Origin of the sequence: Thiomonas intermedia (assembly GCF_002028405.1) — a bacterium.
GTDB classification, from domain to species: Bacteria; Pseudomonadota; Gammaproteobacteria; order Burkholderiales; family Burkholderiaceae_C; genus Thiomonas; species Thiomonas intermedia.
The window spans coordinates 339,084-800,456 of the sequence record NZ_CP020046.1 but is presented as its reverse complement, the minus strand read 5'-3'; the positions used below and the strand labels follow the sequence as shown (position 1 = coordinate 800,456).

General features: G+C 64.0%; 397 protein-coding genes, 9 tRNA genes and 4 pseudogenes (2 of these 410 running past the window's edge). 219 read left to right on the top strand and 191 right to left on the bottom strand.

The annotated features are described in order from the left end of the window. Positions 1 to 273: the 3' portion of a twin-arginine translocase subunit TatC gene (gene tatC / locus BVH73_RS03680; RefSeq protein WP_079416178.1), read on the top strand. The gene continues 531 nt to the left of window position 1, outside the view; 273 of the gene's 804 nt are visible here — the last part of the coding sequence; its start codon lies beyond the left edge, outside the window; it ends in the stop codon at positions 271 to 273. Between the two features lie 25 nt (positions 274 to 298). On the opposite strand, the gene BVH73_RS03675 is transcribed toward tatC, so the two are convergent. After that, positions 299 to 1,480, bottom strand: a complete 1,182-nt coding sequence (locus BVH73_RS03675; protein ID WP_079416176.1) for a S1C family serine protease — start codon at positions 1,478 to 1,480, stop codon at positions 299 to 301. A 62-nt stretch (positions 1,481 to 1,542) separates the two neighbouring features. Between BVH73_RS03675 and BVH73_RS03670 the strand changes: the two genes are divergently transcribed. Both BVH73_RS03670 and pdxA read left to right on the top strand, forming a co-directional pair. Next, complete coding sequence (locus tag BVH73_RS03670; RefSeq protein ID WP_079416174.1) at positions 1,543 to 2,286, top strand: Nif3-like dinuclear metal center hexameric protein; 744 nt, start codon at positions 1,543 to 1,545, stop codon at positions 2,284 to 2,286. Beyond that, positions 2,255 to 3,334, top strand: coding sequence for a 4-hydroxythreonine-4-phosphate dehydrogenase PdxA (pdxA, locus tag BVH73_RS03665; protein WP_245800401.1), 1,080 nt, complete (start codon positions 2,255 to 2,257; stop codon positions 3,332 to 3,334). Before BVH73_RS03670 ends, pdxA begins: the two co-directional genes overlap by 32 nt. Here the strand turns inward: pdxA and BVH73_RS03660 are convergent. The 7 genes from BVH73_RS03660 to BVH73_RS03630 form a co-directional block, all read right to left on the bottom strand. Then, positions 3,314 to 3,589, bottom strand: coding sequence for a DUF4404 family protein (locus tag BVH73_RS03660; protein WP_079416172.1), 276 nt, complete (start codon positions 3,587 to 3,589; stop codon positions 3,314 to 3,316). The two genes, pdxA and BVH73_RS03660, sit on opposite strands and share 21 nt — an antisense overlap. A gap of 66 nt (positions 3,590 to 3,655) precedes the next feature. Further along, positions 3,656 to 4,516, bottom strand: a complete 861-nt coding sequence (locus tag BVH73_RS03655; protein ID WP_079416170.1) for an aldo/keto reductase — start codon at positions 4,514 to 4,516, stop codon at positions 3,656 to 3,658. Between the two features lie 17 nt (positions 4,517 to 4,533). Continuing rightward, on the bottom strand, positions 4,534 to 6,105 hold the full coding sequence (gene ubiB, locus BVH73_RS03650; protein WP_079416168.1) for a ubiquinone biosynthesis regulatory protein kinase UbiB: 1,572 nt from the start codon (positions 6,103 to 6,105) through the stop codon (positions 4,534 to 4,536). 7 nt (positions 6,106 to 6,112) lie between these two features. Beyond that, complete coding sequence (locus BVH73_RS03645) at positions 6,113 to 6,796, bottom strand: ubiquinone biosynthesis accessory factor UbiJ (protein ID WP_245800400.1); 684 nt, start codon at positions 6,794 to 6,796, stop codon at positions 6,113 to 6,115. A 102-nt stretch (positions 6,797 to 6,898) separates the two neighbouring features. After that, complete coding sequence (locus BVH73_RS03640) at positions 6,899 to 7,807, bottom strand: Tim44 domain-containing protein (RefSeq protein WP_079416164.1); 909 nt, start codon at positions 7,805 to 7,807, stop codon at positions 6,899 to 6,901. 86 nt (positions 7,808 to 7,893) lie between these two features. Beyond that, complete coding sequence (ubiE, locus tag BVH73_RS03635; protein WP_079416162.1) at positions 7,894 to 8,643, bottom strand: bifunctional demethylmenaquinone methyltransferase/2-methoxy-6-polyprenyl-1,4-benzoquinol methylase UbiE; 750 nt, start codon at positions 8,641 to 8,643, stop codon at positions 7,894 to 7,896. 8 nt (positions 8,644 to 8,651) lie between these two features. Continuing rightward, on the bottom strand, positions 8,652 to 9,071 hold the full coding sequence (locus BVH73_RS03630; protein ID WP_079416160.1) for a gamma-butyrobetaine hydroxylase family protein: 420 nt from the start codon (positions 9,069 to 9,071) through the stop codon (positions 8,652 to 8,654). A 915-nt stretch (positions 9,072 to 9,986) separates the two neighbouring features. Here BVH73_RS03630 and BVH73_RS03625 point away from each other — a divergent pair. Beyond that, on the top strand, positions 9,987 to 11,033 hold the full coding sequence (locus BVH73_RS03625) for a tyrosine-type recombinase/integrase (RefSeq protein WP_079416158.1): 1,047 nt from the start codon (positions 9,987 to 9,989) through the stop codon (positions 11,031 to 11,033). A gap of 558 nt (positions 11,034 to 11,591) precedes the next feature. Next, the gene (locus BVH73_RS03620) at positions 11,592 to 11,801 is read left to right on the top strand and encodes a hypothetical protein (protein ID WP_079416156.1); all 210 of its coding nucleotides are present in this window, start codon (positions 11,592 to 11,594) and stop codon (positions 11,799 to 11,801) included. 82 nt (positions 11,802 to 11,883) lie between these two features. Here the strand turns inward: BVH73_RS03620 and BVH73_RS03615 are convergent, their stop codons facing one another. The 4 genes from BVH73_RS03615 to BVH73_RS03600 form a co-directional block, all read right to left on the bottom strand. Then, a complete protein-coding gene (locus BVH73_RS03615; protein ID WP_154048416.1) occupies positions 11,884 to 12,153 on the bottom strand; it encodes a hypothetical protein in 270 nt (89 codons plus the stop codon). Between the two features lie 28 nt (positions 12,154 to 12,181). Beyond that, positions 12,182 to 12,814, bottom strand: a complete 633-nt coding sequence (locus BVH73_RS03610) for a ParA family protein (protein ID WP_079416152.1) — start codon at positions 12,812 to 12,814, stop codon at positions 12,182 to 12,184. A gap of 65 nt (positions 12,815 to 12,879) precedes the next feature. Continuing rightward, positions 12,880 to 13,314, bottom strand: a complete 435-nt coding sequence (locus BVH73_RS03605) for a DUF6573 family protein (RefSeq protein ID WP_079416150.1) — start codon at positions 13,312 to 13,314, stop codon at positions 12,880 to 12,882. Positions 13,315 to 13,361: 47 nt separating this feature from the next. Then, on the bottom strand, positions 13,362 to 13,595 hold the full coding sequence (locus BVH73_RS03600) for a hypothetical protein (RefSeq protein WP_079416148.1): 234 nt from the start codon (positions 13,593 to 13,595) through the stop codon (positions 13,362 to 13,364). A gap of 692 nt (positions 13,596 to 14,287) precedes the next feature. Between BVH73_RS03600 and BVH73_RS03595 the strand changes: the two genes are divergently transcribed. The 3 genes from BVH73_RS03595 to BVH73_RS03585 all read left to right on the top strand — a co-directional run bounded on the left by BVH73_RS03595 (position 14,288) and on the right by BVH73_RS03585 (position 17,358). Further along, a complete protein-coding gene (locus BVH73_RS03595) occupies positions 14,288 to 15,562 on the top strand; it encodes a hypothetical protein (RefSeq protein ID WP_218919046.1) in 1,275 nt (424 codons plus the stop codon). 177 nt (positions 15,563 to 15,739) lie between these two features. Beyond that, positions 15,740 to 16,189: a hypothetical protein gene (locus tag BVH73_RS03590; RefSeq protein WP_079416146.1), complete on the top strand. Its 450-nt coding sequence runs from the start codon at positions 15,740 to 15,742 to the stop codon at positions 16,187 to 16,189. Positions 16,190 to 16,743: 554 nt separating this feature from the next. Next, positions 16,744 to 17,358: a hypothetical protein gene (locus BVH73_RS03585; protein WP_079416143.1), complete on the top strand. Its 615-nt coding sequence runs from the start codon at positions 16,744 to 16,746 to the stop codon at positions 17,356 to 17,358. A 251-nt stretch (positions 17,359 to 17,609) separates the two neighbouring features. On the opposite strand, the gene BVH73_RS03580 is transcribed toward BVH73_RS03585, so the two are convergent. The 11 genes from BVH73_RS03580 to BVH73_RS15915 form a co-directional block, all read right to left on the bottom strand. Continuing rightward, positions 17,610 to 18,635, bottom strand: a complete 1,026-nt coding sequence (locus BVH73_RS03580) for a CAP domain-containing protein (RefSeq protein ID WP_079416141.1) — start codon at positions 18,633 to 18,635, stop codon at positions 17,610 to 17,612. A gap of 64 nt (positions 18,636 to 18,699) precedes the next feature. After that, positions 18,700 to 19,032 (bottom strand): hypothetical protein, encoded by a 333-nt coding sequence (locus BVH73_RS03575; protein ID WP_079416139.1) that lies wholly within the window; start codon positions 19,030 to 19,032, stop codon positions 18,700 to 18,702. A 681-nt stretch (positions 19,033 to 19,713) separates the two neighbouring features. Continuing rightward, positions 19,714 to 22,629 carry a MobF family relaxase gene (gene mobF, locus BVH73_RS03570; protein WP_169836744.1) on the bottom strand — a complete coding sequence of 972 codons (2,916 nt, stop codon included), beginning with the start codon at positions 22,627 to 22,629 and terminating at the stop codon, positions 19,714 to 19,716. A gap of 1 nt (position 22,630) precedes the next feature. Continuing rightward, a complete protein-coding gene (locus BVH73_RS03565) occupies positions 22,631 to 24,712 on the bottom strand; it encodes a type IV secretion system DNA-binding domain-containing protein (RefSeq protein WP_079416135.1) in 2,082 nt (693 codons plus the stop codon). Between the two features lie 12 nt (positions 24,713 to 24,724). After that, complete coding sequence (locus BVH73_RS03560) at positions 24,725 to 24,955, bottom strand: hypothetical protein (RefSeq protein ID WP_079416133.1); 231 nt, start codon at positions 24,953 to 24,955, stop codon at positions 24,725 to 24,727. Positions 24,956 to 25,250: 295 nt separating this feature from the next. After that, positions 25,251 to 25,844 carry a hypothetical protein gene (locus BVH73_RS03555; protein WP_079416132.1) on the bottom strand — a complete coding sequence of 198 codons (594 nt, stop codon included), beginning with the start codon at positions 25,842 to 25,844 and terminating at the stop codon, positions 25,251 to 25,253. Positions 25,845 to 25,864: 20 nt separating this feature from the next. After that, entirely contained in the window at positions 25,865 to 26,083 is a 219-nt protein-coding gene (locus tag BVH73_RS03550; RefSeq protein WP_079416131.1) for a hypothetical protein, read from the bottom strand. After that, entirely contained in the window at positions 26,080 to 26,292 is a 213-nt protein-coding gene (locus BVH73_RS03545; protein ID WP_079416130.1) for a hypothetical protein, read from the bottom strand. The genes BVH73_RS03550 and BVH73_RS03545 overlap by 4 nt, the downstream gene beginning before the upstream one ends. Positions 26,293 to 26,869: 577 nt before the next feature. Then, positions 26,870 to 27,751, bottom strand: a complete 882-nt coding sequence (gene repC / locus BVH73_RS03540) for a replication protein C, IncQ-type (protein WP_079416129.1) — start codon at positions 27,749 to 27,751, stop codon at positions 26,870 to 26,872. After that, the gene (locus BVH73_RS03535; protein ID WP_169836743.1) at positions 27,741 to 29,648 is read right to left on the bottom strand and encodes an AAA family ATPase; all 1,908 of its coding nucleotides are present in this window, start codon (positions 29,646 to 29,648) and stop codon (positions 27,741 to 27,743) included. The genes repC and BVH73_RS03535 overlap by 11 nt, the downstream gene beginning before the upstream one ends. Further along, positions 29,648 to 30,196 carry a hypothetical protein gene (locus BVH73_RS15915; RefSeq protein WP_169836742.1) on the bottom strand — a complete coding sequence of 183 codons (549 nt, stop codon included), beginning with the start codon at positions 30,194 to 30,196 and terminating at the stop codon, positions 29,648 to 29,650. Before BVH73_RS15915 ends, BVH73_RS03535 begins: the two co-directional genes overlap by 1 nt. A 627-nt stretch (positions 30,197 to 30,823) precedes the next feature. Between BVH73_RS15915 and BVH73_RS03525 the strand changes: the two genes are divergently transcribed. Beyond that, the gene (locus tag BVH73_RS03525; RefSeq protein WP_031403876.1) at positions 30,824 to 32,179 is read left to right on the top strand and encodes an IS1182 family transposase; all 1,356 of its coding nucleotides are present in this window, start codon (positions 30,824 to 30,826) and stop codon (positions 32,177 to 32,179) included. A 724-nt stretch (positions 32,180 to 32,903) separates the two neighbouring features. Here BVH73_RS03525 and BVH73_RS03515 read toward each other — a convergent pair. The 9 genes from BVH73_RS03515 to icmF all read right to left on the bottom strand — a co-directional run bounded on the left by BVH73_RS03515 (position 32,904) and on the right by icmF (position 42,729). Further along, positions 32,904 to 32,979, bottom strand: a tRNA-Thr gene (locus BVH73_RS03515). A gap of 39 nt (positions 32,980 to 33,018) precedes the next feature. Further along, positions 33,019 to 33,540, bottom strand: a complete 522-nt coding sequence (locus BVH73_RS03510; RefSeq protein WP_079416123.1) for a ClpXP protease specificity-enhancing factor — start codon at positions 33,538 to 33,540, stop codon at positions 33,019 to 33,021. Between the two features lie 17 nt (positions 33,541 to 33,557). Then, a complete protein-coding gene (locus BVH73_RS03505) occupies positions 33,558 to 34,169 on the bottom strand; it encodes a glutathione S-transferase N-terminal domain-containing protein (protein ID WP_013106447.1) in 612 nt (203 codons plus the stop codon). A 171-nt stretch (positions 34,170 to 34,340) separates the two neighbouring features. Continuing rightward, a complete protein-coding gene (locus tag BVH73_RS03500; protein WP_079420301.1) occupies positions 34,341 to 35,135 on the bottom strand; it encodes a cytochrome c1 in 795 nt (264 codons plus the stop codon). A gap of 11 nt (positions 35,136 to 35,146) precedes the next feature. Beyond that, positions 35,147 to 36,550: a cytochrome b gene (locus BVH73_RS03495; protein WP_079416121.1), complete on the bottom strand. Its 1,404-nt coding sequence runs from the start codon at positions 36,548 to 36,550 to the stop codon at positions 35,147 to 35,149. Between the two features lie 52 nt (positions 36,551 to 36,602). After that, complete coding sequence (petA, locus tag BVH73_RS03490) at positions 36,603 to 37,184, bottom strand: ubiquinol-cytochrome c reductase iron-sulfur subunit (protein ID WP_179947958.1); 582 nt, start codon at positions 37,182 to 37,184, stop codon at positions 36,603 to 36,605. 270 nt (positions 37,185 to 37,454) lie between these two features. Next, positions 37,455 to 38,357 carry a pseudouridine synthase gene (locus BVH73_RS03485; RefSeq protein ID WP_079416117.1) on the bottom strand — a complete coding sequence of 301 codons (903 nt, stop codon included), beginning with the start codon at positions 38,355 to 38,357 and terminating at the stop codon, positions 37,455 to 37,457. Between the two features lie 22 nt (positions 38,358 to 38,379). Beyond that, positions 38,380 to 39,324 (bottom strand): DMT family transporter, encoded by a 945-nt coding sequence (locus tag BVH73_RS03480; protein WP_079416115.1) that lies wholly within the window; start codon positions 39,322 to 39,324, stop codon positions 38,380 to 38,382. A gap of 90 nt (positions 39,325 to 39,414) precedes the next feature. Beyond that, on the bottom strand, positions 39,415 to 42,729 hold the full coding sequence (gene icmF / locus BVH73_RS03475; protein ID WP_079420299.1) for a fused isobutyryl-CoA mutase/GTPase IcmF: 3,315 nt from the start codon (positions 42,727 to 42,729) through the stop codon (positions 39,415 to 39,417). Between the two features lie 241 nt (positions 42,730 to 42,970). On the opposite strand from icmF, the gene BVH73_RS03470 reads away from it, so the two are divergent. Next, a complete protein-coding gene (locus BVH73_RS03470) occupies positions 42,971 to 43,480 on the top strand; it encodes a DUF1269 domain-containing protein (RefSeq protein WP_079416114.1) in 510 nt (169 codons plus the stop codon). Between the two features lie 29 nt (positions 43,481 to 43,509). Here BVH73_RS03470 and nhaR read toward each other — a convergent pair whose 3' ends face one another. Continuing rightward, positions 43,510 to 44,403: a transcriptional activator NhaR gene (gene nhaR / locus BVH73_RS03465; RefSeq protein ID WP_079416112.1), complete on the bottom strand. Its 894-nt coding sequence runs from the start codon at positions 44,401 to 44,403 to the stop codon at positions 43,510 to 43,512. A gap of 118 nt (positions 44,404 to 44,521) precedes the next feature. On the opposite strand from nhaR, the gene BVH73_RS03460 reads away from it, so the two are divergent. The 3 genes from BVH73_RS03460 to BVH73_RS03450 all read left to right on the top strand — a co-directional run bounded on the left by BVH73_RS03460 (position 44,522) and on the right by BVH73_RS03450 (position 46,628). Beyond that, on the top strand, positions 44,522 to 45,211 hold the full coding sequence (locus tag BVH73_RS03460; protein ID WP_079416110.1) for a Bax inhibitor-1/YccA family protein: 690 nt from the start codon (positions 44,522 to 44,524) through the stop codon (positions 45,209 to 45,211). A 27-nt stretch (positions 45,212 to 45,238) separates the two neighbouring features. Next, the gene (locus tag BVH73_RS03455) at positions 45,239 to 45,574 is read left to right on the top strand and encodes a TFIIB-type zinc ribbon-containing protein (protein ID WP_079416108.1); all 336 of its coding nucleotides are present in this window, start codon (positions 45,239 to 45,241) and stop codon (positions 45,572 to 45,574) included. Positions 45,575 to 45,647: 73 nt separating this feature from the next. Then, positions 45,648 to 46,628: a TerC family protein gene (locus BVH73_RS03450; RefSeq protein ID WP_079416106.1), complete on the top strand. Its 981-nt coding sequence runs from the start codon at positions 45,648 to 45,650 to the stop codon at positions 46,626 to 46,628. Here BVH73_RS03450 and recQ read toward each other — a convergent pair. From recQ to BVH73_RS03435, 3 genes are all read right to left on the bottom strand, one after another. Then, entirely contained in the window at positions 46,609 to 48,453 is a 1,845-nt protein-coding gene (recQ, locus tag BVH73_RS03445; protein WP_079420297.1) for a DNA helicase RecQ, read from the bottom strand. The genes BVH73_RS03450 and recQ overlap by 20 nt on opposite strands. 82 nt (positions 48,454 to 48,535) lie before the next feature. After that, positions 48,536 to 49,456: an arginase gene (gene rocF / locus BVH73_RS03440; RefSeq protein ID WP_079416104.1), complete on the bottom strand. Its 921-nt coding sequence runs from the start codon at positions 49,454 to 49,456 to the stop codon at positions 48,536 to 48,538. Further along, positions 49,453 to 50,376 (bottom strand): LOG family protein, encoded by a 924-nt coding sequence (locus BVH73_RS03435; protein WP_079416102.1) that lies wholly within the window; start codon positions 50,374 to 50,376, stop codon positions 49,453 to 49,455. Before BVH73_RS03435 ends, rocF begins: the two co-directional genes overlap by 4 nt. 161 nt (positions 50,377 to 50,537) lie before the next feature. Between BVH73_RS03435 and BVH73_RS03430 the strand changes: the two genes are divergently transcribed. Next, entirely contained in the window at positions 50,538 to 52,175 is a 1,638-nt protein-coding gene (locus tag BVH73_RS03430; protein WP_079416100.1) for an APC family permease, read from the top strand. A gap of 49 nt (positions 52,176 to 52,224) precedes the next feature. On the opposite strand, the gene BVH73_RS03425 is transcribed toward BVH73_RS03430, so the two are convergent. The 3 genes from BVH73_RS03425 to ptsP are packed head-to-tail and all read right to left on the bottom strand — an operon-like array spanning position 52,225 to position 57,443. After that, a complete protein-coding gene (locus tag BVH73_RS03425; RefSeq protein ID WP_079416098.1) occupies positions 52,225 to 53,955 on the bottom strand; it encodes a PTS fructose transporter subunit IIC in 1,731 nt (576 codons plus the stop codon). Positions 53,956 to 53,988: 33 nt separating this feature from the next. Beyond that, the gene (pfkB, locus tag BVH73_RS03420; RefSeq protein ID WP_079416096.1) at positions 53,989 to 54,939 is read right to left on the bottom strand and encodes a 1-phosphofructokinase; all 951 of its coding nucleotides are present in this window, start codon (positions 54,937 to 54,939) and stop codon (positions 53,989 to 53,991) included. Beyond that, positions 54,936 to 57,443, bottom strand: a complete 2,508-nt coding sequence (ptsP, locus tag BVH73_RS03415) for a phosphoenolpyruvate--protein phosphotransferase (RefSeq protein WP_079416094.1) — start codon at positions 57,441 to 57,443, stop codon at positions 54,936 to 54,938. Before ptsP ends, pfkB begins: the two co-directional genes overlap by 4 nt. Positions 57,444 to 57,607: 164 nt before the next feature. Between ptsP and BVH73_RS03410 the strand changes: the two genes are divergently transcribed. Then, positions 57,608 to 58,636: a LacI family DNA-binding transcriptional regulator gene (locus tag BVH73_RS03410; protein ID WP_079416092.1), complete on the top strand. Its 1,029-nt coding sequence runs from the start codon at positions 57,608 to 57,610 to the stop codon at positions 58,634 to 58,636. Here the strand turns inward: BVH73_RS03410 and BVH73_RS03405 are convergent. Then, on the bottom strand, positions 58,617 to 60,080 hold the full coding sequence (locus BVH73_RS03405) for a sensor domain-containing diguanylate cyclase (protein ID WP_079416090.1): 1,464 nt from the start codon (positions 60,078 to 60,080) through the stop codon (positions 58,617 to 58,619). The two genes, BVH73_RS03410 and BVH73_RS03405, sit on opposite strands and share 20 nt — an antisense overlap. A 196-nt stretch (positions 60,081 to 60,276) precedes the next feature. On the opposite strand from BVH73_RS03405, the gene BVH73_RS03400 reads away from it, so the two are divergent. Both BVH73_RS03400 and BVH73_RS03395 read left to right on the top strand, forming a co-directional pair. Continuing rightward, positions 60,277 to 61,263 (top strand): aldo/keto reductase, encoded by a 987-nt coding sequence (locus tag BVH73_RS03400; protein WP_079416088.1) that lies wholly within the window; start codon positions 60,277 to 60,279, stop codon positions 61,261 to 61,263. A 115-nt stretch (positions 61,264 to 61,378) separates the two neighbouring features. Further along, the gene (locus tag BVH73_RS03395; protein WP_079416086.1) at positions 61,379 to 63,265 is read left to right on the top strand and encodes a sensor domain-containing diguanylate cyclase; all 1,887 of its coding nucleotides are present in this window, start codon (positions 61,379 to 61,381) and stop codon (positions 63,263 to 63,265) included. 34 nt (positions 63,266 to 63,299) lie between these two features. Here BVH73_RS03395 and mog read toward each other — a convergent pair whose 3' ends face one another. Then, positions 63,300 to 63,920 (bottom strand): molybdopterin adenylyltransferase, encoded by a 621-nt coding sequence (gene mog / locus BVH73_RS03390; protein WP_079420295.1) that lies wholly within the window; start codon positions 63,918 to 63,920, stop codon positions 63,300 to 63,302. Beyond that, on the bottom strand, positions 63,898 to 64,470 hold the full coding sequence (yjgA, locus tag BVH73_RS03385; protein WP_079416084.1) for a ribosome biogenesis factor YjgA: 573 nt from the start codon (positions 64,468 to 64,470) through the stop codon (positions 63,898 to 63,900). The genes mog and yjgA overlap by 23 nt, the downstream gene beginning before the upstream one ends. A gap of 89 nt (positions 64,471 to 64,559) precedes the next feature. On the opposite strand from yjgA, the gene pmbA reads away from it, so the two are divergent. The 3 genes from pmbA to BVH73_RS03370 all read left to right on the top strand — a co-directional run bounded on the left by pmbA (position 64,560) and on the right by BVH73_RS03370 (position 68,478). After that, complete coding sequence (gene pmbA, locus BVH73_RS03380) at positions 64,560 to 65,915, top strand: metalloprotease PmbA (RefSeq protein ID WP_079416082.1); 1,356 nt, start codon at positions 64,560 to 64,562, stop codon at positions 65,913 to 65,915. A gap of 258 nt (positions 65,916 to 66,173) precedes the next feature. Further along, entirely contained in the window at positions 66,174 to 67,256 is a 1,083-nt protein-coding gene (locus BVH73_RS03375; protein WP_079416080.1) for a TRAP transporter substrate-binding protein, read from the top strand. A gap of 136 nt (positions 67,257 to 67,392) precedes the next feature. Continuing rightward, complete coding sequence (locus BVH73_RS03370) at positions 67,393 to 68,478, top strand: TRAP transporter substrate-binding protein (RefSeq protein ID WP_079416078.1); 1,086 nt, start codon at positions 67,393 to 67,395, stop codon at positions 68,476 to 68,478. 48 nt (positions 68,479 to 68,526) lie between these two features. Here BVH73_RS03370 and BVH73_RS03365 read toward each other — a convergent pair whose 3' ends face one another. Further along, positions 68,527 to 69,441 carry a LysR family transcriptional regulator gene (locus tag BVH73_RS03365; RefSeq protein ID WP_079416076.1) on the bottom strand — a complete coding sequence of 305 codons (915 nt, stop codon included), beginning with the start codon at positions 69,439 to 69,441 and terminating at the stop codon, positions 68,527 to 68,529. Between the two features lie 89 nt (positions 69,442 to 69,530). Between BVH73_RS03365 and BVH73_RS03360 the strand changes: the two genes are divergently transcribed. Further along, positions 69,531 to 70,466 (top strand): DMT family transporter, encoded by a 936-nt coding sequence (locus BVH73_RS03360; protein WP_079416074.1) that lies wholly within the window; start codon positions 69,531 to 69,533, stop codon positions 70,464 to 70,466. Positions 70,467 to 70,469: 3 nt separating this feature from the next. On the opposite strand, the gene BVH73_RS03355 is transcribed toward BVH73_RS03360, so the two are convergent. The 5 genes from BVH73_RS03355 to BVH73_RS03335 are packed head-to-tail and all read right to left on the bottom strand — an operon-like array spanning position 70,470 to position 73,215. Continuing rightward, positions 70,470 to 71,060, bottom strand: a complete 591-nt coding sequence (locus tag BVH73_RS03355; protein ID WP_079416072.1) for a phosphatase PAP2 family protein — start codon at positions 71,058 to 71,060, stop codon at positions 70,470 to 70,472. Positions 71,061 to 71,066: 6 nt separating this feature from the next. Continuing rightward, on the bottom strand, positions 71,067 to 71,555 hold the full coding sequence (locus tag BVH73_RS03350; RefSeq protein WP_245800399.1) for an RDD family protein: 489 nt from the start codon (positions 71,553 to 71,555) through the stop codon (positions 71,067 to 71,069). A gap of 60 nt (positions 71,556 to 71,615) precedes the next feature. Further along, complete coding sequence (locus BVH73_RS03345; RefSeq protein ID WP_154048413.1) at positions 71,616 to 72,236, bottom strand: DUF3106 domain-containing protein; 621 nt, start codon at positions 72,234 to 72,236, stop codon at positions 71,616 to 71,618. After that, entirely contained in the window at positions 72,236 to 72,655 is a 420-nt protein-coding gene (locus tag BVH73_RS03340) for a DUF3619 family protein (RefSeq protein ID WP_079416070.1), read from the bottom strand. The genes BVH73_RS03345 and BVH73_RS03340 overlap by 1 nt, the downstream gene beginning before the upstream one ends. Further along, positions 72,652 to 73,215 (bottom strand): RNA polymerase sigma factor, encoded by a 564-nt coding sequence (locus tag BVH73_RS03335; protein ID WP_079416068.1) that lies wholly within the window; start codon positions 73,213 to 73,215, stop codon positions 72,652 to 72,654. The genes BVH73_RS03340 and BVH73_RS03335 overlap by 4 nt, the downstream gene beginning before the upstream one ends. Before the next feature lie 333 nt (positions 73,216 to 73,548). Here BVH73_RS03335 and BVH73_RS03330 point away from each other — a divergent pair, with 333 nt between their 5' ends. The 14 genes from BVH73_RS03330 to rlmD all read left to right on the top strand — a co-directional run bounded on the left by BVH73_RS03330 (position 73,549) and on the right by rlmD (position 85,392). Further along, on the top strand, positions 73,549 to 75,339 hold the full coding sequence (locus tag BVH73_RS03330) for an acetolactate synthase 3 catalytic subunit (protein WP_079416066.1): 1,791 nt from the start codon (positions 73,549 to 73,551) through the stop codon (positions 75,337 to 75,339). A gap of 185 nt (positions 75,340 to 75,524) precedes the next feature. Continuing rightward, positions 75,525 to 76,016: an acetolactate synthase small subunit gene (ilvN, locus tag BVH73_RS03325; protein WP_079416064.1), complete on the top strand. Its 492-nt coding sequence runs from the start codon at positions 75,525 to 75,527 to the stop codon at positions 76,014 to 76,016. A gap of 88 nt (positions 76,017 to 76,104) precedes the next feature. Then, positions 76,105 to 77,121, top strand: coding sequence for a ketol-acid reductoisomerase (ilvC, locus tag BVH73_RS03320; RefSeq protein WP_055449760.1), 1,017 nt, complete (start codon positions 76,105 to 76,107; stop codon positions 77,119 to 77,121). 86 nt (positions 77,122 to 77,207) lie between these two features. Continuing rightward, a complete protein-coding gene (locus BVH73_RS03315) occupies positions 77,208 to 77,849 on the top strand; it encodes a phosphatidylserine decarboxylase (protein ID WP_079416062.1) in 642 nt (213 codons plus the stop codon). A 131-nt stretch (positions 77,850 to 77,980) separates the two neighbouring features. Then, positions 77,981 to 78,790: a CDP-diacylglycerol--serine O-phosphatidyltransferase gene (gene pssA, locus BVH73_RS03310; RefSeq protein WP_079420289.1), complete on the top strand. Its 810-nt coding sequence runs from the start codon at positions 77,981 to 77,983 to the stop codon at positions 78,788 to 78,790. 59 nt (positions 78,791 to 78,849) lie between these two features. Further along, positions 78,850 to 78,925 (top strand) — tRNA-Gly (locus BVH73_RS03305). Positions 78,926 to 79,083: 158 nt separating this feature from the next. Further along, positions 79,084 to 79,157: transfer RNA gene (locus BVH73_RS03300), tRNA-Cys, on the top strand. A gap of 25 nt (positions 79,158 to 79,182) precedes the next feature. Beyond that, positions 79,183 to 79,275: transfer RNA gene (locus BVH73_RS03295), tRNA-Leu, on the top strand. Positions 79,276 to 79,390: 115 nt separating this feature from the next. Beyond that, positions 79,391 to 80,146: a 5'/3'-nucleotidase SurE gene (gene surE / locus BVH73_RS03290; RefSeq protein WP_079416060.1), complete on the top strand. Its 756-nt coding sequence runs from the start codon at positions 79,391 to 79,393 to the stop codon at positions 80,144 to 80,146. 239 nt (positions 80,147 to 80,385) lie between these two features. Continuing rightward, the gene (locus BVH73_RS03285) at positions 80,386 to 81,000 is read left to right on the top strand and encodes a protein-L-isoaspartate(D-aspartate) O-methyltransferase (protein ID WP_245800398.1); all 615 of its coding nucleotides are present in this window, start codon (positions 80,386 to 80,388) and stop codon (positions 80,998 to 81,000) included. A 30-nt stretch (positions 81,001 to 81,030) separates the two neighbouring features. Further along, positions 81,031 to 82,005 carry a peptidoglycan DD-metalloendopeptidase family protein gene (locus tag BVH73_RS03280; RefSeq protein WP_079416056.1) on the top strand — a complete coding sequence of 325 codons (975 nt, stop codon included), beginning with the start codon at positions 81,031 to 81,033 and terminating at the stop codon, positions 82,003 to 82,005. Positions 82,006 to 82,013: 8 nt separating this feature from the next. Further along, complete coding sequence (gene rpoS / locus BVH73_RS03275; protein ID WP_079416054.1) at positions 82,014 to 83,072, top strand: RNA polymerase sigma factor RpoS; 1,059 nt, start codon at positions 82,014 to 82,016, stop codon at positions 83,070 to 83,072. A 41-nt stretch (positions 83,073 to 83,113) separates the two neighbouring features. Beyond that, complete coding sequence (locus tag BVH73_RS03270) at positions 83,114 to 83,923, top strand: 3'-5' exonuclease (RefSeq protein ID WP_079416052.1); 810 nt, start codon at positions 83,114 to 83,116, stop codon at positions 83,921 to 83,923. Between the two features lie 53 nt (positions 83,924 to 83,976). After that, positions 83,977 to 85,392 carry a 23S rRNA (uracil(1939)-C(5))-methyltransferase RlmD gene (gene rlmD, locus BVH73_RS03265; protein WP_079416050.1) on the top strand — a complete coding sequence of 472 codons (1,416 nt, stop codon included), beginning with the start codon at positions 83,977 to 83,979 and terminating at the stop codon, positions 85,390 to 85,392. A 63-nt stretch (positions 85,393 to 85,455) separates the two neighbouring features. On the opposite strand, the gene BVH73_RS03260 is transcribed toward rlmD, so the two are convergent. From BVH73_RS03260 to BVH73_RS03190, 15 genes are all read right to left on the bottom strand, one after another. Continuing rightward, positions 85,456 to 86,154: a Bax inhibitor-1/YccA family protein gene (locus tag BVH73_RS03260; RefSeq protein ID WP_079416048.1), complete on the bottom strand. Its 699-nt coding sequence runs from the start codon at positions 86,152 to 86,154 to the stop codon at positions 85,456 to 85,458. Positions 86,155 to 86,291: 137 nt separating this feature from the next. After that, complete coding sequence (locus tag BVH73_RS03255) at positions 86,292 to 87,236, bottom strand: carbohydrate kinase family protein (protein WP_079416046.1); 945 nt, start codon at positions 87,234 to 87,236, stop codon at positions 86,292 to 86,294. Between the two features lie 5 nt (positions 87,237 to 87,241). Then, on the bottom strand, positions 87,242 to 88,762 hold the full coding sequence (gene lysS, locus BVH73_RS03250) for a lysine--tRNA ligase (protein WP_079416044.1): 1,521 nt from the start codon (positions 88,760 to 88,762) through the stop codon (positions 87,242 to 87,244). 652 nt (positions 88,763 to 89,414) lie between these two features. Beyond that, complete coding sequence (locus tag BVH73_RS03245; RefSeq protein WP_079420287.1) at positions 89,415 to 89,999, bottom strand: GspH/FimT family pseudopilin; 585 nt, start codon at positions 89,997 to 89,999, stop codon at positions 89,415 to 89,417. A gap of 93 nt (positions 90,000 to 90,092) precedes the next feature. After that, positions 90,093 to 90,560 (bottom strand): type IV pilin protein, encoded by a 468-nt coding sequence (locus BVH73_RS03240; RefSeq protein ID WP_079416041.1) that lies wholly within the window; start codon positions 90,558 to 90,560, stop codon positions 90,093 to 90,095. 14 nt (positions 90,561 to 90,574) lie between these two features. Next, complete coding sequence (locus tag BVH73_RS03235; RefSeq protein ID WP_079416039.1) at positions 90,575 to 94,342, bottom strand: pilus assembly protein; 3,768 nt, start codon at positions 94,340 to 94,342, stop codon at positions 90,575 to 90,577. A gap of 51 nt (positions 94,343 to 94,393) precedes the next feature. Continuing rightward, a complete protein-coding gene (locus tag BVH73_RS03230) occupies positions 94,394 to 94,981 on the bottom strand; it encodes a pilus assembly PilX family protein (protein WP_079416037.1) in 588 nt (195 codons plus the stop codon). 3 nt (positions 94,982 to 94,984) lie between these two features. Further along, entirely contained in the window at positions 94,985 to 95,980 is a 996-nt protein-coding gene (locus BVH73_RS03225; protein WP_245800397.1) for a PilW family protein, read from the bottom strand. A 56-nt stretch (positions 95,981 to 96,036) separates the two neighbouring features. After that, positions 96,037 to 96,564 carry a type IV pilus modification protein PilV gene (pilV, locus tag BVH73_RS03220; RefSeq protein WP_169836740.1) on the bottom strand — a complete coding sequence of 176 codons (528 nt, stop codon included), beginning with the start codon at positions 96,562 to 96,564 and terminating at the stop codon, positions 96,037 to 96,039. After that, complete coding sequence (locus tag BVH73_RS03215) at positions 96,536 to 97,054, bottom strand: GspH/FimT family pseudopilin (protein WP_154048411.1); 519 nt, start codon at positions 97,052 to 97,054, stop codon at positions 96,536 to 96,538. Before BVH73_RS03215 ends, pilV begins: the two co-directional genes overlap by 29 nt. Before the next feature lie 144 nt (positions 97,055 to 97,198). Next, positions 97,199 to 98,086 carry a UDP-2,3-diacylglucosamine diphosphatase gene (locus tag BVH73_RS03210; protein WP_079416031.1) on the bottom strand — a complete coding sequence of 296 codons (888 nt, stop codon included), beginning with the start codon at positions 98,084 to 98,086 and terminating at the stop codon, positions 97,199 to 97,201. A gap of 23 nt (positions 98,087 to 98,109) precedes the next feature. Continuing rightward, complete coding sequence (locus BVH73_RS03205) at positions 98,110 to 98,601, bottom strand: peptidylprolyl isomerase (RefSeq protein ID WP_079416029.1); 492 nt, start codon at positions 98,599 to 98,601, stop codon at positions 98,110 to 98,112. Positions 98,602 to 98,634: 33 nt separating this feature from the next. Further along, positions 98,635 to 99,282: a peptidylprolyl isomerase gene (locus tag BVH73_RS03200; RefSeq protein ID WP_079416027.1), complete on the bottom strand. Its 648-nt coding sequence runs from the start codon at positions 99,280 to 99,282 to the stop codon at positions 98,635 to 98,637. Continuing rightward, positions 99,279 to 100,583, bottom strand: coding sequence for a L,D-transpeptidase family protein (locus BVH73_RS03195; RefSeq protein WP_245800396.1), 1,305 nt, complete (start codon positions 100,581 to 100,583; stop codon positions 99,279 to 99,281). The genes BVH73_RS03200 and BVH73_RS03195 overlap by 4 nt, the downstream gene beginning before the upstream one ends. A gap of 48 nt (positions 100,584 to 100,631) precedes the next feature. Next, positions 100,632 to 101,705, bottom strand: a complete 1,074-nt coding sequence (locus tag BVH73_RS03190; protein WP_079416025.1) for a nuclear transport factor 2 family protein — start codon at positions 101,703 to 101,705, stop codon at positions 100,632 to 100,634. A gap of 166 nt (positions 101,706 to 101,871) precedes the next feature. Here BVH73_RS03190 and cysS point away from each other — a divergent pair, with 166 nt between their 5' ends. The 26 genes from cysS to BVH73_RS03060 all read left to right on the top strand — a co-directional run bounded on the left by cysS (position 101,872) and on the right by BVH73_RS03060 (position 122,841). Further along, on the top strand, positions 101,872 to 103,254 hold the full coding sequence (cysS, locus tag BVH73_RS03185) for a cysteine--tRNA ligase (protein ID WP_079420283.1): 1,383 nt from the start codon (positions 101,872 to 101,874) through the stop codon (positions 103,252 to 103,254). A 125-nt stretch (positions 103,255 to 103,379) separates the two neighbouring features. Then, positions 103,380 to 103,940, top strand: coding sequence for a DNA-3-methyladenine glycosylase family protein (locus tag BVH73_RS03180; RefSeq protein ID WP_425444135.1), 561 nt, complete (start codon positions 103,380 to 103,382; stop codon positions 103,938 to 103,940). 135 nt (positions 103,941 to 104,075) lie between these two features. Then, the gene (locus tag BVH73_RS03175) at positions 104,076 to 105,053 is read left to right on the top strand and encodes an acetyl-CoA carboxylase carboxyltransferase subunit alpha (RefSeq protein WP_079416021.1); all 978 of its coding nucleotides are present in this window, start codon (positions 104,076 to 104,078) and stop codon (positions 105,051 to 105,053) included. A gap of 24 nt (positions 105,054 to 105,077) precedes the next feature. Further along, positions 105,078 to 106,058 carry a tRNA lysidine(34) synthetase TilS gene (gene tilS, locus BVH73_RS03170; protein ID WP_079416019.1) on the top strand — a complete coding sequence of 327 codons (981 nt, stop codon included), beginning with the start codon at positions 105,078 to 105,080 and terminating at the stop codon, positions 106,056 to 106,058. A gap of 89 nt (positions 106,059 to 106,147) precedes the next feature. Beyond that, on the top strand, positions 106,148 to 107,401 hold the full coding sequence (locus BVH73_RS03165; protein ID WP_079420281.1) for an aspartate kinase: 1,254 nt from the start codon (positions 106,148 to 106,150) through the stop codon (positions 107,399 to 107,401). 99 nt (positions 107,402 to 107,500) lie between these two features. Beyond that, a tRNA-Ser gene (locus BVH73_RS03160) sits at positions 107,501 to 107,591 on the top strand. A 185-nt stretch (positions 107,592 to 107,776) separates the two neighbouring features. Further along, positions 107,777 to 109,033 (top strand): tyrosine-type recombinase/integrase, encoded by a 1,257-nt coding sequence (locus BVH73_RS03155; protein ID WP_079416017.1) that lies wholly within the window; start codon positions 107,777 to 107,779, stop codon positions 109,031 to 109,033. 278 nt (positions 109,034 to 109,311) lie between these two features. After that, a complete protein-coding gene (locus BVH73_RS03150; RefSeq protein ID WP_079416015.1) occupies positions 109,312 to 109,566 on the top strand; it encodes a hypothetical protein in 255 nt (84 codons plus the stop codon). Beyond that, complete coding sequence (locus tag BVH73_RS03145; RefSeq protein ID WP_079416013.1) at positions 109,563 to 109,937, top strand: hypothetical protein; 375 nt, start codon at positions 109,563 to 109,565, stop codon at positions 109,935 to 109,937. The genes BVH73_RS03150 and BVH73_RS03145 overlap by 4 nt, the downstream gene beginning before the upstream one ends. Then, positions 109,934 to 110,476, top strand: a complete 543-nt coding sequence (locus BVH73_RS03140) for a hypothetical protein (RefSeq protein ID WP_079416011.1) — start codon at positions 109,934 to 109,936, stop codon at positions 110,474 to 110,476. The genes BVH73_RS03145 and BVH73_RS03140 overlap by 4 nt, the downstream gene beginning before the upstream one ends. A gap of 87 nt (positions 110,477 to 110,563) precedes the next feature. Then, complete coding sequence (locus tag BVH73_RS03135; RefSeq protein WP_079420279.1) at positions 110,564 to 110,797, top strand: helix-turn-helix transcriptional regulator; 234 nt, start codon at positions 110,564 to 110,566, stop codon at positions 110,795 to 110,797. Beyond that, a complete protein-coding gene (locus BVH73_RS03130) occupies positions 110,778 to 111,041 on the top strand; it encodes a hypothetical protein (RefSeq protein WP_079416009.1) in 264 nt (87 codons plus the stop codon). Before BVH73_RS03135 ends, BVH73_RS03130 begins: the two co-directional genes overlap by 20 nt. A gap of 42 nt (positions 111,042 to 111,083) precedes the next feature. Beyond that, positions 111,084 to 111,377, top strand: coding sequence for a hypothetical protein (locus BVH73_RS15685; RefSeq protein WP_154048410.1), 294 nt, complete (start codon positions 111,084 to 111,086; stop codon positions 111,375 to 111,377). A 110-nt stretch (positions 111,378 to 111,487) separates the two neighbouring features. Continuing rightward, entirely contained in the window at positions 111,488 to 112,684 is a 1,197-nt protein-coding gene (locus tag BVH73_RS03120; protein WP_079416005.1) for an IS256 family transposase, read from the top strand. Between the two features lie 28 nt (positions 112,685 to 112,712). Then, complete coding sequence (locus BVH73_RS03115; RefSeq protein WP_154048409.1) at positions 112,713 to 113,408, top strand: toprim domain-containing protein; 696 nt, start codon at positions 112,713 to 112,715, stop codon at positions 113,406 to 113,408. Continuing rightward, positions 113,405 to 115,192, top strand: coding sequence for a DUF927 domain-containing protein (locus tag BVH73_RS03110; RefSeq protein ID WP_154048408.1), 1,788 nt, complete (start codon positions 113,405 to 113,407; stop codon positions 115,190 to 115,192). Before BVH73_RS03115 ends, BVH73_RS03110 begins: the two co-directional genes overlap by 4 nt. Before the next feature lie 2 nt (positions 115,193 to 115,194). After that, the gene (locus BVH73_RS03105; RefSeq protein ID WP_079415999.1) at positions 115,195 to 115,440 is read left to right on the top strand and encodes a hypothetical protein; all 246 of its coding nucleotides are present in this window, start codon (positions 115,195 to 115,197) and stop codon (positions 115,438 to 115,440) included. A gap of 180 nt (positions 115,441 to 115,620) precedes the next feature. After that, a complete protein-coding gene (locus BVH73_RS03100; RefSeq protein WP_079415997.1) occupies positions 115,621 to 116,982 on the top strand; it encodes a phage major capsid protein in 1,362 nt (453 codons plus the stop codon). Between the two features lie 1,192 nt (positions 116,983 to 118,174). Beyond that, positions 118,175 to 118,366 (top strand): helix-turn-helix domain-containing protein, encoded by a 192-nt coding sequence (locus tag BVH73_RS03095; protein ID WP_079415995.1) that lies wholly within the window; start codon positions 118,175 to 118,177, stop codon positions 118,364 to 118,366. Then, positions 118,363 to 118,836: a hypothetical protein gene (locus BVH73_RS03090; protein ID WP_079415993.1), complete on the top strand. Its 474-nt coding sequence runs from the start codon at positions 118,363 to 118,365 to the stop codon at positions 118,834 to 118,836. The genes BVH73_RS03095 and BVH73_RS03090 overlap by 4 nt, the downstream gene beginning before the upstream one ends. A 122-nt stretch (positions 118,837 to 118,958) precedes the next feature. Further along, on the top strand, positions 118,959 to 119,291 hold the full coding sequence (locus BVH73_RS03085) for a hypothetical protein (protein ID WP_154048407.1): 333 nt from the start codon (positions 118,959 to 118,961) through the stop codon (positions 119,289 to 119,291). Next, the gene (locus BVH73_RS03080; RefSeq protein WP_079415989.1) at positions 119,288 to 120,742 is read left to right on the top strand and encodes a DNA primase family protein; all 1,455 of its coding nucleotides are present in this window, start codon (positions 119,288 to 119,290) and stop codon (positions 120,740 to 120,742) included. Before BVH73_RS03085 ends, BVH73_RS03080 begins: the two co-directional genes overlap by 4 nt. A 316-nt stretch (positions 120,743 to 121,058) precedes the next feature. Continuing rightward, on the top strand, positions 121,059 to 121,499 hold the full coding sequence (locus BVH73_RS03075; RefSeq protein ID WP_079415987.1) for a hypothetical protein: 441 nt from the start codon (positions 121,059 to 121,061) through the stop codon (positions 121,497 to 121,499). 114 nt (positions 121,500 to 121,613) lie between these two features. After that, positions 121,614 to 121,838, top strand: a complete 225-nt coding sequence (locus BVH73_RS03070) for a hypothetical protein (protein ID WP_079415985.1) — start codon at positions 121,614 to 121,616, stop codon at positions 121,836 to 121,838. Beyond that, positions 121,835 to 122,563 carry a hypothetical protein gene (locus BVH73_RS03065; RefSeq protein ID WP_079415983.1) on the top strand — a complete coding sequence of 243 codons (729 nt, stop codon included), beginning with the start codon at positions 121,835 to 121,837 and terminating at the stop codon, positions 122,561 to 122,563. Before BVH73_RS03070 ends, BVH73_RS03065 begins: the two co-directional genes overlap by 4 nt. Continuing rightward, entirely contained in the window at positions 122,560 to 122,841 is a 282-nt protein-coding gene (locus BVH73_RS03060; protein WP_079415981.1) for a hypothetical protein, read from the top strand. Before BVH73_RS03065 ends, BVH73_RS03060 begins: the two co-directional genes overlap by 4 nt. A 976-nt stretch (positions 122,842 to 123,817) precedes the next feature. Here BVH73_RS03060 and istB (BVH73_RS03055) read toward each other — a convergent pair. The 12 genes from istB (BVH73_RS03055) to mads1 all read right to left on the bottom strand — a co-directional run bounded on the left by istB (BVH73_RS03055) (position 123,818) and on the right by mads1 (position 143,661). Next, complete coding sequence (gene istB, locus BVH73_RS03055) at positions 123,818 to 124,609, bottom strand: IS21-like element helper ATPase IstB (RefSeq protein WP_079415568.1); 792 nt, start codon at positions 124,607 to 124,609, stop codon at positions 123,818 to 123,820. A gap of 22 nt (positions 124,610 to 124,631) precedes the next feature. Beyond that, positions 124,632 to 126,176: an IS21 family transposase gene (istA, locus tag BVH73_RS03050; RefSeq protein WP_079420231.1), complete on the bottom strand. Its 1,545-nt coding sequence runs from the start codon at positions 126,174 to 126,176 to the stop codon at positions 124,632 to 124,634. Between the two features lie 297 nt (positions 126,177 to 126,473). Beyond that, positions 126,474 to 129,482: a type III restriction-modification system endonuclease gene (locus tag BVH73_RS03045; RefSeq protein ID WP_079415979.1), complete on the bottom strand. Its 3,009-nt coding sequence runs from the start codon at positions 129,480 to 129,482 to the stop codon at positions 126,474 to 126,476. A 173-nt stretch (positions 129,483 to 129,655) separates the two neighbouring features. Continuing rightward, positions 129,656 to 130,771 carry a Fic family protein gene (locus BVH73_RS03040; RefSeq protein ID WP_079415977.1) on the bottom strand — a complete coding sequence of 372 codons (1,116 nt, stop codon included), beginning with the start codon at positions 130,769 to 130,771 and terminating at the stop codon, positions 129,656 to 129,658. 7 nt (positions 130,772 to 130,778) lie between these two features. After that, on the bottom strand, positions 130,779 to 132,737 hold the full coding sequence (locus BVH73_RS03035) for a site-specific DNA-methyltransferase (RefSeq protein ID WP_079420277.1): 1,959 nt from the start codon (positions 132,735 to 132,737) through the stop codon (positions 130,779 to 130,781). A gap of 33 nt (positions 132,738 to 132,770) precedes the next feature. Continuing rightward, on the bottom strand, positions 132,771 to 133,448 hold the full coding sequence (locus tag BVH73_RS03030; RefSeq protein ID WP_079415975.1) for an RloB family protein: 678 nt from the start codon (positions 133,446 to 133,448) through the stop codon (positions 132,771 to 132,773). A gap of 4 nt (positions 133,449 to 133,452) precedes the next feature. Next, the gene (locus BVH73_RS03025) at positions 133,453 to 134,721 is read right to left on the bottom strand and encodes an AAA family ATPase (RefSeq protein ID WP_079415973.1); all 1,269 of its coding nucleotides are present in this window, start codon (positions 134,719 to 134,721) and stop codon (positions 133,453 to 133,455) included. Between the two features lie 140 nt (positions 134,722 to 134,861). Beyond that, positions 134,862 to 135,701, bottom strand: coding sequence for a DUF4391 domain-containing protein (locus BVH73_RS03020; protein ID WP_079415971.1), 840 nt, complete (start codon positions 135,699 to 135,701; stop codon positions 134,862 to 134,864). Continuing rightward, entirely contained in the window at positions 135,698 to 137,485 is a 1,788-nt protein-coding gene (locus tag BVH73_RS03015; RefSeq protein ID WP_079415969.1) for a DUF262 domain-containing protein, read from the bottom strand. The genes BVH73_RS03020 and BVH73_RS03015 overlap by 4 nt, the downstream gene beginning before the upstream one ends. A 16-nt stretch (positions 137,486 to 137,501) precedes the next feature. Further along, positions 137,502 to 140,192, bottom strand: coding sequence for an ATP-binding domain-containing protein (locus BVH73_RS03010; protein WP_079415967.1), 2,691 nt, complete (start codon positions 140,190 to 140,192; stop codon positions 137,502 to 137,504). Further along, entirely contained in the window at positions 140,189 to 143,443 is a 3,255-nt protein-coding gene (locus tag BVH73_RS03005; protein ID WP_079415965.1) for a helicase-related protein, read from the bottom strand. The genes BVH73_RS03010 and BVH73_RS03005 overlap by 4 nt, the downstream gene beginning before the upstream one ends. Beyond that, positions 143,440 to 143,661 (bottom strand): methylation-associated defense system helix-turn-helix domain-containing protein MAD1, encoded by a 222-nt coding sequence (gene mads1, locus BVH73_RS03000; protein WP_079415964.1) that lies wholly within the window; start codon positions 143,659 to 143,661, stop codon positions 143,440 to 143,442. Before mads1 ends, BVH73_RS03005 begins: the two co-directional genes overlap by 4 nt. A gap of 451 nt (positions 143,662 to 144,112) precedes the next feature. On the opposite strand from mads1, the pseudogene BVH73_RS02995 reads away from it, so the two are divergent. The 5 genes and pseudogenes from BVH73_RS02995 to BVH73_RS02975 all read left to right on the top strand — a co-directional run. Further along, positions 144,113 to 144,706 (top strand): annotated as a pseudogene (locus tag BVH73_RS02995) (IS5 family transposase); the annotation flags it as partial. A gap of 531 nt (positions 144,707 to 145,237) precedes the next feature. Beyond that, positions 145,238 to 146,647 (top strand): DUF2130 domain-containing protein, encoded by a 1,410-nt coding sequence (locus BVH73_RS02990; RefSeq protein ID WP_079415962.1) that lies wholly within the window; start codon positions 145,238 to 145,240, stop codon positions 146,645 to 146,647. 110 nt (positions 146,648 to 146,757) lie between these two features. Beyond that, positions 146,758 to 147,630, top strand: a complete 873-nt coding sequence (locus BVH73_RS02985) for a hypothetical protein (protein ID WP_154048406.1) — start codon at positions 146,758 to 146,760, stop codon at positions 147,628 to 147,630. A 16-nt stretch (positions 147,631 to 147,646) separates the two neighbouring features. Next, the gene (locus BVH73_RS15680) at positions 147,647 to 148,234 is read left to right on the top strand and encodes a hypothetical protein (RefSeq protein ID WP_154048405.1); all 588 of its coding nucleotides are present in this window, start codon (positions 147,647 to 147,649) and stop codon (positions 148,232 to 148,234) included. A 75-nt stretch (positions 148,235 to 148,309) separates the two neighbouring features. Continuing rightward, positions 148,310 to 148,507, top strand: coding sequence for a hypothetical protein (locus BVH73_RS02975; RefSeq protein WP_079415956.1), 198 nt, complete (start codon positions 148,310 to 148,312; stop codon positions 148,505 to 148,507). On the opposite strand, the gene BVH73_RS02970 is transcribed toward BVH73_RS02975, so the two are convergent. Together BVH73_RS02970 and BVH73_RS02965 are read right to left on the bottom strand one after the other, a co-directional pair. Continuing rightward, positions 148,504 to 149,688, bottom strand: coding sequence for a tyrosine-type recombinase/integrase (locus BVH73_RS02970; protein WP_079415954.1), 1,185 nt, complete (start codon positions 149,686 to 149,688; stop codon positions 148,504 to 148,506). The genes BVH73_RS02975 and BVH73_RS02970 overlap by 4 nt on opposite strands. A 517-nt stretch (positions 149,689 to 150,205) precedes the next feature. Beyond that, positions 150,206 to 150,281, bottom strand: a tRNA-Arg gene (locus tag BVH73_RS02965). Between the two features lie 246 nt (positions 150,282 to 150,527). Here BVH73_RS02965 and BVH73_RS02960 point away from each other — a divergent pair. Further along, a complete protein-coding gene (locus BVH73_RS02960; RefSeq protein WP_245800395.1) occupies positions 150,528 to 151,190 on the top strand; it encodes a c-type cytochrome in 663 nt (220 codons plus the stop codon). Between the two features lie 75 nt (positions 151,191 to 151,265). On the opposite strand, the gene BVH73_RS02955 is transcribed toward BVH73_RS02960, so the two are convergent. The 5 genes from BVH73_RS02955 to BVH73_RS02935 form a co-directional block, all read right to left on the bottom strand. After that, a complete protein-coding gene (locus BVH73_RS02955) occupies positions 151,266 to 151,835 on the bottom strand; it encodes a DUF2946 family protein (protein ID WP_079415949.1) in 570 nt (189 codons plus the stop codon). A gap of 83 nt (positions 151,836 to 151,918) precedes the next feature. Beyond that, positions 151,919 to 152,908, bottom strand: coding sequence for a YheT family hydrolase (locus tag BVH73_RS02950; protein ID WP_079415947.1), 990 nt, complete (start codon positions 152,906 to 152,908; stop codon positions 151,919 to 151,921). A gap of 42 nt (positions 152,909 to 152,950) precedes the next feature. Further along, positions 152,951 to 153,403 (bottom strand): YybH family protein, encoded by a 453-nt coding sequence (locus BVH73_RS02945; RefSeq protein WP_079415945.1) that lies wholly within the window; start codon positions 153,401 to 153,403, stop codon positions 152,951 to 152,953. A 25-nt stretch (positions 153,404 to 153,428) separates the two neighbouring features. Beyond that, positions 153,429 to 154,304 (bottom strand): formyltetrahydrofolate deformylase, encoded by an 876-nt coding sequence (gene purU / locus BVH73_RS02940; RefSeq protein WP_079415943.1) that lies wholly within the window; start codon positions 154,302 to 154,304, stop codon positions 153,429 to 153,431. Positions 154,305 to 154,494: 190 nt separating this feature from the next. Beyond that, the gene (locus BVH73_RS02935) at positions 154,495 to 155,238 is read right to left on the bottom strand and encodes an SIMPL domain-containing protein (protein WP_079415941.1); all 744 of its coding nucleotides are present in this window, start codon (positions 155,236 to 155,238) and stop codon (positions 154,495 to 154,497) included. 169 nt (positions 155,239 to 155,407) lie between these two features. Here BVH73_RS02935 and BVH73_RS02930 point away from each other — a divergent pair, with 169 nt between their 5' ends. After that, positions 155,408 to 156,901 (top strand): DegQ family serine endoprotease, encoded by a 1,494-nt coding sequence (locus tag BVH73_RS02930; RefSeq protein WP_079415939.1) that lies wholly within the window; start codon positions 155,408 to 155,410, stop codon positions 156,899 to 156,901. A gap of 181 nt (positions 156,902 to 157,082) precedes the next feature. On the opposite strand, the gene BVH73_RS02925 is transcribed toward BVH73_RS02930, so the two are convergent. Next, positions 157,083 to 157,361 (bottom strand): phage integrase N-terminal SAM-like domain-containing protein, encoded by a 279-nt coding sequence (locus BVH73_RS02925; RefSeq protein WP_079415936.1) that lies wholly within the window; start codon positions 157,359 to 157,361, stop codon positions 157,083 to 157,085. 153 nt (positions 157,362 to 157,514) lie between these two features. Between BVH73_RS02925 and BVH73_RS02920 the strand changes: the two genes are divergently transcribed. The 6 genes from BVH73_RS02920 to BVH73_RS02900 all read left to right on the top strand — a co-directional run bounded on the left by BVH73_RS02920 (position 157,515) and on the right by BVH73_RS02900 (position 162,149). After that, positions 157,515 to 158,234: a hypothetical protein gene (locus BVH73_RS02920; RefSeq protein WP_154048404.1), complete on the top strand. Its 720-nt coding sequence runs from the start codon at positions 157,515 to 157,517 to the stop codon at positions 158,232 to 158,234. Positions 158,235 to 158,423: 189 nt separating this feature from the next. Beyond that, the gene (locus BVH73_RS15675; RefSeq protein WP_154048403.1) at positions 158,424 to 159,011 is read left to right on the top strand and encodes a hypothetical protein; all 588 of its coding nucleotides are present in this window, start codon (positions 158,424 to 158,426) and stop codon (positions 159,009 to 159,011) included. A 290-nt stretch (positions 159,012 to 159,301) separates the two neighbouring features. Beyond that, complete coding sequence (locus tag BVH73_RS02915) at positions 159,302 to 159,754, top strand: RidA family protein (RefSeq protein WP_079415933.1); 453 nt, start codon at positions 159,302 to 159,304, stop codon at positions 159,752 to 159,754. A gap of 163 nt (positions 159,755 to 159,917) precedes the next feature. After that, complete coding sequence (locus BVH73_RS02910; protein ID WP_169836739.1) at positions 159,918 to 160,412, top strand: GNAT family N-acetyltransferase; 495 nt, start codon at positions 159,918 to 159,920, stop codon at positions 160,410 to 160,412. Continuing rightward, positions 160,409 to 161,527, top strand: coding sequence for a calcium:cation antiporter (locus BVH73_RS02905; RefSeq protein WP_079415929.1), 1,119 nt, complete (start codon positions 160,409 to 160,411; stop codon positions 161,525 to 161,527). Before BVH73_RS02910 ends, BVH73_RS02905 begins: the two co-directional genes overlap by 4 nt. 115 nt (positions 161,528 to 161,642) lie before the next feature. Continuing rightward, the gene (locus BVH73_RS02900) at positions 161,643 to 162,149 is read left to right on the top strand and encodes an OmpA family protein (protein ID WP_079415928.1); all 507 of its coding nucleotides are present in this window, start codon (positions 161,643 to 161,645) and stop codon (positions 162,147 to 162,149) included. A gap of 83 nt (positions 162,150 to 162,232) precedes the next feature. Here BVH73_RS02900 and parC read toward each other — a convergent pair whose 3' ends face one another. From parC to BVH73_RS02875, 5 genes are all read right to left on the bottom strand, one after another. Then, positions 162,233 to 164,566: a DNA topoisomerase IV subunit A gene (parC, locus tag BVH73_RS02895; RefSeq protein ID WP_079415927.1), complete on the bottom strand. Its 2,334-nt coding sequence runs from the start codon at positions 164,564 to 164,566 to the stop codon at positions 162,233 to 162,235. Between the two features lie 12 nt (positions 164,567 to 164,578). Then, positions 164,579 to 166,621, bottom strand: a complete 2,043-nt coding sequence (locus BVH73_RS02890; protein ID WP_079415926.1) for a DNA topoisomerase IV subunit B — start codon at positions 166,619 to 166,621, stop codon at positions 164,579 to 164,581. Positions 166,622 to 166,824: 203 nt separating this feature from the next. Then, positions 166,825 to 167,328 (bottom strand): GlcG/HbpS family heme-binding protein, encoded by a 504-nt coding sequence (locus tag BVH73_RS02885; protein WP_079415924.1) that lies wholly within the window; start codon positions 167,326 to 167,328, stop codon positions 166,825 to 166,827. 98 nt (positions 167,329 to 167,426) lie between these two features. After that, positions 167,427 to 168,236, bottom strand: coding sequence for a GDSL-type esterase/lipase family protein (locus BVH73_RS02880; RefSeq protein ID WP_079415922.1), 810 nt, complete (start codon positions 168,234 to 168,236; stop codon positions 167,427 to 167,429). Then, the gene (locus BVH73_RS02875) at positions 168,236 to 168,619 is read right to left on the bottom strand and encodes a hypothetical protein (protein WP_079415920.1); all 384 of its coding nucleotides are present in this window, start codon (positions 168,617 to 168,619) and stop codon (positions 168,236 to 168,238) included. Before BVH73_RS02875 ends, BVH73_RS02880 begins: the two co-directional genes overlap by 1 nt. A gap of 308 nt (positions 168,620 to 168,927) precedes the next feature. Here BVH73_RS02875 and BVH73_RS02870 point away from each other — a divergent pair, with 308 nt between their 5' ends. Continuing rightward, the gene (locus BVH73_RS02870) at positions 168,928 to 171,189 is read left to right on the top strand and encodes a sensor domain-containing diguanylate cyclase (RefSeq protein ID WP_079415918.1); all 2,262 of its coding nucleotides are present in this window, start codon (positions 168,928 to 168,930) and stop codon (positions 171,187 to 171,189) included. Between the two features lie 42 nt (positions 171,190 to 171,231). On the opposite strand, the gene rsmI is transcribed toward BVH73_RS02870, so the two are convergent. Next, on the bottom strand, positions 171,232 to 172,113 hold the full coding sequence (gene rsmI / locus BVH73_RS02865; RefSeq protein WP_079415916.1) for a 16S rRNA (cytidine(1402)-2'-O)-methyltransferase: 882 nt from the start codon (positions 172,111 to 172,113) through the stop codon (positions 171,232 to 171,234). Between rsmI and BVH73_RS02860 the strand changes: the two genes are divergently transcribed. The 4 genes from BVH73_RS02860 (at position 172,112) to ppa (ending at position 174,772) form a co-directional block, all read left to right on the top strand. Further along, positions 172,112 to 172,492 (top strand): YraN family protein, encoded by a 381-nt coding sequence (locus BVH73_RS02860; protein WP_425444129.1) that lies wholly within the window; start codon positions 172,112 to 172,114, stop codon positions 172,490 to 172,492. The two genes, rsmI and BVH73_RS02860, sit on opposite strands and share 2 nt — an antisense overlap. A gap of 355 nt (positions 172,493 to 172,847) precedes the next feature. Continuing rightward, the gene (locus tag BVH73_RS02855) at positions 172,848 to 173,447 is read left to right on the top strand and encodes a phosphoheptose isomerase (protein ID WP_079420275.1); all 600 of its coding nucleotides are present in this window, start codon (positions 172,848 to 172,850) and stop codon (positions 173,445 to 173,447) included. Beyond that, positions 173,444 to 174,163, top strand: coding sequence for a BON domain-containing protein (locus BVH73_RS02850; RefSeq protein ID WP_079415912.1), 720 nt, complete (start codon positions 173,444 to 173,446; stop codon positions 174,161 to 174,163). Before BVH73_RS02855 ends, BVH73_RS02850 begins: the two co-directional genes overlap by 4 nt. A 78-nt stretch (positions 174,164 to 174,241) precedes the next feature. Then, positions 174,242 to 174,772, top strand: a complete 531-nt coding sequence (gene ppa, locus BVH73_RS02845; protein WP_079420273.1) for an inorganic diphosphatase — start codon at positions 174,242 to 174,244, stop codon at positions 174,770 to 174,772. Between the two features lie 66 nt (positions 174,773 to 174,838). On the opposite strand, the gene BVH73_RS02840 is transcribed toward ppa, so the two are convergent. Next, on the bottom strand, positions 174,839 to 175,744 hold the full coding sequence (locus BVH73_RS02840; RefSeq protein ID WP_079415910.1) for an NAD(P)-dependent oxidoreductase: 906 nt from the start codon (positions 175,742 to 175,744) through the stop codon (positions 174,839 to 174,841). Between the two features lie 23 nt (positions 175,745 to 175,767). Further along, the gene (locus BVH73_RS02835; protein ID WP_079415908.1) at positions 175,768 to 177,048 is read right to left on the bottom strand and encodes a putative Na+/H+ antiporter; all 1,281 of its coding nucleotides are present in this window, start codon (positions 177,046 to 177,048) and stop codon (positions 175,768 to 175,770) included. Between the two features lie 70 nt (positions 177,049 to 177,118). Between BVH73_RS02835 and BVH73_RS02830 the strand changes: the two genes are divergently transcribed. Further along, entirely contained in the window at positions 177,119 to 181,006 is a 3,888-nt protein-coding gene (locus BVH73_RS02830; RefSeq protein ID WP_245800394.1) for a DUF748 domain-containing protein, read from the top strand. Here the strand turns inward: BVH73_RS02830 and BVH73_RS02825 are convergent. Further along, entirely contained in the window at positions 180,994 to 182,037 is a 1,044-nt protein-coding gene (locus BVH73_RS02825; protein WP_079415906.1) for a DUF2235 domain-containing protein, read from the bottom strand. The genes BVH73_RS02830 and BVH73_RS02825 overlap by 13 nt on opposite strands. 265 nt (positions 182,038 to 182,302) lie before the next feature. Between BVH73_RS02825 and BVH73_RS02820 the strand changes: the two genes are divergently transcribed. The 10 genes from BVH73_RS02820 to BVH73_RS02775 all read left to right on the top strand — a co-directional run bounded on the left by BVH73_RS02820 (position 182,303) and on the right by BVH73_RS02775 (position 192,543). Further along, positions 182,303 to 183,034 (top strand): nitroreductase, encoded by a 732-nt coding sequence (locus BVH73_RS02820; RefSeq protein ID WP_079415899.1) that lies wholly within the window; start codon positions 182,303 to 182,305, stop codon positions 183,032 to 183,034. Between the two features lie 79 nt (positions 183,035 to 183,113). After that, positions 183,114 to 183,383: a DnaJ family domain-containing protein gene (locus BVH73_RS02815; protein WP_079415897.1), complete on the top strand. Its 270-nt coding sequence runs from the start codon at positions 183,114 to 183,116 to the stop codon at positions 183,381 to 183,383. Beyond that, complete coding sequence (gene pncB / locus BVH73_RS02810; protein WP_079415895.1) at positions 183,380 to 184,597, top strand: nicotinate phosphoribosyltransferase; 1,218 nt, start codon at positions 183,380 to 183,382, stop codon at positions 184,595 to 184,597. The genes BVH73_RS02815 and pncB overlap by 4 nt, the downstream gene beginning before the upstream one ends. Before the next feature lie 63 nt (positions 184,598 to 184,660). Next, positions 184,661 to 184,939: a type II toxin-antitoxin system RelE/ParE family toxin gene (locus tag BVH73_RS02805; RefSeq protein WP_079415893.1), complete on the top strand. Its 279-nt coding sequence runs from the start codon at positions 184,661 to 184,663 to the stop codon at positions 184,937 to 184,939. Between the two features lie 15 nt (positions 184,940 to 184,954). Next, positions 184,955 to 185,260 carry a HigA family addiction module antitoxin gene (locus BVH73_RS02800; RefSeq protein WP_079415891.1) on the top strand — a complete coding sequence of 102 codons (306 nt, stop codon included), beginning with the start codon at positions 184,955 to 184,957 and terminating at the stop codon, positions 185,258 to 185,260. A gap of 84 nt (positions 185,261 to 185,344) precedes the next feature. Next, positions 185,345 to 186,013, top strand: coding sequence for a LutC/YkgG family protein (locus BVH73_RS02795; RefSeq protein ID WP_079415889.1), 669 nt, complete (start codon positions 185,345 to 185,347; stop codon positions 186,011 to 186,013). Then, positions 186,003 to 187,454 (top strand): sodium:proton antiporter, encoded by a 1,452-nt coding sequence (locus tag BVH73_RS02790; RefSeq protein WP_079415887.1) that lies wholly within the window; start codon positions 186,003 to 186,005, stop codon positions 187,452 to 187,454. The genes BVH73_RS02795 and BVH73_RS02790 overlap by 11 nt, the downstream gene beginning before the upstream one ends. Next, the gene (locus BVH73_RS02785) at positions 187,451 to 188,446 is read left to right on the top strand and encodes a 2-hydroxyacid dehydrogenase (RefSeq protein ID WP_079415885.1); all 996 of its coding nucleotides are present in this window, start codon (positions 187,451 to 187,453) and stop codon (positions 188,444 to 188,446) included. The genes BVH73_RS02790 and BVH73_RS02785 overlap by 4 nt, the downstream gene beginning before the upstream one ends. Before the next feature lie 6 nt (positions 188,447 to 188,452). Continuing rightward, a complete protein-coding gene (locus tag BVH73_RS02780) occupies positions 188,453 to 189,982 on the top strand; it encodes a DNA recombination protein RmuC (protein ID WP_079415883.1) in 1,530 nt (509 codons plus the stop codon). A 107-nt stretch (positions 189,983 to 190,089) separates the two neighbouring features. Continuing rightward, positions 190,090 to 192,543 carry an adenosylcobalamin-dependent ribonucleoside-diphosphate reductase gene (locus BVH73_RS02775; protein WP_079415881.1) on the top strand — a complete coding sequence of 818 codons (2,454 nt, stop codon included), beginning with the start codon at positions 190,090 to 190,092 and terminating at the stop codon, positions 192,541 to 192,543. 153 nt (positions 192,544 to 192,696) lie between these two features. Here the strand turns inward: BVH73_RS02775 and BVH73_RS02770 are convergent, their stop codons facing one another. Beyond that, the gene (locus tag BVH73_RS02770; protein WP_079415879.1) at positions 192,697 to 193,674 is read right to left on the bottom strand and encodes a GlxA family transcriptional regulator; all 978 of its coding nucleotides are present in this window, start codon (positions 193,672 to 193,674) and stop codon (positions 192,697 to 192,699) included. A gap of 117 nt (positions 193,675 to 193,791) precedes the next feature. On the opposite strand from BVH73_RS02770, the gene BVH73_RS02765 reads away from it, so the two are divergent. From BVH73_RS02765 to BVH73_RS02755, 3 genes are all read left to right on the top strand, one after another. After that, positions 193,792 to 194,118, top strand: coding sequence for a DUF3817 domain-containing protein (locus BVH73_RS02765; protein ID WP_079415877.1), 327 nt, complete (start codon positions 193,792 to 193,794; stop codon positions 194,116 to 194,118). After that, the gene (locus BVH73_RS02760) at positions 194,115 to 194,540 is read left to right on the top strand and encodes a CopD family protein (RefSeq protein WP_079415875.1); all 426 of its coding nucleotides are present in this window, start codon (positions 194,115 to 194,117) and stop codon (positions 194,538 to 194,540) included. The genes BVH73_RS02765 and BVH73_RS02760 overlap by 4 nt, the downstream gene beginning before the upstream one ends. Positions 194,541 to 194,640: 100 nt before the next feature. Then, positions 194,641 to 195,648 carry an NAD-dependent epimerase/dehydratase family protein gene (locus BVH73_RS02755; RefSeq protein ID WP_079415872.1) on the top strand — a complete coding sequence of 336 codons (1,008 nt, stop codon included), beginning with the start codon at positions 194,641 to 194,643 and terminating at the stop codon, positions 195,646 to 195,648. Positions 195,649 to 195,691: 43 nt separating this feature from the next. On the opposite strand, the gene BVH73_RS02750 is transcribed toward BVH73_RS02755, so the two are convergent. Continuing rightward, positions 195,692 to 196,165, bottom strand: a complete 474-nt coding sequence (locus tag BVH73_RS02750; protein ID WP_079415870.1) for an Lrp/AsnC family transcriptional regulator — start codon at positions 196,163 to 196,165, stop codon at positions 195,692 to 195,694. A gap of 199 nt (positions 196,166 to 196,364) precedes the next feature. Here BVH73_RS02750 and BVH73_RS02745 point away from each other — a divergent pair, with 199 nt between their 5' ends. Together BVH73_RS02745 and BVH73_RS02740 are read left to right on the top strand one after the other, a co-directional pair. Continuing rightward, positions 196,365 to 197,297, top strand: coding sequence for a DMT family transporter (locus tag BVH73_RS02745; protein ID WP_079415868.1), 933 nt, complete (start codon positions 196,365 to 196,367; stop codon positions 197,295 to 197,297). Positions 197,298 to 197,570: 273 nt separating this feature from the next. Then, on the top strand, positions 197,571 to 198,581 hold the full coding sequence (locus BVH73_RS02740) for a heme-binding protein (RefSeq protein ID WP_218919045.1): 1,011 nt from the start codon (positions 197,571 to 197,573) through the stop codon (positions 198,579 to 198,581). 65 nt (positions 198,582 to 198,646) lie between these two features. Here the strand turns inward: BVH73_RS02740 and minE are convergent, their stop codons facing one another. The 14 genes from minE to BVH73_RS02670 all read right to left on the bottom strand — a co-directional run bounded on the left by minE (position 198,647) and on the right by BVH73_RS02670 (position 210,604). After that, positions 198,647 to 198,904: a cell division topological specificity factor MinE gene (minE, locus tag BVH73_RS02735; RefSeq protein WP_079420267.1), complete on the bottom strand. Its 258-nt coding sequence runs from the start codon at positions 198,902 to 198,904 to the stop codon at positions 198,647 to 198,649. Between the two features lie 14 nt (positions 198,905 to 198,918). Further along, complete coding sequence (gene minD, locus BVH73_RS02730; RefSeq protein ID WP_079415866.1) at positions 198,919 to 199,731, bottom strand: septum site-determining protein MinD; 813 nt, start codon at positions 199,729 to 199,731, stop codon at positions 198,919 to 198,921. A gap of 19 nt (positions 199,732 to 199,750) precedes the next feature. Next, on the bottom strand, positions 199,751 to 200,533 hold the full coding sequence (gene minC, locus BVH73_RS02725) for a septum site-determining protein MinC (RefSeq protein WP_079420265.1): 783 nt from the start codon (positions 200,531 to 200,533) through the stop codon (positions 199,751 to 199,753). Positions 200,534 to 200,629: 96 nt separating this feature from the next. Continuing rightward, entirely contained in the window at positions 200,630 to 201,310 is a 681-nt protein-coding gene (locus BVH73_RS02720; RefSeq protein ID WP_079420263.1) for an ABC transporter ATP-binding protein, read from the bottom strand. A gap of 49 nt (positions 201,311 to 201,359) precedes the next feature. Beyond that, the gene (locus BVH73_RS02715; RefSeq protein WP_079415864.1) at positions 201,360 to 202,877 is read right to left on the bottom strand and encodes a SulP family inorganic anion transporter; all 1,518 of its coding nucleotides are present in this window, start codon (positions 202,875 to 202,877) and stop codon (positions 201,360 to 201,362) included. 280 nt (positions 202,878 to 203,157) lie between these two features. Further along, a complete protein-coding gene (locus BVH73_RS02710) occupies positions 203,158 to 205,005 on the bottom strand; it encodes a polysaccharide biosynthesis protein (protein WP_079415862.1) in 1,848 nt (615 codons plus the stop codon). Beyond that, positions 205,002 to 206,582 (bottom strand): aminotransferase class I/II-fold pyridoxal phosphate-dependent enzyme, encoded by a 1,581-nt coding sequence (locus BVH73_RS02705; protein WP_079415860.1) that lies wholly within the window; start codon positions 206,580 to 206,582, stop codon positions 205,002 to 205,004. Before BVH73_RS02705 ends, BVH73_RS02710 begins: the two co-directional genes overlap by 4 nt. A 34-nt stretch (positions 206,583 to 206,616) precedes the next feature. Further along, positions 206,617 to 207,090, bottom strand: a complete 474-nt coding sequence (locus BVH73_RS02700) for a type II toxin-antitoxin system VapC family toxin (RefSeq protein ID WP_218919044.1) — start codon at positions 207,088 to 207,090, stop codon at positions 206,617 to 206,619. Beyond that, positions 207,053 to 207,268: a type II toxin-antitoxin system Phd/YefM family antitoxin gene (locus BVH73_RS02695; RefSeq protein ID WP_079420261.1), complete on the bottom strand. Its 216-nt coding sequence runs from the start codon at positions 207,266 to 207,268 to the stop codon at positions 207,053 to 207,055. The genes BVH73_RS02700 and BVH73_RS02695 overlap by 38 nt, the downstream gene beginning before the upstream one ends. 244 nt (positions 207,269 to 207,512) lie before the next feature. Beyond that, on the bottom strand, positions 207,513 to 208,163 hold the full coding sequence (locus BVH73_RS02690) for a NeuD/PglB/VioB family sugar acetyltransferase (protein ID WP_079415856.1): 651 nt from the start codon (positions 208,161 to 208,163) through the stop codon (positions 207,513 to 207,515). A gap of 20 nt (positions 208,164 to 208,183) precedes the next feature. Then, positions 208,184 to 209,515, bottom strand: coding sequence for a UDP-N-acetylglucosamine 2-epimerase (neuC, locus tag BVH73_RS02685; protein WP_245800393.1), 1,332 nt, complete (start codon positions 209,513 to 209,515; stop codon positions 208,184 to 208,186). A 98-nt stretch (positions 209,516 to 209,613) separates the two neighbouring features. Then, the gene (locus BVH73_RS02680; RefSeq protein ID WP_079415854.1) at positions 209,614 to 209,850 is read right to left on the bottom strand and encodes a GIY-YIG nuclease family protein; all 237 of its coding nucleotides are present in this window, start codon (positions 209,848 to 209,850) and stop codon (positions 209,614 to 209,616) included. An 82-nt stretch (positions 209,851 to 209,932) separates the two neighbouring features. Then, on the bottom strand, positions 209,933 to 210,349 hold the full coding sequence (locus tag BVH73_RS02675) for a type II toxin-antitoxin system VapC family toxin (RefSeq protein WP_079415852.1): 417 nt from the start codon (positions 210,347 to 210,349) through the stop codon (positions 209,933 to 209,935). 3 nt (positions 210,350 to 210,352) lie between these two features. Continuing rightward, positions 210,353 to 210,604: a type II toxin-antitoxin system Phd/YefM family antitoxin gene (locus BVH73_RS02670; protein WP_079415850.1), complete on the bottom strand. Its 252-nt coding sequence runs from the start codon at positions 210,602 to 210,604 to the stop codon at positions 210,353 to 210,355. Between the two features lie 401 nt (positions 210,605 to 211,005). On the opposite strand from BVH73_RS02670, the gene BVH73_RS02665 reads away from it, so the two are divergent. Together BVH73_RS02665 and BVH73_RS02660 are read left to right on the top strand one after the other, a co-directional pair. Further along, positions 211,006 to 211,635 carry a nucleotidyltransferase domain-containing protein gene (locus BVH73_RS02665; protein ID WP_079415848.1) on the top strand — a complete coding sequence of 210 codons (630 nt, stop codon included), beginning with the start codon at positions 211,006 to 211,008 and terminating at the stop codon, positions 211,633 to 211,635. Next, positions 211,613 to 212,029 (top strand): hypothetical protein, encoded by a 417-nt coding sequence (locus BVH73_RS02660; RefSeq protein WP_079415846.1) that lies wholly within the window; start codon positions 211,613 to 211,615, stop codon positions 212,027 to 212,029. Before BVH73_RS02665 ends, BVH73_RS02660 begins: the two co-directional genes overlap by 23 nt. A 43-nt stretch (positions 212,030 to 212,072) precedes the next feature. Here the strand turns inward: BVH73_RS02660 and BVH73_RS02655 are convergent, their stop codons facing one another. Further along, positions 212,073 to 212,399: a 3'-5' exonuclease gene (locus tag BVH73_RS02655; RefSeq protein ID WP_079415844.1), complete on the bottom strand. Its 327-nt coding sequence runs from the start codon at positions 212,397 to 212,399 to the stop codon at positions 212,073 to 212,075. A gap of 118 nt (positions 212,400 to 212,517) precedes the next feature. Between BVH73_RS02655 and BVH73_RS02650 the strand changes: the two genes are divergently transcribed. Further along, the gene (locus BVH73_RS02650) at positions 212,518 to 213,069 is read left to right on the top strand and encodes a helix-turn-helix domain-containing protein (RefSeq protein WP_079415842.1); all 552 of its coding nucleotides are present in this window, start codon (positions 212,518 to 212,520) and stop codon (positions 213,067 to 213,069) included. Then, positions 213,062 to 213,772: a nucleotidyl transferase AbiEii/AbiGii toxin family protein gene (locus tag BVH73_RS02645; RefSeq protein ID WP_079415840.1), complete on the top strand. Its 711-nt coding sequence runs from the start codon at positions 213,062 to 213,064 to the stop codon at positions 213,770 to 213,772. The genes BVH73_RS02650 and BVH73_RS02645 overlap by 8 nt, the downstream gene beginning before the upstream one ends. A 30-nt stretch (positions 213,773 to 213,802) precedes the next feature. Here BVH73_RS02645 and BVH73_RS02640 read toward each other — a convergent pair whose 3' ends face one another. Further along, the gene (locus BVH73_RS02640) at positions 213,803 to 215,707 is read right to left on the bottom strand and encodes a 3'-5' exonuclease (RefSeq protein WP_179947957.1); all 1,905 of its coding nucleotides are present in this window, start codon (positions 215,705 to 215,707) and stop codon (positions 213,803 to 213,805) included. A 211-nt stretch (positions 215,708 to 215,918) separates the two neighbouring features. Here BVH73_RS02640 and BVH73_RS02635 point away from each other — a divergent pair, with 211 nt between their 5' ends. Both BVH73_RS02635 and BVH73_RS02630 read left to right on the top strand, forming a co-directional pair. Then, positions 215,919 to 216,227 carry a nucleotidyltransferase family protein gene (locus BVH73_RS02635; protein WP_079415838.1) on the top strand — a complete coding sequence of 103 codons (309 nt, stop codon included), beginning with the start codon at positions 215,919 to 215,921 and terminating at the stop codon, positions 216,225 to 216,227. Then, positions 216,217 to 216,564, top strand: coding sequence for a HepT-like ribonuclease domain-containing protein (locus BVH73_RS02630; RefSeq protein WP_079415836.1), 348 nt, complete (start codon positions 216,217 to 216,219; stop codon positions 216,562 to 216,564). The genes BVH73_RS02635 and BVH73_RS02630 overlap by 11 nt, the downstream gene beginning before the upstream one ends. Before the next feature lie 14 nt (positions 216,565 to 216,578). Here the strand turns inward: BVH73_RS02630 and neuB are convergent, their stop codons facing one another. From neuB to BVH73_RS02595, 7 genes are read right to left on the bottom strand one after another with little or no spacing between them, the layout of a single operon-like run. Further along, on the bottom strand, positions 216,579 to 217,625 hold the full coding sequence (gene neuB, locus BVH73_RS02625) for an N-acetylneuraminate synthase (RefSeq protein ID WP_079420257.1): 1,047 nt from the start codon (positions 217,623 to 217,625) through the stop codon (positions 216,579 to 216,581). A 14-nt stretch (positions 217,626 to 217,639) separates the two neighbouring features. Next, a complete protein-coding gene (locus BVH73_RS02620) occupies positions 217,640 to 218,338 on the bottom strand; it encodes an acylneuraminate cytidylyltransferase family protein (RefSeq protein ID WP_079415834.1) in 699 nt (232 codons plus the stop codon). 4 nt (positions 218,339 to 218,342) lie between these two features. After that, positions 218,343 to 219,728: a glycosyltransferase gene (locus BVH73_RS02615; protein WP_245800392.1), complete on the bottom strand. Its 1,386-nt coding sequence runs from the start codon at positions 219,726 to 219,728 to the stop codon at positions 218,343 to 218,345. Further along, positions 219,725 to 221,542, bottom strand: a complete 1,818-nt coding sequence (gene asnB / locus BVH73_RS02610; RefSeq protein ID WP_079415832.1) for an asparagine synthase (glutamine-hydrolyzing) — start codon at positions 221,540 to 221,542, stop codon at positions 219,725 to 219,727. Before asnB ends, BVH73_RS02615 begins: the two co-directional genes overlap by 4 nt. A 28-nt stretch (positions 221,543 to 221,570) precedes the next feature. Next, on the bottom strand, positions 221,571 to 222,128 hold the full coding sequence (locus BVH73_RS02605; RefSeq protein ID WP_079415830.1) for a sugar transferase: 558 nt from the start codon (positions 222,126 to 222,128) through the stop codon (positions 221,571 to 221,573). Positions 222,129 to 222,134: 6 nt separating this feature from the next. Beyond that, complete coding sequence (locus tag BVH73_RS02600) at positions 222,135 to 222,968, bottom strand: aldolase/citrate lyase family protein (RefSeq protein ID WP_079415828.1); 834 nt, start codon at positions 222,966 to 222,968, stop codon at positions 222,135 to 222,137. A 26-nt stretch (positions 222,969 to 222,994) separates the two neighbouring features. Next, entirely contained in the window at positions 222,995 to 224,479 is a 1,485-nt protein-coding gene (locus BVH73_RS02595; protein WP_079415826.1) for a lipid II flippase MurJ, read from the bottom strand. Positions 224,480 to 224,576: 97 nt separating this feature from the next. Between BVH73_RS02595 and BVH73_RS02590 the strand changes: the two genes are divergently transcribed. The 5 genes from BVH73_RS02590 (at position 224,577) to greB (ending at position 234,543) form a co-directional block, all read left to right on the top strand. Further along, positions 224,577 to 224,654, top strand: a tRNA-Arg gene (locus tag BVH73_RS02590). A gap of 132 nt (positions 224,655 to 224,786) precedes the next feature. Continuing rightward, a complete protein-coding gene (gene recC, locus BVH73_RS02585; RefSeq protein ID WP_079420253.1) occupies positions 224,787 to 228,239 on the top strand; it encodes an exodeoxyribonuclease V subunit gamma in 3,453 nt (1,150 codons plus the stop codon). Then, complete coding sequence (gene recB / locus BVH73_RS02580; RefSeq protein WP_079415824.1) at positions 228,236 to 231,835, top strand: exodeoxyribonuclease V subunit beta; 3,600 nt, start codon at positions 228,236 to 228,238, stop codon at positions 231,833 to 231,835. The genes recC and recB overlap by 4 nt, the downstream gene beginning before the upstream one ends. 53 nt (positions 231,836 to 231,888) lie before the next feature. Then, the gene (gene recD, locus BVH73_RS02575) at positions 231,889 to 233,820 is read left to right on the top strand and encodes an exodeoxyribonuclease V subunit alpha (RefSeq protein WP_245800391.1); all 1,932 of its coding nucleotides are present in this window, start codon (positions 231,889 to 231,891) and stop codon (positions 233,818 to 233,820) included. Positions 233,821 to 233,979: 159 nt separating this feature from the next. After that, positions 233,980 to 234,543, top strand: coding sequence for a transcription elongation factor GreB (gene greB, locus BVH73_RS02570; protein ID WP_079415820.1), 564 nt, complete (start codon positions 233,980 to 233,982; stop codon positions 234,541 to 234,543). A gap of 24 nt (positions 234,544 to 234,567) precedes the next feature. Here greB and BVH73_RS02565 read toward each other — a convergent pair whose 3' ends face one another. Genes BVH73_RS02565 through BVH73_RS02550 form a run of 4 tightly spaced genes read right to left on the bottom strand, consistent with a single transcriptional unit; the run spans position 234,568 to position 238,707 of the window. Next, positions 234,568 to 236,958, bottom strand: coding sequence for a RelA/SpoT family protein (locus BVH73_RS02565; protein WP_079415818.1), 2,391 nt, complete (start codon positions 236,956 to 236,958; stop codon positions 234,568 to 234,570). A 9-nt stretch (positions 236,959 to 236,967) separates the two neighbouring features. Continuing rightward, entirely contained in the window at positions 236,968 to 237,171 is a 204-nt protein-coding gene (rpoZ, locus tag BVH73_RS02560) for a DNA-directed RNA polymerase subunit omega (protein ID WP_079415816.1), read from the bottom strand. Between the two features lie 17 nt (positions 237,172 to 237,188). After that, the gene (gene gmk / locus BVH73_RS02555) at positions 237,189 to 237,815 is read right to left on the bottom strand and encodes a guanylate kinase (RefSeq protein ID WP_079415814.1); all 627 of its coding nucleotides are present in this window, start codon (positions 237,813 to 237,815) and stop codon (positions 237,189 to 237,191) included. A gap of 13 nt (positions 237,816 to 237,828) precedes the next feature. Next, positions 237,829 to 238,707 carry a YicC/YloC family endoribonuclease gene (locus BVH73_RS02550; protein WP_179947956.1) on the bottom strand — a complete coding sequence of 293 codons (879 nt, stop codon included), beginning with the start codon at positions 238,705 to 238,707 and terminating at the stop codon, positions 237,829 to 237,831. An 82-nt stretch (positions 238,708 to 238,789) separates the two neighbouring features. Here BVH73_RS02550 and BVH73_RS02545 point away from each other — a divergent pair, with 82 nt between their 5' ends. The 7 genes from BVH73_RS02545 to BVH73_RS16025 all read left to right on the top strand — a co-directional run bounded on the left by BVH73_RS02545 (position 238,790) and on the right by BVH73_RS16025 (position 244,678). Further along, a complete protein-coding gene (locus BVH73_RS02545) occupies positions 238,790 to 239,869 on the top strand; it encodes a serine/threonine protein kinase (protein WP_079415810.1) in 1,080 nt (359 codons plus the stop codon). Beyond that, on the top strand, positions 239,866 to 240,789 hold the full coding sequence (locus BVH73_RS02540; protein ID WP_079415808.1) for a PP2C family protein-serine/threonine phosphatase: 924 nt from the start codon (positions 239,866 to 239,868) through the stop codon (positions 240,787 to 240,789). Before BVH73_RS02545 ends, BVH73_RS02540 begins: the two co-directional genes overlap by 4 nt. Before the next feature lie 17 nt (positions 240,790 to 240,806). Then, positions 240,807 to 241,538, top strand: coding sequence for a ribonuclease PH (gene rph / locus BVH73_RS02535; protein WP_079415806.1), 732 nt, complete (start codon positions 240,807 to 240,809; stop codon positions 241,536 to 241,538). 2 nt (positions 241,539 to 241,540) lie between these two features. After that, positions 241,541 to 242,185 (top strand): RdgB/HAM1 family non-canonical purine NTP pyrophosphatase, encoded by a 645-nt coding sequence (gene rdgB, locus BVH73_RS02530; RefSeq protein ID WP_079415804.1) that lies wholly within the window; start codon positions 241,541 to 241,543, stop codon positions 242,183 to 242,185. A 13-nt stretch (positions 242,186 to 242,198) separates the two neighbouring features. Next, a complete protein-coding gene (gene hemW, locus BVH73_RS02525) occupies positions 242,199 to 243,467 on the top strand; it encodes a radical SAM family heme chaperone HemW (RefSeq protein ID WP_425444128.1) in 1,269 nt (422 codons plus the stop codon). 216 nt (positions 243,468 to 243,683) lie between these two features. Then, positions 243,684 to 243,773: transfer RNA gene (locus BVH73_RS02520), tRNA-Ser, on the top strand. A gap of 38 nt (positions 243,774 to 243,811) precedes the next feature. Next, positions 243,812 to 244,678, top strand: coding sequence for a hypothetical protein (locus BVH73_RS16025; protein WP_079415802.1), 867 nt, complete (start codon positions 243,812 to 243,814; stop codon positions 244,676 to 244,678). A 125-nt stretch (positions 244,679 to 244,803) separates the two neighbouring features. On the opposite strand, the gene BVH73_RS02510 is transcribed toward BVH73_RS16025, so the two are convergent. Continuing rightward, a complete protein-coding gene (locus BVH73_RS02510; protein WP_079420249.1) occupies positions 244,804 to 245,646 on the bottom strand; it encodes an SDR family oxidoreductase in 843 nt (280 codons plus the stop codon). 96 nt (positions 245,647 to 245,742) lie between these two features. On the opposite strand from BVH73_RS02510, the gene BVH73_RS02505 reads away from it, so the two are divergent. Together BVH73_RS02505 and BVH73_RS02500 are read left to right on the top strand one after the other, a co-directional pair. Next, a complete protein-coding gene (locus BVH73_RS02505; protein WP_079415800.1) occupies positions 245,743 to 246,648 on the top strand; it encodes a LysR family transcriptional regulator in 906 nt (301 codons plus the stop codon). Positions 246,649 to 246,881: 233 nt separating this feature from the next. After that, positions 246,882 to 247,328: a PH domain-containing protein gene (locus BVH73_RS02500; RefSeq protein WP_079415798.1), complete on the top strand. Its 447-nt coding sequence runs from the start codon at positions 246,882 to 246,884 to the stop codon at positions 247,326 to 247,328. Between the two features lie 45 nt (positions 247,329 to 247,373). Here the strand turns inward: BVH73_RS02500 and BVH73_RS02495 are convergent, their stop codons facing one another. Then, positions 247,374 to 248,267 carry an SDR family oxidoreductase gene (locus BVH73_RS02495; protein WP_079415796.1) on the bottom strand — a complete coding sequence of 298 codons (894 nt, stop codon included), beginning with the start codon at positions 248,265 to 248,267 and terminating at the stop codon, positions 247,374 to 247,376. A gap of 134 nt (positions 248,268 to 248,401) precedes the next feature. Here BVH73_RS02495 and BVH73_RS02490 point away from each other — a divergent pair, with 134 nt between their 5' ends. Then, positions 248,402 to 248,920 (top strand): TetR family transcriptional regulator, encoded by a 519-nt coding sequence (locus BVH73_RS02490; protein ID WP_245800390.1) that lies wholly within the window; start codon positions 248,402 to 248,404, stop codon positions 248,918 to 248,920. A gap of 58 nt (positions 248,921 to 248,978) precedes the next feature. Here BVH73_RS02490 and BVH73_RS02485 read toward each other — a convergent pair whose 3' ends face one another. Then, positions 248,979 to 249,488 (bottom strand): DsrE family protein, encoded by a 510-nt coding sequence (locus tag BVH73_RS02485; RefSeq protein WP_079415792.1) that lies wholly within the window; start codon positions 249,486 to 249,488, stop codon positions 248,979 to 248,981. A gap of 601 nt (positions 249,489 to 250,089) precedes the next feature. On the opposite strand from BVH73_RS02485, the gene BVH73_RS02480 reads away from it, so the two are divergent. The 4 genes from BVH73_RS02480 to dusA all read left to right on the top strand — a co-directional run bounded on the left by BVH73_RS02480 (position 250,090) and on the right by dusA (position 254,649). Beyond that, entirely contained in the window at positions 250,090 to 250,656 is a 567-nt protein-coding gene (locus BVH73_RS02480) for a serine O-acetyltransferase (RefSeq protein ID WP_079415790.1), read from the top strand. Between the two features lie 85 nt (positions 250,657 to 250,741). After that, positions 250,742 to 251,911, top strand: a complete 1,170-nt coding sequence (locus BVH73_RS02475; protein WP_079415788.1) for a glycosyltransferase family 4 protein — start codon at positions 250,742 to 250,744, stop codon at positions 251,909 to 251,911. Then, positions 251,898 to 253,421 (top strand): lipopolysaccharide biosynthesis protein, encoded by a 1,524-nt coding sequence (locus BVH73_RS02470; RefSeq protein WP_079415786.1) that lies wholly within the window; start codon positions 251,898 to 251,900, stop codon positions 253,419 to 253,421. The genes BVH73_RS02475 and BVH73_RS02470 overlap by 14 nt, the downstream gene beginning before the upstream one ends. A gap of 196 nt (positions 253,422 to 253,617) precedes the next feature. After that, a complete protein-coding gene (gene dusA, locus BVH73_RS02465) occupies positions 253,618 to 254,649 on the top strand; it encodes a tRNA dihydrouridine(20/20a) synthase DusA (RefSeq protein WP_079415785.1) in 1,032 nt (343 codons plus the stop codon). Here the strand turns inward: dusA and mnmH are convergent. Both mnmH and BVH73_RS02455 read right to left on the bottom strand, forming a co-directional pair. Continuing rightward, on the bottom strand, positions 254,619 to 255,740 hold the full coding sequence (gene mnmH / locus BVH73_RS02460) for a tRNA 2-selenouridine(34) synthase MnmH (protein WP_079415783.1): 1,122 nt from the start codon (positions 255,738 to 255,740) through the stop codon (positions 254,619 to 254,621). The two genes, dusA and mnmH, sit on opposite strands and share 31 nt — an antisense overlap. Further along, positions 255,737 to 256,426 (bottom strand): arylesterase, encoded by a 690-nt coding sequence (locus tag BVH73_RS02455; RefSeq protein WP_245800389.1) that lies wholly within the window; start codon positions 256,424 to 256,426, stop codon positions 255,737 to 255,739. Before BVH73_RS02455 ends, mnmH begins: the two co-directional genes overlap by 4 nt. A gap of 23 nt (positions 256,427 to 256,449) precedes the next feature. Here BVH73_RS02455 and BVH73_RS02450 point away from each other — a divergent pair, with 23 nt between their 5' ends. Continuing rightward, a complete protein-coding gene (locus tag BVH73_RS02450) occupies positions 256,450 to 257,145 on the top strand; it encodes an ABC transporter ATP-binding protein (RefSeq protein ID WP_079415779.1) in 696 nt (231 codons plus the stop codon). Beyond that, positions 257,142 to 257,870, top strand: coding sequence for a 23S rRNA (guanosine(2251)-2'-O)-methyltransferase RlmB (rlmB, locus tag BVH73_RS02445; RefSeq protein ID WP_079415777.1), 729 nt, complete (start codon positions 257,142 to 257,144; stop codon positions 257,868 to 257,870). Before BVH73_RS02450 ends, rlmB begins: the two co-directional genes overlap by 4 nt. A gap of 21 nt (positions 257,871 to 257,891) precedes the next feature. Here the strand turns inward: rlmB and BVH73_RS02440 are convergent, their stop codons facing one another. After that, a complete protein-coding gene (locus tag BVH73_RS02440) occupies positions 257,892 to 259,190 on the bottom strand; it encodes a DUF3422 family protein (RefSeq protein WP_079415775.1) in 1,299 nt (432 codons plus the stop codon). 417 nt (positions 259,191 to 259,607) lie between these two features. Here BVH73_RS02440 and rpsB point away from each other — a divergent pair, with 417 nt between their 5' ends. From rpsB to BVH73_RS02360, 16 genes are all read left to right on the top strand, one after another. Further along, positions 259,608 to 260,366, top strand: coding sequence for a 30S ribosomal protein S2 (rpsB, locus tag BVH73_RS02435; RefSeq protein ID WP_079415773.1), 759 nt, complete (start codon positions 259,608 to 259,610; stop codon positions 260,364 to 260,366). Between the two features lie 121 nt (positions 260,367 to 260,487). After that, on the top strand, positions 260,488 to 261,366 hold the full coding sequence (gene tsf / locus BVH73_RS02430) for a translation elongation factor Ts (protein ID WP_079415771.1): 879 nt from the start codon (positions 260,488 to 260,490) through the stop codon (positions 261,364 to 261,366). A gap of 122 nt (positions 261,367 to 261,488) precedes the next feature. After that, complete coding sequence (gene pyrH, locus BVH73_RS02425) at positions 261,489 to 262,199, top strand: UMP kinase (RefSeq protein ID WP_079415769.1); 711 nt, start codon at positions 261,489 to 261,491, stop codon at positions 262,197 to 262,199. An 86-nt stretch (positions 262,200 to 262,285) separates the two neighbouring features. Further along, positions 262,286 to 262,846 (top strand): ribosome recycling factor, encoded by a 561-nt coding sequence (frr, locus tag BVH73_RS02420; RefSeq protein WP_079420247.1) that lies wholly within the window; start codon positions 262,286 to 262,288, stop codon positions 262,844 to 262,846. 64 nt (positions 262,847 to 262,910) lie between these two features. After that, entirely contained in the window at positions 262,911 to 263,648 is a 738-nt protein-coding gene (gene uppS, locus BVH73_RS02415; protein WP_079415767.1) for a polyprenyl diphosphate synthase, read from the top strand. 20 nt (positions 263,649 to 263,668) lie between these two features. Continuing rightward, positions 263,669 to 264,511: a phosphatidate cytidylyltransferase gene (locus BVH73_RS02410; protein ID WP_079415765.1), complete on the top strand. Its 843-nt coding sequence runs from the start codon at positions 263,669 to 263,671 to the stop codon at positions 264,509 to 264,511. Beyond that, positions 264,508 to 265,713, top strand: a complete 1,206-nt coding sequence (gene ispC, locus BVH73_RS02405) for a 1-deoxy-D-xylulose-5-phosphate reductoisomerase (RefSeq protein WP_079415763.1) — start codon at positions 264,508 to 264,510, stop codon at positions 265,711 to 265,713. The genes BVH73_RS02410 and ispC overlap by 4 nt, the downstream gene beginning before the upstream one ends. A 9-nt stretch (positions 265,714 to 265,722) precedes the next feature. Further along, complete coding sequence (gene rseP, locus BVH73_RS02400) at positions 265,723 to 267,087, top strand: RIP metalloprotease RseP (protein ID WP_079415761.1); 1,365 nt, start codon at positions 265,723 to 265,725, stop codon at positions 267,085 to 267,087. Beyond that, complete coding sequence (bamA, locus tag BVH73_RS02395; RefSeq protein WP_425444134.1) at positions 267,087 to 269,390, top strand: outer membrane protein assembly factor BamA; 2,304 nt, start codon at positions 267,087 to 267,089, stop codon at positions 269,388 to 269,390. Before rseP ends, bamA begins: the two co-directional genes overlap by 1 nt. A 90-nt stretch (positions 269,391 to 269,480) precedes the next feature. Further along, positions 269,481 to 269,966 (top strand): OmpH/Skp family outer membrane protein, encoded by a 486-nt coding sequence (locus tag BVH73_RS02390; RefSeq protein ID WP_079420245.1) that lies wholly within the window; start codon positions 269,481 to 269,483, stop codon positions 269,964 to 269,966. A 32-nt stretch (positions 269,967 to 269,998) separates the two neighbouring features. After that, entirely contained in the window at positions 269,999 to 271,054 is a 1,056-nt protein-coding gene (lpxD, locus tag BVH73_RS02385; RefSeq protein ID WP_079415757.1) for a UDP-3-O-(3-hydroxymyristoyl)glucosamine N-acyltransferase, read from the top strand. Beyond that, positions 271,051 to 271,506 (top strand): 3-hydroxyacyl-ACP dehydratase FabZ, encoded by a 456-nt coding sequence (gene fabZ, locus BVH73_RS02380; protein WP_079415754.1) that lies wholly within the window; start codon positions 271,051 to 271,053, stop codon positions 271,504 to 271,506. Before lpxD ends, fabZ begins: the two co-directional genes overlap by 4 nt. A 7-nt stretch (positions 271,507 to 271,513) precedes the next feature. Continuing rightward, positions 271,514 to 272,305, top strand: coding sequence for an acyl-ACP--UDP-N-acetylglucosamine O-acyltransferase (gene lpxA / locus BVH73_RS02375; protein WP_079415752.1), 792 nt, complete (start codon positions 271,514 to 271,516; stop codon positions 272,303 to 272,305). A gap of 6 nt (positions 272,306 to 272,311) precedes the next feature. Next, positions 272,312 to 273,451, top strand: coding sequence for a lipid-A-disaccharide synthase (lpxB, locus tag BVH73_RS02370; RefSeq protein ID WP_079415750.1), 1,140 nt, complete (start codon positions 272,312 to 272,314; stop codon positions 273,449 to 273,451). Next, entirely contained in the window at positions 273,448 to 274,062 is a 615-nt protein-coding gene (rnhB, locus tag BVH73_RS02365) for a ribonuclease HII (protein WP_079415748.1), read from the top strand. The genes lpxB and rnhB overlap by 4 nt, the downstream gene beginning before the upstream one ends. Before the next feature lie 14 nt (positions 274,063 to 274,076). Continuing rightward, positions 274,077 to 274,853, top strand: coding sequence for a TrmH family RNA methyltransferase (locus BVH73_RS02360; protein ID WP_079415746.1), 777 nt, complete (start codon positions 274,077 to 274,079; stop codon positions 274,851 to 274,853). An 18-nt stretch (positions 274,854 to 274,871) separates the two neighbouring features. On the opposite strand, the gene BVH73_RS02355 is transcribed toward BVH73_RS02360, so the two are convergent. Beyond that, on the bottom strand, positions 274,872 to 275,930 hold the full coding sequence (locus BVH73_RS02355) for a DegV family protein (protein WP_079415744.1): 1,059 nt from the start codon (positions 275,928 to 275,930) through the stop codon (positions 274,872 to 274,874). 10 nt (positions 275,931 to 275,940) lie between these two features. Then, positions 275,941 to 276,759 (bottom strand): posphoenolpyruvate synthetase regulatory kinase/phosphorylase PpsR, encoded by an 819-nt coding sequence (gene ppsR / locus BVH73_RS02350; RefSeq protein WP_079415742.1) that lies wholly within the window; start codon positions 276,757 to 276,759, stop codon positions 275,941 to 275,943. Between the two features lie 140 nt (positions 276,760 to 276,899). On the opposite strand from ppsR, the gene ppsA reads away from it, so the two are divergent. From ppsA to dnaB, 6 genes are all read left to right on the top strand, one after another. After that, positions 276,900 to 279,287, top strand: coding sequence for a phosphoenolpyruvate synthase (gene ppsA, locus BVH73_RS02345; RefSeq protein ID WP_079415740.1), 2,388 nt, complete (start codon positions 276,900 to 276,902; stop codon positions 279,285 to 279,287). Between the two features lie 162 nt (positions 279,288 to 279,449). Next, positions 279,450 to 279,812, top strand: a complete 363-nt coding sequence (gene rpsF, locus BVH73_RS02340; RefSeq protein WP_079415738.1) for a 30S ribosomal protein S6 — start codon at positions 279,450 to 279,452, stop codon at positions 279,810 to 279,812. Beyond that, on the top strand, positions 279,809 to 280,102 hold the full coding sequence (priB, locus tag BVH73_RS02335) for a primosomal replication protein N (protein WP_342746334.1): 294 nt from the start codon (positions 279,809 to 279,811) through the stop codon (positions 280,100 to 280,102). The genes rpsF and priB overlap by 4 nt, the downstream gene beginning before the upstream one ends. A 3-nt stretch (positions 280,103 to 280,105) precedes the next feature. Then, a complete protein-coding gene (gene rpsR, locus BVH73_RS02330; RefSeq protein WP_013106369.1) occupies positions 280,106 to 280,396 on the top strand; it encodes a 30S ribosomal protein S18 in 291 nt (96 codons plus the stop codon). Between the two features lie 15 nt (positions 280,397 to 280,411). After that, positions 280,412 to 280,864 (top strand): 50S ribosomal protein L9, encoded by a 453-nt coding sequence (gene rplI, locus BVH73_RS02325; RefSeq protein ID WP_079415734.1) that lies wholly within the window; start codon positions 280,412 to 280,414, stop codon positions 280,862 to 280,864. 200 nt (positions 280,865 to 281,064) lie between these two features. Next, the gene (gene dnaB / locus BVH73_RS02320) at positions 281,065 to 282,423 is read left to right on the top strand and encodes a replicative DNA helicase (RefSeq protein ID WP_079415732.1); all 1,359 of its coding nucleotides are present in this window, start codon (positions 281,065 to 281,067) and stop codon (positions 282,421 to 282,423) included. Positions 282,424 to 282,479: 56 nt separating this feature from the next. Here the strand turns inward: dnaB and BVH73_RS02315 are convergent, their stop codons facing one another. From BVH73_RS02315 to BVH73_RS02305, 3 genes are all read right to left on the bottom strand, one after another. Further along, the gene (locus tag BVH73_RS02315) at positions 282,480 to 284,171 is read right to left on the bottom strand and encodes a PhoH family protein (protein ID WP_079415730.1); all 1,692 of its coding nucleotides are present in this window, start codon (positions 284,169 to 284,171) and stop codon (positions 282,480 to 282,482) included. A 216-nt stretch (positions 284,172 to 284,387) separates the two neighbouring features. Beyond that, a complete protein-coding gene (locus tag BVH73_RS02310) occupies positions 284,388 to 284,852 on the bottom strand; it encodes a peroxiredoxin (protein WP_079415728.1) in 465 nt (154 codons plus the stop codon). Positions 284,853 to 284,967: 115 nt separating this feature from the next. Next, complete coding sequence (locus BVH73_RS02305) at positions 284,968 to 285,342, bottom strand: Mth938-like domain-containing protein (RefSeq protein WP_079415726.1); 375 nt, start codon at positions 285,340 to 285,342, stop codon at positions 284,968 to 284,970. A 216-nt stretch (positions 285,343 to 285,558) separates the two neighbouring features. Here BVH73_RS02305 and BVH73_RS02300 point away from each other — a divergent pair, with 216 nt between their 5' ends. From BVH73_RS02300 to BVH73_RS02245, 12 genes are all read left to right on the top strand, one after another. Beyond that, a complete protein-coding gene (locus tag BVH73_RS02300; RefSeq protein ID WP_425444133.1) occupies positions 285,559 to 286,809 on the top strand; it encodes a pyridoxal phosphate-dependent aminotransferase in 1,251 nt (416 codons plus the stop codon). A gap of 18 nt (positions 286,810 to 286,827) precedes the next feature. Continuing rightward, complete coding sequence (locus BVH73_RS02295; RefSeq protein WP_079415724.1) at positions 286,828 to 288,138, top strand: homoserine dehydrogenase; 1,311 nt, start codon at positions 286,828 to 286,830, stop codon at positions 288,136 to 288,138. Beyond that, positions 288,138 to 289,580: a threonine synthase gene (gene thrC / locus BVH73_RS02290; RefSeq protein WP_079415722.1), complete on the top strand. Its 1,443-nt coding sequence runs from the start codon at positions 288,138 to 288,140 to the stop codon at positions 289,578 to 289,580. The genes BVH73_RS02295 and thrC overlap by 1 nt, the downstream gene beginning before the upstream one ends. Continuing rightward, a complete protein-coding gene (gene mobB / locus BVH73_RS02285; protein ID WP_079415720.1) occupies positions 289,580 to 290,101 on the top strand; it encodes a molybdopterin-guanine dinucleotide biosynthesis protein B in 522 nt (173 codons plus the stop codon). The genes thrC and mobB overlap by 1 nt, the downstream gene beginning before the upstream one ends. Next, on the top strand, positions 290,098 to 291,333 hold the full coding sequence (locus BVH73_RS02280; protein ID WP_079415718.1) for a molybdopterin molybdotransferase MoeA: 1,236 nt from the start codon (positions 290,098 to 290,100) through the stop codon (positions 291,331 to 291,333). The genes mobB and BVH73_RS02280 overlap by 4 nt, the downstream gene beginning before the upstream one ends. Positions 291,334 to 291,338: 5 nt before the next feature. Next, positions 291,339 to 291,596, top strand: a complete 258-nt coding sequence (gene moaD / locus BVH73_RS02275; RefSeq protein ID WP_079415716.1) for a molybdopterin converting factor subunit 1 — start codon at positions 291,339 to 291,341, stop codon at positions 291,594 to 291,596. A 13-nt stretch (positions 291,597 to 291,609) separates the two neighbouring features. After that, a complete protein-coding gene (gene moaE / locus BVH73_RS02270) occupies positions 291,610 to 292,095 on the top strand; it encodes a molybdopterin synthase catalytic subunit MoaE (RefSeq protein WP_179947969.1) in 486 nt (161 codons plus the stop codon). Between the two features lie 112 nt (positions 292,096 to 292,207). Then, entirely contained in the window at positions 292,208 to 292,726 is a 519-nt protein-coding gene (locus tag BVH73_RS02265) for a DsrE family protein (protein ID WP_079415712.1), read from the top strand. Positions 292,727 to 292,924: 198 nt separating this feature from the next. Next, entirely contained in the window at positions 292,925 to 293,137 is a 213-nt protein-coding gene (locus tag BVH73_RS02260) for a DUF3311 domain-containing protein (protein WP_079415710.1), read from the top strand. A 4-nt stretch (positions 293,138 to 293,141) separates the two neighbouring features. Then, positions 293,142 to 294,680 (top strand): monocarboxylate uptake permease MctP, encoded by a 1,539-nt coding sequence (gene mctP, locus BVH73_RS02255; protein ID WP_079415708.1) that lies wholly within the window; start codon positions 293,142 to 293,144, stop codon positions 294,678 to 294,680. Between the two features lie 112 nt (positions 294,681 to 294,792). Continuing rightward, the gene (locus tag BVH73_RS02250) at positions 294,793 to 295,191 is read left to right on the top strand and encodes an MAPEG family protein (protein WP_079415706.1); all 399 of its coding nucleotides are present in this window, start codon (positions 294,793 to 294,795) and stop codon (positions 295,189 to 295,191) included. Next, positions 295,184 to 296,515, top strand: coding sequence for a CaiB/BaiF CoA transferase family protein (locus BVH73_RS02245; protein WP_079415704.1), 1,332 nt, complete (start codon positions 295,184 to 295,186; stop codon positions 296,513 to 296,515). Before BVH73_RS02250 ends, BVH73_RS02245 begins: the two co-directional genes overlap by 8 nt. Positions 296,516 to 296,669: 154 nt before the next feature. Here the strand turns inward: BVH73_RS02245 and BVH73_RS02240 are convergent, their stop codons facing one another. Together BVH73_RS02240 and gloB are read right to left on the bottom strand one after the other, a co-directional pair. Further along, a complete protein-coding gene (locus BVH73_RS02240; RefSeq protein WP_245800388.1) occupies positions 296,670 to 298,136 on the bottom strand; it encodes a transglycosylase SLT domain-containing protein in 1,467 nt (488 codons plus the stop codon). A 192-nt stretch (positions 298,137 to 298,328) separates the two neighbouring features. Next, entirely contained in the window at positions 298,329 to 299,147 is an 819-nt protein-coding gene (gene gloB, locus BVH73_RS02235; protein ID WP_079415701.1) for a hydroxyacylglutathione hydrolase, read from the bottom strand. A gap of 24 nt (positions 299,148 to 299,171) precedes the next feature. Here gloB and BVH73_RS02230 point away from each other — a divergent pair, with 24 nt between their 5' ends. Beyond that, positions 299,172 to 300,074: a class I SAM-dependent methyltransferase gene (locus BVH73_RS02230; protein ID WP_079420241.1), complete on the top strand. Its 903-nt coding sequence runs from the start codon at positions 299,172 to 299,174 to the stop codon at positions 300,072 to 300,074. Between the two features lie 167 nt (positions 300,075 to 300,241). Then, positions 300,242 to 300,697: a ribonuclease HI gene (gene rnhA / locus BVH73_RS02225; RefSeq protein WP_079415700.1), complete on the top strand. Its 456-nt coding sequence runs from the start codon at positions 300,242 to 300,244 to the stop codon at positions 300,695 to 300,697. Positions 300,698 to 300,746: 49 nt separating this feature from the next. On the opposite strand, the gene BVH73_RS02220 is transcribed toward rnhA, so the two are convergent. From BVH73_RS02220 to BVH73_RS02160, 13 genes are all read right to left on the bottom strand, one after another. Then, on the bottom strand, positions 300,747 to 301,793 hold the full coding sequence (locus BVH73_RS02220; RefSeq protein WP_079415698.1) for a cupin-like domain-containing protein: 1,047 nt from the start codon (positions 301,791 to 301,793) through the stop codon (positions 300,747 to 300,749). Between the two features lie 50 nt (positions 301,794 to 301,843). Beyond that, complete coding sequence (locus tag BVH73_RS02215) at positions 301,844 to 306,892, bottom strand: non-ribosomal peptide synthetase (protein WP_079415697.1); 5,049 nt, start codon at positions 306,890 to 306,892, stop codon at positions 301,844 to 301,846. Further along, entirely contained in the window at positions 306,892 to 314,316 is a 7,425-nt protein-coding gene (locus BVH73_RS02210) for a polyketide synthase (RefSeq protein ID WP_245800387.1), read from the bottom strand. The genes BVH73_RS02215 and BVH73_RS02210 overlap by 1 nt, the downstream gene beginning before the upstream one ends. A 300-nt stretch (positions 314,317 to 314,616) precedes the next feature. Further along, a complete protein-coding gene (locus BVH73_RS02205; protein ID WP_079415694.1) occupies positions 314,617 to 315,576 on the bottom strand; it encodes an XrtA-associated tyrosine autokinase in 960 nt (319 codons plus the stop codon). Between the two features lie 9 nt (positions 315,577 to 315,585). Then, complete coding sequence (locus BVH73_RS02200) at positions 315,586 to 317,187, bottom strand: XrtA system polysaccharide chain length determinant (RefSeq protein WP_079415693.1); 1,602 nt, start codon at positions 317,185 to 317,187, stop codon at positions 315,586 to 315,588. Between the two features lie 52 nt (positions 317,188 to 317,239). Beyond that, positions 317,240 to 319,387: an XrtA/PEP-CTERM system-associated ATPase gene (locus BVH73_RS02195; RefSeq protein WP_079415691.1), complete on the bottom strand. Its 2,148-nt coding sequence runs from the start codon at positions 319,385 to 319,387 to the stop codon at positions 317,240 to 317,242. Positions 319,388 to 319,396: 9 nt separating this feature from the next. After that, the gene (locus BVH73_RS02190; protein WP_079420239.1) at positions 319,397 to 321,055 is read right to left on the bottom strand and encodes a TIGR03016 family PEP-CTERM system-associated outer membrane protein; all 1,659 of its coding nucleotides are present in this window, start codon (positions 321,053 to 321,055) and stop codon (positions 319,397 to 319,399) included. Positions 321,056 to 321,093: 38 nt separating this feature from the next. Beyond that, positions 321,094 to 321,711: an XrtA/PEP-CTERM system exopolysaccharide export protein gene (locus tag BVH73_RS02185; protein ID WP_079415690.1), complete on the bottom strand. Its 618-nt coding sequence runs from the start codon at positions 321,709 to 321,711 to the stop codon at positions 321,094 to 321,096. Positions 321,712 to 321,988: 277 nt separating this feature from the next. Then, positions 321,989 to 322,975, bottom strand: a complete 987-nt coding sequence (locus tag BVH73_RS02180; protein WP_079415689.1) for a sulfurtransferase — start codon at positions 322,973 to 322,975, stop codon at positions 321,989 to 321,991. Positions 322,976 to 323,037: 62 nt separating this feature from the next. Beyond that, a complete protein-coding gene (locus tag BVH73_RS02175; protein WP_079415687.1) occupies positions 323,038 to 323,757 on the bottom strand; it encodes a DUF6969 family protein in 720 nt (239 codons plus the stop codon). 57 nt (positions 323,758 to 323,814) lie between these two features. Next, positions 323,815 to 324,054 carry a hypothetical protein gene (locus BVH73_RS02170; protein ID WP_079415685.1) on the bottom strand — a complete coding sequence of 80 codons (240 nt, stop codon included), beginning with the start codon at positions 324,052 to 324,054 and terminating at the stop codon, positions 323,815 to 323,817. Positions 324,055 to 324,154: 100 nt separating this feature from the next. Continuing rightward, the gene (locus tag BVH73_RS02165) at positions 324,155 to 324,760 is read right to left on the bottom strand and encodes a YeeE/YedE thiosulfate transporter family protein (RefSeq protein ID WP_079415684.1); all 606 of its coding nucleotides are present in this window, start codon (positions 324,758 to 324,760) and stop codon (positions 324,155 to 324,157) included. Then, positions 324,757 to 325,266: a YeeE/YedE thiosulfate transporter family protein gene (locus BVH73_RS02160; protein ID WP_079415683.1), complete on the bottom strand. Its 510-nt coding sequence runs from the start codon at positions 325,264 to 325,266 to the stop codon at positions 324,757 to 324,759. The genes BVH73_RS02165 and BVH73_RS02160 overlap by 4 nt, the downstream gene beginning before the upstream one ends. Positions 325,267 to 325,698: 432 nt before the next feature. Here BVH73_RS02160 and BVH73_RS02155 point away from each other — a divergent pair, with 432 nt between their 5' ends. Both BVH73_RS02155 and BVH73_RS02150 read left to right on the top strand, forming a co-directional pair. Further along, positions 325,699 to 326,988, top strand: a complete 1,290-nt coding sequence (locus tag BVH73_RS02155) for an NAD(P)/FAD-dependent oxidoreductase (protein ID WP_079415681.1) — start codon at positions 325,699 to 325,701, stop codon at positions 326,986 to 326,988. A 159-nt stretch (positions 326,989 to 327,147) separates the two neighbouring features. Continuing rightward, positions 327,148 to 327,954: a sulfite exporter TauE/SafE family protein gene (locus BVH73_RS02150; protein WP_079415680.1), complete on the top strand. Its 807-nt coding sequence runs from the start codon at positions 327,148 to 327,150 to the stop codon at positions 327,952 to 327,954. A gap of 268 nt (positions 327,955 to 328,222) precedes the next feature. Here BVH73_RS02150 and BVH73_RS02145 read toward each other — a convergent pair whose 3' ends face one another. The 10 genes from BVH73_RS02145 to BVH73_RS02100 all read right to left on the bottom strand — a co-directional run bounded on the left by BVH73_RS02145 (position 328,223) and on the right by BVH73_RS02100 (position 338,197). Beyond that, positions 328,223 to 328,981 (bottom strand): c-type cytochrome, encoded by a 759-nt coding sequence (locus tag BVH73_RS02145; RefSeq protein WP_079415678.1) that lies wholly within the window; start codon positions 328,979 to 328,981, stop codon positions 328,223 to 328,225. Next, the gene (locus tag BVH73_RS02140) at positions 328,978 to 330,315 is read right to left on the bottom strand and encodes an FCSD flavin-binding domain-containing protein (RefSeq protein ID WP_079415677.1); all 1,338 of its coding nucleotides are present in this window, start codon (positions 330,313 to 330,315) and stop codon (positions 328,978 to 328,980) included. Before BVH73_RS02140 ends, BVH73_RS02145 begins: the two co-directional genes overlap by 4 nt. Before the next feature lie 10 nt (positions 330,316 to 330,325). Next, the gene (locus BVH73_RS02135) at positions 330,326 to 330,718 is read right to left on the bottom strand and encodes a c-type cytochrome (protein ID WP_079415676.1); all 393 of its coding nucleotides are present in this window, start codon (positions 330,716 to 330,718) and stop codon (positions 330,326 to 330,328) included. Positions 330,719 to 330,727: 9 nt separating this feature from the next. Next, positions 330,728 to 331,963, bottom strand: coding sequence for a hypothetical protein (locus BVH73_RS02130; RefSeq protein WP_079415674.1), 1,236 nt, complete (start codon positions 331,961 to 331,963; stop codon positions 330,728 to 330,730). 1 nt (position 331,964) lies between these two features. Next, entirely contained in the window at positions 331,965 to 333,401 is a 1,437-nt protein-coding gene (locus BVH73_RS02125) for a cytochrome C (RefSeq protein ID WP_079415672.1), read from the bottom strand. Positions 333,402 to 333,725: 324 nt separating this feature from the next. Beyond that, positions 333,726 to 334,841, bottom strand: a complete 1,116-nt coding sequence (locus BVH73_RS02120; RefSeq protein WP_079415671.1) for an NADH:flavin oxidoreductase/NADH oxidase — start codon at positions 334,839 to 334,841, stop codon at positions 333,726 to 333,728. A 97-nt stretch (positions 334,842 to 334,938) separates the two neighbouring features. Then, entirely contained in the window at positions 334,939 to 335,739 is an 801-nt protein-coding gene (gene murI, locus BVH73_RS02115) for a glutamate racemase (protein WP_079415670.1), read from the bottom strand. Next, positions 335,736 to 335,957, bottom strand: a complete 222-nt coding sequence (locus BVH73_RS02110; protein ID WP_079415668.1) for a cysteine-rich CWC family protein — start codon at positions 335,955 to 335,957, stop codon at positions 335,736 to 335,738. The genes murI and BVH73_RS02110 overlap by 4 nt, the downstream gene beginning before the upstream one ends. Positions 335,958 to 335,968: 11 nt before the next feature. Further along, positions 335,969 to 337,495 carry a fumarate hydratase gene (locus BVH73_RS02105; protein ID WP_079415667.1) on the bottom strand — a complete coding sequence of 509 codons (1,527 nt, stop codon included), beginning with the start codon at positions 337,493 to 337,495 and terminating at the stop codon, positions 335,969 to 335,971. 51 nt (positions 337,496 to 337,546) lie between these two features. After that, the gene (locus BVH73_RS02100; protein ID WP_079415665.1) at positions 337,547 to 338,197 is read right to left on the bottom strand and encodes a YqhA family protein; all 651 of its coding nucleotides are present in this window, start codon (positions 338,195 to 338,197) and stop codon (positions 337,547 to 337,549) included. A gap of 192 nt (positions 338,198 to 338,389) precedes the next feature. Here BVH73_RS02100 and acs point away from each other — a divergent pair, with 192 nt between their 5' ends. From acs to BVH73_RS02075, 5 genes are all read left to right on the top strand, one after another. Beyond that, complete coding sequence (gene acs, locus BVH73_RS02095) at positions 338,390 to 340,369, top strand: acetate--CoA ligase (protein ID WP_079415664.1); 1,980 nt, start codon at positions 338,390 to 338,392, stop codon at positions 340,367 to 340,369. 51 nt (positions 340,370 to 340,420) lie between these two features. Next, positions 340,421 to 340,511, top strand: a tRNA-Ser gene (locus tag BVH73_RS02090). A gap of 160 nt (positions 340,512 to 340,671) precedes the next feature. Further along, positions 340,672 to 341,865 (top strand): tyrosine-type recombinase/integrase, encoded by a 1,194-nt coding sequence (locus BVH73_RS02085; protein ID WP_079415663.1) that lies wholly within the window; start codon positions 340,672 to 340,674, stop codon positions 341,863 to 341,865. Positions 341,866 to 341,983: 118 nt separating this feature from the next. Then, on the top strand, positions 341,984 to 342,835 hold the full coding sequence (locus BVH73_RS02080; RefSeq protein WP_079415661.1) for an abortive infection family protein: 852 nt from the start codon (positions 341,984 to 341,986) through the stop codon (positions 342,833 to 342,835). 309 nt (positions 342,836 to 343,144) lie between these two features. Next, complete coding sequence (locus BVH73_RS02075; RefSeq protein ID WP_079415660.1) at positions 343,145 to 343,489, top strand: hypothetical protein; 345 nt, start codon at positions 343,145 to 343,147, stop codon at positions 343,487 to 343,489. Between the two features lie 340 nt (positions 343,490 to 343,829). On the opposite strand, the gene BVH73_RS02065 is transcribed toward BVH73_RS02075, so the two are convergent. Both BVH73_RS02065 and BVH73_RS02060 read right to left on the bottom strand, forming a co-directional pair. After that, positions 343,830 to 344,330, bottom strand: a complete 501-nt coding sequence (locus BVH73_RS02065) for a hypothetical protein (RefSeq protein WP_079415657.1) — start codon at positions 344,328 to 344,330, stop codon at positions 343,830 to 343,832. Between the two features lie 236 nt (positions 344,331 to 344,566). Next, positions 344,567 to 345,529, bottom strand: coding sequence for an IS5 family transposase (locus BVH73_RS02060; protein ID WP_079415655.1), 963 nt, complete (start codon positions 345,527 to 345,529; stop codon positions 344,567 to 344,569). Between the two features lie 799 nt (positions 345,530 to 346,328). On the opposite strand from BVH73_RS02060, the gene BVH73_RS02055 reads away from it, so the two are divergent. From BVH73_RS02055 to BVH73_RS02035, 5 genes are read left to right on the top strand one after another with little or no spacing between them, the layout of a single operon-like run. Beyond that, positions 346,329 to 347,078: a helix-turn-helix transcriptional regulator gene (locus BVH73_RS02055; RefSeq protein ID WP_218919042.1), complete on the top strand. Its 750-nt coding sequence runs from the start codon at positions 346,329 to 346,331 to the stop codon at positions 347,076 to 347,078. Beyond that, on the top strand, positions 347,060 to 348,532 hold the full coding sequence (locus BVH73_RS02050) for a Wadjet anti-phage system protein JetA family protein (RefSeq protein ID WP_079415651.1): 1,473 nt from the start codon (positions 347,060 to 347,062) through the stop codon (positions 348,530 to 348,532). The genes BVH73_RS02055 and BVH73_RS02050 overlap by 19 nt, the downstream gene beginning before the upstream one ends. Positions 348,533 to 348,536: 4 nt before the next feature. Next, on the top strand, positions 348,537 to 349,259 hold the full coding sequence (locus BVH73_RS02045) for a DUF4194 domain-containing protein (protein WP_079415650.1): 723 nt from the start codon (positions 348,537 to 348,539) through the stop codon (positions 349,257 to 349,259). After that, positions 349,256 to 352,699, top strand: coding sequence for an SbcC/MukB-like Walker B domain-containing protein (locus BVH73_RS02040; protein WP_079415649.1), 3,444 nt, complete (start codon positions 349,256 to 349,258; stop codon positions 352,697 to 352,699). Before BVH73_RS02045 ends, BVH73_RS02040 begins: the two co-directional genes overlap by 4 nt. Next, positions 352,696 to 353,862, top strand: coding sequence for a Wadjet anti-phage system protein JetD domain-containing protein (locus BVH73_RS02035; protein ID WP_079415648.1), 1,167 nt, complete (start codon positions 352,696 to 352,698; stop codon positions 353,860 to 353,862). The genes BVH73_RS02040 and BVH73_RS02035 overlap by 4 nt, the downstream gene beginning before the upstream one ends. Positions 353,863 to 353,966: 104 nt before the next feature. Here the strand turns inward: BVH73_RS02035 and BVH73_RS02030 are convergent, their stop codons facing one another. Both BVH73_RS02030 and BVH73_RS02025 read right to left on the bottom strand, forming a co-directional pair. Then, positions 353,967 to 354,335: a helix-turn-helix domain-containing protein gene (locus BVH73_RS02030; protein WP_079415647.1), complete on the bottom strand. Its 369-nt coding sequence runs from the start codon at positions 354,333 to 354,335 to the stop codon at positions 353,967 to 353,969. Beyond that, the gene (locus BVH73_RS02025) at positions 354,332 to 354,589 is read right to left on the bottom strand and encodes a type II toxin-antitoxin system RelE family toxin (protein WP_079415646.1); all 258 of its coding nucleotides are present in this window, start codon (positions 354,587 to 354,589) and stop codon (positions 354,332 to 354,334) included. The genes BVH73_RS02030 and BVH73_RS02025 overlap by 4 nt, the downstream gene beginning before the upstream one ends. Before the next feature lie 190 nt (positions 354,590 to 354,779). Here BVH73_RS02025 and BVH73_RS02020 point away from each other — a divergent pair. Then, positions 354,780 to 355,004 (top strand): annotated as a pseudogene (locus BVH73_RS02020) (tyrosine-type recombinase/integrase); the annotation flags it as partial. A gap of 273 nt (positions 355,005 to 355,277) precedes the next feature. Here the strand turns inward: BVH73_RS02020 and BVH73_RS02010 are convergent. From BVH73_RS02010 to BVH73_RS01980, 7 genes are all read right to left on the bottom strand, one after another. After that, on the bottom strand, positions 355,278 to 355,562 hold the full coding sequence (locus tag BVH73_RS02010; protein ID WP_079415645.1) for a hypothetical protein: 285 nt from the start codon (positions 355,560 to 355,562) through the stop codon (positions 355,278 to 355,280). Between the two features lie 66 nt (positions 355,563 to 355,628). Then, positions 355,629 to 355,937 carry a hypothetical protein gene (locus BVH73_RS02005; protein WP_079415643.1) on the bottom strand — a complete coding sequence of 103 codons (309 nt, stop codon included), beginning with the start codon at positions 355,935 to 355,937 and terminating at the stop codon, positions 355,629 to 355,631. A gap of 32 nt (positions 355,938 to 355,969) precedes the next feature. Next, a complete protein-coding gene (locus BVH73_RS02000; RefSeq protein WP_079415642.1) occupies positions 355,970 to 356,578 on the bottom strand; it encodes a hypothetical protein in 609 nt (202 codons plus the stop codon). Beyond that, positions 356,575 to 356,835, bottom strand: coding sequence for a hypothetical protein (locus BVH73_RS01995; RefSeq protein WP_079415641.1), 261 nt, complete (start codon positions 356,833 to 356,835; stop codon positions 356,575 to 356,577). The genes BVH73_RS02000 and BVH73_RS01995 overlap by 4 nt, the downstream gene beginning before the upstream one ends. Before the next feature lie 168 nt (positions 356,836 to 357,003). After that, positions 357,004 to 357,843: a hypothetical protein gene (locus tag BVH73_RS01990; RefSeq protein ID WP_079415639.1), complete on the bottom strand. Its 840-nt coding sequence runs from the start codon at positions 357,841 to 357,843 to the stop codon at positions 357,004 to 357,006. Next, entirely contained in the window at positions 357,840 to 358,568 is a 729-nt protein-coding gene (locus tag BVH73_RS01985; protein WP_079415638.1) for a hypothetical protein, read from the bottom strand. Before BVH73_RS01985 ends, BVH73_RS01990 begins: the two co-directional genes overlap by 4 nt. Further along, complete coding sequence (locus BVH73_RS01980; protein WP_154048399.1) at positions 358,565 to 359,236, bottom strand: helix-turn-helix domain-containing protein; 672 nt, start codon at positions 359,234 to 359,236, stop codon at positions 358,565 to 358,567. The genes BVH73_RS01985 and BVH73_RS01980 overlap by 4 nt, the downstream gene beginning before the upstream one ends. Here BVH73_RS01980 and BVH73_RS16150 point away from each other — a divergent pair. From BVH73_RS16150 to BVH73_RS16020, 5 genes are all read left to right on the top strand, one after another. Next, positions 359,136 to 359,360 carry a helix-turn-helix domain-containing protein gene (locus BVH73_RS16150; protein WP_079415635.1) on the top strand — a complete coding sequence of 75 codons (225 nt, stop codon included), beginning with the start codon at positions 359,136 to 359,138 and terminating at the stop codon, positions 359,358 to 359,360. The two genes, BVH73_RS01980 and BVH73_RS16150, sit on opposite strands and share 101 nt — an antisense overlap. Beyond that, positions 359,336 to 360,526 carry a DUF1376 domain-containing protein gene (locus BVH73_RS15990; RefSeq protein WP_079415634.1) on the top strand — a complete coding sequence of 397 codons (1,191 nt, stop codon included), beginning with the start codon at positions 359,336 to 359,338 and terminating at the stop codon, positions 360,524 to 360,526. The genes BVH73_RS16150 and BVH73_RS15990 overlap by 25 nt, the downstream gene beginning before the upstream one ends. Positions 360,527 to 360,561: 35 nt before the next feature. Beyond that, positions 360,562 to 361,521: a ParB/RepB/Spo0J family partition protein gene (locus BVH73_RS01965; RefSeq protein WP_169836736.1), complete on the top strand. Its 960-nt coding sequence runs from the start codon at positions 360,562 to 360,564 to the stop codon at positions 361,519 to 361,521. Beyond that, positions 361,514 to 362,059, top strand: coding sequence for a hypothetical protein (locus BVH73_RS01960; protein ID WP_079415631.1), 546 nt, complete (start codon positions 361,514 to 361,516; stop codon positions 362,057 to 362,059). The genes BVH73_RS01965 and BVH73_RS01960 overlap by 8 nt, the downstream gene beginning before the upstream one ends. Positions 362,060 to 362,217: 158 nt before the next feature. Continuing rightward, positions 362,218 to 363,027: a hypothetical protein gene (locus tag BVH73_RS16020; protein WP_245800386.1), complete on the top strand. Its 810-nt coding sequence runs from the start codon at positions 362,218 to 362,220 to the stop codon at positions 363,025 to 363,027. Here the strand turns inward: BVH73_RS16020 and BVH73_RS01950 are convergent. Next, complete coding sequence (locus tag BVH73_RS01950; RefSeq protein WP_079415630.1) at positions 362,960 to 363,643, bottom strand: lytic transglycosylase domain-containing protein; 684 nt, start codon at positions 363,641 to 363,643, stop codon at positions 362,960 to 362,962. The two genes, BVH73_RS16020 and BVH73_RS01950, sit on opposite strands and share 68 nt — an antisense overlap. A gap of 370 nt (positions 363,644 to 364,013) precedes the next feature. Between BVH73_RS01950 and BVH73_RS15665 the strand changes: the two genes are divergently transcribed. Continuing rightward, positions 364,014 to 365,066 (top strand): hypothetical protein, encoded by a 1,053-nt coding sequence (locus BVH73_RS15665; RefSeq protein WP_154048398.1) that lies wholly within the window; start codon positions 364,014 to 364,016, stop codon positions 365,064 to 365,066. A 560-nt stretch (positions 365,067 to 365,626) separates the two neighbouring features. On the opposite strand, the gene BVH73_RS01940 is transcribed toward BVH73_RS15665, so the two are convergent. The 5 genes from BVH73_RS01940 to BVH73_RS01920 form a co-directional block, all read right to left on the bottom strand. Beyond that, positions 365,627 to 367,321 (bottom strand): IS1634 family transposase, encoded by a 1,695-nt coding sequence (locus tag BVH73_RS01940; RefSeq protein ID WP_079420235.1) that lies wholly within the window; start codon positions 367,319 to 367,321, stop codon positions 365,627 to 365,629. Between the two features lie 346 nt (positions 367,322 to 367,667). Further along, positions 367,668 to 368,474: a carbon-nitrogen hydrolase family protein gene (locus BVH73_RS01935; RefSeq protein WP_079415627.1), complete on the bottom strand. Its 807-nt coding sequence runs from the start codon at positions 368,472 to 368,474 to the stop codon at positions 367,668 to 367,670. Beyond that, the gene (locus BVH73_RS01930) at positions 368,464 to 368,967 is read right to left on the bottom strand and encodes a hypothetical protein (protein ID WP_079415625.1); all 504 of its coding nucleotides are present in this window, start codon (positions 368,965 to 368,967) and stop codon (positions 368,464 to 368,466) included. Before BVH73_RS01930 ends, BVH73_RS01935 begins: the two co-directional genes overlap by 11 nt. Continuing rightward, entirely contained in the window at positions 368,967 to 369,728 is a 762-nt protein-coding gene (locus tag BVH73_RS01925) for a hypothetical protein (protein WP_079415624.1), read from the bottom strand. Before BVH73_RS01925 ends, BVH73_RS01930 begins: the two co-directional genes overlap by 1 nt. Before the next feature lie 26 nt (positions 369,729 to 369,754). Next, the gene (locus BVH73_RS01920; RefSeq protein WP_079415622.1) at positions 369,755 to 370,330 is read right to left on the bottom strand and encodes a hypothetical protein; all 576 of its coding nucleotides are present in this window, start codon (positions 370,328 to 370,330) and stop codon (positions 369,755 to 369,757) included. Between the two features lie 332 nt (positions 370,331 to 370,662). Here BVH73_RS01920 and BVH73_RS01915 point away from each other — a divergent pair, with 332 nt between their 5' ends. After that, entirely contained in the window at positions 370,663 to 370,998 is a 336-nt protein-coding gene (locus BVH73_RS01915; RefSeq protein WP_079415620.1) for a plasmid mobilization protein, read from the top strand. Further along, a complete protein-coding gene (gene traI, locus BVH73_RS01910) occupies positions 370,974 to 373,175 on the top strand; it encodes a TraI/MobA(P) family conjugative relaxase (RefSeq protein ID WP_079415618.1) in 2,202 nt (733 codons plus the stop codon). Before BVH73_RS01915 ends, traI begins: the two co-directional genes overlap by 25 nt. Positions 373,176 to 373,281: 106 nt before the next feature. Here traI and BVH73_RS01905 read toward each other — a convergent pair whose 3' ends face one another. Together BVH73_RS01905 and BVH73_RS01900 are read right to left on the bottom strand one after the other, a co-directional pair. Beyond that, complete coding sequence (locus BVH73_RS01905) at positions 373,282 to 373,773, bottom strand: hypothetical protein (RefSeq protein ID WP_079415617.1); 492 nt, start codon at positions 373,771 to 373,773, stop codon at positions 373,282 to 373,284. Beyond that, entirely contained in the window at positions 373,770 to 374,738 is a 969-nt protein-coding gene (locus BVH73_RS01900) for a sugar nucleotide-binding protein (RefSeq protein ID WP_079415616.1), read from the bottom strand. The genes BVH73_RS01905 and BVH73_RS01900 overlap by 4 nt, the downstream gene beginning before the upstream one ends. A gap of 88 nt (positions 374,739 to 374,826) precedes the next feature. On the opposite strand from BVH73_RS01900, the gene BVH73_RS01895 reads away from it, so the two are divergent. Then, on the top strand, positions 374,827 to 375,726 hold the full coding sequence (locus BVH73_RS01895; protein WP_079415614.1) for a LysR family transcriptional regulator: 900 nt from the start codon (positions 374,827 to 374,829) through the stop codon (positions 375,724 to 375,726). Between the two features lie 54 nt (positions 375,727 to 375,780). Here the strand turns inward: BVH73_RS01895 and fabF are convergent, their stop codons facing one another. After that, a complete protein-coding gene (fabF, locus tag BVH73_RS01890) occupies positions 375,781 to 377,055 on the bottom strand; it encodes a beta-ketoacyl-ACP synthase II (protein ID WP_079415612.1) in 1,275 nt (424 codons plus the stop codon). 72 nt (positions 377,056 to 377,127) lie between these two features. Here fabF and BVH73_RS01885 point away from each other — a divergent pair, with 72 nt between their 5' ends. Beyond that, a complete protein-coding gene (locus BVH73_RS01885) occupies positions 377,128 to 377,709 on the top strand; it encodes a TetR/AcrR family transcriptional regulator (protein WP_079415611.1) in 582 nt (193 codons plus the stop codon). Between the two features lie 128 nt (positions 377,710 to 377,837). Here BVH73_RS01885 and BVH73_RS01880 read toward each other — a convergent pair whose 3' ends face one another. The 8 genes from BVH73_RS01880 to BVH73_RS01845 are packed head-to-tail and all read right to left on the bottom strand — an operon-like array spanning position 377,838 to position 398,001. Then, a complete protein-coding gene (locus tag BVH73_RS01880; RefSeq protein WP_079415610.1) occupies positions 377,838 to 378,560 on the bottom strand; it encodes an HNH endonuclease in 723 nt (240 codons plus the stop codon). Next, positions 378,557 to 378,739 carry a DUF262 domain-containing protein gene (locus tag BVH73_RS01875; protein ID WP_079415608.1) on the bottom strand — a complete coding sequence of 61 codons (183 nt, stop codon included), beginning with the start codon at positions 378,737 to 378,739 and terminating at the stop codon, positions 378,557 to 378,559. The genes BVH73_RS01880 and BVH73_RS01875 overlap by 4 nt, the downstream gene beginning before the upstream one ends. Before the next feature lie 15 nt (positions 378,740 to 378,754). Continuing rightward, complete coding sequence (locus tag BVH73_RS16015; RefSeq protein ID WP_079415607.1) at positions 378,755 to 382,585, bottom strand: RNA-directed DNA polymerase; 3,831 nt, start codon at positions 382,583 to 382,585, stop codon at positions 378,755 to 378,757. Positions 382,586 to 382,642: 57 nt separating this feature from the next. Continuing rightward, entirely contained in the window at positions 382,643 to 384,631 is a 1,989-nt protein-coding gene (locus BVH73_RS01865; protein WP_079415606.1) for a coiled-coil domain-containing protein, read from the bottom strand. 9 nt (positions 384,632 to 384,640) lie between these two features. Continuing rightward, on the bottom strand, positions 384,641 to 389,614 hold the full coding sequence (locus BVH73_RS01860; protein ID WP_154048396.1) for an Eco57I restriction-modification methylase domain-containing protein: 4,974 nt from the start codon (positions 389,612 to 389,614) through the stop codon (positions 384,641 to 384,643). A gap of 4 nt (positions 389,615 to 389,618) precedes the next feature. Beyond that, positions 389,619 to 392,471, bottom strand: a complete 2,853-nt coding sequence (locus BVH73_RS01855) for a helicase-related protein (RefSeq protein ID WP_079415604.1) — start codon at positions 392,469 to 392,471, stop codon at positions 389,619 to 389,621. Positions 392,472 to 392,477: 6 nt separating this feature from the next. Then, positions 392,478 to 397,802 (bottom strand): DEAD/DEAH box helicase, encoded by a 5,325-nt coding sequence (locus BVH73_RS01850; RefSeq protein ID WP_079415602.1) that lies wholly within the window; start codon positions 397,800 to 397,802, stop codon positions 392,478 to 392,480. A gap of 22 nt (positions 397,803 to 397,824) precedes the next feature. After that, a complete protein-coding gene (locus tag BVH73_RS01845; RefSeq protein WP_079420234.1) occupies positions 397,825 to 398,001 on the bottom strand; it encodes a type II toxin -antitoxin system TacA 1-like antitoxin in 177 nt (58 codons plus the stop codon). 227 nt (positions 398,002 to 398,228) lie between these two features. Between BVH73_RS01845 and trbB the strand changes: the two genes are divergently transcribed. From trbB to BVH73_RS01805, 8 genes are all read left to right on the top strand, one after another. Next, complete coding sequence (trbB, locus tag BVH73_RS01840; protein WP_154048395.1) at positions 398,229 to 399,182, top strand: P-type conjugative transfer ATPase TrbB; 954 nt, start codon at positions 398,229 to 398,231, stop codon at positions 399,180 to 399,182. Between the two features lie 564 nt (positions 399,183 to 399,746). Next, on the top strand, positions 399,747 to 402,227 hold the full coding sequence (locus BVH73_RS15905) for an LPD7 domain-containing protein (RefSeq protein ID WP_245800385.1): 2,481 nt from the start codon (positions 399,747 to 399,749) through the stop codon (positions 402,225 to 402,227). An 81-nt stretch (positions 402,228 to 402,308) separates the two neighbouring features. Next, positions 402,309 to 402,455 (top strand): hypothetical protein, encoded by a 147-nt coding sequence (locus tag BVH73_RS15660; protein WP_154048394.1) that lies wholly within the window; start codon positions 402,309 to 402,311, stop codon positions 402,453 to 402,455. Then, complete coding sequence (locus BVH73_RS01825) at positions 402,448 to 404,511, top strand: ArdC family protein (protein ID WP_079415600.1); 2,064 nt, start codon at positions 402,448 to 402,450, stop codon at positions 404,509 to 404,511. Before BVH73_RS15660 ends, BVH73_RS01825 begins: the two co-directional genes overlap by 8 nt. Before the next feature lie 67 nt (positions 404,512 to 404,578). After that, positions 404,579 to 406,513: a type IV secretory system conjugative DNA transfer family protein gene (locus BVH73_RS01820; protein ID WP_079415598.1), complete on the top strand. Its 1,935-nt coding sequence runs from the start codon at positions 404,579 to 404,581 to the stop codon at positions 406,511 to 406,513. 1 nt (position 406,514) lies between these two features. Next, positions 406,515 to 407,108 carry a S26 family signal peptidase gene (locus tag BVH73_RS01815; protein ID WP_079415596.1) on the top strand — a complete coding sequence of 198 codons (594 nt, stop codon included), beginning with the start codon at positions 406,515 to 406,517 and terminating at the stop codon, positions 407,106 to 407,108. Positions 407,109 to 407,229: 121 nt separating this feature from the next. Next, positions 407,230 to 408,429: a nucleoid-associated protein gene (locus tag BVH73_RS01810; RefSeq protein WP_079415594.1), complete on the top strand. Its 1,200-nt coding sequence runs from the start codon at positions 407,230 to 407,232 to the stop codon at positions 408,427 to 408,429. Beyond that, positions 408,426 to 409,415, top strand: coding sequence for a GTP pyrophosphokinase (locus tag BVH73_RS01805; protein ID WP_079415592.1), 990 nt, complete (start codon positions 408,426 to 408,428; stop codon positions 409,413 to 409,415). Before BVH73_RS01810 ends, BVH73_RS01805 begins: the two co-directional genes overlap by 4 nt. 265 nt (positions 409,416 to 409,680) lie before the next feature. Here BVH73_RS01805 and BVH73_RS01800 read toward each other — a convergent pair whose 3' ends face one another. Beyond that, positions 409,681 to 410,652, bottom strand: a complete 972-nt coding sequence (locus tag BVH73_RS01800; protein WP_154048393.1) for an AraC family transcriptional regulator — start codon at positions 410,650 to 410,652, stop codon at positions 409,681 to 409,683. Between the two features lie 127 nt (positions 410,653 to 410,779). Here BVH73_RS01800 and BVH73_RS01790 point away from each other — a divergent pair, with 127 nt between their 5' ends. The 8 genes from BVH73_RS01790 to BVH73_RS01755 all read left to right on the top strand — a co-directional run bounded on the left by BVH73_RS01790 (position 410,780) and on the right by BVH73_RS01755 (position 418,844). After that, positions 410,780 to 411,547 (top strand): iron-containing redox enzyme family protein, encoded by a 768-nt coding sequence (locus BVH73_RS01790; protein WP_079415586.1) that lies wholly within the window; start codon positions 410,780 to 410,782, stop codon positions 411,545 to 411,547. Beyond that, on the top strand, positions 411,544 to 412,707 hold the full coding sequence (locus BVH73_RS01785; protein WP_245800384.1) for an MFS transporter: 1,164 nt from the start codon (positions 411,544 to 411,546) through the stop codon (positions 412,705 to 412,707). The genes BVH73_RS01790 and BVH73_RS01785 overlap by 4 nt, the downstream gene beginning before the upstream one ends. Positions 412,708 to 413,028: 321 nt before the next feature. After that, entirely contained in the window at positions 413,029 to 413,382 is a 354-nt protein-coding gene (locus tag BVH73_RS01780) for a TrbC/VirB2 family type IV secretion system protein (RefSeq protein WP_079415582.1), read from the top strand. 3 nt (positions 413,383 to 413,385) lie between these two features. Beyond that, positions 413,386 to 413,778, top strand: a complete 393-nt coding sequence (gene trbD, locus BVH73_RS01775) for a conjugal transfer protein TrbD (RefSeq protein ID WP_245800383.1) — start codon at positions 413,386 to 413,388, stop codon at positions 413,776 to 413,778. Beyond that, entirely contained in the window at positions 413,775 to 416,225 is a 2,451-nt protein-coding gene (locus BVH73_RS01770; RefSeq protein WP_079415578.1) for a VirB4 family type IV secretion/conjugal transfer ATPase, read from the top strand. Before trbD ends, BVH73_RS01770 begins: the two co-directional genes overlap by 4 nt. A gap of 85 nt (positions 416,226 to 416,310) precedes the next feature. Beyond that, positions 416,311 to 417,009, top strand: a complete 699-nt coding sequence (gene trbJ / locus BVH73_RS01765) for a P-type conjugative transfer protein TrbJ (RefSeq protein WP_079415576.1) — start codon at positions 416,311 to 416,313, stop codon at positions 417,007 to 417,009. A 10-nt stretch (positions 417,010 to 417,019) separates the two neighbouring features. Further along, a complete protein-coding gene (gene trbL / locus BVH73_RS01760; RefSeq protein WP_079415574.1) occupies positions 417,020 to 418,609 on the top strand; it encodes a P-type conjugative transfer protein TrbL in 1,590 nt (529 codons plus the stop codon). A gap of 1 nt (position 418,610) precedes the next feature. Beyond that, positions 418,611 to 418,844 carry a hypothetical protein gene (locus BVH73_RS01755; protein ID WP_079415572.1) on the top strand — a complete coding sequence of 78 codons (234 nt, stop codon included), beginning with the start codon at positions 418,611 to 418,613 and terminating at the stop codon, positions 418,842 to 418,844. Positions 418,845 to 419,249: 405 nt separating this feature from the next. On the opposite strand, the pseudogene BVH73_RS01750 reads toward BVH73_RS01755, so the two are convergent. Beyond that, positions 419,250 to 419,465 (bottom strand): annotated as a pseudogene (locus BVH73_RS01750) (helix-turn-helix domain-containing protein); the annotation flags it as partial. 230 nt (positions 419,466 to 419,695) lie between these two features. Between BVH73_RS01750 and istA (BVH73_RS01745) the strand changes: the two are divergent. After that, positions 419,696 to 421,240, top strand: a complete 1,545-nt coding sequence (istA, locus tag BVH73_RS01745) for an IS21 family transposase (RefSeq protein ID WP_079420231.1) — start codon at positions 419,696 to 419,698, stop codon at positions 421,238 to 421,240. 22 nt (positions 421,241 to 421,262) lie between these two features. Continuing rightward, positions 421,263 to 422,054 carry an IS21-like element helper ATPase IstB gene (gene istB, locus BVH73_RS01740; RefSeq protein ID WP_079415568.1) on the top strand — a complete coding sequence of 264 codons (792 nt, stop codon included), beginning with the start codon at positions 421,263 to 421,265 and terminating at the stop codon, positions 422,052 to 422,054. On the opposite strand, the gene BVH73_RS01735 is transcribed toward istB (BVH73_RS01740), so the two are convergent. After that, positions 422,047 to 422,685 (bottom strand): autoinducer binding domain-containing protein, encoded by a 639-nt coding sequence (locus BVH73_RS01735; protein WP_245800382.1) that lies wholly within the window; start codon positions 422,683 to 422,685, stop codon positions 422,047 to 422,049. The two genes, istB (BVH73_RS01740) and BVH73_RS01735, sit on opposite strands and share 8 nt — an antisense overlap. A 68-nt stretch (positions 422,686 to 422,753) precedes the next feature. Between BVH73_RS01735 and BVH73_RS01730 the strand changes: the two genes are divergently transcribed. The 11 genes and pseudogenes from BVH73_RS01730 to BVH73_RS16010 form a co-directional block, all read left to right on the top strand. Continuing rightward, positions 422,754 to 423,191, top strand: coding sequence for a DUF4902 domain-containing protein (locus tag BVH73_RS01730; protein ID WP_245800381.1), 438 nt, complete (start codon positions 422,754 to 422,756; stop codon positions 423,189 to 423,191). Positions 423,192 to 423,274: 83 nt separating this feature from the next. Beyond that, positions 423,275 to 423,826, top strand: a complete 552-nt coding sequence (locus BVH73_RS01725; protein ID WP_079415566.1) for an acyl-homoserine-lactone synthase — start codon at positions 423,275 to 423,277, stop codon at positions 423,824 to 423,826. Positions 423,827 to 424,581: 755 nt separating this feature from the next. Then, a complete protein-coding gene (gene pabB, locus BVH73_RS01720; RefSeq protein WP_169836733.1) occupies positions 424,582 to 426,408 on the top strand; it encodes an aminodeoxychorismate synthase component I in 1,827 nt (608 codons plus the stop codon). Then, positions 426,396 to 427,025 carry an anthranilate synthase component II gene (locus BVH73_RS01715; protein ID WP_079415562.1) on the top strand — a complete coding sequence of 210 codons (630 nt, stop codon included), beginning with the start codon at positions 426,396 to 426,398 and terminating at the stop codon, positions 427,023 to 427,025. Before pabB ends, BVH73_RS01715 begins: the two co-directional genes overlap by 13 nt. 9 nt (positions 427,026 to 427,034) lie before the next feature. After that, positions 427,035 to 427,976: a diiron oxygenase gene (locus BVH73_RS01710; protein WP_079415560.1), complete on the top strand. Its 942-nt coding sequence runs from the start codon at positions 427,035 to 427,037 to the stop codon at positions 427,974 to 427,976. Between the two features lie 122 nt (positions 427,977 to 428,098). Continuing rightward, the gene (locus tag BVH73_RS01705) at positions 428,099 to 440,491 is read left to right on the top strand and encodes a non-ribosomal peptide synthetase/type I polyketide synthase (RefSeq protein WP_245800380.1); all 12,393 of its coding nucleotides are present in this window, start codon (positions 428,099 to 428,101) and stop codon (positions 440,489 to 440,491) included. A 29-nt stretch (positions 440,492 to 440,520) separates the two neighbouring features. Beyond that, the gene (locus BVH73_RS01700; protein WP_079415556.1) at positions 440,521 to 445,128 is read left to right on the top strand and encodes a beta-ketoacyl synthase N-terminal-like domain-containing protein; all 4,608 of its coding nucleotides are present in this window, start codon (positions 440,521 to 440,523) and stop codon (positions 445,126 to 445,128) included. A gap of 52 nt (positions 445,129 to 445,180) precedes the next feature. After that, positions 445,181 to 445,783, top strand: coding sequence for an ATP-dependent Clp protease proteolytic subunit (locus tag BVH73_RS01695; protein ID WP_079415554.1), 603 nt, complete (start codon positions 445,181 to 445,183; stop codon positions 445,781 to 445,783). Between the two features lie 358 nt (positions 445,784 to 446,141). Beyond that, positions 446,142 to 447,389 (top strand): multidrug effflux MFS transporter, encoded by a 1,248-nt coding sequence (locus BVH73_RS01690; RefSeq protein WP_079415552.1) that lies wholly within the window; start codon positions 446,142 to 446,144, stop codon positions 447,387 to 447,389. A gap of 63 nt (positions 447,390 to 447,452) precedes the next feature. Continuing rightward, positions 447,453 to 448,346: a 4'-phosphopantetheinyl transferase family protein gene (locus tag BVH73_RS01685; protein WP_245800379.1), complete on the top strand. Its 894-nt coding sequence runs from the start codon at positions 447,453 to 447,455 to the stop codon at positions 448,344 to 448,346. A gap of 261 nt (positions 448,347 to 448,607) precedes the next feature. Next, a pseudogene (locus BVH73_RS16010) lies at positions 448,608 to 448,865 on the top strand (transposase); the annotation flags it as partial. A 270-nt stretch (positions 448,866 to 449,135) separates the two neighbouring features. Here the strand turns inward: BVH73_RS16010 and BVH73_RS01675 are convergent. Next, complete coding sequence (locus tag BVH73_RS01675) at positions 449,136 to 450,035, bottom strand: LysR family transcriptional regulator (RefSeq protein ID WP_079420228.1); 900 nt, start codon at positions 450,033 to 450,035, stop codon at positions 449,136 to 449,138. 174 nt (positions 450,036 to 450,209) lie between these two features. On the opposite strand from BVH73_RS01675, the gene BVH73_RS01670 reads away from it, so the two are divergent. The 4 genes from BVH73_RS01670 (at position 450,210) to BVH73_RS01655 (ending at position 455,594) form a co-directional block, all read left to right on the top strand. Continuing rightward, positions 450,210 to 451,766, top strand: coding sequence for an MFS transporter (locus BVH73_RS01670; protein ID WP_079415545.1), 1,557 nt, complete (start codon positions 450,210 to 450,212; stop codon positions 451,764 to 451,766). Positions 451,767 to 452,398: 632 nt separating this feature from the next. Then, positions 452,399 to 453,049, top strand: a complete 651-nt coding sequence (locus tag BVH73_RS01665; RefSeq protein WP_079420227.1) for a VirB8/TrbF family protein — start codon at positions 452,399 to 452,401, stop codon at positions 453,047 to 453,049. A gap of 184 nt (positions 453,050 to 453,233) precedes the next feature. Then, positions 453,234 to 454,199: a TrbG/VirB9 family P-type conjugative transfer protein gene (locus BVH73_RS01660; RefSeq protein WP_079415543.1), complete on the top strand. Its 966-nt coding sequence runs from the start codon at positions 453,234 to 453,236 to the stop codon at positions 454,197 to 454,199. 9 nt (positions 454,200 to 454,208) lie between these two features. After that, entirely contained in the window at positions 454,209 to 455,594 is a 1,386-nt protein-coding gene (locus BVH73_RS01655; RefSeq protein WP_079415540.1) for a TraB/TrbI/VirB10 family type IV secretion system protein, read from the top strand. A gap of 121 nt (positions 455,595 to 455,715) precedes the next feature. On the opposite strand, the gene BVH73_RS01650 is transcribed toward BVH73_RS01655, so the two are convergent. Continuing rightward, entirely contained in the window at positions 455,716 to 456,087 is a 372-nt protein-coding gene (locus tag BVH73_RS01650; RefSeq protein WP_079415537.1) for a helix-turn-helix domain-containing protein, read from the bottom strand. An 18-nt stretch (positions 456,088 to 456,105) separates the two neighbouring features. Further along, positions 456,106 to 456,408, bottom strand: a complete 303-nt coding sequence (locus BVH73_RS01645; protein WP_079415534.1) for a type II toxin-antitoxin system HigB family toxin — start codon at positions 456,406 to 456,408, stop codon at positions 456,106 to 456,108. Positions 456,409 to 457,715: 1,307 nt separating this feature from the next. Between BVH73_RS01645 and BVH73_RS01640 the strand changes: the two genes are divergently transcribed. From BVH73_RS01640 to BVH73_RS01620, 5 genes are all read left to right on the top strand, one after another. Then, positions 457,716 to 458,105, top strand: coding sequence for a carboxymuconolactone decarboxylase family protein (locus BVH73_RS01640; protein WP_079420225.1), 390 nt, complete (start codon positions 457,716 to 457,718; stop codon positions 458,103 to 458,105). Continuing rightward, complete coding sequence (locus BVH73_RS01635; protein ID WP_079415532.1) at positions 458,102 to 459,397, top strand: MFS transporter; 1,296 nt, start codon at positions 458,102 to 458,104, stop codon at positions 459,395 to 459,397. The genes BVH73_RS01640 and BVH73_RS01635 overlap by 4 nt, the downstream gene beginning before the upstream one ends. 10 nt (positions 459,398 to 459,407) lie before the next feature. Beyond that, the gene (locus BVH73_RS01630) at positions 459,408 to 460,418 is read left to right on the top strand and encodes an aKG-HExxH-type peptide beta-hydroxylase (RefSeq protein WP_079415530.1); all 1,011 of its coding nucleotides are present in this window, start codon (positions 459,408 to 459,410) and stop codon (positions 460,416 to 460,418) included. Between the two features lie 195 nt (positions 460,419 to 460,613). Continuing rightward, a complete protein-coding gene (locus BVH73_RS01625; RefSeq protein ID WP_079415528.1) occupies positions 460,614 to 460,937 on the top strand; it encodes an EthD family reductase in 324 nt (107 codons plus the stop codon). Between the two features lie 68 nt (positions 460,938 to 461,005). Further along, a protein-coding gene (locus BVH73_RS01620; RefSeq protein WP_079415526.1) for an NADPH-dependent FMN reductase crosses the window boundary here: on the top strand, positions 461,006 to 461,373 show its 5' portion. The gene runs 205 nt beyond the window's last position; 368 of the gene's 573 nt are visible here — the first part of the coding sequence; the start codon lies at positions 461,006 to 461,008; its stop codon lies beyond the right edge, outside the window.

Here is a 461,373-nt window from a genome sequence, read left to right as displayed (position 1 = left end):
GGTACCGCATTCGAGGTGCCCGTGGTGTTGATGGTGCTGGTGCGCTTCGGGCTGGTGACGGTCGAGCAGCTCAAATCGTGGCGCAGCTACTTCATCGTGGTGGCGTTCATCGTGGCCGCCATCGTCACGCCGCCCGATGTGGTGTCGCAGACTTCGCTGGCCCTGTCGATGATTCTGCTGTTCGAGGTCGGCATTCTGGCGGCGAAGTATCTGGTGAAGTATTCGGCACCGCCCTCCGAAGACGAGAAGGACGCGCAGTCGCCCGCGTCTTGAGGCGGCCGCGCTCAGCGGAGGCGCCTCAGGGCAGCACGCCTTCGCTGTCCTCGGCCGGCTGGTTCTGGCTGGTGTTTTGCGGTCGGGTGCCGATGCGTACATTCAGCGTGGTCGCCTTGCCGTCGCGCAGCACTTGAATGGCCGCTTCGCTGCCCGGTTTGAGGGCGGCCACCGCGTTGAGCAGCTGGCCGGTATTGCCCACCAGCTTGCCATTCACGTCGAGCACCACATCGCCGGGCCGCACGCCAGCCGCATCGGCCGGCCCCTTGCGCAGCACGCCGACGATGACCACGCCCTCGGGGTGAGGAAGATTCAGGGCTCGGGCGAGATGGTCGGTCACGTCCTGCGGCTCGACACCGATCCATCCCCGCACCACCTGTCCGGTGCTGATGAGCTGTTGCATCACATTGCGTGCGGTGGACACGGGAACGGCAAAGCCGATGCCCAGCGAGCCTCCGCTGCGTGAGAAGATCGCCGTATTGACGCCGATGAGGTTGCCGTTGGCGTCCACCAGGGCTCCGCCGGAATTGCCGGGGTTGATGGCGGCGTCGGTCTGGATGAAGTTTTCGAACGTGTTGATGCCCAACTGCGTGCGGCCGAGCGCGCTGATGATGCCCTGGGTGACGGTCTGACCGACGCCGAAGGGGTAGCCGATGGCCAGCACCACATCGCCGACGTGAGCGTTGGTATCGTTGCCGAAGGTGATGACGGGCAGATCGGTGAGTTGGATGCGAAGCACCGCCAGATCCGTGTCCGGGTCCCGTCCGACCAGGGCCGCCTTGGCTTCGCGTCCATCAGCCAGGGTGACCTCGATCTGGTCTGCACCCTCGACGACGTGGTTGTTCGTCAGGATGTAGCCATCAGGGCTGACAATGACCCCCGAGCCCAGCCCCACGGTCGGTTGGCGTCCGCCCTGAAACTGGCGAAGCCAGGGGTCGCGGCCCGGCAGGCGTCGCGGCGTCTTGGAGGTCGTGATGGACACGACGGCCGGCATGGCTTTGAGGGCTGCGGCGCTATAGCTGCCCGGCGCGGGTTGGGTCGTGGGCGTGCCCGGCGCGTCTTGAATGGTGACCACGGTGGGCGTCTGTTTCAGCGCGGGCGCGGACGCACCGAAGCCTATCCATGCTGGCTTGAGTGTGGCGATGACGAACAGCGCGGCAAGCGCAACGGTCACAGTCTGGGAAAATAGCAGCCAAAGGCGTCGCATACAGAGGCATCGTGAATGATGTCTCTTCACATGGCGGCGGCCATTCACGCTTCAAGGCCACCATGCGCAGAGATCTATTGCAGGGCGAAATCGATACCTATCTCGATTGCGCGCGTTTTACCGATTATTGTCCAAACGGACTGCAGGTCGAGGGCCGCGAGGACGTCCAGCGTATTGTGACGGGCGTGACTGCGAGCCTGGCCTTGATCGAGCGGGCCATTGCGCTTCGTGCCGACGCGCTGCTCGTGCACCACGGCTACTTCTGGCGTGGCGAAGATCCGCGCGTCATCCGTCAGAAGCGCAAGCGATTGGGGCTCTTGCTGGCCGCCGATCTCAATCTGTTCGCCTATCACTTGCCGCTCGACGCGCACGCCGAAGTCGGCAACAACGTGATGCTGGCGCGGCGTCTGGGCTGGTCGGTGCAGGGGCGTTTCGGCAAGCAGCAGCTCGGCTGCCTGGGCCGCGCCCCGCAGGATTCGGTGGGCGCGTTGACCCAGGCCATCGCCCGCGACCTGGGGCGTGTGCCCCTGGTGGTCGGCGAGGCCGATGCGCCGGTGGGGCTGCTGGCCTGGTGCACCGGCGGTGCGCAGGACTGGATCGAAGACGCCTGGGCCGCTGGTGCGCGAACCTATGTCAGCGGAGAAATCTCCGAACCCACGGCCCATTTCGCGCGCGAGATGGGCATCACCTATCTGGCCTGCGGCCATCACGCCACCGAGCGCGACGGCATTCGCGCACTCGGCGAGCATCTGGCCGCCCACTATGGACTCGACCATGTCTTCCTCGACCTCGACAACCCCGCCTGAAGTCCGGCGCCCGATGGCGCTCACCATGGGCGACGCCTGCGGCATTGGCCCTGAAACCCTTGTGCGGGCATTCGCCCGGGGCGAAGCCGAGGGCTGCGTAGTCTATGGCGACGCCGCCTGGCTCGCACGCACCGCGCGCGCCATGTCGTTTTCACCGGACAGCAGTCGCCCCGTCATCGTGGCGCTCGACGATCTGGCGGAATGGGAGGCCGCACCGCGAGGCGCCATGCCCGTTCTGCCGGTCGTCCAGCTGCCGGAAGATCTTGTCATTGGCCAGGTGGATGCGCGTGCGGGTGCGGCCGCCTTCGCGTGCATCGACGCCGCAGCCCGCGATGCGCTGGCGGGACGCGTCGCCGCCGTGGTGACGGCGCCGATTCACAAGGCGGCGCTGCATGCGGCGGGGGTGGATTTTCCCGGGCATACCGAAATCCTGCAGCACATCGCGGACGGGGTGCCCGTGCGCATGATGCTGGCCAACGATCAGCTCAAAACCGTGCTGGTGACCGTGCACATGGCCCTCAGGCAGGCCATCGATGCGGTCACGACCGAGGCGGTGCTGCACACCCTGCGCATCGCCCATCAGGCGGCCCGCGCGTGGGGCGTGGAGCGGCCTCGCATCGCGGTGGCCGGGCTGAATCCGCATGCGGGCGAATCCGGGCTCTTCGGCGACGAAGAGGCGCGCGTCATTGCGCCTGCGATTGCCCAGGCGCGCAGCGAAGGCATCGAGGCCAGCGGACCTTACCCGCCCGATACGGTGTTCATGCGGGCGCGCCACGCGCCGCCCGAGCATCCCGGAGCTTTCGACATGGTCGTGGCGATGTATCACGACCAGGGCTTGATTCCGGTGAAGTATCTCGGCGTGGAGCAGGGGGTGAATGTGACGCTGGGTCTGCCCTTCGTGCGGACCAGCCCGGATCACGGCACGGCCTTCGACATCGCCGGCCGGGACCTTGCCGATCCCTCCAGCCTGATCGCGGCCATCCGCATGGCGCGCCAGCTCTCGGCGCGGCACGCGGTGGAGGGCGAACTACAGCCCCAGCCCGAGTAACAGGCTGCGCAGTTCGCGCAGCGCCAGATCGATGTTCGGATGCTCTGCCGCGAAGCGGGTGGCCAGGGTATGGGCCTGTTCGGCGAGATCGTCGTTCTGCGCGGGCTCGGTGTTGGTCTGCTGGCGTTCGAGCGCGGCCTGAATATCCTGTTCCAGGGTCTGCAGCAGACCCTTGAGTTCAGGATCGACGGTCGGCTGGGATTGCAGCACAGTGTGCAGGCGCTGCAGGGTGTCGCGGATTTGCGTGTCGGACATGGCTGTTGGGAGGGCGAGGGACGAAGGCATTGTGCCGAGCCGCGACGGGTGCGGCAAGCGTCGGCGTCAAATCATGGCCAGGGGCTGTTTGCCACGGGGCGGGTTGAAGAGGGCGTCGAGGTGCTGCAGGTCCGATGCGGAAAGCGGCAGTTGCGCCGCAGCCAGATTGTCCCGCAGATGCGCGCTGCGCACGGCCTTGGGGATGGCGATGACGTCCGGCTGACGCAGCACCCAGGCCAGCGCCACCTGGGCGGCACTGGCACCAAGGCTCTGGCCCATGGCCTGCAAGGCAGGATGCGCGCCGAGCGCGCCCTGGCCGATGGGGCTGTAGGCCATGAGCGGCAGCTGGTGGCGCTGCTGCCAGGGCAGCAGGTCGAACTCGATGCCGCGCGCCTCCAGGCTGTAATAGACCTGATTGCTTGCACATTCGGTGCCGCCCGGCAGCGCGAACAGCTCTTCCATATCGCTGACATCGAAATTGCTCACCCCCCAATGCCGGATCAGCCCGCGACGCTGGAGCTGGGCGAAGCCTTCAAGCGTGTCGGACAAGGCGAACGCGCCCCGCCAGTGCAGCAGATAGAGGTCGATCTGATCGACCTTGAGCCGCCGCAGGCTGCGCTCGCAGGCCTCGACCACGCCGCGCGTGCTGGCGTGGTGCGGATAGACCTTGCTGACAAGCGTGAGCGATTCGCGCCGCGCTTCGCCCGCGGAAAAAGCCTGCCTCAACGCCTCTCCCAGCATGCTCTCGGCGCCGCCTTCGCCATACATCTCGGCGGTGTCGATGAGACGGTATCCCAGGCGCAATGCCTCGCGAACAGCGAGCACTTCGGCGTCGCGCGCCTGCGCTCGTTCGCCCATGCGCCAGGTGCCCAGTCCGATGGCGGGGATGGCGGTGCCGTCGGGTAATCGTCGGTCGGGTAGGGTCATGGAAAGGCGGGGAAGATTCAGAAGAGGCGTCGCAACCAGCCGCTGTCCACCACAGCGATGAGAAGCACGGCGGCGATGAAGCCCACGACAAACGCCATCAGAGTCTGCAGCAGGGCGTTGGTGCGGCGCTGCTCCTGCAGCAGGTCGCGCAGTACCGGGTCGTCGCGCTTTTCCTGCGCGAGCAGGGCCTGGTGCAACAGGCGGGGTATTTCGGGGAGGTATTGCGCGTAGCGTGTCGATTCGTTTTTCAGCTTGTCGCGGAAGGCAGGCCAGCCGACCTGGCTTTTCATCCATTTTTCGAGAAAGGGCTGCGCCGTGGTCCACAGATCGAGCTCCGGATCGAGCTGGCGCCCGAGCCCTTCGACATTGAGCAAGGTCTTCTGCAGCAAGACAAGCTGGGGCTGGATCTCGACCTTGAAGCGGCGCGAGACCTGAAACAGCCGCAGCAGCACCTGCCCCAGCGAAATATCCTTGAGCGGCCGGGCAAACTGGGGCTCGCAGACGCTGCGTATGGCGGCTTCGAGTTCGTCGATGCGCGCGTCTGCCGGTACCCAGCCGGACTCCACATGAAGTTCGGCAACCCGCTTGTAATCGCGCCTGAAGAAAGCGATGAAGTTCTGGGCCAGATAGTCTTTGTCGAAGTCGGAAAGGGTGCCGACGATGCCGAAATCCAGCGCGATGTAGCGGCCGAAGGTCTCGGGCTGCAGGCTGACCATGATGTTGCCCGGGTGCATGTCGGCATGAAAGAAACCGTCGCGGAACACCTGGGTGAAAAAGATGTCCACGCCGGCCTTGGCCAATTGTTTGAAGTCCACGCCGGCCGCACGCAGCGCGTCGATGCGGCCGATGGGCACGCCCTCCATGCGCTGCATCACGATGACCTCGTTGCGGCACAGTTCCCAATGCATCTCCGGGATGAGGATGAGGTCGAGCGTGGCCATATTGCGACGCAGTTGCGCCCCGTTGGCGGCCTCGCGCACCAAGTCGAGCTCGTCGTGGAGGTATTTGTCGAATTCATTCACCACTTCGCGGGGCTTGAGGCGCCGACCTTCGCTCCACAACCGCTCCACCAGGGCCGCCATGGTGTGCATCAAGGCCAGGTCTTCCTCGATGACCTTGTGCATGCCCGGACGAAGCACCTTGACCGCCACCTCGGCACCGCCTTGCTGCATGGGCAGTGTTGCAAAGTGCACTTGGGCGATCGAGGCGCTGGCCACGGGACGACGTTCGAAGGTGGCGAACAGGCTTTCGAGGGGCCTGCCGAACGAGCGCTCGATGATGGCCACGGCGACTTCGGAGTCAAACGGTGGCACGTTGTCCTGAAGCTTGGCGAGTTCGTCGGCAATGTCCGGCGGCAACAAATCGCGGCGCGTGGAGAGCACCTGGCCGAACTTCACGAAGATCGGCCCCAGGCTTTCCAGCGCCAGGCGCAGGCGCACGCCGCGCGGCTGGGTCAGGGGTCTGCCCCAGGTCAACACGCGGCCAAGCCGTCGCAACCAGGGGTGTTGGAAGCTGGAGAGCGCCATCTCATCCAGGCCGTGGCGCAGGACGACGGAGCAGATTTTCAACAAGCGGAGCAGTCGGCGCATGGTTCGCTCAGGGTTCGCGTGTACCGCATTGTTGGCGCAGCAGGGCGAGGCGCTTTTCCAGCCGGGCGGCACGATCGCGCAGTTCGCGCACGGCTTCCTGCATCTGCGCCCACTCGCCGCGGCTGATCAGCGCGCGCGGCTCGGCGGCAAACCAGTCGCGCGCACGTTCATGCGCGTACGCCCAGGCTTGCTGGCCATGCGATACCGCCGCCTGCCCGGTCTGCACGAGCCGGTGCGCGGGAATGTCGCCCAGGATCTGCGCGAGATCGTCTTCCACGTCCCAGCGCACATGGGCCATCAGCCAGGACAGGGTTTGCGCAAGTTCCGCGTCGCCGCGTAGGCGCGCGCCACTCAGATTCAGGGGCGCGCGTCGAGCAAGGGCATCTCGTATGGCGTCTGGATCGACGGTGATGTGCAGACTCGCCTCGTCGGGTGACAGCGCCGCTTGCGATGCCGCCTGCAGCAATCCTGCGGCGTCGACTTCCCATGGCAGATCCACGCCAAGCGCACTGAACACCAGGGTCTTGCCGGCATGCCCGCCGAGCTTGCCCTGGGCTTGAGGATCGGCCGCGAGCAGATGATTGAGCGCGGGGAGGACGAGGTGCTGCAGTCTGCGTGCAAGCTGGGCTCGGTCGGGTATCAAGGTCTGGGCGTCGGATAGGCGCATGGGCGTGGCGGTTTGTTGCCTCATTCTAGGAGTCCGTTCCGTCCGAGGAGGTGCTGCCGCAGCGCGGCCATGCAAAACGCCGCAGCGCTTGCGCGACTGCGGCGTGTCGGAAGGGGCGTCCGGGCGTCAGTTCAACTGCTGGATGCCGGCAAGTTGCCAGCCGCTCGAACCGTTGCGTGGCTTGACCAGATTCCAGACTTCACGCACCGGACTGGCTCCACCCCAGGTCTCTTCGCGAACCAGGCCTGAGAACTCCACACTGGCGACGTACTCAGTCGGGGTTTCCTCCAACGCCAACAGTGAGGCTTCGAGCGTGACCACTTCGGTCTTGTTGGGGGTCATGCCGCGCTGCTGCACCTCGGCAGCCAGCGCCTCGTACATCTCCGGGGTGGTGAAGGTCTTCAGACTATTCAGATCAGCCGCGTCCCAGGCTTGCTGAAGCCGTGTGTAGTGCTGCTTGGCGCTGGACAGGAAACCTTCACGGTCGAAATCGGCGGGGATGGGTGATGGCCCCGCGGAGGCCGTTCCGGCAGCCTGGGGCGCCCACTGCGGCGGCATATGAGTTTCGACGCCCAAGGGCGCTTGCGCACAACCGGATGAAGGCGCGTTGGCGTACTGCAGGGGTTGTGTGGCTTTGCCGGCGCTCGATTTGCGGCGCAGCAGGTTGAAGATCCAGAAAGCCGCCACGGCGAGCAGGCCGATCATCAGCGCCGAACCCAGGAACGAGGCCAGTTCACCCCCGAAACCCAGGGCATGGAAGAGCGCAGCCAGGCCCAGGCCGGCCGCCAGACCGCCGAGGATGCCACCCCAGCGGCTCGGCTGCTTGGCAGGAGGTGTGGCCGCTGCCTGCTGACGAGCCGCAGCGGGAGCCGCCTGCTGGGGCGGTGCCGCTTCACGCTGCGTGACGGCATTGCTCTGCCGCCCCATGCTCTTGCCACCTCCCATGCGCTTGGCCTGAGCATCGACTGCGCCAAGAGCAAGAGTCAGCATCAGGCCCATGGCCAGAACACTGCGGAGCAAACCGGTCGTTTTCATGCGATTTCCTGAAAGTCGAAATGAGGTGACATTTTGTTACTGATCGGCGGGGAAAGTTCACTCGACGCGCAACGTATTGCGTCATCTCAAAATTTTTGGCCGATATGGAGGGCAACAACCCCCGCGGTAAGGTTGTGCCAATCGACATGCCCGAAACCTGCCTCGCGCATCATGCCTGCCAGCGTCTCCTGGTCTGGATGCATGCGGATGGATTCGGCAAGGTACTGGTAGCTCTGCGGGTCACCGGCCACCATCTTGCCCAGACGAGGCAAAACCTGAAAGGAGTAAAGATCGTAGGCACCGCGCAGGGGCTCCCAGGGCCTGGAAAACTCCAGCACGAGCAGCTTGCCGCCGGGCTTGAGCACGCGCTGCATTTCACGCAAAGCCTTGTCTTTGTGGGTCATGTTGCGCAGGCCGAAGGCCACGCTCACCAGATCGAATTCAGCATCCGCAAACGGCAGTTGCTCGGCATCGCACAGGACCGTGGGGACGAGAACGCCCGAATCGATGAGCCGGTCGCGTCCGGCCTTGAGCATGGAGCCGTTGATATCGCTCATCACCACCTGGCCCGTGGGGCCCACTTTGCGGGCGAATGCGCGCGACAAGTCGCCGGTGCCCGCGGCGACATCCAGCACACGATGCCCCGCACGCACACCGGAAACGGCCATGGTGAAAGCCTTCCAGACGCGGTGCAGCCCCATGCTCATCAGATCGTTCATCACGTCGTAGCGTGATGCGACCGAATCGAACACGCCACGCACGCGCGCAGCCTTGTCGCTCTCGGCGACCTGCTCGTAGCCGAAATGCGTGGTGGAGGTTTGGTGAGAATCGGTCATGGGAAAACTCAATGGGATGCGCAATGGTGCGTTTGGGATGAAACGCTGGGCTGCGGCGTGTCGCGATCGGCACCCGCCTTTTCAAGACGGACGAGGTAGTCCGCCCATAGCGTCTCTTGATTGATGCCCAGGAAGTGAAGGTATTCCCAGGTGAAGATGCCGGTGTCGTGTCCGTCGGAAAAGTGCGGCTGGATGGCATAGTTGCCGACCTGGGCCACACTGTCGATCACGACCTGCCGCTTGCCGGTCTGCAGAGTCTCCTGTCCTGGGCCATGCCCACGAACCTCTGCCGAGGGCGAGTACACCCGCATCAACTCGTACGGCAGGCGGTATTGCATTCCGTCGGCATAGGTGAGTTCGAGCACGCGCGACAGTTTGTGCAAAACAATGGCCTGTGGCCAGTCATTGCGGGGGGTAGGGGAGGACATTCGCTTAGCCTGGTAGGAATCAGACTTATTGTCTCTCAGTTGCATCGCAACATCTTCGATGTGCGCCGCCATGCCACGGCCGTGCCCGAAAGTCGTGGGGCAAAAAAAACCCAGGTCGGTGAGGACCTGGGTGAATTGCACACTCCCTGAAAGAGCCAGTAAAGGCTCAGACACTATTTGATACAAATTGAGACGATTTGTCCAGATCATTTTTTATCCGACTTGTCCGCACAGGAATTCGGGCCCAAGCCGCGACCGGTGGTGAGGTAGTTGCCGGTGCGGAGGGGCCGACCAACCAAGCGGCGAGGGCGGTCAGCAGGCCCCCTTGGCGACGGCCGGCGCCTTGGGTGAGCGGGACGGGCATGGCGCCTCGCCATGCGGCTTTGCGTAGCGCACCGGGCGTGGTGCCCAGGTCCTGCGCAAGCCGTGGATCGCTGAGTGCGAGCCAGCAGGGCCAGCCTGCACATACGAAAGTCTGAAAAAGCTCTTGGGAATTCATCTGTCCCCCTCGGTCTGAAGTTGCGACTGAAGGGAATCGTCAGAGCCGTCATTTCATTTCCGTGGCGGGCCGGAGCGACCTTTCCCATGGAGGCATACAGCCTTGGTGTGGGACACTGGTGGGACGGACATCCTGTCGCGCGCTGTCCCGTTTGGGACAATTCGGCGACAACGGGGACAAAAAAATACTTTAAAACGGCACGCCGACACCACACTGTGGTAGTGCGGCTTATGTCATAAGTAACTGATTTTTTTGTGTTTTTTGGTGCCGACTATCCGAATCGAACGGATGACCTACCGCTTACAAGGCGAAAATAAAAAGCGATGTAGGTAGCATAAACATTGATCCCGCTAGAATTAAAGGCATAATTTGGGGGAATCTAGGGGGAATCGAACGGTCGTTCGGAAAAGCGGGCTATGGCACATATTGAACGGCGTCAGAATGGTTGGCGCGCCCAGGTACGGCGCCGCGGAGCGCCGTCGATCTCGCGGACCTTTGACCGCAAGGCGGACGCCGAGGACTGGGCACTGGAGATCGAGCGCGAGCTGCGCCGGGGCAACGTCGCGGCCGCGCGTGATGACGCCGGCAAGACGACTGTTGGTCAGGTCGTTGAGGCTTACCGTGCCTCAGTGCTCCCTCAGCTTCGCTCGGGGAGCGCGGCCGGCTATGTGTCTGCGGTCGAGCGCAAGTTCGGATCCCACTTCATCGGCAACGTCCGCGGCATCGATGTCGCGGTCTGGCGCGATGAATTGCTGCGGGATGGGCTGTCAAACCAGAGTGTCGTCCACCACATCAACACGCTGGCGGCGATCTTCAAACACGCCGAGCGCGAGCTCAGCATCTCGCTGCCGGCGGGCAACCCAGCCCGTGCGATCCGCAAGCCTGCGCTGCCGAAGTCGCGGGACCGCCGGTTGCGCCCGGGCGAGCTCGATGCGCTGTTGGCCGCGGCAGTGGCGACAAAGCGTACGCAAGGGCTGCGCGAGATCATCATCATCGCCGTGGAAACGAGCATGCGTCTCGGTGAGCTGCTCGCCCTTGAATGGAAGCACGTCGACCTGAAGCGGCGCACTGCGCACCTCGTCGACACAAAGAACGGCGAGAGCCGGACCGTGGCCCTGTCTAGTAGGGCGGTGGAAACGCTTCAAGCATTGCCACGCCGGATCGATGGGCGCGTGTTTGGCTGGTGGGCCGCGGCGGACAGCTTCGAAAAGGCCTGGGTCCGCTGCAAAGACCGGGCTATTGTGTCGTATCAGGAAGAGTGCGCGAACGCTGGCACGAAGCCGGATCCGGCATTCCTGGCGGATCTTCGTTTCCATGACCTGCGCCACGAAGCAACGTCGCTGCTGTTCGAGAAGGGGCTTGGCATCATGGAAGTTGCTAGCATGACCGGACACAAGAGCCTTGCTATGCTCAAACGCTATACGCATGTTGAAGCGGAACGACTCGCCATGAAGCTTGGCTAGAAATCGGACCAGTTGTCACCAATTGATTGGTGAAGCCCAACATGGGGTGGTTCCTACGGACTACAGTTTGTTGACTTTTAGCATCAAACAACCCGCACTTTCCCATTGAGAATTCGCCAATCCATCTATGGCTAAGCAACTATTTTTCGTGACAGCTCTGACGAACGCAGAGGCGGTCAAGCGGAAGGTTGAATCTGTTATCGAACCAAGCGAGTTCAGATATGAACTCGCTCCCGATAAGTGGGTGATCTATGCCGATGGCCCCGCAAGCGAAATTGCCGACCAACTTGGAATTCGTGGCGATCCTCATGTGGGGACCGGTTTGGTCTTGACACTCGGATCCTATGGTGGACGAGCGCCAAGTTCCCTATGGGAATGGATCAAGGCTCGAACGGAATAGCCATGGTCAGGAGGCAGCCACAGTCATCAATTCGAGCGTCGTCGGATGACGCCACACCCGCGGCAGGGTCGGTTTCGACGACTGACGCGGGGTTTGGCGCGAGTCGATCTGATTACTCCCAATTCATCTGGGATAAGTTGAACGCCATTGATGGACGCATGGCTGACATCTCGGAGCAGTACGGCCGCTTTGATACGAAACTCGACACATTGCAGGAGTCAGTCAACAAGATTGATGGCAAGGTGTCAAAGCATGAATCCCAAATTCGTTGGGCCACCGCGGTAGTGTCTGTAACAGTTGTCTTGTTGACCCTGATCGTTGGTCTTTACAAACTCATCGAGAGTCATTTGACAATTGGTTGGCACTGAAAATAGGTCCTAACAATTGCGTGGTTCGGCTACGGTTTTCAGCGCGTCGGGATTTCAAGGTGACGGATTTCCCGGGTGCCTCTCACCTTGCCAGCAGCGCATCCAACGCCTCAGTCAGCAGTTCCTGGGATGACTTGTCTTCCCGAATCCCGCGCATCTTCAGTGCCTCGTAGCGTCGGCGGTCGAGCTTGAGCGTCAACGCCTTGTAGTACGTCCCGCCGGCCAGGCCGGCGTCAACGTCATTTGCGGGCTTCTTTGCAGGCTTGGCCGCAGCCTGCGACGCCGGTGCAGCCGCCCCCTTTCGCACTAGGCCAGCGCCGAGACTGGCCGGCTTCGTCGGTTTCGTTGCCATTGTGTTCTCCATTTGCGTATCTCCGAAATTATGCACTTGCGTGCTTATTGAGTTGCGTGGATACGTATTGCCATAGCGCAGAAATCTCCCCTGCGCTGCGGCCATTCGCGTACAACTCTTGCACGGTCCGCCCGTCGATCATCGATGACGCGAAGTCAGTGCGCTGATAGACGACGGTCGGTGCGACGGCACCGTGCTGGCTCAGCGCGATGGCCGCTTCGGTCGTGATTCGGGCACGGTGGGCTGCGCCGTTGATCACGAACACCATGCGCTTACCTCCTGCCTCTACCAGCTGTACGGTCGAGCCGACCGCGCGCAAATCATGCGGGCTTGGCCTGGTCGGGATCAGAACGAGATCCGCGACGGCGAGTACCTGGCGGATGGTCACAGTCACTGCGGGCGGGGTGTCAATGATGCACAGCTGCACGCCTGCGGCTTCCAGCTCTGCCAATTGGCTGGCCAGGCCGGACAAATCAGCGTGCGCGAATGCAGGCGTTTCGGCGGTGCGCTCGTTCCACCATGCTGCGAGCGATCCCTGCGGGTCGGTGTCGAGCAGGGCGACGGGGCCGGCGCCGGCTTGTTCTGCTGCGACGGCCAGGTGGCCGGCCAAAGTGGTCTTTCCTGCGCCGCCTTTCTGGCTGGCAATGACGATAGTCTTCATGTATGTATTTCCGTGGATACGTTGATACGGACTTGTCACCGCCCGGCGAAATGCCGGGCATCGGATCAGTCTTCGCCAGGCAGCATCACGGTGATGCAGGGGCGGCCGTTGTCGTCCGGGCCGACGATGAATTTCAACCGGGCCGGACGAGGCTTGACACCTCGCCCCTCGCGCGGAGTGCGCACCAGCTCGTAGAACAGCGGGCGGCTCGTGTCCATGCCGCGGCGGGTTGCGCTGCGCAGCGCAAGACTCAGCATCCACACCACGTCCCAAAGCCGCCCGGACGTCGATTGCCCGGTGTAGCCCTTGCGCTTCTCGGTTTCCTCGTCCCAGGCCACGCAGTCGGTCCAGGCCGCGGCCGTCAGTGCGACCGGCCATCTGATGCCGGCTTCGGTGGCGGTTTCCGAGACGTCCGCGAGAACGCCGTCGTCGATCGCTTGCGCGCGGGTGTAGCTGTGCAGGATTGGCCCGAAGATTGCGGTCAGGTCGGTGGTTTGCATTTGTGTATCTCCGTGAATGCGTGATTACGTATCTGCGTGGAAATGGCTTACTTGATGATCTCGACCCGCACCAGGCCGCCGAGCTGCAGAACGGTGCGAATGCGCTTGCCGTCGGGGCCGACGTGCGAGCCCTTGAAGTCCCGATGCACCCGCTTCCACTCTTCCATCGTCATCTGCACCTTGTTCGTCTTCACCCCATCGCTGGGAGGGAGGGGGGAGGTGATCGTGTGCGCGGCGTCGTGCTGCGGGGTGCGGGATGTTTTGAGGGTGGTTGCGGACATGCTTGCTCTCCTGGGGTTGTCGGCATCGCCGGTCGGTCGGGTGGTCGGTTCATTTGCGAACCCTGCAAACCGGTGCCCGCCATGGCGGGCATCGCGAGTTGCAAGAACAAGTGACAGAGCGAGGGACCAGCGAAGCGGCCCGAGAGTCCCCGCTTGCGGGGCTGGCGCGCAGGACTTGCTTGTGAGCGAAGGTGCCGCAGGTCGCACCGACCACGCGACTGGCCGGTGATGACGCCAGGGGAGCGTCCGCTATCCACCCGTCCCGCACCACGCAGCGCAGAGCTGCGCTAGCGCGCCATCGGCGCGTGCATCCGCCCGCTTGCGGGCGCTACTTAGTCTCGTGCGCCCGCCTCGGCGGGGTGCCTTTGCGCGAATGAGGGCAAGCAGCGGATGACATCTGCTCAAAAATTCAGCACCACAGTTGGATCCGCTGGGCCCGGTGCATGCCGAGCGTCGATGCGCACAGCCTTGTCCACAGGTTCTGTGGACAATGGCGCGGTCATGAACGACACAGCTGATGTTTTTTGAGAGTCAGTCACGCCCTACTGTGTGAGATGTTGCGATAGCAGCCGAAAATGCGCGGAGCCAACCAAGACTTGCCGCAATCCCCCCCACTCCTGTCGTCGGATGACATGGCACGATATTCTTCACAGATTCGGTGCGCATCCCGACTCTCTACCGGACGTCACCCCATGGATCAAGCCCTTGTGGCCTTGTCCCGTCAAGGACGCATGAAAGAAACCGTTCGTGCACGCGATCTCGGCAGTCGTGTGAACGCTCGAAAGAGGTGGCCCTTGTTGGACCCAGACCCGCCGCATGGCTTGGTCACCTTTGTGACGGCCGTCTTTGATGAACACGGTAATTTGAAGCGCCGCTCGCACTTCCGAAAGCTCCGTGGCCCTGCTGGGAGGGCAATTGCCGACGTCGTCGCGGAGCAGGCCGCAGCACGCGAACGAACGGCGACCGAAAGCCCTGAACATGCGCTTGCGAAGAGGCTACTCAAGGCGGAGCTGGACCTGCGGATCTTGCGCGATGATCCTCTGCCGTGGTCGTTCAAGGATAGTGATGCTTCCGACTTCGCCCTGAAAGGCAACTTGTTACTCGGCGCAACCAAAGTCGTGGCGGAACATCGCATCGAAACACCATTCGGTTTCGAGTTCCGACTAGACCTTGCCGTACTGGGGCCACCGATCAACAATAAGCCTTGGATAGCCGGCGGCATTGAAGTCGAACGGACCCATGAGTTCGATGGCTATAAGGCCTTGATCGGTCGCTCATTGGGATTCCCGCTTATCACCGTAGACATCAGCAAGATGACGCTTGGTGAGCTAACACCCGCGTGGGCGCGGTCGGCGCTCAGCGCGACAACCAAGAGCGACCCCAAAGGCCTTCGCAAAACGTATGTGTTTCTGCACGACTTGGCCTACCCGCAGTACCTTGTGATTCCGAACGGATTTCTCCATGAGGCACGGCATAAGTACATCGTGTTCGCGCCGGACTCGACGCTTGTAAAGCTCGAGAGGCTTTTCAGGCAATTGCGGGACGATCTCAGGTACACGTCCGCGGATATTGTCATTCAGAAACACAACGCCAAGAGCGATACCGCCCGGACGGCTTTGAAGAATGCCGGCGCTATCGTCGGCTCGGACTGGAGTGAGGTCAATGGTGATCGCTGCCTATTTGTGACGGCCCCAAGACCGGCAGACATCACCGATCTTCGAGGTCACCAGTTTCACGCGACGCTTGCAAAACTCCTACTCCGCAAGGACTGCTTGGTTGGCTACCAGTACGAATTGGGACTGCACAACACCGACCCAGAGGAAAATCTCTGGCGCGGCTACAGCCCCAATAGTCACCATGGGATCCATTGCGTTTTTCGAGTGGCGCCAAAGCGGCTTGCGGAACCATTGAGCCGTTACATGGAGTTTGCTTCGAAGCTCATGGGCGGAGCCTCACCTTCTACCTGAATTTGCACTGTCTTCTCGGCAGCTGCGGCAGCCATCGAGTCGAAGTAGCGCCTGTCGTCCGGAAACGACAAATGATTACCGCGTATACCGTTGCAGACCGCGAGGTAGGTTGCAACTGAAGTGTTGAGCGATCAAGCTATCTTTGTTCGAACAAGCACAAGGGTAGGGAGTGCAGCTATGAAATTGCCAATCAAACGTCTGATCGCGCTGGTGTCCCTGGCGCTTGTGGCCAGCTCGGCCAGCGCAGGCAACCTGTGCTACCTGGGCATGCCCGGCATGGGGTGCCCCAATGTGGCATCAGGGGGCGCCGATTCGACCCAGAGTTCCTGGGTGGGGGCCCAGTCGGCGCCATCTGGCGGGGCACCCTGGATGCCATCGCAAGATCAAACAACAGTCGCCCTTCAGAATTATGTGGCCGGCGTCTTGCCCTTACTGTCGAGCGGACGCGCCACTGCCCTTCCGGCAGGTTGGAGATATGTGGAGAACATGGGCTATTCGCCAGGCGCAAATCAAAGTTATTACAACCTCCTTGTTGCGTCCGGCAATGCTGATGGGACGAACTGGCTCATTTACAACGCAGCCTCGCAGCAGTATGGCGTGTGGCAGATTGTCACGCCGCATGGATGATCTGTTCCAATGCTGCGTATCGGCAACCCTATGCGACACTGGTGTCGAATGTCTTCGCATTTCTCACGTGTGGCTGCGGATCCGCTGACTCCGGAAATCGCCGCAATCATTACAAATCTACTGAAGGGTGGAGATATGCAAATTTCTTTGGATCAGAAGCTCGGGAAGGCTAGGGCTGCGCTTTGCGTTGTGGCCTGTCTTTTCATGGCGGGGTGTGCAAGTCCAAGTCATGATGAACAGTATGGGCGTCGAACGGAGTACGAAGCCCAGCCGGCACAGCGAAATTGCTGGTTTGCGGCGGCATCGGGATTCTTAACGCCAGGGCCGGGTGGTTTTGCCATGGAATCAAATCAGGCTGCGCAGAACGCCAAGCAATGCCGTGGTGAGTAGGACAACTTCGGGGAGTCAGTTCAATTGGACGTAGGCTGCCGTTTTAAGGCGATCTGGTAGCTAGTAGGCACCACATTGGTGCACGGCACGATCTATGGCTTTTCGGGCATAAAGAATGGGCAGCAGGTACGCTTTCGCCTTTGCGGTCAAAAGGGGATACGGAAATGAAGTGGGGCGACGTGACAAGCCAGCTCTGGTCACTCGTCTGTCACTTCATTGGATGGCTCGATAGCCTGGAGGCCAAGGACTACGCGACCTTCATCCCGATGATCATCGCGTTGCTGGCGGTCTTCTTCGGGCCACTGATGATGTTCTGGCTCGGCAGGCGGCAGATCAAGATGCAGGAGGCGATCGCAAAGCGTCAGATCGCAGACAGCATCTCAGCGAAGCGGCAGGCTTGGATCAACGAGTTGCGTGCTGAGATGGCCGAGTACCTAACGGTGACGGCCCGCTGCAACGACCTCCGGCGACCTGCGCCGAACCTGACACCTGAGCAGGCGGAGAAGAACTTCGCCGAGTTCGCGACGTGCAACTCCCGCGCCCACGAACTCGGCGTTCGCATCAAGCTCCGCATGAACCCCGAAGAGGACGATCACAACAAGCTGGACGGCCTCCTCAAGGCGCTCGCGGACGCATCGCCCGACCCTCCCGCGGGTGAGACCGAGGAGCAGGCCAAGGCGTCGATCGCTAGGTTCAACGAGGCCCGGGGCGAGGTCATCGCGTTCATGCAAAAGTTGCTAAAGAAGGAGTGGGAGCGCGTCAAGAAGGGCGATATGTAGTCACGCAGGCCACGCGACCTCTCGGATTGCCAACGCCTGTTGAAGGGCGCACGGTGGCCGATCGCGCATGAGTAACCAACGGCCACAACCGTTGCAATGCGGCCATCTGGCTCGGGTCGCGAAGTGTCCGCTTGGCCGACCTGCCGCCACTCACTGGCAGGGTCGCGCGTCAGTTAAACGCGGACACAGTGACGCTGCATCTGGCGGGTTTGATCAGACTGCGCACCAATAAGAAAAGGGCCGCAGATGCTTCAGAATTGCCCTTGATTGCCGGTGGTGAAGGTGAAGTTCCGGCTGAATGCGGTGTTGTTGATCGTGCCGTTCAGCACGACGCTATAGCTTGTGTTCGGCAGCAGCGGATTCGTGGGGAAGGCAAAGGCTGCAAACGGTGCCAGGTTGTGGTTGGGATCGTCGCTCGAATCGGTCAGGTTCAGCGCGATCTGGTTGCCGTTCGGGTCCATCACGGTGCCCGACGTGAGCAGCACCGTGTCCGACAGGTTGCCGACCACCGTGATCGGTGTGCCGATGGGGTTGGCCTGCAAGTTCAAGGTGGCCCCGTTCAGGTAGGGCGTTGGCTCTTCCCCGCCGGCGCTTTCATAGTCGATGCCTGTGGTGCCCTGGCATGGGAACGTCAACGGCGCGTCGGCATAAAGAGGCGCCGCAGGCGAGCCAGACGCATGATTGGCGAGGTCCATGGTCAAGGTATACATCGGAGCCGCAGGACCGAAATTCAGGGGTTGATACGAGATTCCAACCTCTGCGAGCGGATAAAACATGCCGGACAGGTGGTAAGGGACGCTGGCGAGCCGCATCACGCTGGCTGCGCCGCCGTCATTGTTTGTAGGTGCCGGGCTGATCACTTCGGTGGCCTGGTTCCCCCCCGCCACGCCGTACCCCACATGGGCCATCCGATCCGCCGGGTAGTACCCGGTGTAGTGCGGGTCGGCGTTGACGGTCTCAAAGTGCGTGATGGTCTTCTGGTCGGCCATGTACCCCATATGGTTCACCGCCGCCTGGTCGAGCAGGGTGTTCTCCGAGAGTTCAGAGAACCCGCATTGCTGGCGCATGGCGTTGATCTGGTTTAGCGCGGCGAGTTGTTGCGAGCCGGCCGGGTACTGCGTGGTCGTGGCCGTCCCTGTGTTCGCCGAGGAAATGCCGGTCGTCCCGGTGCTCGTGATGGTCGTAGGCGCCGCGCTGCCGCCACCGCCACATGCGGCGAGCAGCAGCGCGGTCAGCGCCAGGGCGCCAGCGATCTTGAGTTGATTCGTGGTGAGCATGTGGATCTCCGGTTGGGGGCAGTGCCCGGCTCTTGGGCGGTTGGGCCGGGCATGAAGGGCAAAGTCAGAGGTGTTCGCGATGGTCTTCAATCAAAGCCTCCAGCGCGACCACAAATTCTTGGGGACTCATTTGGCCTGCCTTCGCTTCGATTTCGAACTGGTCCATTGCAGAAAGCAGGGGCACCATCGTTCCGAACATCCGCATCAGGCCATCGAGGTAGCCCACCCAATAGTCTTTTCGTGGCCAGTATGTTTGCGTTTGCGCCAGCGCGATGCTTTTGAGCCCCAGCACACGGTTGCAGACATCAGTTGTAGAGACCTCCCCGCCGTCGAACTGCTCAAGCAGTTCATCAAGGGCATTGCCAATCTCGATTTCAGTCGGATGAATCTTCATCATGGAAACTCCAGGGGTAATAGCCCGGCAGCCCGCCGGGCGGGGTGTTATTCGGTAAGCGCAGAGCGCCAGAGGCGCACCATGCTGCGGAACTCATGGTCACTTTCCCGGGTTAGCGAAATAGGAGGCGGCGCAGGCCGTGGAACAGGGCGAGCAGCACGACAACGCCGAGGCGCAGAGACAGTTCAGTCAAACCCAATGCGACGCTGACAAACATGGTCAATCTCCGTTTTGTTGGTGACGCCCAACGAGGCGGCTTGCTTCTCGCCTTTGACTTTTTCACCACTGCATCCGGCGGCAGGGGGCGGTCGCTTGTCGGCCCGACAAGCCGGTGCCGCGCTGTGCGCGGCAGACCAAGTTGCGGAGAAAGTGCCAGACGCAGGCGCAGCGCAGCGAAGCCGGAGTGCACCCGCGAAGCGGGCTGGCGCGCGCGACGCTTGCGAGGGCAGGCGTAGGAGGTCGCCCGCCCCCTGCTGCTGGAAGCAGCAGAGCGCCGCTTGCGGCGCCCTTCGCGCGCAGCGCGCTGGAAAGTCCTTTACGCCCGCCAGCGGCGGGGTGCCGTTGCAGTTGCGATAGCGATGGCGGCCCGAAGGGACGAGACCCCACGGTACGGGGGCTCGATGCGGAGCACAAGAGCGCGGGCCTGCTCCCGGTGCAGGCATCGCCCACGCTTGAATGAGGCCATCACATTTCAAATTCATCGTCTTGCTCCATCTCCGTTTCGGCTTCAGTTTTGGTTTCGGCTGCTTGCTGCTGCGTCAGCGTGGTGTGCTCCGGCTGCGTCGTCAACTCATCCTCATCCCCGACTTCGTAGTCATGGGTGGTGTCTTTCTGCGCGGACCGCGACATGGCCTGCGCCAGATCTTTCAAGCGCTCCAGCTCGCCCGCGAGCACGTCCTTGTCGCCGGCCGCCTCGTCGATGCGGTTCGGCCCGTGGGTGTTGAGCCAGTCACGGCAGGCCGCGAAGCTCTCGAGGTCTTCATCGGTCAGCGAATTCCCCCGACGCTCGGCGATTGACTTCGCGAACTCGACCATGCTCTCGGTCGGGGGCACGTCCACGAGCTGGTCTTCGTCCGCCTCAAGGTCCGCGACGTTGAAAATCATGTCGGTTGTGTAGCGCATGCGCGAAACTTGGACGTACGTCTGTTCGCGGTTGGCCATCGTGCCGTCGGCGAACACGATTGCATGGTCAACGGTCGCTCCTTGCGCAGCGTGTGTCGTGACGGCGTAGCCGTGTTCGAGGTTGGCGTAGCCCACACCTGGCGGGGCTTTGCCTGGCCCGTTGTGCGCGTGCTCTGGCTGGATCGTGACCACCTCACCGCGGTCCAGCCGCACGGCGATCGTGGGGCGGCCCTGCGGGTCGACATCGACGCGCTCGACAGTGCCAAGCTCGCCGTTCATCACACCGAGCGACTTGTCGTTTTTCTTGAACAGCACGCGCCCGCCTTCGCACAGCTCGCGCTGACCCAATGATTTGCCGTTGCGATCGCGGGTTGTGATCGTGGCGCCTGGCCCGAGCGTGCCAGCTGCTTTTTGATGCTCAAGCGCAGCCTGGTTCAAGGCTGCAGCGCTCGCCCGGGTGCCGGTCAGCATCAGGCACTCCTGCGGCTTGCCACTGGCGCGAACACGCTGGGACCACTTCTCCACGGTGGCCCGCAACGCGGTGTCGCGGTCGGCTTGCATCTGCACCAGGTCGTGCTCGGCGAGCAGCGCGAGCGCCTGCCCGGCCTCGCCGCGCTCGGCGTGCTCGACGGCCTGGGCCATGTCTTTGTGCGCAAGGCGCTGGCGCTGGTTCTGCACCATTTCTGCTGTGCCGACACGCTGCTGGAGCGCACGAAACGCGCCGCCGGCTTCGACAGATTGGAGCTGCTTTTCGTCCCCGATCACGACCAGCTTCGCGCCGGCTTCTTTGCACAGCTGGAGCAGCTCGCGCATCTTGCGACTGCCGATCATGCCCGCTTCGTCGACCATCAACACCGTGTCGCTTGTGAGTGGATCGCGCGGCGGATCGCCCTCGGGGCTCGCCTGGCAGGCCAGCAGCAGGCTGGCGATGGTTTGCGACTCGATGCCAGCGCCGTCCTGCAGGCCGCGCGCGGCCTTGCCCGAGATCGCCGCGCCGCGCACGCGCAGGCCCTGGGACTGCCAGGTCATGCGCGCGGCCTCGGCCAGAGTGGTCTTGCCCGCGCCCGCGGCGCCACGCACCAGCTGCACGTCGCCGGCAGCTTCGCAGATGTGGCGAACCGCGGCCTGTTGTTCTTCGGACAGCGCGAAGCCAGCCTGGTCGGCAAAGTCGGCGATGGCTCGGTCCACTGCGGCCGCCGACACGGCGTGCACGGTCGAGCCTTGCGCGGACTCGGCCAGCGAGGCCATGTCGCGCTCGAGCTGCAGCATCGCACGCGTGGTCATGCGCTGCTGCTGTTGCTGGAATTTCGGACGCTTGCGGCCGGCGGCAGTGAGGTCCTGGAGATCTTCCCGCGGGCGCAGGCGGACGAGCTCCTTGTCTTGCAAGAGCTCGGCGACTTCGCGCTCGATGGCATCGATGCCCATGCCGCTGCCCTGCGCGGCGATGGCAACTTCTCTCCACACGGCGGATTCGTTGAACGTGCTTTCGCCCCGCGTGAGCGCGGTCAGGACGGCGGCGCGGTCGTAGACCGGCTGCTCAGCGTCGGCCTGGAACCGTGCCGCCTCCAGCGCGTCCGCCGTGACCCCGTGCGCGGCCGCGCGCTCGAGCCAGTCGGCCCGCAGGACGTCGGCGTTCGTGAGCTCTTTGCCCCGGCGGGTGGCGAGCGCCGCAATCTCGGCGGCCCGCCCGCCGCTGGTGCCACGCTCACGCATCGCCTTCTCGATTTGGTCACGGCGGCGAGAGAACTCGTCGCAGACCTCGGCGCTGATCGCGCCGAGCTTGAAGCTGTCGTCGTCATGCTCGATGGCGAAACCCAGCTCGCGCATCGCGTGAGCCAGCTCAGCGCGGTACAGCGCGCCCAGCGCCATTTTGTTGCGCAGCAATTGGCTGTTCTCGATGCCGCCCCAACCGCCGTCGTGGCGCTGCGCGAGGTTCGCAACAACGCAGTGCGTGTGCAGCTGTGGGTCTTGCTCACGGCTGCTGCCGTGGCGGTACGCCGCGGCGACGAGCTTCGCAGTCTCACGCTCTGCGCCGCCCTTTCCGCGCTGGGCGAGGGTCAGGCGCTTCTCAATATGCGCGAGGGTCCGAGCCACGGCCGCGTCCTGCGCGCGCTCGATGGCAGCCCGAACGTCGGGCGTGCCGGCGACCCAAGCGATCGATACAGACTTCGGCGCACTGAACGTCAGGTCTTCCCCGAATCGCCGACGCTTGCCTTCCTGCCGCTTTTGGCCCAGCACTTCGCCGGTGCGCGGATCCTCCCCCATCATTACCGCGATCTGGTCTTCACGCTGAACGGCGCCGGCCAGGCCGAGCGCCGCGGCACCAGCGCCAAGCCACCGGCTAGGCGCGCCGCCGTCGGTGGCGCTGTAGTAGTCCTCGACGTCCTCCGCACTGTCCCTGCCATCTTCGCGGGGGTAATCTGCGCAGCGGTCGGCGTCGGCGCGACCGGCGCCCTCGAGTTTGTGAATCGACAGCATTTCAGTCCTCGTGTTGCTCTTCGTCTTCTTCGGGGTCGGTTGCCTCGGCGGCGGCCTCGGCCGCGCGCAGCTTGAAGCGACGGCGCGGGGCTTGAGCGCCGACAGGCGCTGCCGGGGCGGCCACGGCCGCCGCTGGCGCAGCGCTGGCGAGCATGTCCACTTTCTCAAGCGCATCCGCGGCTTGCACGAGCAGTCCGGCGCCGGGAGCGAGGAAATCGAGGGCGGCTTCTGCCGCAGGTGCCCCGGCGGCGGCGACGGCTTCGTCAGTGGCTTCGGCAGCCGGCGTTGCCTCAGCCGGGTCAGGTTCGGGCTCGCGCTGCATCTCGAGGAGCCACCCAGTCATGTCCACCGGGTCCACGACCGGGCCGGCCGGCTCCGGGGCCAGCGTCGGCACCGCCGCCGCCATCGCAGGCGATGCCACCGCCTGGGCTGGCGCCGCGGGCATCGCCGCACCGCCGCCAGGCGCGCCCGCGTCAGCGTCCGCGAGAATCGAGTGAGGCCAGAACCTTCGGGGCTTCCGGAGCTGCACGATTTTGTCGAACTGCGCACGACACATATAGACGTTTCGGCTGCCAGGCGGCACGATGACGATGCCCACGCCCTTGGAATCTGGCGACAGATCGGTTTTGAAGCGCGACGCCCGGATAATCGGCTCTTCCGCACGAACCCACTGTTCACTGATTTGCGCCCCCCCGCGCGACCACTGGTAACGCTCGACCACGCGGATGCCGGCCAATTTCTCGGCCCAGTCCGCTGAATCACTGCCAACGATTCGCGTGATAATTTTCGTGGCGGTCGTATCTTGAACGACCTGCCACTGCTCGCGGCTGTAGGTATCGATAAATTGCGCCGGACTTTGGGCGCCGAGGACCATCCGGACGCCTTTGCTGCGCAATATCTCAAGGGCGCGGATCGTGCTCGGGACACGGCCAAGCTGGGGATACTCGTCGAGGATGAACGCGACGCGGCGATGATCTGGCTTGCGGTCAGATTGGTTCGCGTAATAGCTGACCAGGAAATCCACGACGCCGGCACAAAACGACTTCGTCATATCAGCGGCCTGCTGGTGGTGGAGCAAGACCAACGGCGGGGCGGATTTAGCCGCGGCCCAATTTGCCAAGCTAACCGGCTTGGCCTTTATCCTCGCGAGAGCGCCGTCGAGTTTGCATAGCAGCAGGAGCGGCCGCAATGCAGCACTCAAATTCATGAGCACTGAAGCGAATGTTTTTCCTCGAATATCAACAACCAGGCCGGCTGCCTCCGGCAGATATTCCCGGATCACGGACTGAATGATCAGAGGATCGGATAATTGCGCGAGCAGAGTCTGACGCAGATCCGATAAAAACCAATTCTTGCCGCGCCGCGCACGGATTTCCGTCAAGGCCGCTATCAAAATGGATTGGGCAGATTGCGCCCATACCGGGTCGCCGTTTTTTGGCGTCGGGATAACATTCACGGCCCATTCCACGGCGATAAGCTCTGAGTTGATGTCGTGCCCTACTAACCAGCGGCCGCTGCGCATATCCCACGGCGCGAAGATAATCAGCTGATCAAGCTCAGACACAAAATCGCCTTTCGGATCACTAATCAGCAGTTTGTCTCCGCGGCGGGTATGCTCGCGCACGAGCTTTCGAACGAGGACGGTCTTGCCACCGCCCGATGACCCGAGAATCAGCGTGTGCGCCACCTCATCCCGAATATGCCAGTGCCAGCCCTTTAGCGGCTCGATGCCCTCGCCATTGGTTTTAGGCGTGCGCTCGATTAGTTGAGGGCCGGCAATATGTCGCAGGCCGCTCGGGTTGTTCGGCCTGGCTGCGAAGAATCCCGCCAGCGCAGCGAGAATGACAGCGGGTATCAGCGAGGCAAACCCGATAGTTAGTCCAAGCGCCGGCCAGCCGGAATGCCCGGGGAATGCCCCGAGGAATTGCCAGCCGGCCTTGAACGCGACAGAGGCCGGATAATGCGCGACGACATGCGCGCCGAGCTGCCAGCCAGCGAGGTAAATGAACGCAGCTGTGAATACTGCTGCGAATACCCCGTCAGCCGGGCTCCACGGCGGGCGTTGATACTGATCGTCGCGCATTTCGATTAGTCCTTACTCTTGGACCAGTTTTTCAGCGACCCTATTCGGGATCGACTGAATTAGGGCGCTGAGGCGATTTTCAACTGCGGATAGACGCTGGGCGTCGCGGCCATCCAAAATGGCCGTCTGGATTACCTTTCTGGCTGCCTGGCCTACACTGACTGAATCGATCTCGGCTTGCTCTTCGAGGAACCGCACTTCCTCCGGCGAAAAACGGATTGTGATGGCTTTGCTGAGTTGCATGATGAATGCTCCTTTGTGCTGAAAGTTATCTGATTGCAATTTGATGTTCAACTATCTAGGCGCGAATCGACGGTACACAGCGGTAACATTCTGGCTTTCGAGCTGTTGTAAACGCGGCATTTTTGCCTTGTTTTCCGTCGTTTCCGCTGATGCGCGACACCTGAGGGTATTCAGGTGTGGCTCTCCTTGGGGTTTGTTCTTCAGTGGTCAAGTCCGGCGCGGAACGCGGGCGAGCATGATTAACATGCACGTCGCCAGGCCGGACTTGTCCTCCGCATGCCTGGGCACCGCGCGATTACAGGCAGATGCTGAGCAGGGTTTCGAGTTCAGTTAATACTTCGGTCGAGTGATAAGCGACGTCGACTTGGTTGTCGTTGATGTCAAGATTGACGTCAAAGGCCACCTCGCCATTTGCGAAATATCCGATCGTGACTCCTTCGAAATCGGGGTGAATGCGGTTGAACTTACGGCCGCGCAGGAAGGCCAATAACACAGTTGGCCAGCCTGGGCGCGCGAAAATTGCGAAGGTCGGGATTTCTTCTAACGGGCACGTCGCAATGAAACCTTCGGTAACGGCAGAGAATGATTTGTAGAAATCGTCGCATTCGGCCCAATTAAAATCGGATGGGCCGTTGACATATTTCAGCCATTCGTAATCGAAACATTCGGAGCGCAAGATATATGCATAAAATGCGCCAGCCTCGCGAGCAGTTTCTGGCGCATTGGCGTTCCACCAATCACATAGGATTTTGACGCCGGGCGTTTCTTCGTAGCGTCCGTCGTAAATATCCGTGGGGTGAAAGGCGGCATTTGCAGCAACTGCGCGCTGCAAAACTGAGTAATCGCCAGGGATGGTCTGCAGCTTGCGTAATGCGTCGAGATCAATCATGTTTTCCTCCAGGGTTTCGATTAGTGCTGCGCAGGCTTTTCAGCCGCATCGACGCGATAGCCAGATTCAGCGAGCATTCGGTCGTGCATGACTGAGTTCATGAGCTGGAAAATCGATTTTTCTTTGGGTGATAGCTGAATAATCCGGCCGTCTTCGAGTTTGAGTGTGTACACGCCGCGCGCGTCGACCAGGATTTCGTACCGGCGGATAAATCCGCCAGCCGGTGATCTAGTAGTCACGGAGTTCCTCCGGCGAGCAGGTTTGCGAGCTCGACTGCGAGGGATTTCTGCGCGATTGGAAAATCGAGTAGGCGGCGCTGGTGGGTTTCCGTTCCGCGGCGGTCGTGCAGGGTGACGTGCACGCGACGGCCCATTTGCGCGACGGTGATGTGATTTTTCGCATCGAGCGGCCGGCCGTGCGGGCGGCATTCGATTTGGATCGTTTTCATGCATAGCTCCTTTGAGCGCCGCGAATGTCGGCGTTGAAGCTATTCAGAGACTGGCGAAATGCGGCCGCTTCGCGGCGGAATAACGTGCGTTGCGCGGGGCGCAACGACGACAAAGCCCGGCTTGGGCGGGCTTTGTGACGGGTGTTGTGGCTGGGACGCTGGCCCCGGTGATCGATGGGGTTTTGCCCCGCCGGGGGCATTGAGTGGCAACCGAGGGGATGCCGAAGGGTCAGCGATTGCGCTATAGGGTGCCGAGAATCAATTTTGTCGGGGTGGGCGACCCAAAGCACAGCCAGCGGCACAGAGCGCGTTTAAAGCGCTCGTATCGGCGCTTCGCGCATTGCCAAGGGCTGCCGCCCTTGACCCGCATGCCATGGAAATGGTTTTTTTCTGGCGGCGGTTTCAGGCCCTGGCCTGGCGGTTGTTGTTGCATTGAAGCCCCGGGGTGGCGCCTCCAGGCGCCGCCCCCTGGGCGCTAGAGATTCTTGAAGAATCTAGAAGGGGGCGGTTTTCCCTCTGTCGGACGGGTGGCGTTCCGCCGGGGTTTTGGTGGTGTTATGCCGGGGTTTGGATGGCGTTACGCCGGGGGGCGGCTGATCTCAAATTTTGTCCGGGCGTACTCATTGATCGTCCAGCCGAGGTCGCTGAGTTCCGCCAGCGCTTGACGTACCTTTGCTCGCCGGGTTTTCGTTGTGTGTGCGTTTTTCGTCGCGTCCGGCCAGACGTACGAACAAAGCGTATCGAGCTCGACTCGCCCCGATTTCCCGGCCTCGCCGTCGATCCAGCCGCAGAGTCGCTGGTGGATCAGGCGGGCAGCGTCTGACTTCAATGCCCGCACCTCGGCCATACTGATCCGGACATGACGCCTTTCCCCAACAAGTGCCTCGGCGAGGCGCGGGTTGATCGCGACGAACAGCTGGCCGCCGGCATTGTTCTTGTCCCCGGCGTCGCTCTCATAGCTCGCGAGCACGCGATGGCCTTTCCGTCGGCGTCCGTCACGTTCAACGATGATTGACACTGCGTACAGTCGTTCGATGCACTTGCGTATGCTTTTGAATTGACTTCCGCCGTCGTCGGCGTAGCCAAGTTCCCGTGCAAGCTGCCGGAAACTGCCCTGCGCGACCATCGCGTTTTGCTCAACCGCATCGCCGGCAAGTTCCAGATCACGCCGGAGCTGTTGCCCGAGCTCAGATTCCGTGCTGCTGGATAAGATCATTCCGAATCCGTTGGTCGTCGACGCCATGGCAATGAGCCCCTGGAGTACGCGCAGGTCGTCTGCGCCAAGGGGCTCCGGTCCCCAAAACCGGAGAGAGTCGTCGCCGAACGTGTAAGACACGTCGAGCTTGAGACGGCTCCGGTCGCCTTTTTTCAGAGACCGGAAAAGCCCGGGCGCGAGGCAGTGCGCGGGATCGTGTCGAACGTGCGTGAGTGCGAATTTCGGGTAAGTTTTAGAGCACACTGCGATTTCTCCTGTTGCTGTTGTCCGCCGCCTTGCGCGGCGAAGACGGAGGCAGAGGCAGAGGCGCTGCGTCGGCGTACAGAACGCCGTCCGCACCGCGGCGCAGGAACGTTGCGCCGGCCTCCCTGTCGTGCGAAGCCTTGCCGTTGACAAGCACTTTCCAGTCGCGCCGTTCGGCCTCCTCGACTTCCGTCGGCGAGGCCGCGCGAAGGGTCCACACGGCGCGGCAGCCGGCGGGGAAATCCGTCGCACCGCGCCCGCTGTGGTGGTCTTCCCGTCGGTCCAAAATCGCGGTCTGGCTCGCGTGGTGGACGACGAGAATGACCTGGCCGTTTGTCATCGCGACTGACACAAGCCAGCGGATGAACGCATCCATGTGCTGGCCATCGTTTTCCGTCAGATCGTGAAATGCGCGCAGTGGATCGATGATCACCAGCTTGTAGCCTTCGATGGCCCTGGCCCAGCGCATGCCCTCTGCCGTCGGCCGGGCGATGCCGTCGTCTCCTCGCTGCATCAGCGGCAGGCGTTTGCCTTTGAGGGCGACAATCTTGAATTGCTCGCCGCACCGGGACTTGATGCCCTCGATCCGCAACTGCCTGGCGATCGCCGCCATGCGGCGGCCGTGGTCCGCGACGCGGTCTTCGACCGCGAAGTACAGGACCTTCCCGGGCGCTGCATTTGCCGGCAATTCAAAGATTCCGCGAGCTGTACGTTCGCTGCGGCAAACCGAGCGGCCGAGCGCGACGCTCAGACCAGCGGCAAGTGCAACCCACCCCTTCCCGACCCCGTCGGCCCCGGACAGCAGACCAACGTCGCCGGCTTGCAGCGCCCCGAGCACGTAGTTCGGCGCGGGCCATGCAGCATCCGCCGCATCCCAAAAATCGAGCTCGGATGCTTCGCGAAGAAAATCATCCGCCGGGTGGTCCTGGTCCTCGACCGTGGCGTCATCGTTTTCGCCATCGATGGCGATCCAGTCGTCGACCGGCACTTCGGCCAAGCCGCGTGCACGCGCCATCGCTGCGAGGTCGTTGAAATCCGTCTGGCCGGCAATTGCCTTCCCCCCCGGCCACGCCGGACGGATGACGAACCCATCCACGGCCGCCGCCGCTTCCCGTGCTTTTGTCATGCCCGGGTTGTCTGCGCGGTGGTGGTCATCATCCGCCGCGAGGCAGATCATCGCGGCGGGATACTTCTGCCGCACGGCCCGGGCAACGGCGGGCAGATTTCCGCAGTCCAGCGCGGCAAGGACCGTCGTGCTCGGGTACATGTCGACGATGCTCATGCCGGTAGCGAAGCCCTCGCAGATGATGACCAGGTCATTGCTTTCTGCGTCTTGCGGCAGTTCGCCGGCGACAACGATGAAGTTGCCAACCTTTTCCCCCTGGTAAAGCGGCCGCTTGGTGCCCTCAGCGTCGATGCGCTGCAGGTTCCTCGTCTCACCTTCCACGTTCTGTATGCGGAGCATCAGCCGCCCGTCCTGGGCCAGACGAGCGGGCCCGGGTTGGATGCACTTGGAGGTGAGGTAGGGGTGATCTGCTGGCGCGGCCTGTGCTTCCTCCCAAATGCGGGCCGCATCCCGAGCAACACGGTCGTGGTTCAGCGCATCGTCGGCCATGCGCTGTGCCGCCGCCGCTTTGGCCGCGATCAAGCTCGAAGGGCTGATGCGCTGGCCCGACTTCGCAGACCAAGACACCTCGATTCCGCTACTGTGGTCCTTCGCATAGCCGTGGTCGCCGTGCAAGCGGACTGCAATGTTCTTCGTGCCACGCTTGTGCCCGGCCCCGCGCAGGCGCTTCCATTCCCCGTCCGCGCTGATCAGTCCGGGGTCGTCGACTTCGATTCCTCCGTCGCGCATCGCAGCAAGCATGCTGCCGACCGAATCGTGGAGAACAGTCATCACACCCCCCCCTCGATCAGATCGAGCTGCTCGACGCACAGCACTCGGCGCCGCGGCTTGAGCGCCCGCGGCCGGGCCGGCGGCAGCAATGCCTTGCCGTCCTGGAGGCCGAGCTCGCATTGCCCGAGCTGACGCAGCTCGCGCCGCGCGGCCAGGCATTGCTGCACGCGTCGGCGGGTGCAGCCGAGCGCGGCGGCGAGGGCAAGCGTGTCGCCGGCCTCGTCGCCGGCCTCGGCGTCGGCGTCGGCCAGAGCTTGTGCGTCCAGCGCAGCGACGGCCTCTGCCGCCTCGAGGATGGCCAGCGGGTCCGCGGTCTCGATGCCGATCAGCTCGCCGGCGACGTCGCCGAACCCGATCTCGACGAGGGGAGCGCCGGGCACGGTCCTGGCCCTGCGCTCGCGGCGGCGCAGGCTTCGCATTTGCGCAACGCTCTTGCCCAAGCGCTGGGCCAGCCAGGCGTCGGCGGCGTCCTCCAGACCGGCGGCCAGCAGCGCCGCGGCTTCCGGCGGGAGTGCAGCCCGTGCGCGTGCCTCAAGTTCGGCGATCATCGGGCACCCCCGGCGGTTGCGGACTTACGCGGCCGACCAGGCCGGCGACGCTCGCCGTTGCCCGGGGCCGGGGCGGGTTCAGCGGGGGCAGTGGCCGGGCGCGAATCGCCGCCGACGCTGCACTGCGCGAGCAGATCGGCAATGAACTGCTCGTGTAGCTGTCGCGGCACCATGCGCCGCCCGCCGATCAGAACCGACGGACAGGGCCAGGTGCCCGCCGACATGCAGTTCGTGACCGTCCGTGGATTGCGGCCAAGCTCTTGCGCGTGCTGCGCAATCGTGAGGAATCTGGCCTGCGGACCAGTTGGTACGTCTTGCTGCTTTTTCATGCTGCACCTCTAGAGAGGATGCAGCCCCAGGAACGGATTTAATGGGGGGTGCCGCGCGCGCGGCGGGGCTACGTGTCCCGCGCGTCAGGCGCGGAACACGAGGGGGCGCTGCCCCAGGATGCGAGGTTGCAGCGCGAGCGTGGCGAGGTGCTGGACTGCCCGGCGGGCGGCCGCCTCACGGCGGTCGCTGTTTCCCGAAGGTCGCGCGTCAGGGCTAGGAGGCTGTCGGACTTTCCAGGCTTTCGCCTGATGGTTCGATCCGAGACAATGGCGACAGTCCATTGAGGAGTTCCTCGCGATGAGTCGCTTTGTTTGTGTTGATCGAGACACGGCCTACCTTCTGCCGCCGTCGGTGGACGAGTGGTTGCCCAGTGATCACCTCGCGCGCTTTGTTGTCGAAGTGATTGATCGGCTCGATCTGGACGATTTGGTCAAGCAGTACGCGGGCCGGGGTTCGGCCGCGCATCACCCTGCGGTGCTGCTGGGACTGCTGATCTACGGGTATGCCAACGGGGTGCATTCGAGCCGCAAGATCGAACGCGCGACCTACGACTCGGTGGCGTTCCGCTTTGTGGCGGCCAATACGCATCCGGACCACGATACGCTGGCCGCGTTCCGGCGGCGCTTTCTGAAGGAGATCGAGGCGCTGTTCGTGCAGGTGCTGGTGCTGGCGCGCGAGATGAAGTTGCTCAAGCTCGGGCACATTGCGCTGGACGGCACCAAGATCCGAGCCAGCGCGAGCAAGCACAAGGCGCTGTCGTGGGGGCATGCCAACAAGATCGAGGCGCAGTTGCGCCAGGAAGTCCAGGACCTGTTGGCGCGGGCGGAGAAGGATGATCGCTCCAGCGCGCCCGATGGCATGGATGTGCCCGCCGAGATCGCGCGCCGCGAGGACCGCCTGAGCGCCATCGCGCAGGCCAAGGCCAAGATTGCGCAACGCGCCGCCGAACGATTCAAAGCGGAGCAGCAGGAGTTCGAGACCAAAGAGGCCAAGCGCCGGGCCCAGCGCGAGGCCGGGAAGAAGCCGCGCGGGCGGGACCCTGAGCCGCCCCAGGCCGGACCCCAGGACAGCGACCAGGTCAACCTGACGGACGAGGAGTCGCGCATCATGCCGGTGTCCGGCGGCGGCTTCGAGCAGAGCTACAACGCCCAGGCCGGCGTGGACATCGAGACGATGATGGTGGTCACCGCGCACGTCACGCAGGCCTGCAATGACAAGCGCGAAGTGGTGTCCACGCTCGAGCAGATTGCGGCGTTGCCCGGGGCGCTTGGCAACGTGCAGACCCTCGTTGCCGACAACGGTTTTTGCAGCCAGGCGAACGTGCTCGCCTGCGTGCAGGCGGGAATCGAGCCGCTGCTGGCGATGAAGCGCGAGTCGCATCACGTGCCCCTGGCCGAACGGTTTGGGCCCGACCCCGACGCGCCGCGAACTGCGGAGCCGGTCGCCAACATGGCCCACCGCCTGTGCACACAGGCAGGCCGGGCGCTGTACAAACTGCGCAAGCAGACCGTCGAGCCCGTGTTCGGCATCATCAAGCACGTCATGGGCTGGCGTCAGATGAGCATGCGCGGGCTGCACAAGGCGCGAGGCGAGTGGAACCTCGTGACCATGGCCTGGAACATCAAGCGCATGCATGTGCTGCGCGCCGGGTGACGAGCAAAGAGGGAAAGTGCGCCCAGATCGCGCCCCGCACGACCTGCTCTGCGCCCCAACGGGCCGCCCAGGAGCCTGTGCAAGTGATGAAGACGCTGGCGGCGTGCCTGGCCGCGCATAAACCGCGCGGCTCACCGCCGCCACCCCCGCCCCTCGGGCTCAAGTCCGACGGTCTCCTAGTGTCTTGGCTCAGTGCGGCGCTGCGCAGCAGGACCGCGAGCAATGCCAGCATTCCCCCGAAGCCGACCCGCCAAACCCGCTCCAGCCGGCGGCAGTAGGTGGTCTGCTCCGCGGCGGAGCGCTCCAACGCGACCACGAAGCGGTCGAGGCTCGAGTCGGCGACGTACTCCCGGCCCAACTCAACGTTGGCGTGCGCCAATGCGAAGCGCTGTTGGCTCGGGGAGCGAGTGGAGGAGAGGCCCATATGTGCATTCTGCGCACGAACGGCATGCACCGTCAAGCAAAATCACACAAAACACCAAAAAATTGTTGAGGGATGGCGTAATGTTTCGTGAATGATAGATCCACGAAATAATTAGCCGATTTGTGCCGCCATGGTCGCCGAACCCGCAGGGGGAAGCCAGGGGGATGGCGGGAATGTACTCGCGTGCGATTTGGGGGAATTCAGGGGGAATCTGTGCTCGAAATTCCCCCTGGAGGGGAATGCGCACCGGCCGTTGCGGTCGGGCGATGTTCTACAAGCTATTGATTTTACTCGTAATTCTGGTGCCGACTATCCGACTCGAACGGATGACCTACCGCTTACAAGGCGGTTGCTCTACCAGCTGAGCTAAGTCGGCAGGGGGGCGCTGATCAGCGCCGCGTCGTGTACCGAAGCACTATTTCACGCGGGTGAGGCGGGTGCCACCGGGCCGTGGAGGCGTGGGTGGAGATTCCGGCGGCGGAGAGTCCGCCTCTGATGAAGCAGATTCTACCGGGCGTAAACGGACCGGCTTGCTCGAGGCCGGTGGTTCTTCCTGATCGATCGCCGCCGGTGCGTCGTTGCGTTCATCGATCGTGTCCGCCTCGGCAGCGGCCTCTACCGGAAAGGCCATGCCCTGGCTGTTCTCCCTCGCATAGATCGCGGAAACCTGTCCGATGGGGACCAGAATGTCCCGAGCCACGCCGCCGAAGCGTGCCTTGAACCGGATGTCGTCGTTGCCGATGTTCAGGGCGCTGGTGGCATCGAAACTGATGTTCAGAACGATTTCGCCGTTCTTCACGAATTCCAGCGGCACGCGTGCACCCGGCCCCACCTGCACGGCGAGATAGGGCGTCAGCCCGTTGTCCGTGCACCATTCGTAGAGGGCACGAATAAGGTAAGGCTTGGTCGAGCCGATGTCTTGCGAACCGCTGTCCATCACGATGCACCGGGCGCTTATTTGCGCATGATTTTTTCGGAGGGCGTCAGCGCTTCGATGTAGGCGGGGCGCTGGAAAATGCGCTCGGCATACTTGGCCAGCGGCAGGGCCGACTTGGGCAGGTCGATGCCGTAATGATCCAGGCGCCATAGCAGCGGGGCGATGGCGACATCGAGCATGGAGAAATCCTCGCCCAGCATGTACTTGTTTTTCAGGAACACGGGCGCGAGCTGAGTGAGGCGGTCGCGAATGGCACTGCGTGCTTTCTCCAGGGCCTTTTCGTTGGACTTGGTCGCGCGCGATTCCAGTGTCGTCACGTGCACGAACAGTTCCTTCTCGAAGTTGAACAGGAACAGGCGCACCCGGGCGCGGGCGACGGGATCGCCGGGCATGAGCTGGGGATGCGGGAAGCGCTCGTCGATGTACTCGTTGATGATGTTGGATTCGTACAGGATGAGATCGCGCTCGACCAGGATGGGCACCTGGCCGTAGGGATTCATGACGCTGACGTCTTCGGGTTTGTTGAACAGATCGACGTCACGGATTTCGAAATCCATGCCTTTCTCGAACAGCACGAAGCGGCAACGCTGCGAGAACGGGCAGGTCGTGCCGGAATAGAGCACCATCATGAATGCAGACTCCTATCTAAAAATCGAAGGGCCGCCCCGAGATTTTTGACCCCCTCGGGGGGCGGGTCGGGGAAGGCCCGACCTGGGGGCGCAAAAAAACAGAACGGGGTGGCAGAGCCACCCCGGCAATTCGGATTGGGCGTTCACCCGGGGTGCGGCCGAGGGCCAGGGTTACGTCACATCCTTCCAGTATTCGGACTTCAGCTTCCAGGTGATGAAACTGAACAATCCCAGGAAAATGAGCACGATGACGCCAAGACGCTTGCGGAACAGTTGATCGGGCTCTGCCATCCACTGCATGTAGGCGACGAGGTCGGCAACCGTCGAATCATACTCGGTTGTGGTTTGCGCACCCGGCGTCAGCTGGGTATAGCCGACGAAGGTCTTGAGATTCACGGCCGGATCGGCCGGATCGGGAGCCGTCTGGAAATGGGCCGCCCGCTCGCCTTGCAGCATCCACAGCGGATTGGGCATGCCTACGCCGGGGAACACCAGATTGTTCCAGCCCGTGGGTCGTGTGTCGTCACGGTAGAAGGTACGCAGATAGGTGTAGAGATAGTCTGTGCCGCTGCCACGGTGGGAGGCCAGTGCCTTGGTGATGATGGACAGATCCGGTGGATCGGTGCCGAACCATTTCTGCGCCTGAGCCGATGTCATGGCGATGCGCATGGTGTCGCCGATCTTGGCGTCGCCGAACATGAGGTTGTGCTGGATCTGATCGTCCGTGAGCCCAAGGTCGCGCAGGCTCTCATACCGCATGTATTTGGCCGAATGGCAGCCGATGCAGTAATTGACGAACAGCCGCGCGCCATTTTGCAAGGCCAGCATATTGTTCACGCGGTAGGGCGCGTGATCGAGCGGGATCTCTTGTTCTTCCGAGGCGGCGCTGGCGATGCCTTGCAGCATCAACCCGAGCAGCAAGCCCAGACACAGACGTCGCAGAAGCGGGTGCAGGAATGAGGTCATGGTCGCGGGCATCAGTGGGCCTTGTAAGTCAGGCGTTGCGGCACGGGCTTGAACGCTCCCAATCGACTCCACCAGGGCATGAGAAAGAAGAAGCCGAAATAGAGCAGGGTGCAGCTCAGCGCCACGGCATAGGCCACGGGCGAGGGCGGCTGGATGCCGAAATAGCCCAGCACGACAAAATTGATGGCGAACAGGGTGTAAACGGCGCGGTGCCAGTTGGGGCGATAGCGGATCGACTTGACCGGCGATTTGTCCAGCCAGGGCAGGAAGAAGAAAATCACCACGGCGCCGCCCATGCTGACCACACCCCAGAACTTGGCATCCACCGTGGCCAAGGCCCAGAAGAGCAAACTGCCGCCGACGACGAACAGGACGGCTCGCGTCGGTCTCGCCCGGTGGCGCCACAGCGCGAACAGCGTGGCCGCAGCCACCACGACCATCCAGATGTGCACGGTATTGCTCGTCGTGGCACGGAGGATGGAATAGAAAGGCGTGAAATACCAGACCGGCGCGATGTGGGGCGGGGTTTTCAGCGGGTTGGCCGGGATGAAGTTGTTGTGTTCCAGGAAATAGCCGCCGAATTGCGGCGCGAAGAACACCACGGCGCAGAAAATCATCAGAAAGATGGAGAGCCCGAACAGGTCGTGCACGGTGTAGTAGGGGTGAAACGCCACACCGTCGCGCGGAATGCCGCGGCCGTCCTTGTTGTCCTTGATTTCCACGCCGTCCGGGTTGTTCGATCCGACCTGGTGCAGGGCGATGATGTGCGATCCCACCAGGCCGATGAGAAGCAGCGGAATGGCGATGACGTGGAAGGCGAAAAAGCGGTTCAGCGTCACATCGCTCACGACGTAGTCACCGCGAATCCACACCGCCAGATCCGGGCCGATGAAGGGGATGGCCGAGAACAGATTGACGATCACCTGCGCGCCCCAGAACGACATCTGGCCCCAGGGCAGCAGGTAGCCGAAGAACGCCTCGGCCATCAGGCAGAGAAAGATCAGGCAGCCGAAGATCCAGATGAGTTCGCGCGGGGTGCGATAGGAGCCGTAGATCAGCCCGCGGAACATGTGCAGATACACCACGATGAAAAACGCCGACGCGCCGGTGGAGTGGATGTAGCGGATCAGCCAGCCCCAGTTGACGTCGCGCATGATGTACTCGACCGAGCCGAAGGCCAGTGCGGCGTCGGGCTTGTAGTTCATCACCAGGAAGATGCCGCTGACGATCTGGATGGCCAGTACGACGATGGACAGCGAGCCGAAGTAGTACCAGAAATTCAGATTCTTCGGCGCGTAATACTCCGTCAGGTGAGCGCTCCACAGCGAGGAGAACGGAAAGCGCTTGTCCACCCAGCCGCGCAACCCGCCGTGTTCGGGGGTGGCATGCGCGCCGTGCAGCGATTGATCTGCCATTGAGAGGTCTCCTGGAGGTCTTGTGGGGAGGGTTGCTGGGTGAGGGCGGGCTTCAAGCCTTCTCGTGTTCGCCGATGCGCAGCTTGCCATCGGTCACATACATATACGGGGGGACGACCAGGTTGTCGGGGGCGGGCATGTTCTTGAAGACACGGCCGGCCAGATCGAACATCGAGCCGTGGCAGGGGCAAAGGAAGCCGCCATCCCAGTCGGAGGGCAGGGAGGGCTGAGGCCCTGGCGTGAACCGGTCCACCGGCGAGCAGCCCAGGTGGGTACAGATGCCCACGACCACCAGATACTCTTTCTTGATCGAGCGCCACTGCGACTGCGCCCAGGGCGGCGTGGGGAAGGCCGTGCGCTGGGAGTCGGGATCGGCGACGAGCGACTGGGTTTCGTTGAGCGACTCCAGCATGGCCGACGTGCGGTGCAGGATCCACACCGGCTGCCCGCGCCAGAGCACCGTCATCTTTTCACTCGGGCGCAGCGAACCGATGTCCACATCCACCGGCCCGCCTTCGGCGCGTGCCTTGGCCGAAGGCGCGAGAGAGTCGACAAAGGGAACGGCCGCACCCCCTGCTGCCACGCAACCGGCACAACCCGTTGCAATCAACCATGTGCGACGCTTTGAATCCATATCCGTACTCCGGGAAAGATGGCGCATTGTTCCCTGCACGGCACGGCTTGGACATTAGGAGAACCCTCTATAAGCACTCACTGATTTAGAGGTTTGTCATTGAGAAAGATCAATCATGTTCGTGCTGCAGCGCAACAATATGAAACCGGCGGTGCCCTTGGCCCGATCTTGCCAAGCAGCATCAGGCGTTTGCTGCTCGCGCGCGGGATGGGTGCGACCAGGGCTGGCGCCTCCGCTCTGCGGTACAGCCAGCGCGAGCCGTCTCAGTGTTCAGAAGGCTTCGTCGTCGCGCAGATAGCGCCACTGGCCTTGGGGAAGTGCGCCCAGGCGAACCTGGCCCATGCGCACGCGCTTGAGGCCCGTCACCCGCAGGCCGACCAGCTCGCACATGCGACGGATCTGGCGCTTCTTGCCTTCGCGCAGAACGAACCGTAACTGCTGCGGGTTGATCCATTCGACCTGCGCGGGCCGCAGAGGATGGCCATCGAGCGCAAGGCCGTGACGCAGCAGGGCGAGGCGGCTCTCGGGGAACGCAGCCTGCACGTCCTCATCGCCGCTGTTGCGGGCTGGTGAATCGGCCAGGCTGACGCGCACGAGATACTCCTTCTCGATCGCGCTGTCTTCGCCGATGAGCTGGCGTGCGATGCGGCCGTCCTGGGTGAGGACCAGCAGGCCGGTGGAGTCGATGTCCAGCCGACCCGCCACGGCCAGATGGCGCAGATGCGTCGGCGCAAAACCGTGCGGCGAGTCGCACTCCGCCCAGCGGGTTTCACTCTTGATGAGCGCGACCGCCGGGGTGTAGCCGTGCTCGGCCTGCGCGCTGACATAGCCCACGGGTTTGTGCAGCAGAATCGTGACCTGCCTGGCCTGCAGGTGCTGTGCCGCCCGGCGAATGACGATGCGAGAAGCGGGCAGATTGCCGGCCACCTTGGTGCCCAGCACGGCGGGTTCGCCATCGAGAAGGACCCAGCCGCGCTCGATCCAGTCGTCGGCCTCGCGCCGTGAGGCCAGTCCGAGTTCGGACATTCGCTTGGACAGACGCACCTGAGCATCGGTCTGACCTTCCGGTGCGGCAGACGGCCGGCTTGGGGTCGCAGCGGAGCCTCTGTCCGCGGCGTCTGTGCGCAGGGGACGTCCGGGCCAGACCGGGGCGGAGCGGGGTTTGGTACTCATGCGGGCAGTGGCAGAAGTGGCGTCAGGAGTCGAGGGTCTGCGGCGATGGCAGACGGCGCATGTGGGCACGCAGACCGTCGGCGAGGGTGCGCAGTGGCAACTGCGACACCACCAGGCCGCCGAATACCAGCGCGCAGCCGAAGAGTGCGCGAGCGTCCAGGGCCTGATGCAGCACCAGCCAAGCCGCCAGAGCCGCGAATACGCCCTCCATGCTGAAAATTACCGCAGCATGCGCGGGTATGGCATGACGTTGCGCCACGACCTGCAGGGTGTAGGCCACGCCTACCGAGAGGGCGCCGCCGTAGAGAATGGGCCAGACGCCACGCCCGATCGCCTCGAGACTGATCGATTCCATCAGCCCCCCGGCCCCCAGACAAAGCAGACCGCAGACGACAAACTGCACCAGGGCGAGCTGCAAAGGGTCGTGGCGTGGGGCCATTCGGCCCAGCAGCAGCAGCTGCAGCGTGATGAACAACGCCCCCCCCAGTTCCAGCCAGTCGCCGTGGCGCACGCTGTAGCCCTGACGCACACTGAGAAAATACATGCCAGAGGCCGCCAGCAGCGCACCCAGCCAGACGCCTGCGCCGACCCGCCGTCCCCACAGCAGGCCGAGCAGCGGCACGAGCAACACATAGAGCGAGCTGATGAAACCGGCGTTGGCCACGGTGGTGGACTCCAGCCCGATCTGCTGCATCGAAATGGAAATGGCCACGACCACGCCGAGCAGCCCGCCGTCGCGCAGCAGGCTGCCGGGGTTGGAGCCGGGGTGGTCGGCGGGATTTGGGCGGCGACGCAAGGCCATGACGGCCAGCACCACGGCGGCCCCCAACACGAAACGCATGCCGGTGTAGTAGAACGGCCCAATCGTGCCGATGCTCGCGGTCTGGGCGACGAAGGCCGTGCCCCAGATGAGCGAAGCCAGCAGCATCAGGGCGCTGGCGCGAAGCGAAGCAGCGGAGGTGGACATGGCGACAAGGCCCGGAGCCGATCCGGGTTGAAAACGAAAACCGCCACGCGGACACGCGCAGCGGAGCCCCACGATGATAAGAGCGCGCGCCTACATGCTGCGCCGGTACTGGCCACCAACCTCGAACAGTGCTGTCGTGATCTGCCCCAGGCTGCACACGCGCACCGCGTCCATCAACACGGCGAACACATTGCCGTTGTCGATCACCGCCTGCTGCAGCCGCGCGAGCATGGCCGGCGCTTCGGCCGCGTGGCGTCGATGGAAGTCGGCCAGCCGCTGCAGCTGCGATTGCTTTTCGTCATCGGTTGATCGCGCCAGTTCGAGATGCGCCGGGGCCGCGTCGCCGTGAGGGTTGCGGAAGGTGTTGACGCCGATGATGGGCAGTTCGCCGGTGTGCTTGAGCATCTCGTAGTGCAGGCTCTCCTCCTGGATCTTGCCGCGCTGGTAGCCGGTTTCCATCGCACCGAGCACGCCGCCGCGCTCGGCGATGGCCTCGAATTCCTTGAGCACGGCTTCTTCGACCAGATCGGTCAGCTCCTCGATGACGAAGGCGCCCTGATTCGGGTTTTCGCATTTCGCCAGGCCCCATTCGCGATTGATGATGAGCTGAATGGCCATGGCCCGGCGCACGCTGTCTTCCGTGGGCGTCGTGATGGCCTCGTCAAAGGCGTTGGTGTGCAGGCTGTTGCAGTTGTCGTAGAGGGCGATCAGCGCCTGCAGGGTGGTGCGGATGTCGTTGAAGTCGATCTCCTGCGCATGCAGACTGCGGCCGCTGGTCTGCACGTGGTATTTGAGCTTCTGGCTGCGTTCGTTCGCTCCGTACTTGTCGCGCATGGCCACGGCCCAGATGCGACGCGCCACACGGCCGAGCACGCTGTACTCCGGGTCCATGCCGTTGCTGAAGAAAAAGCTCAGGTTGGGCGCGAAATCGTCGATGTGCATGCCGCGGGCCAGGTAGGCCTCGACAAAGGTGAAACCGTTGGACAGCGTGAACGCAAGCTGCGAGATGGGATTCGCGCCCGCCTCGGCGATGTGGTAGCCGGAGATCGACACCGAATAGAAATTGCGCACCCGGTGCTGCACGAAATATTGCTGGATGTCGCCCATGACCTTGAGCGAGAACTCGGTGGAGAAGATGCAGGTGTTCTGCCCCTGATCTTCCTTGAGAATGTCGGCCTGCACCGTGCCGCGCACGTTCTCCAGCACCCACTCGCGGATCTTCTGGGTTTCGTCGTCGGTGGGCTGGCGGCCGTTGTCGGTCTCGAACCTGGCCATCTGCTGATCGACGGCCGCGTTGAGGAACATCGCCAGGATGGTGGGCGCCGGGCCGTTGATGGTCATGCTCACCGAGGTGGCGGCATCGCACAGGTCGAAGCCGTCGTACAGCACTTTGAGGTCGTCGAGCGTGGCGATGCTCACGCCCGAATTGCCTACCTTGCCGTAGATGTCGGGTCGGCGGTCGGGGTCGGCGCCATAGAGCGTGACCGAATCGAACGCGGTGGACAGGCGCTTGGCCGGCATGCCTTCGCTGAGCAGCTTGAAACGCTTGTTGGTGCGAAAGGCGTCGCCCTCACCGGCGAACATGCGGGTGGGGTCTTCATTCTCACGCTTGAAGGCGAACACCCCGGCGGTGTACGGGAAGCTGCCCGGCACGTTGTCGCGCATCAACCAGCGCAGCACCTCGCCGTGATCCTCCCAACGGGGAAGCACCACCTTGCGCACCCGGGTGCCCGACAGCGTGGTGTGGACGAGCGCGGTGCGGATCTCGCGGTCGCGGATCTTCACCACATAGTCGTCGCCGGCATAGGCGCGCTGCATGTCGGGCCACTGTGCCAGCAGCTTTCGGGCGGCGGGCTGCATGCGCGCCTCGCGCTGCTCGGCCAGATCATTCACCGCGTTCACCGCGGCAGTCTTGTCGGGGTTGGCGGCGTGCAGCATGCGGCCGCTTTCGCGCAACTGCTGCGCTTCACGCGCCAGCACCGACTGCGTCTGGACATGACGGTGATAGCCGCGCACCGTGTCGGCGATGTCGGCCAGATAGCGGCTGCGGGCTGCGGGCACGATGGGCGTCTGGTGGGTGCTGTGACGGGTCTCGACGAGCGGTAGGCGTCCGGCCTTGAGGGCCAGGCCATGCGTCGCCAGACGCGCCTTGAGGGCCTGGTAAAGCGCGGTCACGCCGTCATCGTTGAAGCGGGCGGCCATGGTGCCGAAGACGGGCAGATCCCCGGGCTTGGCGGTCCAGGCTTCGCGGTTGCGCTGCAGTTGCTTGGCCACGTCGCGCAGGGCGTCCATCGCCCCTTTGCGGTCGAACTTGTTGAGGGCGACGAAGTCGGCGAAGTCCAGCATGTCGATCTTCTCCAACTGGCTGGCTGCGCCGAATTCCGGCGTCATGACGTAAAGCGTCGCGTCGGCATGGGGCACGATGGCCGCGTCGCCCTGGCCGATGCCCGAGGTCTCCACCACGATCAGATCGAAGCCCGTAGCCTTGCACGCCGCGATCACGTCTGGCAGGGCCTTGCTGATCTCGCTGCCGGCATCGCGCGTGGCCAGGCTGCGCATGAAGACTTTGGTGCCAGCGCTGTCTCCCGGGGAGCCCGGCGCCTCTTGCCGGGCCCACGGGCCGATGGCGTTCATGCGGATGCGGTCGCCCAGCAGCGCGCCTCCGCTCTTGCGGCGCGAGGGGTCGATGCTGATCACGGCGATGCGCAGGGCGTCGTCCTGATCCAGCCGGGCCCGGCGGATCAGCTCATCGACCAGGCTGCTCTTGCCTGCGCCGCCCGTGCCGGTCACACCCAGCACCACGCTGTGCGCCGTCTCGGCCCGCTGGTGCAGGCTGCGCAAAAACGCGGCCTCGGTCTGGCCGTTTTCCATCTGGGTGATCAGTCGGGCGAGCAAGGACGGCGACGTCCGCAGCGCGTCGGCGGTCTGAGTCTCGGGCAGGGCGGGCAGGGGGTGATCGGCACGCCGGAGCATGTCGCCGATCATGCCTTGCAGCCCCAGTCGCTGGCCGTCTTCGGGGCTGTAGATCCGGGCGACACCATACTGCTGTAGCGCCTCGATCTCGTCGGCCACGATCACGCCGCCGCCGCCGCCGAAGACCTGAATGTGGCCAGCCCCCTGCGCGCGCAATCGATCGACCATATAGCGGAAAAATTCGACATGGCCGCCCTGGTAGCTGGAGACGGCAATCGCGTGAGCGTCTTCCTGAAGGGCTGCGGTGACGATTTCGTCCACCGAACGGTTATGCCCCAGATGGATGACCTCCGCCCCCATGCCGATGAGGATGCGCCGCATGATGTTGATGGCGGCGTCGTGTCCGTCGAACAGCGAGGCCGCCGTGACAAAACGCAGCCTTTGCTGCGGGCGGTACGCGGCCAGCGCCTTGGCCTCGGACAAGTCGGTCATCACGGTCTCCTTCACGTCGGCGTTCATGGCGCCGCGAGTTGTCTGATTGACGTTTACGTCAATTCGAACTGTAGCCGATCCGGGATGCCGCTGCGGCCAAGTCCGCGAGCTACGCAGGGTTGGCGACTGAGACAAAACCCTAAGCCAGCTTTCATTTTCGAGACCTAGTCTTGAGACAAGACCAGGCCACCTCAGGCGATGGCGTCTCGGGCTCAGGCCGGGCACTGATCAGGAGACCCTCATGCGCAGACTCTTTTTCCTCGCCCCGGACGTGCCCAGCGCGCACGCTTTGGTGGACAGTCTTCTGCTCGCCCGCATTGCGGACAAGCACATTCACGTTCTGGCCCGTGAAGGCACGCCGCTGGGCGATCTGCCCGAGGCGGGCGTCGCACAGCGATCCGACCTCATTCCCGCTCTCGAACGGGGCGCGGCCGCCGGTGGGGCCACGGGCCTCGTTGCGGGCCTGGTGGCCGTAGCCTTGCCCGGCATGGCCGTCATCCCGGCGGGTGGCATCGTTATCGCGCTGGCCGCCGCAGGCGCGCTGGTGGGCAGTTGGGCCAGCAGCATGGTGGGCGTGAGCGTGAGCAGCACGCGGCTCGAACGGTTCAAGGACGCCATCGCCTCCGGCCAGGTGCTGGTGATGGCCGACGTGACGCACGAGCATGTTCAACCCATCCTCGATCGCATGAAGACCTGCTGCCCGAACGTGGTCTCGGAAGGCATGGACCACGATATTCCGGTCTTTCCCTGAGTGTCGGCGCGGCTTGGTCCACGCACCAGTCAGGCGCCGAGCAGGTCCTTGGCTACGCGGGTGATGTGAGCCACGCCCGGGTGGGTGATGCGCCGCTCCACCGAGATGGCGTAGAACTCCTGGTGCATATCCTCGCAGTGGCCGAGCAGGGTCACGCCGAGTTCTCGATTGATGTCGGCCTGCAGCACGCTGGGCGCGGCGAAAGCGCCTCGACCCTCGCGGCCGAATGCCGTCATGAGGGCGCCATCTTCGAATTCGCCGGCAATGCGGGCGGCGATCTTGTTCTGTCCCAGCCATTGGTCGATCTGCCCGCGCACCGCCGAAGAAGGGGCCGGCAGCAGCAAGGGCAGTTCGGCAAGACAGTGCGGGAAGGGCAGGCTGGCGCGCTGCAGCAGCGACGGGCTGGCATAGAAGCTCAGCGTCGTGCGGCCCAGGCGGTGATTGAACGCCCGCACGTTCACATGCGCGGGCAGCGGGGCATCGGCGATGACCAGATCGAGCCGATGCACCGCCAGATCGGCCAGCAGGTCATCCATCTCGCCTTCCTCGCACACCAGGCGGGGTGATTCGCCGCCTTGCAGCGCGGGTTCGATGAGCCGGTACGCAATCGCCTTCGGTACGGCGTCCGTCACCCCGATGCGCAAGGGTGCGGAAGGTCGGGCGGGCTGATCGTGCTGCAGCGCAGCTTCCATTTCCGCGCCCAGGGTGAAGATCTCCTCGGCGTAGCGCAGCGCCAACTGGCCAGCCTCGGTGAGTTCCACATGGCGCCCGCTCTTGCGCAGCAGGCGCTTGCCCAGATGGTCTTCCAGCAACTTGATCTGGCCGCTGAGCGTTTGCGGGGTGATGTGCAGCTGCTTGCCCGCCCGAACGATGCCGCCGGTCTTTGCCGTGACCCAGAAATAGTGCAGATGTTTGAAATTCATGGCTCTAATTTTTTAACACTTCGAAAAAATCGAAGTAAAAAAATAAAAAATACGAATTTACGCGAAATGACGATAGACCTAGAGTTCGGGCTGTCTTGATTTTTCATTGGAGTTCGACATGAACGAGAGCAATGCCTGGGGCAAGAGTGCCGTGGTGTATTCCACCGGCACGGCTGCCGTCGCCATCCCCGCGCACCGCGTGCTGCGCAATACCTATGCCTTGCTGGCGCTGACGCTGACCTTCAGCGCCGCGGTGGCCGCGGCGAGCGCTGCGCTCAAGCTGCCGCATCCCGGCATCATCCTCACGCTGGTGGGCTACTTCGGCCTGCTGTTCGCCACCTACAAACTCAGCAACAGCGCCTGGGGTCTGGGCGCGGTGTTCGCCCTGACAGGCTTCATGGGTTACACGCTGGGCCCCATCGTCAACCACTACCTGGCGATGCAGGGCGGCGGCGAGATCGTGGCCATGGCCTTTGGTGGCACGGCGCTGATCTTCTTCGGGCTGTCGGCCTGGGTGCTGACCAGCAAGCGCGACTTCAGCTTCATGGGCGGCTTTCTCTTTGCCGGCATGATCGTGGCGCTGCTGGCCGGGCTGGCGGCGGTGTTCTTCCAGATGCCGGCGCTGTCGTTGACGGTCTCCGCCGCGGTGGTGCTGCTGATGTCGGGCATGATTCTGTTCGAAACCAGCCGCATCGTGAACGGTGGAGAGACCAACTACATCCTGGCCACGGTAAGCCTGTTCGTGAGCATCTTCAACCTGTTCACCAGCCTGCTGCAACTGCTCGGCTTCATGGGCAGCGACGAGTAAGGCGAGACGACTGAAAGGAGGTTTCGCATGCAATGTCCACACTGTGCCGGCACGACGCTGGTGATGGCCGAGCGTCAGGGCATCGAGATTGACTACTGCCCGAAGTGCCGCGGCGTCTGGCTCGATCGCGGCGAACTCGACAAGATTGTCGAGCGCGCGGCGGCCGCCGAGGGGGGCACGATTCACGCCGCGCCTGCCCCTGCCGCGGCCCCTGCCGCGGCCCCGGCGCCACAACGAGCGGCGCCCCGCCAGCCCGATTTCGAAGACAGCGATTTTCGCAGGCCATCGCACGATTCACGCCAGGGGCAGCAGCCCTACCGCAAGCGCAAGTCGCTGCTGTCCGATCTGTTTGATTTCGATTGACACACTGCGCTCCAACAGTGTCATCTCTTGGGGGGCGAGGCCCCCTTTTTTTTAGGTTTTTTCGTTCTTGATCATGGATATCTTGCAGCTCCCTTTTCTAGGTCACGCCGTCTGGCTCTGGCTGGTGTTTGGCGGCGTGGTCGTCACTCTGCTTGCGCTCGATCTCGGGGTGTTGCACCGCGACGGTGGCGAGATCAGCGTGACGGAAAGTCTGTGGCTTTCGGCGGGCTATATCGCGGTCGCCCTGGTGTTCGGCGGCTGGCTGTGGTGGCAGGTGGGGCCGCAGCAGGGCATGGATTACTTCACCGCCTACGCCGTCGAGAAGAGCCTGTCGCTGGACAATGTGTTCGTGATCTCGCTGGTCTTTGCGGCCTTCGCCGTGCCGCGCCAGTACCAGCACCGGGTGCTGTTCTGGGGCATTCTGGGCGTGATCGTGATGCGGGCGCTGCTCATCGGCGCCGGCGCCACGCTGGTCCAGGAGTTCCACTGGATTCTCTACCTGTTCGCCGCCTTCCTCATCTACACCGGCGTGAAGATGCTGTGGGCGGCCGATCATGCGCCCGATCCGATGCGCAACCCGGTGCTGCGCCTGATTCGCCGCGTGGTGCCGGTGTCGGAGCAACTGCATGGCAACGCCTTCTGGGTGAAGCGGCCCGATGGACATGGGCGCATGCGCCGCCTTGCCACGCCCTTGTTCATGGCGCTGGTCACCGTGGAACTGGCCGATCTGGTGTTTGCCGTGGACAGCGTGCCCGCCGTCTTCGCGGTGACGGCCGACCCCTTCGTGGTCTACACGAGCAATATCTTCGCCATCCTGGGCCTGCGTGCGCTGTACTTTGCGCTGGCGGCCATCTTGCACCGCTTCGCCTATCTGAAGTACGCGCTGGCGCTGGTGCTGGTGTTCATCGGCGGCAAGATCATCGCGGCCGAGCTGGTGGGCAAGATCCCGTCGGCGATCAGCCTGGCGGTGACCTTCGGTCTGCTGGCCGCAGGTGTGCTGTTCTCGCTGTGGAAGACGCGCGGCGCGGTGGTAATCAAGCCTGCTGGGCAATGACCTCGAGCAGCGCGGCGCCATAGGTGTCGCGCTTCTTGTCGCCCACGCCGGAAATGCTGCGCAGGGCCTCCAGGCTGTCGGGGCGCGCCAGCGCGATGGCCTGCAGCGTGGCGTCGGGAAAGACCACATAGGCCGGCACCCCATGGTCCTTCGCCGTGGCCGCACGCCAGCTGCGCAGGTGGGCGAACAGTTCGGCGTCGGCGCTCGACATGGCTTGCATCGTCAGGCGCGTACCGGTCGAGGCGGTGCTGCCGCTGGCACTGCGCCGTCGGCGTTCCGAGCCGGGCTCGCGGTGCTTGAGATGGATGCGCTGCTGGCCCTTGAGCACGGCGCGGCTGGCGTCGGTGAGGTGCAGCACGTTGAAATGTGCGGCGTCCACCTCGACGACGCGCTGCGCGGCGAGCTGGCGCAGCAGCAGGCGCCAGTCGGTCTCGCTCAGGTCGGCCCCGATGCCGAAGGTGGACAGCGCGTGGTGGCTGTGGCGCTCGGTCTTTTCGGTGCGCTTGCCGCGCAGCACGTCGATGAGGTGGCTCGCCGCAAAGCTGGTGCCGCTGGCCTGGCGGCAGCGGTAGATGGTGGACAGCAGCTTCTGTGCCGACTCGGTGACGTCGATGAGTTGCGGCGGATTCAGGCAGTTGTCGCAGTTGCCGCAGGGCGAGCTGGATTCGCCGAAGTAGCCCAGCAGGCGCACGCGGCGGCAGTCGGCGGCCTCGGCGAGGGCGAGCATGGCGTCGAGCTTGGCGGTGGACAGGCGCTTGTAGGCATCGTCGGCCTCCGACAGTTCGATGAGCCGCCGCTGCTGCACCACGTCCTGCAGGCCGTAGGCCATCCAGGCGGTGGCGGGCAGACCGTCGCGCCCGGCGCGGCCGGTCTCCTGGAAATAGCCCTCGATGGACTTGGGCATGTCGAGGTGGGCGACGAAACGCACGTCGGGCTTGTCGATGCCCATGCCGAAGGCAATCGTCGCCACCATGACGATGCCGTCCTCGTCGAGAAAGCGCCGCAGATGGGCCGCGCGCGTGGCCGCGGGCAGACCGGCGTGGTAGGGCAGGGCGCGCAGCCCGTGGCCGGACAGCATCTCGGCCACCTCTTCCACCGTGTTGCGCGACAGGGCATAGACCACGCCGCAATCGAACGGATGCTCGGTGCGGATGAACTGCAGCAGCTGCGCGCGGCCGTCGCGCTTTTCCACCACGCGGTAGCGGATGTTGGGGCGGTCGAAACTGGAGACGAACTCGGTGCCGTCATGCAGCAAACGCTGCACGATCTCGTGCCGCGTGGGCTCGTCGGCGGTGGCCGTCAGGGCCACGCGAGGCACGTCGGGCCAGCGTTCGCGCAGCATCGAGAGCTGGCCGTACTCTGGGCGGAAATCGTGGCCCCATTGCGAGACGCAGTGCGCCTCGTCGATGGCGAACAGGGCGATGCGAAGCTCGTCGAGCAGGGCCAGGCCGGATTCGCTCAGCAGCCGCTCCGGCGCCATGTAGAGCAGGTCGAGCTCGCCCGCGCGCGCGGCGCGCTGCACGGCTCTAGCCTCGGCGGCGTCGAGCGTGGAGTTGAGGAAGGCGGCGCGCAGGCCCAGTTCGCGCAGCGCGGCCACCTGATCCTGCATCAGCGCGATCAGCGGCGAGACGACGATGCCCACGCCGCTGCGCAGCAGGGACGGAATCTGGAAACACAGCGATTTGCCGCCGCCCGTGGGCATGAGCACCAGGGCGTCGCCGCCCGCGACCACATGGTCGATGGCCTGGGCCTGCAAACTGCGGAACGCGGTATAGCCCCAGACGTGCTGCAGAGCGTCCAGGGCGGTGGGAAACTTCGAGGGCATGGGCGCCATTGTCGCTGCGCCGCCATGCAAGGGCCTGTTCACGCCATTTCTGTACTGCAGAAATAGCGTGACAGGCTCTGGCTCACTTGCGCATCAGCGTGGACTTGCCGAACAGACTTTCGATCAGATCGACGGCGACCTGCGCGGTGCGGTTGCGCTCATCGAAGGCGGGATTGAGCTCCACCACGTCGAGCGAGGCGAGCCGGCCCGTGTCGCAGATCATCTCCATGCAGAGCTGCGCTTCGCGGTAGGTGGGGCCACCGGGTACCGTGGTGCCCACGCCCGGTGCGATGTCGGGATCGAGGAAGTCGACATCGAAACTCACGTGCAGATGGGTGTCGTCGTCCAGACCCTCGAGCGCCCGGCGCATGGCGTCGCGCATGCCGTATTCGTCGATATAGCGCATGTCGAACACGTCCAGCCCGGCGCGGTGGACCAGCCGCTTCTCCTCGGCGTCGACGCTGCGAATGCCGATCTGGCGGATGCTGTTGGGCTGGAGCTGCGGCGCCGGGCCGCCCAGCGTGGTCAGGGCCTGCGGACCGTTGCCGCAAAGGCAGGCTACGGGCATGCCGTGGATGTTGCCGGTGGGGGTGACGGTATGCGTGTTGAAGTCGGCATGCGCGTCGAGCCACAACACGCGCAGCTTGCGGCCCTTTGTGCGGCAATGCTGCGCCACCGCGCTGAGCGAGCCGATGGCCAGACAGTGGTCGCCGCCCAGCAGAATGGGCAGGGCGTCGGCCCGCAAGGCCTCGCCCACGGCCTGATGCACCGCGGCATTCCAGGCGATCACTTCGGGCAGGTGCCGATAGCCTTCGACCGGAGGCTGCCACGGATTTTGCGGGCCGACGAGATTGCCGGTGTCATGCACCGTCAGGCCCTGGCCGCGCAGGGCTCGGTCGATCCCGGCCACGCGCAGGGCCTCGGGGCCCATGGAGGCGCCACGGTCGCCGGCGCCGATATCGGTTGGCGCGCCAATGAGATGGACGAGGTTGGGTGGAGTCATTCTGACGCCTCGGTCCCGGCGTCTTCCTGGGGAGACTCCAGCTCGAACGCCTGCGTCAGCACCGTCCAGGCCTGCTCTGCGGTTTCGACGAAGTGAAACAGATGCACGTCTTCCGGGGAGATCATGCCGGTTTCCACGAGAAAGTCGAAGTTGATCAGCTTGCGCCAGAACGACTCGCCGAACAGCAGGATGGGGCGGCGGCGCACCTTGCTGGCCTGGGTGAGGGTGAGCACCTCGAACAGCTCGTCGAGCGTGCCGAAACCGCCGGGAAAGCACACCAGCGCCACCGAGCGCATGAGGAAGTGCATCTTGCGCAGCGCGAAGTAGTGGAACTGGAAGCACAGTTCCGGCGTGATGTAGGGGTTGGGATACTGCTCGTGCTGCAGCACGATGTTCAGGCCGACGCTCTTGCCATGGGCTTCGAACGCGCCGCGGTTGCCCGCCTCCATGATGCCCGGCCCGCCTCCGGTGACGACCACCAGCGGCGCATCGGCGTCGCAGGTGGCGCGGGTGACGATGGTGGCGAAGCGCCGCGCCTCCTCGTAGTAGCGCGACATGTCGAGCTGCATGCGCGCACGCGCCACGGCGGCATCGTCGTCCCTGGCCATGGCCTCGGTCAGACGCTGCTGCGCCACGTCGCGGGGGAGGACGCGCGCGCTGCCGAAGATGACGATGGTCGATTCGATGCCGTGCTCGGTCTGGATCAGCTCGGGCTTGAGCAGTTCGAGCTGCATGCGCACCGCGCGCATCTCCTCGCGCAAGATGAACTCGGTGTCGGTGAACGCCAGCTTGTAGCTGCTGCCCGGCTGATCGTAGGGCGAGGGTTCTTTGGCCACGAGCGCGGCATCTTCACCCGCGCTGGGGAAGTTGCGGTCGGTGAGATGGCTGCGCTTGTGGCGCAAGAGGCGTTGTTTGTTCATGTTTCAAGCATAGCGAATGGAGGGTGGCACCGCAGGGCGAGCGCCGGACGGATCGGAAAGGAGATGTTTCGCGGCGCCGCGGTCGTTACGTTTTCAAACGGCATTGCACGGAGGTTCGGCATAAAACCCATCTACCAAAACATCAACAGGAGACACACATCATGTCGAGCGTTCAGATCGGTCAGGCCCCACATGCCTCCAGGCCGGGAAAAAGCATCCGCAAGGCGGCGGGAATCTGGAGCCTGCTGTTCGCCAGTCTCACGGCCATCATCGGGTCGGGCTGGCTGTTCGCGCCGCTCACGGCCGCCACGCAGGCCGGACCGGCCAGCACCCTGTCCTGGGCCATCGGCGGTGCGGCCATTCTGGTGCTGGCCTTCGTCAATGCCGAGCTCACCAGTTCGTTTCCGGGCATGGGGGCGGTCATCACCTTTCCCAAATTGAGCCACGGCCACCTGGCAGCGGCCGTCGTGAGCTGGGTGGTGTTTCTCGGCTATGTCACCGTCGCTCCGGCGGAGGTGCTGGCCGTGGTGACCTACGCCAACAACTACCTGCCGGGCTTGGTCGATGCCAAGACCTCGCTGCTCACCGACGAAGGCATGGCCATCAGTGTCGTGCTGCTGGGCGTGTTCATCCTCATCAACGCCTGGGGCGTGCGCGCCCTGCTGCGGCTGGGCAACACGCTGATGATCTGGAAGCTCATCATCCCGGTTCTGGCCATCGTGGCGCTCATGGTCTCGTCCTTCCATACGGGCAACTTCACCGCGCACGGCTTTGCGCCCTTCGGCCTGCAGGGCACCATTGCCACGATCGCAACCTCGGGCATCGTGTTCAGCTATCTGGGTTTCCGCCAGGCCATCGAGCTGTCGGGTGAGGCCACCAATCCGCAGCGCGACGTGCCGATCGCCATCATCGGCTCGGTGCTCATCGCCGCGGCGATCTTCATCGGGCTGGAGGTGGCGCTGATCGGCGCGGTGAGCCCGGCCGACATCGCGCAGGGCTGGGACAAGCTGCACTTCACCGGGGTGTCGGGTCCGTTCGCCGGGCTGGCGGTGATTTTGGGCATGAGCTGGCTGGCCATCCTGCTCTATATCGACGCGGTGGTGTCCCCGGCGGGCACCGGGCTGGTGTACGGCGGCACCACCGCGCGCGTGGTCTACGCCACCGGCAAGGACGGCCTGTCCACGCCCTGGTTCGCCAAACTCAACAAGCATGGAGCGCCATCCACCGGGCTGTGGATCACCTGGATCGTGGGCATTCTGTTCTTCCTGCCTTTTCCGTCGTGGCAGAAGATCGTGACCTTCATCTCCTCGGCCACGGTGCTGGGTTACGGTATCGGCCCGGTGGCGCTCATGACGCTGCGGCGCAGCCTGCCGCTGGGCACCTATCCGCGCCCCTACACCCTCAAGGGCGCCGGGCTGTGGGCGCCGCTGGCGTTCATCGTGTCCAACTTCATCATCTATTGGTCGGGCGCCGGTACCGACAACTTCCTGTTCGGCGGCCTCGCCATCATCTTCGTGCTGTTCACGCTCTACCAGGCCGCAACCCATGGCGGCAAGCTGAGCCATCTGCAGTGGAGAGGTGCCTGGTGGCTGGCGCCTTATTTCTTCGCCATGTGGCTGGTGACCTATCTCGGGCCGAAGGATCTCATCGGCGGCACGGGCCTGCTGACGTTCTATCAGGGCATGGTCGTGGTGGTCATCATCAGCATCGCCATCATGGCGCTGGCCGTGGCCAGCGGGCTGCCCGAGCCGGAAGAAGCGCGCGAGATGATCGCACTGACCGGCCGGACGCGAGGCTGAGGCGAAGCGGCCCTGGCGCAGGCCGCACCCGGCGGCCTGCGTCGTGCGTTCAGCTCACTTTCTTCTTGAGCAGACCCAGCAGCACGGCGCTGACCGCGGTGCCCACGACCAGGGCCAGCACGTACATGCCCAGATGCGAGACGGCATTCGGAATGGGCAGGACGAACACGCCGCCGTGCGGCACCCGCAACTGCACGGCGGCCACCATCGAGATCGCCCCGGCAATGGCCGAGCCGATCATATTGGCCGGGATGACGCGCAGCGGGTCTCGCGCCGCGTAGGGAATGGCCCCTTCGGTGATGAACGAAAGGCCGAGCAGGCCGGTGGCACCCCAGGCCTCGCGTTCATCCACGGTGAAACGGCTGGGGAACAGCCGCGTCGCCAGGGCCACGGCCAGAGGCGGCGTCATGCCCGCGGCCATCACCGCGGCCATGGGGGTGAAGATCTGGCTGGCGAGCAGGCCCGTGGCGAAGGTGTAGGCCGCCTTGTTCACCGGGCCTCCCATGTCGAAGGCCATCATCGCGCCCAGCAGCAGGCCGAGCAGGATGGCGCTGGCGCCCTGCATGCTCTTGAGCCAGTCGGTGAGGAAGGCCAGTGCCTGCGCCACCGGCGTGCCGACCACGTAGATCATCAGCAGACCGGTCAGCAGGGTGCCCAGCAAGGGCAGGATGAGCACGGGCTTGAGCCCCTCGACATGCCGGTTGAGCTTGAGATGCCGGTTGAACCAGTCGGTGCCATAGCCCGCGATAAAGCCCGAGACGATGCCGCCCAGAAAGCCCGCGCCGATGGACGACGCGATCATGCCGCCGATCATGCCGGGCGCAATGCCTGGGCGGTCGGCAATCGAGTAGGCGATGTAGCCCGACAGCGCCGGCACGATGAGCGCGAACGCCGCCTTGGCGCCGATCTGGAACAGCTCGTAGCCCAGCGTGCCCGCATGTTCGGGCTTGAACACATAGATGCCGCCCAGCGCGAACGACAGGGCGATGAGCAGGCCGCCGGCCGTGATGAAGGGCAGCATGAACGACACGCCGGTCATCAGGTGTTTGTAAGGCCCGGCCCGCAGCACGGCGGCCTTTTCGCGCTTGGCCGAAGGGTCTAAGCCGCTGCTGCCTGCAGGGTTCAATACCTGCGCCTCGGTCAGCGCGCGCCTGATCAGGGCCTGGCCGTCGTGGATCGCGGGCTTGGTGCTGGTCTGCAACACACGCTTGCCGCCGAAGCGCGACAGATCGACCTGCCGGTCCGCGGCGATCAGCACCACGTCGGCCTGCGCGATGTCGTCGTCGCTGAGCGTGTTCTGCGAACCCACCGAGCCCTGGGTCTCGACCTTCACGACATGGCCCAGCGCCTTGCCGGCCTGCTCGATGGCTTCGGCGGCCATGAAGGTGTGGGCGATGCCGGTAGGACAGGAGGTGATGGCCACGATGCGCGCGGCCGCCGTCTTGGCCTGCGCCGGTGCTGCGGGCGTCGCGGTGGATGGCGGCTGCAGGGCGCGGCTCAACACCGCGTCGGCGTTGGCCAGCACCTCGTCCAGCGTGGCGCCGACGCGGTGCAGGCCTGCCATGCGCGGGTCGTGGGCATCGGTCTCCCCGATGGCCAGCCAGAGGCCTCCAGCGGCCGTCTGGCTGCGCGACAAGGGGTTGAGCACGCCCTCGGTGGTACGGACCTCGATTTCGAGGGTTTGATGTCGCTTTGCGGCAGCCTGGCGCAAAGCCTCGGCGGCGAGCACACCGGCAACGGTGCGCTCGTCGGCCGCGATGGTGGCGAATAGCGATGGCATGCGGGTCTCCTGTGTTGTTGTGATCGGTTGGCGTCAGTCCAGAGCCTGAACGCGCACTTGTGCTGCGAGGGCCTCGACACGGCTGCGCGTGCCCAGGTTGGGGCCGATCTGGCCGAGCTTGCTGTAGGCGAAGGCGGCACCCAGCCGGGCCATGCGGTCTGGCGCGGCGGCTTCCGACAGCGCGGCGACGATGCCGGCCACCATGGCGTCGCCCGCGCCGACCGTGCTGGCCGGGCGGATCGCGGGAAGGCTGGCATGCAGGGTGGCGTCGGCGGTGATGAACAGGGCGCCGTCGGCTCCCATCGACACGACCACCTGTTCGAGACCTCGGCCCAGCAGCGACCTGGCGGTGGCGACGATGTCGGCCGCTTCGGGCAGGGGTTTGTCCGCCCAGGCTTCGAGTTCGGCGCGATTGGGCTTGATCACCGTGGGCCGTCTGTCAGCGGCCAGCGCCTCGCGCAGCGGCGCGCCGCTGGTGTCGAGCACGGTGCGCATGCCGCGCGCGCCGAGCCTGCTGATCAGTGCGGCATAGGTGTCGGCGGGAAACCCGGCGGGCAGGCTGCCCGCCAGCACCACCGGGCTCTGCGCGTCGGCGCGGTGCAGCACCTGGTGCTCAACGGCTTGCAGCAAGGCGGCGGGGGCCTCGGCGCCGGGCAGGTTGATGTCGGTGGTCTCGTGAGGATCGACCAGCTTGATATTGGTGCGGGTCAGGCCCGGATGGCGGCTGAAGGCATCGGTGATGCCCTTGGCCGCAAACAGGGCCTTGAACACCGCGTCATTGCCTTCGCCCAGCAATCCGGTGGCGGTCACGGCCTGCCCCCAATCGGCCAGACAACCCGCCACCATCACGCCTTTGCCGCCGGCGTCGAACTGCGCCGTGCGGGCGCGATGCACCTGGCCGGGATGCAGCGCGTCGAGAAAAATGGTTTCGTCGATCGCAGGGTTGAGCGTGACGGTGATGACCGGCGAGGCCGCGGTGTTCATGCGGCCTCCACCGACAGCGCGCGCACCGCCTGGGCCGACGATGCGGCCAGCGCGCGTTCGGCCAGCAGGCGCAGCTCCGCCAGGGTGCTGCTTCGCAGTCGGGCTTTCACGGCGGGAATGTCGCGGGGCGTCATCGACAGTTCATCCACCCCCAGGCCGGTGAGCAGCGCCGCGCCGAAGGGGTCGCCCGCCAGGCCACCGCAGACGCCGACCCAGCGGCCGTGCCGCGCCGCGCCTTCCACCGTGGTGCGGATGAGGCGGAGCACGGCGGGGTGCAGGCTGTCGGCCAGGGGGGCGAGGTCGGGGTTCTGCCGGTCCATGGCCAGGACGTACTGGGTGAGGTCGTTGGTGCCGATGGAGAAAAAGTCCACATGGGCGGCGAGCGCATCGGCCTGAAGGGCAGCGGCCGGCACCTCGATCATGATGCCCAGCGGAACCCGCGGGGCGTTGAGCTCCACGCGCAGACGCTCGCACACGGCGCGCAGGGCGAGCACCTCCTCCACGCTGGTGATCATGGGGAACATGATGGACAGATCGCCACCGTCCCTGGCGGCGCGGTAAAGCGCGCGCAATTGCGGTTCGAGCAGATCGGTGCGGCGCAGCAGCAGCCGGGCGCCGCGCACGCCGAGAAAGGGGTTGGCCTCCTGCGGCAGATGCAGGTGGGCCACCTGCTTGTCGCCGCCGATGTCGAGTGCGCGCACGATCAGCGGACGCGGCCCCAGTGCCTCGATCATGCCGCGATAAGTGGCGAGCTGGGCGTGTTCGTCGGGCGACTCGCCGCGTTCCAGGAAAAGGAATTCGGTGCGCATCAGCCCCACGCCTTCGGCGCCTTCGTCCAGCGCCATGGGCACCTGGCTGGGCAGGTTCACGTTGGCGCCTATGGCCACGGTGTGGCCGTCCTTCAGGCGCGCGGGCTGGCTGCGCTCGGCTTTCTGCGCGGCGCGCCGCCCGGCCTCGGCGGCAATCCAGCCCTGCGCCGAAGCGAGGTCGGCCGGGCTGGGGTCGAGATAGAGCTTGCCGCCCACGCCGTCGAGCACGGCGGTCGCGCCGCCTTGCAGTGCCAGCAGGGCGCCGCCCGCGCCGACCAGGGCCGGCAGACCCAGGGTGCGGGCGAGAATGGCGGTGTGCGAGGTCGGGCCGCCCTGGGCGATGGCCAGCCCGACGACGCGGCTCATGTCGATGGCGGCGGTGTCGGAGGGCGTCAGGTCGTCGGCGACGAGGATGCAGGGCTGCTCGGGCAGGTCGCGCAGATGGCCGAGTTGCAGCGAGGGCTCCAGCTGCGCCAGCACCCGGCGGCCGACATCGCGCAGATCGGTGGCGCGCCCGGCGAGCACCGGGTTGCCCAGCGCGGCGAGCCTGCAGGCCATGCGTTCCACGGCGTTGTTCCACGACCAGCCCACGCCGTGGCCTTCGACCAGGATCTGGCAGGTCAGGGTGATGAGGTCGCTGTCCTTGAGCAGTTCGCGCTGGGCCTTGAAGATGCGGGCCTCGGCCTCGCCCAGGCGGCGGGCGGTATCGTCGGCCAGGGCCGCGAGCTGCTGGTCGGTGACGAGCAGGGCGTGATGCAGCAGGTCGGCGCCCTGATCGAGCGGCACGGGCAGATCGGGAATCTGCAGGTCGGCGGGCGCCAGCACGTGCAGCCGACCGACCGCCAGGCCCGGGCTCGCGGGCAGGCCGTGCACCACGCCGGGCGCGCCGGGCGGAACCCAGGCACCGGCGATGGGTGCGGCGGGCATCGCCGCGCGTTCGGCGTCGGCGCGTTCCTGTGCGGTGAGGCTGTCGAGCACCTGGCGGAAGCGCTGCAGGGCCTCCTGTGCCCCCTCTCCATCGGCCGACAGCCGCAGGGTGTCGCCCTGGCGCAGCCCCAGGCTGAGCAGGCCGACGAGGTTGCGGGCGTCGGCGGTGTCATCGCCGTGACGCACCTGCAGCCGCACGCCGGAACGCCGCGCCGCCTCGACCCACTGCGAGGCCGGACGCGCGTGCAGACCGGCGGGGTAGGGCAGCATCCAGTCCAGGGCGTGCGCCAGGTCGGTGGCCGGTGTGCCCGGCGCTGGCGCGGCCTCGTCGCCCAGCGCCAGAACCAGATCGGAGGCCTGGGTGGTGACGAACAGCGCGGCCATGCGGCTGTCGTCCTGGATCAGGCGGGTCAGTCGCCGCAGCAGGGTGATGTGGCTGTCGGACTTGGCTGCGATCGCCACGACCAGCCGTGCGTGCTGGCCCGGATTCCATTCGACGCCCTGCGGCACCTGCAGGATGGCGATGCCGTCGCGCAGCACCAGGTTGCGGTCCTGTCCCAGTCCGTGGGGGATGGCCACGCCGTGACCGAGAAAGGTGTTGGCCACTTTTTCGCGCTCGAGCACGCTGGCGGTGAAACCCGGCGCCACGCAGCCGTCGGCGCTGAGCAGCTGGCAGGCTTCGCGGATCGCGTCCTCCTTGCTTGCAGCATGGGCGCCCAATCGGATGCGCGCTTCGGACACCAGGTCTTCGGGGGACGTTGCAGCCATCTTCATCTCCTGTCGTTGTGGCTGAAATGATAACGATTACATTCGATGTTTCAAGGCCGATCTCTGCGTAATAACCCGTATGCTCCGGGAAAATTCCTGGAGTCTTGGCTAAGATGGACCTAAATCAAGACTTGAATCCGCTTAAACAATGATGACGATTTCAGATGGCTACCAGCTCCAGCATTAAGGACGTGGCCCGAGTGGCCGGCGTTTCGGTGGCGACCGTGTCGCGTGCGCTCAGCGGCAGTACGGTGGTCAGCCCTGAGCTCACCGCCCGCATTCAGGCCGCCATTCGTGAAACCGGCTATCGCCCCAATCTGTCGGCCCGGCGTCTGCGCTCGCGCGACTCGGGCACCATCGGCCTGATCGTGGCCGATATCCGCAATCCTTTTTTCACCGCGGTCAGCCGCGCGGTGGAGGACGAGGCCTACCGCTTGGGGCTGCGCGTCATTCTGTGCAACACCGATGAGAACCCCGACAAGGAGGCCATGTACCTCAACCTCATGGAGGAAGAGCGGGTGACGGGCGTGATCTTCGCGCCCACGCGCCAGACGGCCGACCAGCTCGCGCTGCAGCCATGGAGCTTTCCGCTCGTGCTGATCGATCGCGTCAGCACGCGGGGCGGGCACGACGCGGTGGCGCTCGACAACGCGGCCGCGAGCGGCATGCTGGTCGAGCATCTGCATGCACAAGGCTATCGGCACATTGCCGGCGTGTTCGGCAACGCCAGCAGCAGCGGCGTCGAGCGGCACGACGGCTACGTGTCGGCCATGTTCCGCCTCGGCCTGGAGCCGCGCTCGATGTTCGTCCCGCCGCAGGCGCTGGCGGCCGAGCAGGCCGCGTTGCAATGGCTGGGCGAAGCGGCCCGCCCCGATGCACTCATCGCCAGCAATGGCCTGCTGCTCATGGGGCTGGTGAGGGCGGTGCGGCAGGCCGGGTTGGCGCTGGCGCGCGAGGTCGCCGTGGCCGGGTTCGACAACGAGAGCTGGACCGAGATCGTCGAGCCCGGTCTGACCGTGATCGAACAGCCGGTGGACGCCATCGGCCGCAACGCCATGATGCTGCTTGCCGCGCGTCTGAAAGATCCGGCGCTTCCGGCCCGCAAGCTGCTGCTCAGCGGGCGCTGCATCGCGCGGGGGTCTACCGACCGAGGGGCGCGTTCGGCGTTGCCCCCTAACCCTGCCGCCGGTTGAAGTCGATCTGTTCGTAGAACGACCGTTTGGCCTCGTACATCTGCTGATCGGCGCGGTTGATGGCCGTTTCCAGGCGCTCGCCAGTCGCGCGGGTGGCCATGCCCATGGAGAAGCTGAGCCGGGGGGATTGATGGAACTGGTTGTTCAGATCGACGAGTTCGAGCAGGTGCTGGCTCAGGGCGCGGGTGGCGGCGGCGTCGAGATCGGGCAGCAGCAGCACGAATTCGTCGCCGCCCACGCGCGCGGCGACCTGCGGCTTGTCCACCAATTTGCCGAGCACCTCGCCGGCCCGGCGCAGCAGGCCGTCGCCCGCGGCGTGGCCCAGGTCGTCGTTGACGGACTTCAGGCCGTTGAGGTCGAGCATGATGACGCTGATCGGGCTGGCGTCCTTGCGCTCCAGACGGTTGATTTCGTCGGCAAAGAACGTACGGTTGCGCAGACCGGTGAGCACGTCGTGATTGCCGAGGTATTCGAGATAGGCCTCGGCCTTCTTGCGCGCGGTGATGTCGGTGAGCGAGACCAGCACCAGCGCCCAGTCGTGCTCATGCCCGGGCATCACGGCGAACTGCATGAGAGCATTGATCGGCTGGCCGTTGAGGTGATAGTTGACGACCTCGCGCTGCTGCGTGAGCTTGCCGTTCCACAGATCGATGAGCTGATCGGCGAAAGGCACGCGCATGTCGTCGCGGAACACATGCTGCAGATGACGCAGCAGATGCGCCCGGTCGGCGGCGCCCACCAGGTCGAGGGTTTGCTGGTTGACATCGAGCACGCGGATCTCCTGCATGCAGCGGTCGATGAATTCCGGGTGAACGCGCAGAAAGGTGGTGAAGTCGGTGATGCCCTGCGTGCGCAACAGCTCCAGCAGATTGCGCACCGCGCTGAAGTCTTCCACCCACAGCGATACGGGCGAATGCTCGAAGAGCCCGCGGGCGTATTGCTCGCTGGCGTGCAGGCGGCGTTCGGCGCGCAGCCGGTCGGTGAGGTCTTCGATCGAGAACAGCACGCGGCTCCAGCTTGCCTCGTAGCCAGGCAGGACATGCGCGTTGAGCTGGATGTCGAGGCGGCGCTCGCCGAGGGTGTAGTTGACCGTCTGGCTGCTGTAGCGGGTGGCGCCGTTCCAGAGCTGCACCAGTTCCTCCAGATGTTCGCGGTGCATGTCGTCGCGGAACACGCGGTCGAGATTGGCCACCAGATGATCCAGGTCGCGGGCCTCGAACAGTTCGAGGGTGCGGCGGTTGACCTGCAGCACCTTGATACGCGCCGAGCACTCGGCCACGCGGCTGGGTTCTTCTTGCAGCCAGGCGCGCAGATCACTGACGCCCTGGGCTCGCCACTGCTCGAACAACGCTCGCAGGGCGCTGAAATCCTCCACCCACAGCGAAACCGGCGCGAGTTCGAACAGATCGGCGAGGTTGTCCTGGTGCAGGGTTTGGGCGGTCATGACGGGGCGTGTGGTTCTCGATTGGAGGGGCGGATTTTAGGAAGCGTTCCCCCACCGGCGGCGTGAGGTAGCCCACGGAAACGCGGACTGGCGTGAACTTTTTCCGGTTTACCCCCGGTAACAGTGCCTACGCGCATGAACCGATAGGCTAAGCCTCGATGCCCGCAGGTGAGCCGGGTGAGCAGGAGGAACAGCAATGCAGTACCGACAATTGGGCGCTGACGGGCCGGATGTCTCGGCTCTCGGCCTGGGATGCATGGGAATGTCCGAATTTTACGGACAGGGCGACGATGCCGAATCGGTCGCCACCCTTCACCGCGCACTCGATCTCGGCGTGAACTTTCTTGACACGGCCGATATGTACGGCGTAGGGCGTAACGAAGCGTTAATCGGCCGTGCCATTGCCGGACGTCGCGACACCGTGTTTCTGGCCACCAAATTCGGCAATATGCGCGGGCCGAATGGCGAATTCCTGGGCGTGAACGGCCGCCCCGAGTATGTGCGGGCATGCTGCGAGGCCAGCCTGAAACGCCTGGGCGTGGACGTCATCGACCTCTATTACCAGCACCGCGTCGACCCAAACGTGCCGATCGAGGAGACCGTGGGCGCCATGGCCGATCTGGTGCGCGCGGGCAAGGTGCGGTATCTGGGCCTGTCCGAAGCGGCGCCGGCGACGCTGCGTCGGGCGCATGCCGTGCATCCGATCTCGGCCCTGCAATCGGAGTATTCGCTCTGGTCGCGCGACCCCGAAGGCCTGCTGCTCGACACGGTGCGCGAACTGGGCATCGCCTTTGTCGCCTACAGCCCGCTGGGACGTGGATTTCTCACGTCGCAGATCAAATCGCTCGACGATCTGCCCGAAGACGACTGGCGCCGTCGCTCGCCGCGATTTCAGCCCGAGACCTTTGCGCGCAATCTTCGCCTGGCCGAGACGGTGCGGCAGATGGCCGAAGCCAAGAACTGCACGCCAGCGCAATTCGCGCTCGCGTGGCTGCTGGCCCAGGGCGATGATGTGATCGCCATTCCGGGCACCAAACGGCGCCGCTATCTGGAGGAGAACGTCGGCGCTCTGCGGGTGCGGCTGAGCACGGCCGACCTCATCCGCATTCATCAGGCGGTGCCACCTGGTGCCGCCAGTGGCGAGCGTTACACGGAAGACGGCATGCAGGCTGTCAACCGCTGAGCCGTTCGGCGGTGATTCTTCGATACAACACAGGAGGATGCTTCAGAGAGACGGTGTGAGGGTAAGTCGGTAACATCTTGACATTCCAGAATAAAAAGCCCGACCCCAAGTTCACATGCCAGCCTCCCCGCTTCCGGACGCCGCCATCCTCCAGGCCCTGACCGGGTCGAACCGCCCCCTGCCTTCGCCCAGCGCGGTGGCGCTTGAGCTCATGCGCGCGCTGGAACGGCGGGACATGGGTATGCGTGATATCGCCCAGATCGCTCGCAAAGACCTGGCTTTGGTAGCGCGCATGATCCAGCTGGCCAACTCGGCCATCTTCGCAGGCATGCGACCGGCGGTCGCCATTGAAGAGGCGGTCCTTCGTATTGGTACCGGCGGTCTCGCACGGCTGGCCATTGCCCTCTCGTTGATGCAGGCCAGCAAGGCGGTTCACATCGAGGGTTTCGATCTGCGAAGGTTCTGGATGACGTCCATCCAGCGCGGTCTGGTGTTTCAGCATCTCTCTCGCCGGGTGGGCAAGATGCCCAGTGCCGAGGCGTTCAGCCTGGGCCTGCTGGCCGATGTGGGGCAACTCTCCATGGCCGTGGGGTTGGGGACGGACTCGGTGGCGGCGCCCGCAGGGCCTGCGCCCGAGGTCCTGCTGCAGCGGCAGGTTGATCGATACGGCTTCAATCAGTGCGACGCCAGTGCCGTGCTGCTGGCCCACTGGGGCTTTCCGTCCGTGCTGGCGCAAGCCGTGCGCGCCCGGCCCCTGGCGGACTCTCCCGGGTCGACCCGGGAGGATCAATTGACCGAATGCGTGGCGCTCAGCCGCAGCCTGCAACTGTGCCCCGATGACGCGGCGCCCGATGCCAGTCTGATGCGCCGACTTGCCGAGCATCTCGAACTGAGCGAGACCGATTTGCAGGGCGTGCTGGCCAGTGCCGCACAGGACATGGCCAGCATGGCCGCCGTGTTCGAGATGAAGCTCGAACAAGCCGAGGTCGATGCCGAGTTCGACCGTCTCAGGCGCGCGCTGGCGACGCCCTTGCTGCTCGACGATCCGGTGGCCGATCAGGTGCTGGTCGTATCGCTCGACGCGGCCTTGCGCGCGGGCTTGCGCCAAGTGCTCGAAGGGGCGGGACACGCGGTGGTGGAGGCGACCTCCTCGGCGGATGCGATGGATGTTCTGCAGGTCCAGGGCTCGCGGGTCGTCGTGCTCGACTGGGCCGACGGAGCGTCGATGGTCGCGCTTTGCCGCAGTCTGCGCGCGGAGCTGGGGCCGCGGGTGTATCTGCTGGCCTTGTCGCGCGGCATGGATCAGTCCTCGGTGCTGAGCGCCCTGGACGCCGGAGCCAACGACGTGCTTTTTGCCCCGGTTCTGCCGCAGATGTTGATTGCCAAAGTACAGACCGGCGCGCGTGCCACGCGGGTGTTGGCTGCTGCCGAGGCCGAGCGGGGTCATAGCCTGCGCACCCTGCGCACGCTGGAGCAGCGCAATGCCGAGTTGCTGCAGGCTGCAGGCACCGACGAGTTGACCGGGCTGGGCAACCGCCGCGCGCTCGATGCGTTCTTGCCGCCCATCTTCGCGCAGGCCCTCAGCGAGGGTCATGGGCTGGCCTGCCTCATGTTCGATCTCGACGAGTTCAAGGTCATCAACGACCGGTTGGGACATGATGTGGGCGATCAGGCCCTGCGCGCCGTGGGCCGTGTGCTGCGCCAGCAGTCGCGCGGCATGGATTTTGTCGCCAGGGTTGGCGGCGAAGAGTTTCTGATGCTCTGCCCGCAAACGACGGAAGAGGCCGCGCTGCGCGTGGCCGAACGCATTCGCGCCGCCATTGCCGTGCCCCACGCCGAGCTGCCGCCGTTGTCGATCAGCGTGGGCGTTGCCGTGGGCGCCGCGGGTTATGCCGACGCGGCCGCCCTGATCAGGGCGGCCGATCAGGCGCTGCTCCAGGCCAAGCGATTGGGGCGGAACCGGGTGTGCATCGCCCCTTCCTCGAACGCGGCGGCCGGTTAGGCGGCCGCCAGGCCGGGCGGGCCTGTCCGCCGGTTCAGCGTGAATGCGCCGGGCGCTGCGCCGACTTGGGGCGAAAGGCCGCGCAGATGGCGGGATCGGTCTCCAGATAGGGCCCGCCGATCAGGTCGATGCAATACGGCACGGCCGCGAAAAGCCCAGGCACCAGCGTCTGCCCGTCGGTCTGCCGCAGGCCTTCAAGAGTCTCGGCGATCGATTTGGGTTGCCCGGGCAGGTTGATGATCAGTGTTCTGGCGCGAATCACGGCGGTCTGGCGCGAAAGAATGGCCGTGGGCACATAGTGCAGGCTGATGCGCCGCATTTGCTCGCCAAAGCCGGGCATCTCCTTGTCGGCCACGTCCAGCGTGGCCTCGGGTGTGACATCGCGGGGCGCGGGGCCGGTGCCGCCCGTGGTCAGCACCAGGTCGCAATGCACGGCGTCCACCAGTTCGCAAAGCGTGTTGGCAATCTGCAGGCGGTCATCGGGGATGAGGCGCTCGACATAGGTCACAGGGTTGCGCAGCGCCCGGCCCAGCCAGTCGCGCAGGGCGGGCAGCCCCTTGTCTTCGTAGACGCCGGTACTGGCGCGATCGCTGATCGACACCAGGCCGATCCGCACGGTGTCGAAGGAGGGTTCAGAAGCGGGGGAGGGGTTCATCATCGGCGGGATGGCTCGGGGTGTCGTGCGCCGCGATGGCGGATTTGACGAACTGAAAGAGCTGGCGTGTCAGCCGCGGGGGCTTGTCCACGCCGATCTCGGCGCGTGCGCCGCGCACCAACTGGCGCAACTGCTGGGCATCGGTGCCCGGAAATTTGTCGAGGAATTCGGTCTGCGCGCCGTCGTTGGCGAGCAGGGTGTCGCGCCAGCGTTCCAGGGCATGCATGCGCGCCACGCTGGCCCGGTCGTCCTGGGTGGCGGCGGCAATGATGGCGCGTACCGCGTCGGCATCGGTCGAGCGCATCAGCTTGCCGACGTACAGGGTCTGACGCTTGCGTCCGCCGTGCGCGGTGATGCGCTGGGCTTCGAGCACCGCGTCGCGCAGCGGCTCGGGCAGATCGGCCTGGCGGATGATGTGTGTCGGCAGGCCGATGAGCTGTTCGCCCAGGGCTTGGAGCGCAAGCATGTCGCGCTTGACCTGGCTTTTGCTCGGCGGACGGTCGTCGGGTGGATCAAAGGCAGAGTCGATGGGGCGATGCGGGAATTTCATGGCTCTTATTATCCGTTGACTTCATGCGCGCCCGTGCCGCCTGCCCATCCCGGACAGCGCGGCGGGCCGCCCAAAAGGAATGCCATATCGTGGGACGTTTCGCCTACAGCAAATCACAGTTTCAGGATCTCGCCCAGCAAGCGCTAGCCCAGGCGCGCAAGGCCGGGGCGTCGGATGCCCAGGTCGAGGTGTCGGAAGGGCAGGGCATGTCGGTCGGCGTGCGCAGCGGCCAGATCGAGAACGTGGAGCACAACCGCGACAAGAGCCTGTCCATCACCGTGTATGACGGCCAGCGTCGAGGCCACGCCAGCACCTCCGATTTTTCGGCCGAAGCCATCGCTCGAACCGCCCAGGCGGCCTTCGACATCGCCCGCTACACCGCGGAGGACGACTGCGCGGGGCTGCCCGATGTCGAGCAACTGGCGATTGGCCAGACCGCTCCGTCCCTCGATCTCTATCACCCCTGGGATCTGACGCCGCAGGCCGCGGCCAAACTGGCCTTGCGCGCGGAGAGGGCCTCTTTCGCAGTGGATCCGCGCATTCAGAACAGCGAGGGCGCCAGCGTCTCGGCGCAGGAGTCGCACTTCGTTTTGGCCAATAGTCGAGGCTTCTGCGATGGCTATGCCACCTCCTCGCACAGCCTGTCTTGCGCGCCGATTGCCGGGCGCGGCGATGACATGCAGCGCGACTACTGGTGGACATCGGAGTGCGACCCTGCCGACCTGGCCTCCCCCGAGGCTGTGGGGCGTTACGCGGCCGAGCGCGCCTTGTCGCGGCTGAAGGCGCGCAAGCTCTCGACGCGCAAGTGTCCGGTGTTGTTCGAGTCGCCGCTGGCCTCCGGCCTGATCGGCAGCTTCACCCACGCCATCAGCGGCGGGGCGCTGTATCGCCAATCCTCCTTTCTGCAGGGCAGTCTGGGGCAGCAGGTCTGGGCCGACCACATCGATCTGATCGAAGATCCCGACCTGCCCAAGCGCCGCGGCAGTTCTCCGTTCGACAGCGAAGGCGTGGCCACCCGCAAGCGCACCCTGGTGGAAGGCGGCGTGGTGCAGGGCTATCTGCTCGGCACCTACTCCGCCCGCAAGCTGGGCCTGCAGACCACGGGCAATGCCGGCGGCGCGCACAATCTGAGCCTGCGCAGCCGACTCACGCATCCCAAGGACGATCTGCGCGCCATGCTGCGCAAGCTGGGTACCGGGCTGTTCGTCATCGAACTGATGGGTCATGGGGTCAACTACGTCACCGGCGACTATTCGCGCGGGGTCATGGGGTTCTGGGTGGAAGGCGGCAAGATCCGTTATCCCGTTCAGGAGATCACGATCGCGGGCAATCTGCGCGACATGCTGCGCCAGGTGGTGGCCGTCGGCGCCGACACGCACACCTATGGCAGCAAGACCACTGGCTCCTTGCTGATCGAAGAGATGACCGTGGGCGGTGCCGGATGATCGCGGCCTGCCTGTGAAGGCTTTGGGCCTTTTGTGAAGCCGCCTTCGGGCGGCTTTTTCATGGTTCGCGCGGGTCAATCGCGGGTCAATGGATGGCTCGGATGCAAAGCAGCTTCGCGCCGAAGTCAGGAATCGTTCGCGCTTACCCGTAAGGATGCGGTCGGTTACAGAAGTTACGATCCGTTCATCGGGTCAGCAGCTTCGCTCTGCACAAGAAATCGCATCCCGATGCTCATTACCTTCCTTTTCGGAGACTCCATGGAACGTCGCTCCTTTGTCAAACACGCCGGCCTCGCCGGCATTCTCGCCGCCGGTTCCGCGCCGGCCGTCATGGCCCAGCAGGCGGTGCGCTGGCGCCTGGCCTCCAGCTTTCCCAATTCGCTCGACACGATTTATGGCGCCGCCAATGTGTTCGCGCAGAAGGTCAAGGAATTGACCAACGGGAAGTTCGAGATCTCGGTACACGCCGCCGGGGAACTGGTGCCCGCGTTCGGCGTGGTCGATGCCGTGCAGCAAGGCACGGTGGAGTGCTGCCACACCGCGCCGTACTACTTCTTCGGCAAAGACCCGACCTTCGCCCTGGGTGGCACGGTGCCGTTCGGTTTCAACTCGCGTCAGATGACGGCGTGGATGTTCCAGGGCAACGGTCTCAAGCTCATGCGCGAGTTCTACAGCCAGTACAACTTCATCAACTTCCCCTGCGGCAACACCGGGGCGCAGATGGGTGGCTGGTTCCGCAAACCGATCAAGAGCCTGGCCGATATGAAGGGCCTGAAGATGCGCATCGGCGGTTTCGCCGGCAAGGTGATCGAGCGCATCGGCGTAGTGCCGCAAAACATTCCCGGCGGCGACATCTATCCCTCGCTGGAGAAGGGCACCATCGACGCGGCCGAATGGATCGGGCCTTACGACGATCTGAAGCTGGGCTTCTACAAAGTGGCGAAGAACTACCTTTACCCGGGCTGGTGGGAAGGTGGCCTTGAGCTTGACCTCTATGTCAACCAGAAGGCCTACAACGCCTTGCCTGCCGACTACAAGGCCGCCGTCGATGCCGCCACGGCCTATGCCCACGTCAACATGCAGGCCGCCTACGACGCCAAGAACCCGCCCGCGCTCAAGGAGCTGGTGGGCAAGGGTGCCAAGCTGCAGGGTTTCCCGAAGGATGTGATGGAGGCAGCGTACAAAGCCGCCAACGACGTCTACAACGAGCTGTCCTCGAGCAATCCGCACTGGCGCAAGGTCTATACCGACTGGGTCAAGTTCCGCAACGACGAGATCCTCTGGTTCCGTTTTGCCGAGAACGAATTCGACCGTTTCATGTCCACGCGCAAGCTCACCTGAGACAGGCGCACCGCGTTCACAAGCCCGCTCCGGCGGGCTTTTTTTCGGGTCCTTGGGCGGGATCAATACAATTTGATTCATCTTGATATGAAATGAATCATCTGTATCAAGAGTGACTTATTTACTAGGAGACCTCATGGAACGCCGTTCATTCGTCAAACACGCCGGCCTCGCCGGTATTCTGGCCGCGGGTACCGCCCCGGCCGCCGTCATGGCCCAGCAGGCGGTGCGCTGGCGCCTGGCCTCCAGCTTCCCCAACTCGCTCGACACCATCTTCGGTGCGGCCAACATCTTCGCCCAGAAGGTCAAGGAGGCGTCGGGCGGCAAGTTCGAGATCAGCGTGCATGCCGGCGGCGAACTCGTCCCGCCGTTCGGCGTGGTCGATGCCGTGCAGCAAGGCACGGTGGAGTGCTGCCACACCGCGCCGTACTACTTCTTCGGCAAAGACCCGACCTTTGCCCTGGGCTGCGCCGTACCTTTCGGCATGAACTCCCGCCAGATGAGCGCCTGGATGTATCAGGGCAACGGTCTCAAGCTCATGCGCGAGTTCTATGCGAACTACAACATCATCAGCTTCCCCATGGGCAACACCGGGGCGCAGATGGGCGGCTGGTTCCGCAAGCCCATCAAGAGCCTGGCCGACATGAAGGGCCTGAAGATGCGCATCGGCGGTTTCGCCGGCAAGGTGATGGAGCGCATTGGCGTGGTGCCGCAAAACATTCCCGGTGGCGATATCTACCCCTCGCTGGAGAAGGGCACCATCGACGCGGCCGAATGGATCGGGCCTTACGACGATCTGAAGCTGGGCTTCTACAAAGTGGCGAAAAACTATCTGTATCCGGGCTGGTGGGAAGGCGGCCCCGAACTCGACCTGTTCGTCAACCAGAAGGCCTACAACGCCCTGTCGCCCGAATACAAGTCCATTGTCGAGATTGCCGCATCGCACGCGCACATCAATATGCAGGCCATGTACGACGCCAAGAACCCGCCCGCGCTCAAGGAGCTGGTGGGCAAGGGCGCCAAGCTGCAGGGCTTCCCCAAGGACGTGATGGAAGCGGCCTTCAAGGCGTCCAACGAGATCTACAACGAACTCTCGGCCAGCAATCCCAACTGGAAAAAGGTCTACACCGACTGGTACAAGTTCCGCAACGACGACATTCTCTGGTTCCGCTTCGCGGACAACGAGTTCGATCGCTTCATGGCCACGCGCAAATTCACCTGATGCGTGCCGCTTCTCAGCTGTAAAAAGCGCCCCTCCCCGGGGCGTTTTTCATGGTCGCGCCATGGCTGCGACGAGATGGTCGATCAGCGCGCGCAGGGTCGGCGAAACAAAGCGGGTTGGCGGATAGAGCGCATAGGCAAGTCCCCCATAGTTGCCCAGAAAATCCCAGTCCGGCAGGACTTGCACCGCGGCTCCATGGAGAAGCGCCGGTTTCGCCACATAGTCTGGCAGGGTGCAGAGTCCCAAGCCCGCCAACATGGCATCAAGGCGCAGGGCGCTGTGATTGACGTCATAGCGACCCTGCACCACGACTTCGGCCTCGACGTCGCCCTTTCTGAACCTCCAACGCTCATCGTGGGCACATTCCCCCAAGGAGAGGCAGCTGTGCGCGGACAAATCCGCGGGATGCTCGATGGCCGGATGAGCGGCAAGGTACGCCGGTGAGGCGCACAAAATCTGCCGGATCGACATCAACGCGCGGGCGGCGAAACCTTCGGGCGGGTGCCGCGTGATGCGAATCATCAGATCGACGCCCTCGCGAATGGGGTCGATGTCACGGTCCGTCGCGATCAGGTGCAGGTCGACCGTTGGCCACTGCGCCAAAAATTGCATCAGCAGGGGATGCAGCACATGTCGCGCGAAGGCCGTGGGAGCACTGAGACTCAAGCGCCCGCACGGTGTATTGGTCAATTCATGGGGCACTTGCAGCACCGCCTGCGCCGCTGCTGCCAATTCGCTGCAGCGTGCGAATGCGGCCTCCCCAGCTCGGGTCAGGCGGAGTTGCCGAGTTGTTCGCTGCATCAGTTGCACCCCCAGCTGTTTCTCCAGCCGAGAGACCTGACGGCTCACGGCCGACGGGCTTGTGCCGAGTTGTCGCGCGGCCGCAGAAAAACTGCCCAATTCCGCCACCCTAAGGAACGTCACCATTTCAGGCAAAACGCTTAAAAACGCATTTGTTCTCACGACGCAAGAGTCCTGTTCCGCTGAGGGGTCTGGTTTGACGGTAACGCGCCATCAACAATGGCTGGCGTGACATCGTATGCAGGTTTTTCATGACACCACCGCCGATCAAGCGGGCTGCTCCGGCGGCCGTGCTGCCCTTCCTCAAACCAGGCATGCCCGAAGCCCTGCTGCTTCTGGCTGCGGCGGTTTGGGGTGCAAGCTATGCAGTTACCAAAGGTTTGACGCAGCAGGTGCCGGTTCTGGAATTTCTGACCCTGCGATTCGGCTTGACCTTTCTGATCCTGTCGCCAGCCTTGCGACCTCTGTTCATCGCGCAATGGCGAACAGGGTTGGCCGTCGGCTCAATCTTGGGACTCAATCTGCTGGCCGTGTTTCTCTGCGAGACCTATGGCGTCACATTGACCACCGCGGCAAATGCGGCGCTGCTGATCAGTCTTTGCGTTGCGCTGACACCTTTGGTCGAATGGTGGCTATTGGGGCAGGCGCCGTCCATACGCGTGTGGCAGGCGGTGGCGCTTTCGCTCGCCGGGGCAGGATTACTGTCGGCAAGCTCGGCCATGGGACGGCCCGGATGGGGCGATGCACTGATTCTTCTCGCCGCTCTCTTGAGGGCGTTGATGGTGACCCAGACCAGGCGGCTCGCGGCACGGCACACTTTGCCGGCGCTGACGTTGACGGCCCTGCAATCCGGCGTGGTCGCTTCGGGCCTGATGGTTGTCACGCTGGCCTGCCAGGGGGCGCACTGGGTGCCGATACCTCGGGTGCCCGGATTCTGGATCGGCATGACGTTTCTGGTGCTGTTCTGCACCGTGTTTGCCTTTTTTGCGCAGAACTATGCCGCCTCGCGCACGAGCCCCAGCAGGGTGTCGCTGCTGATGGGGACGGAGCCGCTGTTTGGCGTCCTGGCCGGCGTGGTTTTGCTCGGCGAGCGTCTGTCGATGGCGGGTTGGGTCGGCGGGGTGTTGATGGGGTTTGCCGCCTGGCATGCGACCCGTCCGTCATCACGCCTCCGTGCGGAGGCGTGAAAGTTATACGGATTTGCCGCCGCGAATCCAGAAGCGCGAAAGTGCGTGTGCGAGCAAGGCGCACAGCGCGCCTAAGACCAGGCCACCGACCACGTCGGCCGGGAAATGCGCGCCCACCGCAATACGCGACCACGCCACCCAGATGGCGAACCCTGCGAACACCATGCCCAAAGGGCGGGGCGACGACAGGGCCAGGGTTGTGGCGAGGACAGAGGCGAACCCAGCGTGCCCTGAGGGAAAGCTGTGCGTGAACTTGGGTTCGCCCAGGACGTGGACCCACTGCGGACCAAAGACCGAAAGCGGTCGCGGAAAATGGGCCCAGGGCTTCAGAATGGCGTAGGTCGTGATGAACAACAGCAGATTGGCCCAGGCATAGACCAGCACGCTGCGCAGGGCTACCCGCTTCGGCCAGCGCATCGCCACGGTCAGCATCAGGCCGAGATAGATGGGCAGGAGATGATGGTCGCCCAGCACCGTGCCGAGTCTCGCAGCGTTGTTCCATACCGGGTTGTCGCCGGCGTGGTTGATGACCAGAAACAAGCGGTCGTTCCAACCGTGCCAGGCATACCAGGAGGAATGGGAATTGAGGACCATGGAGCCTTAAATGGAGTCCTGGATGAGGCGGGTGCCGGCCAGGCCATCGTGCAGAAACTGGTGATCGGGCCGTAGCTGGCTGGCTGCGGCCCAGAGCAAGAGGCCTGCAGCGACAAGCCAGGCGGTCGAACTGGGTGAAAGATGAAGAGCGGCTGCCGCCAGCAGTGCCGGAAGCACCCACAACCAGGCCAGAATGGCGCGCCACAGCGCACGCCCGACACCAAGGGGCGCGCCGGACTTCGCGACCACCGCTATCTTCCACACTTTCATCGGCAAGGTCTGCCGGCCGCCGCTCCAGAAGCCCGCGCCGTAGCCCGTCAGCACAATGAACTCCATTGCCTGGAGCGCCAGCCGGTGCAGGTTCGTCCCTTGTTCCAGGCCCAGGAGGCGAAGAAGTCCGAGTGAGACGGCTGACGTCACGAGGGCGATGCCCAGAAGCATGAGTCCCTCATAGATCAGACAGGCCAGACGGCGGCGCAGGGGCGGAGCCTTCACGGCAGCGCGCCCTTCGGGCGAGACGGCCACACTGCGCTCGCGTTGCTCATTGACTCCGCCTTAGCGCGCCGGGCAGCGCAGCACATCGGCGCAAGGCACGGTCGAGGAGGCGCGTGCAGCGGGGGTGGCGGTGGAGGGGGTCGGTGCGGTGTGTTTGATCGGTGGTTTGCGGGCGGCCGCGCCGTGCTTCTCCTGAAGGTATTTGCCGACCTGCCCCGGGTGAGGCTTGGGATGACGTGCCTCTTCCTTGAGCCTTTCACGCTCGGCCTCCGGGAGTTTCTGGTACGCCTCCCAGGCTTCACGTCGGCTCTGCAGCGGTGCTTTGCCGGTGGAAAGAAAGTTCTCTCGTGCCAGCCGCCGCTTCTCGGGGCTGAGGTGCGCCCATTCGTTCATGCGCCGCTGAAGCGTCTGTTGTTGCTCGGCGCTCATGGCGGGGTAACGTGCGGCGATATCCAGCCATTTCCGCTTCCGGTCATGATCGAACTCGGTCCACTCTGATTGAAGGGGCGCCAGAATGTGTTGTTGAGCCGGGCTGAGGTGTCTCCAGTCGGGCGGGACCGATTCTGCAGCCAGGGTGGTTGTGGAAAAGGCGGATAGCGCCATCCCCATGCACAGCAGCAGGGCGGCGAGCAACCAGGGCCATTTCTCCATCGGGCGTGGAGCGGTGAAGCGCAGGATCATCAGCGCTCCAGCTTCAGATAGCGGGCAAATCCAGGATCGGCGTAGGCCGTCGGTGGCAGATCGCCGAGCAGGAGTGCCGTGTCGATATCGGCGGTGACGCGCACGAAGCGTTCTTGCTGGTAATCCTGCAAGACCAATAGCCCGGCGATCAGCAGCACCAAGGGCAGAACCGCGCTGACACGAAACAGCCAGGATTTCCAATGGGACGGACCGGTCAGCGTCAAGGTTTGTCCTTGCGCGATCACGGTGGTCGCGGGAGTCCGTTTGACCTGGGTGATCGCCATCAGCCGCAGAGCCTTGAGGCGCTCGGACTGTTCGGGTGTGATCTGCTGCGCAGCCCCGTGCAGCCGGGCGGCGAATTGCTGCGCAAGGCGGGCTTCCACTTTGGGGCGCAGCAGGTCAGTTGCGTCGTTCTTCATGAGTAGCCTTGAGCTTTCAGGGCGCGTGCCAGGGCGTGGACGGCACGCGAACAATGCGTTTTGACGCTGCCTTCCGAGCAGCCCATGGCCTGCGCGGTTTCGGCAACGTCGTGTTCCTCCCAGTAACGTAGCAAAAACGCTTCCCGTTGACGTGCGGGCAAACGCGAAATTTCCGCCTCGAGATGTGTAAGGATTTGCATCCGCTGAACCTGGGTCTCGGCGCTCTCGAGGTGCTCGCTGAGCGTTTCGAGTTCCAGCGTTTCGAGCAGGTCGAATTCCCCCTCGCTGTCGGACGATTCGAAATCCGAAAGATTGCTGAAAAGCGCCGTGCGGACCTTGCGTTTGCGATGCCAGTCGAGAATCGCATTCGTCAGAATGCGCTGGAACAGCAGCGGCAATTCCTCGCGCGGCTTGTCCGCGTATTTGGTGGCCAGACTGATCATCGCATCCTGCACCAGATCCATGGCGGCATCGTCGTCGCGGGTCGAGAACGCGGCGCGCAGGAAGGCGCGCTTGTCGACGCTGGCAAGGAATTCGCTGAGTTCTCGTTCGGTGGCCATCGAATCGGACCCTGAACGGTCCGTGGGAGGTGAGGCAACCGATGATTATGCAATGGTGCGCGGTCGCACTGAAGTGGCGCGCAGGGCACGTCACCGTGCATCCTGTCGGGGCGCTGTCGAATGCCCGGCACTTGGAGATGGGTGCTGCGCTGCACTACACTGCGCAGTTCCGTTTGGTCTGAACCTCCGTGCCGCATCAATGAGCCTGCGAAATCCGAGGCTTGCGCAGCACCCACAACGTTCCAGATCGTACGTGTATCCCAAAAGCCGGCCACAAGCAGGTGCAGAGGGAGACCTGAAGTCTTTCGTTAGAGAAATTCACAAGGTGAACTCATGGAAATGAACCGCACAGAACACAAGTCGGCCGCAACGGCCGCATCAAAGTCCGGCGCAGCAGAGGCGCAGGACCTCACCGGGGCTGAAATCCTGGTGCGATGCCTTCAGGAAGAAGGTGTCGAATTCATGTGGGGCTACCCCGGCGGGGCCGTGCTCTACATCTACGACGAGCTCTACAAGCAAACCTCGATCCAGCATGTACTGGTGCGGCAGGAATCGGCCGCGGTGCACGCTGCAGACGCCTACGCGCGTGCGACGGGCGAGGTCGGCGTGGCCCTGGTGACCTCAGGCCCTGGCGCAACCAATGCCATCACGGGTATCGCCACGGCCTATATGGACTCGATCCCCATGGTGATCATCACGGGGCAGGTTCCCACGACGGCTATCGGCCTGGATGCGTTCCAGGAGTGCGACACCGTGGGCATCACCCGCCCGGTCGTCAAACACAATTTCCTGGTCAAGGACGTGCGCGATCTGGCGGCCACGATGAAAAAGGCGTTTCACATCGCCCGTTCGGGCCGGCCAGGGCCGGTGGTGGTGGACGTGCCCAAGGATGTGTCGCGTCACACCGCACCGTTCGAGTATCCGAAATCGGTGGAGATGCGCTCCTACAACCCTGTGCGCAAGGGCCACGGCGGTCAGATCCGCAAAGCGGTGCAACTGTTGCTCTCGGCCAAGCGGCCCTACATTTACACGGGCGGCGGTGTGGTGCTGGCCAATGCATCTCCCGAGTTGCGCAAACTGGCCGATCTGCTGAAGTACCCCTGCACCAACACGCTGATGGGCCTGGGTGCCATTCCGGGAGAGGATCCGAAATTCCTCGGCATGCCCGGCATGCATGGCACCTTCGAGGCGAACATGGCCATGCAGCATTGCGACGTGTTGCTCGCGGTGGGCGTGCGGTTCGACGATCGGGTGATCGGCAATCCCGGGCACTTCGCCCAGAACCAGCGCAAGATCGTGCACATCGACATCGATCCCTCCTCCATCTCGAAGCGAGTGAAGGTGGATGTGCCCATCGTGGGCGACGTCGGCGAGGTGCTGCAGGAACTCATCGACCAGCTCGAACAGTCTTTCAAGGCCGGCCACAAGAATGACGGTGGCGCGCTGGCGGCCTGGTGGGCTCAGATCGAGGAATGGCGCAAGCGCGACTGTCTCGCGTACGACCATTCCACCGAGGTCATCAAGCCGCAGGCCGTGATCGACACGCTGTACGAGTTGACCAAGGATCGCGAGACCTATATCTGCTCCGACGTCGGGCAGCATCAGATGTGGGCCGCGCAGCTCTACAAATTCCCCGAGCCGCGCCGCTGGATCAATTCGGGCGGTCTGGGCACCATGGGCGTGGGCCTGCCCTATGCCATGGGCATCAAGCTGGCCAAGCCCGAGGCCGAGGCCGTCTGTGTCACGGGGGATGGTTCCATCCAGATGAACATTCAGGAACTCGCCACCTGCCTGCAGTACGGCACGGCGGTGAAGGTCATTCTGCTCAACAACCGCTACCTCGGCATGGTGCGGCAGTGGCAGGAGATCGAGTACGAGGGGCGCTACTCCCACTCCTACATGGACTCGCTGCCCGACTTCGTCAAGCTCGCCGAAGCCTATGGTCATGTGGGTATCAAGGTGGACAAGCCCGAAGACCTGCGCCCGGCGATGGAGAAGGCATTTGCGATGAAGGATCGCACGGTCTTCCTCGACATCTCGGTAGACCCCACGGAGAACGTCTGGCCCATGGTGCAGGCGGGCCGCGGGATCACCGACATGCTGCTCGGTTCGGAGGATCTCTGAACCGCTGAACCGCGCCAGGCCATGGCGGTGGCCGGAAGCAGCGCCTCACCGGGCGCAGCGATCCGTCCCACGCCATGCCGGCGCTTTCGACAACCGCGTGCCCAGGGCACGCTTCATCATCAATCTCGCAGAAGCCAGGCGACGCTTACCGGCGCCGCACGAAGCCTGCGCAGAGGAGTGAATTCATGAAACACATCATTGCGGTTCTGCTGGAAAACGAGGCGGGCGCCTTGTCGCGCGTCGTGGGCTTGTTTTCAGCTCGTGGGTACAACATCGAATCCCTGGTCGTGGCGCCTACGGAAGATGCTTCTCTGTCGCGCATGACTATCGTCACCAGCGGTTCGGAAGAAGTCATCGAGCAGATCACCAAACACCTCAACCGACTCATCGAAGTGGTCAAGGTCGTCGATCTCACCGAAGCTTCGTTCATCGAGCGCGAGCTCATGTTGATCAAGCTAAGGGCCGTGGGCAAGGAGCGCGAAGAGATCAAGCGCATGTCCGACATTTTCCGCGGCCACATCATCGACGTGACCGACAAGTCCTACACCATCGAACTGACCGGCGATGCCGCGAAGCTCGACGCTTTCATCCAGGCGGTCGATCCCACGGCCATTCTGGAAACCGTGCGAACCGGCAGCTGCGGAATTGGCCGCGCCGAGCGTATCCTGCGCGCCTGATCTCAGATCGACGCATCTCTCTTTTTGTTTTCCCTTTGCGGCGTGGAATGTCCCGCCCAAGCACAGAACCTCTACTTCAGGAGCCAACATGAACGTGTATTACGACAAAGACGCCGATCTCTCCCTCATCAAAGGCAAGAAAGTCACCATCGTGGGCTATGGCTCGCAGGGCCATGCGCATGCCCAGAATCTGAATGACAGCGGCGTGAAAGTCACCGTCGGGCTGCGCAAGAACGGTGCATCCTGGGACAAGGCCAAAAAGGCGGGCCTGAAGGTCGCCGAGGTTGAAAAGGCCGTCGAAGGCGCCGATGTGGTGATGATGCTCATGCCCGACGAGAACATCGCCGAGGTCTATCGCAATGCAGTCGAGCCGAACATGAAAAAGGGTGCCGCGCTGGCCTTTGCTCACGGCTTCAACGTGCATTACGGTCAGGTGCAGCCGCGTGCCGATCTCGACGTCATCATGATCGCCCCGAAGGCGCCTGGCCATACCGTGCGCAACACCTACACCCAGGGCGGCGGCGTGCCGCACCTGATCGCCGTGCATGCCGACAAGTCAGGCAAGGCGCGCGATCTGGCCCTTTCCTATGCGGTGGCCAACGGTGGCGGCAAGGCCGGCATCATCGAGACCAACTTCCGTGAAGAAACGGAAACCGATCTGTTCGGTGAGCAGGCGGTGCTGTGCGGCGGTACGGTCGAACTGATCAAGGCGGGCTTCGAGACCCTGGTCGAAGCAGGCTACGCGCCCGAAATGGCCTACTTCGAGTGCCTGCACGAACTCAAGCTCATCGTGGACCTGATCTACGAGGGCGGCATTGCCAACATGAACTACTCGATCTCCAACAACGCGGAGTACGGCGAGTACGTCACCGGGCCGAAGGTGGTGACCGAGGACACCAAGAACGCTATGCGTCAGTGCCTCAAGGATATCCAGACGGGTGAATACGCCAAGAGCTTCATTCTGGAAAACCGCGCCGGTGCGCCCACCTTGCTCTCCCGCCGTCGTCTGACCTCGGATCACCAGATCGAACAGGTCGGCGAGAAACTGCGTGCGATGATGCCGTGGATCAAGGCCAACAAGCTGGTGGACAAGTCCAGGAACTGATCCTCAAGCACTCTGATCGCGACAACACCCGGCCGATGCCGGGTGTTGTGCTTCATGCCGGGACTTCCGGCGACTAAACTTCGCCCATGACATATCCCCATCCCATTCTGGCCCGCGAAGGCTGGCCTTTCATCGCAGCCAGCGTGCTGCTGTCCGTCATCCTTTGGGCGCTTGCCGGTTTCTGGTGGTCGCTGCCGCTCTGGTTGTTGACGATCTTCGTGGTGCAGTTTTTTCGCGATCCGGCGCGCCCCATTCCGCGCGAGCCTCTGGCGGTTCTGAGTCCGGCCGATGGCCGCATCGTGGCCATCGCGCAAGCATTCGATCCTTACGCACAGCGAGAGGCACTGAAGATCAGTGTGTTCATGAATGTGTTCAACGTTCACTCCAACCGGGCGCCGGTGGATGGCCATCTGCGCGATGTTCAGTACTTTCCGGGCAAGTTTCTGAACGCCGATCTGGACAAGGCGTCCGAGCAGAATGAACGCAATGCGCTGGTGATCGATTGCGAGGGCCGCGTCGTGACCGCGGTGCAGGTCGCTGGATTGATTGCGCGGCGCATCCTGTGCTACGTCAAGTCTGGAGAAACATTGCGACGTGGGCAGCGCTTTGGCTTCATCCGTTTTGGCTCTCGTGTTGATGTCTATCTTCCACTGGACGCGCAGTCCCGCGTCTCGATCGGAGACAAGGTCTATGCGAGCAGCACGGTGTTGGCTGATTTTGCCGCCTGACGGGTTTGCAGGCATGTGGTCTTTCACCAGCGAGGTCGAGCATGTCGCGTAATGTGGCCCAATTTCCCCAACAGGCGAGTCTGTCGGAGCAAACCGGCGCCGACGCCGACCCCAAAGCCGATCGGTCCTGCATGCCTGAAGCGCCTCATCAAACGCCTGAGCCCGATGACGATCCGGCCCATCGCCGCCGTCGTGGCATCTACCTCTTGCCCAACTCCTTCACTGCCGCCGCGCTGTTCTGCGGGTTCTACGCCATCGTGATGGCCATGAGTGGCCGGTACGACGCGGCGGCCACGGCAATCTTCGCCGCCATGGTGCTCGACAGCCTCGACGGTCGGGTGGCGCGCATGACCAACACCCAGAGCGAGTTTGGCGCCCAATTCGATTCGCTGGCCGATATGGTGTCTTTCGGTGCAGCGCCTGCACTCATTATTTATGAATGGTCTCTGCGGGGCTTGGGCAAGCTGGGCTGGTTGGCCGCCTTCGTGTATTGCGCCGGGGCTGCGTTGCGCCTTGCTCGGTTCAATACCAATGTGGCCGTGATCGACAAGCGTTACTTCCAGGGGCTGCCCAGCCCGGCTGCGGCGGCCCTGGTGGCGGGTTTCCTTTGGATCATGACCGATGCGGGCGTGCAGGGCGCGCACGTGGCGTGGTTCAGCTTCGTCATCACCTTGTTTGCCGGGCTCACCATGGTGACCAATGTTCCTTTCTATAGCTTCAAGGACCTCAGCCTTCGGCGCAGCGTGCCTTTCATCAGCATTTTCCTGATCGTGCTGCTGATCGGGCTGATCGCGTATCAGCCGCCTTTGGTGCTGTTCGGCTTGTTCGTTCTCTATGGCCTGTCCGGTTATGGGCTTTACGTGTGGCACCGCCTCAAAGGGCGCCCTGTCAGCGTGATTGCCACATCGGTGGATGAGCCGGACGAGCGCGGGTTGCATTGATCAATCCTTTCGCGGGCTATTGACAACCCAGATTGGTGCTGCAATAATTATTGTTTTCCGCGGGAATAGCTCAGTTGGTAGAGCGCAACCTTGCCAAGGTTGAGGTCGCGAGTTCGAGCCTCGTTTCCCGCTCCAAATTCTCAGCAAAAAAGGGAAGCCATGCTTCCCTTTTTTGTGTCCGGCGCGATGGGTTCATCCAGCGGGGTTTGACGATAGCGTCACCTGCTTGGGGCAACGCTGCAGCGTCGGGCGCTTTTGCGTAGGATCTCCCTTCGCGTAAAGCCAAGTCACCCGGCGGGGTGGCAGAGTGGTTATGCAGCGGCCTGCAAAGCCGTCTATGCCGGTTCGATTCCGACCCCCGCCTCCAACTCCCATGTTTTGCGCTGCTGCTTGCCCGGATGGCGAAATTGGTAGACGCAGCGGACTTAAAATCCGCCGCTTTCCTGAAAAGGGGCGTGCGGGTTCGAGCCCCGCTCCGGGCACCAGTTCGCAGGCAGTCGATGCCTGAAATGCAAGGCAGCGGGCCTGCATGCCTTTGCGGGGAACAACCTCCAGGGTGCGCCAGATGTAATGGTCGCCATGACCCGATAAGATGCGGCCATGCGAATTCTTCTTGCCAATGATGATGGGTATCTGGCCCCGGGTCTCGCCGCACTGTATGAAGGGTTGCGGGCGAACTGGGACGTGACGGTTATTGCTCCCGAGCAGAACGCGAGTGCTGCATCGAACGCCTTGACGCTGAATCGGCCCTTGTCGGTCTATACCGCCAGCAATGGATTTCGCTACGTCAACGGCACGCCGTCGGACTGTGTGCACATCGCGCTGACGGGCCTGCTCGACTTCCGGCCGGATCTCGTGGTGAGCGGGGTGAACAACGGCGCCAATCTTGGTGACGACACCATCTACTCAGGTACGGTGGCCGCGGCCACCGAAGGCTATTTGTTCGGCATTCCGGCGGTGGCCGTCTCCTTGGTCGAAAAGGGCTGGGCGCATCTGGACACCGCCGTCGCAGTCACTGTCGAGGTGGTGGGCAAGCTGGTTGCCGATAGCCCCCCTCAAGCCCAGTTACTCAATCTGAATGTTCCCAATCGCCCCTTGAACGCCTTGGGGGGCTTGCGTGTGACCCGCCTGGGCAAACGACATCCAAGTCAGCCGGTGGTCGTGCAGAAAAATCCCTACGGAGACACGATCTATTGGATCGGCGGCGCCGGGGCGGCTCTGGATCAGCAGGAGGGAACGGATTTTGATGCCATTGCCCAAGGCTGCGCGTCCCTGACGCCTTTGCAATTGGACTTGACGCATCACGCCCAGATCACGTCGTGCGCGGCCCGCTTCGAAACACGAGGCCGTGTGTGAGCGCGGGGACCAAGTCGCCGCCGCGCTTCGTGCATTGGCCGGTGCGTCAATCGGCCGATGCAACACAGAGCAAATCGTCCACGGCCTCGCCGTCGCCGAGAAGCGAGCCTGGGGTGGCTCGGGCGCGGCCCGTGTCGTCACATGCATCGCGAACAGCAGACTCCCGGCCCCTCGCGCCAGGCCCCTCGCGCTGCCTGCCTCGTCAGGCGGGGCTCGATTCGGATGCGGTGCGTCGCGGCATGGTCGACAGGTTGCGACAACTGGGCGGGTTTGACGAGCGTGTCCTGCAGGCGCTGCAGGATGTGCCGCGGCATCACTTTGTTGAACCGGGCCTGGCGGCCCAGGCGTACCTCGACAACGCCTTGCCCATTGGATACGAGCAGACGATCTCCAAACCCTCGGTTGTGGCCAGAGGCCTGGATGCTGCGCTCAAGGCCTTGGCGCCGCGCGCAAACCTGGGCAAGGTGCTCGATATCGGCACCGGCTGCGGCTATGCCGCGGCGGTGACGGCCCGTGTTGCTGTCGAGGTCTACAGTGTCGAGCGCATACGCGCACTGCATGATCTGGCGCGCAACAATCTGCGCGCGTTGCGGGTTCCCAACCTGCGACTGATTCTGGGCGATGGCATGTCGGGGTGTGTGCAAGGCGCGCCGTTCGACGCGATTCTCTCGGGAGCCGCGGCGCTGACCGTGCCACAGGCCTGGCTGGACCAGTTGGCCGTGGGCGGGGTTTTGATTGCCCCGATCGGAGATCCGCAACAGCTCATGCTGTATCGCAAGCGCACCACCACCGCCTTCGACGTCCAGCCTCTCGAAGGGGCAAAGTTCGTCCCCTTAAAATCCGGCCTGATCTGAACCGACCTCCCTGAATCGACGTCCATCACCATGCGGATTGCTCTGCTCGCTCTCACTCTATCTGCCGCGGCCATCCTGGGCGCTTGCTCCTCGGTGTCGCTCGCCCCAGTGCCAGTCGAGCAAAAGAATTTCCAGAAAGTGCCCCCGGTTTATGCGCCGCCAGCCACCGTTGCGGCCGCGCCAGCGGGTATTGCGACGGCAGCCTCCTCGTCATTGGCCGGACAGCCCGGCTATTACACGGTGCAGCCAGGCGATACCCTTCGGCGCATCGCGCTGCAGTACGGCACGACTTGGCAAAACCTGGCGCAGTGGAACAACCTCAGTGATCCGAACGTGATTGAAGTGGGTCAGGTCTTGCGTGTCGTGGCTCCGGAGGCGGCGGCAACGGCGAGCCCCTCAGCTGCGGCGGCATCCGCTGCGGCGCCGTTGCCCAACGGCGGTGCGGCGCAGAGCTTTGCCGTCACGCCCTTGGCGCCAGTGACCTCTGCCAAGTCGGCCAATGGCGCCAGCCCGGCTCCGGCGCCCGCCAAGCCCGTGAACGCCGCGGCGGCTCCGCCTGCATCTGCAGCCTCGGCCAGTGCCGCGCCGAGCGGCCCCACGGTGCTTGCCAGCAATCTGGCCACGGCCACGCACGATGGCATCGTCTGGTCCTGGCCCGCCAGCGGCAAGATCATCCAGGGTTTCAATGGCACCACGAGCAAGGGCATCGACATCGCAGGCAATCTGGGCGATCCGGTGTACGCGGCGGCGGCTGGGCGTGTCGTGTATGCCGGCTCGGAGTTGCGTGGTTTCGGCAAGCTGATCATCATCAAGCACAACGACGACTACATCAGCGTCTATGCGCACAACAACGCCATGCTGGTGAAGGAAAACGAGACGGTGAAGCGTGGGCAGAAGATTGCCGAGATGGGCTCGACTGATGCGCCGCGCGTTGAACTGCATTTCGAGATCCGGCTGCGTGGCAAGTCCATCGATCCGATCGGGCTGCTGCCCAAGCAACCCTGACCGCCCGCATGCCGCGCAGTCAGAAACCGGTCGCCACTACTGCCTCACCTGAAGCGGGCGAGAGCCGTGCGGCCGCTTTGAATGGCGCCGTGACGCCTGATGCGCCTTTGAGCGCGGCGGCCGCCAAAGCCCTTGCGCAGGAGAGCCCGCAGTCGCCACCAGCGCAGCCGACGGCGTCATCCGAAGGCTTGACTTGTCCACCTGCCTCAATCGGCGTCATTGATGACGAGTCGGGCGTCAGCGCCTTGCAGTCATACCTTAACCATATTCGTGCCAAGCCGCTTTTCACGCCTGAAGAGGAGTTCGAAACGGCGACCCGTGCCAAGGCCGGGGACTTCGAGGCTCGCCAGGCCATGGTGGAGCACAACCTGCGGCTGGTGGTCAGCATCGCCAAGGCTTATGTCGGCCGTGGTGCGGCTCTGGGCGACTTGATCGAAGAAGGCAATCTCGGTCTGATCCATGCCATCGAGAAGTTCGAGCCCGAGCGCGGCTTCCGATTTTCGACTTATGCAAGCTGGTGGATACGCCAAAGCATCGAACGCGCGCTGATGCAGCAGGTTCGCACCATCCGTCTGCCCGTGCATGTCATTCGTGAGCTCAACCAGGTGTTGCGGGCTCGCAAGCACCTGGAGCAGGCGGCCGACTATCGGGGGCAAACCTCGGACGAGGATGTGGCTGCGCTGCTCGGTCGCAGCCCGGAGGAGGTTACGGACCTGCTGGCGCTCGCCGAGCAGCCGATCTCGCTCGATGCCTTGCGTGAGACGCAGAACGGCGAGAGCTACGCGGACCAGTTCGCCGATCAGAACGCGCTCAGCATGGAAGAGCAGACGCAGACGCGCGAGGTCGAAGCCCTGGTCGACTCCTGGGTCGGCGCGCTGGCCGAGCGCGAGCGCGAGGTGATCGAAGCGCGGTTCGGTCTGCACGGGCGCGAGCTGGAAACGCTGGAGTCGCTGGCGCAGCGTCTTGGACTGACGCGTGAGCGTGTGCGTCAGATCCAGCAGGAAGCGCTGCTCAAGCTCAAAGGCCGCCTGGCCCGCAACGGCGTGGACAAGGGTTCGCTGCTCTGACGGGCACGGGTTCGGTTGACGTCTTTTCTCGTTCTCGCCCCATGATCCGCACCCCCATCGTCACTTTCGATATCGAAACCATCCCCGACGCCGCCGCACTGCGCGCCGCTGGCCTAGCCGATCCCGAACTCGATGATTCGGCCGCCGTGCTTCAGGCCCAGGCGCGCCGCCTGGAAAAGACGGGCAGCGACTTCCTCCCGGTGCATTGCCAGCGCGTGCTGGTGATCTCGTGCACGTTTCGCAATCACGAGGGGCTGAAGATCCACTCCTTCGTCGATCAGGGCGGACAGGAGGGCCAGGTGGTGCAGAGTTTTTTTCGCGTGATCGAAAAACATGCCCCCCAGCTCGTGTCCTGGAACGGTGGCGGCTTCGACCTGCCCGTGCTGCACTACCGCGGTCTCGTACACGCCGTGACGGCGCCGAAATACTGGGACATGGGCGAGGATGATCGCGAGATGAAGTGGAACAACTACATCTCCCGCTATCACACCCGCCATCTCGACCTCATGGACCTGCTTGCGCTTTACCAGCCACGCGCCAACGCGCCCATGGATGTGCTGGCCAAGCTGTGCGGCTTTCCCGGCAAGCTGGGCATGGACGGCAGCAAGGTTTTTGATGCCTGGCTTGCCGGGCAGACCGATGACATCCGCCGCTATTGCGAGACCGATGTCATGAACACCTATTTGCTGTATTGCCGTTACCAGCTCATGCGCGGGGCCTTGTCGGCGGATGAATATGCCGATGAGATCGAGCTCGTGAGGCATACCCTGGGCACCCTGGCGGCGCAGGAAGCGCACTGGCAGGAATACCTGGCCGCCTGGCCACAGCCGCCGGCGCCCGCAAACACCTGAGGCCGGACGGCGCTGTACCCATCGGGCGCCGCCCCATCTGTTCCAATAGCCAGATGGAACAAAGAGAGCGACTGGAATGGCTGCAGATCGACAGCCTGGATCTGGAGGCCCGCGGGGTCGGGCGCAGCGAGAACGGCAAGGTGGTCTTCGTCGCCAATGCACTGCCCGGGGAGCGGGTTCAGGCGCGCATCATGCGCAGCAAACGCAACTGGGAGTCGGGCCAGGCCGTGGCCTGGGCGACGACAGCGAGCAGCCGGGTGACGCCACGCTGCCCCCACTTCGGTGTCTGCGGTGGCTGCAGCATGCAGCATGTCGATCCCGCGGCGCAGTTGGCGTTCAAGCAGCGCACCCTTGAAGACGATTTCTGGCATCTGAGCCGCTTGCGGCCGCAGCGCCTACTGCGGCCAATCGCCGGTCCCAGCTGGGGCTATCGCACCCGAGCCCGGTTGACGGTCAGGCTCGTGGTGAAAAAAGGTGGCGTACTGGTCGGCTTTCACGAGAAGGGCTCCAGCTATGTGGCGGATATGCGCAGCTGCGACATCCTGCCCAAGGCGGTTTCTGATTTATTGCTGCCCTTGCGCGCGTTGATTGCGGGCTTGTCGCGACCGGAACGTGCGCCCCAGATCGAACTGGCGATGGGCGATCGGGTGACCGTCCTCGTGCTGCGCCACCTCGAGCCCTTGACCGACGCCGACCGGCAGCGGCTGCGCGACTTTGGCCAGCAGCACGGCGTGCAATGGTGGCTCCAGTCCAAGGGACCCGATTCGGTGGTGCCGCTCGATCCCGACGCAGAGGCATTGAGCTACGCCTTGCCGGAGTTCGGCATCGTCATGCCGTTCCGTCCGACCGATTTCACCCAGGTGAACCCGCAGATCAACCGTGTGATGGTGGCGCGCGCCCTGCGCCTGCTCGACGCCCGGCGCACCGATCGCGTGATCGACTGGTTTTGCGGCTTGGGCAATTTCACCCTGCCGATCGCCACGCAGGCCCGGCAGGTGCTGGGCGTGGAAGGCAGCGCCACGCTGGTGGCCAGAGCCCTCGACAACGCGCTGCACAACGATCTGCAGGACAGAGTGGCCTTCGCCGCACGCAATCTGTTCGAGATGAATGCGCACGATCTGCGAGCCTATGGCGAAGCCGACCTGTGGTTGGTGGACCCGCCCCGCGATGGCGCGCTGGCGCTGTGCAAGGCGCTGGCCGAGGCCGTGCACGGACCTCTGGGTTCGTCGGGGGAGGAGACGCTGGCCGCGGACGGCGCAACCATGGCGCCCAAACCCGTCGCGCCGCCGACCGTGCCGTTCAGTCCTCCGCGTCGCATCGTTTATGTGTCCTGCAATCCGGCAACCCTGGCGCGCGATGCCGGCCTGCTGGTGCATCAGGCGGGTTACACCTTGCGCGCGGCAGGCGTGATGAATATGTTTCCTCACACGGCCCATGTGGAGTCGATGGCGGTCTTCGAGCGCGAATAATTCCCTTGTGACACATGAAAAACGCCCGCATTTGCGGGCGTTTTTCATGGCACGGCGTCGCGCTTAACGGCGCCCGCCGCCGCTGAAAAAGCTCAGGATGGACAGCAGGTTGACGAACACGTTGTAGATATCGAGATAGATGGCCAGTGTGGCGGTGATGTAGTTGGTTTCACCCCCGTTGATGACCCGCTGCACATCGATCAGCATGAACGCGGAGAAGATCACGACAGCCACGACCGAGAAGGTCAGCATCAGCGCAGGCAGTTGCAGCCAGATGTTGGCGATGCCTGCGAGGATGAGCAGGATGACGCCGACGAACAGCATTTTGGACAGCCCGGACAGATCGCGCTTGACCACATTAGCCAGCGTGGCCATGGCCCCGAAGATCACGGCCGTGCCGCCGAAGGCCAGCATGATGAGTTGCGGGCCGTTGCTCATGCCCAGCACGAAGCCGAGCATCTGCGACAGCATGACGCCCATGAAAAAAGTGAACAGCAGCAGCAGTCCGACCCCGGCGCTGGAATTTTTGGTGCGCTCGATGCCGAACATCAGGCCGAAGGCGCCGACCAGGAAGACGATCATGGTCATGCCGGGGCTCTGCGCCATGGCCAGGTTCAGCCCCGTCGCCATGCCCAGCCAAGCACCGAACACGGTGGGAATGAGGGACAGGGCCAGCAGCGAGTAGGTCTGACGCAGCACCTTGTTGCGCACAGAGGTGCCGCTCGGCTGGGCGTAGAGGGTGTAATCGCGTTGTTCGTTCATGGCAAAACTCCGTTGCGGAATGGGGACGCTGAGTGTCAGACTAGCACACGCTAGATACGTTCCATCGGGTGCATTTCAATCCGCTGTCGATGAAATTGCAAGCGTTTCAGGGCTGGGTTAAGCCCGGTTTCAGGCCGTCAGGCCGATTGGGGGACAAGACCGTAGACGGATTTGATGCGAGCAAGCGCGTCGTTCAGGGTGAGGTGATGATTCTGCGGGCCGTGCACGGCGATTTTTTCGGCGCCGAGCACATTGCCCAGTCGTGCGCTGTCTGCCAGGCTCCAGCCGCGGGACAGGCCGTAGAGCAGACCGGCGCGGAAGGCATCGCCGCAACCCGTGGGATCGCAGACGGTGTAAGCCGGCACCCCGGGAATGTCCACGGCAGGATCTCCCCCGCTCCAGACGCGGCAGCCCTGCTCGCCACGCGTGACAACGACGCCGCGCACCAGGGTGGCGATGTGATCGAGGCTCCAGCCGGTACGTTCGACCAGCAGTTCGGCTTCGTAATCGTTGACCGTCACCCAAGTAGCTTTGACGATGAATTCGCGAAGATCGGCGCCATCGAACAGGGGCATGCCCTGGCCGGGATCGAAAATGAACGGAATGTCGGCACGGGCGAGCTGCGCCGCATGGTCGATCATGGCGGAGCGGCCGTCCGGCGCGACGATGGCCAGATCGACTCCCGCGTCCAGCGGCACGGGCAACTCGTGCGCACGGCCCATGGCGCCAGGGTGGAACGAGGTGATCTGGTTGTTGTCGCGGTCGGTGATGATGTGCGCCTGCGCGGTAAAACTGTCGGCCAGCTGTCCGACATGGGTACGCGGAATATGCAGCGCATCGAGACGGTCGAGATAGCTCTGACCATCGGCACCCAGCGCACCCAGGATGAGCGGCTCGCCGCCCAGCAGGGCGAGGCTGTAGGCGATGTTGCCCGCGCAACCACCGAACTCGCGCCGCATCGTGGGCACCAGAAAGCTGATGTTGAGAATGTGGACCTTGTCGGGCAGGATGTGCTCGGCAAAGCGGCCGTCGAAAGTGGTGATGGTGTCGAACGCGAGCGAGCCGCAGATGAGGGTGGACATGGGCTTCAGCCCTCGAAGCGCAGGGCAGGGAAGAGAATGACGTCGCGGATGCTGGGCGCGTCGGTGAGCAGCATGACCAGCCGGTCGATGCCGATGCCGCAGCCACCCGCGGGCGGCATGCCGTATTCGAGCGCGCGCACATAGTCGGCGTCGAAGTACATGGCTTCGTCGTCGCCCGCCTCCTTGGCCTGTACCTGGGCGTGAAAGCGTGCGGCCTGGTCTTCGGGGTCGTTCAGCTCGGAGAAGCCGTTGGCGATCTCGCGGCCGGTGATGAACAGCTCAAAGCGCTCGGTCGTGTTCGCATCGGCATCGGAGGCGCGGGCCAGGGGCGACACTTCCACCGGGTAATCGACGATGAAGGTCGGTTCCCAGAGCAGATGCTCGGCGACTTCCTCAAACAGCGCGAGCTGCAGCGCGCCCAGACCCATGCCCTTGAGTTTGTGCGGAGCGTGGTCGGCGTCGAGGCGGCGCAACTCGCCGCGCAAGAACCCGTCATCGGCCAATTGGGCGTGGGTGTACTCGGGGGCGTGCTTCTGGATGGCCTGCGTCAGGGTGAGGCGTGCAAACGGCGCGCTCAAGTCCAGCGTGCGGCCCTGATGCGTAAGCACCGCCGTGCCACAGGTGAGCTTCGCGGTGTTGCGGATCAGCGCCTCGGTGAAATCCATCTGGTCGCGGTAGGTCCACCATGCGGCGTAAAACTCCATCATGGTGAACTCGGGATTGTGCCTCGGGCTCAAGCCTTCGTTGCGAAAATTGCGGTTGATCTCGAACACACGCTCGAAGCCTCCCACCAGCAGACGCTTGAGATACAACTCGGGCGCGATGCGCAGATACATCTGCTGGTCCAGGGCATTGTGATGCGTGGCAAACGGCTTGGCCGCAGCGCCGCCCGGAATGGGGTGGAGCATGGGCGTTTCCACCTCCATGAACCCAGCCGCCAGCATTTCGTTGCGCAGGGCCGCGATGGCCTTGCTGCGCAGGGCGAAACGCTCGCGTGACTCGGGAGTGACGATGAGATCGACATAGCGCTGGCGGTAGCGCGTTTCCACGTCTTCGAGGCCGTGAAACTTGTCGGGCAGAGGACGCAGCGACTTGACCAACAGCCGCACACTCTTCGCCTTGATGGTCAGCTCGCCGGTGCGTGTCTTGAAAAGCAAACCTTCGCAGCCGATCCAGTCGCCTAGGTCGTGGTGCTTGAAGGCCGCATGGGCGTCCTCGCCGGTGACGTCGTTGGAGACATGGATCTGGATGCGCCCGGTGCCATCTTGCAGTGTGGCGAAGCTGGCCTTGCCCATCACCCGCTTGAGCATCATGCGCCCCGCAACACGCACGCGCACGCCCGCCGCTTCCAGCGTCTCGGGTTCGTCACCGCCATGCTGCGCCTGCAGGCTGAGGGCCTGATGCGAGGGTTTGAAGTCGTTCGGGAAGGCGGGGGCGACTTGACGCAGGGCAGAGAGTTTGGCGCGTCGTTCAGCTATTAGCGGGCCGTCGTCGGCGAGGGGCGGATGGGGGGAGTCAGTATTCATGCAGAAAGCAGGTGGGGCGATCAGGTCGTGTCGCGATGTGAGGCGATGAGCGAGTACACAGAGTGGCGGTACGTGCTACCTTAGCAAAGCCTGTCTATTTTAGACTCGCCCTCTCGGTGCTTGGGTTCAAGGGGGGTGACTTGCGCTCACCTGCCAAGGGCCGGTGAGCGTCGCGGTCGCAGACATGGTGCGAGGCAGATCTAAGCGAGAGCAAGCCAAAGCCCCGGTCAGAACAGACTGATAAGACCGAGTTGCGCAGTCAGATGGGCCATGCCAAAACTTCGTCGCGCACCAGCAAATCCGGCGATGCCTTGCTCACACCATCCGTCGCTAGGGTGAAGCCCATGACAAGAAGCGCCTACGTGTTGTGCGGTGGCCGAAGCCAAAGCGCACCGACCGTGAGCAAAGCCCGGCTGTGTAGCGCGCAACGGTCGGCAGAAGGCGAGAACGCAGTGCAGGTTCGATCAGGGCGACGATCAAGTTCAACGCCACCACGGCTGCCGCATTCGACGCGAACGCCGCCCTCAGGCAATCGCGCTGCGCGCCAGAGCGTATGCAGATTGAGCCCGGCCAGTCATGCCACCGGCTGATCGGGAAGCAGCGGCAACACCATCAGCACAGATCATGACATTGTTGTCGGGCCTGCAACCGATCAAGGTTGGGTGCAGCTTCCACCCACGTCGTGAGCTTGCGCACGCATTTGCCCCGATTTGGACAGAATCAGATCGACACCTGGCGCTGAGCTTGTCGATGCAGCGCAGATCCGAAGCGTTCCCGCTGCAAAAGCACCATTCAGTTGCTCGGCGTGCCCGATGGGATGGAACAGGATGGGCATTTTCATGGGGCGATTGGCCAGAATGCGAACGGCTCGACCCAGCGTGGCCGATCCGTCCTGAATCAGACTTTCGTCCATGTCAAGTCTTCCGTTTCGGTTGCGGTCTGTGAAGATGAGCCATTCCCCACCGCCCCAATCGGCGTGGCATCCCGATTCGACATTGCCTGCGCAAATGGCCACAAACTGATTCTTGGAGATGGCAGACTGCCTTGCTATCACGAATGCACTCATCAAGGCATTGCTGCTTATGGTCATTCGATGTTGTTCGATCAGGTGAGAAAACGAAGGGGCCGCAATGGCAGCCATCAGCCCCGCGATCGACGCGGCGACCAGCATTTCCACGAGGCTGAAGCCGCGGTGATCGTGTGCTTCTGGGCCCGTCAGGCAGTCGCTCTGCATCATAAGTCTCCAGAAAGACGGAAGATGCTAAGATTATGTGTGAAATTTTTGCTGAAAAATTGAAAAAAGCCAAATGATTTGATCGGGATCGAAGTTTTACCAGCAGGAGCTCACGGTGCCCGAACCACTTTCTGTTTTCGTTCCGGCCTGGTCCAAGGAAACTGTTTTGCACTCCGTATCACGGCTTGCCTGAGCGCCTTGGGGTACCGCGCGTACACGGTAGGTGGACTGACCTAGTGTGTTCGGCACGAAACTGAATTGGTAGTCCGTGCTCTGGTCTGATGCGCAAGACAACGTGGGTAGCGTATGCGCTGTTCCGGCGGAATCCTGGTCGTAGCGCAGGTTGGTCGAGTAGTACCTCTCCATATAGTTTGCGTACTCTCCCAGGCAGGCTTCGGCAGCAACGCGCTTGGTCTTGGTTACGTGGCCGATGTACGACGGATAGGCCACGGCTGCGATGATGGCTACGACGGCCACGACGATCATCAATTCAATCAACGTGAATCCTCGCGAACCAGATCCGCGACCCCGTTGAGCGAAATGTGTTGGCTTGCGATGCGACATGGAAGTGCTCCCGCTCATGGATTGACGAGTTCGGCCCAGGACACTCGCCCTGGGTTGGAAACCTGCGGATTCACCTGGGTGTTGAAAATAGTCCCATTCTGGTTGGCAAGAAGGGTGGTGCTGATGAAATTGCTCATGCCTGTCAGCGCCGTGAGCCCGATGCCGGCAATCGGAATGGTTTGACTATTGACGGTGATCTTGTCGGATGCGTTGAATAAGCGATCTCCGTTGCGGTCAAAGAAGATATTCGTTGGATTTGTGCCCGTGAAGGGATCGACCGCCATGATCCAACCACGACCAGAGGGTGCGCAGACATCGGTATTGTCCGGGATGAGTGTGCTGCCGACGAGCAGATTTTGGTAAGCCTGATTGGCCACAATCATGCGCTCGCCCTGGGGGGTGTTCGAAGGGGGTAAAAGGTCCATGTACCAGCCCTTCTTCCCCGTCATATCGCCTGGTGTGCCCACGCTGACTGTGCGGGAAGGCAACGTGGCCTGTACGGGCGGCGTGGCGGTTGGGTCTGCCGCCGTACCCGCAGTTTCCGCCGTAATGTTCCGCTCGATCAGATCAGTCTTCGCGATGGGAAAGCTGGCTTGTGACACATTCAGCCCGTACCAGGTTTGCACATCCTTGTTCTTCAGGTCATCCGAACTGAGATACCGCCCGGTACCGAAGAACAACCACAAATTACCGGTGTCGGGGTTCTTGGCGGCGAACATGGGAGCTGTAATGGGTTGTGCTTTGTTGCTGGCGTCTTTCGCGGTAAACAGAAGAGAACCGGTGCTGGTGGCATTGGCGAGATCGAACGACCAGACATTGCCCTGCAGATCGCCTGCGTAAGCCTTGGTGCTGATGCCGTTGCCGAGGTTGTCGATCCAGATCACGGGCGTAGACAGCCCGTTGTCGGTTGCGGTGTTGGTCGTGTGACGAGAGACAGTACCGGTGTTCAGGCTGATTTGCAGGAGCTGCGCGGTGCCGGTATCGCTATTCATGCCGTTGCCCACCAGAATCGACCACTCGCCGTTCGCGGTTTGCGCAATGATGGGTTTGCCCAGGGTCTGTCCCAGAGAGCCATCGGAGACCTCTCCGAGAAACTTCACGCTCGCGGGGTCGGTGATGTCGAGCGCATAGATCGACCGCGTAACGCCGCGCCCTGTTGTGCCGACCAGCACCGTGCGCCATGCGGCGGGCGATCCTGTGTAAACATCGGCCACGGTGATCTCACCGTCGTTGAAGTACTGGTGCGGATTGAGGCCGGAGCCGTAGTTTTTCTGGGCGAGCACGCTCGGATTGGTGGATGCGGCAAGGACTACCCCAGGCATGTAGGCGAAGGTCTCTACGCCAGTGTTGGCATTGAAGCCATGCAGCATGCCGTCGTTGGACGATACGTAGATCGTGGGTGTGCGGGTGGTCTGCGTGGACGCAAAAGACTTGAAACTGTTCGAGCCGGTAAAGGTGGCGTTGGCGTAAGGCCCGGCGTCGGGCTTGCCGACATAGATGGGTTGTGAGTTGATGATGTCGCCTAGCGCCGTGGTGCGATTGCGGAGCGTGCCGCCGTTGCGGATTTCCTTGGAGGCATCCCCACGAAGGTAGTTCACCAGATCGGTGGTCCAGCCGTATTTGCCGCTGACGTTTGTGCTGTCGAAAGTCACATAGCTGCCATTGACCACGGTGTAGATCGTGCGGCTGGCCGCAGCAGGCAATACCGTGGCGGCATCCCATGCCTGCGTGGTCGCGGCGCCCGTGGTCGGATCCATGTTGAACGCCTTGAGCGAGCCGCTCCAGACGCCTTCCTTGTAGCTTGCCTGATAAACCCGGCTGCCGTTGTTGAGCTGGGTGGAGTTGGTGGAAAGCGAGGCCGTGCTGCCAACATTTTCGCTGGCAATGGCCGAGAACGCAGCCTCCAGCGACTGCTTCATGGTCTTGGCGTCGCCGCCCGTGAAGAAATTGTCAGGACGTTTGTCGTTGGTGCTCAGCGTCTGACCATTGGTCCACCACGAAGCGTCTGAAAGCGCTGTCGTATTGGCATAGGGATCGTAGTTGGCGGGTACGGAGAATCCGCCATACTTGGCCGCGAGCCAGTATTGGTTCTGTGATTTACCAAGGAGAACTTGGTTCTCCATCACATCGACCCAATAGGTGGAGACGGTCTGCTTGCCAGCCAGATCCGGGCGCATGTCGACGGTGTGGGCGTCGTACGCCAGTCCAGCGATATAGGCGGAGTTGTGCCGGCCGCTGAATGAGGTACCTGCGGTTGCCGTCATGCCGTTGATGGTGATGCCTTCGAGTTGGGCAATTTTTTCCGTCGCAGTCTTGACATCGACGCTGGTGTCAGCTGTCACTTCAGCCGGTACGGCGGGCTCGGTGTCGGTATTCAGATTGCCCGGGAGATTCTTGTCGTCCCAGGTGTTGACGTCGCCGATGCCCAGAATGAAGCTGCGCTGGCAGTCGTATTGCCAAGGGTCTGACCATGTCTGCACCACGGGGAAGCCATCGGCCATTTTGTAAGCCGTGCCATCCGGATAGGCACTGATGCTGTTGTAGGACGTGACGGGCCCCTGTTTCTTCAGGTAGCGCAGCGCCGCGTAATACATCTCGCTGACCGGGTCATAGCTTTTGTCGTTCGCCGTGGTCATCTGACCGAATTTGTTGATGTAGTTGATAACACCGCTGTCCTGGATGTCAGGTGACGTGGCATATGCCGCGGTGGTGTCCGATGCGGCGGTGGATTGTGGATTCCTGACGAAGGTGCCATCGATCGCGCTCCATTCCGCCTGGGCATTGGTAGCTGGGGTTGCGCCTGGTTCGTAGGTTTTGGGGCCCACAAAGCCTTGTGGAGCGCGCAGCGCCGCACCGTCCTGACGCTCGTTGGAGATGTTGAGATAGCCGAACACGCTGTAGGTGAAAACGGAACCATACTTCTGGATCAGGCCTTCCGGCTTAGCGTGGCTGCCATAGGCCACGCAGTTGTCCTCGAGCATGCCGCTTTTGCAGACTTGTACGTCGATGTTGACGGAGTACACCCATCCTGCCTTCAAGCTCTGGGCAGGGTCGTATTCGACAGCGCCCTTGCTTTGCGCAGTGTTTGGATTGTCGAGCAGATAGCGCAGGCTGCGGTCGGTGTTGTCCTTATCTTTGACGGTGTTGCTGTTGGCAGAGATGAAGTACATCCGGTTGCCCAGCCCGGCGAGTTTTGTCGAAAAGTAGCTGAAACTGGACGGTGTGTTGTTTTGCACCGTAGTCGCACCGGAGATGTCGAGAGCGCCCGTACCCGTTTGCCCGGTATGCCGCGCCTTTTCCAGAATGGTGAGGGCGGCCGTGTCGACCACCCGGTTTCCCCCGGTGAGCGTTGAGCGAAAGACATCGATGGTCTGGGTGGCAGCCCAGTTCAGATAGTTGCCGCTCCAGGCGCTAGAACAGGTGCGATTGCTCGCGGCACCTGTCGGTTCGAAGTAGTTGTTGGTGCCACCGTTAACGCCTGTGAAGGCGGGAACCGTCGCGGCAGCGATGGTGTAGCCATAGCACTTGTTCGGGTCGAAATAACCGTAATAAGTCTTGCTGGTATCGAAGCCGCCCACATTGGCCATGCTCATCACGGTAGGCCATTCCACAGAGGGCGTGAGCACGAGATTGCCAGGGACGTTATTGCTCAGGGTCAATGGCTGCTGGTCGATGGATACGGCGGCTTGTACGAGTGGCGAGGCGCTCAGGCTCCACGCGGTACACAGCAGAACCAGCTTCATCCAAAGCGGGGTGCGACGAGGCGATGTTTGCGGACGCATGACGGTGTCCCTTTGGGTATGAAGTCTCGTGAGAATGGATGAGGGCGGCGGTTACTGGCGGACCCAGGCCTGCAGCGTGACCGTGGCGCGATCCGGGGCCGTCGCCGGGTCGGCACTGCGCGCGGTGATGCGATAGAAGTGCGCGGTCGGCATGACTGGCGCTGCGCCGTATTGCGCGCTGTTGGCGGTCTGCTGCGGGCCCAGGGCGGTGCGTCGGTCGTTCCAGAAGCCCATGTCTTCGATCACATACTGCGGTTGTCCCGAGGCATTGCTGCCCGCTGTGTATTGATTGGTTGCGGTGCCGGTTGGCACGGTTTGCCAGACATCGGCTGCATCTGCCTGTGCGGAGGGATTGTTGTCGCACTGAGTCGTGGTGACAGTGCAGTCGCGCCAGACCGTTGCACCATTGGCTTGCAGCAGTCCTTGGGCAATGCGCAAGGCGGCTTCGCTGTTCTGCAGGGCGATCTGCCGATCCTGCAGATTGCTGGCCATTTTTTCCTGCAAGGTCGTGCTGCGGATGGCCGCCAGGCCGATCACGGTGACGATCACTAGCAGGATCAACGCGATGATGAGTGCAACCCCGCGTTGTGCGTACTGAGTTCCACGGCGGAGTGATGGAGACAGAGAAATGGCAGACATGGTTCAGCTCACTCGGTTGCGCAGGGCGATGACTGTGGTGACGTTGCGGGTGAGCGGCGTCGGATTGGTGTCGGTCACGGACTGTTGGGTGGCACTTTGCAGGGTGAGGGTCACCTGCATGGCATCGACGGCGTTCCAGTCGGCGACCGATGAGGCATCGCCATAGTTGGTCTCACCGTTTTCGTGATAAAGAATTTGCATGTTCGTGACATTGCGGACGATTTCCTGTGATGTCACCGACAGGCTGCCGCCACTGTTTGTCAGCGTTCGTCGATAGAGCGAGCGAGCGCCCAATGGGTTGACGCCGACATACCAGTCCGCCACGTTCAAACGCGACACCATGGCGTTGGCGCGGAAGGTGTAGGGGTCGGCGGAACACGCAGGCGTGCCAGGAGGTGCGGGCGGCACGGTCGGAAATCCGAGGTTGGCTGTGCAGTTTCCTGGGTTGGAACCGCTGGCCGCCCAGCTCAGCGAGGTGGTGCCAGAGCCATTGCCCAATTGAACGAGAGCCGCGTGATCGGGGTCGCAGATCACCAAGGCGTCGCCGTTCGACCAATTGCTGGCCGCGGACCAGAGCGTGAGGCTGGACGTGGTGGCACTCTGAACACTCAAGCCGCCTTCTTCAATGCCGATTAGTTGGACGGAATCGGTGGTGGCATCCCGATTGCTGGTGGCGCCGCCTTCGGTGACTGCAGGGTCGTTCGCGTTGGCTTCGTAGCCATGAACCGCATTGCCCCAATTGGCCCACCAGGCGGTTCCAGCATTACCGGTACCGTTCTTCAGGACATTGGCCACGCTCGTTCCGTTGCCGCAGCCTGTCAGCCCGGCCTGCCGAGCATCGCGAGCCAGAAGTTCGAAAGCAATGCGCGATCCATCCTGCACTTCGCCGACCGCCATATTCGTTTTGAATGAGCCTCGGCTGGCCAGAAAGACGCTGATCGCAACACCGGTGACGACGAGACCGAGCAGCAAGGCCACCATGAGTTCAACAAGTGTCATGCCACGCTGGCGGCCTGGTGTGGTTGGGCGAGTTGGGGTTGAATAGGCTCTGGCGCTCATAGCATGGCCTTGGTCACGTAGGTTTGGGTGCTGGAGCCTGCAGTGGCTCGACTGTCGTCGAAAGTGATGGTCACCGTGCAGTCACCTTGACTCGTGCAGTCGATTTGTCCGCTGGCGCCGTTCCCGAGGGCCGCCAGTCCATCAGGGGTCGATCCACCCGATCCCAAGCACCAGGCGCGGATTTCGGTGTCCGGTCTGCCGCTGACTGAGCCTGAAAGTGAACAGCTGGGGGAGCCGCTCGAATTGCTGAACGATGCCGTGGTGTCGTAATCGCCGTTTAGCGCTGCGGCCCGGTTGGCGCGCAGGGCGTCGAGGATGCCGTAGCTGACCATCGTGGTCTGCGTATGCGTCATGGCGCTGTTATTGTTGGTCATCGATCGCACCAGCAAGGTGGACATGCCGATGAAACCAATCGACAGCACCAGCACCGCAATCAGGATTTCCAGCAGTCCAGCACCGAGCTGTTGCCGGGCGCCTCGGCTGGAGAGTCTGGCTTTATTGTTGGCAAGGGTTGGGTTGCGCATTGGGGCACTTTCCAGTTCCAGTGTCATCCACGGAGCAGACGACCGGCGTGATCCCGGTCACCAGATAGACGCAGCGGTGTTGGCTGCTGGGTAGGTCGGCGGCGTAGAGATCAATGACCAGACCGGAGAACCCGGCGCTTGCTGTTGCCTGGCGCAGGAATCCGCCGGGCGTGGCGACAAGAGCTTTACCGCTGACTTTCTGAATGCCTGAGGGCACGGTCGGCGCGGCGGCATACGTCACGCTGTTATCCGCACTTTTGACGGCTGCGGCGTTGCTGACATTGACTTCTTGATTGCGCTTGACCGCCTCGGATCGTGCAAGGCTCAGCGCGTTGGCGACGGCGTTCGCACTGGTGCTCAGACGGCTGCTGAGCATCATGCTCTGGAAGCTGGGTACGGCCACGGCCAACAGAATGGCTGCGACGGTCAAAGTGACAAGCAGTTCGATCAGCGTGAAGCCTGCGGTTCTGTGGTTCACAGGGGTTTCCAAATTGAAACAATGTGCCCCGAGTTTTCCACGCCTCACATGGCTACGCGTGCCTTATCCGACGAACGGTCGCTAACAGCCGATGAACGGAATCAAAATGTAACTTTCATTGCAAAAAAAGCTCGCACCAGCGCCCCGTTGGCTCCGTTAAGGACAGGAACGGCTACCGACCTCAAGACCTCGGTCACTGGCGATCAGCCAGAGAGCCTGAGACCGAGGCCGATCGCCGTGGGCGCCGTCGCAGTCCCAGTCGGAGAGGACTTGTCGCAGCAGGCCGCCCCCCCAGTGGTTGCGCGGGCGGTGGGTGTGGCCGTGGATCATCCAGGTGCAGTCAGCTTCGGCCAGCCAGCGTTGGGCTTCTTGCGGGTCGGCGTCGGCCCAGTTTTCCGGCCGTGACTGCGCGGCTTGGCTGGCGGCGCGCATGGCGAGCGCCTGCTGCATTCGGGCAGCCAGCGGCTGGGCCAGGACTTGACGCTGCCATTGCGGGTTGCGCACGGTGGTGCGGAATTGCTGATAGGCGGTGTCGGCGATGCAGAGCTGGTCGCCGTGGGTCAGGAGCAGGCGTTCGTTCTGAAAGGTGAGGACGAGCGGGTCGGGCAGCAACTGCGCGCCGGTGGCCTGGGCGAAGCGGGCGCCGAGCAGAAAGTCGCGGTTGCCGTGCTGGACGAACAGTGCTCGCCCTGTCTCGGTATGGGCGTCGTTATCGGCGTCGGTATAGGCGCGCAAGGCGGCGGCAATGTCCTGGGCGCAGGCGGCGTCTGCGGGAGCGATGCTTCGCGCGGACGGTTCGAGCAGATCGTCACCTATCCAGGCCTCGAACAGATCGCCGAGAATGAACAGGGCATCGGCCTCGCGCGCGGGGCCATGAAGCCAAGTGAGGAAGGCCTGGGTGGTACGTGGCGCCTGGGCGCCCAGGTGAAGATCGGAGATGAGGGCGATGCTGCGCCACGAGGGCGCGGCGTTCAGGCCGGTGAAGACAAGCTCAGGGCGAGACGCGCTCGATGCCGTTGCATCTTGCTTGAGGGCAGCCGTCATGCGACCGATGCCTCGCCCCGTGTTCAGATCTCGACAGCCTTGAGGATGACCACGTCCTCCAGCGGCACGTCGTCGTGGAAGCCCTTGCGGCCGGTCTTCACGTCCTTGATCTTGTCCACCACGTCCTGGCCTTCGACGACCTTGCCGAACACGGCATAGCCCCAGCCTTGCGCGGACGGGGCGGTGTGGTTGAGAAAGCCGTTGTCGGCGACGTTGATGAAAAACTGGGCGGTGGCCGAATGCGGATCGGAGGTGCGCGCCATGGCCAGGGTGTAGCGGTCGTTTTTCAGACCGTTGTTGGCCTCGTTCTGAATCGGCGCGAGCGTGGCCTTCTGCTTCATGCCCGGCTCGAAGCCGCCACCCTGGATCATGAAGCCGTCGATCACGCGGTGGAAGACGGTGCCATCGAAATGGCCCGAGCGCACATAGGCCAGGAAGTTTTCGCTGGACTTGGGGGCGTTGGCGGTGTCGAGTTCGATGCGGATGTTGCCGTGGTTGGTTTGGAGTTCGACCATGATGGGAGTCTCGTGGAGCGGTTGGGGAGGGTGTCAGTTGAGGACTTTGGCGTCTTCGATGACGATGGGTTTGACGGGCACGTTCTGGAACATGCCCTCATTCTGGGTGGGCACGGCGACGATTTTGTCGATCACCTCCATGCCCGAGATCACCTTGCCGAAGACGGCATAGCCGTAGCCGTCGGGCTTGGGGTAGTCGAGGCTGGGATTGTCCGCCACGTTGACAAAGAACTGCGCCGTGGCCGAATTGGGGTCGGCCGTGCGCGCCATGGCGATGGTGCCGCGCAGATTGCGCAAGCCGTTCTGGCTTTCGAGGGCAATGGGCGGGCGGGTGGGTTTTTGCTGCATGTTCGCGGTGAAGCCGCCGCCCTGGACCATGAAGCCGGGAATCACGCGATGAAAGATCGTGCCCTTGTAGAACCCGCTTTTCACATAATCGAGAAAGTTGGCCACGGTTTTCGGGGCGCGGGCCGGATCGAGCTGGACGACGAATTTGCCCATCGTGGTGACGAACTCCACCTTGGGTTGCGCAGCGGGGGCCTCGGCGGCCCGCGCCGCGGGCAGGGTGCCTGCGGCCAGCAGGCTGGACGCCGCAAGGGCAAGCGCCAGACGCTGCCATGCAGCACGCCAGATGCGCGAAAAGACCGGGCGGGTTGGGTTGGCCGGATGTAAATCGATCATGAAACGCTTCCTTGGAAAATGAGTTGCCATTTGGCGCTGCGCTGTGCCCAGTACTGGCGGTAGAGCGGGCTGGCGGGGGCGCCGGACGCACTGTACTGCACCACGATTTGGCCGGGATATTGCAGCACCGTGAGCGCCCCCGGCGTGATGGGCGTGTTGCGCACGGGCCCGTGCGGTGCCGAGGTTGCGGCGGAGGGGGCTTCCTGTGGACGCAAGCCTTGCAAGGCGGCGCGGGTGATGTCGTTGCGCAATTGCGCCGTGATGCGCTGGCGCTGGGCGGCCCATTGATCGGTGCTCAGCCATTGCACCTGGCGGGTGATGACCACCGGCGTGCTTCCGGCCGGGGTGTCGGCCATCAGGCTGCGCACATCGGGGTTGGACAGCACGACGCAACCGTCGGAGGCCAGGGGGACGCGCGCATAGCTGTCGGGCGGGGTGCCGTGCAGCCAGACCCCGAAGCCCGTGTGGCCCTGCTGTTTGTCCCATTCATTGGGATAGTTCAGAGTGAGCGCCCCGGCGCCATAGAGCGGCTTGAGATCCTTGGCGCCGATCTTGCGCGTGATGAAGTAAATGCCCAGTGGCGTTTTCATGTCGCCGGCCAGGGTCTTGCCGGCGCCGAGCTTGCCTTGGCTGAAGTAATAACTCGTTTCCAGTCTGGGCACACCGTTGCGCTGCTCGAATAGGTAGAGCCGCGAGCGCGCGGTATCCACCACGATGGCGCGCTGAACGTCGGGCGCCAGGGCGACCAGATTGGCGGGAATGGCCCCGGACGGCGGGGGCGCGGTGTAGGCGCCCAGACGTGCCAGGGCTTCCGCGCGAAGCTCCAGAAGGCGCGCGCGTTGCAGAGCTTCGATCTCTGTCGAGGGGGCGGGCGGCGCGGCGGCGAAGCCCGCGGTGCTGCCAGCGCTGGCCTGCATGACGTCGCCCAGCAGCAGTTGGGCCAGGGAAAAGTGAGGGTAGTCGCGCACCAGTTGCTCGGCCTGCGCACGCGCGGCGTCGAGTTGGCCGGCCGCGACTTGCGCGTAGGCGTGCAATAGGCGGCGTTCGGCCCCGTCCTGGTTCGGCAGGGCGCCGAGCGAAGTCGTCAGCCTGAGCAGCGTTCGCGGTGAGACGGCGCGATGCGGCACGCTGTCCGTGGGCGCATCGGCGAATCGTGCGGCCTTGTCTTGGGCGGCGGATGGGCTCTGTCCGGGCACCGCGTTGTAGTCGGTTGCAGCGCGCGCGGCGAACACCAGAGGCACGCACAGCAAGGCCCAGGGCAACAGCTTGCGTGCGAGGGGACGACGGATCGGGGTGTTCACGTTGGGACGGCCGCGTGCGTGTCAGATCACGGATTCAAAGTCGGCGATTCAGCCGACGATTTCCCGCACGATCAGCCATTGGCCATCTTCGCGCTGAAGCTGCAGAGTTTTCGGGCCGTCGAAATCGAGCGAGCCGGAGACGTAATGCTGACGGAAGTGGGCGGTGGCCTTGTCGCCATCGACTTGAACCTTGAGCGCGTGCACCGTCACGGTGATCTTGGCCTTGTCGGAAATGCGGGCGCGGCGCTGGTCTTTCCAGGCGCTCAGACTCATGCCCTTTTCAGGCTTGAAAGTGGTCGCGTAGGCGGCGAAATAGCCGGACAGGTTTTTGTTCTGCCAGGCGGCGGCCCAGCGCTCCACCGCTTCCGACACCGCGGCTTGCTCCGCAGCAGGGACGGTCGCCACTTCGGCCTTGGCTGCGGATTTGGTCGCCGCCGCCGTCGAAGTTGCGGCCAGGGCGGTGGCCGGTGCGGTGTGAGCCGGTTCAGGCTTCGCGGCGGGCTTTGTGGTGGCGACGACTGCCGGCTTCTGGGCGGGGACGGCAGTGGCCGGCTTGGCCTCGGGCGCGGTGGCGGTCTGGGTGGTGGCGACCTTCATGGGCGTGGCGCCAGCGTTCTTGTCTCGCTCGAACAGTTCGCGGATCAGGTTCAGCTTGACCCTGGCGTTGGCGTTTTCGTCGGGCGCGAGCTGCAAGGCTTTTTGATAGGCCTGACTGGCCAGCTTGGCGTAGATGTCCCCCAGATTGGCCTGGGCCGTGGCATAGCTCGGGTTGGTGCGAATGGCCATGTCCAGCGCGGCTCGGGCCTTGTCGTACTGCCCTTGCTGAGCGTACAGCACCGCCAGATTGTTATAGGGCTCGGGCAGCTCGGGGTATTGCTCGGTCAGCGACTGGAAGATCTGGATGGCCTGCGCGTCCTTCTTCTGCTCGGTCAGGATGACCCCCTTGAGGAACTGATACTGCGGGTCCTTGGGTTTTTGGGCCAGAAGCGTGTCGACCTGCTGAAGGGCGCTTTGCAGATCCCCCTTCTGCAGGCTTTGCGTGACGCTGGCTGCGTCTGCCGCCCAGACGGTTGGCGCGCTCAGGGCGAGGGCGATCAGGGTGGCGAGAAGGCGATTTCGCATGATGGATCTGAAGAAGTGGGCTGGAAAGTCCTGGCGGGCCGCGGTGCCGGACGCGCTGTTCACGCCCTTTGTGCCGGGCGCAAGACCGGCGGCTTGTGCTAAGTTTTTGATTTTATCCGGGGACTTGGCGCATTCGCGCGCCAACCGTGCCTCCCCGCCACACGCCATGACTGCGTTGCACCTCCACAATACCCTCTCCCGCGGGAAAGTCCGCTTTGTCCCGATTGAGCCCGGCCATGTCCGCATGTACGTCTGCGGCATGACGGTGTACGACTACTGTCATATCGGACATGCCCGGGTCATGGTGGTGTTCGACCTGCTGCAGCGCTGGCTCAAGGCGCAGGGTCTGCGGGTGACCTATGTGCGCAACATCACCGACATCGATGACAAGATCATCCGCCGTGCGCAGGACAACGGTGAATCCATCCGGGCGCTGACCGACCGCTTCATTCAGGCCATGCATGAAGACGCCGACGCGCTCGGCGTGGAGCGCCCGACGCACGAGCCGCGCGCCACCGACTACATCCCGCAGATGCTCGATCTCGTGGGCAAGCTCAAGGCGCGCGGTCTGGCGTATCGCGACGGCGCCGGTGACGTGAATTTCCACGTGCGCGCGTTTGCGGGCTATGGCAAGTTGTCGGGCAAGTCGCTCGACGAGCTGCGCGCCGGTGAGCGCGTCGAGGTGGATACGGCGAAAGAGGATCCGCTGGACTTCGTGCTGTGGAAAGCCGCCAAGCCCACCGAGCCCGACGAGGTGAAGTGGGCCTCGGAAGACGGCCCCGGGCGCCCGGGCTGGCATCTGGAATGCTCGGCCATGAGCTGCGCGCTGCTGGGCGAGACGTTCGACATTCATGGCGGTGGTGCCGATCTGCAGTTTCCGCATCACGAAAACGAGATCGCCCAGAGCGAGGGCGCGAGCGGCAAGCCCATGGCGCAGGTCTGGCTGCATAACGGATTCGTGCGGGTCGATGGCGAGAAGATGTCCAAGTCGCTGGGCAACTTCTTCACCATTCGCGACATTCTTCAGCACGTCGATGCCGAGACCGTGCGGCTGTTCATCGTCAGGGCGCATTACCGTAGCCCGCTGAACTACAGCGACGAGCATCTGCAGGACGCGCACGCCGCCCTCACGCGTCTGTACACCGCGCTCGACCCGTTCGCCGATCTGCCCGGACGGATCGACTGGCATCACCCGCGTGCCCAGGCCTTTGCTGCGGCGATGAACGACGATCTCAACACCGCCGAAGCCATGGCCGTGCTGTTCGAGCTGGCGACCGAAGTGAACAAGACCGGCGATGCCGATCTGGCGGCTCTGCTCAAAGGGCTTGGCGGCTTGCTCGGGCTGTTGCAGCAACGGCCGCGCGAATTTCTGCAGCGCAAGGCCGCCTCGGTCGATGCGGCCTGGGTGGAGCAGCAGGTGCAGGCGCGTATCGCTGCCAAACAGGCGCGCGATTTTGCCGAGGCCGACCGCATTCGAGCCGAACTCACGGCCAAGGGCATCGTGCTTGAAGACAAACCGGGCGGCGTCACGGTGTGGAGGTCGGCTTGAGCGCCACCGATCGCCCCAAGGCGGGGCCAACGTCTTCGGCTGGGCGTGGCGCAGCCTCTGCGGCAAGCGTGGCCGCGCTCGACTGGGACAAGGCCTGCGCCCATTTGCAGCGCACCGATCGCGTCATGCGCAAGCTCATCAAGACGCATGCCGGAACCCGGCTGCAAAGCCGTGGCGATCCGTTTCAGACCTTGGCGCGATCCATCATTGGCCAGCAGATCTCCGTCAAAGCCGCCCAAACCGTCTGGGATCGCTTTTGCGCCGCGGTTCCCGAGGTCGCGCCCGCGCATTTGCTAGGACTGAGCGAGGAGGCCTTGCGCGCCTGCGGCCTTTCCGGACGCAAGGCGGGCTACGTTCGCGACCTTGCCACCAAGTTCCACGAAGGAGAGGTCCACCCGGACAAGTGGCAGGACATGCCCGATGACGCCATCGCCGCCGAGCTGCTGAGCATTCGCGGCATCGGCCGCTGGACGGCCGATATGTTTCTCATCTTCCACCTGATGCGCCCCGATGTGCTGCCGCTGGGCGATCTGGGTTTGATCAAGGGCGTGAGCCAGACCTATTTCGCCGGTGAGCCGGTGACGCAAAGCGAGGTGCGCGAGGTGGCCGCCGCCTGGGCCCCCTGGCGTTCGGTGGGGACTTGGTATATTTGGCGCAGTCTGGACCCGCTTCCGGTCAACTATTGAGGTTCCCGCGCGGGGCTCGCCGAAAGGCCCGACGCGACGGGGCAGGGAATCAAGAGGCATTCTTGCCATTCCCCGGTCGCAGCCTTTCCGGCAGGTGCGCCATCATCGCGCACAGATCATTTTTCCGAGGTGTCTATGAGTAAAAAAGTCTTTCTCGATTTTGAGCAGCCGGTTGCAGAACTGGAGAACAAGATCGACGAATTGCGCTATGTGCAGGATGAATCCGCCGTTGACATTTCAGAAGAAATCGGCCGCCTGCAGAAGAAAAGCCAGCAACTGACCAAGGACCTCTACGCCAAGCTCACACCCTGGCAGACCACGCAGATCGCGCGGCATGCCCAGCGGCCCTACACCCTGGACTATGCCAACCAGATATTCACCGATTTCCACGAGCTGCATGGTGACCGCGCCTTCGCCGACGATCAATCCATCGTGGGCGGTCTGGCCCGCCTGGGTGGGCAGGCCTGCATGGTGATCGGCCACCAGAAGGGGCGGGACACCAAGGAGCGTGCCCTGCGCAACTTCGGCATGCCCAAGCCCGAGGGTTATCGCAAGGCCTTGCGGCTGATGAAGCTGGCGGAGAAGTTCCATCTGCCCATCTTCACTTTCGTGGATACGCCGGGCGCCTATCCCGGCATCGATGCCGAAGAGCGCAGCCAGTCGGAGGCCATCGGCCGCAATATCTATGAGATGGCGCAGCTCGAAGTGCCCATCATTTCGACCATCATCGGCGAGGGCGGGTCTGGCGGGGCACTGGCCATCGCCGTATGTGACCAACTGCTGATGCTGCAGTACGCGATCTACTCCGTGATTTCGCCCGAAGGTTGTGCATCCATTCTGTGGAAGAGCGCAGAAAGGGCGCCTGAGGCCGCCGAGGCGCTCGGCCTGACAGCGCACCGTTTGAAGGCGCTGGGGCTGGTGGACAAGATCGTCAATGAGCCTGTGGGCGGTGCGCACCGCGACCCGGCTGCCATGGCGACGTCGCTCAAGCGCGCCTTGGGCGAGTCGTTGCGCCATTTCCAACATACCCCGGCTGCCGAACTGGTGAAGCAAAGACTCGATCGTTTGCAGCATTTCGGGAAGTTCGAAGACACCAAGTCGGCGGGACGCTGATCGCGCCTTCAGCGTCGACCACCGGTGCTGAAGAATCCCGCGCTCGCAGCGCTCACGCGATGGGCGGCGCAGCACCCGGACTTGGTCCCGGCGGGACGTATCGGCATCGCCTTCAGCGGCGGAGCCGATTCCACGGCCCTGCTGTGGGCCGCACGCGAACTCTGGGGTCAGAAGCGCCTCTGCGCGCTTCATGTCAATCATCAATTGCAAGCGTCTGCCGCAGCCTTTGCGCATCATTGCGCCCAGGCCTGCTTCGACCTTGGCGTGCCCTACGCGGAGGCCGTTCTTCAGGTGGAGGTGGTGCCCGGTGCGAGTGTGGAAGAGGCTGCGCGTGAGGCCCGCTACCTGGCCCTGTCCGAGCTTGCGCAGGCGCAGAACTGTGCGCTCGTTCTTTTGGCGCAACATGGCGATGACCAGGCGGAGACCGTCCTGCTGGCGCTGTTGCGCGGTGCGGGGCCCCGTGGGCTGGCAGCCATGCCTGCCCAGATGCAGCGACACGGCTGCACCTTTGCGCGGCCCCTGCTGGAGTGCGGGGCCGCGGAGTTGCGCCACTGGCTCAAGGCGCACGATGTGTCCTTCCTCAATGATCCGATGAATGCGGACCCGGCGTTTCGCCGCAGTCGCATCCGGCATGAACTGGTGCCCGTTCTGGCCAGACTTGAGCCGGCCTATCGCCAGACGTTGGGTCGGAGTGCTGCCTTGTGCGCGGCAGCGGACCGGCAGATCCAGGAGCGTGCATCCCAGCATTTGCGCGATTGCCTGCAGCCCCAGGGCCTGCATCTCGCCACCCTGCGGGCGCTGGGGGGCGCTTCGGCAGGCGAAGTCTTGCGGCTCTGGCTGCGACAGAACGGGCAACGCCTGGATCGTGCTCGCACCGACGAACTCGTGCGCCAGATCCTGCGCACAGAGCAAGGCGCGCATCGGCTCGAACTTCGGCTGCCAGCCTGTGTTCTTCAGCGCCAGGGCGCATTTTTGCTTCTCAGCAGAGGAGAGGCTGCTCCGTAGAGGGCATAGAATGCGAGGCTTTCTGCGAAACGGTCGGGCGTATCGTGCGCCGGGCAAAGCAGCTTTCGCAGCTCTCGAACGCATTGCTCATGGCACTCATTGTCCAGAAATACGGCGGCACCTCGGTGGGTTCTGCCGAACGGATCAAAAACGTCGCACGGCGCGTGGCCAAATGGCACGAAGCAGGGCATCAGGTTGTGGTGGTGGTGTCGGCCATGTCCGGCGAAACCAATCGCCTGATCGCGCTGGCCAAAGATATTCAACCCCAGCCCGACCCACGCGAGCTTGACGTCGTGGCCTCCACGGGCGAACAAGTCACCATCGGACTTCTGGCAATGGCCTTGCAGGCCCTGGGTCGCAAGGCCCGCAGTTATACCGGCGCTCAGATCGCGGTGCATACCGACAGCGCCTTCGCCAAGGCACGCATCGAATCCATCGATGCCGACAAACTCAAGGCCGACCTGGCCCAGGGCGTCGTGCCCGTGGTAGCCGGATTCCAGGGCGTGGATGCGCACGGCAACATCACCACCTTGGGTCGAGGCGGGTCGGACACCTCGGGCGTGGCTCTCGCGGCGGCCTTGCAGGCCGACGAATGCCAGATTTACACCGATGTCGATGGTGTCTACACCACCGATCCGCGCATCGTTCCCGAAGCCCGCAGGCTCGACACCATCACCTTCGAGGAAATGCTGGAAATGGCCAGCCTGGGTTCCAAGGTGCTGCAGATACGCTCGGTGGAATTTGCAGGCAAGTACAAGGTTCGCCTACGCGTGCTTTCCAGCCTGACTCCCTGGGACTTGCCGTTGGAACTGGAGTCGCGCAGCGGCACACTCATCACCTTTGAGGAAGACGAAAACATGGAACAAGCCGTGGTGTCGGGCATTGCCTTTGCCCGCGACGAAGCCAAGATCATTGTGGTCGGCGTGCCTGACCGGCCGGGCATCGCCTATCAGATTCTCAGTGCAGTAGGCGACGCCAACATCGAAGTCGACATGATTCTGCAAAACCAGAGCGTGGCCGGCTTCACCGACTTCACCTTCACCGTGGGGCGCGGCGATTACGCAAGGGCGCTCGATATCCTCAAGACCACGGTGCAGGGCCATATCGACGCCAAGGAAATCCTCGGTGATCCGAAAGTGTGCAAGGTTTCCATCGTCGGCATGGGCATGCGTTCGCACGCGGGGGTGGCCAGCAAGATGTTCCGCACCCTGTCGGAAGAAGGTATCAACATTCAGATGATCTCTACCTCGGAAATCAAGGTGTCGGTGGTCATTGAAGAGAAGTACATGGAACTGGCCGTGCGTTCCTTGCACAAGGCCTTCGACCTGGAACAGGCGGCTTGAACCAAAAAGTTCGACTGCGGTGGCAGTCAGGGTTGAATGCGTGTAATAATTGCCGACTTTGCTGAACGTGTGTCGTCGCAAGCAACGACGCAAGCAAATGGAGACGTGACCGAGTGGCCGAAGGTGCTCCCCTGCTAAGGGAGTATGCGCCAAAAGCGCATCAAGGGTTCGAATCCCTTCGTCTCCGCCAAAATTAAGTGTTAAGAAGTCCAAGGAAGTCCGAAAAACCCGCTGTTCTCCTCTGAGGCAGCGGGTTTTTTGTTTGCCGAAGTCCGGCAACGTCTTTTGACATCCGGCGCCAGTAGGGGGCATTATCTGGGGCATCGAAGCAAAACACCTGGGGGCATCGTGTTCTGTCCCCTGAAGGAAGCCGAAATGCCGTTGACTGAACCCGCCTGCAAAGCCGCCCATTGTCCCGAAGGCAAGCCCTACAAACGCCACGCCGATGCGGGCGGCCTGTACCTGGAGGTGACCAAGACCGGCGCGAAGCTATGGCGCTGGAAATACCGGGCAGGGGGCAAGGAAAAGCGCCTCGCCCTGGGGGCATATCCCAAAGTGAGCCTGAAAGACGCTAGGCGAGCCAGAGACGAAGCGCGGGCGCTGCTCGATTCTGGCGCTGATCCTGGCGAGGCGAGACAGGACGCCAAGCGCGCCCGGCTGGCCTCTTCCGATCTGGCATTTGAGAAGGTGGCGCGCGCCTGGTGGGAGCACTGGCGAGCGACGAAAGCAGAGCGACATGCGGGCTATGTGATCGCCAGGCTTGAGGCTGACGCCTTCCCGGCCTTCGGAGAAAAACCCGTCAACGAGCTGACCGCCCCGGCCTTTGTGCGGCTGGCAAAGTCCATCGAAGAACGGGGCGCGGCGGACATTGCCCGGCGCGTGCTGCAGACCTGCGGCCAGGTCATGCGCTACGCGGTGGCGCATGGCCTGACGGATCGCAACCCCGTTGCTGACGTGAAGCCCGGCGACGTGCTGCGGGCGCGTAGGCAGGTCAACTTCGCCCGCATCGAACTGTCCGAGCTGCCCGAACTGCTGCGCCGGATCGAAGGCTACACCGGCAGCCCGTTCACCCGCCTGGGCTTGAAGCTGATGGCGCTGACCTTCGTGCGTACTGGCGAGCTGATCGGCGCCCGCTGGCAAGAGTTCGACTTGACGGCGGCGCAGTGGCGCATTCCGGCCGAACGCACCAAGAGCCGCCGTGAACATCTGGTTCCCCTGGCGCCGCAGGCCATCGAAGTGCTGCGCACCCTGCAGGCCGTACATGGCAACGACCCGGTGCGCTGCACCGGCGCAGCCCTGCTGTTCCCTGGGGAGCGCAAGCGGTCAACGCCCATGAGCAACAACACCATGTTGAAAGCCCTTGAGCGCATGGGCTACAAGGGCCGCATGACTGGCCACGGGTTCAGGGGTGTGGCGTCAACCGCCCTGAACGAAATGGGCTACAGGCCTGACGTGATCGAAGCCCAGCTTGCACATGTCGAGGAGAACCGCGTGCGAGCGGCTTACAACCATGCGCGCTACGCGGCTGAGCGGGTGGCACTGATGAAGGATTGGGCGAACTACTGCGACGCCGTGCGCCAGGGCGGGGCCGTGATTCCGCTGCGGGCCGGTGCCGCGTCATTCGCAGCCTGACCGGCCCGGCGTGCAAAAACGACTGAGGACACTGAGGACAAACCCCTGAATCGGTCTGCAGGCCGCATGAATGCAGGGTTTGTGAGGATTTGGAGAACTGAGGACAAAGTGAGGACAAAGCGAGGACATTGAGGACAAATTCATAGTATTTACCCTTACCAACTTTCCCCGCCGCCTGCCTGTTTTCCTGGAATGGCCGTAGCCTGCAGCGCGAAACAGCTTTCCCCGCGCCCCCCGCCGCTGCCGGGCGCACGCATCAACCACCGAAGGAGCGCCCCATGCTGCAAATCATCGACCCGACCGACCGCACACCCCCGGCCGACAACAGCAAAGCCCTGAGCGCCGCGTATGAACACTTCCTCGAACTGGCCGCCCTGATCGAAGGCGCTGCCCTGCTGTTGCGCAGCGAACCAGACGGGGAGGGCGGGACGGCTGCCGAGCGCGTGCTGGCCGTGGCGCAGCGCGTGGCAACCGACTACGCCGATGCAGCATGGGAAGCGGCAGATGCGGGGCGCGATGGGAGCGAGGCATGACCGCAACGCCCGACACCCCCGCCCTCCCCCCGCGGCTGCTCGACCTCTTCGCTGCCGGATACCTTGAAGCCGCCTATGCCCACCAGGCCAAAGACAGCGAGTTGATCCAGTACACCACCGAAATCAAGGTTCGGGCTGAGCGCCGCTGCGGGGAGCTGCTGGCGCGCACGGAAAAACACGGCGGCGGCAAGCCGACAGAAAACCGGTCGAACGATGCGACCGGTTTCGCACCGACCCTCTCGCAGATGGGCCGCACCCTGACACGCGCTTGCGAACACCACCATGCCGAGCTGTATCTAGGCGCGGATGGGCGGGCGTACTACCTGTCCGACTGGCCTGCAGCGCAGTCCACGCAAGAGGCCGCAGATTGAACGAGTCCATCAAACGCGCGTGCGCCACCGTGGCGCATATCGAGCGCGGCCCGAAGTCCATGCGTCTGTGCATTGACGAGGCGCTGCGCTGGGCGCAGCATGAAAAAGAGACCGACCCGGCGCTAGACCGCCTGAGCAAGCACGCCCAATCGCTCGCCACCACACTAGACCTCAAGAGCGATGCCATACAGAGCCGCATCGTCATCGCCGCGCACCAGACCGGGATCGACCCCGATGCTCTGGTGGAGGCTGTGCGGCGGCTCGACTGGGCCGCCCAGATGCGCGTGAGCAACCTGCCACCGGTCGAGGGCGCGCAGGGTCGCACACCCTTCACTCGTTTCGTGCGTGCCCTCGACAACCTGACAGCCCGCGTCTACGACTTGCAGCAGCTGCCTGATGAACTGGTTGCCGAACTGGCGAACGATCTGCTCAAAGACTCACGCCCGGCCAGCGACGTGCGGCTGTTGCGCGCCCGGCCCTACGCTGACGAGGCGGGACTGGAAATAGGCGAGATCGTCCCCGCCGCCCCGGTGAAATAGGGCACCCCGAAAAAGCCCGGTCTATTTTTCGACAGCGGTAGGCTGCCCCCGCAAAAATCTGTTCATCAACCGATGGGAGATTTTGCGATGCACACAAATCCGAGTGTTTCCACTGAGCGCCTGTTGCGCCTGCCCGATGTCGAGGCCATGACCGGCCTGCGCCGCAGCGCGCTGTACGCGGCGATGAAGGAGGGGAAATTTCCGCCCTGCGTCAAACTCGGCGCCCGCGCTGCGGCTTGGCCTGAGAGCGAGGTGCAAGCTGGATTTCCGCCCGCATCCGTGCGCCGCGAGGGAGCGCCAAATGAGCGCCGCCCGGCCTAAAAGCAAGTCGCCATCTCTGCCCGGCGTGCAGGTCTACCGGGCCGAAGACCGGCCCGAAAGCGCCCGCCTGGTCGAAGCCGCACAGCGCGCCGTCGAGCGTAGCCTGCCGACCAGTTTTGTGCACGATGGCCGCGTCTACGCGCTGCAGGTGCTGCCCGTGCGCTTTGGTGTCATGGTGTTCGACCGGCCCGGCGATTTGGTGCCGAAGGTTGCGGCCATTGTCGGCTCGGTGGAGGCCGTCTGAATGCGCCCGAACCTCTCAGCCGAACGCCCCCCCGCAGCAAGAGTGTTCTTTGACCCCGTGGCCGCGCTGCTCGAACTCCTCGATCAACAGGGCATCGCCCCCGCCGATCGAGAGGACATCGCGGCTGACGGCGTGCTGCGCCGTTTTCGCATCGAAGGCGACCGGCGCGGCACCCTCAACGGCTGGGCGGTGCTGCATTCTGACCACGGCGCCGCAGGCAGTTGGAAAACCGGGGCAAGCTGCACCTGGTCGAGCAAAGCCACCAGCCGCATGACCCCGGGTAATGTCCCGCCGAGTGGTGTAAGTCTTTGGTGCGGTGAGCTGCGAAGGGCGTAGCCCGGAGCAGCTCACCGCGCGCCGGTCGTCCCTGGAGATGGGGGTGGCCATCGTGAAGTCCGGATAAGGTTGAGGTGCGACCCACCAATCCTTGTCTGAAGGAAACCACGATGACCCACGCCACTATCGCATTGACCGAGCTCGCTGAGAAGGGGGCCGATGTCGACGTGCTGCGCCAGATGGTGCAGTTCATGGCCCAGCGCCTCATGGAGATCGACGTGGAGGGGCGCTGTGGCGCCGGCTACGACGAGAAGAGCGCCGCCCGGCTCAACAGCCGCAACGGCTACCGTGACCGCACCTGGGAGACTCGTGTCGGCACGGTCGAGCTCAAGATCCCCAAGCTGCGCCAGGGCAGCTACTTCCCCGAGTTCCTGGAGCCGCGGCGCACCGCCGAGAAGGCCCTGACCGCCGTCATCCAGGAAGCCTACGTGCAGGGCATCTCCACGCGTTCCGTGGACGACCTGGTCAAGGCCCTGGGCATGAGCGGCGTGTCCAAGAGCCAGGTCTCGCGGCTGTGCGGCGAGCTCGACGAGCAGGTCGGCGCCTTCCTCAACCGCCAGATCGAGGGCGACTGGCCCTACCTGTGGATCGACGCCACCTACGTCAAGACCCGCGAGGCCGGCCGCATCGTCAGCGTGGCCGTGATAATCGCCGTCGGCGTCAACACCGAGGGCCAGCGCGAGGTGCTGGGCATGAAGGTCGGCGCCTCGGAGGCCGAGCCGTTCTGGACCGACTTCCTGCGCAGCCTCAACCGCCGCGGCCTGCGCGGGGTCAAGCTCGTCATCAGCGACAGCCACTCTGGTCTCAAGGCGGCGGTCGCCAAGGTCCTCAAGGCCACCTGGCAGCGCTGCCGCGTGCACTTCATGCGCAACGCCCTGGCCCATGCCGGCAAGACGCAGCGCCGCATGGTCGCGGCGGCCATCGGCACCGTGTTCGTGCAGGACACGGCCGAAGCCGCGCGAACGCAGTGGCGCACCGTGGCCGACCAGCTGCGAGAACGCTTCCCCAAGCTCGGCGCCCTGATGGACGAGGCCGAGCACGACGTGCTGGCCTTCATGACCTTCCCGAAGGCGCACTGGGCGCAGATCTACTCGACCAACCCGCTCGAGCGCCTGAACGCCGACATCAAGCGCCGCACCAACGTCGTGGGCCTCTTCCCCAACGACGCGGCCATCACCCGCCTGGTCGGCGCCATGATGCTGGAGCAGAACGACGAGTGGTCGCTGAACCGCCGGTATATGCAGCTTGAAGGCCTTCAGTCGCTCTGCGATACTGCCCCGACTCGGCTGTCCGCTGTGGCACGCTGAGTACCGTGTACCTCAGCCTGTCCGGGCTGTGGACCTACACCACGTCGCGGGACGCGACCTGACCCCGCAGGAAAGACAGGCGCACGTCCAACAAATCCGGCAGGCCACAGCCGCCGCACAGCGACAACGCGAGGCCGTACAGACCGAGGCCGCAGCTCGGGCCGATGCGCTGTGGATGGCCGCACGCCCGGCAGATCGGAACCATCCCTATCTCGCCCGCAAGCGCATCGCCGCAGGGCCTGCACGGCAGTCTTGCGACCTGTTGGTGCTCAGAATCGAGAACACACAAGGCGAGACGCGAAGTCTGCAGTTCATCGGCGCTGATGGTGGCAAGCGTCTGTTATCTGGTGGCGCAAAACGCGGGAGCTTCATCATCGTGGCCGGCGCCCTGCCCGCTGACTTGATCGTCATTGCCGAGGGCTTCGCCACCGCCATGACGGCGGCGTCACAGTTCCCGGGCGCCGCTGTGCTGGCCGCCATCGACGCGGGCAATTTGCAGCCGGTTGCCGTGGCGATTCGGGGTCTGTGTTCTGTCGCCAAAATCATTGTCGTTGCCGACGACGACCGACTGGTTGAAGGCAATCCCGGATTGACCAAGGCTCGCGCTGCTGCCGCCGCTGTGCACGCAACGCTGGTGCGCCCGGCCTGGCCGATCAGCGCACCGGAGAGCCTGACCGACATCAACGACCTAGCCGCATTCATGCAGCAGGAGGCTGCAGCGTGAGCGCGCTCCCGATGGTGACAGAGACGCCAGCGGATCTCGCGCCGCCGAGTGCGGCAGAGACGGTGTCGGGGCTTGATCGCTTCCGCGTGGACGATGGCGGTGTGTGGTTCCAAGAGCGCGACAACGAAGGCCGCCCGAAGCCGCCGCTATGGGTCTGCAGCCCGCTCGAAGTCACGGCGCTGACCCGCGATGCCAGCAGCGCCGATTGGGGCTTCTTGCTCGAGTTCACTGACCCCGCAGGCCACCCGCGCCAGTGGGCAGCGCCCGCAAAAATGCTCGCAGGCGATGGCGCCGAGTTTCGTGGCGTGCTGCTCTCGCTGGGTCTGCGAATTTCCACGGCGCCGCGAGCGCGCCAGTTGCTGGCAACCTATGTGCAGACGCGCCGACCCGATGCCCTAGCGCGTTGCGTTGACCGCGTGGGCTGGCACCCCGGCGGGGTCTATGTGCTACCCGACGAAGTGCTTGGCACTGCGGATGAGCGCCTGATTTTTCAGGCCGAGACTGCCACAGAAAACACCCTACGCCAGCGTGGCACCCTGGCGCAATGGCGCGACCGCGTGGCGGCGCCCGCAGTAGGCAATAGCCGGTTGACGTTCGCCATCAGCACGGCTTTTGCGGGCATGGTGCTGCGCCCTTCCGGCGAGGGCGGCGGCGGGTTCCACCTGGTGGGTGCATCGTCTTCTGGCAAAAGCACGGCGCTGCGCCTGGCCGCATCGGTGTATGGCCCGGCGGCGTATGTGCAGAACTGGCGCGCTACGGCAAACGCCATCGAAGGCAGCGCCGCCGCGCATTGCGACCGCACACTGATCCTCGACGAAATCGCACAGATCGACGGCCGTGAAATTGGCGAGTGCAGCTACATGTTGAGCAACGGCACCGGCAAGGCGCGTGCCACCCGCACCGGCCAGCCGCGCCCGAGGCTGCAGTGGCTGCTGATGCTGCTGAGTGCAGGCGAAGTTGGTATTGCGCAGCATATGGCGAGCGTGGGCAAGACTGCCCGCGCCGGACAGGAGCTGCGCCTGGTCGATTTGCCAGCCGATGCCGGGGCGGGCATGGGTGTGTTTGAAAAACTGCACGACTTCGACAGCCCGCAGGCCCTGGCACAGCATCTGGGCAAGGCTTGCGACGCCTACCACGGCACTGCGGGGCGGGCATTCCTTGAGCACATCGTGAGCAGTGCAGACACCTTGCGAGAGCACATGCGCGTCGCCCTTGAGCACTACACATCGCAGTGGGTGCCAGAGGCCGCAAGCGGGCAGGTTCACCGCGTGGCCCGGCGCTTTGTCGTGGTGGCCGCAGCGGGCGAGCTGGCGACCACGGCGGGCTTGACCGGCTGGCCTGCGGGCGAGGCCGAACGCGCCGCCCGCCGTTGCTTTGAAGACTGGCTCTTGACCCGTGGCGGTCTGGGCAATTCAGAAGACCTCCAGATGCTGCGGCAAGTGCGCCGCTTCCTGGAACTGCACGGTGAAGGCCGTTTCACCGATTGGGCACGCGCCGACGATGACCATGCACCGCGCACCCTGAGCCGCGCCGGGTTCCGCAAGGCCAGCAAGGACGCGGCGGGCGACGTGGAGCATTGGACGTTCTACATCCTGCCCGAAGTGTTCCGTGTCGAAGTGGCGCAGGGCTTCGACCCGAAGGCCATGCTGCGGGTGCTGCGTGACGCCGGGCACTTGCAGCCTGACAAAGGGCGCCCATTCGATTGCCGCCCCCGCCTGCCGGGGCTGGGCAAGGCCACGGTGTATTGCATCGGCCCGAGCATTTTTGAAACTGTGGAGGACTGACCATGAACCCCCTTGTGAAAATTTTTGCACCACTGATCGCCGCGGCAGATCAACGCACCATCCGCTTCCTGCTCGACACCCTCGACGGCCGAGAAATGGACGCGGAAACGATCTGCGTTCTGCGGGCCGATGTGCTGCCCTTGATCAAGTCTCGCCTCTACATGCTGCGCGCCATACAGCAGGAGCAAGCGCGGCAACAAGATCAAGGTGAGATCGAAGAGACACAGCCCCAGCTGCTGCTGCATTGAGTTTCACACATTAGGAAATGTTCGTTATAGTGGCCACGCTTCCCTCCCAGCCCACGGCTTGGAACCGGAAGCAAGGATTGCGGTTGTTCCCACGGAACGGCGTGCGTCAAAAGGCCATTTTCAAACGGCCTGGGCGCACGCATCCTGATGGCGCCAGGCCACACATAAAGGAACCGCATCATGAATGAGAGCAATCAACGCACCAAGCCCACTCACGGCCGCCGGCGCCTCCAAGAAGACGAATACATCAAGGTGGCTGCATGGGCCGCCAAGCGCGGCGAGCAGATGCCCACGGCAAACAACCTCAGCAGCAAAACCGAGATGCTCGAAGCGCGCAATGCCTATCGGCGCTTGGTCAACATCGGCGTTGAGGAAGCAAAATCGAACCTCGAAAAGCCAGGCCTCGCGGGAATCGAGGAGAACGAGAAAACGCTCGACGTTGTCGAGCTGCTCGGGGTAATGGTCAACGATGTGCAGACCCTGCTGAACCACAAGGAGATGGCCAACAGAGTCGGGAGCGACACCGATAGCACCTGGAAGTCGGCAACTGGCAAGCCGGTGCGCGCGCTCAGGCGTGGCGACAGCATGGCCGCCGAGACGATGGCAATTCCTCCCGGCTTCGGCTTTGGCGAGTTTGTCTCAGCCTTGGTGAACGGCACGCAAAACCCGGCTGTGCGCAATGCGCTCTCCGAAGGCTCGGACAGTGCGGGTGGCTTCACGGTGCCAGTCGGCTTGACCCAGCAACTGATCGACTACATGCGTGCGCGCACGGTGTCGATTCAGGCGGGTGCAATGACGCTGCCGCTCGATGGCGCACAGACCACCATTGCACGGGTTGTCGCCGATCCTCAAGCGTCCTGGCGTCTGGAGAATGCGCCGGTCGGTGAAAGCCAGCCGACGTTCGGCGGTATTGTGCTCAGGCCGAAGAGCCTGGCCGTTCTGGTCAAGGTGAGCCGGGAACTGATGCAGGACAGTCTGAACGTGGAGCAGGCGCTGCTGCAGGCGTTCGCTGGCGCTATGGCGGTGGAGGCCGACCGTGCTGCGCTGTTCGGGGCTGGCACTGCCGGAACGCCGCTGGGCCTGCTCGGAACCGTGGGCATCAATCAGGTGAGCATGGGGACGAATGGTGCGCAGTTGCAGAGTTTTGACCCGCTGCTCGACGCAGTAATGGCGCTTGAATCGGCGAACGCGGCGGCGCCTACCGCGATGATTCTGCACCCCCGCACGCGCCGCGCCATCAGCGGTTTCAAGGACACCAGCGGGCAACCTCTGCGGGCACCTCAAGCCCTGGAGCAGTTGCCCGGCCTGGCAACCACCATCGTCCCTGTGAACCAGACGCAGGGCACCGCAGCGAATGCTTCGTGCATTCTGATGGGTGACTTCTCACAGATGATCTTCGGCATCCGGCAGGAGCTGCGCATCGAAGTCCTACGGGAGGCTTTCGTGACCAACCTGCAGTACGCCTTTCTGGCGCATCTGCGCATGGATGTGGCGATTGCACAGCCCGCGGCGTTTGCCGTGGTGAGCGGAATTACTCCGTAAGGAGTGAGGTGAACCCGCCCGGAAGGCGGGTGATGGCACAACTCGTGGGTGTGCCAGAGTAAAAAACTGCGAGACTTGGCAAGCGCCAGAGAAGTGGCGCTGTGGTCAAGACTACCCGCCCTCGTGGCGGGTTTTTATTGGGCGATGTGGAGGTGTGATCGACCCATCTGCGCCGGGCGCAGGGGCGGGGGATGGAGAGATTTTTCTGCGCTGCACAATGCTGCCATTCACGGTTTTCCAGCAAAAAGAGGGGCGCGCGCCCTGTCCGCACAAGTGCAGGGAAGTCCAGTTGTCCTCAGTGTCCTCAGCAAAATAGCGTTTGTCCTCAACCCAAATGAGGACATAAAAATATAAATAAATCAATAGTTTACAGCATTTTTTTGGCCTGTCCTCAGTGTCCTCAGTGTTTTTTGGTAGGAAGGGAAAAGGGCGGGGCAAGGCGTCCGCATTTTTTTTGCAACGCAGCAGGATGGCGACAGATCACATAGACGACACCAGGGGGGGTAGGAAAAGGCTGGCATCCTTACCCCCTAGACCGTGCCCTAGCCGAATTTTTGCGGGGTTGGGTTTCTGGGGGGGGGTTAAAAGTTGTAGTTCGGCTTAGCGCGAGTTTCTGTTTCAGTGTGGCAGCTGAGAGCGCGCCACCCTCGAACCTCGACCAGTCCTGCCGCTTGCCCGCGCTACCTTGGGGGCATCGCTGGGGGATCGGAAAAAACAAAATTCAAAAATAACTTGCAGATCAACGAAATACGAAGAAAGTCGCAATCCCTTCGTCGCCAGAGCAAGAGCCTAAGTGATTGATTCACTTAGGATTTTTTATTTTCTGCGATGCGCTGCCCACAAGATTGCCCACAAAATACCATCGTTGGCCGGTCGGCCCGCCAACATGCCCGCCCAGATTGACGGGCTTCGTATTTAGTGTATAAATCGATAGATACGTATTTTTTTCGACAAAAATGCGGCGCGCAGCTTGATGCGCAAGCAAAATGCGCTACTATTGCAACCAGACCGGCCGAGGCACACAGCCGGGCGCACCCGAGGATCTTCGCCAGGGGTGCGGGCACTAGAGTTTGGACGCACTCCATAGGGCCCGTCCCCCGCGACGCGGGGCAGGCGGGCGACACCCTTCGCGGGGTGAAGTACGCCGCGTCCGCCTTTTGCCCTCGTGCCAGGGTTCTCCGAAGGGGGAACCATGCCTTCATCACACAGCCAAGCGGCGGGCCTCGCCACCGCCGCCGAGGCGGTGGCCTACCTGCGCCTGAGCAGGACCACCCTCCACCACCTCACCCGACGGGGCGCGCTGACGCCCGTGCGCATCGGGCGTGCCCTCCGCTTTCGCTGGAGCGACTTGCGCCGCCTTGCGGGCGAAGGGGGGCAGCCGTGACGCCCCGCGCCTGGAACGTGGCCTGCGCGCAGGCCCTGCCACCCCGCGCAGCCGAGGCGCTGCTGCTCGCGAGGCAGTTCGACCGCGACCGCGACTGCGACGCCGCCGCAGCCTGGCTGATGGCGACCGACCGCCCCGACGCCGCCCCCGCTGCCCTGGCCCGTGCTCTGCGAGCTCAAGCCCGGCGCGACCGCCGGGCAGGCGGTGCGCATGGCCCGGCTTGGTTCGCCTCGCCGTCGGAATGGTGTGACGCCTTTGGACAGCAGGGCGGCGACGACCCCGCCGAATTGGTGGCGGCCTGCCAAACCCTGGCCCTGCGCCCAGGGGTGGTCGCAGCGTTCGCCGAGCGCGAGCCGGCCTCTGACACCAAGGTGCTCGCAGAGCGCGATGGCTGCACGCGTCGCCGGGTGCAGCAGTGCCTGGCCTACCGCCGCGGGTTGGAGGGGCAAGGCCAGGGGGTGCTGCTGTGAGTCACCCCATCCAAACCACGCTCGTGCCACACCTCGGCGCCGTGCGCAAGGCGCCGACCACATCCAAAACTAGCGCGGCATGGCGCGCTTCCTGTCCCCTGCACAACAAGCAGAACGAGGACTTGAGCATCGCCATCGGTAAAGATGGCGGGCCGCTCCTTTTTTGCCATTGCCGACATACTCCTGACGAAGTGCTGGCCGAGCTCGGACTGGGCTGGTCTGACCTGTACCCCCGCGTCACCGACCCGGCCATGCCGGGCAAGGGCAACGGTGGACCCGGCGCCTGGGTCAGCCTGGCGGCGGCGGTGGAGGAACTGATGCAGGCCCATGCTCGCCTGCTGGCCTGTGTGCAAGGCGGTCAGCTTGTGGGCGGGCTGGAGGCCATGATCGACGCTGGCAGGGCGGCGGAGTTGGTGAAACAGATCGCACGCAGGGCGATGCGGGAGGGGAAATGAGCAAGATGCCCACCACAAAAAGCAAAGCCCAGCCTGCGGCGCTGGTGCAGGCTCACGATCAAGAGCTGACGGACGTCTCAAACGCCGATCGATTTGCCTTTCGATTCGCGGGGCAGCTGCTGTACGTGCCTGCGCGCGGACAGTGGATGGAGTTCGTCAACCATGCCTGGCAAGCTGACACTCTCGGGTGGGTGACCCAGCGCGCGATCGCCGTCACACGCGACATGCTGCTCGAGGCCAGCAAGCTGGCGATCGAGGCAGCCCAGACTCGCGACAAGGCCATGAGCGGCGTTCTGGCCGCCGAGGCGAAGGCGCTCCTTGAGCACGCACGTAAAACCCAGCAGAAGCCCAGGTTGGACGCGATGATTGCGATCGCGGCCACCGACCCACGCATGGCCGTTGAACAGGCGCGGCTGGACTCTGACGACTGGCTGCTGGGCGTCCAAAACGGGGTGGTGGGGCTGGGTGAGACCACCGCGTTTCGCTCAGGTCAGCCCGGCGACCTCATCACCCGGCAAGCGGGTGCCGAGTGGCGTGGCGGCGACGAAGACGTGGCGTGCCCCAACTGGGAACGATTCCTTGAGCAAGTCCAGCCCGACCCGGACGTGCGGCACTGGCTGCAAAAGTTCGTCGGGTACTGCCTCACCGGCAAGACTTCGGAGCAGCTGTTCCTCGTGATGCATGGCACGGGCGCCAACGGGAAATCGCTGTTCGCAGAAATCGTCAAGTGCATGCTGGGCACCTACGCCCAGACGGTGCAGTTTGCGACCCTCACTGAGCGGGACCCCAATGCGATCCGCAACGACCTGGCCTCCCTCGACAAGGCCCGGCTGGTGGTCGCCAGCGAAGGCCCGGATGGCGCGCGGCTTGACGAAGGCGTAGTCAAACAGGTGACAGGCGAAGACGCCCTCACCGCGCGGTTCCTGCACCGGGAGTTCTTCACGTACAAGCCGAAATTCAAAGTTGTGCTAGTGACGAACCACAAGCCCGTGATCACAGGGACGGATCACGGCATCTGGCGGCGGGTGGTGCTGGTACCGTTCCCTGTCACCGTGCCCGAGCAAACGAAGGACAAGGGGCTTCTCGACAAGCTGACCGCCGAGCTGCCGGGCATCCTGGCATGGGCTGTCGCCGGTTTCCACTCATGGCGGGAACAGGGGCTGGGCAATTTGCCCAAAGCGCTCGTCATAGCCAACGCCGAATACCGGCGCGACAGCGATGTCCTGGGACTTTGGATCGAAGACCACTGCATGCTCGATTCATCGCCGCAATCGTTCGCCAGCACGGCTGACTTGTACAAGTCGTACTCGACATGGGCCACCGGCATGGGCCACCGGCCCATGAGCAGCAAGTCTCTCGGCGATCGACTGCGCGAACGCGGCCTCACCCCCGGCAAGCAACGCGGCGAGCGCGGCTGGCATGGCGTCCGGCTCAAGACCCCCGCCGACTGAAGCCGTTCACGTCTCCACCAGGTTCCCGCCGACCTTCCCGGATTGGACGGATGGACGGATTGGACACGTTTTCCAGGGTTTTCTCCATGTTTTCTCACATGAGCCAAAAACCCCCAAACATCCGTCCAATCCGTCCATCCGTCCAAAGTCCAAAAGCAAAAAGCACGGCGCGAGGGCGCGCCGCCAAACCCATCCGCGCGCAGAAAGATTTCTCTCGCGCGTTGCTTGGTTGTTGCGGGCCGCCCTCGGCCCGTGCATTTCGCCGGCTGGTGAATAGGTACATGGGCGCCCTGCCCATCTACCGGAGTTCACCACCATGTCCAAGTTCAACCTCGCCAAGCTCAAGCTCCTGCCCGCCCTGCTGGGCTGGGCGTTTCTCTTTGTTGTCCTCGCGTTCCTTGCTGCCATGTGCATCCCTAACGCCCACGCCGCCGACGCCGTGTCCACCCCCAACTCGCTGACCTGCGCGGCTCACAAGAAATTCTTGGGACTGCGCGACGGATGGGATTGCACCAGCGCCGGCAGCACGCCGCTGACCATCACCGCGCCGAAAGACATGCCCTTCAAGTTCTGGTGCACCGGCCCCGCCAGTTCTCCCGCAGAGTGCAAGGGCGTTGACCCCCAGGTGGTGCAGTCCCCAGCGTTCGCCCTGGTGGCCCAGCCCGCCGACCTCGATCTGGCGTTGAAGTGCCATATCACACCGCCGTCTCTCCAGGCCGTGTGCCAGGTAGCTGTGAAGGTGAAGGTCGAGAAATGAAAGCCATCGGTCGCCACATGTGGCGGCTGCTGTTCCCCCAGCGGCTGCCTGACCTGCGCCGGTCGGCGCTGGTCATCCACCCCTATCAGCCCCCTTCACCCAAGGAGAAACGCCATGTCCACACTCAACGCCCTGATCAAAAAACGTGCCGCACTGGAGGCCCGAATCGATGAGGCCCAGCGCCTCGAAAAGCGCAAGGGCGAAATCCTCACCCTGCTGGAAAAGCACGACCTGCTCGACCTGACCGACGCGCAGATTCTGGCCGCGCTCTCGCCCAAGCCCGAGCCGTCCACATCCAGTCCGACCCACCCCTTCAACAGCCCCGGAGACACGGCATGAGCACCAACATTCCCCGCATGACCCGCGCGCAAATCAACGCCCGCGCCGAGGCCAAGCAGCAAACCGTCCTCGACTTCCTTTCTTCCGGCGAGGTCTGGACCACGGCCGTGCTGCTGCAAATGTTGCTGGGCCTGAGTGTCCGCCGCGTGCATGCCCTGGCCCACAGGATGGAGCGTGACGGGCTGCTGAAGTCCGCTCGCGTCGAAGGCTTCGGCAAGCTGCAACTCGCCTGGGGCATCACGCCCACCGGACTCGCGTTTTCAGAAAACGCCGCGCCCGACTGCCCTCGATTCGAGAGCCTGCCCAGCCCGCAGTTCATGCAGCATCATCTCGACACCCAACGCGCTCGGCTGCAAGCTGAGGCCGCAGGCTGGACGTGGGAGCCGGGCAAGTTGCTCTATGCCAAAGGCTGGCAAAAGGTGCCCGATGCGCTGGCGACCAGTCAGCAGGGCGAACGCGTCGCCGTCGAGATCGAGCGCATGATCAAGACGCCACTGCGTTATCAGCAGATCATCCCCGCTGCACTGAAAGACATTAAGGCGGGCCACTATGCCCGCGTGCAATACCTCAGCCCGCAGGGCAGGGCAGATGCGGTAGAGCGCGCGCTGCGCCGTGTCGAGGCCGTCAAGGTCGGCGGCGAATCAGTGAAGCTGACGCCGCAGCACTGGGCGCGGTTCAACTTCAAGAATCTCGCCGACTGGCCCGAGACAGGAGCGCAGAAATGAAGACCCTGTTGAGGTGGCTGGGCCTCGTTCTGTCGCTCATCGCCGCTCGGGTTTTGATCGCTCTGGCGATCTTGGCCGGAGTGCTTTTCTTGATCGACGCCGGGCTGCAATCGCTCGGCTTGCCGATGCCGACGCAGCAAGAAATCGCGCAGCGTTTGCAGCCCGCGCTGCAAGAGTTGGGGCCAGTGTGGCAGCGGGTGCATGGCGCCGTCGCACCGCCCGCCGCCACGAATTCCGCACCGGCGCCTGCCGCAGCCCCCGCACAAAACCCGCCTTGACCTTCGCGCGTTTCGTGTTGACGGCCCGCCCTCGGGCCGTGCGGTTTCGCGCATCGCCCTTGCCCGAAAACGTGAGCGCCTCCCGCCCCACGATGCGCCGCATGCCCCGCCACGCCGCCGCCGCAGGGCAAGGCGCGTCTGTGGGCTTGCCAGAGTGCGCCCAAGGCACGGTGTCCCCAAGAGGGTCGGTGAGGCTCGGGCTGCGCCCTCGGCCCGGCTGGACGCCGGGCAGACCTCACCTGATCGCTAGGGCGATCCCCCTCTTGCTGCCCCCGCAAGACGGCGACGGCACCCCCCTCGGCTGCGCCGAGTGGGTGGGCGGCAGTAGCCCCCGACTCGCCTTCGGCTCGGCCCTTCGGGCTGACCTGTCCGCTACGCGGCCAGATCATCGGCGTCTACTGCCGCCCACCCACTCGCCTTGCTCGTGGGGCTTCGGGACGGGGGAGGCAAGGGGCGCGCCGGATTCGCTGCGCTCACCCGTCACTTCCCTTGCTTCCCCCTCGCCCGTCATGCACTCGCCTTTGGCTCGTTCATGCCGTGCGCCCTTGTCCTCGCCCCGCCTGTCGGCGGTTCTCGGATCGGCTCTCGTCTCGCTGCCGCTCGACTCGCCCGACCTGCGTCACGGCACTCGCATTCACTCACTCACCTGCGGCTCGCTCGTTCATGTCTCGTGTCCGTTCCTTGTGCCGTCGGGGCTTCGCCCCCACCGGAACCGGCACGCTGGGGCATCAGATATCAAAGTGGGAGTTCCGAGCATCGGCAAATGCCGTGAACGCCCAGTTTTTATGGGCTTTCCAGGGGTTCCTCAGGGCAGCAAAAGTAGGTGGACAAATGAATAAAAGAACGCCGGGGTTGCACCAACAGCTCAGGCCGGCCGGAGTTGTCACTTTTCGGCATAAAGGAGCCAGCCATTTTCGGCACATAGAGACCAGCCGGAGGGTCTCAAACGGGCATCATTCGGTTGTGGATTTTGCCTTTATTTGATGTCTTTTGGTTGATTGGATCTCTGGGTTTTGGTTGGCATTGCGTTGGGCATCTGGCGTGGCGTGCGGTAAGACTGGCCATCGAGCACGAGGCAATAGGCGTTGTGGCGCAGGCGGTCGAGCGTGGCGGAGGCCAACAAGGGGTTGCCTGGGAAGGCCTGATCCCACTCGGTGAAGTCCAAATTGCTGGTGACGATGGTGGTCGTTCGTTCGTAGCGCTCGGCGATGAGTTCATGCAGATCCTCGTCGGCCGGTGCGCGCAGGGGCTTGAGTCCGAAGTCATCGATGATGAGCAGGGGAATACGGCTGAGCGCCTGCAGTTTGCGTTCGTAGGCATTGGTCGCACGCGCGGCGTGCAGGGACTGCGTGAGGGCCGAGCAACTGGTGAAGAGCACATCAACGCCTTGGCGGATGGCGCAGTGGCCCAAGGCCTGTGCCAGGTGGCTTTTGCCAGTTCCACTGGGTCCGACGATCAACACAGGTGAGCATTCCCGCAAATAGCGTCCGGTGGCCAGGTCGTGCACCAGTGCGCGGTTGAGTTGGGGGAGCCGCTCGAAATCAAACTGCTCCAGGGTCTTGCTCGACCGAAACTGAGCCCGGCGGATGCGGGTGCTGAAGCGGTTCTGGTCGCGGCGGGCCACTTCATCGCCCATCAGCAGGGCCAGGAATTCCGTATAGGCGAGTTTGGATTCAATGGCTTGGCGGTTCCTGGCCTCCAGAGAATCCAGGATGCCGGACAAGCGCAATTGCTTGAGGTGTGGAACCAGTTCGGGAATGGGGATCATGGGTGAGTTGCTCCTTGGGGGGTTAATGCAGGAGGTCCTGCTGCGGGTTGTGGGCATTGGGGGTGAATAGGCTGGCGGCATCGCGTACGAACCGGGCCTTGGCATAGGCGGGCGCGACACTGATCTCGGGCATCGGCAGACGGTCGGCATTGCTGCTCAGGATGGTCTTGACGGTGCGGTAATACGGGCTGTTGTGGGCCATGGCACGCTGGCAGGCAAGCTCCAGACGTTGGGCGCCGTAGGTCCTGGCCAGGCCAACAACGCCCTGTGCTGCACGCAGCCGCTCCACAATCCGGTCGCCCAGCAGGCAGTCAATGATCTGCTGGCAGTACGGCCCGATTTGCAGCGCTTGCTCATGGAGCCATTGGCGGTCGCGCGCGAAGAACAGTTGCGCCTTGGGTGGCAAGTGGTCTGGCGTCGTGACGCGTTGGCCAGGACGCGTCCCGCGCGGGTGGGTGGCCACCAATCGGTAGTCTTCATAGAGGGCAACACAACCATCGTTGGCACGCAGCCACAACTGCTTGCCCACCAGCCCAAAGGGCGCGGAATACAGGGCGTTGTCAAACTTGACGTGGCAATCGCGGTGCAGCGTCACCCGCTGCCACACGCCCAAGTCCGGGGCCTGGGCGGGCAATGGCTTGAGCAGGGCTCGCTCCAGCGCAAACAAATCCAGGGGTTGTTGGCGGGTGGTGCCGTGAATGCGCTGCCCGGCTTCCTGTAATACCCAGGCCCGTACTTGGGCATTGAGGTCGGCCAGATCACGGAATTCGCGGGTGGGCAGGAAGTTGCGTTTGACGTATTTGACGCCTGACTCCACGATCCCTTTCTTCTGCGGGTCGTGTGGCGGACAGGGGTCAATCTTGAAGTCATACCCTTCAGCGCACTCTGCATAGGAGCGTTGCACGTGGGGATCAAACCGACAGGCCTTGATGATGGCGCACTTGGCGTTGTCGATGATGACGCGCTCGGGCACGCCGGCAAACCACTCAAAGGCGCGGCGGTGGCAGCCCAGCCACGTCGCCACTGTCTGGTCCCAGACGAATTCCACATACTGGTGGCGGCTGTGGCACAGGGTCATGACAAAGGCCCATGTGCGCCGGCGAAGGCCATCCGGGTGCAGCAGAAACGGGCCAGCACCGAAGTCGACCTGAGCAGCCTCGCCGGGTTTGAAGTTCAGCCGCACGGTGACATCCGTGCGCGGCTGCGCCCGGCTGATGTCGCGCATGAGGCGGTAGACGGAGGAGTAGCTGCCCTTGAATTGGTGATCGCGTACCAGCGCGGCATGGATGGCCACGCCCTCAACGCCCGCGTCCATCCAGCGCGCAATGAGCTCACGCCAGGGCTGGGCTTTGGAGATCGTGCTGACGGGGCGCCTGGCCACCGCGCTCAGACTCTGCGCAATCGTTTGGGCGTCAGGCGGCGGCCGATCCGGATCCAGCCAGCCCAGGCTCTGAGCGTGCTGGCGAAAGTTGGCCACCTTGACGCGGCCCATGAGCCCCAGGCGCGCTATCTCGCGGTCGCCATCACCCGCACGCAGTCGAATTAAAACGTTTCGGTATTCATGCATCTCGATCTTTCTGCGCCCCATCCGTTGCCCCTGAGCAAAAAGCTCAGAAGGTAACGGCGCTTGTGACGCGTTCGAGATGCCCGTCAAACCCCTTGGCTGGCTCCTATAGGCCGAAAATCAACTGGCCTGTATGTGCCGAAAACGCACTGGCTCGTATACGCCGAAAACGCGGTGGCTCCTATGTGCCGAAAACCGATTGGCCTATATGTGGTGAAAAGTGACAGGAGTGGAAGCTGCTGGCTGTGCGATGTGTTGGATGGTCATTTCTCCTGGTGTTTAGGTGTCCATCCTCGCGCGTTACAAGGCTTGCCCGATCACATCGTTGAAGTTTCGGGCCACGACATATCGCGCAGGATTTTCGCCGACGGCCAGCGCCTTGAAGTGCGCCTTGCCGCACTCGATCTTGGCGCTCTCCTTGTTGCGCAGGTCGTCGGTGAACAGGCTGCTCTTGGTCTCGACCACGAAGTACAGGCGCTTGGTGCCGTCCTTGTTGACCAGCACGGCCCAGTCGGGGTTGTAGTTGCCCAGCGGGGTGGGCACCTTAAACCAACCGGGCAGCTTGGCGTACAGCACCACGTCGTCGTCCTTCTCCAGGGCGTCGGCGAAGTCGCGCTCCGTGGCCGAGTCGTAGACCACATGCTCGTAGATCGAGCGTTTGGTGTTGCGCAGCATGTTGGTCAGGTAGCCGGTCAGCTCCTCGGTCTCGAACAGCTCCTGGGCCCAGACGGCGTCGTCGCCCAGGCGCTGGTAGCGGATGCCGTCCACCAGGGCCATGCGCTTGCAGCGGTTGATGATTTCGGCCGCCTGCTCGATGAACTGCTGCGGGTTGCGCTTGAAGTCGTCCAGCCGCTCGCACTCGGTCAGGATCTTGACCAAGGTGCGCCGCGTCAGCTGCGTGCGGTCCTGCAGGTCGGTCAGCAGGTCGGGCAGCTCGATGTCGGCCTCGTCCAGCGTCACGGTGTAGGCGCCTTCCTTCTCGCGCGCCTCCACGCCGGCCTTGCCAATGCCGATCTCCGCCTTGCGCCACTGCAGCCGGGCGCGGGCGATGTGCAGGTCACGGGTCAGCGCGGCCGTGCAGTCGCGAATGAGCTTGTCGTTGTCGAACTGCACCCGGTACGTGGTCTTGTGCTTGATGCGATCCCACAGCGCCTTGAAGTCCTCGCTCAGCGTCACGGCCTTGCCGTCGGCACCCTTGCGCAGCGGCACGGTCTCGCGGTCATCGCGGTTCTTCACCTCCACGCGGCCGGTCACCTTGCGCAGCAGCTCGGCCACCTGGCCCCGGTAGGGCTCGAACGCGTCCGGCAAGGCCAGCTTGCCGTCCTTCAGCGCGACCTTCAGCGAGTCCTGCACCTTGCCCTTGGCGTCGATGTGTCCGGCAGCGCGCAGGTGGTCCCACAGGGCCTTGGACTGGTCCACGCCCAGCGGGGCCACCTTGCCGTCGGGCGTGGTGATGGCGATGGTGGCGAACTGGTGCTGCTCGACGATGCCGAAGCGGATGCCCGTGTCGGCCTCGATCTCTTTCTGCAGCTGGTCGGCGAACTCCTGGTACGACTCGGTGGCAATCACCGTCAGCCGGTTCACGTCGTGCCCGTAGACGCGCTGCCCGTCCTGGTTGACGCACAGGCGCAGGCCCCGGCCCAGGGTCTGGCGGCGCTCGCGCTCGCTGCCCATCTCGCGCAGGGCGCAAATCTGGAAGACGTTGGGGTTGTCCCAGCCTTCCTTCAGGGCCGAGTGGGAGAAGATGAACTTCAGTGGCGCGTCGAAGCTGAGCAGCTTCTCCTTCTCCTTCATGATCAGGTTGTAGCCGCGCTCGGCGTCGGCACGGCTGGTCTCGTTCTTCAGGCCGCCTTCCTTGTCCAGCTCGGGGTCGGCCCAGCGGCCCTTTTTGTCGATGGAGAAATAGCCGTCGTGTACGGCGGCGGCTTCTTGGGCCAGATCCACCTCGCCGAACAGGCTCTGGAAGGCCGGCAGCTTGGCCGCGCGCCGGTACTCTTCCTCGAAGATGCGGGCGTAGTCGCCCTTCACCGGGTTGCCGTCCTTGTCGTACTGGCGGTAGCGCGCCACCGACTCGATGAAGAACAGCGAAAGCACCTTGATGCCCTTGGGCCGCAGCAGCTTCTCCTTCTCCAGGTGCTCCTTGATGGTCCGCCGGATCATCTCGCGCTGCACGGCTAGGGCGTCGACCTCGCCGTGGGGCTGGCCCAGGGCCAGGTAGTCCTCACCGCCGGGGTAGCGCAGTTCCATGAACTCTTCCCCCTTGGCGGTGTTGATCTCGCCCACGCGGAAGCCGGCGTACACCGCGCGCTTGGCCAGTTGCTCCAGGTCGTCGCCGTCGTTGACGGTCAGCACCTGCGGCTTGGCGCCGGTGGCCGTCTGCACGTGCAGCTCCACCTTGGCCGAGATGCCCTTCTTGTTGCTCACCTCCAGCAGGCGCACGTAGGGCTTGTTGAAGGCGTCCTCGATGGTGGCCGCAGCCACCTCGATCTGCTTGACCAGCTTGCGCTCGTAGGCGTCCACCGCGTCCAGCCGGTACACCATGTGGTGCTTGTTGGCGTGGGTGGCCGAGTAGCGTAGCGTGCACAGCGGGTTCATCGCGTCCAGCGCGGCCTTGCCGGCGCCGCTGAGGCCGCCGTCCACACTCTGCGGCTCGTCCACTATGACGATGGGCCGCGTGGCGCGGATGAGGTCGATGGGCTTCTCACCGCCGGTCTTCTCGCTGTCCTTGTAGAGGTTGTTCACCTCCTTCTTGTTGATGGCGCCCACCGTCACCACCATGATTTGGATGGTGGTGCTGGTGGCGAAGTTGCGCACCTGGCCCAGCTTGCTGGAGTCGTACAGGAAGAAGTCCACCGGCACGCCGGCATACATGCTCTTGAAGTGCTCCTCGGTGATCTGCAGCGACTTGTAGACGCCTTCCTTGATGGCCACCGACGGCACCACGATGACGAACTTGGTGAAGCCATAGCGCTTGTTCAGCTCGAAGATCGTGCGCAGGTAGACGTAGGTCTTGCCAGTGCCGGTCTCCATCTCGACCGTGAAGTCGCCCGATGCCAGCGTGCTCGACGGCGCAAGGCCGTTGCGCAGCTGCACGCTGCGCAGGTTGTCCAGCAGCTGGTCATCCACCAGGGTCAGGCGGTTGCCCAGGCCCAAGTCGGTGTCGGCCACGCCCAGCGTTAGCTGCTGGTCGGGCAGCTTCATGGTGACGGTGAACTCAGTGCGGCAGATCTCCTGGCCTCGGAACAGGTCGCAGACCGACTCGATAGCCTGGAGCTGGTAATCCAGGTTGGGTTCGAAGTGGAGCTTCATACTTATAAATCAATCACTTACGGATGCACTCCGTAGCAGGGGCGCTAGAAGCCGCAGCGTGGGTTGTGGAGCCTGGAACAGGCGCAATGGCGCTTGTGGAGTCCAACGAAACAAATGAACTCCGCAAAATGCGTTGTGCTTGTTGGCGGCTCCACAAGCTTCAAGCGCCTGCGTCACAGTACGTTCCGACCTTCCGCCAAGTTGATCAGCCGGGGAAAACACAGCGTGGCCGACCGTCGCCCGGCGCCCGGCTGGATCTCCCGCAGGATGCCGGCATCGCGCAGCTGTCGCAGCAGGGCAGGCGCGGTCTTCTCGTGGATGCCATGCTCGTCCGTCAGCCGCTGAGCCAGCTCCGAGGTCCGGAAGATGGGCTTGGAGAAGATGGCATCCAGCAGGTGCACCGTGTACTGGGAGTGAGTTGTCTCGTGGATTGCGAGCTTCATCTCTTCGTACAGCGCCTGGATGGCAGCCACCCGCTGTGCGTTCTGCGCCGCCTGGGTTGCGGTCGCCCTCAGGAAGTACGCGATCCAGTTGTTCCAGTCGTTCTCGGCCGAGATGCCCTTGAGCCGTAGGTAGTACTCGTCGCGGTGATTCTCCAGATACTCAGACAGGTAGAACATCGGCTGCGACAGCACCTTCTTCTGGTACAGGAAGAGCGGGATCAAGATGCGTCCGATCCGGCCGTTGCCGTCCTTGAAGGGGTGCAGCAATTCGAACTGGGCATGCACCACCGCCGTCTGGATCAGGAAGTCCATATCGTCCGAATCCAGGTAGGCCTCCCACGCGCGCAAGTGGTCCGGCAACTGCACCGGGTTCGGAGGCACGAAAGTGGCCTCCTCAATGGTGCAGCCCATCTTGCCGATCCAGTTCTGGTCCAACCGGAACTCGCCGGGCGTCTTGTCTTGGCCGCGCACACTGCTCATCAAGGTGCGGTGCAGCTCGCGCACGAAGCCCAGACGGATGGGGTAGTCCTTGAGGTATTCGCGCGCCTGGTACAGCGCCTTGCGATAGTTGGAGATCTCCTGAATGTCCTCGAACTTCTCGCCCTCCTTCAGCAACCCAGCTTCTTGCTCCAGCACCTCGTCCACCGTGGCCTGGGTGCCTTCGATCTTGGAAGACAGCACGGCTTCTTGAGTGGTCAGCGGTGACAGCATCACCGCTGGGTTGGGGATGCCGGCAAGCAGCCCGTCATAACGGGCGAGTGCGGCGTTGGCCTGCCCGACCAGGGGCAGCAACTGGCGCCAGTCCAGATCAGTCAGCGGCAAAGCGTGGGGCTCGAACGGATGCATGCTGGCCTCACAGACTGCGCACGTTGGCGATGCCGTTCTGCTCCAGGATCGCGGCCATGTTGGTCTTGGCCACGTCGTCAGCGAAGGCGCTGTCGCGGAAGACACAGGTGGTGTCGCCGGTAGGGGCAAGCTCGGTGTGCCAGGCAATGATTCCCTGGGCAAGAGCCTCGACGGAACTTGCCTGAACCTGCGGATCCAGACACGCAATCAGGACACCGCCCGCGATGGCGTGCACTGCCTTCCCAGCTATCCCTTTCGTCTCCATCGGCACGCAGAGATCCAGGCCGAGCTTGATCAGTAACTCGAACAGGATGTCTTGCTCCGTTCGGCCCTCGACGATGTGCTCCTGATGGGCGAAAAGTGTCTCCGCTAACCCGTCGGGACGCGGCGACCAAACGGCGATGTTGGACTTGTCAAGCGTGAAGCTTCGGAAGCCCACGTCTGGACTTGCAAGCTGGCCTTCTGCCTGAATGCGCTTGCCCGCTCGTCGCAGGCGCTCTTTTGTCAGTTCCGACAGAACCGCCGGACGCCCAAGGGAGCTGCAATAGTCGCGCGCGATGCGCTTCTCCGACGAGTCTTCTATCGGTTCTGGCAGTTGGACAAGAACGAAGCGTCGGTGCCCTCCGTCCGAAGCATTCAATTGCATGATCGCTTCGCCAAAGCTCCCCGATCCTGCAAAGAAGTCCATGCAGAGATCGTCTGGCCCGCTGCCCAAGTGCGCGAGAAGCTTCAGTAGCTCCGTAGGCTTCGGCGTATCGAAGACGGACTTTTGCTCGAAGAGCACCTCCAACTCGCGGGCGGCATGCTGGTTAAGGGGCATATCCGGCAGGATGGACGGTGTGGTCATGCCAGGCTTGGCTTCGCTGAGGAAAAGCTTTCGCATGGGCGTGGTGGCAGTGCCATTGACTCCCCAATAGAGACGCCCATCTGCCTGTAGCCTTTGCATCTCCTCCTGGGAGTGCCGCCAGCACGTCCCATCTCGCGGGAAGACCACTTCGCCGGTGTGCGGGTTCTTTACCCCATAGTGAAGTGATGCGACGTCGCGGCCTCCCTTAGCGTTGGCAGTCGTGTCGATCTTCCGAAACTTCCCGCGCGGGTCTGGGCCCGTAGGCTCGCGGAAGACTTGGTACTCGGCGTCAGCCTTTTCTGTGCGTGGCATCAGGTTCAGCCGATCTTCTGCGACTGTTCGGAGATTGCCATCGCCCAGGGTCTTGCCGTAGACGAGGATGTGCTCATGAATTGAGCCAATGTTCCTGTCGTTTGGGGCTCCATCGCGCTTCTTCCAGATGAGGTCGATGATGAAGCACTCCGATCCAAACACTTCATCCAGAACCAGCCGCAGGTTTGCTACCTCCGTCGAGTCAATGGAAACGAATAGCACCCCGTCTTCGCGCAAAAGTGATCGGGCAAGCTTCAGCCGGGGATACATCATCGAGAGCCAGTCGGTATGGAACCTGCCGCTTGCCTCTGAATTGCTCGAGATGCGGCGGCCTCCCTCAACCTGGCCTGTCAGCTCCATGTAGTTCTGAATGCTGTTCTGAAAGTTGTCGGGATACACGAAGTCCTTGCCCGTGTTATATGGCGGGTCGATGTAGATCAGCTTGACCTTGCCCGCGTAGCTCTTTTGCAGCAGCTTCAGCACTTCGAGGTTGTCGCCCTCGATCATCAGGTTCTTCGTGGTGTCCCAGTCCACGCTTTCGTCCGGGCAGGGGCGCAGCGTGCCCGTGCTGGGCGTCAAGGCCAGTTGCCGCGCTGCACGTTTGCCGTGCCAGTTCAGGCCGTACTTCTCTTCGGCGTCGGTCACCGTCGCGTCGCCCACCAGCGCCTTCAGCACGTCCAGGTTAACGGCCAGGCCGTTCGGTCCTTCGGTCACCAGTTCGGGGAACAGGGCCTTCAAGTGGGCGACGTTGTCGGCCACCAGGTTGGCGGACTGGGCCTCCGGGCTGGCCGCTTCGATCTTCTGCATCGTCATGTGTTTCCTCCCTGCAAGCGCAGGCGATCAGTCTTTCAGGTGCACGAGACGTGAGACAAGCTCATGCATGGCCGTGTACGGCTGGGTGCCATCAAAGGCGTTGGTGAGCGCGGCCAGCCGCTGCGCACGCGCCGTGGCGTCGCCCAAGCGGGCCTGCGTGACTTGCCAATGGCCGCCGCCGCCCTTCTCGTAGCCGGGCAAATGAGCTTTCAGCCGGTCCAGCGTTTCGTGCCGGTGCAGCGGTGCTAGTACGTCCTCGAAGTGCATCAGCAGCCAGAGTTCGAAGCAGGGCACCGAGGCCACGGCCTCCACAGGCACCGCCACCCCGTTGTCATTGCGAAGCTTGCCGTTCTGCGCTGCAGCCTGGGCCAGTGCGGCGTGGTAGGTCTGGTGCTCGTCGCGGTCGAAGACCACGATGATCCTGTCAAACTCCCGGGGGTGGAGGCCACGCTCCCGGTCGCCCTGCTTGAAGACGGTTAGGGCGTAATCCAGCACCTGCTGCGGCTCGGTCCCGAACTGGCTGTGAAGCACCTGAACGTGCGCCGTCGCCAGCCGAAAAGTCTGTTGGATCTCGCGCAGGTATTGCGGTTCGGTCTTCTCGCCTTCGCAGACGATTAGCAGCCGCTCATACGGCTGCCGGACGGCCGAGCGCCGCCTCAGGTCGCGGGCGGCCTGCCGATGTTTGGGCTGGTTGTCCTTCCCCATCGCGTCAATGCACCCCGGCCTTGGCCGGCGAAGGCCAGTCGCCGAAGAAGGGCACGGCGCCGTAGCGGCCTGCCAGGTAGCCCCGCTCCCAGGCCTCTTGCTTGCGGGGGCTGAAGTCGGTCAGCGGGTACAGGCGAGTGGCCTGGTCGGCATCCTTTTCGGTAAACCAGATCTGGTCGCGCCGGAAGAGGGTGTGGTCCAGCAGCGAGGTGTCGTGGGTGCTGAAGATCAGCTGCGCGCCGTTCGGATTGAGCTCGGGCGTCTGGAACATGGTGACCAGGCGACGCACCAGCAGGGTATGCAGGCTCCTGTCCAGTTCGTCCACTACCAATACGCGCCCGTCACGCAGGCAGTCCAGCACGGGCACAATTAGGCCGTACAGACGCTGCGTGCCTTCTGACTCGTCATGTAGCTCGAACTTGGCAGATCCCTTGGTCGTGCGGTGTTCGAACACTGGCATCAAGAACTCACGCTCCTCTTGACTGACTTGTGGGCCACTGGCGCCGATCACCCACTGAGTGTGCATGCCCTTCCTGGAAACCGCCTGAACGTCGGCGATGGAGATGTCGGCGGCGGACAGGAACTCGCGGATCGAGGCCCGCCCTTGATCCGTTGCCAGCAACGCGGCGGTGAAGTCGGGCAATACGGTGGCGCCGGCAGGCAGGAACGTGATGTTACGGACGATCCAGTTAAACACCGGGCTGAGCTGTTCGCTGTTGAGCTGAGCAGCCATCGACAGGAAGAGGGCGTTGGGGCGCGTGCTCTCCTGCCACAGCTTGCGCGGGCCCGTCAGGTAGGTGCTGAACTCGTAGTCATACCCGTCGCCATCGGTGCGTTGCCGGCTGAAGAGTTGGGTGGGCTTGCTGCTGCGATACACCAACAGCGACTCGCTGACGATGCGCTGCGAGTTCATTGCGAACGCGTACTGGTGCCGCACGCCGGACAGCAGGAAGGTGATCTCGAACTCTGTCGGCTGCTGGGCAGTGGTCGGGTCCAGATTGAACGGCTGGACGTTGTAGGTCTGGCCGGGTTGGACCACGGTGGCTGACTCGGCCACCACGGCACGCAAGTAGTCCAACGCGCGCAGCAGGCTGGACTTGCCGCTGGCGTTGGGCCCGTAGACCACCGCACTGCGCACGGCATGGGGGGCCGCCTTCAGTCCGGTGGACGCCAAGTGCGTCGCGGCCAGTTCCTTGTCGCCGGACGCGATCAGGTTGAGGGCTTGCTCGTCACGGATTGAACGATAGTTTCGAACCCGAAATTCAAGCAACATGACCGATCTCCTAATAAATAAGGGTCTTATTTTTGCATAAAATATTCAGGAAAGAACAAAATTTTACTTGAAAACTTGTGGATATTGCCTCAAGCAATACAGCACAAGCCCGCGCTGAATCCGTGCCATCGCGGTGCGGTTCATAGTCGAGCACGGGCTGCTTTCAAGTTGGCTTCCAGCCGCTGCAGTGCCAAATTCAAGTCCACCTGCTTGGCGATCTGTCGCTCTTTGGCGGCCTGGCTGCGCAGGCGCGCCGCTTCTTGTTCCAGCCGTTGGCAGGCGCGCAGCGCTTCGCGCTGTGCGGCGGCTGCGGTGGGGCCGTTGGGCAGGCGGAAGTACCCAGTCAGGCAGGCGGCCTCCGCAGCGGTGAGGCAGTCCATCCAGCCCTGGTACAGGGCCATCAGATCTTGATGCGGCTGGCGTTCCAGGGCCATCGCATCCAGCAGCGGGCCCGCCACGGATGCGGCGTCGCTGTCGGGGCCAAGCAGCTCGGAGCGGACCAGCTCACCGTCGAGCACCACTTTGCCCGCCTCGTTCTGTGCAGCGCGCTTGTGAGCCAGGCTGAGGGCGAGCTGGGTCGGTGGCTTCGGCGACGAACCTTCGGACCCTACTGCGGCGGGCGACGCCAAAGCCTGAATCAGCAGCACGGGGTAGGGAACCGCCCGGTGCACCAGCTCAGCCAGTCGGAACCACTGAGATGCCTTGGTGTGCGTGGCACGCACCTGCACGCTCAGCACGGCCACTTCCAGGTACTCGCGCCCGGCGGCGCGGTATTCCGGGATGGCTACGGTGCCGGGTTTCAGCGCGGCGATCCACTGCAATTCCTCGATGCCGTCGGTCAGCAGGCGGCGGTCGGCCGCCGTTGGGACGCCGTGCTCGGCCAGCATCTTCTTGGGTACGCGTTGGTCCACCCGTGCGCGGTCGGGCAAGGCAAGCGCCTTGACCACGTCGTCTGCGGTGACCTGGTGCGTGGCCGTCATGGCGTAAGCGCGGCTCCGAAGGCCTTGACGGTGTCCTCGCTGTCGCGGCCCGACACGGTCTTGCCGGTGGCGGCTTCAATGAGCGCCAGCAGGGCGCCGGCACGCAGGCGGATGAAGGCATCAAAGTCGTCTGCACGCAGCGCGGCCACGGGGATGACGTGCGAAGTCAGGAACTCGTCCAGGCTGCTCGGCGGCACCTGCTTGGCCTTCTGGATCCGGCCCAGGTAGACGCTGGGGGCGTCACCGCTGATGAAGCGGTTGGTGCCGGCGGCCAGCGGCGCCTTGTTGATCACGCTGTTCCACTTGTCCTTGGGCAGCTTCTGCTTCTCGCACCACGCACGCGGAAAGATGTGGTGGATGTCGATGGCGTTGTTGAAGTAGGTGTTCAGGTCGATGGGCGTACCGCTGACGAAGTCGCGGCCGCCGTGCTTCATCAGCAGGGCCGCCAGGCCCTTGTAGGCCGCTGCCAGGCGGCTTTGCAGTGACAGCAGGCGGGTGGGCGCGAAGTTGGCGTCGCGCACCGTGCGCGGTTCGGTGCCGCCGTCCACCCAAGCCACCACGTCCTGCATGTCCATCGCGAAGCGCGTCTCATTGGCGCCGCCGTACAGCTCGCCCAGCACGCCGCTCCAGTACCAACGCAACAGGCTCTGCTTGATGCCATGCAAGGTTGTTCGTTCGCCCAGGTGGGCGCAGATCGCGGCCAGCGGAATCAGCTGCGTGGCATAGGGCAGGCTGCGCTCATCGAAGATCTTCTCCTCGGCAAGCAGCTCGGCCGCGCGCTTGAATCCCAGCTCCAGGGCCGCCTCCAGCGCCTTGAAGTCGGCCAGATCCAGCTTCAGCACGTCGGCACGCTTGCAGCTCACCGCTGTCTTCTGCGCCAGGTGCCGCTGGTAGCTGGCCAGCAGGGTGACGGCAGTCAGGAAGCTCGTGCCGTCCACGGCCTCCAGCACATCGTGCTTGGCGGTCAACCGTTCGCGCCGGGCGTCCCAGTCATCGCGCAGGTTGAACTCGTCCGCTGCAAAGGTGGCAGTCATCAGCTCGAACACGGTCAGCGTGACGCCGCCGGTGTTGACCTTCTCGAAGACCTGGCACACCGCCTCACGCGGCGTGTCTTGGGTCAGCTCGATGGCCGGTACCTTGAACTGCTGGAAGCGCAGCCAGATCTCGTTGCGGAACTTCTGCATGAACTGCATGGCTTCCGCGCCGAACTGGTGGTGAGCACTGAAACCGCTCTCCCAGGTCATGAAGCCCTGGATATTGAACAGCAGCGCCACCGGGAACAGGCGCTGGGCGTACTGCAGTTCAGGCGTGCTCACGTCGAGGTCGACCTTGCGGCCGAAGTCCGAGGTGACCTGCAGCGTCTCGGGGACCGAGATGACGGCTTCCTCGCGGTCGGCGTCCGGATCCATGCACTTGGCCATGTCCAGGAAGTAGAGCCGGCGGATGTCGGCCCCCTTCTCGGTGCGCGTGGGCACGGGCTGGCCGCTGCGCAACGACAGGTACATCGAGGTCAGGCGTTGCTGGCCGTCCAGCACCAGGGTCTTGGGTTTGGGGGCGGGCTGCAGCTGCACACCAGCGAACAGCCGGGGCTTGAACGGCACGCCACCGGCCTCCAGGAACATCACGGCGCCGATGGGGTACGACAAGGACAGGCTCGCGATCAGCGAGCGGATGTGGTTGTCATCCCAGACCCAGCCGCGCTGGAAGTCAGGCAGCTGAATCTGACCGGCAGCGATGCCGTCGAGAACGTCCTTCAGGGCGGGTTCTGCGGTGCGGAAGCTCATGGTGTCAGCCTTGCCATCACGACTGTTCGGGCTGGGCGGTGTCCCAGGTCGTACCGAAGTGCTTGCGCAGCGGCTCCAGCGCGAGCGGCAAGGCAGCGCCGCACGTCACGCCCAGGTACTGGGCAGCGCGAGTGGCGCCGACATACAGGAACTTGTCGAACAGCTCCGGACGCGCAGTGGCCAGCTGGTCGATGCCCACGAAGAAGACGGCCTCGAACTCCAGGCCCTTGATGTGCTGAACATCGAAGACCCGGACGTTGCTCTCCTGCCCGACAGCCTGGCCTTCGCGGCAGGCGACCACCTGAATGTTCTGGTTGGCGAGTGCCAGGTTCAGCGCATTGGCCACCGGTTTAACCTCGGCTTCCGAGTTGACGAAGATCGCCGTGGACGGGAGTCGCCCGTCGAGGAACCGGTCGATCCACTGAATCCTCGCAGCCAGCCAGCCCACGGCGTCTTCAAGAGATGCGTACTCCAGAAGCACCGGCGATTCGCCCTCGTTGTTGACCTCGGCGGGCAGGGTGGCCTCTTGGTCGGAGCCGCCGACGCACGCGATGATGTCTCGCGCCAGCTCGTTGAGCTGGCGGCTCTGGCGGTAGGAGACGGTGACACGCCGGATGTCAAAGTCCGCGAAGACCCACTGCAGCTCGTCGGCGGAGCGCGCCCCCCAGGTGGTCAGCCGCTGGTTGAAGTCGCCGCAGGCGAAGAACGACCGCAAGCGCGGGTGCGCCAGTGCCGCCATGCAGGCCAGCTGGATCGGCGAGAAGTCGGTGGCCTCATCGACGACGACCTGGCTGCGCAGGGCGCCCAGCACGGGCTTCAGCGACGCCCAGGCGTGGCTGTCGATGTCACGCATCACTGTGGGCCGCTGCAGCAGTTCGCCAGCCGACCGGAGAATCGCCAGAAGGACGAGATCCAGCTCAAGCGGGTTCAGCTCACGAGCCTCGAAGCCCGCCTTCGCATACCACTGGCCCTCGTCCTGGCGGACCTTCCGAAAAGCGCGGTAGCGCTTCTGGATGCCATCCACATAGCGCTTGACCGGGTTCACGAATCGCCGGGCATGGGCCTGGAGCAGCAGGCTTGTACCGAGTGCGCTCAGCTCGGCGGGCGCCAGCGTGCGGTCGCCCAGCCACTCGATGACCTTGCCGTTGCGGGTGGTCTTGTTAGTGGATCGTTTTGCTGCGGCATTGCGGGCCTGCGTGCGGACCGCTTGCATGTAGGCGTTGATGGCGGCCCCAGGACCGACCTTGGGCGCCGCCACGTCCTCGTCGTCCTCGGTGTCCTGGTCATCGTCGGCATCGGTATCGGCAGCTTGCTGCAGGCTCTCGATGAACTTCGCCAGCTCGCCGACCAAGCCCCGGTTGCGGGCGAGTTGTGCGTTCAGCGCGGCTTTGATGGTGGCGTCGGTCTCGTCCTTGAGGCGCGCCACGAACGCCTGTATGGCGGGAAGCTCGCCTGCCAATGTCGTGAACGTGGACGGCCACGGGCCATTCACTTTGAGGGTGGCTTGCAGGCGTTTGCCCAGTTGTTGCGCGGTCGCCAGCCCAGCGCCTGCAAGCGCCTGCGCGCTCTCCATCAGCTCGGTCCGGTACGCGGCGCCTTGCCAGGCTTGAAAGTCATCGAACCAAGCGATGGGCTGGGTCACGGCCGTCGGCTGCAGGCTGTTCACCTCCTTGAGGACGAAAGTGCCGCCGCCAGTGGCGGTCCGCAGGACGCCGAAGGTCTGTCTGGCCAGGTCGCGCCGGTGGTCAGCCCAGGTTCGGATGTTCTGGTCCGGTGCTGGTATACCTTCACGGGCAAAGGCCTCCTTCAGGTACTGCTTCAACAGCTCCGTCGGCGTGAACATCAGCCAGCTCTTACCGTGCGGCACCTGCTGACTCTGGGCAAGTTCCTCGGCGACGCGCTGCTCGTCTTCGTCCAGAAATTGGGCATCGAGCTTCTGACCCAGGCGCCGGATCAGCGTTGTCGTCTTACCAGTGCCCGGGGGGCCCAGCAACAGGACCCGGCGATTGAGCGGCAGGCGGAAGATCTCGTCCTGGAACTGGTCCAACACCGGCTGGTCGCGCAGACCCATCTTGGTGATGACGCTGCGCTTCATGCCCTCGATGACGTTCTGGCTGGCCTTGGCGCTCGCCAGCAACTGGGCAACCAGGTCCTCGACGGGTTCTGCCAGCTCTGGGTGTCGCTCCAGCAGCTTGCGCAGCGATTCGATGGTGACCGTTGGCGCATCATCCGACTGAACGACCGTGTAGGCGTCCCAAGATCCGGCCAGGGGCGACGGGCGCAGCTGCGCTCGCTCGACGACGATCAACGCCTTGCCATCGGGGCGGACGTACTCCTCGCCGACCGGCAATGAGGCCAGGCGACCAACCGGCGCGCGATAGCTGACCAAACCCAAGGTGCCTAGTCCTTGTTCGGCGCGGCAGAAGTAATAAGCGGTGCTGTGCCCGTCCTCGTCTTCGGCGATGACCCGGGCGATTGCTGGCTCACTTGCTAGCTTTTGATACGCGGACTCGTTGGCCTCATTGATCTTGCGGATCGCTCGCTCTTCTTGATCCGAGTTCAGCGTGTTCCCGCCGGTGGCCAGAGCGTCTATGCCGAGTCGGCGCGGGTTGGCCAGCCACTGCCGGGCCGTGCTCGCCACGGTGTCGAGCTTCTCGACGACATCTCTCGCCAGCGGCTCAAGGCGTTCGCTGTGCTCCATGCTCATGCGCTGCTCCCTTTGTGGTCTTGGGCAGGCAGTACCACTAGGTATGCCAGCACCTCGAAGTCACCGGCCCCAGCGAACTCGCCCTTCATGGCATGCGTGCCGCCAGGCGAGAACAAGCTGGCGACGGCGCGCTCTTCGACCTTGCCGACTACCGAGGCCACGGCCGAGGCCAGCAGCTTTTGGGCGTGCCGCATGTCCTCTCCTTGGCGGGTCAGCTTGTCGTGGCGGTTGCTGGCGCCCAGGTCGGGCAGTTCGCGGCCCAGGGTCAGGCGCTTGAGGCGGTCCAAGATGCGCTTGGCTTGCGGGTAGGCCAGCACCGTGGTGCCGTCGTCGCCCACATGGGCCAGGTAGATCGGCGCCAGTGGGTAGTCGGCAGATCCCGCGCCGACCGGGGCCTTACTTGCCCCGGCACCTTCGGCCCGCAGGCAGAAGATGATCCCGGGCTCGATGTCGGCATCGATGCTGCTGGTGACGGCGTGGGCGCCGAGCGGCATGCCGTTGAGCCCTCCCGGATGATCCCGGAGGAACTGCGCCAGGTCGATGCGGAAGTCGGTCAGAGTCAGGTCTGTGATGGAGACCCCGCTGCTGAGGTCCTCCATGTCGATGACTGAGTCCTGCAGCTTCAGGAGCTGCTTGCGGCGGTACTCCAGGTCGTTCATCGGGTCGCCGGACTGTTGCTCGATGAGGTTCTCCTCACCGGTGGCCGACACGTCCAGCAGCACCATGCGCCCGCTGACGCGCTGCTCCAGGTTGATGTATTCGTCGAGCGCGATGTTCGGCCAGAAGTTGACCAGCTGGATGCTGCGGTTGGGCGAGCCGATGCGGTCGATCCGGCCGAAGCGCTGGATGATGCGGACCGGGTTCCAGTGGATGTCGTAGTTGATGAGCCAGTCGCAGTCCTGCAGGTTCTGGCCTTCGGAGATGCAGTCGGTCGCGATCAGCAGGTCAATCTCGCCTTCACCGGCCATGTCGGACGGGCGCTCCTTGGCGCGGGGCGCGAAGGCCGAAAGCACGCTGGTCATGCTCTTACGCAGGCCCGGCAGAGTGGTCTGGATGCCGGCGCTGCCGGTGACTAGGGCGGCGTCGATGCCCAGCGTGGCCTTGGCCCAGGGCGCTAGGTTGGCGTAGAGATACTGGGCAGTGTCTGAGAACGCGGTGAAGACGATGATCTTGCGATTGCCGTCGTTGATGGGGTTTCGGCACTTGTCCTCGACCATCTCCCGCAGCTTGGCAAGCTTCGCGTCGCGTGCGGCGTCCACCTGCTGGGCAGCGGTCAGCAGCGTGTCCAGGCGGTTGCGGTCCTCCACCAGATCCTGACGCCATCGGATGAGGTCCACGTCGCCCAGCAGTACCTTGACCTTGCGGCCGACTAGCAGCGCCTCGAAGGCGGAGTCGTCGATGTCCACGTCGGCGATGTCCAGCTCTTCGATGCCGTCACCGTTGGCCGCCTCGTCAGCATGCTGCTCGATTTGTCCGAGCACCGCCTCCACGTCGCGGAGTTGCCGCTGCAGGGTCAGTGCGAACGACGACACCGCGCTCTCCATGCGCTTGAGCACGTTTACCCGCAGCAGGTGGATGAGGCTTTCCTCGCGGTCGGCCTGGCGGAAGAAGCTCTCGCCGCCCCGGATCTCGGTGCTGTACTTGGCGTCGTACGCTGCCTGCTTGTGCGGCAGCACGTAGCGCAGCGGCGCGTACGCTGCCAGGTTCAGGCGCCGGATTTCCAGGTTGATGTCCTTGATGGCGCGGAACTGGCCCGCCCGGTCCACGTCTGCCTTGATGTTGATGGGCGGCCGGCGGTCCGGAAAGCGGCCGGTCTCCTGCGTGCCGTAGTACTTCTGGATGTGCCGGCGCGACCGTGCGATGGTCAGGTGATCCAGCAACGTGAAGTAGTCGAAGCCCAGCATCTCAACTAGGCGACTGGGGGTGCGCTCGGCCTCTTCCAGGCCGAGCCAGCGGTTGAACTGGATCTGCGCCTTGCGCGTGGTCTGCTGGATGCTGTCGATGCCGTAGTCGGCCAGCGCTGTGTCTTCGCCCTCCGTGGCGAAGGCGATCTGATTGCGAAGGTCGGTCAGCCGGTTGTTCACCGGGGTGGCCGACAGCATCAGCACCCGGGTCTTGACTCCTTCCCGGACGATCTTGCGCATCAGTCTGTCGTAGCGCGTCTCGGTGCCTTGTCGGGGCGACTTCTTGTTGCGGAAGTTGTGGCTTTCGTCGATGACGACCAAGTCGTAGTTGCCCCAGTTCACGTGAGACAGGTCGATGTCGCCCGATTGGCCGCCGTCGCGCGACAGGTCGGTGTGGTTCAACACGTCGTAGTTGAACCGGTCCGCCGCCAGGATGTTGCGCTTGTCATTTGCCTTGTAGAGGGTCCAGTTGTCGCGCAGGCGCTTGGGCGCCAGCACGAGCACGCGGTCGTTGCGCAGTTCGTGATACTTGATGACGGCAAGGGCCTCAAAGGTCTTACCCAGACCCACGCTGTCCGCGATGATGCAACCGCCGAAGCGCGCCAGCTTGTCGATAGCCCCCACCACGCCGTCACGCTGGAACTTGAACAGCTTCTTCCAGACCACGGTGTTGCGAATGCCGGTCGCGGACTTGACGATCCTTTCTTCGTCAAGCGCGTCTTCCCGGTCACCGAACAGGTAGTTCAGCATCAGCGCGTAGACCGCGAACGGCGCTTGGTGCTCGCCGATGGATTTAAGCTGGGTGAGCAGAACCTGCCGCGCGGCATCGGCGGACTCGGAAGCCGCCGGAAGCGACTTCCATTGCTGGTCGAACCATTGGGCCAGCATGGCGGCTTCTGCAGCGCTCTCCGAGGCTTGCGTCAGGCTCAGGGGGTTGCCGGGCGTCAGCCCCAGCCCTTCCGTGCTCATGGCCACCGAACCCATGACGACTTGCTCGGGGGTACCCTGCGCGTTGCGCAGCACGGCCGTGCCCTGCGGGATCCGGCCGGGTGCGCGCCGCACCTCCACCTGGCTCTGTAGCCACGCGGCGCACTGATTGGCCAGCCACCGGGTCTGCAGCCGATTGCGGGCTGCACGGTCGCCTTCGCCGCCCTGAATCTCCAGGTCCTGGCCTTCGCCCGGCAGGATGAGCTGGGTGCCGCTCACGCGCGCCAGGGCATCGCGCAGCTCGGCGTAGGCATGCAACGAAAAGGTCGGCGTCATGAACGCCAGCGACTGGCCCGCCTTCAGGTGGGGGCGCAGCAGGTCGATGGCGCGGTCGGCGCCCCGGTTTTGTACCAGCTTCATCGTGCGCGCTTCCCCGCTGCTGGGTCATCGGCGACGGGGCTGGCCGCTTGGGCGGCGATCCAGCCGTCGATGTCCGCGCGCTTGAAGCGCCAGGTGGCACCGACCTTGAACCCGGGCATCTTCCGCGCGACTGCCAGGCGGTAGACCGTGCGCTGGTTGACCCGTAGGTAGTCAGCGACCTCCTTGATGGTCATGACGGTGTCTGGCGATTGTCTCATTTGTATCTGCTGATTCTGGTGTAAGGCAGTGTAAGCTAGTACAAGAGGAGGCTTTGGGTTGCAATGAGATCACTCAGGCCTTGTCGGCGAGCAAGCTACTTTAGTAGTGGCGGCCTGAGGGGGCGTTAAGCCTCTGCAGGCGTTCGCAAGTGCAGCCAAGGTTCGGGTGTCGACCACGAGGGCAGCCCCCGAAACAGCTACGCCGTTGCTACTGGATCAGGTACGCCGCCCACTTGCGCATCAAAGCCCGCCGCTTGTCCAGCAAATCCCCCCGCCGATAGGCGGCCTCGACTTGGTTCTGGATGATGTGAGCCAACGCCATTTACTTCTTCCGTGCGACAGGCCGTCAGAATCGTGAACTGCAAAGCCTCATGCTCGACCGCTGGCGCACCTCGGCCATGAACGCGGGTACATCACCGAAGGGCGTCGCCGCGTGATGCTCGCCCCGGCGCAATTGGCCGCTCAGGGGCTGTTGCTCAAGGAAGGCACGGCCATCGACGCCACGCTGATCGCGGCACCCAGTTCGACCAAGAACAGCACCGGCACACGCGACCCCGAGATGCATCAAACCAAGAAGGGCAACCTGTGGCATTTTGGAATGAAAGCCCATATCGGCGTGGACGCCGACAGCGACCTGGTGCACACGGTGGTGGGCACACCGGCCAACGTCAATGACGTGACCCAGGCGCATGCGCTGGTGCATGGCGAAGAATCGGCGGTGTTCGCCGATGCGGGCTACCAGGGCGTGGACAAGCGCGATGACACGCAGGCCATCGACACCCAGTGGCATGTCGCGATGCGTCCGGGCAAGCGCTGGCTGCTCGACAAGGCCGATCCCAAGGACGCCATTGCCGAACAACTCGAGCACGTCAAGGCGCGCATCCGTGCCAAGGTGGAACACCCGTTTCGAGTGATCAAGCGCCAGTTCGGGCACATGTAGGTCCGCTACCGCGGACTGGCGAAGAACACCGCCCAGTTGCACACGCTGTTCGCGCTGAGCAATCTGTGGATGGCGCGCCACCGACTGATTGGCGCCATGGGATGAGTGCGTCCGCAAGGCGTCAAAACGCTGCCCAGTGCAGCGCAAAACTCGCTGCGATCCCGAATGGGCAGGCGCTTTCGGCCCCAAAACGCGGTCCGATGGCCATGACACGCCATCCCCACGCCAGCCGTTCATCCATTCACGCTTTTTGGACACCATCCCTGAGTAGTGCGCCCCCTGCAAGCAGTCAGTGCGGATGCAAGACCTATTGCAAGGCAAGTCGATGGGCACGATGCGTTAGCTTGAGCGGCACGAGGGAGTCGTTGGCAAAGGACGAAACGGTGCAAGTCCAAGGTGAAAAACTCGGTGTCGACGATAAATAATTAACGAATATTCAAATTATTGGCTTGAGTTAGTGTAATCGTTTGAAACAATGGGAATGCCTATGATGTTGTTTAAGTATAGTGATGAATCGAAGCCTTTCGTCGGATCGGGCCCGGGACAATCTGGCAGCCCCAGCGGAGGTAAGGGTTCCGGTTTGCCGAGACTAGAGACTTCCGACACGCCGACGTTCAGAGCGCGAGGAACACAGACATGCACGACATCATTTGCCCGCATTGCGGCAAAGCCTTCAAGATCGATGAGGCTGGGTACGCGGACATCCTGAAGCAGGTCCGCGACAACGATTTCGAGAAGCAACTGCACGAGCGGCTCGAACTGGCGGAGCAAGATAAACGCAATACTCTTGCACTGGCGAAGGCCAACGCTGCCAGTGAATTGCAGAAGGCCGCCGCCGCCAAGGACACACAGATTCAGGAGCTCAAGGCCAGCCTCGGTGCCAGTGAGTCCGAGCGGAAACTTGCCGTGGCGGAAGCCCTTAGGGCCGTGGAAAAGGAACGCGATGCGCTCGCGAGTGAGCTCGCAAAAGCACAGCACGACCACAGGGCGGCCTCCGATTTAGCCGAGGCGAGGCTCGTCAGCGAGCTCCAGATGGCCGCGGCAACGAAGGATGCGGAAATCCTGGGCTTGAAGGCCACGCTGAATTCCATTGAGGTGGCGCAGAAGCTTGCGATTACCGAAGCGGTCAGCGCCGTTGAGAAGGAGCGCGACGAGCTGAAGAGCGGGCTTGATCGAGCGGCGCTGGAAAAGCAACTGACCGAGCAATCCCTCAAGGACAAGTACGAAACGCTGATCAAGGACCGTGACGAAGCCATCGAACGGCTCCGCGACATGAAGGCGCGCCTGTCAACCAAGATGGTGGGTGAAACCCTCGAGCAGCACTGCGAGACTGAGTTCAACCGCATCCGGGCTACGGCTTTTCCACGCGCTTATTTCGAGAAGGACAACGACGCCCGATCTGGCAGCAAGGGCGACTACATCTTCCGTGACAAGGATGAGGCTGGGACTGAGATCGTCTCGATCATGTTCGAGATGAAGAACGAGAACGATCAGACAGCAACGAAGAGCAAGAATGAGGACTTCCTCAAGGAGCTCGACAAGGACCGCTCAGAGAAGGGATGCGAGTACGCGGTGCTGGTGTCCCTGCTCGAGCCCGACAGCGAGCTGTACAACACGGGGATCGTGGACGTGTTCCACCGCTACCCGAAGATGTATGTCGTCCGACCCCAGTTCTTCTTTCCAATCATCACGCTGCTGCGCAATGCAGCGATGAATTCCCTCAAGTACAAGTCGGAGCTGGCGCTAGTCAAAGCGCAGAACATCGACATCACGAATTTCGAAACGGGGCTCGATGCCTTCAAGACCGCTTTCGCGAAGAACTACGACCTTGCTTCAAGGCGCTTCCAAACGGCCATTGACGAGATTGACAAGTCAATTGAGCATCTGCAGAAGACCAAGGAAGCCCTGCTCGGCACTGATCGGAATCTGCGTCTTGCCAACGACAAGGCTCAGGAGGTAACTATCAAAAAGCTGACTCGAGGCAATCCGACAATGGCCGCCAAGTTCGCCGAGCTGAAGAATCAGGATCAATCCGATGCCGGATGAGGCACCGACGGCGCTGATCTGCGTGGATGTGTGGCGGCGCAGGCTACTACGGCCGCGCTTGGTTCATTTTTCTTGTCAATTCGTACTGCCCAACCTGTTGAGTGCTCCCAATGCCCGCGTCCACGTGCCTGCCCGTCTCGTTATTGATCGTTGTAACCTATTTTGGCATTTTTTCTGGATCCGCCTTGGCTGCTCCTGCTGTGCCGACCGAGTCGCAAGCGATGCAACTGCTCTATGGACACACCTATACACAGCGCGGGTCGGTGGTGAATACCGCAGACACGCTGGGCATGCGCGCTAACAAAGAGTCTGGCTACAACCACACCATTACTGAATACGTCACGCCTTGGAAAACCGCGACCGTGACGCTCAATGGCAAGACCTACTTCATTGCCACGGGTCAGGGACATGCGGTCGGCGATCCCAAGGATCCTTCGTTTGCTGCACATGTCCAGTCCGCCTATATCTCGGCGATCTGGTTTTCCTTGGAAGGAAGTCGTTGGGTGCCTGCCGGTAAACGCCTGAACCTCGCCGCTGATGGCTCTTTCGGGCAAGTGAATGGCAGTCCCTGGAGTGTTTTTCCGCAAATGGCGCAGCTGAAAAGCAGCATCTTGCTCGTCGCAGACGAGGGCGGCTACATGAATCAAGGCTACGGCTCAAGTTGGTACCCGGTGTATGTCTTTGACACTACAGGACTGCACTTCTTGGGCTCCTTGAGCAGCGGCGGCGACAACACAGGCGCCGGGGCAACGCCGCCTATTTCGTTTACTGGCAAGATCGTCGCAGCCACCACTGCCCCCGATGGGCAGCCACAGATCACCCTGTCTTACAGTGGTGAGACGGTGATTCAGGGCAAGCCGGTCAAGCTCCAGAGTATGTTGTGCAATTTCCTGTATCGACCGGATGCAAAGCATCCGGGCCAAGGCAGCTTCATGCCCACGACTCCGTCATGCGCCGAGATTGTCGACAGCAGCAGCTTTTGAGAGTACGAGAAACACCATGAAACGATATGTTTTTTCGGGAGTTGCATTGGCTGCGTCCCTACTGCTTGCTGGCTGCAACCTGTCCGACCTTTCTGGCCCGAAGGTGAAGGTCTCGCAGTGCTGGTCGGATGGCACCAACCAGACGGTAGCCCAAATCGTAGAGCCTAACCTCAAAACAGGTCTCCAAGCTGCCCTTGGAATTCTGGGGGTTGATGATGCCATGACCCGGGATCTCACCATCCGGTTGAAACTAAGTTACCAACACCCCATCAAAGCCGACCCGGAAATTGGCGCCGTGGAGTGCAACGCATCCGCAGATGCGACGATCACCACGCCTGCACATCCCAATGGTGTGGTGCTCCACGCCGATGACCTGAACTACAGCATCTATCCTGGAAAAGATGGTGCTGTCATTACCGCATCAACCGCAGCTTTTTCTGACGCGCTACAGGCGCACTTGAGCGAGATCGCCAAACTCGTGCGTCCGGCACCCCAGCCCGCGCCTCAAGCGCCAGCACCACAGGCGCAACCCACTGCACCTGCATTGATTCCGCAAGCGCCTGCAGAATCAGCACCAGCATCGGCGCCCGCAAGCGCATCTTGATGCTCCTTTGGTCAAACGCGTGCTGAACCGGCGCACCTGTTGATACGGCCCATCAGGTCGTGCGGCTGCACAACAATGCATCAAGATCATGCAGATCGTGGCAAACGCAAGCACGACGAACTGGCCCGGCGCATTTCCAACCTGCAGGCAGGGCAGGCCTCCATCATCCAGCACATTGGGCACCTTGCCGCTTCGGACGCTCAGCAGCAAGTCTTGGCGGACTGCTTCAACCAGAGGCTGGAGCGCATCCAGCGCCGCTTGGAACTGAGCTAACCTTTTTCCAGCGCACCCAGGTAGCCCGCCCACTCGCGCATCAACCCCCGCCGTTTCTCCAGCAAATCCCCCCGCCGATAGGCCGCCTCGACCTGGTTCTGGATCGTGTGCGCCAGGGCCATTTCCACGACCTCGGCGGGGTAGCTTGTGCACTCTGCCGCCCAATCACGGAAGCTCGACCGGAAGCCGTGCACCGTCAAGCCGGGACGCATCCCGCGCAGCAGTTCCAGCATCGCCATATTGCTGATCGTGGGCTTGCGCGAACCCCAAAACACCGCGTCGCCTCTTTCCATGCGCGGCATGGCCCGCAGCAGGTCCAGCGCCTGCGTGGACAGCGGCACCCGGTGTTCACGCTGGGCCTTCATCCTGGCCGCAGGCACGATCCACAGGCCCGCAGCCAAGTCGAACTCCTCCCAACGGGCGCCGATCACTTCTCCCGTGCGGCAGGCCGTCAGAATCGTGAACTGCAAGGCCCAGGCGCTCATGTTCGATCTTTGCCTCAAATCGGCCATGAACGCGGGCACCTCGCCAAAGGGCATCGCCGCGTGATGCTCCACCCGGCGCTTCTTGCTGATCGTGGGCAGCAGCGCATCGAGGTGCCCACGCCAGCCCGCCGGGTTCTCCCCGGTGCGCAACCCTCGCGCCTTGGCCGCTGACAACACCGCCTCGATGCGCTGGCGCACGCGCGTTGCCGTCTCATGCTTGTCCTGCCAGATCGGCGTGAGCGCGGCCAGAACGTCATCCGTCGTCACCTCACCGACCGGCTTGCTGCCGAAGTGCGCAAAGGCATACGTGCGCAAGGTGTTGATCCACTGATCGGCATGTTTCGGATTCTTCCAGCCAGGCCGCATGGACTCCCATAACCTTTCGGCCACGTCCTTGAAGGTCAGGGGTGCAGCGGGCGCGGAAACCGGCTCAGCGGCCCGATTCAGCGCCCTTGTGGGCAGAACCGTTTCGCCCTCCCGCAGCCGGGCGCGAATGTCCGCAGCCTGTGCCACCGCAGCGGCCAGCGTCAGCGACGAAAACGCTCCGAGGCTTATTTCATGCGCCTTCCCGGCCTGCATGAACCGGCACATCCAGAGACTCGAACCCCCGCGCACCCGGAGATACAAACCGGGCGCAGCCCGGTGCATGCCGTCCACACCCGATAGCCTTTTGGCCGCCTGCGCCGTGATCTGCATGCCGAAGCTCCTCCGAACCTTGTTGCCCACAAAATCTGCCCACAAAAAAACCTGAACGGCCGTGAACGCCAGTTTACAACGACGAACATTGGAGACCTGCAAGCCATTGATCTATAAAGGTATTATTTACGTCGGCAAACAACGTCGAACGTCAACCATAATCCCTTCGTCTCCGCCAGAACAAGACCTTCTAACTCGCTCAACCGAGTTGCAAGGCGCTCAGAGCCCCGCACCACGCGGGGCTTTTTGCTATGGGATCCTGACTGACTGGCCCATGGCCACCCAACTCCGAAACCCGTCTCAAGCCCCGATTCGCCTCACGGCCTCCTGATTTTCTGGATGTGGTGTGGCGGGAGGGGCAGGTCACCCAAGGGAACTGCAAAAGGGGCGGTGCGGGTAGGTTGTGGGGGAATCTAGGGGGTATGCAGGGGGAAATGGTGCACTATGTTCACCCCATAGACAAAAAAAATCCCACGACCTAGCGTGGGATTTTTCTATAAATGCTTGACATGATTTTTGGTGCGCCCGGCTGGGATCGAACCAGCGACCCTTGGCTTCGGAGGCCAATACTCTATCCACTGAGCTACGGGCGCAGACGGAAAGTGGCGAGACTTCCGTGCAACACTACATCATAACCTGTATGGGCGGCGGACCCTCTGGTGCTGGCGCGAGATGCGGCTTCGGGTGAGGAAGCCGCCTTGGGGAAGATGGAGGCCGGGTGGGGTGTGACGCCATGTCGCGTTACAGCTCGTAACGCAATGTGATGCAAATCAAATTCAAGGACATCGTTTGGCGGTGTTGGGGTTGACCCCGTCGGGGGATCGTGAGCAACGCATATCATGTTGGCTGTATTTTTTTGGATTTCCTTTTTCCTTACGACAGCTATGAGCGCACCGCACTCGAATTCTCACTCAGCCCCCTCCAGTTCCGACGATGTGTCCGATCTGCCGTTTGCGCCAACCTTGCGCAAGATGCTGGTGGTGATGGGCATTGGTTTCATCATTCCCATCATTTTGTTGCTGCTGATTGCGTACTACATTGGCAGCAGCAGCCAGCCGCCGGCGGATTCTGAGTCGCTGGCGTCGGCTGCTGTGGATGCGCGCATTGCCCCGGTGGGCTCTGCTGCGGTGGCGGCGAGCAGCCAGGCCGCGGCGCAGCAAAATGCGGCCTCGACTGTGGTCGCTTCGGCATCGGCGGCTGCCGCGCCGACAGGTTCGGGCAGTGGCGCGGCGGTGCCTGTTGCGGCCACGAAGGTGGATGGCAAGGGGCTGTATGAATCGACCTGTATCGCTTGCCATGGCGCGGGTGTGGCGGGCGCCCCCAAGGTCGGCGACAAGGCGGCCTGGGCGCCCATCATCGCCCAGGGCGACGCGGTGTTGTATGACCGTGCCATCCATGGCTATACGGGCAAGCATGGCGTGATGCCTCCCAAGGGCGGTTCGACCGCGAGCGATGATGATGTGAAGGCCGCGGTCGACTATATGGTCGCCCAATCGAAGTAAGGCAACATCGATGTGGGCCATGCCCACGGCAGCCAAGAAAAAGCCCGCTTATGCGGGCTTTTTTGCGCAGGGTGTTCAGCCGGGGTCGGTGAGAAATTCGAAGAAGACGGCGGGTGGAGCGTCAAAACGCTCGATGACCCTGGGGCGGGCGCCGGGCAGGGTCAAGAGGGTGCCCTGGGCATCGAGCCATTCGGCCAGGAAGGGCATGTCGGAGCTGTGCAACAGGCCTGCACCAAGGTCGGTGCGCAGCCAGATCTGCCCATCATCATCGAGCCAGATGGATTCGACGGCGCAGGGCAGGCCGGTGTGGGTGAGCCATTGGACGTCTGGGTCGGCGTTGTGATGTAGGCGAATGATCCATGGGGCGGCTTCCAGGCAGACGTCGACGCGCTGCGGGCCGTTCTGGAAATACCAGGCCCCTTGTGCATCGGACGTGTAGTTGCGGCCGATGAAAGCCGCAAGTCCTGCGTGCAGCACGGGCCCGGCATCGGTCTTGTCCAGGCGTCCTCGGGCGTCTCGCGGCCACACGGCGGGGCCTTGCTGATGCCGCATCCACCACTTGCCGCGCTGATCCAGGGCGAGCCAGCCGGTGCATCGCGGCACCTGGGGCCAGCGGGCCATGGCTTGGAGAACGGCGGCGTCCATGTCAGTTCCGTACGGCCGTTCCGAAGGAGCTGACGTCCCCCTCGGGGGGAGACTTGCGGAGCAAGGCAGGGGGCTGTTTCATGTCAGTTGCCGTGTTGAAAGAAGTGCAGCAAGCGTGTCGGCAGCCAGTCCAGCCGTCCGGGCAGGCGCCCCTGGGCGAAACCGACGTGCCCGCCATGACGGGGCTGTTCCAGCCGTACCCACGAGGATGCCGCGCTGGACAGGGGCAGGACGGAGGCCGGCTGGAAGGGGTCGTTGCGGGCGTTGAGAATCAGCGTGGGCACTCGCAGGCGGCGCAGGTGGGGCTTGCTGGAGGCCCGTGCCCAGTAGTCGGCGGCGTCGCGAAAGCCGTGGATGGGCGCGGTGAAGGCGTCATCGAAGGCGCCCAGATCGTGCGCGCGGCGCACGCGGTCGGGATCGGCCAGCCCGGGATGGCGGGCGATCATCCGCAGCGCCTTGGGCTTGAGTGTGCGCAGGAACATCCGGGTGTAGATCTGATAGCTCAGCCCGGTGGCGATGGCGTGGCCTCCGGCAGCCAGATCCAGCGGGGCGCTGACTGCCGCGATGGCCCGCACCCGCTGAGCGGCCGCGTCGCCCTGTTCTTGCGCCCAGCGCAGCAGGGCATTGCCTCCGAGGGAGACGCCGACGGCGTACAAAGGGGTTGTCGGCTGGCGCTGGGAGAAGCGCTGAAGAATCCAGTCGATCTCGGCGAAGTCGCCGGAGTGGTAGGCGCGCGGCGCGCGGTTGTCTTCTCCCGAGCAGCCGCGAAAATGCGGCACGGCACATTGCCAGCCCGCCTGGGCGCAGGCGGCGAGCAGGGCTTGCGCATAGTGGCTCTGCGACGAGCCTTCAAGCCCGTGGAACAGGACCAGCAGCGGCGCCGAGGGCGCAGTCGGTGAAGTCAGCCCATCGACATCGATGAAGTCGCCGTCAGGCGTGGCCCAGCGATCCCGGCGCAGGGTGGGGCGAGCGCCTGTGGGGCGGGAGATCAGCGCCGGAAGCACGGTCTGCAGTTGTCCTCCGGGCAGCCATGCGGGCGCGACATAGGGTGTTGCGGCGCGCATCGGGGGCATCGACCTATCGGTCAGACGGGCGTTGAAGTGCGCAAGGCGCGATCAGTGCAGCACATCGCCGGGCACCATGGCCGCCAGCGGGGCCTGGGGGGCGCCAGGGCTGGCATGGTGCAGCACCAGGCGCCAGCCGGCGGCGGTCTGCACGAAAAGATTGGTGGCCAGGACGAAGCCCCATTGAGTCTGGCCGTCCACTTCGAGCTGCACGCGTTCGACCACGCTGTGCGTCGCGCTGGTCATGCTGTGCCAGCGATGCTGGACCTCGGCGTTGATCTGCAGCCCGCCGTTGGCGAGCAGTTGCGAGAAGCTTTCGCGGACCGCCTGCTGGCCGTCCAGACGTTGCCCGCCAGGATGAATGCAGCAGATCTCGTCGTCTTCGGACCACAGGGCCATCAGCGCGTCGAGATTGCCGCTGGCCAGCGCGTCGTAGAACGCGGCCTCGACATCGTCGGGGGAGTTGGTCCAGGGGGTTTGGGGCGGGAGTTTGCGGCGCGGCATGGCGGGTCTCGTTCGGTCACTCGGGTCAGCGGAACACCACGGTCTTGTGGCCGTTGCGGAGGATGCGATGTTCCACCTGCCAGCGCACGGCGCGTGCGAGCACGATGCTCTCCACGTCCTGGCCGACGGCGGTGAGATCGGCGGCGCTCATGCTGTGGTCGACGCGCTCCACGTCCTGCTCGATGATGGGGCCTTCGTCGAGATCGGCGGTGACGTAGTGCGCCGTCGCGCCGATGAGCTTCACCCCGCGCGCGTAGGCCTGGGCGTAAGGCCTCGCCCCCTTGAAACTGGGCAGGAAGGAGTGGTGGATGTTGATGGCGCGGCCTTCGAGTTGCGCGCAGAACTCGGCGCTCAGGATCTGCATATAGCGCGCAAGCACCAGCAGCTCCGCGCCGCTGTCCTGCATCACGGCGAAGAGGGTCTGCTCCTGCGCCCGCTTGGCTTCGGCCGTCTCGCCGGCCTTCAGGGGCAGGTGGTGGAAGGCCAGTCCGTAGCTGCGGGTCAGGTCGGCGAAGCTGGTGTGGTTGGAGACGACCGCCCCGATGTCCATCGCCAGTTGCCCGGCCTTCCATCGATAGAGCAGATCGTTGAGGCAATGACCGTGCTGGCTGACCGCGATGACCACTTTGGGGCGAACGCGAAGATCGTGGAACTGCGCCCGCATGTCAAAGCGCTTGCGCACCTCGCCGAACAACAGCGCGAGCTGGGCCGCATCCTGCAGGTGTTCGGGGGCGGAAAAATGCACCCGCATGAAGAACAGCCCGGTGTCGGCATCGCCGTACTGCTGCGAATCCATGATGTTGCAGCCTGCCTGATACAGCAGGCCGGAGACCGAATGCACGATGCCTGGCGCGTCGGGGCACGACAGGGTGAGAACGAATTCAGGTGGGTGGGTTGGCATACCGGGCCGCGTGCGCAGCAGTGGAAAACGGCAAGCCCGTGATTCTAGGGCGACACGCAAAGCCTTCCTGCGACGACCTCCCGGGCCGCGCGAACGCCGTAACGAACGGATTCAACTGGCCCGGAAAAGACCTTGGCGTGTCCTGCGATGAGCGTGACGCGACGCGACGCCGACCGCCGCGTCGGCGGCCTCAGCGCGTGAGCTGAACGGAGCCCTGCACGGTGATCTGCAGCGGGGTGCGCCCGGTGACCAGGGGCACGGCAGGCGCCTCCTCGGCGGCCATGGGCGCTGCGGCACGCATCATCATGGGACGGGGCTGGGGCAATTGTCCCTGCACGGGTTCGATCTGCATCGTCCGCAAGGTGTAGCCGCTGTAGCCCAGTGCGCGTGCGGCCGTGGAAGCCTTGGCCTTGAAGCCCGCGATGGCCGAATCGATCAGTGCGGTTTCCTCGCGGTCGCGCAAGGCCTTGGAGACTTCGAAGCCGTTCGACTCGATCATGAAGCCCTGCTGCGCCAACTGCCCGGCGATCTTGCCCAGCGCGGCGAAGTCGTGCGACTTGAGCACCAGCCCTGCGCGCACCGTCCAGCCGTCGCGCTGCGACTGGTTGTTGACCGTCTTCCAACGGGGCTGGGTGGAGATCGCGCCGCTGCTGGCTTCGACACCGGACACGGCGCGGGCCTGCTGCAAGGCGGCCTCCAGCGATTTGCTGATCTGCGACGTGAGGCTGGCCGGCTCGGCTCCGCTGCGCTCCACGGCCAGCGTCATCACCGCGAGGTCGGGGGTCACTTCGGCCTGCGCGGTGGCCTGCAGATCGACCACCCCCGCAACCGGGCCCGGTGGCATCTGCGGCAGGGCCTGCGCCTGCACGGATGAGGCCAGCAGAAGACCGACGAGACATAGACCGGCAATGGACGACACAGGACGTGATGACATGGTTTTCCTCGCGGATGATGGAGTGGTCTCGGGGCGATGCCAGACGGGCGCTGCGTGTGGTGCGCTGCTTCGCGCCCTTGGGACCGGCCGATTCGCCTTAAGCCGAGTCTAAGGCAACGCAGCGAACATTCCGTCATCGCAAACCGTTTGACTCGTTTCGGAGGCAGTCATGCAAAGCAGCAAACCGAAGGCTTCATCAAAACTCTGGGCCGCTCTGGCGGCGGTCGGCATCATCGCCGGTGCGGGCACCATGGCCTATCAGTTCAGCTACGCCGGGCAGGCGCCTCAGGTGGAGATGAACCACAAGGCGGTGCCGCTGTTCAACAACCCGCCAGCGGCGCCGATGACCAATGTCGCCACGAGCGCGCCGAACTTCGCCTCCATCGTCAAGGCCTACGGCTCGGCCGTCGTCCACATCAATGTGAAAGGCGAGACCAAAGAGGCCGTGCAGCAGCAGATTCCCAAACAGTTCCAGAACGATCCCTTCTTCCGCTTCTTCCAGCAGTTCAACAATGGCCAGCAGCAGGAGGTTCCCACGGAGGGGCTGGGCTCGGGCTTCATCATCAGCTCCGACGGCCTGATTCTGACCAACGCCCACGTCGTCAAGGGCGCCAACTCGGTTCGCGTGACGCTGACCGACCACCGTACCTACAAGGCCAAGGTGCTGGGCTACGACACCAAGACCGACATCGCGGTGATCAAGATCCCGGCCACCAATCTGCCCACGGTGCGTCTGGGCAACCCGTCCAATCTGGAGCCGGGCGACTGGGTGCTGGCCATCGGCTCGCCCTATGGCTTCTACAACACCGTGACCGCCGGTATCGTCAGCGCCAAGAGCCGCTCGCTGCCCGATGACAGCATGGTGCCCTTCATCCAGACCGACGTGGCCGTGAATCCCGGCAACTCGGGCGGACCGCTGTTCAACACCAAGGGCGAGGTCGTGGGGATCAATTCGCAGATCTTCACGCAGACCGGCGCCTTCGAGGGCCTGTCCTTCGCCATCCCGATCAACGTGGCCGAGCGCGTGGCCAAGCAGATCATCGAGCATGGCAAGGTGCAGCACGCGCGGCTGGGCATTGCAGTGCAGACGGTGACGCAAAACCTGGCCGCCTCCTTCGGCCTGCAGACGCCGCGCGGTGCGCTGGTGGCGCAGGTGGAGAAGGACAGCCCGGCGGCCAAGGCCGGCATCCAGCCCGGCGACATCATTCTCAGCGTGAACGGTCAGCCGGTGAACGACTCGGCCGATCTGCCGATGATGATCGGCCTGTCCGAGCCCGGCAGCAAGGTGACGCTGGGCGTCTGGCACGACCACAAGCAACAGAACATCACCGCGGTGCTGGGCAACTTCAGCGACAACGTCACTCTGGCTTCGGCAAGCACGAGTGCCCAGGGCGACCACGGCGGCCTGGGGCTGGTGGTGCGCCCGCTCAACGCTAATGAAGAGCAGCAAGCCGGGGTGTCGCACGGGCTGCTCGTCGAGGGCGTCAGCGGCCCGGCCGAAGAGGCCGGCATCCAGCCCGGCGACATTCTCATCGCCGTCGATGGCAAGAAGGTCAACAGCATCGACCAGGTACGCACCATTCTGAAAGCTGCGGGCAAGTCGGTGGCCCTGTTGATCCAGCGCGGCAGCAATCGCATCTTCGTGCCGGTGCAGATCGGCTGAAGGTTAAGACCCTTTTTTGCCTCATCCTCCAAGCCGTGTTTTGCGGGGCCGCTGGCCCCGCTTTTTTATGGGCGCCTGGAGAGGGGCTGGAAGTCAACAAGCATCAGGGTCGATCTCGACCTGCTGCAGCCAGGGATGTTTGAGCCGTCAAAGGCTACGCCATACAAAGCGGAATCGTCAGTCATGACGCCAAGCCGCTGAGTGCATCCAGCGCGCTGGCCATGCCGCCCGCCGCCACATGGCGCTCCGTGGCCAACATGGTCAGGAAGGCCTCCACCTCTGGCGCACCCATGTCTCGCGGATGTCGCATCACCCCACCGCGCCCCTGCCAGCGAATGAAAAAGCGCACCAAATGCACATAGGCCTTCTCGGTGCTGAGGCTATAGTGCATGTACCGGATGCGCTCGCGCAGTTGATCGAGCAGGCGAACCGACTGCAGGACGGGCTTGCCGGGTTTCATGGTTCTTTTATACCTGTTTTTTTGCACAGCCAACTCGCGCGAAACCCAAGCTGCAAGCGGTTTCGCGGCGCAGGCGCTGACCAGAATATCCCGCACCGGCCAGTTTATTTGGCAAGGATTGCGGGATACATTACGTTATACGTCTCCATCGCCATGATCGACTGGTATCTTAAGAACAGGCAACTTCTCCGCAGTTTGCGCACGAAGGCTGTCGATGCCCTCCGCCATTACGAAAATGATGAAGAGCAGGCCGCAAAGACTATTGCGTCCTATATGCAGACTGACTTTAAGTTGCTCCGTGAGCACTGGCACTCCATGTACCCGGAAGAGAAATTCGGCTACTTGGGGCGGCACATCGGTTTTGGTGAACGGAATGATTTCAACGACATCATTAAGCACGACCTTCCTCCCATCGAAGAGAGTCTTGATGAACTGCTTTTGCAGTTTGAGAAATCTCTCCCGAACAGCAAGACCCAACCATACGTTGCTGAAGAAAGAATTGCCGAGCTTGCTGAAATTGAAAAAGGTGCTTTCGATACTGCAAAACTGATTCGGTTGCTACGCGAACTGAATGTCGCCTACAACAACGACGCTCATTTCACTACTGGCATACTTGTCAGGGCAGTAATTGACCATGTGCCGCCAATATTCGGTTTCACTACGTTTCCCGAGGTCGCTAACAATTACAAGGGAACCAAATCCTTCAAGTCTGCGATGCAGCGCCTCAACGATTCCTTGCGAAACCTCGCCGATTCATATCTTCATGTCCAGATCCGCAAAGTCGAGAGTCTTCCGACGTTGAACCAAGTTGATTTTCGTGCCGAGTTGGACGCGCTATTGTCTGAGGTCTCTCGTGTCCTCCAAGACGTATAGCCTTGCGGTCCACCGGCGCTGCGCGATAAAGCCGCGCAGCGCCGGTGACCTCCACGTTGGGCTTCCTATGGGCTTCCTAGCATCCGAGAGGACTTGAGTATGGCAAGAAAACGACGACCGCCTTCTGCCAAACCGGTTACGTCATCCAATCCTCAAGTCACAGTGCCTTGGTATCGGCGTGTATGGTTCTTGATTACTCTCGTTGGTGCAGGTTTATACGGCGTGCTCTCAAATGGCCCAATGCTGCTTTCAAACGCCGAGAAAATCCCTTCCGAGTTTGAACGCGTTGCAGGAAAATTCTTATCGTGGTACTACGAAGATCAGGGTTGGGAAGGGCTGTGGTCGGCCAACCCTGAGGGGTATGTTGACTCCGTAGATATGAAGCTTTCCGATGTTGATATCAAGCTTCATCTCTTATCAGAGCACGGCAGGATTGGCGGTGAAATTGCGATGAAATCCATCTGCCGTGTGGTTCCAATGTTTGATTACTTACTTCTAGAAGGAAAAGTCAGCGGAGACATTGCGACAATTACCGCGTTCGATTTCATCGGTGGAGAGCGTAAGAATTTCTTTCGCTTTTCCGCAAAGCGCGATGGTGTAGTAATGACCGTCTCCCCGAAAGAGGGCGCTCAAGAATGGCTACCAGCGGTTCCCGTAAGAATTGGGTTGCATCCTTCCCGCGGGGGCGAAGATCCATACGACCAATTAACTGGAACATGTAAGGTGGAAAAGGAAGAACTCATGAAAAAGATCAGACCGAGTGGATTGGGTCGATGAAGCCAACCCGGCAGTCGGGAGGGACAGCCAAAAAGCTGTGCTTTTTGGTTCCCTCAACGCTTCGCGCTCCGGCTGCCCCTCACTTCTACGTTACGGCTACGCCATCGAGCCACTGCGAGGTATTGAGCCTGCAGGTGCGTTTCGGTTTCCTAGCGATCGCTTCTGGGCCGACACCGGACGACAGATCGTGGGGCTCTTCAAGACCTTTCAGCGCCCACTCTGTGATCTTTCTATGGGCGCGGGCGCCTGGACACTGGCCCTAAACTGAGGCTTTCCTATCGGAGCTTCTCATGTCGATTGCGCAAACGCTGAAAGATCTGGGCATCAGCCTGCCCCCGGTTTCCACCCCTGCTGCCGCCTATGTGCCCTTTGTGCAGACCGGCAATCTCGTGTTTTTGTCCGGGCACATCGCCAAGAAGGACGGCAAGCCCTGGGTGGGGCAGCTGGGCACCGACATGGACACGGCGACGGCCAAGGAGGCGGCACGGGCCATCGCCATCGATCTGCTGGGCACGCTGCAGGCGGCGGTGGGTGATCTGGAGCGGGTCAAGCGGGTTGTCAAACTGCTGGGTCTGGTGAATTCGGCGCCCGGCTATACCGAACATCATCTGGTGATCAACGGGGCGTCGGAACTCATCGCCCAGGTCTTCGGCGAGCGTGGCGCTCATGCGCGCAGCGCGTTTGGCGTGGCGCAGTTGCCCATGGGGGCCGCCGTCGAGATCGAATTGATCGCCGAGGTCTGAGAAGCTGTGAACAAATCCGCCACTCCCGCTCATGCCGCGCTGGCGGCCCCACTCGGCGTTGCACTCGGTGGCGCCGGCCTTCTGCGTGTCGACGGGCACGCCTGCGCTTTGCGCCTTGATGGGCACCGCCAGGGCGTCCTGCTCGGGCGAGCCGGATTCATTCATGGCTTCTGAGATGGCGCAGACCGGGCTTCTGATCTTGTGCCGCCCCGTGCTGGACGATGCTCCCGGGCTGGCCCGTCTGGCTGGTGCCCTGGGCTACGGTGACGATGCCGCCGCCATGCGCCAGACGCTCGGCGAGGTGTTGCAGGCGGAAGGCCATGGTGTGTGGCTGGCGCGACTGAACGATCGCATGGCGGGGTGGATTCACGTGGCGCCCACCTTGACGCTCGAAAGCGGTCGGGGTCTGGAAATCAGCGGTCTCATCGTCGATCCCGACTTGCGCCGGCGCGGCGTCGGGCTCGCTCTGGTGCAGGCGGCGATGGTTTGGGCGCGCGATTGTGGCGCGCAACGCCTCAGAGTGCGCAGCCGCATTGAGCGCGAAGGCGCGCTGGCCTTCTACCGGCGCCTGGGATTTGCGCTGAGCAAGACCCAGGCGGTTCTGGATCTGTCTTTGGCGCCTTCTTTCCCGGGCTCGATACAACAGGTGAACGCATGAATCACGACGTCCCGAACCTCGTCCCATCGGCCTCGACCTCCTGGATCGATCGGTTGTTCGTGGCGCTGCCGTTCGTGGGTCTGGGCGTGCTCGCGCTGGCGCTGGCGCAGCCCGGGCAGTCTTTCGTGTTGCTGCTCAGCGCGTTCGCGCTCATCGGGGCGGTGATCGCCGCGGTGCATCATGCGGAGGTGGTGGCGCATCGGGTGGGCGAACCCTTCGGCACGCTGGTGCTCGCGCTGGCCGTGACGATCATCGAGGCGGCGCTCATCGTGTCGATGATGCTGACGGCCGATCCTGCGAAGTCGGCCACGCTCACGCGTGACACCATCTATGCGACTGTGCTCATCATCACCGGCGGGGTGATCGGACTGAGTCTGCTCGCAGGCGGCCTGCGCCATCATGTGCAGGCCTTTCACACCGAATCCGCCCGCCCGGCCCTGGCCATTCTGATGGCGCTCTCCGCGCTCACGCTGGTCTTGCCCCGCTTCACCACCAGTGCGCCGGGGGGGCAGTACACGGTGCCGCAACTGGTGTTCACGGCTGTGGCCTCGCTGGTGCTGTGGGGGGTCTTCGTCTTCGGGCAGACGGTGCGGCACCGCGACTATTTTCTCGATCTCGAAGGTGTCGGCGAGGCGCATGCGGGCGCGCATCACCCGAGCCGTCGCGATGCCTGGATCAGTCTGCTCGGCCTGTTGCTGGCGCTGGTGACCGTGGTCGGCCTGGCCAAGACGCTCTCGCCTTCGATCGAGGCCAAGGTGCTCGGCGCCGGTCTGCCGCATGCCGTGATCGGCCTGATCATTGCCATGCTGGTGCTGGCGCCCGAGACGGTGGCGGCGGTGCGCGCGGCCCTGGCCAACCGGCTGCAGACCAGTCTGAACCTGGCCCTGGGTTCGGCGCTGGCCAGCATCGGTCTGACCATTCCGGTGGTGGTGAGCGTGGCGATCTACCTTGGCCTTCCCCTGGATCTGGGGCTTCATGGCAAGGATCTGGTTCTGCTGCTGCTGAGTCTGCTCGTCAGCCTCGTCACCCTGGGCTCGCGCCGTACTGATTTCATGCTGGGTGCGGTGCATCTCGTGGTGTTTGCCGCCTTTCTGTTTCTCACCCTGGCGCCCTGATCCTGCCCGCCGCTTTTGGGCGGGTCGAGTGGGTCTAGTCCCTAGAATGCCGCTCGGCTAACCCGGCGCGGACAGGCCCGCGCCGTAACACACAGAACACTCAGGAGGATTTGCGATGTTTTTTCAGGATGACGACAACCACGTGCCCATCGTCGGGGTGGTGCTGGCCACCGTGCTCGCGACGGTCGCGGTGATCGTCGGCGTGGCCATCAAGGATGGTGGCGGCGCAGGGGCCATGCAGGCCGCGTCGGCCCCCGCAATGGCCAGTTCTGCCGCACCGGCGGCCGATGCTGACGGCGCACGCGTCGTGGTGGAAAACGGGGTGGTCAAGTTCTATTTCGCCAGCGGCAAGGCCGATCTGGCCGCCGGGGCCGATGCCGCCCTCAAGCAGGTCGGTGAGGCCGTGGCGCAGGGTCATACGGCGGTCATCAGCGGCTATCACGACGCCACCGGCTCGGCGGCGCTGAACGCCGAGCTGGCGAAGAAGCGCGCCCTGGCCGTGCGCGACGCCCTGGTGGCGCAAGGCGTGCCGGCCGATCGCATCACGCTGGAGAAGCCGGCGGAGACCACCGGCGGCGCCAGTGCTGCCGAGGCTCGCCGTGTCGAAGTCACGGTGAAGTAAGCGCGCGGCGACGCCAGCGCCAGGCCCTGTGCAAGACAGGGCCACCTAGGACAACGCCCTGCCTCGCGCGGGGCGTTTGTTTTTCAGCCGCGATCGAGTCGCTCGGGCTTGAAGGTGATTTCCAGCTTGCGTCCCCGCTTGGCGCGCTTGCCGAGATAGAGGGCCTGTTGCGTGCTGCTCAGGCTAGTGCTGCGTTCGGTGCCGCTGCGGCCTTTGCCGCTGACCAGCAGGGCCTCGCGTTCGCCGGCCAGGTGGGCGATGCTGAGCAGCGCCTCCTTGGCGTCCAGCGCCATCAGGGTGACGCCCCGACCGCCGCGCGACAGCGTCTTGACCTCGGCCGCGGGATAGAGCAGCAGACGGCCGCCCGCACTGAGAAGGGCGAGTCGGCCCGTTGGGCTGTCGCCCCCGTCAATGCCCAGGACCAGGGGCCGTTGCGGGAGATCGCCGTCTTCCAGCGTCATGAAGGTTTTGCCCGCGCGCTGGCGGCTCAAGGCATCGCCCAGCCGCGCGACAAAGCCGAAGCCCTGCGCCGTCCACAGCAGCAGGGCCGTGGTGCGGGCGCCCGCGAGGTAGTGCAGGGCCTGCGTGCCCGGTGCGAGTTCGATGAAGGTGGTGACGGGCTGACCGTCGCCGCGTCCGCCGGGCAGGTCGGCCACATCGAATGAATACGCCCGGCCATCGCTGCCAAGCACGACGAGGGGATCGACGCTGCGGCATTCGAACGTGGCGTAGAGCGCGTCGCCGGGTTTGAAGGCGAGGGTGTCGAGAGTCAGGCCGTGGCCTTTCTGCGTGCGCAGCCAGCCTTTCTGCGACACGATGACCGTGACGGGTTCATCCACCACCTTGACCTCGGCCACGGCGCGCTGTTCGGCCTGGATGAGGGTGCGGCGGTCGTCGCCGAATTGCTTGGCGTCGGCCTCGATCTCGCTGATGATGCGCCGCGTCATGGCCCGGTCGTCGGCCAGCAGCTTCTGCAGATCGGCCTGCTCGGCGCGCTGGGCCGCGAGTTCCTTGTCGATGCGGATGGCCTCGAGACGGGCGAGCTGGCGCAGCCGCATGTCGAGAATATCGTCGGCCTGCAGCTCGGTGAGATCGAAGCGCGCCATTAGCGCGGGCTTGGGGTCGTCGCTGTTGCGGATGGTGTCGATCACCTCGTCGAGGTTGAGCAGCACCTGCTGCCGCCCCTGCAGGATGTGGATGCGGGCGTCCACCTGCTCCAGCCGGTGGCGCGAGCGGCGCTGCACGGTGTCGCGGCGGTAGGCGACCCATTCGCGCAGCATGTCCATCAGCCCCTTCTGGCGTGGTTTGCCGTCGGCGCCGATCATCACCAGATTGATCGGCACGCTGGTCTCCAGGCTGGTGCGGGCGAGCAGGGTGTTGACGAACTCGGCCACGTCAATGCGCGAGCTGCGCGGCTCGAACACCAGCCGCACGGCAGCCTCACGGCCCGACTCATCGCGCACGGTGTCGAGCAGACCCAGCAGGCTGGTCTTCAGCGCGATCTGCTCGGGTGCGAGCGCTTTTTTGCCGGGACGGATCTTGGGGTTGCTGAGCTCCTCGATTTCTTCGAGAACCTGTTGGGTGCTGGTGCCGTGCGGCAGTTCGTTGATGACCAGTTGCCACTGGCCACGCGCGAGTTCTTCCACCGTCCAGCGGGCCCGCACTTTCAGGCTGCCGCGGCCGCTGGCATAGGCCGCGGCGATGTCCTGCGGGCTGGAGATGAGCTGGCCCCCGGTGGCGAAGTCGGGCCCGGGCATCAGCGCCAGGGCCTCGGCGAGTTCGAGCCGGGGATTCTTGAGCAGGGCCACGCAGGCGCTGGCGACCTCGCGCAGATTGTGCGAAGGGATCTCGGTGGCCATGCCCACGGCGATGCCGCTGGCGCCATTGAGCAGCACGAAAGGCAGCCGCGCGGGCAGGAGCCGGGGCTCGGTGGTCGAGCCGTCATAGTTGGGAATGAAGTCGGCGGTGCCTGCGTCGATCTCGCTGAGCAGCAGCCGGGCGATGGGGGCCAGTCGCGCTTCGGTGTAGCGCATCGCCGCGGCACCGTCGCCATCGCGCGAGCCGAAGTTGCCCTGGCCGTCGATCAGCGGATAGCGCTGCGCGAAGTTCTGCGACAGCCGCACCAGGGCGTCGTAGGCGGCCTGGTCGCCATGCGGGTGAAAGCGGCCGAGCACGTCGCCGACCACGCGAGCCGACTTGACCGGCTTGGCATCGAACGCCAGCCCCATGCGCCACATGGCGTAGAGAATGCGCCGCTGCACCGGCTTCAGGCCGTCGCAGACATCGGGCAGGGCGCGGCCCTTGACCACGGAGATGGCGTAGTCGAGATAGGCGCTGCGGGCATAGTCGCCCAGCGCCAGCGAATCGGCGTCGTCTTCCGGCCGGTTGTCGAATTCGAGGGGGGCTTGTTCGCTCATCACTTTGGAAAATCAGATGTCCACATCGATCTGGTCGCCGTATTCCTCCATCAGCGCGCGGCGGGCCTGGGCTTCGCCCTTGCCCATGAGTTGATGGAACAGAAGTTCGGTTGCCCCCACGCTCGCAGGGGCTCGCTGCTCCCCGAGGGGGCTGCCCTCGACTTGGGGCGGCCCGGCGTCTGGGGGCGCTTCGGCGTCGTCGGGCCGCACGCGGTACAGGCGGCGGGTATCGGGGTTGAGGGTGGTGTCCCAGAGCTGCTCGGCGCTCATTTCGCCCAGGCCCTTGAAGCGCGAGATCTGCCAGGCGCCGTCCTTCAGGCCCTCCTTGCGCAGCTTGTCCTGCGCGGCCTGCAGCTCGGCGTCGTCGAGCACGTAGATTTTCTGCGCCGGCTTCTTGCCGCGCGCGGGAGCGTCGAGGCGGTAGAGCGGGGGGCGGGCCACGCAGACATGACCGCGTTCGATGAGCCTGGGGAAGTGGCGGAAGAACAGGGTGAGCAGCAAGACCTGGATGTGCGAGCCGTCCACGTCGGCATCGCTCAGAATGCAGATCCGGCCGTAGCGCAGGTTCGACAGATCGGGCAGGTCGTCCTTGCCGTGCGGATCGACGCCGATGGCCACGGCGATGTCGTGGATCTCGGTGTTGGCGAACAGCCGGTCGCGCTCCACTTCCCAGGAATTGAGCACCTTGCCCCGCAGCGGCAGCACGGCCTGGAACTCCTTGTCGCGGCCCATCTTGGCCGAGCCTCCGGCGGAATCGCCTTCCACCAGAAAGAGTTCGGTGCGATCGGTATCGCGGCTTTCACAGTCGGTCAGCTTGCCCGGCAGCACGGCCACGCCCGAGCCCTTTTTCTTCTCCACCTTTTGCGATGCGCGCAGGCGGCTCTGCGCCTGGCGGATGACAAGCTCGGCGAGCTTGCGGCCCTGGTCCACCCGCTCGTGCAGCCAGAGTTCGAGCACGGGTCGCACGGCCTGGCCGACCAGGCGCAGCGCATCGCGGCTGTTGAGTTTTTCCTTGATCTGACCCTGGAACTGCGGATCGAGCACCCGCGCGGAAAGCACGAAGGACGCCCGCGCGAACACGTCTTCCGGCAGCAGTTTCACGCCCTTGGGCTGCAAGTTGTGCAGTTCGATGAAGCCCTTCACCGCCTGGAACAGGCCCTCGCGCAAGCCGGCCTCGTGCGTGCCACCGGCCGGCGTCGGGATCAGGTTGACGTAGGACTCGCGAAGCAGAGCGCCCTCTTCGGTGAAGGCCACGCACCAGGCCGCGCCTTCGCCCTCCGCGAAGCTCTCCTGGTCGGACGCGCTGGCGTAGTGCTCGCCCTCGAACAGGTCGATGAAGGGCTCGGCGGGCAGGGTGCCGAGCAGATAGTCGCGCAGCCCGCGGGCATATTCCCAGTGCGTGGTGTCGCCCGTCTTCTCCTGCATCAGATCGACCTTCACCCCGGGCAGCAGCACGGCCTTACTGCGCAGCAGATGGGTGAGCTCGGCCAGAGGAAGATGGGGGCTGTCGAAGTATTTGGCATCGGGCCAGACCCGCACCCGGGTGCCGTTTTTGCGTTCATCGCGCGTGGTTTTTCGCAGCGTCAGAGCTTCGATGACCTCGCCGCCGGCGAACACGAGATGCGCCACCTGGCCGTCGCGCCAGACGGTGACTTCCAGCCGCGCCGCTAGCGCGTTTGTGACCGAGACGCCCACGCCGTGCAGACCGCCCGAGAAGCTGTAGGCGCCGCCTTGCAGCTTGTCGAACTTGCCGCCGGCATGCAGCCGGGTGAACACCAGCTCGACCACCGGCGCGTTCTCGTCCGGGTGCATGCCGAAGGGGATGCCGCGGCCATCGTCTTCGACGCTCACGCTGCCGTCGGCATGAAGCGTGACGGCGATGTGCTGACAGTATCCGCCCAGGGCTTCGTCGGCGCTGTTGTCGATCACCTCCTGCACGATGTGCAGCGGGTTGTCGGTGCGGGTGTACATGCCCGGCCGCTGCCGCACGGGCTCCAGCCCCTTGAGCACGCGGATGGACGATTCGGAATAGGCGGGAGATCGGCGGCTGGCCATGGGTCGGAAAAATTATCCACAGGGAGGCATCCGGGGCCTAGTTATCCCCAATGGCTGGGGAAAATGTCACACCGGATGGGCGGAAAGCCCTGATTTCATGCGGGTCAATCGGGCTGCCCAAAAAACAGGCAGGCCGCTGCGGGGGCAGATCCGCACGGCGCGATGGCCGTGCGGGTCTGGGGGAGGATTGTAGGCAGGGGGCCTTATTGCATTTCGAGATCGGGCAAGACGGCGTCCAGCCCGGCCTGGGCGCACTCCTCGTCGAGCTTGCCGTCAGGCGCGCCGCTCACGCCCACGGCGCCATACATGCGGCCGCCGGCCTCGATCGGCACGGAGCCCGCGGTAAAGGCCAGACCGTCACCCAGCAGGGCCAGGGGCGAGGCGGCCTGAGGCCCCATGGCCGTGCCCTTGATGCCGAACATCGCGGCAGTAAAGGCCTTCTGCCGACTGATGTCGAGCGAGACGGGCGGGGCCAGGGTGTCGCGCAGCGTGGCCTGCACGATGCCGTTGCGGTCCACCACGGAGACGCTGACCTGCAGGCCCTTGGCCCGGCAGGCTTTGATCGCGCCTTGCGCGATGCGCTCGGCAGCATCGAGCGTGAGGCGGTGCACGGTGACCGTGAGCGGATCAGCCGCGAAGACAGGCGAAGCCAGCGCGGCGCACAGGCCGATGGCCAGGGGCAGACGAAGATGAAGGGAAGCACTCATGGGGTCTCCTGCAGAACGGTTGTTGTCGGAATGGGCAGGGCGTGTGCGTGCCTCAGTATTCCACAGCTCCCGAGGCTTTGCGCGAGGGTGAACAGGGCCTAGCGTGCCTGCTGCATGAGTTTGTCCAGCGTGGGCGCGATTGCCTGGGCGATGCGTTCCATGCCCTGGGCGTCCGGGTGCAGCAGCACGCTCTGATGGGGCTCGTGACCTTCGAGATAGAGGGCCGGATCGGGCTGCCCCTGGGGGTCGAGCAAGACCTGCCCCACGTCTTTGAAGGTCACCCGCTCGCTGTGGGCATAGCGCGAAGCCAGCGCCGCATTGATCTTGAGGGTCTGTTCGCTGATCCAGGCCGAACGCCGGCTGGGCAGCACCCCCAGCAGCAGCACCTGGGTATGAGGCAGCAGCTGATGCACCTTGTCGACCACGGCCTCGATGCCCGGCACGGTGAGGGGGGCGCCCCAGTGCGGCCGCCCCAGGTTGTTGGCGCCGATCAGCAGGATGAGCACCTTGGGCGACAGACCCTGGACCTGGCCGTGATCGAGCCGCCACAACACACTGGACGTCGTGTCGCCGATGAAGCCGAGATTGAGCGGGTCATAGCGTCCGTACTCGCGCTGCCAGATGGGCTGATAGTCGGCCCAGGGCTGCGGGCCGTTGCGCTCCCAGTTCTGGGTGATGGAGTCGCCCAGCCAGACCAGTTCCGCCCGGCTGTGGCGTACCTGCTTCAGCGAGGCGTCAAAGCGCTTGCGCCACCACGGCAGGTCCATGCGCCCGATGGGCACGGCGGCCAGATTGACCCCGGCCATCGCAGGCTGCGGATGCAGCCAGGGACTGAGCAGCAGGGCGCCCGCTGCGGCCTGCATCAAGACACGGCGGTGTGGCGAAGGCTTGGGGTGCATGGGTTTCATCAGGGCTCCTGAACGTGCAGTTCCGCAGACGCCGAAGGGGGCTCGGGTTCGGACGTGGCGCCGACCGGCAAGACTTCGCACCATTGGGCAGTCCACGCCGCGCTGCGCCGAACGGACGGTGCGAGCAGGTCGTCCACGCTTGCGGCCTGCCGCCCCTGGCCGTCGCGCCACAGCCCTTCGGCTTCGCGCCGCAGATCGACGCGCCCGCCGCCCTGCGACGACCCGTGCCAGCCGATCAGGCGGTGCGCCTCTCCCGCGGGGTTGCGTTCGACGCGGATGGCGAAGTGATAGCCCTCCAGCGTGGTCCCGCGAAGTTCGCTGTCGCGGGCGCTTGGGGAAGCGGGTTGGGAGAGGGTCTGCCGGGTGCGAAACAGTTTGAACACGGAATGCGCTGCGAAGAAGAGGGATGCGCAAATTATGCGCGAGGCCCTTCCCGCGGACTCTGTGCAGTAATGCGCATTTTTCGCACTTCGCAGGCGATCGATCGGTGAATGCACGCTGGCAGCGTGACGAAATTCACGGACAGGGTGCGTCGTGTTGATGAGAATCCCCCCAGACTGACGAAGAAGCCACTCAGGCCGTACAGGAATAATGCAAGACCTGAGCTGATTTCGGCAGTTTGTCGGGATTGTCAAGATTTTTGTCTCCGCCCTTTCGAATCGATGACTGACTGAGCCTGTCGTACCCCGTGATGTTTCCCTCGTCCACCCGCTCCCTGTCCCGCTGGCTGTTCTGGTCCGCGGGCATTGTGGTGTCTTACGTCGTGCTGGCGTGGCTGGTGCTTGGGGTGCGGTCGAGCGAGTTGATGATCTGGCCCTCTGCCGCAGTGGCTGCGTTCGCCTTCATCGCGCAGGGTGCGTCGATGGCACCGGCTGTTCTGCTGGCCTCCTGGCTGAGTGCCCATCTTCTATTGGGGTGGGGGCCGCAGGCCAGTCTGATGATCGCAGGGGGCGATGCCTTGGGACCGCTGCTGGGGCTGTGGGTTCTGCGGCGACGGGCTGTACGTTGGCAGGGTTTTGAGGTCACGGCCGATGCCGTCTGGTTCATCGGCACGATGGGCCTTCTGGCGTCCGGGGTGTCGGCAGCCGTCGGCGCCGCCGCAGCCGCATTCTTTGGTTTCGGCCACACGCCGATGTCGCCCGATCTGGGGCTGCAGTGGTGGATCACCGACATGGCCAGCATCATCGTGCTCGCGCCGGTGGCGGAACTGCTGCGGCGGGAATCGCCCGAAACGCTGCGGGCGGCGTTCAAGTGGGAGATGGTGCTGCTGCCGATTCTCGCCGTGGTGGGGACTCTGCTCGTCTATCTCATGCCGTCCGGGCCGAGCGCTTTGCCCATTGGCCTGGCGAGTCTGGTCATCCTGCCGCTGCTGTGGACGGCCATGCGGCTGCCACTCGCGCTTTCGGTCAGCCTGAATGCCATCATCAGCCTGATCATTGTCACGGCCACCGTGTTCCAGCACGGGCCGATGTACGGCATGCTGGGCAGCGACCGTTTCCTTTCCATGCAGATCATTCTGATGGCGCTGTCCAGCGCCATCCTGCTGGCCGGGTTGCTGGCCAACGAGCGCACCGTGGCGCTCAAGCAGGTGCGCGACATCAACGCCACGCTGGAGAAGAAGGTCAACCGCCGCACCGCCGCGCTGCAGATCAGCCAGGCGACGACGCAGGCGCAGCTGCGGTTTCAGGAATCGCTGCTCAATGCCCTGCCCAACCCGGTGGCGTTCAGCGATCCGCAGGGACGATTCACCCGGGTGAACGTGGCCTTCAACCTGCTGGTCGGGCTGGGCGGGCCGGAAATCCACGGGCGCACCGGGTCGCAGATTCTCGGCTCGACGCTGGGCCGTATCTGGGAAGAGATGGACAACGAGCTGCTCTCAGGCAGTCTGCAGGTCACGCGCGAGGCGCCGTATCTGCATCCCGACCATGAACCCACGGTGTGGATTCTGAACAAGGCCCTGGTGCGAGACGCCGTGAGCCGGCAGATCGTCGGCGTGGTCACCAGCATGCAGGACATCACGGCGCTCAAGCAACTGCAGCAGCAGCTCAGCGAAGACGAACAGCGCTTCCGCTTTCTCGCGGAGGAGTCGCCCGTGCCTTTGGTCATTACCCGCACCACCGATGCGGCGCTGCTGTTCTCCAACAAGGCGGCAGACGGCCTGTTCCGCGGCTCGTATGCGCAATATGCCGGCCAGTCGATGCGTCATCTCTGGGGGGATTCGGTCGATCGCGATCAACTGCTGCTGCGCTTGCAGCGCGAGGGCGGGGTGGTGCGCGGCATGGAGGCGCAGTTCCAACGTCTCGACGGGACCGAGGTCTGGCTGCTGCTGTCGGTGACCCGTGGGCGTTACCGCGACGACGACGCGCTGATCTTCGCCTTCAAGGACATCACCGAGGCCAAGGCCCGCGAGAACGAACTGCGCAATCTCGCCTACACCGACACACTCACCGGCATTCCCAATCGCCGCTATTTCCTGGCGCGCGCCGCGCTCGAACTGCGCCGGGCGCAGCGCGAGGGCATTCCCTTCGCCGTTCTGGCGCTGGACATCGACCGCTTCAAGCTGGTCAACGACCAGCTCGGTCACCAGGCCGGCGACGCGGTCATCCGCTGCTTCGCGCAGACCTGTATGCAGCAGCTGCGCGGGCATGACATCTGTGGACGGCTGGGCGGTGACGAATTCGCCATCCTGCTGCCGCAGACCACGCGGCAGGTTGCGTTCGACGTGGCGCAGCGCCTGCGTCTGGCCATTCAGGAAGCGAGCTGCCTGCCGCCCGTCTCTCAGAGCGGCATGACCCTGACCACCAGCATTGGCATTGCAGAGTTTCTCCCCATTCTGTCGATCAAGGATGCCGATGAACTCCTCGACCGCGCCGACCAGGCGCTCTATCGCGCCAAGCAGGCCGGACGCAACCGCGTCGAAATCTGGACGGGCGAACCTGCCGCGCCGGTTTGAGCGTCCGGGCGTGAGCGGGCCCTAGTTGAACAGGCCCTAGTTTCAGTCCTGCTTTTGATCGAGCAGCCAGCGATAGAGCACGTCGCGTTTGAGGCCGGTGAGATCGGCGGCGACGGCCGCGGCGCGCGAAGCCGGCAGCTCCTGCGCCAGCCGCTGCAACAGCGCGGTGGCCCGTCCATCGAGTGTGGCCTGGGGTGCGCGGGGTTGCAGCAGCACGACGAATTCGCCCTGCGCGCGACGAGGATCGGCCGCCAGCCAGTCGAGCGCGGCTTGTGGCGTGCAGGGCAGCAGGGTTTCGAACTGCTTGCTCAACTCCTTGGCGATCACCAGCCGAGCCTGTGGGTCCAGGGCGTGCAGAGTCTCCAGGCAGGCGTGCAGCCGGTGGGGCGCCTCGAAGAACACCGTCACCTGCGAACCCTGCAGCGCCGCTTGCAGGAAGGCGCGCAGCGCCACCGATTTTTCGGGGGCGAAACCGGCGAAACTGAAACCCGCGTGCAGGTCCAACCCGCTGGCGCTGAGCGCCGTTGTCACCGCGCTGGCGCCCGGAATGGGCATCACCCGCAGCCCGGCGGCTTGCACGGCCGCGGTGATGCGGCTGCCCGGATCGCTGATACCCGGCGTGCCGGCATCGCTGACAAAAGCCACACGCTCCCCGGCGCTGATGGCCGCCACGATCTGCTGCGCGGCCTGGGCCTCGCGGTGTTGGTCGCAACGCCATGCGGGCTTGCGCAGACCGTAGGCCTCCAGCAGGCGCTGCGCCACGCGGGTGTCTTCGGCGGCGATATGGTCGGCATGGTGGAGCACGGCCAGGGCGCGCAGGCTGATGTCCGCGAGGTTGCCGATGGGCGCGGCCACCATGTAGAGCGCGGGTGGAAAATCCTGCTGGGCGCAGAATGCCAGTGCGGCTTGGGTGGGAGAGGACATGGCGGGGATGGGGCAGTGGTGGAAGCAGCGCGCGGCGCGCCGTCTGGGACAGTCTGCAGAGGCGCAGGCTTGCGCCGACCTGCAGGCCCGCGGATTGCAATTGGTCGAGCGCAATTATCGGGTGCGCGGCGGCGAGATCGATCTGATCATGCGCGACGTGGACGGCACCCTGGTCTTCGTCGAGGTGCGTGCCCGCAGTCATGCGGCGTATGGCGGCGCGGCCGGCAGCGTCGACGCCACCAAGCGCCGCCGCATCGTGCTGGCGGCACGGCACTATCTGGCACGCCTGCCCGAGGAGCCGGTCTGTCGCTTCGACGTGGTGACGCTGGAGTCCGGGGCGCTGGCGTGGCTGCCGGGGGCGTTTGCCGCCGAGGAATGACTATTGGTCTGGCCTGGAGAAGGATGAACGGGTCATGGGCTCCGCCATGCAAACGTCTCCCCCTCCCGACCTCCCCCACGGCGTGGGGGAGGAGAAGACTGCGCTGCGCGTGATCTGCGTAAGCCCTCCCGACCTCCCCCACTCTGTGGGGGAGGAGTAAACAGCGCTGCGCGTGATCTGCATAAGCCCTCCCAACCTCCATGCTGTGGGGGAGGCGTGTTGGCTCCCTCTCCACTTGTGGGGAGGGTTGGGGTGGGGGGGCGTTTCAAACCTCAACATGGCGGATCAATAGCGAACCAGGAACCGCGAGGCAGCCGCCGCGACTAACATGACCGATTTGCACCTTCGTCACGTCATGCTCGAACAGCGTATCCAGCAGCATTTTTTCGACAGCGCCGATCTGAAGTACCAGGCGGCAGAGTCGCTGACCGGGCCGATCGCCCGCGCCGTGGATGTGCTGGCGACCGCGGTGTCCAACGGACACAAGATTCTGATCTGCGGCAACGGCGGTTCTGCGGCCGACAGCCAGCACCTGGCGGCGGAGCTGGTCGGCCGCTTCGAGCGCGAGCGTCCCGAGCTGGCCGCCATCGCCCTCACGACCGATACCTCCACTCTCACCGCGGTGGCGAACGACTATGGGTTCGACCATGTGTTCTCCAAGCAGGTGCGGGCCCTGGGGCTGCCGGGGGATGTGCTCGTGGCCTTCAGCACCAGCGGCAACTCGTCGAGCATCGTCGAAGCGGTGCGGTCCGCGCAAAGCCGCGAAATGAGCGTGCTGGCCCTGACCGGGCGCACCGGCGGCCGGGTGGCGGGCCTGCTGCGCGACGTCGATGTGCATATCGCCGTGCCCCATGACCGCACTGCGCGTATTCAGGAGGTGCATCTGCTGACCCTGCACTGTCTTTGCGATGGCTTAGACTGGATCTTGATGGGTGAATCGGAGTCCACGGAATGACACAGACCAACACAGTCGAACGCTCACAGTCCTTACCTTCAGGCGCCAGTGCGCGCAGTCCCCGCAGGCTCTGGCGTGCGGCCAGCGTGCTCGCCGTGGTGCTTGCCGCCACGCAGCTGCAGGGCTGCTTCGTGCTCGGCCTTGGCGCAGTGGGCACTACGGCCTATGTGGCGACCGACCGCCGCACGGCAGGCTCCATCGTCGAGGACAACACCATCCAGCTCAAGGCCGACAACCGCATCTCGTCGGCCCTGGGTTCGGGCGTCAATGTGCGCGCGGTGAGCTACAACCAGCAAGTGCTGCTGGTTGGCCAGGTGCCGACCGAGGCGGACAAGCAGAAGGCCGAGGAAGTGGTCAAGGGCGTTCCCAATGTGAAGGCCGTGCTCAATCAGATCGACATCGGCCCCGTGGCCGATCTGAACCGCAGCGCGACCGATACGCTCATCACCACCAAGGTGCGTGCGGCGTTGATCGACGCGCATGACATTTTCGGCAATGCCTTCAAGATCACCACCTCCAACAGCGTGGTCTATCTGATGGGCATCGTCACCCAGCGCGAGGCCGACCGCGCCGTGCAGATCGCGCGCGGCACCTCGGGCGTGTCCAAAGTGGTGACCATGTTCAACATCATCAGCGAGCAACAGCTCCAGGACATGCGCAACCCGCAGACGGTCAATGCGCCGCCGCCGTCGCCTACGGCCAGTGTGCCGAACTGAAGCCGCCCTGCCGCGTTCAGCCGCTTTCCAGTCAACCCCAATCCCTCTGATCAAAACCGTTTTCTACAAGGATCGATGATGAGTTTGCTCGATGTGCCCGCAGGCAAGAGCCTGCCCGACGATTTCAATGTGGTCATTGAAATCCCGGCCCACGCTCCCCCGGTGAAGTACGAAGTCGACAAGAGCAGCGGCGCGCTGTTCGTCGACCGTTTCATGTCCACGGCCATGCACTATCCGTGCAACTACGGCTACATCCCGCAGACCCTGTCGGAAGACGGCGACCCGGTCGATGTCCTGGTGGTCACCACGATTCCCCTGGTGCATGGCTGCGTGGTGCGCTGCCGCCCCGTCGGCATGCTGAAAATGACCGACGAAGCCGGCGTGGATGCCAAGCTCATCGCCGTGCCGGTCGACAAGCTGCTGCCGCAATACCGCAACATCCAGAAGCCCGAAGATCTGCCGCCCGAGTTGCTCAAGCAGATCGAGCACTTCTTCAACCATTACAAGGATCTTGAAGCCGGTAAGTGGGTCAAGACCGAGGGTTGGGCGGGTGTGGATGCCGCGCGCGCCGAGATCACCGCGAGCGCCGCGCGCTATACGGCCCAATAATCGCCGCGTTGCCGCGACAAAGGCCGCCGGAACTCCGGCGGCCTTTGTCGTTTGTAGACCCTGACCTCAGACCATCTTGTCGCGCAGCCGGGTCAGCAGCGAAGACGTATCGAGTCGGCCGCCTCCGGCCGCCTGGACGTCGGCATAGAACTGATCGACCAGCGCCAGAAGCGGCAGGCGTGCGCCGTTGTGGCGGGCTTCGTCGAGGCACAGGCCGAAGTCTTTGCGCATCAAGTCGACGGCGAAGCCGAAGTCGTAGCGTCCTTCGATCATGGTGGGGCCGCGGTTGTCCATCTGCCAGCTCTGCGCGGCGCCTTTGCCGATCACCTGCAGCACCGTGTTCAGATCCAGCCCGGCGCGTTCGCCAAAGGCGAGGGCTTCCGACAGGCTCTGGACCACGCCGGCGATGGCGATCTGGTTGACCATCTTGCAGAGCTGTCCGGCGCCGTGCCCGCCCAGGCGGGTCACTGCGCGCGCATAAGCCTTGACGACGGGCTGCGCGCGCTCGAACGCGGCGGCATCGCCTCCGCACATTACCGTGAGCGCGCCGTTCTGGGCGCCAGCCTGCCCGCCGGACACCGGGGCGTCGAGGAAGAACAGGCCGCGTTCGTGCGCCTCGGCGCCCAGTTCGCGTGCGACGTCAGCCGAAGTCGTGGTGTGATCGACGAAGACCGCGCCGGGTGCCATGCCGGCCAAGGCGCCTTCCGCGCCCAGGGTCACGCTGCGCAGGTCGTCGTCATTGCCGACGCAGGAGAACACGAAGTCGGCACCCGCTGCAGCCGCGCGGGGCGTTGGGGCCGCACGGCCCCCGTTGCGGCGCACCCAGTCCTGCGCCTTGCTAGCCGTGCGGTTGTAGACGGTGACGCGATGCCCGGCGCGGGCCAGGTGACCGGCCATCGGGTCGCCCATGACACCGAGGCCGAGAAAGGCAACGGCGTACGAGGGAAGGTCGGTGATCGTGGATGTGCTCATGGGGGGTGAAAGTTCTTGTGAAATCAGAGTAGCCAGAAACACGCCATGGCGACCGCCGTGGGCAGCAGGGCAGCGCCCAGCAGCCCCAGGGGATGCACGGCGCCGCCGTCGAAACGGCCACGCAGCAGGGCGATGCCTGCGGGATTGGGGGCGTTGGCAATGACCGTGAGGCCGCCGCCGCTCACAGCGCCTGCCACCAGGGCGTATTTGAACTCGGGGCTCAGACCCTGCACCAGCGAACCGAGGTAGGTCAGCGCGGCGTTGTCGGTGATGGCCGTGAGCGCGGTGGCGCCGAAGAACACCGCGGTGGCGTCCATGCGGGTGAGCAAGGGCTGCAGCCACCACTGCTGCAACCCGCCCAGCACCACCAATCCGCCCAGGAAGAAGCCCACCAGCATGCCCTCCTTGAGCATGAGCGGGTCTTGGTAGCGGACGTAGGCGGTGGTGAATCCGAGGAAAAACAGCAGCAGGGGAATGAAGACGACGGGGTGATGGGCAAACACCACGACGCCGGCCAGGAACAGAACGTGCACGGCGATGACGCTCAGCGGCGCACGCAGCGGTGCCGCTGCCTGGCCCTGCGCCGGTGGCGTGCGCTCCAGCGCGGTCAGCTCTCGCCGGAACAACAGTGTGGCGCCCAGGGCGTTGAGCGTGACCGCGATCGCCGCCTTCCAGCCGAACTGGGTGAGCATGAAGCCCAGATTCCATTGCCAGGTGGACGCCACCATCAAGACCGGCGGTGCGGCGAAATGGGTCAAGGTGCCGCCGATGGAGACGTTGACGAACAGTACGCCGAGGGTGACGTATTTCAGCCGCGACGATACCGCCGCGCCGAACACCCGCTCGCGCAGCAGCAAGGCCGCCAGGGTCATGGCCGCGGGTTCCGTGATGAACGAGCCCAGCAACGGCACCAGGATGAGCACCAGCAGATAGAACATCAGCTCGCCGCGAAGGGGTACGACACGGGCAAACCCGTTCACCACATCACTGGCGGCCTGAAGAATGGGCCGCGTGCCTGCGATGACCATGATGGTGAAGACGAACAACGGCTCGGTGAAATTGCGCGAGTCGAGGTAGGCCACGGCCTCGTGCTGCCCCAGGCTGAAGAACAGAAACACCATCAGCACCATGGCCCAGAAGCCGAACACCACTTCGACTTCGCCGAGCAGGTGCCACAGCCCGGCATGCGCCGTCTGCCGGTGCGCCAGGCTTTCGAAGAACTTGGTCGAAAAAGTGTGCAGCACGGCCACGGCAAAGAGCGCGGCGCCGAGATACTGTAGGGAAGCGGGCAGGGTGTCGGTCATGGGGATCTGGGGAGAGGGTCCCTGCTGACAGGTGGCCTCATGGTATCGGCTGGCGTGGCGGCGTGCCCCGATGCGGAGCCATAATGCCGATCATCCGATCAACCGCGAGGTCTTGATGTCCGTCACCGCATCGTCCGTCTGGAAAGGGCTGCGCCGTGTGCTGCTCAGCCTGCCGGTGCTCATCGTGGCGGGGCTCTTCGTGTTTTACGTCGCCTTCGGCTACCTTGCGGTGGGGCCGCTGGCCGAGCACTTTCTGCCCAGGCTGGCGCAGTCCAAGCTCGACAGCAGGGCCACGGTAGGCAAGGTGGCGTTCGATCCTCTGCAACTGAATCTGACGGTGGACGCTCTGCAGTTGAGCACGCCGCAAGGTGTGCCGCTGGCGGGCTTTCGTCAATTGTTCGTGGACTTCGCCCCGGTGAGCCTGTTCAAGTGGGCATGGACGTTTCACCAGATCCGCATCGACCGGCCCGAGGTGAACGTGGCGATTGCCAAGGGCGGCGCCATGAACTGGGATGGCCTGGTTCGGGCTCTGCAGCGCGGTCCTCAACCGGCCCAGGAGTCCGACTCCTTGCCGCGCGTGCTGATCGAGCGGCTGCAGATCGCGGGGGGCATGGTGCGTTATGCCGACGACGATCGTCCTCACCCTTATGCCACCCGGCTGACGCCGCTGAATGTGCAGGTCAACGACCTCTCCACCCTGCCCAGGGCGCGGGGGCAATATGCCGTCAGCCTGCAGTTGCCGGAGCAGCAGGCCACGCTGCGCTGGAAGGGCTACGTCGGCATCAATCCGCTGGTATCTGGCGGGCAGGCCGAGCTCACCGGGCTGGATCTGGCGGCGGCGGCGCGGGCGATTCCCGGCTTCTCCGATCATGTGCAGATCATGGCGGGCCGGGCTTCCGTGCAGGCCGCCTACAGCGCGGTGCTGGGCGACGAGAGCCTGCATTGGGCAGTCAATGATCTCGGCGCCCAGATCCAGGGCCTGGAGGCCAAGACCGCGGCAGCCCAGGTGAAGTGGCAGGATCTGCGGCTGGAGCAGGGCAAGATGGATGGCTCCGAGCGCACCGCGCAGGTGCGGTCGCTGGCGCTGAACGGGTTGAGCGCCGTCGCCGGCGCCGAGCGGCTGGGCCTGCAATCGGCGCAACTGCAGGGCGCGCAACTGAATTGGGGCCGTCAGCAGCTGGGCTTCGGGCCGTTGCGTCTGCAAGGCATCGAAGGGCAGATCGGCCAGGCCGCGATGCAGGCAGGCAGCCTGCAGACCCAGCCCGGCTCGGCCGACCTGGCCAAGCTTTCGGTGCAACTGCCCCAGGTGATCCTGCAGGACACCCGGCTGCAGCCTACGCAGGATCGGTCCACGCCGTGGCTGAGCTTGCCCACGCTCGAAGTGAACGCCGTGCAGGCCGATCTGCGGCAGCACCGCCTGCTGATGGGCGCCGTCCAGCTCGATGCCGCGCGCGTGCAGCTCGCACGGCTGGCGAATGGTCAGATCGATCTGCTTCAGGCGCTGAGTGCCGGGGCGCCGCAGAACCGGCCGCAGCCCGAGGGCCAGCGCGCCGTTGCAACCCCGCAGGCGCCGGCCGCCGCGCCCGCCTGGACCGTCGATATCCAGCGCGTGGCGACCCGGGTGCAGGCGCTGGACTACACCGATCAGAGCTTCAAAACGCCCCTGCAACTTCGTCTGAGCGACCTCAATCTCGATGCCGCGGCGCAGGTGGCGCTGCCCGCGGGGCGTCCGGTTCAGGCACAGGCCAAGGATCTCAAGCTGCAGATCGGCGCGATGCAGCTCGACAGCGCCCGTCAGACCCTGGCCCGATGGAAGCGCCTGCAGCTCGATCCCAGCCAGATCAGCGTTCGCGATGCGGGCATGCCGAGCGTGCATGCCGGCGCGCTGCAGGTGGACGGCTTGCACGCGCTGGTGGCGCTGAACCCGGACGGTTTGAACTGGGCGCAGGCGTTTCAGCCGGCGGCCGGGGGCGCCGCGCGCGCCGAGCCGGTCGCGGCCAGCCCTGCGTCCAGACCGCCGGACGTGCATCTCAAGAGCCTGGACCTGCGCGACTTCTCGGCCCAGATCGACGAGCACACCGGGGGCGCGCCGATCAGGCTGGAGGTGATCGGCGGTCAGGCCGGTGCCCGCAACCTCAGTCTGGATCTGCGCAAGTCCGTGCCGGTGCACCTGCGTTTTGCGCTGAAACAGGGCGGGCAGTTCAAGGCCAGCGGGCAGGTGGCCCCGCAGCCGCTGAGCGGCGCCCTGCAAGTCCAGCTCCAGCAGCTCACGCTGACGCCTTTCGGTGGCCTGCTGGCGCCCTATGTGCGGCTTGTGCTCACCAGTGGCACGGCATCGGCGGACGGTACGGTGAAGATTCGCCCGGGCAGTCACGGCGTGCCGCAGGTGGCCTATGACGGTGGCGCGCAGGTGGACAACCTGGCCCTGGTCGATCCCGACGGACGCACGCCCTTTCTGGGCTGGCGCAAACTGGCGGCCACCGGGCTGCATGTCGATTCCGCGCCGCTGGCGGTGCAGATGACGGCGCTGCAGGCGGTGGAACCCTATGGCCGCATCGTCATCAATCCCAACCGCACGCTCAACGTGCAGGCCATTCTGCTGACACGCAAGCCCGTGTCCGGTCCGCCGCCGTCCTCGCCGGGAGAGGCCGACAAGCCGCTGCCCCTGGCGCTGCGCATCGACCGAACGGCCATCGTCAACGCCGACGTGGATTTCACCGACCAGTCCATCAAGCCCGATTTCCGGGTGCGCATGCAAAAACTCTCCGGGGTGATCAACGGCCTGTCGGACGCCCCCGACAGCAGCGCCCAGATTGAGCTCGATGGTCAGGTCAATGACTATGGGCAGGCCAGGGTGCGCGGCCATCTGCAACCCTTCCGCGCGACAAACGACACCGATGTCACCCTGCGTTTTCGCAACCTCGACATGGCGTCGATCTCGCCCTATTCGGGCAAGTTCGCCGGGCGCGCCATCGAGTCGGGGCGGCTCGACGCGAAGCTCGAATACAAGATCCAGAAGGCGCAGATGCAGGGCAGCAACGCGTTCACCATCACCCGCCTCAAGCTCGGCCCGCATGTCGACAGCCCAAGCGCGGTGAATCTGCCGCTCGACCTGGCCATCGCCGTTCTCGAAAACAGCGACGGTGTCATCGACCTCGACCTGCCGGTGCATGGCGACCTGAACAACCCCCAGTTCAGCTACGGCGGCATCATCTGGCACGCCATCGTCAACGTCCTGACCAAGATCGTCACCGCGCCGTTCCGCGCCCTGGGCGCCCTGTTCGGGGGTACGGACGACGGCACGCCGCAGGACGTGCATTTCGCCTCCGGCAGCGCCGTGCTCGCTCCGCCGGAGCGCGAGAAGCTGCTGCATATCGGCGAGGCCCTGGTCAAGCGTCCCCGGCTGGAACTGCAGGTGCCGCCCACGTTCAACGCCCAGCGCGACACGGCCGCGCTGCAGGAAGCCGCAGTCCGCCGCCAGGTGTTGGCCAAACTGGGCGTGACCGTTCCGCCCGATGCCCGCCCAGGGCCGCTCGACCTGGGCAATGCCCGCACCCGCAACGCCATCAACGCCCTCTATCTCGATCAGCATCCCACCAGCGCGCTCGACGCCCTGAAAAAGTCATTGCCCGAGGACGCCGGGAGCGAGCACGGCCTGCTGCGCGCCATGCTGGCCCAGCTTGCCAAGTCCGTGGCGATTCCTCAGTCGACCCTCGACGCACTGGCGCAGGCACGGGCCAAGGCCGTGTTCGCGGCGCTGACCACGGGCACCAAGGCGCTGCCGGTGGCGCGCGTGCATCTGGGCGCCGCCCTCCAGGCCGACGACAAGGCCAAGGAAAAAGGCGTGACGCTGACCCTCGGTCTGAGCGCGGGGCAGGGCGGCGCGAGCGCGCCGGCCGCCGCAGCGGCACCACCGGCTGCGGCCTCGGCGGCCGCGAATGCAGCTCAAGGCAAGTAGGTGACCGGCCGCATCGCGAGAAACCGTTCCAGCGCCGGCGGGCGGTAATCCGCCAGGGCCGAGTGCCGACTGAGCGTGGAGGTGTGCACGCCTTCGTGGCCGGCGGGGTTGGCGATGCCGGGCTGACGTTCGCGCTCGCCCAGCAGCCGGTAGAACAACGTCATGCTGCTGCCCATCGGCGCTGCGGGTTCGCCATGGGGCGGCAGCAAGGCCGGATCGAGCGCCAGGCCGCAGCGCTGGGCGCGGTCGGCCATCCAGAGCAGGGCGCTGTCGGACAGGCCGGTGAGGGGCAGGCCCCCGCCGACGTCGCTGTGCACCCCGGGAAACCAGGCCTGCTCCACGACCTGATCGGTGGCGTGGCTCTGCGTCTGCCACAGCGTAGGGATGAAGGGTTTGCGCCGCTCGTCGAGCGCGAGCGCCTGATAGCCGTAGCGCACATGACTGCTCAGCGCCACGTCGTGAAATTCGTAGAGCGATTTGGTCCAGAAGCGCAGCGGCGTGACCGGAATGCCCAGGGCCCCCACCGTGTCCCACACGCCGATGAGTTCGATGGGCACATCCGGCCAGGCATAGGCTTCGCGAAAGGCCTTGGACTGCGGCGCATCGGGATGGCTGTCGGGCGTGCGGTCGCGGTAGAGCGCGTAGGCCTCGTCGATGCGATCGACGAACTGCGGGCGCAGGATGCCGCAATTGCGGATCAGCCCGCCCACGCTGCGCACGGTGTAGGCGCCCCGGCTGAAGCCAAACAGATAGATCGCGTCGCCAGGGTGGTAGTTCTGCACCAGAAACAGGTAGAGCTCGCGAATATGGGCCGAGATCCCCATGCCGAAGGCTCCGCCGGTGACCTTGTCCCACAAGCCGCCTTGTTCGCCCAGGCCCTTCTGATAGAACACGATCTGGGCGGTCCCATGACCGTCGTCCCCGGCGACGGCCACCGAGAGTTTCACCACATTGGTCGGCGTGGCGATGCTGCCGTCGCTCTGATCGGGCTTGCTCCAGGTGCCATCGGCAAACAGGGCGATGCGTTTCATGGTGAGGGTTGCGCGCTTCAACAAGGGGACAGCTCGAATGATGAGGCGCCCACCGCGGCTTGCCCACCCCCAAACCCGGTGCCGCGCAGGGCTTGGATTGCGGGGGATAGACTAAGGCAACGCGGAACAAGTCGTTCGCGCGTCGCGCGCCCTGGTCGCGGGCGGTCTGCGGCGTTGCAAATCCTCCCGCGGCCAGGCCCGCGCCATCACGAGAACTTGTTCAGCGTCGCCCAAGACCAAGAATCCGGCTTCCGAACCCGACCCCATGCCGATATCCGTCTCCCCCTCCATCGAGCAGCCTCTCAGCGAGATGCAGCGCATCGTGGATGCTGCCATCACCTCGCGACGCTCCATCCGCCACTTTTTGCCGACCCCGGTGCCGCGCGAGACGGTCGAGTCCATCCTGCAAGTGGCATCGCGCGCGCCCTCCGGCACCAACACCCAGCCCTGGCAGGTGCACGTTCTCACGGGTGCGGCCAAGGCGCGGCTGTCGGCCCGCATCATGACGGCCTACGACGACCCGGTGCAGGCCGCACAACACACCGAGGAATACGCCTACTACCCCCGCGAATGGCGCTCGCCCTACATCGACCGGCGCCGCAAGGTCGGCTGGGATCTGTATGGTCTGCTGGGCATTGCCAAAGGCGACAAGGCCGCCATGCACGCCCAGCACGGGCGCAATTACCGGTTCTTCGAGGCGCCGGTCGGCTTGATCTTCACCATCGACCGGGTGATGGAGCAGGGCAGCTGGCTCGACTACGGCATGTTCCTGCAGGCCATCATGGTGGCCGCTCGCGGACGGGGGCTCGACACCTGCCCCCAGGCGGCGTTCACCGCGTTTCACCGCCTAATCGAAGACGAACTCCAGCTCGACGTCGCCACGCAGCAGGTCGTCTGCGGCATGGCCCTGGGCTGGGCCGACCCGGAGGCCGTCGAGAACACCCTGGTGACCGAACGCGCGCCGGTGTCCGACTTCGCCCGCTTCCTCGACCGATGAGCGCTTCGCACGGCCGTTCCGAAGGCGCGCTCCTCCCTCCCGCGGGGAGGATGTCGCGCAGCGACAGAAGGGTCGTCGGATGAACGTACTGGCCTGGATCGGCGAAACCCGCATCGCGCAGGCGGTGCAGGAGGGCAAGCTCGATCACCTGCCCGGCGCCGGTCGCCCGCTCGACCTCACGGCGCGCGACGCCGCGCTCGAAGCCCAGGCACGGCTGGGCCTGGAACTGCTCGACCGCGCCCGCCGGGCGCAGACCGAGACCGGGCAGGATCGCCGCGAACGGGCCGCGCTGCGTCTGCTCTGGGCCAAGGCGCTCGAACGTCACGGGCGCAACCCATCGAAACCATGATCATCGAATCTCTGCTCGACACCGACCTCTACAAATTCACCATGATGCAGGTGGTCCTGCATCACTTTCCCGGCGCCCAGGCCGAGTACCGCTTCAAATGCCGCACCCCCGGGGTCGATCTGGTGTCGTGCCTGGGCGAGATCAACGCCGAACTCGACGCCCTCTGCACCCTGCAGTTCAAGCCCGAGGAACTCGACTACCTGCGCAGCCTGCGCTTCATCAAGAGCGATTTCGTCGATTTCCTCGCGCTGTTCCGGCTGAACCGCCAGCGCATCCGCGCCACGCCCGCGGCAGACCCGGCGGCGAGGGCGCGCGGCGAGATCGACATCGCCATCCAAGGCCCCTGGCTTCACACCATCTTGTTCGAAGTGCCGGTGCTGGCCATCGTCGGCGAGATCCATGCCCGCCATGCCCATGCCGACGCCGATCTGCAGGCGGGCCTGCAGCGCATCGACGACAAGATCGCCATGCTCCGCACGCCCGAACTGCAGGACTGCCGCATCGCCGATTACGGCACCCGTCGCCGCTACTCGCGGCGCTGGCAGGCGCAGGTGCTCGGGCGCCTGCGCAGCGGCCTCGGGCCGCAGCTCGCGGGAACGAGCAACGTCCTGCTGGCCAAGGACATGGGACTCCTACCCCTGGGCACCATGGCGCACGAGTATCTGCAAGCCTGCCAGGCGCTGGGCCCGCGCTTGCGCGACACCCAGGTCTTCGCCTTCGAGATGTGGGCCAAGGAATACCGCGGCGATCTGGGCATCGCCCTGGCCGATGTCTATGGTCTGCAGGCCTTTCTGCGCGACTTCGACCTGTATTTCTGCAAGCTGTTCGACGGCGCCCGGCACGACTCGGGCGATCCGTTCTCGTGGGGCGAGCAGATGATCGCGCACTACGCGAAGCACCGCGTCGACCCACGCACCAAGACCCTGGTCTTCAGCGACATGCTCACCATTCCCAAGGTCATCGCGCTTTACCGGCAGTTTCATGCGCGCGTGGGCCTGGCCTTCGGCATCGGCACCAACCTGATGCACGACCTCGGCTTCGAGGCGCCGCAGATGGTGCTCAAGATGACCCGCTGCAACGGTCAGCCCGTGGCCAAGGTCAGCGACGCGCCGGGCAAGAATATGTGCGACGACCCGGCGTATCTGGCCTATCTGCGCGAAGTCTTCCAGATCCCGGCAAGTCAGCTGGTCGAGCACGATGCCGAAGATGGTTGAACCCAGATGTCCAATAGGCGCATGTCTGTTTGACAGATTCCGTTTCACGGACGATCATTGTTCATGATCCACAGCTTCACATGTGCTGATACCCAGGCTTTGTTCCAGAGCCAGCCAGTCGCCAGGTTTCGGAACATCGAGCGCGTCGCGCGCCGCAAACTGCTGCAGTTGCACGCTGCCACCGAACTGGGCAGTCTGCGCGTCCCGCCTGGAAATTCGCTTGAGGCCCTCAAAGGAAATCGCAAGGGACAGCACAGTATCCGCATCAACGATCAATGGCGGCTTTGCTTTGTCTGGCGGCAAAACGGTGCGCATCAGGTCGAAATCGTGGACTATCACTGAACGCGGAGAATCGAAATGACGACTTTTCTGGAAGAAATCCATCCAGGTGAAATCCTGTTGGAAGAGTTCATGCGTCCCATGGGTTTGACCATTCAGCGGCTGGCAGCGGACATCGACGTTTCACCCAGCCGGATCAGTGATATCGTGCATGGCAAACGGCCGATCACTGCAGACACCGCGTTGCGTCTTGGGCTTTACTTCTCGATGGAGCCGCTCTTCTGGCTGAATCTGCAATCGGAATACGACATGCGCATCACCACGAAAGAACTCAAGGACAAACTCGTTTCCAGGGTGCGTGTGTTCCAACCGTCGGCCGCCTGACGGCGCGCACCAAGGCAGACCTGAAGGTTTGCAGCGCTTTGGACCGCAGAGGTCTGAGGTCAACTCATTGAATGACTCGAATTGATGAACACCGACACCGCCCGCGCCGCGATCCTGGCGCAGATTCGTGCCCGTCAGGGGCGACCCGCCGCGCAGCACGCCATGGAGGTGGCTGATGTCGAGGTCGACATCGGCCGCCATGTGCGCGGGCCGCAACCTGCCCTCGGTGACCGGGCCGACCGAATCGCCCGTTTCACCGCGCAGGCGCAGGCGCTGCAGACCCGCGTTGCCAGGGTGGCAAGCGCCCAGGATGTGCCTGCGGCCGTCGCGGCCTATCTGCATGAACAGGCCTTGCCGTTGAACGGCGTGGCCTGGGACACGCTGGCCGCGCACCCTTGGGCCGAAGCCGGGCTAACGCTGGAATACCGCCCCCCGCGTGACGAAGACAAGCTCGGTCTCACCGGCTGCTTTTGCGCGGTTGCTGAAACGGGCTCGCTGGTGCTGGCGAGTTCGCCCGCCACGCCGTCGTCCACGCATCTGTTACCCGAGACGCATATCGCCATCGTGCCGGCCAGCCGCATCGTTCCTGCACTGGAAGACGCCTACGCGCTGCTCCGGGCCGAGCTGGGCGAATTGCCGCGCGCGCTGTCCACCGTGTCCGGGCCTTCGCGCACCGGCGACATCGAGCAGACCATCGTGCTGGGCGCACACGGGCCGTATCGCGTGCATGTGGTGATCGTCGATGCGGATTGACGCAGTGCGGTACCGCATCGTTGATCATGCCGTGCGCAGCGGTGCCGTGGCGTTGCTCGGTTTGCTGCCCTTGAGCGCGTTCGCCGCCACCGACGGCGGCCCCGACCCGGCCACGCTCTCGCTCTCGCTGTGGTGGGGGCTGCCTTTTGCGGCCATGCTGTTGTCCATCGCGCTCATGCCGCTGGTCGCGGGGCGGGCATGGCATCACCATCAGGGCAAGATCGCCGCGGGCTGGGCTGCGTTGTTTCTCGTGCCCTTCGCCGCCAGTTTCGGCGTGCAGGCCACCTGGAACGCCGCGCTGCACACGCTGCTGCACGAGTACCTGCCTTTCGTCATCTTGCTCACCGCGCTCTACACCGTCAGTGGCGGCATTGCGGTGCGTGGCAATCTGCACGGCAGTCCGGGGCAGAACACGGTGCTGCTGGCCATCGGCACGGTGCTCGCCAGCATCATGGGCACCACCGGGGCGGCCATGCTCATGGTGCGCCCGGTCCTCCGCGCCAACGACGCCCGAAGGCACAACGCCCATGTGCTGGTGTTTTTCATCTTCCTGGTGGCCAATGCCGGCGGCGCGCTCACCCCGCTGGGCGATCCGCCCCTGTTCCTGGGCTTCCTCAAAGGCGTGGACTTCTTCTGGACGCTCAGGCACCTGCTGGCGCCCACGGTCTTGCTCTGCGTGTTGCTGCTCGGCATGTTTTACGCCCTGGATCGGTGGTTCTGGAGCAAGGAGACAGAGCGCAAGCGGGTCGATCCCACCCCGGACAGCCCGCTGGGCATTCTCGGTGCCTGGAACGTGCTGTGGCTGATCGTCATCGTCGCCGCGGTGCTGCACAGCGGCATCTGGAAGCCCGGGGTCACCGTGCAGATTCTGGGCCAGAGCCTGGATCTGCAGAATCTCACGCGGGACGCGGTGCTCGTCCTCGTGGCCCTGCTGTCGCTGGCGACCACGCCGCGACAGGCGCGCCATGAGAATGCGTTCACCTGGGGGCCGATGATCGAGGTGGGCAAGCTGTTTCTGGGCATCTTCCTCACCATCATCCCGGTCATCGCCATACTGCGGGCGGGCAGCGGCGGGGCGCTGGCCGGGCTGGTGAAGCTGACGTCGGACGCTCAGGGCCAGCCCATCGCAGTTGCGTATTTCTGGCTCACCGGGGCACTGTCGTCCTTCCTTGATAACGCGCCGACCTATCTGGTGTTCTTCAATCTGGCGGGGGGCGATGCAGCGCAGCTCATGGCCCACGTCACCACGCTGATGGCCATTTCGGCGGGGGCGGTGTTCATGGGCGCGGTCACCTACATCGGCAATGCGCCCAATTTCATGGTCAAGGCCATCGCCGAGCATCGTGGCGTGCGCATGCCTTCGTTCTTCGGCTACATGGGCTGGTCGTTCGCCATCCTCATGCCCTGTTTTCTCATCCTGACCTGGGTGTTCTTCCGATGAGCCCTTCCTCACAGGGCGGGCACGACGGCCCGCTGCGCGTGCTGGTGGCGCGGGCGGTGTTTCCCGACATCATCGAGCCGCTGCGCGACGTGGCCGAGGTGGACACCACGCCCGACGACGCCATCTCGACCCCCGAGACGCTGCGCAGGCGTCTGGCCGACAAGCACGGCGCCTTCATCACCGGCAGCGAACGCATCGATGCCGCCTTGCTCGATGCCTGCCCGCAGCTCCGGGTCGTGAGCACCATGACCGTCGGCGTCGATCACATCGACCTGGCCGCCTGCGCCGAGCGTGGCGTGACCGTCACCCACGCGCCCGACGTGCTCACCGAGACCACCGCCGACTTCGGCTTCACCCTGCTGCTGGCCGCGGCCCGCCAGGTGGGCGACGCCGAGCGCTACCTGCGCGCGGGACACTGGGCCAAGTGGAGCGTCGATCTGTTCGCCGGTGCCGATGTCTTCGGCGCCACCCTGGGCATCGTGGGCATGGGGCGCATCGGCCAGGCCATCGCGCGCCGCGCCGCGCTGGGCTTCAACATGCGGGTGCTTTATCACAACCGCAGACGGCTGGCCCCGTCCATCGAGGAGGCTTTGCACGCCAGCTATCGCGATCTCCCCGATCTGCTGCGCGAGAGCCGCCATGTGCTGCTGGCCTTGCCCTATAGTCCGGCGGCCTATCACCTGATCGGCGCGGCCGAGCTGGCGCAGATGCAGCCCGGCGCCACCCTGGTCAACGTGGCGCGAGGCGGCGTGATCGACGAAGCCGCCCTGGCGCAGGCGCTGCACAGCGGCCATCTCGGCGCCGCCGGGCTCGACGTCTTCGAGGGCGAGCCCGCGGTCAACCCCGTGCTGCTGCGGGCACCGCGCGTCGTACTCACGCCGCATATCGCCAGCAGCAGTCTTCCCACCCGGCGGGCCATGGCCCAGCTTGCGGTGGACAATCTTCTCGCGGTCTTGCAGGGCAGGCCGCCCATCACCCCCGTTTCGGGCTGAACGCTTATGTCGATGGATGGACTGTTGCTGTTACTCATGGCGCTGCTGCTGCTCGTGATGCTCGGTTTGGGCTGGGCGCTGCTGGCGCGGCTGCGCGGCCTGGCCGAGCTTCGCCGCGAGATCGGCGCCGAAGTGGCGCCGCAACTCGAACGCCTGGAGCGCGAACTGCGCGGCGCGGTGCAGGCCAGTGGCCAAGGCCTGCGCACCGAGCAGGCAGGGCAGCTGGCGCAGTTCCAGCAGATGCTGCTCAACCAGCAGGGCGAGAGCACTCGCACGCAGAACGCCCAGCTCGACGCCGTTGCGCTGCAGCTCCAGAGCCTGCAGAAGGCGGTGGGCGACACCCTGGTGCAGCAGGTCGGCCACCTCACCCAGACCAACACCCAGAGCCTGCAGACGCTGCAGGCCCAGCTCGTCGAGCGGCTCGAAGCCCTGCGCCGCACCACCGACCAGCGCCTGATCGAGGCGCGCCAGAGCGGTGAGCAGGGCCAGACCGCCATGCGCGAGTCCCTTGAGTCGCGGCTTACCGAACTGCGTCAGTCGACCGACAAGAATCTGGCCGAGATGCGCGGCACGGTCGAGCTGCGCCTGCGCGAGCTGCAGGCCGACAACGAGAAAAAACTCGAACAGATGCGCGCCACCGTGGACGAGAAGCTGCACGCCACGCTGGAGCAGCGCCTGGGCGAGAGCTTCAAGCAGGTGGCCGAACGGCTGGAGCTGGTACACCGCGGCCTGGGCGAGATGCAGACCCTGGCGCAGGGCGTGGGCGATCTGCAGCGGGTGTTCACCAATGTGAAATCGCGCGGCATCTTCGGCGAAATCCAGCTCGCCGGCCTCATCGAGCAGGTGTTCACACCCGAGCAGTACGGCGTGAACGTGGAAACCGTGCCCGGCAGCAACGCCCGGGTGGAATACGCCATCCGCCTGCCCGGCAAGGGCGATGGCCCGGTCTGGCTGCCGATCGACGCCAAGTTCCCCCGCGAAGACTATGAGCGCCTGCTCGACGCGCAGGAGCGCGCCGACAAGGCCGATGCGGAAACCGCCTCCAAGGCGCTGGAGATGCGTCTGCGCGACGAAGCGCGCACCATTCAGTCCAAGTACATTGCCGCGCCGCACACCAGTGACTTCGGCATTCTGTTCCTGCCCACCGAAGGGCTTTACGCCGAGGCGCTGCGCCGGCCGGGGCTGGTCGAAGCGCTGCAGCGCGAGCACCGCGTGATGCTCGCCGGGCCGACCACCCTGCTGGCCCTGCTCAACAGCCTGCACATGGGTTTCCGCACCCTGGCGCTGGAGCAGCGTTCCACCGAAGTCTGGAAGGTGCTCGGCGCCGTGAAAACCGAGTTCACCAAATTCGGCGACGTGCTCGCCAAGACCCGCAAAAAGCTCGACGAAGCCAGCAACACCATCGGCAGCGCCGAGGTGCGTACCCGCGCCATGGCCCGTCAGCTCAAGACCGTCGAGGCCTTGCCGGTCGATCAGACCCAAACCCTGCTGGGTTTGACCGAGGTCGACCCCGGCGAGGCCGAAGACCCGCTATAAATCCTTCATCGCCGCGCACCCTGTGCTGGTTCTTGGCCAGCGCCAGGCTCTCTCGGCTCGTTCCTCACCGCGCCCCAACGCGCGGTTTTTTCTCTTGTTGAAACACCATGCAAGCACAAGACATCAGCATCGACGTTCTGGCGGAAAAATACGCCAAGGGCAGTGAAACCAGCATCGAAGACATCCATGCCCGCGTAGCCCGCGCGCTCGCCGCGAAGGAGGCCGATCCGGCCCGTTGCGAGGCCCTGTTCCGCGAAGCGCTGGCCGAGGGCTTCGTGCCCGCCGGGCGCATCATGTCGGCGGCGGGCACCGACATTCAGGCCACGCTGATCAACTGCTTCGTCCAGCCCGTGGGCGATTCGGTGTCCGACGACAAGGACGGCAAGCCCAGCATCTACAAGGCCCTGGCGCAGGCCGCCGAAACCATGCGGCGCGGCGGCGGCGTGGGCTACGACTTTTCGCGCATCCGCCCGGTGGGCGCGCATGTCGGCGGCACCCACAGCCGCGCCAGCGGGCCGCTGTCGTTCATGCGCGTGTTCGACGCCTCGTGCGAAACGGTGGAATCGGCCGGCAGCCGCCGAGGCGCGCAGATGGGCGTGCTGCGCATCGACCATCCCGACATCGAGGCCTTCATCCACGCCAAGGACCAGGGCGCGTTCAAGAACTTCAACCTCTCGGTCGGCGTGAGCTCGGCCTTCATGCAGGCGGTCGAAAGCGATGCGCCCATCGATCTGGTGCACAAGGCCAGGCCGGGCGAAGACCAACTGGCCGAGGGCGCCGAGCGTGCATACCAGCGCTCCGACGGCGAGTGGGTGTACCGCAGCGTGCGTGCCCGCGATCTGTGGGATCAGATCATGCAGTCCACCTACGACCACGCCGAGCCGGGCATCCTGTTCCTCGACACGGCCAACCGCGACAACAACCTCTATTACTGCGAGACCTTCGAGGCGACCAATCCCTGCGCCGAAGAGTTTCTGCCCGACTACGGCTGCTGCTGCCTGGGTTCGATCAATCTCACCCGTTTCGTGCGCGACCCGTTCACGCCACAGGCGCGCTTCGATGTCGAGCGCTTTCAGGCCATTACGCGCATCGCCGTGCGCATGCTCGACAACGTGCTCGACGTCACCTACTGGCCGCTTCCCGAGCAGCTTGAAGAGGCGCAGAACAAGCGGCGCGTCGGCCTGGGCTTTCTCGGCCTGGGCGATACCTGCGTGATGCTGGGCCTGCGCTACGACAGCGAAGACGCCCGCCACTTTGCCGCCGACATGGCAGGCGCCCTGCGCGACGCCGCCTACGCCGCCTCGGTCGATCTCGCCCGCGAGAAGGGCGCATTCCCGCTGTTCGACGCGAAGAAATTTCTCGACAGCGGCTTCGCCAAGCGGCTGCCCCAAACCCTTCGCGCCGAGATGGCCGAGCATGGCATCCGTAATTCGCACCTGCTCGCCGTGGCGCCCACGGGCACCATCAGCCTGGCCTTTGCCGACAACGCCAGCAACGGCATCGAGCCCGCCTTCTCGTGGGTCTACACCCGCAAGAAGCGCATGGCCGACAACACCACCCGCGAGTACGAAGTCGCCGACCACGCCTGGCGCCTGTACCGCAGCATGGGCCACGACATGACCCAGTTGCCGCCCGCCTTCGTCACCGCGCTGGAGATGTCGGCCGCCGATCACATGAAGATGCTGCAGGTTGTGCAGCCCTTCATCGACACCAGCATCAGCAAGACCGTCAACGTGCCGGCCGACTACCCCTACGACGACTTCAAGGATCTGTACCTCCAGGCCTGGAAGGCCGGGCTCAAGGGTCTGGCCACCTACCGTCCCAACACCGTCCTGGGCGCCGTGCTGCAAACCGCGCCCACCGAGGTTGCCGCGTCCACACCGGCCTCGGTAGCCTCGCACGGCGCGAGCGACATCGACCCGCTGACCCGCCGCATCGAGGGCCGTCCCTCGGGCGATCTGCAGGCTGTCACCAGCAAGATCAGCTACATGACCCCCGAAGGGCAGAAGACCGTCTACCTCTCCGTCTCCTTCGCCGAGGTGGAAGGCCGTGTGAACGGCGAGGCCGTGCGCATCGAGCGGCCCATCGAGTTCTTCATGCCCGCGGGCCAGCGCGACGAGGGCCAGCAATGGATCGCCTCCAATATGCGGCTGCTGTCGCTGGTGGCGCGCTCGGGCGGCTCGATCGCCAAGAGCCTGCTGAACATGCGCGAAGTCGTGTGGGACAAAGGCCCGGTGCGTTGCGGCGAAGTCATCAAGTCAGACGGCAGCCGCGCGCCGCGTTTCCACCAGTCCGAGGTGGCGGCCATCGCCTACGCCCTGCAGGAACTGCTGCGCCGGCGCGGCTATCTCGATGCCTCGGGCCGCGAGCAATCGCTGCTCTCGCTGGCGCAGCGCGCCCACGTTCCCGAAGCCCTGCGTATCGACCTCGAATCAAACGACGCCTCGCCCGACCTGCTGCCCGGCGGGCGCATCTGCCCCGAATGCGGCGGCCCCTTCCTGCGCCGCGTCGATGGCTGCGACCGCTGCGAGAACTGCGGCTACATCGGGAGCTGCGGGTGAGGCATGAAGGGACGGAGATCGCTGCGAGCAGGGCTGCGAGACTGAGGCGGATGAACTGCGATGTTGATAAGAGGCTCGTGCGTGCAGTCGAATTTCGTCTGGCCGTCTGAGGGGCTCATTGGGAGCGTTGCGCAGAGCGGCGGTGGGGACTGCTTATCGGTCGTCACCACGGCCAAAGCTCTTTCGGTGCTGCCTAGGACTTACTCCTACGAGGCGTTGAAAATGCAGCCTAAAGTTGGCTGCTGACCCAAGTCCCACTTCACCCACGATCTGCTCCACCGATAGTTGGGTGCTTTCCAGTAGCTCCTGTGCACGCTGCACACGAATCCGCGTCAGCCACTGGGACGGCGACTCTCCGAAATGCTCCGTGAACCTCCTGTGCAGCGTTCGGGGACTACTGCGGGCACGATCTGCCAAGGATGTGATGGTTAGCGGCTGATTCAAGTTGGCCACTGCCCAGGCGATCAGGGGTTGTAGATCCCTGTCGAAAGTTCGTGGTGATGGAGGGATGAACTGAGCCTGCCCTCCTTCGCGCTGGAGCGGCATTACGGACAGCCTCGCTACCTGCGCGGCGACGGCTGCGCCGAAGTCAGATCGGATCATGTGCAGGCAGAGGTCGAGCCCTGCGGCAGCCCCTGCTGAGGTGAGAATCTGGCCGTTGTCGACGAAGAGCACCGCAGGATCCACGTTGACGGCGGGATACTTATGAGCCAACTCAGGCGCGGCCCGCCAGTGGGTGGTTGCACGCAAACCATTCAGCAGGCCCGCTTCGGCCAGCGCGAATGCACCTGTGCAAATCGAAGCAATCCGCTTCCCCTTTTGAGCAGCCTCACGCAGCACCTCCATGACCGCCGGTGTCAATGGCTTTTGAGGTAGCAAGACGCCCGGGACGATGACCGTGTCAGCGGTCTCCAGCTGTGTCAAGTCATGCTTGATGTGAATGCTGAACATGCCAGTATCCAGTTCGGTCTGCTCAGCACACACGGTCACTTGGTAGCAGGCCTTGCCAGTCGCGGTCGTCGCATAGCGAAAGGATTCGCAGGCTGTCGCAAGGTCGAATGACAACACGCCAGGTAGAGCAAGACACGCGATTCGGTGGGGCCTGAAGGAAGGGGCTCGGCTTGATTTCATGTGGAGTCATCGGGTCGATCTGTTGGTGATGCTGTTCGTTGCGGCCTGGCCGAAAACAGTCGAATATTGGCATTCAAGCCACTTTCCCACTGTACGAGCTTTGGGAAGAATGGCTGTATGAATCTTCAAGATGCTGAGCACAAAGTCAGTGGCCCATCGCGCATCACCGAGCCGCGCCTTGCAATACTTCGTGGGCTATGCCTCGCGGAGGCGACGACGCTTCTGGCGTTGCTCCTTGTCGCGGTCCCCATGAAACATTTGGCGGGATACCCGATTGCTGTGTCGGTCATGGGGCCCATCCATGGGTTTGTATTTCTGGTGTTTGGATGGCGGGTTGTGCAGGCTATGGCGGCCGGAGACATTTCGGGGCGGACAGGTGCAAAGCTGATCGTTGCAGCGTTCGTGCCCTTCGGTGGCATCTACAGTTGGCGGGCACTCCGATGACATACCTCTGGATTCAAAGCCTGCATATCGGTGCAGCTCTCGTCTTCACTGGCGGCCTCATGCTCCTGGCTGTTGTGGTGTCCGGAGGGAGTTTGGAAGGTGGGGTTCTACTGCCATGCGAGAAGCGCATCGGGTTTGCCGTGCTTCAGTGGGACCGCAGGGTGACTGTGCCGGCCTTGGCGATCGTTTGGGCAACCGGCCTGGGCCTCGCGGTATGGGGGGGATGGCTGAGTCAGGGATGGCTGACGGGCAAGATCGGACTTGTTGTGGCCCTGTCTGCAATGCACGGCATCCTGACGGCGACTCTACGCAAGCGTATGGAGAATGAGGTTCCACCAAAATCGTCTTGGTTGCGCTACAGCCCTGCTGCAGTCGCTGTGTGCTTGGTGGCCATTGCAGTGCTGGTCATGGTTAAGCCGTAATGCAAGCAGCGCGAGGCACCGCCCTTGCGGCCGACATCGTGGCGATCCGAGATGGCGCCCTGCAAGCCGCATTCGCGTCTGAAGAAAATGGCAGGCCAAGATGAGAATTCTTGTGTCCGGCGGGACGGGTCTGCTTGGCGGCCGCCTGATCCCGAAGCTTGCGGATGATGGTCACCAGATCTTTGCGCTGTCGCGCTCGGTGTCCTCTCGTGTCAGGCTGAGTGCCATGGGCGCGACGCCGATTTCCGCGGATCTGGAAGCGGATGCACCGCTGACCTTGCCGGAGATCGACGCAGTCGTCCATGCAGCCGCCTTGTTCCGTTTTTCGGGCCCTAGAAAGCCCATCTTCCGTACCAATGTCGATGGGACTCTCGCGCTACTGAAAGCCGTCGGGAATGCCGGTGCGAAAACCTTTGTCCACATCAGTGCGGCAGGTGTCATTCAAGACGTCGTCGGCACGCCGATCCGAAATGCGGACGAAAGCGCACCCACATTTCCGAACCACTTCTCTGCATATCTGGCCAGCAAGGCACAGGCTGAATCGCTGGTACTGGCGGCCAACAAGCCCGGCTTTCGCACGATCGCGCTACGCCCGCCGGCGATCTGGGGGCCTGGCGATACTTTCAGCCGCCAGATCCCCGATGCGATCAGGTCCGGTCGGTTCGCTCTCGTTGATCGCGGCGACTATCCCTTTTCAACCTGCCACGTCGACAATGTGGTGGAAGCTATCAAATGCGCGCTTGAGCGCGGCGATGGGGGTCACGCCTTCTTTATCGCAGACCAGGAGCGGTTGACGTTTCGCGAGTTCATCGCATCGCTTGCAAGCGTGCAAGGGCTCTCCGTCGACAAATTGCGGTCAATGCCCTATTGGCTTGCAGTGACTGTGGGCGGCGTGATGGATGCGGTGTGGGCGACTACGCGCAGAGACGGTGACCCGCCGGTATCGCGATCGATGATCCGCATGATCGGGCGGGAGTTCAGCGTCAACGATGCCGCTGCACGCCGCGAGTTGGGCTATGTCGGCAAGACCTCGCGCACCGATGGTCTACGAATCTACACGACAGGCGATCACTCATGCCAAGCAGTCGGGTCAGGTTTGGCTCCATAGATTGCCGCCCTCAAACGCACCGACTGATGCCGTCTTTCACGGTTCAACCCGTCGCCAGGCCAGATTCCAGCGGAAGCGCGCCGTTGCTTTTCACGGTGCGGATGGCGAAGCTGCTGTTGATGTCCTGAACGGCGGCCAGGGCCTGGAGGCTGCGCACGAAGCGTTCGTAGCCCGACAGATCGGGCACGACGACTTCGAGCAGGTAGTCGAAGGCGCCCGAGACGACGTGGCACGCCACGATGACGGGCAGGGCCTCGATCTCGCGCTCGAAGGCGCGGACGGCGTCTTCGCGGTGGTGTTGCAGCCGCACGCTGACGAACACGGTGGTGCCCAGCCCCAGGCGCTTGCGGTCGAGTTCGGCGCGATAGCCGCGAATGAAGCCTTCCTGTTCGAGGTGTTTGACGCGGCGTGCGCAAGGCGAGGGCGACAGCGCCACGCGCTCGGCCAGTTCGGCGATGGTGAGGTTCCCGTCGGCCTGCAAGAGGCGCAGCAGGGCGAGGTCGGTGGAATCGAGCATGATGTCCGGGGCGCGTCGTCCAAGCCGCTCGGGTCTTCGCGAGACCCTGGGGGACGTTGCTTTGAGGTTTGATTTTTCGGATTTTGCTATCAAACGAGCGAAAGCAACCCGAAATACTTTCCGCGTCGATGAAAATCGCCTTCTTTCGCCGCATTCGGGGCCAGACAATGAGGTCATTGACAATGGCTTCATCCACCCCATGTCCGCCTACACTCCCGCCCCGCACCGGCCTTCGCTGGATTCCGCCCAGGCCTCCACGTCCCTGGGCTTTGTCGCCCTGGCGGTCACCGTCTGCATCTGGGCCGGTTTTTTCGTTTCCCTGCGCGCGGGGGCGCAGGCGCATCTGCCCGTGGCGGAGCTTGCGCTCTTGCGCTTCGGTCCGTCGGGGCTGCTGTTCGCTCCCTTGTTGTGGCGGCGGCGCCGCCGCGTCTGGGCGGTCGGCGTGCCCAGCCTGATGGCCATGATCGTGGGCGCGGGGCTGCCCTATTTTCTGATCGTTGGGGAAGGGTTGCGTTTCGCGCCGGTGAGCGACGGCAGCACCCTGGTTCCGGGCACCATTCCTCTGGCAGTGGCGCTGCTGCTGCACCTTCGCGGCCAGCCGACAGCCCTGCCGCAGTGGAAGGCGCTTGGCGTCATCGGCGTGGGCGTGCTGATGATGCTGGCTTTCTCGTTCTGGCATGGCGCGCCGGGGTTGTGGCGCGGCGAGCTGATCTTTCTGCTTTGCAGCCTGCTGTGGGCCAACTACACCGTGGCGCTACGCCACAGCGGGCTGACGCCGCTGGAGGCGGCGGCCCTGTTGTCCACCGGCTCCCTGCTGGGTCTGCTCGCGTGGTGGCCGTTCTCGCCCGAACTGCGAGGCCTGCAGGCGTTGCGTGCGCTGCCAGCGCATGCGCTGTGGATGCACGGCCTGATTCAGGGCGTCGGCGTCGGGCTGATCTCGACCTTCAGCTATGGGGTGGCCATCACCCGTCTGGGGGCGCAGCGTACCGCGGTGGGCGGCGCGCTCACCCCGGTTCTGGCGACGGGGCTGGCCTGGCTGATCCTCGGTGAGTGGCCTCAGCCCGTCGCGCTGGCGGGCATGGCCCTGATCGTCTTCGGCGTGGTGCGGCTCAACCGACGGTCGGCATCCTGAGCATCGCAAGTCCGCTACGTTGTGAGGGTTCGGTTTTGCCCGGAATTCCCTCGTTCTCTGGTGCCAATTTCTTGTGATCGCGCCGCGACTGTGTGAATTTATGAAACTAATGTAAATGAATGCCACCCGGAATGCGTGGTTGCGGACAGTTCGAGGCGAACTAGTCTTGCCGCTTGCAGGCGAGAACTGTTTTGGTCGTTGCCGGTGCGCCCGGGCTGGCGTCTGCATCAATGCGTTATGGGCCGGCGTTTCCTCGATCTAGGGAGAATAGCCATGAAGATGGACGTCAAAACGATGACCGACCTACGAGTGGGCGGTCGGCGACTCTATACCGCAGTAGCCAACGACCCGGAACTCGGACCACTGAACCTCCTGCCGGGAAAGTGGGTCAGCAAAGGGCGCGGCTGGAACATGATTGCCTTGCCCTTCGCGGCCACGGGAGCTGCGCCGTTTCGTCTGCTGCTCAATCAGTATGACGAGGAACTGAACTTCACCCTGGTGGACAAGGCGGTGCCCAACCGGGGCATTACCGATGGCGCGCCGCGCGCCGAGAAGGACCAGTTCGTCGTCACACTCGACTATGAACAGGAAATCCGGCAGGTTGCATCGGTGGACTCACCCGTGAGCGGTAAGGCCGGCGATCCCGGCCTGGCCATTCATCACGAGCCGGGTCTCTGGCTATACATGACCAACCATGTGGAAAATGAGATCGACGTCGGGCGTCTGGCCACCATTCCGCACGGTAATTCGGTGCTTGCGCTGGGAACCTCTGACCTGTTGGAGAAGCCCGACACCGCCACCCTCATTCCCGACATCAGCGGGCTGCCGATCGGCATTGGCAATACCGACATCGACGATCCCAACAATCGCTACCTTGGGCCGTACAAGAGGTTTCATGATGCGCCCTTCAAGGGCACGGCCGCGGCGGTACCGGGTTTCCCGGGCTTCGATCCGGTGGCTCCCAACGGCTTGCTCAAACTTGCGCTCGATGGGCTTGAAGTCAAACGCACCACAGTGCTGTCGGTGGACACCGCCACGCAGACAGGCGGCATCGTCAACATTCCGTTCATCGTTCAGCAGGCCGATGCCCAGCGCATGGTCGCCACCTTCTGGATTCATGAACTCGATCAGTGCAGCAAGGACAAGAAAGAAGGCAAGTCACCCTATGTGCTGCAGTACCTGCAGGAGGTTGCCCTGGATTTTCTGCCGCGCACCGACGGTACGCCGGGCTTGATCCGCTGGCCGCACATCAGCATCAATACGCTCGACAAAGTCTGGCAATGATGAGGTGCCACTCTCTGCGCTTGCAAGTGCAGAACGTGGCACGAGTGGCTGGATTTCGCGGCGCGCTACGCCCGCGGCGGAATCTCGATCTTCACTTCCAGCACTTCGAGCGTGTCCTGGCGTTCGAGCTTGACCTGGATGTCGTTGCTGTCGATCTTGACGTATTTCGAGATCACATCCACCAGCTCGCGCTGCAGCGCGGGCAGCCAGTCGGCCGGGGCGCCGGCGCCGCCGCGTTCATGGGCGAGGATGATCTGCAGCCGCTCCTTGGCGACCGTGGCGGTCTTCTTTTTTTCGCCCAGCAGAAAAGAGAGGAATGACATGGTGCGCGCCTCCTTCAACCGCCGAACAGGCGCTTGAACAGGCCCGGCTTCTGATAGTCGGTGAAGCGCATCGGCTTGTCTTCGCCGAGGAAGCGGGCCACCACGTCCTGATAGGCCTCGGCCACGTCGCTGCCGGTGAGGTGGATGGCCGGCGTGCCCTGGTTGGAGGCCTGCAGCACCGATTCGCTCTCGGGAATCACGCCGATGAGCTGGATGCGCAGAATGTCCTGGATGTCGGTGAGCGACAGCATCTCGCCGTCGCTGACGCGCTTGGGGTTGTAGCGGGTGATGAGCAGATGCTCGCGGATCGGCTCGCCGCCTTCGATGGCGCGGCGGGTCTTGCTCGACAGCATGCCCAGAATGCGGTCGGAGTCGCGCACCGACGAGACTTCGGGGTTGGTGACGATCAGGGCTTCGTCGGCGAAGTGCATGGCCATCAGCGCCCCGCTCTCGATGCCGGCCGGCGAGTCGCAGACGATGTAGGTGAAGCCCATCTGGTCGAGCTCCTTGAGCACGTTTTCCACGCCTTCCTTGGTGAGGGCGTCCTTGTCGCGGGTCTGCGAGGCCGGCAGGATGAACAGGTTGTCGCACTGCTTGTCCTTGATCAGCGCCTGGGTGAGCTTGGCTTCGCCCTGGATGACGTTGATGAGGTCGTACACCACGCGGCGCTCGCAGCCCATGATGAGGTCGAGGTTGCGCAGGCCGACATCGAAGTCGATGACGGCGGTCTTGTGGCCGCGCAGGGCCAGGCCGGAGGCGAAGCTGGCACTGGTGGTGGTCTTGCCCACGCCACCTTTGCCGGAAGTCACCACGATGATTTTCGCCATGAGTTCTGTCCTTAGAGAATTATTTGAGAGGCAGGGGTTCGATCAGCAATTGTTCGCCCTGCAGTCGCACGGTGGTTGGCTGGCCGCGCACCCCGGCAGGCAAGTCCTGTTCGGCGGTGCGGTAGATGCCGGCGATGGCGATCAGTTCCGGCTCGAAGCTGGTGCAGTAGATCCGGGCCGTGGTGTTGCCGCGCGCGCCGGCCAAGGCCCGGCCGCGAAGGGCCCCGTAGATGTGCACATTTCCCTCGGCCATGACCTCGGCGCCATGGCTGACCACGCCTTGCACGATGAGATCGCCGGGGGAATACACCCGCTGGCCCGAGCGCAGCGGCCGGTCGATGAGCACTGTGGGCAGCAGCGTGGGCGTGTGGTCCTTCGCCGCCGTGGCAGCCGGGGCGGAAGTCTCTGGCTTGTCCGCGGTGTCGGGGCTGGAGGCCGCGTCCGTCGCATCGGCGGCGGGTTCGGCGCTCTCGGCGGGTTTGCGGGTGTCGCGGCTGTCGAGCAGGGGCAGATCGCTGGTGGCGGCCCAGGCCTGCTGCGCGGCCAGCGCCACCACGCCGAAGGGCCGCATCTTGAAGCGTCGAAGCAGGGCGGCGAGCTCGTCCAGCGGCAGGGCGGCATCGTCGGCCAGACGGCGCAGGTCGATGGCGACGGCCTCGCCCGCGAAAAACTCGGGCGCGGCATCGAAGCGCTGCTGCAGCGCCTCGGTCAGCGCGGCGAAGTCGGGCGTTTTCACCACCAGGTGCACAGCGTCGATGGCGCCGCTGCGGAGTTCAAACAAGGTGGTTTTGGAACGGGACATGGACGAACGAGGCGACTGCAGGGGCGAGAGAAAAAACAACCCGATCATCGTAATGGATCGGTGCGGTCAGCCGTCGATGCGCGCCCGGGCTTGCTCTCAGGCGTCCTGCAGCACGCCGTTGACCAGCCGAAGCTGGCGCTGGCAGCGCGCAGCCACCGAGGCGTCGTGCGTGACGATGATGACGGCGTCGCCCTGCGCGCGCGCCACGTCGAGCAGCATGTCCAGCGCCACCCCCGAGGCTTCGCTGTCGAGATTGCCCGTGGGCTCGTCGGCGAGCACGAGCTGCGGCTGCGTGACCAGCGCGCGGGCAATGGCCACGCGCTGGCGCTCGCCGCCCGAAAGCTCGCCCGGGCGATGCTGCAGCCGCGCGCCCAGGCCCATGCGCTGCAACATCTGCGTGGCAACGGCGTGCGCCTGTTCGGCCGGTGCGCGGCGGATGCGCAGCGGCATGGCGACGTTGTCGAGCGCGCTGAATTCCATCAGCAGGTGATGGAACTGGTAGACGAAGCCGACATGCGCATTGCGCCACTCGCCCTGCGCCTTGGGGCTCATCTGCGCCCAGTCGCTTCCGCAGACCTGCACGCGGCCGCCGTCGGCCCGGTCGAGGCCGCCCAGCAGGTGCATGAGCGTGCTCTTGCCCGAGCCCGAGGCCCCGATGATGGCCAGGGTCTGGCCGCCGTCGAGGCGCAGATTCACGTCCTTGAGCACGTCGACGGGCTGCGGCCCTTCGGTGTAGCGCTTGCGGACCTGTTCGGCCAGCAGGATGGGTTGGGGCATGGCGGAGGAGGGATCAAAGCGGCTCATGCTAGTTCAACCCGGCTCGGCGTCACGCCAGCTTGTTGTCCGCGACGTGATAGCGCGGGTCTTCGAGCAGATTGACCTCCACGCTGTCGCCGGCCTTGTCGAGCAGTTCGCGGCAGTCGGGGCTGAGGTGGCGCAGGTGCAGACGCTTGCCCTCCTGCCGGTAGCGTTCGGCCAGACTGTCGATGGCGACGATGGCCGAATGATCCTTCACCGTGGCGTGGGCGAAATCGATGATCACATCGTGCGGATCGGTCTTGGGCTGGAACAACGCCTGAAACGACGCCGCGCTGGCGAAGAACAGCGTGCCTTCGAGGTCGTACACCTTCCAGCCCTGCGCGTTGGTCGAGGCGGTCGCGTGCATGCGCTTGGCCTGTTCCCAGGCGAAGACCAGCGCGGCGATCACCACGCCCAGGACCACGGCGACGGCCAGATCGGTGAGCACGGTCACCACCGTGACGCCGACGATGATCAGCGCATCGGCGCGGGGCACTTTGCGCAGCACCCTCAGGCTGCCCCATTCGAAAGTCTTTTCGGCCACCACGAACATCACGCCGATCAGCGCCGCCAGCGGAATGCGCTCGATCCATGCCGACGCGAACAGAATGAACGACAGCAGCGCCAGCGAAGCCACGATGCCCGACAGCCGCTTGAGCGCGCCGTTGTTCACATTGATCATGCTCTGGCCGATGAGCGCGCAGCCGCCCATGCCGCCGAAGAATCCCGTCACCACATTGGCCGCGCCTTGTGCCATGCACTCGCGGTTGGGCCGTCCTCGGGTGTCGGTCATTTCGTCGATCAGGTTGAGGGTGAGCAGCGATTCGGTCAGCCCGATGATGGCCAGAATGAGCGCGTAGGGCACGATGACCTGCAGCGTGTCGAAATTGATCGGCACGCTCGGAATGTGAAAGCTCGGCAGGCCGCCGCCGATCGAGCCCATGTCGCCCACGGTCTTGGTCTGCAGCCCGAAGAATTCGACCAGCCCCGCCACGATGAGAATGGCCGCCAGCGGCGAGGGTATGGCCTTGGTCAGCCGTGGCAGCAGATAGATGATGGCCATGGTCAGGGCGATCAGCCCGATCATGGTGAACAGTGGCACACCCGTCATCCAGTGCAGGGCACCGTCCGGTCCGGGGCTTTTGAGCTGTCCGAGCTGGGCGAGAAAGATCACGATGGCCAGCCCGTTGACGAAGCCGAGCATCACCGGGTGCGGCACCATGCGGATGAGTTTGCCCAGCCGCGCCGCGGCAAACAGCATCTGGAACACCCCCATCAGCACCACCGTGGCGAACAGGTACTCCACGCCGTGGCGTGCGACCAGCGCCACCATCACCACTGCGAGCGAGCCGGCCGCCGCCGAGATCATTCCCGGGCGCCCGCCGAACACCGAGGTGATGAGCGAGACGATGAACGCGGCGTAAAGCCCGGTCAGGGGCGAAACCTGCGCCACCAGGGCGAAGGCGACGGCCTCGGGAACCAGCGCCAGCGCGACAGTCAGTCCGCTCAGGACATTGGTTTTGATCAACGCGGTGTTTTCAGACATGGCAGCGGCCACACCCAACGAGGGCACAGCATCGTGAAACCGTGGAGGACGGCAGGGAAACGAAAGGGGCGAATCGGAGGGGGTGACTCGCCGAGGGGCAGCGTGACCGACCCTGGCTCAAGGAGCAGGCCGGCGGCTTGCCGACGAAGCGCCGCAGTCTACCAAGTACGGCCGGAAGGCGTGAACCGGGCCTATGGAGGTGGCATGCAGAGGGATGAAGGGCTCATGGGCAAGGGCGTGCTGCGGTGGGGCGCGCAGCCTCAAACTGCACCGTGCCGCATCAATGCCCCCCGAGCTGCGGGGCGTACTCGGGCACCAGTGCGTGCAGCGCGGCCTTGATCTGCGCGGGCGATTCGGCGCCGCTGGCGGCAATCCAGGCCTGCAGCTTGATCAGGTCGAGCGCCTCCATCTCGGCCTGGCGGGCGACGCGAAGTTTGGGGTGGGGCGTGGGCAGGGTGGTTTCGTCGTCGGCGAGCAATTCCTCGTACAGCTTTTCGCCGGGGCGCAGGCCGGTGAAGTGGATGGGAATCTCCTCTTCGGTCTTGCTGGAAAGCCGGATCATCAGCCGCGCCAGATCGACGATCTTCACCGGCTCGCCCATGTCGAGCACGAAGATGTTGCCGCTTTCTCCCATCAGCCCCGCCTGCAGCACGAGCTGCGCGGCTTCGGGAATGGTCATGAAATAGCGCACGATCTCCGGGTGGGTCACGGTGACCGGCCCGCCCGCGGCGATCTGCGCCGCGAAGCGCGGCACCACGCTGCCGCTGGAGCCCAGCACATTGCCGAAGCGCACCGCGCAGCAATGCGTGTCGGGATGCTGCGCGGCGTGCGCCTGCAGCGCCAGCTCGGCCAGCCGCTTGCTCGCGCCCATCACATTGGTCGGGTTCACCGCCTTGTCGGTGGAGATGAGCACGAAGCGCTGCGCCCCGCAGGCGGTGGCCGCGCGTGCCGCGCCCAGCGTGCCCAGCACATTGGTGCGCAGCGCCTCGATGGCGTTGTCGTCTTCCATCAGGGGCACATGTTTGTAGGCCGCGGCGTGCAGTACCACGGCGGGGCAATGCCGCTTGAACAGGTCGTGCAGCCGCTCGGGCTCGCGCACGTTGGCGGTGTAGTAGCGCACGGCCAGTTCGGGAAAGCGCGCCTTGAACTCCTGCTCCAGCGCATAGATGGCGATTTCCGACGCGTCGATGCACACCAGTTGCCGCACGCCGAAGCGCGCGATCTGGCGGCACAGCTCCGAGCCAATGCTGCCCCCCGCGCCCGTGACCAGCGCCACCTGCCCGGCGAGCAGGCTGGAGAGGCCGCGCACGTCGAGCTGCACGGCGGCGCGCCCCAGCAGGTCGGCCAGCTCGACCTGGCGCGGCGCCTGGCCGCCGCCCCCGCTGCCGCCGCCTTGCAGCCAGTCGTCGGCGCGCGGCAGGGTGAGCAGGGCAAGGCGAGCGTCGCTGGCCTGCAGCAGCAGCTCGCGGCGCGCCGGGCTGCCGGGCTCGCTGGCGATCAGTGCGTGGCTGGCGCCCTGCGACTGCGCCACCCGGGCCAGATCGTCCACACTGCCGGCCACCCGCACGCCCTGCACGCTGCGGCCCACTTCGTCGCGGTTGGGGCTGATGAGCGCGGCCACCTGCCAGCCCTTGCTGGAGCGCAGGCTCTGCAGTGCCCGCGCGGCGTCGTCGAGCGTGCCCAACACCAGCAGCGGCTTGCCTTGCGCGGTGGAGCGGGTGAGGCGGCCTTCGGCCCAGATGCGCGCGGCCAGCCGCAGGCCGAGCAGGGCGACGCCCGCGAACAGCGGGTGCAACAGCACGATGGAGCGCGGGAAATTGGGCAGGCGCAGCAACAGCAGCACGGCCGCCAGCGCCAGCGCCGCCACGATCATGGCCGAGGCCAGACGCTTGAACTCGGGCACGCTGGTGTGCCGCCACGGCGTGCGATACGCCCCCAGCCCGGCCAGCGCCGCCACCCACACCGCGGCGGCCAGCGGCGTGCTGATCCACAGAATCTGCGCCAGGTTGGCCGGCGCGTCGTTGCGCAGCAGGCTGAAGCGGAAGACGAAGGCCAGCAGCCAGGTGAAGGCGACGAGCAGGGCGTCGGCCGATGCGGGGCGCCAGGGTGCCCGGGTTGCAAAACTCATGCGACGCTCCGCCAGCTCAAGCCCAGGCCGCGCGTCACCAGTTCGCACACCCGTGCGCGCTGCGCGGCGCTCATGTTCGAGCCCGAGGGCAGGCAGACGCCGCCTTCGAACAGCGCGCGGCTCACATCGTGGGGAATGGGTCCCGAGGGTCGGCCAGCCGACCCGCCCCCCGAGGGGGTCAAGGAAACTTGGGGCGGCCCGGCGTTTCCTTGGGCGGCATGGGCGAAGTAGCGGCAGCCCGCGTACAAGGGCTGCAGATGCATGGGCTTCCACACCGGCCGGGCTTCGACGTTGTGGCGCTCGAGAAAGTCGAGCAGGGCATCGCGGCGCGCTTGCGCATCTTCGCCTTCAAGCACGAAGGCCGACAGCCAGCGGGTGGAACGATGGCCCTCGGGCTCGGCCATCCAGCGCAGACCGGGCACGGCGCCAAGGGCGTCGCGGTACTGCGCGAACACCTCGCGCCGGCTTTGCACCCGCTGGTCGAGCACCCGCAACTGGCCGCGGCCGATGCCCGCCAGCACATTGCTCAGCCGATAGTTGTAGCCGTCTTCGATGTGCTCGTAATGCCGCGCCGGTTCGCGTGCCTGGGTGGAGAGCTTGCGGGCGTGTTCGATCAGCGCCGGGTCGTTGCCCACCAGCATGCCGCCGCCCGAGGTGGTGATGATCTTGTTGCCGTTGAACGAAAACACCGCCAGGTGGCCGAAGCTGCCGCTGGGGCGCCCGCGATAGGTGGCGCCCAGCGATTCGGCCGCGTCTTCGAGCATGGGCACCCCAAAGCGTTCGAGCAGCGGGGCAATGGCGTCCATCTCGGCGCTCTGGCCGTAGAGGTTGACCACCACGGCGGCCTTCGGTTGGATGCCTTCTGCACGCAGCGCCTCCAGCGCGGCGGCCAAAGCCTGCGGCGACAGATTCCAGCTCTGCGGCTCAGAGTCGATGAACACCGGCGTGGCGCCGAGCTGCTTGATCGGATTGGCGCTGGCCACGAAGGTCAGGCTGGAGCACAGCACCACGTCGCCCGGCCCCACGCCCAGCAGGCGCAGGCCCAGATGCAGCGCCGCCGTGCCCGAACTCGTGGCCGCGGCGTGCTGCACGCCCACGCGCGCCGCCAGCTCGCGCTCGAAGGCGTCCACATGGGGGCCGAGCGGGGCGATCCAGTTGCTGGTGAAGGCCTCTTGCACCAGCGCCACCTCGTCGTCGCCCAGATGCGGCGACGACAGATAGACGCGCTGGCTCAGCTCGCGCCGCGTGACGAGATCGACCGCGCGCCCGCCCGCGTCCACCACCGGCACATGGTCGATGCGCTGTGCGTCCATCAGCGCCAGCACGTCGCGCTGGCTGGCCTGCAGGCTCACCGTATGCGGCGCGTGGGCCGTGGGCAAGGCGGATAGCGGGGCTGTGGACGGCGTGCCCGCCAGCGCGGCGCGGCGCAGGTCGCCGTCGGTCACGGTGCGCAGCAGGCGGCCCTGGTCGTCGGTGACCAGCAGAATGCCCTGCGCCGTGGCGTCGAGCCGCGCCAGCGCGTCGTGCAAGGTGGCGGTGGGGGGCAGGCAAAGTTGGGAGAGTGGGAGATGAGGCATGGCAGCGGGCAATCAGACGGCAATCAGATGGCAATCAAACAGGAACCACGCGCAGGCCTAGGGCGCGCGCCGCGCCACACTGGCGCGCATCGGCTGAGATGAACACCTCGGCCTCGCAAGCCAGCGCGGCGCCGATGTGCAGCGCGTCCATGCCGCGCAGCGGGTGGGCTTCGAGCCCGCGCACGGCGTGGCCGACGACGTCGGGCGAGGTGTCGCAGACCAGGGCATCCTCGATGTCGGCGAGCAGGTCGGCCTTGACGGTGCGGTACTGCTGCGCGTCGATGCGACCTTCGCGCAGCAGGTGGTTGAAGGCGGAGATCAGCTCGGGCACCGCGATGACCGACAGCGCGAGCACGCTGGCCGCATCGCACCAGCGCAGCACCTCGGCCGAGCCGGCTTCGTCGACATAGCGCTTGGCCAGAGCCGAGGAATCGAAGTACACCCGCATGGTGCTGGAGACGCCGCAGCGATCAGCGTTGGTCGAGAATGACGCGGCTGATCTGCTCACCCGAAATCTGCAGCGGGCGGGCCTCGCGCCGCTTCCAGGAGGGCACTTGCGGCGCCACCGGGTGAATCTCGGCGATGGGCTTGCCCTTGCGCAGCACGCGCACGGTTTCGCCGGCTTCGACCAGGTCGAAAAACGCGCGGGCGTGGTTGCGCAGTTCGGTGAAAGTGGTGTCGCGCATGGCAGGGCTCCGGGTGAAACTCAGATTGTTCATGAGGACGCGGGATGATGGCGCGGTGGTTTGGGGACGGATTGGACTGCGGGCGGCAAGCCCATAGCCCAAGCTATGGGCGCGAAGCACGGGGGCCAAGACGCCTCAAAACACCCGCCAGCCCCCGCGTAGGCCCGGAGGGCCGCCAATGGGACAATCTGGGTTGAATGTACAGCGAAGTGTACATCGCGTCCCAGTGGACGAATCTCCTGGTTCAGGCGCTCGCCTGCGCCAGAGGCCGTGCCGGCACGCCGGCCCAGGCCTCGCCATCGGGCAGGTCTTGCAGCAGCACCGCGCCCGCGCCCAGCGTGGCGCCCGCGCCCACGCGCAGATTGCGCAGCACCGTGCTGCCCGCGCCCACCAGGGCGGCTTCGCCCACCTGCACCGCGCCGCCCAGCTTTACGCCGGGGGCCACATGCGCCCAGGCGCCGATGCGGCAGTCGTGATCGACCACCGCGCCGTGGTTGACGATGGCCCCGAGCCCCAGCTCGGCCATGGGCCCGACGACGCACTGCGCCGTGATCAGGCAGCCCGGCGCGACGCGCGCCGAGGCCGCCACGCTGGCGCTGGGGTGCACGATGGTGGCCAGCGGCCCGAGGGACGCCAACTGCGCCGCCTCGTCGCGCCGTATGGCGTTGTGGCCGATGGCCACATGCACCGCGCGCGGGCCGGGCAGGGCGCCGACGTCGTCGATGGAGAGCACCGGCACCCCGGGCAGCAGTTCGCTGCCCCAGGTGGCCGCGCTGCGGTCTGAGGCGACCACGCGCGCAAACGCGCCGCTCAACAACGCCGCGTCGGCCGCCACGCGGCCGTGGCCGCCAGCGCCAAACACGATCAAGACAGGTTTTTCGGAGGATGCAGACATGAGGGCTTGGTCCGAAGGGTTCAGTAGCGATTGATCTTGTGCAGCAGGTCGGTAGAAGGTGGACGGCCCCCTGACGCGCTTTGCGCGTCCCCCCCCGAGAGGGTGTCCATTTCTTCGGAGCGGCCGTGCGGAACGGACAAGGGCAGCGTGGCCAGCAGATGCGCGATGCGCGCGGCGCTCTGGCCGTCGCCATAGACGTTTTGCTCCGGATGTGGCCAGGGCCCCAGCGCCAGCGCCTGCCGCACGGCCGCCTCGATGGCCTCGGCCTGCGGCGGCACGTCCACCGTGTTGGCGTTGCGCTCGCGCAGGTTCTGGCGGCTGCCCACGTTGACCACCCGCGTGCCCAGACTGGCCGCCTCGATGATGCCCGACGACGAATTGCCCGCCAGTACCGCGGCGTGGCGCAGCGCGGCAAGATAGTCGGCCCGCGGCAGATGGGTGATGCGGTGAAACCCCGGCCACCGCTGCGCCCGCAGCAAGGCCTCGATGTGGCCCGAACCCGCGTCGGCATTAGGCGCCAGCCACACCACGCTGAAGGCCGAGCCCGCTCCCGCGGCCCGCAGCCCGTCGAGCAGCGCCTGGGTCTGCGCGGCGGCGTCGTCGGCCTCCTGCACCACGGGGTGAAACAGCACGAGGGCGTAGGGGCGCTCCGCAAGACTCCCCCTCCCGGCCTCCCCCACGGGTGGTGGAGGAGCAACATCGTTGCCCCCTCCCCACACGTGGGGAGGGGTGGGGAGGGGAGCCTGCCGCGCCAGCGCCGCCTGCAAAGCCCGCAGCGCCGCCTCTCGCGGAAACTGCCGCACAGCCGACAGATCATCCAGCCCCGGCGCGCCCACCACATGCACCCGATGCGGGTCTTCGCCCATCGCGATGAGCCGCTCGCGCGATTGCGTCGTGGCGCAGAAATGCAGCGCGGCCAGCTTGCTGATGGCGTGGCGCACCGGCTCGTCCACCGTGCCCGAGCGCTCGCCGCCGTGCAGGTGGATGCTTGGCACGCCCAGGTGCAGCGCCGCAATGGCACCGGCCAGCATCTCGCCGCGGTCGCCCAGCAGCAGCAGCGCGTCAGGCCGCTCGGCCTGCAGCACCGGCACCAGCCCGGCCAGCGTCTGGCTGATCGCCCGCGTCATGCCCGCGCCATCGCGCGCGCCCACGTCGCTGGGAATACGCGCCGCGATGCGCAGCCCACTGGCCGCGATATCGTCCACCGTGTGGCCGTAGTCGGGGTGCAGATGCATGCCCGTGACCGCCACCGCCACCTCCAGCCCCGGATGCGCAGCGGCCGCGTGCAAGGTCTGGCGCATCAGCCCGAAGTCGGCACGGGTGCCTGAGAGATAGAGAATGCGGCGGGGCATGAATGACAAGTTGGCGGTACTACCCAGATGATGAATTTGATTCGAACTGGGGGGCATTCGATGCGTGGAGATATTGACCGGTGACGTCTGACAACGGGTCAGTCCACGCGGGCGATATGTTTCATTCCCGTTTGAGAACGATCTAGCTTGCCTTCGCGCATGAGGATGCCGATCAGGCTATAGGACAAATAATCCTTCGAACCTCCGCCGTAATCAGGTTTGACAAGATGGTCAAAGGAGCGCGTCCCCGTTCCTTTGCCAATGTAGAACGGCAAGGCTGGCGACACTCGTGGGTCTTTGAGAGCGTAGACGTAGAAGGACGTATCGCTGGGCATGGTTGTTCAAGAACAAGAGAGGGACTGGGGGCGTGGCGAAGACGTTGGCGCGAGTCAGAATTGAAATAATCGCCAGGCCAGATCACTTGGCGGCCCAAGGGTCGATGACCGCTAGCCCTGAAAACTGAAAGTCACGCACATTGCGAGTCACGAGGGTCAGATCATGGGTCAGGGCGGTAGCGGCAAGCAGGCTGTCGATGGCGGGAAGAGGGCGCCCGCCTTGTGACAGCAATTTTCCCCAGCGTTCGGCGACCTTCAGATCGACCGGGAGCAGCCGGTTTGCGAAGAACGCAGGCAATTCAACATCCAGCCAGTCGAGCAGTTGTTGTTTGCGCAGGCCAGCGGTCATCGCCTCGATGCCTTTGCGCAATTCGCCCACGGTCAGGACAGACAGATACAAGGCTGTGGTCGGGCGCGCTTCCATCCACTGCACAACCGCTGGTGCCGGTTCGCGACGTCGCAGTTCGGACAGGACGTTGGTATCGACGAGGTAGCTCACAGGTTACAGGGGGTTTTCCCGCGTGAGGCTGGTGTCACGCGGGAAATCGAGATCCTCTGCATTCGCCAACGGCGAGCGGCGTATAAAGGAAGCCAGTGACTCACCGGTACCGGCCAAACGATCATACTCGGCGCGCGACAGCACGACGGCCACCGACCTGCCATGTACCGTGATTTCCTGCGGGCCGTCGCGCTCGGCCTCTTTGACCACCTCGGAAAGGCGCGATTTAGCTTCTTGCATTTGCCAGATGTGCATGGAGACTCCCAGGTCTGACTAGATTAGTCAGATTGTAGTGCGAATGCGTGAGGCAACTTCCCACTGCCAGTCGCTCCAACCACCAACCGCTGCGTCGCCCGCGTAGTCCCCACATGAAACAGTAGCGCTTCCTCGCGCTTGTCTTCGCCCTCTGAGTGCATCTGGCCCACGCCCACCAGGGCTACTACAGGGAATTCCAGGCCATGCTGGCGTGCGGCCGAACACGCTGGATGAGTTCGGGCGCACCCGGTGTGGCAGGTTGTGTTTGCGCAGGAATTCGGCGCACATGTCCCACGTTGTAGTGGCCGCGTCCTTCGTGGTGGACGGCATGAGGGGTCTTGCTCGCGACCGGGTGGCAGAACCCCCTCATAGAACCCGTTTTGGGTATTATGAAACCCAATATGGGTAAAAAAAAGACGCCAACCTCATCGTCCGCAGCCGACGCGCTTTTCCCCAAGGTGCGCCAGCGCGTGCTGGCCGTGCTGTTCGGCACGCCGGACCGCAGCTTCTACACGAACGAGGTGATTGGCCTGGCGCAGTCGGGCGCGGGTGCGGTGCAGCGTGAGCTGGCCGATCTGGCCGCAGCGGGTTTGCTCACCGTGCGTAAGCAGGGCAACCAGAAGCACTTTCAGGCCAATGCGGCGTCGCCCGTCTTTACCGAGTTGCGCGGGCTGGTGCTCAAGACGATGGGGCTGGCCGATGTGCTGCGCTCTGCGCTGGCGCCGCTGGCGCCGCAGATTGAGCGGGCCTTTGTGTTCGGCTCCATGGCCAGACAGGAAGACACTGCTGCGAGCGACGTGGACTTGCTGGTGGTGAGCGACACGCTGGGCTATGGCGAGGTGTTAGGTGCGCTGGAGGATGCGAGCCAGGCGATGGGCCGCCCGATCAACCCGGCGATCTACACCGCCGCTGATTTCCGCGCGCGGCTGCAGGGCGACAATGCGTTCATCAACCGTGTGATGCAACAGCCCAAGATTTGGCTGATCGGCCAGGAGGAATCGCCGCAGCATGAGCCCGCCCCGCCCGCTTGAAAACCTGAGCCGCCCTGGCGGCTCTCTCAAACCGGAACCGCCCGACGCGGCCGAGATCGCAGGTTTACTGCGCACCGGTCGGGCTCGCCTGCTGGATGCGGGCAACACCACGTTGGCGCTGGAAAGCCGCTTCGACCTGGCCTACAACGCGGCGCATGCACTGTGCCTGGCCGCGCTGCGCGCCAAGGGCTACCGCGCCGCCAACCGCTACATCGTCTTTCAGGTGCTGCCGCACACGCTGGGACTGGGGCCCGAGGTGTGGCGGGTGCTGGACCTGTGCCACAACAAGCGCAACCTGGGTGAGTACGAGGGCTTGCTGGAGGTGGACGAGCGGCTTGTGAAGGATCTGATAACGGCCACGCAGAAGGTGGCCGACGCGCTCAGCGCAGTGTGACCCCGAAACTGGCTGGGCATCAGGGGCAGCTCTCGCCTGTGGCCTACAGGCGCGCAGCGAACTTCCCGCCGCCGCTCACACCAATCACCAGCCGCTGCGTCGCACGCGTGGCCCCCACGTAAAACTGCCGCGCTTCCTCGCGCTCGTCTTCGCCCTCGGCGGGCATGCGCCCGGCGCCGACCAGCGCCACCACCGGGAACTCCAGCCCTTTGCTGACGTGCAGCGTCATCACCTTGATGCTGTCGTGCGCGGGGTCGAACACGCTGGGCGAGTTCCGGCGCAGCTGGTGCGACAGCTTGCGTTTGCACAGCTTCAAGCCCAATTCGCGGCGCACATGTCCCTCGCTGTGGTGGCGGCAGACGGTGGCCATGTCGGCCCAGGCGTGGCCTTCGCGCTGGCAGCGCTCGTGCTTGAGGGCTCATGTAGGCGAGACAACAAATGCTTCTCATGCTTGACAATATCGCCAAATTGAACAGAATGGGAAACATATGCCTGCCAAACCACCCCTTCCGACCGCCCAAAGCACCGCCCTGCTGCAGGCTTTGGGCACGCAGCTTCGCGCGCGCCGCAAGGCCTTGCGGGTGAGTAGCACAGCGGCAGCGGAGGCTGCAGGAATGTCGCGGGTAACGCTGCATCGCATCGAAAAGGGAGAGCCTTCAGTGGCGGCCGGCGCCTGGGCCAACGCCATGGCGGCGCTGGGACTGTCGCTGGTGGCGCTGAACGCCGAAGACGCCCAAGCCACGCGCCCCGAAGATGTCAATGGGCCGAATCTGGCCAGCTGGATACCCGTGCGTGTGCGCCTGGCGGACTACCCGCAGCTCAAGGCACTGGCCTGGCAGGTGCACGGCACCGAAGCGCTCACGCCCGTCGAGGCGCTTGGCATTTACGAGCGCAACGCGCGCCATCTGGATACGGCGGCCATGTCGCCCGCCGAGCAGGCGCTGCTTCTGGCCTTGCAAACGGGTCTGGGTACCGGTATAGGACATGGCCTGGGCCAGGGATTGGGGGATGCGGCGGCAGTGGGGTCGCCCGATGTTTGAACGACCACACCACCAACGCATTGCGCATGTGCTGGCCGCGCTGGACGGCGATGCGTTGCGCCTGCACAGCTGCCTGTTCGGCGGGGGTACCTGTATCGCCTTGCGCTACGGCGAGTATCGCGAGTCGGTGGACATCGACTTTCTGGTGTCTGACGCTGCGGGCTACCGGGAACTGCGCCAGTTGCTCACGGGGCCAACCGGGCTCAACGCGGTGGTGCGGCCCGGAGCGCAGCGACTGACCATGCTGCGCGAGGTGCGTGCCGATCAGTATGGCGTGCGAACGGTGGTGCAGATGGACGGCCAGGCGATCAAGTTTGAAATCGTCCGAGAGGCCCGGATCGAACTGGAAGCGCCTGGCCCTGGAGATGTGGTGTGCGGCATCGGCACGCTGACGCGGCTCGACCTGGCGACGTGCAAACTGCTGGCCAACTCAGACCGTCAGGCGGACGATGGCGTGTTCAGCCGCGATGTGATCGATCTGGCGATGATGGAGCTGCGCCTGCCCTTGTTGCGAGCGGCACTGACCAAGGCCACACAAGCCTATGGACCTGCCGTGGCGCGCGACCTGGCCAAGGCGATTGACCGCCTGCAGGAGCGCCAGGGCTGGCTGGATCGGTGCATGCAGGCCATGGCCATGACGATGCCGAAGGCTGTGCTCTGGCAAAAGGTTCGTGCCCTGCGCAGGGTGTTGAAGACCGGCTGAGGTGCGGCCCGTTCAGGCCTGGCCTTTTGCCTACAGGCGCGCAGCGAACTTCCCGTTGCCACTGGCCCCAATCACCAACCGCTGCGTCGCCCGCGTGGCCCCCACATAGAACAGCCGCGCTTCCTCGCGCTCGTCTTCGCCCTCGGCGGGCATGCGCCCGGCGCCCACCAGTGCCACTACCGGGAACTCCAGCCCTTTGCTGGCGTGCAGCGTTATCACCTTGATGCTGTCATGCGCGGGGTTGAACTCGCCTGAGTGTTTGCGCACCTGGTGCGGCAGCTTGCGTTTGCGCAGGAATTCGGCACACAGGTCCATTTCGCTGTGGTGGCGGCAGAGGATGGCCATGTCGGCCCAAGCGTGGCCTTCGCGGTGGGCGGTGGCCAGCAGCTCGGCCACCTGGGCCACCTCTTCGCGCAGGGTGGGCAGGCGGATGATGAGCGGCGCCTCGCCGTCGCGCCCGCAGCTCACGGGCTTGAGCAGGGGCACGCCGTCGTCGTCCTGGGCTTCGGCGGTCAGTAGACGATCCGGCGCCGGGCCGCCCCAAGCCGGATCAGCCCCCTTGGGGGGCAGCGACCCGCGCAGCGGCGGAGCGTGGGGGTACACATGTTCAGCCGCGACGAGGCTGGCGGTTTGCAGGATCTGCCGCGTGTTGCGGTAGTTGATCTTGAGGATGGTGGTGCGCCCCTGCGCCTGGATGCCTACGCTCTTGAAGCTGAAGTTTTTGCTCTTCAGCGTGCGTTCGTAGATGCTTTGTGCGTCATCAAACAGCACGAGCAGGCTGTTGGTGGCGGGGTTCACCATCTGCACCACCAGGCGCAGCCATTCGGGCGCGAAGTCGTGGCCTTCGTCGATGAGCACGGCCTGGTATTGCCCGCTGGGGATCTGGCGGCGGTCCACGCCGGTGATGACGCGCTGGACCATGTCGGCCATCTTGTCGGTGACGGACTGGTTGTTGTCGGGCAGGTCTTGCCCGTAGGCCACCAATTGCTGACGACACCATTTGTGGAAGTGCACGGCGTGCACGCGGTCGGCAATGCCTTTGGCGGCCATCACGCGGGCGAGCTGCCGGGCCAGCGGTTCGTTGAAGCAGAGGATGAGGATGGGTTTGCTGGCCGCCGTCTGCGCCTTGGCCAGGTGTTCGGCGCGGTAGCCCAGCAGCATGGTCTTGCCCGACCCGGCCACGCCGTGGATGACGCGGTGCCCGTCGCCCAGGCTGCGGGCCAGCTGCTCCTGCTGCAGGTCCATCACGCGCATGATGCTGGGCAGTTCGGCGGCTTCGTCGGTGTCGTCAAACAGCTGGTCCTGCACCTGCACGCGCACTTCGGGGAACATGATCCAGCGCACCCGGTCCATCTGCGGCAGCGACATGACGCCGCCCATCATGAAGGGGAACATGTCCCACAGCCGGCTTTGCAGTGCCTCGGGCTCCACCGCCTCAATCATCTCGTCCTGGCAGATGACGCGGTGCGGTTCGATGGCGTGGGCGAGTTCGGCTTTGTCGAACTGCGCGCGGGTGATGTTGGGCAGCACCACGCCGTAGCTCCACGGAAAAGCCAGCTTGCCCTGGTGCCGGCCTTCGGGCTGCACCAGCTGCGGGTCGCGCTCCAGCGCGTGGACCACCTGGTGCGCGTACTGCCGGGCCTGCTCCAGCGGGTTAGGAATGGTCTTGGGGCCGAGCTCGCCGTGGATGTCCCAGGTCTGCTTGTTGGCCTGGATGAGGGTGGAGAGCCGGAAGTCCTTGACCTCCAGGATCAGGATGCCCCGGCGCGGGTGCATGACGACAAAGTCCGGGTGCTGGTGCCGGGGGCCGACGGCCACGTCGTACCAGAGCAGGTAGTCGGCGTCGAGCTTCTGTTCAAGCCGCTCGGCGGTGCGGCGCTCGCCGGGCGTCATGCGCGAAACGCAGGAGCCCAGCGCAGGAATCAGGGTGGCCATGTTGTCTCTTGTCTGTATCGTTGCCTGGGGTGAATGATGCCGCAATTTCGGCGGAATGCCGAAAATTTCGCGTCTCCAGCGATGCATCGTGACAAGGATGTTTGAAGTCTTGGGGCGCGGCCTTGATCGTTACAACCGGCTTCTGGCCATTGAGGCACTATGGAGCGTCAGTAGTGATGTGTGAGCCTGCGTCATCTGTAAACTCCAATGCATGCACCCTGCCATCGCACAACACCGCGCTGCCATTGCGGCGATTTGCCAGCGCTACGGCATACGCCGCCTGGAGGTGTTCGGCTCGGCCGCGCGAGGGGATGACTTCGTGCCCGCAAGCAGCGATGCGGATTTTCTCGTGGAGTTTGCTGCGGGTGCTGCGCCTGATCTGCACAGTTTCTACGGCGCAAAGGCCGAACTGGAGCAGTTGCTAGGCAGGGGCGTCGATCTGGTGGAGCCTGGCGCGGTGCGTAACCCGTACGTGCTCGCCAGCATCAACCGCCATCGTGAGCCCGTGTATGCAGCGTGATCCGCGAGCTTATCTTTGGGATGCGCGCGAGGCAGCGCAGGCGATCCTGGCTTTTACCGCAGACATGGACGCCAAGGCCTATGTGACCAACGAGTTGGTGCAGGCTGCAGTCGAGCGTAAGTTTGAGGTGATCGGCGAAGCGCTCAATCAACTGTCCAAATGGGATGCAGCCAAGGCTGCACGCATTCAGGACTTGCCGCAGGTTGTTGCCTTTCGCAACCAACTGATCCATGGCTACGCCACGATCAACCCGCTCACGGTTTGGAACATCGTGCAGAACGCTTTGCAGGGTTTGCTCGCGACCGTGCAGACGTTGCTGGATGAGCTGGATTCCTGAAGTCTGCAACCGTTTCAGGCGCTGCCTCCACCCTGGAGGTTTTCCCACTGCAACACGGTGCCCGCTGGGGTGTCTATGAGCAGGCGTTGGCCGATGACGGTGTCGAAGTCGGCGGCGGGAATGCCGCTGGCGGGGCGGCGCAGTTGCAGGTGTTCGCGCCGCAGCACGGTGCCAGCGGGCAGGGCGGTGGCCAGCACCACGCTGCGGCGGGCCACGGCGCGCACGTCGATCTCGTCGGGCCGCGGGGCCTTGATGCCGTCGCCCAGCATGGCTTCGATGCGGCGGATGTCGCGCGCCAGGGCGGCGAATTCGGCGGGTTCGCTGGAGGCGCGGTGGTCGGGGCCGGGCAGGTTGCGGTCGAGGGTGATGTGCTTCTCGATCACGCAGGCCCCCAGGGCCACGGCAGCGAGCGCGGCGGCGTTGCCCAGGCTGTGGTCGGAATAGCCGGTGGGCAGGCCGGTCTCGGTGCGCAGGGTGGCGATGGCGCGCAGGTTGAGCGCATCGTCGGGCGCGGGGTAGGCGGAGGTGCACTGCAGCAGGGTGAGGGCAGGCACTTGACCTTCTCGCTGGGCCCACGCCGACTGCACCCAGCCGACGGCCTGCTTGACTTCGGCCAGGGTGGCCATGCCAGTGGAAAGAATGAGCGGCAATCCGGTGGCGGCGGCCTTGGTCAGCAAGGGGCGGTTGACGATTTCGCCGGACGAGAGCTTGAGCCGCCGCACGCCCAGGCTCACCAGCAGGTCCACCGCGTCTTCCGAGAACGGGGTGGACATGAATTCGATGCCGGCCCGCGCGCAATGGGCGGCCACGATCTGGTGCTGCTCGGCGCTGAGTTCGAGCTTGCGCAGCATGGCGAACTGGTCGGTCTCGCCGGTGGCGCCCTGCTGGTAGGCGGCGGTGGCGGTGCCGGGCAGGGCGAGGTCTTCGGCGCGGAAGGTCTGGAACTTGACCGCGTCGGCCCCGGCGGCGCGGGCGGCGTCGACCAGTTGCAGAGCCAGGTCGAGCTGGCCGTTGTGGTTGACGCCGGCTTCGGCAATGAGAAAGACGCGGTTGCTGGGCATGATGAGGTCTGCGTTCAGGTGGGCTGCCGATTGTGGCGCCATTCGGCGAGGGCGAAGTCGTCGGCGGTGTCGATGTCCACCGAGCGTTGCGGGGGCATGGCGTAAGCCGCCACGGGCACGCTCCACAGACCGTGCTGCGCGGCGTGGGCCAGGGCTTCGCGACGCCAGACGTAGATCGAGCCATTGAGCGCCCAGACTTGGGGTGCGCTCTGGCGGGCGGTCAGGCCGCCGCCCTTGCTGATGCTGACGCTGCCGTCGGGCTGCGCTTCGACAAGGTTGAAATAGGGGTTGAAGCCGCTGTCGAACACGCTGAGCACCAGCCCCGGCGCGTCGGCGGCGTCGGCGCGGGCGAGGCAGCCGTCGAGGTCTTCGGGTGCGCGCAGCGGCGAGGTGGGTTGCAGATCGACGATGCGGGTGACGATGCTTCGCTGCGCTTCGAGATAGGCCACGAGGTGTTCGATGACCGGGAGCTTGGGCGTGTCGTCGCGCGCCAGCTCGGTCGGCCGCAGATAGGGCACGACGGCGCCCGCCTCGCGGGCGATGCGGGCGATCTCCGCGTCGTCGGTGGAGACATAGACGGCGCTGATGGCAGGGTGCTGCAGCGCGAAGCGGATGCTGTGCACGATGAGCGGCAGGCCGGCGAAGGGCCGGATGTTCTTGCCCGGCAGGCCTTTGCTGCCGCCTCGGGCGCAGATCGTGGCGATGGTGGTCATGGGTTCAGCGCAGGGGAAGGGGGATCGGGCGCGAGTGGGCTGCGAGCAAGGCCAGGGCCTGCTCGCTCACCCGGTCTGCGGCAGTGTCGGGCGGCCCGGCGGTGGTGTCGGCACTGGCCGCGACGTGATCGGGCTCGGGTTGCGCGAGCAGGGCGGCCAGCGTCTGTGGCAGATCGCTTAGATAACACGCGGCATCGGCCACGCCCAGCGTGAGATAAGGCATGGCGGGCGCGGCGATGGAGTCGAGCAGTTGCAGCACGCGCCGGCCCGCCAGATGGGCTTCGAGGGCGACGGTGGAGGTGCCGGTGATGACGGCGTCCACCGCGTGCAGCAGCGGGTGCAGCGGCTCGGACGCAGCCGAGAGTCGAAGCTGCAGGTCTTCGGGCAGTCTGGGCTCGGCCTGCGAAGGATGCGGCCGCACGATGAGCGTCCAGTCGGGATGCTCGCGCACGCTGTCGAGGCAGGCCTGCAGCGCACGCTCGGGCAGATGCGGGTCGCCCTGGCGACCGGGCGAGGCCGGGTGCGTGACGGGCTCGGGCTGCAGCGCCAGGAGGATGAGGCGCCCAGGTGGCGGCGCGTTCAAAGAAGCACGCAACGCAAGACCAGCCGCGCGCGTCTGCGCCGCGCCCAGCGCATCGAAGGCCGGGTTGCCGGTGATGGCGATGCGCCCGGGCGGCCATCCGGCCCGGATGAGGTTGTCGCGCGCGGCTTCGGACAACACGCAGACCCGGCTGGGATGGCGGGCGCGGGCAGCGAAAGCATCGCCCGGCATGGCGAACAGATCGAGCAGCGCCAGGGTCGGGATGCCCGCTTCGGTGGCGGCGTCGACCGCGGCGTACTCGCTGCGCGGCGAGTTGGTGGCCAGCACCAGATCGGGCCGAAGGTGAGCGACGATGCGGCGGAAGAAGTGCAGCGGATGAAAGCCCTGGCGGCCCCGTGCGTCGAGCAGGGCCTGCGCGGCCTCGGGGCCGAGTTGCTGCTGCAAGTCCCAGGCGTTGATGCCGAGATAGGCCACGGTCTCGGCCTCGGGAATGTCGGGGTGGGTGTTGCCTGGCTGCAGCTTGCGGCCCAGCGCCAGCGCCCGGGCCTGTTCCTCGGGCGAGAGCAGGTGCAGCAGGTCGGCATAGCCCAGCGGGGTTTCGCCGGCTACGCGCGCCGCGCGGGTCGCGGTGGTGAGGGCCAGCAGGGTGATGTCGAGATCGGGACGCCGATCGCGCAGCGCCCGCAGCACCGGCAGCATCATGGCGATGTGGCCGCCGCCATAGGCCACGGCGAGGATCTTGAAGGGCCCCGTGGTTTGGGCGTTGCCCAAACCGCCCCCCGAGGGGGGCAAGACAACTTGGGGCGGCCCTGCGTTGTCTTGCTCGCGCCGTCGGAATGCGGAGGTCATGTCGGGAGCAACGGTTCGAACTGCTGCGCCCATAGCTCCAGCGCGGCCAGCGCGCGCAGTTCGCGGGTGTGATTCGCCGCGCCCGAGACATGATCGTCGAACAGCTTGCGCACCGTGTCGGCCTCGAAGAGTTGGGCGCCGAGCGCGCCGGGTGCGAACAGCAGCCCGGCCAGCCAGGCCTTGCGCGGGCCGCGAAACCACTCGCCGATGGGGACGGTGAACATCTGCTTCTTGCGGTGCGCGAGGTCGGCGCCGATGAGCGGCTCGGCCGCGCGCTTGAACCAGTGTTTCTTGTCGCCGTCCTTCAGCTTGGTGTCGCCGGGCGCGCGGAAGGCGAACTCCATCATGCGCCAGTCGAGAAAGGGCGTGCGTGCCTCCAGTGACACCGCCATGCCCATGCGGTCGGGCTTGACGAGGTTGTTGCCGGGCAGCAGCAACATCATGTCGAGGTAGAGCATCTGGTTGACGCGGTCGAAGTGCGCCGCCTGCTCGAACCAGGGCGCGGCCACGTCGCGCACGCTGTTTACGTCGGCCAGCTTCTGGCGCAGCCAGGGCTGGAACAGCGCGGCCCGGGCCTGCTCGCCGAAGAGGCCGGTGTGCTCCACGTAGTGCCGCGCGAAGTCGGCCGCGGGCAGGTCGCGCAGCGCGGGGTCGGCCATGAAGCTGGCATATTTGTCGTAGCCGGCGAACAGCTCGTCGCCGCCGTCGCCGGTGAGCACGACTTTGACGCCATCGCCGCCGGGCTCTCCCACCGCGAGCCGCGAAACCTCGCGCGTGGGCATGAACGAGGCGTCGCCGTGCGGCTGGTCGCAGTGCCACAGCACGCTGCCCCAGTCGTCGAGCATGTCGGGCTGCACCACCCGCTCGCGGTGCGTGGCGCCGAAGCGCTGGGCGGCTTCGCGGGCGTAGGGCGATTCGTCGAAGCGCGGATCGGGAAAGCCGATGCAGAAGGTGCGGGCAGGCTCGCGCACATGCCGCGCCATGAGCGCCACCACGGTGCTGGAATCGACCCCGCCCGAGAGAAAGGCGCCGAAGGGCACGTCGGCGCGCAGCCGCAGGTTCACCGCGCCGTCGAGCAGGTCGAGGAAGGCGTCCTGCCAGGCGGTGAAGGTCTGCGGTGCGGGCGTTTGCTCGGCCAGGCTCCACCAGCGCCGGGTGTGGCTGCCGCTGCCCTCGACGGTGAGCACCGTGCCCGGCATGACGTGGCGGATGCCCTCGAACAGCGTGAACGGCGGCGGAACGTAGTTGTAGGCGAGGTAGTGCTGCAGCGCGGGCAGATCGAGCGTGGGCCGCCCCGGCAGCGCGGCGAGCACGGCCTTGATCTCGGAGCCGAACAGCACCTGCCTGCCGTCGTCGTGCACGAACAGCGGCTTGACGCCGATGCGGTCGCGCACGAGATGCAGCCGGGGATTTTCGGGATCGCGCCCATCCCAGATGGCGATGGCGAACATGCCGTTGAGCCGGGGCAGGAAGCCCAGCCCTTCGCGCTCATACAGTCGCAGCAAGACCTCGGTATCGCTGTGATCGGAGTTGAAGCGCACGCCCTGGCGCTGCGCCTCGGCGCGCAGCTCCACATGGTTGAAGATCTCGCCGTTCTGCACCAGCGCGATGCGTCCGTCGTCGCTGACGAAGGGCTGGTGTCCGCCGGCGATGTCGATGATGGAGAGCCTTCGGTTGCCGATGGCCACGCCGGGCGCGGTGAATACGCCGCTGTCGTCGGGGCCGCGGTGAATCAGGCTGGTGTCCATCGCGGCGAGGGCGTGCACGCTCAGGTTGCGACCGGCGCGGTCGAAAAATCCGTAAATTCCACACATGGTGAGATTGTCGCTTTGACGCCCGAAGTCAGTTTGAACTGCGGCGGAAGACTTGCACCACGGTCAGAGCGATGATGCGCAGATCGATCATCAGTCCGTGGTGTTGCGCGTAATCGAGATCGGCCTGCAGCCGCTGCTGCGGCGTGGCGCGCGAGCGGTAGAGGGCCTGGGCCAGCCCGGTGATGCCCGGCCGCACGCGGTGGCGCAGCGCCCATTGTTCGTCGGTGTAGTTGCTGCGCTGCGCCGGCACGTCGGGGCGGGGGCCGACCAGACTCATGTCGCCGCGCAGCACATTGAGGAGCTGCGGCAGTTCGTCCACGCTGCTGCGCCGCAGGAAGCGGCCGACGCGGGTGATGCGCGGATCGTTCTGCGCGGTGCTGTGCGAGCCGCGCTGCGCGGCGTCCACCACCATGCTGCGAAATTTGAACAGCCGGAAGGGCTGCGTGCCACGACCCACGCGCACCTGCGCGAACAGCACGGGGCGGCCGGAGTCCAGCCACACGGCCAGCGCCGCGGCGAGCATCACGGGCGAGAACAGCGACAGCGCCAGCAGCGCCAGCACGATGTCGAACAGACGTTTGGCCACGGAGTTTCAGCGGGCGGCGGTAACCGGCCCGAGACTCTGGCCGACGCGGGTGATCAGATCGATGGCCAGCAAGCGGTCGCTCTCGATCTCGGCGGGCTCGCGCTGCGCCAGCACCTGCGCGGCATGGCGCAGGCGCTCGATCTCCTCGGCGTAAATGGCCTGCCAGTCGGAATCGGGGGCTTCGATGCGCTCGCGGTTGAAGGTGCGCGACAGAATCACGCTGCCGGAACCCAGGCGCAGATGCTCGCCCAGCACCACGCGCCCGGGCAGCAGCCCTTCGTCCAGCCGGGCGATGCCGCCGAAGCCGAAGCGCTTGCCCTGCTGCTTCGCGATCGCCGCGACGCGATCGACCACGCCGTCGGCCAGCGGCTGGAACATGAAGCGCAGGCCCAGCTCGCGGTGCAGGTCGTTGAGGCCCACGTAGATTTCGTCCAGCCCGCTCAGCCCTGCCCAATGCGGCAGACTCTGCAGCGCATCGCGCGTTTCCAGCAGAGCGATGGTCCGGGCGCGGCCAGCCACCAGGGCGACGAACCGCGCCACCGTGTCGGCACTGCGGAACATCGGCAGCATGAGGTCGCTGGCGCCGTCGGCTAGGGCCTGGTCGATCTCCAGGGCGCTGGCGTCATGCAGGGGATTGATGCGCACGATCAGCGCGGCCTGCGGCACGGCCTGGCGAACGACGGCCACGTCCTGCGGCACATGATTGGAGATGAACGTGCCCAAACCGCCCTGGCGCTCCTGCTTGCCGTGCTGCTCCAGGTCGACCATGATCCGCGCCACGCCGCAGCTCACGGCAAAAGCGGCAAAGTCAGGATCGTTGGTGATTTGAATGAAGTCCATCGTGTGAAAAGCTCAGGAAACGCAGGTCAGGAAGCGCGGCGTAGCCGACGGGAAGTGTAGCGATCGCGCACCAGCCGCCCTAGCGGATCGAAGCGCAGCAACGCCCCCAGGCCAGCGGCAAACAGCACGGCCGCCGCGACCAGTGCCAGCGCCCAGGGCAGCGCCACGGCGTGCAGCGTTCCCCCTGCGGCCGCAAGGATCAGCAGCACGCCCAGCAGCACGGCGACGTTGCGCCACTGCGCATCGCCCTGGTGACGCGCCAGCCGCCACCACAGCACGGTCACCGCCACCGCCCAGGCGGCGCCATAGGCGGCCAGGCCGCGCCAGGACTGGGCCGGAAGCAGCGCACCGGCGGCTGCCAGCGCGACGAGTCCCGCGCCATAACCCAGCACCTGATCGGCGATGCGACGGTGGCTGTTGAGCCGCGTGGCCAGCACCAGTTGCGCGGCCTGCAGCGGCAACAGCAGCAAGATCCAGCGCATCGCCTCGGTCACCTGTTGCTGGGCCTCGGCGGTCATGCGGCCCCAGCCGAACAGCAGCCGGACGATGCCCGGCGCAGCCACCATGCCGGCCAGCGCGATGAGGGCCGAGAGCCACAGCATCGCCCGCAGCCACTGGCGCGTCTCCCACTGCGCACGGGCAGAGTCGCCCTGGCTTTCCGCAGCGCTGAGGCGGGCGAGCGCCAGCGCCGAGGCGACGGCGAAAACGGTATGCAGCGGCAGCTCGCCTACGCGCTGTGCGTACTGGAACACGCCGAGTTGCCCAGGCCCCGCATCCGACATCAGGGCGCGCGCCGCAAGGGTGTAGACCACCGTCAGCCCGGAGGCCGCAAGCGCCAGCACCAGCGCGCGCAGGCTGGCGGCGTCCGGCCAGGCCCGGCCCAATGCCGCAGCGGGCGCTGCTGCGCGGCTGGCCCTGCGCATCAGCACAAGCCGCGCCATGGCCGCCATCGCCACGCCGACCGCCACCCAGGCGAACTGGCCGGTGCGCGCCGCAACGATCAACCCGCCGATCAGTCCGAGGTTGAACACCACCTGCCCCGTGTACTGCCACTGCAACCGGCCCTGAGCCTGCAGCATGGCGTTGCCCACCATGGCCACCGCCCCGGCAGGCAGGGCGACCAGGGCGGACCACCCCAGCGTCTGCGCGGCCAGCGCCGCCTCGGGCGCATGCAGTCCGGGGGCGAGGAGATGCACGATCAGGTTCTGGCCCCACCACACGCCGATGCCCGCCAGGATGAAGAGCAGGGCGGCCAGCCGCGACCAGCGCGCGCCCTCGGCTGCGATATGGGCCGCGTCGCGCCCGGCCATGCGCGGCACCATCACCGCAGGAATGGCCGCTCCCCACAACAGACTCACCGCGAGGTCGGGAAAGGACAGCACGACCAGCGCCGCATCGGCGTGGCCGCTCAGACCGAACTGCGTGGCCACCACCACGTCCCGCACCAGCCCCAGCAGGCGGCTTGCGGCCAGAAGCAACAGGCTGATGGAGAAAATGCGCAACATCGACATGGACGGGCATTGTGCCTGCGCCACGGCGCCCGACCGAACGGAAACACGAGGGGGCTTTACGGGTCTGCAAAAGTGTGTCTATAATTTCGGTTCTTTAGCGCCCGTAGCTCAGTTGGATTAGAGTACTTGGCTACGAACCAAGGGGTCGTGGGTTCGAATCCTGCCGGGCGCACCAGTTAAAAGCCGAACGCCTGAACCAGTCATGGTTCAGGCGTTTTGTTTTTTGCGGCGCGGATTTGTGGCGACGTCAGGCCACAACAGCAGGCCACAATGGGGGCTGTCCGGTCTGCTCCTGTACGCTCACTCCATGACTGACGATATCCACCCGGGTTTGTTCATCTTGCAGGGCAACCGGCTGGAATGGCTGCGGGATCTGGTCTTGGAGATTCTGGCGCGGCAGCCGCTGGCTCCTCTGGAAGAAGAGATCGTCCTGGTGCAGAGCAATGGCGCTGCGGAGTGGCTGAAAATGGCGCTGGCCGCGCACGGTGGCGTCTGTGCTGCCACGCGGGTGGAACTGCCGGGCCGGTTTCTTTGGCGCACTTATCGGCAGGTGCTGGGGCGTGCGGCCACGCCTTCGCAGTCGCCGCTGGACAAGCCGCTGCTGACCTGGCGACTCATGCGCCTGCTGGGCGATTCGCCAGACGCGGCCGTCTGCGCACCGCTGCACCACTATCTGCAGGGCCAGGGCGCTTTGCGGCGGTTGCAGCTGGCGCAACGTCTGGCCGATCTCTACGACCAGTATCAGATCTACCGCGACGATTGGCTCGATGCCTGGGCACGGGGACAGGACGTGCTCATCGATGCCCGCGGCCAGACCACTCCGCTGGCCGATGATCAACGCTGGCAGCCCTGGCTGTGGCGTCGGATTCTTTCCGAGTTGAGCGCGGCGGAATGCGCGGGCACCCGCGCCAAGGTGCAGCGGGCCTTTGTGCAGGCGCTTGACGGCCCTGCCGAATCCGGATCGGACATGGCCGTGGGCAGGCTGCCGCGCCGCGTGGTGCTGTTCGGAGCCTCGCATCTGCCGGCCGTGGTGCTCGACGCGCTCGTGGCGCTGTCACGGCACGCGCAGGTGTTGATCGCGCTGCCCAATCCCTGCCGCTACCACTGGGCCGACATTATCGAAGGCCGTGAACTGCTGCGCGAGGCTCCCAGGCGCCGCCCCCTGCGCGCCGAAGACCTCGCCCGCGTGGGGCTGGAGGCTATGCATGTCCACGCCCACCCGCTGCTGGCCGCGTGGGGACGCCAGGGCCGCGATTTCATGCGCCAGCTCGACGTCTTCGACGACCGCGCCGCGGCGATGGACAGGCCCGGTCTGCCCCGGCACGATCAGTTCGACGACACGCCCGGCGACACCTTGCTCGAACAGGTGCAGGCCGCGATCCGCGACCTGCTTCCCCTGCCCGAGCATCCGCGCGAGGTCATCGCCACGGCGGATCGCTCGGTGGTCTTTCACATCGCGCACAGCGCCCAGCGCGAAGTCGAGATCCTGCACGATCAGCTGCTGCATCTCTTGGCGCAGCAGGACGGCAAGCCCCTGCAGCCGCGCGACATCGTGGTGATGACTCCCGACATCACGCCCTTCGCGCCCGCCATCCGCGCGGTGTTCGGCCAGTATCCGCCGGGCGACCCGCGCTTCATTCCCTTCGACATCGCCGACCTGTCGGCGCGCACCACCGATCCCTTCCTGGTCGCCATGGACTGGCTGCTGCGCTTGCCGCAGGAACGCATTCTGGCCTCCGACATCGCCACCCTGCTCGACGTGCCGGCCATCGCCCGGCGCTTCGGCCTGCAGCCGCAAGACCTGCCTCGCCTCACACAGTGGATGGCCGGTGCGGGCGTGCGCTGGGGGCTGGACGCGGAGCAGCGCGCCGATCTCGGTCTGGGCGCCTGCGGCGAGCAGAACACCTGGCGCTTCGGCCTGCGCCGCATGCTGCTGGGCTACGCCGGCGCGGGCGAGGACGGGTTTGCTGACGTCCAGCCCTACGACGAAATTGGCGGACTGGACGCCGCGCTGGTGGGGCCGCTGGCCGATCTGCTCGACGTGCTGCAAGGCTGGTGGCGCGCGGCCCGGCAGAGCGCCACGCCGCTGCAATGGGCGCAGCGCGGCCGCGATCTGCTCGAAGCCCTCAGCCAGCCGCAAGACCTGAGCGAGCGCGAGATCCGCGCCAGTCTCGATGACGCGCTGTCAGCCTGGGTCGATCATTGCGCGGCGGCCGAGTTTGACGAAGCGGTGCCGCTGGAGGTGCTGCGCGAGGGCTGGCTCGGCGGCCTGGACGATACCGCCGGCGGAGGCCGTTTCCTGGCCGGCGGCGTGACCTTCTGCACCCTGATGCCGCTGCGGTCGATTCCGTTCGAGGTCGTGGGCCTTCTGGGCATGAACGAAGGCGACTATCCACGCCAGAGCCCGCGCAGTGATTTCGACCTGTTGCATCAGCCGGGCCAGTATCGTCCCGGTGACCGTGCCCGCCGCGAGGACGATCGCTACCTCATGCTCGAAGCACTGCTCTCGGCCCGGCGCATGCTCTACGTGAGCTGGGCGGGACGCAGCCCGCGCGACAACACCGAGCAGCCGCCCTCCGTCCTGGTGGCGCAACTGCGCGACTACCTGGCCGCGGGCTGGCAGGGCGAGCAAGGGCAGGGCGAGCACGGCGACCTGCTCGCGCAGCGCACCACGGTGCACCCGCTGCAGCCATTCAGCCGCCGCTATTTCGAGGGGGATGCGCAACGGTTCACCTATGCGCGCGAGTGGCGGCAGGCGCATGCGGGCTTGGCCGCGACAGCACGGCAAGCGCCGACGTTCGAGCCATGGGCCGAGCCCTTGACGGTGCAGCAGCTCGCTCGTTTTCTGAAGAATCCGGTCAAGGCCTTCTTCCGGGCCCGGCTCGACGTGGTGTTCGATGACCTGCAGACGCAGGACGACGACGAAGTGTTCGCACTCGACGGGCTGGAGCGTTACGGTTTGCTCGGCCGCCTGATCGACGACCCGCAGGCGGCCGCGCGCCAGGGGCTGGATGTTGCCGTGGCGCAGCGGATGCGCCAAATGAAGGGCCGCGGGGAACTGCCCATGCGTGCCCTCGGCGAGCGTGTCGCGCAGGAGCTGGCGCGCGAGGCCTTGCCGCCATTGCGCAGTTGGCAGGACGTGGAGGCCAGCTATCCGCTGGCGGTGGACAAAGTCCCGCTGCGCATCGCGATGCAAAACTTGCAGATCGACGACTGGCTGGAAGGTCTGCGCGCCGATGGCCAAGCGCGCGTCTGGGTCGAGTTGAGCGCATCCCGGCTGATCGATGCCGACGGTCAGCCGCGGCCCGGGCCACTGGTCGAGGCCTGGGTGCGCCAGCTCATCGCGAGTGCCTGCGGCGAGCAGGTTCAGGGCGTGCTGATCGGGGTTGGGGCCCGGGTCCGCGTGCCGCCGCTCGAGCCGCCGCAGGCGCGCGAGCATTTGCATGCCTTGCTGTGCGCATGGCATGAGGGCATGAGCAGCCCCTTGCCTTTCGCTGCCCGCACCGCATTGGCCGACGTGAAGGGCGGCCATGGCCAGCAGACTTATGACGGCGGCTTCAAGACGGGCGGCGAGGTCGAGGAACCCTGTCTTGCCCGCGTGTATCCAGACTATGCCACGCTGCGCGCCGACGGGCGCTTCGATACCTACAAGGGTGCGCTGTTCCAGCCCTTGTTCGACTGGGCGCTGCAGGCCGAGGTGACGCTCCACGACAAGAAGGCGGACGCAGCCACGGACGCAGCCACGGGAGACGCCGCATGACCGCGCTGCTCGATCCCCTGAGTCTGCCGCTGCAGGGCAGCCGCCTCATCGAAGCCAGTGCCGGTACCGGCAAGACGTGGACCATCGCCGCGCTCTACCTGCGGCTGGTGCTGGGCCACGGCCGCGACGGGGCGGCGTTTCCCCGCGCGCTCATGCCCGAGCAGATTCTGGTGATGACCTTCACGCGCGCGGCCACGCGCGAGCTGGCCGACCGCATCCGCCGTCGCCTGGTGGAGGCCGCACGCTGCTTTCAGGGCGAGGCGCAGCCCGAGCCCGGCGACGTGTTTCTGCAGAGCCTGCTGGACGATCACGCGCCCGGCGCGCCGCGCGATGCGGCCGCCTGGCGGCTGACGATGGCGGCGCAGGCCATGGACGACGCCGCGGTGTTCACCCTCGACGCCTGGTGCCAGCGCATGCTGCGCGAACACGCTTTCGACAGCGGCCATGCGTTCGACGAAGACCTGCTCGCCGACGAAGACGCCCTCACCCAGCAGGCCGTGCGCGACTTCTGGCGGCAGCAGGTCTACCCGCTTTCGGGCGAGGCGCTCGGCGGCGTGCTGGCGCTGTGGCCCGATGTCGATGCGGTGATTGCCACGGTGAAGGCCGCCGCGAAGGTGCGGCAGCGCGCCATGCCGGAGGGCGCGCTGCTCCAGACGCCCGCAGACGCGTCGCTGCTGGCCCTCTGGCAGCGCGTGTCCTCCTTGCGCCTGGCGCAGGCCGGCGGGCTCAAGGCGCAGTGGAAGCCGCGCATTCTTGCGATGCGCGAATGGTTATGCGCCTTGCTGCAGCAGAAGAACAATCCGCTCAACGGCACGAAGTACCCCGCGGCCAAGGTCTGCGGCTGGTTCGACGCACTGCAAGCCTGGCTGGACGATGAGGCGCGGGTGCAGCCCGACCTCGACGATGCGGCCTGGGCCAAGCTCAGCACGGGCGCGCTGCATGCGGGCTGCAACAAGGGCAAGACTGTGGACGTGCCTGCCGCGTTCGACGACATAGGCGCGCTGCGCGACGCGCTGGCCGAACAGCCCGACCTCGACGCTGCCATGCTGGCTTACGCCGCCGCGCAGGTCGACGCGCGGATGCGCGCGCTCAAGGCCGCCTCCGGCCAGTTCAGTTTTCACGACCAGCTCGAACGCCTCGATGCCGCGCTGGCAGGGCTCCAGGGCGGGCGGCTGCGCGCGCGCATCCTGCAGCAATATCCCGTCGCACTCATCGACGAGTTTCAAGACACCTCGGCGCTGCAGTGCCGGCTGTTTGATCGCCTCTACGGACTGACGGTGCCGACCGCGCCCGAGAGCGCCGTGCTGCTCATCGGCGATCCCAAGCAGTCCATCTATGCGTTTCGCGGTGCCGACATCGACAGCTATCTGCGGGTGCGGCAGGCCACGCAGGGACGGCACGCGGCGCTGGCCACCAACCATCGATCGACCGAAGCGGTGGTGCGCAGCGTCAATCAGTTGTTCGGTCGGCGCGAGCAGGCCGAGGGAGAGGGCGCCTTTCTGTACCGGCGGCCGGGCGAGTCCGAAGACGCCAACCCGCTGCCCTTCATCGCGGTCGAGGCGAAGGGGCGTTCCGAGCGGCTCGTCTGCTCGGATGGCGCCGTGCCCGCGCTGACCTGTGCCGTGCACGCCGCAACCGAATCCAAGGGCGCAGCCCGCGAGCGGTTCTCCGCTCACGCCGCCGCGCGCATCGTGGCCTTGCTCGATGATGCGCGGGCGGGGTTTGAGCAGGCCGACGGCGGCTTCGCGCGGCTGCGCCCGTCCGACATCGCCGTGCTGGTGCGCGATGGCGACGAGGCGCAGGCGGTGCGCGGCGAGCTCAGACGCAGGGGCGTGGCCTCGGTCTACCTTTCCGACCGCGATTCGGTGTTCGCCTCCCAGGAGTCCGCCGATCTGCTGCGCTGGCTGCGGGCCGTGGCGGCCCCGCGCGACGGGCGGCTGGCGCGAGCGGCGTCGGCCACCCGCACTCTGGGCGCATCGCTGCGGGAACTGGCCGCGCTGGCCACCGACGACGCCGTATTCGAAGCTCGGCTGGAGCTGCTGGCCGAGCTGCACGGCATCTGGCAGCGCCAGGGCGTGTTGCCCATGCTGCGTCACACCCTGCACCGGCTCGATCTGCCCGCGCGCTGGTTGAGCGAGGCCGACGGCGAGCGCCGGTTGACCAATGTGCTGCATCTGGCCGAGCTGCTGCAGTCCGCCAGCAGCGCGCTCGACGGCGAGCAGGCGCTGATCCATTGGCTGCAGGTGCAGATGAGCGGCACGGTGAACGAGGAGCAGGTGGTGCGCCTGGAAAGCGAGGCCGATCTGGTGCGCGTGGTCACGATTCACAAATCCAAGGGGCTGGAATATCCGCTGGTGTTCCTGCCGTTTGCCACCGCGTTCAAGGAGTCGCGCGACGGCGCTGACGACCGCGACCGCCTGCGCGAAGACCTGCGGCTGCTTTACGTGGCGCTGACCCGCGCGCGGCATGCGTTGTGGGTGGGCCTCGGCGCGTTGAAAATCGGCAGAAGCCAGGCCTGCGTGCTGCATCGCAGTGCCATCGGCTATCTGCTCGGAGGGGAGGCGCCGTTCGAGGGCGCCGCGCTCGACGGTCTGCTGCGGGCGGCCTTTGCCCGCAACGATGCGGTGCAGATCGTCGATGCGGAGGCGCAGCCCGAGGCGCGGAGGCTGCAGCGTGCCGGCCGCGCCCCGGAGCTGATCGAACCCGCCGCCTATCACGCCCGGTTCGATCGCCACTGGGGCATAGGCAGTTTTTCGGCGCTGGTGCGCGATCTCACGCCGCGCTCGACCCAGCAGTCGTCCGTGCAACCCATGCTGCAGGACGAGCTGTGGACCACGGAGCCGGTTTCCCCGCTGGCGAGTCCGTCGTCCGCGGGGCGTCATCGTTTTCCGCGCGGCGCGCTGGTGGGCAAGTTCGTGCATGAACAACTGGCCTGGCTGGGCGACAACGGCTTTGACCTGCACTCGCCCGACATGCGACAGCGTCTGCTGCAGCGCTGCAGCGGGCAGGGATGGGGCGCCGAGCGTTCCCAGGATCTGCTGGACTGGCTCACCGACATCCTCGCCACGCGGCTGCCGCCACTGGAGGCGGCTTTGCCCGAGGTGGGCACCGTCCTGGCGGAGATGGAATTCTGGCTTCCGGTGGCGCGGGTGCGCGCCGCCGAGATCGATGCGCTGTGCCAGCGGCACATCCTGCCGGGCCGCGCCCGCCCCGCGCTGACCGAGCGCGTGCTGCACGGCATGGTGATGGGGTTTGCCGATCTGGTGTTTGCCCACGCCGGTCGCTACTGGGTGCTCGACTACAAGAGCAACGCCCTCGGCGTGGACGATGCCGACTACGCGCAGGACGCGCTGGAGACCGCCGTGCTCGATCATCGCTATGACGTTCAGGGTGCGCTCTACATGCTGGCCCTGCATCGTCTGCTGCGCGCCCGATTGCGGTCGGCCTACGATCCGGCGACCCAGCTCGGCGGCGCGCTCGTACTGTTTCTGCGCGGCATCGGTGGGCCGTCATCGGGCTGCTTGCATCTCCCACCCGATGAGGCTTTGCTCGAAGGGCTCGACGCGCTCCTGGCCTCCAGACTGGGGGCTGCGTGATGCTGCCCGCGCCGTTGCCACCGAAGCCCCCGAACCAGCGAGTCCTGGCCGTATTGCACGATTGGACGGAGCAGGGCGTGCTGCGCCGTCTGGACGTGGCGCTGGCCCGCCTTCTCATCGACCTCTGCCCGCAGATGGCGCCGGAGTTGGTGGTGGCTGTGGCGGTGCTGGCCGATCTGGAAGGACGCGGCCATACCTGCGTGGTGCTCGACGAGTGGCCGCAGCACCTCGCGGCGTTGAAGGAGCGCGCGGCGCAGGCCGGTGCGGCGTCCGCCCTTCCGCCCGATCTGAGCTGGCCGGACGACATCGAGCCCATGCTGCGCGCCTGCCCGGCCGTCCATCTGGAGGGCGGGCACGATGCGGGTGCGCCACTGGTCGTCAGCGCCGGGCGGCTGTACCTGCGACGCTACTGGCGCGACGAGTGCGTCGTGGCCGAGCGGATTCACCAGCGCCTGCAGCATGGGGCCGAGGTCGATGTGCCCAAGGCTTCGGCCATGCTGGCGCGGCTGTTTCCCCCCGCGGCTGAGGCCGGGGTGGACTGGCAGAAGCTGGCCTGCGCGGTGGCGCTGCGCGGACGTTTCACCCTGCTCACCGGCGGCCCCGGTACGGGCAAGACGCACACGGCGGCACGGCTGCTGGCCTTGCTGTGGGCGAGTCGGCCGAGGGAAGATCAGGGCGCCGCCACGATGCGCGTGGCCCTGGCGGCCCCAACCGGCAAGGCGGCGGCCCGGCTCAAGCAGTCCATCGACCGTGAACTCGGCAGGCTCGTCGAGGTTGAGGGTGTGGCCGAACTCGTTCAGCGCCTGGGCCCGGCCCGCACGCTGCACAGCCTGCTCGGCGTTCGGCCCGACACGCGCCGGTTTGCGCGCAACGCGGCACGTCCGCTGGACGTCGATGTGCTGCTGATCGACGAGGCGTCCATGGTCCATCTGGAAATGATGGCGGCGGTCCTCGACGCCTTGCCGCCCACGTCGCGGCTCATTCTGCTGGGCGACAAGGATCAACTGGCGTCGGTGGAGGCGGGCGCCGTGCTCGGCGAACTGTGTACGGGCGCGGAGCAGGGACGCTACACGCCCGGGACGGCGCAGGTTTTGGAGACGCTCGTTGGCGATGTGGTGCCGGCGCGCTTCATCGATCCCGCTGGGCCGCCTTTGTCGCAGCAGGTCGTGATGCTGCGCAAGAGCCATCGATTCGGCGGCGCGATCGGCCAACTGGCCGAGGCCGTCCAGGCGGGCGATGCCGACCGGGCGCAGGCGTTGCTGCGGCAGACCGACGACCCGGCTGTGCGGCTGCTTAGCGTGGCGTCTTCGCTGGCGGCGCCTGCGGCGCAGATCGTGGCCGAGCTGGCGGTTCAGGGGCGCGCTGGCGCTGCGGGTTATGAGGCCTATGCCGCACTGCTGCAACACGGGCCAGTGGCCGGTGAGACGTGGACTGACTGGGCTGGCCGCGTGCTTCAGGCCTTCGACCGATGCCGCGTGCTGTGCGCCGTACGCGAAGGCCCCTGGGGTGTGAATGCCTTGAACGAGGCCATTGCCGCGCGGCTGGACGCGCTCGGCCTGTTGCGCTGCCGCGGCGCCTGGTATGCGGGCCGTGCGGTGTTGGTCACGCGCAATGATCACGATCTCGGGGTGCTCAATGGCGATGTCGGCATCGCCCTGCCTTCGGGCAAGGAGGGCCTGCGGGTGGTGTTCCAGCAAGGCCCCGCTCTGCGCCCAGTCAGCATCAGCCGCCTGGCCGACGTGCAGACGGCATTTGCCATGACGGTGCATCAGTCTCAGGGCTCGGAATTCGAGCACACCATCCTGGCGCTGCCCGAGCGCCACGCCGGGCTCAGCCGTGAGCTGATCTACACCGGCATCACCCGCGCGCGCCAGGCCTTCACGCTGACCTGCGCCGATGCGCAGATCCTGCGCCAGGGCATTCAGCGCGTCACGCGCCGCTCCAGCGGACTGCTCTCGCGCCTCGATACACTTGAGAGGGTGTGAACGAATCCGCCATGCCCGCTCCTCGCGCCCAAACACCCCTGCTCGGCGTTACAAATGCGCGCCGCGCCGATGGGCACGGCTGTGCTTTGCGCCTTGATCGGGTGCGTTTGGACGCGCTGCTCGGCCAAGCCGAATGCATTCACACCCCCTGACTGCCCCATGAACAAGGCCTTTGTCCGCGAAGACACCTCTGACGCCGACGACGAAGACGGCGGCGCCCAACTTCCCCCGCTGCCTCCGGGCGGCAAGAATTACCTCACGCCGGAGGGTTACGCCCGGCTGCGCGCCGAACTGAAAACCCTGGTCGAAGATGAGCGCCCGAAGGTGGTCGAGACCGTGTCGTGGGCGGCGAAGAACGGTGATCGCTCGGAGAACGGCGATTACATCTACGGCAAGAAGCGTCTGCGCGAGATCGATCGGCGCATCCGCTTTCTCACCAAGCGGCTGGACATTGCCGAAGTGGTCGATGCCCGCCTGCAGCACGGCAATGATCAGGTATTTTTCGGCGCCACCGTGCGCTATGCCGACGACAAGGGCACCGAGCACACCATCACCATCGTCGGCATCGACGAGACCGAGCCGCTGCAGGGCAGGATCAGCTGGATTTCTCCGGTGGCGCGCGCGCTGCTCAAGGCGCGCGAAGGCGACAGCGTGAGCCTGCCGACGCCCGCGGGTCTGGCGACTTTGGAGATTCTCGAGGTGTCCTATCCGCCGCGCGACTGAGGCCTGCGTCCGGCCTTGGGGCGCTCAGGCGGCACCTGAACCCTGACCCGCCGCGCGGTTTTTCGCCCGGCTGGCTCGCACCACGAACTGCAGACGGCGCAAGGCGCGCAGGACGTCGGCCAGATGCTTGCGATCGCGCACCTGCACGACGAAGCGCAGCTCGGTGGTGGCCTGCTGCGAGTCTTCGTCCATCGTGACGTGGGCGATGTCGCTGTCGTGTTCGCTGATCGCTGCAGCCACGCGGGCGAGCACGCCCTTGGTGTTCTGCACGATCACACTCAGGCCGGTCTCGAAGGGGCGTGTGCACTCGTCCGCCCAGCCCAGATCGATCCAGCGGTCCGGGTCTTTCTGGAACAGGCGGCGCGCGGTGTCGCAGTCCTGCTGATGCACGATCAGGCCTTCGCCCTTGCCCAGATAGCCAATGATCGGATCGCCAGGAATGGGGCGGCAGCAGGTGGCATAACGCACCGAAATGCCTTCGCTGCCGTCGAGCTGCAGGGTGGACTGGGGATCGCGCCCGGCGCGGCTGTCCAGACGCTCGATGGTGTCGAGCACCGGTGCCGCCAGCGCATCCTGCGGCGAGACGAGAGCCACCACGCGCTTGGCCAGAATGTCGGCCACGCGCTTGCCCAGCCCGATGTCGGCGAACAGATCGTCGCGCGACTTGAACCCGGTCCAACGCAGCAGCTTGTCCCAGACCGTGTCGTCGAGCGTGGCCAGGTCGAGGTGCTCGTGGCGCAGCGCGTTGTGTAACAGCCGACGTCCGAGTTCGATGGATTCGGCCTGCTGCGTGGTGCGCAGCGCATGGCGGATCTTGGAGCGCGCCCGCCCGGTGCGCACGAAGCTCAACCAGCTCGGGTTGGGGCGCGACGCCGGCGCGGTGATGATCTCGATCACATCGCCGCTGCGCAATTCGGTGCGCAGCGGCACCAAGGTGTTGTTCACCTTGGCCGCCACCGTCTGATCGCCCAGATTGGTGTGGATGGCATAGGCGAAGTCCACAGGCGTCGCTCCGCGCGGCAGCGCCAGAATGCGCGATTTGGGGGTGAATACATAAACCGCATCGGGCGCGAGGTCGACCTTGACGGTTTCGAGAAAATCGGCCCAGTCGCGGTTCTCGGTCTGGATGTCAAGCAGCGACTGCAGCCAGGCATTGTTCTGCGCCTGCTGAGGCGCGGGCTTGTCTTCCGGCGTTTTGTAGAGCCAGTGCGCAGCCACCCCGCTTTCGGCGATGCGGTGCATGGCCTCGGTGCGGATCTGAAACTCGATGGGGTTGCCGTTCGGCCCGATCAGCGTGGTGTGCAGAGACTGGTAGCCATTGGCCTTGGGAATGGAGATGTAGTCCTCGAACTTGCCCGGCATGGGCTTGTAAAGACTGTGGAGCACGCCCAGGGCACGATAGCAGTCGAGCACCTCGGTGACCAGCACGCGAAAGCCGAAGATGTCTTGGATATGCGCAAAGCTCAGATGCTTGCTGCGCATCTTGCGATAGATGGAATACAGCGTCTTCTCGCGGCCGAACAACTGCGAGGGCACATGTGCCTCGTTCAAGGCCGACTGCGCGGAGGCCAGGATTTTTTCCACCAGACCATGCCGATTGCCGCGCGCGGCCAACACCGCGCGAGACAGCACGGCGTAGCGGTTGGGGTGGCTGTTGGCGAAGCCGAGATCCTGGAGTTCGCGGTAGACGAGATTGAGCCCCAGACGATGCGCGATGGGCGCGTAGATGTCCATCGTCTCGCGTGAAATGCGCACCCGCTTGTTCGCTGCCATCGCGCCCAGGGTGCGCATGTTGTGCAGACGATCGGCGAGTTTGACGAGAATGACCCGGATGTCCCGGGCCATCGCCAGCAGCATCTTGCGAAAGCTCTCCGACTGGTTCTCTTCGCGGTTGGAGAACTGCAGCTTGTCGAGTTTGGTCAACCCGTCGACCAGATCGGCCACGGTGCTGCCGAAATGCTCGATGAGTTCGGCCTGGGTGATGCCCTTGTCTTCGGCGGTATCGTGCAGCAGCGCCGCCATGATGGCCTGAGTGTCGAGCTTCCAGTCGGCGCAAAGCTCGGCAACCGCCACGGGGTGGGAGATATAGGCCTCGCCGCTGGCACGGTACTGGCCCAGGTGGGCCGCATCGGCGAAGCGGTAGGCCTCGCGGATCTTCTGCAGGTCGGCATCGGGGAGATAGGCCTGCAGCTTGCCCAGAAGGCTCGCCAGGCTCACCGGGACATGCCGCGCTGCGGAACTCTCGTCGCTGGCCGACGGCACTGCCTGCTCCACCGGGGCGGGCTCGGGTTCAGCCGTGGCGTTCTTGGATCGTGCCCGCGGCCGCGTGAGGGCTGCAGCCTTGCCCGCAGCAGGCACAGACAACCCCGCAGCCGAGGATTTCGGACTGGTCGTGGCTGGGTGGCTGCTGGGCATCGTGAAAAATCAGGTGGGCACTCTTTTCAGCATCTCAACGCCCGTGAGTCCGGCGGCGATTTCGCGCAAGGCGGTGACGGCGGGCTTGTCTTTCGATTCGAGCTTGGGCGAATGACCCTGCTCCAGCATGCGGGCACGGTAAGTCGCGGCCAGAACCAGCTGGAAGCGGTTGGGGATTTTTTCCAGGCAGTCTTCAACGGTGATGCGAGCCATGATGTCAGAGTTCCAGTTCAGAGGATGCCGAGGGCACGAAAGACCTCGGGGTGGGAAAGGCGTTGCGCGGCATAGCGTAGCCGTTGGGCGGCCACGACCTGCCTGAGATCGCGCAAGGCGTGCGTAAAGTCTTGATTCACAATTATAAAGTCGAAGTTCCTCGCCTGCGCCAGCTCGACCCGGGCCTCAGTTAGCCGTTGTTCGATGACGTCGGGGGCGTCTTCGGCGCGGCGCGTGAGCCGATGGCGCAGTTCCTCGAACGAGGGCGGCAGGATGAAGATGCTCACCGCGTTGTCGAATTGCGCGCGAACCTGGGCGGCACCTTGCCAGTCGATTTCGAGCAGGACGTCGATGCCGTCGGCCATGCGGCTTTCCAGCCAGCGTTTGGAGGTGCCGTAGCGATTGCCGTGGACTTCGGCCCATTCGAGAAACTCGCCCGCGTCGATGCGGCGCTGAAACTCCGGGCCATCGATGAAGACATAGTGCACGCCGTCGACTTCGGCGCCACGCGGCGCACGCGTGGTGCACGACACCGAAAGCTGAATGCCCGAGTCTTCGGCCAACAAGGCATTGACGAGGCTGGACTTACCCGCCCCGCTGGGGGCGGCGACGACAAAGAGATTTCCGGGAAAATTGGTGGACACGTTCGAGCCTGGTTTATTCGATGTTCTGCACCTGCTCGCGCATCTGCTCGATCAGAACCTTGAGTTCGAGGGAGATTTCGCTGAGTTCGAGCGCGGCGGATTTGGAGCCCAGGGTATTGGCTTCCCGGTGCAGTTCCTGGATGAGGAAGTCCAGTCGCTTGCCGAGCTCGCCGCCCTGGGCGAGCAGCTCTCGCAGGGTTTGGAGGTGGGCCTGAAGACGGTCGAGTTCTTCGGCCACGTCGATGCGGAGGGCGAAGCTGGCGGCTTCCTGCAGCCGACGGTCATTGAGCGTCTCGGCGCTGGTTTCCACCCCGGTCAGTGCGCGCAGGGCTTCTTCCCAGCGTGCGGTGAAGCGGGCCTGTTGCCTCTCCACCGCGAGGGGCACGATGGCCCGGGCGCGGACCGCATGCTGGGCGATCTGTTCGATGCGATCGAGCAGCAAGGCGCGCAGCCGGTCGCCTTCCTGGGCACGCGCTGCGATCAGCGCAGCCAGAGCCTGATCGAGGGCCTGGCCGGCGATCAGGGCGATCTCGGCCGCGTCGGCATGGCCTTCCTGTGCTCCGCCGATGAAACGCAGCACCTCGCCCACCGAGAGCGGGGTGAGGTGGGGCGCCATGGCCCGCAGGGCGGCCTCGGCGGCCAGTAGCGGCGCGGCCGTGCCCGGATCGGGCAGCGCGGGGGCGCTTTGCGGCGCCTCGAACACCGCACGGCAGTCGACTTTGCCGCGACGCAGGGCCTGGGTGATGGATTGCCGCATCGCGGCTTCCGCCCCGCGCAGCTCTTCCGGAAGTCGGAAGGCGATATCGAGAAAACGACTGTTGACCGAGCGCAACTCGATATGGATCTTGGCTCCGGTCGAGAGTTGTGCACTATTTTGGCCGTAGCCAGTCATGCTATAAATTGGCTTCAATCGCATCCCCTTTGCGTGTATTTTTCCACACTCGTCTCGCCTGCAGACTGCTAGCCTTCGCTACATGGCCACCCCGCCCAAATCCAAGCCCGCCCCACTCGCTCCCGAAACACAGGTGGGCGGCTACCGCATTGTGCGCAAGGTGGCGAGCGGCGGCTTCGGCGTGGTGTACCTGGCGCTGAGCCCGGACGGGCAGAAAGTGGCCGTGAAGGAGTATCTGCCGGCCTCGCTGGTGGAGCGGGGGGCGGGCGAGTCGAGCCCGGTGGTGCCTCCCGACAAACTCGCGCTCTACCGCCTGGGCTTGAAGAGCTTTTTCGAAGAGGGCCGCTCCCTGGCCCAGATCTCGCATCCCAGCGTCGTCAGCGTGCTCAACTTCTTTCGCGAGAACGACACGGTGTATATGGTGATGAACTACCTGGAGGGCGCGTCGCTCCAGGAATTCGTCATCACCGCGCGCGAGCTCAAGCGCAAGAAGATCTTCCGTGAATCGACCATCCGCTCGTTGTTCGATGACATTCTGCAGGGCTTGCGCGTGGTGCATCAGCACAAGATGCTGCACCTCGACATCAAGCCGGCGAACGTGTTCATCACCGACGACAACAAGCCCATCCTGATCGATTTTGGCGCGGCGCGCGAAGTGCTCAATCAGCAGGACAAGCGCTTCCGCCCGATGTATACGCCGGGTTTCGCGGCGCCGGAGATGTACAAGCGAGAAGGTGCGTTCGGGCCGTGGACCGACATCTACGCCGTCGGCGCCTGTATCTACGCCTGCATGACGGGCTATCCCCCCTACGAGGCTCCGCAGCGCCTGGAGAAAGACCGGCTGCAGGCCCAACTCTCCAAGCTCCGTGGGGTGTATTCGGACAATCTGATCGAGATCGTCGAATGGTGCATGGCGCTGGATTCGATGGCCCGGCCCCAGAGCGTCTTCAATCTTCAGCGCGAGCTGGGCGCCGAGAATGCCCGCCGCTACACCAATCTGACCATGGGCGAGAAGCTCCGGCTGCACATCGACGAGTTGGTGAACGACACCAAATCGCAGGTCCAGAAAGTGCGTGACGTCACCCGCTTCGGAGCCCCGGTTCAGGCCGTGCAGAGTCCGGCGCCCGAGCCGGGCAAGCCGGCGAACAGGGGACGGAATTGAAGTTTTCGGTATATCAGGTCAGCCGCCGCGGTGGGCGTGCGTCCAACCAGGATCGCATGGGCTATTGCTATACGCGGGAAAGCGCGTTGTTTGCCCTGGCCGACGGCCTCGGTGGGCACCCGCGCGGCGATGTGGCCGCGCAGATGGCGCTGCAGACCATTGCTAATCTCTTTCAGCAAGAGGCCAGACCGCGCTTGCGCGATCCGCAGGAGTTTTTGCGCCGCTCGATCTTCCGCGCCCATGAGCAGATCCAGCGCTATGCCCAGGAGAACAAGCTGACCGATTCGCCCCGCACCACCGTGGTGGTTTGCGTGCTGCAGAACGGCGCTGCGCACTGGGCGCACGTGGGCGATTCTCGGTTGTATTTCATGCGCAATGGCGCCATGTTGACGCGCACGCGCGATCACTCGCACATCGAGCAGAAGCACAGAAAAGATCAGGCCGATGGCCTCTCGCTGCTGCAGCCCGACGGCCCGACCCGCAATATGCTGTTCACCTGCCTGGGGTCGGGGCAGTTGCCCATGATCGAGGTCGGCTTGCCGCAGGCCATGCGGCGGGGCGACATTGTGCTGCTGTGTTCCGATGGGCTCTGGGGACAGATTCCCGAATCGGTTCTGGTACGGCAGTTCGGCCAGCAGGTGCTCTCGGACGCGGTACCCGAGGTGGTCGAAATGGCGCTGCGACAAGGCGGTGCCGACTCCGACAACGTCACGGCGTTGGGTGTCGAATGGGAGGCCGATCCGGAAGAGCTGGAAACCTCCCTGCGCATCGAAACCGAGACTATGCAGAAGGGCGGCTTCAAGTCCACCATCCAGAGCGATCTGGGCGATCTGCAGGTCGACGAAATGAACGACGCCGACATCGAGCGCTCGATTGCTGAAATCAACGCCGCCATCCGACAGGGTGCGGCGCGTAAATAACGCTTCTCATTTTCTCCATGCAAAACACTCATCCTGCGCGAGAAGGTCGCGGGCATTCGGCGCTGCGTGCCATTGCCATCGAACGTCATTTCACCCGTCATGCGGAAGGGTCCGTCCTCGTGGCCTTTGGTCATACCCGCGTGCTCTGCACCGCTTCGGTCGAAGAGCGCGTGCCGCCGCACAAGCGGGGGAGCGGGCAGGGCTGGGTCACGGCGGAATATGGCATGCTGCCCCGGGCGACGCACACGCGAGGCGAGCGCGAAGCCAAGCGGGGCAAACAACAGGGCCGGACCGAAGAGATCCAGCGCCTCATCGGCCGGTCGTTGCGCGCCGTGTTCGATTTTTCTGCTCTGGGCGAACGGCAGATCACGCTCGACTGCGATGTGTTGCAGGCCGATGGCGGCACGCGCACCGCGGCCATCACGGGTGCCGCCGTGGCCGCGTGGGATGCCTGTCAATGGCTCATGGCGCAGGGCCGCATCCAGCACAATCCGATGCGCCAGCTGGTCGCTGCGGTGTCGGTGGGTCTGCTGGGCGACGACTACCGTCTCGATCTCGACTACGCCGAGGACAGTCAGTGCGATACCGATATGAACGTGGTGGGCACGGCCGACGGGGCCTTGATCGAGGTGCAGGGCACGGCTGAGGGCACGCCGTTCTCGCGGCAGCAGCTCGACGGCATGATCGATCTGGCGCAGCGCGGCATTGCCGAACTCGTTGCGCTGCAACGGCAGGCCCTGGAGATTTGAGGGTGGCCGCCTCGACGCCCGGAACCTGGCAGATCGTGCTTGCGTCCGGCAATCCGGGCAAGCTCGCCGAGCTCTCGGCCTTGTTGGCGCCGTTGGGTTGCCATGTGCAGGCTCAGGGCGAATTCCAACTTGCCGAAGCCGAGGAGCCGCATCCGACCTTTGTCGAGAATGCGCTGGCCAAGGCGCGCCACGCCAGTTTCCACACGGGCCTTCCCGCACTGGCGGACGATTCGGGCCTGTGCGTGGAGGCGCTCGGTGGACTGCCGGGCGTGCGCTCGGCCCGCTTCGCGCCGCAGACCGAGGGGCCGCGTGCCGCGCAGGACGCCGCCAACAACCGTTTGCTGCTGCAGCAGATGGAGGGCCAGACGCAGCGCCTTGCGCGCTTTGTCAGCATCGTGGTGGCGCTGCGCCATGCGGCCGATCCCGAGCCGCTCATCGTTCGCGGCGAACTGATCGGGCAGATCGCCCATGCGGCGCAAGGGCAGGGCGGCTTCGGCTACGACCCCCTGTTCGTTCTGGCGGATGGCCGCACCCTGGCGCAATGTGACGCGCAGGAGAAGAATCGCATCAGTCACCGCGGCCAGGCCTTGCACACCCTGTTGCCCCTTCTGCGCACGCATTGGGGCTGGATGGCGTCTTCGACCTGACGCTGCAGTCTTGGTGAAGCCGAAACACATTCCAATCGTCGAAGCGGGGGCGGCGTCCGTTGCGCCCGGCGATGCGGCACCTCAGCGTGCGGCGCAATCCCTGCCGCACTACATGCGACCCGGCACCCTGCAGTTCCAGTCGCTGCCGCCCCTCAGCCTTTATGTGCACCTGCCGTGGTGTCTCAAGAAGTGCCCGTATTGCGACTTCAATTCGCATGAGTGGCGGGCGGGTGGGGCGATTCCCGAACAGGCCTACCTTGCGGCCCTCCGTGCCGATCTCGATGCGGCGCTGCCTCTGGTGTGGGGGCGCCGCGTCATCTCCGTCTTCATCGGGGGCGGCACGCCCAGTCTGTTCTCGCCCGAGGCCATCGACCAATTGATCACCGATGTGCGCGCCCGGTTGCCCCTCGTCGCCGATGCCGAAATCACGCTGGAGGCCAATCCGGGCACCTTCGAGCAGGACCGGTTCGCGGCGTTCGCACAGGCGGGCGTCAACCGCCTGTCCATCGGCGTGCAGAGTTTCAACGATGACCGCCTGCGTGCGCTTGGCCGCGTGCACGATGCGCGTCAGGCGCACGACGCGGTGGCCGAGGCCGCGCGTCACTTCGCAAGCTTCAATCTCGATCTGATGTTCGCTCTGCCTCAGCAGGACATGGCGGGCTGCAAGGCCGATGTGATCGAGGCCCTCGCACATCAGCCGCCGCATCTCTCGCTCTATCAGCTCACGCTCGAGCCCAACACCCTTTTCGCCCGCCAGCCACCGCCTCTGCCCGACGACGACCTCGGCGCCGATATGCAGCATGCCGTGGCGGATCTGGCCGAAGCAGCGGGGTTGCAGCGTTATGAAGTGTCTGCCTACGCCGCGGCCGGGCACTCCTGCCGCCACAACCTCAACTACTGGCAATTTGGCGACTATCTTGGCATCGGCGCCGGCGCCCATTCCAAGATCACCTTTGCGCATCGCATCGTGCGCCAGACGCGTTGGCGCCATCCACAGCGCTACAGCGAACAGGCCGAACGCGCCAGCGCGGTCGAAACCGAAGTCGAGGTGGCGCGCCGCGATCTGCCGTTCGAGTTCATGCTCAATGCCCTGCGACTGCGAGAAGGCGTACCCGCAGAACTGTTTACGGAGCGAACCGGGCTGCCTCCGTCAACCATTCATCAAGCGTTGCAGGCCGCGCAAAGCCAGCGTCTGATGGTCGAACCGGACACCCGCCTGCAGACCACCCCGCTGGGTTTCAACATGCTGAACAACGTGCTCGAGTTATTCCTGCCCGAATGAGCGCCCTCCGCTCGTGGCTAGAATGCTGCCCCTGGCTTCATCGTTGAGCCAAAGCATGGGGAAGCGTGGCAGAGTGGTCGATTGCACCGGTCTTGAAAACTTGCGTTCCGACCATACGCGGGCAACGGAAAGTACATTAAAAACAACGTGTTGCAAAGACTCTCCCGGCAGTAGCTTTAGCGCCGTTTAGCAGATTCTTAGCACATCACAGAATTAGGTGGGTTGGCAGAGCGGTTGAATGCACTAGTCTTGAAAACTAGCAAGGATGTAAGTCCTTCCAGGGTTCGAATCCCTGACCCACCGCCATCACAACAAGAAATCAAGCCCGCTGGTTGGAATCGCCGATGTTCAATCTCTTGATGTTCAACGCCGATTGGCCGTCAGGCAGGCTCACCGTTCCAATGGGGCGGATGTTCGAATACACAGATGACCACATTACCGAGCAGTTCCGGGAAGGTGGCAATCCTCTGCTTGATCGACTCACCGCTCTACCGTGCCTGTTCTGCGAAGAAGGCACCACCACAGAAACCGCCTATGTCGGCCAGATCAACCGGGCGCGTATCGTCGGCAGGGATGTGTCCCTAGAGATCAGCATCGACACGGAAGTGCCTCCGCTGCAAAACAGCATGCTCTACGCGAACTGTGCAGAGCTGCACATGCCCCATGACTTCGAGTTTTCGAGGAACCATTGGGCAGTGAAGGACGTGGATCTTTATCGGTTCCTGCTGCGAAACGTGCGACCCTGCAGGCAGCGCCCGTCCGTCTTCCAAATCCCTGAACACGAGAACATTGAGCCTACGCTGGCGTCAGCCATGATGCCGTTCGATGCGGGGTTCAATGCCGTGTATGAGGCCATTCAGCAAGCCTCAAGCAATGCGGGTCTTCGTTGTAGGCGAGCCGACGACATCTGGGAGAACGCCGCGATCATTCAGGATGTGGTTGCACTGATCGACCGCTCCAGAATCGTGATCTGCGACTGCTCGGGCCGGAATCCGAACGTGTTCTACGAGGCTGGCATTGCCCATACGCTGGGGCGTGAGGTGATTCTCATCACGCAGAGCGAGCACGATATTCCGTTCGACCTTCGACACCTGCGCTATATCCTCTATCACAGCAACGGCGAAGGGCGTGCCGCGCTGACGGAAGCGCTACAGGCAAGGATGCAGACGCTGCTGGGCACTGATAACCGGGACGCCCGCAAATCGGGCTAACCCCGCACCACGGCACACGAACCCGCAGCCCATCCACTTAAGCAATCGCTGCCGCGTGTTCAAAGGAACCGAGCCACCTCTATGGCCCGAGACCCGTTGCTCCACATGGCGACGGAACTCGCGTTTCAGAGAGTTCGTTGCAAATCCCGATCTGCGGAGAATGCCACAGCGCGCTGGGCTTGGATGGCGGCCAGGCGTTGCGACAGCGCTTGCGAAATCGAATTGTAGGCGGTGCTTCCCAGGGCGAGCCGCAACGCAGGTTTTGCTTCATCCGCGGCCGCGATCATAGCAGCGGCGGTTCGTCCCGCGTCCCCCTTGAGAACGAAGCTTCCACTGCTCACGGCGCGTCGAACTTCCCCAGCCGGCGTGTCGTCATACGCGGTCATCGGATCGGCGTGGACCAACCCGGCTCCAAAATTGGTCGCGGTCGGTCCGGGTTCGGCAATGATGAAATCGATTCCGAATGACGCAACCTCTTGAGCTACCGCCTCGATGAAGCCCTCGATTCCCCATTTGGTGGCATGGTATAGACTGAAATTGGGGTAAGCGATCTGGCCGCCCTCGGACGAAACCTGAACGATCCGCCCGCCGCCCTGGCGGCGCAGATGCGGTAAGACTGCGCGAATGAGTTGGATAGAGCCGGTGAGATTGGTCGCGATCTGCCGGTCGATCTGGCCGTCGGTCACTTCCTCGGCCGCGCCGACGAGGCCGTAGCCAGCGTTGCTTACGATGACGTCGATCCTGCTCGCGCTCTGGAAAGCGTGATCAACAGCCGCCCGAATGCTGCTTGTATCGATGAGGTCCAGCGTCGCCACCGCGAGCCTGTTGCCATACTGGCGCTGCAGATCGACCAAAGCATCCGGGCGACGCACCGCTCCGATGACCCGGTTACCGCGCGCCAGCACTTGTTCTGTCATTTGGTAGCCGAGTCCGGAGGATGCTCCGGTGATGAACCATGTCTTGCTCATGAATATACCTTTCGTTGCGAGAACAGGAAGGTAGCGCAGGACGATTGGTGATATAAGATAGCCAATATGGGATGATATCGTGTAAGCCATTCACCAATGTCAAAGCCGACCCTCAACGACGTCGAAGCATTCGCCGCCATTGCCCATCACCGCAGCTTTCGGAAAGCTGGCGATGCGCTGGGGGTGTCGCGATCGGCTCTCAGCCATGCCATGATCGGGCTGGAACGGACTCTGGGTGTCAGGCTGCTCAACCGCACGACCCGAAGCGTCTCGCCCACCGAGGCCGGCACGCGCCTGCTGGAACGCATGATCCCGGTTCTACGGGATTTCGATATGGCGCTGGATGGCCTTGCCGATGAACGCGGCGAGGCCGGTGGGCGATTGCGGATCAATGCCAACAAAAGCGGCGCGCAGTTTCTACTGTCTCAGGTCGTTCCGCGCTTTATGACGCAGCATCCGAAGGTGGAACTTGATCTTGTATCCGAAGGTCGCCTTATCGATATCGTGGAAGCAGGTTTCGATGCAGGGGTCCGGCTCGCCGAAGCCGTGCCGCAGGACATGATCGCCGTGCCAGTCGGGGGCAGTGTCCGCTTCCTCGCGCTCGCTTCGCCAGCCTATTTGGCCGGTCGGGGAACCCTGACCACGCCTGACGACCTTCGCCAGCATGTCTGTATCCGTCAGCGGCTGCCGAGCGGAAAGCGCTACCGCTGGGAATTCAGCCGATGTGGAGAGGAATCGTCGGTAGATGTACCCGGTTTACTGACGCTGGATGATAACGAGCTGATGACTCAAGCCGCGTCCAATGGGCTCGGCATCGCATATGTCCCCGAGATTTTCGGACGCGACCTGCTGGCATCAGGTCGGCTTGTGACCGTATTGGAGGACTGGTGTCCACCACTGCCCGGTCTGATGCTCTACTATCCAGGCCATCGTCACGTTCCGTCCGCACTGCGCGCGTTTATCGATATATTGAGAGAAGCCAACCGCCAAATTGGACTTTGATTTACGAACGGTTTGCAGATGGATACGTGAGGGCGGCGTTAGAGGGTTATAGCGTAGACGTAGTGCTCATCTTCATCGGGCGTGGCCCGCCAATGAAAATGCACGCCTTGAACGGGCCTCTCGACGACGAGCGATGAGAGGTCGAGCCTGGGCCCATGGCCTCTGGACCTGCCCCCGGCGTGGCGAATTGAGGTCATTCCAGTCCGCGAGCCCGTCTCCACCTGAGGACATGGATGAGTTACATCGATCGAAACCTGCTGACCAACGAACAGCTGCTGCACCGGGCTTACCTCAGCCGCACCGTGTTCATTGCGCCCACGGTGCTGGTGCTTGCGGGGCTTGCGACTTTTGTTTTCGGTGGCGGTGTCGCGCTGGCGGGGGTTGCGGTGCTTTTGGTCGGGTTGTATGGCGGGATCAAAGCCTTGATCCGCTACACGACCTCCGAGTTCGGGGTGACGAACAAGCGCGTCATCATGAAGGTCGGACTGGTCCGGCGCACCTCGGTGGAAATTGTGCTGAACAAGGTGGAGAGCATCAGCGTGGACCAGGGCCTTGTGGGGCGCGTGTTCAACTTCGGATCGGTGTCCGTGATCGGCACCGGCGGCACGCATGACCCCTTCCATCGCATCGCGGCGCCCATGCAGTTTCGGCGAGCTGTGCAGGAACAACTGGCGGGATAGGCCGCGTGGGCGAGGGGGCCGGGGGCCGATGCCAGCCCCCAAAGCTCAATGCCCGGGGTAGTGTCCCGCGGCGATGTCTTCCATCAGCGTGGGATGGCTGGGTGCCCAGCCGAGCCGGTCGCGGGTGATCGCATTGGAGGCAGGAGCATCCATGCCGAAGAACATGCCGATCCAGTCGAAGTGCGCCTTGGCTTGATTCGTGGGAATGCTGGCCACGGGAAGATGGTGGTAGTGGCCAAGAGCCTGAGCGATGTCGCGCGTGGCAAGGCTTTCTTCGGCGACGGCGTGCCATACCGAGCCGGCTGGCGCCTTGTCGACCGCCAACTGGACCAGCTTGGCGGCATCCAGTCGATGCACGGCCGCCCATCGGTTCAGACCTTCGCCCAAATAGGCCGAGATGCCGCCCTCCCGTGCGATGCGCGACAGCACCGCCATAAACCCATGGTCCCCACCGGCACCGTGCACGGTCGGAGCGAACCGCACGACCATGCTGCGCACGCCGCGAGAGGCCAGGTCCAGGGTATAGGCCGCGTTGCGCAGGCGGGGGTGAAGCGCGGGATCGGGGCGGTCCAGCTCGGTGCCGGGTCGGCCAGCGGCCAGTCCCAGCGTGCCCGAGGCGATCAGCAAAGGGCCGCCTGTGCCGACCAGCCCTTCGGCGAAGACTTCGATCGCGGCACGATCGGTCTGTGCGGCCGCTTCCATACGCGAGAAGTCGTGGACGTAGCCCAGGTGCACGACCCCTTCGACGCGCGCCGTGATGCGGCGCAGTCCCTCCAAATCTTCCAATGAACCGCGGACGGGCTCGGCGCCCAGCCCGTCGATGGTCGCGGCCGCGGCGTCAGATCGGGCCAGGCCCAGCACGTCGTGCCCGGCCGACAGAAGTTCGGACACGCTGGCGGAGCCGATCCAGCCAGATGCTCCGGTGACAAGAATGCGCATGACAGTCCTTTCAGTGAGTGTTGACACAGTGTGACATCAGTATAGCCCTATCATGTCACGTTGTGACAACACTTTGAAAGACCCTGATGGGACGCTGGGAACCGGATGCCGTGGGCCGACTGCGCACAGCCGCGTTGGAGCTTTTTGTCGAACGTGGGTACGAGCAGACCACGGTGGCGGATATCGCGGAGCGGGCCGGACTGACGGCCCGCACCTTTTTTCGGTACTTTCCCGACAAGCGTGAAGTCCTGTTCCAGGGCGTCGAGCGGCTGGAGCAAACCATGGTCGACGCGCTCCTTCAGACACCCGACGAGGCTTCTGCCATGACGGCGGTTGGCACTGCGATGGGCGCGGCCGACGGGTATTTTGGCGATATTCAGGCGTTTGCCCGCCGCCGTCGCGACGTCATTGCCATGAACGCCGAGTTGCGCGAGCGCGAGTTGATCAAACTCGCCAGACTCTCGGCCGCATTGGCGGAGGCCTTGGCGCAGCGGGGCGTCGATGCGGTCGAGGCGCGGCTGGCGGCAGAGACCGGCATGGCCGTGTTCCGGCTCGCTTTTGAGCTCTGGCTTGCAGATGACGAGCATCGACGGTTTGGTGCAATCGCCGCAGATCTGCTGCGCCGCCTGGCTCGCTTGGCGCCCGCCACCTGAGCGCCCGTCAGTGGTCATGCGCCCGCGTCGCGAAGACGCCGGGCGTGTCCCCGGTTGCTCAGGGCTTGATGTAGGCGAAGCCCGCGTGCTCAAGTTGCATGATGCGCACCACACCCGCAGGAACGATGACGGCCTGTGGCACGAGTTCAGGCAGATGGCCGAGCTTCTTGGCCATGCCCATCATCGTGTTGTGGCAGGCATCGAACTCGATGCCTTCGGCGTCCTGCGACGCAATGCGATCGGCCACGGGGCTGTCTTTGAGCAACATGCGCAGACCTGGACCGTAGGTCACGATGACGATCTGTACCTTCTCCTGACCCAGGTCATTGAGCACATTCTGCGCATTGTTCAGCGCCAGATTCCAGACATAGGGGTCATCCTGGCTGACCTGGATGACCATCTTGTACTGCGCAAAAGGCTGCTGATGAATGAATGTCGGGGTCTCGAACTTGAAGCTCTCGAGCATGGACGGGTTGGCGGCCTGGGCCAGGCTTGCCGCGCCGATCATGCTGGCTGCGATGGCGATTTGGGCCAGTCTTCGGACGGGCGTGAAAACGGGGTACGACATGTCTCTCTCTCCTCTGGGTGTCAATCGGCACGATCGGGAATGTCGCGCTCGATAGTCTTTTTTTTGCGCACTGTACGTGCGACTTGCCAGGAGGATGAATCGAATTTTGTGTGAAGGATATTGGTGTTTTGGATGAATCGGCTCAAGACTGGGCCCGGTCAAGCAAGGGAGCGCGGAGGTGCACTCTTGCAGTAGCCAGTCCTCGAACACCCGCACGGCCCGCGTCATGGGGTGAGTCTTCAATCGGCTCAGTCAGCGGTCTCCTGCATGGACCTCGGTGGCGAAGGGCCTGACCGCCTCACACAGGCCATTCTGTCAGCGGTCGCCCTGGCCATGCACGGATCATCCTGGGAGCGGTTCGGCTCGTTTCCGCAACGATGCCTTCGTGGAGAAGCCACCCGATCCGGTGGCTTTTTCTTTTTGGTCAATAACTTACGATGGCTGTTGAATCTTGAGGCTGTGCGTGGCGTTGCCATGTCAGCCGCGCCAAAACGCCACGAACCTGCTCCAGAGTGCGTCCCCATGGAGGCCGTGCCCAACTGGGTGCAACAACGGGGTGCAAGAATAGACGGCGCAGGCCCAAACATCTGGAGAGCACAGCTTGATCCAATCGTATGCAGACTACCGAATGTATCTGGAGGCCGACCGTATTGCGCTCGGGGCGGAATCCCGCTGGGCGCCGTGGCGAGACGAGATTTTTCGGTTCCAGCGTCTGTTGAGAAAAGTCGAATTTCTCACGAACTGCAGAAAAAATTCGCTTCGTCGGCGTTTCGCCGCCTATCGTTTTCGTAGACTTTCGATCAAGTTGGGTTTTTCGATTCCCATCAATGTTTTTGGCCCTGGGCTTGCGATTCTTCACTACGGCACCATCGTGGTGAATTCCGGCGCCAGAATCGGATCCAACTGCAGAATTCATACCGGCGTCAATATTGGCGCCCAGCTCGGTAGCGGAGGGGCGGTACCTAAAATCGGGAATAATTGCTATATCGCGCCCGGCGCCAAGTTGTTCGGGGCGATTGAAATTGGTGACAATACAGCCATCGGCGCCAATGCGGTGGTCAACAAGAGTTTTCCCGGCGGCAATGTAACGCTTGGTGGAATACCTGCCAAGATTATTTCAGAGAAATCGACCGAAGGTCTTTTCACGCATGGTGATAAGCGGTTCTGAGCGGTTTTATGGGCATATCGGAAGATCCTTAAGGCGTTTCAATCTTTCGCCCATAGGGATGATGGATTAGGGTGTTGATGTCACTATGTTCTCCCCTGCGCGCATTCTGATGGTGGTTGATGGGCGCTACCCAGCCACTGGGGGCGCCGAAATGCAAGCCCGACTGCTGAGCCGTTCGTTTGCGGCGGCGGGGCACAGCGTTCGCGTGCTCGTTCCGCAACTCGATCGGTCGCTGCCCTGCCTCGACGATGTCGACGGCGTTCCAGTGGTCCGGCTGCCTTATCCCCGCATCAAGGGTGCGGGGGCCATTTTGCTCAACATTCGGTTTGCCTATTGGTTACTACGCCATCAAAACGAATTTGATGCCGTGCACATCCACATGATGCACAACCTCGCAGGCGCTGCGGGATGGATCAAACGTTGGTTGAAGCCGACGGTCATCGTCAAGGTTTCCGGCGCGGCGGAATTTCAGGGAGGCATTCTGGACCCCGCGCATCAGAGCAGGCCGATTCACCGCATCTTGCGCGGCGGCGCTCAGCGCCTGGATGCCTATCAGTGCATCAGCAAGAGGACCGCGCAGATCATGGAGCAGGCGGGCTTTGAACGTAACCGGCTGCATCTGTTGCCCAATGCGGTTGATCTTGCCCGATTTGAGCCGCCTCCATCGAGAGACCAGTCCGTCTTGCGTGCGGTCTTCGTCGGGCGTCATGTTCCTGTGAAGGGCCTCGATATTCTCTTGGCGGCGTGGGCCAAGGCCACACTGCCGCCAGGCGCTCAGCTGACGGTGGCGGGCGATGGCCCCGAGCGTGATCGATTGATGGCATTGGCCAATCAATTGGGCATCGCCCAGAGCGTGGCTTTCCCGGGTCTGGTACAAGACGTGCCTGCGCTGCTGCGGGCGAACAATCTGTACGTTCAGGCCTCACATCAGGAAGGGCTGCCCAATGCCGTTCTTGAGGCCATGGCCAATGGTTTGCCCACGATCGCCACGCGCATCAGCGGGCATGAAGATGTCATCACAGATGGGGTCACCGGCATGTTGGTCCCACCCAATCAGGTCGATGAGCTTGCGAGGGCTCTGTCGCAACTCGCTGTCTGCGCAGATTTGAGACAGACGATGGGCAGGGCGGCACGGCAGTTTGTCGAGCAGCACTATTCCACGGAGAAGGTTCTGGGGGCACTACTGGCGGTCTATCGGCGAGAGGGTACTTCGCCCCCTGGGCAGGCGGATCTGAAAACCAATGCAAATCAGTAAAGACACCGTGGCTGCCACCAAGGCCGAAAAGCGAGGCGTACTCGCGCGTCTGTTCCAGCACACCTCCAATTATTCGATTGGAAGTGTGCTGGTGATGCTGGCCAGCATGATTTCATTTCCTGTCCTGACGCGGATTTTCTCCGTGGCGGAATACGGAACCATGGCCTTGGTAACCTCCACGATCCTGTTTTTGGTCGGCGTGGGCAAGCTGGGCTTGCAGCATTCAGTGGTGCGCTATTACAGCGAAGTCGAGGCCGGCACGCGGTCGAATACGACCACGCAGTTTTTCTCGACGGTTCTTTTCGGGATGATTGCGGTCGGGCTGTGCGTAACCTTGCTGAGCGTCGTGGGGGTTCACTTCACGCCTACGGCTTGGCTGTCCAATGAACAGACAAAATACCTCATTATTTTGGCGTCGCCGCTGATATTTATTCGCGTGGTTGATAGTGCCATGTACAATCTTTTGCGGGCCCAGCAGAAAAGTGGGGTTTACAGCACCTATTTCACGGTCAGAAAGTATTTGGGGCTGGCGTTGATTTTTTTTGTTTTGTTTTACGTTTCGCGCACGCTGGAAGGATTTTTCCTGTCGTCCATGCTGGGTGAATTCATCGCTGTGTCTGTGATTATATTTTACTATGCACGCCAGCGGGTATTTGATCTCCGTGAGTTCAATAGACCGCTCTTTGTGTCCATGCTCGTATTCGGGCTGCCACTGCTTGCAAGCGAGCTTTCTATGTTGCTTCTGAATATGAGTGGCCGCTATATTATTAACTATAAACTTGGCCCGGAGCCTTTGGGGGCTTTCTCGGCGGCATTTAATTTCAGCGATTATTTGCAGGGTGTTCTGACCGCTTCGTTTGCCCAGGCTGTTGTGCCGATGTATTTCAAGATGTGGGAGCAGCAAGGGCGTGACAAAACGGTCGCATTCATTCAGCAGGCGCTGAAGTATTACATCGCGCTGGCGCTGCCAATCCTGGGCGGAATGGCGGCGGTGGGGCCTGAGCTTCTCAGGTTGCTGGCTTCATCCAAGTATGAGGTCAGTGCATCGCTGATTGTTTTCATCGTTGGGGGTATGTTGGTTTCCGGTGGGACGCCGATTTTCAGTGCGGGAATTTATATCAACAAACTGACCAAGGTAGTCATGTACTCGGTTTTGACGGCTGCCGCTGTGAATATTGGTTTGACTTTCATGCTGGTTGAGCCATTCGGTATTGAGGGGGCTGCATTCGCGGCGCTTGTGAGTTATTTGGTGTATACCGTTCTGGCGGCTTATTATGGCCGAAAGGTCGTCAAAATTGCCATTCCCTGGGGCGATATGGCCAAATATGGTGGCTTCACTTTGATCATGTATGCGGCTGTGATCTGGGTGAACCCTCCCAATCTCACGTTGAGGATTTTCTCGCAGATTGTGGTGGGAGCTTTGATTTACGGTGTCTTGATCGTGATATTCGATCGGGAGATTCGCGGTTTGCTGCAGAAGGGGCTAGGCAGGCTGCGTGGCGCGGGTTGAGCTGAGGACGAATACAATCACGCCCATGCTGTTCTGATTTGATTTCTGCGAACGATGGAAGACGGGTTTGCAGTCGTCCTGGTTGGACGAATGCCCTGGGGTTGGACCTCGTTCGAATCGGCTCCCATTCGGCGTGGCCGAGCTGTTTTCTTGATGACAAACCGCTTCCTGCCCCTCCTGTTTCTTCTGTTTCCCTATGTCGTTTGCACTTTCTGTGGCGCCGATGCTCGATTGGACGGATCGGCATTGCCGTTTCTTTCATCGCCTGATCACACGAAAGACCCTGCTTTACACCGAGATGGTGACCACGGGCGCCTTGCTTTTTGGCGATGTGCCGCGTCACCTTGATTTCAGCGGGCAAGAGCACCCCGTTGCGCTTCAGCTGGGCGGAAGCGATCCCGCCGATCTGGCGCAGTGCGCCAAACTGGCGCAGAAATGGGGCTACGACGAGGTCAACCTGAATTGCGGTTGCCCGAGTCCACGTGTGCAGCGCGGCGCATTTGGCGCCTGTCTGATGGGCGAGCCGACGCTGGTGCGCGATGCGGTGGCCGCCATGCGAGAGGCGGTGTCGGGTGCCATGCCGATCACGGTGAAGCACCGTATTGGCATCGACCACCAGGACAGCTACGGGTTTGTGCGCGATTTTGTCGGAACGGTGGCGGAGGGGGGCTGCGAGACCTTTGTCGTGCACGCCCGCGCCGCCTGGCTTGACGGATTGAGTCCTAAGGAGAACCGAGACGTTCCTCCCTTGCGGCCGGAGTTCATCTTGCAGCTTCAGCGCGACTTTCCGGATTTGTCGTTTGTGTTGAACGGCGGCATCAAGACCGACGAGCAGCTCGGCGCGTGGCTGCCGCAGGTGGGCGGTGTCATGGTGGGGCGGGCCGCCTACCAAGACCCATGGTGCATGGCGCATTGGGACCGCGACTATCTGGGGCAATCACAGGATGCCTTGCCCGAGCGCGAAGCCATTGAGGAGCAGATGGCTGGCTACATCGCCGATTGGAAGGGCAGGGGGCTGCACCCGCAGGCCATCACCCGGCACCTGCTCAACCTGTGGAAGGGGCAGCCCGGCGGGCGTCTCTGGCGACAGGTGTTGAGCGATTCCAGGTTGCTGGCAAGCCTGTCGGTTGCGGAGTTGTTTGCCGCTGCACGCCAGGCCCGCCTCTCCGTCGAAGCCGAAGAGCATGCTTCAGGCGATCAGCCGCTGACGATTTCAGCCTGCGCCTGAGGCGGCGTCGAGGGCGTAACGCAAGCTGCATCCGGCGTCCAGGCGAGCACCTGTTCGGCGGCGCGTCGAAACGCGAGCGCGTCAATGCCCTGCAGGGTGACCATGGGCGCCGCGGAGAAATGCAGGAAGTTGTTGGCCATGGACCTGAGATAGCTCGGGTCGTAGTGATGCTGCAGGATGTCGGCCGTGAATGTCGCGAGATCGCCCTGAGCGATCAGGTCCTGCCAGCGCGAAACCGTTTCTGCGCCGCGCAAGACGCGCAGACTGGCCAGACGTTCGCGCAACAAGGGCCGGTCGGCGGACAGCATGGCGTAATCGGCCAGCAGGAGTTCCACGCGCAGCGTCGTGTCGAGCTCCAGATGGATGCAGCAACCCTGGCGCATCCGGGCCACCAGAGCCTCGGGGACGTGGAGCAGGCCGATCTTCTTGCTTTCCGCTTCCACAAAGACCGGACGCTGGGGGTCGAACCCGCTTAGCGCGGCCCAGACGTTGGACTCGAACAATTTCTGTGACGGTTGCGTGTCTCCAGGCGTCAGCCCGAGTACCGAGCCCCGGTGCCGGGCCAGCGCTTCGAGGTCGAGCACCTGCGCACCGGCGGCGTGCAAGGCCTGCAGCAGACGGCTCTTGCCGCAACCCGTGCGACCGCAAATGACCCGGAATTGCAACTGGCCGGGAAGCCGATCCAGATCGGCGCGCAAGGCGCGGCGCAAGGCGCGATAGCCGCCTTGAACCAGGACCACCGAAAAGCCGATGCGCGCCAGAATGTGCGCCATGGCCCCCGAGCGATTGCCGCCACGCCAGCAGTAGATCAACGGCGCCCACGACTTCGGCAACTCCTGCGCATGCGCTTCGATATGGTGGGCGATGTTGCGCGCGATCAGCGCCGCGCCGCGCTTGTTGGCCACGAAGGGATCGACCTGGGTATACAGCGTGCCTACCTCGGCGCGCTCGGCGTCGTCGAGCACGGGCCAGCTCTGGGCTTCGGGCATGTGGTCGAGCGCAAATTCCGACGGGCTGCGCACATCGATCACGGCGCTGAAGGATGACAGCTTTTGCAGGGCCTCGACGGCATCGATGACGCGAGGGTTCATGGTGCGCGCTTCTCGGCGGACCGCGCAAGAAGAGGCTTGAGATGCGGCCAGACCGTATCGAGCATGGTGGGTTGCGCCTGCGCAGTGGGGTGGATGTTGTCGGATTGGAACCAATCCGGATGCGACGCGACGCCCGACAGCAGAAACGGCACCAGCGCCACATGCGTCGATTGTGCGACTGCAGGAAACACGGCCGCGAAACGTGCGGTATAGGCGGGGCCGTAGTTCGGCGGAATCTGCATGCCGATCAACAGGACTTTTGCGCGGGCTTGCTTGCAAAGCGTCACCATCCTGGTGAGATTGCTCCGGGTCTGCTGCAGCGACAGCCCGCGCAGGGCATCGTTGCCGCCCAATTCAATGATGACCACGGCGGGTTGGTCGCGCCGCAGAAGCGGGGGCAGGCGCGCCAGCCCGCCCGCCGTCGTATCGCCGCTGATGCTGGCGTTGATCACGTTCCAGCGCGGCCGGCTCGCATCGAGTCGCTGGCGCATCAGATCGACCCATCCTTTTCCGGTCTCCAGCCCATACCCGGCGGACAGGCTGTCGCCGACCACCAGCAGGGTGGGGCGGCTGGGCACAGCGGCCTGCACGCGGCCCGGGAAACCGGTCCCGGCTGCGATTGCTGCGGCAAGCGCCAAGACCTTGCGCCGCGACAACGGGTGCGGGCTTCCTACAATCAGTGGCATTCCATCTTTCATACAAGGCTTCCATGACGGTCGATGTGATTGTCGCGCATGACCTGGGCAAGACCGTTTCCGACGTCGGTGATGCCCTGACCATTCTCCAGGCCGTGCAACTGCGCATTCCTGCAGGACAAAGCGTGGCCATCACCGGCGCTTCGGGGTCGGGCAAATCCACGTTGTTGGCCCTGCTCGCCGGCATGGATCGGCCCAGCACGGGCCAGGTCAGGATCGACGGTGTCGATCTCGAAAGCCTCGACGAGAACGGCCGGGCCGACCTGCGTGCGCAGAAGATCGGCTTTGTGTTCCAGAATTTTCAACTCATCGATCACTACACCGCACTGGAAAACGTGGTTCTGCCGCTGGAGATTTCCGGGCGGTCGCGCGGGGCCGTGGAAGCGGCAACTGCCTTGTTGCACGCGGTCGGGCTGGGACAGCGACTGCATCATCGGCCGGCCCTGCTCTCCGGTGGGGAACAGCAGCGCGTCGCCCTGGCCCGCGCTTTTGTCGGTCGCCCGAAGCTCGTTCTCGCGGACGAGCCGACGGGCAACCTCGATGCCGCCACCGGAGAACGCATCATGGACCTGATGTTCCGACTGCGCGCGGAAGCAGAGGCGACGCTGGTGCTCGTCACCCACGATCCGGCCCTGGCCGCACGCTGCGACCGGATCTGCGCACTGCAGGCGGGACATCTGGTCGAGCAGACGCAGGCGGTGCCGGCATGAAGCCGCTCTATGGCTTTCATGCCGTGGGCGCACGCCTGCGCGCTGCGCCCGGGTCGGTACAGGCCGTCTATGTCGATGCAAGCCGCCGCGATGCGCGCATGCAGCAGTTTCTGCGCAAGGTCGAGGCTTCGGGTGTGGTGCTCAAGACCCTCAGCGCCGAGCGCCTGGCCGCATTGGCGGGCACCGATCGCCATCAGGGTGTGGTCGCGCAGGTGGACGATCTGCCAAGCAGGCAGGATCTGCACGCCGTGCTCGATGCCGTGGAGGGGGCGCCGCTGGTGCTGGCGCTCGATGGCGTGACCGATCCGCACAACCTCGGAGCCATCTTGCGCACCGCCGATGCGGCCGGCGTGCATCTGGTCATCGCGCCCAAAGACCGCGCCGTCGGGCTCAATCCGACGGTGGCTCGCGTGGCCAGTGGCGCGGCGGAAACCGTGCCGTATCTGATGGTGACCAATCTGGTTCGCAGTCTGGGCGAATTGCAGGAGCGTGGTCTCTGGGTCATGGGCACCGACGAAGCTGGGACCGACGAGGTGTACGCCGCCAACTGGAAGCAGCCTGCCGTACTCGTGATGGGGGCCGAAGGGGCGGGCATGCGCCGACTGGTGCGAGAGACCTGCGACCAACTCCTGCAGATTCCCATGCTGGGTGCGGTGGAGAGTCTCAACGTCTCGGTCGCCGCCGGCGTCTGTCTTTACGAGGCCGTGCGCCAGCGGCGTCTCTGACAGCCGAGGGGCGACCCTCCGTCAGCGGCCTTCACCAGAGCGTTCCAGCCGGCGGTGCATGCGCTGCAAGCCCAGCCAGACGAGCAGGGCGATGATGGGAATGGAAACGCCTTCGGCCAATTTGGGCGCAACATGAATCCACGGTTCGGCGGCTTCGAACAGATGGCCCACCAGCGAGGCCATGTAATACGTGATGGCCGCAACGGACAGGCCCTCCACCGTCTGCTGCAGCCGAAGCTGCAGATACTGCCGACGATTCATCGAGGCCAGCAGGCTGCGATTCTGCTGCTGCATGGCCACTTCCACGCGGGTTCGTAGCAGGTTGCTGCAGCGCGATACCCGTTCGGACAAGGCCTGCTGCCGCCGCGCCGCCCAGGCACACGTCTGCATCGCCGGTGCCAATCGACGTTCCAGGAATTGTCCGATGGTCTGCAGGCCGAAAATCTGTTTCTCGTGCAACTCACCGACTCGGCGGTTGACCAGGTCGTAGTAGGCGTTCGCCGCGGTGAACCGGCCGTGTGAGGCGGCATAGAGGCCTTCCACGCTCGACGCCAGTTGCGTCAGTCGGTCGAGGGTTCGGTGATCGCGCTGGGGATCGGCATCGTCGTTGCGGCCGATCGCGTCCATGATGCTCACCAGATCCTGCTCGTACTGATTGAGTTGAGGCGTGATCTGACGCGCCACCGGCAGAGTCAGCAAGGACAGCATGCGATAGGTCTCGATCTCGAGCAAGCGCTGCACCAAGCGCCCGCGGCGGCGCTCGGACATGGGTTTGCTCAAGACGACGAACCGGGTGAAGCCGTCTGGCGCCATGCGCAGATCGGTGAACACCTGGGCGTTGCCGTCGGCCACATCCGATCCGACCAGGGCGTCGATGTCCAGCACCGCCGAAAAATCAGGGGCCGCATCGCAGCCAACCTCACCTTCGGGCATGACGGCGACATGGTTGGCACAGAGTCTTTGCCCCGGAATCCGGGCACGCCATTCGGCGGAAATGCGGTCGCAGGCGCAGCGATCGAACATCGGATCTTCCGGGCCGAGTTGTTCGTGCGTGATGAAGGTGTAGCTGACGAATTCGCCGTGGCGCTCCCACCGCAGGCGGACCGGCCCGATCTGTTCGGTGTGGAACATGCTCCCAGGCGAGGGTGGAGGCAGAAGCAGGTTGCCCAGCAACTCGCCAAGATGCTCGAAGGCCAGCTGCGATTCGGCCGGATCGACCAGCATGACCTGATGACTGACCTGCGCCGGTGCGCCGACCCGCTCGAAAGGGCGGGCATGGATCTCATTGTGAAGTTGCTGACGGAAAGGATGTTCGAGCATGAATGACGGGGCTTGACGTGTTATGGGGTGTTGTCTGGCCGTAGTGGTGCAAAGCTGCTATGATGCTCAGGTTTTGTGCAATGCGGAATGCCTTTGCAGTTGATGGCCAGGAAGAGAGGCTTTGGAAGAGAGGCTCTGAAAAGAAGTGGCTCCGAAAATGAGCCGTTCAAAACAACAAGCCACTCGAACCAACCCACTCGAACGATTCCTTCGGAGTCCTTTGAGCGCAGTTTCGGGCAAGGTTGCAGGCACAGAACGCGTTTGATGGTACCGAAGTCGTGCGCAGCCATGCCTGCGAGTGAGGTGCTTACCCACAAACCGGCTCAACCAGGTGTTGGCCATCGTTCAGTCGCTCCGGCGGCTTGGCGATGTGCTGATCGGGGCCGGATTTCAGACCCAACTTGGATTGGAAACAACATGTCAGTCTCAATGCGTCAAATGCTGGAAGCCGGTGTGCACTTCGGTCACCAAACCCGCTTCTGGAACCCCAAGATGGCCCCGTTCATCTACGGCCATCGCAACAAGATCCACATCGTCAACCTCGAAAAGACGTTGCCGATGTACCTGGATGCCGTCAAGTTCGCCCGTCAGCTCGCTGCGCGCCGCGGCACCATCCTTTTTGTCGGTACCAAGCGCCAGGCCGGCGAAGTCGTTCGCGAACAGGCTGAGCGTTGCGGCATGCCCTATGTCGACCAGCGCTGGCTCGGCGGCATGCTGACCAACTTCAAGACGGTCAAGACCTCGATCAAGAAGCTCAAGGACATGCAAGCCCAGGCCGCCGAAGGCGTGCTCGAGCAAATGAGCAAGAAAGAAGCCCTGACCTTCCAGCGCGAGATGGAGAAACTGGAAAAATCCATCGGCGGCATTCAGGATATGGCGGCTCTGCCCGATGCAATCTTCGTCATCGACGTGGGCTATCACAAGATTGCGATTGCCGAGGCGAAGACGCTGGGCATCCCGGTGATCGGCGTGGTCGACACCAACCATTCCCCGGTGGGCGTGACTCACATCATTCCGGGCAATGACGACTCCGCCAAGGCCGTGACCCTGTACGCACAAGGCATGGCCGATGCGATTCTGGAAGGCAAGAACGATGCGGTCAATGAGGTCGTTCAAGCCGTGGCCGAGGGCGAAGAAGAATTCGTCGAGGTTCAGGAAGGCGCCCCCGCCGCCTGACGTGCGCAGGATGACCTTGCGGCAACGGCCCGATTCACCGGCCTGAACCAACCCGGGGCTGCGATACACAGCCCCTTTTTTTCAACTGTATTTCTCGTATTCGATTTCAAGGAGTTCAACGATGGCTGCGATTACCGCAAGCATGGTGGCAGAACTGCGTGCCAAGACCGATGCCCCGATGATGGAGTGCAAAAAGGCGCTGACCGAGGCTGAAGGCCACATGGATCGCGCCGAAGAGATTCTTCGTGTCAAGCTGGGCAGCAAAGCCAGCAAGGCCGCCTCGCGCGTGACCGCCGAGGGCATTGTGACGGCCTATATCAACGGCACGACCGGCGCCCTGATCGAACTGAACTGCGAGACCGATTTCGTGGCGAAGAACGACGATTTCCTCGCTTTTGGTAAAACGCTCGCCGAGCTGATTGCCGCGCAGAACCCCGCCGACGTGGCCGCGCTGTCCGCGCTGACGATCGACGGCGAGACTATCGAAGCGCGCCGCAGCAAGCTGATCGGCAAGATCGGCGAGAACATGACCATTCGCCGCTTCAAGCGCTTTGCCGGCGACCACAAGCTGGTGAGCTACCTGCACGGTACGCGCATCGGCGTGATGGTCGAGTTCACCGGTGACGAAGTGGCGGCCAAGGACGTGGCCATGCACATCGCCGCGATGAAGCCGGTGGCGCTGTCGTCGTCGCAGGTGCCTGCCGACCTGATCGAGAAAGAGCGCTCCATCGCCTCGCAGAAAGCGGCCGAGTCGGGCAAGCCTGCTGAGATCATTGCCAAGATGGTCGAAGGCTCGGTGCAGAAGTACCTCAAGGAGGTTTCGCTGTTCGATCAGGTGTTCGTCAAGAACGACAAGCAGACCGTCGAGCAGATGCTCAAGGGTGCCAACACCACGGTTCACGGCTTCACCATGTACGTGGTGGGCGAGGGCATCGAAAAAAAGTCGGAGAATTTTGCGGAAGAAGTGGCGGCGCAAATGGCTGCAGCCAAGCAAGGCTGAACGCCGTAGCGAGGCTGACCGGGGCCGACGGGCACCAGCCAGCCTCGTCATACGCCCAGCTTCGTCCCGTTGTCTTCTCTACGCCCCATCTTTACCGTCCACCCGCCTTCCCAGGAGTCATCATGTCCGGATACAAACGTGTTCTGCTCAAACTCTCGGGTGAGGCCCTCATGGGGGATGATGCCTATGGCATCAACCGCGCCACCATCGAGGCCATGGTGCGAGACATTGCCGAAGTGGTGAACTCCGGCGTGCAACTGGCCATGGTCATCGGCGGGGGCAACATCTTCCGGGGCGTGGCCGGTGGTGCCGTGGGCATGGACCGCGCGACGGCGGACTACATGGGCATGCTGGCAACGGTCATGAACTCACTCGCCTTGAGCGACGCCATGAAGCACGCCGGTCTGAACCCGCGCGTGATGTCGGCCATTGCCATCGATCAGGTCGTGGAGTCTTATGTGCGGCCCAAGGCGCTGCAATACCTGGAAGAAGGCAAGTCGGTGATCTTCGCCGGCGGTACCGGCAATCCGTTCTTCACCACCGACACGGCCGCCGCGCTGCGCGCGGCCGAGATCGGGGCCGAGGTCATGCTCAAGGCGACCAAGGTCGATGGCATCTACACCGCCGACCCGGCGAAGGACCCGACCGCCGAGCGCTATGCGCGCATCAGCTTTGATGACGCCATTGCGCAGCGCCTGCAGGTGATGGACGCGACCGCCTTCGCCCTTTGCCGCGATCAGAAAATGCCCATCCGCGTGTTCAGCATCTTCAAGCCAGGGGCGTTGATGCGCGTGGTTCAGGGCGCCGACGAGGGCACGGACGTCTACGTCTGAGTACCATCGCAGTCGTCGAGGCCCGCGCCGCGCCGCCTTCCGCGCAGCGGGTTTTGTTTTTTCCCGATCAGTTTGTGGAGTGCATCATGGGAATCGCAGAGATCAAGAAAACCACCGAAGAGAAAATGCACAAGTCGATCGAGTCGCTGAAGCTCGACTTGGCCAAGGTGCGCACCGGCCGCGCGCATACCGGCTTGCTCGACCATGTGATGGTGGATTACTACGGCACGATGATGGCGATCAATCAGGTGGCCAACATGAATCTGGTTGATGCCCGCACCATCAGCGTGCAGCCGTGGGAAAAGAAGATGGTGCAGGTGGTCGAGAAGGCCATCCGCGAGTCCGATCTGGGCCTCAATCCGCAGACTCAGGGCGACGTCATCCGCGTGCCCATGCCCGCACTGACCGAAGAGCGCCGCCGCGATCTGGTCAAGGTCATCAAGCAGGAGGGCGAGGGTGCCAAGGTGGCCGTGCGCAATCTGCGCCGGGATGCGAACCAAAGCCTCAAGGATCTGGTCAAAGCCAAGGAGGCTTCCGAAGACGACGAGCGCCGGGCGCAGGACGAGGTGCAGAAAATCACCGATCGGTGCATCGCCGAGATCGACAAGCAACTGGCGCAAAAGGAAGCCGAGATCATGGCCGTCTGAGTAGGCGCCACGACACGATGCATTTCTCCGCCGCGACCCAGGTCACGTTTCCCGTTCTGATGGCATGACCAAGAAAACCGCCGCCAAACGCGATCCTGCCACTCTGCCGCAACACGTGGCCGTGGTGATGGACGGTAATGGGCGCTGGGCGCAGCGCCGTTTTCTGCCCCGTTCGTCCGGACATAAGTTCGGCGTGGATGCGCTGAAGAAAATGGTTCGCCACTGCGCCGAGATTGGCGTGGCCCACCTCACGGTGTTTGCGTTTTCCTCGGAGAACTGGAGCCGTCCGGCCGAGGAAGTCCAGACCTTGATGGATCTGTTCGTCAAGGCTCTGGAAAAGGAGTCGCCGGAACTCGCCCGCCAGGGCGTGCGCTTGCACGTTGTGGGCGATCTGTCGGCCTTTTCTGCCGAGATGCGCGCCTTGATCGATCAGGCCGAGGCCTTGACCCGCCGGAACGACGCCCTGGTTCTCAACGTCGCCCTCAACTACGGTGGACGCTGGGACATGGTGCAGGCGGCGCAAGCGGTGTTGGCAGCGCAGGAGCGTCCCACCGCCGAGACGCTGGCGCAGCATCTGGCGCTGGCGCACTCCCCGGACCCCGATCTGCTCATCCGCACGGGCGGCGAGCATCGCGTCAGCAATTTCCTGCTCTGGCAACTGGCCTATACCGAGCTGTATTTCACCGATGTGCTCTGGCCTGATTTCGGCGCCGAGGCCTTCGAGACCGCCCTGGCCGACTATGCCAGCCGCCAGCGTCGCTTCGGTGGCGTTCCAGAGTCCAAATCGCCAGCGGCCGCCTGAGGCTGCGGCTCATCTGCGCCATGTTGCGACAGCGCGTTCTGACCGCCCTGGTGTTGGTGGCGCTGCTGCTGCCGACCTTGTTTCTGCAAAGCCCGCTGCCTTTTGCGCTTTTGGCGCTGGTCTTCTGTGCCGTCGGTATGGGGGAGTGGGCGCGGCTGGCCGGACTTCGCACCCGTAGCGCGCTTCTCGTGTGGACGCTGGCATGGTTGGCGACGGCGGGTGGCTTGCTCTGGTTGTTGCAGCGGCAGGGTTGGCAGATGGCTGAGCAGTGGGGCGGGTTCTGGGCGGTGTGCAGCCTCGCCTGGTTGTTGCTGTTGGCTTCGAGTCTGCCGTCGGCGCGTGTGCCCGCAGTATTGCGCTCGCCCATCGTGCTTGCTTTGCTGGGCTTTGCGCTCTTGCAGGCCGCCTGGCTGGCGCTGGTGGCGTTGCGCGCCCAGGGCGCGGTCTTCATGATGTCTTTGCTGGCCCTGGTCTGGATTGCGGATATCGCGGCTTATTTTGGTGGTAGGGCCTGGGGGCGTGCCAAGTTGGCGCCGGCCATCAGCCCTGGAAAAACCCGGGCAGGAGCCTGGACTGCGCTGGCCGCGACTCTCTGCTATGCCGCGGTCTGCGTGGGTCTGACCTCGCGTTATCCCAATTATTTTTCGCAGTTGAGTGCACAGTTCGGTTGGCCTGGATTGGCAGTTCTGGTTGTCGTGCTGCTGATTTTTGCGATCGCAGGCGATTTGTTCGAATCCCTGCTCAAACGCGCGGCGGGCGTGAAAGACAGTGGGCGGCTGTTGCCTGGACACGGGGGCGTGCTCGACCGGATTGACGCGCTCTTGCCCGTCTTGCCCCTAGCGGTTTTGCTGTTGGCGCTATGAAGGCGGTCACCATTCTCGGGTCGACCGGGTCGATCGGTACCAACACCCTGGCGGTGCTCGCACTCCACCGCGAGCAGTTCCGGGTGTTCGCCCTGGCGGCGCACAACAATGCTGACAAGCTGTTCGCGCAGTGTGTCGAGTTTCGTCCGGTCTACGCGGTTCTCGGAAGCGCGGAGGCGGCCATCCGCCTGCAGCAGCGTCTGCGCGCCGCAGCTTGTCCCACCGAGGTGCTCAGCGGGCCCAGGGCGCTCGACGATGTGGCCGCCGCCAGCGAGGTGGACCTGGTCATGGCCGCGATTGTGGGGGCGGCAGGCTTGTCCGCCAGTCTTGCCGCGGCCCGCGCTGGAAAGCGCTTGCTGCTGGCCAACAAGGAGTCGCTGGTCGTTGCGGGCGACTTGTTGTTGCAGGCGCTGGCACAGGGCGGCGGCGATCTCATCCCCATCGACAGCGAGCACAGCGCCATCCAGCAGAGCCTGCCCGACGATCGCAGCCGCTGGCCGACCGATGTGCGCAACATCGTGCTGACGGCATCGGGCGGGCCGTTTCGTCAGCGCGAGGCGGCTTCACTGCAAGCGGTCACGCCGGAAGAGGCCTGCGCGCATCCGAACTGGAGCATGGGCGCCAAGATATCGGTCGATTCCGCGACCATGATGAACAAGGCGCTCGAGGTCATCGAGGCGCACTATTTGTTCGGCATGCGCCCCGAGCAGATCGAGGTGCTGATTCATCCACAGAGCATCGTGCATTCGATGGTCAACTATCACGACGGTTCGGTGATCGCGCAGCTCGGACAGCCGGATATGCGTACGCCGATCGCCTATGGCCTGTCCTATCCCGCGCGCATCGCGTCGGGCGCGCCCTGGCTCGACCTCGCCCGTGTGGGGCGGCTCGACTTCGAGCAGCCCGATCCGCAGCGATTCCCCGGACTCGCCCTGGCATTCGAGGCTCTGCGCATGCCGACGGGGGCCTGCGCCGTGCTCAATGCCGCCAATGAGATCGCCGTCGAAGCCTTTCTCCAGCGACGCATCCGATTCACCGATATTCACCGGATCAATGCGGAATTGCTCGCAAGCGCACAATGCGCAGGCTGTGATTCGCTGGACGCCCTGAGCGAGCTTGACGCGCAGACGCGGCGCCGGGCGCAGCGGCATGTCGCGCAACTCGCGTCTTCCGCGCGGGGCAGCGCGTCGCAACTGGCTTGACCCGAGACCATGAACCTGCTCATCACCCTGCTGGCGTTTGCTTTCGCACTAGGCCTGCTCATCACCATCCATGAGTACGGGCACTACCGCGTCGCGGTGGCCTGTGGGGTCAAGGTGCTGCGGTTCTCCATTGGCTTCGGCAAGCCGCTGCTGCGCTGGACGCGGGGTGCCGACAGAACGGCATTCACTTTGTCGTCGATTCCCCTGGGCGGCTACGTGAAGATGCTCGATGAACGCGAAGGCGAAGTCGCCGAACGCGACCTGCCGCGGGCCTTCAACCGGCAGAGCCTATCGAGACGCGCGGCCATCGTCGCGGCTGGGCCAGCCGCCAATCTACTGCTTGCCGTGGTCCTGTTTGCCGTCGTGGCGCTGGCTGGTGTTCGGGAACCGGTCGCCATTCTGGGAGTGCCGCCTGCCCAGTCGACCGCCGCCAGGGTCGGCGTCCAGGGCGGCGAGCGCGTGGTAGCCCTTGTCCAGGACCGACGGCAGGAAGCCGTGCAGAGCTGGACGGGTTTGCGTTGGACGCTATTGAATGCCGCCATGAGCGGCGAGCGCATCGGGCTCATCGTTGAGCGCGCCCCGGGCGGGCCCCAACACGAGATACCCCTGGATTTCTCGTCCAGCATGCGCGCGGCGGAAAGCGCGGGTTTTCTGACGAACTTCGGCTTGCATCTGCAGAGCCCGCCGGCAGAGATTCGCGAGGTGGTCGCTGGCGGACCTGCGCAGATCAGCGGCCTGCGCGCGGGTGACCTGATCACCGCGGTGGATGGCCAGCCCATCGCCACCGCCGACGGTTTGATGAAGGCCATTCAAACCTCGGCGGGCAAGGCGCTGCAGCTGGATGTCCGGCGCGATGGTCGCGTGTTTCAGACCCGTCTTCAGCCCAAGGCCGTGGCGGTCGAGGGCAAGTCTGTCTGGCGCATCGAGGCCATGCTGGGGGGCGAAGTGCCCATGGTGAAGATCGAGCGCAACCCGTTGCAGGCCTTGCAGGATGGGGCGCAGCGCACCTGGGAGCTTTCGGTGCTCACCTTGAAGACGCTGGGGCGCATGGTGATAGGACAGGCCTCCCTGCAGAACCTCAGCGGCCCGGTCACAATTGCTGATTACGCGGGCAAGAGCGCCGAATTGGGATGGGTGGCTTACCTCAGCTTTTTGGCCGTCGTCAGCGTGAGTCTTGGTGTGCTCAATCTGCTGCCTCTGCCCGTTCTGGACGGGGGGCATCTCCTGTATTATGCGTACGAGGGATTGACCCGCCGCAGCGTCTCGCAGCGCTGGCAGGAAAGGCTGCAGCAAGGCGGTCTCGTGGTCATCGCCATGATGATGGCCATCGCCCTCTACAACGATCTGGCACGCTTGCTCGGCCAGATGCACTAATCCAGCTCGAGGTCAATTTGAGGTTTTCTCCCGCACTTCGTTGTGCGACGGCGGTTGTGATCGCTGTTGCAGGCGTGCAAGCACACGCAGCTGAATCTTTCACCATCAAGGACATCCGGGTCGATGGTCTGCAAAGAACCGAGCCGGGTACCGTCTTCAGCTATCTGCCGTTCCGGGTGGGTGAGTCCTATACCCCCGAGAACGGGGCGGCCGCCATCCGCGCGCTGTTCGCTACGGGTCTTTTCAAGAACGTACGCATCGAGACGAACGACGATATCGTGACCATCGTCGTCGAGGAGCGTCCGACCATCGCGGGTGTCGAATTTGCCGGGACCAAGGAGTTCGAGAAAAAGGCGCTGACCACCGCGCTGGCCTCCGTCGGCCTTGCCGAGGCCCGACCCTACGATCAGGCGCTGATCGATCAGGCGGTTCAGGAGCTCAAGCAGCAATATCTCGCCAAAGGGTTTTACGGCACGGAGGTCAACGTCACGACCACGCCGCTGCCGCGCAATCGGGTGAATGTGTTGTTCACCGTGGTCGAAGGGCAGATCGCGAAGATCCGCGCCATTCGCATCGTCGGCAACAAGGTGTACAGCGAGGGTGCACTGCGCGATCTGTTCACGCTGAGCACCCCCGGCTGGCTGAGTTGGTACACCAAGGACGATCAGTATTCCAAGGCCAAGCTCAACACCGATCTGGAGACTCTGCGTTCGTACTACCAGGATCGGGGCTATCTCGACTTCCGCATCGACTCCACGCAGGTGGCCCTGTCGCCCAACAAGGACGGCATCTACATCACGGTCAACGTGCATGAAGGGCCGAAGTTCACGGTCTCCGGCTATCAGCTCGCGGGCAATTATCTCGGGCAGGACAACGAGTTCCGGGCCCTGGTCAAGCTCAAACCGGGCGAAACCTACAGCGCCCAGGCTCTGAACGACAGCGTCAAGGCGATCACCAATCAGTTCGGGGTGTATGGCTATGCGTTTGCACGGGTCGAGTCCAAGCCGGTGATCGACCGGCAGACCGATCAGGTCGCCTTCACCATCACGGCTGATCCGGGCAAGCGCATCTACGTGCGCCGCATCGACGTTGCAGGCAACAGCCGTACGCGCGACGAAGTGATCCGGCGCGAGTTCCGGCAGTTCGAAGACTCCTGGTACGACTCCGACCGGATCAAGCTCTCGCGCGATCGGGTGGATCGTCTGGGCTATTTCAAGGACGTGACGCTGCAGCCGCGCGAAGTGCCTGGCACCAACGATCAGGTCGATCTCGACATGAACGTGGAGGAGAAACCCACGGGCAGCTTGTCTCTGGGCGTGGGCTTTTCAAGCGCGGACAAGCTGTCGTTCAACGCCGGCATCAGTCAGGACAATATTTTTGGCAGCGGCAACAATCTCGCGGTCGACTTCAATACGTCGAGCTATTACCGCACCTTGTCGGTGTCGAGCACGAATCCGTATTTCACCGAAGACGGCATCAGCCGCACGGTGAATGCGTATTACCGCACCATCCAGCCTTACACCAGTCAGGGTGACAACTACAAGATCGTCACGCCGGGATTCAACCTGCAGTTCGGCATTCCGTTTACCGAAGTCGATCGGGTGTTCTTCGGCGTAGGGCTTGAGCGCTACACCCTGGATCTCGCGCCCGGTGCGCCAGCGTCTTACATTGCTTACGTCAACGAGTTTGGCAAAACGTCCACCGGTGTTCCGCTGACCATAGGCTGGCAGCGCGACAGCCGCAACAGCGCCCTGGTGCCGACCGACGGCCGCTATCAGCGTCTGAGCTTCGAGATCAGCCCGTTCAGCACCCTGCGCTACGACCGTGTGACCTATCAGTACCAGCAATATCTGCCGATCACGCGCAACACCAACCTCGCCTTCAACGGTCTGCTGGGTTATGCGCACGGGTTGAACGGTCGTCCGCTGCCGGTGTTCAAGAATCTCTACGCAGGAGGCATCGGCACGGTGCGCGGTTTCGAGCAAAGCTCGCTGGGCCCGCAGGATGCCCAGGGCAACGCCCTGGGGGGGGCCAAGATGGTGATTGCCGATTTCGAGTATCAGTTTCCTTTCCCCGGCACGGGGGCCGACAAATCGCTGCGGATGTCGTTCTTCAATGACAACGGCTATGTCTGGGGCGAGAACCAGAAGGTCAGTCTGAGCGATATGCGTTCGTCCGTCGGTATCGGCGTGTCCTGGATTTCGCCCATTGGTCCGTTGAAGTTCAGTCTGGCCAAGCCGGTTCGCTACAAGTCCACCGATAAACTCCAGCGCTTCCAGTTCACGGTGGGCGCCGGTTTCTAACCACCTTTGATTTCCATGAAATTCCACACCCTCTCACGCACTCTCCTGGCCGCGGTCTGCGCGACCGCCTTCTGGGCCTGCTCGCCGGTCATGGCGCAGACGACGGTCCCTGCTGCAGGCACTTCGGCCAACGCACCGTTCAAGATCGGTTTTATCAACACTGAGCGAGTCTTGAAGGATTCCACCCTGGCCAAGGCCGCTCAGCAAAAGCTGGAGGCCGAGTTCTCCAAGCGGGACAAGGAACTGCAGGACATGGCCGCCAAGATCAAGGCGACCAATGACAGCCTGGAGAAGAACGGTCCAGTGATGTCCGATGCCGACCGCGCCAAGGCGCAACAGAATCTCGTGGACATGAACCGCGAGTTCCAGCGTCGGCAGCGCGAGTTCTCGGAAGACCTCAATGCCCGCCGCAACGAGGCGCTGGCTTCGGTGCTCGACAAGGCCAACAAGGTCGTGCGCGATATTGCGCAGAAAGACCACTACGACATCATCTTCCAGGAAGCGGTTTACGTGAATCCGCGCATCGATATCACCGACAAGGTGCTCAAGGCGCTGGATGCTCAGTCGGGCAAGTGAGCCGGTCGACCATGTCGGCGGCTGGCGGATCCATGGATGGCCTGACGCTCGATCAGATCGCCGCACGCCTCGGCGGTGAGCTTGTTGGAAACGGGCAGGCCGTCGTTCAACGCCTTCGACCCCTGGCCTCGGCAACGCAGGCCGACATCACTTTCCTGAATCGTGACCGGCTGCGGCCGCAACTGGCCGAGACCGATGCCGCGGCGGTCATCCTGCCGGAGTCGCTGCGAGGCGCTTTGCCGAAATCGGGCAACGCGATCTACACCGCAGATCCCTACCTGTACTACGCGCGCTTGTCGCAGTGGTTCTGGGCGCTGCGGCAGCCGGCGTTTCAACCTGGCTGCCATGCCACGGCGCAGATCGACTCCACAGCCCGCGTTTCGCCCCGGGCCCGCCTCGATGCCTTTGCTGTCATCGAGGCGGGTGCCGACATTGCTGAGGGCGCGCATATCGGGGCAGGGTGTTTTGTGGGCCGCGACGCGGTCATCGGGCCTGGCTCTGTCCTGCATCCCCGCAGCAGTGTGGCTTGGGGATGCCGTCTGGGCGCGCGTTGCGTGCTGCAGACGGGTGCCATGGTCGGCAGCGACGGCTTTGGTTACGCCCGCGACGCCAGCGGCGCCGGCGTCAAGATCGCCCAGGTCGGCATCGCGGTGCTGGGAGACGATGTGGAGGTGGGCGCCAACAGCACCATCGACCGCGGCGCGCTCGACAACACCGAGATCGGCACAGGGGTGAAGATCGACAATCTGGTGCAGATCGCGCACAACGTGCGCATTGGTGCGCATACCGCGCTCGCGGGCTGTGTCGGTGTGTCGGGCAGTGCGGAGATCGGGGCTTATTGCTTTATCGGTGGGGGCGTCGGCATCGCGGGTCATCTGAGCATTGCGGACGGCGTGGTCATTGGCGGCATGTCGCTGGTCTCTCGATCGGTGCGGCAGCCCGGCATGTACACCGGCGCCTTTCCGCTGGACACGCATGCGAACTGGGAGCGCAACGCGGCCACCGTGCGCCAGTTGCATCAACTGCGAGACCGCGTTCGCCATCTTGAACAACACATTGAGTCTTTGAAATCAGAACCTTCGACATGACGACCACGCACGACATCACCCAGATTCTTGAACTGCTCCCGCATCGCTACCCCATGCTGCTCGTCGATCGCGTGGTCGAGCAGGTCAATGGAAAATACATCAAGGCCTACAAGAACGTCACCATCAACGAGCCGTTCTTCACCGGCCATTTCCCGCAGAAGCCCATCATGCCAGGGGTGCTGATCCTGGAGGCGCTGGCGCAGGCTTCGGGCATTCTGGCGTTCGGATCGGTGGGCAAGACGCCTGCACAAGGGTCGCTGTATTACCTCGTGGGCATCGACAACGCGCGCTTCAAGCAACCGGTCGTTCCCGGCGATCAGCTTCACCTCTACGTGGAGATGACCCGCAATATGCGGGGTATCTACAAGTTCACGGCGGAGGCCTCGGTCGAAGGGCGTGTGGTTGCCCAGGCCGAATTGATGTGTACCGAGCGCAGCGTGAGCGTGTCCTGAGTCCAGTATGCCCAAGATTCATTCCACGGCCCAGGTCGATCCGGATGCGGATATCGCCGACGATGTCGAGATCGGCCCTTATGCCTTGATCGGCCGCCAAGTGCGCATCGGCGCCGGTACCCGGGTGGGAGCCCATGTCATCGTCGAGGGACGAACCCATATCGGGGCCGACAACCGGCTGCATCCGTTCAGCGTGATCGGTGGCGAGCCCCAGGACAAGAAGTTCAGGGGCGAAGACACGGCCCTGGAGATCGGCGACCGCAATGTGATCCGCGAGTACTGCACCCTGCATGTTGGCACGGTGCAGGATGGGGGCGTCACCCGGGTCGGGCACGACAACTGGATCATGGCTTACGTGCACATTGCGCACGATTGCCAGGTCGGCAACCACACGACCTTTGCCAACAATGCGCAGTTGGCGGGCCACGTCCAGGTCGGTGACTGGGCCGTGCTGGGGGGCTACACCGGCGCCCACCAGTTCGTGCGCATCGGCGCCCATGTGATGACCGGCATCAGCTCGGTCGTCCTGCAGGACGTGCCGCCTTACACCCTGGTGGCCGGCAATCCGGCGGTGCCTCACGGCATCAATTCGGAAGGTCTGCGGCGCAGGGGATTCACCCCCGATCAGATCACGGCTTTGCGCGCGGCGTATCGGTCCCTCTACCGCCAGGGCCTGACCCTGGAGCAGGCCCGTGCCGCCCTGTCCGATCTGATGGGCGCGCGACCGCACGCAGCCGACGCGCTGGCCGTAATGCAGACCTTTCTGGCCGACTCCGGTCGCGGCATCGTCCGTCCCTGAGCGGGTATGAACACCCGGACATTGGCCTTTGTCGCCGGAGAATCCTCGGGCGACCTGCTGGCCGGGCATGTTCTGCGGGCCCTGCATCATCGGGTGCCCGCGCTCAGCACGGTGGGCATCGGCGGTCCGCGCATGCAGGACGCCGGCTTCGATGCCTGGTGGCAGAGTGAACGGCTCGCGGTGAACGGCTATGCCGACGTCCTGACGCGTCTGCCCGAACTGCTGTGGATGCGAAGGCGGCTGCGCCAGCGTCTGCTGGCCGATCCGCCAGCGCTGTTCGTCGGGGTCGATGCGCCCGACTTCAACCTGCAGCTTGAACGCCGCCTGCGCGAGGCCGGTATTCCGGTGGCCCATCTCGTCAGTCCCTCGATCTGGGCTTGGCGGCGCGAGCGCATCGACCTGATCCGCCAGGCCGTCGATCACATGCTCTGCGTCTTTCCCTTCGAGCCCGCGATCTATGCGGATACCGGGGTCAAAGCGACCTACATCGGCCACCCTCTGGCCGAAGTGATTCCGCTCGACCCCGACCGCGAGACAGCCCGGCTTGCCCTGGGCCTGCCCGCTCAGGGACACTGCCTCGCGGTGCTGCCGGGAAGCCGCAGGGCTGAGGTCAAACACCTCATGGCCCCTTTTCTGGAGGCGGCGGCCCTGTTGGTGAAGCGAGGCTTGATGTCGCAAGTCGTCGTGCCCATTGCCCATCCCGGCTTGAAGCCGATGGTGCTGCAGGCCGCCTCGCACCATCCGGATCTGCCGCTGCAGCTGGTCGATGGCCAGTCGCACCAGGTCATGGCGGCCTGCGATCTGGCCTTGGTCGCCAGTGGCACGGCCACGCTGGAATGCGCCTTGTACAAGCGCCCGATGGTGATCGGCTACCGGCTATCTGCGCTGTCGTATCGACTGATGTCGGGTCGGGGCTATCTGCCCGATGTCGGTCTGCCCAACATCCTCGCCGGTGAGCGCCTGGTTCCCGAGTTGCTGCAGCATGAATGCACGCCGCAGGCACTGGCCGATGCTGCTGGTGAATTGCTCGAACGGCCGGCGGTCCTGCAGCAACTGCAGGACCGCTTCCGCGACATGCACCTGAGCCTGCGGCGCGATACGGCCGCGCTGGCTGCGCAAGCCCTTCTCGACATGGCGCGCCCATGAGCCAGGCGGATTTGTTCGAGGCGGCAGAGTCCGCCCAGGTCACGGTGGTCGCGGGCTGCGACGAAGTCGGCCGCGGGCCGTGGGCCGGGCCTGTGGTCGCCGCGGCCGTCGTGCTCGATCCGGCGCGTCCCATCACCGGGCTGGCCGACTCGAAGGCCTTGAGCCCCCGCCGCCGTGAAGCGCTCGATGCGCAGATCCGGGCGCACAGCCTGGGTTGGAGCATCGCCGAAAGCTCGGTCGAGGAGATCGATCAGCTCAACATCCTGCAGGCCACCATGCTGGCCATGCAACGTGCGGTCTCGGCATTGCCCTGCAAAATCGATCTGCTGCTGGTCGACGGCAATCAGACGCCCAAAGTTGCCGTGCCCTGCAGGGCCATCGTCGGCGGCGATGCGGCGCATCCGGCGATCAGTGCGGCCTCCATCATCGCCAAGGTTTACCGCGACCGTCTCATGGCGGCGTTGGGGCAGCGGCATCCCGGCTATGGCTTCGAGCAACACAGCGGCTACGGGACCGCGGCGCACCGTGCGGCTTTGCTTACACTGGGGCCCTGCGCTGCCCATCGTCGCAGTTTCGCTCCCATCCGTCGCTTGTTGGCTCCCCCTCGTTGAAGGACGTCGTTGTCGTGAAGCGCATTACCTCGGCTGAAAATCCGCTGATCAAGACCCTCCGCAGTCTCTCGACTGAACCCGGCGCGGTGCGCAAGCTCGGTCAAGTCTGGCTGGAAGGCATTCATCTCATCGAGGCAGCACTGGCCGCAGGCCATGCCGCCGAACCCCTGATCACGACGGACACCGGCCTGCTCGACCCGGAAATCGCCGCTCTGGTCGAGAGGGTCGGCACGACACAGACTGTCGTTCTGCACCAGGCCCTGTTCAACTGGATCACAGCGGTCGAAAACGGCCCGCCGGTCGGCATGCTCATTGCCCGTCCCAAGACCTCCAAGCCGCGTGCCGGCAGCGCGCTCATCCTCGACCGGGTGCAGGATGCCGGGAATGTCGGCACCATGCTGCGTACCGCTGCAGCCGCCGGTTGTGGCGCGGTGTACCTGCTGCGGGGCTGTGCCGGCGTGTGGTCGCCGAAGGTTTTGCGCGCCGCGATGGGGGCGCATTTCGTCATTCCCGTCTTCGAAGATCCGCCCTGGGAGCAGGTGCTCAATATTGTCCCGCGCCCGATCTACGCCACGCACCTGCAGGCCGACACGCTGCTGTACGAACTGGATCTGAAGCAGCCGGTCACCTGGATTTTCGGCAACGAGGGCCAAGGCATTTCCGATGCCCTGGTCGCCAAGTGCTCCGCCCTGGTCCGTATCCCCCAGGCCGATGGCGTGGAATCGCTCAATGTGGCGGCGTCTGCGGCCATCTGCCTCTACGAAGGCGTGCGTCAGTCGCAGTTCAGCTAGCAACCTCGACGCCGCCTCTCAATCGGCCGCCTTGCGGATGAGTGCCAGCGAGAGCGATTGGGCCGAGGCCCAGACCCGCCCGCCCAGACTCATATGCGTGACGTGAAGTTTCACCTCATGGTCGGCCGCCGTCTTCTTCAAGGCCTGCATTTCAGGCCAGTCGCGCAGCTCGCGAATGCTGCCGTCGTAGCTGAGCTGAATGGCAGGGGCCCCGAGACTGCCCTGTTCGATGGCCTGCGCCGCCGTCTCGATGATCCGGGACGCGGCTGATTTCCATTTGTTGGTCCTGGACTCGAGTGCGAACTTCCCGCCCTTGCAGCTCAGCACCGGATAGCGGTGCATGATCTGGGTCAGCCGCGGGCTGCACGCCTGGACCCAGGGCGACAGATCGTGATGCTCCAGCCGGCCCAGCGTGAGCGCGACATCGCCTGGATGACCCGGAGCCAGCCAGACTTCGGTCCGGTCGGTCAGCGACTTTGCCAGCCGCAGCAGGCCGGGCACTTCGCCCATGCGCATTTCAGCGGACTGCAGCAACAGCCGCGCCTGCAAGGCAGGCCCACTCAGCAGCGAGCCGGTGGGAATCACCTGCAAGGCATAGTCGGGCCGAAGGTGGCGCTCGCGGCGCAGATGCGTGATCTCGTCCTGATGATCCTTGAGCATCTGCTCCACACTGCGGCTGGCGTCCACCAGGGCCGGGTGGGTGGCGAGCAGCAGCAGCCGGTCGAAGTTCAGCGCCAGGTGCGGGTGCATGCGGTAGCTCAGGGCTTCGACCGATGGCGCGCTGACTTCGGCGCTGCGAATGCGTTCGTGGCTGAGCTGGCGCGACACCGTGCGGATTTCGGCCGTGCCCTTGTCGAGCAGAGAGCGGCCGGGCCACTGAATGGTCAGCGGCAGAATGCGTACCCGCCGGTCCGCCGCCATCGTCCCCGACAGATCGGTGCCGGCATCGACCATCAATCCGGTGAGGGGGCTCTGCGCCCGATCGGGATCGATGGGCAGCGCCTCCTCACGCTCCGGAATTTTCTGCTGGGTCGAGGCAAAACCCAGCAGATAGGCGTTCTTTTCGTCGTCGTGCATGGTGGTCGGCTCAATACTCCAGCCGATCCGGGCGGATCTGCTGCAGGATGGTGGTGGCGATTTCTTCGATGGATTTGTGCGTGGACGACAGCCAGCGGATGCCCTCGCGCCGCATGAGTTTTTCGGCTTCACTCACCTCGTAGCGGCAGTTGTCGAGTGCCGCATAGCGGCTGTTGGGCCGCCGCTCCGTGCGGATTTCGCTCAGCCGCTCGGGGGTGATGGACAGCCCGAACAGCTTGTGCCGCAATCCATGGAGTCCGTCGGGCAGTTGCATGCGCTCGAAGTCGTCGGGAATGAGGGGATAGTTCGCCGCCCTGACGCCGTGCTGCATGGCGAGATAGAGCGAAGTGGGCGTTTTGCCGCAACGCGAGACGCCCACCAGAATGACTTCGGCCTCGGTCAGATTGCGGGTGGATTGGCCGTCGTCGTGCATGAGCGAGAAATTGATCGCGTCGATGCGATTGTGGTACTGCGGGCTGTACGCGGCGTCGGAAAACCGCCCGATCCGATGGTTGGACTTGGCGCCAAAAGCGACCTCCAGGGGCTGCACAAAGCTGTTGAACATGTCGAGCACCAGCGCGCGTGCGCCTTGAATGATGTCGAGCACATCGGGGTGCACCAGGGTGACGAAGACGATGGGCGGCTTGCCCTCGGCGCGCTCGACCTCATTGATGCGCTCGACCGCGTGCACGGCCTTCTCCACCGTGTCGACGAAGGGCAGGCGGATGCGGTGCGGCTGCACGTCAAACTGCGCCAGGATGGAGTTGCCGAAGGTCTCTGCGGCGATGCCGGTGCCATCCGAGACGAAAAAAACCGAGCGGTTAGGCATGTGTCAGCGTTCAAAACCTAGAATGGATCGCATTGTCGGTGGGACTTGCGAAGACGACGACAACAACCCGAACAAGACATGTCATTTTCGCCACAGATCACGCCGAACCCCATTTTTTCATTCTATGAAGGACTTTCATCATGACCCAACAAAACACCGCCCACAGCGGAAATGAGCTCATTTTGCGGCTCGACGATGTGCGAATGAGCGACATCGATCAGGTCGGCGGCAAGAATGCCTCGCTTGGGGAGATGATCAGCCAGCTTTCTGGCAGCGGGGTACGGGTGCCTGGCGGCTTTGCCACCACGGCGCACGCCTTCCGCCAATTCCTGCGCACCGGCGGGCTGGACCAGCGCATCGACGCGGCCTTGACGTCATTGGACGCCGACGATGTGCGGGCCCTGGAGCGCTGCGGTGCGCAGATTCGCCAGTGGGTGCTCGAAACGCCGTTCCCGGCCGATCTGGAGCAAGCCGTCCGCCAGGCTTATGCCGCCCTCACCGCGGGTGCTCCCGAGGCTTCGTTCGCGGTGCGCTCGTCCGCCACGGCGGAGGACTTGCCCGACGCTTCGTTCGCCGGACAGCAGGAGAGCTACCTGAACGTGAGCGGCATCGACGCGGTGCTGGAGAAGATCAAGCATGTGTTCGCCTCGCTCTACAACGACCGGGCGATTTCCTACCGGGTGCACAAAGGTTTTGTGCACAGTGACGTGGCCTTGTCGGCCGGCATTCAGCGCATGGTTCGCAGCGACAAGGCGGTGTCGGGCGTGATGTTCACGCTCGATACGGAATCCGGCTTTCCGGATGTGGTGTTCGTCACCGCGTCCTACGGACTGGGTGAGACGGTGGTGCAGGGCGCGGTGAATCCGGACGAGTTCTACGTGTTCAAACCGACCCTCAAGGCGGGCAAGGAGGCGCTGATCCGCCGCAATCTGGGCTCCAAGCTCATCCGCATGGAGTTTGCGCCGGCGGGTTCGCCGCATCTGGTGCAAACGGTCGACACTCCGTCCGAACTGCGCAATCGCTACTGCCTGACCGATGCCGAAGCGCAGGAGCTGGCGCGCTTTGCCATGACCATCGAGGCGCATTACCAGCGTCCCATGGACATCGAATGGGGCAAAGACGGCATCGACGGCCACCTGTACATCCTTCAGGCTCGACCCGAGACCGTGAAGTCCAATGGACACGCGCGTACCGAACAGCGCTACACCCTCAAGGGCAAGGGCGCCGTGCTGGTGACGGGGCGTGCCATCGGCCAGAAGATCGGCGCGGGGCCGGTGCGTGTGGTGCATTCCACGGCGGACATGCACCTCGTGCAGGCGGGCGACGTGCTGGTCACCGATATGACCGATCCGAATTGGGAGCCGGTCATGAAAAAGGCCTCCGCCATCGTCACCAATCGCGGAGGGCGCACCTGCCACGCGGCCATCATTGCCCGTGAACTCGGCATTCCCGCCGTGGTCGGCTGCGGCCACGCCACCGATCTGCTCAAGGACGACATGCTGGTCACGGTGTCCTGCGCGCAGGGCGACACCGGCCAGATTTATGACGGTCTGCTCGAAACCGAAGTGACCGAAGTGGCCCGTGGCGCCATGCCCGAGGTGCCGACGAAGATCATGATGAATGTGGGCAATCCCACTCTGGCCTTCGATTTTTCGCAGGTGCCCAATCAGGGGGTCGGCCTGGCTCGGCTGGAGTTCATCATCAACAACAACATCGGCGTGCATCCCCGCGCGGTGCTCGAGTATCCGAACATCGACAGCGATCTGAAGAAGGCGGTCGAGAGCGTGGCGCGCGGCCATGTCAGCCCGCGCGCGTTCTATGTGGACAAGCTGGCCGAAGGCGTGGCCACGATTGCCGCGGCGTTCTATCCGAAGCCGGTCATTGTGCGGCTATCCGATTTCAAGTCCAACGAGTACAAGAAGCTCATTGGCGGCTCGCGCTACGAGCCAGATGAAGAAAATCCCATGCTGGGTTTCCGTGGGGCTTCGCGTTATGTCTCGACGGATTTTGCCCAGAGTTTCGAAATGGAGTGCATCGCCCTCAAGCGGGTGCGCGAGCAGATGGGGCTGGACAACGTCGAAATCATGGTGCCCTTCGTTCGCACGCTCGGAGAGGCTGAGGGTGTTATCAATCTGCTGGATCGCCACGGCCTCAAACGCGGCGAAAACGGTCTGCGGGTCATCATGATGTGCGAGGTGCCGTCGAACGCCGTACTGGCCAAGGAATTTCTGCAGTATTTCGATGGATTCTCCATCGGCTCCAACGATCTGACCCAGCTCACCCTGGGTCTGGACCGCGACTCCGGTCTGGTGGCGCAAGCCTTCGACGAGCGGGACCCGGCCGTCAAGGTGCTGCTGGCGCAGGCCATCGCCGCCTGTCGCGCCGAAGGCAAGTATGTGGGTATCTGCGGGCAAGGTCCGTCCGATCATCCCGATCTGGCGCAGTGGCTGATGGAGCAGGGCATCTCGTCGATCTCGCTCAATCCCGACACCGTGATCGCCACATGGCAGCAGTTGGCCAAACATTGAGGCCTGGGCGGTGATTCGTCTATAATCTTGGGCTCCTTGCCGCACCGACAAAGTTCCGGAATTGACGCTTCATGCGCTTTCGGGCGGCTTCTATCCACAAGGACAGCACGCCGGTCTCAAACCAAAGAGAGACCGAGTGCCGCCATCACTGAAGGAATCTGCATGCGTCACTATGAGATTGTGTTGATTTTCCACCCGGATCAGAGCGAGCAAGTCCCCGCGATGATCGAGCGCTACAAAAGCGCCGTGACCGCCAAGGCGGGCCAGATCCACCGGATCGAAGACTGGGGCCGTCGCCAACTGGCCTATCCCATCCAGAAACTTGCCAAGGCGCACTACGCCTGCATGAACATCGAGTGCGATCTGGAAACCCTGCGTGAACTTGAGCACAGCTTCAAGTTCAACGACGCCGTGCTGCGCAGCCTGGTGATCAAGACGGACAAGGCCGAAACGGCGCCGTCCGTCATGATGAAGCAGGTCGAGCGTGAAGAAGCACGCAAGGCGCAACAGGAGCAAACGGCCTGATCAATCGGCTCGAACTACAGGGCATTCTTGCCGAGCGTGGCGAACTGCGGTTCACCCCGGCGGGAATCGAAGCGCTGGATTTCGTGCTGCAGCATCAATCGACCCAGACCGAGGCAGACATGCCTTGCGAGACGCAGCTTCAGATCGCCTGCGTCGGGTTCGGAAAGATCGCTCGCGAAATGCATCGCCTCAGCCCAGGAGTCCAGCTTCACGTATCCGGTTTTTTGCGTGCATCGCGTCGCGGCTCGCGCCAGATGAAGTTGCACGTCACACAATACATTGAGGTTTAAATCATGGCACCACCACGCAAATTCGACAAAAAGAACGACCCGAAGCGCGCTCGTCGCAACCAGCAGTCTTCGCTGTTCAAGCGCAAGCGCTTCTGCCGCTTCACCGTCGCCAAGGTTGAGCAGATCGACTACAAGGATGTCGATGTGCTCAAGGATCTGATCGCGGAAAACGCCCGCATCATTCCCGCCCGCCTGACCGGCACCAGCGCGCACTATCAGCGCCAGCTCAACACCGCCATCAAGCGCGCGCGCTTTCTGGCGCTGCTGCCCTACACCGACCTGCACAAGGGTTAATCCGGGGACGACAACATGCAAATCATTCTTCTCGAAAAAATTCTGAACGTCGGCAATCTGGGTGACGTGGTCAAGGTCAAGGATGGCTACGCCCGCAACTTCCTGATTCCCAAGAAGATGGCGCGCCGTGCCACGGCCGCGGCCATGGCGGAGTTCGAGGCGCGTCGCGCCGAGATGGAAAAGCTCGCCGCTGAAAAACTGGCCCAGGCACAAGCCGCTGGCGAAAAACTCAATGGCCTGATCATCACCCTGGTGCAGAAGGCCGGCGTGGATGGCCGCTTGTTCGGCTCCGTGACCCACGGCGACGTGGCGGATGCCTTGGCCAAGCAAGGCATTGAAGTGAACAAGTCTCAGGTTCGCTTCCCGGCGGGCCACGTCAAGACCACGGGCGAGCATCCGGTTTCGATCGCCCTGCATACCGATGTCATTTCCGACATCACCCTGCAGGTCAAGGCCGAGGCGATGTAATTACGGCGATCCTTCGGCAGTCTGCTGCCGAATCGCACAAGGGCCGCTCATGCGGCCCTTGTCGTCTCTGCGATGTCATCGACTTCGCCGTCACCGACGTCGCATCGTGCGGCACAATGCCAAGTCATTTTTGTTGAAAGCTTCGCTTTTATTCAAAGCGTCGCTTTTCCCCTTCTGGACGGCCATCGCCGTCGACCGCCATGCAAGACCAAGCCATTGACGCGATTCGCACACCGCCGCACTCCATCGAGGCCGAGCAGTCGGTGTTGGGCGGGCTGCTGCTCGACAACCAGGCTTTCGACAAGGTGGCCGATCTATTGGTGGCGGCGCAGTTCTACCGCTACGAGCACCGGGCCATCTTCCAGGCGATCGCCGATCTGATCAACCTGAGCAAGCCCGCCGACGTGATCACCGTGCTGGAGGCGTTGCAGTCCATCGGCAAGCACGAGGAATGCGGCGGGCTGCCCTATCTGAATTCGTTGGCGCAGTGCGTGCCCAGCGCCGCGAACATCCGCCGTTATGCCGAGATCGTGCGCGAGCGAGCGGTGCTGCGCCAACTGGTGACGATCAGCGACGATATTGCGCAGAATGCGCTCAACCCGCAAGGGCGGGGCGTGCAGCAGATTCTCGACGAGGCCGAGTCGCGCATCTTCGCCATCTCGGAAGAGGGGGCCAAATCCGCTGCGGGCTTCCAGTCGATGAAGGGTCTGCTGGGTGAACTGCTCAAGCGGGTCAGCGAACTGGCTGAGCGGGGCGGTGCCGATACCACCGGTGTGCCCACGGGCTTTGCCGATCTGGATCGGATGACCGCGGGACTGCAGCCTGGCGATTTGGTCATCGTCGCCGGCCGTCCTTCAATGGGCAAGACAGCGTTTTCGCTGAATATTGCCGAACACGTGGCCATCAACGAGCAACTGCCGGTGGCCGTGTTCAGCATGGAAATGGGCGCGTCGCAGTTGGTGTTGCGCGTGGTGGGTTCGATGGGCCGCATCGACCAGAGCCATCTGCGTACCGGCCAGCTCTCCGAGGACGAGTGGACCCGGCTGCCCGAAACCATCGAACGCCTGCAGGACGTGCACATGCACATCGATGAAACCCCGGCACTCAATCCGCTGGAACTGCGGGCGCGTTCGCGGCGTCTGGCCCGTCAGTTTGGCGGGCGGCTGGGCCTGATCGTGGTGGATTACCTGCAGCTCATGTCGTCGTCGCGAGACGGCGAGAACCGGGCTACTGAAATCTCCGAGATTTCGCGCTCGCTCAAGGCCCTGGCCAAGGAACTGCACTGTCCGGTGATCGCGCTTTCCCAGCTCAATCGCGATCTCGAGAAGCGTACTGACAAGCGCCCCGTGATGAGCGACCTGCGCGAATCGGGAGCCATCGAACAGGATGCCGACGTGATCCTCTTCATCTACCGCGACGAGGTCTACAACAAAGACTCGAAAGACGCCGGGGTGGCCGAAGTCATCATCGGCAAGCAGCGTAACGGGCCGATCGGCGCAGTCCATCTGGCCTTCCTCAAGCCGCTGACGCGGTTCGAGAACCTGACGCGCGAATTCTGAGCGGCACCAGGGCCGAGAGCCGCAGCCCTGGTGCTCTCGACCGTGCGCCTGACGCCTTACAGCACTTCGCTGGCGTAGTCGGCCAGACGGCTGCGTTCGCCGCGGGCCAGGGTGACGTGGCCGCTGTGCCCCCAGCCCTTGAAGCGATCGACCACATAGGTCATGCCTGAGCTTCCCTCGGTAAGGTAGGGCGTGTCGATCTGGGCGATATTGCCCATGCAGACCAGCTTGGTGCCAGGACCTGCGCGGGTAATGAGCGTCTTCATCTGCTTGGGCGTGAGATTCTGGGCCTCGTCGATGATGACGTATTTGTTGAGGAAAGTGCGGCCCCGCATGAAGTTCATGCTCTTGATCTTGATCTTGGAGCGAATGAGATCTTGAGTGGCGGCACGGCCCCATTCACCGCCGGCGTTGCCACCTTCGCTCTGGTTGAGGACTTCGAGGTTGTCGTCGAGGGCGCCCATCCAGGGACCCATCTTTTCTTCCTCAGTACCCGGCAGGTAGCCGATGTCCTCACCGACGGGAACGGTCACGCGGGTCACGATGATCTCGTTGTACCGCCGTGCGTCGAGCACCTGAGAGAGGCCGGCGGCCAGTGCGAGCAAGGTCTTGCCGGTGCCGGCCTGCCCGGCCAGGGTGACGAAGTCCACCTCTGGGTCCATCAGCAGGTTGAGGGCAAAGTTCTGCTCCCGGTTGCGTGCGGTGACGCCCCAGATGGCATTTTTCTGATGCGTATGGTCGCGCATGACCTGCAGTACGGCGGTATTGGCGCGAATTTCCTTGACGCGTGCGTAGAGCGGGGGAGCGCTGCCGCTCTCCCAATACACGGCCTGGTTGACGAGCATCTGCCCGACGAACTTGCCCTGCACCCGATAGAAGGTGTTGCCGCCCTGCTGCCAGCTTTCCACCGACTTGGCCTGCCGATCCCAGAAGTCGGGCGGCAGCACCAGCATGCCGGTATAGAGCAGATCGGCGTCGTCGAGCGTCTTGTCGTTGGCGTAGTCCTCCGCATGCAGGCCGAGTGCGCGTGCCTTGACGCGCATATTGATGTCCTTGGACACCAGCACCACGGGCCGCTCGGTATGGATATGCGTGAGGTCTTGCAGCACGGCCAGAATCTGGTTGTCGGCCTTGCCCTGGGGCAGGGCGATCGGCAGTTCGACATCGTGAGCGCGGGTCTGGAAGAACAGCCGACCCTTGGCCTCCGCATGACCGGAGCGGCTCAGGGCGATGCCCTGATCGATGCCGCTGCCCGTGTCGGCCACCAGGGCATCCAGCTCGCGGCTGACTTGGCGCCCGTTACGCGCCACTTCCGAAAGGCCTTTTTTGTGTGCGTCCAGTTCTTCCAGCGTGACCATCGGCAGATAGATGTCATGCTCTTCGAAACGGTAGAGCGACATCGGATCGTGCAGCAGCACATTGGTGTCGAGGACGAAGAGTTTGGCGGGCTCTGGACGTGTTGCGGTGCGTTTGGAAGGCAGAGTCTTCTGCAGGCGGTCGCCCGTCGTCGGCAAGGCCTCTCGCGCCGGGGCTTTGCGCGCCTGCGGGTCTGCGGCGGGAGAAGGCGCCGCAACCACGGCCTCGGTAGCGAGTGCCTTGGATTCATGCGAAGCGGAGGCGGCCTGGCCCGTCTTGGCGCGCGTGACCTTTCGCGCGGCCGCAGCAGGGGCCGAGGGGACCGCAGCGGGCGGGGTGGCAGCTTGGCTCAGCAGGCTGCCCAGGGACTTGGGCGGGGGAGGCAGGGGCATGGGATCGAGAGACGGGCAGTCAGGGGTGGGGCGACGCTAGTCAACAAAAAACCGCTGCCCATCCGGAGACGGCACAGCGGCTTTCGACGCGTCCACTTGGGTCAGTGGAAATGAGCGCCAGCACTCAGTGCGGGGCAGGCACATTCCACCGTGGTGGGACAGGGTGCTGCGGAGTCTGATGTTCAAAACAAAGCGCCGCGCGTGGAGGATCTGGATTCAGAGTTTCTGGATGACGTCGAGCACTTCGTCGACGTGGCCCGCCACCTTGACCCCACGCCATTCCTGGCGCAGGAGGCCGTCGGCGTCGATGACGAAGGTGCTGCGCTCGATGCCCTTGACCTTCTTGCCGTACATGATCTTGTTCTTCACCACGCCAAACATGTGGCAGAGTTTTTCTTCCGTATCGGCGATCAGGTCGAAGGGCAGTTCGATATGGGCCTTGAATTTCTCGTGCGACAGCAGGTTGTCGCGGGAGATGCCGAAGATCACCGCGTTGGCTGCTTCGAATTCGGGATATTTGTCGCGAAAGTGCATGGACTCGGTAGTGCAACCGGGTGTCATGTCCTTGGGGTAGAAGTAGAGAACAATTTTTTTGCCCAGATAGTTTTTGGGGCTGAACTGCACACCACTGGTGGCGGCGGCTTCAAAATCGGGAACCACTTTATTCAAGACCAAAGCCATGAAGTCTCCTGCTGGGCTGCTGCATCGCTTCTCCTCGTGATGTTCAGTTGTGCGTACTGCTGAGGGAAGCGGAAGGACGTAAAACCTTATTTTATCTTGCGCCGCAAAACTCGACTCATTCGATCATCAGCGCCGCAAGAACCTGACGGCCCTCGCCGGCCAGAATGTTGTAGGTGCGGCAGGCCGCCGCCGTGTCCATGACCTCCCAGCCGACGCGCTTTGTCATAAGTGGACGCATCAGGGCGGGGGGCAGCATGTGCTGCTGCTGCCCGGTGCCGATCAGGACGACTTCGGGCAGCGGATCAAACAGCAGGGCATCGATGTGAGAGGCCTGCAGCGAGGCGATGTGTTCGGCTCCCCAGGGTCTGGGAGCTTGCTGCGGTGCAAACACACAAGCTTGGGTATGACGCACGCCGTTGACTTCGACATAGCCAGGCCCATAGGCAGAGACCATTTGCGTGTCGGGGGCGAAGTCGGGCTGGAGTTTCATGACGGCTGAGGGATCGCGGCTGCAGACCGGAGATCTGCTGCAAACAGGCGGCTCCCGATCGGGGAACGGCAAGGGGGTGCCTGCGTAAACCAAGTAAATTATAGGGTTCGCCCTCCGTGTGACTGGCGTGGCTCGATCCGAATCCCCTGGGCGCTCAAGGGGGTGAGATCGCTCGCCACGAGCTGCAGGAGCGCTTTTCCGAGCCGATTGAGTGAGGTGGTTGTGCGCGAATTCCGTAAGTCCGACAAGTTGGCCGATGTCTGTTACGACATCCGTGGTCCCGTGCTCGACAAGGCGCGGCAGATGGAAGAGGATGGTCAGCGGATCATCAAGCTCAATATCGGCAATCTGGCCGTGTTCGGCTTCGAGCCGCCCGACGAGATCGTGCAGGACATGATCCACAACCTGCCCAGCGCGGCGGGCTACACCGATTCGAAGGGTCTGTTCGCGCCGCGCAAGTCCATCGTGCATTACACGCAGGAGAAGGGCATTGCCGGTGTGAGCATCGACGATGTGTTCATCGGCAACGGTGCCTCCGAGCTCATCAATATGAGCATGAATGCGCTGCTCAACAACGGCGATGAAGTGCTGATTCCCGCGCCGGACTACCCGCTCTACACGGCGTCGGTGGCGCTCTCGGGCGGCAAGCCGGTGCACTATGTCTGCGACGAACAGTCGGACTGGTATCCGGACATTGCCGATATCCGCGGCAAGATCACGCCCAACACCCGGGCCATCGTGGTGATCAACCCCAACAACCCGACCGGCGCGCTGTACCCGCGCGAGTTGCTCGAAGAAATTCTGCAGGTGGCGCGCGAGCATGAGCTCATCGTGTTCGCCGACGAGATCTACGACAAGACGCTTTACGACGGCAACACGCACACCAGCATCGCCTCGCTGGCCGACGATGTGCTGGTGCTGACCTTCAACGGCCTGTCGAAGAACTACCGCTCCTGCGGCTATCGCTCGGGGTGGATGGTGGTGTCGGGCAACAAACGTCATGCGCGTGACTACATCGAGGGGCTGACCATGCTGGCCTCGATGCGTTTGTGCGCCAACACGCCGGGTCAGCTGGCCATCCAGACCGCGCTGGGCGGTTATCAGAGCATCAAGGATCTGGTTGCACCGCAAGGGCGCCTGACCCGCCAGCGTGATCTGGCCTACGACCTGCTCACGCAGATTCCGGGCGTCAGCGTGGTGAAGCCGAAGGCCGCGCTTTATATGTTCCCGCGGCTCGACCCCAAGATTTACCCGATTGCCGACGATCAGCAGTTCGCCTACGACCTGCTGGCGCAGGAAAAGGTGCTGATCGTGCAAGGCACCGGCTTCAACTGGCCGCAGCCCGATCATTTCCGACTTGTCTTCCTGCCCAATGCCGACGATCTGACAGAAGCCATCGGCCGCATCGCGCGCTTCCTCGAACACCTCCGCAAGCGCAACCGCGCTGTTGCTTCGGTCTCGGCCTGATTCCCACTCCCGTTCTCTATGAAACCTTTACAGATTGCCCTTCTCGGCGCGGGCACCGTCGCCAGCGGTGTGGTCAAGGTGCTTGCGCGCAATCAGGAAGAGCTGCAGCGACGCGCCGGGCGCGGCATTGCCATCGCGGCGATTGCTGCGCGCAACCCCGACAAGGCACGCGCCGCCCTGGGAGATGCGCTGCCCATCACCCCCGATTTCATGGCCCTGGCGACCCGTCCGGACATCGACATCGTGGTCGAACTCATGGGGGGCATCAACCCCGCGCGCGAGCTGGTGCTGGCGGCCATCGCTGCGGGCAAGCATGTGGTGACGGCGAACAAGGCCCTGCTCGCCTTGCATGGCAGCGAGATCTTCGCGGCCGCGCAGGCCAAGGGCGTGATGGTGGCCTTCGAGGCGGCGGTGGCCGGCGGCATTCCCATCATCAAGGCGGTGCGCGAAGGGCTGGCGGGCAATCGCATCGAATGGATCGCGGGCATCATCAACGGCACGACCAATTTCATCCTGTCCGAGATGCGCGACAAGGGCCTGGATTTCGCCACCGTGCTCAAGCAGGCACAGGCGCTGGGCTATGCCGAAGCCGATCCGACCTTCGATATCGAGGGCGTGGACGCGGCGCACAAGGCGACCATCCTCTGCGCCATCGCCTTTGGCGTGCCGGTGCAGTTCGACAAGGCTTATGTGGAGGGCATCACCGCGCTGCAGGCGGCCGACATCCGCTACGCCGAGCAGCTCGGCTACCGCATCAAGCTGCTGGGCATGACCAAGCACACCGGCCAGGGCATCGAACTCCGCGTGCATCCCACCCTGATTCCCGCCACGCGTCTGATCGCCAATGTCGAAGGCGCGATGAATGCGGTGGTGGTGCAGGGCGACGCGGTTGGCCCGACGCTGTATTACGGCAAGGGCGCGGGCTCCGAGCCTACCGCTTCGGCGGTCATCGCCGACCTGGTGGACGTGACCCGGCTGCACACCGCCGACCCCGAACACCGCGTGCCGCATCTGGCCTTCCAGCCCGATGCGATGAGCGATCTGCCCATCCTGCCTATGGATCGGGTGGTCACCGCCTACTACCTGCGCCTGCGCGTGGCCGATCAGGCCGGAGTGCTGGCCGACCTCACCCGCATCCTGGCCGATGAGGGCATTTCCATCGATGGCCTCATTCAGCGCGAGGCCGGGGAAGGCGAGCATCAGACCGATGTCATCATCCTCACGCATGACACCGTCGAGTCGCGCATGAACACCGCCATCGCGCGCATGCAGGCTCTGCCCAGCGTGCACGCCCCCATCGTGCGTATTCGCAAAGAGGAGTTGCGCTGATGCGTTACCTGAGTACCCGTGGCGAGTCTGCGACCCGTGGCTTTTCCGACATCCTGCTCGAAGGGCTGGCGCCCGATGGCGGGCTCTACCTGCCCGAGCGCTATCCGCAGATCGACGCGGCCACACTGGCGCAATGGCGCGGGTTGTCCTATCCCGATCTGGCCTTCGAAATTTTGTCGCGCTTCATCACCGACATGCCTGTGGACGATCTGCGCGCCCTGATCGCCAAGACCTACACGCCCGAAGTGTTCGGCGGCCATGCCGAGATCGTGCCCCTCAAACCGCTGAAGGGCGAGCCGGGCATGGCCCTGCTAGGGCTGTCCGAAGGGCCCACGCTGGCCTTCAAGGACATGGCCATGCAATTGCTGGGCCATCTGTTCGAGTACGCGCTGGCCCGCCAGCACAGCGAACTCAACATCTTCGGCGCGACCTCGGGCGATACCGGCAGCGCGGCCGAATATGCCATGCGCGGCAAGCGCGGCATTCGCGTCTTCATGCTTTCGCCCTTCGGCAAAATGAGCGCGTTCCAGACCGCGCAGATGTATTCGCTGGCCGACGCCAATATCCACAATATCGCGGTGCAGGGCGTGTTCGACGATGCGCAGGACATGGTCAAGGCCGTCTCCAACGATCTCGACTTCAAGCGCCGCTGGCGCATCGGCACGGTCAACTCCATCAACTGGGCGCGGCTCGCGGCACAGATCGTCTATTACTTCGCCGGCTACTTCCGGGCCACGCGCAGCAACGACGAGCAGGTGAGTTTCACCGTCCCGTCGGGCAACTTCGGCAACATCTGCGCCGGGCACGTGGCGCGCATGATGGGTCTGCCCATCCGCAAGCTGGTGCTGGCCACCAACGAGAACAACGTGCTCGACGAGTTCTTCCGCACGGGCGTCTACCGCCCGCGCAAATCGGCCGAGACGCATCACACGTCCAGTCCTTCGATGGACATCTCGAAGGCCTCGAATTTCGAGCGCTTCATCTTCGATCTGCTCGGGCGCGATGCCTCGCGGGTGCATGAGCTGTTTGCCAACGCGCTCAGCCGCAAGGGCTTCTTCGACCTGTCGGCCGATCCTGCCTTTGCCCGCATCGGCCCCGACTACGGCTTTGCCTCGGGCAGCAGCACCCACGCCGACCGACTCGCCACCATCCGCAGCGTGTGGCAAGGCAGCGAACGGTTGATCGATACCCATACCGCCGATGGCGTGAAGGTCGCACGCGAACAGCTTGAACCCGGCGTGCCCATGCTGGTGCTCGAAACGGCGCTGGCCGCCAAGTTCCCCGAAACCCTGCAAGAGGCTGTTGGCGTCGAGCCTGCCAGGCCGGCCGGGCTCGAAGACCTCGAACGCCGCCCGCAGCGCTTTGCAGTCATGCCCGTGGAGGTGGATGCGGTGAAGTCCTACATCGCCATGCATTGCGCGACGGGGGTGGCGGGGGCCTGATGAAAGTCGTCGGGTTTGCCGGGTTTTCCGGCAGTGGCAAGACCACCCTGGTCGAGACCCTGGTGGCGCTCTTCGTGAGGCGCGGGCTGCGCGTGTCGGTGCTCAAGCATGCGCATCACCGCTTCGACATCGACTATCCGGGCAAGGACACCTGGCGGCACCGCGAGGCGGGCGCCTACGAAGTGCTGGCGGCTTCCGACAGCCTGATCGCCTTGCAGCGCCGCCTGCCCGAGCCGCAGCAGCTCGGCGTTGCCGAACTGCTGCCGATGCTCGACCCCGCCGCCGACTGGGTGTTTGTCGAAGGCTTCAAGCACGCCCCGCTGCCCAAGATCGAGGTCTGGCGCGCGAGCACCGGGCGTCCGGTCTGTTACCCCGACGATGCGCGCATCGTGGCCCTCGCCACCGACTCGCCGCATGCTCTGCCGATGCCGGGCCCTGCCGCCGTCCTTGACCTCAACGACCCGTCTGCCGTGTCCGTCTGGTTGTTGGACAATGCCGACACCTTTTCCGATCCGATATGACCGCTTCTTCGCCCCCCCTGCTCGAACCCGATCAGGCCTTGCAGCACCTACTGGCCGCCGCGCGCCTGATCGACGATACGGAGCACCTGCCCGTGGCGGGCGCCCTGGGCCGCGTGCTGGCGCAGGAGGTGCGCTCGTCCATGGATGTGCCGCCGGCCGACAACGCCCAGATGGATGGCTACGCCGTGCGCGCGGCCGACGTGCCTTCGGCGGGCACCCGCCTGCAGGTCAGCCAGCGCATTCCGGCGGGGGCGGTGCCGCAAGCCTTGCAGCCCGGAACCGCGGCGCGCATCTTCACCGGCGGGCTCATGCCGCCCGGTGCGGATGCCGTGGTCATGCAGGAGCAATGCAACGCCGAGCCCGGCGCCGTGGTGTTCAACGTCTTGCCTGGGGCGGGCCAATGGGTGCGGCGGCGCGGCCTGGACGTCACGGCGGGCAGCGTGGTGCTCGTCGCCGGGCAGCGCCTGCGGCCTCAGGATCTGGGCCTGGCAGCCTCCGTAGGGGTGGCGAGCCTGAGCGTGCGCCGGCGGCCGCGCGTGGGCATTCTGTTCACCGGCGACGAGCTTGCCATGCCAGGCGAGCCTTTGCGCCAGGGCGCCATCTACAACTCCAGCCGCTTCGTCATCCGGGCGCTGCTGGAAGCGGCTGGATGCGAAGTGACCGATTTCGGCATCATCCCCGACCAGCTCGCGGCCACGCGCGCCGTACTGCGCGAAGCGGCCCGCGACCATGATCTCGTGCTGTCGTCCGGCGGCATGTCGGTGGGCGAGGAAGACCACGTCAAGCCCGCAGCCCAGGCCGAAGGCGGACTCGATCTCTGGCAGATCGCGATGAAGCCGGGCAAGCCTCTGGCCTTCGGCCACCTGCGCCGCGCCGAGGGGCAGGGCGAGGCGGCCTTCATCGGTCTGCCGGGCAATCCGGTGTCGAGCTTCGTGACCTTCCTGATGTTCGTGCGGCCTTTTCTGCTGGCCCTGCAAGGTGCGACGCAGACTGCCGTCCAGACCCTGCCGGTGCGTGCCGCGTTCGATTGGCCGCGGCCCGACCGGCGCCGTGAATACCTGCGCGTGCGGCTCAATGCCCAAGGCGAGGCCGAGCTGTTTGCGTCGCAGAACTCCGCCGTGCTGACCTCGACCGTGTGGGCCGACGGTCTGGTGGACAACCCGCCGCAGCAGGCCATTGCCCGCGGCGATCTCGTGCGCTATCTCCCGTTTTCATCGTTGCTGCAAGGCTGAACATCATGCGTGTCCAGGTACGGTACTTCGCCAGCGTGCGCGAAATCGTCGGTTTGTCCCAGGAATCCCACGACCTGCCCGAGACGGTTCAGACCGTGGGGCAGGCGCGCGACTGGCTGCGGGCACAGGGCGGCCGCTACGCCCTGGCGCTGGAGGCTGGCAAGCCGCTGCGCATGGCCTGCAACCAGGTCATGTGCGAGGGCGACACGGCGCTTTCGCCCGGCTGCGAAATCGCGTTCTTTCCGCCCGTGACCGGGGGCTGAACTCATGGTGCCGATCGCCATTCGCGTGCAGACCGGGCCGTTCGACCTCGGGGCGGAGATGCAAGCGCTCCGTGAGGGGCGAGGCGATGTCGGCGCCATCGCCAGCTTCGTGGGCGTCTGCCGCGACCATCATCCCGGCGTCTGCGAGCCCGGCTTCGTCCAGGCCATGGAGCTTGAGCACTATCCCGGCATGACGGAGCGGGCCATCGCCGACATGGTCAACGAGGCGCAGGCGCGCTGGCCCCTGCTGGGCGTGACGGTGATCCATCGCGTCGGCCTCTTGCGGCCGGGCGACGACATCGTGATGGTGCTGGTGGCCAGCAGCCATCGCGCCGCGGCCTTTGCCGCCTGCGAGTTCCTGATGGATTACCTCAAGACCCAGGCGCCGTTCTGGAAGAAGGAAAGCACTCCCGAAGGCGGGCAGTGGGTCGATGCCCGCGAGACCGACGATGCGGCCCTGCGCCGCTGGGGCGTGGCCTCCGGCAACGCCGAGCGCTAACAGGCTGGCTGCGTTCCCGGATCGTCCACCGGGTTGGCCCCGGGTTGTCCCGCTAGGCGTGCGGCACCCCTTCGATTACACCTGGATACATCCAGGTTCGCGAGGGGATGTCATGCAACACGACAGAAGACGCTTCATGCTGGCGGTGCTCGGCGCCTGCGCGGCCGGGGCGGCCCAGGCGGCAGGGCGGCTGGTGCAAACCCCTTACAAGGCGCCGATGAAAGTGGTGTTCGAGTTTTATCTCGACGACCCGGCAACCATCGCCAACGCGCTGTTCTGGGTGCGATCGGTGTTCAACACCGTGCAGGCCTCGCCGTACGACTTCGCGCCAGACGACGTCCAGGCGGTGGTGGTGCTGCATGGCACCGAGATCGCCACCACCGTGACCCGTAACGAGGCCGCTTACCGTGAGGCGGTGGACCGGATGCGCTATTACGCGCAGATGGGCGTGAAGTTCAAGGTTTGCGGTCAGGCGGCGCACGATTTCGGCTACGTGCCTGAAGACTTTCAGGACTTTGTCGACATCGTGCCTAATGCGATGACCGAACTGGTGTATTGGCAGCAGCAGGGCTATGCCTTGATCGTGCCGCGCATCCTGATCAAGCGCGAATCCACCGACAACATTCGCTAACCCCTGTAGCGAAATGCCAGGGGAAACCCGAGTTTTTGGCCGGTTCATTTCGCCTGCTTGCGAATGACACATTAAGAAACACGAATTTGTAAGCGGCTGGGCTAATCTCCGACAGGTCAGTGCACCGGAGCTTGAGGCCGGTGAACAAAACCGAAGGCGGGCCGCGCAGGTGCGTCCGCCATGTCAGGAGACCGTTCCATGTCCGCACCCAAGTCGCTGGGGCCGCTGCAGATCCTTCTGCTGGCGATCCCCTGTATCGCCGTGCTCGTCGTTCCGTTTTTCAACAAACTCGAACCGAGTGTGTTCGGCATTCCCTTTTTCTACTGGTGGCAGCTCGTCTGGGTGCCACTGTCCGGGGTGTTCATCGCCATCGTCTACAAGATGGTCGTTCCGGCTGGAAGTGGGGACTAAAACCATGAATCTTGTCGCAACCCTTGTTTTTGTCGCACTTTTTCTCGGAATCACCATTCTGGGATTCGTCTCGGCGCATTGGCGCAAAGGGGACATGAACCATCTGCACGAGTGGGGCCTGGGCGGCCGCCGCTTCGGCTCGTGGATCACTTGGTTCCTCATCGGCGGCGATCTCTACACCGCTTACACCTTCGTGGCCGTGCCCGCGCTGGTGTTCGGGGCCGGTGCGCTGGGCTTCTTTGCGCTGCCTTACACCGTGGTGGTCTATCCCATGGTGTTTGCCATTCTGCCGCGGCTGTGGCTGGTGGCGCGCAAGCACAACTACATCACCGCGTCCGATTTCGTGGCCGGACGCTATGGCAGCCCGGGTCTGGCGCTGGCGATCGCGGTGACCGGCATCGTGGCCACCATGCCTTATATCGCGCTGCAGCTCGTGGGCATTCAGGTGGTGATCGGCGGGCTGGGGTTCTCCACCCAGGGCCTCATGGGTGACCTGCCGCTGGTGATCGCCTTCATCATCCTGGCGGCCTTCACCTACACCAGCGGGCTGCGTGCTCCGGCGTCGATCGCGGTGGTCAAGGATCTGCTGGTCTACATCACGGTGATCGCGCTCATCATCGTCGTGCCCTACAAGCTCGGCGGCTTCGGCAATATTTTCGCCGCCATTCCGAAAGAGCACTTGCTGCTGCCGCCCGTCAAGGACGGCAATCTGGGCCTGCAGTCGTTCTACCCGACGCTGGCCTTCGGCTCGGCGCTGGCGCTGATGCTCTATCCCCACGCGACGACGGCCGTGCTGTCGGCCAAGGGCCCCAACACCCTGCGCCGCAACTGGGTGTTCCTGCCGGCCTATTCGTTCATGCTGGGGCTGATTGCCTTGCTGGGCTATATGGCCTACGCCTCGGGCATCGCCAAGCTGCCTGATCTGGCCCCCTACTTCAAGCAGTACGGCCCGCAGTTCGCCATGCCTGGCCTGCTGTTGCATTTCTTCCCGAGCTGGTTCGTGGGGGTGGGCTTCGCCGCGGTGGCGATCGGCGCGCTGGTGCCGGCGGCCATCATGTCGATTGCAGCGGCCAATCTGTTCACGCGCAACATCTACAAGGCCTATTTCAATCCGAACTGCACGGCGCAGAAGGAAACCGAGATGGCCAAGCTGGTGTCGCTGATCGTGAAGTTCGGCGCGCTGCTGTTCATCGTGTTCCTGCCGCTGACCTACGCCATCCAGTTGCAGCTGCTGGGCGGCATCCTGATTCTGCAGACCTTGCCGGCCATCGTCTCGGGCATCTACACCCGCTGGTTCGACGCCAAGGCGCTGCTGCTGGGTTGGGCCGTCGGCCTGGTCTGGGGCATCTGGGCGGCTTCGCTCAGCGGCTTCAAGTCGTCGGGCTATGCACTGCACATTGCCGGCATGGTGATTCCGGCCTACATCGGGCTGTACGCCCTGGTGCTCAATATCGTGGTGGCCGTGGTTGCCACGGTGATCATCCGGGCGTTGGGCATGGCGAACCCGGCAGACGCCACGGTCGCCGCCGACTACGCCGGATAAGTTTCTGCTCCCTGAAGATCGCGCGCGAAAGCGAACGCGACAGCAGTGCCAAGGGCCGACTTTGTCGGCCCTTGGTTTTTGTATGCTGCACATCCCCCTACGGAGAACACCCATGCTGCTCACAGCCTTTCTGCTGCTCATCGCCTCGCAACTGCCCATCGTTGCCGCGGGCATGGCCAAGGCGGGCACCTTCCGCTCGAAAAACAACCGCTACGACAACAACGAGCCCCGGCTCTGGATGGAGCGGCAGACCGACCCGCGCAGGCGCCGGGCCAATGCGGCGCAGGCCAACAGTTTCGAGGCCTTGCCTTTCCTGTTCGCCGCAGCCTTGTTTGCGCTCTATCTTCAGGCGCCACCGGGGCTGGTCAACGGCCTGCTCGTCGCCTGGCTGGTCCTGCGCGCGGTGTATCTCTGGTGCTATCTCAACGATAGGGCGTCGTTGCGCTCCTCGGTGTGGGCGCTGGCCCTGTTCGTGAATGTCGCCTTGTTGTTCGCGCCGTTCTATGGATAAGTCACCGGCTTTGGCGCGGGGCGCGCTCGACGGTCTGCGCGTGCTCGAACTCGGCAGCCTGATTGCAGGCCCTTTCGCCACCCGGCTGATGGCCGAGTTCGGCGCCGACGTGATCAAGATCGAGTCGCCCGCGCAGGGCGACGATCCGGGGGGCGACCCTTTGCGCAGCTGGCGCAAGCTGCACAAGGGCGAATCGCTCTGGTGGACGGCGCAGGCGCGCAACAAGCGCTGCATCACCCTCAACCTCAAGCATCCCCAGGGGCGCGACATCGTGCTGCGGCTCGCCGAACGCGCCGACGTGGTGGTGGAGAACATGCGCCCGGGCGCGCTCGAAAAGCTCGGTCTCGGCTGGGACGATCTGCGCGCGGTCAACCCCAGCCTGGTGATGGTGCGCATCTCCGGCTTCGGCCAGACCGGGCCCATGCGATTGCAGCCGGGCTTCGGCGCCATCGCCGAAGCCATGGGCGGCATGCGTTATGTGACGGGCGATCCCGACCGCCCGCCCATGCGCGCCAACCTCTCGCTTGGCGACTCGATCGCCGCCCTGCACGCCACCCTGGGTGCGCTCATGGCGCTGCGCCACCGCGACGCCACGGGCGGCCGCTGGAACGGTGCTCAAGAAAACGCCGGGCCGCCCCAAGTTTTCTTGTCCCCCTCGGGGGGCGGGCCGGGCGCAGCCAGGCCCAGGGGGCGCTCAGGTGGCGGCGAAGGGCAGGTGGTTGACGTGGCGTTGACCGAGAGCGTGTTCAATCTGCTCGAAAGCACGCTGATGGAATACAGCTACGACGGCACCGTGCGGCAGCGCACCGGCACCAGCATTCCGGGCATCACGCCGTCCAACGTCTATCGGAGCAAGGGTGGCGAGTGGGTGCAGATTTCGGGCAATGGCGACGCGATTTTCCGCAGGCTCATGCTGGCCATCGGCCGCGCCGACATGGCCGACGATCCTGGCCTGGCCCGCAATCCGGGCCGCATGGTTCGCGCCGACGAGATCGACGCGGCCATCCAGCAATGGGCGGCGGGGCAGGAGCCCGAGGCCATCGTGCAGGCCATGCGCGCGGCTGAAGTTCCCGCCACGCGCATCTACAGCATTGCCGATGTGGTGGCCGACCCGCAGTTTCAGGCGCGCGGCATGATCGAGGCGCACACGCTGGCCGACGGCACGCCGGTGGACCTGCCCGCCCCGGCGCCCAGGCTGTCGCAGACACCGGGCGCCACGCGCTGGCTCGGCCCGGCCCTGGGCGCGCATACCGACGAGGTGCTTGCCGAACTGGGGCTGGATGCGGCGCAGATAGCGGCCCTGCGCCAGAGCGGCGCGATCTAGCAGCCCCCGTCAGGCTTTGTTGAGATCGGGCACGCTGAAGTTTGAAACAGCGCGTCACCCCACCCCAACCCTCCCCACGACTGGGGAGGGAGCAAAGAAGCTCTTTTACCGCTTGCGGGGGAGATTGAGAGGGCGCGCGCCGTGCTGCGCGCGTTTATTGCTGGGCGACGTCGATCAACCGCTTGTCGCGCGTCTGCACGCTGTAGTGCAGATCTTTCGGGTTGGAGCGCTGACGTTCGGCGACCTTGGTGGGCTTGCGCACGATGGTGCGGCGCTTGACCTGCGGCTTGCGTTCGGCCACCACGCGGCGCTGTTCAGCCTTGCGCTCGGCCACGAAGATCCGCGGGGTGTGCGTGACGTAAATGGTCACGAACTGGCCCTTGCGGAAGATGCCGCGCTCTGACGTGCGATTCCACTGCGCCACCTGCAGCGGGCTGAGGTGATAACGATGGGCCACGCCCTGCACGGAATCGCCGTACTTGCCGACCTTGAGCACCATGCGGCGGCCCGGAGGCGCTTCGGGGGCGAAGGCCAGCACGGCGTTTTCGGCGATGGCGGCACTGACGTTTTTATTGCTGCCGTCTTCAGCCTTGGGAATCAGCACGGTCGAGCCGGCCTTGATGAGCTGGCGCACGGGAATGTCGTTGGTGTCGCGCAGCACGGCTTCGCTGATGTCGAGCGTGTGAGCCAGTTGCATCGGCGACTGGGTGGACTTCACGGCATAGGCCGTCCAGGTGGACAGCGGGCCGTTGTAGGCCTGCAGCGCCTGGGCGAAATGCGTGGCGTTGTCATACGGCATGAGAATGCGCGGGTTGGTCGCCCCCAGAATGACCGGCTTGGTATAGGCCGGATTGAGCGAGCGGAACTCGGCCACCGTCATGTCCGCCAGCTTGGCCGCCAGCGTGACGTCGATGTCGCGGGTGATGGTGACGGCCTTGAAGTAGGGGTGATCGGGAATGTCGGGCAGGGTGATGCCGTACTTCTGCGGGTCGGAGATGATGTCTTTCACCGCCTGCAGCTTGGGGTAGTAATTGCGCGTTTCGTTGGGCATGCGCAAGTCCTGGTAATCGACCGGCAGGTTGTGCGCCTTGTTGTAGGCAATGGCGCGCTGCACGCTGCCTTCGCCCCAGTTGTAGGCGGCCAGTGCGATCTGCCAGTTGCCGAACATGTTGTAGAGGTTCTGCAGATAGTCGAGCGCGGCGTTGGTGGAGGCCAGCACGCTGCGGCGATCGTCCTGGAACATGTTCTGCTTCAGGTTGTAGTGCTTGCCCGTGGACGGAATGAACTGCCACATGCCCACGGCATGCGCCACGGAACGCGCGTCGGGGTTGTAGGCGCTCTCAATGAAGGGCAGCAGCGCCAGCTCGGTGGGCATGCCGCGCTTCTGCACTTCCTGCACCGTGTAGTAGAGGTATTTGCGGGCGCGCTCGGTCATGCGGGCGACATAGTCGGGCCGGGTGACGTACCACTGCGCGGCCTGCTCGGCCAGCGGGCTGTCCATCTCGGGAATGGCGAAACCGGCACGGATGCGCTGCCAGATGTTGGTGTATTGCGGGGTGATGTCCTTGGTGTCGTCCTGCAGCGCCGTCTGCTCGGTCGGCGTGATGGGCGCACTGGCCACGGATTCCGTCTGGAGCGGCGTTTGCGGCGTGGTGGACGCCTGGGTGTCAGAGGCGGCTTGCGGGGAGGAACTTCGGGGAGGTGTGGCGGCAGAGGTTTTTTCGGCGGGAGGGACGGCGGCGCATCCGGCGGCCATCGCGACCATTGCACCCAAAGCCCAGAATCGCAGTCGTCTCAGTTGCCGCATCAGCACTCACCCCTTGAAATCATTCTTCCACTCTCGCAACCAGGCCAGGGCCTGCACTGCATCCTCAGGCTTTTGGCCCCTGTACCGTTCCAGCGCCTGCAACACGCCGGGCTCGCCGGTGCGCAGAAACGGGTTGATCTGCTTCTCCAGACCGATGGAACTGGGCAATGTAGGCTGGCCTTCGCCGCGCAAGGCCAGGCACCGTTGCTGGTGCGCCACCACCGCCTCGTTCGAGGGGTCTGCAGACCGGGCGAATTGTAGATTAGAGAGGGTGTACTCGTGGGCACAATTTACTGTCGTATTTTCAGGCAGTTGCACCAGTTTGTTTAAGGAATGGCGCATCTGGGCCGGCGTTCCTTCGAACAGACGGCCACAGCCCGCAGAAAACAGCGTGTCGCCACAGAACAGCGCGGGCGCCTGATCGCCCTGCAGCGGGCGGGCCACATAGGCGATATGACCCAGGGTATGACCCGGCACTTCGAGCACCTCAAACCGCACCGGCCAGCCCTGCGGTGTGAACCCATCGCCCTGACGCAGGGGCTGCGTGCGCGCCGGAATGGTCTCCGCCGCCGGTCCCCAGACGGGCGGGGCGTCGGCAGGGTGCCTCGCCTGCCACCACTGCAGCAGGTCGGCGATGCCGCCCACATGATCGCTGTGATGGTGGGTGACTAGAATGCCGCGCAGTTCCAGGCCGCGCTGCTCGAAGGCATCGATCACCGGCGCGGCATCGCCCGGGTCCACCACCAGCGTGCGCCGGTCATCCGCGGCGGGCCGGATCAACCAGATGTAGTTATCCCGAAAGGCAGCAAGCGCTTCTGTATGCATGGTGACTCCGATCTGTGGCCTTTGATGAGCCTGCAGCACTGGCTGCAGACTCCACCCGGTCGCTATGCGCTGGCTTGGGAACAGGGTCAGATCGACCGCGTGGTGAACGACATTTTCGGCTATCACGCCCTGCAACTCGGCAACCCTGCGCTGCAGGGGCTGGCCCACAACCGCATGCCGCATCGCTGGCTGGCGCTCAATGGCGCCGAGCCGGCCCAGCTCGATCTGCCCGGCGTGCGTCCGGCCTGCCTGCTGCCCGAGCATTACGGCGGCGAGCCGGTCTATGCCGAGCCCGGCCTCGTCGATGCCGTGGGCGTGGCCGCCGAACATGCAGCCGAAAGCGCCCAACTCCCCCCCGAGCCGCTGCCGCCCGATCCGAACGCCATTCATACCGAACACCTGCAATGCGACTTCACCGCGCTGCCGTTTCCCGCCCAGTCGCTCGACCTGGTGGTGCTGCCGCATACGCTCGAATGGGTGGACGACCCGCACGCCTGCCTGCGCGAGGTTGACCGCGTGCTGGTGCCCGGCGGGCAGGTCGTCATCAGCGGTTTCAACACCTGGAGCCTGTGGGGCATGCGCCAACTGCTCGGCCGCGTGGGGGGCGGCTGGTATCTGCCCCAGCACGGCGAATTTCTCGCCCCCCGCCGCGTGCGCGATTGGCTGCGGCTGCTGAGCTTTGAAGTCACCCAAGGCCGCTTCGGCTGCTACCGGCCCGCGATGTGCTCGCCGCTCTGGCTGCACCGCTGGCGCTTCATGGACAAGGCGGGCGACCGCTGGTGGCCCGTGTTCGGCGCGGTGTATTTTCTCGCGGCCATCAAGCGCGTGCCCGCCATGCGCCTGGTTGGCAAGGTGGAACTGCGCACCAAACGCCGAGCCGTGGCGCTGCAGCCCGTGGCGCAGCAACGCGTCAAGACCAAGATCTGAGAAGGTGTGAACGCATTCGCCATGCCCGCTCATCGTGCCCAAAGTGCCCCACTCGGCGTTGCAAATGCGCGCCGTGCCTACGGGCACGGCTGTGCTTTGCGCCTTGATTGGAGCCCTTTGGGCACGCCGCTCGGCCACGCCGGATTCATTCACACCTTCTGAAACCCATGACCCAAAGTACCGACAACGACATCATCATTTACACCGACGGCGCCTGCAAAGGCAACCCTGGCCCCGGCGGCTGGGGCGTGGTGCTGCGCAGCGGCGCCCACGAAAAAACCCTGCATGGTGGCGAGCCGCAAACCACCAACAACCGCATGGAACTGATGGCCGCCATCGTCGCCCTCGAAACCCTCAAGCACCCCAGCCGCGTGCTGCTGCACACCGACTCGCAATACGTGCTCAAGGGCATGACCGAATGGATGGACGGCTGGAAGCGCCGCGGATGGACCACGGCCGACAAGAAGCCGGTGAAGAACGTCGATCTCTGGCAGCGGCTGGAGAAAGCCGCCGCCCCCCACACCCTGCGCTGGACCTGGGTGCGCGGCCATAACGGCGACCCCGGCAACGAGCAGGCCGACGCCCTGGCGAACCAGGGCGTGGAGGCTGCGGGGCGGGGGTAGGGAAAGCGGCACCGCCCGGTCGGATGGCGATGATCTGACCCTTGCGCCTTTACTCGACTGAAAGCCGGAATTTCATCGGCGTTTGCGAGGGGTCCTTGGCGAAGTCTGGGGATGCCGGTGCAAGGGCCGACGGGAATTTGAGGCTCTTGGCAAGGAACGGAGTTGCCGTCTGCAGGTTCTCCATGACTTGCATGATGCTGCCCGCACCCGCGAGGTAGAAACGCTTGAGCGCCGTCTTGGCCGCCGAGTTGGTGGATCGGTCGCAGACATCCTCCACAAAACCGGACCAATTCGAGCGATCCATCAAGGCCGTGCAGACCGAGATGGAAATCGACAGGGGCCGGGCCGCGTGCCACCACAGCATGGGAATGAAAATGGTCTGCCCTGGCTTGAGCACCGTGCGATACGGTGTGGCCTCGACCATGCGCGGAAAGCGGCTCAGGTCCGGGGCGGCCGGGTTCTCCACTTGCGACCAATTTGGCTGATTGGGTTTCGGGTAGAGCTTGTCGCCGTCCTCGGGTGGGAACAAGTAGAACTCTTTGTCGCCGTAGATTTCCGTGATCTGTGCGTGCGCATGTTCGAGGTCATAGTGCATCACAGGAAACTTGCTGCCCACACCTCCCATGAGTAATTTCAAAAAGCCGTCGGGGCGACGCCACCGCTCGGGCATCAGCGGGCTTGCGTGGCGCCCCGCAAAGGCGTAGGCATTCTGCGGGCTGAGATCGGCCAGCAGTTGCGGCAAGTGGTCGTGAATGAACAGGCGATAGAGGTAAGGCCCTGGCGCGTCGACGGTCGAGGCCTCGACGGCATCGACGAAGTCGCGCATCGGCATGCGTTTGGTGTAGGACACCTGAACGGTTTGGTCGCCGAACCTGTCGCGGAAATAGTCGGGCGTCCAGCGGGTCATCGCAGGCCAGTCTCGCACCGAGTCGGCAATGACGACGGGCCGATTCTTGCGCACGTACTCGTGCAGGAACGCCGTGTAGGGAAGATCTTGCGCCCGCACCACTTCAATGGCGAGGGGCGCATGGGTCTGGGGTGGCTGCTGCGTGGTGGCGCGGTCAGTTCCACCCCCAATCGGTGTGGTTTGCTGCATCGGTTGAACTCCAGGAAATGTGCATGATGGGCTGCCTACTTTGGGCGGCGTTAGTTTGCTGAGTGCGTCGAACTGCTGACCTCTTTTCCGAACAGGCGCTGGAAGAGGCTCTTTTTGCCGCTGGGTGCGGCTTGTTTTGCTTTGTCGTATTCGAGGGCAATCTGTCGCAATGAATCGAACACGTAATGCCGGGGGCCGAGGCGTTTTCCCGTCTGTTTCTCCATACGCGACAAGGCCTGCATGACCAGAAGCGAGTGGCCGCCCAGGTCAAAGAAATTGTCGTCGGGGGCAATATGCGGCGTGGCGAGCAGCTCGGTCCAGAGCGCGGCGAGTTGTCGCTCCGTCTCGGTTTGCAAATCGTTTGCGGTGAGGGTTGCAGCGGCGGGCAAGCCCGGCGAAACGGCGGGCGATGCCGTCGAGGTTGTCGACGGGCTGGCTTGCGCGGTGCCGCGCAGGGCGGGCAAGTCCGCGAGCGAGGCCTCGGGGTCAGCGATGGCGTCGGCGAGCAATTGGCTGTATTGCGTCATCCAGTCAGCGATGTGCGGCGCATCGAAAACATCGGTGTTGTAGGTCAAACCACCCGTCACCCCGTTGGGGTTGTTCAGGAACCACAGGCGGACGTCCTCGGCGGCGGCAGGCTGATAGACCTTGAGATTCTCCTGTTCGAGAGTGCCCCAGTGCGTGTTTCGCTGTCGCACGTCTTGATAGGAGAAAAAGGCCTGATAGATCGGGTTGCGGCTGTCGTCTCTTTGAACAGATGAGAAATGCAGCATCTGCTCCAGCGGCGCATCGGGCGCGGCAAACGCACTAAGTACGACACCGCGCACTTGCCGTACCAAGGATGCAAACGACTGCGCCGGATCGGGGCGAATCCGCAGCGGCAAGGCGTTCACGAAAAAGCCCATGACCTTTTCCAGGTCCACCGAAGGGCGGCCGCGTACCGGTGTGCCGATGACCAGATCGGTTTGACCGGATTGCCGCCACAGCAGCGCCGCAAAGGCGCCGAGCAACACCATGTAAGGCGTGGCGTCTTGTTGGAGAGCGAATTGATGCAGGCGGGTAAACCAATCGGCCGAATGGTTGAACCAGTAGGTGTCGCCGCCACCGGTCATGCGCTTGGGACGGGGCCGGTCTGCGGGAAGACTCAGTGGAGCGGGTAGCGGCGTGAGTTGTTCGCGCCAGTAGCCAAGCTGGCGCTGAAGGTCGGGCGTTTCAAGCCATCGCCGTTGCCAGGCGGAATAGTCGCCATAAGTGACAGGAAGCGGTACCAAATCTGGGGTACGGCCTTCTGCAAAAGCGGGGTAGAGCGCTGCCATCTCGTCATAAATGAGATCGAAAGACCAGCCGTCCCAGATGATGTGATGCGGCATGAAAAACAGCACATGATCGTCTTTCGCCAGCCGATACAGCCCCAGTTTGAACAGCGGCAATTCGCCTAGATCGAAGACCTCGGCGCTTCGGGCCTGCAAGCGCTTCATCAATTCTGCTTCGCGGTTAGCGGTCGGCAGAGTGGATAGATCGTGAATCTCGCCCAGTTGCACGGTCAACTCAGGCGCGACGACCTGCAAGGGTGTACCGTCCTCCTCGATGATCACGGTGCGCAACGAGGCTTGACGCGCGATCATGGCGTTGAGGGCGCGTTCGAGCGCGACCACGTCAAGCGCACCCCGCAGGCGGTGGGCGGAGGGCGTGTTGTAGGTCGGCAGGCCGGGGTCGAGTTGTTCGAGGAACCAGATGCGCCCTTGTTGCAGCGAGGCCGGTGCGACGGTTTGCTCGCTGCGATGAGGAATCGCCTCGGCCTTGGCGCTGCTGTCCTGGGCGTGGGTGTCAATCCAGCGGGACAGCCCGTCGATATTGGGCGCATCAAACACGGTGCGCATCTGCACGTCGAGGCCGGTCTGCTCGCGCAGTCGCGCCGCCAGCTGAGCCGCCAGAAGCGAATGACCACCGAGAGCGAAGAAGTCGTCATCGAGGGCCATACCAGGCAGGCGCAGCACCTGCTCCATCACCTCGGCCACGCGCTTTTGTGTGGGCGTTCGCGGTAGTCGGCGCTCGGCCTTGACCGCAGCGCTGCCGGTGGTGGGCGACGGCAGTTGCTTGCGGTCGATCTTGCCGTTGGGCAAGAGGGGCAGAGTCGGCAGCGCGATGAAATGCTGGGGCACCATGTACGCGGGCAAGCTGGCGGCCAGGTGAGCACGAAGCACGGCGGCGGTGGGGGCGGCATGGCCGGCTGGCGCGACGACATAAGCCACCAGCCGGGCGTCACCCGGTGTGTCTTCGCGCACTAGGGCTACGGCCTGCGCCACGTCGGCATGCTGTGTCAGGTGCGATTCGATGTCACCCAGCTCGATGCGGAAGCCGCGCAGTTTGACCTGGAAATCCAGCCGTCCTAGGTGTTCGAGTTGACCGTCGTTGCGCCAGCGGCCGCGGTCGCCGGTGCGGTACATGCGGGCACCGGGTGATGAGCGTCCCCAGGGCTGGGCTTCGCCCAGCCCGCCCCCCGTGGGGGTCAAGGAAACTTGGGGCGGCCCTGCGTTTCCTTGAGCGGCAAAGGGGTCGGGAACGAAACGCTCGGCGGTCAGGGTTTCGCGCTGCCAGTAGCCCAGCGCCACGCTGGCGCCGCCGATGTGGATTTCGCCGGGAACGCCCACCGGGCAAAGGTTGCCGCGCGGATCGAGCACCCAGACCTGGGTGTTGGCCAGTGGCGTGCCGATGGCAATGGCCGCGGCAGTGTCGTGCACCTGCCAGCAGGTCGACCATACGGTGGTTTCGGTTGGGCCGTACATATTCCAAACCTCGCCGCAATGGCGCTGCAACTGCGCGGCAAGGTCGGGGGGCAGGGGCTCGCCGCCCACCAGGGCTTTGAGCTTGCGGTGCCCGGCCCAGCCTGCGCTGAACAACAGGCGCCAGGTGCTCGGCGTGGCCTGCATGGCGGTGACAGGGAATCGGTCGAGCAGATCGCGCAGGGCGAAGCCATCAGCGGTTTCTTCTTTGCTGGCCAGCAGCACGGCGGCGCCCACGGTCAGGGGCAGCATGAGTTCAAGGACGGCAATGTCGAACGACAGGGTGGTCACCGCCAGCAGCATGTCGCCGACTTTGAGGCCGGGCCTTTGGGTGACTGCGAGCAGAAAGTTCACCACGGCGCGATGCGGCAGCATGACGCCCTTGGGTTTGCCGGTGGAGCCGGAGGTGTAAATCATGTAGGCCAGCGACTCGGGCGTGGCGTCGCGTTTGGCATCTGCCGCAGGCGCGGTGTCGGGCTGGGCGGCGATTTCGGCGGCATCCGTGTCGAGCCAGAGGCTTTGCTCGCGCGGCCAGGGCAGGGCCTCGGCAGACGCCGACTTGGCGATCAGCAGAGCCAGGTCGGCGTCTTCGGCCATGTCGGCCAGCCGCGAGGCGGGAAAGCTCGGATCGAGAGGCACATAACCCGCACCGGCCAGCAACACGCCGAGCAGGGCGGGCACCATGTCGGCATCGCGGGGCAGGCATAGACCCACGCGCGAGCCGCGCTGTACGCCGCGTGCGCGCAGCGCATGGGCAATGCGTTGGGCCTGTGCCCAGAGTTGGACATAGGTCAGTGACGCTCCGCCGGAAACCAGAGCGGTGGCCTCGGGCGTGCGAACAGCCTGGGCATGAAGAAGCTGGTGCAGCAACAGGCCCGGCGGCAGCGGTGACGAGGTGGCGTTGAGCCGAGCGAGCTGCTGCCGGTCGGCAGCGGTGACGATGTCGAGATCGCCCAGCGCCTTGTCAGGAGAAGCGCATAACTGGACCAGCAGGGCCTCGTAGCTCGCCAGCCAGCGGCGCACGGTGGCGTCGTCGAACAGCGATGCGGCGTATTGGCACTCAAGCTGCAGGCCACCATCGGCCAGCGGGACGGCGTTGACGAACAGCTCGAAGTTCTCGGCCAGACGCGGGTTGGACGACACCTTGACCTGCAAGTCGCCGAAGCTGCGCAGGTCGATGGCCTGGTCGAGGTTGAACATGACCGGGGCGAGTGGCACCCGCGACGGATCGCGTTCGATCAGCAATTTCTGCAACAGGGTGCCGAAGGTGTAGTGCTGATGCTCAAAGGCATCGAGCACGGCCGATTGCACCGCAGGTAGCGATTGCGCCAGCGGAGCGGCGGTGTCGGGCATCAGGCGCAAGGGCAGCAGATTGACGCCGTGGCCCACGACCGTCTCGAAGCCCTGCAGGGTTTGCCCGGCAGCGGGCACGCCGACCACGACCTCGTCATTGCCTGAGAGCCGCTGCAACAGGGCGCCGAAGGTGCAGAGCAAGGTCGAGAACAGGCTGGCACCGGACTTGGCCCCAAGCTGGCGAACGGCCGCGACCAGCGGGGCGGGCAAGACATGGTCGGCGCGTTTGGAGGAAAAGGCTCGGATGGCGGGCCGGGTGTGGTCGCAAGGAAGCTCCAGCACGGCGGGCACGCTGGCGTAGCGGTTGAGCCAGTACGCCTCATCGGCGCGATGGTCTTCGGTGGCTTGGCGCTCGACAAGCGCCTGTGCGAAGGAGGCGAAGCTGGCAGGCGCGTCTGGCTCGGGCGCCTCGCCTCGTTGGGCTGCATAGAGCGCACCGATCTCGCTCACCAGCACGCCGAACGACCAGCCGTCGCAGACGATGTGATGCGCGCTGAGCAGCAGGGCGACGTGGTCGTCGGCCAGCCGCATTAGGCGGGCGCGAAACAGCGGGCCGTGCTGCAAGTCAAACGGTGTGGAGACGGCCTGGGCTGCGGCTTGGCTCAGGGCGGCGTCGCGCTGATCGGACGTGAGCGCGCGCAGGTCGTCCACGGGGAGGTCGAGGTCCACATGCTCGGCGATGAGCAATTGCTCGCCGTCGGCGCTCAAGGTGGCGCGCAGTGCGTCATGCCGGTCGGCCAGGTTGCGCACGGCAGCGCTGAGGTGTGGCAGCTCGATGGCGCCGTGCAGATGGAGGGTGACCGATTCGTTGTACGCCAGCGTGGCGTCGCCGCCGAGTTGGCAGGCCAGCCAGATCTCGCGCTGGGCTTCGGTGGTGGGGGCGACGCGGGCGACGGGCGCGGCGTCGGCGAAGGGGTCGTAGTCGACCGCCGTGGCGGCCGAGGCGTGGGAGAGGTCGTTCATCATGCGTCGAGACGGAGGTACTTGCCGGGCTGCTCGGGGTTGGGGACGAACCAGGCGGGGTTGCCGCTGGGGTCTTTGCCGATGCGCGCGCCGGGCACGGGTGGGCGGCTGGCGTCGAAGGCGGCGGGGGGCGCATCGGCGTGGCGTGGAATGAAGTCGGCTTCCTGCAGCTCGGCCACGGCTTCCTTGAACGCGGTCTTGATGACGGCGATGTCCTTCGGGGTGTGGGCGGTGGTGAAGAAGCAGGGGAAGTTGTCGAGGATGTGCACACCGCGGCTGCGCATCATGGCGAAGAGCAGGTCTTGCATGGGGTGGTCTTCGGTGAAGAAGATTTTCCACACCGAGGAGAACGATTTGAGAACGATGGGGGCGCCCACTTCGCGGCAGTAGGCGTTGAGCTCGTCCACCATGGCGGCGGTGGAGGTGGTGAGGGTGTGCTGCAGTTCGGGGCCCGCGGCCTTGAGGTGCAGGAGCACGGCCCGGGCCGCGGCCAGGGCGAGGGGGTGGCGCACGAAGGTGCCGGCAAAGTAGGTGACGCCCACGGTGGGCACGGAGTCGTCGCCGTATTGCCATTGGCCGCCGTCGAGCGCGTCCATGAACTGGCGCTTGCCGGCGATGACGCCGATGGGGAAGCCGCCGCCGACGACCTTGCCATAGCTCACCAGATCGGCCCGGATGTCGAACAGGGCCTGGATGCCGCCGGGATGCGAGCGGAAGCCGGTGACCACTTCGTCGAAGATGAGCAGGGTGCCCGCTTGCGCGGTGAGTTCGCGCAGGGCGTGGAGGAATTCGCGGGGCTGGAAGTCGGGGCGACGGCTCTGCACGGGCTCGACGACGATGGCGGCGAATTCGTCCATGCGTTCTTTGAGCGCGGCCAGGGTTTCGGGGGTGCCGTAGTCGAACACGACGACGTTTTCGGAGGTGTTGGGCATGATGCCCGGCGCCGCGGGAATGGAGCGGCCTTTCTTGGTGCCGCGCACGATGACTTCGTCGAAGATGCCGTGATAGGCGCCGGCGAAGATGGCGATCTTGCTGCGGCCGGTGATGGTGCGGGCCACGCGCACGGCGCCCATGACGGCTTCGGAGCCGGTGTTGCACAGCGCGGCGCGGTCGGCGCCGGTGAGTTCGCAGATGAGTTCGGCCACTTCGCCGGCCAGGGGGTGCTGGGGGCCGATGTCGTAGCCGTCGTCGAGCTGCTTGCGCACGGCGTCAATGATGAAGGGCGGCTGCCAGCCGAACAGGCTCATGCCGAAGCCGCTGAGGGCGTCGACATACTCGTTGCCGTCGAGATCCCACATATGGCAACCGGCGGAGCGGGCGATGACGATTTGATAAATGATTTCCTTGAGCTGGGGGCGGAAGCCGTTGACCACGCGGGGGTCGGCCAGATGGGGGCGATGGCGCACGGTGTAGGCCTTGGAGGCCTTGGTGCGCTCGATGTAGCGGCGCATGAAGGCGTCGAGCCGCGCCTGCTGCCGGGCGCTGAGTTCGCCGGTGGGCGTGGTGTGGATGCGGGCGATGGCGCCGAAGGCCTTTTTCACGTCGTATTTGGCGTTGGCGTTCGGGCCTTCGTCATCGGCGGGCGGGGCGCTGGCCGCGGCGGGCGCCTCTGGCGATGGCGCGGGCGCCGCTGGGGCGGCTGGAGCCACCACGGCGGCTTGCTGCGTTTGCGGTGCGGCCTGCGCGTCGGCCACGATGGGCTGGGCGAATGCGCCGGGCGCGCCGCCCAGCAGGGCGAGCTGCTGCGCCATCAGCTGCATCTGCTGGGCAATGAGCTGCTGCATGAAGGGGGTGTTCGCAGCCGCGGCCAGGGGGAAGGGCATGGCTTGCGGGACGAAGGCGGCAGGCTGGGTCATGGCGAAGGCTCCTGCGAGTGGCGTTTGCGGGGCTTGCGGCAAGGCTTGGGGGGCTGCCGCAACCGATGAGGCAACCGAGGCAGGCTCGGGGGGCAGTTGGCTGTCGATGTGGCGGGCCAGGGCATCGACGCTGCGGTAGCGTTCCATCAGGTCGCGGAAGGTGATGGGCAGGGCGAAGTCTTTTTTGATCTGCAGCGCGGCCTGGGTGAGGGTGAGCGAATCGAGCCCGAGTTCGACGAAGGCGGCGGTCGGGTCGGTGTCGGCCAGCTCGACCCCCGAGCTGTCTTCGAACAGGGTGTTGAGGCGGGAAATGAGCGTCGGCAGGCGAGAGGAGGCTTGGGTCATGGCGGCGGTCGGCGTAAGGGGGATGGAGGGGGCGGCACCGATGGCGGCGGCAGACGAGGCAACGGTGGCAGCGCGGGCAAGCGCTGCGGCGGGCTGGAAGGCGATGGGTTGGGGGGCGGCTTGCGCGCCGGCGGGTTGTGGATTGACCGATGGCGCCACGGCGGCGTCCAGCCAGTAGCGCTTGCGCTCGAAGGAGTAGGTGGGCAGGAGGGTGCGCTGGCGTTTCTCGGCGGCATCGAACCAGGGGATGTCGTGTCCCAGCGTCCAGAGCTGGCCCACCGCGCTGGCGAGCTGGCGCAACTCAACGGCCGCCGCGTCGTGCAGGCTGGGCAGGGCGATGGGCGCGGGCTGGCCTGCGCGGGTGTGTTGGCGCACCAGGGGGCTGAGCGAGCCGCGCGGCCCGCACTCAATGCCGACCAGACCGGGCTGCGCGCCCAGCGCCGTCTGCACCGCGCTGGAGAAACGCACGGTTTCGCGCAGATGTCTTGCCCAGTAAACGGGGTCGGTGGCCTGCTCGGCGCTGAGCACCTGGCCGGTGCGGGTTGAGATTAGCGTGCGCTGCGGGGCGTGGCGCGCGACGCGCCGCACCGCGGCCTCGAAGGGCGCGATGGCGGCGTCCATCATGGCGGAATGGAAGGCGTGCGAGGTTTGCAGCGGGCGGCTGACGAGGCCGTCGGCGTCGAGCCGGGCCTGCAGGCGGCCGATGGCCTCGAACGAACCGGCCACCACGCTGGCCTGCGGGCCGTTTTCGCCGGCGAGGTCGAGCTCGTCGTTGAGATAGGGCTGCAGCGCGCTGGCCGAGAGCCGCACCGATAGCATGGCGCCCGGCGGCTGGGCCTGCATGAGCTGGCCGCGCAAGGCCACCAGGGCGGCGGCGTCTTCGAGCGAGAACACCCCGGCCAGCACGGCGGCGACGAACTCACCCACCGAGTGACCGATGAGCACGCTGGGCTGCAAACCGCGCTGCAACCACCATTGCGCCAGGGCGTATTCGACGCAGAAGGTCGCGGGCTGGGTGACGGCGGTGGGCTGCAGCGCGGCGGCGTCGTCGCCGAACAGCAGGGCCTTGAGGTCGAAAGCGGTATGGGGCGCAAACGCCGCAAGCGCGGCGTCGAGCGCGTCGCGGAACTCGGGCAGCGCGGCGTAGAGGCCGCTGCCCATGCCAGCGTATTGCGCGCCCTGGCCGGGGAAGAGCAGGGCGAGCGGCGGCGGATCGGCGGGGGCGCGGCGTTGTGCGCGCATTGGTGCTTGAGTGTCGCGCAGGGCCAGGATGGCGCCTGCCGCGTCATCGGCCACCACGCTCAGGCGCTGGGGGAAGACTTTTCGGCCGATGCGCAGGGTGTAGGCGCAATCGCCCAGCGGGGTGTCGGGCTGGGACGTGAAGTGCGTGGCCAGCTGCTCGGCGGACGCGGCCAGCGCGCTCTCGCTGCGGGCCGACAGACGCAGGATGAACGGCCCTTGCGCCGGGCTGCTGGGCGCGCGCAGCGGTGCTTCTTCCAGAATGGCGTGGGCGTTGGTGCCACCCACGCCGAAGCTGCTGACCCCGGCCCGTCGCGGCTGTGCGGTGCGCGGCCAGGGCGTGAGGGTGTCGTTGACGATGAAGGGGGTGTGCTGCAGATCGAGCTTGGGATTGGGCGCGGTGAAATGCAGGGTGGGCGGAATGCGCTCGTGCTGCAGGGCCAGCGCCGTCTTGATGACCCCGGTGGCCCCGGCGGCGATGACGGTGTGGCCGATATTGCTCTTGGCCGAGCCGATGCGGCAGAACGGGCGCCGGGTATCGGCGCTTCGGGGGGCGGCGTCTCGGGGGGCGGCGTCTCGGGGGGCGGCGTCTCGATAGGCACGGGTGAGCGCCTGCACTTCCACCGGATCGCCCAGCGGCGTGGCGGTGCCGTGGGCCTCGACGTAGCTGATGTCGTGGGGTTCGACGCCGGCCGCCGCAAGCGCGGCGGCGACCACGGCCGACTGCCCGTCCACGCTGGGCGCGGTGAAGCTGGCCTTGCCGCCGCCGTCGTTGTTGATGGCGACGCTGCGGATCAGGGCGTGGATGGTGTCGCCATCAGCCAGGGCCGCGCTCAGGGGCTTGAGCAGCACCACGGCGGCGCCGTCGGAGAACACCGTGCCTTGCGCCTGCGCGTCGAAGGTGCGGGTGTGGCCGTCGGGCGAGAGCATCGCGCCTTCCTGGTAGAGATAGCCGTTGTCGGGTGGGCAGTTGATGGAAGCGCCGCCGGCCAGGGCCATGCCACACTGGCCGCTGCGCAGGCTGTCCACGGCCTGGCCGATGGCGACCAGCGAGGTCGAGCAGGCGGTGTGCACGCTGACCGCCGGGCCGGTGAGGTCGAGGCGGTTGGCGGTGCGGCTGGCGATGTAGTCTTTCTCGTTCGCCAGCATGACCTGGAACTCGCCCAGGCGCTGGACCCGGTCGGGATGGGCGCTGACATGGCGCTGGAAATAGGTGGCGTTGTACATGCCGGCAAACACGCCCACGGGCGTGGCGGTCTGGCCCGGCACATGTCCCGCGCGTTCCATGCACTCCCAGCACAGCTCGAGGAACACGCGCTGCTGCGGGTCCATCAACTCGGCTTCGAGCGGGCTGATGCCAAAGAAGGCGGCGTCGAAATCGGCCACGCCCTGCAGCACGCCGCGCGCGGCCACATAGGCCGGGTCGGCGCGCAAGGCGGCAGGGATGGCGGGGTCGAGCTCGTCGGGGCGGAAGAAGCGGATGCCTTCGCGGCCTTCGGTGAGCAGGCTCCAGAAGGCCTCCACCGAGGGAGCGCCGGGGAAGCGGCCGGCCATGCCGATGAGGGCGATGGGCTCGTCGCGCAGACCGTCGCCAGGGTGTTCGCCGCGGTGGGCGGCGGTGAGGCGGTGGGCCGCGATGCCGACCTGGCCGCCGAGGTGCGCGGCGATGCCGCGTGGCGTTGGATCGCCAAAAAATGCGGCCACGCTGAGTTCGCCATGCCCACGCTGGCGCAGGGCGGCAAGCGCTCGCAGGACCAGCAGGGAATTGCCGCCGATTTCGAAGAAGTTGTCCGACGGGCCGACGTGATCCAGACCGAGCACGTCGGCAAAGATGGCCGCGACGTCTGGCGCCAGCCCGGTCGATGGGGCGGAGGCCGCGGCGCCGGTCTTGGCTGCTCGCGTGGGCGCGGGCAGGGCCTTGCGATCGAGCTTGCCGTTGAGGGTGACGGGCAGACGCGCGAGCGCGATCAGGTGCGCGGGGGTCATGTAATCGGGCAGCCGGGCGGCGAGCGCGCGGCGCACTGCGCCGAGATCGAGCGGCGCACCGCCCTGTGCGACGACATAGCCGACGAGCTGAGGGCCGAGCGCGGCGTCGGTATGCACGGCGACGGCGCAGGCCTGCACGCCGGGCTGCGCCGCCAGGGCGGCTTCGATTTCGCCGAGCTCGATGCGGTAGCCGCGAATCTTGATCTGGCCGTCGACACGGCCGATGAACTCCAGCGCACCGTCGGCCCGCCAGCGCACCAGATCGCCGGTGCGGTAGAGGCGGCCCCCGGCGTCGAGCGGGTCGGACACGAAGCGTTCGGCGCTCAGCTCGGCGCGGTTGAGATAGCCCAGCGCCACGCCACGCCCGCCCACGCACAGCTCGCCCACCATGCCCCGGGGCAGCAGGGCGCCCGTGCCCGAGCGGATGAGCACATGCGTGTCCTGGATGGGGTGGCCGATGGGGATGGCCAGGGTGTCGGGAGGCAGCGCGTGCGCAATGCGGTAGGTGGCCGTGAAGGTGGTGCACTCGGTGGGGCCGTAACCGTTGATCAGCGCGGTGTCGGGCAGCGCTTCGAGCGCGCGCCGGACGTGGGCCACCGACAGGGCTTCGCCACCCGTGAGCAGGTGGGCCAGACCGTTGAACCAGTGGGGATCGTCATCGACGATGGCGTTGAACAGCGCCGCCGTCAGCCAGGCGCTGCGCACGCCGTGGCGAGCAATGCTGCGGGCGATGCCGGGGCCTGTGGGAATGGACTCGTCATGCAGCACGCAGCAGCCGCCATTCAGCAGAGGCCCCCAGATTTCGAGCGTGGAGGCATCAAAACCCAAAGGCGCAGCGTGCAGCATGACGGTCGAGGCGTCGAGCGGCAGGAAGGTGGCATCGACCACCAGGCGCAGGATGGCACGGTGCGGAATGGCGATGCCCTTGGGTTCTCCGGTGGAGCCGGAGGTGTACATCACATAGGCCAGCGCGTCGGGTGCGCTCGGCACGTTGCCGTTCGGCTGCGGCGCGCTGGGCGTGTCGAGCAGGCTTTGGGGATCGAGGGTCTGGAAGCTGGCGGGAAACAGCGCGGCCGTATCGGGCTGGACGAGGGCGAGCCGCGCCTGCGCGTCCTGAACCATATAGGCCACGCGCTCTGGCGGGAATTTGGGGTCGATGGGCAGATAGGCGGCCCCGGCCATCAGCACGCCGAGCACCGAGGCGATGGCAGCGGGAGATCGATCGAGACAAAGCGCGACGGCATCGCCCGGCACCACGCCCTGCGCCTGCAGCGCGGCCGCCACGGCGCGGGACTTGGCGTCGAGTTGGGCGTAGGTCCAGTGGCCTCCGTGCCAGCGCACGGCGGGCGCATCGGGGTGTTGCGCGCACATCAGGCTGAAGCGGGCGGGCACGTTCGGCGCCGAGGGCGCGGCGCGACAGGCGGGGTTGAGTGCCAGAAGGTCGGCACGCTGATCGGCATCGACGAGCTCGAACTGGCCGACTTGCTGCAGCGGAGCGCGCTCGATGGCCTGGGCGATGACGCGCACGGCATGCAGCAGCGATTCGGCCCACGACGCCGCGTAGAAGCCGGAGGAGTGGAGGGCGAGCGTTTGCCGCTGCGGGTCGTGTGTGAGCAGGAGGGTCGAGGGCTCTTGCGGCTGGGCTTCGCTGGCCTGGGCGGGGTCGATGAGCCAGATCAGATCGGCGGGTGCATCGTGAGGCGCTCCGTCGCTGGGATTCGCCAGACTTTCACGCGTGCGTTCGGTGAGGGCTTGGGCCGTTTCGCCAGGCGTGGCTTCCACCGAGAACGACAGGCCGGGACGCGCCAGAACCCGCAGAGACGCGCCCGCGCCGCAAAGCCTTTGCAGCGTGATCGCGGCGGCGGCGATGAGGACGTCGGCCGATAGAGGCCCGGTTTCAGACTCGATGCGAAAGGGCGCGCGCTGCGCTTCAGGAACGACCTGGGCAAAGTCGCCGAGGCGGGACGGGAGACTGCCGCTGTTCGAAGGACTGTGCATTGCTGCCACCACCATGGACGTAGGGAAGTGTCGAACCGAACCCCCGTCCGGCTGACGCTGTCAATGGATGACATTGCACCGCGCATGCGGCGGATTGACTAGGCCTCAAGCAGGGGAGATCGACGAATCCAACGCGATTTCCGGGAATTTTTCACCAGAACCGCGAGCGCGAAGAACGACGCCTTCCTTGGGAAGGCGTCGTCGGGTGCGTCGGGAACCTCTCAAGGAAACGCCGGGCCGCCCCAAGTTTCCTTGACCCCCACGGGGGGCGGGCTGGGCGCAGCCCGGCCCTGGGGGCGCTCAGTACGCGTAGTAGCCGTAGGGCGAGCCCGCCTTCGGTCCGCGGCTCTGGTTGAGTAGGGTGTAGACCATGGGATGGTCCTGCAGCATGGTGAGGGATTGCTGCACCGTGCCCTGGTGCGTGCGCCCGGCCTGCACGACGAAAAGAATCTGCCCGGCGTGCAGCGACAGCGCGCGGGCTTCGGCGGAGGGCAGCAGCGGCGGCGCGTCGAGAATGATGACGCGGTCGCGGTAGCGGTGGGCCATTTCTTCGAGCAGCAGGTCCATGGTGGCGCTGGCAAACAGCTCGGTGGCCTGGGCGTTGGGCGTGCCCACGGGCAGGACAGCCAGCTTGGGCACATTGGTGGCGAGAATGAGGTCGGACAGGTCGAGCTCGGGATGGAGCAGCTTGTCGATCAACCCCTGCGCCGGAGCGATGCCCAGACGTTCGAGCAGGGTGCTGCGCGAGGGGTCGGCATCGACCAGCAGGACGGTGTGGTTCAGTTCGGCGGCGATGCTCATGGCGAGATTGGCCGCGACGAAGGTCTTGCCTTCTCCGGGCAGCGAGCTGGTCACCATGATGAGATTGGGACGGTCGATCTTGGTCGAGGCCGCGCCGGTGATATTGCCCAGCAGCGGCCGCTTGACGACGCGAAACTCATCGACCAGCAGGGAGCGCGTGGCGTGGGGCACGATGTAGCCCTGGGCCGCGAGTCGGTTGAGATCGATCTCGACCTGCTTCGAGCGGGTGCCCATGTCTTGTGGCTTGGCGCTGCGAGCGGCGGGCTCGACGGGTTTGGCCTGGGCTGGGAGCGGATGCACGCTGGCCGCCGCGGCAGGGCTGGCGCCGGAGGCGCCTGACATGAAGGGTGACGGCGCGGGCGGTGTGGTCTCGGCAGGCGGCGTGGGGGTCCACGGCACGTCCACGCCGGCGGTGCGCAGTTCTTCCAGACGTTTGACGGCTTGTTCAATGGTGCTCATGGTGTTTCCTTAGACGCCGGCCTGCCGTGCGAAATGGGCCCAGATGGCCCAGAGCAGGCCGATGAGGACGAGTCCGCCTACGCCTAGGGCGAGGTTCACGTTGCCGCGCTTGTCTTGCGCGAGGATGTCGGGTGAGTTCAGCATGGAAATGCTGCCGAGCACCGGGCGGTCGATCGATTCCCGCAGGTGGCGCGGGCTGTGAAAGGTGGGCATGACCTGGGAGACGACGAAGCTTGCGACGCCGCCACACGCCAGGGCGAAGAACACCAGCATGGCGATGAGCACGGGTTTGCTCGGGAACAGTGGACGATGCTCCACGCGCGGCGGATCGACCACGCGGAACACGGCGAGCTGCGAGGAGGCGTCGACGCTTTGGGTGAGTCCGGCGGACTGGCGGCGCGCGGCCAGGTCGTCGTAGCTCTTGCGGATGACGTCGTAGCCGCGCATGAGCTCGGCGTATTGCTGATCGAGTTCGGGCATCTGTCCGGCCTGGCTGCGAAGCTGGCTCAGGCGGCTCTGGGCCTCGCCGACCTGGGCCTGCAGCGAGGCGACATTGGCGTCGGCCTGGGCCACTTGCACCCGCAATTGCTGATAGGCCGGGTTGGCGGCGCTGATGGTGTTGGAGGTGAAGGCGGGCTCGTTGGTGTGAGCGGGCTGCTCCGCTGCCGCCTTGAGGCGAGCTCGCTTCTCGGCCTCCAGCCGGGCCAGCGTCTGGCGGGCGGAAATGACATCGGGATAGTCGTTGGTGTAGCGCTGCAGCAGGTCGTCGAGCTTGGCGCGCTGCGCCTGGATGCGCTGCTCGACGTCGAGAACCGCCGGGGGGACGCCAGGCGCGGCAGTTCCGGCGGCGGCCATGTAGGGCGAGGTCACGCTGATGGTGGGAGACTCGCCGCGCATCTGCCCGCTGATGGCATTGCGCGCGGCAATCGCGGCGCTGAGCTGGCCCTGCAGCTGGGAGAGCTGATCGGAGGCCTGGTTGACGCGGGTGTAGTAGTCGATGTTGGCGACACCGGAGTAACCGGGATGCTGGGTCTTGAAGTCTTTGAGCTTCTGCTCGGCCGCACTGAGCTTGCGGCCGTAGTCAGCCACCTGGGCATCGAGAAACTTCAGCGCCTGCTCGGTGTCCTGCTGCTTGCCACCGATGCCCGAGGTGAGGAACATGTTCACCAGATCGGTGACCACGCCCAGGGCAACCTTGGGATCGCTGTTGACGTAGGTGACGCTGTAGAGGTTTTCGCGCGCATTGATGTTGAGCTTGATGTTCTTGAGCAACTGATCGACGGTGCGGTTGACGGCGTCGGGCTTGCCGTCATCGATGGCGAGGTGTTTTTCGCGCACCAGTTGTTCGAGATTGGGACGGGCCAGCAGGGTGCGGGCCACCATGGCGACCTGATCGTCGATGTTGGGCTGCACGGTCAGGCCCTGCATCAGCGGCTTGAGCAGGGTCTGGGTATCGACATAGACGCGGGCGGAGGCCATGTAACGCTCATGGAACAGGGCCACGCCGACGCCGCCGAGCACCATGATGACCCAGGCGGTGAGCAGGCCCACCCATCGCCTGTCCCACATGCCGGGCAGGAGGTTGAACAAGGGGCGCAGTAAGTCGTTCATGGTGTGGTGTTTCAGAGAGATATGGGGCCAGGGCTGCCGGACGGGGCGCCGTTCATGCGTGGGCCTCCAGGGTTTCGAGGACCTGGTTTTCCCATTGGGTCATGAGCCAGGATTCCAGAGCCTGCGCGATGCGGTCGGAGGCCTTGCCGTCGCAGTTGAAGGGATTGGGACGTGCGTTTCTGTCGCCCTCGAGGATGTCGCCCATCGCCTGGAAAATGCGGCGGAAGTCGTGCCCGACGATCTGGTTGCTGCCTTGCTTGAGGGTATGCGTGCGGGCGCAATAGTCTTGCAGGGTCAGGCAGGGTATGGCCAGGTGGGAGCTGGCGTCTTGCAGGTTGGCGCGATCGGTCAGCAGGCAGGTGGCCTGCTTGAGCAGGGCGAGAGTCTGCCCGTAGGGAAGCTCGGGAACGCAGGCCACCCGGGCGCCGCGCAGGGAGTTGCTCAGGCCGTATTGCAGCATGCGGCTGTGGATGGCTGCCGGCATGGGCCAGATGACGGGAAGGATGCGACTCAGGCGCTTGGCGTTGGCCAGCATGTCGATCATTTTTTCACGCGAGGACGCCCATTCGGCGTCTTCGAGCAGCAGCAGCGCAAAGCCCTGGGGGTTGGCAAGGTAGGTTTTGGGTACGCCAATATCGGGCGCGAACTGCTTGGGGTCTGCGGCATGGACGCTGGCCTGTAGCGTGGCATCGATGCGCAGATTGCCGACGACTCGGATGGACTCGGGCGCGATGCCGTCGTGCGTCAGCACATCGGCACAGCTCGGTCCGAGCGTCAGATGCAGATCGGTCAGTTGATCGATGAGGATGCGGTCGATCTCCTGCGGATCGGAGCGCTTTCCGTGGCGCAGGCCGGACTCGATGTGAATGTGCGAGAGATGTTGGTGACGGGCCATCAGCGCTGCGGCCAGTGCGGCATCGCCGTTCGAGAAGGTGAGCACGGCTGTGGGCCGGTAGGTCGCGAAGATCTGGTCGAGCCAGTTCGTCCACACGGCCAGGCCGGGCTGCTCATCCTGTGCGTCGGGGAGCAGGGCAAGGTCGATTTCCGCCAGGGCCGGATCGTTGGCTACCGCCGACGTAGCCAGATGTTCAAGCCCGACCAGCAGCGGCACCGGCAAGCCGGAGTAGAGCTTCATCTTCTGCATCAAGGGATGCAGGGCGATGCGGTCTTCCTGCGTCTGGGCGATGCAGAGCAAAGGCCCCGGTTCGCCGGGCTTGGGCGGCGAGGGTGCGCGGGTCATCGCTTCGGCCACGTCGCGCAGGATGGGCTGGCCCAGTGGGGCTTCGTGATCAGGCACGCTGGACACGGCTGCGGGCGCGGGGCGATGCACGGGCGCGGTGATCGTGGGGGGCTGGGGCTCCACGGGGTCGGCGGGACGCATCAAGCCGCCGATCTCCTCGCGAATCTCGCGGGCCACGGTATCGACGCGTGTCGCGTCGATCTGGTCGGCGTTGTCGAGAAAGGCCGAGAGCAGCAGGCGGTTGCACAGCATGTTGATGCGGCGCGGCAGCCCTCCCGTCCAGTCGTGAATGGTGGTGAAGGCGGCCTCGTCGAACTGCGGGCGGCCGGTCCAGCCCACGCGCTTGAGGCGATGGACGATGTAGGCCCGGGTTTCGTCGGCGTCCATCGGGCCGATGTGGCAGCTGGCAATGATGCGCTGGCGCAGTTGTTCCAGATTGGGGGCCCGCAGCACTTCGCGCAGTTCGGGCTGGCCGACGAGGTAGCTTTGCAGCAGGGCGCGGTTGCCGTACTGAAAGTTGGACAGCATGCGCAATTCTTCGATCGCCGCGGCATTGAGATTCTGCGCTTCGTCGATGACCAGCAGGGCACGACGGTTCTGCAGCATCAGCGTGGTGAAGTGGGCTTCGATGGCGGCGAGCAGTTCGGCCTTGGAGGCGCTCTTGGACGGAATGCCAAAAGCGTTGGCGACCGCACGCAGGAGGTCGTCGGCCTCGAGCTGCGTGCTGACGATCTGCGCGGCTGCGACCTTGGCCGGATCGAGTTCATTGAGCAGCGCGCGCACCAGGGTGGTCTTGCCCGCGCCGATCTCGCCGGTGACGATGATGAATCCTTCGCCCTGCATCGCTCCGAAGCGCAGGTATTGATGGGCGTAGTTGTGTCCCTTGCTTTCGTAGAGAAAGCTGGGATCGGGGTTGAGTTGGAAGGGAGGGGCGCTCAGGCCGAAATGTGCCGCGTACATGGACCTGAATCAGAACTGATGGGTTACGCCGGCGTAGATCGCCGATTCGTTCGCATTGAGGATGCCGGTATTGGCCGTGTCGAGCAGTTGCCTGCGCGCGCCAAGTACGAGAATGGTCTGCGGGGAAAGGCGCCGACTGAGTTGCACGATGAAGGTGGTCTGACGCGTGCTGACGCCCTTGTTGGGGCCGAATCCAGTACTCAAAGCCCAGAGGGCGCCGACGTTCAGGCTCGTCACGGGCGTCAGGCGCCGCCCATAGCTCAGGCCAATACCGTTCTGGTAATAGTCGGCCGAGGCAATCAGCAGGTTGTTCAAAGGCGGCGTGCCCGGCAGAATCAGATCCTGCGTCTTGGTGTGAAACACCGATACGGTATAGCTGTTGCGCTGCGCCAGGAGAACGCCGGTGAGGGTCAGGGTGTTCTGAAGCGTGGCGGACTGGGTGTAGTAGTTGACGGCGTTGGGCAGGGTGGCCGGCAGACCCGTGACCGCCAACAGGTTCTGCACCGCCTGGGCGCGGGCCGCGGGGTCCGGGAACTGCGACGCCAGCATGCCTCCCAGCAGCGTGGACAGGCTGACCCCGGAAGGTATGGTCTGCAGCGACGCGAGGTAGGACGAGGGCGCGCGGTTCCAGTTCAGGCGCAGGCTGAGGTGCTGGATCTGCTGCGAGGCGTTGATGTCCCAGCCCGTACCGAAAAACCGGCGCTCCACCACACCGTCGAATCGGGTGTAGAGGTTGGGCCGCCAGTTGGCCTGCACGCCGTAAATGCTGTGATTCAGGCTCGCATAGCCGGTGGAGTAGCGCTCGTAACCGCCAATCAATCCGGCCTCGAAATGGGGAGTGAAGGCATACAGAACGCGGCCCCGCGCGATTTCATCGCGTAGGGTCAGGGCGCCGGTGTCGGTGTAGACGGTTTCTTCCTGTCGTGCATCCAAGCCCCAGCCGAGCGGCGTGGGCCGCCGGTCGAGTCGGATGGTTTGCAGGCCGTAGCGGCCATTGCTCAGATCGGCGCCTGTCTGATTGCCGCTGATCTGCGTCCAGGTATTTTCGCTGCGGGCGCGCAGACGCAGGTTGTCATCGAAACGATGGTCGATGTAAGGGCTGAGCGTGTACTGGGTGGTGGTGTACGTTGCGGTGCCGGTGGACTGCGACGGGATGGTGGTCAGCGCGTTCTGCTGCGAAAGGACGTTGGCGTCGAAGTACAGCCATTGGTCGATCAGTCTTGCGTTCAGCCCCAGGGTACCCGAAGGCAGCACCGTATTGCTGTATGAACTGCGGGCGTAGTACTGCCCATTGAGTGCGAAGTTGCCGTAGGTTCGCAACTCTGGCCCCATGGTTTGAAACGCGATGCCGGGGGTGATGCTGACGATGGTGTCGGAACGCGCGGGCGTGGCGGTGCCGAAATAGGCATTGCTGGTCTGCACGACGGACATGCCGACCGAGGGTTGAACGAAATTACCCCGTGCCGGAAGCGGCGCGCTGGCGCTGCCCAGCGGCGTCAACAGGCCACCCTGGGTCTCGTCACCCTCGAAGGTCTGGGGCAGGGTGACGCCACCGGGGACCGTGAGGTTGAGGCCGGGAATGGTTTGACCATACGCCGTCCCGGCCTGCAGCAGACAGAAAGCCAGCGGGGTCAGCGCGAACAAAACAGGACGGCTTGCAGTCTGCATGGCGGGCTCGGGTACGGTGAAGGTCAAGGCGGTGTGGTTCAGAACATGCTCTGCGGGATGATGATGACATCACCCGGTTCGACCGGGACGTTTGCCGACATTTGGCCGCGTTTGAGCAGATCGCCCAGCTTGATGCTGTAGGTCTTGCCATGCCGTTCAAGCACTGCGGCGTTACCGTCGGCGAACTCGGTGAGGCCGCCCGCGGCGATCATCACGTCGAGCAAGGACATGTTTTCACGGTAGGGAATGGCGATCGGCCGAACCGCCTGACCGACGATGCGGATCTGCTGGCTGTAGGGGCCCTGGAAGCCGGTCACGACCACGGACACCACGGGATCGCGGACATACTTGGAGAGTTGGGTCTCGATCTCCTTGGCGATTTCGCCAGGAGTCTTCCCGGCGGCCTCGACATCAGGCGCGAGAGGCGTGGAGATTTTGCCGTCCGGACGGACCTGGATCGACATGGACAGGTCTGGATTGCGCCAGACGTTCACGTTGAGCGTATCGCCCGCGCCAACCTTGTAGTGGTAGGCGCCCTGGGCGATCTTGTCCGGTGCGGCCGGGTAATTGTTGGCTGCGCAGGCGCCGAGCAGAAGGGCCGCGATGGAAGCGGCGACCAGGCGCCAAAGACTGAAACGGGAATAGCGGTTCAACATGCTCGACCTCTGTAATGTCGGAGAAGGGGAAGGAACGTGGCGAAATTGTCGAAAGCCAGTGTAGGAGGTTCAAGCCCTCATTTGATCGGTTTTCCAGCGCATGGGCCTGTGAAATATCTCACGCCTGCTCCGGTATTCGACGCTCTCCCCCTCGAATGAACGATCTTGGCGCCGGGCGTTGTGGCACGACCACTCGAATGCGGGGGGGCAAACGACAACGCCCGGGATGTCCCGGGCGTTGTCGCGTAAGAGCCGCAGTGCGCGGCCTATCTGGCCTTTAGTGCGGCAGTCCGACAGTCGGGTTGCCGAGGTTGGTCCACTCGATCATCGAGCCGGTGTAGAGCTTGGAATTCTTATTGCCAAGAATTTCATGGCTGACAAACCAGGCGCCGGAAGCCAGGTGACCCGTGTTGCAATAGGTCACGGTAGGCGCATCCGGCTGGATGTTGAACTCGGCGTAGATCTTCTTGTAGTCGTCGGCGCTCATGAATTCATGCGCGGCGCCAACCGGCTTGACGATGGCGTCCGTCGGGAAGGAGCGCGCACCCGGCAGATGGCCACCGGTCTTGTTGACGGGCTTCTTCACGATGCCGAGGAATTGCGCGGTCGGGCGGGCATCGATGAACTGATCCTTGCCGCCTTGCAGGCCTTCCTTGACTTGCTGCATCGTGGCCAGAATGGCCTTGTCTTCCGCGCCAGCCGTCCAGTTGCCCTTGGCCGGGGTCACTTTCTCGGCGGAGACGGGGAAGCCAGCCTGGATCCAGGCGTTGACGCCGCCGTTCAGAATGGCGAGTTTCTCGCGCGGTTCGCCGAAGTAGCGCAGTTGAAAGTACAGGCGAGTGGCCATGTCCATGGAGTCAACGCTCTCGCCGGTGGGCACGATCACGATGGGCTTGTCGGTCTTGTTCACACCGGAGTCGTCCATGACCTTGGTGAAGTACTCGGCCGTGGGCAGTTGGGCCTTGATCTTGACGCCGTCGACCGTGCGTTCCTGGCGAATCTTGCCGAAATCCACGGGAATGGCCCCTTCGATGTGTCCGCCCGTCTTGACCAGGGTCTTCACCTTGGTCTTGTCGTCGACTTCGAATTTCGGCTCTTCACTGAAGGTCTTGGGCTCGTCGCGGATGTCGATGATGGTGACTGCGTCCTTGTTGGCATTCAGCCATTGGGGCGTGACCAGCGGGCCGGGTAGCGTGGCTGCACCTGCCGTTTGTGCCGCGGCCACGGCAATGATGCTCAGGCCGATCAGATGCTTCAGTTTCATGTTGGCTCCTCGTTTGGATGGGTGAAAATGTACTTTCAGGGCGTGTACCCGCCCGGCTCTGTTCAGGGCGCTTGCGCGCCCAACTCCTCCAACGCAAGAATCTGCGTCGAAAAATCGATACGGCACTGGCTCAGGATGTGGGTGCGCCGGTCTTCAAACAACTGCGTCCGACCGCGCGCTTCCAGCGCCTTGATGCGCGCGTCGCGCATATGAATCACAAGGTCGATCTGCGGCCGAAAAAAAGCGAAGACGGCATCAAGCCAAACCCCGACCTTGTGAGGCCTTGCATCCTTCAATTCGGTCTGCCGCGCCAGTGCGCAAATGCGGTCCGCGCTTTCCCAGCATTCTGCTGTCACCCACTGGTTGGTCGTGAATACGCGCAAAGGCATGCCGCGTTCGTCAACGGAAAGGCCTGCAATATGGGTGTAGCGCTGGTCATGCGGACATGCCGAGTTGTCGTTGGAAGCGAACACATGAAAGTGACCATGCTCGTCCTTCATGCGTTGTGACGCGGCATGCGCGTGGTAATAGAACAAGGCTCCGCTACGACTCTTGGCGTCCCGCCTGGGGTAGTGTTCCCACTCCACATAGGGTGTGGTGCCGATGATCTCGGAGATCACGGTCCTGCCTTTTTGCAGCAGAGATTGGGTCGCCGCCAGGGCGCGCTGGCCCGCAGCGTACAGATCGCTTCGCTCTTGTTCGGACAATGCGCCCAGGAGTTCGACGACATGGCGCCGACTCTTGGGGGCATGACCGGACAACAGGGAAGGGGACTGGATCATGGGGTGTCATGACGCCGCGCGCGATGACCGGCAGTCGGCGTCATGGTTCGACTCAGCTTACTTGGACGGCGCGCAAGGATTGCTGCTCTTGGAGGGCGCGCAGGGGTTGCTGCTCTTCTTCTCCATTTTCTTCTTGGTGGGCGCGCAGGGATTGCTGGGTGCGCAGGGGTTGCTCGAAGCATGAGCAATGCCTGTGGCCGAGAGGCTCGACAGCGCCTGGGGCATGGGGGCCACGACGGCAGCAGCCAGGGCCAGGGCGGGAAGAGCTTGAGACAGTTTGATGCGGGCTTTAGCCATAGGAAACTCCTGAAGAGTGGTTGGAAAACAGGACAACCGTTTGCGGCCCTGTTCGCAAAAAACGTGCGAGAAGGGCCGCGCGCTGACAGAGCGCCTGAATTTAACTGTTTTGGGCAACGAAGGCGCCAGACGACTTGCCACCTGTACCACGCGATTGCATATTGGTGCGCGTCAGGTAGCCCACGATCACCAGTACGGCGAACAGCAGCCCCCAGACGGCCCATGCGGGCATGTGCAGCAGTTGCGGCAAGGTGAGACCGTCCGGTCCGACCTGCTTCCAAGCCCAGCCTTCGATCGAACTGAAGACGGAATTGAAGCCCAGGGTGCCGATGGCAATGCCCAGGAGGAAGATCAAGCCATCGAGCTTGCCCGAGAACAGGGCCACGATCGAGGTGCCAGGGCAGTATCCGCCCACGGCCATGCCAACGCCGATGAGCACGCCGCCGAGCGAGCTGCCCCAGATGAAGACCGAGGGTACGAACATATTGCTGACCTCGATCACGCCCATGCCCTGCAGCAGGTACAGACCGCCGGCGGAGACCAGAATGGCAGTGAACATGACCTTGAAGACGGCCCAATCCTTGAAACGGAGCTGGGCGGTGAGCTTGCAGCCACTGCCAAAGCCAGCGTTCTCAAGAACGTAGCCGAAGACCAGGCCGAGAATGATGCCCGACAGTGGGCCGGTGTATCCAAGAGGGAAGCTCATTTCCAGAGTCCTTTCGTCAGTTGCCCGAAGACGATGCCGGCGATGAAAAAGCCGATGAGGAACAGAAAGCCCGCGGCGGCCAGTGTGGCCGATCCGGACAGGCCCATGCCGCTGGTGCAGCCCAGCGCCAGTCGGGCGCCAAAGCCGGCGGCAATACCCCCGATCACGGCGAGCACGAGTCGCAGGCTGCGGCCGGCCTGGGTGGGTCCATCGATCTGGAACTTGAAGCGGCCAGCCAGCACGCTGCCGATCAGCGCGCCGATGGCCAGCCCGACAACTTCCCAAACGATCCAGCGGTCGAGGCCGACTTCAAACAGGTTGTGCAGATAGGTGTGGGTGGCGACCGTGTTGGGGTCGACCTTGCCGGCGACCGCAGCTGTGGCGAGCGTGGTCGCACCGGTCACGCCGTAGCCATTGCCGGTGACGAGAAAGGTGGCCAGCAGTCCAAGGCCCAGAATGACTCCCGCGACATAGGGATTCCAGAGTGGACGAGGTGTGTTGCGCATGAGTAGGCTTCCTCCAGGTGTTGTGCGGCGACCTCTGTGTGTCTCGCCGCGTGGATGATCGAGGGATCAACTTGTCTCGAAATTCAGTATAGAAAAGATTTCGCAATGCTTCCGGGAGTATTAGGGTTTAACCAGACTAGGACTAACACGGATGCAGACATTTGAAATTTGCGTTTAATCAAACATTTTTGGCGGGCTTGACAGGAATCGCTGGGGTGCGATCAGCCGTATAGATATGCTTGAATAAACGAATGCTTGATCAGGACTGCCGCAAAAGTCTGATGAGTTCACGGACGCATCGGCATGGCGGCGACGACACGCATCGTCAGGATCGCTGCTTCGGCCATACGCTACGAATGGAGCCTTGCCGGAGTTGCTGAAGCGCCGCCCGAGCGCATTCGGGCATTGATTTGCACACCAGGAGACTAGGGTATGGCACACATCGTTGTTATGGGCGCGGGCATTGGCGGTATGCCAGCCGCCTACGAGTTGCGTGAAGCACTTGGCAAGGCACACAAGATCACGGTCATCAATGCCGTGGATTACTTCCAGTTCGTGCCGTCCAATCCGTGGGTGGCCGTGGGCTGGCGCAGCCGAGACGAGGTGATCTTCGGGATCAAGCCGTATCTGGAGCGCAAAGGCATCGATTTCATCGCCAAGGCGGTGACCAAGATCGAGCCTGAGAGCAACGCGCTGACGCTGCAGGATGGCGCCAAGGTCAACTATGACTATCTCATCATCACCACAGGACCGAAGCTGTCGTTCGAGGAGGTGCCCGGAGCCGGGCCGCATGGCGGCTTCACCCAGTCGATCTGCAGTATCGATCATGCCGAAAAGTGCTACGCAGACTACGAAAAACTGGTCGCCAACCCGGGGCCGGTCATCATCGGTGCCATGCCGGGCGCGAGCTGTTTCGGACCGGCCTACGAATACACCATGGTGCTCGACACGGCGCTGCGCAAGAAGAAAATCCGCAACAAGGTGCCCATCACCTATGTGACGGCCGAGCCCTACATCGGCCACCTCGGCCTGGATGGAGTGGGTGACTCCAAAGGCATCATGGAGAGCGCGTTCCGCAGCCACGATATCCGCTGGATCACCAATGCCAAGACGACCAAGGTCGAAGACGGCAAGATGTTCGTGGACGAACTCGACATGCATGGCAATGTGGTCAAGCAGCATGAATTGCCGTTCAAGCACTCCATGATGTTGCCCGCGTTCAAGGGCGTGGATCCAGTTGCCGCAGTCGAAGGGCTTTGCAATCCGCGTGGCTTTGTCATCGTCGACCAGAATCAGCGCAGCCCCAAGTTCAAGAACATTTACTCGGCGGGTGTGTGCATCGCGATTCCGCCGACCGGCCCCACCCCGGTGCCCTGCGGAGTGCCCAAGACGGGGTACATGATCGAATCGATGGTGACGGCCATCGTGCATAACATCGAAGAGGAACTCGCCGGCAAGCAGCCGACGCACCGCGGCTCCTGGCAGGCCATCTGCCTGGCTGACTTCGGCAATACCGGTGCGGCGTTCGTGGCCATTCCCCAGATCCCGCCCCGTAACGTCAACTGGTTCGGCGAGGGGAAGTGGGTGCATCTGGCCAAGATCGCTTTCGAGAAATACTTCATTCGCAAGATGAAGAAGGGCAATTCCGAGCCAATCTATGAGAAGTACATGATGAAGCTCATCGGCATGGAGCGACTGCTGCATCCCGAGCGCAAAGACTGAGCGCTGATCTGCGCCCCCAGGCCCGCAGGCTCCTTGGCCTGCGGGCCTTTTTGCGTGTGGTGTTCCGCAGACGTGGAACATCCGTCAGTTCGAGGGTCCTGCGCAGTTCGGTAGGCTTGGGGCTTGTCCGTTTTGGGCTCATTCGATTGAGAGTTGACGATGTGGCTTTCCTTGGCGATTTTTGTGTTGGCCGGTGCCTCGGCCGGTTTTCTGGGGGGGCTTCTCGGCATCGGCGGCGGCTTGCTTCTGGTTGCTGCTCTCAGTTTTGCCTTGCCTGCTCTGGGCATTCCCGCGGATGAGGTCATCCATGTTGCCGTGGCGACGTCGATGGCCAGCATCGTGCTGACCTTCATTTCTTCAGCCACTGCGCACATCAAGCGCGGCGGCGTACTGTGGCCGAGTTGGCGCTGGCTGGCGCCCGGCATGGTGATCGGCGGTTTTTTGGGTGCCCACCTGGCGCAGATGCTCAGCGGCCAGTCCTTGCGCTACGTCATTGCCGGATTCTGCGCCGTCATGGCAGTACAGATGACCCTCGGAAAGGGCAAGAAGGCGGTGGGGGGGCAGGAACACATACCCCGTTCGCCCTGGTTGCTGCCGACGGGCGCGGGCATTGGCGCGGTGTCCTCGGTCGTGGGTATCGGGGGCGGGTCGATGACGGTGCCCTTGCTTGTCGCCCTTGGCGTGCAGCCGGTCAAGGCGGTGGCCACAAGTACGGTTTGCGGTTTGGCGATCGCGATCTCCAGCGCGCTGAGCTACATGCTCTCCGTTCATGCACCCACCCATCCTTTGCCGGCGGGGGCGCTGGGCTATGTGTTTCTGCCCGCTGCGGCGGCCACGGCGGTGGCCTCCATGGCGCTGGCGCCCTACGGCGTGCGCGTCGCTCACCGTATCTCAGGCCCTTCGCTCAAGCGTGTGTTCGCGATCTTCCTGGTTGTCGTCGGCGTGCTGATCGCCCTGGGCGGTTGAGCGCGGTTCTAGGGCCTGTTAACGCTATTTCTGCACCCGCGCCGGGAGTCTGGGCGGAGGCAATGCGAGGCGCAGTCCGCTTGTGGTGGTCTCCACCACAAGCGGACTGCAACGTGGCAGCCCGCCGCCCAGACCCCCGGCCCGACCCAGGCGGGGCCGCTGCGGCGTTGTCGGTGCGAGGCAAGGCAGAAAGCCTTGCCTCGCACCTTCGCCTTGCAGCCCTCCCCGCCTGGGGGCAACGCGGGTGCAGAAATAGCGTTAACAGGCCTTAGTCCTTGCTGTCCGTGGCCGAAGGCGGCAGCGCGGCGTAGTAGCGGGCGATGAGCGTGGCTTCGGCCGGGCTCAGGCGCTGGCTGAACTGGCGCATGCCGTTGTACACGTCGTTGTGCCGTTCGCCCTGGTGGTAGAGCCGCATGGTGCGGATGAAGTAATCGGTGGTCTGGCCGGCGATGGCGGGCGTTGTGCCCCTGCCTTCGCCATGAAGGCCGTGGCAGGACGCGCAGGCGGTGACGAGGCGGGTGGCATCGCCGTGGCGCACGAGGCGTTCCGCCTGCCGACGCTCCGTGGCATTCAAGGGCTGTGCAAGCGCGGCCTGCGCTTGTGGCGCGGTGGGCTTGGGCAGGCTGGCGTAGTAGGCGGAGACGTCGGCGATCTGCTGGGGCGTCATCATGCGGGCCAGATGGGTCATCAGCCCGGCGCGTTCGTCCTCGGCGCGCAGACCGCTGCGGTAGTCGAGCAGCATCTTGGCCGTGTAATCGAAGCGCTGCCCCGCGACGCTGGGCCAGTTGAGCGTCGCGGCGTTGCCGGCCGCGCCGTGGCAGGAGGCGCACATCAGGGTGTCGTGCACCTGCTTGCCCGCAGCGATCTGCCCCTTGGGCAGATGCGCCAGCGTGGTTTTCAAGGTGACGGGACTCCATGGCGGGGCCGTTGGCTGGCCGGGCTCGCTGGCCACGGCGGCGGGGCTGGCGATCAGTGCGGCGGCCACGGCGGCGGCGCGCCATGAGGCGGGAAGGGCAGCGGTGATCATGCGAAGATGTCCTGGGTGAAGGCCTGGATCCAGGCTTGCTGATAAACGGCGGACAGGCGGATTTGCGCGGGTGTGGCGTCGAAGGGCAGGTAGCGCGCCTTGTTGACCCGGCCGATCTTGCCGTCCTCCTTGATCTTGAAGACGTCGGCCACGAACAGTCCGTAGTCTTTGCCGGCCAGGGCGTAGCAAGTGTTTTCCCAGACCGGCGTGCCCGGATCGCGTCCGGCCAGGCCCTCGGTGATGACGCGGGCGACCCATTTGGCTTGGGTGTTGGCCGAGAATCCCGACTTGGGCATGGCGTCGGCCACACTGGCGTCGCCGATGACGTGCACCTCTTTGTGGAGCGTGGACTCGAAGGTGCTGCGATGCACCGGGCAGAAGCCGCTGTCGTTGGTCAAACCGAAGTCGAAGGCGACCTGACCGGCCACCATGGCGGGAATGACGTTGATCACATCGGCCTTGATCGGGCCGCCCGCGGTATGCAGGGTCAGGGTCTTCGCGTCCAGACGCTGCGGCGTGCCGCCGGTCTTGGCCTGAATCCATTCGAGCGCGCAGGGCTGCGATGACGGCTTCAGTTCGGCCTTGATTTTGCCGCGGTATTCGGCGGGGGGCTGGAAGCCATACAGCCGGTTCCATCCCAGCATGGCGGTCTCGTCGGTGACAAAGCTGTCCTTGGGGTCGGCGATGATGACCTTGGCACGCGGGTTGTGGCGACTGAACCATTCGGTCATCAGCGCGGCGCGCTCATAAGGCCCCGGCGGGCAGCGGTAGGGATTGGGCGGCGCGGCGAGCACGAAGACCCCGCCCTCGCGCATGCTTTGCAACTGGCGGGCGAGCAGGGCGGTCTGCGCGCCAGCAATCCAACCGCTGGGTACCTGGGTTTCGGCCAGTTGTTCGCTGTAGCCCGGCAGGCTGTCGTAGCGCAGCTTGATGCCGGGCGAGACGATGAGCTTGTCGTAGGCCAGCACCGTGCCGCTGGCCGTGGTCACGGTCTTGGCGGTCGGGTCGAGGCTGCGGGCCGCGTCGAACACGAACGCCACGCCGTGCTTCTGGCGCAGCGCGTCGTAGCGCACCTGGAGGTCGTCCATGGTGACGTGGCGGTTGAGCACTTCGCTCGAACCGTAAGGCCGGATGTAGACCGGGTTCTTCTCGATGATCGTGACCTGCAGCGTGGGATCGGCCAGCTTCAGATATTTGGCCGCTGTGGCACCGCCCACGCCGCCGCCGACGATGACGATGCGGGCCGAGGCCTTGCCGGCGCGCACGAGGGCGGGAAACGAAGCCAGGCCCAGGGACGCGGCCCCGGCGAGCAGGAATTGACGACGTGTATTCATGGCGCGCTCCTCATTCGGGTTTGACGTTGACGAAGTAGGCTGCCATGGCGTCGATCTCGCCATCGCTGAAGCCTTCGGCCACGTGACGCATCAACGTGGCGGGGCGCTGGCCGCTGCGAAAGTCACGCATGGCCCGCACGAACTGCGCCTGGGGCATGCCAGCCAGGGGCATGAAGGCTGCGGCCTTGAGACGGCCCTCGGTGCCGTGGCAGCCGGCGCAGGTCTGGGCGATCGCCGCGCCGACCGGGGCCGCCTTGGGGCCGGGCGGCAGCGGTGCCGGCGAAGGGGCGGCGGCTGGGACCGGGCTGGTGACCGGCGCTGCGAAGACGGGGGCATGGGCGCCGAGCAGCCCCATCGTGAACACGAGTCCGATCAGGGCCAGGGTAAGGTGGGGAATTCGCATACAAGCTCCTTAGCGCGCCCAGACGACGAAGCCGACCACGAAGAACTGGACGATCCAGACCCCGATCAGCCACAGCGACGCCGTTCCGATGCGGTCGATGAAGGGGGAGGGCGTATAGATCTGTCCCTTGGGAGTCTGACCGACTTTCCAGGCCACGGCGAGGAAGTAGGCCAGGGTGCTGCCGCCGATCAGGGCGAAGGTGGCGAAGAACAGCACATTGCTGTACCAGTCCATGTGAACCGGGTAGGTGAACACGTCGTAGCCATGCACGCCCTTGAGCACGGTCCAGCGCAGCACTTCGCGTAGCGCGGCCACGGCGATCAGCGCCACGGCGCCAAGGGCGAAGGGGGCGTAGCCAAGAGAAGAGTTCAGCGTGCGCGGGCCCAGCAGTGCGGGCAGCAGGACGGTGAGCAGCAGCAGCGCCACGCTGAGCAGCACGACGGGCGAGGTGGCGAAGCTGGCGATGTTGGCCGGCAACGTGCTCATCCAGCCTGCGAACAACGCCAGCGCGATCACGCCGCCGACATGGAGCATCCGGCCGGCGAGTCGCCCGACCCATTGCAGGTAGGCCGCGTCCGCCAGTTGGCCTGCGCCGAGATAGCGGCGATAGGCGAACAGCCAGGCCCCCGAGACCGGTGCGGCCAGGGCGATGAAAAAGCCAAAGCGCCACAGGTTGTAGTCGTGCAGCGTGCGGCCGCTCGGGTCGATCACGCCATTCGGCGCGTACCAGGCCATCCACTTCTCGGGGCTGAGCATCTGTTGCGTGAGCACATGCATGATGAAGCCGACCACGAGAAACAGCGCCAGCGCCGCCACCAGGCTCCAGCCCGAGCGCGCATCCTGCCGGGGGTCTTCGAGGTGGTGATTGCGGCTATAGAAGAAGTACAGCGCCATGTAAGCGGCGATCAGCAACAGAATGAAGCCGATGACCCACCAGGCCGACAGCACATTGCTCGTGTACCAGAAGGGGTCGTAGGTCACCTGCACGAACAGCAGCGGCGCCACGCCGAGCACCACCGCCACCGACACTGCGATCTTGGCCGTGGTGGTCATGGCCGCAGCCAGGCGGCGACGCATGGGGTTGCGACTGAAGGCATTGGCCAGCACGAGCGCCGTGGCACCGAGCATGACCTGGACCGCGGCGATGTGCAGCGCAAAGGTCAGCACGCCCAACAGCAGAAACACGATGGGATGGGACGGCACGCCTGCGACGTCGCGCAGGGCGTAGAGCATTTCGCTGTTCATGTCAGCGCACCTCGAAAGTCTGGGCAGCGGGGGAGGAAAGCGGCTGCGCGCCGGTCTGGGCCAGCGCCGCCTTGTGCTGGATATGCGCCAGTGCCGCCTGGGGTTGTTTCATGTTCACGATGAACACGGCCAGCGCCTCGGCCTCCTCGGGCTTGAGCGGAATCATGGGCATGTACAGCGTGGCGCCCGTGGACAAGGCGCCGCGGAGGTAGTTCTCCACCTCGGCGACGTTGCCGGTGCCGCCGAAATACCGGTGCAGCGGTCGCATGCCTGTATCGCTCAGCGAGTGGCAGTTGGAGCAGGTGGTCAGCGCCAGCGACTCGCCGACTTTGAGCATGTTGTCCGGCGTCACCACGCGCAGGTTGTCGGGGACGAAGACCTGCGATTTCAGGAAGCCGTGCGCTTCGAGCAAGGGCAGCTCGCTCTTGATGTGCATGCCCGGCACGTCGCGACCTATGACCTGATTCGAATAGACATACTGCCCGGCCACCCAGGGTTTGCGGATCGATTCGCGAGCCACCTCCTCGGGCCACAGGCCGAGCACCAGAATGCTCACCGTGGCCACCGAGGCACCCCAGACCACCAGGGTGCGCGACGAAAGCAGCGTCATCACGAAATAGGCCAAGATGCCCAGAAGCACGGTCACGATGGCCGGCTGGAAGTACGACGGCAGGCGGTTGTCCATCACCAGATGCGCCGTTTCCGGCAGCGTGCGCAGATACCACTGGAACAAGGCCGCGCCGGTCAGCGACGACACAATGCCCAGCCAGGCCAGCTTGCGCGTGATCTCCCGTTTGAAGCGCGGATCGGTGATGCGCGCCGCGACGATGCCGCCGACCACGGCCGTCATGGTGAACATGAAGGCCGTACGCATGGCCAGTTGGGCAAAGGTGTTGGCGCCGTAGAAACCATTGAGGTAGCCGCCCTCGGTGAACCAGGCTTCCTTGCCCGGCACCATCATGAACGACAGAATGCCGAGGATGATGAGCATGGTGGTGTACGACGCCAGCCCGAAGATCACGGCGATGCGCATGTGGGTGCGTTGATCCACCCGGCCCACGAGGTAGATGACCAGATAGACGCCCACGACTTCGATGACGAAGAACACCCACTCGGTCGCCCATTTCCATACGAAGCTGTGGATCAGGGCAGAGATGCCGCGCGGGCTGGCCACCGTGGTGGAATACCAGATGCCCGGCCCGGTGATCGAGCCGATGACATACGAGAACACCAGCAGGAACATGCCGTATTGGCGGATGTAATCCAGCAGCTGCGGCTGATTGCGGCGGTAGGCGATGACCGCCAAATAGGCAAACAGAATGGCCGCGCCGACCGAGGTGTGCGATGCCAAGACGTGAATGGTGGCCATGATGCCCACCACCCAACCACTGCCCACTCCCGGTTCATACCAGGTGGGATAAAGCCCGACCCAATCCATCTCGACTCCTTGACGCGGCGCTGCTTACGCCGGGATGTTGCAAATAGCGACAATTTGTTACTGTAGGGAGTATCGGAAGATGGGAGGTGTGGGGATTTAATCTTTGTCAAATTGCACGCCGAGACGTGCAGGTTTTTCTATATGTGCGTGACGGCGGTCACAAAGGGGCCGCACCACGTGAAAAACCAGGGTTTACGCTGATTGCTGCCGACCGCAACCCTTACTCCTGGCGTCGCTATGGGGCGACACTGGACGAAAACGCTTGATCCACAACAAATTGCCGCGGCGCGGCTCGAACACGCCGGGGGTGGCGTGGCCGCTTCTTCAGCGCTGACCGATGGCCGCGTTGGCAAAGACGCCGCGTGCGTCGCGAGGTTCACTGCGCCAGTATTGCGGGGGCACCTTCACCTGAGCGCCGAGTTCGGCGGCGGCGTGCCAGGCCCAGTGGGGATTCCACAGCAGGGCGCGGGCCAGCGCCACCAGATCGGCACGGCCCTCGGCCACAATGGCCTCAGCCTGCCGGGCTTCGGTGATGAGGCCGACGGACAGGGTGGGCAGGGCGGTGGCCGCACGTACCGCCTGGGCCAGCGGCACCTGATAGCCGGGTCCGATGGGGATTTGCTGCTTGGGTGATAGGCCGCCGGAGGACACGTCGATCCAGTCGCAGCCGCGTTGTTTGAGCGCGTGGGCGAAGGCGAGGGTTTGCTCCAGATCCCAGCCGCCTTCGACCCAATCGGTTGCCGAGACCCGCACGCCCAGCGGAATCGCCGCCGGAAGGGCCTCGCGTACCGCGTCGAAGATGTCCAGCGGGTAGCGCATGCGATGGGCCAGGCTGCCGCCGTAGGCGTCGTCGCGCTGGTTGGACAGAGGCGAGAGAAACTGATGCAGCAGGTAGCCATGCGCGCAATGCAACTCGACCGCCTGCAGCCCCAGATCGGCAGCGCGCAGTGCGGCCTGAACGAAGGCTTCGCGAATGCGAGTCAGCCCGCTTGGGTCGAGCGCCTGCGGTGTGGCTTCCTGCGCGCCGTGCGGTACCGCGGATGGCGCCACGGTCGTCCAGCCCCCCTGGGAAGACGGCAGCAGCTGGCCGCCGTCCCAGGGCCGTGCGCTGGACGCCTTGCGCCCGGCGTGCCCGAGTTGAATGCCGATGGGCATGTCGCTGAAGCTGCGCACGTCGTCGAGCACGGCGCGCAGCGCGCTCACGTTGTCGGCCGAGTACAGACCCAGGCAACCGGGGGTGATGCGGCCTGGCGCCTCTACTGCGGTGGCTTCGATGAACAGAAGGCCGGCACCGCTTTGCGCGAGCTGGCCAAGGTGCACGCGATGCCAGGGTGTGGCATTGCCGTCCACGGCGCTGTATTGGCACATCGGGCTGACGACGATGCGGTTGCGAAGCCCGAGGGCGCCGAGGGAGAACGGGGAAAACAGGGAGGACGACATGGGATCTGATCGAGAGGGTGCCGCTGACCGCAGAGTGACGAACGGCGTGAGACGTACGGATTGCCCATTGTCCCCGGCCCTGCGATTCTCTGCAGGCTCACGGCGCTCCGTGCGGCGCTGCCGACCAGCGATGCACCGTGGCGTCCTGCTGAGCACACAGATCCGCCATGCGCCGCAGCACGGCAAGGTCGCCATTGGTGTAGAGGCGGGGAGGTTCGGCCGGTGTCGCCGGCTCGGTCTTCCACAGCCTGGCGGCCTGGCGCGCCACGGGCTCGGCGGTGTCGATCAGATGGACGCGAGGGCCGAGCTCGGCCTGTATGGCTTGGGCGAGCAGGGGGTAGTGGGTGCAGCCCAGAACCACCGTATCGCACTGGGCGGCGTGCAGGGGCGCGCAGTAACGGTGAATCAATTGCCGCAGATCCGGTGCCGCCAGATCGCCACGTTCCACGGCATCGGCCAGGCCGGGGCAGGGCTGCAGCACCGGCTCATCGGCTGACGCATGGGTATGCAGCAGGGCGCGGAACTTGGCGCTGCGCAGGGTGGACGGGGTGGCGAGGACGCCCACGCGCCGCGTGTCGCTGCGGGCCAGCGCGGGCTTGATGCCAGGTTCGATGCCGACGAAGGGCAGGTCGAACTCCGAACGCAGCGCCGCGATGGCTGCCGCGGTGGCGGTGTTGCAGGCCACGACGATGAGACGGGCGCCCTCCTCGATGAGAAAGCGGGTGACCTGGCGTGAGCGCTCCAGCAGGAAGTCATCGGATCGGTCGCCGTAGGGCGCGTGGGCCGAGTCGGCCACATAGATCAACCTGGCCTCGGGCAGGGTTGCCCGCAAGGCCCGCAGCACCGTGAGGCCGCCCACACCGGAATCGAACACGCCGATGCTGGCGGGCTTGTTCATGGGCGCTCGTTGGGGGTCGCGGGTTCAGCGCCCGCGCAGCGCGGGCACAGGCAGGCCAGGCGCTGGCTCGCTTCGGGAATGCGGGCGAGGGTTTGGGGCGCGATGCGCGCCGAGCTGCACCAGCAATGGGACGCCGGGCTGCCACACGCCATCGCGCACGCATTGGGCTGACCGCAGAGCGGGCAGCGGATGGCGTCGCATTCCAACGGGATGCTCATCCGGCATGCGTTCAGGCGGCGCTGACCGGAATCTGCGCGATGCGTGCCTTCCATTCCGCCGGGCCGGTCTGATGGACCGAAGTGCCCTGGGCATCGACGGCCACGGTGACGGGCATGTCCTGCACGGTGAAGGCGTAGATCGCCTCCATGCCCAGATCTTCGAAGGCGACCACGCGCGCAGCCTTGATGGCCTTGGCCACGAGATACGCGGCGCCGCCCACGGCCATCAGCGAGGCGCTGCGGTGTTTCTTGATCGACTCGATGGCCGCCGGGCCGCGCTCGCCCTTGCCGATCATGGCGATCAGGCCGGTCTGCGCCAGCATGGTCTCGGTGAACTTGTCCATGCGGGTGGCGGTGGTCGGACCGGCGGGGCCCATGACCTCGTCGCGCACCGGATCGACCGGGCCGACGTAGTAGATCATCCGGTTGGTGAAGTCGATGGGCAAGGTTTCGCCGCGGGCGAGCATGTCGGCGATGCGCTTGTGGGCGGCATCGCGTCCGGTGAGCAGTTCGCCCGACAGCAGCAGCGTTTCGCCCGGTTTCCAGCTCGCTACTTCATCGCGGGTCAGGGCGTCAAGATTCACGCGGCGGCTGCGCGCGGCATCGGGTACCCAGTGAACCTGGGGCCAGAGATCGAGGCTGGGTGGCTCCAGAAAGACCGGGCCGCTGCCATCGAGCACGAAGTGGGCATGCCGGGTCGCGGCACAGTTCGGGATCATGGCCACGGGTTTGCCGGCCGCATGGCAGGGATAGGTCTTGATCTTCACATCCAGCACGGTGGACAGGCCGCCGAGACCCTGCGCGCCGATGCCAAGGGCATTGACCTTCTGGAACAGCTCGATGCGCAGCTCCTCCAGCTTGGACTTGGGGCCGCGAGCCAGCAGATCGGACATGTCGATATCGTCCATCAGGGCTTCCTTGGCCATGAGCATGGCCTTCTCCGCCGTACCGCCCACGCCGATGCCCAGCATGCCCGGCGGGCACCAGCCAGCACCCATGGTCGGCAAGGTGGCAAGCACCCAGTCGACCAGGTTGTCGCTGGGGTTCATCATGATGAACTTGCTCTTGTTCTCGCTGCCGCCGCCTTTGGCGGCCACCTTTACCGACACGGTGTTGCCGGGCACGAGATTGACGTTGATGACGGCGGGGGTGTTGTCGCGCGTGTTCTTGCGCGCGAAGAGCGGGTCGTCCACGAGGGAGGCGCGCAGCACGTTGTCCGGGTCGAGATAGCCCTGGCGCACGCCGGCATTGACCACCGCATCGAGGCCGTCGTCAAAGCCCTCGAGCCGCACGTTCACGCCGATGTCGAGAAACACGTTGACGATGCCCGTGTCCTGACAGATCGGGCGGTGACCTTCGGCACACATGCGGCTGTTGGTCAGGATCTGCGCCATGGCATCCTTGGCAGCAGGCGATTGTTCTCGCTCATAGGCGCGTGCCAGATGGCTGATGTAGTCGGCCGGGTGGTAGTAGCTGATGAATTGCAAGGCCGAGGCGATGCTGTCCCGCAAGTCGTCGGCGCGAACGGTGGTGGTCATGTTGTGAACGTCTTGTTGTCGTTGAAGGGGAGGGCAGCCTGCCCGCGCCGTTCAATGGGCTTCGTCTGTCTTGACGTGGCCCATCAGCATGGTGCGGGTCATCATCCGGTCGGTGTAGGCAATGGCGATGGCCGAAAGCAGGAACACGACGTGGATGGTGGTCTGGGCCACCAGCGCCTTCACGCTGTAGGCATCGGCATTGATGAAGGTGCGCAGCAGATGGATGGATGAGATGCCGATGATGGCCATGGCCAGCTTGACCTTGAGCACCGAGGCATTGACGTGCGACAGCCATTCCGGCTGGTCCGGATGGCCTTCGAGATACATGCGCGACACGAAAGTCTCATACCCCCCGACGATGACCATGATGAGCAGGTTGGCGATCATCACCACGTCGATCAGGCTGAGGACCACCAGCATGATGGTGGTCTCGGTGAGCTTGGGCACCAGCCCTCCCGCCAGGGCCTGCCCGCCTTCAACGGGCAGGGGATTGCGCACGGCGATGGCTTCGAGCAGATGGGCCAGCGACGCCTGGTTGCCGAACGCCGCCCCGACCAGATCGGTGAGTTCCACCCAGAAGTGAAAGACATAAACCCCGAGCGCCAGGATCAGCCCGACATAGAGCGGCAACTGCAGCCAGCGGCTCAGAAACAGCAGGCGGGGAATGAAGTGGATTTGCGGAAGGTTGGAAGGACGGGTCATGAAGGCTCCAGAAGTGGGGCTGTGGTAAAGGGATTCTAGAAGCCCGTCGTGAGACCTCGCTCCAAGGCCACGAGGGCGCTGCGCTTTTGGAGGGCGAGGCTGCGTCAGGGCTGCGTAAGGGCGCAAAATTCAGATAGCGCTGTTTTTGTCTGCGCCTTTTTGCTGCGATTCCACAAAACGAAGGAGACTGTCATGAGCGATACCCCCGCACATCCGCATGAACGCAAGGTTTATTACCCAGGGCAACAAGCCGTACAGTCCGCCCGCATTTCCGGCATGGATGCCTATCGTGCCCTTTGCGCCGAAGCTGAGGCCGACTACGCCGGCTTCTGGGCTCGCATGGCGCGGGAGAACCTGCTGTGGCAGCAGCCCTTCACCCACGCGCTCGATGACAGCCAGGCCCCGTTCTACAAATGGTTCGACGATGGCACGCTCAACGTCTCACACAACTGCCTGGATGTGCATGTCCAGGCGGGCAAGGGGGACAAGACTGCCATTGTGTTTGAAGCCGACGACGGCGCCATCACCCGGGTGAGCTACAGCGAACTGCTCGACAAGGTCGGCCGCTTTGCCAACGCGCTCAAGTCGCTTGGCGTGAACAAGGGCGACCGCGTGGTGATCTATATGCCCATGTCAGTTGAAGGTGTCGTGGCCATGCAGGCCTGTGCGCGTATCGGCGCCACCCACTCCGTCGTCTTCGGCGGGTTTTCAGCGCAGTCGCTGCGCGACCGCATCGAAGATGCAGGCGCAGTGCTGGTCATCACCGCCGACGAGCAGCGGCGTGGAGGCAAGTCCTTGCCCCTGAAAACCATTGTCGATGAAGCGCTGGCTCTGGGGGGCTGCGATACGGTTCGCCATGTGGTGGTGTATCGCCGCACGGGTGGCCAGGTCGCCTTCAATCCGCCGCGCGATCTTTGGATGCACGAACTGGCCGCGGGACAAAGCCCGGATTGCCCACCGACCTGGGTCGAAGCCGAGCATCCCCTGTTTCTGCTCTACACCTCGGGCTCCACCGGCAAACCCAAGGGCGTGCAGCATGCCAGCGCGGGTTATCTGCTGTGGGCGAAGCTGACCATGCTGTGGACCTTCGACATCCGGCCCGACGATCTGTTCTGGTGCACGGCGGATATCGGCTGGGTGACGGGTCACAGCTACATCGCCTATGGCCCACTGGCCTGCGGTGCCACCGAGATCATGTTCGAGGGCGTGCCCACCTATCCCGACGCCGGGCGGTTCTGGAAGATGATCGAACAGCACAAAGTCACCATCTTCTACACCGCACCTACGGCTATTCGTTCACTCATCAAAGCTGCGGAAACCAATCCGAAGGCCCATCCACGCCATTACAAACTCGACAGCCTGCGTCTGCTCGGCACCGTGGGCGAACCCATCAACCCAGCGGCCTGGGAGTGGTACTACGAGCATATCGGCGGCGGCCGCTGTCCGATTGTCGATACCTGGTGGCAGACCGAAACCGGTGGTCACATGATCACACCGCTGCCCGGCGCAACCCCCATGGTCCCAGGCTCCTGCACATTGCCATTGCCCGGCATCACGGCCGAAGTCGTGGACGAAACCGGCCATGACGTGCCTTGGGGTACAGGGGGCATTCTGGTCATCAAGAAGCCCTGGCCATCGATGATCCGCAACATCTGGGGTGATCCCGAGCGCTTCAAGAAGAGCTATTACCCCGAGGAACTGCGCGGCTACTACCTGGCGGGCGACGGGGCGATCCGCGACGCCAATGACGGCTACTTCACCATCACGGGGCGTATCGATGACGTGCTCAACGTCTCCGGACATCGCATGGGAACGATGGAAATCGAGTCCGCGCTGGTGTCCCATCCACTGGTGGCCGAAGCCGCCGTGGTCGGACGACCCGACGACATCACGGGCGAGGCCGTGTGCGCGTTCGTCGTGCTCAAGCGCACCCGCCCCGAAGGCGACGAAGCACTGAAGATCGCCGCGGAACTGCGCAGCCATGTCGGGGCCGAAATCGGCCCCATTGCCAAGCCCAAGGACATCCGCTTCGGCGACAACCTGCCCAAGACTCGATCCGGCAAGATCATGCGCCGCTTGCTGCGTTCGCTGGCCAAGGGAGAGACGGTCACCCAAGACACTTCGACGCTTGAAAATCCCGCAATCCTCGACCAGCTCGACAAAGCGCATTGAGGCTGCTGAAAAAATGGCGCCCGCGGGACCCTGCTATAGTCAAGGGTTACCGGAGAGATGGATGAGCGGTTTAAGTCGCACGCCTGGAAAGCGTGTAAGGGTTAATAGCCCTTCGGGGGTTCGAATCCCCCTCTCTCCGCCAGAATTGATCCAAGGTAGTCCCTCAAAGCCCCACGCAGTCTCTGCGGCGGGGCTTTTTCATTGGAGAGTGCGTCCATAGTCGTCCCGTTGCATCCGGGGCGATACCATGCCAGCCAGCCGCCAATCGTGGTATCGTCCATGGCATCCAGAAGGGCGATACCATGAGTCTCACCGTGAAGGCTGTCGAGGCAGCCAAGCCGCAGGAGCGGCCCTACAAACTCACCGTCGGCGGTGGCCTGTACCTCTTTGTGGCGCCCACCGGGCTGAAGAGTTGGCGCGCCAACTATGCGCAGAACGGCAAACAGCGCACACGGACCTATGGCCGCTACCCGAACATGACTCTGGCGCAGGCCCGGGCAGCGCATGTGCAGGCCAAGAGCGAGCCGGCCGACGCCGCGGTCGCAGCGCCCGCAGCGAAGGTCGCACCGACATTCAAGACAATCACGGAGCAGTGGCTCAAGATCAAGCTGCCATCGCTGTCCAACGGGAAGCACCAGGGGCAGGTTGCCGGGACGCTGGAGCGCTTCGTGTACCCCGCGATTGGTTCGCTCCCGATCAACCAGATCCCGCGCACGAAGCTCGTTGAGGTGGTGCAGGCCGTGCAGAAGGGCGGCCGCGTTGAAACGGCGCATCGGGTGGCCGGGCGCATCGCGGCGGTGTTCGATTACGCGCAGGATGTGGGCTACATCGAGAGCCACGGTGCTGGCGGCCTGGTGCGGGTGCTGCAGCCGCGCAAGGTGAAAAAGCCGATGGCCAGTATCCCGCCAGGCGAGGCCGGTGCGCTGCTCGCGGCGATCGACGGCTATGAGGAACCGGTCACCCGACTGGGATTGCAGTTGCTGGCCTTGACCTTTGTGCGCGTCGGCGAGTTGCGCGGCATGCGGTGGGCTGAACTGCGCGAGGACGGCGCGGTCTGGGTGGTCCCAGAGGACCGAATGAAAGCGGGACTGCCGCATGTCGTGCCGCTGTCCCAACAGGCGCGAGCTGTGCTCGAACAACTCCGGGTGTTTACCGGCGATCGCGATCTCGTGCTGGACTCACCCCTGCGCCCAGGGCATCCGCTGTCTGAGAACACTTTCCTGTTCGCGCTTTACCGGCTGGGCTATCGAGGCCGGATGACGGCGCATGGATTCCGGGCACTGGCGTCCACGGTGCTCAATGAACAATCTGGCTTTGCGCACGATGTCATCGAGCGCCAGCTTGCGCACCGTGAGACTGACGCGGTTCGCGCGGCGTACAACCGAGCGCAGTATCTTGACCAGCGCAGGGAGCTGATGCAGTGGTGGGCGGACTGGCTGGATGGACAGCGAGAATCATCCTCGCCACTCGCAAACGCCAGCGTTCTTCCGCCTTAGTAGTGATCTTCGACGAGGGGACGGCCCGCAGACGAACTCGGCCAAACTTTCCGATATGGCGTTCTTGCTCTCGGTAAGATCATCAAACAGGCGGCAGCAGCCTGAACGGAGCGACGAAATGTCCAACATGCCTGTCACTGACACCATTGCCCACGCGCTGATGCAGTTGGTCGATGACTCAAACAACGCCGGTGCTTACCGAGAGCCATCTCACGCCGACATCGAGTTCCATGTCAACTTGGCTGGACTCGCTCAGTACGACCCGAAGCAGCAAGGGCAGTTGATCGGCAAAGCCAAGCGCGTGCGCGCAGTGCTCTACACCACGATGGATTCTAATCAAGCTGCGGCGAGCCGATTCGCGACAGGTCTGCTGGCCAAGGTGCGCGCATGTGGCGGGTTCCGCGAAGCCTCCCCGAATTTCGTTGGGCGGGAAGCTATCGAGAACGCTAAGGCCGCTTTCGACATGGAGGGATTCGTGTTGGCTGACGACGGCTCGCTGTCGCCTAAGGTACTCACCTCGCTACGCGGCATTGAGCTCACTGACGCTCTCGCGGCTTACGCGAGGCGGGCGCAGAAAGGCGCTGACGATGCAGCGCTTATCGCCGGCACCGGAAAGGATCTTATTGAGGCGACTGCGGCCCATGTGTTGGAAACGCTCCAAGGCCACTACCCGACGAGCAGCAACTTCCAAGCGTTGCTCGGCATGGCGTTCATTGCACTGGAGCTAGCTGTGCCTGAGATTCCGGAGCAGCCAGGCGAGCCGCCCGTGAAGGCGTTGGAGCGCGGTCTATTCCTGTCTGCTCTAGGCGTAAACCGAGTTCGCAACAAACAGGGAACCGGCCATGGCCGCCCATGGCTGCCCACCCTATCAGATGAAGAGACCCGGGCCGCCATTGAAATAGTCGGCACCGTTTCAGCCTACCTACTGGCCAAGCTGGCGCGGCGGGAGCGTCGGGGTAGCAGGAATTGACCTCCACCTTGGTCAGCGGCGTCGCCGCGGCTAAGCCGGTCACCGTGGGCAGGGCGGAGGTACGACCAAATCGTATGAGCAGAAAGCCTGGGCTCGCGCCCGCCGCTAGTACCGAGGTTCCCCCGGCAGGATGTGGCACCCGATTGTCGGCCGGAGAGGATCCGTTATAGGCCTCGCGAGCGAAAGGCTCGTGTCGGCCACAAGAGATCTGCCGCTGTTATGTTTGTATTTGCTCTGATCCGGACTTCCAGGGTGGGGTTGCGTGCTCGCTGGGAGAGGCACTACTCAATTAGGTCAGTCGGAGTTGATATGGAATATGAGTTCAACGTTACCGAAAAAATTGGAAAGTTCGAGACGTCGGCGTCCGGCGATGAGCAGCTTGACGAGTTGGCGTTTATCCATTTGGTACAAATGAAATTTGTCGCAAAGCTGGTCTCTTCCAAGAAGGAGGGGAAACGCACAATCGAGGTTGTGCTTAGCTTTCCCGATTGGAGTGCGACTGATGCAGCGAAATCGCATTGCGACAGAAACCTTACGTACGAAGGAGGCAAGGTTGTCGCCGACTATAGGGGGGCACTTGACGCCGCTGACCCAGGCAGACGGATGGCAGTTCGGTTAAGAAAGCTTGCGTCAGGCGAGAAATATTCAGAGTAGACCTTGATAGGGTGCCCCCCGGCGCTCGTAAGTACGCCCCGTTCCAAAGCTGCCAACGGAAGAGCAAACCGGCCCCTTGTCGGACTTTCGTGCCGTTCGTCACAAGCTCGAACCACATGATTTCGCCCTCAGCGAGGGACAGGACATCGCGCCGACGCACTTGGTCGATGAGACCACGTCGAGCGGAATCAAGGATCTTCCTGACGATGTCGCGATCAGGATTTCAGACTTACTGTCAAGCGACAGCGAGATCAAATCCCTGCCACACACCAGCTGCGGGACTGCTATGGCTGAATTGCCCAGCTGATGCATTGGAAACCCATGTAGAAAGCCTTGCCTTTCATTTGCCCGCCGTTGATTTGAGAGCGTTCGGTTTTTCGGTGATCGAATTTGTGAAGCCAAAGAGGATCATCATAAAGACGGCCAATGAAAGTAATGCGATTACTACCGCAGCAATGATAAATGAGCCTCGATCCGCGATGAAGCATTGCAAAGCATCGATATTTAGTGGCTTATGAAAGGCTGCAGCAGCACCTATGAACGCGAGTAGAAGAGAGATATTAGAGGCGAGCTTGACAAAGCCTTTGTGCGAGTCCTTATGATGCCTCTTCAAGTGCTCCCATTTTATAGCAACCTTTTCATAGATCGCTCCGCAGACCAGGAACCCCAACGAGGCAGCAGCAAGGAAAGTAATTCCAATTATATTTAGCGCGGAATAGGACTTGCCGATTATTTGAATCAGTGTTACGAACGAAGCGCCAGATGCGCCGTAATAGATGGATCGATACAGCAAGAAATCTTCTTTCGTCTTTGGTTCATCTGAAGCGAGATTTTGATTCATATATTTGGAAAATTCTGCATTTTGACATGAAACCTGATCCGTCTACCGGATCGCTCCCTGTAGCCTAGGCCGCGGTAAGTTGACGGCTAGGGATGGTGTCCAAAAAGCGTGAATGGATGAACGGCTGGCGAGGGGATGGCGTGTCATGGCCGTCGGACAGCGTTTTGGGGCCGAAAGCGCCTGCCCTTTCGGCATCGCGGCAGGTTTTGCGCCGTTTTGACGCCTTGCGGACGCACTCATCCCATGGTGTCGATCAGTCGGTGGCGCGCCATCCACAGATTGCTCAGCGCGAACAGCGTGTGCAACTGGGCGGTGTTCTTCGCCAGTGCGCGGTAGCGGACCTTCATGTGCCCGAACTGGCGCTTGATCACTCGAAACGGGTGTTCCACCTTGGCACGGATGCGCGCCTTGACGTGCTCGAGTTGTTCGGCTATGGCGTCCTTGGGGTCGGCCTTGTCGAGCAGCCGGCGCTTGCCCGCACGCATCGCGACATGCCACTGGGTGTCGATGGCCTGCGTGTCCTCGCGCTTGTCCACGCCCTGGTAGCCCGCATCGGCGAACACCGCCGATTCTTCGCCATGCACCAGCGCATGCGCCTGGGTCACGTCATTGACGTTGGCCGGTGTGCCCACCACCGTGTGCACCAGGCCGCTGTCGGCGTCCACGCCGATATGGGCTTTCATTCCAAAATGCCACTGGTTGCCCTTCTTGGTTTGATGCATCTCGGGGTCGCGTGTGCCGGTGCTGTTCTTCGTCGAACTGGGTGCCGCGATCAGCGTGGCGTCGATGGCCGTGCCTTCCTTGAGCAACAGCCCCTGGGCCGCCAACGTCGCGTTGACGGTTTGCAGCATCTGGGGCGCCAGGTCATGGCGCTCGAGCAGATGGCGAAACCGCAGGATGCTCACCCGGTCGGGCAACCGGTTCATCCCGCCCAGCCCCGCGAACTGCCGGTACAGCGGCACGTCGAACAGCGCCTCTTCCATCGCGACGTCCGACAGCCCGAACCACTGTTGAAGGAAATGAATGCGCAGCATCGGTTCGATGCCGAAGGGCGGGCGCCCCTTGTCCTTGCGCGGCGCATGCGGCGCGATCAACGCCAGCAATGCGCCCCACGGAACCACGCGGTTCATCTCATCCAGGAACTGCGCCTTGCGGGTCTTGCGGCTCGTCAGGTCCAAGCCAAGGTCGGTCTGTTTCATGCCGTCATTGTCTCGATTGCCCACTCGCCATGCCAGTGGGCGGAGGCTTTTTGAACACCATCCCTAGTAGTGTCGCTCCATGGCAGGTGAATGTAGCGCCGAGGTAAGCTAGCTATCACCTGCATCAGCGCCCTGATGCGATACGCACGCAAAGCCCCGAATCGCCATCCTGCTCGTGCTGATAGATCGTGGACGGCCGAGGGTGCGTAAGACGGCTCTGGCGTGTCGGGAAACAACCATCGAGCGACTGCAACGGGTGAAAAGCCACAGCTTGCTGGCACTGGAAGCAGCCGCTCAGGATGCCGACGATTTCGGCGACCGCTGCCTCGCGCATTGCAGTCGCCGCAACCGGCTGAGCTCAGCGCCCGCTCTGGCCGAGCACCGGTCGCGGGGCGCCGACTGCGCCCCATCCGGGTGACTCGCATGGGGCCGACACGTTGGCGCCGGTGGCGCCTTTGGAGCAGAACGACTGGTAGGTTTGCGCAGGAATACGCACCCGAGCGTGGGACGGCCCATCGAGAGCACGCGGATCTTCGCAAAATTGTGTAGGCAAGGGTCTGAAGCACACGCTGCCTTCGTCAGCCCAGCTTTGTGGGCGACGATGGCCGGCAGGGCGATGAAGGGCTTGATCCAGGGCGTCATGGGCGGGTCTCCGGCGAGCCTTGTTGCTCCGTACACTTTTCTATACCATGCAAAAAAATGTATGGAGCGCTGGGTGTCACTCGACGGGCAAGATAGTCGCAACGCAAAAGTCGGCCGCCTCCTCTTGTGGGAGGGGCGCGTGAGCCGTGGGCGGCTCATGCAGGAGTTCGACCTCGGCCCGGTCCGTGCCAGTCAATGGCTGCGCGACTTCAGGGAGGGGCACTCGAACTGGACACGATGGGATCCGCGGCGCCGCGAGTACACCGCGACCCCAGTGGCCTACCAGCAGGCCGATGCTTTGGCGCGCCAGAAACGCACGGCGTTCCTGGCTGAAATGCTCTCTCCCTACGCTCCTGCAGAGGTCGAGCGATTCTCTGTGGTCCCGTGGGACCTGCAGCATCCCAGCGCAAAGACCTTTTCCCGCCTGAACATCGCCATTGCCGACGCGCTGCAGGTGGCTTTTACCTATGCGTCGATGGGACACCCCGAGCCGCACGCACGCACCATCGAACCGCATAGCCTCGTCCTCGCCGGGCGGCGCTGGCACGTTCGCGGCTACTGCCTCGAGACAGGTGAGTTCCGCGATTTCGTGCTCGGGCGTATGTGCGACGTGCGCGTGCTTGACACCCCGCGCAGCGTCGACACGGCCACCGACCAGGCGTGGTCCACCATCGTCAAGGTGCGCATCGAGGCCCATCCGGCGCTTTCTCCCGCGCAACAGATCGTCGTGCGCGACGAGATGTTCCGCGGCACTGCCGCGCGCGTGGAGCACTGTCGCGGAGCTCTGCTGCAGTACATGTTGCAGGAGTTGCGCGTTGCGGTCGACCCGGACAAGCAGCGCCCGCCCGAGTATCAACTTGCGGTGAGCAACCCCAAGGAGTGCAAGTCGTGGCTCTTCCCGAACTGACCCCTGAGCGCATCGCAGCGCTCGACGAGCGCTATCCGCCACTGTTTCGGCGCGTTCCCGATCGCCTGTTCGGTCCGCTGGCCTCGCCCAACCGCATGCGCTACTGGGAGCTGCTGTGCGCGCTGCACGGAAAACGTTTTGGCCCAGACGCGCCGCTGCCCCCAGGCGCGGGCTTTCTCATGGCCGAGATCGTGCAGGACATTGCCTTGGAGATGTCGTTCCAGTCCTGGAGCCTCGAGGGCGAAGAACTGGCCACGCCCTTGAGCATTCGCGCGAACATGGCCTTTCACACGCTGCGCGAGGCTGGCTGGCTGCGCGTGGACCGCGTGGGCGTGCGCGAGATGGTCACCATGCCGCCGGCTTCCGCGCAATTTCTCAACCGGCTGGTGGATTTTGCGCAGACCGGCCCCGAGTTCGTCTCGGGAAAGATCCGCAGCATCGCCGCCAACGTGCGCGACCTACTGGAGTCCAACGCCGACGGGGCCTCGCTGCAAGAGGTGGCCCGGCAATCCCGGGCGCTGCTCGAGCATGTGCGCATCGCAGGCACCAACGTGCGCGATCTGATGGCCGAGATCAGCAATGAGCATGCGACGGCCGAGTTCGTGCGCCGTTTTTTCACCGACTTCGTGGAGAAGATGTTCATCGGCGACTACAAGGAGCTGCGCACGCGCGAGCATCCACTGGCACGTCGCCAGGAAATCCTGCGCATGGTCGCCCAAATCCAGGAAACGCCCGAGATCCGCTCGCGCCTCCTCCAGTGGTACGCGGCCAAGCCCGCTGCTGGCGATGCACGGCGTGCCGAACTGCTCTTCTCGCGCGACATACAGCGCCTCGAAGACCTGCGGCGCATCGACGAATACCTTGAACGACTGGACGACGAGATCCGTCGGGCTAACCGCATGGCTCTGGCCTACATCGACTATCGGCTTCGCGCCTCGCGCCCGCTCGATATGCTCATCGACCACGCCATCGACGCTGTGCTGCGCTTGGGCGAGCATGGCATGTTGCCAGAGCCCTTTGCACCGGGCGAGTGTGTCCACGCCATGGGCCTCGCCATGCCGCGCCAGGCGCGGCACCGGCCTGCTGCCGTCGAGTTGCGTCGCCAAGCCATGTCGCCGCATGCCCGAGCGCGCGCACTGCTGCACCTGCGTGCCCGCGACCGTCGCACCGTGTCCGCGGCAAAGCTTTCGGCTTTCGTGCGGGAGCAGCTCGCGGGGCGCGACACCATGGACAGTCGCGCGCTCAAGGTTGACAGTGTCGAAGCACTGCGCGCACTGCAGACGCTGTGCACGATCTCCATGGCCAACGCCTCCGGGCGCCGCAGCCTGAGGATGATTGCGCGCTCCATGTCCATTGGCTTCACGACCGAGAGGGGCGAGACGGCGGTCGATACCGGTCAGCCCATCTCGCACGTGCCGTTTGCCATCGAGGCCAAGATCAAGAAGAAGGGGTAGCACCATGGGTTTCTGGGATCATGCCATTGAGGCCTCAAGCGGTACGGCGATGGCCTCCGACTTCGAAAGCGCGGCCTACCGCCTCGTGTCCGAGCAGGTTATTTACGATGCCGACCGCAACAGCCGCGTCGCCTACAGCCTCATCCGCGACTTCGAGCGCGAGTTCAGGCGCGCCCTCGAGCCCTTGGGTTTCGCGCTCAAGGTCAACTCCAATCTGCGCTACGCCTGTGCGATTCCCCAGCACGCCAAGAGCGCCACAGCATCGGTCGAGCAGACCCTGCTCGCGCTGGTCCTTCGGCGCATCTATGACGAGCAGGCGCGATCGGGCCACTGCGACGAGAACGGCGAGGTGACCTACGACTTGATTGACCTGGGCACCTACTACAAGCAGGCGACCAACGGGCGCGACATGCCCATGGTCGGCCCTCTGCGCACCCTGATGAAGACCATGCAGCGATGGGGCATCGCGCGTATCGTCGATACTGATGAGGCAGCCGCCTCACGCAGCAACCAGCCATTCTTCGTCGTCATTCGTCCAGGCATCGCCGATGTGCTGGGCGAAGCGGCGTTGCAGCGCCTGGCCTTGTTCGCTCAGACTGACTCCGACGACGGTGTCGTACACGCAGATGCGGAGGCCGAGCCGGGCGAGGAGGGCGGCGAAGGAGAGGGTGACGACGCTCCAGGATCGGACGCCAACGACGCCATGACGCAAGGAGAAGCGGCATGATGCAGCTCACTGCCATTCGCCTGGTGCAGTTCTTCCTGTACGAGAAGCTCGACGTGCCCATCGGTCGCACCTGTGGCGTCTTCGGCGCCAACGGCAGTGGCAAGTCCTCACTGCTGGATGCGGTGCAGATCGTCATGCTCGGCGGTAGTGCCAGCAACGCTACCGGCGTCGTGCTGAACGCGCAGGCCGAGGAGAGCAATAACCGCTCCACGCGCTCGATTCGCAGCTACTGCTTGGGCAGGTATGGCGATGCAGCCGACGCGCGCGTGCGCGACGCCGCAACGACCTACATCACCTTGATCTGGACTGACACGCAGACCGCCCAAGTGATTTCCTGCGGCGTATGCATCGCCGCCGCCGCCGACCGCGACGGCCACGACGTCCTGGGGCGCTACCTCGTGCCCGGCGAACTGCGCATGCAAGATCACCTCGACGTCGTGGGCACCACGGAAAAGCCCCGGGAGTGGGGCGCGTTTCGCCATTATCTGCAACAGAAGGCCGGCGCCGAGGAGTTTCTGTTCCACGACGCCGAGCGCTTCGTGAATGCCCTGCTGTTCGCCCTACGCGGTGCCGGGCGCGCGCCCTCGATCGACGCCTTCCGACAGGCCTTTCGATTTGGCCTGCGCATGCGGTTCGACGGCAGCGTGGACCAGATCGTGCGCAATCAGGTGCTCGAAGCGCGCCCCACGAACACGCGCGGCTTCAAGGACGTCCTGGGAACCTTCCAGGAGATGGCCGCGAAGGTGCGCGAGATCGAGGAGAGAATCGCCGAGAGCCGTCCGATCCTGGACGATTTCGAGCGTGCGCAGCGTGAGCAGGTCCATGCGCTCGCATGGGATGCGCTGGAAGCGGACGCTCAGCTCGAGGTGGACAACGAGGCGCTGGCCGCCGCCGAAATGGCGCAGGGCCAAGCCGAAGTCGCCCTCGACGATGCAAAGCGCGCCCAGCAACAGGCGCAGCAGGCCGAAGCTGCGGCCAGTGACGCCGCAGCCGCTGCCGCACAGCGCCGCGACCAGCATGCCTCGCACGGCGGGGCTGCCCTCCTGCGAGATCGCCTCGGCGTGGCGCGTACCAAGGAGAGCGAACGCCGAACGGCCCTGCTTGGCGACCTGGGCAGCCTCAAGCGCGCGCTGGAAGTGCCGATGCCGCGCCCGGGCGCGCTGGTGGGCGACAGCGACGAGGCTTGTGCCGCAGCGGCAGCCGAGCTGGGCGGGCTGCTGGGCGCCGATGCCTGGAGCGCCCACGGCATTGAGCAGGCCATGCGCCGCGCCTTGCGCGCGGCCAAGGCCAAGGGTGTCGAAGCCCTGAGCATCCTCAAAGATCTGGGCACGGCGCACACGCGAGCACAGCAGGAGGAGACCAAGGCGCGCGCGAACCTCGACAGCCTCAGGCAGGGGCGGCGCAACACGCGCGACACGCCGGCCGACGCGTTGCGGGAGCTGCTCTCGAACGCGGGCATCGAAGCCAACCCCGTGTGCCAACTCGTCGCGATCGAGGACGCCCAGACCTGGCAGCCGGTGATCGAAGCCTTCCTCGGCGCGCAGAACATGCAAGCCCTGCTGGTCGATGCTTCGGCTGAGCGCCGCGCGTTCGCCCTGTACCGCGGCGCGCGCATCTTCGACGCCAAGATCGTCATGCCCAGCCGGTTCACCGAGCGCGCCAGCCCGCGTGCGGGCTCCGTGGCCGAGCTGATCAATGGCCACGACGCGGCGGCGGTGAACTACCTGCGCTCCAAGCTCGGCGACTTCCAGCGCGCGCAAAGCGAAAACGAATGCTTCGAGCATCGCTTCGCCATGACGCCCGACGGCATGATCGTCGCCAGCGGTGAGATTCTGCGCCGCCGGCCGGTCGATCCGGCCCAGTTCCTCATCGGTCCCGTGACAGCCAGCGCGCGCAGCGCGGCCGAAGACATCTGGCGCCGCGCGCAGCAGCACGCGATCACCGCGGGGCAGCAATACGATGCATTCAAGCCCATTGTGACCTTGCTCTCGGCGGTGTCCGGCGACGAAAGCGAGAGGGTCCGCACCGTCATGGATGCCTTCGGGGAGCTCGAACAAAGTGCTGCCGCGGCAAAGGACTTCCAGCGTCAGCTCGACGCCCTCGACACCGACGAATACCGCCAGCTGTGCGACGCCGCGAACAATGCGTCAGCCGAGCTCGACGCCCTCCGCAGCCGCACCCTCGCCGCGGCGGCCGCCGTGGGGAAGGCTCAGAACCAGCACAGCGTTCTCACGGACAACACGCAACAGCGTCGTGCCGCCGTGCAGCGCTCGGGCGAGGCGGCAACCCGCGCCCGCAGCGTTGCGGGTTTCGATGATGCGGCCGCCTATGCTTCGGAGCAATGGGACCGCCTGCTCAGCCACGATCGCCTGGGCTCAAATTTCGCCGAGATGGCCCGTGAGTGCCATTCGCGGGCCGGCAGAAGCCGTCAGACGTGCCAGAACGCCGCCAGCAATGCCCAGCGCCTGCTCGCCGTCTTTGTGACCAAGCATCGCGAAACGATGCCCGAGGATGGCGACGCCGACTGGACGGTCGCGCGCGCCTGGCTGGTTGAGCGCGTGAGTCAGCTCCACGGCACCGGCCTCAAGGACTACAAGGAAAAGATGGATGACGCCTTGGCAGCGGCCAAGCGCACGTTCCGTACCGATGTGGCCGTGGCGATCAACGAGCATATCGACTGGCTCGATGAGACGATCCGACGCATGAACGCGGCGTTGGCTTCGGCCCCCGCCTTCACGAACGGCGAGCGCTATCGCTTCCGCCGCCCGGTTCGCCCGGCCTTCGACCGTCTCCACAAGTTCGTGCGCGACGTGGCCAGGTACGGGCCCGAGGACGATCTGCTGGGCGGCGCGGGGGAGATGCCGCCCGAGTTCGACGATCTGATGCGTGGCAAGGCGGTGCCGGGGGCAGCGGCGATCAAGTCGCCTCTGGACGATTACCGCGAGTTCTTCGACTTTGACGTGGAGGTGCTGCGCGAGAACCCCGAGACCGGGGTGACGCAACTCGTGGACCTGCTGAGCAAGCGCATGGGTTCGGGCTCCGGCGGCGAACACCGCTCGCCCCTGTACGTGATCGCCGGCGCGGCCATGGCCTCGGCCTACCGCCTGCAGCCTGGCGACGACAGCGGCGTGCGCCTGCTCGTACTCGACGAGGCGTTCATCAAGATGGACGCGCGCAACATCATCGCCACGATGCGCTATTTCGAGGAGCTCGGCTTACAGATCTTTCTGGCCAGCGCCGGGGAAGCACTGGGACATCTCAATGCCTTCCTCGACCGTTACTACGACATCATGCGCGACGCCGAGGCCAACGTGGTGCTCCTTGAGGGCCACGATGTCGATGCGGCCAGCCGCAATCTCAGTCGCGAAGACCTGCCCGAGTTCAACCCCGAGTTGCTCGAGCGCGAGGTTCAGCTCCTTGCGGCGATCAACCCGGCATGAGCCAGGACAGCGCGCACGCACTGGCCGAGACGGCGCTCGTGCGCCTGCTCAAGGCGGCCAATCGGCGCGACGCCGGAGTCGGACAGCGCGCCGCGCTGACCGGCGCTGCTCTGGCCGAATATCACGCGCTGCGCAGCCTCCAGGACAAGGAAGCGTTTGACGCCGTGCTCGAGCGCGCGCAGGCCTGCGGCGCCGTGCGCCTGACCCGGCCGCGCGGCGACGTCACTGGGTTCATCGAGCGCGTCGACCTGCTCGACACCCAGCGCCTGGCCGACATGTTGGCTCAACCCACGCACGTCAGCTTGGTCTCGCAGGCGGCAGACATGCTTCAGCCGTGCATCCAGGCCTTCCCGGTGCTGGAGGACGTGCTCGCGCGCTGGGCGGCCCTGAAGACCGTGCGGGGCGACGGCCCGCAGCACGCTGCCGCTTGGTTCGACGCCTGGCGCACCATCGCCTACTGCCGCGAACAGGGCGAGTGCGACATCCCAGTGCGCGACGCCAGCGCCCAACTGTTCAAAGATAGCAAGCGCATCGAGGCGCTCGTGCCCGAGCTTGACGTGCTGCTCGCAGGCGACGCCGCGGCACCGCAGCGGCCCGACACCCAGGTGCTGCAGGAAATCGGGTTGTTCCGCGAGCCACAGCCGGTTCGCATGGCCGCTCGCCTGATTGTGCGCCGCGAACGCGTTTCCGCACTGCTCGACAGCCCCTACGGGGCGTTTCCGCCCGACACCGTGCTAGGCGTGGAGGGCTCGCCCAGCCGCGTGCTCACGATCGAAAATCTCACCACGTTCCATGTCCAGGCACGGCGTCTGTGCGACAGCGATGTGCTATGCATCTACACGGCAGGGATGCCCTCACCGGCCTGGGGCGCAATGTATCAGCGGCTGCTGGCCGGCACACCGTCCGGCGTGCCCGTGAGCCACTGGGGCGACGTGGATGAGGGCGGCTTTCGTATTGCCGCCTTTGTCAGTCGACTTGCGGCGGCGGCCGGGCACCGCCTCGAACCTTGGAGCATGCGTCCAAGCGACGTGCCACAGAGCCAGCGCCGCCCTGCAGCTCCGCGCACCGTGCAGCGCATGGCCAAGTTTGCCCGTGACGCGGGATGGGACGAGCTGGCCTACGAGATCGAGACGACCGGAATCGTCGCTGAGCAGGAGGGGTAGGGCGGCCGTTTCACCCCTGCGTGCGGGGGAGCGACCTTTCGCAGGCTGCTCGCGATCTTTCGATGACGGGATGCCGGTGGATATCGCAGGCCGCATCGCGGCAATCAGGGCTGGAGCTCATTGAGCGTCACGCCCAGTGCCGATGCGAGGGCTTTGAGGGTTTTAGCCACTCCGATCCGCTTGCCCGTTTCGATCTGGCTGAGATAGGCCTTGCTGATACCGGCCTTCTCGGCCAAAGCGTCCTGAGTGAATCCGCGATATTCGCGCCAGGCCTTGACGGGATGGATCCCGTCAAGGATGGCATGGGCGACTGCACCAGGGACCCGAAATCCGTCGTCAGCAGCTTTCACGGCATCGAACAGGGCCACGTCGTCCAGGCTCTCGGCGGCGCGCATCAACCGCGCAAACAACTCCATCGGAACCACGGCGTATTCTCGTTTCCCGTTGCGTTCGATGTATTGAATCGTGCTCATTGGTACGCACCTCCTCGTGGGGAAACCGCAAGGATCATCACCACCAGGCGGTCATCATGAATTTCGTAAATCACGCGCCAATCGCCGACGCGCAATCGATAGCCAGGGCGCCCTTGCAGCTTCTTCACGTTGTTGTTCGGTCCGTGGGGCGCAGCTGCCAACTGTTCGATCTTTTCGCGCACCGTCGTTGCAAGATTGCGTGGCATGGCCTTGAGGCTCTTGAACGCCTCGCGACTGTATTCGATCGAGTACATAATGTACGTTAGCATAGTGCAAACATTTTTGCAAACTCTGTGGCGGTTCACCAGCGTTCAGGTTGACTCCATGAGTGCTCCATTGGATTGCCGAGCGAGCCAGTGGCGCACCCCGCCCTGGGGTAGCCTGACACTGCGCTTGCCCTGATCAAAGGGTTTTTGACGATGCCAACCTCGCCTTCCGGAGTGGATGACCGCGCACGGATTCCGGGCGCTGGCCTCGACGGTGCTCAATGAGCAATCAGGCTTTGCGCACGATGTCATCGAGCGCCAGCTCGCCCACCGCGAGACGGATGCGGTTCGGGCGGCGTACAACCGGGCGCAGTATCTTGACCAGCGCAGGGAGCTGATGCAGTGGTGGGCGGACTGGCTGGATCGACAGCGTGAATCAGATCGCTCACCCGCCACCGTGTGAGGCCGCCGATCCGCACGGGCTGCGGCAGCATGCCGGCGCTGACGGCGCGCCAGAACGTCGACCGGCCCATTGAGAGCATGCGGGCGCCTTCGACGGCGGTCACGAGAATCTTGTCAGCCATGGATCATCTCCGGTCCTGTCCGGAGCCGCAGGCGCTGGGCGCCGAGTGCAGTAACGCCGACGTACAGGTGGACGACGGCCCATGGCCGCGGTCGGCGCCGCAGGGTAGGCCAGGGTCCTCGGAACCGACAACATGCCCCATGTCCGAAGGCATCACGCGTCCCCGGCAAGAAGGGGGTCCGGCCCCGCCATGACCTTGGCGAGCGCCGTCACGGCGTCGATGCAGGCATTGCGATGGGGCATGTGGCCGAGCCGCAGAACCGCGATGGCGACACGCGCCGATTCCAGGTCCAGCGCGCTGCGGCCACTCTGTTGCAGCGCGGTACGCGCTGCAATCAACTGGCAGCTTGCGGTCTCGATGTCGCGCAGCTCGGGACGCACGCCGATGCGGGCCGTCGCAATCACCCGTTGGGGAAGCTCGAGCAGGTCGTTGTACATGGCGGTCTGTCTCAGAGGATCAGGGGGCAGCCGGCGTCGCGGGTCGCGGGCGCCGGGAATGATTGCTCAGAATGCGCCCGGACCGGTCTTGGCGCTGCGCATCGCTGCATTCCACGAATCCGATGCGGCGTCGCAGGACGGATCCCAGGCCGCGGCCTGGTCGGCGCGCTGCGAAGGTTGAAGCGGGTTGACGTAACCGTTGTTGTCGTTGCACCACTTGACCTCTGCCGCGCGCTCCCTGGTGTGCGCGTCGAACCACAGCTTGTCCCGGCCCGGATACGGGCTCGGACCCGTTTCGGGCGCAGAACCGTTCCTGCCGCATGCGGCAAGGCCGAGCGCGATAAACATGCCGACGGCGAGAATCGAGCGTTTCATGGTTGACTCCTTCGGAGATCGTTAGAGTGCCGTCACGCCCGTGCGTGTCTGCCGGAACATCGCGGCGTGCACGGGGTGAATCTGCACGCCGCCGAGTCTCTCGAACCGTTCGAGAAACTGGTCTTCCCACCAATGCGGTGACCATCCGCCTTCCGTGGCGGGGTGGGGTGGGGCTCGATGCCTGCAAGCACCCAGGGTCGGTTGGACCCGGCATCGAAGCGCATCAGGTCTCGCCGCTCGGTGGCCAGCGCGATCCGGTCGACGTGGCGGATCAGGTCCCGCCAGTCCATCATGCTGTGGGTCAGACCGGTTGCGGTGAGCACTGCGGCCTCGGCCTGCAGCTCAACGTCGGACCAGGCGGTGCCGAGCAATATCTTGATCGATGTCGGCACGTTTCCGACGTAGGCCTCGTGCGCGTCGTGCATCAGGCCGCAGAGGATCGCGTCGCGCGGGGCGTCCATGCCGTCGAGGATGCGTGCCACGAGCAAGCAGTGCTGCGCGACCGAGTAGTGAATTCTCGTGTGGCCCAAAAATCGGCAGCGCAAAGAGAGCGCATGCGCGATGTCCTCGATATGTACGGCCGCGGGGTCCACTTGGCCGGGGCGCACGTCGATGCCGCTGTTCGTCAGGAGTGTCGTCATTGGCGCACTCCCCGCGCCCTGTTCAAGGCACTCGAAGCAATTGCCCGGGCGACGTCCAATGCCCCCGGCGCAAGCAACAGGAGCAGGGCGCGGAGCAGGTCGGCGTCGGCGACGCGCTGCGCGCGTTCGAGCAGGCCGCGGGCGTAACCCGAGCGGTAGTCCGTCCTGCGCCACAGGTGCGGCGGCGGCTCCCGGCCGGCGCAGCCATCACGCTCGCCGACCAGGGCATAGTTCACGGAGGAGCGGAGGAAGAACATGGGTGGAAGCGATCTCGAGTTCCGGTGAACTCAAAAGATACGGCAAAACGTACATAAAAACAACGGTAAACCGTAATTTGTTCGAAATTGGAGGGACCCTTGTATCTCCCGCTTCCTTCGAGGCGCAAAAAAACCGCCTGATGGCGGCTTTCATGGAGCAGAAGACGACTACGCGAGCTCGAGCACGCGGTCGGCGCCGGCCTGCACGGAAGCAACCGCGAAAAACCGCATCTCGTAGCTGTCAGCCTCGCGTTCGATCTCGCTGAGGTTGCGCCGCATGGCATCGATCTGGCGGGGCGACAGGGTCGGATCGTCGGCGCTCGGCGTTCCGAAGATCAGGCCGGCGAGATTGATGCCCGAGAGTTCGCGAGCGCGGAACAGTTCCCACAACCGGGCCCTGGCGTCGCGCAGGCCGGTGGGCTGCCTGACTGCCGAGAGCACGCCGAAGTGAAGGATGACACGCGGGCTCACGAACCCGAATTTGGTGAGCTCCCCGCCGTCGATGAGGGGGGCCGTGCGCCCGAAGTACTGGGTCAGTTGCGGACGCGCCGCGATCACCCGGTCGCGAACCTCCGTGGTAAAGCGCCGGTTGCCTTCCTCCTGCGAAGGGGCATCGACTTCCTCGAGTTCGTCGAGCTTGTCCAGGTTGGTGAGGCTGGAGTACAGAAGCGCCGCGGTGCGCAGCACCTCAGCCAGGCTTTCGGCGTGGGTCTGTCTCAGCTGACCCGGGTGCACCCCGTACAGCGCCGGCATGGTGTCGACATACAGAGCCCCACCGGCGGCGATGTCCCGCAGATTTTGAAGCGCGGTGTCGATCAGGGTGCGCGCGCCCTTGGCGGCCTTCCCGTACAGGCAGTCGAGCACGTCGTCGCGAACGAACCTGTGTGCCGTGAACTGGTCGTTCCATAGCACAAGGACGCCGACCATGAGCCGCTCGCCGGTGCCGGCCACCGGCTCCCAGAACACGGGCCTCCAGTGAGCGTTGGGTTCGGATGCTTCGGCGGTCATGGGGTGGGCTCGAGGTCGGTCAAGAGGTCATCGGGCTTGGGAAATCGGTTCAGGAGGCGGACGCCCAATCCATTCAAGCGCTGCTGGATGTAGTGTACGAACTGTGAAAAATCCACACCCTCCGGCACGTCGAATCTGGACGGAAGCGTCGTGTCCAGCGAGAGCGCGGCCGCGACAGCGCCCCTCTCAATCTCCCGGGCCTTGCCGACGATCTTGGCCATCTCGGCCAGCAGGTTGTGCTGCTGGGCGATCAGCCCAAGCGTGCGGTCGTGGTCGATGTAGGCATGGTCAGTGCCATCCCAAAGGACGTTGCCGAGGTTGCGGTCAGCGTTTGCGATCGCTTCATCCACGGCCGTTGCCTTCGGGGCGTCGTCCCAGGAGCAGACGATGTGCGATCCTGCATGCTCGAGCTGCTTCTTCTGCTCGATCGGAAGCTCCTCCGAATACCCCAGCCGCTGCGCCAGGTTCGGATACCCGGCATCCAGGCTGCCGAAGATCAGAGCTCCACGCTCGTGGATGACGATGGGCTCGGGCGTGGGAAGGCCCCAGCCCCGGAGCAGCATCGCGCAGAAGCACTCCGCCAGGACCTTGTCCCGCGACAGGCGCTTGACGATGGCGAGGTGCAGGGCACTGTCGACGCGGATGGTCGCGCGCACCGGGGCATTCAGGCCGGTGCCGACCGGGGTTTCCGTTCCAGAGATGAGCGTGCCGGTTCGCAACCTCATTTGACTTTCTTGTTTGTGGCCTTGTCAGGCGCCCGCGGCGACTCGAGGAGGCCCGGGGGAGACGCGGGCAGAGATTTCGATGCGTTGATCAGCGCATCCAGGATGGCGCTGGCCTGTTCCCTGGTGTGCTCGCCGCTAAGCCAGCGCTGGAATTCTTCGCGTGCCGCGCTCTGCAGCACGGAGGCGATCTGGCCGATGACTTCGTCGACCAGGGCCATCGCACGCGCTGCCCCCGGTCTCCCGTCGGAACCGGCCGCGCCAGACTCAGCGTTCGACGGTCGTTCTTCCGCCGTCGACAGTTCACCATTGACCAGCGCATAGATGTCGATGGCGAGAGCGCGCGCGAGCTGTGGAAGAAAGCTCGACTTCGCGCCACCCTTCGCCTCGATGTCGCGAAGGGTGTTGAGATGCACCTTGGCCATTTTCGATAGCGCCGTCTGGGTCAGGCCAAGCGCACCCCTGCGCTTCTTGATGATGTCACCGGGTGTTGTCATGAGCTGCATTATTACGGAATGCCGTAACGTATAACCGTTGCAACATTCTACGGTATACCGTAGACTGTTGCGCATGAACTGGTCACGCTGCATTTCCAACATCGAGCGGTCGGGCATGAGCCTTACGGAGATCGCGCGCCAGATTGGCTTGTCGTTGTCGGCCGTGAGCGACATCAAACACGGGCGGACCAAGGCTCCGAATGGAAGCGCCGCACTCGTTCTCGCCAGGCTGCACAGCGAACGCCTCGGCGCCGGCTCCCAGGAAGTCGCTCGATGCTCCCTGACACCGCGCCGCTGACCCCGCCGGCATGCGACCTGCGCAGCATGCCCTTCATGCCACTCGACGTGACTCGGCTGATGGACTCAGACTTTTTCGCCTTGTCGAGCCCGGCGGAGTTCAAGGCTGCGGTGGCGCTGTGGGCGAAATCGTGGCTCCAGGTGCCTGCGGCCAGCCTTCCGAACGACGATCGCGTGCTGGCGTTCCTTGCCGGCGGTCTGACGCTGGTGCGCTGGCGCAAGGTCAAGGATGTGGCCCTGCGCGGCTGGATCGCCTGCAGCGACGGGCGCATTTACCACCCACTGATTGCCGAACTCGCGCTGGATGCCTGGGATCGCGTTCAGCACCTGCAACGCGACGAACAACCCACCCGGCGCGCGGGCAGTAGCGCCGAGCGCATGCGGCGGCTCCGGGCTCGGCGCAAGTCGATGGAGCAGGGCGGCCCGGCCGAGCCGGATCCGGCGGCGCAGCCGGCTGTGGCGGGCAGTGACACCGGTGGTGACGCGTCACGGGTGACGCCCGACGTGACGCGGGGTGACGACCCATTGGTGACGGAGGAAGCGTCACCCGTGACGCACTCTCGCCAGGCCCCTCCCCAAAGAAAGGAAGAAGGAGAAGGGGATGGTGGCGCGCAAGCTGTGACGCCTGCCAAAGCGTCACAGCGTCACCTGCCCGTGCTCGCAGCGATGCCTGTTTCTGCAGGCGGTGACCCGCTTTCGCGACCCGCCGGGTCGCCAGCCAAAGGCCAAGGCCGAGCCGGCAGGCTGAGCCTCACGCCCGACGAGCAGCAACTGTGCGACGCCGTATGGGCCCAGTACGGTGCCGCCTACCAGAGTCGCTATGACGCCCCGCCGCTGAGCGACAGCCGCGCGCGCCATCAGGTCGCCGAACTGGTACGCCGCCTCGGTGTGCAGGCACCTGACGTTGCGGCCTACTACGTCCGCAGCAATCACGACTGGTACGTGCGCAAGGGGCATGACGTCGGCACGTTGCTGGGCGATCTCCAGAAGCTGCGTGCCGAATGGATGGCGATGCAGAAGCGCGCCCGGCAGTGTGCGGTCGCCACTCGTCCACCCGAGCTCAACTCCGGAGCGCCGCCGCCTCGTCCCAGCGAAGCGGTGCAAATCGCCCTCGAAAGTCTTGCGCAGAAGTTGCGCGCCAAGCCTCCTCGCGCTGCGGGCGGCTGACGCATCAACCGATTGCACTTCACGGAAATCCGCCCATGGCCTGTTCACACACGCAACCCTTTGATCTCTGCGCTGAGGCGCTGCAACGCTCGCGCATCATTGACGCTCCTCTACACCGCCTGCGTCCGGACGCCGATCAACCGCGGCGACATTTCGATCCCGTATCGCTCGACGCGCTGGCCCGGAGCATGGCGGTGGTTGGTCAGCTCCAGCCCATCGGCGTGCGTGAAGCTGGCGCGCAATGGGTCATCGTCTACGGGGAGCGCCGCTGGCGCGCAGCGAAGCTGCTGGGTTGGTCCAGCCTGCTGGCCAGGGTCTACCAGCCTCTCGGCGCCGTGACGCTGGTCCTGCAAGCGACCGAGAACATGCACCGTGACGAGCTGACCCTGGGCGAATACGCCACGACGGTGCTGCGCCTGATCGAGGCCGGCATGCCCGTGGCGGCACTCGCCCGCTCCCTCGGGCAGCCGGAGGGCTGGGTGGCCACGATGCTGCGCATCGCTCGTGATCCGGTGGCTCGCGGGCTGATCGACGCCGGCCGCCTCCAAAGCGCCGGCGCCTGGGACCGATTCTGCGCACTCGACGCCGCCGCGCGCAGGATCGTGCTGGAATCCACGGAACCCATCACGGGTGACCGTTGTGCGCTTGCGCAGGAGCAGGCCACCCACGCCCCTGCCGCACGACGACGCCGGCATGTTGTCGCCGCACCGGTGCAGCAGCAACGGAACGACGGGGAGGGCTCGCTGCCCATGATCTCCGGAAGTCCCTCGACATCGCTGGAGCCGGGAGGAACCGCAGGCGCATTCTTTCCCTTGCGGATCCCTGAAGATCTGTGCCGCCGCCTCGTCCCGGACCATGCCGCGACGCTGGATCACTACCTGGCTCGGAGCGATCCCCCTGGAAATGCCGGCGGGGCGCTGCATGACGTGGAGGCTGACCTGCAGCATGCACTGCTGGCGCGCGTGCGCGCCTTCCTGGAGGTTCACCATGGATGACACCGAGATCTTGCAGCGAGCTTCGGCGCTGTACCGCAGCGTCGAAGCCGAGGCGTCCCGATTTGCAGCGGTCAGCACGCTGACTCTCGAGGACGTGCGCCAGAGTCTCTACACGATGTGCCTGGAGCGCTCCACCGGCGTGGACAAATACGACGCTCGGCTCGGAGACCCGCGGACCTATGTGCTGGGCCGCATGTGGGGGATGGTTGAGCGGTGGCGCGGACGCGAGGTCTCCCTGCAGGATGAGGATGAACCGGATGAGGGCGTTCGACGCCCTGTTCCGGCCGCTCTGCATAGCCTGTCCGTTGAGGACGAGCTCATCGAGGCGGAACAGCGGCGCGTCATGGAAGCCGTCCGCCTGGAAGGCGACCTGCAGGAGTGCAATGCGATGCGCCACCTGCCGTCCGTGGTTGCGTTGATCCGCGCCGGGGCCGTCTCGGAGCGGGAAGCCACGCGCCTGTGCGGCAGCGACAGTGGGCGCATGCGGCAGCGATGGAGGGCGCTGCGCAAGCAGGGGGCTGGGAGCGCCGACGGATAATCCATGTTCATGGACCGCCACGCGCGCAACGACCGATACGGTCTCCTGCTGCTCCGATGAGAATCCCACGCAATTCCGAAGTCAGCGAGCGGTCCGTTCGGGCTCTCCTGGACCGACACCAGTGCCCGACGCCCTTTGTCGCGGCCAGGGCGCTGTTCATGGGCGCGATCGCGTCGCCGGCGATCGCGGTTTCGCCGATGGACGTGGTTGCAGCCCTCTGGAACGGCGAGCTGCCCCAGTTTGATTCCGCTGACGACGTTGAGGCTCTGGCCAACACGCTCCTGTCGGGGCTATGGAATCGGCTCGCGCGGCATCAGGACAGCCGCGAGCCATTCCGACTCACGCGCGAATCGGTCGCGGCCACGCGCTCCGGCCTGGCCGCGCTGGCTGTGATGCGCGTCCAGGAACTGGATGGGTTCATGGACGGCCTGTTCGGCGGCGCCGAACAGTTGAATTTCCCGGAGAAGGCGCACCGGGCGCTCACGCATCTGGAGGAAGTCCGGCACATGTTCGACGCGGCCGCCGCCATGCTCATCGATGACACCCAGCCTGCCTCGCCCCAGGCGCTGGCCGAGTTTGCCCGCAACGCACAGGAGATGACGCGCATCTCCGACGATCTGATCAACAAGATCATCCATTCGTGCAAGCGGGCGAGGGCGGGGCATCTCGAGGCGATGTCCACGAGCCCTGCGAGAAGGCGCCCCGCATCGATGGAGGACGAGCCGCCCTTCGTGAAATCGGCGTTGAGCCAGCGCATCACCCGGCAAGGCGTCACCGTCGCGGTGGAGATCTACGGCGATGGCGAGGGCGCATGGATCCTCGAAGTGGTCGACCGCAAGGGTACGTCCTATGTCTGGGACGATCGCTTCGCCACCGACCAGGAGGCGCTGGACGAAGCGATCAGCGAGCTTGAGCGGGATCCGATGGAATTCTCCGGCGAGCCGGACGGATCGAGCGACATTCATTGAGCGACGCGCCGTCGTGCCGGTTTTGCTTGACGAACGGGCCTTGCCACCGCGGTTGCAGATCTCCCGATTTCGGCGCGAGCGGGCTGGCTTGTGGTGCCCAGGTGACGGCGGGATGCATCGGGGGCAAAGAGGATGCCGCCAGCGCCCAGCGCGCCAACCGCCCGTTGGGAATCGGCGGCACGATGGTTCCAGCCTGCGCGTAAATGCCGGCGCCGTAGTCGGCCCCTCTGGTGTTCGCGACCTGTCCGGTGTTGTAAGCGGACAGCATGCCCATGAGCGTGCCAGCTCGGCTCCAGCCATTCAGAAGGACGGTCTGGGCCGCACGCAGGTTCTCGCAAGGATCGAGCGCTCGGTCCACGTCCAGCCCCAGCCTGGACAGATTCCGGCTGTTGATCTGTGCCAGGCCGACGTCCAGCGAGTGCCCCTGCGCGATGAGCTCGCGCGCAATGCGCGCTGCGTCGGCCGCGCTCGCCGGGCGGTAGCTTTGACCGGTCGTGTTGTCGTGCAAGGCCAGCGGGTTGCCTGCGCTTTCTTGCTGCACGATGGCCGCCATCGTGACGGGCGCGATGGCGGGCGCGCACTGTTCGAGGAGAAGGATCGGGGAGGTCGGTGCCATGAGCCGACTCAGTGCGGCGGGCCCGTTGCGCGGGCCTCTAGGCACCGTGTCGGGTGTCCGGACGTGAGTTTGCTCCGCTCCCCAGGCCCCGGGAGGGCTGGTCATCGGCCACGGCGGCCGGCAATCGCAACTGATGGCGCCGGTTGCGGAGAGCCAAGCCGCGGTCGGTAAGATCACATGCACCCAGGGCGACTGCCTCCCGCACAGTCCAACTACTGCTGTGTCGACCGATTCCGTTGGAAAGATAAGTTTCGACAGGCTATAGAACATCTGGCAAGCGTCGCTGCTGGCATCGGTCGCAGGGAGCAGCGCGGCGTCGACGCGTCGTAGTCGTGTAGCGTGGGACATTACCTCAAGAAGGGAGTGAACGATGACAGTCGCCGACATTCCATACGAGGAGCGGATGGCTCCTCTGCATGGCGGATACGCAATGATTTGGCCATTCCGGAACTTAAGCAAGGGCTCTGGGCCGTACGAGCTATTCCTCGACAACAATGCACTTGCGCGCTATGAGTGGCTGAAAAGTGTCGATCCAGATATGCGTAGAAGTATTATTTTAAACCCCACATTGGCGTGGGCTGAGCAGTGGCTGTCAAATCCAAGTTTCAGATCGAACGCTGAATATAGGATTGGCGAATTTATCGCCCCATTTGTCTCTGCAGGTTTCCTTTTTCCAGCCCAGTATGCAAGTCTCCAAGCGCGTAGCCTGAAGAAAAACGATGCCGCTTGGCGAACACAGTGGATGCTTGTCTACCTCTACGTTGTGCTACTTTATCGGATCATCAAAGCTAAGAAGGGCGACGATCTCCCCGAGAAGCTTCTCGCTGGATTGAAGAACCAAGATGTTCCAATTTTCAGTGGTTGCATCATGCTGTGTTGCCTGGGTAGTTATCTACGCTCAAATCAGAATATGCGCCTCATGGGGGATTCGAGTGCGGCGTATAGTTATATCAACAGTTTCATCTCGCTTCACGGTAGTGGGAAGGGTGAATCGGAGTTTGATGAAAACTATCTGCGCAATCGAGTTGGCGATTTATCCCTCTGGTATGCGTTGGGGATGTTAATGCATAATGGTTATAAGCCGGCGGGAGAGTCTGTATTGGTTACCCAGGATAAGGTTTTGATTAAGCTGATCTTGCGCTGTTTTCCAAGTTATCTTGATTCAAGCGCCCGGATGATGTTCACACTTGACGAGCGCGCATTTGATCCCCAGCATCGGGGCGCGATCGTCGAACGAATTTCTGCCACTGTCCGCGCACCACGACCGAGCACTGACCGCCAAGCGCAGCAAAAGCGTATGGATTCGCTACGTGACTATGTCAAGCAGGGTGCCGATGAGCAGTTGGTAAATGCCATCGACCGCGTATGGAGTGACTGGTTAACGCCCGGATTTAACTCGTCATTCCAACCCATTGTGACATAGTGTATTGCATTGCAGGCACTAAGTTTGCGCCAAATGTTTGATCGATTAACATTGGTCGCGGCTTAGGTGGTAGGTTGCCTTCAAGGTGTTGGGGTGCTTTGGCTGGGCGTCGCAAATAATACTGCCTCGGGCCGCGGACGGTTGCTCTGTAGTGATAAATTACCCATGTGGACTTGGCCTGAGGAATGCATACACAGACGTACGAAATTCCTAAGACGAAACGTGGGGTACTGGCTCTGGAACGTGGCTACCTTGACATTACAGCAGAACCGGTGGGGAATCATCCCAGTCCAACCGCCCGCGCGACATCGACACGATCTTGGCGACCGATTACCAGTTCAAAGCCGACAGGACCGGTCGGCTCATGAGTCGCGCCCAGGCCTTGGTGCTGGTCTCTTGAATCTCCGGTGCTTGCTGATCCTGGTCGGCCCACCAATCATTTGTCTGCGCCAGGATCACATCCGGCCGCTGCGTCAGCGCCTCCAGCCATGTCCACCCGAGTTCGACATATTTTCGCGTAAGCCATTGATCCGCCTATGTTTCGTCAGTCTAAATTGGCACTACACGGCGATGTCGAAGGGTGCTCTGGTCGGGGTGTCGAGTTGAAGTTGATCGAACAGGGCGAGCTGCTCGGGGTTGAGGTCGGTGAGGCCACTGGCGGCGCCCTGGCCGGCGATGCGCACCTGGTGAAGCTGGATGTGGCGAGCGATCTCGAGGGCGCGCTCCGGGGAGTAGGCGCTACCGGATGCCTTGAGCTGCATGCGCAGCACGCGATACAGCACCAGGGCCATGAAGCAGATCAGCGCATGGGCCCGAATGCGATCGGGCAGACGGTGGAACACCGGGGCGATCTCGATCTCGGACTTGAGCACCCGGAACCCGCGCTCGATGTCGGCCAGGCTTTTGTAGCGCGCGATCACCTCGGCGGGATCGAGGTCGGTGGTGTTGGTCACCAGCAGCAGCTTGCCGTCGTTGAGCTCTGCCCGCTTGAGCGCGGTCTCGTCGACGTTGTAGGCGAACAGGTCCGACGGCAAATCGACCTTGATGATCGAGCCCAGGTGCGCGTCGCTGACGGCGCGGAACAGCCAGGCCTTGGCGCCGGAGTCGCTCAGACGACGACCCTTGAAGCTCGATCCGGCGTCCTGTGCATCGAGCTTGCCGGCACGCCGTTCGGCCTGCTTCGTCAGTTCGTCGATGGTCTGGCGCCGCTCGGCGCCTTGCTCGGCAGCCGCCTGCGGGTCGTGCGCCCAGATCAGGCGCAGCCCAGCCCAGGCGGTCTCGCCGATGACCTCGGCCTTGGCCTGCGCGCAGTGCTCGGACTGCACGGCACCGAGAATCTCGGTGAACTCGCCGTACCGCCGCCCCGGCACGGCCAGAATGAACTCCAGCGACTGCGCAGTCTTGCCGATGCGCACCGTCTGCAGCCACTCCAGGTTGTCCAGGCTGAGCAGCCCGCGGTCGGCCACCAGCACCACGCGCTTGACGGGGTACAGGGCCAGGATCTCGTCGACCACCGCGTGCAGCGTCGGCGCCTCGGCCGTGTTGCCCTCCCAGACGCGGTGCGCGATGGGCAGTCCCTCGGCCGTCTGCACGACCCCGAGCATGATCTGGCGGCGGATGCCGCCGTCCTTGGACATGCCGAACTGGCGGAGCTCGCCGGGCATCTCGCTGTGTCCCTCGACGCCGATGGTGGTCATGTCGTAGAACACGATCGACAGGTCCTGGTCGACGAGCGGCCGCATCGCCGCCGCCAGGGCGCGTTGCATGGCGTCGCTGCGCTCGGCCAGCGTGTCCATGGTGCGCAGCAGCCGCTGGTGCGTGACCGAGGCGCTGTCGACGCCAGGCACTTGCGCACCTTCGAGCCAGCGCAGCACGCCGAGCTTGGACGTGGCGTCGCACAGGCGGTTGAACACCATCACCCGCAGCAGCCGCTCGGCGTCGAACGCGCCGTGGGCATTGCGCAGCACGCGGCGGAACGCCTCGTCCCAACCCAGCTTGTGCCACAGCGCATGCAGCATCCAGGTGTCGCCTACCGCCAAGGACGGGGCGAATCGCACCGAGGGCGCATTCGGATCCTCCCCGTCAATGACCCGGTGCAGGCCGCGCACCAGCGCGTCGGCACCGCCGGTTCGCACCTGCTCCAGGCGCCCGAGGGTGGCGACCACGCGCTGGCGGGCCACGCCGGCGTCGTCGCGGTACGACTCCACGAGCTTGACGTAGGTGCGCGGGCCGGAGCGCGTGAGCTTGACGAAAATGTCGCCACTATACCGCAGGCTACGCGTCAATTACGCATGTTCCAAGAGATGACGTGTCACTACAGCGTTCGCGCCGAAAAAACGCCTAAGGTCCTGTCACGACACGACTTCTGGCCGAATTCCGGGCGCAAAGACGTCGAACTTGGGTGTCCAGGGCTGCACCTGCTCGACGCAGATGGCTGCCCACACACGGCGTCCATCGAGCTCGAACACCTGCTGCCACCAGGCTGGATGCAGAGAGCGCGGATTCCACGGCTGCCAGTCACCGCCGAGCAGCAGGCCAGCCGCTTCGGCGAGCGGTGCGGGCTGTGCGTTGCGGGCCCGTGCCAGTACTACGGCGTCGCGCCTATCCGCGCCTATCCGTCTGCACTCCGAGCAGCCAGGTTTGCGCTGGCTGCACGACCGCGGCGAACTGGGTGCGGGTGCCGGCATACCAGTCCGGCAGGATGGCCTCCGGGAACACGAGCACCCGTGCGCCGGCGCCTTGCCTGAGGCCCGCATCGATCACTGCCTGATTGTTCTGGATCGAGGTGAGCACATCGCCGTCGCCTGGCCTGATCCGGGTCTGCACGCCTACCCATCCGGAAGGTACCTGCGGCGATGGGGTCAGAGTGGCCACGAGGTTGGTGCACAGTGCCAGACAGAACACAATCGCGAGCAACCATCTCGCTGCGGTGTTTCCGTGCAATGCGCCGGGAAGAACCATGGACATCACCGGCAGACAGAGGATGCCGGTCCATCCCGACGCCGGGAACAGCACGCCGGCGGCAGTCAGGGGGGACAACCACCCGATCACGCCCAGCGGCGGCAGCGCCGTCAACACCAGCGCAGCAAGCAATCCGTCGCGGCGCGGTGGAAGCGCCCACGGCGAGGCAAGCAGGAGGGATGACCCCAACCAGGCGCCGACCGCGGCGGCAACGTGATGAGCGCCCCAGTAACCGAGCACGGCGCCGACGATCGGCCAGCCGCCGGTAAGGTAGTACGCCGTTGCGACCAGAAGCCGATCTGGTGCCGACTGACCCAGCGCGATCCACAGCAGCAGAGTGCTCGACAAGGCGGGCCCGGCAAGGCTGTTGCCGCCCCACAGCCAGGCGCTCCCGCAAAAAGCCGCCGCGCTGATCAGGCAGGTTCTTCGGGCATCCTCAGCGCGCATGCCACCGGGCGCTCAACTGGTCGATGGTCTGCTGCTTGGCCGCGAGCAGGGGGCGCATCTCGTGCTGGCCCCACAGCATGCCGGCCCAGAAGGCGAATGCCAGCAGCAGACCGCCTGTCAGCAGCGAGATGGTGGTGATCGACTCCCGCAGCGCTTCACGCAGCACGCTCAGATCGATCCTGACCGGCGCCGTGCGTAATGCGGTCAGTGCGTCCAACACGGGCCCGAGGTCGGCGGGCTGTGCCCTGGGCGCCTGTCCGCCGGCGCTCTCCAAGACGGCAGCCCTGACCGCAGCGAGCACGTCTGCCCGGCCGGTCGAACGCGCCCAGCCCCAGGCGAACAACGTGACGTGCGGCGCGTTCGAGGGATCGTCGACCTCGAACCCCGCCTTGCTCAGGATGCCGAGCAGTGATCGGATGTCCTTCCATTGATCCTCCGTGGGCAGCCCCCCCATGGCATCGATGAAAATCTGCTCCGAGTTGCTGTAGGCCATCATGCAACTCCCAGGGGATCGAGTGACTCCACCTGCGCCATCGCGGCTCCCGCACGTTGCAACCAGGAGGTCAGGGCAAGTCGGTAGCCGAACGGCAGGGGCCGCCCATCCATGCCGGAAGCAAGCACCTCGTGGAACGGGCGCCGCCCGATCATCACGGTGAGTTGGTCATTGAGTTCGGGCAGTTCAGTCTCCGTCCAGGCCCGTTCCTCGACCAGCAGTTGGCGCAGATCGTCGGCATCCCACAAGGCGAACTTGTCCGATGCGCCGAAGAACAGGTTTTTTACGATCAGGCCGATCTCATACCGTGCCGGCATGTGGCGCAGCCGGTATTGCAGCGCGCGGATGCTCTCCTGGGTGCGGCTGAGCATCCAGACCGGGATCGCGTTGCCCTCGCGCAGCACTTCGGTGACGATGTGGATCGAGCCGTCGAAGGCGCGCGTGCCGATTTGCGCCGGCATGTTGACGATGATGCGGTACTCGGTGTCGGCCGCGGCCGCGGCAGTCATCGCCACCCGGGTTCCCAGGTCGATCCAGCCCGTCTCGGTCGACAGATCGAGCATCGCGGTGCCCATGATCCCGCCGCCGGCCTTCAGCCCCCCGTCGCCGCAGACATCCGGGTTGGACATGTCGGCGTCATAGACCACCAGGCGAGGGCGTTGGCCGTCTGGGAGCGACAGGTAGTGGTGGACCAGGGCGCGCGCAGCGAGGCTTTTGCCGACACCGCCTTTGTCACCGTCGATGATGAAGGTCTTGAGCATGATCGATTCCTTTGCCGTGAGAGGGTTCAGATGTTGTGGCAGTCAATGAAGTTGCGCCTCGCCTCGGGCGGGCCTTCGAGGTTCTTGCGCAGGACGTAATCGGCGTCGCTTTCATCCGGGCGGCGATCCGAGCCGTCGGCCCAGTCGGGCAGGTCGGCGATTCCGGGGGTATCCGATGCACGAATCGCCAGCGCGCCCTGGGCAGGAGATCGTGCTGGAGGGACAGGGCGGGGAGCGCGGCGACGCGCTGCTGGCACGGCAGCCTTGACCTTGGCCGGCTGATTCGCAGGCAGCGTGTTCAGCCGGTAGCGCTCCCGCGTCTGGGCGAGCGCGTAGCGCATGTCGGCTGGCGCCACTGCGGGCAGGGCCTGCTGCAGAATGTTGAACACCTCGCCCAGCGTGGCCCCGGAGTCGAAGAGATCGACGATCACGGGCTCCAGTCCGCGAACGCTCTTGAGCGCAAATTCGCGTGCCGTCACCGCCACATTGGCGGCGCGCTTGGCCTTGAGCGCAGCAAGCAGCGCGGCCGCTGCGGCGGGAACCTGCGCGGCCGCTGCCTGGGCATCGAATGGCGAGTCGGCCCTGTCCTCACTGCCGTCCACGGGCTCTCCAGGTTGTGACCCACGTGGCGGGGCCGATTCCTGGACTCTGCAGGGTGGGCCCGCAGATCTGATCGATGCGACAAGGGTACCGCGGAGCATCGCAGCCGGAGACGCCTTGGCCACACGGCGCCGGTGTGTGCAATCCGGGTGTCGGGCGGAGCCTGACCAAGTGGCGACGGGACGCGTTTGGGAGCGAAGCGGAAAACGTGACACGTCGCCTTACCTTGCACGCGGTTCCTGCCCCCGACCGTCACTGGCTTCCGACCAGATGGTCACGCCTCGGCGCAGGCAGGCCGCGGCAATGTGCGGGGCCCAGCCAACTGAGCCAGGGCATGAACCAGAACACGCCCCGTACGCATTGGGTATCCATCCGGTTCACCGAGACGGATCTGCAGGACCTGTCGGCGCAGGCCAGTCAGGCAGGTCTGTCGCGTTCGGAACTCATCCGGCGACGCGCTCTGCGGCGGCCGGTCATCAGCCGCACCGACGTGAACACGGCCGAGCGCATCGACCAGCTTGGCCGGTTGTTCAAGCACCTATACCCGAAAGACAAAGGCTGGGCCGGTCCCGAGGATCGTCGGAAGTTCTGGCGGGTGCTCGAAGATCTGCAGCGTGCCGCCCAGGCATTGCGACGGGGGCCGCCATGCTCGCCAAGGTCATCACCCTGAAGCATTCCGCCACCGGAAATGGATTCGCTCCGGTCATGCGCTACGTCATGCGCGCCGACCCCAGGAGTACGTTGCCCGCCGGGGAGATGCTGGAAGCCGGGCACATCAACATCCCTGACGAAGCGCTGTACTGGGAGCTTCATGAAAACCGCCTCGCCTATGCCGAAGACCTCGCCGGCGTCTGCGACAGCACGACCGGCGCCTGCCGTGCGAAGGGCCGGTTCCACGGCAACCCGGTCTACCACGTTGCCATCAACTGGAAGGAAGGCGAATGTCCCACGGCCAAGCAGGCCGAGCGCGCGTGTCGCCACGTGATGCAGGCGCTGGGCTACAGCGACCATCAGGCGGCCTGGGCCATCCACCGCGATACCGACAACGACCATGTGCACCTGGTCATCAACCGGGTGCACCCGGAATCGCTCCTGGCCATCAGCCCGCCATTCAAGAAGGACTATTTGATCCTCGACCGCTGCATGCGCGAGTTGGAGATCGAGTTCGGCCAGGAACGAGCGAATGGGCCGTTCATCACGCTGGATTCCCCCTCTGGTCCGAAAGTCGTGCGCATGAGCCGTGCGGAACGACGCGAGCGAGGGTTGGTGAAAGAAGGCGATCAACCTCGCCTCACGCGTGGCGCATCCGCATCGGAACACCGGCAGGGGGCCGAGTCTTTCCAAACCTGGGTCGCCGGATCACCAGCCCACGATCTGCGCGAATGTCTCAGCTGCGCCGCCCCGACCTGGGGCGACGTTCATCAGACATTGGCCAGGCATGGCGTCACCATGCAGGCCAAGGGATCGGGGCTGGTGGTCACCACCCGCCTGCCTGATGGCCGGGTGCTCGCCGGGAAGGCCTCGCAGCTCGGTCGCTGGGCCAGCAAGGGCGAACTGGAGAAGCGTCTGGGGCCGTTCGTTCCGCTGGGAGCCGTGCCTGACCTACGCCCCGTCTACTCCCTGCATATCGAGGCCGTGCGTCGGGAGGTTCAACCTCCGCAACCGTCAAGGAAGCAGGCGGAAGGCCGAGCAGGCGCCCCAGTCTCGCCGAACCCGGGCAGCACAGACGACCAACGGGCGTGGCGCCGCCAACAGCGGGCGGAGGCACGTGTTGCGCTTGCCGAGCGATTCAAGACCGAGCAGGACTCACTGCGCCGGGACAGACCGAGGCAGCGTGCCGACCTGCGCGAACGGCAAAGGCGCGAACGCGCCTTCCTCCGGGCCGAGCAGCGCAAAGCGAGGGCACTGGCCTACGCCGTCGCCCGGCGGGAAGGGCAGTCGATCAGCGTCGCACTGTCCCTCTGGGCCTGGTCGTCGGCGCGGGAGCGCGAAGCGTTGCAAAAGCGCCAGGCCGAAGAACGCAAAGCCCTCTCAGCCAAGCTTCCGCGCAGCGAGGTCTGGCGCAAATGGCTGGAGCGTCAGGCCGAGCAGGGTGACATGGCAGCGCAGGCCGCGCTGCGCGGCATTCGCTACCGGGAACAGGGGGCCTCCAGGCACCAGCGCGACGGCATCGAGGGCGAGGACATCGAGCCTCTACGCAAGCTGGTGTTGGCTGAACTGGATGCACAGATCGACCAGCGACGGCAGCGGGTGCGCTACCGCGATGCCCGTGGCCGGGAGGTGTTTACCGACACGGGTCCGCGCATCGAGGTGCACGACAAGGGTGCTGACAGCCTCGAAGCTGCACTTCGCATTGCGGCGCAAAAATATGGCGGTCAGGTGGAAATCACCGGCAGTGCCGAGTTTCGGGAGATGGCTGCCCGCCAGGCCATTCGCCTGGGCATCCGCGTCGTTGATGCCGACCTTGCCGCCGTCGTGACGGACGAGCAGGCGCGCATGGGCGCTGTGCGGGCAGGATTGTCCACAGAAACTGTGGAGGAATCGGGTCGGATGTCTGGCAAGTCCTTGAAACCTCAGGCGCCCATCGGGATGCCTGCCGGGCGGGCAGATCAAGGCGGCAGGAAACACCCGTACCCTGACATCGATCAGGCACTGGATGCGTGGGAGTTTGCACCGAACCCAGCCCAGCGCAGCCGTGCGGCGCGGCTGTGGATACGCGCGGTCGAGGACGGAAACAGGGCGGGCGAAAGCATCGCGAAAATCAACGAGCACACGCGGCAGCGCCTGGGCGACAGCTACGACGCGTTGATGAGGCAGGTCAGCCGCGAGCAGGAGCGACAGCGTTGACGATGTCGGTGCTGCCGGAGGTACTCCCCCGACAGCGTCCCGAGCCGGCCTGCTCTGGCTGATTGGACACCATCTTGGGCCAGGCAAAGCTTGGTTGGCCAGCCGTCTATGCGTTCATGACCGCAAGGCTCCCGATCGCCATGACCAGGCAGATTGTCTTCGCCAGCGTCATGACGCCTGCCAGTCGAGCGAGTCCCAGCCGGCGGAGCGGATAGGCGCCGAGGACACGCAGCAGAAGCATGTTCTCGAGTTCGTCGAATCCCGCTGCCGCAATTCCGGCGGCTTGTGCCATGCGCGGGGCGAGGTGCGTCCGTGGCGCTCCATGTTGCGCCACCAGCGTCCAGATCGCAGTTGCATAGAGCATCGGGAACACCAGGTCCGCACGCAGCATGCGGCCGAACCAGCCGCGGCCCATGTCTCCGTATGCGTCAAGCAAGGCGGACAGCGTCTGGCTCCCATAGGCCGGGCGAAGGACGGGCTGCATGCGCCCGCCCGCCAGCCGGCGCAGATCGAGCACGCCGCCGCCGGGAAGCAGCCAGAATCCGGCCAGGGACAGACCCGTTAGCGCAATCAACAGCCCACCGCAGGAGACGGTCATCCCCGATCTCCCGCGGTCAGCATGATGGGCATGGCATCCCGAATGGCAGCGGCCAACGGCGTTGAGGGCGCGGGCCCGATCACCGCCTCGAGCCCCGACGGATCCATCTGGTGCCCGACCCGCCACAGATAGCGCATGCGCCAGATTTCGCGCAACATGGGGTTGACGATGCGCGCGACGCCGATCGCCCCCCAGGGCAGCGAGCGCACCCGCGGCGGCGTCGTGCCGTCCAGTACGCCGAGTTGCAGCGCCGCGTCGGTGATCGCGGCCACGAGCTGCGCCCCGGTCAGCGTGTGCCCAGGGAAGAGCAGGGCGGCGTGGGGGGGAAGCTGTTGCCTTTTCTGCGCCAGCAGGACGAAGCTGCGCGCCAGATCCGGGAGATAGGCCCAGGCGTGGGGAAGATCGAGCGGGCCTGGATAGGTGATGCGGCCGCGACGAAGGTCCTTCACGATGACCTGGTCCATCCAGGAGCCGCTTCCCGGGCCGCCGAAGAAGTCACCGGCGCGCACGACGATGCTGCGCGCGCAGCCGGCCCGCATGCGCGCCTCCATCTCGCAGCGGATCTCGCCCTTGCGGGTGCTCGGCCTCTCGGGCGTCGAGTCGGTGACTACGGGCGGCATCTCGCATCCATAGTTGTAGACGTTGCCCGGCAACATCAGGGTGGCGCCGAGTTCGCGCGCGATCGCCACCGCGACGTCGTTCAGCGGCAGCGCCTCCTGCTCCCAGCGGGTGTAGATCGGGTTGAGGGCATTGACCACGACATCGGCGCCGCGGGCCGCGTCGACGATGGCCGCGGGGCTCGACGCGTCGAGCGCAAGGTGGCGGACGCACCCGTCGCCCGCGTCGCGCAACGCCCCGCGCGCCTGGGCGATGACCGCCCAGCCGGCCTCGGCGAAGGCGCGCCGGACGACGCGCCCGAAACGGCCGTTGGCGCCGAGGATCAGGACCTTCTGTGGCACGGACATCGCAATGGCTCCAGTTCGAGATGGGGCCATTGTTGTCGCCGCTTCAAGGATTCACAATTGCAGGGAAACGTATTCGAGATATGCACAAATGAATGAAACGACGTCGCCGGAATCGTTCGACTGGATGCTGGTCCGCTCCTTCCTCGCCGTGCTCGACACCGGCAGCCTGAGCGGAGCGGCGCGCCAGATTGGAAGCAGCCAGCCGACCATCGGGCGGCATGTGGCCGAACTGGAGCGCCAGTTGCGCGCGACCCTGTTCGAACGCAACGGCCGCGGCCTGGCTCCGACGGCGGCGGCCCTGTCCATCGCCGACCAGGCGCGCTGCATGGACGACAGCGCGCAGTCCATCGCGCGCAGACTCAGCGGCCTTGGCAGCGAGCTGGGTGGATCGGTGCGCGTGAGCGCCAGCCAGGTCGTCGCAGCCCAGCTGCTGCCGGGCGTGCTGGTCGACATGCGGCGGCAGTTGCCCGGCGTGACGGTGGACATCGTCGCCTCCAATCACATCAGCAACCTGCTGCGGCGCGAAGCCGACATCGCCATCCGCATGGTGCGGCCGCAGCAGGCCTCACTGATCGCGCGTCGCATCGGCACGGTGGGCATCGGCGTCTACGCCAGCGCCGATTACCTGCGCCGCCGGCCGGTGCCGCGAACGGCCCAGGACCTTCTGCATCACGACCTGATCGGTTTCGACCAGGACGACCAGATCGTGCGCGGGCTCCAGGGTGTGGGGGTGGCGGTGACGCGGGACGCGTTCCGGGTGCGCAGCGACGATCACCTGGTGCACTGGCAGTGCCTGCTCGCCGGCCTGGGGATCGGCTTCGCGGCGACCTGGCTCGCCGACCGCGAGCCGGGCCTGCGCCGGATCCTGCCCGAACTGCCGATCCCGGCGCTGCCGGTCTGGCTGGCCGTGCATCGGGAGATCCGCAGCAATCTGCGGGTCAGGGCGGTGTTCGACTTCCTCGCCGCGGCGGTCCCGCAGGTCTTGTGACGCGCGGAGCCAGGCCTCGCTCGCATGCTTGACGCGGATGCCGAGGAAGACAGGCTAAGCCCAACGGCGAAGCACCAGCGAGGCGTTGACCCCACCGAAGCCGAAGCCGTTGACCAGGACATGCTCCAGGGACAGCGCGCGGGGCGCGCCGGTGACGAAGTCGAGATCGGCGGCGGCCGGATCCGGATTCTCGAGGTTCAGGATCGCGGGCGCGATCTGGTGGTGCAAGGCATGGACCGCGAAGACGGCCGCCAGGCTGCCGGCAGCGCCGAGCAGGTGGCCGGTCGCGGCCTTGGTCGCCGTGATCGCGGGGCCCTTGCCTCCGCCGAACACGGTCTTGATGGCCTCGATCTCGCTGCGATCGCCGACCGGCGTCGAGGTCGCGTGGGCGTTGAGCAGGTCGATGTCGGCCGGCTGCAGGCCCGCATCGCGAATCGCCTGGGACATGCTGCGCCAGGCTCCTTCGCCGTCCTCGGGCCCCGCGGTGATGTGGTAGGCATCGGCCGTCGTGCCGTAGCCGACGACTTCGGCCAGGGGGCGGGCGCCCCGCTCGAGCGCATGCTCGAGGGACTCCAGCACGAGCATGGCCGAGCCCTCGCTCATGACGAATCCGTCGCGGTCGCGGTCGAAGGGTCGGGACGCCCGCTGCGGTGCGTCCGCGAAGGCGGTCGACAGCGTCCTGGCGCTGGCGAACGCGCCGAGACTGACGGGGTGGACGGCGGCCTCGGTGCCGCCGCAGACGGCGCTGTCGGCCTCGCCGAGACGGATCATGCGCATGGCGTCGCCGATGGCCTGGACTCCGGCCGCGCACGCGGTGACCGGAGCTCCCAGTGGCCCCTTCAGACCATGCCGGATCGAGACATGTCCGGCGGCCAGGTTGATCAGGAACGAGGGGACGGTGAACGGCGACAGGCGCCTGGCGCCGCGCGTATCGGTCGTCCGGACCGCTTCGGCGATCGCGCCGAAGCCGCCGATCCCGGACGCGATCACGGTGGCGCATCGCTCTGCCTGCCCGACGTCGGCCGCCGGCCAGGCGGCTTCGCGCAAAGCCTGTTCGGCGGCATCGAGCGCGAACGGAATGAAGCGATCCATCTTGCGCAGATCCTTCGCCTCGACCACGCGGGTCGGGTCCCAGCCGCCTTCGGGATCTGCACCGACGTCAGGAACCAGGCCCCCGACGCGGACCTGCAGGTCGTCGGTCCATGCGGGCGGCAGGGTGCGCACGCCCGAGCGGCCCGCGAGCAGTCGTTGCCAGCTCAGCGCGCTGCCGCGGCCCAATGGGCTGACCACGCCCATGCCGGTGATGACGATGCGTCGAAACGTTCCCATGATGCCTCGCTTGTTAGATGATCGACATCATCATACATACAATGCTTACGGTGATCATCAAAAGGAGTGGCCATGCGAGTCTCGCAGGACGTGGTGCGTCAGCACCGTGAGGCCTTGGTTCGTGCCGCGGCGGGGATGCTGCGCGAACGCGGTGTCGAGGCGACCGGCGTCGTCGATGTCTGCCGCGCGGCGGGGCTGACCCATGGCGCCTTCTACCGGCATTTCGAGACCAAGGAGGCGCTGGTTCTCGAGGCCTGCGAGAGCGCGTTCGACTGGAGCATCGCCGACATCGCGGGTGCCGACGCCCAGGCCACGGAAGCAGCGGACCGCATCGCCCAGTACCTCAGCGCCGCGCATCGCGATGCGCCGGAAAACGGATGCCCGGTCGCCGCTCTGGCGGTCGATGCCGCACGCGGCGGTCAACCCCTGTCAGGTGTCCTGGCTACGGGCATGCGGCGCTATATCGACAAGTTCTCCAGCTTGATCCGCAATCCGGGGCGGGCGGCCAAGGAGGCGCAGCGCGAGCGCGCGATGGTGGCGCTCGCCGCGATGGTCGGCGGCCTGATCCTGGCTCGCGCGACCATCAGCGCCGATCCCGAGCTGTCCGATCAGATCCTCGATGCCGTGCGCAAGGGCATCGACGCGAACTCGTGATGCGCCGGCGGCTTGATCGGATCCCGCAAGATCCTGTCGACAGAGCCTTCCGGAGTGGCGACCAACACATGCCGTGTGATGGCTTCAATCAGCGCCGAGGCGGACAGTTCAATGACTCGCATCATGGGTCAAGGCGACCTTCGGAGTTCGTGTTGCCTGTGAAACGCTAGGTACTGCATGTGGCCGGGTTGAAGACATCCAACGGTCCAATCGGTCCTGACGCCCAAGCGTGCCGCTGCGTCGGGTGGCAAGAACTCCGAAGTCAGGACCAGGCCATCGTCTGAGAACGAAATCCATCCGCCGTCGAACAAGGCATCGATGTGAGGCGCCAACAGCAATCCATTGAACACATCCAGTCGTTCGTTATCGCTATCACAGGCGGCCCAAGGCTTGATGTGCGAGGCTCGAAGCAACTCAGGGATGTCGAGCCCTGTCACGCAACAGCGCCCCTGCCAGTAGTCGAGAAGCGCAGCTCGGAACAGGTTCTGGCCGACCCGCTGCACGACAACTCGCTCGGCCTCGGTTGAACGTGGCATGCCATCCGTCTCGCGCCGGAAGGCATCCGCCACACGATTGGGCATCGTGCGGGCATGGGATGCGGCGGTTCGCAGCACGTCATACAGTGCGGCGAAGCCTTCGACTGTGACCAGTCCGCCTGCATCCACCGAATTCGCCAGGAACGGGGCGGAGGCCGCTACGGTGAAGGTTGTCGCCCCTCCGGGCCGAACCAACACTGTCTCCGGGAAACGCGCAGAGCGCAGCTCCAAGCCACCTTCTCGTTCGACCGGCGTCATTTCGAAGCCGCAGTCGGTCGCAGCCTTCTCGATTCGGAGCCGATCGATCAGGTTCATGCTCTTGTCCCGACCAAATCCAGATAGCCGCGGTACATCGAGTCGAACAGGTCGCGGACCTTGGCGTTGGCCCAGACGACGGGGCGCTGGATGTCGGGTAAGCCGATGCGGGCGAGGCCGATGTCGCCGATGAGGCCACCCAGCGAGTAGCGAACTTCTTTGAACAATGTGTCGGTCACGTAGGAGTTTCTTCTTTAGATTCGTCTCTGCAGGCCGGCGGGGGGAGTTTTCCCCAGGCGCTTCTTAACTGACTTGGTTGTTGCCTCTTTCATCGCCTTTAGTTCAGGGCCAAAGTCATCGATTTGCACTTCAAAGACAGCCACCGCGATCTGCCCGGCGCCATGGGCATGGGAAATGGTTCGACGGTGCTCCTCGTCGTACGGGGCCTGCGCGGTCGATCCGCCGAACTCGCCCGTGTTACAGATAACGACGTGCTGGTACATGTGGTACCGCAACGCCGCTGCCATGCTGTCGAAGGTCTTGATATCCCTGTTCAACGCCGGCACCAGGAGGAGATGCGACTCGTTCCTGAGATCCGCAGCCAAAGCAAGATCCGTGGCGTCATAGCAGATGGCGCCCACCATCCGATAAGCGGTATTGGCATCGAGCTGAAGCTCAACAACCATACGATAAGGACACCACTGCGTTACGCCGAGCTTCACTTCATCGTCCGTCAGATGAAGTTTTCCCTGGTCGACTTCAATCCACGAACGTCCGCGTGCCGAGCGTACAGGGATGAGCCATCGAGCCGCGTTTGTGTGGTCGCCTTTGTCCGGGTGCCTTGCGCCGAGAAGGCCATAGTGAAGCATGGCCCCAGTTTCATCCGAGAAGGCACGCAGTAGATCTTGGTCGTCAACATGCACCGCGTACTCCGGCATCACGACCAAATCAACGGCCGGCTTGCGATGTTTGCCGCGTAGACTTTCGTATGCCTCAAGCTTCTTGGCAGCAAGCCTCAGCAGCGACGCAGTGTGATTGCGGTGCCGTACTCGGTACGGGGCGGTGTCCAGCGCATTCAGGCCTGCAGTGAAATCCTCGAACGCAGGCAAAAGGCCTTGCAAAACTGCGATTCGCAATGTGCGTGAGTTGCGTGCCTGCCACGAGACGGGGTACCTATAAACCGGTGAACCGGAACCTCGTCCGAACAACTCGCGCTGAAAATTGATCCGTCGCTCAAGGACGGCTAGCAACTCAGTCGGCGTGCTCGTTCTATCGGCTTCGTGCTCATCCGCCCAGCCCTCAATTCCAGGCCATCGCAGAAGCGCGCTCAACATGCCGCTGAACCATGGCGTAACTGATGACACGCTGCCGCCCAGAGCTTGCGAGGTATGCAGCATGCCGAGTCGGCGTCGGGCGCTCGTGCTTGGCAATCCACGGTACCAGCCGAGCTCATCAACGCCAAGGCGCCACCCCAGGGTGAAGTCATTGTTACCCACCGCTGCGGCCCGAAGGATGGCACCGAGTGCGTATTGCCACGCCCGCGGCTTTCGGCACCAGGCTGGCGTTTCCTGCCGCGGACCATATCGGGCAGCAGAAGTCGGTGCGAGACGCACCTGTAGCGGTGGGCCGTCAGGGTCATCGAGCAGTTGCCAAGCAGAGCACTTTATGTCGAGGTCGAACACCGTGTACATGCACTCAGATTGCTCAGCCCAGATCGGAAGACCCGCAACCCCGATGGCCAGCCTCAGCAGGGCGTTCTCATGTCGGAAGGGGTGCGTCGGATGAGTGATAACTCGGCTCAACGGAATCCATGTAGACGACAACGGCGCTTGCGATAGGCCCCAGCGCGAGTCGATGTACATCGCAAGTTCACGGCCGACAAGGCCATTTGCCCTCGCCGCAGCACCAGCGCCTGGAGTTGTGATGGCGTCGAAAAGCGCAGTGTTTCCCCTGTAAATGCGCTCGAACGCGCGAACCGTACCGCTTTTTCCAGCAACCGCTGAAAACTTCTTCAGCCAGCGCCCGAACTGCTTTACATCGCCAGTGATCTGGTAGCCGATGATGGCGCTGCCGAGTACATCCTGCTCGCGGAGCGATTCGACAGTAACGGTTCCTTCGAGATAGTCGTGCAGCGCCCGATACCGGGTCAGCTCGGTGTCGTCGCCAACCAATGGAGTTGGCGAGTTCAGCGTAGCCAGAAGCAAAGCGGCCTGCTGCTGGACATACCAAGGGCTGCCTCCGACCTGCAGTTGCCCTTCCGCGTACGCAGCAAGACTACCCCGGTACCCTTGGAGGTCACCGACAACGAAGCCCACGTCGTTCGCCCACCGTTTGCCCGTCTCGGTGGCTGCCGAGCGAAATAACTCGGCCAGAACGTACCAAGCAACCGCTGCCTGATCCGGGAACTGTTCCGCGACCTGCAACTTTCTATCGAGTGCATCGAGCACGTCCTGCAGCAGATCGGGGCTCGGGAAGAGGTCAAATGCGTAACGCAGCACCTGAACCAAAGATGGGTTCTCTGCCCAAGAGCCAACTAGACGTCGAGCGGTGAGCTCAAAGTCCTGCAGGAGAAGGTCTCCGACCGTCGTCCCGTCATGCGCTTCGTTGAGATCCGCCAGCAATCTACGCTGCCTCAGCGACTTGCACAGCCGGTATGCCGCGAACCGAGTCAGGGTATCGTCACGGACGTCTATGGGCGGTCGCGACACCACAGCCAGTGGAGGCAGCTCGCCAGGTTGCCGCCGTCTGGACTCGGAGGACTCGGTCTCAGCCATCGACAATAGGCCGTTCAACGCAGTTTCCAGCTCCTCAAGGGATGACAAGTCGAAGGGACCGCTGAGCTGCTGCTGCACTTGGCGCATGCGGGCTGCAACGCTGGTTGCACCTGCCACATGCGTCAGCAGTTCGCTCTCAGTCTTTTTTTCGTTGAGGCGCAAGCGACCCTTGCCAGCAGTTGCGCCGATGGATTTGTCCAGTTCTGCCTGCACCCACGAGGCCACTGCGGCCTCGAACTGGGATGGCGCAATGTCTGCATCTACGGTGACAACCAACCGTAAGTCGTCCACGTAACGACAGTAATCGCAAATGGAGACTCGAACACCTCCTGCTTCCACGCGGTGCCCCTCAGTGCAAGCGCGGCCTACCGCCCGGTCGAAATCAATCAGGTAGGCGTTAGCGAGAAAGCCACTCGCCATTAAGCCCTGCGGCAGCCCTCGGGGAAGACTTCCCCCTTTCAGCAAGGGTGCCAGTCGTTCGTCAGCCCGTGCCCATTCCAGCTTGAGGATTCGTGCCGCAGCTTTCCAGAAATCCTTGTCGGCCGGGCGTTGAGCGGGCACGGCCCTTCTGAACCTGGCGTACTCGGCGCGCAGCTTGGCAATGAGCAACTCGACGTCGATGCCATCAAAGAACAAGTGCAGGTCTAGCTTGATGACAAAGATGCGCTCGCCACGAGCATTGGCGTCGGCTTCCAGCGTGGAGGCCACCTCGCGAGGGCGGGCAACGAAGCGCTGGTAGTCCTGGTAGTAGCGGCTGTATGTGTCCGCACTGCCCCACGCAAAGCGGGCGACCTTGGCGTCGGCCGACCATCGGCAATACAACCGGTTGCCGTAGCTAAAGACGCCCTTGGCTTGGGCGCCGAGCGAGTCGATACCAGGGTTGCCTTGGGCAGATTCGACGCAATCGGCCAAGCAGAGCATGACGCCTGCTGCTGCTGTCTGTTCCCGGACACCGAGATGTGCCAACGGACGAAGCGCCACAGGTTCGGGCGCTTCGTCGCTGTCATCGTGTGGAACAGGACCCCAACCGCCTGGAAAGTTGGGACGAAAGCCCCAGCGACCGTTCTTCGGCGCAGGTACTAGTCGTGCCGGCTCAGGTTCGAACGTGCCAGCGCCGAGCTCGGCCGCCCATGCTTGCGTCAGTTTTTCCAGGTCGAGCCCGGAACTATCCAGCTCGAGGGTGTCGGCATACCAGTTGTGCCTGCGAACGTAGGCGGACGCCTTCTTCCATGCCAGCGATAAAACGACTGGGTCGCTGAGGTATTCCAGCCGAGGGGCGAGGAACAGGTACTTTTCTAGAATCAGGCTCATGGTTTGTTCACGTCGTGCTTGCTTCGTCGGGCCCGGGAATCCTCGGATACAGGGAAATCAAGCCAGCTCAAATCCGGGCAGCTCCGGCGCGAGTTGTCGCTTGAACAAGAGGGACTCATCGGCACCCGGCGTTAGTTCCAGGACGACGTGCAGCGGCCCGCCCAGTTCTTCGGGCGGCGCCGATGTTGTTGTGACAATGAACTGAAACGGCACCGAACCATCCCGACCAAGCTGCGCAGCCGCCTCGACTGCGGCGAGGAAGAACTCCCGGTACAGACGCTCGCTCATATCCGCCTCGCGTGGGCAGTCGTGAACCAGAAAACCTGGGTGGTTGCTGACCTCCGACACCGCCGAGTCGAGCAGGCACACGACGTCGCCGAGCAAAACCTCCAGCACCTGGTAGGCCTCGCCGCCGCGCGCCACTTCAAAGGGCCGAGTCTCATGGCCCGGAACAAATCGCGCCTGTCCTGCGGCTCCAAGAAGTCTGGTCGAGACGGCCGCCGTCATGCTCTTGATGGCATCGACTCTCGACGACTGCTGAGACCTTCGGCTGACTTCGGCCGTCCGAAGGGTGCCCAGCGCTGCTTCGAGCTCCTGAAGTTGCCGCCGCGCCTCGACTAGCTCGGCCGTGTCACTGCCCTGGGCTCTTTGGGTGTGCTTCACCTGAAGATCATCCCACGACTCCTTCAAGAACGTCCGTGTGCTCTCACTGGTGGCAACACGAACTCGCAATCGGCGAAGGTCAGCCTTCATCTTGGAGATGAGTTGCGCTTGGTCAGAGACCGCTTTCTCGGCCTTGTCGAAGACGCCTTGGCAGGCCTGATAGCGTTCGGCAAGCAAGGTGGCGTCGGCCTTGGCCTGTCGGCTGTCCTGGAACCAGGTCATGTTGACGGCGCTCTTGTTCTGTTGGACGTACTCGCACGCGCTGAACTCGACATTTCCTGGGTCGCAACGCCCCTCCAGGCCAGCCAACCGGTCGCGAACCTTGCTCAGCCGCTCGAAGTCGTCATGCTTCGCGTCGACCAGGGCTTTGGCGATCTCGGTGTCAAGCTTCGCCAGGTCGCGGGCTTTGGTCAGCTCACGCAGGCGCACATGTTCCTCGGCCAGAACATCCTCCGCCTGAGCCGCTTCGCATTCCAATCGGTTCTCGTCTTGCTCGGCGGCCTGCAGAGCCGATTGAACACGAGACTCGACCGATTCACCGACCGTGGTCGCGAAAACGGGTTCGTCCTCTTCCGCCCGCACCTTCAACCTCAACTGGCGGTCGGCATGGGTCAGCGCAAAGGCCGGCGCTCTTTCGAGCTCAGGGATGTGCTCCTTCCACTGTTCGACCTGCTTCTGCTTGGCCTCGATGTCACGCAGCAACTGGTCCGACTCCTGGTCCAACAGCCCCAGTACCGAGCCGACCAGCAGCGGCGGGTCTCGCCGCGACCGCTTGAAGCCCAGGCCTTCGCCTTCGCGCCAGTGGTAGAAGCCGTCGAATCGGGTTCGCTGTTCCCGGATGCACCAGGCGAGTAGATGGCGCCACTCGAGCAGCTGATTTGTCCCTGGCAACGAGCGGGCCGCGAGCCGGCCAATCGAGAACTGCTCCAGAGCACCGCCGTAGCCGTCGAAGTCGTTCGGGGCCGTGCCATCGAGCAACTGGTCCAGAGCGTCGCATTGCGCGGCCATGGAGTGGCTGTACAGGCCGTATGGCCGGAAGACTAGCCAGACAGCGCCATCCACATGGACCTTGGCCGCCACCCCGCCTTTGGGAAAGCTACCAGCGGCGTTGCTGCGCAGAGTGGCGATGGCCGGCGCATCGTCACTCAGCAGGTACCTCAGCAACAGGCACAGCGAGGTCTTTCCGACGCCGTGACCTGCGCTCGCCAATCCCGATGCGTCGTTCGAAGCGGACTCCTTAGCCCAGACAATGTTCAGCCCGGCGTGCAGGTTGATGGTGCGTGTGAACACCAGCGGCTCACGCGATTCGAGCAGCCATATCGTTTCAACCCATAGCCTGGGTTGAGCGCGGACCGGTTCATGTGCGTTGAGCCAGGCGGACATCGCGCTCTCTTACTCCGTGCCAGTTGCCTCGGGGCCTGCGGGTGCGGCAACGCTTCTCGCTTCCTCCAACTCCACGCGGCGGGCTTCGGCCACCCAAAGAAGCCGAGCGGCTTCGGACTGTTCCGGCAATTGGATGATGTCGCCTGGAGGCGTTCCGGTGCCACGCGTGAAGTTCGGCACTCCGCCCTGAGTGGAACGAACGAGCACGCCGGCGGCCTCGAGGCGCTGAACGATCGGCAGAACGCGGGCCAGGAGCGGCGCCACGTATGCAATATCAATCGAATCCCGTAGGGCACCGAAATGCAAGCCATCAACCGGGTTCAGATAGTGCTCTGCCGACGTCATGGCGGCCACCGCCGACTGGATCTCGACCAACGAACTGCTTTCCGTTCGCGCTGCAACCAGCGCAGCCACAAGGCCGGCCAGCCTGCCTTCCTCGGCGTTGCGAATCATCCCTTGCGCGGAGTACGACACGCGAGCCGGTTGCGATGCAGGTGACATGCTGGCCTGCTCGTCCCAGGCCTCCAACACCAGCCTCCGCGTCCGGTACTCCCCAAATGCGCGCATCTCGCCATCCCTCAGCACCCGGAAGGTCTCGCTGGGGTAGTCGGGGCCCATCACGTCCTTGGGGTCGAGGATGTAGCGCAGCTCGTCGCGGGTGATGCCGTAGAGGCGGGCGTAGTAGGCGTCGAGCTCGGCGCGAAGTTGGGCGCGCCGCGCGGGATTCCAGGCGAATGGTTGACCCTGCTCGGTGGCGGGGCGCGGGTCGTAGGCGGCGAGGTCCTGGCCCCAGGCATGCAGGTCATGTGCGGTGTAGGTGAGCTCGAGGACGCGGGGGACGATGAAGGCGAGGTCGGCGTCCGAGTAGCGCTCAGGGGGAAGAACTGGGAATTGCTTCATGTAGAAGTAGTTCAACGTGGTTCCGCCAATCTTCTGTCGAGCAACGAAGTCGAGGGTCATCGCGGCCAGATTACCGAGGAACGCGGCAGCTTGGTCGGCAGTTACGTTGCTTCGAGGGAAGAAGAGCGGAATCTTGTTGCCAACGCCCACCCTCGGCACCACCGACGCAATGACTGTTCGTTCCGCCGCTGCATTGGTGATATCCCGCCAGCCCATCAACCATCTCGGGCTTCGAACGTCCATCCAGCCGTCGAGAAGTGTGCGCAGCGCCTTGGCTAGTTCACCGACGCGAAGGGCCTCGGCCAAGGCCGCAAGCTCATCGTCGCCCAGTCGTGCATCCTGTTTCTGCGTAGCCCATTTGGGGAAATCGGTGAGGGCTCTCTTGGTCGTTAGGCCCTCGCCGCGCAGCACGTCATTCAGGCGCGGAAACCGCGTCTTGAGTTGCACCTCGATGGATGTGATGTGGGGCTGGACTTGGGTTGGCCCCCAACCGCCGACAGCGGGGGCGGCGCCAGCCGCGCGATGAAATAGCTCGCCCACCACCCATTGGCCCAGTGCCAGCAACAGGTTGGCCAGCGTGGCGTCCAGGACGGTCGCATCTCTCGCCTCCCAGGCGGCATGCAGAGCTATCCAGGCACGCGCCACACGCGTGGGTACGCGGGCGATTCGGGCCGATACCTCGCGCTCGTCCACCCAGTAGCGCGGTCGCACCGTGCAGGCAGGGTCGCCCTTCTGCGCATCGCTGACATCGGTGGTTTCCACTTCGCTCCCAGCACCGCTGGTGCCCTCCACATAGGTTGCCCAGCGGTGATCAAACTGGTGAATCATCTTTGCTTCGTACAGGGGAAGGCGTGCGGGCTGGCCAGCGGAGGCGGGCGTGCCGGCGAACATGCCGCTATCCGTGGACATGTCAAACATCCGCTGGAACGAAATGCCCCACGGGTTAGTCTCGGACTGCACCAGCTTGCCGTCGTCATCGGTCGTGGCCTCCGCGATGAGCACGGGCGCAGCGCGGTAGAGCTTCTTGGTCAGCTCAGCGTCGTGCTCGCTACGGAACGTTGGCAAAGTCTGCGTGTTTGGGTTTAGTGCCCGGAAGTCTGCCGCAGAGAGTTCGTACCACTTTCTGCGTTCTTGCAGGTCCTCGATTCCGTGTACGTCAAAAATGAAGTTTGCGGAGTCTGCTTGACCGATGGTGAGCAGGCAGAACGGCTTTCGCTCGTCTGTTGCAGGAAACCACTTTCGCACTTCGTAGAAGCTGATCAAGCTCGCAAGCCTCAAGTTGGCTGCGACGGCTTGGAAGTATTGTTTGGTTGTGTCGTCAGTGGCGATGCCCGTCGGTACGATGAATCCAGCTTGTCCGCGCGAAGCTGTCGCCTGCCAGAACGTCTCAGCGAACAGCGCATAAGTGTTGACGTCACCCACGCCGGTTAGTGGGTAGCGTCGGCTGTCATGGGCGTAAAGGCTGGCCGCCTCGGCACCCCGGCGCGCGGCAATAAAACTGCCATACAGCGCCATCTCGGCGCGGTTGGGCGGCGTCAGGCCCTCGGCATGTTCAAGGTCGGGGTTCACGCGGTGCAGGAGCACGCCCTCACGCAACCATTCGATGCGCTGTGCCCGCTCGGCCTTGTTCTTGGCCGTGGCCACCAGCGGGCTGCGCGTGGCGAAGAACTCTGCCTCCTGCAGCTTGATCCGCTCCCACGGGGGGTTGCCCAGCATCACGCTGAATCCGCCTGCTGCAGCCACCTGCGGGAAGGCCAGCCACCAATGGAAGACACTGTGCTGCCGGCACAGCGCCTGGGCGACGGCTTCCATCTCAACCCTGGGAGCTTGTCCGCTCAGCACGCCCCACAAGTCGCCCGACAGCGGAACGGAGTCACCAGCCCCGGCTAGCTTGGGTGCCAGAAAGGCGGCCACGTAGGTGTCGGTCAAGCGAGCGAAGGTGCTGCGGTGCGCCTGGGCCTGCGCCGTTGCCCAGGCCTGGCGTTTGGCGGTCAGATGCTCGGGCGTGTCGTCGTCCAGCGTCTCGACGTTGACAGCTTGCGCGGCCAGGCCAGCCTGGGTCAACAGGTCGCCGGCGGCAATCTGGCGCCAGCTCTTCAGGTCGGCCTTGTTCTGCTTCTTCAGGGCGCTGGCCGCGGCCTTGTCGTCGCCCGAGAGGGCGGTGTAGGCCTCGTCGGGGATGCCGTCTTCCAGCACTTTGGGATCCAGCACCCCCAGCAGCGCATCGCCCACGCGCAGATGGTGGTCGACAAAGCTCAGCGGTCTGTCGGGCGAGTAGGCCTCCAGCCAGAGCGCCGTCTTGGCCAGTTGGATGGCCATGGGGTTCTTGTCTACGCCGTAGAGGCAGTGGCTCACCACGTCGCGCAGCGCGTGGCGGAAATCTGCGGGCGTGGAGGCGCCGCCTTCGCGCTCGGCCGCGGCGCGGTGTAGCGCCACTTCGTCGGCCAGGCGCCGCCCGGCGGAGAGCAGGAAGTGGCCGCTGCCGCAGGCTGGGTCGCACACGGTCAGCGCGAGCAGCGCTTCCACCGGGCGTTCGGGGTTGGCCTTTACCGTCTGCGCGATGACGGGCTCCAGCGCGCTCTTGATGAGCTCCTGCACCAGGCTGTCGGGCGTGTAGTAGCTGCCCGTGAGCTTGCGGTTGTTGCCCTTGGTGCTGGCATCTGTCCCATCGTCGCCGACAAAGGCCAGGCGGGCGGTCGTGGGAGTCGCCAGGCCCTGCAGGTCGGGCACCAGCTCCAGCAGGCTCTCGTAGACGCTTCCCAGCTCCTCCGGGCCCATGTCGCGGTAGTTGACGCGTGAGAGGCCGCCTTCAGCGCGGAACCAGCCAAGCTGGAACACGGCGGCCAGAAGGTGGCGGTTGTCGAGCTGGGCGGCGTCCAGTCGCGGGCACTGGTCGACTTCGAACAGGCCACCAAGAGCGGGCAGGCCCAGAGCCGGCTGGCCACCGGCCAGTGCCCCGAAGGTGATGGTCAGTGCCTGCCAGAGATCGGCGTGGCGGTCGTGCTCGCTGCGGCGCACGGCGCGCTCGCGCAGCCAGGTGAGCGAGTATCCGGCCAGGTAGCGGGCTTTGGCCTCGTCACCGGCGTCGGGGGCGAAGACCAAGCGCTCGCCGGTGCCGCGGTCCCGGCGGTCTTCGACCGTGGCCAGGAAGATGAGGCGGTAGACCAGGCGAAGCAGCTCCTCGAAGAATGCTTGGCGGTCGTATCCATGTTCAGTACCTTGTAGCGCGGTGCGTAAAGCGCCGTTGGCAGGGTGAGAGAGAAAGCCAGTGCCCAGGGCGCGCAGCGCCTCGGCCACTTGGTAACGCAGCTTGCCGCGCACGGTGACGCCGGCTTGCTGTCCAGCGGCACGCCAGCGTTCCCAGGGGCAGTCGGAGGGCGGCGCGTCGGTGCTGCCGAAGCGTGAGGCATGGGCCAGCAGCCAGAAGGCGCTGAAATCGGCCAGCAGCTCTTCGGTGAACAGGGCTTCGAGGTCGACCTCAATGTAGGCCGGGCGGGTGAGGCTGGCGTTGTCGCGCAGGATGCGCAGCGTCAGGCCGTTGCTGACGATGGCCCAGAGCGACGCATCGCTGGCGTTGAGCGCTTCCTGCGCCAGCATGAAGGGGCTGCGGCGGCGGGTCTTGCCGGTATCGGGGTTGAGCTCGCCGAAGCGCTCGGCTGCCAGATCCAACGGTTGGTCGAATCCGGCGAGAACCAACGGCACGTGGCCACCGTTGCCCGCGTGGCCGATGGCGTACTGGTGGTCCGCATGTTCGATGGCTGGGCAGCGGGCTGCATCGGTAAAGTGCAACACCTCGCGCAGCAGCGGTAGTAGCCATTCGCGTAGGGTGACTTCGTGTGCCTGAACGTCCTGGCGGCGGCGCAGGGCCTGGAAGTCCTGCCAGAGGGTGAGCGCAATCTTGAAGTCGCGGGCGATTTCGTCGCGCAGCTTCAAGCCCTTGTTGATACGGTACTGCGGTTCGGTCTGCTCGCTGGCCTTGGGGTCGGCAAGCAAGGTGAGGCGGGTTAGTTCCTCGGCAGGGATGAGGCCGCCTTCGACGCGGATGGCGCGATAGGCGAGCTGGTGGATGGGGCGCTTGGCCATGGTCTCAGGCTCCCATTCCGTTGGTCGCGGCAGCAGCGTCTGGCAGCAGCACGTAAAGACCCATCACGTCCACTGGCAGGCTGGCGGTGACCTGATAGCTGCCGCGGCCTTCGGCGGCCTCGCGCACGCGCCGGTGGTCGGCCAGCAGCGCCTGTGCTCGGCCCTTGGCCATTGCTTCGAGCTGCGGCTGCCAGTCGGGCAGGGCGTCGAGCGCAGTCTGCAATTGGCGGTCGCGCAGCGGCGCGGGCATGTTGCGCGTGGCTTCAGCGCCAAGCAGTTGGCGCGTCATATCGGGTGGGAGTTCGGCGAATGGGTTGGCGCCGCTGGCGGCAACGGCGACGGCTTCCTCGCACATCAGCAGGCGCGTCTGGCTGCCGAAGGTGACCGTGAGTTGATGGCGGATGCGCAACAGCAGCACGGTGGTCTTGAGCGACACGCCTTGCACGAAGGCGGCGCCGGCGCGGGCTACGGGGGCGTCATCAATGACGGCCGTGGATTCGTCCAGGGCTTGTTCCAGCAACATGTCGGCCAGCACGGACACCAGCGGATGCGTGCGGTGCATGACGATGGCGCCCTGGGCGGCGGGCTGGTGAAAGTCGATGCGCAGGGTGTCGGACACCCCCTCGGCGGCAAGGCGCTCGCGCACGGTCTCGGGCAGATGTGCGGTCAGCAGCTTGAAGTGCTGCTTCATGGGCTGCAGCGGTGCACCGAGTTGGGCCGCGGCTCGACTGACGAAGCGCTCGACCTCGGTCTCTCCTCCCAGCACTGCGGCAGACTTGCGCCATTCGGGCAGGACGTCTTCTGGCTTCAGCCGACGTTGCGCAAAGATGCTGCGGTTCTGCTTGGCCTTTTCCTTGGCGCTTTGCCAGGCGAGTTCGATTTCCTTGGCGGGTTCACCGAACAGGTCCAGCTGCGACTGAGCGTTGAGCGTACCTTTGCGTAGCAGCACCGCGTTCATCAGTGCCTGGGTGAGCTTGCCCTCGTTGTCGGGCATGGGAACGAGGACGCCAAGTTCCTTGCGGATGCTCTCGGCCTTGCGCAGGATGACCTGCAGCACTGCGCCGTCGACCGGGTTGTCTTCGCCATAGAGCATGGTGCTGCGCACCTCACGGGCCTTCTGGCCGAAGCGGTCGACGCGGCCCTCACGTTGTTCGTGACGGGTCGGATTCCAGCTCAGGTCGTAGTGAACAACGGCGGTGAACAGGCTTTGCAGGTTGACTCCCTCCGACAGGCAGTCAGTGGCGACCAGTATGCGGGCTTCGCTGTCGGCCAGTTGCTCGACGGCGTCTTCGCGCTCGGCGGGCGTCAATTCCCCTGTCACCGCCTTTACAGCGGCGGCCTTGAATTTCTCTCCTAGCGCGGTCGCCAAGTAGTGCGCCGTCGCGATGTAGCGGCAGAAAACGACGGGCTGGAAGCCCTCCTTCAGCAGCAGAGCGAGGTGCTCCTGCAGCTTGGCGAGCTTGGGGTCATTCTGTTGGCCGGCCAGGGCTGCAGCGCTTGCCATCAGTGCTTGTAGCCGCTGGCTGTCCTCGGTCTGGGCGCCGGGCTCGATGTCGTCGGTGGAAAGGGCATCGTCAGTGCCGTCCAGCACGCGGTCGCTGACCTGGGCTTCGAACTCCTCCAGGGACGCGGCGTCCGTGCCGTTAGCCTCGCTCAGTGCGCCTTGCAGGCGTGTTCGCAACGCGTTGACCGCTGCCGCCGGAGACGATGAAATACAGCGAAGAAGCGCCAGTGCCGCCCACCAGTTCATGCGCTGTTCGCGCATGCCTTGGCCTTCGGAGCGCTCAACCAGTTCGCGCGCATAGGCAAGCACGTCGTTGAACAGTTGGCCCCAGGCGCCGGTGAGCTTGTAGGTGATTTCGGCGATGCGCCGTTCGGGGAACATCGAGGTGTCCTGCCACTCAGCGATGTCGGGCCGGCGGCGTTGGACAAAATGCCGGGACAGGTCCTCGCGCAGATCACCGCGCTGACCTGCCGGGAGGTCCTTCAACTGCGTGAAGTCGGGGTTGAGCAAGCCGAGCAGATTGAAGAAGGCTTCCTCGTCGCCGCTGTGCGGCGTGGCAGTCAGCAGGACCAGGTGGCGCGTTGCATCGGCTGCCAGGCCCTTGAGCAACTGGTAGCGTTGCTGGCGGCCCTGGCCGGCCTGTGTGCAGGTGTGCGCCTCGTCGACGATGACGAACTCGGGGCAGAAACGCTGAAAGGCCTCGCGGCGGCGCTCGGACTTGATGTAGTCCAGACTCACCACGGTGTAGGGGTTGGCATGAAAGACCGAGGTGCCCGGCAGCAAGTCGCGCTCCAGGCGGTCCGCGGTGTTGGAGCGCACCACCACGGCAGGGATGTGGAAGCGCTCGGCCAGCTCGCGTTGCCACTGCTCGCACAGGTGCGGAGGGCATAGCACCGCCAGGCGCTGGATTTCGCCGCGGTCGAGCAGCTCACGGGCGATGAGCGCGCCTTCGATGGTCTTGCCGATCCCGACATCGTCGGCAATCAGCAGGCGCACGGTGGGCAGCTTCAGCGCCATCAGCAGCGGCACGAGCTGGTAGGCGCGCGGCTCCACGGCAATATTGCCGAAGCTGCGGAAGGGGCCGGCGCCGCTGCGCAGCTTGAGCTGCAGCGCGTCCAGAAGCAGTTGGCTGGCGGAGTGGTTGCGGGCTTGCGCAACGCTCGGCCAGGGAAAGGTGGCTGGCTGTACGGGCTGGCGCTCCAGGGGGAGATAGATGAGTGTCTCGTCGTGTTCGCCTCCGCCCAGGGGGCGAAGCCTAAGCGTCTGCGTGTCGGATTCCGGCAGGACGATCCATTCGCGGCCGCGAGCCGCAACCAGGCTACCTGGAAGAAATTCCAGCGTCGGAGCATTCATGTGGTGTCAGGCCTTGCCCGGGCCGAAAAGGTCGGCGTTGTTCTTGAAGATGTCAGGCCAGCGAGCCTGCTCCTTGGGGAAACGCGCCACCAGGTAACCCAGTTCGTCGAGCGTGCGGTCGATGGCTGCATCCGTGGCACGCTGGGTTGCAGTCTCGTGATGGGGGCCGTCGACAAACACGGCGAGATTCAGATCGTCGTAGAAGAAGTCGGCACAGGCGTTGGCGCTGGCAAGCGTGTGCTGCCCACGGTCAGGCTTGCGGTATCCGTGCTCGTTCACATGTTCCAGCCAAGCCCGCTCCAACGAGCTGCCCGCCGTTCGGGCCAGCTCGGCGTCGTGCTCCTGCGGCGCTCGTCCCTGGGTGCCCTGATGCGCCCGGGCCACGGTCAGGCGGCAGAGGACGTCCAGCAGCAACCCGCCGGCGGCCTTGTCCTTGCGGTCGATGAGCCTGTGGTCAGGCTGGTTGTAATAGGAGAGCAGGCAGCGGTAACAGCCGGCCTCGCAGAGTGGCTTGCCGTCGTGGTCGAGTTCTTCGGTCAATGCCTTGCGAGACCAACCTTGTCCGACAGGCGGAGGCTGGAAGTGCATAACCTCCAACGCCTTGGCGGCGACAGCTGAAAGAGCCTCGGGTTCGGTGGCCAGGCGAGTCAGCACGCCCGCGCCCCCCTCTGCAGCCTCGAACAGCAGGATGGACTGGCGGTTGTCGCGCGTGGGAAGTGGCTCGGCCATCAGCTCGCTTTCTTCGAGCTGGTAGACCGCCTCGATGCCTCGCTTGAGTGCGTACTGCAGCGTGGTCAGGGTCTCCGCCTCGAGAACGCCCAACCGATGGTGTGGACGCACGATGAGAATGTTTCGACGGTCCTCGACGTAGGGGACGATGCGCTGCGGCGGTGTCTTGTCAGGCGGGGCTTCGCCTTCGGTCTCTGTTTCGCCGTTGCCGTCGTCTACGCCGCCAACCCAGTGGCCGGTGACCGGGTTCATCATGAAACCCTGAATGGCCTTTTCCTTGCGGCGGCGCCAGCCGAAGTTCATGCGCCAGACCGTCGCGGCTGGGCCGTACTGCATCTCCAGGAGTGGTCCCTGGTCGTCCTCAACGACCGTGGTGACCATCTGTAGCTTGCCTTCGGCCTCGGCGAATTGCAGCGTGGTCTGCATCTCGTAGCCCTGGCGGACTCGTTCTTCCTCATTCGCGGTGATGCGCTCGGCCCGCTTGGTCGAGACGTTTTCGATGCGGTAGAGGTTCTTGACCTCGGGCGCGTCAGACAGGGAGGCGCCGCAGGAGACGCAACGGTCGGCATCGCGCTGCGAGCGAAAATGGCCATAACCACAGGACGGGCACAGACGAGCGACTTCCGTGGGCAGCCGGGCGCCATCGCTGACTTGGTCCTGCCCGGTGATGGTGAGTAGTGCCTTGGTAACGCGGTACTGGCTGCCTTCGTGGTAGATCAGGCTATAGGGGCCGAACTCGCCCAGCGCGAGGAAACGGGGGCGGGACAGGAAACTCTCGCGGCCAATGGAGCCGCGGCGCGCGGGTAGGTAAGCCAGCAGTGGCAACCGCGGGAAGTTGTAGCCGGGCAGGAAGCCCTGGCTGGCGAGGTAGCGGTAGGTGTAGAAGTCGCTGTTGAAGGCGCTGTCGCCGGCCAGCAGCAGGTCGCGTTGCTTGCGGGCCTCGTTGTGCCGCTGCTGGGCCTCGCGGCGCTCGCGTTCGCTGGCAGCGGGGTTGTTCTCGATTTTGAAGTTCAGCTCGATGGCCTGTGCCGTGGCACGGTACAGGTCGCGCCAACGCTGTAGTGCACCGTCGAACTCGTTGTAGGCCCGCTGGAAGACGGTTTCGGCCCAGTGCTCGCTGTACCAGGGCGCGTTCTTAGCGGTCAACTCGCTGGACAACATGCCCAGCACCTTGAGTCCGCGCTGATGGGCCCGCTTCTTGGCCTCGGCCTTGTCGAGGTCGATGGCCATCTCCTCGGTGATCGGCAACTTTTCCGGCTCGCTCATGTCCAGCAGGTCGCGCACGCTATTACCCAGGCGCTTGCCGGTTTCAGCCAGCCAGATGGCGTGCATGTGGCTCTTGACCAGCTCCAGGTTGGCCAGGTCCAGCGTAGGCGCGTTGACCTGCCCATGCACCATCCGGACAGGGTCGCGGAAGTAGTACTGGTCGTGCGGAGACTGGCTTGCACAGTAAGTAATGACCAGGGCCGGCTGGCCTGCTCGCCCGGCTCGGCCGCTGCGCTGCGCGTAGTTGGCCGGCGTGGGCGGCACGTTGCGCATGTAGACCGTGTTCAACGACGAGATGTCAACGCCAAGCTCCATGGTCGGGGAGCAGAACAGCACGGGTAGCCATTCGAGCTCGGTGCCGTTCTTTTTGCGCCACTCGTCGCGATCTTTGTCGGTGTATCGGAACCGAGCCTCGCGCTCGAGGCGGTCGTCTTGCTCGACCTGAGCGGTGTGCTCACGTGCCTCGAAATCGAAGAGTTGGTGCACAGGGCTGGTTAGCAGCCCAGCGATGTTGCGGTACAGACCTCGGAAAAACTTGTTGTCCTCGGCCTGGCGTTGACTCTGGCCCGGGCCGACTTCCCAGAGCAAGGCGGTACCGTTGAGCTGCCAGCCGGTAAGGCCGACATCCGTTTCCTCGCGCTTGACCATCCCGTAGGACTCCGCTGCCTTCAGCAGCGCCCCGACGACCTCAGGGTAGGTCTGGTCGTTGATGTGTTTGTAATACGGGTTGCCGCCACCCCATGTGCTTCCTTGGCGCAATTGCTTGCCCAGGCGCGAGCGACTGGAGCCGATGACCAGAAAATCTTCGATCTGAATGCGGCGTCCACGGCGGTCGGTCTCTTCGCTGGGGCGAGAGGTGACGAACCAACGGGCTGGCAAGGGGCGCTCGTCTTCTGTGAAGCCCCAGGGCTCGCGCAGGTTGGCGTAGCTCTGCGTGCGCAACTGTTCGAGTTCGGTGCGGTCGAGGTAACGCGTGGCAATGCACAGGCCCTGGCGCATGAAGTCGAACAGAGCGCGCAGCACCACCGCGCGCTCGGCAGGGGTGGCCGCCTGCAAGACCTGCGGCGCCTCTTCCCACTCGGCCGCGTCGGCAGCGAGGTCGGCAATGTCCTGATAGCCGATTCGGATCAGGCCCAGCTGCTCAAGATTTGGGTTATTGAAACGCCAGCCGCGCCGCAGGTCGAAGTACGTGCGGTAGCCCAGAATGCCGCGCATGGCCTCCTGGACCTGCCGACGGGTGTTGCCCTTGACTTCGGGCTGCTGCATGTACTCGGCGCGCACAGCCGGGTCGTCACGGTGGAATCCCAGGGCCTCGAATACCGCGTTGGCGACCTCGCGTTCCGACAGGGCCTGGCCTCCGCCCTTTTGCACAGCGAACAGCAGCGCTGCACGTGTCAGAAGCACCTGCAGGAAGTCGTTGAAGTGACCCGCTTGCAGCGCGGCATCTTGTCTGTTGTCGGAGAAGCCCAGCACCTTCTTGGCTTCGGCAGACAGTTGTTGGTCCTGCTCGTAGAGGTAGCGCAGCGCCGACAGCGTGAGCATCGTCGTGGCGGAGCTGCGGCCCTCACCGGAGAGCGAGGTGAGGCGCAGGGCATCCTTGCCCGAGGAGGCGTGCGAGACTCCGCATGCCAAGCAGAAGCGGAAAGCGCCGGGGATGAACCAGGCCTGCAGGCCGCTGTCTGCCGTCGTAACCCCGTCAGGGCGAACCCTGACGGTCTGTGGCACGAACTTGCGCTGGCCGGACTTGATGCGCCACTCGCCATCGGCACGCTCTTCCAGCCAGGTCTCGGGGTAGCGTTCCAGGGCCTCCGGTTCCCAGAGGCCGCGACCGTCGGGCATCAGGAAGCCGAACTTCACCTGGTCGTCGTCGTGCTGGCGCTCGTCGATGCTGCGGACGTCGAAGGCACGCCCCTCAGGGCCGTCGGTGTCCCAGACAGGGATGTACTCCTGGCCGCAGTCGCGGCAGAAGTGGACGTGGTAGTACCTGCGCTGGCGCTCGTCGTCGCCCGAGACAAACTGCTGGCCGTCCAGCGTAATGGCCCGATGGCCCGGCGGCTCAAGAGACGTGTAGACCTTGCCCCCGCCGGCAATGAACTGGTGCAGCTTGAACGCGAACAGGCTCTTGCCGGCGCCATCGGTGACAGCGTAGGCGCGCAGCATGAAGTGCTGCAGGTAGGCCAGACAGCTCTCGACAGATTCGCCGGACGCCTCGTGCAGTAGTTGCGACGCATCCGCCAAGGTGCGAGGCCGTGCGCGGCGCGGCTTGTCGTCCTCGTAAGTCAGTCCCAGAGTGAGCTCGACCCACACCGACATCGGATGCGCGGCCATGGCCTCGAAATTGAGGTCCGGCGGGACGCCAGCGCGGATCGCTGGGCCAAGCTCGCTCTGCACGGTGGCGAGGGTTTGGTTCTCGGGCGTGGTGCGACGGAGCGTCTCGGTGATGACGTTGCGGTCAGCGATGGGAGTGCCGAAAAGGCGCCGGGCCACATTCGCGACGACGGCATTGCGTTCCATCTGCGTGCCTTCGGATGCCATCGTGGCCGAGGTGCCAATGCAGATGAGTTCGTCGGACAAGGCCTCACGCACGCGCCGCACCAGAAGTGCGACATCCGCACCTTGGCGCCCGCGGTAGGTGTGCAACTCGTCGAGGACCAGGAAGCGCAGGTCCTTGGCATTGCGCATCACCGCCTTGTCGATGTCGTTCTGCCGGGTCATCAACAGTTCGAGCATCATGAAGTTGGTCAGAAGGATGTCCGGCGGCGTCGCAGCCATGGCCTGACGCTCGTCGTCCGACTCCTGCCCGGTGTAGCGGCCGAAGCTCACAGCCGGCGCGGCGCCCAGGAATTTCTTCAGCTCCTCGAGTTGGGAGTTCGCCAGCGCATTCATCGGGTAGATGACGATGGCGCGTGTGCGGGGCGTGGGGTCCGCCTTTTTCGCCTTTAGACAGGCGTCGACGATGGGGATGAAATAACTGAGGGACTTTCCGGAGCCCGTCCCGGTGGTTAGGACGTAGCTCTCGCCAGCCAGCGCAAGGCTGATGGCCTCGGCCTGGTGCTTGTGCAGCGGCAGCGTTGTGCCGACTGAGCTGACCGATTTGCCGAGCCGGAAGATGTCCGAGCACTCGGGGCTTAGCTGACCTGCCTGGACAAGCTCGTCAACAGTGCCACCTGAGCGGTAATTCGGGTTGATTTGGATGAGCGGCTCAGGCCAATAGCGCTGGCTGTCGTACTCCTGGTCGACGAAGGCTCGAATGTCGTCGGACCGAATGCGCGTGAAGCTGCGCGTGAACTGCTCGTACTCGCCGACGATGTGTTCTCGGAATTCGAAGACGTCCACTGTTTCTCCCCTGTTTGGTCACTCAGCGGCTCTGTGACTTCTTTGTCTGGGCCTTGATGCCTTGTTCATCACAGTGCTCGCGGACCAGCACTTCTATGAAGTTGGCCAGCGTTCGGTGTTCTCGCTCCGCCGCCAAGCGAATCAGCTCCTTCAACTCGGGTGAGACCCGGAGATTAAGGGTTTCCGTCTTGCGTTCCATGGAAGCGTCCACGCGGTTGAGTATTGGAAATGTAACGCACATGCGCGCCCGTGAATCTCGGCGACCTCCGCAATTTGTGGCCGGCCATCTTCACCACAGATGAGGGCCCACCCCGCCGAGTCGAAGCATGGCTCGCACTACCGGCGGCGGACTGGGAAAAACATGAATTGGCGGATCGACATCACAGCGACCAAGACGCCCTGCATCGCCTATGCCGAGCATGTGATGTGACCAACGCGGGCGATCAAACCCGAGCTCGCCAATCCGAAGCACTGCGGCGGGCCATCGGCGCAGAAATCCTGACCTTGCTGGGAGACCCGCAGGTCGTCGAGATCATGCTCAATCCGGACGGCACACTCTGGGTTGAGCGACTTGGAACGGGCATGGCGTGCGCGGGCCGCGTCGACGCCGTACGGGCGCTCACCATCGTCAACACGGTTGCGGCCATGCTCGACACCGTGGTGACCCCTGAGCGGCCGATTCTCGAGTGCGAACTGCCGCTGGACGGAAGCCGGTTCGAGGCGCTGGTCCCGCCGCTCGTTGAGCGCGCCAGCTTCGCGCTGCGCAAGAGGGCGACCCTGGTCTTTACCCTCGAGGACTATGTGTCCAAGGCGATCATGACTGCCACCCAGCGCACAGCGATCGAAGCAGCCGTCTCTGCGCGGCACAATATCCTCGTGTGCGGTGGCACCGGTACGGGCAAGACGACGCTTGCCAACGCCATTCTCGATGCAGTCGCGAAGCTGGACGCCGGTCACCGTGTGGTCGTGATCGAGGATACCCGTGAATTGCAGGTCAACGCCGAGAACGTCGTGTTCCTGCGCACCAGCGACAACACTGACATGACGCGCCTGCTGCGCGCCACGATGCGCCTGCGGCCCGACCGCATCGTGGTGGGCGAGGTGCGCGACGGCAGCGCACTCGCGCTGCTCAAGGCCTGGAACACCGGGCACCCGGGCGGTGTCGGCACGGTTCACGCGAACGACGCCAGTGCGGCCCTCATCCGCGTCGGCCAGCTCATCCAGGAAGCCGGCGTTCCGCCCAGTCCGGAACTCATAGCCGAGGCGGTGAATCTCGTGGTGTCGATCACGCGCACACCGGCGGGGCGCCGGGTCGAGGAGGTCGTCGCGGTACGGGGGTGGTCGGCTGGCGCAGGCTTCCACATCGAGCGCGCGGCCTGACTTCGGGCCCGCCTCGCAGAGTCGAGGAGTCGGCCCGCTATCAGGGGGCCTCGACCTGGAGGAAACCATGCGCAAGCAACTGGGGATCGCGCCAATCTTTGACGGCGGTCACGGGCATCAGGGCAGCGCGGCCTGACGGACATGAATCCGGCAAGCTTTCTCAATTTCGCTCTGACCCAGGGTGTTCTGATCGATCCGGCACGCTTGCAGGGCGACGGGCGCATCCATCGCGCAGACGTGGGTGAGCAGCCGTCAGGAAGAGGTGACGCAGCCTATCTGTTGCGCGAGGATGGCACCGGCTGGGTGACGAACTTCAAGACCGAGGGCAGGCCGGTCTACTTCCGGCCTGAACTGGCGCGGGAGCTGACCCTGGAGGAGCAGGCCAGGGTCGAAGCTGATCGCCAGGCCTGGCGTGCGGCGCAGGCGGTGCGCCAGCGCGAGGCTGTGCAGGACTCGTTGGCGCGTTGGGAGCAGGCACGCGAGCCGCAGTCTTTCCCCTATTTGCGCCAACCCGTACTTGAAGCCGCAGGACTGCGACAGGGCAGGGCGCAGCTGCTCGTTCCCATGCTGGCCATCGACGAATCCGGTGAGCCATCCTGGGTGGGCATGCAGCGCATTGCCTGGGCCGAGGCCGGAGCCTCGCCCGACAAGCGCTTCGTCAGCGGCACGCCAACCCGTGGCGCGTTCGCAGCCATCCCCATCAATGGCGCCGATGTCGAGGCGCCCCTGCGGGCCTATGAGGCGGCAAGGATCGCATCAAAGGTGGCGATCTGCGAAGGCATTGGCACTGCCCTGGCGATCCACCAGGCTACAGGGCTTCCGGTCCTGGCCGCCTTGTCCGCGCAGAATCTGCCCGACGTCGCGCGCAGCGTTCATGAGCAGTTGAATGGCCAGGTCTTGATCTGCGCCGACAACGACGGCGAGCGCGCCGCCTACAAGGGACAAAGCTGCGCCCTGCGAGCCGCTCGCATTCTTGGCGCCGGTCGCACGTTGATTGTCCTGCCGGAAAAGCCTGGCGGTATCAGCCCGCCAGGCTACGACGCGCGCGATCAGTATCGCGATGGCGGCGCGCAAGCCGTCCGCAACGCCATGCAACACGCCATGCACGCGCCCGAGTTCGAGAAGCGCATTCCCGAGCAGTACCGGCCGAGCCGGGCCAGCCCGCGGACAGAGACGTCCTTCGGGCAGGAACAGTCGGCCGATTCCGCGCTCCACCGGGGCGTGCCCAGATCTCAACAGGAGGCAGTCATGGAACAAACCCAGGCTCACGGTGATGCCGAAGCGGATCACGCAGCAGGCGCGCAAGCGCAAGCCCGCGTGCACGAGCTGACCCTGCGGGAATTCCGCGAGCGCGCGGAAGTGATCGGCCTGCAGAACCACGGGCGCCGATGGGAGGTCCGCCTCGGTGCCGAACACGCGTTCTCGGACGCAGCGGAGCCTCAAGCCGCAGTGGACGACGTCCACCGGGCCTCGGTCAACAACGCCCTGTTCCTGAACTCGCCTGAACATCGGATCGATGGCGTCCAGAGCACGCTGCCGCCGCCTGCGGTGCTGGTGGATTATCCAGATCTGCTCGAGAAGTATCAGGATGCCGTCGCGCTGGCGTCAATAGGTACCGCCGAGTCAAATGGGCATGCCAATGCGCCTGGCGACTCCTTCGCCGAGTTGAATCAGGCGGCCGAAGCTGCCGAGCGCGATCACCCGCCCGCGCTCCTGGCGCAGGCATCAGCGCAGAGGGTGACGCGGGAGTCGAAGCCGGAAGCGGCTCGCTCCAGCGAGGACGGGCTGCTGAACGCGTGGCGCGAATCGGCAACGCCGGCACGAGAACTGCGGGCCAAGGCGCTGCATGATCTGGCACGCACCCAGCAGGCCGAGCGCGAGAAGATCGTCGGCGGATTCGACCAGGTGCGGGCAGACAAGGCGAAAGAGCTGGGCGAGATCGACCCCGAGCGCCGCGAGCAGCTCGTCGCGTTCGAGATCGCCAGGCAGCTCGAGCAACTGCATCGGCGCCAGAACGCCGAACGCAAGGCGCTGCAAGGCGAATTGCCGCCCGTGCCGACGTTGCGCAATTTTCTCGAGCAGCGGGCCGGGGCCGATGTTGTCGCTGCGCGCATGCTCGAGGATGAGAAACTTCGCGTCGGCGTTCCAGACGTGATTCAAGGGCGCCGGGTCGCCCGGCTGGAGCCGGCGATTTTCGAAGGACTGACCCACGAGCTCGTGGATGAACCCGAGAAGGCCATTCACTACGCCCGTGACGGCGAGCGCGTGATGACCGATCGCGGGGGACGGGTCGATGTCTGCACAATGGAGGACCGCGAGATCGAGGCGGCGCTGCGCCTGGCCGAGCAGAAGTACGACATGGAGAAGGGCCTGCAGCTCACCGGCAGCCGCGAGTTCCAAGAGCGCGCGGCCGAATTCGCCGGGCGACTCGGGCTGAAGGTGCAAAACACCGATGTTCTGCAGACTTGGCAACTCGGTCGACTGCAGGCACTGCAAAGCGTCGAGTTCGGCGAGGATGCGCGTCTCGCGGCTTCAGCGCATCTTGTGGGCGGTATCGAACCCTCCAGGGATGCGCAGTCGCCGGGCGGCGAAGGCCGGCACTACCCCGTGGACCAGAAGCGCATGGCCAGCGAGGCCATCCTGGCCAGGATGGACCTCCAGGCGCAGAGCGCATTGGACCGTGCCGATGGTCTCGGCATTCTGACGCCGGGCGAACGCACGGCACTCATGTTCGGTGAGAAGTCGCTGATCGACGAAAGCGACCGGCTGACGCCACTGGGCGTGCAGGTGCGTCAGCACATGCGGGAAAAGATCGAGGGCGAGCGCGAGCAACTGCAGCAGCAACTGCGCACCCGCAACATCGACGAGGAGATGGAAGGACGGCAGCAGCAAGATGTCGCTCAGGAGGACGCCGTGGAGATTGCTCGCGAGAAGACGATCGAGCGCGTGCAGGTTCCGCTCGAGGATCGTCCGGTCGAGCCGCCGCGGCAAGCTCCGGCACGGCCGCGCTCCAGGGGGCGCGAGCAGGGCGTGGGGTTGGGGTGAGTTGAGCGGCCCGACCCGCGGGCCCGCCTTGCGGAGTCCAGGCATCGGCCCCCCGCGGCGGGCCTCAACCTGGAGCGCACCATGCAATTCCATCCCGACGTTCTACAACGCCCCGAAAGCGAGCCGAACGAGCAGTTCGCCGAGGTCGATGCCGCCGACCGGCAGATCGCCGAGAGCCAGTTCGGTGCAGATTTCGACGAAGGCGCGACGGAGGCCAACCATGGCTGACGAGCGCACCACGGCGCAACCCGCCGCAGCGCCGGAATCCAAGGCGCAGCGCGACCTGCGCCAGGAAATCACCGATCACCTGATTCAGTCCCTGGACGCGGGGAAAATCCCCTGGGACCAGCCCTGGCAGTCGCTCGATCACGGGCTTCCCCGCAACATGGCCACGGGTCGCGAATACCGCGGCGGCAATCGCCTGATGCTCATGCTGGAACAACTCGACCGAGGCTTCGCTGACCCGCGCTTCGGCACCATGCAGCAGATCAATGCGCTTGGCGGCCGCGTCAAGAAGGGTGAGCGCGGCATCCCCGCGGAACTCTGGAAGGAGCAGCCATTCTGGGAGCGCCGCGATGTCAGCGTCAAGCTCAACGGCATGCGGGTGAAGGTGTTCGGCGAGCGCGATGGCGTCGTGCAGATCGGCCTGATGACCGACAAGGTGTCCACCCGCAGCGTCAAGACCACGGATCTGCAGGTCGGGCAGTACAAGAACGGCCAGAACCAGGCCCTGGACTGGAAGCAGGCGCACAGACTCGATTCCGTGGTCGGGCGCACCTTCACGGTATTCAATGTCGAGCAGTGCACAGGTCTGGAGGTTGAGCCGCTGCCCAGGCACGAGCCACGTTTCGACGTCGTGCAGCGGGGGGAGAAGATCAAGGCCGCCATGGAGCGCGACGGCCTTCGGTTCGCCGAGCATCCCAAGTTCGCTTTCTACTCGCACAAGAACGACGAAGTGTGCTTGCCGCCGCGTGGGCAATTCGGCGATGAACGCGGCTACTACGGCACGCTGCTGCACGAAATCGGCCATGCCACCGGCGCCGAGAAACGGCTGAACCGCGAGGGCATCACCGGGGCTCACCGCTTCGGCTCGGAGGGCTACGCACGCGAGGAACTGCGCGCCGAGATGTTCAGCATGTTCATGGCCGCGGAAACCGGAATTCCGCATGACTCGCAGCGGCACACCGCCTACATCCAGTCCTGGGCCGAGGCGCTGAAGAAGGACAAGAACGAGATCTTCCGCGCTGCGTCCGAGGCCAGCAAGGCGGTGGACTTTGTTCTCGGAAAAGAGCAGGCCCTGCAGTTGAGCCAGGAACGCACGCAAGCCGACAAGGTGCTCGCCGAAGAGGCCGACCGGTCGGACAGCGCGCCGTCCGGAGCCGAGGTTCGCCTGGTATCCGCCATCTTCGTGCGCCAGCCCGGCGACGGCCAGCAGCTGGCCGAGCGACTCTCGGAGGAGAAGCCACAGCAGGCAAAGGTCATGGAGTCGCGCGAGATCTCCACCACCGAGTACGACGCCTTTGCTGAAGACATGTACGCCGATCATGCCTGGCTCCAGGGCAAGGGGGGCATCGAGACCCTGCCCGACGGATCGCGCTGTCGTCACGTGGTCGAGGTCAATGCAGCGCAGCGGCAGACCCTGCTGGTCGACCCATCCGGGCATGGCTATGCCCGTATCGTCGGCATACCCGAGGCGGATGCCGCTGGCGTGGCAGCTCGTGGAAACCTCGTTGTTCCCGCTCTCGATGACCGCGCGGAAGTGGCCAACGTGCGAGAGCAGCGAGACGCCATGCGTCAGGCCGTGGTCGACCTCATGAAGGACCAGCATGGCTGGGCGGAGAAGAGGAGCGGCCTGCTGGAGAAGGTCTATCGCGTCGAGAAGGATCCGGCTCGCGGCGGTGTCGTGATGCAGGGCAAGAACCACTTCGAAACGCCCGTTTTTGCCCATCTGGATCGTCCTGGCGCCATTCGTCTGGAGCACGGCACTCAAAGCCACTTCCACGTCGAGCCAATCACCTTCACGAAACCCGAGGCGATCGTGTCCAGTCTCGAGGATTCGGTCAGGCAAAAGCTCGGCGTGGCCTTCGAGCATCTGGGCGTGTCCGCTGTCCAGGACGTGCTTCAGGCGCCGCCTGAGCGCGGGGCGCAGCAACCTCGCGAGCTGGCACAGCGCGACAGTGCGGATTCCGGGCAGGACAAGGCGCCTGCAGGCAAAGAGGGCACCAAGCCGCCGGCCAGGTCGCGCGCTCGCCAGACAGGGCGCAGGGCCGCCATGGAGCGCTGACGCCTTTTGACGCCGACCCTTCGGCCCGCGTGACGTCGGGGCCGCCCAACAAGCCCTGCGGCAGACCATGAGCACTCCATCCGACGCCCTCTATCACATCCCCAAGGCGCAGAAGGACATCACTCGCTTCGTCTGGACCGGTCTGGGTCTGTTTGTTCTGATCGTGCTGCTGTCGACCTGGGCGGCGACCGAATACGCGGCATGGGGGCTGGGCTTCAGTCCGGCGTTGGGAAGGCCCATGATCAGGCCGCTGCTCTACAGCCCGACCGACATCCTTGTATGGACTTGGAAGTTCAACCGGATCGAATTCGGTACGGCGGTGATGGGTGTTTTCGAGCGCGCGCATCTGATCATGGGTGTCGGCGGATTTTTTTCCCTGGTCTTGCCCGTCGCCATCGCCTACCGACGCACACGCAAGGCCGACGCCGAGCGCAATGACCTCCACGGCTCGGCGCATTGGGCCGACGCGCAAGAGGTCGAGGCCTCGGGCATCCTGCCCGACGACGAGAACAAGGGCGGCGTTCTGTTCGGCGCCTGGGAAGACAGGGGCGTCGTGCGCTATCTGCGCCACAAGGGGCCTGAGCACATGATGGTGTTCGCTCCCACCCGATCGGGAAAGGGCGTGGGCATCGTCATTCCGACACTGCTGAACTGGGATCAGTCGGTTCTGGTGCACGACATCAAGGGCGAGAACTGGGCACTGACCAGTGGGTTCCGGCAGAAGGTGCTCGGACAACGCACCATCAAGTTCGACCCGAGCTCGCCGGACTCCGCGCGCTTCAACCCCTTGCAGGAGATTCGCATGGACGGCAATCTGGTCAAGGACGTGCAGAACATCGCCACCATGATCGTCGACCCCGATGGCAAGGGCTTGAACGACCACTGGGCGAAGACGGGCTTCGACCTGATGACCGGCGTGGTGCTGTTCGCGCTGCTGTACTGGGACCACCGCGGGCCGGATGCCCGGTTGCGCTGCCTGCACACCGTGCAGGCCATCCTTTCCGATGGAGGACCGATCCGCGATATCGCGCAGGAGAACGCAGCGCGCAACCAGGCCGAGGATGCCGACCCACCGGAAGGCTCGCAGGCGGTGATGACCTACATCCGCGACGTGGCTCTCGAGCGCGTGGACGCGACGCAGGACGCGCACGCACGCACCGGATGGGCGGCGGTTGCCCAGGCCAGTCAGTCCTTCCTCAACAAGGCACCCAACGAGGCCTCGGGGGTGCTCTCCACCGCGCTGTCCTTCCTGTCACTCTATCGGGACCCCATCGTCGCCGACAACACCCGCGTATCGGACTTCACCCTGGAGAGCCTCATGGGCGGCGTCGACGTCGACGGCAAGCCGGCGAAGGAGAAGACGGCGTTCTACCTTGTGGTGCCGCCCAGCGACAAGGATCGCCTCAAGCCGCTGTTGCGCCTGGTGATCAACCAGGTGGTACGGCGCCTCACCGAAGGCATGGACTTCGATGCCGGTGGTGCCGGCAAGAGCCGCTATCCGCATCGCCTGTTGCTATTGCTCGACGAGTTTCCCTCCTTGGGAAAACTCGACATCTTCCAGGAAGCGCTGGCCTTCATCGCAGGTTACGGCCTCAAGGCCTTGCTCATCGTGCAGGACCTGAGCCAGCTATATGCGGCCTATGGCAAGGATGAATCGATCATCAGCAACTGCCACATCCGCGTGGCCTATGCGCCCAACAAGGTCGAGACTGCCGAGTTGCTCTCGAAGATGGCCGGGCACGCCACCGTGACCCATACGCAGCGCCAGTACAGCGGCAACCGGCTGGCGGTGGTGCTGCAGCACGTCAACACCAACGAGCAGATCGTGCAACGCTCGCTGCTCACCGCCGACGAGTGCATGCGGCTGCCGCCGGATGACGAATTGGTATTCGTGGCCGGGCACGCCCCGGTTTACTGCCAGAAGATCAAGTACTACACCGATGCGGCGCTGGCCGAGCGCATCAAGCTTGGTTGCTCCTCATCGAACGGGCGCGGGGCTTGACATGAACGTCGACCACGCCGCCAACCGCACGCTGCCGCGACCAGGGGGCCGGCGCTGGGGCCGACGGATGTTGCTGGCGATCGGCACCCTTGCCGGCCTACTGGCCGCAGCCGATGGCCTCTGGTGGTCCGGCTGGCGCGTGAACTTGACGGAAAGCGAACCCCTCGGGTTCTATCGGCTCGCAGCGATAGACCCATCGACCGTGATCCGGCGCGGCGCGCTTATCGAGTTCTGCCCCCCGGCCGGCGTCACGCCGGCGCGCTTTCCCTTCTACATGAAGGGAAACTGCCCGGGAGGCGGCATGCCGATGTTCAAGCAGGTGGTCGGCGTGCCTGGCGATCGGATCGACGTCTCACTGAATGGGGAGTCGGTGAATGGACGACCGCTGCCCTACAGTGCCCAACTTGCCCGGTCGGCAACTTGGCCCAGGCTACAGTTGCCGCATCAGGCGCGCGTGTTCGTACTCGGGGCAGGCCAGTACTGGGTGTACGGTAGCGGGGCGAAGTCGGCGCTGGCCGCAGAGAGCTTCGACAGCAGGTATTGGGGGGCCGTCACACGGGCGGAAATTCGGCGGGTCGAGTGCGGCAGGGCCTGATCCGATGCCGTCATCCAGCGTTGGCCAACCAACTACCGCTTTGCAGCGGTTGCCGTCGCTCGCAGTTCAAGGTTGACGTGACGATCACCGGCCAATAGCAGTCAGTCGAGCGTCTGCGTTCATGCTGAACCGACGCCCTGATTCAGAGGTAAGTTTTGCCTGTACGATGTGCTTTGGCGGTGCAATTTCGGTTGCACAAGGGAGCATAAAAACCAATCGCGCTATGGCATTTGAGAACCTCACCATTGGCCGCATCATCATTCACGAGATCTTCCGTCTTAATGAAGATCGGACCATGGTGGACCCTCACTATGGGAATGGGCTGATTCAGCTTGATGCCGAGGCCAAAGATGCCCTGCAAAAGCGCATCACCGAGGCTTTGGGTAGCTCCTCGCACGGCGTGGAAATGAGCATCCAAGATTCGGGGGCTCAAAGTGCTTGGCTGGCCGCCAAAAATATTATTGACGCGGCGGGAAATAACGCCCAGTTCATTGCACTCTCACAAACCATCACTGCGAAGCTGGCTGCCTCGCAGACCACGAAAGTTGTGCCCGGTGGCATCGTGGTGGTGATTGATGGCACTGCGGGCCACCCAGCACGGCCCTTTGTGTGCGCGATTAAGGCGGAGCCTCACCCGGGCTTTATCAAGAAGGAAGAAAACGGTCAGCTTCTTTTGGAGTACCTCAAAGAGCTCATACTCACCCCCGAGGCCAAGCTCTACAAAATCGGGGCCTTCATTCACGCTGACCCTGCGCAAGTGGACCCACAGCAGCCCACGGCTGGCTGGCGCGCATTTCTCTTTGATGACCTGATCACAAAAGGCAATCGCTTGGGGGCTGCTCACTATTTTTACTCGACGTTTTTGGGTCTGGTCTTCCCCTCCAACAGTGCATTTCAGACTAAGGAATTTCACACGCTCACCAAGACCTTCATCAAGTCGGCCAACATTGATGAAGAGCGTCGAAGCGACCTTTTGAACGCTTTGACGGCGTACCTGAAAGCCGATCAGATTGCGACCATTCAGGTGGGCGTCTTTTCGGACACCTACCTTGGCACGCCTGAGCTGAAAGACGCCTACACCCACTACATGGAACAAAACGAGTTCCCTGTGCAGGCCATTCACAAGGATCTGAGCGAGGTTGCTCCGGCCCTCAAAAAGCGCAAGATCACGTTTGGACACAACATCAGCCTGACGGCCCCTCCTGAGGAATTTGAGGGGCTTGTTCGCATCCAAGCCATCGACGGCGATGCCGATGAACATGGGCAGGTGCCCAAGTGGACTCAAATCACCATCAGGGACCGCATTCGGGAACAGGAATGAAAGAAGCCGAGCTTCTTGCTAGATGGAGAGCGGAGAAGCCTCTGTATGAGGCTTGGTCCGACTTCATCAGTCAGAAAGTACACGAAGGCCTGCATGCCTGCATCGCTCCGGTGTCGCTCGACTATTTCATCAAGGTTCCAGTGAAGCCCAGGCTCAAAGCCGATAGCACCCTGGTGGATAAGGCCTTGCATCGCAAGAAGTACGCGAACCCATATGAAGACCTCACGGACAAGGTAGGCATGCGGTTCGTCGTCCTACTGACCACCGACATCAAGAAGGTGTGCGAGGTCATTGAAGCGGGTGCCGGGCAAGGCTTTTGGGAAGCCTCCAAGGATCGGGACTACGAGAAGGAGCGTCTCGACAAGCCCTTGGAGTTCTCCTATCAGTCGGTGCATTACGTTCTGCGGGCCAAGGCGGGGCTCATCCACCAAGGAGCACAAATCCCCGAGGGAGCCGCTTGTGAGGTTCAGATTCGCACCCTGCTGCAACACGCACACAGCGAGCTGACGCACGACACGCTCTATAAGCCCAAGACGACTGCACAGCCCGAGGTCAAGCGCACGGTCGCAAAGAGCATGGCCCTCATCGAGGCCACGGACGAATTTTTCGAGAAGGCCATCAAGGACCTTGATGAGGCCGCTCGACCCGGCCGCGAGCTCTTGGCGTTTCTGGCGAAGCTGTATGAGAACGGTACCAAAGTTGCCCCTGGCCAAGAGCTATCCAATCAGATCGTCATCGACACCTGCTTTAACTTGGCACCCCAAGCCCCGTACAAGGAAATTGGCGACTTCTTGCAGGCCAAGGGCTTCATCTTTGACAAGATCAAAGAGCGATTGACCACGAGGCACTTTTTCACTCAGCCTGTCGTGCTATTGGCCTACTACCTGGCACAAGCCAAACCCGCTCAGGTCAAAGACATCTGGCCTCTGGACCGAGACGATTTGGCTCTGGTGTTCAGCGATCTTGGGAAGAAATTTGAAGACTAAGGTGATACCTATATGACACGTCATGCGAATGACGTGACGTGAAGAGGCGCAAGCCGAAAGTCTCTGCTGGCTGCTCTGCCTAGCAGCAGTCATTCATCGGGTGATGTATGACCGTCGGCTCCCAGCCTAAAGCGCTCTCTTGTGCAAATGCGCCGGATGACGGCTCCTGGCCGATTGCTGTCTGATGTCCACCGTCGGTGTAGTGTGTCCACAGCGCGCCGACTGCGCTCTGCTACGCGACCACTTCAGCCTGAAGGATCCGGTCTCATTTACCCCCAAGACGCGGCCGAGGATCCTGACTTCTCGTTCGGCAGTTCCGCGGCGAGACGCCGTAGCGCTCCTTGTATAGCCTGCTGAAATGTGCTGGATCCTTGAAGCCGCATTGATAGGCGATGGAGGCGATGGCCTGCTCACGGTAGGCCTCGCAGTGCAGCATCGCTTGCGCGGCCTCGAGGCGCTTGGCCAGGACGATCCGGGAGAAGCGCAGACCTCGTTGGGCAAACAGTCGGTGCAGGTAGCGTTCTGACACGCCGATCGCTTGCGCGCAGGCCACTGCGGACAGATCGTCCGCGTCGTACAAATGCTGTTCCACGTAGTCGAGCGCCTGTTGCCAGCGCAGTTCATTTCCGGCTCGGATGGCGGGCGCTGGCGCTGAATCACCGTGATAGGCGGCTGCGAACAACCACGGAAGGGCAAAGGATAAGTAGAAATCGGCGGCACCGCAGGAGCCATCCATGGCCATGCCGGAGAGGACCCGGCGGACGGTCTCAGCTGGCAGATCGGCGCCGCGCGCGATCCGCGGCGCAAGGGGGCGGTACCTCGCGTGGTCTGCACGATGGAGGCGCATGGCCGCTGCCGGCAGCCGTATGGCGTAGAAACGGCCGGGCGTCTTGAACACGACGCGTGACGGTTCGGCGAGGTTGCGGAACGAGATGTCCCCGGCGCCGAAGGGCAGGCGCGTGCCGTTCTGCTCGATGAAGCCGTCGCCTTCGACGACGACGTGAGCGACGAGCGATGCGCGTACCTCGGCCGATAGGGTGCCGAGATCGGGGACCGCGTGGGTGATCGACTGCGGGCGAACCGATAGCTGTGCCAACCACATCCTGTTGAACTTCGCATGCTGCTCCAGGCGGCCGCCGGGACCGGCGTCATCGAGGACGACCTGGCCTGGCACGAAGCGATCTGCCAGCAGCCGCTCCCAAGCGTGTGCCGACGTCCCATGCGTCTGGTTTTCCACGTGTTCACCTCCTTCCAAGGAGTCGGTTCATGTGGCGGCAAGCTCGCCGGCCGCTGCTTCCTAGACTGCTTGTAACCCGCCTGCGGGCCAATTGGTCGAATTTTCATCAAGAAACGAGAGGGAAACCATGTCCGCCATCTTCACCGATTCCCATGCTTCCGTGTTTTCTGCGCCTCCCGTTCAGCCTGATGCCGGGCTGGATGATTTGCTGAAACTGCGCACCGCGCTGGTCCTGGAGCATCCCCTCAATCAGGCGGTCGGGCGCGATCCCGGAAGGCTTTTCCTGATGTTCGAGCTGTACGCCGACTTCGTGTACGACTTTACCGAGTACGTCTGCCGCTTGTTCATGGCGTTGCGGGACGAGGATATGAAGTCCGTGATCTATGAGAACCTGGTCGATGAGATTGGGCTCGGTTCGACGACGGCGAGCGCCTGGAAGGCGCAGCATGGGGAACTGTACCGCCAGTTCATCCACAGCCTGCGCCTGATCGAACCCTACCGGGCGACGGGCATCGGACAGCGCATTGTCACGATCGAGAGCGCGTCGAAAGCCATCTCCAGACGCTTTTACGACGCACACGCGGCGATCATCGCCGACGGCGATGACCTGCAAAGCTTTGCCGCATTCTCAACCATCGAGTGCTGGGTCTGCGACTTGTATGCCTTCTGGAAGCGATCCCTCATGGGTATGGGCTGCAGCGACGAGAGCCTGGACATGCGGACCATCGATCTGCATTGCATCTGTGACGTCGAACACAGCGCTGCGATGGATGGCCTTCTGCGGAGAAAGCTGTCGCAGGGCGCTGACGCGCTGCACCGGATGAGGAAGGGGGTCGTGCGCGGCATGGCGGCTTCCGAGCGGCTGTTCTCGGATATCCACCGGGAACTGGCATGATGGTGTCGGCCCGTTGCGAGAGCACCGGGTGGCGATGGCCACCCATGCTGCTGCTGGCGCCGTTCCAGTTCATCTTCGGGCTGATCTATTCCTGGGGCGCCATCGCGCCCGCCATCCATGCCCAAAGCGGCTGGCCTCGGGCGACTCTCGACCTGGCGTTCTCGCTGACGCCTCTCGCGTTGCTTCCGGCTGTTGTCCTGGCCGGCCATGGGCTGCGGCGGATGTCGCCCCGGGCGATGCTGGCGGTGGCGCTGGGCTGCTTCACGATCGGAGGCGCGGTCGGCCTGGCGTTCGGGCATTCGCTGCCGTTCATGCTGGGCTACAGCATCGTGGCTCTGGGGATTGGCGCCGGTTTGTCCACGGCGGCCTGCATCGCCATCGTCGCGCGCCTGTACCCGCAGCGCCGGGGTGTGCTGGGCGGCGCACTGCTGGCGTTGTACGGCATGTCGTCGGTGGTGAGCGCGCCCTTGTTCGAGTCGCTCGATGGTCACTTTGGCTGGCGCGCGGCGCTGGCTTTGGTGCTCGGCCTGTATGCCGCGCTGGGCTGGCTAGCGTGGGCCGGCCTGCCGGACCTTCCGGCACAGGACGTGCACATGGCCCCGCGTATCGGATTGCGGACCATGCTGGGCCATCGTTCGATGCGCTGGGCGCTGGGCCTGGTGTTGATCGCCGCCCCTCTGGGGTCGGCGTCGTTCGCGACGGTTGGGCATCTCACCCGCCAACTCGGCTTCGGCTCGAGCTTCGCTCTCGTTGCGGTCGCTGCCATGGCGATCGGCAACGGCCTGGGGCGCCTGGGCTTCGGCGCCTTGGCCGACGTCCGGGGCGGACGCTTCAGCCGCAAGGTGGTGCTGGCTGCCAACGCGCTGGCTGCGGCGATTCTGCTGGCTGTGCTGCATGGCTTGGACGCGAGGGCGTTCGTCCTGTATCCCTTGCTCATGGGCCTGGCCTTCGGCGGCATGGCAGGCAAGTTGCCTGCGTTGGCCGCACATGTCGTCAAGGATGGCCATGCCGAGACGGCGTTCGGCTTGCTGTTCGGCGCCTTCGCATTGGCCAGTTTCCTGGGGCCGCTGGCCAGCGCTGCATTCGGTACGCGCGAGGCGCTGGAAGGTTTCGCCATCTGTGCGATCGCAGCTTGGTTGTCGGCGCTCGTCGCTCCCTGAACTTGAAGTGAACACCAGCCCGCATCCGCGGCGCGCTCGACCCCTGCCTTGTCTCTCGATCGCTTCAGGAGCATTGCTGCCGCAATGCTGCTCGGGCCGGTGCCTGGTCGTTGCTCCGACCGGGATTGCGCCGGTTCGCAGGATGGTGCCTTCAGCCGCGTCGCCGCCACATGCGAGATCAGCGCGTTCCACATGGCCGGGAAATCGCCTTGCTGGTTTGGATTTTACCCTTTGCGCCGCATGCAGACCCGGGTCCACGCCGCAGAGTCGGGGTAGGGCGCCGATGTCAGGGCTCGGAACCATCCCATCGAAAGGCCAGAAATGAAGCATCTCCAACAGCAGTCCATCCGTCCTTGGCTGCGCACCGTGGCCGTGCGCCGCATGTCGCTGGCTGCGGCCGTGTTTGCCGCCACCACGGCGGAAGCCTTCGCCACCGGCGCTGGCGGGCTGCCCTGGGACAGCGCCATCAGCACCCTGCAGAACGATCTGACCGGCCCGGTGGCCACCGGCATCAGCGTGATCGCCTTTCTGGCTGCCGGTGCCGCGCTGGTGTTTGGCGAGGAGCTCGGCGGGATCGCGAAGAAGGCGCTGTACGTCGTGCTGGGCGTGGCCTTCATCGTGCTGGGGAACAAGTTTCTCTCGGCGCTCGGTCTGACCGGCGCGATGGTGTTCTGAAGCATGAGTCTGCAATGCGGCGCGCGGCGGACGGGCGGTGGACATGCCGCGCGTCCTGCGTTGCCAGAGATCCCGACGGGCCAACGGAGTACCGCAGTGAACGACAACAAAACCCCGATCCACGATGCATTGAATCGGCCCATCCTGACGATGGGGGGCGAGCGCCCGCTTGTGCTGATGCTGATCATCGTCGCCGGGATTTTCATTTTTTCGCTGGCCAAGGTCTGGGCGGCGGCGATCGGCATTGCGCTCTGGCTGCTCGGGCACTGGGCGCTGACGCGCGCGGCAAGCTTCGACCCCATGCTGAGCAAGACCGGCACGCGCCTGCTCAAGTACCGGCGCCATTACCCGGCACAGGCCACACCCTTTGCCCCGTCGCGGGAGGTGCGGTCATGATGGCACTCAGGGAATTCCGCGCTGCCGCCTACGGGCTGCCCGATCTGCTGCCGTGGGCAGCGTTGGTGGACAACGGCATCGTGCTGACCAAGGCTGGCGGGCTGATGGCCGGCTGGGAGTACCGTGGCCCTGACCTCGATTCGTCGACGCCCGGGGAACTCGGCGCGATGGCGGCGAGGCTCAACGCAGCGCTCAAGCTCGGTGATGGCTGGGCGCTGCACGTGGACGCCGTGCGCTCGCCGGCCCCCGGCTACGCGCCGGCTGGAGCCTTCCCCGACCGCACGACCCGGCTGATCGATGACGCCAGGCGCCATGCGCACGAATCGCGCAGCCCGGGGTTCGGCAGCCGGTTCGTGCTGGTCGCGACCTGGTTTCCCATGCCCGATGTCGCCAGCAAGACGGCCGACTTGTTTGTCGAGGGTCGAGTCAAGGCCACTGCCAGTCGCAATCTGGAGCGTTTCCGGGAGCAGATTCGCGCGCTGGAGGGGCGTCTGTCGTCCCTGCTGCAGATCCGGCGTCTGGTCGATGGGGGCGACGCGCGCAGCGGCGCCATGGACAGCCCGCTGCTGGCACACCTGGAGCAATGCGTGAGCGTGGCGCCCCAGCGCCGCGCCGTCAGGATGGCCGAAGTTCCAATGTACCTGGACGCCGTGCTCGGTCAGCATGAGTTCTCCACCGGCTTCGAGCCGCGCGTTGGCCGGCGCAACGTGGCCTGCATCGGTCTGACGGGACTGCCCCCGGACAGCTTTCCCGGAATCCTCGACGTGCTCTCGCGCCTGCCGGTGTCGTACCGGTGGAGTACGCGCTTCATCTACCTGGATCCAGGGCAGGCCGAGAAGACGCTGAACAAGTACCGCAGCAAGTGGGCGCAAAAGCGCAAGAGCATGATGAATTTGCTGCGCGAGAATGCCGGCGGCCAGGCCACGCACATCAATGCCGACGCCGATCGCATGGCGCAGGACGCCGTCCAGGCGCTGGCCGAGGCCTCCAGCGGCATGGTGCTGTACGGCTACTACACCAGTGTGCTGCTGCTGTCGCACGAGGATCGGGAAATCCTCGACGAGACCACGCGGGAGATGGTCAAGCTCATCGAGAGCCGCGGATTCGGTGCTCGCGTGGAGGATGTGAACGCCGTCGAGGCCTATCTGGGCTCGCTGCCAGGCAACACGTCCGCGAACGTCCGCCGCCCCTTGCTCCATACCTTGAATCTGGCGCACCTACTGCCGTTCACTGCCGTGTGGGGCGGGGAGGAGCGCAACCCTTGTCCGTTCTACCCGCCCGACAGTTCGCCGCTGCTGTACGCCAAGACCGATGGTGCGACGCCGTTCAAGCTGTCGCTGCACGCGGGCGACGTGGGGCATGCTGCGATTCTCGGGCCGACGGGGGCCGGCAAGTCGACCTTGCTGGCCATCGTGGCGGCGCAACAGTTCCGCTATCCCGGCGCCCAGGTCTTCGCCTTCGACAAGGGCTACTCGATGATGCCCCTGGTATGGGCCGCGGGCGGCGAGCACTATGACATCGCGGGGGATTCCGGCGAGCTGGCGTTCTGCCCCCTGGGGCGCGTGAACGAGCCGGCCGAGCGCATCTGGGCGGCCGAATGGCTGGAGCAGCTCTGCGAGCTGCAGGGCGTGACGATCCTGCCGCGGCACCGGCAGGAGATCTTCCGCGCGGCGACGCAGCTTGGCGCGTCGACCGATCGCATGGCGCAGCGCACGATGACCAACTTTCTCGTGCTGCTGCAGGATCAGACCCTGCGCGAGGCGCTGCAGGCGTACACCCTGCGCGGCATGGCGGGGCACCTGCTCGACGCCGAAACCGACAGTCTGGGGGAAGACCGCTTCCAGGTGTTCGAGATGGAGCACCTGATGAAAAAGGGCGACAAACTGGTACTGCCGGTGCTCTCCTACTTGTTCCATCGCATCGAGCAGCGCTTCCGTGGGGAACCGACGCTGCTGATCCTGGACGAAGCATGGATCATGCTCGGTCACCCGGCGTTCAAGGCCAAGATTCGTGAGTGGCTCAAGGTGCTGCGCAAGGCTAACGTCGCGGTGGTGTTTGCGACACAGTCGCTCACCGATCTCACCCGCTCGGGCATCGCTGATGTGATCTTCGAGTCCTGTCCGACCAAGATCTTCCTGCCGAACCCCGAGGCGCAGACCGAGAACATCCGGCCGCTGTACGAGGCGGTCGGGCTCAATGCCCGGCAGATCGAGATCCTGGCCCTGGCCACCCCCAAGCGGCAGTACTACGTCATGCACCCGGAAGGTCGCCGGCTGTTTGAACTCGGCCTGTCGGAGGCGGAGCTCGCCTTCGTCGGCGTCAGCGGCAAGGACGACATCGCGCGTATCCGAAGCTTGCGCGCGACCCTCGGCGCCGCGTGGCCCGCCCAGTGGCTGCGCGAGCGGGGACAGCACGAGGCTGCGGCAATGTGGGAGAGCTATCGATGAACGCCCCTCCGACCTGACTCGCCCCGAGCGTGATGGCCAGTCTGCAGAGTGCCCAGAACCAGCAACCCATCGGGAGAAGAACACGATGCGCATCCATAAATTGGCGGCGATCTCCGCCGCTTGCGCCCTGGTCGCCGCCGCCCCGGCCGATGCCACCGGGGTGATCGCCGGGGCGACATTCCCGGAGCAGATCGTGCAGGAGGTGACCCTGGTCGAGCAGTACGCGACCCAGGCCCAGCAACTGCAGGAGCAGATCCAGCAGGTCTACAACCAGGTGGTCAACATGCAGACCATCCCGGTCCAGCTCTGGCCGAACATCAGCGGCGAGCTGCAAAACCTGGTCGCCCTGGTCGGCAACGCCAAGGGACTGGCCTACGCCTCGGCAAACACCGTCTCGGAGGTGCAGGCCCAGTTCGGTCAGCCTAGCAGCGTGCTCGGCAACTACAACGCGAGCCTACAGACCTGGACCTCGAACCTGGATGGACAGATTGCGGGGGTGCTCCAGCAATTCGGGCTCAACGCCAGCAATTTCCAGGGCACGCAGTCGGCGCTTGCCGCGATCCAGGCCCAGAGCCAGGCCGCGGGCGGGCGCAAGGCGGTCCTGCAGGCCGGCAACCAGATCGCAGGCCTGATGGTCAACCAGCTGCAGGATCTGCAGTCGGACATCCAGGCCGGCAACCAGGCCATGCTGAACTACGTGGCCATGCAGGCGCACACGCGGGTCGATCAGTCGAACAGCGTGACCCCGATCCTTGCCGCGCCGACCGATCCCGGCGCGTTCTGAAGGGGATGCCATGCGCAACGCGATGAAGTTGGGCGGCCTGGCGGTTGCGATGCTGCTGGGCCTGATCGCCGTGGCCCATGCGGGGTCTCCTGCTCCCACGGGTGGCCCGGGTGGAAAAGGCTACCTCGATCTGATCAGTTCCAACTTTCAGGCAGCGACCTCGGGGTGGATGACGACGGCGCAGGCGTATGCATTCAAGATCTTCACCGCGCTCGCTGCCATGGATCTGTCCTGGTGGGGCATCAAGCAGGTTCTCAAGAAGAACGATCTTGCCGACTTCACCGCGGGCGCGACCCTGAAGATCGCATCGATCGCGTTCTTCTACACCATCGTGAAGTACGCGCCGACCTGGATGCCGATGATTACCTCAAGCTTCATGGACATGGGGCAGGCAATCGGCGGCTCCGCGGCAGCATCATCGACCCCGTCCGGGGTGATGGCGATGGCGTTCTCGGTGGTGCAGCAGCTCTATCAGGTCTACGACAAGGCGCCGGGTGGAATGCTGCACATCGGCACGAACTTCTTCCTTGCCATCATCATCGCCGTGACGTCGCTGCTGGCCCTGATCGGCTTCGGTCTGGTCGCCCTGCAACTGCTGATGACCCTGGTCGAGACCTATCTCGTGGGTGGAGCGGGGCTGGTGATGCTCGGTTTCACAGGGTCCGGCCTCACCAGCAGCTTCGGGGAGAAGTACATCGGCTATCTGGTGAGTGTCGGGATCAAGCTGCTGATGATCTACGCCATCATCGGACTCGGGCAGGGTCTGATCAACAATGAGCTGGCCTACATCAACAACTACATTGCGTCGGGCAGCGGAATCCCGCCGACCGATCTGCTCACGGTCGGTGTCAGCATGTTGATTTACGGCGTGATCGGGGTGCAGGCGCCGGGGTTGGCAGCAAGCCTGATGAATGGTTCCCCGAACATGAGCCTGGGCAACGTCGCCGGCGGAGCTGCTGCCATCGTCGGCGGAGCTGCCGCGGCCGGGGCGGCTGGCCTGGCCGGCTATGCAGCCGGCGTTGGCGGCCTGCAGAAACTCGCGGATCGCGTTGGCATGGGTGGCGGCGCCACTGAGGGAGGCTCTGCTGCTGGCGCGGTCGCCGGCGTGGACCGGCTCGCTGCGTTGAGCAGCGCCAGTGGAGCTGGACCTCGCCCCAGCGCCGCGGGGGGTATCAGCGGCGCGACGCCCAGCGCAGCGGGACCTGGGACGGGACCGGCCGCGGGGGCGGCGCCATCGCCCGCCGTCGCTCGGGAGGGGCAGGCTGCTCAGGCACTGACGCAAGGCAAGGGCAGGGCCGAAGCGTCCGGAACACCTCTGGGCGCGGGCGGTGAGGCTTCGCACTCGTCAGCGCCCGCCCCGGCAACGGCGCCATCCGTTGCGCCCAAGGGGACGGTCGATGCACTGGGAGATCCGGCCGCGCAGGCGCGTGGGGTGCCATGGGCATCTGAAGCGGCGGCCGAGCGCGACAAACGGCGCGATCCGCTCGATGTTCTGAAGGTTCAGACCATGAACCTGATCGACAAGAAGGACGACATCGCGCGCCATGAGGGCGGAGGCGGTGCCATCCAGATCCGCTTGAGCCACCACGAGGGCCACTGAGATGGGGCCGCGCAACCGGCTGCGGCAGGAGGTCGCGAACGCCGTCGGTGAGCGACTGGGCTGGGCCGCGCGCCACGATCGCAAGGGCCTGGTGATCCTGGCCCTGCAGGTCGTGTACGCGGTGTGGTTCGCCGCTTTGTGGATGCACGATTTCCCGTCGGCGGAAACGGCGTGTTGGGGTGCAGTCTTCGTACTCTCTGCTGCGGGCGCGATTGCGATCGAACGACGACGCTGAGATGCCGCGCAGGGCATTCCGGCGCAAACTCACCAGTCGTTCCGCTCCAAAGGCGCCGCTGGCGCCAACGTGTCGGCGGCCCTATGCGACTCACCCGGATGTGGCGCAGTCGGCGTCCCGCGACCGGTCCTCGGCCTTTGCCGCCTTTCACATGGTCAACTTGTGTGCCCGGTGCCGGCCACAGGCAGCCGTAAGCCCGCGTGGTGATGCAGTCGCGTGGACGGCCGTTGGCCTCTGAAACCCGCCGGACAGCCAACGGATGCTGAACGACCAAATCTGCCGTTTGAATTGGCACGGGCAGTTGGCAGGACAATCTGCGGAACCAATGCATCTCGAAGTAACCGCCGCCTGCAGACACATGAGGGCACGGCGCTGAACCAACCTACCCGGCGTTGGTGTGGTAGGTCAACCCAGCATCCCCAGCATTCCCGCCCGAATGACCGCAGCGGTCTTGTTCGGTGCATTCAGCTTGGTGATCACGTTGGCAATGTGAAAATTCGCCGTGCGCTCGGAGATGTTGAGGATGTCGGCGATCTCCGATGCCGTCTTGCCATCCGCCGTCCAGCGCAGCACCTCGATCTCCCGATCGGTGAGTTGGACTTCCGCTTCGGGCATCAACTTGGCCGAGTGTCACTTTTCACCACATATAGGCCAATCGGTTTTCGGCACATAGGAGCCACCGCGTTTTCGGCGTATACGAGCCAGTGCGTTTTCGGCACATACAGGCCAGTTGATTTTCGGCCTATAGGAGCCAGCCAAGGGGTTTGACGGGCATCTCGAACGCGTCACAAGCGCCGTTACCTTCTGAGCTTTTTGCTCAGGGGCAACGGATGGGGCGCAGAAAGATCGAGATGCATGAATACCGAAACGTTTTAATTCGACTGCGTGCGGGTGATGGCGACCGCGAGATAGCGCGCCTGGGGCTCATGGGCCGCGTCAAGGTGGCCAACTTTCGCCAGCACGCTCAGAGCCTGGGCTGGCTGGATCCGGATCGGCCGCCGCCTGACGCCCAAACGATTGCGCAGAGTCTGAGCGCGGTGGCCAGGCGCCCCGTCAGCACGATCTCCAAAGCCCAGCCCTGGCGTGAGCTCATTGCGCGCTGGATGGACGCGGGCGTTGAGGGCGTGGCCATCCATGCCGCGCTGGTACGCGATCACCAATTCAAGGGCAGCTACTCCTCCGTCTACCGCCTCATGCGCGACATCAGCCGGGCGCAGCCGCGCACGGATGTCACCGTGCGGCTGAACTTCAAACCCGGCGAGGCTGCTCAGGTCGACTTCGGTGCTGGCCCGTTTCTGCTGCACCCGGATGGCCTTCGCCGGCGCACATGGGCCTTTGTCATGACCCTGTGCCACAGCCGCCACCAGTATGTGGAATTCGTCTGGGACCAGACAGTGGCGACGTGGCTGGGCTGCCACCGCCGCGCCTTTGAGTGGTTTGCCGGCGTGCCCGAGCGCGTCATCATCGACAACGCCAAGTGCGCCATCATCAAGGCCTGTCGGTTTGATCCCCACGTGCAACGCTCCTATGCAGAGTGCGCTGAAGGGTATGACTTCAAGATTGACCCCTGTCCGCCACACGACCCGCAGAAGAAAGGGATCGTGGAGTCAGGCGTCAAATACGTCAAACGCAACTTCCTGCCCACCCGCGAATTCCGTGATCTGGCCGACCTCAATGCCCAAGTACGGGCCTGGGTATTACAGGAAGCCGGGCAGCGCATTCACGGCACCACCCGCCAACAACCCCTGGATTTGTTTGCGCTGGAGCGAGCCCTGCTCAAGCCATTGCCCGCCCAGGCCCCGGACTTGGGCGTGTGGCAGCGGGTGACGCTGCACCGCGATTGCCACGTCAAGTTTGACAACGCCCTGTATTCCGCGCCCTTTGGGCTGGTGGGCAAGCAGTTGTGGCTGCGTGCCAACGATGGTTGTGTTGCCCTCTATGAAGACTACCGATTGGTGGCCACCCACCCGCGCGGGACGCGTCCTGGCCAACGCGTCACGACGCCAGACCACTTGCCACCCAAGGCGCAACTGTTCTTCGCGCGCGACCGCCAATGGCTCCATGAGCAAGCGCTGCAAATCGGGCCGTACTGCCAGCAGATCATTGACTGCCTGCTGGGCGACCGGATTGTGGAGCGGCTGCGTGCAGCACAGGGCGTTGTTGGCCTGGCCAGGACCTACGGCGCCCAACGTCTGGAGCTTGCCTGCCAGCGTGCCATGGCCCACAACAGCCCGTATTACCGCACCGTCAAGACCATCCTGAGCAGCAATGCCGACCGTCTGCCGATGCCCGAGATCAGTGTCGCGCCCGCCTATGCCAAGGCCCGGTTCGTACGCGATGCCGCCAGCCTATTCACCCCCAATGCCCACAACCCGCAGCAGGACCTCCTGCATTAACCCCCCAAGGAGCAACTCACCCATGATCCCCATTCCCGAACTGGTTCCACACCTCAAGCAATTGCGCTTGTCCGGCATCCTGGATTCTCTGGAGGCCAGGAACCGCCAAGCCATTGAATCCAAACTCGCCTATACGGAATTCCTGGCCCTGCTGATGGGCGATGAAGTGGCCCGCCGCGACCAGAACCGCTTCAGCACCCGCATCCGCCGGGCTCAGTTTCGGTCGAGCAAGACCCTGGAGCAGTTTGATTTCGAGCGGCTCCCCCAACTCAACCGCGCACTGGTGCACGACCTGGCCACCGGACGCTATTTGCGGGAATGCTCACCTGTGTTGATCGTCGGACCCAGTGGAACTGGCAAAAGCCACCTGGCACAGGCCTTGGGCCACTGCGCCATCCGCCAAGGCGTTGATGTGCTCTTCACCAGTTGCTCGGCCCTCACGCAGTCCCTGCACGCCGCGCGTGCGACCAATGCCTACGAACGCAAACTGCAGGCGCTCAGCCGTATTCCCCTGCTCATCATCGATGACTTCGGACTCAAGCCCCTGCGCGCACCGGCCGACGAGGATCTGCATGAACTCATCGCCGAGCGCTACGAACGAACGACCACCATCGTCACCAGCAATTTGGACTTCACCGAGTGGGATCAGGCCTTCCCAGGCAACCCCTTGTTGGCCTCCGCCACGCTCGACCGCCTGCGCCACAACGCCTATTGCCTCGTGCTCGATGGCCAGTCTTACCGCACGCCACGCCAGATGCCCAACGCAATGCCAACCAAAACCCAGAGATCCAATCAACCAAAAGACATCAAATAAAGGCAAAATCCACAACCGAATGATGCCCGTTTGAGACCCTCCGGCTGGTCTCTATGTGCCGAAAATGGCTGGCTCCTTTATGCCGAAAAGTGACAGCCGAGAGAATGCGCGACATCCCAAGATGCACCATCTGCGTCAGCCAAGCTAGCTTGATCTCCTTGTCGCGCAATTCGATCTCAGAAATCGGCTCCCCCGAACGTGACACCGACAACAGGCCCATGGTGCTGTTCACATCCCGGCCGGATTGCGCCCAGCCGACACACAAACCGAACGAACGGGCTTCTTCCCAGAGATCGCGACTCGAGGCGAAGAACGCGTCTGACCAGATGACGGGCTGCAGGGAATGCGTACCATGGCGGACCGTGGGGTCAACCGCAATGTATCCCCTCTCCTTGTACCGTTCCTCCCAGGCACGCGGATAATTGGTCAGCAACACCACCTTGGGCTGGGAGACCGGCAGCGGCATGCGTAGCCCATAGGAGCAATGGTCGAATCCGAGGTCATGGACGATCGAGACGACGAGTTCGAACAACTGCGCGTCACACGTGGTCGTCTGCAGCGCATGGAGTTGGTGTTCTTGCCATCCCTTCACGGCCTTCTCCTGCGGACAGTGCTTGTGGCGGACTGTCATATTTGACACTATTCCTGCATTGTGTCTTCATGTAACGTGTCCTCTGCAATTCATGGAGGACGACAAACATGATGTACCCGACCACGAATGACGGCCTTGCATTTTTCCAAGCGTCAATGATGACCCTGTCAGATGACGGCCTGATCCGCCTCACCGTTGAAACCCTCAGGGCGATCCCCTTCACCCATCTGCTGTCTGGCTTGGATGAACATGGCGGATATCTTCCCACCTTCGAAGGCGCCAGTCTGGACCCGATCTCCGGCTACACCGAATGGGTGAGTACGACGTCCCCGGCCATCACCCTGGGTTGGGACTGGTGGCTGGATCCCTCTGCGGTGCCGCCCGTCTACACCCCTATCGGCGAACCCCGAAGCAATGTGATGATCGTAGATGCTCAGCACCGCGATCTGGGCCGACGCAGGACCGATGCCGCGCTGGGCATGCTGATTTCAACCTGGTCTTGGCAAGCGGCGGTTGAACAGCATATTCGTTCACGTTACGCCTGATGGCCTGTCAGATCTGACAGTTACGTGCCCGAGTTGGCGCAGGTGGAATACACCCCCAAGGATGGATGCCAATGGGAGGTGGTATGCAGATCGTGTCAGGATCCTCGGCGCAGCTTCAGCAGGGCTTGCACGCCAGCGTCGGGCGCTATCGTCATCGGGTTTTTGTGGAGAAGCTCGGCTGGGACGTGCCCTCCCGGGATGGCATTGAAGCCGACCAGTTCGATCGCCCGGATACCGTCTATGTTGTCGGCCGGGATGATCAAGGGCAGGTCTGCGGCTGTGCACGGCTACTGCCCACCACCCGACCCTACCTCCTGGGCGAGGTGTTCCCGCAACTGCTCAATGGCCTGGCGCCACCCGCATCCCCCGATGTCTGGGAGTTGTCTCGCTTTGCAGCCACCGATTTCAACAGCCAAGCCACCTCCGCGATGGGGAAGATGTCCTCAGAAGCGGCGATTGCATTGATGCACGCATCCATTGCCTGTGCGGCCGAGCATGGGGCCAAGCGGCTGATTATGGTGACGAATATCGGCGTGGAGAGGTTGCTGCGGAGGGCTGGCTTCCATTCGCCCCGTGCGGGGCCTCCCATGATTATTGATGGGCATCCGATTTTTGCTTGCTGGGTGCACATGTAGAAATGATGCCGGTCGCATTGAGTATCCGATTGGCGGGCGCTGCTTCTGCCCCCCGCCGTATTTATCTCGATGCGCTCCTATTAGATGTTGGCGCCGATGCCGATTTGAGCTATGCGCCGGGTTTTGGGGTGAGCCGATTGGAATGCGCCGAATTCCAAGCCTGACGCCGGGCGCAACTCGTTTGCCATGGCGCAGTCGCAGATCGGCATGTGGCTCAAATCGGCATCGGCGCCAACAGCTAGGTTTTTCGAGGTGCCCAGAAGCCATCACGAAGCCGCTTCGCCTCCACATTCACCCGGTTCCCCAACCCTTGTACGGCAAAAACCTTTTCGAGGAAACAAAAACCCCATAGCATAAATTCACCATACGCACGCCCGTCAGATCTAACAGGTTTTTTCCAGCTAATGTTCATAGTACCCTTATTTTCGCCATTAGGTATAGCTGCATAACAATTTTGCTCGCGAAAGCTGTCGGGCGGCACGGTGAGCGAAGTCAGTGAGATAGGCTTTGGCGAATCGTGGTGGACGCGCGCGGTTGAGTTCATAGCCACGGGGTAAGTTTGCAAGCGCCGACATGATATCGTCATACTTGAAAATCAAGATGCCGCGAAGAATGCGACAGATCGTTACGGATCCACTGTATATATTACGCAGGAACAGTCGTTTTATTAACAATAAATTACGACGGGTGCCACAACGCCTTACGAGATATTGTGCGGCAGTGCGCGCACTGAATGGAGATGAAGTGCTGTGGACGTGAAAACCCTCAAGGAAGTCGTTGCCAAAGGTAGTTTCGCTCTTCTGGATAACAACAAAGCGGGAGGTGCGCATACGGATTACTTGTTCTGGGGGCCGATAGCGTTCGTCAGAGCGGATAAACAAGAAGATGTGGAAGAGCGAATTTTCGCAATCGAAAGTTATATCCGGGACGGCTATCATGTAGCAGGATATTTTTCATATGAATTGGGATATGCATTGCAACGCCGCCTGAAGGGCAGGCTGCCCGAAAAAAGAGAGGTTCCGCTATTCAATCTCGGAATATTTCGCCATCGAAGTGATGTTCGCGATATCGACGTCGAACAGGCGTTAGAAGAAATCCGCCAAAACAGCGACACCCTGATAAAGAACTGCACGCTAACCATGGACCGGGCCAGCTATGTGGAGAGTCTCAAGAAGGTCAAACAGCACATTCACGACGGCGACACGTATCAGGTTAATTTTACCCTGAAGTACAAATTCGACTATGGTGGCCCTCCATTGGCCTTGTATGCCGAGCTTAGGCGGCGACAGCGCGTCGAATACGGCGCCTATCTAGACTTTCCCGAAGTGAAAGTATTGTCGCGATCGCCAGAGCTGTTTATCAATAAGCGCGGCGAAAGCATCCATGCAAAACCCATGAAAGGGACCACCAAACGCGGCGACACGCCGGAGCAGGATCGTGAAAATTTCGATTTCCTTACTAAGGACGAAAAATCACGCGCCGAAAACGTCATGATCGTCGATCTGCTCCGCAACGACCTGTCCCGTATCAGTAAGCCTGGCTCAGTTCGGACATCGGGTCTGTTCGAGGTTCAAACCTTTGAAACCTTGCACCAGATGATCTCGACCGTATCGGGCCAGGTCGACGTCGATCTTCTCTTGTCGAAGCTGCTGCAACAGATTTTTCCGTGCGGATCGATAACCGGCGCCCCCAAGGTTCGCACCATGGAAATCATCAACGATCTCGAGGTGGAGCCACGCGGCATCTATACCGGTGCCATCGGCTACTTTGGTCCGGATCAATCGATCTGTCTCAACGTGCCGATTCGGACCCTGGTGCTGTGGCCGGACGGGGCCGGTGAAATGGGCGTGGGCAGCGGAGTCGTACACGACTCAGATCCGGAAGCCGAATATGAGGAGTGTCGACTCAAGGGACAATTCTTCACCCAGGGCTTTGCCGACTTCGGCTTGATTGAATCATTGCGGTTCGACGCCGGCTATCCCCATCTCGACAAGCATCTGCAACGTCTGCGGCGCAGTGCCGCCGAGCTCGGGTTCGCGCTAGACGCGGAACGCCTCGAACGGGATCTGCTTGCCACGGGCACCACGTTGTCGAGTCCGCACAAGGTGCGGGTCGCGCTGGACCGCGCTGGCAGCCACGTCATCGAGTGCCATCCCATCGAACCCTCCGACGTCGATCGTCGCATCGCGATTGCGCCCGATCCCGTCTTGTCCGCCAATTGGGCACTGAGACACAAGCTGACCCGTCGGACGCACTATCAAGCGACGTACGAAGACTACAAGCGTCTTGGCTTTTACGACGTCGTCTTCGTCAACGAGCGCAACGAGCTGACCGAAGGTAGCTTTAACAACCTGTTTATCCGCAAGGGCGACTGTTGGTATACGCCACCACTCGAGTGCGGATTGCTTCCCGGAATCCAACGGCAAAATCTGCTGGAATCGCCGACCATCCGCGCGGTGGAAAAACGGCTGTATCTCGACGATCTGCGAGGAGCCGACGAGATTTTCCTCACCAATGCCGTTCGAGGCGTAGTCAAGGTCGAACTGGCCGCCAGCAGGATTGACGAACCATGCTCTGCCTGATCGACAACTACGACTCCTTTACCTACAACATCGTGCACTACCTGCACGAACTGGACGTGAAGGTGAAGGTCATCCTCAATGACGAGATGTCCGCATCGGACGTGCTCGACCTGCATCCGCGCCATATCTTGCTGTCGCCAGGCCCGGGCACTCCGGACGATTCGGGCATGTCGAAGGAACTACTTCGTTTGGCCGCCGAGCGTCGCATCCCGCTGTTGGGCGTCTGCCTCGGACATGAAATTATCGGCGAGGTCTTCGGTGGGCGCGTCAGACATGCCAAGCGCGTGATGCACGGCAAGGTCAGCCGCGTCCATCACGATGGCCGCGATCTGTTTGTCGGCATCCCGGAGGAATTCGCGGCGGCACGTTACCACTCCCTGATCGTGGAAAGGGAGTCGCTGCCGAACTGCCTGAACGTGACAGCCTGGACTCAAACCGACGACGGGACGATGGACGAGATCATGGGCGTCGCCCACGCCAGCTTACCCATCTACGGCGTGCAGTTTCACCCCGAATCCATACTAACCGAATACGGCCATTACATGCTGGCGAACTTTCTTGGCATACGCCTGCATGCACGAGACCGAGTCGGTCGCTTCGCAGTCGAAAACGCGTGAGCGCAAACCATGTTCACCCATACCCGAGATGACATCCACGGCACCTCGATCTCAGAGAGAACGAGCACACTGCTTGCGAATTCCTGGGCGAACCGGGTCGCGGTGAGGACGTCGAGCTTCGAGGCGTCGAACTACTATGACATATCGTTGCCGGACTACCCGCCTGATCTGGTGCCGTTCCGGCACGTTCCCGCCTATGCCGCGCTGGATGAAGCCATTCAGAGACGCATATTGGCGGGCGCCTGGATCACCTATAACGAGAAAACGATCGGCGTAGAGACCTTCATCGTGGCGCCGGCTTGTCAGTTGCTGCTGCGTGGCGCGTTCGACGGAGTGAATTCAGGCGCCACCAAGCGCGTGATCGCTCAAACGCAGGTCGACGAGCAATTCCACATCCTAATGTGCATGGAGGCCTGTCTTCTCACCCGGCAAATGCATGGGTTGCAGGGGCTGGTCATACCTGTCGGTACCGTGGTGAAGGAGCTTGAAGCCGACATGGCGCGCGCATCAGGCTGGCGGCCCGGCGAGCTGATCCAGCTGGCCTATGCGGTCGTCGCCGAGGTCACGATCAATGCCTATCTCGATCTGCTCGCCGACGACACGACTATCCAGCCGTTCAACCGCGAGACGACCGCCTTGCATCGCAAGGACGAGTACTCGCATCGCAAGATTTTTGCCGACCTGACGCCGCAGATCGTCGCCCGTTTGAGCTCAGAGGAACGCAGCCTCTTTCTGCAAAGCCTTGCTCGCGGTCTCGAAGCGTTCGTGAAGATCGACTTCAATTCCTGGCGTTCGATTCTCACCTTCCTGGGCGTTCCGGATGCCGACGATATCCTGCTCGCCTGCATCGCGGGCAACCCGTCCAGTCGAATCGTGCGTGACTACACCGGATTCCGCCGCCTTCTGGCGGAAATGGGCGTGGAGGAAAGGGAAGTCGCGTTTGAATTCTGACCAGCTGACAAACAACGTTGCTTCTGGCGAGCAGTCTCGCGGCTCGTGCGAGAGACATTCAATTCGGGATCAAATCAATGCGCGTTTATGTGTTTGCAGGGCAAGGCGTACAACGGAAGGGGATGGGCAAGGAGCTGTTCGACGAATTTCCCAAGTTGACTGAGCAAGCCGATCACGTCCTCGGATATTCGATCCGGAAGCTTTGCCTAGGCGATCCCGTACGACCACTTGATTCGACCGAATACACCCAGCCCGCCCTCTACACGGTCAACGCGCTGCATTACGAAAAACTGCGACGGGAAGGCGCTCCCAAGCCGGATTTCCTCGCCGGTTTCAGTCTCGGCGAATACAACGCCTTGTGCGCGGCGGGCGTCTTCGATTTCGCGACCGGCCTGCGCCTGGTGATGATGCGCGGCAAACTGATGGGTACCGCCAAGGGCGGCGGCATGGCCGCCGTGGTTGGCCTGAGCGAAGACACCATCCTCGAGACATTGGCAAAACACGCGGCGACCGACGTGAGCATCGCCAACTACAACACGCCGACGCAATTCGTACTCGCCGGGCCCGTGAGCAGTATTCAGAAAATGCGGTCCGCCTTCGAGAAGCAGCCCGGCCTAGTCATGTTTACTGTGCTGAAAACGAGCGGAGCATTCCATTCGCCGCACATGGCGTTCGTGCTTGATCCATTTCGTCAGTTCCTGAAGGGATTCGAATTCGCACAGCCACGCGTGCCGGTGATTTCGAACGTCACGGCGGAGCCCTATCGGCATGAGGACATCCCGCGCTGTCTGACCGACCAGATCAGTCATCCGGTCCGGTGGGTGGACAGCATTCGCCACCTGCGTGAAAAGGGCGCGACGGTGTTCGAGGAAATCGGGCAAACCGGCGTGCTGTCGAGGCTCATCCAGCAGATTCCGTTTGAATCGCCCCCGGGGCAATCGGCAAACGCCGACGCTTCAACCCGCGCGCCTTTGCTCGGGGCCGTGCTTGATCGATGCGACACCGACGCCGACAAGCTCCTGCAGATCTATCTCCACGGCGACGCATCCGAGCAGGTCACGGGGCAGCAGATTGCCCAACGCGCGCGCCGACTCGGGAGCGCTTTGATCGGCCGGCTGGAGCCACAAGCGAAAGTGCTCGTGCTCCTGCCGCAAAAGACGAGTTTCGGCATTGGACTGCTCGCCTGCTGGTACGCGAACGTGATCGCGATCCCGATGCCCGTGACCGACTGCGCGCAAATCGAGCGCAAGCGCCGCGAGGTCGAGGCGATTGCTGCCAGCAGCGGGGTGCGCCATGTATTGACCGACGGCGAATTCGCGTCGGCGCTGGTCGATGTTGAAGCGCTTGCGGCACTGACCATCATCAATGCGGACGAGATCGAGGACGCCCCGCCGATCACGCACCGCCCGTGCGGCGAAGACGAACTGGCGTTGGTGCTCTATACCTCGGGATCGACGTCGCTACCCAAGGGCGTCACGTACAGCCACCGCACTATGTTTCACAGCGCCACCTCGCCGCTGTGGGGTATGTCGAATGAAAGCAGGGTGGTGACGTGGCTGCCGCAATTTCATGCGTTCGGTATTTGCTGCGGGCTGATGGCGCCGCTGGTCCGCGGCGCGCTGAGCGTCGTCTACTCCCCCGAACGTTTCGTCGATGACCCGGCAAGCTGGCTCCGCTTGATCGATCGTCACCAGGCCACCCACACGGGGGCGCCGAATTTCGCCTTCCGGCTTTGCTGCGAAACGATCCGTGACGAAGACCTCGTCGGATTGTCGCTGGCGTCGTTGAACGCGCTGATCTGCGGCGGCGACATTATCCAGTTGGCGGCCTACGAAGCCTTCGTCGAGCGGTTTGCCAGGCTCGGCTTGAAAGCCGACGTTCTCTCACCGAACTATGGCTTGTCCGAGGCTGGACCGATCACCCTCAAACAGATCGGCGAACCAATCGGATCGTTGAAACTGGACAGCGCCGCACTTGAAATGAAACAGGTGCGGCGAAGCGACGGCGATGCGCCGGCGCGGATCTTCGTGAGCAGCGGCAAGGTCAGACCGCCTACGCGCATTCTGATCGTGAATCCGGACACGCTCGAGCCATGCGGCGTGAGCGAGGTTGGCGAAGTCTGGATCAAGTCTCCGTGCGTGACCCAAGGCTATCTCGACGATCCGCAGGCCAGCGCGCGCACGTTCAACGGCACAGTCTCGTCCAACGGCGAAAGCGGCTTTCTGCGCAGCGGCGATCTCGGATTTCTGTACGGCGACGAACTGTATCTGGTCGGACGCGAGAAAGACGTCATCATTGTCAACGGAAAGAATCACCATCCGGTCGATATCGAGGCCAGCATCCGGCAGCAGATCGCCGCCTGCCACCTGCCCACGGCAGTCTTTGCTGTCGAGGATGAACAGTCTCCCAAAGTCATCGTCGTCCAGGAACTGGATGCCGAACCGACGGAGCGTTACCAGGAAATCGCGGAACGCATCATCAGCGCCGTATCCGCCGCGCACCGACTGGAAGTGCACGACGTCGTCCTGATACCGGCGGGAAGCCTTCCCGTCACCGGCAGCCGGAAAATACGTCGCGTCGTATGCCGGACGCGATTGCTTGACGGATCGCTACCGGTCGCCTGGCGCTACCAGGCGCACGGTGTGCAAAAAGCCCGCAATGTTTCCGTCGATGCCGATTCCTGGCTGCGCAGCGTTCGTGAGCGAGTCCTGACCCCGGTCCTTGGCGAGCGTTGCGTACGCCTTGCCGATACGGATCCGTTCACGCTTCTCGGACTCGATTCGCTGAACGCCATCCGTCTAGCCCGCAAGGTCGAGGAAGTATTCGGTGTGCGTTTCGTGCCGAGCATGCTCTACGAATACGGAACCTGTCAGGCGTTGTCCGTCTACGTGGCCGACGCTGCGCGAGACCCGCGGAGCACGTCGAGCGCACCCAGCCCCGACGATACACCGCAACCGCTGTCCGAAGGACAGAAGGGATTGTGGGCCTTGCACAAGATCGAGCCGGGAGCATGCGCCTACAACGTACCGACCGCGCTCTTTTGTCGGAACGGGGTCTCGCTGGAGGCACTGCAGGAAGCGTATCACCATACGCTCGGGCGGCATGCGATGCTGCGGGCAGCCATCTACGAAGAGCAAGGCGCGCCTTACGTGCGCTATCGGGATCTCGGCGCTTATCGTATCGAAACGATCGATACTTCCGGGATTTCCCACGACGACCTGGTCGGCATGCTGTGGAAACGGGCGAAGCTGCCATTCGATTTGACAACGGATCCGCTCATCACGCTGTCCGTCTACGCACCGAAGCAAGCCGGTAGCGGCGCTTACTTGCTGATCGTTGCGCATCATCTAGTGCTGGACGGCAGTTCCACGAGCCTGTTTCTGCAAGATCTGTTTGACGCCTACCAATCCTGCTTGCGCGGCGACGCGGCCGACAGTGCGGCGCCGCACGCGACGTACCGCGAATTTGTCGAATGGGAGCGACAGACGCTGAGCGAATCGAGAGTCGAGCAAGACCGGGCGTTCTGGCGGAAGGTTCTGGCAGACAGCAAACCGATCGCCGGACTTCCGCTGCGCAGTCTGACTGAAACCGAAGATCGGCATGAAGGCGGAGTCTGCCGCAGGGTTGTTCCGGGCGCGCTCGCACACGGCGCCCGCGCCTTCGCGCAAACGCATCAATGGAGCGAAGGGCTGTTGTATCTCGCCGTCTTCAAAGTGCTGCTTTATCGGTACACGGGACAGGACGACCTGTTAATCGGCATGCCGGTCAGCAACCGGCCGCAGGAGCGCTTCGACCCGGTGATTGGCCATTTCGTCAACATGCTGCCGATCCGTTCCGTCATCCGGGACGACGACGGCTTTGCCGCTTATGGTGCCCGCCTGCACCAGCAGGTGCTCGAAGCGCTGGATCACCGCGGTTATCCGTTTGCCCGGATGGTCAAGGACGCGGGAGCCGCAATCGACCGTACGCACGCACCGTTGTTTGACATCAGCTACAACTACCAGAACTTCTTCGTAACTGACGCTCATGCTGCGCTGGTCCGCCAACTCGACGACGCGTTGGCCATCGAGATGGTCGGTGAGCCGATACAAACTGGCGAATATGGTCTCGTATTGGACGTTTGTCCATCCGACGCATTGCAGCTCAATTTCAAATACGACCCCGCGTTGTTTTCCGGCGCCGCTGTCGAGCGGTTGGCGGACCACTTCTGCCAATTGCTGTCCGAGGCGCTACAGCATCCCACGCGAGCGCTGAACGGGTTGTCGATGGTGAGCGAGGCGGAAAAGAAGGTGGTGCACGACGCAGTTAACCGGACAGACGAGCCTTTTGCCGAAGGCGACACCTGTTACACGCTGTTCCAGGCTCAGGCGAGCGCCACGCCGGAAGCGCCCGCCATCAGTCACCGCGACCAGATCATGACTTATGGCGAACTCGACCGGCGCATTGGCCAACTCGCAGCTCGCATGCGCGAGGCCGGCATCGCCTCGGGAAATCGCGTTGGCATCAGCGTCGATCGTTCCATCGACTTGGTGGCGGCGTTGCTCGCGATCATGAAGCTGGGTGCGGCGTATGTGCCATTGGATCCCGACTACCCGGCCGAACGGCTCGCCTACATCGCGGCGGACGCCGAATGCCATGTGATCGTCACGCACTCATCATTGCGGGCCAAGGTGGAGTCGTTCGCAACCGCCAGTGTCGGGCTCGTCGAGCTCGACACGGAATTGCCGCGGGCCGTGACGGACCATGACGATCCGGCCGTCAATGGCGACGCGCTTGCCTACATCCTCTACACCTCGGGGAGCACCGGCAAACCCAAAGGTGTTGCGATCCGTCAGCGCTCGGTGACCAACCTCATGATGTGCATGAAAGACCGATTGGGTTTTGCCGCTTCGGACACATGGTTTGCGGTGACTACCTTCGGCTTCGACATTGCCGCGCTCGAACTGTTTCTGCCCTTGATTGCGGGCGGGCATTGCATCATAGGCGACGCGCAGACAGCGAGAGACGCCATGGCTTTACGCGATGCGGTCGCAAGCATCCGACCAACCTTTATGCAGGCCACGCCGACGACCTGGGCCATGCTGTTCCGGGTCGGCTGGACAAACTCGGAAAGGACGCAAATCGTGTGCGGCGGCGAAGCGTTGTCCGAGCCATTGCGACAGCAATTCATGGCGACTGGCTCCGTGCTTTGGAATTGCTATGGTCCGACGGAGACCACGATCTGGTCGACGTTGCAGCGCATCACTGCTGATCGGCCAATTTCCATCGGCAAGCCACTCGCGAATACCCGCGTCTATATTCTCGACCGGCATCTGCAACCGCTGCCGGTTGGCGTCGCCGGCGAGTTGTATATCGCCGGCGCTGGCGTGGCGCAAGGGTATTATCGGAAACCCGAGCTGACGGCCGAGCGTTTCTTGCCAAGCCCCTTCCGCGACGGCGACATTCTCTACAGGACCGGCGATCAGGCGCGTTGGAATCCGGACGGAACGATCGATCTCGTCGGCCGCATAGACAATCAGGTCAAGGTTCGGGGTCATCGCATCGAACTGGGGGAGGTCGAGCGCGTGTTGTGCGCTTACCCCGGCATCAACGGCGCCGTCGTGGTGGTAAAAGGTGTCGGAGCGGAGGCGCAGTTGGTCGCTTATGTCCGGTCAGCGGCGACGTGCGCGATCAACGTCGACGCATTGCGCGACCATCTATCCGCCGCGCTGCCCAGCTATATGCACCCGGCCCGCTTCATCGATGTCGACACTTTTCCGCAAACCCCGAACGGCAAAGTGGATCGCCAGCAAACCGCGGCTTTGGAAGGCCTGCCGCTGGTGGCCCACGCGTCGACGCCGCGTGGCCAAGTGGAAGACTCGGTTCGACAGATCTTCGAAAGCGTATTGAAGCAAACCGGTCTGGGCTTGCATCAGGGGTTCTTTGAGATCGGCGGCGATTCCTTTTCTGCCATCTCCGTGATCGAACAGATCAACCGCAGCTTCGCTTGCGATCTGCGCGTCACCAGCCTGTTCAAGCATTCCTCTATTGCCGCATTCAGCGCCTATCTGCAGGGCGTGGTGGCCCCGGCGGCTCCGAAGGAATCTCCCATGACGACACCTGCCATGCCGAGAGCGGCGGTACGACCCAAGGAGGCCGACTGGCCCGACTACTATGACAGCGCCATCGCCATCATTGGCATGTCCTGCCAGTTGCCGGGCGCGGGTGAGCCACGGGAATTCTGGCAAAACCTGCTGCAGGGCAACGACAATCGGCGCTTTGTCCCGGAGCACGAACTCCATCGGCACGGCCTTGCCGATACCTTGATCAATCGTCAAGGCTACGTGCCGCAGTCCATCGGCGTCGACGACAAGGACGCATTCGACGCGACCTTCTTCAACATTTCGCCGCGTGACGCCCAGTTCATGGATCCTCAAGCGCGCATGCTGTTGCAACATGCGTGGAAAGCCATCGAAGATGCCGGCTACGACGTGCGTGAGGTCGGCGACACCAGCGTGTTCATGTCCGCCAGCAACAACTTCTATCAGGCATTGTTGCCGGGCCTAGTCTCCAACACGGCGGAGTTGCGTGTAATGGGCGATCCGGATGAGTACATCGCCTGGGTGCTGGCGCAGGGAGGCAGCATTCCCACGATGATCTCGAACAAGCTGGGCCTGGTCGGTCCCAGCCTCTACATCAATACGAACTGCTCGTCGTCCTTGACAAGCGTACACCTGGCCTGCCAAAGCCTGCTGAGCAAGGAAACCAGATACGCGCTGGTTGGCGCCGCGACGGTCTTTCCCGCCACAAATCTGGGCTATGTGCATCAGCCCGGCCTGCACTTTTCCAGCGATGGGCGCTGCAAAGCGTTCGACGCTGCGGCCGATGGCATGGTCGGCGGCGAAGGCGCTGCGGTCGTCATGCTGAAACGCGCCAGCGACGCCATCAAGGATGGGGATCACATTTACGCGCTGCTGCGCGGCATGAGCGTGAACAACGATGGTTCGGACAAGGTCGGCTTCTACGCCCCTAGCGTAAATGGTCAGGCACAGGTCATCCGCAAGGCACTGGAAAAGACCGGCGTTCATCCCGACACCATTGGTTACGTCGAGGCGCACGGCACCGGTACGCGCATCGGCGATTCCATCGAAATCGCAGCGCTAACCGAAGCGTGGCGTGGCTACACCGGGCGCCGCGGATTCTGCGGCATCGGATCAGTGAAGACCAATATCGGCCATCTCGATGCGGCAGCGGGTTTGGCTGGCCTGATCAAGCTGGCTCTGTGTCTCGAGCACGGCCAGATTCCAGCCTCGCTGAACTACCAGCAGCCGCACGCCGACCTGGAGCTCAAGGCCTCGCCTTTTTACGTCGTAGACCGCAACACGACGATCAAGCCGGGCAAGGATGCCCCGTATCGTGCGGCATTGAGCTCGTTTGGCATCGGTGGCACCAATGCGCACGCGATTCTGGAACAGTACTTGGCGCCGCGTGAACAGGAGTCGCGGGCGGACCAGTCTTGTCTAGTTCCGTTGTCGGCACAGAATGCGGAGAGTCGTGCCGACGCGATACGAGCGCTGCTGAATTTTCTGCCCGATTACAAGGCGTTAGGCGGCACGCTGACGGCGCTCGCATGCACCTTGCAGACCGGTCGACGTCCGATGGCGTTCAGAGCCGCCTTCGTTGTGTCGAATTTCGACGCGCTCGAACAGGCGCTGCGCGCCGCGCTTACCGGCTCTGCGTTACCGCAAGGTTGCGTCATGGGCGCAAGCGAGAGTGGTGCGGGAATCGCGGCGTTATTTGACAACACCGACGAGTTGAAGGGGCTGGTCGACAACTGGGTCCGGGCCGGAGAGTTGCACAAGATCGCACCGCTTTGGGCGGCTGGCTCCGAGATCGATTGGAACGTCTGCTACGGCGGGCATCGTCCGCGTCGCATCAGCTTGCCAACGTACTGCTTTGCCGCACAGCGCTACTGGATAGAGTACGGCGACCGTGACGGCGCCGACGCGGTCAGGGCGGTCGTGCGGGACGAACCTCGCACGGCGCCCGCGCTCGTCGAGCGGGCATCCACCGGGTCGACCAATACCGAAACCGACGTCGAACGCGTGCTGGTGCAGGCGTTCGCCAACACGTTGAAGATGCAGGCAGGCGACGTCGAGCGAAATGTGTCGTTTGCTGACTACGGCCTGGATTCGTTGCGAGGCGTCGCGTTGGTCAAGGAACTCAACGACGTATTGGGTATCGATCTGGACGTCACGCGCATCTTCGACTATCCCACCGTGGCAAGCCTTGCCGCGTACATCGACGAAACCTGGCACCCCGCTCCGAGGGGCGCACTGGATAGTGGTCGCGAACGCCGCGTCGAGCCAGCACGGCCATGTGCATCGGCAGCCGTCGAGCCGGCACCGCCGTGCGCACTCGCCGCGATCGGGCGCAAGGAGCCAATCGCGATCGTGGGTTTTAGCGGACGGTTTCCGCAGAGCGACGACGTGGAAACCTTCTGGCGACATCTAGAGCGCGGCGACGATCTGATGACGAAAGCCGAGCGCTGGAACCTCGATGGCTATCGGGGCACCTGCACCGACGGCGGATTCCTGGACGGTATCGACCAGTTCGACTCGCTTTTCTTCAATATTTCCGGTCTTGAGGCGACGTATATGGAGCCGCAGCAACGACTCTTTCTCGAGGAATGCTGGAGGGCGTTGGAGAACGCCGGCTATGCAGGTGACGCTTTGGGCGGCCGCCGCTGCGGCGTCTACGTCGGCTGCGCGGCGGGTGATTATCTCGACCTGACTGGCAATGCGGACTATCCGGCCCAGGCGATGTGGGGAAACATGAGTTCGGTGGTGGCCTCGCGGATTTCCTATTACCTGAACCTACAAGGCCCGGCGCTGGCGATCGATACGGCCTGCTCCAGTTCTCTGGTCGCCATCCACCTGGCCTGCCAGGCCCTGTGGAGCGGCGAGAGCGAGGTCGCGCTATCCGGCGGCGTGTTTTTGCAGTGCTCTCCCCGGCTGTACATCTCCGGATCGCGAGCGGGCATGCTCTCGCCGAGCGGGCGCTGCCGCCCCTTCGATGATCGCGCTGACGGATTCGCGCCGTCGGAAGGTGTCGGGGTGCTGGTGCTGAAGAAGCTCAGCGCGGCGCTGGCTGACGGCGACCACGTGCACGGTGTTATCCGTGGCACGGGCATCAATCAGGATGGTGCCACCAACGGCATCACCGCGCCCAGCGCGAACTCGCAACAGCGTCTGATAGAGGGCGTCTTCGACGAATTTGGCATTGACTGCGGCGGGATTCAGATGATCGAGACGCACGGCACCGGCACCAAGCTCGGCGATCCGATCGAATTCCAGGCGCTTTCGCGGGCTTTTTCCGGCCGCACCGACAAGCGCAACTACTGCGCGCTCGGCAGCAGCAAGGCCAATATCGGCCATGCGCAAATGGCGGCCGGCGTGCTCGGCGTCATCAAGATCCTGCTGGCGATGAAGTACCAGAAGATTCCGCCGCTGCTGCATTTCTCGGCGATCAACCGGAACATTGCGCTGGAAGGCAGTCCCTTTTATATCAATACGGCTGCGCAGGACTGGGCCGTGGCGCCGGGCGAGCGGCGTCGCGCCGCGATCAGCTCTTTCGGTGCGAGCGGCACCAACGCTCACCTGGTGATCGAGGAAGGCCTCTCCCCTAGCCCCGTGTCGCGGCCGGCGCGCCCCTGGCTCGTCGTCCTATCCGCGCGCAGCGCAGAGCAGCTCCGTCAGCAAATGCATCAGCTTGCCGAACATTGCCGGCGTCATCCCGATTCGGATGTAGCTGATGTCGCCTATACCCTGCTGGTGGGGCGCAAGCATCTCCCCCGGCGTGTTGCGGTGTTCGCGAGCAACGCCACCGAGCTGGCCGACGGCCTTGAACGCATTGCGGCCGGTGAGGCGTGCGAAGTGCTCTGGAACGACCAGCACGACCCGTCCCATGTCGCCGTTGCACGCGACTTCGTCGGGGGCAAGCGCAACGATCTCGGTGCCCTGTTCGAAGAAGGTCATTACCGGAGACTCCCTTTGCCGACTTATCCATTCGAGCGCAGTTCCCACTGGCTGCCCGAGCCAACCCCGTCACGGCAGCAGCGGGTGTGCCCCACGCCTGCCGCGAACCAGCAGGAGCGCGCCGCGTTCGCGCTTGAGCGGGGCACCGATGATGGCGCGACGCTCGAGTTCGGCACGACGTTCAGCGGCAAAGAGTACTTCCTTCGCGACCATCGGATCGCAGGCAAATCCGTCTTGCCGGGTGCGGTCTATGTGGCGCTGGCCCACGTCGCGTTCCTCCAGACACCCGAGGGCACCCGTGCGTCGGATGCCGCCGTTAGCCTGCGCAATATCGCGCTGCTTCGACCCTTCAGTGTTGACGAAGACCTGGCGCGGATCCGCATTCGGCTTGTTCGCGGCAACGCGTTGCAGTTCACCATCGACAGCTATCCGTCCGATAGCCGCGAAGCCGCCGTCAATCATTGCCGCGGGGATATCGCTGTGTCGCAGGCAGAGGCGCCGCAATTGGACCTGCCAGGCTTGCGCGCGGCGATGAAGCCGTGGACGTCGACGCGCGAGCGTTTCTACGACGACTTCCGCGCCTTCGGCATCGATTACGGTTCAACGATGCAAGGGGTTGCCGAGATCCACGTCGGCAACAGCTCGGTGTTGGCACGCATCGCGCTACCCCATCTCCTCGCGGGCGATCCGCTGAACCTTGCCGTTCATCCGACACTGATCGACAGCGCGATGCAGTGCCTGAAATACCTGTACGCCAACGATGGCGTGGTCAACCAGGTCAACCTGCTGTTCGCGATTCAGGAAATCCAGTTGCATCGTCCCTGCACATCGGCGATGTGGGCATGGCTGCGATTCGGCAGCGGGGATGCCAAAGGAAAGATCGACGTCGATCTGTGCGACGAGCGGGGCGCGGTCAGCGTGGCCATTCGAGGCATCTCGACGCGTGCCGCCGGCGTGGTGAGTGAAACTTCGGCGCGCGCGGAGCAGCCGGAAAAACAGGCGGCCATGTACTACCTGCCGACGTGGGACTTACTGCCGGCGGTGGAGCGTGAATCGTGGCCCGACAGCGCCCAACGCATCGTCATCATCGGCGGCGCACCGCGCACGCGCGAGCTGTGGTGCAGCCGGCTGCCGGCTGCGCAAGTGGTGGGCCTAGCGCAAGCCGATGATGACGATGTCTTGCAGGCGTTGTCGTCCGCCGGTGAGATTGACCATCTGATCTGGCTTTCGGAGGACGCCCGAATCGAGCTGCCCACAGGGCAGCGGATCATTGCCGACCAGACCTCAGGCGTGATGCAATTGTTCCGGCTGGTGAAGGGGCTGCTGAAACGTGGTTACGTTAATCGCCCCTTGGGCATGACCGTTGTTGTGCATCGCGCCCAGGCATTCCATCGTGAAGAGCGGAACGATCCCACCCACTCGGCGGTGGGTGGACTGATCGGTACAGTGGCAAAGGAGTGTCCGCGCTGGCGCGTGCGCAGCGTGGACGTCGACGCAATGAGCGAGCAGGCCGTCGACGCCATCCTGAACCTGCCTTCGCACGGCGATGGTGACACGCACCTGCTGCGTTGCGGTCAGTGGTTCCAGCAGCGTCTGATGCCGGCCGATCGCTGGCCGCAGCAACCAACGCGCGTCAGACAAGGCGGCGTGTACGTAATCGTCGGCGGTGCTGGCGGACTGGGCCTCGCGATCAGCGAATACTTGGCGCAACGCTATCAGGCGCAGGTCATATGGCTGGGCCGCAGGGCCGTCAATGCCGAGATCGACGCCGCCATCGCGCGCATTGCGCTCCTGGGTCCGGCACCTTGCTACATCCAGGCCGATGCGTGCGACGGCGCGGCGATGAAGCGCGCCAGGGCGGAGATCGAGGCGCGCTACGGCTCCGTGAGCGGATTGATTCAGTCGGCGATGGTCTTGGACGCCGGCGGCGTCGGCAAAATGAGCGAGGCGCAATTCGCCGGCGTCCTCAAGTCGAAGGTCGACGCGAGCGTGCATCTGGTGGAAACCTTTGCCGATGCCCCGCTGGATTTCGTGCTGCACATCTCGTCGATCAATTCCTATATGAAGACGATAGGGCAGAGCAACTACGCTGCCGCCTGCGCGTTCAAGGATGCATATGGCCAACGCCTGGCGCGTGAGCTGTCCTGCGCCGTCAAAGTGATCAACCTGAGCTATTGCTTCAACAACGCTGACAGCAACGACAATCGGGGCGCCGCGATATCCACGTCGCTGGACTTTATCGAGCGCGACGAATTCCTCGCCGCTATCGAAGCCCTGCTTGCCTCGGATATGTCGCAGATGACGCTGATGAAGCCGTCGACGGCGGCCACCACGCGCGGCATCGTGCTCAGCGCGCAAGCCGCGCATGTTCACGTCAACGACGAGCCTTCGTGGTTCCAGGAAAAAGGCGACGAACTGACGGCGCGCGATCCCGAGGACACCGCGATGATGCGGGACGCAATCGAGCGCATGAAAGCTCTGAACGAGCTGCTTATTTGACGAGTCCGCACCACTTACGGGCCACCATCATGAAAGCGCTAATCATCGATCTTCTGTGGAGCCAACTCGCCGCCTTGGGTGCGTTCGACCGTCCACGCCAAGGCTACGCGTCGCTGCGGGATCATGCGGGCATTCAGTCTATGTTCGATCCTTGGCTGCGGGAAACGCTGCGGGTCCTTGCCAACGAGGGATATCTCGAACGTCGGGGTGACGAGATCGAGGTGCTGTCGCGGCCTAGACGCAGCGCAGCGGAACTGTGGGATCTATGGGAACAGGAGGGCGCGCAATGGCTGGCCAATCCGGATCTGCGCGCGCAACGAGTATTGCTCGACGTCTGCCTGCGCGCGCTGCCGGACGTGTTGACCGGTCGCAAACTGGCGACTGAGGTCGTGTTTCCGGATTCATCGGTGGCCTTAGTCGAAAACACCTATAAGTACAACCCGATGGCGGCGTTTTACAATCGCTGCCTTGCGCAGCGGGTCGAGTCGTTCGTGCGCTACAAGATCGCGCGGCGCTCCGCGCCCGGCATTCGCATCATCGAGATCGGCGCGGGAACCGGAGCGACCAGTGCCGTCGTCTTCGAGACGCTGAAGAATTATCGTGAACACATCGACGACTACCGTTATACCGACATCTCCAAGGCATTTCTCAACCATGCCGAGAAGACCTACGGGCCTGACAATCCGTTCCTGAGTTACGGCGTGCTGAACATCGAATTGCCGCCGGCGGCGCAAGGATTCGAGCAAGCCAGCTACGACATGGTGATCGCGGCGAACTGCCTGCACGCGACCCGCGACATCAGGACCACGCTGGGGCACGCCAAAAGCCTGCTGAAGCCGAACGGCATGCTGTTGCTCAACGAGCTTACCGTCAACAACCTGTTCAACCACTTGGCCTTCGGCTTGCTGACCGGATGGTGGGCTTACGACGACCACGACGTGCGGCTTACCGGGTGTCCGGGCCTGTCGCCCGCGAGTTGGCGTCACGTGCTGGAAGGTGAAGGTTTCCGGATGGTGACATTTCCTCGCCCGGAAGCCGCAGACATGGGGCAGCAGATCATTGTGGCGGAAAGCGACGGCATCGTGCGCGTCCAGCGCGAAATGGGCGACGCTGGAAACGCCGCCGCCCAAACCCCGGCGGCGCAGGCGCCAGCGGTGCGTTCGTCGGCGAGCGCGGGCGGCGCGGCGCTTCCTCCCGCTTGCTCGCCGAACAGTCGTGTCGTACAGACTTTGGTCCAACAGTTGGCCGGCGAGCTGCGCATCGACGCAAGCCGGATCGCGCGCGACGAAGCATTTTCCAGTTACGGCATGGACTCGATCATCGCGGTGAATCTCACCAGCACGATCGGTGAGGCGCTGGGCATTGATCTCGACATCACCGCATTGTTCGAGCACAACACCATTGACACCCTGTGCGCTCGCATCCTGTCGACTCATCCGGAATTGCGCGAAGAAGTCGCGGTGGAAAGGACGGCGCCCGATGCACTTCCCGTCGACTCAGGTGTGACGATGGCGGAAACGGCGTCCCGGGTAGCCGAAGCCCCGGTGCCGAAACACTCTGCCGAGGCGGCAGTCGACGTGGAAGATATCGCCGTCATCGGCGTCGACGGCACGTTCCCGGGCGCCGCGGATCTCGACGCGTTCTGGCAGGTGCTAAAAGAAGGGCGGCGCTGCATCACGCAACCGCCGCAGCAACGCAAGGAGTGGCGCCGCCACGTCGACGCAACGTCGTCGGACAGCTTCGATATGGCGACGGTATGGGCGGGATTTCTCGATCGGATCGATACATTCGATCCGCTTTTCTTCGGTCTGGCGCCCACGGAAGCCGAGCAAATGAGCCCGGAACAGCGGCTCCTGCTGATGTGCGTTTGGAACATGCTTGAGAACGCCGCGTATACGCCCAAGGCGCTTGCACAACAGCGAACTGGGGTGTTTATCGCCGCGGCGCCGAGCGAATACCACCAACTCAGGCACGAGATGGCGGGCGAAAGCCAGAGCGGGCTGATGAGTGCGCCGTCGTTGTCACTGTTGCCCAACCGCATCTCCTATCTCCTGAATTTGCGCGGGCCCAGCGAGGTTTGCGACACCACCTGTTCGTCCTCCTTGGTCGCCATCCACCGCGCGGTCCAGGCCATACGACTGGGCGAGTGCGACCAGGCAATCGTCGGTGCCGTCAATCTGGTATTGACGCCGGTCGCGTTCAAGAACATGGCGGCTGTAGGCATGCTGAGCCCGACTGGCGATGTCAGGCCATTTCAGGACGGTGCGGACGGAACGGCCAGGGGGGAAGGCGTCGGCGCGATTCTGATCAAGCCGTTGCACAAGGCGATCGAACACGGCGACATGGTCCACGCGGTAATCAAGGGCACTGGTGTCGCGCATGGCGGACGCGGCATTTCGATGACCGCGCCGAACATTCTCGGTATGAAGGACGCGATGCAGCAGGCGTACCTGCGAGTCGATCCGCGTACGATTGGCTACATCGAAGCGCATGGGATGAGCACGGCGTTGGCCGACAGCGCGGAAATCAGCGCCTTGAAATCGGGACTGGAAGAAGCATCGGCCCGTTGGGCGGGCGCAAACACGCCACGTGAACAGTTGTGTCACATCGGCAGCCTGAAGCCTTGTATCGGCCACACCGAAGTGTGTTCCGGCATGGCGGCGCTGATCAAGGTCGTGCTCGCGATGCGTCACGGCCTGATTCCGGGCATTCCCGGTTTTGGCCGGCCGGCCGATGCCGTTAAGCTGGACGGTACGCCGCTGCGCATGGCGACTGCGAATCAAAACTGGGAGCCTTTCGTCGACGTCACGGGCCGCTCATTGCCTCGCCGCGCTGCCGTCAACGGTTACGGGATCGGTGGAGTCAACGCACATGTAGTGCTTGAAGAACCACTCACGCCGGAGGCGACGAATTCGGGGCAACGTCATGCGCAACATGTCATCGTTCTCTCGGCCAAGAGCCTTGGTGCGCTGAATGCGCGCGCGAGAGCCCTGCGAGGCTATCTGAGTCAGGCATCCGGAACGGAACTCGCCGCCATCGCGTACACCCTGCAAACAGGACGGGAAGCGATGGAGTGGCGCCTGGCCTGTGTCGTCGGCAGCCTCGACGAATTGTCGGCTGCATTGGATGCCTATCTGTCCGGCGCGCGACATGCTCACCTTTACGTGAGCAAGGGGCACGCTACGGATTCTGAACTCATCCGACTGATCAGCGGGGAGACCGGCGACATGCTGGTCCGATCGTTGATCCGGGACGGGAAGTTGTCAGACGTCGCGCGTTACTGGACGATGGGTGCCGCGATCGACTGGAGCCTCTTTCAAGAAGGGCACAACGGCGGCGGGTTGAAGATCGCGCTCCCCGGTTATCCGTTCCAGCGTGGAGAGGATGTGGTGGAGCAAAGCGGAAGGTCAAACCTCGGACCGATTCCGAACGAACGAGCCGTCGAGCAGGTGCGAGGAATTGTCGCCTCGATCCTGGGGCTTGACCCAACCAATATCGATGTTGCCACGCCGCTTGATCGCTACGGGCTCAATTCGCTGCTGCTGTTCGGCGTGCTGCAGCGGTTGCGTGATCTGCAAGTCGATTTCGAAGTTGGCTGGCTGCGCGCCGACGGTACGATTCGGGACATTGCAGCCCATCTGCACCAATCGACGGACCAAGATGGCGACACCGCAACTTTTCCGGAATTGTTGAAGCTTAATACCGGCGCTCGGGGCAAGCCCGTATTCTGGATACACGGCGCGCTCGGGAGCGTGGAGACATTCAGCCCGATCGCCGACAAGAGCGAACGCCCGTTCTTTGGCATTCAGGCCAAGGGCTTCATGACCCGTCACGAACCCAATGTCGGTATCCGCGACATCGCCGCCTACTACCTGAAAATCGTGCGTTCGCGCCAAGCGCACGGGCCTTATGATCTGGGCGGCTTCTGCCTGGGCGGCATCATCGCATACGAAATAGCCCGTCAACTTCAGTTGGCCGGGGAGAAGGTCGACAGCCTGGTCATGATCGATTCGCCGGACAACACGGGATTTGCCAAGGCGAGCAAATCGAGCAACGTGACGAGCCGAAGCGCGGCCCTGCAGTTGGTCAACACGCTGCTCTGGCCCGCCGATAGGCGAGATCTGCAGGAGATTGCGCGCACGCTCATTCGCCACGATGAGCTGAATGCTTGCTTGGATGACGACAGCCTGATCGAACAGATGGTGGCTCTGGCGGTTGCGCGCGGATTGGCAATGAAGCAGGAAACAGTCGCCGCGTTCGTTCGGAAAAATATCAAGGTCCAAACCTCTTACAAGCTGCACGAGTTCGTCATCGAATCGCTCCCCGATCCGCGCGGCGTCGATGCCTACTACTTCCGTAATCGTGGCGGCCTCTTCTACGGAGAACTCCTCAGCCACTTCTCCATGCCTGGGGAAAAGCTGGCGATCGATCACGTCAACTACTGGCAGGATTGGCAGCGGGAACTGCCGAATCTAAGCCTGATCGACATTGATGCGCATAGTCACATGACCATCCTCTCGGAGGAGCGTTGCACCTCCGAGATAGTTGGAACCTGCGCACGTCTTTATCGGATAGAATCAGACCCCGGAGACTCAAGCCGCAGTCAGTGCGTCGAAGAGGCGGCAGAGGCACCTTAGCCCGTCCAGCCTTGATCGCCACATCGGCCATTCATCAGTTGAGGCTAAGCAAGTGGAAAAACCGGAAAGAGAAGAAGGCGCCAGGGACGTGTCGGAGGACAGCTCGAAACTTTTCGACATCCTGACACGTGCCCGTAAGGTATTCATTACCGGCACCATCGAACAGAAGATGGCACGCGACGTGGCGCAACAGCTGCATGCCTTGGCGCACATCAGCGACGACCCCATTCAGGTGTTCGTCAGTTCTCCGGGGGGACACGTCGAATCGGGGGATCTGATTTTCGACACGATACGTTTCATCAAGCCGAAGGTCATCATGATCGGATCGGGCTGGGTGGCCAGCGCGGGCGCATTGATCTACGTTGCGGCCGAGAAGGAAGATCGTTACGCGCTGCCCAATACCCGCTTCCTCTTGCACCAACCGTCGGGCGAAACGCGCGGTCCCGCCAGCGATGTCAACATCTACCTGGACGAGATCGTGAAGATGCGTGATCGAATCAACCGCATATTCGCTGAGGCCACCGGTAAGACGACGGAAAAAATTGCCGCGGATACGGCGCGGGATTTTTGGCTGAGTTCTGAGCAGGCTGTGACGTACGGCCTCGTGAACAAGATCATCGTTTCGGAAAACGAGATCCAGACGCGCTTCAAGTAACGTTATGTGCATCTTCCCTCTCGACGCGCGGGAGGGATTGGGCAACAGGGGCGCAAGTTCATCGTTCTGGAATTTTCGAGCTTGCGTTACCGGAAACTGTCCCTTACATGCTTGCCTCGAGAAATGAAATATCGCGCGACTCGCGCGGAATTGGGCGAGGCTCCTTTAGCAGGCTGTTGAAATACCGCCCTTTGACCCTTCGCTCAATGCGCATTGGCTATCACGGGGTCCGGCGGCAGACTCCATCCACAGGGGAGTCCACCTTTCGATTCACGCTGGGACACCAATTCGATAGCCGCGATGCATCTGAAAACGCCCCTCGAAGGGGTATTTCAACAGCCTGTTAGCAAGGTATTTCATGAGCGCAGCGTCCACACCGCGTCGCAAAGATTTAGCGACGTTCGAATTCACTGTTCTGATTGCATTGCTGATGTCGACGGTTGCGATGTCGATCGATGCCATGCTCCCAGCGTTGGGATTGATCACCAGTGATCTCAACCTCAGTAGGCCGAATGATGCACAATACGTTATCAGCACGTTGTTTCTCGGGCTGGCGTTAGGGCAACTGATATGTGGCCCGTATTCCGACGCATTAGGCCGCAAAAAGATCCTGTATTTTGGGACAATCGCTTTCGCAGCGGGAAGCATGCTGTGTTTTTTCGCTCACGATTTGCGCACCCTGCTCTTCGGACGCTTCGTGCAAGGGGGGGGCATTGCCGGGCCGTATGTCTCGTCGATCTCGATCGTGCGTGACAAATACAGCGGTCGCCAGATGGCGCGCATCATGTCCTTGGTTATGACCGTGCTGTTCCTGGTGCCGGCGGTCGCACCCAGCTTAGGTCAGTTGATCCTGTTTTTATCCGGTTGGCGCGGGATCTTCATCCTTTATGTTGCGTACGCCACCTTGATCGCGTTCTGGATTTATTTCCGCATCGACGAAACGCTGCCCAAGGAGAAGCGCATTCCAGTTAACGCCGTAGCCTTTCTCCATGGTTTTCGAGACGTTATATCCAGCAAGGCGACCATTGCCTATACGGTGTGCATAGGCTGCGTCTGGGGCGGATTTATCGGCTATCTCAACTCATCGCGACAAATCTTCCAGCTTCAGTTTCATGCCGCCAGTGCTTTCGCGCTGTACTTTGGTTTGCTCGCGCTCATTCTCGGTATGGGATCGACGCTCAATTCCCGTCTGGTGGAGCGGTTAGGCATGCATTACGTCTGTGTGCGCGCCAACTTGTGCATAGTGGCGGCATCTGCGTTGTTCCTGCTGCTCAATCACTACACACATGTGACGCTGTGCATGTTTATGATCTACGCATCGATATTGTTCTTCTGCTTCGGTCTTTTATTCGGCAACCTGAATTCCATGGCAATGGAGTCGATGGGTCATGTTGCGGGGACCGCATCAGCAATCATTGGTTCTGGTTCCTCGGTGTTCGCTATTTCGATCGGTACTTTGCTGGGGCAGATCTACAACAATACCCTGCTGCCTTTATCAACCGGCATGCTGATATTGGGGGCGTTGAGTACTCTGGTACTGCAACTTGCGCGCCGATACCACGGCGGCAGCATGGAGCAGGCAAAGCTTGCGCTCGACGAAGGCTGACACACACATGGCGTCTTGATTGGTACAAGCCAGGGACGATCCTACAGGCGATACCTCGGAGCCTTGCTTGGTTTGACCACCCAGGCTATTTTTCTGAGAGTCGAGGTGAGATTAATTACGTCTGAAATGTGCAATGGCAAATTCAAGTTTTGTCTTGATTGGCGCCAGTCTAAAAAGACAAAAATTAAAACCCGGGATACCTTGATTTCATCTATTCCCGCAGCCTTCTATGATGTGTGCGAGCTTAATGTGCCTCGCGCCTATGCTGCCGGTTTAGAACTGCTGTGCGTTACCTTCGATTTCCGTATGAACCTTGACGGCCCGGCTTTCGCTGTGCTGTCCGATGAGGAACGTGCGAGCGCTGCCCGCTTCTTGCGGCATGAAGACGCTATACGGTTTGCGACGACACGCGTTGTGTTGCGCCACGCACTCGCCAAGCGTAGCGATCTTGCTGCGGGCGGGTTGCAACTTCAGCGAGACGAGGTGGGTCGGCCACGTCTGGCATCGACGAAAGACCACATGCGCATACCACTGGACTTCAATGTCTCGCATTCGGGGCAGCATGCCTTGATCGCTCTTGCGACGGGACGCCGAGTTGGCGTGGATATTGAGGCTCGCCGCTCAGACCTGAATTGGGAAATGCTCTCGACCGCCGTACTCGCGCCACATGACGAAGCGCAAGTAGCCGCGTTGCCTGCGCACCTGCGCATCGAAGCCTTCTACGACGTCTGGACCGCTAAAGAAGCGCTGTTGAAGGCACTCGGCATCGGCATCGGAAGTGGGATGACGTGGTTTTCGGTGTTAGGAGGCAAGGATGGTGAGCCGCTCGTGCGTGTTAGCAGTGAACAAACGCGCGGCGGGTGTCTCCTGACGGCGTTTGATGCGGCTTGGTGTGTCGTCCCAGCTGGCTACGCTGCTTGTGTGGCTTGGTCACGTGACGACATTGTAAATCTGTAGTTCTTCGATCTACGATCGTAAGTTTTCAGGTCCCGTCCTGAGTTACGCCAACGTCAAATAGCCACGTCTGCCGCAGTGCCGGCTGCGCATTCCACGGTGATGTCCCGCCGAGTGGTGTAAGTCTTTGGCGCGGTGAGCTGCGAAGGGCGTAGCCCGGAGCAGCTCACCGCGCGCCGGTCGTCCCTGGAGTTGGGTTGGCCATCGTGAAGTCCGGATAAGGTTGAGGTGCGACCCATCAATCCTTGTCTGAAGGAAACCACGATGACCAACGCCACTATCACATTGACCGAGCTCGCTGAGAAGGGGGCCGACATCGACGTGCTGCGCCAGATGGTGCACATGGCCCAGCGGCTCATGGAGATCGACGTGGAGGGGCGCTGCGGCGCCGGCTACGACGAGAAGAGCGCCGCTCGGCTCAACAGTCGCAACGGCTACCGCGACCGCACCTGGGACACGCGTGCCGGCACGGTCGAGCTCAAGATCCCCAAGCTGCGCCAGGGCAGCTACTTCCCCGAGTTCCGGGCCCACCTTGGCGCTGCGGGCGTGCGCGGCGATGCGCTTGCGTTGCAGCAGCACCTCCAGCGTGGTGGCGGTGATGCGCAACTCCACGGCGGCCCCCACATGCGCGTGGGGCACCGAGTAGTAGTGGTGCCGGTCCCATCTCCATCAGCGAGCACAGGCGCCGCAGGTTGTACGTCGCGGCCTTCCAGTGCAGGTGCAGCCTGGCCCGCGCCAGTCCGATGCTGCGCAGGGCCTTGCCACCCATCTGCTCCAGGCTGGCGTAGATGTTCACTCGCGGTGTAGATGCTGCCCCAGAAAGTCTATGAATACGCGCAGCCTCGGAACCATGTGCCGATTCGTCGCCCAGAGAATCTGAAACATGCCTTGACGGGTGCTCGCACTCTCGAGCACAGGGCGCAACTTCCCCTCGGCCAACGGTTCACGCGCGACGAAGTCCGGAACGTAGGCAATACCAAGTCCTTGCAGCGCGGCCGACAGTACGGCCTCTGTGTTGTTAAAGACGAGCTGCTGCGATCGAACAGAAGCGCTCGGGCCTTGCAATGCCGACACGCCATTGAGCAGCCATTCCTGGAGCTTGCCGCTCGACGGATACTTGAATCGCAAACATACGTGGTTCGTGAGATCACGTGCATCGCCAAGCGCCCCATATTGAGCAAAGTAGGCGGGCGATGCGCACACGATGAACCGATAGGGGCAGAGAGGTTTCGCCGTAAGGGTGGAGTCGGACAAAGGACCACTGCGGATCACGGCGTCGAAGCCCTCGTTGATCACATCAACCAAGCGGTCGCTGAAATCGAATTCCAGGTCAATTTCGGGGTATGCATGGCGAAATTGTGGGATGACTGGTAAGAGAAGGCGGTAACCAATGGTGGGCAAACTGATCTTCAGCCTGCCGCGCGGTGTCCCATTTGCCTTCGAAAGCTCTGCCTCGGCGTCCTCGATCTCTTGCAGTGCACTGCGGCAACGCACGAAAAACGTCATGCCCTCGTCCGTCAGGCTGATCTGACGTGTGGTGCGATGGAAAAGCCTGACACCCAAATGCTTTTCGAGGCGGGCGATGCTCTTGCCGACAGCTGAAGCGGAAAGCCCGAGATCGCGGCCTGCGGCGACGAAGCTCAGCGTTTCGGCAGCCCGCACGAAAGCGGCCAGCCCACTCAAATTGTCCATAGCGCAAATCACGTAATGCGTCTTACCGATATTACGGAATTTTCATCCACATTGTTCGGATAGCAAAGCCATTTATCTCGGGACGCCTGCTGCCTAGCATTATCCCCAATGCGAAGTGTGGTACGCCCATTCGGGACCATGACCTTCACCACCATTTGACTAGAGGACTTCTGTATGAGCTTGGACGAATGTGGCACGTACAACCGAAAGCAAAAGCTGTTGGTTCTGGGGGGCATTTGCCTTTCCGGACTCTCGATGCCCGTCAGCTTCACTGGCCCGGCAGTTGCATTGCCTGCTATCGCGCAAGGTTTGGGCGGAACCCCCATCGAACTTAGCTGGGTGACGAATGCTTTCATGCTGGCGTTCGGTAGCAGTCTCATGATTGGTGGCTCTCTCGCCGATCGCTATGGACGCAAGCGGCTGTTCATGCTCGGAACGATGGGATTCGCAATCTTGTCACTGATCGCGATGCACGCCACCAGCATGCTCTGGCTGGACACTTTGCGAGCGCTGCAAGGAGTCGCTAGTGCCGCGGCGCTGTCGTCTGGCGCCGCGGCACTAGCCCAGGAATTCGAAGGCAACGCGCGCACCCGTGCGTTCAGTCTGCTGGGGACCACGTTTGGCGTGGGCCTAGCCTGCGGCCCGGTCGTCGCCGGATTCTTGATTGAGCATTTCGGCTGGCGTTCTGTCTTTCTGAGTGTGACGGCGATCACGCTGCTCGCCTTCGCGTTAGGCGGCTGGTGCATCCGCGAAACGCGCGACCCGGGTGCGACAGGATTCGATTGGCTGGGCGCCGCAACATTCACAGGTGCATTGACGTTTTTCACCGTTGCGGTCCTGCTCGTGCCGGAAAACGGATGGTTGAGCGCACCCGTGCTGGCCCTGCTCGCAACATCCGCTCTGATTATGGCAGCCTTCGTGATTGTCGAACGGCGATCCAAACGGCCGATGCTCGACTTGTCCCTGTTTCGCTACCCGCGTTTCATCGGCGTCCAGTTCCTGGCGGCAGCGCCTGCGTATGCCTACGTCGTCCTGCTGGTGCTTCTGCCTCAGCGCTTTATCGGGATTGAGGGGCTGGACGCGATGACAGCGGGGCAAATGATGTTCGCGCTGTCGGCACCTATGCTTGTCATTCCCTTCCTTGCCGGGATGCTGACTCGGTGGCTTTCGCCTGGTCTCATCTCCGGCCTCGGGCTTCTGCTGTGCGCCTGCGGCAATGTGTGGCTGGCCCAGTGTCCTCCTGGGCAACTGCCGGATCAGACCATCTTGGCCATGTTCCTCATTGGCGTCGGCGTGAGCCTGCCGTGGGGCTTGATGGACGGTCTTGCAGTCAGCGTGGTACCCAAGGAGCGGGCGGGCATGGCGACCGGCATCTTCAACACGACACGCGTTGCCGGCGAGGGCATTGCGCTTGCCATCGTGACGGCGCTGCTCGGCGGTATGGTCCAAGCGAACTTGGCAAGCAGCGAACCTGCCAGCGTGAGCAGTGTCACATTGAGCGCTGCGGCCAACCGCCTAGCTATGGGCGACATGTCCAGCGCGCTGCAGTTGCTGCCAAACGCGACGCATATCGGGCTCATGCACAGTTACGCAGACGCATTTCATCTCCTGCTCTACGTGCTGGCCGCCATCAGCTTGCTTTCTGCTGCGATGGTCTTCGGATTCCTGAGCCACTCCAAACCCACATATGTCGAACTCAGTGAACTCCGTGGCGAGAGTGCCGGGTTGTAGGGATAGCCGTCATTTGGTAACTGCGGACTGAACCGCCCCGGGTCTTGTGGAGGCTTCAACTCTTGAGCCGGTGATCTCGGCGACCGCTGCCTGTGGCATTGCGGTCGTCGTCAGTAGGTGAGCCCAGCGCCCGCTTCGGGTCGGCACCGGCATCACGCCAGCGCAGGAAGAAGCTGCTCCGGATGCTGCCGATACCAGCGACCGCTGTGCGCACCATGGCAGTCCTTGCCACAACCGGGGGCCAGTGCTCGCTCAGGCTGGAGTCTGTCTGAAAACGCGGAAGCAGGTCATTTTCGAAGATCACTCGACCGTTCCCGATGTACCGAACGCCGTCCTGGGGCGATCTGAGAAGTCAAGTGGCTGGTCGGCCGGCGGCGCCGTGCGTTTTCACACAGGCTCGCCGATGACAAGTCTCACGGTGGGGCGGATCGGCCGCGCCGCGACGTGTCGGCTGATCGCCCCCCCCCGGCACCAGTGGCGGCTTCGAATCGGAATCGATGGCAGGTTCGAAGTGGAAATGGCGGCGGGTTTGATCAGACTATGCAGTTGCGCGGCCGAGTCGCCGCTGCGGGCCCAATCCGCAGAGTCAGGGCAGGGCGCCCATGTTCGGCGCCTTCACCCTGGAGATCCGAATGGCGGATGCCAATCCCTACTTGAACGCCCGGCGTGAATGGGATGAGCGTTATGGCGACGCACTGTCTCGGGCTCATCACTGGCGCCTTGCCGCGTTCGCCAGTCTCGTCGTGGCCGCGCTGGCGGTGGCTGGCATCGCCTACGTTGGCGGACAGAGCAAGATCGAGCCCTTCGTCGTGGCTCTCGACAAGATGGGTGACCCGGTGGCCGTGGCGCGGCCCGCGGGCGGCAGCGCGGTCAGCCAGCGGATCATCGAAGCGCAGGTCGCGAACTGGATCTGGACGGCGCGGACCGTCGTGCCGGACGCCGTGGCGCAGAAGGCACTGATCGCCAAGGTCTATGCCGTGGCGGCCGTGGGCGCTGCGAGCTACCTCAACACCTATTACGCCGCGCATCCGCCGTTTGGCGATTTCACGATCAACGTCACGATCACCAGCGTGCTGCCGATCAGTCGGGACACATGGCAAGTGGGTTGGGACGAGATGCGTTACGTCGGCGGACAGCCCAAGCCAGTCGAGCACTGGCGGGCCAACATCACTACAGGGGTCGATCCCAAGCTCGCCGACAGCCCGCAGGTCATGCTCGATAACCCCTTGGGGCTGTTCATCAAGAACGTCACCTGGACGCCGATCGTGGGCGGAGCAGCGTGAGGCGGGGCAGCGATCGCAGGTGCACATGGCATCGATCCTCAGGCTGCGCGCCCTTGGTGATCACACTCAACTCATCTGCCGCGGCGATGCGCGGCGCCGGCCAGTTCTTCGAGGCCCTGATCGCCCCACGAGGCAGCTGCAGCCTGAGATCATCCATTCACCACTTTCCACGAGGAGCAGTGAAATGAGTTTGGCAAAGACCGTCATCGCCCTGGCCGTCTCGGCGGCAGCGGGCGCCGCTTACGCCGGTCCGTCGGCAGATCGAACCCCGCTGCCTGAAACGAGGGCCGAGCAGTTTGCCTCCCCGCAAACGAGTCGGCAGATCTACGACCGGAAGGCGGCGATTCCGCTGTCCTGGCGGGCGACGTCGGCCGCTGCGCAGACCTGGTTGCAGACCGGCAATGCGCCGAGCATGGTGGGCACGAATGGCGAGGTGATGTATGCCTACGGTCAAAGCCAGCCGACCATCACCTGTGCCCCGCTGCACATCTGCCTCATCAACCTGCTGCCCGGTGAGCACATCACCAACGTGAGCATCGGCGACAGCGTGCGCTGGCTGGTGCAGACCGCCGACGCGGGGCAGGCACCCGTCGTCGTGGTCAAGCCGACCGCGGACGGGTTGAGTACCAATCTGGCCGTGACCACGGACGCCGGCCGCGTCTACTACATGACCTTGGTCAGCGACAAGCACACCTATGTGCCGCAGATCGGGTTCTACGATCCGCAGCAGCTTGTCATCAACATGCAGAGCCAGGCCCTGCGGCAGCGTGCGGCAGAAGCGGCGAAGAAGGAAGGCGTGGTCGCACCGCTCGGGCAGGTCGATCCATCAACACTGGACTTCGACTACGCCTGCAAGCCGGGTGGCGGGCATGCCGGCCTGGAGCGCGACGACCTGACTCCGGTCCGGGTGTTCGCCAGCGGTGGTCACACCTATCTGCAAATGCCCGGCGGGATGAAATACGCGGATGCGCCGGCGGTGTTCAACGTCAGCAACGACGATACCGAGCTGATGAACAGTCGCCTGGTGCACGGCTATTTCATCATCGACGGGTTGCCGCAAAAATTCAAGCTCGTGGTCGGCGTCGGCAAGAGTTCGCGCAGCGTGGTCTGCCGTCATGGGCAGATGAGCGCCGATTTCTGGTCCCGCTGAGGGGACGCGATGAACCTGAACCAGGAGTCTGGTCCCGACAAGGTTGCCCCAGCGCAGGTCGATGACGCGTTGCTTGCGCAGGACGTTGACGGCGGCTCGGCCAAGGGCAGGAAGAGTTTGAGTCTCCGCGGGGCCCCCGCGGCCGGGGGAGCCCGCCTGAGCAGGAACTTCAAGAGAGTCGCCTTCATCGCGGGCGGGGCGGTGGCCGGGGGGATGGTGATCGGGATCATGACCGCGGCGAACAAGCCCGCGGGCCCAGCCGAGAACGAAGGCCAGACCCAGATGGTCGGGCAGACATCACCTGACATTTCGGCGATGCAGCGCGCTGCGGCCAGCCTGCTGGGCACCCCGGCACCGACGGCGAGCGCAGCCAGCCATGCGGCGCCCGCAGCACCCGGGCCTGGAGCGGCGTTGTCCAGCCCCGGCGCGGCGGTGGTGGCGAACGGCACTCCACGGCAACCGACGCCCGCCCAGAAATATCGCCAGTGGCTGCAAGAGCAACATTACAAGGGCCTGGAAGACGCCGTGCTGGCAGCGCAGAGTGCGCAGTTGTCCAAGACGGCGCCCGAGGGCACGTCGGCGCTTGGGGAGCCGAGGCAGCCCCAACCCGACAAGGCAGACAATCTCGACCAGCTTGCCCAGGCCGCCGCAGGGCAGGGCGGTGCCAGCGCCGCGTTGCAAAGGGCGCTTTCCGGGGCGCAGCAACCAATCCGCGCCCTGCAGTCGCCACAGCAGGCGAACGCCGCATTCCCCGACGCTGCCGCTTCCAATGCGGACAACGGCTACCTTGCCGCAGCAGTGCAGCCTCCGATCAGCCACCACGAGCTGTTCGCGGGCTCGGTGATCCCAGCCGTCATGCTGACCGGAGTCGACAGCGATCTGCCCGGAAGCATCACCGCCCAGGTGCGGCAGACCGTCTACGATAGCCTCAATCCCAGCGTGGTGCTGATCCCGCAGGGCACCCGGCTGGTGGGCGAGTACAGCAGCCAGGTGGCCTACGGGCAAAGCCGCGTGCTCGTGGCCTGGAACCGGTTGATCTTCCCCGATGGGGCCATGATCGATCTCGAGGGCATGGCAGGCACGGACGGCGAGGGGCAGGCCGGCTTCCACGACTTGGTGGACAACCACGACATGCGCATCTTCGGCAGTGCCATTCTGATGAGTCTGCTCGGCGTCGGCGCGCAGCTCAGCCAGCCGCAGAGCGCCAACGCGCTGACGACGCCGAGTGCCAGCCAGCAGGCCGCGGCAGCGATGGCCGAAGGACTCAACAATGTCGGCACGAATGTGCTCAACCGGAACCTGGACATTCAGCCCACGCTGAACATCCGGCCTGGCTACGCATTCAACGTGCTGGTCAACCGGACGATGATTTTGCCGCCGTATGAGAGGAGGTAGCGGCGCGGAGGTAAGCGGGGCTTGGCCGGCGTCATCGGGCTCACCCGAGCAGCCGCGATCGAGAGGCAGCGCAAGCGGGAGCAAGGGATGGGACGGTGAACCTAATGTCTGACTTACTGCGTTACCTGGCAACGTTCTCGGCGATCAACACGTCCGCCGGGATGCCTAGGCGGTGGTGCAATCTGCGGATCATGGCCAAGGTCAACGGACGCTTGCGATTCAGGACTTCGTAGACCCGATTGCTTTTGCCGATGATGGGCTCAAGATCCTTGACGGACAGGCCACTCTGCTCCATCCGGAATTTGATCGCTTCGACCGGATCGGGCGCGGCGATGGGGACGTGCTTGGCTTCATAGGCTTGCACCAGCGTGGCCAGGATGTCCAGACGATCCCCCTCAGGCGTGCCCAGATCTGGATCGGACGCTATCAAGGCAGAAATTTCCTTCAGGGTCGCCTTGTAGTCGGCTTCGATGTGGATGGGGCGGATGTCCATGTCTTCCTCTGTGGCCGGTTAGGCCATTTCAACGGTTTCCGCGTCAACGGCGTCGTACTCATTGTGGGTGCCGACGAACTTCACGTAGACGATCTGCAACTTGTAGGCTATCGCCACGATCAGCCGGTAGTCATTGCCTTTGATGTTGAAGACGACGCGACGGTTCTTTAGCACGCTGGCGCTGCGGTACTGCTGCTTGATGTCTGCGGGCTGGGTCCAGGCCGCATTTGTTGCTTCGTCATACCAAGCCTTGAGCGGCTGCTCAGCATCGGGGTGCAACTCACCAAAAGCTCGTAGGGTGGACACCGCAATCACTCGCATCACCTACAGTATAGTCCCAATATGGGACTCTGACGAACGCAAGCCGAGAATCCCCGTCGAAGAGTGAACGCTGTTTGCCAATGATCCGCAGTCGTTCGCGATTGATCAGAAGTCGTCCGTCGCCGATCGGTTTCCGGCGAACTCTGATCAGCGCTCGACCGAGTTTGATCACAACTCGTTCGCCGACTGTTTGGTCAGTTCGGCACAGGATAAGAGATGTCCGTGCAGGGATCCTCTTGGCGCACGGTCCCTGCACAGCAACATCCTGGTCAAACAACCGACACCATCACGCGCTGATCGACGGACACCGCATTCCGATCGACGGTGCATCGTTGACGATGCGGGCCCGCATCTGCGCCGTGGATGGGTTCTCCGCGGTTCCCTTGTTGCGCCTCCTGCAACCTCCGCGGCAATTCAGGTATGCCTACAACCCGCACTCTCGCCACGGAGTTTACTTACTCAGACGTCGGCAAGTAAGGCGACAAGAAAGAGCCTGGAGCCCGCATAAAACCTTACTGTGCTGTCGCGCTACTTACCGCTTTCTGAGTAACGTGGGCTGTCGAGCCACGCCGATCCCGTGAGGGCTCGGCCACGCTCGCAGGCAATCCTGGGTACGGGTGGTCGGCGGCGGGTCAAGTTAGGAATCGCGGTCAAGGACTTCAAAGAATTGACCGACGTCGACCTGCGCAGGGCCGCACACCTCGCAGTGTCGCCTCTTCCATCTTCCAGGGTGCCCGCTGGGATATGCAAGTTAGTTCGACATGTGTAGGTTTGGGGTGGCTCAGGAATTCGAAGACCATCGCAGCGGAAAGCACGCTGATGACGGCCGGCACGTAGAGCAGCCACACCCCCACATCCGACCACGAACTCGTTCACTACGGGTCGGTGGACACGTTTCGCATGTTTTGCCTGCCTTGGCCCATCTCGAACCGATCATGCCTGAAATTTCTGTTACCAAACGGTTCAAATTGCGGGGACAGGGTCAGAACCACCCAAGGGAAACCCATGACCCTGTAAACCTTGACAGGTTACAAATAGATGCTCTGCTGCAACACTCTTTGCGCCGTGCCGTTCATTCAGAGACCAGGGTCGGCCATGCTAGCGCGTGGGTTTCACTTCAAAAGGAGTTTGCATGAAGATCGTCAACAAGATGTCGTTGAAGGGCACCACGTCGAGCATCAACACGATGACCGTCGGTTTCAAGGACTCGAGCGAAGACCAGACCAAGCAAGCCAAGTAAAACAGGCTGAGAAAAACAAATGAGGTCGTCGGCGGATCGTGTATCCGCCGATTTTTGGGGTGCCAGCGTGAACGAATTTCAAAAGAACGAAGACCTGATCGAACGTTTTGCTCCGGGGTCTACGGAGTGGGGACAAAAGAACTTCCGACCTGTTTTTCCCGATCTGGCCGAAAAGATCATCGGCGACATCTATGGATTCGCCTATCGGCGGCCTGGCCTGGACTTGAAGACGCGGCATCTTGCCAGCCTTGCGGCCATAACCGCGATGGGCGGATGCGAGAACCAGTTGAACTTCCAACTTCGCGCGGCGTTGAATTTGGGGATTGCGCCCGAGGAGGTCCGGGAGATGTTTATCCAGGTTGCGGTCTTCGCCGGGAACGCACGGGCGATTAACGGGGCTATTGTTTTCAAGGCCATTCTCGACGAACGGGCGGCTGTGAAGCCGGAACAAGAATGATGAAGCTTAGCCCGTGGGCGCAGATTTGTACCTACGTGGCGTCGGATGCGGCTTTGAACGTGTCTGCTCGCGTTTTCCAGATATATTGCACGTGGTACTTCCTGAAATTCTTGGCGGCTGACGGGGGGTTGTCCTCCGTCCTGTTGTCAATATGGATCACAAGCACAGTCCTGCTGCCTTTTGTCGGGGTGCTCGGTGATCGCATCCGAAAAAGTTTTATCCTTCTCTTCGCAGGCAGCCTTGCCGTCGCCAGTGCATTCCTTTCGCTGATCGCGGTCAAGCATTTGGGAGGAAACCCGGATCATCGCGGGATTTTCTACGCGTTCCTCGTAATCGGGGTGATTTCGAGCTCCAGCATCGCGCTGCTCTTTCCCCTAGGCACGCCTCTGATCGCGGAGATTGCCTCATCCGAATCCGACATTCATCGCGGGATTCGGCTGAAGTCGTCGATGTTCATCGTCAACTTGCTGTTCGGACCCACGTTGGCGGGTCTTGTCATTGGGCGGTTCAGTGGTGAAGCGGCGCTGGTGCTGGCCACTGCTGCGGCGGTGATCGGCCTTGGTCTGGCGTTGATCTTTTCCGGTTCATTCAGTTCCAAGCGCGTCGAACGCACAGCGTCATCGCAATTGCCAAGGTTTTTCCACGAGTTGCGCGGTGGGGTCAGGCGCGTGTTGAGAATCAAGGCCGAACGGACCATTGCCATCGCGTCCCTGTTCGCCAACATGCTCTTGGTACCGTTCCTGTTTTTGGTTCTGCCCGCAAAGGTGATCGGCAGCGGCATGTCAATGCTGGAACTTGCCGGTGTCGAGATTGCGATGGGCGCGGGTGTCCTGGCCGCGTCGGGGTTCTTGATTCGGAAGCTCCAGACGATTCTGAGCGAACACGGCATCGCGTCGCTCGGGGTCTGCGTGTTGGGACTGTCGATCTTATCCTTTGCCTACGTGGAGTCGCTATGGCTGCTTTGTTTCTTCGCATTCGCACTTGGCATCGGCCTGACCGCATTCAATGTCACGGTGAATTCCAAGAGAGCCAGTGCAATTCCGGACGGTTACCGATCAACCATGGAATCAACTCTTTTGTTTGCCTGTACGTTGGCTGCGCCAGCCGGAATATGGCTTTCTAAGATCGCTCTGAAGAGTCTTTCGCCGGACCAAGTCATCGTACTTGGAAGCGGTACGTTCTTGGTAGCCATCGCGGCGATTGCGTTCTCGCGAGCATTGCGCGACATGCTCAATGCACCGCAAGGGACCACACCCTATTACATGACCACAAACCACACATTATTTAACTGAGGAGATAATCTTGGAATTCAGCTTCATCCCCAGTCGCGAAATTGCGACGGCGTTGCAGGCAAGTTTCCGGCAGCAACTGAAGGCCAGATATATCGACATGTTGGAGCAGTTGCGCGATGCTGGCGTAGAGGGTATATCCGAAACCACATTGGACGCGCTGATGGCTGTGCCTGCAAGCGGCATGAATGGCCTCTTCAGCTTTGTCTATCATCGCAGCATCGAGCTTCTTGAAGAAGGCCGCTTTGCTGAGGTCGGAAAACTGTTCGATCTGCTCGTCGAAGGACGGTATGACACGCTGCCAAAATTCCTTCCTGCTGATCGGATTGATGCCGCGTTGTTCTCGGATATTCTGAGTGGAATAAGCAAGGGGACGACCCACAAGGAGATACGGCTCCGGGCGGTTGAGCCGCGCCTTGAAGACCATGCCGCTGAGTGCATCAAAAGCGGTATGGAGACGCTTTACAAAGCCTTGCCGGACCTGGCCTTTGAAATCGACACGTTGGTCGGCTCCGTGATGTTCTTTGAATCCGGGGGCGACACGACCGAACGGGCGACTTCCTTAACGGGAAATACGTTCCAGTCGTTGATCCTAATCAATGCAGTGATGGAGCCGGACTGGATATTTTTTCTCGATAAATTCATCCATGAGGCGGCGCACACGTACTTGTTCGCAATGAACCTTCAAGAAGAGCTTGTCACCAACACAGACGGGCCATGTTATCAATCGCCGCTGAGAAGGGACGCACGGGATATGGCAGCAATCTATCACGCTACCTTCGTCATCCACCGCCTCATTTATGCGTTTGATAATATCTTGAAGAAGGTTGAGGTCGAAGAGTCCGATTCCAAGAAGATTTCGGGGCTGATCAAATATTATCAATCACGCCTTGATTCCGGGTTTGACACGGTCATGGAGCACGGGGAACTCTCGCCGCTGGGAGTGAAGCTGATCCGTGAAGGCCAAGATTACGCCGTGTCCTTGCGTCCAGTCCTCGCATCTGGCGATCCAGTCTTGGCTTGAGTTGATTGATCCTGCTCACCCGAGTTCGACATCCGGAGCCCTGAAACGGCGATTTTCGGGGGGTGGGGTCTATATGAATCGGCTATCTGGATTTGGCTGTGTTCACTCTATCGACGCTTTGGCTCCGTCACAACTGACGATAGGCACACTCAAATTGTGCATCGCAAGTTCCATTTCTCCAGGACAGTGAGACCAATGATCAAAATTAGTATCCTCTACCCGAACAACAAGGGCTCTAGGTTTGACGTTTCGTACTATGTTGAAACTCACATGCCTCTTTCCATTAAGCTTTTGAGTGCGCAATCAGGCTTCAAAGGAGTGTCTGTAGAGCATGGTGTTGGCGGAGCAGTCCCTGGGTCTGAGCCTGCATATATTGCGATGTGCCACTTCCATTTTGATTCCATCGAAAGCTTCTTGGAAGCTTTCATGCCTAACGCAAAAGTGCTTCAAGGCGATATGCCAAACTACACAGACATAGAGCCGATTATTCAATTCAACGAAATACTCCTATCACATTAAAGCCAGGAGATGCAAAAGATGATTTCACTGCCTTGGCGCGGTCGGTTGACTGAGTTCGATGAAGCGTGATGAAGATTCTTGCTATTTCCGGAAGCCTAAGAGCCGCCTCAATCAACTCGGCACTGTTACGGACGATTGTTCGATTGGCTCCGGATGAAATTGAATTGTTTCAAGGCTTAGGTGAATTGCCGTTATTCAATCCAGATCGCGAATCAAATATACCGGCGACTGTCAACGATTTTCGGCGCCTAGTAGCGGCCGCTGATGCCATATTAATAGCAAGCCCTGAGTACGCTCACGGAGTCACTGGGAGCATTAAGAATGCGCTTGATTGGCTTGTCAGCTACGAACCATTTGCTTATAAGGCCGTTGCCGTCCTCAATGCTTCATCTCGTGCCCAGCATGCAGACGCGGCTCTTCGAGAGATTCTTAAGAC

Coding starts and splice junctions, on each gene's coding strand:
- BVH73_RS03675 (WP_079416176.1), bottom strand. CDS start 1,480: ATGCGACGCCTTTGGCTGCTATTTTCCCAGACTGTGACCGTTGCGCTT.
- BVH73_RS03670 (WP_079416174.1), top strand. CDS start 1,543: ATGCGCAGAGATCTATTGCAGGGCGAAATCGATACCTATCTCGATTGC.
- pdxA (WP_245800401.1), top strand. CDS start 2,255: ATGTCTTCCTCGACCTCGACAACCCCGCCTGAAGTCCGGCGCCCGATG.
- BVH73_RS03660 (WP_079416172.1), bottom strand. CDS start 3,589: ATGTCCGACACGCAAATCCGCGACACCCTGCAGCGCCTGCACACTGTG.
- BVH73_RS03655 (WP_079416170.1), bottom strand. CDS start 4,516: ATGACCCTACCCGACCGACGATTACCCGACGGCACCGCCATCCCCGCC.
- ubiB (WP_079416168.1), bottom strand. CDS start 6,105: ATGCGCCGACTGCTCCGCTTGTTGAAAATCTGCTCCGTCGTCCTGCGC.
- BVH73_RS03645 (WP_245800400.1), bottom strand. CDS start 6,796: ATGAGGCAACAAACCGCCACGCCCATGCGCCTATCCGACGCCCAGACC.
- BVH73_RS03640 (WP_079416164.1), bottom strand. CDS start 7,807: ATGAAAACGACCGGTTTGCTCCGCAGTGTTCTGGCCATGGGCCTGATG.
- ubiE (WP_079416162.1), bottom strand. CDS start 8,643: ATGACCGATTCTCACCAAACCTCCACCACGCATTTCGGCTACGAGCAG.
- BVH73_RS03630 (WP_079416160.1), bottom strand. CDS start 9,071: ATGTCCTCCCCTACCCCCCGCAATGACTGGCCACAGGCCATTGTTTTG.
- BVH73_RS03625 (WP_079416158.1), top strand. CDS start 9,987: ATGGCACATATTGAACGGCGTCAGAATGGTTGGCGCGCCCAGGTACGG.
- BVH73_RS03620 (WP_079416156.1), top strand. CDS start 11,592: ATGGCTGACATCTCGGAGCAGTACGGCCGCTTTGATACGAAACTCGAC.
- BVH73_RS03615 (WP_154048416.1), bottom strand. CDS start 12,153: ATGGCAACGAAACCGACGAAGCCGGCCAGTCTCGGCGCTGGCCTAGTG.
- BVH73_RS03610 (WP_079416152.1), bottom strand. CDS start 12,814: ATGAAGACTATCGTCATTGCCAGCCAGAAAGGCGGCGCAGGAAAGACC.
- BVH73_RS03605 (WP_079416150.1), bottom strand. CDS start 13,314: ATGCAAACCACCGACCTGACCGCAATCTTCGGGCCAATCCTGCACAGC.
- BVH73_RS03600 (WP_079416148.1), bottom strand. CDS start 13,595: ATGTCCGCAACCACCCTCAAAACATCCCGCACCCCGCAGCACGACGCC.
- BVH73_RS03595 (WP_218919046.1), top strand. CDS start 14,288: ATGGATCAAGCCCTTGTGGCCTTGTCCCGTCAAGGACGCATGAAAGAA.
- BVH73_RS03590 (WP_079416146.1), top strand. CDS start 15,740: ATGAAATTGCCAATCAAACGTCTGATCGCGCTGGTGTCCCTGGCGCTT.
- BVH73_RS03585 (WP_079416143.1), top strand. CDS start 16,744: ATGAAGTGGGGCGACGTGACAAGCCAGCTCTGGTCACTCGTCTGTCAC.
- BVH73_RS03580 (WP_079416141.1), bottom strand. CDS start 18,635: ATGCTCACCACGAATCAACTCAAGATCGCTGGCGCCCTGGCGCTGACC.
- BVH73_RS03575 (WP_079416139.1), bottom strand. CDS start 19,032: ATGATGAAGATTCATCCGACTGAAATCGAGATTGGCAATGCCCTTGAT.
- mobF (WP_169836744.1), bottom strand. CDS start 22,629: ATGCTGTCGATTCACAAACTCGAGGGCGCCGGTCGCGCCGACGCCGAC.
- BVH73_RS03565 (WP_079416135.1), bottom strand. CDS start 24,712: ATGCGCGACGATCAGTATCAACGCCCGCCGTGGAGCCCGGCTGACGGG.
- BVH73_RS03560 (WP_079416133.1), bottom strand. CDS start 24,955: ATGCAACTCAGCAAAGCCATCACAATCCGTTTTTCGCCGGAGGAAGTG.
- BVH73_RS03555 (WP_079416132.1), bottom strand. CDS start 25,844: ATGATTGATCTCGACGCATTACGCAAGCTGCAGACCATCCCTGGCGAT.
- BVH73_RS03545 (WP_079416130.1), bottom strand. CDS start 26,292: ATGAAAACGATCCAAATCGAATGCCGCCCGCACGGCCGGCCGCTCGAT.
- BVH73_RS03535 (WP_169836743.1), bottom strand. CDS start 29,648: ATGACTGTTCTCCACGATTCGGTCGGCAGCATGCTTGCTGCGATGCGC.
- BVH73_RS15915 (WP_169836742.1), bottom strand. CDS start 30,196: ATGATCGCCGAACTTGAGGCACGCGCACGGGCTGCACTCCCGCCGGAA.
- BVH73_RS03525 (WP_031403876.1), top strand. CDS start 30,824: ATGAGTCGCTTTGTTTGTGTTGATCGAGACACGGCCTACCTTCTGCCG.
- BVH73_RS03510 (WP_079416123.1), bottom strand. CDS start 33,540: ATGGACAGCGGTTCGCAAGACATCGGCTCGACCAAGCCTTACCTTATT.
- BVH73_RS03505 (WP_013106447.1), bottom strand. CDS start 34,169: ATGATGGTGCTCTATTCCGGCACGACCTGCCCGTTCTCGCAGCGTTGC.
- BVH73_RS03500 (WP_079420301.1), bottom strand. CDS start 35,135: ATGACCTCATTCCTGCACCCGCTTCTGCGACGTCTGTGTCTGGGCTTG.
- BVH73_RS03495 (WP_079416121.1), bottom strand. CDS start 36,550: ATGGCAGATCAATCGCTGCACGGCGCGCATGCCACCCCCGAACACGGC.
- petA (WP_179947958.1), bottom strand. CDS start 37,184: ATGGATTCAAAGCGTCGCACATGGTTGATTGCAACGGGTTGTGCCGGT.
- BVH73_RS03485 (WP_079416117.1), bottom strand. CDS start 38,357: ATGAGTACCAAACCCCGCTCCGCCCCGGTCTGGCCCGGACGTCCCCTG.
- BVH73_RS03480 (WP_079416115.1), bottom strand. CDS start 39,324: ATGTCCACCTCCGCTGCTTCGCTTCGCGCCAGCGCCCTGATGCTGCTG.
- icmF (WP_079420299.1), bottom strand. CDS start 42,729: ATGACCGACTTGTCCGAGGCCAAGGCGCTGGCCGCGTACCGCCCGCAG.
- BVH73_RS03470 (WP_079416114.1), top strand. CDS start 42,971: ATGCGCAGACTCTTTTTCCTCGCCCCGGACGTGCCCAGCGCGCACGCT.
- nhaR (WP_079416112.1), bottom strand. CDS start 44,403: ATGAATTTCAAACATCTGCACTATTTCTGGGTCACGGCAAAGACCGGC.
- BVH73_RS03460 (WP_079416110.1), top strand. CDS start 44,522: ATGAACGAGAGCAATGCCTGGGGCAAGAGTGCCGTGGTGTATTCCACC.
- BVH73_RS03455 (WP_079416108.1), top strand. CDS start 45,239: ATGCAATGTCCACACTGTGCCGGCACGACGCTGGTGATGGCCGAGCGT.
- BVH73_RS03450 (WP_079416106.1), top strand. CDS start 45,648: ATGGATATCTTGCAGCTCCCTTTTCTAGGTCACGCCGTCTGGCTCTGG.
- recQ (WP_079420297.1), bottom strand. CDS start 48,453: ATGCCCTCGAAGTTTCCCACCGCCCTGGACGCTCTGCAGCACGTCTGG.
- rocF (WP_079416104.1), bottom strand. CDS start 49,456: ATGACTCCACCCAACCTCGTCCATCTCATTGGCGCGCCAACCGATATC.
- BVH73_RS03435 (WP_079416102.1), bottom strand. CDS start 50,376: ATGAACAAACAACGCCTCTTGCGCCACAAGCGCAGCCATCTCACCGAC.
- BVH73_RS03430 (WP_079416100.1), top strand. CDS start 50,538: ATGTCGAGCGTTCAGATCGGTCAGGCCCCACATGCCTCCAGGCCGGGA.
- BVH73_RS03425 (WP_079416098.1), bottom strand. CDS start 53,955: ATGCCATCGCTATTCGCCACCATCGCGGCCGACGAGCGCACCGTTGCC.
- pfkB (WP_079416096.1), bottom strand. CDS start 54,939: ATGAACACCGCGGCCTCGCCGGTCATCACCGTCACGCTCAACCCTGCG.
- ptsP (WP_079416094.1), bottom strand. CDS start 57,443: ATGGCTGCAACGTCCCCCGAAGACCTGGTGTCCGAAGCGCGCATCCGA.
- BVH73_RS03410 (WP_079416092.1), top strand. CDS start 57,608: ATGGCTACCAGCTCCAGCATTAAGGACGTGGCCCGAGTGGCCGGCGTT.
- BVH73_RS03405 (WP_079416090.1), bottom strand. CDS start 60,080: ATGACCGCCCAAACCCTGCACCAGGACAACCTCGCCGATCTGTTCGAA.
- BVH73_RS03400 (WP_079416088.1), top strand. CDS start 60,277: ATGCAGTACCGACAATTGGGCGCTGACGGGCCGGATGTCTCGGCTCTC.
- BVH73_RS03395 (WP_079416086.1), top strand. CDS start 61,379: ATGCCAGCCTCCCCGCTTCCGGACGCCGCCATCCTCCAGGCCCTGACC.
- mog (WP_079420295.1), bottom strand. CDS start 63,920: ATGAACCCCTCCCCCGCTTCTGAACCCTCCTTCGACACCGTGCGGATC.
- yjgA (WP_079416084.1), bottom strand. CDS start 64,470: ATGAAATTCCCGCATCGCCCCATCGACTCTGCCTTTGATCCACCCGAC.
- BVH73_RS03375 (WP_079416080.1), top strand. CDS start 66,174: ATGGAACGTCGCTCCTTTGTCAAACACGCCGGCCTCGCCGGCATTCTC.
- BVH73_RS03370 (WP_079416078.1), top strand. CDS start 67,393: ATGGAACGCCGTTCATTCGTCAAACACGCCGGCCTCGCCGGTATTCTG.
- BVH73_RS03360 (WP_079416074.1), top strand. CDS start 69,531: ATGACACCACCGCCGATCAAGCGGGCTGCTCCGGCGGCCGTGCTGCCC.
- BVH73_RS03355 (WP_079416072.1), bottom strand. CDS start 71,060: ATGGTCCTCAATTCCCATTCCTCCTGGTATGCCTGGCACGGTTGGAAC.
- BVH73_RS03345 (WP_154048413.1), bottom strand. CDS start 72,236: ATGATCCTGCGCTTCACCGCTCCACGCCCGATGGAGAAATGGCCCTGG.
- BVH73_RS03340 (WP_079416070.1), bottom strand. CDS start 72,655: ATGAAGAACGACGCAACTGACCTGCTGCGCCCCAAAGTGGAAGCCCGC.
- BVH73_RS03335 (WP_079416068.1), bottom strand. CDS start 73,215: ATGGCCACCGAACGAGAACTCAGCGAATTCCTTGCCAGCGTCGACAAG.
- BVH73_RS03330 (WP_079416066.1), top strand. CDS start 73,549: ATGGAAATGAACCGCACAGAACACAAGTCGGCCGCAACGGCCGCATCA.
- ilvN (WP_079416064.1), top strand. CDS start 75,525: ATGAAACACATCATTGCGGTTCTGCTGGAAAACGAGGCGGGCGCCTTG.
- ilvC (WP_055449760.1), top strand. CDS start 76,105: ATGAACGTGTATTACGACAAAGACGCCGATCTCTCCCTCATCAAAGGC.
- BVH73_RS03315 (WP_079416062.1), top strand. CDS start 77,208: ATGACATATCCCCATCCCATTCTGGCCCGCGAAGGCTGGCCTTTCATC.
- pssA (WP_079420289.1), top strand. CDS start 77,981: ATGCCTGAAGCGCCTCATCAAACGCCTGAGCCCGATGACGATCCGGCC.
- surE (WP_079416060.1), top strand. CDS start 79,391: ATGCGAATTCTTCTTGCCAATGATGATGGGTATCTGGCCCCGGGTCTC.
- BVH73_RS03285 (WP_245800398.1), top strand. CDS start 80,386: ATGGTCGACAGGTTGCGACAACTGGGCGGGTTTGACGAGCGTGTCCTG.
- BVH73_RS03280 (WP_079416056.1), top strand. CDS start 81,031: ATGCGGATTGCTCTGCTCGCTCTCACTCTATCTGCCGCGGCCATCCTG.
- rpoS (WP_079416054.1), top strand. CDS start 82,014: ATGCCGCGCAGTCAGAAACCGGTCGCCACTACTGCCTCACCTGAAGCG.
- BVH73_RS03270 (WP_079416052.1), top strand. CDS start 83,114: ATGATCCGCACCCCCATCGTCACTTTCGATATCGAAACCATCCCCGAC.
- rlmD (WP_079416050.1), top strand. CDS start 83,977: ATGGAACAAAGAGAGCGACTGGAATGGCTGCAGATCGACAGCCTGGAT.
- BVH73_RS03260 (WP_079416048.1), bottom strand. CDS start 86,154: ATGAACGAACAACGCGATTACACCCTCTACGCCCAGCCGAGCGGCACC.
- BVH73_RS03255 (WP_079416046.1), bottom strand. CDS start 87,236: ATGTCCACCCTCATCTGCGGCTCGCTCGCGTTCGACACCATCACCACT.
- lysS (WP_079416044.1), bottom strand. CDS start 88,762: ATGAATACTGACTCCCCCCATCCGCCCCTCGCCGACGACGGCCCGCTA.
- BVH73_RS03245 (WP_079420287.1), bottom strand. CDS start 89,999: ATGATGCAGAGCGACTGCCTGACGGGCCCAGAAGCACACGATCACCGC.
- BVH73_RS03240 (WP_079416041.1), bottom strand. CDS start 90,560: ATGTCGCATCGCAAGCCAACACATTTCGCTCAACGGGGTCGCGGATCT.
- BVH73_RS03235 (WP_079416039.1), bottom strand. CDS start 94,342: ATGCGTCCGCAAACATCGCCTCGTCGCACCCCGCTTTGGATGAAGCTG.
- BVH73_RS03230 (WP_079416037.1), bottom strand. CDS start 94,981: ATGTCTGCCATTTCTCTGTCTCCATCACTCCGCCGTGGAACTCAGTAC.
- BVH73_RS03225 (WP_245800397.1), bottom strand. CDS start 95,980: ATGACACTTGTTGAACTCATGGTGGCCTTGCTGCTCGGTCTCGTCGTC.
- pilV (WP_169836740.1), bottom strand. CDS start 96,564: ATGCGCAACCCAACCCTTGCCAACAATAAAGCCAGACTCTCCAGCCGA.
- BVH73_RS03210 (WP_079416031.1), bottom strand. CDS start 98,086: ATGACGGCTGCCCTCAAGCAAGATGCAACGGCATCGAGCGCGTCTCGC.
- BVH73_RS03205 (WP_079416029.1), bottom strand. CDS start 98,601: ATGGTCGAACTCCAAACCAACCACGGCAACATCCGCATCGAACTCGAC.
- BVH73_RS03200 (WP_079416027.1), bottom strand. CDS start 99,282: ATGATCGATTTACATCCGGCCAACCCAACCCGCCCGGTCTTTTCGCGC.
- BVH73_RS03190 (WP_079416025.1), bottom strand. CDS start 101,705: ATGCGAAATCGCCTTCTCGCCACCCTGATCGCCCTCGCCCTGAGCGCG.
- cysS (WP_079420283.1), top strand. CDS start 101,872: ATGACTGCGTTGCACCTCCACAATACCCTCTCCCGCGGGAAAGTCCGC.
- BVH73_RS03180 (WP_425444135.1), top strand. CDS start 103,380: ATGCGCAAGCTCATCAAGACGCATGCCGGAACCCGGCTGCAAAGCCGT.
- BVH73_RS03175 (WP_079416021.1), top strand. CDS start 104,076: ATGAGTAAAAAAGTCTTTCTCGATTTTGAGCAGCCGGTTGCAGAACTG.
- BVH73_RS03165 (WP_079420281.1), top strand. CDS start 106,148: ATGGCACTCATTGTCCAGAAATACGGCGGCACCTCGGTGGGTTCTGCC.
- BVH73_RS03155 (WP_079416017.1), top strand. CDS start 107,777: ATGCCGTTGACTGAACCCGCCTGCAAAGCCGCCCATTGTCCCGAAGGC.
- BVH73_RS03150 (WP_079416015.1), top strand. CDS start 109,312: ATGCTGCAAATCATCGACCCGACCGACCGCACACCCCCGGCCGACAAC.
- BVH73_RS03145 (WP_079416013.1), top strand. CDS start 109,563: ATGACCGCAACGCCCGACACCCCCGCCCTCCCCCCGCGGCTGCTCGAC.
- BVH73_RS03135 (WP_079420279.1), top strand. CDS start 110,564: ATGCACACAAATCCGAGTGTTTCCACTGAGCGCCTGTTGCGCCTGCCC.
- BVH73_RS03130 (WP_079416009.1), top strand. CDS start 110,778: ATGAGCGCCGCCCGGCCTAAAAGCAAGTCGCCATCTCTGCCCGGCGTG.
- BVH73_RS03120 (WP_079416005.1), top strand. CDS start 111,488: ATGACCCACGCCACTATCGCATTGACCGAGCTCGCTGAGAAGGGGGCC.
- BVH73_RS03105 (WP_079415999.1), top strand. CDS start 115,195: ATGAACCCCCTTGTGAAAATTTTTGCACCACTGATCGCCGCGGCAGAT.
- BVH73_RS03100 (WP_079415997.1), top strand. CDS start 115,621: ATGAATGAGAGCAATCAACGCACCAAGCCCACTCACGGCCGCCGGCGC.
- BVH73_RS03095 (WP_079415995.1), top strand. CDS start 118,175: ATGCCTTCATCACACAGCCAAGCGGCGGGCCTCGCCACCGCCGCCGAG.
- BVH73_RS03080 (WP_079415989.1), top strand. CDS start 119,288: ATGAGCAAGATGCCCACCACAAAAAGCAAAGCCCAGCCTGCGGCGCTG.
- BVH73_RS03075 (WP_079415987.1), top strand. CDS start 121,059: ATGTCCAAGTTCAACCTCGCCAAGCTCAAGCTCCTGCCCGCCCTGCTG.
- BVH73_RS03070 (WP_079415985.1), top strand. CDS start 121,614: ATGTCCACACTCAACGCCCTGATCAAAAAACGTGCCGCACTGGAGGCC.
- BVH73_RS03065 (WP_079415983.1), top strand. CDS start 121,835: ATGAGCACCAACATTCCCCGCATGACCCGCGCGCAAATCAACGCCCGC.
- BVH73_RS03060 (WP_079415981.1), top strand. CDS start 122,560: ATGAAGACCCTGTTGAGGTGGCTGGGCCTCGTTCTGTCGCTCATCGCC.
- istB (WP_079415568.1), bottom strand. CDS start 124,609: ATGATCCCCATTCCCGAACTGGTTCCACACCTCAAGCAATTGCGCTTG.
- istA (WP_079420231.1), bottom strand. CDS start 126,176: ATGCATGAATACCGAAACGTTTTAATTCGACTGCGTGCGGGTGATGGC.
- BVH73_RS03045 (WP_079415979.1), bottom strand. CDS start 129,482: ATGAAGCTCCACTTCGAACCCAACCTGGATTACCAGCTCCAGGCTATC.
- BVH73_RS03040 (WP_079415977.1), bottom strand. CDS start 130,771: ATGCATCCGTTCGAGCCCCACGCTTTGCCGCTGACTGATCTGGACTGG.
- BVH73_RS03035 (WP_079420277.1), bottom strand. CDS start 132,737: ATGCAGAAGATCGAAGCGGCCAGCCCGGAGGCCCAGTCCGCCAACCTG.
- BVH73_RS03030 (WP_079415975.1), bottom strand. CDS start 133,448: ATGGGGAAGGACAACCAGCCCAAACATCGGCAGGCCGCCCGCGACCTG.
- BVH73_RS03025 (WP_079415973.1), bottom strand. CDS start 134,721: ATGTTGCTTGAATTTCGGGTTCGAAACTATCGTTCAATCCGTGACGAG.
- BVH73_RS03020 (WP_079415971.1), bottom strand. CDS start 135,701: ATGACGGCCACGCACCAGGTCACCGCAGACGACGTGGTCAAGGCGCTT.
- BVH73_RS03015 (WP_079415969.1), bottom strand. CDS start 137,485: ATGAGCTTCCGCACCGCAGAACCCGCCCTGAAGGACGTTCTCGACGGC.
- BVH73_RS03010 (WP_079415967.1), bottom strand. CDS start 140,192: ATGAGCATGGAGCACAGCGAACGCCTTGAGCCGCTGGCGAGAGATGTC.
- BVH73_RS03005 (WP_079415965.1), bottom strand. CDS start 143,443: ATGAAGCTGGTACAAAACCGGGGCGCCGACCGCGCCATCGACCTGCTG.
- mads1 (WP_079415964.1), bottom strand. CDS start 143,661: ATGAGACAATCGCCAGACACCGTCATGACCATCAAGGAGGTCGCTGAC.
- BVH73_RS02990 (WP_079415962.1), top strand. CDS start 145,238: ATGCACGACATCATTTGCCCGCATTGCGGCAAAGCCTTCAAGATCGAT.
- BVH73_RS02985 (WP_154048406.1), top strand. CDS start 146,758: ATGCCCGCGTCCACGTGCCTGCCCGTCTCGTTATTGATCGTTGTAACC.
- BVH73_RS15680 (WP_154048405.1), top strand. CDS start 147,647: ATGAAACGATATGTTTTTTCGGGAGTTGCATTGGCTGCGTCCCTACTG.
- BVH73_RS02975 (WP_079415956.1), top strand. CDS start 148,310: ATGCATCAAGATCATGCAGATCGTGGCAAACGCAAGCACGACGAACTG.
- BVH73_RS02970 (WP_079415954.1), bottom strand. CDS start 149,688: ATGCAGATCACGGCGCAGGCGGCCAAAAGGCTATCGGGTGTGGACGGC.
- BVH73_RS02960 (WP_245800395.1), top strand. CDS start 150,528: ATGTTGGCTGTATTTTTTTGGATTTCCTTTTTCCTTACGACAGCTATG.
- BVH73_RS02955 (WP_079415949.1), bottom strand. CDS start 151,835: ATGGACGCCGCCGTTCTCCAAGCCATGGCCCGCTGGCCCCAGGTGCCG.
- BVH73_RS02950 (WP_079415947.1), bottom strand. CDS start 152,908: ATGCCCCCGATGCGCGCCGCAACACCCTATGTCGCGCCCGCATGGCTG.
- BVH73_RS02945 (WP_079415945.1), bottom strand. CDS start 153,403: ATGCCGCGCCGCAAACTCCCGCCCCAAACCCCCTGGACCAACTCCCCC.
- purU (WP_079415943.1), bottom strand. CDS start 154,304: ATGCCAACCCACCCACCTGAATTCGTTCTCACCCTGTCGTGCCCCGAC.
- BVH73_RS02935 (WP_079415941.1), bottom strand. CDS start 155,238: ATGTCATCACGTCCTGTGTCGTCCATTGCCGGTCTATGTCTCGTCGGT.
- BVH73_RS02930 (WP_079415939.1), top strand. CDS start 155,408: ATGCAAAGCAGCAAACCGAAGGCTTCATCAAAACTCTGGGCCGCTCTG.
- BVH73_RS02925 (WP_079415936.1), bottom strand. CDS start 157,361: ATGAAACCCGGCAAGCCCGTCCTGCAGTCGGTTCGCCTGCTCGATCAA.
- BVH73_RS02920 (WP_154048404.1), top strand. CDS start 157,515: ATGATCGACTGGTATCTTAAGAACAGGCAACTTCTCCGCAGTTTGCGC.
- BVH73_RS02915 (WP_079415933.1), top strand. CDS start 159,302: ATGTCGATTGCGCAAACGCTGAAAGATCTGGGCATCAGCCTGCCCCCG.
- BVH73_RS02910 (WP_169836739.1), top strand. CDS start 159,918: ATGGCTTCTGAGATGGCGCAGACCGGGCTTCTGATCTTGTGCCGCCCC.
- BVH73_RS02905 (WP_079415929.1), top strand. CDS start 160,409: ATGAATCACGACGTCCCGAACCTCGTCCCATCGGCCTCGACCTCCTGG.
- BVH73_RS02900 (WP_079415928.1), top strand. CDS start 161,643: ATGTTTTTTCAGGATGACGACAACCACGTGCCCATCGTCGGGGTGGTG.
- parC (WP_079415927.1), bottom strand. CDS start 164,566: ATGAGCGAACAAGCCCCCCTCGAATTCGACAACCGGCCGGAAGACGAC.
- BVH73_RS02890 (WP_079415926.1), bottom strand. CDS start 166,621: ATGGCCAGCCGCCGATCTCCCGCCTATTCCGAATCGTCCATCCGCGTG.
- BVH73_RS02885 (WP_079415924.1), bottom strand. CDS start 167,328: ATGAGTGCTTCCCTTCATCTTCGTCTGCCCCTGGCCATCGGCCTGTGC.
- BVH73_RS02880 (WP_079415922.1), bottom strand. CDS start 168,236: ATGAAACCCATGCACCCCAAGCCTTCGCCACACCGCCGTGTCTTGATG.
- BVH73_RS02870 (WP_079415918.1), top strand. CDS start 168,928: ATGTTTCCCTCGTCCACCCGCTCCCTGTCCCGCTGGCTGTTCTGGTCC.
- BVH73_RS02860 (WP_425444129.1), top strand. CDS start 172,112: ATGGCGGGGATGGGGCAGTGGTGGAAGCAGCGCGCGGCGCGCCGTCTG.
- rsmI (WP_079415916.1), bottom strand. CDS start 172,113: ATGTCCTCTCCCACCCAAGCCGCACTGGCATTCTGCGCCCAGCAGGAT.
- BVH73_RS02855 (WP_079420275.1), top strand. CDS start 172,848: ATGCTCGAACAGCGTATCCAGCAGCATTTTTTCGACAGCGCCGATCTG.
- BVH73_RS02850 (WP_079415912.1), top strand. CDS start 173,444: ATGACACAGACCAACACAGTCGAACGCTCACAGTCCTTACCTTCAGGC.
- ppa (WP_079420273.1), top strand. CDS start 174,242: ATGAGTTTGCTCGATGTGCCCGCAGGCAAGAGCCTGCCCGACGATTTC.
- BVH73_RS02840 (WP_079415910.1), bottom strand. CDS start 175,744: ATGAGCACATCCACGATCACCGACCTTCCCTCGTACGCCGTTGCCTTT.
- BVH73_RS02835 (WP_079415908.1), bottom strand. CDS start 177,048: ATGACCGACACCCTGCCCGCTTCCCTACAGTATCTCGGCGCCGCGCTC.
- BVH73_RS02830 (WP_245800394.1), top strand. CDS start 177,119: ATGCGGAGCCATAATGCCGATCATCCGATCAACCGCGAGGTCTTGATG.
- BVH73_RS02825 (WP_079415906.1), bottom strand. CDS start 182,037: ATGAAACGCATCGCCCTGTTTGCCGATGGCACCTGGAGCAAGCCCGAT.
- BVH73_RS02820 (WP_079415899.1), top strand. CDS start 182,303: ATGCCGATATCCGTCTCCCCCTCCATCGAGCAGCCTCTCAGCGAGATG.
- BVH73_RS02815 (WP_079415897.1), top strand. CDS start 183,114: ATGAACGTACTGGCCTGGATCGGCGAAACCCGCATCGCGCAGGCGGTG.
- pncB (WP_079415895.1), top strand. CDS start 183,380: ATGATCATCGAATCTCTGCTCGACACCGACCTCTACAAATTCACCATG.
- BVH73_RS02805 (WP_079415893.1), top strand. CDS start 184,661: ATGATCCACAGCTTCACATGTGCTGATACCCAGGCTTTGTTCCAGAGC.
- BVH73_RS02800 (WP_079415891.1), top strand. CDS start 184,955: ATGACGACTTTTCTGGAAGAAATCCATCCAGGTGAAATCCTGTTGGAA.
- BVH73_RS02795 (WP_079415889.1), top strand. CDS start 185,345: ATGAACACCGACACCGCCCGCGCCGCGATCCTGGCGCAGATTCGTGCC.
- BVH73_RS02790 (WP_079415887.1), top strand. CDS start 186,003: ATGCGGATTGACGCAGTGCGGTACCGCATCGTTGATCATGCCGTGCGC.
- BVH73_RS02785 (WP_079415885.1), top strand. CDS start 187,451: ATGAGCCCTTCCTCACAGGGCGGGCACGACGGCCCGCTGCGCGTGCTG.
- BVH73_RS02780 (WP_079415883.1), top strand. CDS start 188,453: ATGTCGATGGATGGACTGTTGCTGTTACTCATGGCGCTGCTGCTGCTC.
- BVH73_RS02775 (WP_079415881.1), top strand. CDS start 190,090: ATGCAAGCACAAGACATCAGCATCGACGTTCTGGCGGAAAAATACGCC.
- BVH73_RS02770 (WP_079415879.1), bottom strand. CDS start 193,674: ATGAAATCAAGCCGAGCCCCTTCCTTCAGGCCCCACCGAATCGCGTGT.
- BVH73_RS02765 (WP_079415877.1), top strand. CDS start 193,792: ATGAATCTTCAAGATGCTGAGCACAAAGTCAGTGGCCCATCGCGCATC.
- BVH73_RS02760 (WP_079415875.1), top strand. CDS start 194,115: ATGACATACCTCTGGATTCAAAGCCTGCATATCGGTGCAGCTCTCGTC.
- BVH73_RS02755 (WP_079415872.1), top strand. CDS start 194,641: ATGAGAATTCTTGTGTCCGGCGGGACGGGTCTGCTTGGCGGCCGCCTG.
- BVH73_RS02750 (WP_079415870.1), bottom strand. CDS start 196,165: ATGCTCGATTCCACCGACCTCGCCCTGCTGCGCCTCTTGCAGGCCGAC.
- BVH73_RS02745 (WP_079415868.1), top strand. CDS start 196,365: ATGTCCGCCTACACTCCCGCCCCGCACCGGCCTTCGCTGGATTCCGCC.
- BVH73_RS02740 (WP_218919045.1), top strand. CDS start 197,571: ATGAAGATGGACGTCAAAACGATGACCGACCTACGAGTGGGCGGTCGG.
- minE (WP_079420267.1), bottom strand. CDS start 198,904: ATGTCATTCCTCTCTTTTCTGCTGGGCGAAAAAAAGAAGACCGCCACG.
- minD (WP_079415866.1), bottom strand. CDS start 199,731: ATGGCGAAAATCATCGTGGTGACTTCCGGCAAAGGTGGCGTGGGCAAG.
- minC (WP_079420265.1), bottom strand. CDS start 200,533: ATGTCCCGTTCCAAAACCACCTTGTTTGAACTCCGCAGCGGCGCCATC.
- BVH73_RS02720 (WP_079420263.1), bottom strand. CDS start 201,310: ATGCCCCAACCCATCCTGCTGGCCGAACAGGTCCGCAAGCGCTACACC.
- BVH73_RS02715 (WP_079415864.1), bottom strand. CDS start 202,877: ATGTCTGAAAACACCGCGTTGATCAAAACCAATGTCCTGAGCGGACTG.
- BVH73_RS02710 (WP_079415862.1), bottom strand. CDS start 205,005: ATGAGTTTTGCAACCCGGGCACCCTGGCGCCCCGCATCGGCCGACGCC.
- BVH73_RS02705 (WP_079415860.1), bottom strand. CDS start 206,582: ATGCCTCATCTCCCACTCTCCCAACTTTGCCTGCCCCCCACCGCCACC.
- BVH73_RS02695 (WP_079420261.1), bottom strand. CDS start 207,268: ATGCGCGACACCACTTTCACCGAACTGCGCAACCACGCCCGCGCGTTT.
- BVH73_RS02690 (WP_079415856.1), bottom strand. CDS start 208,163: ATGTCTGCATCCTCCGAAAAACCTGTCTTGATCGTGTTTGGCGCTGGC.
- neuC (WP_245800393.1), bottom strand. CDS start 209,515: ATGCCCCGCCGCATTCTCTATCTCTCAGGCACCCGTGCCGACTTCGGG.
- BVH73_RS02680 (WP_079415854.1), bottom strand. CDS start 209,850: ATGCCCAGCGATACGTCCTTCTACGTCTACGCTCTCAAAGACCCACGA.
- BVH73_RS02670 (WP_079415850.1), bottom strand. CDS start 210,604: ATGCACATCTGGCAAATGCAAGAAGCTAAATCGCGCCTTTCCGAGGTG.
- BVH73_RS02665 (WP_079415848.1), top strand. CDS start 211,006: ATGGGTAAAAAAAAGACGCCAACCTCATCGTCCGCAGCCGACGCGCTT.
- BVH73_RS02660 (WP_079415846.1), top strand. CDS start 211,613: ATGAGCCCGCCCCGCCCGCTTGAAAACCTGAGCCGCCCTGGCGGCTCT.
- BVH73_RS02655 (WP_079415844.1), bottom strand. CDS start 212,399: ATGGCCACCGTCTGCCGCCACCACAGCGAGGGACATGTGCGCCGCGAA.
- BVH73_RS02650 (WP_079415842.1), top strand. CDS start 212,518: ATGCCTGCCAAACCACCCCTTCCGACCGCCCAAAGCACCGCCCTGCTG.
- BVH73_RS02645 (WP_079415840.1), top strand. CDS start 213,062: ATGTTTGAACGACCACACCACCAACGCATTGCGCATGTGCTGGCCGCG.
- BVH73_RS02640 (WP_179947957.1), bottom strand. CDS start 215,707: ATGGCCACCCTGATTCCTGCGCTGGGCTCCTGCGTTTCGCGCATGACG.
- BVH73_RS02635 (WP_079415838.1), top strand. CDS start 215,919: ATGCACCCTGCCATCGCACAACACCGCGCTGCCATTGCGGCGATTTGC.
- BVH73_RS02630 (WP_079415836.1), top strand. CDS start 216,217: ATGCAGCGTGATCCGCGAGCTTATCTTTGGGATGCGCGCGAGGCAGCG.
- neuB (WP_079420257.1), bottom strand. CDS start 217,625: ATGCCCAGCAACCGCGTCTTTCTCATTGCCGAAGCCGGCGTCAACCAC.
- BVH73_RS02620 (WP_079415834.1), bottom strand. CDS start 218,338: ATGACCACCATCGCCACGATCTGCGCCCGAGGCGGCAGCAAAGGCCTG.
- BVH73_RS02615 (WP_245800392.1), bottom strand. CDS start 219,728: ATGACCTCCGCATTCCGACGGCGCGAGCAAGACAACGCAGGGCCGCCC.
- asnB (WP_079415832.1), bottom strand. CDS start 221,542: ATGTGTGGAATTTACGGATTTTTCGACCGCGCCGGTCGCAACCTGAGC.
- BVH73_RS02600 (WP_079415828.1), bottom strand. CDS start 222,968: ATGGACTTCATTCAAATCACCAACGATCCTGACTTTGCCGCTTTTGCC.
- BVH73_RS02595 (WP_079415826.1), bottom strand. CDS start 224,479: ATGTCGATGTTGCGCATTTTCTCCATCAGCCTGTTGCTTCTGGCCGCA.
- recC (WP_079420253.1), top strand. CDS start 224,787: ATGACTGACGATATCCACCCGGGTTTGTTCATCTTGCAGGGCAACCGG.
- recB (WP_079415824.1), top strand. CDS start 228,236: ATGACCGCGCTGCTCGATCCCCTGAGTCTGCCGCTGCAGGGCAGCCGC.
- greB (WP_079415820.1), top strand. CDS start 233,980: ATGAACAAGGCCTTTGTCCGCGAAGACACCTCTGACGCCGACGACGAA.
- BVH73_RS02565 (WP_079415818.1), bottom strand. CDS start 236,958: ATGCCCAGCAGCCACCCAGCCACGACCAGTCCGAAATCCTCGGCTGCG.
- rpoZ (WP_079415816.1), bottom strand. CDS start 237,171: ATGGCTCGCATCACCGTTGAAGACTGCCTGGAAAAAATCCCCAACCGC.
- BVH73_RS02550 (WP_179947956.1), bottom strand. CDS start 238,707: ATGACTGGCTACGGCCAAAATAGTGCACAACTCTCGACCGGAGCCAAG.
- BVH73_RS02545 (WP_079415810.1), top strand. CDS start 238,790: ATGGCCACCCCGCCCAAATCCAAGCCCGCCCCACTCGCTCCCGAAACA.
- rph (WP_079415806.1), top strand. CDS start 240,807: ATGCAAAACACTCATCCTGCGCGAGAAGGTCGCGGGCATTCGGCGCTG.
- BVH73_RS16025 (WP_079415802.1), top strand. CDS start 243,812: ATGTTCAATCTCTTGATGTTCAACGCCGATTGGCCGTCAGGCAGGCTC.
- BVH73_RS02510 (WP_079420249.1), bottom strand. CDS start 245,646: ATGAGCAAGACATGGTTCATCACCGGAGCATCCTCCGGACTCGGCTAC.
- BVH73_RS02505 (WP_079415800.1), top strand. CDS start 245,743: ATGTCAAAGCCGACCCTCAACGACGTCGAAGCATTCGCCGCCATTGCC.
- BVH73_RS02500 (WP_079415798.1), top strand. CDS start 246,882: ATGAGTTACATCGATCGAAACCTGCTGACCAACGAACAGCTGCTGCAC.
- BVH73_RS02495 (WP_079415796.1), bottom strand. CDS start 248,267: ATGCGCATTCTTGTCACCGGAGCATCTGGCTGGATCGGCTCCGCCAGC.
- BVH73_RS02485 (WP_079415792.1), bottom strand. CDS start 249,488: ATGTCGTACCCCGTTTTCACGCCCGTCCGAAGACTGGCCCAAATCGCC.
- BVH73_RS02475 (WP_079415788.1), top strand. CDS start 250,742: ATGTTCTCCCCTGCGCGCATTCTGATGGTGGTTGATGGGCGCTACCCA.
- BVH73_RS02470 (WP_079415786.1), top strand. CDS start 251,898: ATGCAAATCAGTAAAGACACCGTGGCTGCCACCAAGGCCGAAAAGCGA.
- dusA (WP_079415785.1), top strand. CDS start 253,618: ATGTCGTTTGCACTTTCTGTGGCGCCGATGCTCGATTGGACGGATCGG.
- mnmH (WP_079415783.1), bottom strand. CDS start 255,740: ATGAACCCTCGCGTCATCGATGCCGTCGAGGCCCTGCAAAAGCTGTCA.
- BVH73_RS02455 (WP_245800389.1), bottom strand. CDS start 256,426: ATGCCACTGATTGTAGGAAGCCCGCACCCGTTGTCGCGGCGCAAGGTC.
- BVH73_RS02450 (WP_079415779.1), top strand. CDS start 256,450: ATGACGGTCGATGTGATTGTCGCGCATGACCTGGGCAAGACCGTTTCC.
- rlmB (WP_079415777.1), top strand. CDS start 257,142: ATGAAGCCGCTCTATGGCTTTCATGCCGTGGGCGCACGCCTGCGCGCT.
- BVH73_RS02440 (WP_079415775.1), bottom strand. CDS start 259,190: ATGCTCGAACATCCTTTCCGTCAGCAACTTCACAATGAGATCCATGCC.
- rpsB (WP_079415773.1), top strand. CDS start 259,608: ATGTCAGTCTCAATGCGTCAAATGCTGGAAGCCGGTGTGCACTTCGGT.
- tsf (WP_079415771.1), top strand. CDS start 260,488: ATGGCTGCGATTACCGCAAGCATGGTGGCAGAACTGCGTGCCAAGACC.
- pyrH (WP_079415769.1), top strand. CDS start 261,489: ATGTCCGGATACAAACGTGTTCTGCTCAAACTCTCGGGTGAGGCCCTC.
- frr (WP_079420247.1), top strand. CDS start 262,286: ATGGGAATCGCAGAGATCAAGAAAACCACCGAAGAGAAAATGCACAAG.
- uppS (WP_079415767.1), top strand. CDS start 262,911: ATGACCAAGAAAACCGCCGCCAAACGCGATCCTGCCACTCTGCCGCAA.
- BVH73_RS02410 (WP_079415765.1), top strand. CDS start 263,669: ATGTTGCGACAGCGCGTTCTGACCGCCCTGGTGTTGGTGGCGCTGCTG.
- ispC (WP_079415763.1), top strand. CDS start 264,508: ATGAAGGCGGTCACCATTCTCGGGTCGACCGGGTCGATCGGTACCAAC.
- rseP (WP_079415761.1), top strand. CDS start 265,723: ATGAACCTGCTCATCACCCTGCTGGCGTTTGCTTTCGCACTAGGCCTG.
- BVH73_RS02390 (WP_079420245.1), top strand. CDS start 269,481: ATGGCGCAGACGACGGTCCCTGCTGCAGGCACTTCGGCCAACGCACCG.
- lpxD (WP_079415757.1), top strand. CDS start 269,999: ATGGATGGCCTGACGCTCGATCAGATCGCCGCACGCCTCGGCGGTGAG.
- fabZ (WP_079415754.1), top strand. CDS start 271,051: ATGACGACCACGCACGACATCACCCAGATTCTTGAACTGCTCCCGCAT.
- lpxA (WP_079415752.1), top strand. CDS start 271,514: ATGCCCAAGATTCATTCCACGGCCCAGGTCGATCCGGATGCGGATATC.
- lpxB (WP_079415750.1), top strand. CDS start 272,312: ATGAACACCCGGACATTGGCCTTTGTCGCCGGAGAATCCTCGGGCGAC.
- rnhB (WP_079415748.1), top strand. CDS start 273,448: ATGAGCCAGGCGGATTTGTTCGAGGCGGCAGAGTCCGCCCAGGTCACG.
- BVH73_RS02355 (WP_079415744.1), bottom strand. CDS start 275,930: ATGCACGACGACGAAAAGAACGCCTATCTGCTGGGTTTTGCCTCGACC.
- ppsR (WP_079415742.1), bottom strand. CDS start 276,759: ATGCCTAACCGCTCGGTTTTTTTCGTCTCGGATGGCACCGGCATCGCC.
- ppsA (WP_079415740.1), top strand. CDS start 276,900: ATGACCCAACAAAACACCGCCCACAGCGGAAATGAGCTCATTTTGCGG.
- rpsF (WP_079415738.1), top strand. CDS start 279,450: ATGCGTCACTATGAGATTGTGTTGATTTTCCACCCGGATCAGAGCGAG.
- rpsR (WP_013106369.1), top strand. CDS start 280,106: ATGGCACCACCACGCAAATTCGACAAAAAGAACGACCCGAAGCGCGCT.
- rplI (WP_079415734.1), top strand. CDS start 280,412: ATGCAAATCATTCTTCTCGAAAAAATTCTGAACGTCGGCAATCTGGGT.
- dnaB (WP_079415732.1), top strand. CDS start 281,065: ATGCAAGACCAAGCCATTGACGCGATTCGCACACCGCCGCACTCCATC.
- BVH73_RS02315 (WP_079415730.1), bottom strand. CDS start 284,171: ATGCCCCTGCCTCCCCCGCCCAAGTCCCTGGGCAGCCTGCTGAGCCAA.
- BVH73_RS02310 (WP_079415728.1), bottom strand. CDS start 284,852: ATGGCTTTGGTCTTGAATAAAGTGGTTCCCGATTTTGAAGCCGCCGCC.
- BVH73_RS02305 (WP_079415726.1), bottom strand. CDS start 285,342: ATGAAACTCCAGCCCGACTTCGCCCCCGACACGCAAATGGTCTCTGCC.
- BVH73_RS02295 (WP_079415724.1), top strand. CDS start 286,828: ATGAAACCTTTACAGATTGCCCTTCTCGGCGCGGGCACCGTCGCCAGC.
- thrC (WP_079415722.1), top strand. CDS start 288,138: ATGCGTTACCTGAGTACCCGTGGCGAGTCTGCGACCCGTGGCTTTTCC.
- mobB (WP_079415720.1), top strand. CDS start 289,580: ATGAAAGTCGTCGGGTTTGCCGGGTTTTCCGGCAGTGGCAAGACCACC.
- BVH73_RS02280 (WP_079415718.1), top strand. CDS start 290,098: ATGACCGCTTCTTCGCCCCCCCTGCTCGAACCCGATCAGGCCTTGCAG.
- moaD (WP_079415716.1), top strand. CDS start 291,339: ATGCGTGTCCAGGTACGGTACTTCGCCAGCGTGCGCGAAATCGTCGGT.
- BVH73_RS02265 (WP_079415712.1), top strand. CDS start 292,208: ATGCAACACGACAGAAGACGCTTCATGCTGGCGGTGCTCGGCGCCTGC.
- BVH73_RS02260 (WP_079415710.1), top strand. CDS start 292,925: ATGTCCGCACCCAAGTCGCTGGGGCCGCTGCAGATCCTTCTGCTGGCG.
- mctP (WP_079415708.1), top strand. CDS start 293,142: ATGAATCTTGTCGCAACCCTTGTTTTTGTCGCACTTTTTCTCGGAATC.
- BVH73_RS02250 (WP_079415706.1), top strand. CDS start 294,793: ATGCTGCTCACAGCCTTTCTGCTGCTCATCGCCTCGCAACTGCCCATC.
- BVH73_RS02245 (WP_079415704.1), top strand. CDS start 295,184: ATGGATAAGTCACCGGCTTTGGCGCGGGGCGCGCTCGACGGTCTGCGC.
- gloB (WP_079415701.1), bottom strand. CDS start 299,147: ATGCATACAGAAGCGCTTGCTGCCTTTCGGGATAACTACATCTGGTTG.
- BVH73_RS02230 (WP_079420241.1), top strand. CDS start 299,172: ATGAGCCTGCAGCACTGGCTGCAGACTCCACCCGGTCGCTATGCGCTG.
- rnhA (WP_079415700.1), top strand. CDS start 300,242: ATGACCCAAAGTACCGACAACGACATCATCATTTACACCGACGGCGCC.
- BVH73_RS02220 (WP_079415698.1), bottom strand. CDS start 301,793: ATGCAGCAAACCACACCGATTGGGGGTGGAACTGACCGCGCCACCACG.
- BVH73_RS02215 (WP_079415697.1), bottom strand. CDS start 306,892: ATGAACGACCTCTCCCACGCCTCGGCCGCCACGGCGGTCGACTACGAC.
- BVH73_RS02210 (WP_245800387.1), bottom strand. CDS start 314,316: ATGCACAGTCCTTCGAACAGCGGCAGTCTCCCGTCCCGCCTCGGCGAC.
- BVH73_RS02205 (WP_079415694.1), bottom strand. CDS start 315,576: ATGAGCACCATTGAACAAGCCGTCAAACGTCTGGAAGAACTGCGCACC.
- BVH73_RS02200 (WP_079415693.1), bottom strand. CDS start 317,187: ATGAACGACTTACTGCGCCCCTTGTTCAACCTCCTGCCCGGCATGTGG.
- BVH73_RS02195 (WP_079415691.1), bottom strand. CDS start 319,387: ATGTACGCGGCACATTTCGGCCTGAGCGCCCCTCCCTTCCAACTCAAC.
- BVH73_RS02190 (WP_079420239.1), bottom strand. CDS start 321,055: ATGCAGACTGCAAGCCGTCCTGTTTTGTTCGCGCTGACCCCGCTGGCT.
- BVH73_RS02185 (WP_079415690.1), bottom strand. CDS start 321,711: ATGTTGAACCGCTATTCCCGTTTCAGTCTTTGGCGCCTGGTCGCCGCT.
- BVH73_RS02180 (WP_079415689.1), bottom strand. CDS start 322,975: ATGAAACTGAAGCATCTGATCGGCCTGAGCATCATTGCCGTGGCCGCG.
- BVH73_RS02175 (WP_079415687.1), bottom strand. CDS start 323,757: ATGATCCAGTCCCCTTCCCTGTTGTCCGGTCATGCCCCCAAGAGTCGG.
- BVH73_RS02170 (WP_079415685.1), bottom strand. CDS start 324,054: ATGGCTAAAGCCCGCATCAAACTGTCTCAAGCTCTTCCCGCCCTGGCC.
- BVH73_RS02165 (WP_079415684.1), bottom strand. CDS start 324,760: ATGAGCTTCCCTCTTGGATACACCGGCCCACTGTCGGGCATCATTCTC.
- BVH73_RS02160 (WP_079415683.1), bottom strand. CDS start 325,266: ATGCGCAACACACCTCGTCCACTCTGGAATCCCTATGTCGCGGGAGTC.
- BVH73_RS02155 (WP_079415681.1), top strand. CDS start 325,699: ATGGCACACATCGTTGTTATGGGCGCGGGCATTGGCGGTATGCCAGCC.
- BVH73_RS02150 (WP_079415680.1), top strand. CDS start 327,148: ATGTGGCTTTCCTTGGCGATTTTTGTGTTGGCCGGTGCCTCGGCCGGT.
- BVH73_RS02145 (WP_079415678.1), bottom strand. CDS start 328,981: ATGATCACCGCTGCCCTTCCCGCCTCATGGCGCGCCGCCGCCGTGGCC.
- BVH73_RS02140 (WP_079415677.1), bottom strand. CDS start 330,315: ATGAATACACGTCGTCAATTCCTGCTCGCCGGGGCCGCGTCCCTGGGC.
- BVH73_RS02135 (WP_079415676.1), bottom strand. CDS start 330,718: ATGCGAATTCCCCACCTTACCCTGGCCCTGATCGGACTCGTGTTCACG.
- BVH73_RS02130 (WP_079415674.1), bottom strand. CDS start 331,963: ATGAACAGCGAAATGCTCTACGCCCTGCGCGACGTCGCAGGCGTGCCG.
- BVH73_RS02125 (WP_079415672.1), bottom strand. CDS start 333,401: ATGGATTGGGTCGGGCTTTATCCCACCTGGTATGAACCGGGAGTGGGC.
- BVH73_RS02120 (WP_079415671.1), bottom strand. CDS start 334,841: ATGTCGTCCTCCCTGTTTTCCCCGTTCTCCCTCGGCGCCCTCGGGCTT.
- murI (WP_079415670.1), bottom strand. CDS start 335,739: ATGAACAAGCCCGCCAGCATCGGCGTGTTCGATTCCGGTGTGGGCGGC.
- BVH73_RS02110 (WP_079415668.1), bottom strand. CDS start 335,957: ATGAGCATCCCGTTGGAATGCGACGCCATCCGCTGCCCGCTCTGCGGT.
- BVH73_RS02105 (WP_079415667.1), bottom strand. CDS start 337,495: ATGACCACCACCGTTCGCGCCGACGACTTGCGGGACAGCATCGCCTCG.
- BVH73_RS02100 (WP_079415665.1), bottom strand. CDS start 338,197: ATGACCCGTCCTTCCAACCTTCCGCAAATCCACTTCATTCCCCGCCTG.
- acs (WP_079415664.1), top strand. CDS start 338,390: ATGAGCGATACCCCCGCACATCCGCATGAACGCAAGGTTTATTACCCA.
- BVH73_RS02085 (WP_079415663.1), top strand. CDS start 340,672: ATGAGTCTCACCGTGAAGGCTGTCGAGGCAGCCAAGCCGCAGGAGCGG.
- BVH73_RS02080 (WP_079415661.1), top strand. CDS start 341,984: ATGTCCAACATGCCTGTCACTGACACCATTGCCCACGCGCTGATGCAG.
- BVH73_RS02075 (WP_079415660.1), top strand. CDS start 343,145: ATGGAATATGAGTTCAACGTTACCGAAAAAATTGGAAAGTTCGAGACG.
- BVH73_RS02065 (WP_079415657.1), bottom strand. CDS start 344,330: ATGAATCAAAATCTCGCTTCAGATGAACCAAAGACGAAAGAAGATTTC.
- BVH73_RS02060 (WP_079415655.1), bottom strand. CDS start 345,529: ATGAAACAGACCGACCTTGGCTTGGACCTGACGAGCCGCAAGACCCGC.
- BVH73_RS02055 (WP_218919042.1), top strand. CDS start 346,329: ATGCAGGAGTTCGACCTCGGCCCGGTCCGTGCCAGTCAATGGCTGCGC.
- BVH73_RS02045 (WP_079415650.1), top strand. CDS start 348,537: ATGGGTTTCTGGGATCATGCCATTGAGGCCTCAAGCGGTACGGCGATG.
- BVH73_RS02040 (WP_079415649.1), top strand. CDS start 349,256: ATGATGCAGCTCACTGCCATTCGCCTGGTGCAGTTCTTCCTGTACGAG.
- BVH73_RS02035 (WP_079415648.1), top strand. CDS start 352,696: ATGAGCCAGGACAGCGCGCACGCACTGGCCGAGACGGCGCTCGTGCGC.
- BVH73_RS02030 (WP_079415647.1), bottom strand. CDS start 354,335: ATGAGCACGATTCAATACATCGAACGCAACGGGAAACGAGAATACGCC.
- BVH73_RS02025 (WP_079415646.1), bottom strand. CDS start 354,589: ATGTACTCGATCGAATACAGTCGCGAGGCGTTCAAGAGCCTCAAGGCC.
- BVH73_RS02010 (WP_079415645.1), bottom strand. CDS start 355,562: ATGTACAACGACCTGCTCGAGCTTCCCCAACGGGTGATTGCGACGGCC.
- BVH73_RS02005 (WP_079415643.1), bottom strand. CDS start 355,937: ATGAAACGCTCGATTCTCGCCGTCGGCATGTTTATCGCGCTCGGCCTT.
- BVH73_RS02000 (WP_079415642.1), bottom strand. CDS start 356,578: ATGACGACACTCCTGACGAACAGCGGCATCGACGTGCGCCCCGGCCAA.
- BVH73_RS01995 (WP_079415641.1), bottom strand. CDS start 356,835: ATGTTCTTCCTCCGCTCCTCCGTGAACTATGCCCTGGTCGGCGAGCGT.
- BVH73_RS01990 (WP_079415639.1), bottom strand. CDS start 357,843: ATGACCGCCGAAGCATCCGAACCCAACGCTCACTGGAGGCCCGTGTTC.
- BVH73_RS01985 (WP_079415638.1), bottom strand. CDS start 358,568: ATGAGGTTGCGAACCGGCACGCTCATCTCTGGAACGGAAACCCCGGTC.
- BVH73_RS16150 (WP_079415635.1), top strand. CDS start 359,136: ATGAACTGGTCACGCTGCATTTCCAACATCGAGCGGTCGGGCATGAGC.
- BVH73_RS01980 (WP_154048399.1), bottom strand. CDS start 359,236: ATGTCGCTCACGGCCGACAACGACAAGCCAATCTGGCGCGCGATCTCC.
- BVH73_RS15990 (WP_079415634.1), top strand. CDS start 359,336: ATGCTCCCTGACACCGCGCCGCTGACCCCGCCGGCATGCGACCTGCGC.
- BVH73_RS01965 (WP_169836736.1), top strand. CDS start 360,562: ATGGCCTGTTCACACACGCAACCCTTTGATCTCTGCGCTGAGGCGCTG.
- BVH73_RS01960 (WP_079415631.1), top strand. CDS start 361,514: ATGGATGACACCGAGATCTTGCAGCGAGCTTCGGCGCTGTACCGCAGC.
- BVH73_RS16020 (WP_245800386.1), top strand. CDS start 362,218: ATGGGCGCGATCGCGTCGCCGGCGATCGCGGTTTCGCCGATGGACGTG.
- BVH73_RS01950 (WP_079415630.1), bottom strand. CDS start 363,643: ATGGCACCGACCTCCCCGATCCTTCTCCTCGAACAGTGCGCGCCCGCC.
- BVH73_RS15665 (WP_154048398.1), top strand. CDS start 364,014: ATGACAGTCGCCGACATTCCATACGAGGAGCGGATGGCTCCTCTGCAT.
- BVH73_RS01935 (WP_079415627.1), bottom strand. CDS start 368,474: ATGCGCGCTGAGGATGCCCGAAGAACCTGCCTGATCAGCGCGGCGGCT.
- BVH73_RS01930 (WP_079415625.1), bottom strand. CDS start 368,967: ATGGCCTACAGCAACTCGGAGCAGATTTTCATCGATGCCATGGGGGGG.
- BVH73_RS01925 (WP_079415624.1), bottom strand. CDS start 369,728: ATGCTCAAGACCTTCATCATCGACGGTGACAAAGGCGGTGTCGGCAAA.
- BVH73_RS01915 (WP_079415620.1), top strand. CDS start 370,663: ATGAACCAGAACACGCCCCGTACGCATTGGGTATCCATCCGGTTCACC.
- traI (WP_079415618.1), top strand. CDS start 370,974: ATGCTCGCCAAGGTCATCACCCTGAAGCATTCCGCCACCGGAAATGGA.
- BVH73_RS01905 (WP_079415617.1), bottom strand. CDS start 373,773: ATGACCGTCTCCTGCGGTGGGCTGTTGATTGCGCTAACGGGTCTGTCC.
- BVH73_RS01900 (WP_079415616.1), bottom strand. CDS start 374,738: ATGTCCGTGCCACAGAAGGTCCTGATCCTCGGCGCCAACGGCCGTTTC.
- BVH73_RS01895 (WP_079415614.1), top strand. CDS start 374,827: ATGAATGAAACGACGTCGCCGGAATCGTTCGACTGGATGCTGGTCCGC.
- fabF (WP_079415612.1), bottom strand. CDS start 377,055: ATGGGAACGTTTCGACGCATCGTCATCACCGGCATGGGCGTGGTCAGC.
- BVH73_RS01885 (WP_079415611.1), top strand. CDS start 377,128: ATGCGAGTCTCGCAGGACGTGGTGCGTCAGCACCGTGAGGCCTTGGTT.
- BVH73_RS01880 (WP_079415610.1), bottom strand. CDS start 378,560: ATGAACCTGATCGATCGGCTCCGAATCGAGAAGGCTGCGACCGACTGC.
- BVH73_RS16015 (WP_079415607.1), bottom strand. CDS start 382,585: ATGAGCCTGATTCTAGAAAAGTACCTGTTCCTCGCCCCTCGGCTGGAA.
- BVH73_RS01865 (WP_079415606.1), bottom strand. CDS start 384,631: ATGTCCGCCTGGCTCAACGCACATGAACCGGTCCGCGCTCAACCCAGG.
- BVH73_RS01860 (WP_154048396.1), bottom strand. CDS start 389,614: ATGGCCAAGCGCCCCATCCACCAGCTCGCCTATCGCGCCATCCGCGTC.
- BVH73_RS01855 (WP_079415604.1), bottom strand. CDS start 392,471: ATGAATGCTCCGACGCTGGAATTTCTTCCAGGTAGCCTGGTTGCGGCT.
- BVH73_RS01845 (WP_079420234.1), bottom strand. CDS start 398,001: ATGGAACGCAAGACGGAAACCCTTAATCTCCGGGTCTCACCCGAGTTG.
- BVH73_RS15905 (WP_245800385.1), top strand. CDS start 399,747: ATGCTGGCCATCGACGAATCCGGTGAGCCATCCTGGGTGGGCATGCAG.
- BVH73_RS15660 (WP_154048394.1), top strand. CDS start 402,309: ATGCAATTCCATCCCGACGTTCTACAACGCCCCGAAAGCGAGCCGAAC.
- BVH73_RS01825 (WP_079415600.1), top strand. CDS start 402,448: ATGGCTGACGAGCGCACCACGGCGCAACCCGCCGCAGCGCCGGAATCC.
- BVH73_RS01820 (WP_079415598.1), top strand. CDS start 404,579: ATGAGCACTCCATCCGACGCCCTCTATCACATCCCCAAGGCGCAGAAG.
- BVH73_RS01815 (WP_079415596.1), top strand. CDS start 406,515: ATGAACGTCGACCACGCCGCCAACCGCACGCTGCCGCGACCAGGGGGC.
- BVH73_RS01810 (WP_079415594.1), top strand. CDS start 407,230: ATGCTGAACCGACGCCCTGATTCAGAGGTAAGTTTTGCCTGTACGATG.
- BVH73_RS01805 (WP_079415592.1), top strand. CDS start 408,426: ATGAAAGAAGCCGAGCTTCTTGCTAGATGGAGAGCGGAGAAGCCTCTG.
- BVH73_RS01790 (WP_079415586.1), top strand. CDS start 410,780: ATGTCCGCCATCTTCACCGATTCCCATGCTTCCGTGTTTTCTGCGCCT.
- BVH73_RS01785 (WP_245800384.1), top strand. CDS start 411,544: ATGATGGTGTCGGCCCGTTGCGAGAGCACCGGGTGGCGATGGCCACCC.
- BVH73_RS01780 (WP_079415582.1), top strand. CDS start 413,029: ATGAAGCATCTCCAACAGCAGTCCATCCGTCCTTGGCTGCGCACCGTG.
- trbD (WP_245800383.1), top strand. CDS start 413,386: ATGAGTCTGCAATGCGGCGCGCGGCGGACGGGCGGTGGACATGCCGCG.
- BVH73_RS01770 (WP_079415578.1), top strand. CDS start 413,775: ATGATGGCACTCAGGGAATTCCGCGCTGCCGCCTACGGGCTGCCCGAT.
- trbJ (WP_079415576.1), top strand. CDS start 416,311: ATGCGCATCCATAAATTGGCGGCGATCTCCGCCGCTTGCGCCCTGGTC.
- trbL (WP_079415574.1), top strand. CDS start 417,020: ATGCGCAACGCGATGAAGTTGGGCGGCCTGGCGGTTGCGATGCTGCTG.
- BVH73_RS01755 (WP_079415572.1), top strand. CDS start 418,611: ATGGGGCCGCGCAACCGGCTGCGGCAGGAGGTCGCGAACGCCGTCGGT.
- istA (WP_079420231.1), top strand. CDS start 419,696: ATGCATGAATACCGAAACGTTTTAATTCGACTGCGTGCGGGTGATGGC.
- istB (WP_079415568.1), top strand. CDS start 421,263: ATGATCCCCATTCCCGAACTGGTTCCACACCTCAAGCAATTGCGCTTG.
- BVH73_RS01735 (WP_245800382.1), bottom strand. CDS start 422,685: ATGACAGTCCGCCACAAGCACTGTCCGCAGGAGAAGGCCGTGAAGGGA.
- BVH73_RS01730 (WP_245800381.1), top strand. CDS start 422,754: ATGATGTACCCGACCACGAATGACGGCCTTGCATTTTTCCAAGCGTCA.
- BVH73_RS01725 (WP_079415566.1), top strand. CDS start 423,275: ATGCAGATCGTGTCAGGATCCTCGGCGCAGCTTCAGCAGGGCTTGCAC.
- BVH73_RS01715 (WP_079415562.1), top strand. CDS start 426,396: ATGCTCTGCCTGATCGACAACTACGACTCCTTTACCTACAACATCGTG.
- BVH73_RS01710 (WP_079415560.1), top strand. CDS start 427,035: ATGTTCACCCATACCCGAGATGACATCCACGGCACCTCGATCTCAGAG.
- BVH73_RS01705 (WP_245800380.1), top strand. CDS start 428,099: ATGGGCAAGGAGCTGTTCGACGAATTTCCCAAGTTGACTGAGCAAGCC.
- BVH73_RS01700 (WP_079415556.1), top strand. CDS start 440,521: ATGAAAGCGCTAATCATCGATCTTCTGTGGAGCCAACTCGCCGCCTTG.
- BVH73_RS01690 (WP_079415552.1), top strand. CDS start 446,142: ATGAGCGCAGCGTCCACACCGCGTCGCAAAGATTTAGCGACGTTCGAA.
- BVH73_RS01675 (WP_079420228.1), bottom strand. CDS start 450,035: ATGGACAATTTGAGTGGGCTGGCCGCTTTCGTGCGGGCTGCCGAAACG.
- BVH73_RS01670 (WP_079415545.1), top strand. CDS start 450,210: ATGAGCTTGGACGAATGTGGCACGTACAACCGAAAGCAAAAGCTGTTG.
- BVH73_RS01665 (WP_079420227.1), top strand. CDS start 452,399: ATGGCGGATGCCAATCCCTACTTGAACGCCCGGCGTGAATGGGATGAG.
- BVH73_RS01660 (WP_079415543.1), top strand. CDS start 453,234: ATGAGTTTGGCAAAGACCGTCATCGCCCTGGCCGTCTCGGCGGCAGCG.
- BVH73_RS01655 (WP_079415540.1), top strand. CDS start 454,209: ATGAACCTGAACCAGGAGTCTGGTCCCGACAAGGTTGCCCCAGCGCAG.
- BVH73_RS01650 (WP_079415537.1), bottom strand. CDS start 456,087: ATGGACATCCGCCCCATCCACATCGAAGCCGACTACAAGGCGACCCTG.
- BVH73_RS01645 (WP_079415534.1), bottom strand. CDS start 456,408: ATGCGAGTGATTGCGGTGTCCACCCTACGAGCTTTTGGTGAGTTGCAC.
- BVH73_RS01635 (WP_079415532.1), top strand. CDS start 458,102: ATGATGAAGCTTAGCCCGTGGGCGCAGATTTGTACCTACGTGGCGTCG.
- BVH73_RS01625 (WP_079415528.1), top strand. CDS start 460,614: ATGATCAAAATTAGTATCCTCTACCCGAACAACAAGGGCTCTAGGTTT.